We start from the raw sequence: 461373 nt of genomic DNA on the forward strand, positions 1-461373 counted from the left end.
GGTTGAGGCCGTCGACCTTGGCCTGGTCGATGTCGACGCAGACCACGTCGTGGCCGACGTCGGCCAGGCAGGTGCCGGTGACGAGGCCGACGTATCCGGTACCAAAAATCGTGACGCGCATGGTTACTCCAACGAGGAACGGGTCTGCAGGAGCGGGAAGCGATTGGCGCTGCGCGGTTCGCTTCCCGCGCCCGGGTGCTTACCCGTTACTCACTTCTTCGCATTGCCGCCCGGCTTGACGATGTCGAGCAGTTCGACTTCGAACACCAGCGTCTGGTTCGGGCCGATCGGGCCTGCGCCCTGCTCGCCGTAGGCCAGCTTGCTCGGGATCCAGAAGCGGTACTTGCTGCCGACCGGCATCAGCGCAATGCCTTCCTGCCAGCCCGGCACCAGCTGGCCGAGCACGAACGTCGCCGGCTCGCCGCGATCGTAGGAGCTGTCGAAGGTCTTGCCGTCGAGCAGAGCGCCCTTGTAGTGCGCGCTGACGGCATCGCTGATGCTCGGCTTGGCGCCCTTGCCTTCGGTCAGGACCTGGTACTGCAGGCCCGACGCGGTGGTGACGACGCCCGGCTTCTTGCCGTTCTCGGCGAGGAACTTCTCACCGTCGTCGAGGTTCTTCTTGGCCTCGGCCATCATCTTGGCGATGCGCTGCGCCTGCACCTTCTGCGCGAACGCCTCGCGGATCTCGGACGACTGCTTCTCGTCGAGCAGCAGCTTCTCGCCGGCGAGCGAGCTCTTCAGCGCCTTGTGCAGGGTGTCCAGGTCGATCTCGTCCTTGACCGGCTCCAGCGAACGCGCCATGTCCATGCCGATCATGTAGCTGACCTGTTCCTTCTCGGTCGCCAGGCCCGGGATCTTCTTGGCGCCGTCCTTGCCGGCTTCGGCAGCGGCGGTGTCCGTTTTGCCGGCGTCGGCGGCCTTGTCTGCCGGCTTGTTGCAGGCGGTGGTCACCACCGCGAGCGATGCGACGGCCAGGGCGAGTGCGGTATGGCGCGGGGAAAACTTCATCGGGTGGAGGCTCCAGGAAAATGTGGTCCGCGAGAGATGTGGTTCGCGAGAACGGGGCGGCATCGGGTGCGGCAGCGCGGGATGAGCCTCACGCTGCCGCTTTGGCCTGACAAACTGCCAGCATCGAACTGAACGGTAGACGTACCGTCCGGCTTCAGAGGATGGCCATCAACTCAACGTCGAACACCAGCGTCGCGTTCGGGCCGATCGGGCCGCCCGGCGTGCCCTTCGGGCCGTAGGCCAGCTCGCCCGGGATCCAGAAGCGGAACTTGCTGCCGACCGGCATCATCGACACGCCTTCGGTCCAGCCTGCGATGACCTGGTTCAGGGCGAATTCGGCCGGCTGGCCGCGATCGTAGGAGCTGTCGAACACGGTGCCGTCGAGCAGCGTGCCGTGGTAGTTCACGCGCACCTGGTCGGTCGACTTCGGACGCGCGCCCGAGCCCTGGCGCAGGATCATGTACTGCAGGCCCGAGCCGGTGGTGAACACGCCCTTGACCGACTTGTTCTTGGCCAGGAACGCAGCGCCATCGGCCTTGTTCTTGTCGCCCAGCGCCGACGCCTGTGCCTGCATCTTGGCCTGCACCTTCTGCTGGAAGGCCTGGCGCACGGCGCCCTGCTCGGCCTCGCTCAACAGCGGCGTGCCCTTGGTGAAGCTGGTGCGGATCGCCTGCACGACGACCGGCAACTCGAGCTCATCCTTGATCGGCGCCAGCGAGCGGCCGACGTCGGCGCCAACCAGGTAGGCGACCTTGTCCTTCGCAACGTCCGGCACCTTGGCCCCGGCCGGCGCCTGGCCCTGGCGCGAGGCAATGCGCTGCATCAGCGCCGGCCCGACGACCTGCGCCTCGTCTTCGGTGATGAGCGGCTTGCCGCCGTCGAAGGCGTTCTTGATGGCGCGCTCGAAGGCGGCCAGGTCGATGTCCGGCGCCACCGGGGCGATGGACTGGGCGATATCGCTGCCAACCATGTAGCTGGCCTTGTCGCGGTCGGTGGTAAGCACGGTCTTTTCCTGGGCAATGGCTGCCGCGCCGAACAGCGTGGCCGCAGTGGTGATCAACACGGCGGCGCCGCGCACAAAAGCCTTCATCGGGTACCTGCTCCGTATGGGAAGAAAACATCGGCCGGTATGGCCGGGTTGCGCATCGACGACACCGGCTGCCGGTATCGCCACGCAAGCGATGCATTGTCGCGGCACAGCATCGCATGGGCAATGACCGTTCGCGCAGATCGTCGGACCGCCTTGCAGCGCGTTTGTTCCGGCAATTATTTCGCTGTGTGTCGCGACCTTGGTGCTTTTCGACGGGGGCGACTACCGCCGCCCTTTCCGCCGCGGCATTTGCCGCCCGCCCAAAGCCAGAACCGCCCCCCGGGCCAAGGGCCGAGCCCCCCGTTCATCGGCCTATGCCATCAGTTGGGTGAGCCGGGCTTGACCGGGAGTATTTAGGTGTTATAGTTGCCTACAACACCGGTTGACCAAAGAGCAGGACGCCCACCATGAACCGCAAGCTCCACAACTCCTTCCTCGCCCTGCTCGCCTCGGCTTCGACCCTGGCGCTGTGCCTGGCGATGGCGCTCCCGGCGCCGCAGCAACCGCAAGCCCGTCCGATCGCGCTGAATGTGGGCCCGGTCGAATTCACCTTCACGCCGTCCGACCCGACCGCCAGCCATGGCGAGCAGCTCGAGGCCCTCGCACGCAGCATCGAGCGTCGCGCCAACCAGGTCGACAGCCTGGCTGATGCCGCCGCCCTGACCGCTGAAATCGCAACCGCCGCGGCCCTGGCCGAAGCGGTGAAAAGTTCCAGGTCTTTCGAGAGCGCCACCATCGATACCGAAAAGAAGCAGGCAAGGACTGCCGCCCGGCACCGCCGGCAAACCCTAGTCATGCCTTATTTCTCATTCGCACCGCGGGGCTGAACCCATGACCGCAATTCAATGGAGCGACGGCGCTCCGATCTATCGCCAGCTGAAGGAGCGCGTCATTGCGATGATGCTCGACGGGGTGCTCAAGCCCGGGGACGCTCTTCCTTCCGTGCGCCAGGTCGCCGCCGAATATCAGCTCAATCCAATCACCGTCTCGCGCGCCTATCAGGAACTGGCGGACGAGGCTCTCGTCGAAAAACGCAGGGGTCTGGGCATGTACGTGACCGAAGAGGCCGCAAAGAAACTGCTGTTCAATGAACGCGAACGCTTCCTGCGCGAGGAATGGCCGCTGGTGCTGGAACGCATCATGCGCCTGGGCCTGACCGCACAGGAACTGCTGGCTACCGACGTCAAGGCAGGCACGCAATGAACGCCCCCGTCACCACTTCCGCATCCGTGGTCAGCGCCCACGGCCTGCGCAAGGCCTACAAGAACAAGCTGGCGCTGGACGAGACCGCGTTCGAGATCCCGGCCGGCCGCATCGTCGGTCTGATCGGACCCAACGGCGCCGGCAAGACCACCGCGCTCAAGGCCATCCTCGGCCTGATCCCGTTCGAAGGCACGCTGAAGGTGCTGGGCCGCGACCCGCGCACCGAGCGTGACGAGCTGATGCGCGACGTCTGCTTCATCGCCGACGTGGCGGTGCTGCCGCGCTGGATCCGGGTCAAGGAGGCGATCGAGTTCGTCGCCGGCGTGCACCCGCGCTTCGACCGCGCCAAGTGCGAGCGTTTCCTCGCCCACACCAAGCTCACGCCGAACATGCGGGTGCGCGAACTGTCCAAGGGCATGATCGTGCAGCTGCACCTGGCGCTGGTGATGGCGATCGACGCCAAGCTGCTGGTGCTCGACGAGCCGACCCTGGGACTGGACATCCTCTACCGCAAGCAGTTCTACCAGCGCCTGCTGGAGGACTACTTCGACGAGGAGAAGACCATCCTGGTCACGACCCACCAGGTCGAGGAGATCGAACACATCCTCACCGACGTGATGTTCATCCGCGACGGCAAGATCGTGCTCGACAACGACATGGAATCGCTCGGCGAGCGCTTCATCGAAGTGCTGGTCAACGGCGAGAAGACCGACCAGGCGCGTGCACTCAAGCCGATCGACGAACGCGCCCTGCCCTTCGGCAAGACCGTGATGCTGTTCGACTCCGTGCCGCACGAACAACTGGCCGGCCTGGGTGAAACCCGCACGCCGGGCCTGGCCGACCTGTTCGTCGCCACCATGAAGGGGACCTACGCATGAATGCGATCCAAAATGGATTCGGTCAAGAATCCCAGGGTGGAATGCGCGCCGCCGTCGTGGCTGCGCCGCACCCCACCCACACCTACAAGATGCTGCTCAAGCGCGAGTTCTGGGAGCACAAGGGCGGTTTCTTCTGGGCCCCGCTGGTGGCCGGCGGCATCCTGCTGCTGCTCACGCTGATGGGCGTCGGCGCCGGCGAAGTGCTGCTGCGCAAGGTTCCCGACCACGCCACGATCAACGTCGAAGGCGGCAGCTTCCAGGTCAACGGCCTCGACCTGGCGCGCCTGACCGAGAAGATCAGTCCGGACGAGCTGCGCGAGTTCGGTGGCGCGATCGACGCCAGCCTCTACATGGCAGCCACCTGGCCCTTCGTCGTCCTCGCCTTCGTCGTGTTCTTCTACTGCCTGGGCAGCCTGTACGACGATCGCAAGGACCGCAGCGTCCTGTTCTGGAAGTCGTTGCCGATCTCCGACCGCGACACCGTGCTGTCGAAGGTGCTCAGCGCCACGTTGATGGCGCCGGTGATCGCCGCGATCGCCGCCATCGCGACGGTGTTCGGCTCGATGCTGATCTACAGCCTGGTCGTGCTGCTGCACGGCGGCAACCCGTACACACTGCTGTGGGTGCCGGCCAGCCCGCTGAAGGTCTGCGCACACCTGCTCGCGTCGATCCCGGTGTATGCGCTGTGGGCACTGCCGACCGTCGGCTGGCTGATGCTGTGCTCGTCCTGGGCCAAGAGCAAGCCGTTCCTGTGGGCGCTCATCATCCCGATCTTCGCCGGCATCTTCGTCGGCTGGTTCGACCTGATGCACGCCTTCGACCTCGATACAGCGTGGTTCTGGAAGAACATCGTCGCCCGCAGCCTGACCAGTATCGTGCCGGGCGCCTGGTTCGACGTGGCCAACATCGGCGAGGTCAGTGTCGACGGCCCGCAGGCGATCCACTCGGTGATCAACCTGCGCACGATGTACTCGGTCCTGCTCACGCCGCAGCTGTGGATTGGCGCGGTGGCCGGTGCGGCGATGCTCTACGGCGCGATCCGCATGCGCCGCTGGCGGGACGACGGCTGACCCGCTCGTCGGGATCCCGGGACGGTGGCACGCAACCTTGGGCCACCGTCCCGCATCCCAGTCGCACTGACCACGGAGCCCGACCAACATGATCAACAAGTCCGCAGTTGCCCTCGCCCTTTCGCTCAGCGCCGCGCTGGTGCCTGCCGCCCACGCCGGCAGCCCCAATTGCCAGCACTCCGAAGCGCGCATCCTGCAGCTCGACCTGGCCGGCGTAAAGGCAGTGGTCTTTGATATCGGCCCGCACGACCTCGTCGTCACCGCCAGGCCCGGCGCCCGTTCGACCGTCGACGGCAAGGCCTGCGCCTCCGATGCTGGCCGCCTGCAGGACCTGCGGCTGACCCAGCAGCGCGTCGGCGACAAGCTGGTCGTGACCGCCGAGCGCAGCGACGGCATCTCGTTCAACTTCGGCGGCAGCCACTACGCCTACCTCGACATCAAGGCCTCGATCCCGGACAACGTGCCGGTGCAGCTCAAGGTCGGCTCCGGCGATGCCCGCGTCACCGGCGCCCAGTCGCTGAGCATCGACGTGGGATCGGGCGACGTCGAAGCGCGTGACATCCGCGGCCTCGTCACCGCCGACGTCAATTCGGGCGATATCGAGCTCGACACGGTTGGCTCCCTGCAGGTGCTGAGTGTCGGTTCCGGCGATTTCAGTGCCCGCCGCATCGGTCGCGGCGCCACGGTCGGCAGCATCGGCTCGGGAGACGTCGAACTGATCGGCGTGGGCGGCGACGTCAACGTCGACCGCATCGGCTCGGGTGACCTCGACGTGCGCGACGTGCGCGGCAACCTGGTCGTGCACCATGTCGGCAGCGGTTCGGTCGACCATAGCGGCGTGACCGGGCGTACCGACGTACCGCAAGACAACTGATTTTCACAGACGCGTGGGGCGTGTTCGCGCCCCCCAACCCGCCAGGAGCTCCACATGATTGCCGCAAGCCGCACCGTACTGTTCGCCGCCGTGCTCGGCGGCACCTCGCTCCTGGCTGCCTGTGGCGCCAACCCGGCGCCGGGCAACACCGCATCTGATGCCTCGTCGAGCAGCGCGCCGACGGCCAAGAAGCAGGACACCGGTTTCATTTCCTCCGCCATCCAGGACGCCATCGGCGACGCGCAGAAGGAAATCTCGGAAGGCAACATCACCGTTTCAAAGGACGAGCACAACGGTGGCAAGAAAGCCGAGATCACGCCCAAGGGCGACCTGCTGATCGATGGCCGCGCCGTGACGATCACGCCGGCGCAGCGCACGTTGCTTCTGGAATACCGCAGCCATGTCGTCGCCGTCGCCACTGCCGGCATGCACATCGGCATGGAGAGCGCGGACCTGGCCACCAAGGCCGTGGCCGAATCGCTCAAGGGCGTGTTCACCGGCAACACCGACGACGTCGAGAAGCGCGTCCAGGCCGAGGCCGACAAGGTCCGCACTGCGGCCAAGCAGCTGTGCACGCATCTGCCGGCCATGCTGGAGTCGCAGCAGAAGCTGGCCGCCGCGCTGCCGGAGTTCAAGCCGTACGCAACGATGGACGCGTCCGATGTCGATGACTGCTGGAAGGAAACCCGCGATCACGACACCGCCAGCACGGCCGCGGCGGAAGCCACGAAGCGCTGACCCTGCCGCAGGCGGGAGGGCCGCCTACCCGCCTCCGCCGGCGCCCTCATGGATCCCGCCGCGCGTCAGCGCCGCGGGATCCAGCAGTTTGCGCAGTTCCGCCTCCGGCAAGCCGCTGACCTCAACCGCGACTTCGAGCACCGGCCGGCCCTGCTTGTAGGCCTGCTTGGCGATCGCCGCGGCCTTTTCGTAACCGATGATCGGATTGAGCGCGGTCACCAGGATCGGGTTGCGGTCCAGCGCTTCGCGCACGCGCTCCGGGCGTGCCTTCAGGCCGGCAATTGCATCGTCGGCCAGCAGCTTCATCACGTTGCCCAGCAGCCGGATCGAGTCGAGCAGATCGTAGGCAATCAGCGGCAGCATCACGTTGAGCTGGAAATTGCCGCTCTGCCCGGCCACGGTGATCGCGGCGTGATGGCCGATCACCTGCGCGCAGACCATGCACGTCGCTTCCGGGATCACCGGATTGACCTTGCCCGGCATGATCGAGCTGCCCGGCTGCAGCGCCGGCAATTCGATTTCGCCCAGCCCCGCCAGTGGACCGGAGTTCATCCAGCGCAGGTCGTTGGCGATCTTCATCAGCGCCACGGCCAGCGTGCTCAACTGCCCCGACAACTCGACGGCGTCGTCCTGCGAGGCGATGCCCTCGAATTTGTCCTGCGCCGATTCGAAACGCGTGCCGGCCAGCGTCGACAACGCCTTGGCCATTCCCCGCCCGAAACGGGGATCGGCGTTGATGCCGGTGCCAATCGCTGTTCCGCCGATCGGCAGGCGTCGAAGCCGCTTGAGCGCGTCATCGACGCGCTCCTGCGCCGACGCAAGCTGCGACGCCCAGGCACCGAACTCCTGGGCAAACGTCAGCGGCATCGCGTCCATGAGGTGGGTGCGACCGGTCTTGGTGACCTTGCCCAGCGCCTTGCCACGCCGCTCGATGGTCCGGCGCAGGTGCTTGAGCGCCGGCAGCAGGTGTTCCACGGTAGCCAGCTGCGCCGACACGCGGATCGCCGTGGGAATCACGTCGTTGGAGCTCTGGCCCAGGTTGACGTGGTCATTGGGGTGGATCTTTTGCCGGCCGCCGGCCGTGGCCAGGGTGGCGATGACCTCGTTGGCGTTCATGTTGCTGGAGGTGCCCGAACCGGTCTGGTAGACGTCGATCGGGAACTGCGCGTCGTGTTCGCCCGCGGCGACTGCCATGGCGGCGGCCTGGATGGCCTGCGTCGCACCTTTGCCGAGCAGGCCGTAGCCGCCGTTGACCTGGGCCGCTGCGGCCTTGATCAGCCCCAGTGCGCGAATGAACTCGCGCGGCATCGGCTGGCCGGAAATGGGGAAGTTCTGCACCGCGCGCTGCGTCTGCGCGCCCCACAGCGCCGCTGCCGGGACCTGCAGCTCACCCATGCTGTCTCGTTCGGTGCGGAACTGCGCGCCACTGCCTTTCTGCCTGGCCATTGCCGACTCTCCGGGGGGATCGATGGCGTGAGCTTACGCCGGCTGCGGGCCTGGATCCCGGCGTGTGCCGGGATGACGTGGGGGAACCGTGAAGGCCGGGAGTAGTAGAATCGCGGTTTTCTCGCCCCCAGCCCGCCATGTCCGTCGAATCCCAGTTGCTCGCCCTGTCCCCGCTCGATGGCCGCTACGCCAGCAAGGTCGATGCGTTGCGCCCGATTTTCTCGGAGTACGGCCTGATCAAGGCGCGGGTCAAGGTCGAGGTGGAATGGCTGCTGGCGCTGGCCGACGAGCCGGGCATCGTCGAGCTGTCGCCGTTCTCCGACGCCGCCGCCGCGCGCCTGCGTGCGCTCGCCGACAACCTGTCGCCGGCCGATGCGGCCCGGGTCAAGGAGATCGAGCGCACCACCAACCACGACGTCAAGGCGGTCGAGTACTTCATCAAGGAGCGCCTGAAGGACGATGCCGAGCTGGGGCCTGCGCTGGAGTTCGTGCATTTCGCCTGCACCTCCGAGGACATCAACAACCTCAGTTACGCGCTGATGCTCAACCAGGCGCGCCAGTTCGTGCTGCTGCCCAAGCTGGACGAGCTGATCCAGACCCTGCGCACCATGGCGCACGAGCACGCCGCACTGCCGATGCTGTCGCGCACGCACGGCCAGACCGCCTCCCCGACCACGGTCGGCAAGGAACTGGCCAATGTGGTCGCGCGCCTGCAGCGCCAGGGCGAGACCCTGGCCGCCGCGCGCATGCCCGGCAAGATCAACGGCGCCGTCGGCAACTACAACGCCCACGTCGCCTCCTACCCGGACGTTGACTGGCCGAAGTTCTCCGAGCACTTCGTCCATTCGCTCGGCCTGAACTGGCAGCCCTACACCACCCAGATCGAACCGCACGACGGCATCGCCGAGATCTGCGATGCACAGCGCCGCATCGACACCATCGCCATTGACCTGTGCCGCGACGTGTGGGGCTACATCTCGCTGGGTTACTTCAAGCAGGCCGTGAAGGCCGGCGAAGTCGGCAGCTCGACCATGCCGCACAAGGTCAACCCGATCGACTTCGAGAACGCCGAAGGCAACTTCGGCATCGCCAACGCGCTGTTCGAGCATTTCGCCGCCAAGCTGCCGATCAGCCGCTGGCAGCGTGACCTGACCGACTCGACCGTGCTGCGCGCGCTGGGTACCGCGTTCGGCCATGCCCTGATCGGTTTCGACGCATTGCAGCGCGGCCTGGGCAAACTCAGCGTCAATCCCGAGCGCCTTGCCGCCGACCTCGATGCGTCGTGGGAAGTGCTGGCCGAGGCCGTGCAGACGGTAATGCGCCGCCACGGCCTGCCCAATCCGTACGAACAGCTCAAGGCGCTGACCCGCGGCCAGGGCATCAACGAATCCTCGATGCGCGAGTTCATCTCTTCGCTCGAACTGCCGGCGGCGGACAAGCAGCGCCTGCTCGATATGACGCCGGGCAGCTACACGGGCCTGGCCGAGAAGCTGGCGCGCGAGATCTGAGCCACCCGTCGTCCCGGCGACCGCCGGGACCCAATTTGCCGTTGCAGTTCACGGCCTCTGCTCGACGGCAAATGCAAGATGGATCCCGGCTTTCGCCGGGATGACGGTCTGACCATGGAACATCGCGATGAAGCTGCTGCTGAACATCGACGTCGATGACCTGCCCTCGGCCGAGGCGTTCTACATCGCCGCCTTCGGCCTGACGCCGGCGCGCCGCTTCGGTGACGCCGCGGTCGAGATGCTTGGTGCCGAAGTTCCCATCTATCTGTTGCGCAAGGCCGACGGCAGCACCGGTGCCGGCGGCCAACCACGCACTTACGACCGACACTGGACGCCGCTGCATGGCGACCTGGTGGTCGACGACCTGGATGCCGCGCTGGCCCAGGCCGTTGCCGCCGGGGCGCTGCAGGAAGGCGCCATCCGCGAGGCCGACTGGGGCCGGATCGTCACCATCGCCGACCCGTTCGGGCATGGCTGGTGCCTGCTGCAGTTCCGTGGCCGCGGCTACGACGAAATAACTACATGAGCAGCACGACATGAGCAAGAAACCTGCGGTGAAGGACGTTCCGATCGAGATCGATGCCAGCGCGCTGCCGCCGCTGGGCATGACGCCGGAGCGCTTCCTGCGCGACTACTGGCAGAAGAAGCCGCTGCTGATCCGAAATGCCTTCCCCGGCTTCGAATCGCCGCTGCAACCCGAAGACCTGGCCGGGCTGGCCTGCGAGGAAGCCGCGCTGTCGCGGATCGTGACGCACGACCGCGGCAACGACCGCTGGACGGTGCGCCACGGCCCGTTCGACGAAGCCGAGTTCCCCGGTATGCCGCACCAGGACTGGACCCTGCTGGTGCAGGACATGGACAAGTGGGACAGCGACGTCGCCGCACTGCTGCCCGCCTTCTCCTTCCTGCCGCGCTGGCGCATCGACGACATCATGGTGTCGTTCGCCGCGCCCGGTGGTTCGGTCGGCGCGCACGTCGACCAGTACGACGTGTTCCTGCTGCAGGCGCAGGGCCACCGTCGCTGGCAGATCGATGCGAACGACAACCCGCCGCTGGCCTTCCGCAACGACGTCGAGCTCAAGCTGCTGCGCGAGTTCAACGCGAGCCACGAATGGGTGCTGGGCCCGGGCGACATGCTGTACCTGCCGCCGGGCGTGCCGCACAACGGCGTCGCCGAAGATGCCTGCCTGACCTTCTCGGTCGGCATGCGCGCACCGTCGGCCGCGGAACTGCTGGGCGACTTCGTCGATACCCTCGCCGCGGACGCCGACGAATCGCTGCGCTACGCCGACCCTGACCTGGCGCCGGCGGCGGATCCTGCCGAGATCGACGTACTGGCAATGAATCGCGCCGTCGAGGCACTGAACCTGCTGCGCATGAACGACCCCGATCGCCTCGGCGACTGGTTTGGCCGCTTCATGACCGTCTACCGTGCCGCCGGTGAGGTCCAGCCCGGTGGCGATACCCGCTCGCGCATCGAGATCGAGTGGGACCTGCAGCACGAAGCTGGGCTGCACCGCCATCCGTGGTCGCGCATGGCCTGGCGCCGTGCACATGGTGAGGGTCAACCTTCGCGGCTGTTCGTCGCCGGCCAGGCCTACGAACTGCCGGCCGAGGATGCTTCGACGATTGCCAATGCCGGGGTGCTCGACGGCGCCAGCTACGCCAGCCTGTCCGAGGCCGGACGCGACTGCGTCTACAACCTGCTCCAGGCCGGTCATTACCAGCTGGTCCTGGCGGACGAAGAAGAATGAACGACATGAGCCAGGCGGGCCGCGGCTTCCGGGTCGATGCCATCGCCTTCCACGACGGCGCCGCCGAGCTGCGGGTCGTGCGTGACGCGGTGTTCGTGGTCGAGCAAGGCGTTCCGGTCGAGATTGAGCGCGACGCGCTGGACCCGCTGTGCGTCCACGTCATCGCCCGCGACGACCAGGGCCAGCCCATCGGCACCGGCCGCCTCACCCCCGACCACCGCATCGGCCGCATGGCCGTGCTGCCCGACTGGCGCGGCCAGGGGGTCGGCGAGGCGCTGCTCCAGGCCCTGCTCGCGCAGGCCCGGCAGCTGGGCTGGTCGCAGGTGAGCCTGCACGCGCAGGTTCCGGCCATCGTCTTCTATGCCCGCCAGGGCTTCCTGCCCTACGGCGAGCGCTTCGTCGAGGCCGGTCTCGACCACCAGTCAATGCGCCTGGCCCTGGGCACGGTCAATGCCGTGGAGCGCCGCGATGCCGCCATTGCCGCCGTGCTTGGCGTGATAGCCAATGCCCGCCGTCGCCTGCTGGCCTACAGCCGCGAACTCGACCCGGGCGTGTTCGACCAGCCTGAAGTGCTGGCGCAGTTGCGCCGGTTCGCCGTGTCCGGTGGCGAGGTCCGCGTGCTGCTGCACGACCCGGCTGCGCCGCAGCGCGCCATCGCCCCCCTGCTTGGGCTGGCGCAGCGATTGAGCAGCGCCTTCGCGATGCGCGCGATCGAGGAGCCAGTGGACCGCGATTACCCCAGTGCTTATGTGGTCAACGACGCGGGCGGCTGGTACTTCCGCCCGCTCGGCCACCGCTTCGACGGCGAGACCCGACTCGACGACCCGGCCCGCGGCCGCCAGCTGCACGCCCACTTCGACCCGGTCTGGGAACGAGCCCGGCCGTGCACCGAGTACCGCGCGCTGGGCCTTTGAGTGAAAGCTGGCGGGATGTTTTCGCCCTTGAAGCGGCGCCGGACGACCCAACGCTATCTGACCAGGGCTTGGCTGCAGCGGCTGATTCGACACAAGTGTTAGCCGTTTACCGCCAGCCAAGGGCTATAATTCCGAATCTTGGCGCCTGAATAGCCGCGCAAGCGTGCAATCCAGGCCTCCTCCGCCTTCTCCCACCGAGTTTCCCGATCACCATCGTGGACAGTCTCCTGAAGCAGTTCTCCCAGTCCTCCCAGCTCGGCGCCAATGCCGCTTTCGTCGAGGACCTGTACGAGCAGTACCTGGTTTCCCCCGACAGTGTCGACCCGAAATGGAAGGCGTACTTCGACGGCTTCAAGGGCCGCGAAGCCGGTGACGTGCCGCATTCGGCCGTCATCGACTCCATCGCCCAGGCCGGTCGCTTGGCCACCCGCGGCGTGGTTTCCGTGGCCGCCGGTGCGGGCGACGAGCGCGAGCGCGAGGTCGGCCGCCTGATCACGGCGTACCGGTCGCGTGGCCACCTCGGTGCCGACATCGATCCGCTTGGCCTGCTGCCCAAGCCGGAAGCGCCGGACCTGGAACTGGGTTTCCACCACCTGACCGCCAACGACCTCAAGTCCGAGTTCAGCACCGGCGGCGTCGGTGGCAACGAGCGCATGAAGCTGGGCGACCTGCTCGCGCTGCTCAAGGCCACCTACACCGGCCCGATCGGCGCCGAGTTCATGCACATCTCCGACTCCGAACAACGGCGTTGGTTGTATGAGCGCCTGGAAAAGGCCGGTGGCAAGTTCGGCCGCACCGTCGAAGACAAGAAGCGCATCCTCGAGCGGCTCACCGCCGCCGATGGCCTGGAGCGCTACCTGGGCACCAAGTACGTCGGCCAGAAGCGCTTCTCGCTGGAAGGCGGCGATGCGCTGATCCCGTTGATGGACTCCACCGTTCGCCGTGCCGGCGAACAGGGCGCCAAGGACGTGGTCATCGGCATGGCCCACCGCGGCCGCCTCAACGTGCTGATCAATACGCTGGGCAAGCCGCCGCGCCACCTGTTCGACGAGTTCGAAGGCAAGTTCGAGCACGTCCACAGCGACTTGGCCCACCAGGGCGACGTGAAGTACCACATGGGCTTCTCGGCCGACGTCGCCACCCCGGGCGGCCCGGTCCACCTGGCGCTGGCGTTCAATCCGTCGCACCTGGAAATCGTCGATCCGGTCGTGGTCGGCAGCGTGCGTTCGCGCCAGACCCGCCGCGGCGACAAGGGCCACCAGCAGGTCCTGCCGATCCTGATCCACGGCGACGCCGCGTTTGCCGGCCAGGGCGTGGTGATGGAGCTGTTCCAGATGTCGCAGGCACGCGGTTTCCGCGTCGGCGGCACGGTTCACATCGTCATCAACAACCAGGTCGGCTTCACCACCAGCGCCGTCCAGGACGCGCGCTCCACGCTGTACTGCACCGACGTCGCCAAGATGGTCGACGCGCCGGTGCTGCACGTGAACGGTGACGATCCGGAAGCGGTGGTGTTCTGCGCCGAGCTGGCGCTGGACTTCCGCAACCGCTTCGGCAAGGACGTGGTCATCGACCTCGTCTGCTACCGCCGCCACGGCCACAACGAGGCGGACGAGCCGGCAGCGACGCAGCCGGTGATGTACCAGGTCATCCGCAAGCACAAGACCCCGCGCGAGCTGTACGCCGCCAAGCTGGTCGCCGAAGGCACGCTCAGCGCCGACGAGGCGCAGGCGCTGGTCGACGGCTATCGCCAGAAGCTCGACGACGGCGCGGTCACCACCGAAGTGGTCGAGGTCAAGCCGGACGAGTTCACCATCGACTGGTCGAAGTACCTGTCGGGCAAGCTCACCGACAAGGTCGACACCACGTTCGATCGCAAGAAGCTCGACAAGCTGGCCGTCACCATCAACGACGTGCCGGCCGACCTCAAGCTGCACCCGCGCGTGGCCAAGATCTACGAAGACCGCCGCAAGATGTCCGCCGGCGAGCTTGGTGGCGACTGGGGCTTTGCCGAGAACCTGGCCTACGCCACCCTCGTCGACGAAGGCTACAAGCTTCGCCTGGTCGGCCAGGACTGCGGCCGCGGCACGTTCTTCCACCGCCACGCGATCCTGCACGAGCAGACCAACGACGAGTACGTCCTGCCGCTGCGCCGCCTGGTCAAGAACCCGTCGGACGTCACCATCATCGACTCGCTGCTCAGCGAGGAAGCGGTGATGGCGTTCGAGTACGGCTACGCCACCGCCGATCCCATGACGCTGGACATCTGGGAAGCGCAGTTCGGCGACTTCGCCAACGGCGCGCAGGTCGTGATCGACCAGTTCCTGTCCTCGGGCGAGGCCAAGTGGGGTCGCCTGTGCGGCCTGGCGCTGTTCCTGCCGCACGGTTACGAAGGCCAGGGCCCGGAGCACAGCTCCGCACGCCTGGAGCGCTTCCTGCAGCTGTGCGCGCTGGAGAACATGATCGTCTGCACGCCGACCACGCCGGCGCAGGCCTACCACATGATCCGCCGGCAGATGCGCATGACCACGCGCAAGCCGCTGGTGGTGATGACGCCCAAGTCGCTGCTGCGCCACAAGCTGGCGGTGTCGACGATGGACGAGCTGGCCAAGGGCGAGTTCCAGCACCTGATCCCGGATGCGGCCGCCGATGCCAAGAAGGTCAAGCGCGTCGTCGTCTGTGGTGGCAAGGTCTACTACGACCTGCTCGAGGAGCAGCAGAAGCAGGGCCTGACCGACGTCGCCATCGTCCGCATCGAACAGCTGTATCCGTTCCCGCGTCCGCAGCTGGCGGCAGAACTCAAGCGCATGACCAAGGCGACCGACGTCGTCTGGTGCCAGGAAGAGCCGCAGAACCAGGGCGCCTGGTACCAGATCCGTCACCACCTGGCGGCCTGCCTGCAGTCGGGCCAGACGCTGCACTACGCCGGTCGCGCACGTTCGCCGTCGCCGGCTGCCGGCCACCTCGCCGACCATGTCGCCGAGCAGGCCGCGCTGGTCGCCGACGCGCTGCGCAACCCGCTGCGCGGCGAGGTCACCGCCGAGTAACCACCGTGTCGCCCCGGGCTGCGGATGCGGCCCGGGAAACCAGATTCCCTTTACGTTCGGAATGACATTAGGACGCACCCCATGAGCACCGAGATCAAAGTTCCCGTTCTGCCCGAATCCGTCTCCGACGCCACCATCGCGACCTGGCACAAGAAGGTCGGTGACGCGGTCAAGCGCGACGAGAACCTGGTGGACCTGGAGACCGACAAGGTCGTCCTGGAAGTCCCCTCGCCCGTCGATGGCGTGCTCAAGGAAATCAAGTTCGCCGAAGGCACCACCGTCGTCAGCGAGCAGCTGATCGCGGTCGTCGAGGCCGGCGCTGTCGCCGCTGCCGCTCCGGCCGCGGCCAAGGCCGAATCGATCGACGCCAAGAACGTTGCCGCCACCACCGCCGAAGCGCAGCCGGTGCAGCCCAAGGCCGACGCCGCCAAGGCCGCCGCTCCTGCCGCCGCAGGCACCGACCAGCTGCCGCCGGGCGCGCGCTTCACCGCCGTCACCCAGGGCATCGATCCGGCCCAGGTCGAGGGCACCGGCCGTCGCGGCGCGGTGACCAAGGAAGACCTGGTCAACTACGCCTCGGGCAAGGGCGTCGGCGCTGCCGGCGGCGCGCGTCCGGAAGAGCGCGTGCCGATGACCCGCATCCGCGCCCGCATCGCCGAGCGCCTGATGCAGTCGAAGAACTCGATCGCCATGCTGACGTCGTTCAACGAGGTCAACCTGGGCAAGGTCATGACCATGCGCAAGGAGCTGGGCGAGCAGTTCGAGAAAGCCAACGGCATCAAGCTGGGCTTCATGAGCTTCTTCGCCAAGGCTGCCGCCAACGCGCTGCAGAAGTACCCGGTGGTCAACGCCTCGGTCGACGGCAACGACGTGATCTACCACGGCTACGCCGACATCTCGATCGCGGTGTCGACCGACAAGGGCCTGGTCACGCCGGTGCTGCGCAATGTCGAGCGCATGGGCTTCGCCGACATCGAGAAGGGCATCGCCGACTACGCCAAGAAGGCGCGCGACGGCAAGCTCGGCCTTGACGACCTGCAGGGCGGCACCTTCACCATCACCAACGGTGGCACCTTCGGTTCGCTGATGTCGACGCCGATCGTCAACCCGCCGCAGTCGGCGATCCTGGGCATGCACGCTATCAAGGAGCGCGCGATCGTCGAGAACGGCCAGGTCATCGCCGCGCCGATGATGTACATCGCGCTGTCGTACGACCACCGCATCATCGACGGCAAGGAAGCGGTGCTGTTCCTGGTCGACATCAAGAACCAGCTCGAGAATCCGCACCGGATGCTGCTGGGCATGTGATGTGCTCCTTCCCCTCCTGGAGGAAGGCCATGAAAAGCAAAGGATCAAAGACGTGAGCGAACAGCAGAACTTCGACGTTGTCGTCATCGGCGCCGGCCCGGCCGGCTACCACGCCGCCATCCGCGCCGCCCAGCTCGGCCTGAAGACCGCGTGCATCGACGCCGCGCTCGGCAAGGACGGCAAGCCTGCCCTCGGCGGCACCTGCCTGCGCGTGGGCTGCATTCCGTCCAAGGCGCTGCTCGACAGCTCGCGCCAGTTCCATAACCTGCAGCACCTGTTCGGCGAGCACGGCATCACCACCAAGGATGCCAAGATCGATGTCGGTACGATGATCGCCCGCAAGGACAAGATCGTTAAGCAGTTCACCGGCGGCATCGCGATGCTGTTCAAGGCCAACAAGGTCACGCCGTTCTACGGCTTCGGCCAGCTGCAGCCGGGCAACGTGGTGAAGGTGAAGCAGCACGACGGTTCCGAAGTCGAGCTCAAGGGCACCAACGTCATCCTGGCCGCCGGCTCGGATTCGATCGAGCTGCCGTTCGCCAAGTTCGACAACGACGCCATCGTCGACAACGTCGGCGCGCTCGACTTCACCGCCGTGCCCAAGCGCCTTGGCGTGATCGGCGCCGGCGTGATCGGCCTGGAGCTGGGCAGCGTGTGGAAGCGCCTGGGCGCCGAGGTGACCATCCTCGAAGCCCTGCCCGACTTCCTCGCCGCCGCCGATGCCGAAGTGGCCAAGACCGCTGCCCGCGAGTTCAAGAAGCAGGGCCTGGACATCAAGCTCGGCGCGAAGGTGAGCAAGGCCGAGGTCAAGACCAAGGGCAAGGCCAAGGAAGTCGAAGTCACCTACTCCGACGCCGAAGGCGAGAAGACGATCGTGGTCGACAAGCTGCTGGTCTCGGTCGGCCGTCGCGCCGCCAGCAAGGGCCTGCTGGCCGATGGCACCGGCGTCAAGCTCGATGCGCGCGGCATGATCGAAGTCGATGAGCATTGCCACACCGGCGTCAATGGCGTCTGGGCGGTCGGAGACTGCGTGCGCGGGCCGATGCTGGCGCACAAGGGCTTCGAGGAAGGCATCGCGGTTGCCGAGCTGATCGCCGGCCTGCCGGGCCACGTCAACCTCGACACGGTTCCGTGGGTGATCTACACCGAGCCGGAGATTGCCTGGGTCGGCAAGACCGAGCAGCAGCTCAAGGCCGAAGGCACGCCGTTCAAGACCGGCAGCTTCCCGTTCGCCGCCATCGGCCGTGCCGTGGCGATGGGCGAGCCGGCCGGCTTCGTCAAGGTCATCGCGCATGCCGAGACCGACCTGATCCTCGGCCTGCACCTGGTCGGCGTCGGCGTCTCCGAGCTGGTGCACGAAGGCGTGCTGGCGATGGAGTTCAAGGGTTCGGCCGACGACCTGGCGCGCATCTGCCACGCCCACCCGACCCTGTCGGAGGCGATCCACGACGCCGCCATGGCGGTCGACAAGCGCTCGATCCACAAGGCGAACTGATCGCCTCGTGCATCGTGCCGAGAGGCCGCCATCACGCAGGTGCTGGCGGCCTTTTGCTTTTCCGGACAGGAGATCGCCATGACCGACGCAAATCCGATCCGCAACGTCTCCGACACCGCCGCCTGGGTGGCGGTCTACCGGGCGATGGAGAGCGAGCGGCCGGATGCGATCTTCCACGACCCGTTTGCACGGCGCCTGGCCGGCGACCGCGGCCAGGCCATCGTCGACGCCATGCCGCAGGGCACGTCGATGAGCTGGCCGATGGTGGTGCGCACGGCGGTCATGGACGAGATCATCCTGCGCTGCGTGCAGCAGGGCGCAACCACCGTGCTCAACCTGGCTGCCGGCCTGGACGCGCGCGCGTATCGTCTTGCGCTGCCGCCGACATTGCGCTGGCTGCATGTCGACCTGCCAGACATGGTCGACTACTTCCGCAGGCACATGGCGAGCGAGACGCCGCGCTGCGACGTCGAGTTCATTGCCGCGGACCTGCGCGAACGCGCGGTGCGCCAGCAGGTGCTCGCGCATGCCGCAGGGCAAGGTCCGCTGCTGGTGATCACCGAAGGCCTGCTGGTCTACCTCGAGGCCGAGAACGTCGCCGAGCTCGCTGCCGACCTGCATGACATCGCGCAGGCCCGCTGGTGGCTGACCGACCTGGCCTCGCCGCGCCTGCTCAAATTCCTCGAGAAGCGCTGGTCACCGAAATTGCGCGAAGGCAACGCCCCGTTCCGTTTCGGTCCGGCCGAAGGCACGGCATTCTTCGCACCGTTCGGCTGGGAGGAAGCGGAGTTCCGCTCCAGCTGGACCGAATCGCTGCGCCTCAACCGCACCGCGCCGCACGCATGGCTGTGGAAACTGCTGCGCCTGCTGCAACCCAAGCGCTTGCGCGAAGAGATGGTGCGCATGTCCGGCATCGTCCTGCTGCGCGCGCGATGAGCGCCCTACGGCCAAACATCCACTGCAATCCGGATCCAACGAAATGAAGAACGTCTGCGTCTACTGCGGCTCCAACTCCGGGGCCAAGCCGATCTACACCGAGCGCGCGATCGCCCTGGGCACTGAACTGGCCAAGCGCGAGCTGGGGCTGGTCTACGGCGGCGGCAACGTCGGCCTGATGGGCGTGGTCGCCGACGCCGTGCTCGCCGCGGGCGGCGAAGTCATCGGCGTGATTCCCGAGCAGCTGGTCAACTGGGAAGTCGCGCACAAGGGCGTCACGAAGCTCGAAGTGGTCGGCTCGATGCACGAGCGCAAGGCGCGCATGTTCGACCTCTCCGATGGATTCATCGCCCTGCCCGGCGGCTTCGGCACGCTCGACGAGATGTTCGAGATGCTGACCTGGCGCCAGCTGGGCATTGGCGACAAACCCTGCGCCTTCCTCGACGTGGACGGCTTCTACGAGCCGCTGATCACGATGCTGGACCGCATGGTCAGCGAACGCTTCCTGCATCCGGACCAGCGCGAGGACCTGTGGCACGGCGACGACCTCGGCGCGATGCTGGCTTGGATGGAAGCGTACGAGCCTGCGGCAGCGTCGAAGTGGATGGATGAGAAGCGCCGCAAAGCGCTGCGGTAAACCCCGTCGTCCCGGCGAAAGCCGGGACCCATTTTGCTTTTGCGGAGGCCCGCAAGATCAAGATCAAAATGGGTCCCGGCTTTCGCCGGGATGACGGGATACTGGATTTGCCCCAAAGGAGATCGCAAGGATGCGAGTCCGCCTACCGTGCGTTTACATGCTCGCGAGTTCAATGCGCGGGACGCTTTATATTGGCGTGACGTCTGACCTGGTCCAGCGCATCTGGCAACACCAGAACGACCTGGCAGACGGCTTCACGCGCAAGCATCGGATCCATACGCTTGTCTGGTACGAGTGCCACGAGACCATGGAATCGGCCATCAAGCGTGAGAAGGCAATCAAGGAATGGAAGCGCCTGTGGAAGATCGAACTGATCGAAAGCCGCAATCCACACTGGCGCGATCTGTATCCGGATATCCTTTGACGCAAGATCAACTTGGGTCCCGGCTTTCGCCGGGATGACGGGAACTGGACATGTCGACCCCCAGCGCATTCAACGCCTTCCGCATCCACAACGACGACGCCGGTTATCGCAGCGGCATCGAGCAGGTGTCGATCGACGACTTGGCAGCGGGCGAAGTCGTCATCAGGACGGCCTATTCCTCGGTCAACTTCAAGGACGCCCTCGCCGGCACCGGACAGGGCAAGATCCTGCGTCGCTTCCCGCTGGTCGGCGGCATCGACGTCGCGGGTCATGTCGTGGCTTCGACCGATCCTGCGTTTGGCGAAGGCGATGAAGTCGTCGTCACCGGCTGCGGGCTCAGCGAGACCCGGGATGGCGGCTATTCCGAATACGCGCGCCTGGAATCGAAGTGGGTGATACCGCTGCCCAAGGGCCTGAGCCTGCGCGAGAGCATGATCCTGGGCACGGCCGGGTTCACTGCCGCGCTGGCACTGCTGCGCATGACCGAGAACCGGCAGACGCCCGAACTGGGCCCGCTCGCCGTCACCGGTGCCAGCGGCGGCGTCGGCTCGCTGGCGCTCGACATCTTCAGCCGTGCCGGTTTCGAAGTGCATGCGGTCAGCGGCAAGGCCGACCACGCCGATTACCTCAAAGCCATCGGCGCCAGCCAGGTGCTCGGGCGCGATGCGCTGGCGACCGCGCGGCCGATGGAAACCGCGCGCTTCGGCGGCGGCCTCGACAACGTCGGCGGCCCGATGCTGGCCAGCCTGCTCGCGCAGACGGCGCCGTACGGCAATGTCGCCAGTGCCGGACTCGCCGCCTCGGCCGATCTCGACGCAACCGTGATGCCGTTCATCATTCGCGGCGTTTCGCTGCTCGGCGTCGCGTCCGCGGGCACTGCCCGCGACATTCGCGAAGCGGTATGGCAGCACCTCGCCAGCGACTGGAAGCCACAGCACCTCGATCGCATATGCACGCGCGAAGTGCGTCTGGAACAGCTGCCGCAGGTGTTCGCCTCGATGCTGGCCGGCGGTTCGCTCGGCCGGACGCTGGTGGCCGTGGCCTGAGCGGGCGTGTCCGCGACCGGCACCGGGTTCCCGGTTCCGGATCGCTGGACCCGTTACCGCTTCACACCGCTATTGCGGCGCCACCGCCGACCGCTACAATCGCGTCAAGTTCAGGGGGAAACATATGGCGCGCATTCTGATCGTCGACGACTCGCCGTCGCAATTGATGGGCATCCGTCGCATCGTCGAGAAGCTTGGCCACGAAGCATTGACGGCCGAGGACGGCGCCGCAGGGGTGGAAGCGGCCAAGCGCGAGCTTCCGGACATGGTGTTGATGGACGTCGTGATGCCGAACCTCAACGGGTTCCAGGCAACGCGTTCGATCTGCCGTGACCCGAGCACGTCGCACATTCCGGTCGTGCTGGTCACCACCAAGGACCAGGACACCGATCGCGTCTGGGGCATGCGCCAAGGCGCCAAGGCCTACATCACCAAGCCCTTCAGCGAGAGCGACCTGGCCGACATCATCTCCCAGATGATCCCGGCCTGACGACTCCGGTCTGACTGGCGACCCCGCACGGCAGGGTCGCCAGCATGCTCAGGCGCGACGCCAGTCGTCGCCGAACGCCTCGCGCATCGTTTCGTACGCCTGCCGCTGCGCGTCGTCCTGCGCGCGCGGCGCGAGCACTTCCAGCTCGACCAGCTGGTCACCGGCCGGCGCCTTGCCCGACGCATCGCCAGGCAATCCGCGCCCGCGCAGCCGCAGCTTGCGGCCGGCTTCGGAGTTGGCGGGAATCTTCAACTCCACCGCCCCGCCCAAGGTCGGCACGCTGACCGACGCGCCGAGCGCGGCTTCCCACGGCGCCACCGGCAGCACGTAGATCACGTTGCGGCCGTCGACTTCGAACTGCGGATGAGCCGCGTATTCGATCTCCAGCAACAGGTCGCCTTGCGCGCCCTGCCCGCCCAGCCGGATCACCTGGCCCGGACGGATGCCCTTGGGAATGCGCACGTCGAGCGTGCGGTCGTTGACCGAGATGCGCACGCTGCCGCCGTCGTGCACGGTTTCCAGCGACACGGCGAGCTTGGCGCGCGTGTCGCCACGCGGCTGCGCACCGCGCTGGCCGAAACCGCCGGCGCGACCGCGTCCGAACATGCTCTCGAAGAAATCGCTGAAGCCGCCGCCTGCACCGCCGCCGGCGAAGATCTCGTCGAAGTCGACGCCACCGCCGTAGCCACCGCCACCGAACCCGCCAGGCGGCGGTTGCACTTCGTCACCGGGGCGATAGCCGCGCGCGCGCAGCTGGTCGTAGGCCGCGCGCTTCTGCGGATCGCGCAGCGCTTCATACGCTTCGTTGATCGCCTTGAATTTCTCCTCGGCGCCGGCTTCCTTGCTGACATCCGGGTGGTATTTGCGGGCGAGCCGGCGGTACGCCGTCTTGATCTCGGCTTCACCGGCGCTGGGCTCCACGCCCAGGGTCTCGTAATAATCCTTGAACTGCATGGTCTGGCTCCATCAATGCATTGGCCATGGCCTCGGGCCCGGCGCGGCGGGCGTCCGCTGACAATGGCAGCCGCGCAGTCGATTTCAAGTGACTTTGACGCGGCATTCCTGGCGCTGCCAGTATGGTGCCCATTCTCACCGGAGTCCCCCATGACCATCCAGATCGGCGATCACGTCCCCGAGGTTACCCTGCAGCGCATTCGCGAGGGCGTCGAGACCCTCGACACCAATGCCCTGTTCGACGGTCGCAACATCGTCCTGTTCGCGGTACCCGGTGCCTTCACGCCGACGTGCTCGGAGAAGCACCTGCCCGGCTTCGTGCAGCACTTCGAGGAGTTCCGCAGCCAGGGCGTCGAAGTGGCGTGCATGTCGGTCAACGACCCGTTCGTGATGCAGGCCTGGGGCCAGAGCCAGCACGTGCCGGAAGGCCTGATGATGCTCGCCGACGGCAATGGCGATTTCGCCCGCGCACTCGGCCTGGAACTGGACGCCAGCGCCTACGGCATGGGTCGCCGCGCCCGCCGCTTCTCGCTGTACGCCGAGGATGGCGTGGTGAAGCTGCTCAACGTCGAGGCACCGGGCGAGTTCCGGGTGTCGTCGGCCGAGCACATGCTGGCCCAGCTCAAGCAGGACGTCTGAGTCCGCTCGCTGCGCAACCCTAGCGCAGCACGCTGAACTGTATCCGCGACCACGCGCCGCTGTCGGCCAATGCCGTCAGCGTGTGCGCGCCGGGCTCGCCGAAGTCGTGCACGAACGAACCGGCGCCGCTTGATTCACCAATCAGGCGGCCGTCGAGCAACCAGCGCACGCGCACATCGCTGCCCAGTGCGCGCAGAGACAGTCGCACCGGGTGTTCGCTGCCGGGCGCGCGCGCCAGCGTCGCGCGGTCGGCCAGCCCGTCGATTCGCAATTCCTCCACGGCATCGCGGCCATCCGCCACGCAGTCGCCTGCCAACGGCGGCAGCCGCGCTGCCTGGCGGGTCTGTGCGGGCAGCCACGGCGAGGCCAGCACCGGCCAGCGCGCCAGCTGGCGTGGCACGCGCAGGTGCGGCGCGGCGCATTCGCCGGACAAGCGAAGGCCACTGCGCGCATCCACCTCGAAGCGCTCGACACCGGTGTTCCACAAGCGCGCATCGCGCTCGGCCATCGTCGGCGGCAATGAACCCTGCAACGCCCATGCCTGCAGGCGGCGCTGGCACAGCTGCGGCGCCTGCGGATCCGGCGGCAGTCCAAGGGGCCAGCACACCTCGACGTTCTCGACCGAGGACGGTGGCGTCCGTGGCGCGGCATCGCCGCGCTGGCGCGGCAGCGTGTCGATCACTTCGAACATCAGCGGCAGCGCGGTCACCGCGCCGTATTGCCCTGGCAAGGGCGTTCCGTCCGGTCGACCCACCCACACCCCGACCGTGAAGCGGCGCGTGCTGCCGAGCGCCCAGGCGTCGCGGAAGCCATAGCTGGTGCCGGTCTTCCAGGCGACCCGCGGTCGGCCGCTCGCGTCGAAGGTGTCGGCGGCACTTCCGGGGCGCGGGTTGGCCTGCAGAATCTCGCGCACGATCCACGCCGCACCCGGCGACATCAGGCGCCGATCCAGGTGCGGGGCATCCGTGGTGTAACGCACCTTGCCGGCAACGCCCTCCCGGTTGAGCGCAGCGTAGGCCCCGACCAGGTCCTCGAGTTTCGCCCCGGTGCCGCCGAGGATCATCGCCAGGTTGGGCGTGGCGCCACGCGGCCACTGCAAGCGGATCCCCGCATGCGCCAGGCGTGCGGAGAAACGCGCCGGTCCGATCCGGTCGAGCAGGTCCACGGCGGGCACGTTCAACGACAGGCGCAGCGCCTGCGCGGCGCTGACCGGACCATTGAACGCCGCATCGAAATTGCCGGGCCGGTAGCCGCCGAAGGACTGCGGTGCATCAACCAGCAGGCTCTCCGAATGGATCAGTCCGTCATCGAGCGCCAGTCCGTACAGGAACGGCTTGAGCGTCGAACCGGGCGAACGCCACGCCTTGACCATGTCGACGTGGCCCAGGCGCCTGGCATCGGCGAACTCGGCCGAGCCGACGTAGGCACGTGCTTCCAGCGTCGCGTTGTCGACCACCAGCAGGGCCGCGGAGGTGCGCGCGGGCAAGTCGGAGAAGTAACGGGTGACGCGCTCTTCGAGGGTGCGTTGCAGGTCCGGATCGAGGGTCGATACCAGCCGCGACGCCTGCGGGCGCTCGAAACGGAGCCGCTGGGCAAGCAAGGGCGCCAGTAACGGCGGTTGCAGCGATCGCGCCACCACCGGCTCGATGCGCGCGTCGGCCACCTGCTCGCGCGACCACACGCCCAGGGCCTGCATGCGTGCCAGGACCTTGTCGCGGGCGATGCGTGCGCGCTCGGGCTCGCGATCCGGCCGCAGCCGGCTGGGGGCTTGCGGCAGCACCGTCAGCAGCGCCGCCTCGGCGTGCGACAAGCGCGACGCCGGCTTGCCCAGGTACGCCCAGCTGGCTGCCTCGACGCCTTCGACCGTGCCGCCAAATGGTGCGCGCTGCAGGTACAGCGCGAGGATTTCCTGCTTGGACAGGTGCACTTCCAGCTGCAGCGCACGCAGCAGCTGCCGCAACTTCGCCCATGGCGTGCGCGTGCCGGTGCGGATCGCCGGATCGAGGATGCGCGCGACCTGCATGGTCAGCGTTGATCCGCCCGAAACCACCCGACCGCTCCGCAGCCACTGCACTCCCGCACGCAGCATCGCCACCGGGTTGATGCCCGGATGCTTCCAGAACCAGCGGTCCTCGTAGTTCAGCAATGCCTGCAGGTACAGCGGCGACACCTGTTCGGCGGCGATGGGATAGCGCCAGATTCCATGGCGATCGGCGAATGCGCGCAGCGGGGTGCCGTCGGCGGCGACCACGACCGCGCCGTCGTCGTTCTTGTCTGGCAAGGGCAACGGGAATGCGAGGTCGAGGAGCATGGCGACGACGAACGAAGACAGCGCCACCAGCAACGTCATCAGGACACGGCGATGCCTCGACCGTCGCGGCGACCGGTCGTCATCCCGGCGAACGCCGGGATCCATTCTGGTCCTGCTTTCAGTCTTCACTTGTCACTGCAGCAACAGCAAAAGCAAATGGATCCCGGCGTTCGCCGGGATGACGGGAGGCTTCTCATCCGCCTCCCGGCTGTGTCACCGTCACCGTTGCCGGCGCCGACTTGCCCACGCCCCGCAGCTGCGGTCGATACATGTCCTCCACCAGCGGCGGCGGCACGGTGTAGGTGCCCGGCGTCACCGCCCGCAACAGGTAGAACACACGCGCGGTATCACCGGTTTCGAGCTTGAGCGCGGCCACGTAGCGATCGTCGCGGAACTCTTCGTGGCGCACTTCGGCCGCTTCGTCGCGATCGGCGATCTCGATGCCGTCGATGACCACGCCGGCCCACTGCTTGCCATCACCCAGGTTGAAGTTCTCGATCTCCAGGCCAGCCGGCAGCAGGTCGGTCAGCAGCGCATCGGGCATGTCGCGGCTGGGCGTGATGGCGACCTGCACGATCAGCGCCTCGCCCTCCTCCAGCGTCCCACCCTTCCACTCCGCGCCATCGGTGGCGAAGTACTTGCGCGTCACCTTGATCAGCGACTCGTCCGGTTCCGGCGCACGGCGCGGGACGCCGGCCACTTCGAGGCTGGCAAACAGCGGCGCCTCGCCCTTGGCGATGAACGAAACGCCACGCAGCAGGGAGGCATGGTCGAAGGCGCGGCCGATGATGCGCGCCGACGGCGCATCGGCCGCGACCTCGCCCACCTTCCACTGTCCGGACACCTGCTTGCCCTTCTCGGCCATCAGCGCCTTGCCGAGCCGCGCCAGGGCAACCTGCTCCTGCGTGCTCAGCCACATCCAGCCGCTGTTGCGGCGTGCGTCGAGCTCGCGACCCAGGTCCACGGCACGCGCATCGAAGGCCGGCGTGGCCAGGTCGTGTTCGTGCACGAGCGCGATCATCAGCGCATCGTCACGCACGCGACTGCCGTAGTCGCCCAGGTAGTCAGGCCGGTCGAGCGGGTCACGCGCGAAGCCTTCCGCGATCGCCTTGCCACCGCGTGCCTTGTCGCCCTGCAGCGTCAGGGCCAGGCCCAGGTGCACCAACGGCAACCCGGTCAGGCTCTGCTTGCGATCGTTGTCGTAGAGCGCACGCAGCGTGCCCAGCGGTGCACGGTTCACCCGCGCCAGCACATAGCCGGCATGGGCCTGGTAGGCAAACTTCAGGTGCTCGCGCCGGTCATGGCCGAAGAACGCCTGGCCACCGGACAGCAGATCCTCGTTGAGGACCTTCAGCGCCTTCTGCAGCACGGTGTCGGGCACCGCGAATCCCGCCTCGCGCGCGTCGAGCAGGAACTCGACGACGTAAGGCGTGATCAGCGGATTGACGTAATCGCCACTGCCCCACATCGAGAAATGGCCGGAGCCGATCTGCATCGCCGCGAGCCGACCGAATGCGCCTTCCATCCGCGCACGGCGCAGCTTCGCATCCAGCCCGTTGACGCCGAGCATCCGCGCGGTCGCGTCGTCCAGTTCGAGTGCGGCAAAGCCCTTGCTGGTGGTCTGCTCGGCGCAGCCGTACGGGTATTCCAATGCGCCCTTCAACGCGCTCGCGAACGGGATCGGCGGCAACGCACTGACCGACAGTCGCGCGTTGACCGAATCGGGCATCAGGCCTTCGGCCAGGTCCACAGGCAGCGGCACCGCTCCCGGTGCATCGAGCACACGCGTCCGCGCGCGCAGCACCGACGGCCACGCCGGCCGCACCGGCACGTCGTAGCGGCGGTCGACCTTGTAGCCATTGCCCTGCACGCGCACGCGCACCTGCGCGGTGCTGTAACCCTCCCTGGCCTGCAGCGGGAAGGTGTAGGTGGTCTTGGCTTCCACGCCGAGGCTAGCGGTGCGTGCACCGTCTGCCAGCGACAGCGGACCTTCGCCGTTGACCTCGAGCTTGAAGTCGCCGGCGCGGCCGGTGAAGTTCTGCACGTCGAGGGTGACGTTGCTGCGGTCGCCGGGTGCGAGCACGCGCGGCAGGCTGGCTTCGGCCAGGATCGGCGCACGCACGATGGTCTCGCGATCGCGGCTGCCGTAGCGGTTGCCCGAGTACACCAGCGCCGATACGCGCAACGTGCCGTTGAAGTCGGGAACGGCGAGGCTGATGCGTGCATTGCCGCGCGCGTCCAACTTCACTGGCCCGGCGAACAGGTCGACGGTCTGCACGCGGGCGGTCGGACGCCGCGCCTGCGGCAACGCCGCCAACGCCATGTCGCCGCCGAAGCGCAGCTTGGCGATTCCGCCCTCGAAGCTTTCGATTACGCGGCCGTAGACGTCATACGCATCGACGCCGAGCCGGCGCTGGGCGAAGAAATGCGCGGCCGCATCCGGAACCGGGAAGCGGGTGATATTGAGGATGCCGACATCCACCGCCGACACCGTCACGAATGCGTCCTGGCCGGCCAGCTGCGGCACGCTCACCGTCACCGGCAGATCGCGCTCCGGCTGCATCAGCGCAGGCGCGGACAGGCCGACGGCAACCTTGCGATCGCGCCGGTCCATCGGCACGTGGGCGACGCCGACGGCGCGCGCGGGCGTGATCCTGCTCGGCGCACTGCCACCCCGGAACACCAGCGCAGTGACGTACACGTCATGGCGCTCCCAGTCCTTCGTCACCGGAATCTCGAAGGTGCTGCCGGCCTTCGCGTCGATGTCCTGCACGTAGAGCATGCGGTCGCTCTCGACCATCAGCAGGCCCTTGCCCTCGTGCGGTGGCGTCAAGGTGACCTTGAGCGTGTCGCCGGCACGGTAAGCGGTTTTGTCGAGGGCGAGCTTGACCTTGTCGGGGCGCGCATCGAGACCGCGGTTGTCGTCGTCCCAGCCCCAGCCGGCGGTGAACGGATAACGCGTCGTGAGCTTTGTCGCCGGATCGAACACGTCGACACGGTAGTCGCCCCATTCGACCGGGAAATCGATCCGCTGCGGTGCGTTGCCAAGGTCGAACGTGCGTGTCTGGATGTCCTCGTAGCGGCGGGTGAAGTCGTAGTCCCAGCCGCCGTCGTCCTGGTAGTTCCAGTGGTAGTCGCGATGCTCGCGCACCAGCGTCACGCGCAGGCCCTTGCCGGCGCGCGGCTTGCCGTCGCTGCCGACGCGGGCCAGTTCGAAACCGGCATTGGCGTTGGCGTCGCTGCCCTCCTTGTCGTCGAACAGCGGACGTACGCCGACGATCGCGTCGGCCGGCCACAGCACGCGCTTGACGCTGCGGTTGACGCTGCGCCCACCGCTCTCGAACACGCTGCCGGTCACGATCGCGGCGATCGTGCTGACCGGTTTGGCCTCGGCCGGCAGGGCGATGTCCTGCTGCAGCCGGCCGTTGGCGTCGAGCTTGGCGTCGACCACGTCCTTGGCCTCCTTCGGAAGCGTCAGGGTCGGGTCGCCGAAGAAGTACCCCGGCATCTGCTCCAGCGGGTGTTGTTCGACCGCGACCGCCAGCTTCGCGGTGAAGCGGTTGCCCGCGGCGGGCGCGCCATAGAGGTAGGCGCCTTCCACTGCCAGGTGCACTGGTTCGCCTGGCTTGAGCACGGGCTGCGCCTGCAGGTCGAGCTTGAGCCGTTCGGGCAGGAATTCCTCCACCCGCAGCGTCATGCCCTGCACCGCCTCCTTGCTGCCCGGATCGGTGCGGAATTCGATGCGCCAGCGACCGGTTGCGGCGTCGACCGGAATCACCTGCGCGTGCCGCACATAACCCTGCGGGTCCGGTTGCAGGCGGGTTTCCAGGAAGGTCTTGCCGTCGGGCTGCACGTAACGCAGGAACAGCGGCTGCAACGGCTTGCCCTTCGTCACGACCGGCTGCCCATCCTGGTCGCGCAGCAGCGCCGAAACCCGCACGGTTTCGCCAGGTCGGTAGAGGTCGCGTCCCGACCAGGCGAACACGTCGAACCAGGCCTGCTCGCGGCCGCTGACCGCGAACTCCGACAGGTCCAGCGCCGGCTGGTTGAACGGCAACATCGACACGTCCTTGCCGTGCGATGCCACCAGCACGTGCGCGGCATCGAGCGTGTAACCGAGCATCACGTTGCCGTTGCCGTCGGTCTCGCCCTTCATCACCGTCTCGCCCTTGTCGTCGAGCACCTTCAGCTCGACGGCGCCGACGGCCGATCCCGTGTGCAGCGAAGCGGCGTGGACGAACAGCTTGTCCTTGTACGCACGTGCGTGCAGGCCCAGGTCGCTGACGGTGAAGAACGCGGTCTCGTACTGGTCCTGGAACTGGCCCGCGCGCTTCATCACGGCGAAATACAGGCCGGGTTGCTGGAGTTCCTTGATGTCCTGCAACGGCAGGTAGGTGAGCACGCGCTCGTTGGTCTTTCCGCCGAGCACGAATCGATTCACGTAGACCGGTTCGGCAAGGCGTTCCAGCGGTGTCTTGTCGCTGTAATCGCTGCCCAGTTCCCAGCTGCCGCGACGGCCGCCGCGCTGGTACTGGGCGAAGAACCGCGGCAACTCCTTGTCGCGCACGCGCAGGAATTCGACATCGACCTCGGCGACATTCACCGACACCACCGGCAGGCCGCGGCTTTCGCGCGCCGGCAGGACACTGCCCTGCGAGGCGAACCCGACCACGGGGTCCAGCGGCCCGGTGTGCACCTGCCTGCGCAGCTGCTGGCCGAGGCGGTTGCCGGCGGCCGCGGTCAGCCCGCCCTTAATCGTGACCACGTAGTCGCGGCTGGCGTCGACATGGGGGAAACGCAGCACCTTGGCGTCGTCCGACAATACCCAGCTGCCCTTGACCACCGCACCCTTGGCATCGGTGACCGCAATCAGTTGATCGAAGTCCTGGCTGCCCACCAGCGGCCGGCTGAACTCCAGCGCGATCGCCATCTGCTCATCGGCTTTCTGGTCCGGGTAAGCCGCCACCAGCGCGAACCCCTGCACCGCTTCGCGCTTGCCCTGCACGGCCTCGCCGCTGACCGCGGGCAGCTGGCCGTCGGCATCGCGCTTGCAGCCGGCGAACAGCAATGTCGCCATAAGGGCCATCGCGGCCAGGCATCGAAGCGACCGGCTCGGCGCCGACGGCACGAAGCGTGGGGCCACGGTGGGAATTCCGACGGTTCCTTCCGACACGGATACGCGCTTCATGCGGCCTCCCCTGATTTTCGCGAAGTATAGGAGGATCGCGGTCGGCTACACGGATTTGCGATCGTCTGTGCCATCATCCGCGCATGGGGCCGATGGCCCGCCTGCCTTTCCCCGGATCTCGATGCTGCGCGAACACATGCCTTCCCTGGCCAGCATTCCAGGTGCCAGCATGCCCGCAACCGCTGCGGGGCGACGCCCTTCGATCCTGGTGATCCGCCAGGGCGCGTTCGGCGACCTGGTTCAGGCCGACGGAGTCCTACGCGACATCCGCGCGCACCACCCGGACGCACACATCACCCTGCTGGTCGCGCCGCAATACCAGCGGTTGATGGCGCGTTGCCCGCACGTGGACACGCTGATCGTCGACCCGCGCGCGCCGTGGCATCGCATCAACCACAACCTGGAACTGTTGCGGTTATTGCGCGAGCGCAGCTTCGACCGCGTCTACGACCTCCAGGACAGCCAGCGCACGCGCCTGTACCGGCGGCTGATGCGTCCGGACCTGCCGTGGCTCGGCAAGGACAACCCCGGCTCCAGCGCTGTGCCGGACCGGACCGCCTACGCGCGCCTGCTCGCGCGCGCCGGCGTGCCGGCGACGCAGACCGATGCACCGGACGTGCGCTGGATGGCCGACGATGTGTCCGCGCTGCTTTCTGCGTCTGGTGTCGAACCGGGCTACGTGGCCCTGGTCCCGGGAAGTTCGGCGCGCCACCCGCACAAGCGCTGGCCCCATTACGCCGAGCTCGCCCGGCGCCTGGCCGACGGCGGACGCCAGGTGGTGGTCGCCCCCGGCCCGGACGAGCTGGAACTAGCCCGCTCCCTGCCCTGTCAGGTGCTGCTGGGGCCGTCGGGCTTCCTCGACTGGTTCGCGCTCGCCGGCGTGCTGGCCAGCGCCGCCTTCGTGGTTGGCAACGACACCGGCCCGACCCATCTCGCCGCCTGCCTGGGCACGCCGGGCCTGGCGTTGTTCGGGCCCCACACCAGCGCCCAACGAACCGGCATCCGCCTGCGCGACTTCGACGCGATAGAGGCGCCAGACCTGCAGCGCCTGTCGCCCGACGAAGTAATCGCCCGCATCCCCTCCGCCCCGTAGCCCGGGGTAGCCCGGGGTAGCCCGGGTAAGCAACGCGCACCCGGGATCCACGCAAACCGCAAACAAAAACGCCGCCTTCCGGCGGCGTTCTCGCTACTGCATCCGATCAACCCGCAACCGGCGTCGTCTCCTCCGTGCCGTCACCGGCACCGGCTTCAATCACGCCGTCGCTGACGTCGTCTTCCTCGTCCAGCGACGCATCCACGCGCTCGATCGTCTGCAGGCTCTCGTCGGCAGCCAGGCGCATCAGGGTCACGCCCTGCGTGTTGCGACCGACCTGCGAGATCTCCGCCGCACGCGTACGCACCAGCGTGCCGCCATCGGAGATCAACAGCACGTCGTGGTGATCGGACAGCTGAACCGCACCGACCAGCATGCCGTTGCGCTCGGTGGTCTTGAGCGCGATCACGCCCTGCGTGCCGCGGCCCTTGCGCGGGTATTCCTCCAGCGAGGTGCGCTTGCCATAGCCGCGTTCGCTGGCGGTAAGGATGTCGCCGTCGCCTTCGACCACGATCAGGCTGACCACGTGCGCGCCGCTGGTGTCCTCGGCGCCGTCCTCGCCCTCCTCGCCTTCGGCCAGCCGGATGCCGCGCACGCCGGTGGCGGTACGGCCCATCGAGCGCACCGCGTCCTCGGCGAAGCGCACGGCCTTGCCGTTGCTCGCGAACAGCATGATGTCGCGCGTTCCGTCGGTCAGCGAGACGTCGACCAGGGCATCGCCGTCGTCGAGGTTGATCGCGATCTTGCCGCGCTGCAGGCGGAAGGCGAACTCGGTCAGCGGGGTCTTCTTGACCGTGCCGTTACGCGTGGCGAAGAAGACGAACTGGTCTTCGACGTACTCGCGCACCGGCAGCACGGCCTGCACCTGCTCGCCGGCTTCCAGCGGGATCCAGTTGATGATCGGGCGACCGCGTGCGTTCGGACCGGCATCGGGCAACTGGTGCACCGGCAGCCAGAACACGCGACCGGCGCTGGTGAAGGTCAGCAGCGTGTCGTGCGTGTTCACCAGCCACAGGTGGTCGATGAAATCCTCGTCCTTGGTCGCTGCCGCATTGCGGCCCTTGCCGCCGCGCTTCTGCGCACGGTAGGTGCTGACCGGCTGGCGCTTGGCGTAACCGGAATGCGACAGCGTGACCACGACGTCTTCCGGCGCGATCAGGTCGAGGATGTCGAGGTCTTCCTCGCTGGCACGGATCTCGCTGCGACGCGCATCGCCGAACTCTTCCTTGACGTTGCGCAGCTCGGTGCGGATCACGTCCAGCAGCACGTTCGGATCCTCGAGGATCTCGATCAGGCCGCGGATGGTTTCCAGCAGCAGCTTGTACTCTTCGGTCAGCTTGTCCTGCTCCAGCCCGGTCAGGCGGTGCAGGCGCATTTCGAGGATCTGCTGGGCCTGGGTCTCGGTGAGCTGGTAGAAGCCATCGACCAGGCCAACGCCGGCCGGCAGGTCTTCCGGACGCGATGCGTCGGAACCGGCCGCCGACAGCAGCGCGCCGACCAGGCCGGCTTCCCACTTGCGGGCGAGCATGCGGTCGCGCGCTTCATTGGGGTTGGCCGACGTCTTGATCAGCTCGATCATCTCGTCGATGTTGGCCAGCGCAACCGTCAGGCCTTCGAGGATGTGGGCGCGCTGGCGGGCCTTGCGCAGCTCGAAGATCGTGCGGCGGGTCACCACCTCGCGGCGGTGGCGCACAAACACTTCCAGCAGGTCCTTCAGGTTCAGCAGCTTCGGTCGGCCGTCGACAATCGCGACCATGTTGATGCCGAACACCGACTCCATCTGCGTCTGCTGATAGAGGTTGTTGAGCACCACTTCGGCCGACTCGCCGCGCTTGACCTCGATGAAGATGCGCATGCCGTCCTTGTCGGACTCGTCGCGGAGCTCGCTGATGCCTTCGAGCTTCTTTTCCTTGACCAGCTCGGCGATCTTCTCGATCAGCCTTGCCTTGTTGACCTGGTACGGGATCTCGGTGACGACGATCGCTTCGCGGCCGTTGTCGGCCACTTCGACCTCGGCGCGCGCGCGCATGCGCACGCGGCCACGGCCGGTGCGGTAGGCATTCACGATGCCGGCGGTGCCGTTGATGATGCCCGCGGTCGGGAAGTCCGGGCCCGGGATGTACTGGATCAGGCCGTCGACGTCGATGGTCGGGTCGTCGATCAGCGCGATCGTGGCGTCGATCACTTCCGACAGGTTGTGCGGAGGAATATTCGTGGCCATGCCGACGGCGATGCCGGCGGAACCATTGACCAGCAGGTTCGGCACACGGGTCGGCATGACCGTGGGCTCGAGTTCCTTCTCGTCGTAGTTGGGCTGGAAGTCGACGGTTTCCTTGTCGATGTCGGCCATCAGTTCGTGGGCGATACGCGACATGCGCGCTTCGGTGTATCGCATCGCCGCGGCGTTGTCGCCGTCGATCGAGCCGAAGTTACCCTGGCCGTCGACCAGCATGTAGCGCAGCGAGAACGGCTGGGCCATGCGCACCAGCGTGTCGTACACCGCGGTGTCGCCGTGCGGGTGGTACTTACCGATGACGTCACCGACGATACGCGCCGACTTGTAATACGGCTTGTTGCTGTGGGCACCGAGCTCGTTCATCGCGTAGAGCACGCGGCGGTGGACTGGCTTGAGTCCGTCGCGCGCGTCCGGGAGCGCGCGCCCGACGATGACGCTCATGGCGTAATCGAGGTAGCTGCGGCGCATCTCGTCTTCGAGATTGACCGGGATGATTTCCTTGGCGAGTTCGGCCATCAGGTTTCCGTTCGTTGGTTGTGAAAATCCGTCGCGGGGATTGCCCGCCGGGCCTGCGTCGCCGACCCCTTCAGGGGGCCTTTGACAGCCCGTTGTCGACGGCTTCAAAAGGACACGAAATCATAGCACGGAACGGGGTCCGGCTGGCCTCTGATTCCCACGCAGAAACAAGAGGTTGCGGGGGTTTTTAAAGAGGGTTTATCGGGAACCGTACCCGTCATCCCGGCGAACGCCGGGACCCATCTTGATTCTGGCTGCTCCTGCCCTCCGGCTCAGCCGAAGGCGACCTTCATGGCGGCAGCGTCCGGGCGCTCGATCACGCCGCGCTCGGTCACGATGGCGTCGATCAGTTCGTGCGGGGTGACATCGAACACCGGGTTCCAGGCGCCCACGTCCTCGGCCGCGGTACGCACGCCGCCGACGCCGAACAGTTCGCCCGGGTCGCGTTCCTCGATGTGGATGGCGTCGCCGGACGGGGTGTCCATGTCGACCGTCGAGGACGGCGCGACGACCATGAACTTCAGGCCGTGGTGGCGCGAGGCGATCGCCAGCTGGTAGGTACCGATCTTGTTGGCGGTGTCGCCGTTGGCGCAGATGCGGTCGGCGCCGACCACGACCCATTGCACGTCACCGGTCTTCATCAGGTGCGATGCGGCGGAGTCGGCGATCAGGGTCGGGTCGATGCCGTCCTGCTGCAGTTCCCACACGGTCAGGCGTGCGCCCTGCAACCAGGGACGGGTCTCGCCGGCGAAGACCTTGTCGATGCGGCCCTCGGCGACGCCGGCGCGGATCACGCCCAGCGCCGTGCCGAAGCCGGCGGTCGCGAGCGAGCCGGTGTTGCAGTGGGTGAGCACGCCGCTGCCCGGCTCGATCAGGGCGGCGCCGAGCGCACCCATGCGGCGGTTTGCGGCGAGGTCTTCGTCGGCGATCGCCTGCGCTTCGCGCTCGAGCACTTCGCGCCAGTCGGCGCCTGCGGCGGCAAGCGTGCGGCGCATGCGCGCCAGTGCCCAGGCCAGGTTCACCGCGGTCGGACGCGCTGCGTTGAGATGCTGCATGGCGGGTTCGAGCTTGCCTGCGGCTTCGGCGCCATTGCCGGCGTCGATGTCGCGCGCGGCCAGCACCACGCCCCAGGCCGCGGCGATGCCAATGGCAGGAGCGCCACGCACGGTGAGGGCGTGGATGGCTTCGGCCACGGCGGCACTGTCGCTGCAGGTCACGTACTCGACCACGAACGGCAGCTTGCGCTGGTCGAGCAGTTCCAGGGCCTGCCCGGTCCAGCGGATCGGGCGGATGCGGTCGTAGCGGTCGAAATCGATGGTGGTGTTCATGCCGTGCAGTTTAGCGAACTGCACGCTTGCCCTCCCTTTCACCGGCGGCGAAAGGGAGGGCGCACAGCGGATCTGCCTTACAGGACGGTGAAGTCGCCGCGGCAGCCGTTGCTCACCCAGACGCCATTGCGGTCCCAGCCCCAGCTCTGGCCTTCGATGCACGGCGCCTTGGACGCCTGCCGGACCAGGCGGGCGTCGCGGCGGATGGTCACGTTGCAACGGCGCTGGCGACGGTCGTCGGAGCCGCAGTAGAGGTTCTGCGCCTGGGCGCCGTTCCAGCCGCCACCGTTGCCGCCGCCATTCCATCCACCGCCATAACCGCCTCCGTGACCGCCGCCATACCCACTGGCGAACTCGGCGCGGCAGCCTTCGTCGACCCAGACGAAACCGCGGCCGGTGCCCCAGCTGCGGCCCTCGATGCACGGCGACTTCGAGTACTGGCGGACCAGGTAAGCGCTGCGACCATCGATCTGGCACTGCACGTAGCGGTTGTCGTTGGAATCACAGCGCACGCTGCGGCCGCCACCGTTGCCGCCATTGCCGCCATTGCCTCCGTTGCCGCCGCCCCAGCCACCACCCTGGCCGCCGCCCTGCCCCATGCGGGCCAGCGCAAACTCGGCACGGCAGCCGCCGTTGACCCAGACGCCGTTGCGGTCGTAGCCCCAGGTGCGGCCCTCGACACACGCGTTCTTGGAGTACTGACGAAGCAACAACACGCCGTTGCGGGTGTCGGCGGCGCACTGGCGGTATTTGTTGTCGTTGGAGTCGCAACGGACCGTTGGCGTGGTGCCGCCGTTGTATTGCGCCACGACCGGCGTGGCCACGGTTGAAGCCGCCAGCACAACCAGAATCCCGAAGCCCTTGACCAGAATGGGCGAGCGCAGGGTCATGAACAGCTCCTCGTCTGAGATGGTTCTCACTCTAACGAGGACAGCTTAACGAATGCTTCACCGATTGACCGCCGCTGACGGCCATTCAGCCGCCGCTGAGGTCTTCCTTGTGACGGACCTCGAATTCCGCACGGCAACCGTCTTCGACCCAGATCCCGTTCTTGTCGACGCCCCAGCTGCGCCCTTCGATGCAGGCGGCACGCGAGAGTTGCCGGAACAGGCGCACCGCCCCGCCCTCGGTCACTGCCGGGCAATGACGCGGCAGCTTGTCGGTGGAATCGCAGCGGACGATTTTCCCCTCGGACGGTTCAGCGGCAACGATGGCCATCATCCGGAACTCCGCGCGGCAGCCACCGGACACCCAGACGCCGCGATTGTCGGCGCCCCAGTTGTCACCCTTGATGCACGGGTTCTTCGACAGCTGGCGCACCAGCTCGACGCCTGCGCTGGTATCCGAATCGCAATGCTGCCAGCGGCTTCCGCGCGACTCGCAGCGCACGGTGCGTTCGCCGTAAGCACTACCGACCGAGCCGCCGTAGCCGAGGACGAATTCCGCGCGGCATCCATCCCTGACCCAGATGCCGGCGCCCAGGACGCCCCACGTGCGGTTTTCATCGCATTCGGACTTGGACAAGGTGCGCAGAATGCGCACGCCGCCACGGACGTCGACCGGGCACAGGTGTGCTTGCCCGCCCTTGGACTCGCAACGCACGACGCGGTCGCCGAGGAAACGGCCGCCCGTGTCCTGGGCCCTCGTGTCAGCCGCGGCCAGCAGTACCAATAGTGCGAAGAAGCAAGTCGAAAGCGACCAGCCGCGCATCGTGCACCCCTGAGTTCACGCGACCACTCTAAACCGTCCAGATGAAACAAACATCCCGGACTTCCTTAAATTTTCGTGTCGCCCGATCGAGTGCCGGTGGTGCTCAGGCACGACCAAAGTCGAAGGCCACCACGTCGGCGATCCGGGGGCTGCCGAGCATCGCCATCAGCAACCGGTCGATGCCCATGGCCACGCCCGCGCAGTGCGGGAAGCCTGCCTGCAGGGCCTCCAGCAGGCGCTCGTCACGCGGCGGCAACGTATCGCCGCGTTGTTGCCGCAGGGCCAGGTCCCGATCGAAGCGTTGCCCCTGCTCGGCCGCGTCGGCCAGTTCGTGGTAGCCGTTGGCCAGTTCCAGTGGCCCCAGGTACAGCTCGAAGCGTTCGGCCACCGGTACACCATCGCGTTCGCCCAGGCGGGCCAGCGCGCACTGCGATGCGGGATAGTCGTGCACGGCCAGCAACTGGTCAGATGCAAACGCCGGCTGCAGGCGGTGCGTCATCAGCAAGTCCAGCCAGTCGTCGCGCGTCAATCCGGAGGGATCGATCCGAACTTCGCCCATCGCATCGCGCAGTTCTTCGAGGTTCGCGGTGTGCGGGTCGATGCCCAGGTGCGCGCGATAGAGGTCGTGATAGCCGATCCGTTTCAACGTGGCCGCACGCCCGACCAGGGCCAGCGCCGCCTGCACCAGCTGCGCGGTCTCGTCGATCAGGCGCTGGTGGTCCCACCCCAGCCGATACCACTCGAGCATGGTGAACTCGGGGTTGTGGCGGCCGCCGGCCTCGCCGTCGCGGAACACGCGGCCGAGCTCGTAGCAGTCGCCCAAACCCGCGGCAAGCAACCGCTTGAGCGGGTACTCCGGCGAAGTGCGCAGCCAGCGCGTGCGGGGTGCGCCGTCGGTGCGGCCACTGAACTGCAGGTTGAACGAGGCGATGTTGGGATCGGTGTTGCCTGCCACCGACATCACCGGCGTTTCCACTTCGAGGACATCGCGCTCGGCGAAGAACGTGCGGATGCACGCGTTGAGCCGCGCCCGCAGGCGCAGGGTTTCGAAGCTGGCGCTGGGTTGCCAGTCCGTCACTGTCCGTGCGCTTCCAGGAATGCGAGCAGCTTTTCCTCGTCCCAGATCTCCACGCCCAGTTCCTGCGCCTTGTCGAGCTTGGAACCGGCCGCTTCACCTGCCACCACGAAACTGGTCTTCTTCGACACGCTGCCGGACACCTTGGCGCCGAGCGCCTCGAGCTTCGCCTTGGCCTCGTCGCGACTGAGTGCGCTGAGGGTCCCCGTGAGCACGGCCGTCTGGCCATCAAGCGGTCCCTGCGCAACCACGGCCGCGGCCGGCGTGATCGCCTCCAGTCGCGCCAATGCCTCGCCGCCGGCCATGAGCTGGGTCGCGTGTGTTTCGTCCTCGAGCCAGTCCGCCAGTGCCTGCGCGGTGTCCGCCGGCAAGCCGGCGCTGACGTAGTTGTGCTTCGGCGCATCGAGCAGCGCCTGCACGTTCGGGAACGCGCTGGCCAACTGCTCGGCGCGCACGCGGGTGACCTTTGGAATCTCCAGGTCCACCAGCAGCGTGGCGAGGTTGAGTCCGTCACGCAGTTTCGGCGTGGGCGGATGCGCATCGGTGATGGTGACGCCGCGTGCGAGCAGATCGTCGATGACCTGCTGGTTGCCGGCCTGGTCGAGGAAGTGCCCGATCGAACGGGCCACTTCGCCGCCGACATCAGGCACGCGCTTGAACAGCGGCCACGGCAGGTGGCGGATCAGTTCGAGGTCGCCGAACCAGGTCGCCAGCGCCTTGGCGGTGCTCTCGCCGACGTGCTGGATGCCGAGTGCGTAGAGGAATCGTTCCAGCGTGGTGCTGCGGCTGTGGTCGATGGCTTCGAGCAGGTTCTCCGCCCAGCGCGTGGCGACCTTGCCGGACTTCACCGTCTCCGGCGTGGTGTCGTCGCGCTCGTCCGCGCGGCGCTTCATTTCCAGCAGGTCGTCGAGGGTGAGCTTGTACAGGTCGGCGACCGACTGCACGTAGCCCAGGTCGGACAGGCTCTCGATGAAGCGTTCGCCGAGGCCTTCGATGTCCATCGCCCGGCGCGAGGCGAAGTGGCCGATGGCCTCCTTTCGCTGCGCCGCGCACGTCAGTTCGCCCGAGCAGCGCCAGACCGCCTCGCCTTCCTCGCGCACCAGCTCGGAGCCACACACCGGGCAATGGCTGGGCATGGCCCAGGGTTTCGTCCCTGCAGGGCGCTTCTCGACGACGACGCGCACCACTTCCGGAATGACGTCGCCGGCACGGCGGATGATCACCGTGTCGCCATTGCGCACGTCCAGTCGCGCCACCTGGTCGGCGTTGTGCAACGTTGCCCGGGTGACGGTGACGCCGCCGACCTGCACCGGCTGCATCAGCACCCATGGCGTGACCGCGCCGGTGCGCCCGACATTGACCTCGATCGACTCGACCACGGTCATCTGTTCCTGCGCCGGGAACTTGTGCGCGATCGCCCAGCGCGGCGCGCGCGAGACGAAACCCATCTCGGCCTGGCCTTCGTAGTCGTCGAGCTTGTAGACGACGCCGTCGATGTCGAACGGCAACCGGTCGCGCTTGTCGCCGATCGCGCGGTAGTAATCGAGCAGCCCCTGCAGCCCTTCGACCACGTTGCTTTCGCCGCTGACCGGGAAGCCCCAGTCGCGCAGGCGAGCCAGGGTCTGCGAGTGGGTGTCGGGCAGTTCGACGCCTTCGACCAGGCCTATGCCGTAGGCGTAGAACGCCAGCGGACGTTGCGCGGTCATGCGCGGATCGAGCTGGCGCAGCGATCCGGCCGCGCCGTTGCGCGGATTGGCCAGGACCTTGCCGCCTTCGGCAAGCGCGCGCTCGTTGTAGGCCTTGAAGGCGGCCAGCGGCATGTAGACCTCACCGCGCACTTCCAGCACGCGCGGCCAGTCGTTGCCGCGCAGCTGCAATGGAATCGCCTTGATCGTGCGCAGGTTGGCGGTGACGTCCTCGCCGGTGGCGCCATCGCCGCGCGTGGCGCCCTGGACGAAGCGGCCGTCCTCGTAGCGCAGGCTGATCGCCAGTCCGTCGAGCTTGGGTTCGACCGAGAACGCCAGCGCATCGCGGCCAAGGCGCTCCTCGATCTTGCGCACGAACACCGCCACCTCGTCGTCGCTGAAGGCGTTGCCCAGCGACAGCATCGGGATGGCATGTCGGACCTGCGCGAAACTGCCCGAGGGCACGGCGCCGACGCGCTGGGTCGGCGAGTCGGGCGTGATCAGTTCCGGGTGCGCGGCCTCGAGTTCGTCGAGCTCACGCAGCATGCGGTCGTAGTCGACGTCCGGGATCGCGGGGTCGTCGAGCACGTGGTAGCGGTAGTTGGCGTCTTCGAGCTGGGCGCGCAGCTCGGCGATGCGGGAGGACGGATTGCTGGAGGATTTGGCCACTGAATCGATCCCACCTTCTCGTCATCCCCGCGCAGGCGGGGATCCAGGGACGTTGCTTCTGTTGCGGCGACTGGAAAAAGCACTCGCGCTGCGCGCGTCCCTCTCCCGGCGCTTCGCGCCACCCTCTCCCATCGGGAGAGGGCTTCAAATCACCAGCGCGCCGGCTTGGTCAGCGGCGGCGCTTCGCGCTGGCGGTCGTAGGCACGCAGTTCGTCGCGGATATGGGCGATGCGCTGTCGGCCGAGCGCGTTGCGCTGCTCGTCCAGGACCACGCCGTCGAGCAGTTCGGCCATCCGCTGCGCGGTCGGCAGCATGGTTTCCCAGGCGTCGAGCGCGTTGACCGGTGCCGGCAACGTCAGGAAGAAGGCAATCGCCGGAGTCTCCAGCGCCTGGATCTGCGCCATGTCGAAACTGCCCGGCTTCATGATGTTGGCGACGCTGAACACCGGGCCGCGCTCGGGGTGGTTCTCGACCAGGCGATGGAACACGCCCATGTGGCCATAGACCAGGCCGGCCTTCTCGGCGGCAACGACGATGTCCGGACCGTGCAGCTTCTGGCCCGCGCGCGCGGCCAGGTAGAGCGTGACGATCTTGTCGAACTCTTCGGTGGCGCGACGGCCCAGTTCGCTGCTGGCCGCGCCCTCGAGGGTGCGGTCGAACAGTTCCAGTTCGGCCTGGGCGGTGGTTCCACCGGCGGCCGCGCCCTCGCCACCCAGCTCGCGTTCGAGTTGCTCGCCAAGCGTCGGTTCGCGACGGCTGCCGTCGGCTGCCGCCGACGCTTCGCGCGGCACGCGCTTGCCCTGGCCCGGCTTGCGCGGGCGACCAAAGAACACGATCGCGGCGATCAGGATCAAGCCGGCAATCAGGATGCCGATACGCAGCAGGGTCACGTCTGACATGGAGGGGCTTCCTTACGGCAGGCGGATGTACGAGGGAATGATGTTCGGGGGAATGTCGACGGGGGAAAGAGCGTCGTGGCCTCAGGCCACGCCAGCCAGGCGAGAAGCCTCCGCCAGATCGACCGAGACCAGTCGGCTGACGCCAGGTTCGCGCATGGTGACGCCGGAAAGCTGTTGCGCCGCTTCCATCGTCGCCTTGTTGTGGGTCACGAACAGGAACTGTACCTGTTCACTCATCTCGCTGACCATCGCTGCCAGTCGGCCGACGTTGGCCTCGTCGAGCGGAGCATCGACTTCGTCCAGCAGGCAGAACGGCGCCGGGTTGAGGCGGAAGATCGCGAACACCAGCGCCACCGCGGTCATCGCCTTTTCGCCACCGGACAGCAGCGAGATGTTCGACACGCGCTTGCCCGGCGGACGCGCCATGATCGACACGCCGGTGTCGAGCAGGTCTTCGCCGGTCAGTTCCAGGTAGGCATGGCCGCCGCCGAACAGGCGCGGATACAGCTCCTGCACGCCGCTGTTGACGCGGTCGAAGGTGTCCTTGAAGCGGCCGCGGGTCTCGCGGTCGATCTTCTTGATCGCATCCTCGAGCGTTTCCAGGGCGGTGGTGAGGTCGGCGTCCTGCGCGTCCAGGTATTCCTTGCGCTGCGCGGCCTCGGCGTGCTCGGCGATCGCGGCCAGGTTGACCGGTTCGAGCCGGCGCAGCTTGCCGTCGAGTTCGCTGACCGTGCGCTCCCACACCTGCGGCTGCATGTCGTCGGTGAGGGTGTTGACCACGTCCTCGAGCACGAAGCCGGCTTCGACAATCGCCGCCGACAGCTGCTCGGCCTTGAGCACCAGTGCCTGCTGCTCGAGGCGGCGCTGGCCGATGGCCTCGCGCTGCTGGATGGCCTGTTCGTCGCGCTGGTGGCGGACCTGCTCGAAGCGGCGCAGGTCGTGGTCGATGCCGTCGACGGTGGTGCGCGCGGCGGTCAGGGCCTGCTCGGTGATCACGCGCTGTTCGAGGGCGACCTGGCGCTGTTCTTCCAGCGTGTTGACCGGCTCGTCGCCGTCGGCCAGCTGCGCCGACAGTTCCCCCAGTCGCGAATCGAGCTGGCCACGCTGGCCGCCCATGCGGTCGAGCGCCTGCGCCAGCGCGGTGATCTGCGTGCGCTGGGATTCGAGCGTCAGTGCCAGCGCATGCGCGGTGTCGCGCGATTCGCGGGCGATGTTGCGGGCCTGGTCGCGGGCTTCGCCGAGGGCACGGCGCTCGGACTCCAGCGCCTGGCGCGTGTCCTCCAGCTCGCCCATGCGCATGACCGCTTCTTCCTGCAGCGTGCGCGAATCGCGCGACTGCTCGCGGGCGCTCTCAAGTGTTTCGGCCAGTTGCGCCAGTTCGGCATCGATCTTCTCGATGCGACCGCGCGCCGAATCCAGGCGACCCTGCTGGCTCTGGAGCTGGCCGGCCAGTTCGGAAACACTGCGGTGCGCCATGTACAACGTGCGCTGCGCATCCTCGCGCTGCTGTTCGGCGGCGAGCAGGCGGTCGCGCAACTGCACCAGCAATGACTCGAGCTCGCGCTCGCGCGCCTGCAGGGTGTCGATCTCCGTGCGCAGCGACTGGATCTCGCGCTCGCGCAGCAGCGCGCCCTGCTTGGCCGCGCCCGAGCGCAGGATCCGCACCCAGCCGGCGCCGAGGCGCTCGCCGTTGCGGGTGATGATGGATTCGCCCTCGCCCAGCATCGGCAGCATCGAGCGCGCCTGCGCGAGGTCTTCGGCGGCGTGCAGCTTGGCGAGGATGCGGCGGATCGCGATCGGTCCGCGCACCTTGGAGGCCAGCGAGGTCGGCGCGAATTCGACGGAGTCGTTCTGCGGGTCGACCAGGACCAGGCGGCCCTCGCCGAGTTCGCCCAGCGCATCGACCAGCGCTTCCGGCGATTCCACCAGCACGCCCTCAATCATCTGACCAAGCGCGCCTTCGACGGCATTCTCCCAACCGGCTTCAACCTGCAACGCTTCGCCCACGCGCGTGGCCGAGTCGAGACCACGGGCCTTGAGCCAACTCAGTGCGGCGCCCTGCTCCTGGCCCAGCGCGGCATGCTGCAGCGTTTCCAGCGACGACAGGCGGCCGCGTGCGGCCTGCACCTGCTTGCGCGCCTCGGCCAGTTCGGTCTGGGTGCCGCGCTGCTGGTCCTGCAGTTCGCCCAGCGCGCCCTTGCGGGTCTCCAGCTCCTCGCTGAGGCTGTCGATCGAGAACTTCTGGGTTTCGTGCTGCTCCTGCAAGGCAGCGAACGATTCCGACAGCGCGCCCAGGTCGAGACCGGCGCGTTCGTTGTTGAGTGCCTCGCGGCGGCGGTCGGCATCGAGCACCTGGCGATCGAGGTGCTCGATGCGCGTGCGCTCGACGTCGGCAGCGCGCGCGGCCTCGGACTGGGCGCGGCTGTGCTCGTCCCAGCGCTGCTGCCATTCGGTCAGGCGGGTTTCGGCATCGCGCAGGGCTTCCTGGCGCATGCCGTCTTCGTCGCGCAACTGCTCCAGGCGCGGCTCGGATTCGGCGACGGCGGCGCGTAGCACGTCGAGGCGGGCCTGGTCGCTGCCGATGTGCTGGCCCAGCTCGGCCAATGCCGACAGCGCCTCATCGCGCGCTTTCTGCAGGCGCGTGGACATCTCGCGCTGGTGCTGGATCTGCTGCTCGATGCGGGCCAGCGTGCCGCCGACCTCGTAGCTGGCGGCCTGGGCCTTGTTCAAGGCTTCGGCGGATTCCTCGCGACGCACGCGGCCCACTTCGAGCTCGCGCTCGGCTTCACGCTGCTCGGCGATCAGCTGCTGCAGGCGGGTTTCTTGCTGGCTCAGCTTCTCGCGCTGGCCCTGCAGCTTCTGGTCGAGGGCGCGGTGTTCGAGTGCCTTCCATTCGGCGTCCTTGACCCGGCGTTCGGCCTGGATCGCCTGGTACTGCTCGGCCTGGCGGGCCTGGCGCTTGAGGTGCTCGAGCTGCTTGCCGACTTCCTCGCGCAGATCGCTGAGGCGATCGAGGTTTTCGCGGGTGTGGCGGATGCGGGTTTCGGTTTCCTTGCGGCGCTCCTTGTACTTGGAGATGCCGGCGGCCTCTTCCAGGTAGACGCGCAACTCTTCGGGCTTGGCCTCGATGATGTTGCTGATCATGCCCTGCTCGATGATCGAGTAGCTGCGCGGGCCCAGGCCGGTGCCGAGGAAAAGATCGGTGATGTCGCGGCGGCGGCACTTGGCGCCGTTGAGGTAGTACTGGCTGCTGCCGTCGCGGTTGACGGTGCGCTTGACCGAAATCTCGTTGAACGCCGCGTACTCACCGGTGATGGTGTGGTCGGAGTTGTCGAAGATCAGCTCGACCATCGCCTGCGACACCGGCTTGCGCGCCGAGGAGCCGGCGAAGATCACGTCGGTCAGCGAATCGCCGCGCAGGCGGCTGGCGGAGCTTTCGCCCATCACCCAGCGCACGGCATCGATGATGTTGGACTTGCCGCAGCCGTTGGGACCGACGATGCCGGTCATGTTGTTCGGCAGGTGCAGCGTGGTCGGATCGACGAAGGATTTGAAACCGGACAGCTTGATCGTGGACAGACGCATGCGGCTGGGTTGCCTCTTGGCGGCGTGGCGGGACGCGGCCGTGATTACCGACTGGAATTAGGTTTGCCTCCCAACTGATTGATTCCTATAGGAGGCGCACGGCCCGTGAGCCGTGTCTTCACGGGGAGTATAGCGGGCCGGGGAGGCCGCAACTCAGGCCCGCAGGCTGGCGCCGTTCTCCGGGTCGAAGTAGTGCATCTGCTCCGCCAGGTAGCCCAGGTGCACCGAATCGCCGACCTTGGGCAGGTCGCGCGGCGGCACACGCAGGATCAGCTCGCAGCCGCCGCAACCCAGATCAATGAAAGCCTCGTTCCCGACCGGCTCGACCGCCTCGACCGTGGCCGCCAGGTGTCCGGGGCCCGGCTCGCCCAGGTACATGTCCTCCGGACGCAGGCCAACCGTCAGTTGCCGGCCCAGGTAGCCCCGCACGCGCTCGACGCTGTCTGCCTGTGGCCGCAGCGGCAGTTCCACGCCGTCGCCGATGCGCAGCTTCAGGCCGTCGTCCTCGACGACCTCGCCCCACAACAGGTTCATCTTCGGGCTGCCCAGGAACGTCGCCACGAACAGGTTCGCCGGCCGGCTGTACAGACCCATCGGCGTGTCGATCTGCTGGATGCGTCCCTTGTCGAGCACGACGATGCGCTGGCCCAGCGTCATCGCTTCGATCTGGTCGTGGGTGACGTAGACCATGGTGGTGCCCAGCTGCCGGTGCAGTCGCGAGATCTCCACACGGGTGGATGCACGCAGCTTGGCATCGAGGTTGGACAACGGTTCGTCGAGCAGGAACACCTGCGGTTGCCGAACCAGTGCGCGCCCCAACGCGACACGCTGGCGCTGGCCGCCCGACAATGCCGCCGGCTTGCGATCCAGCAACGACTCCAGTTCGAGCATGCCCGCGGCCTCGCGCACGCGACGTTCGATCTCGGCCTTGCCGGCACCGCGCAGCTTCAGGCCGAAACCGAGGTTCTCGGCCACGCTCATGTGCGGGTAAAGCGCGTAGCTCTGGAAGACCATCGCGATGTCGCGATCCTTCGGCGCCACGTCGTTGACCAGGCGCTCGCCGATGCGCAGCTCGCCGCTGCTGATCTGCTCGAGGCCGGCGATCATCCGCAACAGCGTCGACTTGCCGCAGCCGGAAGGACCCACCAGCACCAGCAGTTCGCCGTCGGCAATCTCGAAGCTGGCATCGTCGACGCCGACAAAGCCGTTGGGATAGACCTTGCGCAGACGATCCAGCGTGACCTTCGCCATGAATTCTCCAGAGCCGTCCCCGTGACACGAGGCTTGTTTCACTTTGATCGTTTCACTATCGGCGGTCGCTTGACCAGTCGATGCCGTCTCGACGGCAAAGTTGATTGAACGCGATCGATGGTTCCCAATGGGCACCGCCGTCGGCTATCCTGCCATGTAACCGTTTTCACGCCTATCCACAGTCCACGTCCTCCGAGACCGATCCGATGAGCCGAGCATCTGGCGCTGACCAGTTCGTATTCCCCGAGGGGTTCCTCTGGGGTGCCGCCACCGCCGCCCACCAGATCGAAGGCTCGCCGATGGCCGATGGCGCCGGTCCGAGCATCTGGACGCGCTTCGCCCATACCCCGGGGATGATGCTCAACGGCGACACCGGCGACGTGGCCTGCGACCACTACAACCGCTGGCGCGACGACGTGAAGCTGATGCGCAAGCTTGGCCTGCAGGCCTACCGCTTCAGTGTGTCGTGGTCGCGGATCCTGCCCGAGGGCACCGGGCGGGTGAACCAGAAGGGCCTGGATTTCTATTCGAACCTGGTCGACGAGTTGCTCGCCAACGACATCGAACCGCTGCTGACGCTGTTCCATTGGGACCTGCCGGCCGCGCTCGACGATCGGGGCGGCTGGCTCAACCGCGAGATCGCCGACTGGTTCGCCGAGTACGCATCGGTCATGTACCGCGCGCTCGACGGCCGGGTGAAGAAGTGGGTAACCCACAACGAGCCGTGGGTGGTGACCGACGGCGGCTACCTGCACGGCGCCCTGGCGCCGGGCCATCGCAGCAAGTTCGAAGCCCCGATCGCCTCGCACAACCTGATGCGCGCGCACGGCGCGGCGGTCAAGGAGTACCGCGAGATCGGCAAGCACGAGATCGGCCTGGTGGTGAACATCGAGCCCAAGTACGCCGCCAGCGATTCGGCGGAAGACCAGGCCGCGGTGCGCCGTGCCCACGCCTACATGAACGAGCAGTACCTGCACCCCGCCCTGCTCGGCCACTACCCGCCCGAACTCAAGGAGATCTTCGGCGAGGCGTGGCCGGACTGGCCGGCGGAGGATTTCGAGCTGATCAAGCAGCCGCTCGATTTCGTCGGCATCAACTACTACACGCGCAGCGTCACCAAGGACGCGACGAGTTACCCGCTCAACACCGGCGTGGTCAGGCAGCCGCTGGGCACCTACACCGAAACCGGCTGGGAAGTGTTCCCGCAGGGCCTGACCGACCTGCTGCTGTGGTTCAAGCAGACCTATGGCGACCTGCCGGTGTACATCACCGAGAACGGCGCGGCGTTCTTCGATCCGCCGACGGCCGACGTCGACCCGGTGTCGGGCGAGCGCCGCGTGCGCGACCCGCTGCGCATGGATTACCTGCGCAAGCACATCAGCGCGATCCATGACGCGATCCAGGCCGGCGTCGACATCCGCGGCTACATGCTGTGGTCGCTGATGGACAACCTGGAATGGTCGCTGGGGTACTCAAAGCGCTTCGGCATGATCCACGTCAACTACGGCACACAGGAACGCACGCCGAAGGACAGCGCGTTGTGGTACTCGAAGGTGATCGCCACGCACGGGCGCCAGCTGGCCGAGCCGCTGCCTTACTGAGTTCGTGTGCTCCGGGGCATGTGCTCTGAGGCACGTCTGATTCTGTTGGCTGGCCTGCGCACGTAGGGTGGGATGCGTTGTCCCCCACCCACTGCAGGTAACCACATGCGTCATCGCAAGACCTTCCTCAAGACCGCCTGTTTCAGCACCGTGCTGCTGGCCGCGACGTCGGCCGGCGCCGCCGAGTCAGACGCCCGCCGCTACCACGACGAGGCCTCGGCCGAGCAGATCGAGCAGGGCAATTTCGTCCTGGCGCGCAGGCCCGATGTCGCGTCGCCCGACTACTGCCTCGAACAGGAAGCGCTGTACGGCTACTGCGAAGTGGCCGAGGAAGACATCGAGTCGCTCTTCTACAAGCAGGTTCCGCCGGCTCGCCTGTGGGGCTGGTGATGCCAACGGACGGGCGCCGGAAGGCGTCCGCTCCGATCACGCATTGCCCTCAGTACGCATTCGCACTGTTGTCCGGGCGGGCGGTGCCCTGATTTCGTTTTCAGCTCCCACCGGCGGGTCGGGTCACGGTAACCGCAAGACATCGACGGTGGACTGATTTACCCTCTCGGGAGTCCGGACGCGCGATCGCGTCCGTCTGTCTACGATCGATCGTGCGGTGGTGATCCTTGAGTGTTCCCCTTACTGCGGCAGCGCCCCCGGCGGCCGACGCCCTGCTGGCCGACATCGGCGGCACCAATGCCCGTTTCGCGCTTGCCCGCCAGGACCCGACGACGCCGCTGCTGACGGAAAGCATCCGCGAATTCGTAGTCGCTGACTTCCCCTCGCTGGCCGACGCGGCCCGCCACTACCTCGACACCACCGGCGCCAGTCCACGCACCGGCGTGTTCGCCGTGGCCGGACGGGTCGACGGCGACGAAGCGCGCATCACCAACCACCCCTGGGTGATTTCGGCCGCGCGCACGCGTGATGCACTGGGACTGGAATCGGTCGAACTGGTCAACGATTTCGCCGCGCAGGCCATGGGTGCCTCCCTGCTCCAGGTGGATGACGTGGTCGCCCTCGGCGCCGCCGGCTGGGACGGCCATGACGATGCCGACCGCACCTTCGCCGTCATCGGCGCCGGCACCGGCCTGGGTGTCGGCGGCCTGCTCCGTCGCGACGGCCGCTATTACCCGCTGCAGACCGAAGGTGGCCATGTCAGCTTCGCACCGAACACGCCGGAAGAGATCGAGATCCTGCAGCACCTGTCGGGCGAGTTCGGCCGCGTTTCCAACGAGCGCCTGGTCAGCGGCATGGGCCTGGTCAACCTGCACCGGGCACTGAGCGCCATCGCCGGCGAAGACCCGGGCCCGCTCAAGCCCGCCGACATCACCGCGCGCGCCCGTGAAGGCGACCCGCGCAGCCTGCGCACCATCGACATCTTCTGCGCCGTGTTTGGTGCCGCCGCCGGCGACCTGGTGCTGACGCTGGGCGCCTGGGACGGCGTCTTCCTCACCGGCGGGCTGGTGCCCAAACTGTTGTCGTCGATCGCCCACTCGGGCTTCCGCCAGCGCTTCGAGCACAAGGGGCGGTTCTCCGCCGTCATGGCCCGCATCCCGACGCTGGCGGTGATCCACCCCCAGCCCGGCCTGCTCGGTGCCGCGGCGCTGGCACAGCACACGCGCCGTTGAAACACATGCCGTTGAGCCGGGCTGTGCCAGTATCGCGTGATGGCTGTTGAACGCTCGCACGAACCCGCCAAGGCAACCTGGCTGCAGCCGCCCCACGACCTGCACGTCCATGCCAACGGCGATGTCTGGACCTGGGCGGCGGCCGTGGCGATCGCTGCCGAGCTGCGCCGTGAGCTGATAGCGCATCCGCGCGCACGCCTGCTGCTGTCGGGCGGCACCACGCCCGCACCGGTCTACCGTGCCTTGTCGAAAGCGCCGCTGGACTGGGATCGCGTCAACGTCGGCCTGGTCGACGAGCGCTGGCTGCATCCGCAGGACCTCTACAGCAACGCCCATCTGGTACGCACTCACCTGCTGAAGGACCAGGCCGCAGCAGCGCACTTCGAGCCGATGACCCGTCCCGGCAGGACCATCGAGGAAGCCGTTGCCGGCGCCAACGCCTTTGCCCGGATCGAGGCTTGCGTGGCGGTATTGGGCATGGGCGATGACGGCCATGTCGCATCGCTGTTCCCGGGCATGACCGATCTGGAGCGGGCGTTTGCCAGCCGCCAGGACTACGTCGCCGTTGATGCCACAGGCTGCCCCGGCGCGCGGCAATGGACGCGACGGATCACCCTGACACCGCATGGCATGGCCAGGGTTCCCTCACGGCTGTTGCTGATGCGCGGTGCGCGCAAGCGCGACGTGTTCTCGCAGGCACTGGCGGACGGCAACCGCAACCGCTGGCCCGTGTTGGCCGCGCTGGACAGCGTCCATCGCACATCGCTGCAAGTGCACTGGTGCGCGTGAGCGCGCGCCGTCAGGGTTGGCGCGCGTAGCTGACGGTCAGCATTTCCCACTGGTGGCCGTCCGGCTCGTTCCAGTAGACGATGCGTCCGCCATGCGCGGTATCGCTACATCACGTGCTGTCGCGGCGATGTCGTTTCCGGTGCGCGCGCGGCTACTCGATAAGCGCGAGAGGAATCGCCTGGGCCTGCATCTCGCGGTAAGCCGCGCGTTCGGAACGGCAATAGGCACTGCCCATGGCGAACTTGCGACACACACCCGGACGCTGGTCATAGATGCTGCAGCACATGCGGCTGTGGTCGACCGCGACACACCAGCCTTCCTCGTCGCGCGCCATCACCTCCGGGCCGCCATCGCGGCGCTCGACCATATGCCTGGGCACGTCGTCCTCGGGCATCAGGACCACGGTCAGGCGACAGCACACCGCGTCGCAGTGGCTGCACGAAACGTCCGAGCGCTTCTCGCCCATCAGATTCGTCCCGTCGCGGCGGACGATGGCTGCGGACTGGAGGGCGTCGCACGCAGGCGGCAATGATGCCGGCCCACGTCGGCCGTGAGTGTGCGGTCGCTGGGGAACAAGGGAACTCTCAGGAGGGCGCCGGCCATTACAGGGCGGCGATGTCGCATGGCGGGAGCGCAACGGGGCGACTGGAGAGCGGTCGAGCGGGACGCGTGCGGTGAACTTCAGGGTGAACTTATGGGGCGACATGGTACGCCCCTGCGCCATCTCGCGCTTGAACGGCCCTGAAGTGGTTCACGCGGGCGTGCATGACGACAAATCGGCGAAGTTCACGCCCATGCCTGGCCATACGGCGCATACTCGGGCAATACCTATCGAGGCGGACTCCATGAAGCATCAGGTCGCGATCTTCCGCTTCACCCTCGGCAACGGGCAGAGCATCAGCCCCACGGCCCTGCAATCACTCTGGGTCAGGGCGTGCCAGTCTCCGGACGTAAGCGTTGGTCGCAAGAACGGCGGTTATCCGGACACCAACCGGCCGATCTATTCCCTGTACGCGCAACCCGGCCTCGAGGACCTTTCACAGGTCGAGCGGCGCCTGCGCCGACTGTTCGACGAATCCGGCCTGCGCGCATCGCTCGTGTCGATGCACGTCTGAGCCCCCCGCAGCGGATCAGACCTGCGGTACTGCCCGCGCACGCCCGGCCTCGGAGCGAGGCGGCGCGCCAAACAGGCGCTTGTATTCACGACTGAACTGCGACGGGCTTTCGTAGCCCACGTGCCGGGCCGCGCTCATCGCCTCCATGCCACCGGCCATCATCAGGCGGCGGGCTTCGTGCAGGCGAAGGTGCTTCTGGAACTGCAACGGCGACATCGTCGTCACCGCCTTGAACTGGTGGTGGAACGACGACGTGCTCATGTGCACGCTGCTGGCCAGTTCGTCGATGCTCAACGGCTGCAGGTAACATTGCCGAAGCGTCGACACGGCACGGGCGATGCGGCTCGAGCGACCGTCGGTGGCGGCGATCGCGCGCAGGCGATGGCCGAGATCGCCGGTCAACACGCGATACAGGATCTCCCGCTGCGCCATCGGCGCCAGCACGGGCAGGTCCTTTGGCGTGTCCAGCAGGTTCATCAGTCGCAGCACTGCGTCCATCAGCGGCGTGTTGACTCGCGCTGCGTACAGGCCCGGGTCGACGCCTGCCTGCGTCGACTCATGGTCGGCGGTGTCGGCGATCAGCGCGGCGACTTCGTCCGGATCGATGTCCAGCCGCAGGCACAGGTACGGATGCTCGGGCGTGGCCTCCACCACTTGCCCGAATACCGGCAACGTCACCGACACCACCAGGTAGTTGAGCGGGTCGTAGCGGTAGGTCTGGCCGTCGAGCGTGGCGATCTTGCTGCCCTGGGCAACGATGCACAGGCGCGGTTCGTAGACCACCGGCGTGCAGGCCGTCGGCGTGCTGATCCGGACCAGGCTCAGGGCATCGATGGCGGTGGCATGGATGCCATCGTCCGGTGTCAATCGGGCAATCCGGTCCGCCAGCTCGGCCAGCTTGGGACAGCCGGCCCGGGTCGTGACTTTTGACATGGAAGCAATGAGATTCATGGTTTTGCCACCTTCCAGCCTGACCGGGGAATTATCGACGCAATCAGGGCGCGGAATGTGCCGATCTGGTCGATTTGCAGGATCAGGCAATTTTCAGGCAGCAATGTACTACCGCTGGGACGCCATGACGCCCTAACTTAAGCGCACGGCCGCCCCCACTCCCACCGGACGCTCGCGATGTGGATTGTCCAATACGCCCTGAGCCGCCGGTACACCATCGGCGTGCTCGCGATCCTGATCCTGCTGTTCGGCACGCTGGCGACGCGGCGCATGCCGACCGACATCCTGCCCGAGGTCGGCATTCCCTCCGTCAACCTGGTCTGGACCTATAACGGCCTGCCGGCGGCGGACATGGCGGCCAAGCTGACCTCGTTCTCGGAGGCGGCGATCATGAACACCGTCGACGACCTCAAGGAGGTCCGCTCGGAGTCGCTGACCGGCGCCAGCATCGTGCGCATCGACTTCCAGCCGACGGTAAGCCTGGATCGTGCGCTCGGGCAGATCACCGCGGTCTCGCAGACCATCCTGCGGCGCATGCCGCCGGGCACCTCGCCGCCGCTGGTGATCCGCAACAACGTGTCCAGCACGCCGGTGCTGATGCTGGTGCTGTCGTCGGACTCGCTGACCGAGGCCCAGCTCTACGATTACGCGCGCCTGCAACTGCGCTCGCAGATCCAGACCATCCCCGGCATCCGCATGACGCTGCCCTACGGCGGCGCCGCACGGCAGATCATGGTGGACCTCAATCCGGCGGCGCTGCAGACCTACGGCCTGACACCGGCGGATGTGACCACCGCGCTCGAGCGCGGCAGCCCCACCCTGCCCTCCGGCTCGATCCGTGAGAACGCGCGCGAGATGCAGATCTCGCTCGACACCAGCCCGGCCAGCGCCGCCGAGTTCCTGGAAATCCCGGTGGCTGCGCGCAACGGCACGGTCATCTATATCCGCGACATCGCCTCCGTCCGCGATGGTGGCGCGTTGCAGACCAACGTCGCGCGCATGGACGGTTCCAGCGCGGTTGCGGTGGCGCTGATCAAGCTCGGTGGCGCGTCGGCGGTGGAGATCGTGCGCGCGGTGCGCGAGCGCCTTCCGGAGATCGAAGCGTCGGCGCCCCCTGGCACGCGCATCCAGCCGATCTTCGACCAGTCGGTGTTCGTCGACCACGCCATCGACTCGATTCGCCATGAGGTCCTGCTGGTCGGCCTGCTGGTGGCGCTGGTGGTGCTGGTGTTCATCGGTTCGTGGCGCTCGAGCCTGATCGTGCTGTCGGCGATTCCGCTGGCCCTGCTGGCGTCGGTGACGATGCTCAGCCTGCTCGGCTACACCTTCAACGTGATGACGCTGGGCGGCCTGGCACTGGCAATCGGCATCCTGGTCGACAATGCGGTGGTCGACGTCGAGAACACCAACCGCAACATCGCGATGGGCAAGAACGTGCGCACGGCGATCCTCGACAGCGCCCGCGAAGTCGTGTTCCCGGAGATGGTCTCGACCATCTCGATCTGCATCGTGCTCACGCCCATCCTGCTGATGACGGGTCTGTCGGCCTGGGTATTCACGCCGCTGGCGCTGGCGGTGATCTTCGCCATGCTGGCCTCCTTCCTGTTGTCGCGCACGCTGATCCCGGTGCTGTGCTACCTGCTGCTGCCGGCGGACATCCGCAGCCGCGAGAACCCGCGCTGGCAGGCCGAGCGTGCGCTGCTCAAGGTCAACCACAAGGTCGAGCACACGCTCGATTCGCTGCGCGACCGCCACCACGCCCTGCTGGTGCGGCTGGGCCACCACGGCGGCGTGCTCGCGCTGACGGCGCTGGCGGTGATTGCGATCGGCGCGGTATCGGCAGTTTCGCTCGGTCGCGAATACTTCCCGCAGGTCGATGCCGGCCAGCTGCGCCTGCAGGTGCGGCTGCCCAGCGGCACGCGCCTGGAGGAGACCGCCGCGCGCCTGACCGAGATCCAGCGCGAAATCCGCAAGATCATCCCAGCCTCGGAGCTGCAGACGGTCTACGAACAGATCGGCATGCCCGACGCAGTCAACCTGTCGCTGGTCGACAGCGCGGTGGTCGGCTCGTTCGAGGCCGAAGTGATGCTGCAGCTGCGCACGCCGCATCACTCCAGCCATGACTACCTGGTGCAGATCCGTCGCCGAATCGCCGAGCGCTTCCCCGACGCAAAGGTGTTCGAGCGACCGCCCGACGCCACCAGCCGCACACTTGCCGGTTCTGCGGCTGCTGCATTTGAGGTTCGCGTGATCGGTCGTGACGCGAGCGGCAACCTCGCCCTCGCCCGCGAGATCGAGCAGCGCCTCAAGCAGGTGCCCGGCGCGGTCGACGTCGCCCTGCGCCAGGTGCTCGACCTGCCCGAATACCAGGTACGCATCGATCGCACCCGCGCCGCCCAGCTCGGCCTGGACGCGCAACAGGCCAGCCGCGCGGTGCTGGCGGTGCTCGGTTCGTCCGGCACGGTGACTCCGGTCTACTGGACCGACACGGTCAACGCGATCGCCTACACCGTGCAGGTGCAGGCGCCGCCGGTGAACATGACCAGCATCGACACGCTGCTCAACGCGCCATTGCGCATCGGCAACGACGGCCAGGCCGTCCTGCTGCGCAACATTGCCACGGTCACGCCACGCAGCGTGCCCGCGAGCCTGGCGCGCACGACGCTGGCGCCGACGATCAGCGTGCTGGCCAACGTCGAAGGCACCGACCTGGGCTCGGTGCAGGACCGCCTGACTGCCATCACCACCGAACTGCAGGGCAAGCTCAAGCCCGGCAACCGCATCGAGGTCGCCGGCCAGGCCGGCGAGATGAGCAGCGCCTACAGCGAACTCGCGGCCGGACTGCTGATGTCGGCGGCCCTGGTATTCCTGGTACTAGTGGTCAACTTCCAATCGTGGATCCAGCCGCTGGTGGCGATGTCGGGCCTGCCGCTGGCCATCGCCGGCGCCGCGTTCGGACTGTTCGCCACCGGTACGCCGCTGAGCGTGCCGGCTCTGATGGGCGTGATGATGGTCATCGGCGTCTCCACCGCCAACAGCGTGCTCGTCACCAGCTTCGCCCGCGGACTCGTCGCGGCCGGCCACGATCCGGAACTGGCCGCCTACGAATCGGCGGCGGTGCGACTGCGACCGGTGCTGATGACCGCCAGCGCGATGATCCTGGGCATCATCCCGATGGCCATCGGCCTGGGCGAAGGCGGCGAGCAGAACGCGCCGCTGGGACGCGCGGTCATCGGCGGCCTGCTGTTCGGCACGCCGGCGACGCTGATCCTCGTGCCTTCCATTCTCGCGGTACTGGGACGGCGCATCCCGGCGGCGGCGCGATACGCCGCAATGCCGGACATGGACGTTTCCCCCAGCACTGCCAACCCTGACGGCGCCGAAGCAGGAGCCACTCCATGATCCAATCCCATCGCAACGCACGTGGGGCCATCGCCTCGGCCATGCTCACCGTGCTGGCCGCCTGCAGCAACGGCTCGGCAGAACCCACGCCGGCCACCGTGGTGCCGGAGGTGTTGACCGTCCGCGCCAAGGCCGCCGACAGCACCTACGACCTGAGCCTGCCCGCACGCGCAGTGGCCGGCGAGTCGGCGCAGATCTACGCGCGCGCCACCGGCTTCATCAGCGAGCGCCGCGCCGACCTCGGCGACAAGGTCGTGGCCGGCCAGATGCTGGCGGTGATTGCAGCGCCCGAGGCAGACCAGGCCGTGCGCGAGGCACAGGCGGAACTGGCACGCGCACGCGCCGACGAGACCCTGGCCAAGGTCAACTTCGACCGCGCCAACGTGCTGGTCGGTTCCGGCGCGATCTCGAAGGAGCTGTATAGCGATCGCAAGGCCAACCATGACGTCGCCGTCGCCGCCGAAGCCGCAGCCGAGGCACGCCTCACCTCGGCGCGCGAGCGCCAGGGATTCCAGACCGTGCGCGCGCCCTTCTCCGGCGTGGTCGTCGCCCGCAACATCGAACGCGGCGACCGCGTCGTCGGCGATTCAACCACCGCCACACCGCTGTTCGAAGTCAGCTCGCTCGATCCGCTGCGCGTGGTGATCGACGTGCCTCAGAACGTGGCGCTGCAGATCCAGCCCGGCGTTGAAGCCGACGTCGGTTTCCCGGAACTGCCGGGGCAGACGTTCAAGGCCCAGGTCGTGCGCAGCGCGCAGTCGCTTTCGCGCGATTCTGGCGTGATGCGCACCGAGCTGCGACTGCCCAACCCCGACAGCCGCATTCCCGCCGGCATGGTCGGCAGCGTGCGGCTGCACCTGTCCCGTCCTGCGCCCGCCACGATCCTGCCGCTGTCGGCGGTGATCCAGCGCGGCAGCGGCGCCCAGGTCGCCACGCTGCGCGACTCGGCACTGGATTACCGCGACGTCACGCTTGGTCGCAATCTCGGCAACGAGATCGAGGTGCTGTCGGGCGTCGCCGCCGACGATGTCGTGGTGGTGGCGCCGAATGCACTGCTGACGCCCGGCACCCGCGTCAAGGCGCGCGCGATGGCGGCGGCGGAAAAGAAGTAAGCCGGTCACGCCCGCCGCCTCGGCGGCGGGCGTCAATGGTTCAGAACGTCACCTTGACCGACGGGGCGCTGCGCTTGGCTTCGCCGTGGTAGACCGCCTCGATGTTGTTGCCATCCGGATCCAGTACGAAAGCACCGTAATAACCCGGATGGTAGAAGCGTTCGCCGGGAGCGCCGTTGTCCTTGCCACCGCTTGCAATGGCCGCCTTGTGGAAGGCATCGACCATCGCCTTGTCCTGGGCCTGGAACGCGAGATGATGGCGTCCGGTCAGCTCGCCTTGCGCCGCCTCGCTGTCGCGGGTGGAGACGAAGAGCTCGTCGGCCCAGAAATAGTCTTCACCTGATCCCGCCATAGGGATATTGAGGACATCGAACACGGCCGTGTAGAACTTCCGGCTGGCGTCGAGGTTGCGCACGACCAGCTGGATATGGTCGATAAGTCGACCGCGATGGAGCTCCGTCGTTTCCATGTGCTCTCCTTGGATGTAGTTGCACCGCGCCTGGATTCCGCACGACGTCATACCGCACCACGTCGCGTCGCGCCGTCACGTGGCGTTGATGCCGGGGTCAGCGTTCGTCGCGGGCGATCTGGATCTCGACCGTCGCTCCGGCGCGGTCTATCCGCAGCTCTCCGTCTCGCCAGCTCGCGGCCCGGCCATCGATGCGCGTGCGCCCGGGCGGCTGCCGGTACGGCCAGGTCAGGATCACCCCACCGGGCGGCGGCGCGAATCCCGGCGCGAGCCTGAACACGACGCGATCACCGCTGCGCTTCAGCGAATACCCCAGCGCCCCCTGTGGCGTACGCAGGTTCGCCACGCTGACGCCCTCGCCCGCCAGCCAGTCGGCCGGAATGCCCGCGGCAACCACCAGTGCATCGTCGTCGCGGCTGTAGGCGAACATGTCGAGCGCCGAGCGCACGTAGTCCGAAGCCACCCACGCGTGCGGCAGGTCGCCGAGGAAGAACGGCTTGCGCGGCGTCCGCGAAACCACCTCGGCCCATTGGTTCCATGCACGGGGCTGCTGGTCGGCGAAAAAGAATGCCAATGCCTCGTGCGCGCGGTCGCGCCAGCCGAGGCGGACGAAACTGCCGATCGTGCGCAGCTCGTACGGCGTGTAGTCCTTCCATTCGCGGCTTCCGTCGCGGCGTGCGGCGAACTCGCGCCAGTAGCGCTCGAAGGTGTTGTGCAGCTGGTCCTGCGGCAGGTTGGCCTGCTCGCCGCCTGGCGCCAGCGCGATGGTGGTCGAGGTCGCATCGAAATCGCCCAGCTCGGCGGCGCCGGGCAGGAAGTCGATGCCGTGCTGCGCGGTGGCCGCACGCAGCGATGCGTACAGATCATCGCGGAACTGGTCGCGCGAGGCAGCGAAGCGCGCGGCCTCCTCGTCATGGCCGAGCCACTGCGCGATCTCGACCGCGTCCTTGTAGCCGCGCAGCGTCCAGAAGTTGTCCCAGTACGAGTGCATGGGCTTGGCCGAGTAACCCTCGTGGCTGATCGAGGCCGGCATCATCCCGTAGAACGCCGCATTGCGACTGCGATTGGCCTCGGTGCGTTCGCTCAGGCGCAGCTGGTCCATGTAGCGCACCGCCCCCTGCACGTGCGGCCACATCGACGCCAGCAGCTCGCGGTCGCGGGTGTAACGGAAGACCTCGGCCACGGTGAAGACCAGTTCGCCATGACTGTCGTTCTCCGGTACCGGATCGCTGCCGCGGTCATCGACGCAGCACGGCACCTTGCCGTTGTCGAACTGGTACGGCGCGTACCAGCGCAGGAACTGCTCGGCGACATCCTCCCGGCCCATCCGCAGCAGGCCTTCGCCGATCATGGCGCCGTCGCGGATCCACGCCCGCGAGTACGAACGCGTGCCGGGCTGCAGACGCGGCCCGATGCGGCTGATCAGCATGTGCGCCAGGCCGGTGCGCAGTGTGTCGACGACATGCTGGCCCTGCGCCGGCACGTGAAGCTGCACCCGATCGAGCTTGTCGCGCCATTGCGCCGCGGCGGCCTGTTGCATGGCCTCGGCGTCCTTGCGGTCAAGCGATGCAGGCAACTCGCCGGTCAGCGGGGCGATCCAGTCCACTTCGAAGGACTCGCCCGCGGCAAGGTGCACGGCATGATTGAACACGCCGCTGGCCAATCCAGTGGCGTCGTCGACGCTGGCCTTGGACGCCGGAGTTGCAGGCGCGTCCTGGGCGTCGAATGTCGAGGCGGCAACGCTCGTCGCCGGTTGTGACAGCCTGAGTCGCGGCCGGCTGTCCACGGTCACGACGTCGCTGTCGAGCGCCAGCGCGTGGATCTCGCTGACACCACCGACCGTGTTGAGGAACTGCGTCGGCGGATTGACCTGCAACGGCCGAACCCGCAAACCCAGCACGTAGTCCTGCGCCACCTTCGTTGTGTTGGTCAGGCGATAGCGGCCGACCAGTTGTGACTGCGGCTGCGTGCCCTGCGCGAAGGAAGTCACTTCGAGGCGAAAGTCGGCATGCTTCCACTGCACGGTCGGGATGGGCAGGTAGCCGTCCTGAAGCGACTGCGTGATCTCCACGCCGGCCCAGTCGATGGCGCCTCGCGCGGTAGTGACCTGCGGCTCGATGCTGAAGCCGCCCTTGCCGATCTCGATCGCACCGTCCTCGCCGATCAACCCCTGCTCGAGGCCGCCGTCGATGCCCAGGATCGTCCAGTACGCCTGCTCGCCGCTGAAACCGCGCGGCCATGTACCCCGAGGCGCCTGTGCGGCGACCGATCTCACGAAGTCGTTGGGCGTGGCGGCGAATGCCAGCGGCTGCACGTTGAGCTCCGCCAGCGCGACCTCCGCTGTCGGCGCCTTCAGCGGAGTCAGGCGCAGGTAGCGTGCTTCGGATTCGGGCAACGCCAGGTAATCGCTGCCGCCGTCCGCACCCTTGACCTCACGCACAAGGCGCCAATGGTGGTCGTCGTCGGAGAGCTCGACGCGGTAATCCGACGCCTGCTTCCCCGGCAGCCAGCGCAGGACCAGGCCACCGAACTCGCGCCTGCGCTGCAGGTCGAGACGGAACCGCGGCGGCCGCGCCGGGTCGATCGCCGCCCGCCACGCGGTGTCGGGCTTGCCGTCTACTGCATCAACGGCTTGACCAACGCCCGTACTGGCACGGCCGAGCAACGGCGATTCGTCCTGCGGCGGCAGTGTCCGCATGGCCAGGTCATCGAAGCAGACCGAGCCCTTGCCGCCGACGCTGTTGTAAACGGTGAATTCGATCCTGCGGCTGTGCCGCAGGGTCGGATCAGGCGCAGGTCCCCAGGCCCGGCTGATGTGCCGGCGCTTGTACTGCACCTGCGTCCACTGCGCGGGAAACGCGTAACGCGGGCGGTTCACCCACCAGACGTTGTCGCCGCTGTCGTCGACCAGCTTGAACTGCAGGTCGTTGGCGGGCGAGTCGCCGCGCAACTGGAAGGAGAACGCGTAGTTGTCCGGATAGTCCAGCGGTAACTCGCGGGTGATGCCGGCGTAGCCGGAGACGCCGTTGAAGTCGTAGTCCAGGCACAGCGCCTTGCCGTGCGGGCCGGCCACGCTGCGCAGCGTGCCGCTGACCTGGTCGGAGGTGACCACCGTCCACGATTTCGCCGATTCGAAGCCATCGAGCTCAGCGCCCTTCGCGCTGGCGACGACCATCAACCACACCGTCATCCCGGCGAAAGCCGGGATCCATCTTGATCTGGCCTTTGCGACGGTCAGAGCAAGGTCAAAGTGGGTCCCGGCTTTCGCCGGGATGACGGGCTGAAGGTGGGTCCCGGCTTTCGCCGGGATGACGGGATCGGATTGCCTCACCCCTTCACGCTCCCTACCAGCAGCCCCTGCAGGTAATAACGCTGCAATGCCAGGAACAGCAGCAGCACCGGCAGCACGGTGACCACCGAGCCGGCCATCATCATCTCGTTGTCCTGCACGTGCTCGCGCGACAGCGTTGCCAGCGCGACCGGCAAGGTCTGCAGGCTCTTGTCGCTGAGCACTATCAGGGGCCACATGAAGTCGTTCCACGACGCCAGGAACACGAAGATCGCCAGCGTCACCAGGATCGGCTTGAGCACCGGCAGCACGATCTGGAAGAAGATCCGCACCTCCCCTGCCCCATCGATGCGCGCGGCCTCTAGCAGCTCGTCGGGAATCGAACGCGCGTACTGGCGCACCAGGAAGATGCCGAACACGGTGGCCATCGACGGCACGATCGCGCCGGCATAGCTGTTGACCAGCCCCAGCTGCTTGAGCATCAGGAACAACGGCATCATCGTCACCTGCGCCGGGATCACCAGCGCCGCCAGCAGCACCTGGAAGATCCGCTCGCGTCCGGCGAAGCGCAGCTTGGCGAAGGCATAGCCGGCCATGGTGTTGAGCAGCACACCTATCAACGTCGCCAGGATCGCGATGAGGAAACTGTTGAGCAGGTAGCGGCCCATGCCGGCGCGCGCGAACAGCTCGTGATAGTTGTGAAGCGTGGCGCTGGCCGGCACCAGCGGCGGCGGGAACTGGCTGGCCTCGCCGGGTTGCATGAACGACACCGAGAGCATCCACAGCAGCGGCGCCACGGCGATAACGCCCAGCGCGATCAGCAGGCCATTGATGATCGCCTTGGCCAGTCGCGGGGTCATCACTCCGCCCCCTTGCGCCGCGCGAACCAGAACAAACCACTGGTCACCGCCGTCATCAGCGCGAACAGCATGAAGGCCACCGCCGACGCATTACCCAGGTTCCACCACTTGAAGCCTTCGTCATACATCAGGTACAGCACGCTGACGGTGCTCTGCAGCGGTCCGCCCTGGGTCATCACGTAGGGCTCGGCGAACAGCTGGAAATAGCCCGACAGGGTCAGGATCGACACCAGCAGCAGCACCGGACCGAGCAACGGCAGGGTGACATGGCGGAACTGGCGCAGCGGCGATGCGCCGTCGATGCGCGCCGCCTCGTACAGGTCTTCGGGAATCGACTGCAGCCCGGCCAGGAAGATGATCATGTTGTAGCCGAAGTTCTTCCACACCGCGAACAGGATGATCGTCGGCATTGCCCACTTCGGGTCGCCGAGCCAGTCGACCGCATCGATGCCGACCCACGACAGCGCCCAGTTCACCAGGCCATACCCGGTGTGGAACAGATAGCGCCAGATCACCGCCATCGCCACCACGGTGGTCACCACCGGGGCGAAGTAGGCCGTGCGGAACAGTGGCTTGAAGCGAGCGAGCTTCGAATGCAGCAGCAGCGCCGCAGCCAGCGACACCGCGATCGACAGCGGCACGCCCACCACGACGAAATACAGGGTATTGCCCAGCGCCTTCCAGAACAGCGGGTTCTGCAGCAGGCCCAGGTAGTTGCCCAGGCCGACGAAGCGCAGGTTGGCGATGTCCGACAGCGAGTAGATGTCGAAGTCGGTCAGGCTCAGCGCGAATGCGGCCAGCACCGGCAAGCCGAAGAACAGGCCGATCACCGCCAGCGCCGGCCCGGCGAAGATCCAGCCGGCGGTAGTCGCGCGCATCATGGCGCCGCTCCTATCGTGCGATGGTCGAGCATCCAGCGTCGCTTCTCGAGGATGTTGTCGGCACGGCGGTCGAGTTCGGCCGCGGCCTCGTCGACACTGAGGCGGCCGTTGGCCAGTTGCTCGCCGACCAGCTTGATCTCGTTGGCGATGCGCTCCCACTCCGGCACCTTCGGTGTCGGCCGCGCGCGCTCGAGCTGGTCGCGGAAGGCCCGCGCGTAGACATCGTCCCTAAGCGACGGCGCATCCCAGGCGCTGCGCCGCGGCGGCAGGTTGCCGGTCAGCGCGTGGAAGCGCACCTGCACGTCGGCCTGCGACAAATAGCTGACCAGCTTCCAGGCGGCATCCTGGTGCGTGGACTTGCGGAACACGACAAAGCTGGCGCCGCCGGCGACCGAGGCGCCGGGACCGTTCTCGCCGGGCAACGGCATCGTCATCCAGGTCGACTGCAACTGCGGCGGCAACCGGTTGCGGAATTCGGCGATGTTCCAGGGGCCGTTGACGTAGAAACTGAAATAGCCGCGACCGAACTCGTTCCAGACATTGGCGATCTGGGTGTTGCTGGCCACCGGCGCCCACCGGTTGACGAAGACGTCGCGATAGAAGCCCAGCGCCCGCTTGAAGCCGGGACTGCGGAAATTGCCGTAGCGGCCGTCGTCGCGCAGCAGCGGTTCCGGCGACTGGATGCCGAGGTTCAACAGCGGCTCGGCTTCATTGAGCGGAAACAGCGCGGCGTAGCGGTTCGGCCCCACCTCGCGCTTGATCGCGGCCATCGCCACCTTCCATTCCGCCCACGTGCGCGGCGGCTCGGCGATTCCGGCCTTGGCAAGCAGGTCGCGCCGGTAGAACGGCAGGCGGGTCTCCACGTACCACGGCACCGCGTACACGGTCGTTCCAATGACGCCGGTGTCCCAGGCACCCTGGAAGTAGTCCTGGGTCTGCAGTGCCGGCGTGCTGGCCAGGCGCGCATCGAGGGGCGCCAGCGCATTGAGCAGTGAGAACTCCGACACCCAGGTGTTGCCGATCGCACCGACGTCGGGCAAGGCATCGCCCGCGAACGCGGTCAGCAGCTTCTCGTGCGCGGAGATGATCGGCAACTGCTGCAGCTCGACGCGGATGCCGGGATTGCGTCGCTCGAACTCCGGGATGAGCTGGGCGACGACCTCGCCTTCGTAGCCCATCGCCCAGAAGCGGACGACTTCGCGCCGGTCGCCATCGCCCGAGCACGCCGACACCAGCGCGGCGCTGGCCAGCACGGCGGCCACAAAGCCCCCTCGCAGGCGGCTCCACACTTGCTGGCGCAGGCGGGCGATCACGTCGCGCTCATTGCTGCGGCTGCTTGGTTGGCTGGGCCGGCTTGGACGGCTTCGGCGCCTCGGCAGCGGCCTTCGGCGCCGGCTGCGCATCGTTGGCCTGGGCTGCGCGCGATTCGGCCTCGCCCAGCGCCCGCGCGTTCGCGGCGTCCTTCTCGCTCTTCGTCTGCGGCAACGGCTGGGTGCTGACGGTGTCGCCCTGCGGCTGCAGCCAGCCGCCCTTGAAGCCGGCCTTCTCCAGCCCTGCGCGAATGTAGGCGTTGCGCTTCATCACGTTCCAGACGAACTCGTTGCGGTAGTTGGCGATCATCGCAAGGATCGGCCCCTGGTCGATGCCGATGTAGTCGCTGGCCACCCAGCCCTTGTCCGGCACCAGCCGCCCGGTCTTGAGCGGGATGTCGAAGTCGAAGCTGGGGTTGAACGAATCGAGGAAACCATAGCTGGAGTACAGGTAATCGCCGTAGCGCTCGTGCAGCGCCACGGTGGTCGGGATGACGATCTCCGGCGCGAACGGCAGCGAGCCGATCACCGCCGTCGGCGCCAGCGTGCCGTCGTCGAAGGTATCGCGCAGGCCGGCACCGCGGGCGGAATAGTGGCGGAACTGGCGCTGCTCGCCACGGTACTCCTGCAGGGTCTGCTGCGGTCCGTCGCTGGCGGTCAGGCCCCAGGTCTCGTGGCCGTAGTCCTCCCACTTCATCGGGTTGGCGATGGCGTAGGCGCGCTGGGCATAGGCGGCGCGGCGGCTGTTCTCGAAGTAATCGATGCCGCGTTCGCGCATGTAGTCGTCCTGGATGCCGCGGAAATCGATCCAGACATGGCTGTACTGATGGCCGAACATCGGCCCGAAGGCAAGGAACTCCTCGCCCTGGTAAACGCCCCAGACATCGTTGTAGGTGCGCGTCCAAACCGTCCAGGCGTCGGCATCGACCGGGTGCGTCGGCGAGGCCATCGCCAGCACGTACAGCATCATCGCTTCGTTGTAGCCGGTCCAGTCGTGCTTGATGAAGCCGCTTTCCGGGAACCAGCCCATCGAGATCAGCGGCTTGTTCTGCTGCAGCCAGGTCCAGTCGACCTTGCGGTACAGCTGGTCGGCGATCTCGCGGATCTGCTTCTCGCGCTCATCGTCGCGGTCGTAGTAGCTCTGCGCGAACAGCACGCCCATCATCAGCAACGCCGTGTCGACGCTGGAGAGCTCGACCCAGCTCTGGTAGCGATGGCCGGTGTCCATGTCGAGGAAGTGGTAGTAGAAGCCCTGGTACGCACCCTTGCCCGTGTCCTGCGGACCGGACTGCATGTCGCGGAAGAACTTCAGCGTCACCAGCGTGCGGTCGACCGCCTGGTTGCGGTTGATCCAGCCGTTCTCGACACCGATCGGGTACGCGGTCAGGGCGAAGCCCACCGAGGCGATGCTGGCGAACGGGCGCGAGGGGTAGCGATCCGGCGTAAGGCCGTTCTTTTCGTTGGTGGTGTCCCAGAAGAACTGGAACGTACGCTTCTCGATGTCGGCGAACAGCGGCGGCAGTTCGAGCTTGGCCGCCTTCAGCGGCTCCACTTCCACCGGCGGCGCCGAGGCGACCGGATACGTCTGGGATGTCGGCGTCTCCTTTCCGCACCCTGAGACAAAAGCCAGCAGGGCCAGCGTCAATACCAGCTTCCAGTTTTGCTGCATCACATTGCCACTTGTCGAGAGATGAACGTGCTAAGTGAATCCAATCCCGCGGTGCCGGCCACACCCTGCGGCCGGCACCCGGGGATTACCAGGAAATCCCGAAGGACAGCTTGAACGAGCGCGTCGGCAACGTGATCTCGTCGGTGTGGTCGCCGTAGACCGGGTTGATGGTGCCGTCGACGCCCTTGAAGTTCTGGAACGCCGACCAGTTCCTCGCGTTGGTGATGTTGAAGATGTCGCCGCGGATCATGTACTTCAAGCCCACCCCCGTGTCGAACTCCTTCTGCACCGCGAGATCCCACTGGAAGAAGTTGGCATCGGAGAAGTACACCGAATCGACGCGGCCGAAGGCGCAATTGTCCAGGCCATCCGGCGTCGGCGTGGTGCAGTCCAGCGTGTCCTTGGCGATCGCGCTGCTCCAGGTCAGCTTGGTCGAGAACGTGAATCCATGGGTCTGGTAGATGCCGGTACCGACGAAGCGATGCTCCGGCACGCCGACCGAAGCCACCCACGGATGGTCATGCAGGTTTTCGTAGTCGAAGACGTAATGCTCATCGCTGTTGGCGGCGTTGGCGCGATTCTCCTCGCCCTTGGAATAGGTGTAGGCGAGCGTCATGCCCCAGGGCGATTCAGCGGTCAGCGGCTTCTCGGCCCACAGCAGCAACTGGTTGAGCTTGGTCTCGACGCCGTTGTCGGCCTTGATCAGCGTGCCGAAGCCCGGGATCGGTTCGCCGAACGGCGCACCACCGAAGGTCCGGCCCGGCCCGTAGAACGTGCCGTCGTCGTAGCGGTTGCCCAGGGTGAAGATGATGCCGTCATGGCTCTCGATGTGGACGAGGGTCGCCGATGTATTCCAGTCGACGCCGACGAAGTTCAGGGTATTGCGCATGCCGAGGCTGAACTGGTCGGAATACGGGACCTTCAGGTCGTTGTTCATCAGGTTCACTTCCGCACCCCGGTCGGGGTCGGCAGCGACCAGCGCGTACAGCTCCTGCTGGTTGAGGAAGCGCGGATCCCACTCGAAGCAGTTGACGTTGTCGACCGTGCAGGGATTCCCGGGCGTGTTGAACAGCAGCGTGTACGACGGGAACGTGCTCTTGGACTGCTCCAGCGCCAGGTAGTCGAACAGGTTGCGGTCGTAGGCCCGGCCGGCGCCGCCGAAGATGACGTGGCGCTGGTCGGCGAACAGGTCATAGGAGAAGCCGACGCGCGGCTGCCACGCGTCCTTGAAGGCATCGCGGTTGTTGCCGGTGCTGATGTAGTCCTCGATATCGTAGCCGGCGCCGGGCTGGTGGATGTTGCTCCAGCCGCGCAGTGCGGTGACCAGTTCCGGCGGGGTCACGTAGTCCTCGTAGCTCGGCGTCTTCTCGTAGTCGTAGCGCAGGCCGAGGTTGATGATCAGCTTGTCGTTGATCTCCCAGTCGTCCTGGAAGTAGATGCCGTACTGCTTGTTGCTGGAGGTGATGTTGCGATCGCCGACGCCCGGCAGCGGCGCGCCAAAGCGCACCTGGTACGGCTGGAATGTCGCCAGCGAGGAGTTGCCCAGGAAGAAGACGTTGGCGGGATAGTTGATCGAGTACTGCGCGTTGATCGGCTGTTGTTCGAATGCATTGATGTCGACCGACTTGTACTTGAAGCCGGCCTTGAACGTATGCCCTTCCAGGCCGGTGTATGTCAGGTCGTCCTGGAAGCCCCAGCCGTCCTGGCCCTTGTCCTGGAAGTCCTGGCCGCCACCGACGTTGAGCACGGTGCCGCGCTGCGAGTTCTGGATGATGTAGCCCGGGGCCAGCACGATCGCGCGCGGATTGAACTCCTCGTCCTCGTGCGTGAAGTGCATGTCGTTGAGCCAGTCGGTGTTGCTCCACTGGTAACGCAGGTCGATGCGGGTGCTGTCGTTGTTGTTGGACTTGCCGTAGGTGTCGGTGTTGAGGCCACCCAGGTCGGTGATCTCGGTTTCGTTGCGGACCTTGCCGCTGAGCTCGACCAGGTTGTTGTCGTTGACCTGCCAGGTCAGCTTTCCGAACCAGAGGTCCTCGTCGAACGGTTCCGAGGTCGGCCCGGTCAGTGCCTGCAGTTCCGGGGTCAACGTGAAGCCCGGATCGAGCGAGCCGGCGGCGATCGTGTCGGGCGTCTCGAATTCCTTCGCCTCGTAGGTGACGAAGAAGAACAGGCGGTCGCGGATGATCGGCCCGCCGAAGGCCGCACCGTACTGGGTTTCACCCGATGGGCTCTTGCCGTTGCCTGCGCGCTCTTCGGCTGGCGTCTGCTCGCGCCATTCGGGGATGTTGGCCTTGTCCCAGAAGAAATTGCCGTGGAAGTCATTCGTGCCCGACTTGGTCACCGCGGTGACCGCGGCGCTGCTGATCTGGTCGTACTCGGCCTTGTAGTTGGAGGTGATGACCTTGTACTCGCCGATTGCCAGCTGCGGGAACGGATTGCCCTTGCTCTGGTCCTGGCCACCGATGCCGCCCTTGAGCACGTAGTTCTTCTGGCCGACGCCGTCGATGAACACATTGATGCCGTTGGAACTCTGCGCACCGCTGCGCAGCTGCGTCGTGCCGTTGCCACGGCGGTCGAAGATCATGCCCGGCACGATGTCGGCAAAGGCCAGGAAGTTGCGCGAGGCCTGCGGCAGCGTCTCGATCTGCAGCTGCGAGACGTAGGTGGCGACTTCCGGCGTCTTGGTTTCGACCATCGTCGCGGCGGTGACGGTGACCGTGTCGACCGTGGTCGCCGGGCCGCCCGGTGCCGTCTCGGCGACGCCGCCGGCGGCGAGGTTGAGCGTGGCGACCTGTCCGACCTGGACCACGATCGTGCGCGTCGTCGTCTGCCCGTCGGCGACCGCGTCGATGCGGTAGGTGCCCGGTGGCAGGCCGCCGATGCTGTAGCTGCCATTGCTGGCCTGGACCTTGCGGGTCAGGCCGGTGGCGGTGTTGGTGGCGGTCACCTCGGCCTGGCCGGCAGGTGCCGCGTCGACGGTGATCTGGCCGCGAACGGTCGCAGCGGTGCTCTGCGCCAATACCGCCGGCGACGACATTGCCAGGCAACTGGCCAGGGCGCATGCAAGCAGCCGCGGCATGGGCGTGCGACGCTGGTTGTCATTGAGCTTCATATGCTTTCCCTCGTCCAAAAAGCATTGCTGTGGGGGTAGCGCCGCGCGACGGCGCTCAGGCACTGACTCGGCTGGACTCGCGCACGATCAACTCGGTCGGCAGCACGACGGCGTTCGAATCCGGAATGGTTTCTCCGGCGATACGTGCCAGCAGCTGGCGCGCGGCGCGCGCGCCGAGCTCGGCGATGTTGACCCGGATGGTCGTCAGGCTCGGGTGAACGAAACGCGCCAGTGGAATGTCGTCGAACCCGGACAGGGCGATGTCCTGCGGAACGCGCGCGCCGGACTGGGCGAACGCGAACAGGCAGCCCAGCGCCATCATGTCATTGGCGGCAAAGACGGCATCGGGCCGCGGTGATGCGGCCAGCAGTTCGCGACCGGCGCGATGGCCGGACGCTTCGTCGAAGCCACCCTGCACCACCCAGGGACTGGCACCGGGCACCAGTTCCGCCAGCGCATCGCGGTAACCACGCAGGCGCTCGTGCGCATCGAAGTTGTCTTCCGGCCCGGCGATGAAGGCGATGCGGCGATGGCCGCCCTCGACCAGGTGCCGGACCATCGCGACCGCGCCGCCGTGGTTGTCCACGCCGATCACCGCCGCACCATCGAGGCCGGCCTGGCTGTTGATCAGCACCGCTGGCAGCGACGGTTCCAGGTGTTCGCTGAGGATCGTCGGCGCTGCCGCATAAGGCGACATCACCAGCAGGCCATCGACCCGGCCGCGCATCGCGCGCAACGCCGCGCCCTGCTCTTCCGGATTGCCGTGGTAGCTCGACACCAGCAGGTGCAGGCGCGACGCCCTCGCCACCTGGTCGATGCCGCGCATGAGCTCGGAGAAAAACTCGCCGTGCAGGTCCGGCAGGACCACGCCCAGGGTCTGGGTGCGGCGGCTGCTAAGGCTGCGGGCGGCGGCGTGCGGGGTGTAGCGCAGCTCGTTGGCTGCCGCCAGCACCCGGTTGCGGACCTCTTCGGCAACGTTGCCGTGGCCGTTGAGCGCCCGGGAGACGGTGGCCACCGACACCTGGGCCACTCGCGCGACATCTTTGATGGTTACGCTGGCCAAGGCAGGTCGGCTCCGCGGCTTGATGCGGGCCGACTGTAATCGTTTACAAGCGCAAGTGTAAAGCGATTGTTACGCGACTTGAGACAAGCTCTCAGAACACCGCGCCACAAGCCTCTCAGGGCTGATGAATATGCTGCGGCGCGGCATGCGCAGGCACGGGCGCCAGCCCCTCAGTCCGCCTCGCCGGGCGTCCTGGCGCGGATCGCCAGGGCATGGATGTCGGTGTCCATCAGGGAACCGACTGCCGCATACACCGCACGGTGCCGGGCGATAGGACTGAGCCCCGCAAAGGCCTCGCTGACGATATCCACGCTGAAGTGACCGCGGCCGTCGGCAGCGCCGGCGTGGCCGGCATGGCGGTGGCTGTCGTCCTGGACCTCCAGCGACTGCGGCAACAAGGCCGCCTCGAGGGCGGCCCGGATCGCCCCCACCCGTTGCTCGCGGGGCAGCGGCCCAACGGTCACGGCAAGACCTTGCGGAAGGGCCGGACGTCGACGCGCTGGTAGACCCCGGCCGCCACATAGGGGTCGGCATCGGCCCAGGCGCGTGCGGCGACCAGCGATTCGAACTCGGCGATGACGACGCTGCCACTGAAGCCGGCCGGGCCCGGGTCCTCGGCGTCGATGGCCGGGCACGGCCCCGCCAGCAGCAGGCGGCCCTGGTCGCGCAGCGCGGTCAGGCGGGCCAGGTGCTCGGGCCGGGCCTGCAGGCGCTGGGCCAGTACTTCGTTGCCGTCATATCCTTCGATCACGTACCACATGCGTTCTGTGCATCCTGTCGGGTCTGGATGAATTGTAGCCATTGCCCGCGCAAGCGCCGCTGGACAGGGCCAGAACGAGGCCGTAACCTAGCTTCCACAGCCCAAGGCCGGATGCAGCGGCCGTCGCGACTGGCTCCCCACACCGTCGCCATGCACGCACCCAGGTGGTGCGCCGCTGCCCCCCACGGCCTGCGCCCGTAACCCGGATCGACTTTCGCCGCCACGCCCCCGCTTGGTGTACAGGTCGTAGCCGTTCGGGCTCAGCACCGACTTAAGCAGTCCGTTGCACCCATATGGTGGCCTCATCAGGCCTCCAGCACCGAAGCTATAGCAGTGCCCACGGCCCGGAGGGGCCGGTTCCGAATGACCGAAGAACGCGCAGCCGACGCGAGCGACCCGCAGATCGTGGTCGCCCAGTCCCAGGCTCCCACGCACCCGCAGCAGCAGGAAATGCCGCTGGCGGTGGTGCATGGCCAGCCGGTGCTGCAGATACCGCAGGACCTGTACATCCCGCCGGACGCCCTGGAAATCATCCTGGACGCGTTCGAAGGGCCGCTCGACCTGCTGCTCTACCTGATCCGCCGGCAGAACCTGGACATCCTCGACATACCCGTGGCGGACATCACCCGCCAGTACGTCGCCTACATCCAGGCCATGCACGAGATGCGCTTCGAGCTGGCCGCCGACTACCTGGTCATGGCCGCGATGCTGGCCGAGATCAAGTCGCGCATGCTGCTGCCGCGCTCGGCCACCGAGGAAGGCGAGGAAGACGACCCGCGCGCCGAGCTGGTGCGCAGGCTGCAGGAATACGAACGCTTCAAGAAGGCCGCCGAAGACATCGACACCCTGCCCCGGCAGGACCGCGACACGGCACCGGTACAGGCCTTCGTGCCCGACCGCGCCTCGATCCGCCTGCCGCCACCGGTCGACCTGAAGGAAATGCTGCTGGCGCTGCACGATGTGTTCAAGCGCGCCGAGCTGTTCACCCAGCACGCGATCAAGCGCGATGCACTGAGCGTCCGCCAGCGCATGGGCGAACTGCTGGAACGACTCAAGGACGGCAGCTTCTACCGCTTCGAGTCGCTGTTCACCGCCGAGGAAGGAAAGCTCGGCGTGGTGGTGACCTTCCTGGGCCTGCTGACGCTGGCCAAGGAGCAACTGGTCGAGATCGTGCAGGACGCGCCGTTCGCACCGATCTACGTCAAGTCGCTGGCGCTGCTGAAGGAAGGGGAAGAGATCGAGCTGAGCAGCGAGTTCGACGAACCGGCTGCGAATGACGACTGAGTCTCGTGACATCACGTCGTTACCGCGTCATCCCGGCGAAATCCGGGACCCATTTTGATATTCGCTGCAGTTCAGGGTGGATCCCGGCTTTCGCCGGGATGACGAACACACAACACTGCCAGGCACAACGAACCCATCCATGGATCAACAGCTAGTCATCCGCATTGTCGAAGCCGCCCTGCTGGCCTCCAACCAGCCGTTGACGCTGGCCCAGCTGCAGGCGCTGTTTCCCGACGACCAGCCGGCGCCGGCCGACAGCATCGAGCAGGCGATCGAAGCGCTGCGCGCGGGCGACGACAACCGCGGCGTGGAACTGGTCGAGGTCGCCTCCGGCTTCCGCTTCCAGGTCAAGGCCGACGTCCACCCCTGGGTGGCGCGGCTGTGGACCGAGCGCCAGACCCGCTACACCCGCGCCACGCTCGAGACCCTGGCGCTGATCGCCTACCGCCAGCCGATCACGCGCGGCGAGATCGAGCAGGTCCGCGGCGTCGCGGTCAACAGCAACATCATCAAGGCGCTGGAAGAGCGCGAGTGGATCCGCGTGGTCGGCCACCGCGACGTGCCCGGCAAGCCGGCACTGTTCGGCACCACCCGCGGCTTCCTCGACTACTTCGGCCTCAAGCGCCTGGACGAGCTGCCGCCGCTGTCGGAACTCAAGGACATCGGCGAGCTGGAGCCGCAGCTGCAGTTCGACAGCGCCCCGCCGATCGCCGCCGGCGGCATCGCCGAAGGCGTTGACGCCGACAACGCGCCTGATGCCGAGCTCGATGCCGACAACGATGCCGGTGTCGAAACCGTCGAGGTCAGCACCGAAGTCGTGGATGACGACGCGCTGCCCGAGACCGGCCACGGCGAAGACATGGAGGCCGGCGACGAGCACATCGACGCCGACTTCGACGATTCAGACGAACACGCCCCACAGGGCACACCCGATGCCGCGCCGGGAATGCGCGCGGCGGACGTGAACGATCCCGAGCAAGACATACACGCCGTCGAGACGACGACCGTTCCGGAAGACACAGACGAGGCCGAACTGGCCGAGTCGGAGCAATACAAACATGACTGAAGAAAAGAGCCGCAAGCTCACCCTCAAGCGCATCACCGACACCACGGGCGAAGCGCCGCGGCTGGAAGAGCGCCTGCACAAGGTCCTGGCCCAGGCCGGCCTTGGCTCGCGCCGGGCGCTGGAACAGCGCATCGCCGACGGCCTGGTCAAGGTGAACGGTGAAGTCGCGCAGGTCGGCATGAGCGTCAAGAGTGGCGACAAGGTCGAGCTCGACGGACGCCAGTTCGTCGCCAGCGCGCTGACCGACCCCTCGCGCGTGCTGATGTACAACAAGCCCGAAGGCGAAGTGACCACGCGCGAAGACCCCGAAGGTCGCCCGACCGTGTTCGAGTCCCTGCCCGCCCTCAAGGGTGCGCGCTGGATCGCGATCGGCCGCCTCGACATCAACACCACCGGCCTGCTGCTGCTGAGCACCGACGGTGAACTGGCCAACGCGCTGATGCACCCGTCGTTCGAAGTCGAACGCGAGTACGTCTGCCGCGTGCGCGCGCCGGAAGGCCAGGACGTGGTCCCCGAGAACATCGTCGACCGCCTCGCCCGTGGCGTCGCGCTCGAAGACGGCCCGGCCAAGTTCGACGAGATCGAACGCATCGGCGGCACCGATTCGCACGACTGGTTCCGCGTCGTGGTCAAGGAAGGCCGCAACCGCGAAGTGCGCCGCCTGTGGGAATCGCAGGGTTGCCAGGTCAGCCGCCTCAAGCGCGTGCGCTACGGCGACGTCGCGCTGCCGCGCGAGCTGCTGCGTGGCCAGTCGCGCGAGCTGCAGTCGGATGCGGTCGAAGCCCTGCGCAACAAGCTGGGCCTCGAGGACGGTGCACCGTCGTCGCTGACCCTGCAGCCGGTGATCGGCCAGCGCAAGGCGACCAAGGCCACCATCGACCTCACCGGTCGCGCCCGTTCCAACGGTTACGTCGGTGGCCACAACACCGCCGACGAAGGCCGTGAGCTGCGTCGCTTCGACCACGTGCGCGAAGACCGTGGCGGCCGTGGCCGTGGCGGCCCGCGCAAGCACGGTGGCCTGACGGTCAGCGGCGAAGCCGCCGCCAACCAGTCGCAGAAGCCGTTCAAGCAGCGCAAGGAAAAGGGTCCCAAGCCGTTGCCGGATGGCAATCCGGCGGCGTTCCGCACCTGGTACGTGCCGGACGGTGTCAGCACCGGCCCGAGCGGCCACCGCAATCCGGATGGTCGCGGCAAGGGTCCGGGCCAGGGTCGTCCGCAGGGCGGCAAGGGTCCGCGCCCGGGTGGCGGCGGCGGTCGTCCCGGTGGCGGCGGCTACGGCGGCGAGCGTTCCGGTGGCTTCGGCGGCGAAGGCCGCGGCGGCTTCGGCGAGCGCGGTCCGCGTCGTGAAGGCGGCGGTGGCGGCGGTCAGGGTCAGGGACAGCGCAGCTCGCGTCCTTACGGGCATCCGGGCAACGCGCCGAGCTTCCCGTCCGATCACGCCAATCCGGGCGCCTTCAATCCGTACGGCGACAAGCCGCGCGCCCCGCGTCCGGCAGGTGGTCGCCCGGGTGGCGGCGGTCGTCCGGGTGGCGGCGGTCCTGGCGGTCACGGCGGCCCGGGTGGTCGTCCCGGCGGCGGTGCACGTCCGGGCGGTCCTGGTCGTCCGGCCGGTGGCCCGCGTCCGGGCGGTCCGCGCGGTGGCGGTCGCCCCGGTGGCGGTCGCGGTCCGCGCGGCGGCGCCTGATCGCCGACTGAAATGACGGAATGACAAAGGGCGCTTCGGCGCCCTTTGTTTTTATGCCGTCATTCCCGCGAAGGCGGGAACCCAGAGTCGTTGCTCCTGCCCCTGTCCACCCACAGCTGTATCAGTTCCATTGGCAACGGGAACACGATCGTCGAGCTCTTCTCGCCGGCGATCTCGGTCAGCGTCTGCAGGTAGCGCAGCTGGATCGCGCGCGGATCGCCGCCCAGCAAACGGCCCGCCTCGACCAGCATTGCCGCCGCCTGGCGCTCGCCTTCGGCGTGGATCACCTTGGCGCGGCGCACGCGTTCGGCCTCGGCCTGGCGTGCGATCGCGCGGACCATCGTCTCGTTGAGGTCGACCCGCTTGATCTCGACGTTGGCGACCTTGATACCCCAGGCATCGGTCTGGCTGTCGAGGATGTTGCGGATGTCGTCGTTGAGCTTCTCGCGCTCGGCCAGCATCTCGTCGAGTTCGTGCTGCCCCAGCACCGAACGCAGCGTGGTCTGCGCCAGCTGGCTGGTGGCTTCGTAGAAATGCTCGACGTTGATGATCGCCTTCTGCGGATCGACCACGCGGAAATAGACCACGGCGTTGACCTGCACCGAAACGTTGTCGCGCGAGATCACGTCCTGCGGTGGAACGTCCATCACCACCGTGCGCAGGTCGACGCGCACCATCTGCTGCACGATCGGTATCAGCAGGATCAGGCCCGGCCCCTTGACCTTCCAGAAGCGGCCAAGCTGGAACACGACACCGCGTTCGTACTCGCGCAGCACCTTGATCGCGCTGATCAGGATCACTGCCAGCAGCACGATCAGCGGGAAGTACATCGCCAGGTACATGGAAGCTCTCCTTCGGTTGTTACGTGTTCAATGGGCGCGCGCGCTGTCGTCGTCGGGCGCCACGCGCAGCACCAGGCCGTCCAGGGCGAGCACGCGCACCGCCTGGCCGCGTCGCACCGGCACCATCGAACTGGCCTGCCAGTGCTCGCCGCGGACGTGCACCTGGCCGCGCCCTTCGAAATCGCGCGTGGCCACGGCCAACTGGCCGATCAGTTCTTCCTGGCCCGTGACCACCGGTTGCCGTCGCGCACGCGAAGCCAGCCAGACCATGCCCATGAACAGCAGCGCGGTCGCCACGCCAATCCCCGCGATCAGTCCACCGGGCACGCCGAAGCCGGGCACCTGCGTGTCGAACAGGATCAGCGACCCGGCCACCAGCGCGACCACGCCGCCGACGCCGGCCGCGCCCACGCTTGGCACCGCGAACTCGATCGCGATCAGCGCCACGCCCACCACGATCAAAGCAACCCCGGCGTAGTTCACCGGCAGCACCTGCAGGCCGTACGCGGCCAGCAGCAGGCAGATCGCGCCGACCACGCCGGGCAGGATCGCGCCGGGGCTGTAGCCCTCGAACACCAGCCCGTACAGACCGATCAGCAGCAACAGGTAGGCCACGGTCGGCTCGGTCAGCACCGCCAGCAGGCGTGCACGCCAGTCCGGCGTCACCACCGTCAGGTTCCGACCGACGAGATCGAGCGTCACTTCGTGCTGCGCGAGCCGGACCTTGCGACCGTGCGCCTGGCGCAGCAGTTGCTCGCTGTTGCCGGCGATGATCTCGATCACCCCCTGCGACAGCGCCTGGCTTGCGGTAAGCGTGGCGGCATCGCGCACGGCGGCCTCGGCGAACTCGCCGTTGCGTCCGCGCAGTTCGGCCAGGCTGCGCAGGTAACCGACGGCATCGTTGACCGCCTTGCGCGACATCGCGTCCTGCGGTTCGCGGCGCGGTGACGGTGCCGTGGCGGGCGCATTCCCTGCCGGCGGTTCGCGCTGCGCGCCAGGCTCGTCTGGCTGCGGCGACTGCTGCGGTCCCGCACCGGGCCCGCCCATCGATACAGGCGTGGCGGCGCCAAGCGATGTCGCCGGCGCCATTGCAGCGAGGTGGCAGGCATACAGGATGTAGGTTCCGGCGCTTGCCGCGCGCGCGCCTTCCGGCGCCACCCAGGCAATCACCGGCACCGGCGATGCGAGGATCGCCTGGTTGATGTCGCGCGTTGCCGCGTCGAGACCGCCCGGCGTGTCGATCCGCAGCACTACGGCCCGGGCACCCTCGTCGCTTGCCCGCTTGAGGCCGCCGCGCAGGTAATCGCGTGTCGCCGGACCGATCCCGCCCTTGATGTCGAGCAGCAATATTTCGCCCGATGACGACGAGGGCGCTGGCGCCTGCGCGATGGCCTGCCACGCCACCAACAGCAGCGCGAAGGCAAGCATCCAGGATCGCAGTGGAATGCGCATTGGGCCGGCGGCAAGCGCGCAATGCGCCTGCCTCCAGCAGAGTTAACACCACGTGCCGTTAAGGAAACGGAAGCGAATCGGTTACCGCATCCGGCATCAGGGCCTCAGCGCAGCAGGTTGGGCTGCGATTCGTACCATTGCCTGGCCTTGATCATGTGGAAATCGCGCTGACCGTTGTTGACCGCCACCGCACAACTGAGCACGCCCCAGTTCGCATACAGGCTGCCGACGCGACTCTTGCCCTTCAGCCGCAACCGCGCCTTGACCTCGTAACGCTGGTTGTTCGCCTCGACCCGGTCCAGCACCAGCACGTCGTCGCGCCATTGCACGTTGGCGCTGACCTGGGCCTGGCCGGAATCGATCATCTTGTACACCCACTTGGGGTAGTCGCGCTTGCGCGAGAACAGCGCCAGCAGGAAGCCGACGTCCTTCATCGCGATATTGGCCCGGCCGTTGACCGTGGCCGGCTTGTCCCAGTCCATGCGCGCGCGTTGCAGGTCGATCCGTGCCCACCAGCCGCTGCGCGACTCACCTCCGGGCTCGGTGAAACTCATGTTGTTCAGCGCGACCCGGGTGCCATCGATGTTGAAGTTGTGGCCGGTCAGGTCCGCCCGCCGCAGCTGCGTGTTGACATCGACATTGCCGCGCAGCGAGATGCCGGCGAAATGAAGCTGGGTGCCACTGCCCTTGACCCGCACCACGCCGGTGCCGACGGTGCCGGCGCCATCGAGGGTCAAGTCGCCGCTGACCGTTCCGGCGCCACCTTCGAAGCGCATCTGCTGCACCGGCAGGTAGCGGTTGTAGGCGCGCAGGTCGGGCACGCGCGCGTCGGCGAACACCAGGTGCGCCCGCAACGCATCGCGGACTTCCTTGACCGCGCCAGGCTGCCTGAGCTTCGCGCGCTCCAGTCCGGAGACCGTCTGCAGGTCCAGGCGCAGGTTCTGACCTTCCACGTACGGCCGATCGGGCGCGTCCTCCGCGGCCATGTTGAAGCGGTCCATCACCAGCTCGAGATACGGCAGCAGTTCGTCATCGGGACCTGCATCCAGTCGGCCCTGCGCCCGGGCGCGGCCCTGGATTCGGCTGCCCATCACGTGCGCCACGGCATCCACCTCGGGTATGCCGAAGCGGCTGCCGGCAGCGATCTTGCCGTTGACGACCTGCACGTCGGCATCGACCGCGCCGGACCCGTCCAGCGCCAGCCAGGGTGCATTGAACATAGTGCCCAGCCAGCGCAGCGACGAGAATTCCCAGCGCCCGACCACGTGACCGGATGTGCGCGGAATCGCCGCCTTGAAATCCTGCAGCGGGATGTCGGTGCCGCGAAGACGCAGGTCGGCATCGAGGAACAGCGGCTTGCCTTCCTGTGCCGGTGCCTTGGCCTTGAACACGATGTCGCGATCGACATCCAGCAGGAAGTCCAATGCGCCCTCACGCGGCTTTCCGGCGATGTCGGTGCCGGTCACCGGCATGTGCCAGCGCAACTCGCTGCCCGGCTTCAGTGATCCGCGCGCGAAGGCCAGCTTGGCGTGCGCCTTCCCCTGCCCCGGCACGGTCGAGATCGTGACCTTGCCCTGCTTGTCGGTGACGGTCTTCACCGCGGCCGACAGGCCATCGAGGCTGAGCTCGGCATCGGTCATCAGCAGCTTGCGGATGCCGGGGGCCTGCGCGCGGGTATGCCGCGCAATCGCGAAGCGCGCGTCGATGCGGGCGTCGTGCAGCATCGTGTCGCCCTTGTAGGAAAGCCGCGCCTTGTCGAAGTGCGCGGTCGACGGCATCAACTCGAGCGGCCCGCCGCGAAGCTGCTTGTAGAAGCCGACCTCGGCGCTGCCCGGCCCCTGCAGTTCCAGACCGGCGAAGTGGCCCGCCTTGATGGAACCGGTATGGATGCGATCGAAGCGCAACACCCATCCACCGGGGCGCGGTTGCGGCGGCGGCCGGCGAACCTTGAGCAGCTCGGCACCGCCGGACACATCGAACGCTTCCACCTCCGGCACGCGGACTTCCTTGTGCAGCAGCGGCAGGATGGCCACGCGCCCCTTCGCCTTGCCGGCCTGGACCGACCAGCCGGTGCGTCCGACCTGGCCCTTCATGTCCACGTCCCACACGGTCACGCGGCCCGGCCACAGGGTGATGCCCGGCCCCCACTGGATCTGGAATTTCTCGGGCTTGCGGTTGGCGACCCACGGTCCCAGCGGCGTGTTGAGGAACACGTTGCCGAGCACGAAGTAGGTTGCATAGAGGATCAGCAACCCCAGCACGATGCGCCTGAGCCATGGACGCGCGTTCGGCGGAACGCGATTCCAGTACGACCGTAGCCGGTCCTTCAAGGGTGCGCTGCTCAAGGGGGCGCTGTTCATGCGCCGGAGCTTATCCGAGCGATTGTGAGAACCGGCGTCACGCGCAGCCGGGCGGGAACGGCCTCGGCCGCCCCCGCATCCGCCGGACTATTTCAGGACGATTGCCGCGCTAATGACGGGTGAGGTGGACCACCCGCGGATGCACCAGTCGTTCGAAATCTTCCCAGCCCATCCGCATCAGTTCGCGGTGGTTGCCGGCGTTGAAGGCAATGCGCGCGTCTTCGCCCAGGCTGTCGGCGGCATACACCTCCATGCCGTAGAGGTTGCCGAACGGCGGCATGGCACCCACTTCGCACTCGGGGAAGCGATCCTTGAAATCGGACTCGCTGGCCAGCGCCACCTCGCGCGCGCCGCTGACCTGGCGCAGGCTGGCGAGGTCGAGCCATTCGCTCGAGGGGATCACCGCCATCGCAAGCTTCCCGTCGAGCCGGACCATGACCGTCTTGGCCATCTCCTGCTCGCCGATGTGGGCGCTGGCCGCGGTGGCCTGGGCGGTGAACGCGTGCGGATGCGTCATCGTGTCGTAAGCGACGCGATTGGAATGAAGGAATTCTTCTAGGCGTGGTGATGACATGGCCTGGGCTCCCTGATGGCGGAGCCGGCACGGCAGGTCCGGTGGCAGCGGGCGCGTCGCGCCGGCGTCCTTGTCGCAAGATCGCCGCGATTGCGCGGCCAGGCCAGTGTAATACCTTGATTCGCCGGCGCGCGTGACTGCGCGCCGGTGCCGATTCATTTCAGCTCGAAGGCATCGCCGTCGAGCATGGCCGGGAAGCGTTCCCGATGTGCCGCCAGCTCAGCGGCGAGCAGGGTCGTGGTGACCACCACTTCCTCGTCCGCGCATTCGCTGGCCGGATGGCCGACGAAATCGATCACGGCGCTGTCGCCGGCGTAGTGCAGGCCGTTGCCGTCGGTACCGACGCGATTGACCGCGGCGACGTAGCACAGGTTCTCGATCGCCCGCGCACGCAGCAGCGTCTTCCAGGGATAGCTGCGCGCCGACGGCCAATTGGCGACATAGATCAGCAGGTCGTAGTCGAGCTGGGCGGCGCGCTCGACATCGAAGCGGTTGCGCGAGAACACCGGGAAGCGCAGGTCGTAGCAGACCAGCGGACAGATCCGCCAGCCGCGCCAATCCAGCACGAGGCGGTCGCGGCCGGCGGCGTAGCGCTCGTGTTCGCGCGCGTAGCGGAACAGGTGGCGCTTGTCGTATGTGTGCAATGCGCCGTCGGGCGTGGCGAACAGCAGGCGGTTGAACACGCCTTCGTCGGTGCGCAACTGCACGCTGCCCATCACCGCCGCGTCGAGCTTGCGCGCCTGTTCGCCGATCCATGCCACGGTCGGCCCGTCCATGCCTTCGGCATTGCCGATCGCATCGTTGGAGAAGCCGCTGGTGAACGTCTCCGGCAGGATCACCAGGTCGGTGGTGCCGTGCAGCGGCGCGATCAGGCGCCCGTAATACTCGCGGTTTCCGGCCGGATCGTGCCAGCGGGTTTCGCCCTGTACCAGGGATACGCGCAGGTCGTTGCCCGGCGCCGACGGCGTGGCAGCTTTCGTCATAGTTTCTGCAGCCTCTCGATGGCAGCGTCCAGGGTCGCCTCGTTCTTGGCGAAGCAAAGCCGCGCCAGGCGCTGGCCCTGCGGCGGGGTTTCGTAGAACGGCGACAACGGAATCGCGGCGACGCCCTTCTCGATCGTCAGCCAGCGGCAGAACGCGGCATCGTCGAGGTCGCTGACCGCCGAGTAGTCGACCAGTTGGAAGTAGCCGCCCGGCACCGGCAATGGCTTGAGGCGCGTGGTCAGCAACTGCTCGCGGAAGCGATCGCGCTTGGCCTGGTAGAACGCGCCCAGTTGCTCGTAGTGCTCCGGTTCGGCCTCGATCATTTCGGCGAATGCCCACTGCGCCGGGGCGAACGTGCAGAAGGTGTTGTACTGGTGCACCTTGCGCAGCTCGGCCGACAACGCCGGCGGCGCGATGCAGTAGCCGACCTTCCAGCCGGTGCAGTGGTAGGTCTTGCCGAAACTGGAAATGACGAAGGCGCGTTCGCGCAGTTCCGGATGACGCAGCACCGATTCGTGGATGCGGCCGTCGAAGACGATGTGCTCGTAGACCTCGTCCGACAGCAGCAGGATGCCGGTGCCGCGCAACAGCGCGGTCAGCTGCTCGATATCGTCACTGTCGAACATCGCGCCGGACGGGTTGTGCGGCGAGTTGATCATCAGCAGCCGCGTCTTGTCGGTGATCGCGGCGCGCACCAGGCCCCAGTCCGGGGCGAACGTTGCCGGGTCGAGCGGCACGTGCACCGCGCGGCCACCGGCCAGGTCGATCGCCGGCTCGTAGCAGTCGTAGCAGGGATCGAGCACGATCACTTCATCGCCAGGCCGGACCACGGCCGCGATCGCATCGAAAATCGCCTCGCTGGCGCCGGAGGCAACCGTCACCTCGGTGTCGGCATCCGGGCGATGGCCATAGCAACGCTCGGTCTTGGTCGCGATCGCCTGGCGCAGCGCCGGGATGCCCGTCATCGGCGCGTACTGGTTGTGGCCATCGCGCATGGCGCGGTCCAGTGCCTCGATCAGGCGATTGGGCACGGCAAAATCCGGGAAGCCCTGGCCGAGGTTCACGGCCTTGTGCTCGACTGCGAGCTGGGACATCACGGTGAAGATGGTGGTGCCGACCTTCGGCAGCTTGGTTTGCAGGGTCATCTCAAGGGGTCTTGGAGGCTGGGGCCGTCGAGGCGGACAAGTGTAAGGATGCGCGCACCGCGGTGTCATGACGAGTGGTCATCACCCTATCGTGCCGCCCCACTTGAAAGGCACGATTGCACAGTCGCACGACGGCATTCACACTCCGCGCCATGCGCGAGCTGCAGATCGTCAATGCCGTCGAACTGGCCTCCGCTTACGTGGCCGCGGAGTACGTCGTCGTGCTCGACGGCGACGCCCTGCCGCTTCGCGTCGGCCAGCCTGCCAGCGACCTGGAAGCCTATTGGCCGGCCTCGCGCTACGCCTTCATCACCGCGTGGAACCCGGCTTCGCAGCCGCGCTCGGATGCGGCCAACCAGGCCGCCGATGCCTTGCTGGTGGCCGAGCTCGACGCCGTCGGGGCGGTCCGCCACCCGGCCTGGGCCCAGGACCCGACCGGCCACTGGCGCGAGCCGGGCTGGCTGCTGGCCGGTATCGAAGAGACCGACCTGCTGCGCCTGGCGACCGAATTCGGCCAGGCCGCGGTCCTGGCCTGGCAGCCGGGCGAGGCCGTCCGGCTGCGGATGCTGATGCCGCGTCCGCCGGTCGTCGCGGCAGTGGAGCACACCGATTGGGTAGCCGGCTGACCGGACCCGGCGTCTCGGGCCTCCCCGGGCGAGGCCGGCCACCGCCGCCCGACACCGACAAGCCCCTTTTCCGGCGACTCGCATAAACTGGCGCCTTCGCGGCCACCTGGCCGCAGCCATCCAGCCGATGACGCCAAACGACCGACCTGCTCCGCCGCTGCTCGCAGCCCGCGGCTTACGCTTTGCGCGCAACGACGAGCCCGTGTTCGGCCCGCTCGACTTCAGTGTCGATGCCGGCGAGGCACTGCTGGTCCAGGGCGACAATGGCGCCGGCAAGACCACCCTGCTGCGGGTGCTGGCCGGGCTGCTGCGGGCCGACGAGGGCGAAATCGACCTCGATGGCCAGCCGGCCGGCACGTCCCGGCGCGCGCGCGCGATCGCCTACCTCAGCCACCTGCCCGGCTTAAAGGCGGACCTGACCGCGATCGAGAACCTCAACTTCCTGTGCGGCCTGCATGGCCGCCGGCGCGCCCAGCTGCCGGAGAACGCACTGGCCATCGTCGGCCTCGCCGGCTACGAGGACGCCCTCGCCCGCCAGCTTTCCGCCGGCCAGAAGAAGCGCCTCACGCTGGCGCGCCTGTGGATGTCGCCAGCGCCGCTGTGGCTGCTCGACGAGCCCTACGCCAACCTCGATCTCGAAGGCATCGAGCTGGTCAATCGCATGGTCCAGGCGCACCTGCGCGAAGGCGGCGCCGCCCTCGTCACCACCCACGGCGCCTATGCCGCACCGCCGGTGCGGACGCGGATGCTGGTGATGTCGAAGGGGGGCATGCAATGAGCACCCAGACCGCCACCCTTTCCGGCGCTGCCCGCGCCCTGCTGGCGCGCGACCTGCGCCTGCTCTGGCGCCGCCGCGGCGATGCGCTGCAGCCGGCGCTGTTCGCGCTGCTGGTCGTGGTCTTGTTCGCCCTTGCCCTGGGCGGCGAGAAGCAGGCGCTGTCCAAGGTCGCCGGGGCCGTCCTGTGGCTGGCGGTGCTGCTGGCCGGGCTGCTGTCGCTCGACACCCTGTTCCGTGGCGACGCCGAGGACGGTTCGCTGGAGCAGTGGATGCTCGCCCCGGTCCCGCTGGCGTGGCTGGTGGCGGTGCGCACGTTCATGCACTGGGCGACCAGCGCGCTGCCGCTGCTGATCGCCACGCCCTTCCTGGCCGAGCTGCTGTACCTGCCGCGCGACCAGCTGCCGGTGCTGCTGGCATCGCTGGCGCTGGGCACGCCGCTGCTGAGCCTGCTGGGCGCGGTGGTGGCTGCGCTGACGGTCGGAATGCGGCGCTCCGGTATACTTGTAGCGCTGCTGGCGCTGCCGCTTTACGTGCCCGTGCTGGTGTTCGGTGCAGGCAGCGTGGCCGCCGCGGCGCAAGGGCTGGATCCCGTTGGCGCGCTGCTGTTGCTGGGCGCCGGCCTGGCCGTCGCACTGGTGCTGGCGCCCCTGGCCGCCGCCGCCGCGATCCGGATTGCGCTCAGCTAGTCAACGGACTGTTGAGCCAGATCAAGTGCCGCGCCCCGGCCCCGTCCTTTAATGTCCGCCGCACGCCCCACAGGGCCGAGATCCCGTAACGAGATCCCGTAACCGAGACAACGATGAATCCGATCATCCGCTGGTTCCACAAACTCGGTTCACCGCCCTACTTCGACCGTTTTGCCGCGCGCTGGGCGCCGTGGGGTTACGGCCTGGGCCTGCTGGTCATGGCCTGGGGCCTGTACGGCGCGCTGTTCCAGGTGCCGGCCGACTACCAGCAGGGCGACAGCTTCCGCATCCTCTACATCCACGTGCCCAGCGCCTGGATGAGCATGGCCGTGTTCGCGCTGATGGCGATCTACGCGGCGATCGCGCTGGTCTGGCGCATCAAGTTGTGCGAGATCCTGGCGATGGCCTGCGCGCCTATCGGCGCCGCCTTCACCCTGATCACGCTGCTGACCGGTTCGATCTGGGGCAAGCCGATGTGGGGCACCTGGTGGGACTGGGACCCGCGCCTGACCACCGAGCTGATCCTGCTGTTCCTCTACCTGGGCGTGATCGGCCTGTACAACGCGATCGACGACCGTCGCGCCGCCGCGCGCGCCGCGGGCCTGCTGGCGATCGTCGGCGTGGTGCTGCTGCCGGTGATCCGCTATTCGGTGGTGTGGTGGAACTCGCTGCACCAGGGCCAGACGATCCGCCTGCTCGGTGAGTCGAGCATGGATTCGAGCATGATCCCGCCGCTGGTCTGGATGATCGTCGGCACCAAGCTGTGGTTCATCGGCGCACTGCTGACGCGCGCCCGCGCCGACAACCTGCGTCGCGAAAGCGGCAAGGGCTGGGTGGCGGAGCTGGCGCGGGGGAAGGCGTGATGAGCTACCTGAACTACGTGATTGCCGCCTACGCGGTGTTCGTGATCGTGCTGGGCTGGGACTTCGTCGCCACCCGGTTGCAGATCCGCCGCGAACTGCGTGGCGCGCGCCTGCGCGCCGAACGCGAAGCTGCTCGCCCGCGCAAGGGCGCGGCGGCAAGCGAACTGTCCCGATAAGAATTGATCAGACAAGCATTGATGAGAGCGTGCCAATGAATCCTGTACGTCGCCGCCGCCTGCTGTGGGTGATCGCCCTGGTGGTGGCCGCCGGCATCGCCATGGCCCTCGTGGCCATGGCCCTGCAACGCAATATCGCCTACCTGTACACGCCCAGCGAAGTCCTGCGCGGCGAAGCCGGCGACCATGCGCGGTTCCGCCTTGGCGGCATGGTCGCGGCCAACTCGTTCACCCGTGCACCCGGTTCGCTGGAAGCCCACTTCAAGGTCAGCGACGGCGATGCGCTGATGCCGGTGGTGTACACCGGCATCCTGCCGGACCTGTTCCGCGAGAAGCAGGCCGTCGTCGCCACGGGCCGCATGCAGGGCGACACCTTCGTCGCCGAGGAAATCCTCGCCAAGCACGACGAGAGCTACATGCCCAAGGAAGTCGCCGACAAGATGGGCATGGCGCACAAGAAACACGACGTGCCGGCAGCGGCCGCGGGCGCGGCGCAATGAATACGACATATCGATCCTGCTCCCTCTCCCGTGTGCGGGAGAGGGTTGGGGTGAGGGCATGCCATGCTTGCTGAGATCGGCCAGGTCACCCTGATCCTCGCCCTGCTGGTGTCGCTGCTGCAGGCGGCACTGCCACTAGCCGGTGCGCAACGCGGCGTCGGCAGCTGGATGGCGATCGCGCGCCCAGCCGCGTACGCGCAACTGGTGCTGGTCGGCTTCGCCTTCATCGTCCTGACCCACGGCTTCGTCACCCAGGACTTCTCGCTGCGCTACGTTGCCGAGAACAGCAACTCGCTGTTGCCGTTGATGTACCGATACACCGCGGTGTGGGGCGCGCACGAAGGTTCGCTGCTGCTGTGGGCGCTGATCCTGGCGCTGTGGACCGGTGCGGTCGCGCGCTTCTCGCAGCGCCTTCCGGCCGAGGTCATCGCACGCGTGCTCGGCGTGATGGGTCTGGTCAGCACCGGTTTCCTCGCCTTCCTGATCTTCACCAGCAATCCGTTCCTGCGCCTGTTGCCGGCCGCAGCCGAAGGCCGCGACCTCAATCCGCTGCTGCAGGACCCGGGCATGATCATCCACCCGCCGATGCTGTACGTCGGCTACGTGGGTTTCGCAGTGCCCTTCGCGTTCGCGATCGCGGCCCTGCTCGACGGCCGCATCGATGCACGCTGGCTCCGCTGGACCCGGCCGTGGACCAACGTCGCCTGGGCCTTCCTCACCTTCGGCATCGCGCTGGGTTCCTGGTGGGCGTACTACGAGCTCGGCTGGGGCGGCTGGTGGTTCTGGGATCCGGTCGAGAACGCGAGCTTCATGCCATGGCTCGCCGGCGCCGCGCTGCTGCATTCGCAGGCCGTCACCGAGAAGCGCGGAAGTTTCCGCGGCTGGACGTTGCTGCTGGCGATCGCGACATTCTCGCTGTCGCTGCTGGGCACGTTCCTGGTGCGGTCGGGCGTGCTGACCAGCGTGCATGCCTTCGCCGCAGACCCGGCGCGCGGACTGTTCATCCTGATCTTCCTCGGCATCGTCATCGGCGGTTCGCTGCTGCTGTACGCGTTGCGCGCGCCGTCGTCTGAAGACGGTGGCAAGCCGTTCGAGATCAGCTCGCGCGAAACCCTTTTGCTGGCCAACAACCTGCTGCTGTCCACCGCCTGCGCGATGGTCCTGCTCGGAACCCTCTACCCGCTGCTGGCCGACGCGCTGGAGCTGGGCAAGATCTCGGTCGGCCCGCCCTACTTCGCACTGATGTTCGTGCTGCTGATGTCGCCGCTGGTGGCCTTGCTGCCGTTCGGCCCGATCACGCGCTGGCAGCGCGAGCAGGTTTCAAAGCCGCTGGCGATGCTGCTGCCGTGGGCCGTGCTTGCACTGGGCCTTGCGGTACTCGCGTACTTCTTCGCGCCCCAAGGGCCGTGGAAGGTCGCTGCCGGCGTGCTCGGCGCGGCTTGGGTGCTGTTCGGCACGATCCGCTTCGTGGTCACGCGCCTGCGCAGCCAGAGCAGCGGCCAGCGCTTCACGGCCGAGATGCTCGGCATGACGCTGGCCCACCTCGGCGTCGCCGTGTTCCTGATCGGCGCCCTGCTGGTCGAAGGCCTTAGCCAGCAGCGCGAACTGGCCGTCGCGCCGGGCCAGACCGTCGAGCTGGGGCGCTATGCCTTCCGCTTCGACGGCGTGGCCCATTCGCAGGGCCCGAACTACGAGGCCGACCGCGGCACCGTCACGGTGTTCGAGAACGAGCGACCGCTGACCGTGATGCATCCGGAGAAGCGCACCTACGCCAGCGGCGGCCAGGTCATGACCGAAGCGGCGATTGAGAACGGCGTTACCCGCGACCTCTACGTCGCCCTGGGCGAACCGCTTGGCGGTGGCTCGTGGGCGCTGCGCGTGCACGTCAAACCGTTCATCCGCTGGATCTGGGGCGGTGCGCTGCTGATGATGTTCGGCGGTCTGGTCACGGCAACGGACCGGCGTTTCCGCCGCACCGCCACCGTCGCGAACGCGACGTCGGCTGACGCAGCCACTGCAACCGTCGCCAATCCTCTCGCCACCAATCCGAGCGCGGAGCCCGCACGATGAGCGAACCGTCGCCGCAACCGCGCAATTCCGCGATGCGCTGGATGCCCCTGCTGATCGTCGCTGCGCTGGGCGTGCTGTTGTTCGCCGGCGTGATGCTCAGCCGCAATCCCAACCGCGAAGCCTTGCCCTCGCCGCTGATCGGCAAGCCGGCACCCGCGTTCCGCCTGCCGGTACTGCACGAACCCGGTCGCATGGTGACGTCGGATGACCTGCGCGGTGCGCCGTACCTGCTCAACGTCTGGGGCAGCTGGTGCCCGGCATGCCGCGACGAGCACCCGGTGCTGACGCGCTTCGCCGAGAGCAAGCGCCTGCGCGTGATCGGCTTCAACTGGAAGGACGAACATGCCGATGCCATGCGCTGGCTCGAGCAGTTCGGCAACCCGTACTTCATGGTCGTGGCCGACTACGAGGGCAAGGCGGCGATCGACTGGGGCATCTATGGCGCACCGGAAACCTTCCTCGTCGACGGCAAGGGCATCATCCGCTGGAAGTACGTCGGGCCGCTGACCGATGAAGTGATCCGCGACGACCTGCTGCCGAAGCTGGACGAGATCGGCGGAGGCGCCCGATGACCCGTTCGTTGGTGCTGGCGTTCGCGCTGCTGGCGGCCTCGTTCAGTGCGATCGGCCAACCCGCGACCGATCCGACCCCGCTGCAGTTCCAGTCCCCTGTCGAAGAGCAGCGTTTCCACGATCTGGTCGCCGAACTGCGCTGCGTGATGTGCCAGAACCAGTCGCTGGCCGAGTCGAACGCGCAGATCGCGGTCGACCTGCGCCGCGAAGTGCTGGAACTGATGCGCCAGGGCAAGGACAACCGCGAGATCAAGCAGTTCCTGGTCGAACGCTACGGCGAGTTCGTGCTGTACCGGCCCCAGGTTGAATCCAAGACATGGTTGTTGTGGTTCGGCCCGGCGCTGGTGCTGCTGGCCGGCGGCCTGGTCGTGGTCGGCGCGGTGCGCAAGCGCCGCCAGCCCACCGCATCGACAGCGCGTAGCGACAGCAACGAAGAACAGGAGTGGTAATGGTCGGTTTCGTGATTGCCGGCCTCGTGCTGGCCGTGCTGGTGCTGGCCTACGTTCTTCATCCGCTGTGGCGGTCGCGCCCGGTTGCAGGCTTCAGCGTGATCGCCGGCCTGACCCTGGCCACTGGCCTGGTCTATTTCGCCATCGGCACCCCGGCCGCGCTGGATTCGGCGCAGCGACGCGCGCCTGAAACACTGGGCGATGCCATCACCCAGCTCGAAGCCGAACTCAAGCGCGACCCCAACCAGGTCGAAGGCTGGCGCCTGCTTGCACGTGCCCATGTCGCCGAAGGCGATCCGGTCAAGGCGCGCGATGCCTTGATGCGCGCACTCAAGCTGATGCCCGACGACCCGGACCTGCTGGCCGAAGCAGCGGAAATGCGCGCCATCGCGGCGCCCGGCCGCGCGTTCGACGCCGAAGGTGTTGCCATGCTGCGCCACGCGCTGGAGCTGCAGCCCATGCACCAGCGTGCCCGTTGGTTCCTCGGTATCGCACAGCGCCAGGCCAAGCAGCCGGCCGAAGCCGCGCGCACCTGGGAGCCGTTGCTCGCGGTGGTCAGCGGCAACACCGGCGAAAGCCTGCGCGAACAGATCAATGCCGCCCGCGGCGAGGCGGGTTTGCCGCCGTTGCCGGCATCCGCGGCGCCGGCGCAAACCGGCGGCGTCAAGGTCAAGGTTGCCCTGTCGCCGGCGCTGGCGGCGAAGCTGCCGGCCAACGCCAGCCTGTTCGTGATCGCGCGCCAGCCGGGCGGACCGCCGATGCCCGTCGCCGTCGAGAAACTCGCAGCCGCGAACTTCCCGGTCGAAGTCACGCTGGACGATGGCGACAGCCCGATGCCGACGATGAAGCTTTCGCAGTTGGACCAGGTGGAAGTGCTTGCACGCGTGTCGGCCAGTGGCAATGCGATTCCGCAGCCGGGCGATTTCGAGGCCGTGGCGAAACCCGCGGGCAAGGACGCAGGCCCGATCGAACTTCTTATCGATCAGGTTCGGCCGTAGCGCGGTCAATCAAGAAGATCCCGGCGTTCGCCGGGATGACGGCTTGGGATGTCGCGATTGAACCGCGCCCGTTAAGCTTCCCCCATGACCGAATTCATCCCCCCCGGTACCCGCTGGCTCGACCTGCCCTCGCCTTTCCCGATGAAGCGCGGCGGTGCGCTCAACCACGCCCGCGTTGCATATGAGACCTGGGGCACGCTCAACGCCACCCGCGACAATGCCGTGCTGATCGTCACCGGCCTGTCGCCCGATGCGCACGCGGCCAGCAACGAGGGCAATCCGGAGCCGGGCTGGTGGGAACAGATGCTCGGTCCCGGCAAGCCGATCGACAGCGATCGCTGGTTCGTCATCTGCGTCAATTCGCTTGGCAGCTGCAAGGGCTCGACCGGCCCGGCTTCGATCAATCCCGACACAGGCGAGCCCTACCGGCTGAGCTTCCCCGACTTGTCGGTGGAAGACGGCGCACAGGCGGCCGCGCATGTCGTGCGCGAGCTCGGCATCGAGCAACTCGCCTGCATCATCGGCAACTCGATGGGCGGCATGACCGCGCTGGCCTTCCTGCAACTGCATCCGGGCCTGGCGCGCAGCCACATCAATATTTCCGGCGCGGCCAAGGCATTGCCGTTCTCGATCGCGATCCGTTCGCTCCAGCGCGAGGCGATCCGCCTGGACCCGAACTGGAACCACGGCCAGTACGACGATGCGCGCTACCCCGAGGCCGGCATGCGCATGGCGCGCAAGCTGGGCGTGATCACCTACCGCTCGGCGCTGGAATGGGATGGCCGCTTCGGCCGCGTGCGGCTGGACTCGGACCGCACCGACGACGAGCCGTTCGGCCTGGAGTTCGAGGTCGAAAGCTACCTGGAAGGCCACGCCCGCCGCTTTGTGCGCCGCTTCGACCCCAATTGCTATCTGTACCTGAGCCGCTCGATGGACTGGTTCGACCTGGGCGAGTACTGCAATGACCGCCGCGGCAACGGCGAAGCCGACACCCGCGCAGGCCTGGCTGGCCTGCGCGTGGAGAAGGCGCTGGCGATCGGGGTGCACACCGACATCCTGTTCCCGCTGCAGCAGCAGGAAGAGATCGCCGAGGGCCTGCGCGCGGGCGGTGCCGACTCGCGGTTCCTGCCGCTGCCGTCGCCGCAGGGGCATGACGCGTTCCTGGTCGACATCGCGCGTTTTGGACCGGCTGTCGGCGACTTCCTGAACGGCCTTCGCTGAACGGAACAGCGAGGGTCCGTACCGCCGTAGATTGATGCGGCGCAAGATTCGCCATGGCGTGCGCACGATAGAATTGCCGCCATGACGATCAACGACGCACTGCCCGACCTCGATTTCCCCGGCCACGACAAGCTGGTCGCCGCCATCGACGCCGCGGTGGCGAGCGGCGACGAGCATGCCGTGACCGCGGCCCTGCGCACGACCCTGTGCGGCATGATCCGCGACCGCGATGTGCAGCTGCCGTCGTGCGTGCACGACCCCATCGACGACCACTACGCCCGCCGCGAGATCTACCGCAGCCCGGAGCTGGGCTACAGCGTCGTCGCCATGACCTGGGGCCCCGGCCAGGGCACGCCCGTCCATGACCATTGCGGCCTGTGGTGCGTCGAAGGGGTCTGGGACGGCGAACTGGAGATCACCCAGTACGAACTGCTCGAACGCGACGGCGAGCGTTTCCGCTTCCGCGCCGCCGGCGGCATGCACGCCGGCCCCGGCAGTGCCGGCAGCCTGATCCCGCCGCACGAGTACCACACCATCCGCAACGCCAGCCGCGAGTCTGTCGCCGTATCGCTGCACATCTACAAGGCGCCGATGGAATCGTGCTCGATGTTCGTCCCCAACGAAGGCGAATGGTTCGCGCGCGTCGCCAAGACGCTGCAGACCGACGAGGCGGCCTGAGTTTTCGCCGGGTCGGCCGATCACTGACCTCTGGCACTGCATCCAACGTCGAAATCCCCTAGGGTGAGCGCTTTCCGCCGGAGCCTTCCCCGATGCTGATTGACTTCGCCCTCGCCGCCCTGCACCACCTGCTGGTCTACGCCCTCGTCGCAATGCTGGTCGCGCAATCCGTGCTGCTGCGCGGTGCCGTCGACCGCACGACCATGCAGCGCCTGGGCGGCATCGACCGCGGCTACGGCATCTGCGCGATGCTGCTGATCGTGGTCGGCATCTCGCGGATCATCTACGGCGTGAAGGGCCACGACTTCTACCTGCACAACCCGTGGTTCCACGCCAAGATGGGCGCGTTCGTGCTGGTCGGCCTGCTGTCGATCCTGCCGACGGTGCGCTTCCTGCGCTGGCGCAAGGCGCTGGCCGCCAACCCGTCCTACCTGCCGGACGGTGCCGAGGTCGCCAGGCTGCGCGGCATCGTCCGCTTCGAGCTGATCCTGGTCGCGGCGATCTTCGTCTTCGCCGCGGCGATGGCCCGCTACGGCGGCCTGTAGGCCCAACCCCCTGCTGCCCGCCCGCGCGGTCGGCTATACTGCGCGACCGCGCCGGAATGGCGGAATCGGTAGACGCAGCGGACTCAAAATCCGCCGCCCTTAAAAGCGTGTGGGTTCGAGTCCCACTTCCGGCACCAGCACCAAGGATCAGGGGGCATCACCAAGCCCCAGATCGACCCAGAAACCCCGCTATGGCGGGGTTTCGCGCATCTGTGCGAGTCCCTGACGTTTCTTGAATCGGCCGCCCGCGGGGGGCAACATCGGGGGCACATGGGGCATGCGGCCCCGGCTGGGGGCACGAGTCAAAATGAAATTGAAAGTCCGCGCGCTGGCGAGTTTGCCGGCTGGAAAGCATTTTGACGGGCACGGCCTATACCTCGAAGTGATGGCTTCGGGCTCCCGTTTCTGGCGCTGGAAGTACCGTGTCGGCGGAAAGGAAAGTCGGCTTAGCTTCGGCCCCTTTCCCGAAGTAGGCCTAGCTGAGGCCCGCGACCACCTCGCTGCTGCGCGTGCCCGTCTCCGGGCCGGCAACGACCCGGCGGCCGAACGGAAGGCCGAGCGCCGGCAGCAGCAGGCCGAAGCCATGACCTTCGCCGTGTTGCGGGATGAATGGCTGGCGTTGCAGGCATCGGTGTTAAGCCTCACGACCATGGCGAAGGCCCGCTGGCTGTTCTCGCTGGCTTCCGACCTCGACACCGCGCCCGTTTCCAGCGTGACCGCGCCCAAAGTGCTGGCGGTGCTGCGAAAGATCGAAGCCCAAGGCCACCACGAAACCACGCACAGGGTGAAGCAACGGATATCGCAAGTCTTCCGTTTCGGCGTCGCCACGGGCCGCGCCGAACACGACCCGACCAGCGCCCTGCGCGGCGCCCTCGCCCCGGTCAAGGTGACGAACCGCGCCGCCATCATTGACCCCAAGGGCGTAGCCGACCTATTGCGGACGCTGGAAACCTACGGCGGCGCGCCCACGACAGTCGCCGCCTTGAAGCTGGCGCCGCTGGTGTTCGCCCGCCCTGGCAATTTGCGCGCAATGGAATGGGCGGAAATCGACCTTAATGCAGCGGAATGGCGCATTCCGGCCGGCAAGATGAAGATGCGGGATGCACATGTGGTGCCGCTAAGCGCGCAGGCGCTGGTGATCCTGCGCGGCCTTAAGCCGATCACCGGACACGGGCGCTATTGCTTCCCTTCCCTGCTTACGGGCGACCGCCCGATGTCGGATAACACAATCAACACCGCGCTGCGCAGGCTGGGTTTCGACAAAGACACAATGACCGGCCACGGGTTCCGTGCCCTGGCGTCGTCATTGCTTCATGAGATGGGATGGGCGCCGGACGTCATAGAACGTCAACTTGCGCACGCCGAACGCAACAAGGTCCGCGCGGCGTATCACCGTGCGCAGTACATGGCGGAACGCAAAAAGATGATGCAAGCGTGGGCCGACTACCTGGACCAGTTGCGCGCGGGGGAAAGCGTCGCGGCGTCGAAGCGAAAGACAAGCAAACCGAAGGCGTAGCGTCTTCGGAGCCACTCAGAACGCCGACCATCTGGTCGGCGTTCTGCTATCAGCCCGTCAACTCAAAAAGTGCGCAAGCCTTACTGCACAAGGGTTTCAAGCCGAACTTCGACGTCTGCACGGAACTGCAGAGCATGCAGGAGATACCGGATGACGACGATATGTCCGTAAGCTTTGAAGCGCCTTCCGTAGACGCGTAGATTCCAGCAATGTTCATCGATTCCGTGCGAGGTGGATCATGTCCAGTGCCGTTCGAATCCTGCGCCGTGGCGAAGTCTGCCAGCGCGTCAACTGCTCGCCGTCGACCATCGACCGGCTGGAGGCAGCGAAGCAGTTCCCGCAACGCGTGCAACTTTCCCCTTATACGGTGGGCTGGGTTGAAGCAGAAGTCACGGAATGGGTCGAGGAGCGTGTACGCGCCCGGTCAACCGACCGTCGCATCGGTAACGGTCGCCTGTCGAAGCGTCATCAGTCCGCGTCGCACCCGACGGCGTAGTGGAGCCGGGTCGTGTCGGAGAAACAAGCTCGCGATGCGCGTAGCATTGCAGGAATCGAATATTGCGTTGATAGCGCGCGCCTGGCCGACGCGGTCCACGCTTTTCTAGGGAAGTTCATTGCGTATCCCTCGCGACATGCGCACGTTGCTCACACGATCTGGATCGTACACGCGCACGCGATGGATGCGTGGACATCAACTCCCAGACTCGCGTTCCTCAGTCCTGAACCAGAAAGCGGAAAGAGTCGCGCGCTCGAAGTTACTGAACCGTTGGTGCCCCGGCCGCTGAATTCGTTCTCGGTGACTGCTGCATATCTGTTCCGCAGTATCGCAAATGAAGACGGCCCCCCGACGCTGCTGTACGACGAAGTCGATGCGGTGTTCGGTCCAAAGGCTGGCGAGCATGAAGATCTGCGCGCGCTGCTGAATTCCGGCCATCGACGCTACGCGAAGGTCGGCCGTTGCGAGGTGCGCGGCAGTACCATCGTGCAGAAAGAGTGGCCGGTATACGCGGCCGTCGCACTGGCCGGTCTTGGTGCGATTCCCGATACGCTGCTGAGCCGAAGCATCGTCATTCCGATGCGCAGGCGCGCACCTGGTGAGCACGTGATGCCTTTCCGGGCGCGTGACTACCAGGCGGAGGCAGACGGGCTGCGGAGGCAGTTGGAGGAATGGGCAGACGGCGCCCGAGACGAACTGGAATGCGCCCGGCCCGCGCTACCGCCGGGCGTGGAAGACCGCGCCGCCGACTGCTGGGAACCGCTGCTCGCTGTGGCCGATGCCATCGGCGGTGACTGGCCAGTACTGGCGCGCGACGCAGCCTCGGCGATGGTGGCAGATGCACGGCAGCACCCGCCGAGCCTCGGCGTGCAGCTTCTGGCCGATGCCCGCCTGGTGTTCGAGAAAGCTGGCATCGGCGCCAAGCTTTCTACTGCGAGCCTGATCGACGGGCTGTGCGGGCTCGACGAATCTCGATGGGCTGATCTGCGGGGCAAGGCTATTACGCCAACATCCCTGGCGAGGCTACTGAAGCCGTACTCGATCGCCCCGAAGGTCCTGCGCTTCGGAGCCTCGGAGGCCCGCGGCTACGAGCGCGCGGCATTCCTGGACGCGTGGCAGCGCTACCTCCCTCCGTTATCGGGAGAGGGAGTAACACCCGTAACAGCCGAAATGTTCCCGGATCATCCCATCACTTCCGCTGGTCAGCAGGCCAGACCCGTTACGGACGTGACGGCTCTGGAAGCAGACGGTGTGACCTTAGACCCCTGCGCCAGCAGCGCTGTTACGCCTGTTACGACCGTTACGCCCTACCACCGGAACGGTGGAGACGGCGCTGCCAACAGGATCGCCGCACTAATTGCCGAGTACACCACCGGCGACGAGGTGGATGCGCTTGACCTGGTCGACGCCGCCGAACGCGACGGCCTGCCTGTCGAGGCCATCTGGATGGAGCTTGAGCACCAAGGCTGGCGGGTGGTCGGCGGTGGTGTCTATCGCCAAGCCTTACCCCGTAGTTCAGAAGCCCCATGACCCGCCTTACCCGCATGCATGGCGCCACCGAGTCGGCGACAACACACCTTAACTGACCGAGGTCCACCGAAATGACCAAGCCCAAGGCCCCGTCGACGAACGATGAACTGCGAGTTCGCCTCACCAAGGTGAATGCTGTCAATGGCGAACTTCTCGACATCAACGATGAGCTGCTGGATGCCACGGCGCAGTATCGCGATCTCATCGAAACGCTGTTGACGGCCTTCGCCGCCGAAGGCAGCAAGTCGGCCGTCAAAGTGTTGCTGAGCCTGCGCATGGCGCGCAACAGGACTGAAAACCGGGGCAGCGCATGAGCACGATCTTTACCAATCCGGAAGTTCTGCATTCTGCTATGCCTGACCTGATCGGCGGCATTCCCCGCGACCTATGGAATGGCAGCGACCCGTCAACCCGGCAGCGCCTACTCGTGGAGTATCAGCGCCAACGTGCGCAGCGCCATGGCGAGGACGAAGCTGGTCGAGCCAATGCGATCGCGCACATCCTCGCGCGCACGAAAAAGAAGCGCGAAGACAGCACGCACGGCGGACTCGTTCGCCTGCAATCACTGCTGATGGAAGCGGCTGCCGTAGCAGGCGCCATGGCGAAGACGCTTCCGACGGCGAAACACCCCATCGGCGAAGTCATGCCGCAGACGCAGGAGATGCAATCGTGAATGCAGCGCTGGATACACTTTCATACGCCCCTCCCCGAAAGCGTCGAGCAAAGGCGCAACTGCTGTTCCGTTCCTGCGCGGCGCATTGCGCCGCCTTTACACAGGAGACGACACCCCAGGTGGCCGCCGCGCGCCTGTTCGGCAACGACGCTGGACTGAAGTCGTACCTCTCGATACAGCGTGCGGCCGTCGACCCGGCCGTCACCTCGATGCCCGACTGGGCTGGCAACATGGCCGTTGAAACGTGGGCAGAGTTTCTGGAACTGCTTGCGCCGGCTTCGGTGTATGCACAGCTTGCCGCCGTTGGCGCTCGCTTCGACTTTGACAGCTCCGGCAAGGTGAGCTTTCCGGGGCGCGATTCAAGCCCCGCCCTCGCAGGGGACTTCGTAGGCGAGAACGCGCCGATTCCGGTGAAGAAGGCCGGACTGCAGGCGGTATCGCTTACGCCGAAAAAGATGGCTGTGCTGTCGGCGATGTCCTCGGAGATGAGTCGGTCGACTGGCAGCCACCTGGAAAAGTACATTCGGGACTTCATGGTCGAGGACACCGCGAAGGTCCTCGATACCCGCCTTCTCGATGCCGCGGCCGCCAACGCCATTCGTCCCGCCGGCCTGCTCAACGGCATTACCTTGACGCCTTCCACTGGCGTCCTTCCGGGTAACGTGATCGAAGACCTGAAGGCCGCGCTGGCGCCGATACTGGCCTCGGGCGGTGGTCGCCGCCTGGTCTGGATCATGAACCCGATTCAGGCCATGTCGCTGGCGTTGCAAACCGACGCGAGCGGCGGCTTCATCTGGCCGAACATCGAGAACGGCTTCATGCTCGGCGCGGTGATCATCTCGCCGAACGTCACTGACGGCACGTTGATTCTGGTCGATGCCGCTGAGTTTGCGACCGTAGCCGACATCGTGCCGCAGTTCGACGTGTCCGATGCCGGCACGCTGCACATGGAAGACACGTCGCCCGAGTCGATCAATGACGGGACATTCGCCACGCCTGTTATTTCGCTGTACCAGCAGGACGCGCTGGCGGTGCGGATGATTCAACAGATCAACTGGTCAATGCGCAGGCCCGGCATGGTCGCTGCCGTCACGGGCATCGCCTGGTGAACGGATGGCGGCCAGCGAATGTCCGCTTTCGGCCATCAGCGGTCGTTCTTCGACCGCCTGGAATCAAGCCAGACTGCCAGGTTGCGAGGCTTGGGCGAACTGCCGGAGCTCCCCGAGGAGTGTCATCGCTTCTGATAAGGATGGAATATGTAGTTCTTGTCCGCCACTTTCACGTGGCAGGCATGTCCGCAATCCGAGACGCCCGTGGGATCGACCGTCATGGTGTCATTGGCAGCGCTGTAGTTGAACAGTGCATACCCCCAGCCGCCGCTCTTCGGAAACCGCTTGCTGTCCTTCTCCATCAGGAAGGCCTGCGTGAAGACATCCGGCACGTCGACATCGAACGGCGCGTCCGTGCTCTTCTTCGGCTTCCACTGGAGCTTTGCGATCTTGGCGCCGTCTGGGAACGGCTGGCCGTTGCCGGGAATACCCGACTTGTACGCCTTGATCATGATCGGATTGGCAACGATGACTTTCAGTACATCGGTCTTGGCGGAAGAGACCACCGCCCAGTCCTCGTAGCCCTTGAAGTCGGCGAATGCGACTCCGCTGGGCGACACGAGTGCGTACTTGTCCTGCGCGCCAATTGCAGCGCCCGCCATGACGGCAAGCGCAGCCGCTGCCGAGGCGATCCAGATTTTGGTCTTGCGATTCATGGTGGTTCCTTTGCGGTCAGCGTCCGGCCGGCTTGCCCGGCGAATTGAACTTCACGGTCTCCGAGGTCAGCAATCCGCCCTCAGGGTCGACCGCCTCGATCAGGACTTTGTGTTCGCCACGAGGCAGGTTGACCAGGATGATGGTGTCGCTGCGGCCATAGTCCGCCCACGCCCATGGCAGGTCGTCGACGGTGATGTGCAGGTGCCCTATCCGAGGCGAGACGTTCTTTGAATGGGGTCCGCCGATCGGCAGGATGCGCAGGTTCTCCACCCGGTACGGGATGTAGGCGACGCCGGTCGCGAGTGGTCCCGGCAGTGGTTGCCCCACGATCAACCTGGGGGCGGGCTCATTCTCGACGGGCACCACCAGTGACGTCGGGCCCTGTGCGAAGCAGTTCGCCGCGATTAGCAACCCGCCCGCAGTCGCTGCGAGCGCCTTGTTGAATGCGTTCATTCCCTTCTCCGTGTTCTAGGCGCTTTCGAGGACGATGGATTTCACGTCCATCGTGATGGGCGCGAAGCTCTTGTCCGCGACGCCATTGGCGTCATGCAGGTAGACGCGTCGATGCGTCGGAAAGACGAAGCCGTCGAAGGTCCTGTGATCGTCGCTGTAGTGCGCTACCGGCGGGCTGCCGGTGACGTCTGGCGAGTAATCCATGCGCCGCTGCATGAAGGCATCGTCGAAGTAGAAGACCTGTTCGGCATTGTGGTTTGCATTGGATTTCGGGAATGTCACGGCCAATCTCCGCCAGGTCTCGTTGCCCTCGGTCCACGGCTCGATCTCCCTTGTTTCAACACCGGCACGCGCGAACACGAACGGGGCAGTCAGGTAGTTCCAGACTGCTGCGCTGGTGAAGTAAGCCACCTGGATTGCGTCCCATGGAGTCGTCATCGGATCGAATGGCAGCGGGAACGAGCCACGCGGATGCAGGCGCTCTTCGACGACCTCGCCGTCGTTGGAAGTCAGCGCGACACGCTCGGGATCAACGTCCAGTACGGACGTGCGACCGGCGCCGGTGAACGGCGAAAACCGGATGTGCTGATTGTGCGGGTCGAGGGTGACGGTTTGGCCGGCGTAGACATCGGGCCATCCCCTGGCAGCCCAGAACGGGCCTCCCAGGGACATGTCAGCCGTGATCCGTTTGAGAGCGGCCCATTTTCCGAGGTCGCCGTGTGCGTCGAGAACTGCCCTTAGCAAGGTGTCCATCTTCGAATCCATGGGGAATGATCTGGTGAGAGAGCGTTCGAGCGGGCGCAGCCACGCCTAGCCATGTGGCGGTGCCACATGGGGGTCGGTGGAATGGGTCACTGCATGGTGAAGAGCGAGCGCGAACGTCGATCGACTGCGGCGGATGCCCGCAGCAAACGGTTGGGGGGTTCGTCGAAGGACGCCTACTCCGTAAGCGCCACGGCGTGGATAGACCGGGAGAACCGCGGGCTACGCCTTTGTTGTACCGGCTCTAGCCGGCCGCGGAGGAACATCTACCGTCTCCGCTCCCCATCTTCTACGCCCCTGAGTCGGAGCGCGCAAGGCCCTTGTTTCCTAGCCGCGCCGATGCGTGCCCGGCTCACATGTGGCTAGGTCGCGATGTCCGCTTTGGGTCGAAAGCGGACATTGGCCGCCCGGACCCGCCCGAGTCAAGGCGCCCCCCGGGGGGGCGATGTCTGGACGTTCCACGGGGCACCACTACCGGCCGCCCCCTTACGGTCGAGTAAAAGTGGAGAAAACCCGGCAAGGGCCGCCGGCCGGCCGGGAGAGTGCTAGCGGGAACGCCTCATCGGTGTGCCTCGCTGCGATGCCGCTGCGCGACGCACAGCATCGTCGGCATCTGCGAGTACTGCGGCACGGATTTCCCCAATGGTTCGAAGCGTCGCGAGTTGTGGGGCATCAGTCACGATCTCATTCTCGATCTGCTCCAACGCGTTCAGGAAAAGTTCGATCCGCTCACGCCTCTTCTTCATGCGTCTCAGGGCGTCCTTCTCGACCAGGATCGACGCAGTCAAGTCCCTTATGGCCCCCCACGCTTCCGGTGCGTCGATCGCCGTGTCGTACATGCATTCCTCAACGTACACGAACTTACGGGACAGGATTCTGGTGTAGTAGCCGCCCGATCGCGTGACGACGATAGTTGAAGCTGCTGAGATCCCTTCGGCGGTGGTTGATCTAACAAGGCGTTGCTTGCTGAGGTCAGTCAGACAGTCGATAACGTGCTGAGCGCTCGCTCCAAAATCAGCCATGGCAGTACAGCAGTCTGCAACTGATACCTCGATCGAGGCATCAGACTTTGCCCGGCTAATCAAGAACTGAAGCAAGAACGCTCGCAGAAGCCTCAGCCTTCGCGAGCCAAGTCGAGAGTCAAATACATTGATTCCCTCGGCGCGATCTTCGCTGAAATGCATCCATTGACCAAGCATCGTCCCCTTGAAAATTTCATGGAACGGGAAGAAGTACTTTGTGTCTCCGATTAGATACTGGCGAAGTGCGCGATCCGCCTCGATATGTCCGGACGTGAGGAAATTCCTAACCAGACTCAAGCCCTTTCGAATGTCGAGGTCGGCAATCGCCTCGACGTAGTCGCCGGCTTGGCCTCGAAGGATGCTCTGCTGGACAATATCGAAGAACACGCTCAGGTCAGGGACATTCAAGTGCATCGAGTTCGGCAGATTGATCGTAGCCGACTTCTTTTCAAGAATTTTCTTCGAGTATGTAAGGCGGGCGGAAATTACTGCTTTGAGAGGGGGAGGATCGAGCCAGAGCTTACGCAGTTCGTACGCATTGAAGGCGGAGTCGTTCTTGTGTCGAACGAACGTCGTATCGCGGACGCTCACGATGACGTGGCAGTGAACTCGTTTTGATAGGGCCAGACCTTCCGCGAAAACTGCAGTCTCTAGTGCGTCGTCCTCGTACAGGTCTATGTTGTCGAGAACGATCACCGCAAGGTTCTTCTTCGCAAGGTGAGTTACCACCTTGTCGACGTAAGGTTCGACGCGCGAGTAATCGTCAAAAATATGCTTGGAGGCCAGCTTGTTAAACTCACCTTCGTCCTTGGCAATGAGTGCCAAAGGGCCAGCCTTCAGTGCTCGTAGTTCCGCTTCATATGCGGGTCCGATCACCTTGTCGTAACTCGCCGGTCCGCCGGGCATGCCGTGGTCAAGATATGTCTTCAGCTTGTCGTAGATGAAAGCCCTGGGGTCGCCGCCCTTTCCGAGGGCTTCCATGTCGATGTAGATCCAGTTTGCGGCCTTCTTGACGAGCAGCTCACTGCCCGCGATCAGCTCGAAGTGCTTGAGATACGTCGACTTTCCCGCACCCACTGGACCAATGATCAGCGTCACCGGCGGCGCAAAGCTCGGTTCAGACTGCGCGATGATTGATTCGAGGTGGTCGTTCTTCTTCTCACGATTGATGCGCTTCGCCGGGGCAACGCCGTGAGGCTTTGGGTCTGCAAGGTGCATACCCAGCATGCTGTCGAACTTCGTCCTCGCTTCAGTGGTTATGAAGCAGCGTCGCAGCGCATCCGTGTCGCTGATGATCGCTTCAGAATAAAGCGCGCGGTCCAGCGCCGGAGAAATCTGGTCCGCGATGTTATTCCGGTCCACCCGGTCGTCGCTGACCCTGAACTCAGCGAGCAGTCTTTCTTCGGCGGGCGGCAGGTCATTCGTGAGACGCGTGCAGCTCCCCTCATCGACGGCTCTTGAGGACAGAATGTCGAACAGCTTTTCGGCGTGGCCATCCTTGTCGAAAGGGAACAGAAGGTGCGCGAATGAGTCGCTCGTCACTCCGGTCAAACTGAAGAGACACCAGCACGAACCATTCGTAACGACGACTATCTGCGCCTTCTTAGTGGCTGCGTATTCCTTTGCTTGCGCGATGGCGGCTGCGATCTCCCCCGCACCGAGGACTGCCCCGCCAAGCTTAAGCCGGGTTTTGACTGTGGGAGTCGGGAAAGTCGCTCCAAACTTCTTCGCCTCCACCACGATGCAGGTGTCACCCGACCGGAGGATGTAGTCGACATAGCCCGTTCGCGTGCCCTGGTTGTGCTCCTCAACGGCGATGCTCCCGTGCCGCCATTGGAGGACGTCTCGCAAAAGACGGTCGATAACGTCGTATCGCGTCTGAGCCTCATTCGCGGAGGCCAGGTCGCGACCCTTGACGAAGGTGTTTAGGTCATCGAAGGAGTCAGACGCGGCACCCCAGTCCTCTGCGTTCGGCTGGCTCATCTGATGACCTGTTCAGTTGGATGGGACAATTTGTACCTTAATCCCTGCCGACTGGCACCCATGCTTAGGTTCGCGACGCTCAAGCGGCCGCCTCCAGGGCGACGGGGGAGGCGTTTTGGCGGAGGCTGCGTAATAGGGGCGGCCAGGATTGCCCACCCGACCGGCACGTCGGCGACAGGTTCCCGCACGGGCGACAATCCGCGCAAATCACCCCCCATGGCGCATTGCTGCAGGCGTTGGCAGCGTATTTTTTCGAGCCCGATATCGACGTCAGCCAGGGGAATCAGGAACCGACTACCGAATCAGTTGCGAGTGGGGGCACGCACGGGGCATTCCAGGCCACATCCTCAGCGTTAACGGCCAAATTCTAGGCTTTTACTGCCTATTTCGAGTCCCACTTCCGGCACCAGTTTCAGAACAAGGGCCTGCGATCACTCGCAGGCCCTTTGTTTTTGCTGATTGGCCGTCCACCGAACTTGGGTCCGTTGGCCATAGGGAGATGGCCGGAACCCACTACGCGTGAACGCACCCATCACGGACCGGAACCGTCGAACGACGCGTCGCCGGATGACCAGGGCGATGGCGACAGTCGTTGTCGCCGCGATCCTGATACTGACCGGCTATTCGCACATGTGGGCCCTGAGCCGGGGCATGCCCGACGTGGCCTCCATCGCAACCGCCATCGGTTGCATCGCCCTGACCGGCCTGGCGTTGCTGGCGGCATCGCTCCGGCTTTGGGCCTGGACGTTCGCCCTTGCGTCGCTGTGCATTTCGCTCCTGCTGCTGTTCTCGTTCACGGCGCTGCTCTATTGAGGCGCCCCCCCTGAGGTGTTGAGTTGGCGGCCACACGGCTGGGCGTATAGTCCGGCCACGGTCACAGCGACAGGGGACCCGTGCCATGTGCTATTCCGCCCAGATCTGGGCCGACTACCGGAAATTCGCCAAGGTCTTCGGCGCCACCATCAGCATCCAGGACTTCGTGCGCCTGTACTGGGAGCGCGGCAAGGGTGGCAAGGCGAAGATCCCCAAGGCGATGGACGCGGCCTTCGCTGAACCGCTCACCGACCTGCAGCACGAGATCAAGGCGCTGATCGTCGAGTTCGACCGGGCCCAGACCGGCCGCTACGAGCAGGAGCTGTTCAAACAGCGCAAGCGCCTGTTCGATGCCGAGCGGATCCTGCTCGAGAAAACCACGAAGAAGGCGCTCGAGGAAAAGCGCATCGCCACCGACAAGATCGAGTGGGCGCGCGGCAAGCTTGCCGACCTGCATCGCAGCGCGCTGGTCGCCGACGATTCGCGGATCTTTCCCGGCCACTATGCGCCGGTGATGGTCTGGGAAAACGGCGCGCGCGTGATCAAGCCGATGCGCTACCAGTGCCGGCCTGAAGGCAAGCCGGCGAACTTCGACCAGCGCTTCCCCGGCACCTACAACGCACGTCGCGACAACCTCGAAGGGTTCTGGAAGGAGCAGTTCGGCCATTCGCATGGGATCGTCGTGGTCAACGCGTTCTACGAGAACGTCAGCCGCCACGCCGTGGAGCATCGCGAGCTGCAGCCGGACGAAAAGGAAGAGAACGTCGTGCTTGAGTTCCGCCCGGAGCCGGAGCAGGACATGCTGGTCGCCTGCCTGTGGTCACGGTGGAAAGGCTCGCACGGCGCCGAGCTGTTGTCCTTCGCCGCCATCACCGACGATCCGCCGGCCGAGATCGCCGCTGTCGGCCACGACCGCTGCATCATTCCGATCAAACGCCACAACATCGACGCATGGCTCAATCCCGACCCCGACCACCTGTCGGCGATGTACGCCATCCTCGATGACCGGGAGCGTCCGTACTACGAACACAGGCTGGCCGCCTGACGCGCCGCCCGCGCACTTTTGCCCAAGGGCGCCGCGAGGGCCTGCGTACGAACCGGTTGAGCCGCGAGACCCACGCACGGCCTAACGCCGCGTTAACAACTACGTTGGCATCGTGGCGCGAATGGGCGCCCGCCCCGTCACCAACCGACCACTAACGGGGAAATCGATGACGACCGCGGACTCTTTGATGCCGCAACAGGCCGAGGCACCCACGAACAAGCAGCGGCTGTTCGTTCTCTACTACAGCGCAGTGCTCATCGACCTGGTGGTGCTGAACCTTTTCAACGAATTCTCCGAGAAGGTCCACATCGAGTCGTTCACCGTTTCGCTGATGTGCGCGCTGTTGCTGCAGATCCTGCTGAAACTGACGATTGCCCTGGAACATTACGTCGCTGCGTACTTCAAGGCGCGCCCCGGCGGCTTCATGACCTTCATGCGCTGGTTCTCGGCGTGGCTGATCCTGTTCGGTTCCAAGTTCGTGATCCTCGAAGCGATCTCGTTCGCGTTCGGGACCGACGTCCGCTTCGACGGGCGCTGGCACGGCCTGCTGGTGCTGATCACCGTGATCGTGGTGATGCTGGTCGCCGAAGAAGTGGTCGTCAGGATCTACCGGCGCCTGGGCTGAGACGGCGCACGATCAACCGGGGACGGATGGAGCCGGCCCCCACGCAACCACAGGCGTCCGACCCGTGCCCGGGTCGGTCGACGTCAAGGAGGATTTCCACGTGAACGTAGATCAAGAAACGCTGCGCAAGCTCGTCACCGCAGACCTGGCCGAAACGCTGATCAAGGTCGGCCTGATCGCGTTCCTGGCGATCGTCTGCGTGCGCATATTCGCGCCGTTCGCGAACCTGGTGATCCTGGGCGTGATCCTGGCCATCGCCATCTACCCGCTTTACCAGGGCCTGACGCGGCGCATGGGCGGCCGCCGCGGCCTCTCGGCCACGGTACTGGTGCTGGCGCTGCTGCTTCTGCTGGGCGTGCCGATGGTGATGCTGGGCAGCTCGTTCGCCAGCCAGATCAGCGAAGTCCACCAGTCGTTCGAAAAAGGCACCTTCGCCGTACCTGCCCCGAATCCCAAAGTGGCCGAATGGCCCCTGGTCGGCGAGCGCGTGCACGCAGCATGGAGCGAAGCGGCCGACAACCTTCCGGCCTACCTGCAGAAGAACTCAGAGATCATCCGCGGTTGGCTGCGCAAAGCGCTGCTGATGGCGGCCAATGCCGCCGGCGCGATCCTGATGTTCCTCGCCGCGATAGTGGTCGCCGGCGTGCTGATGGTCTACGCCGAGGGCGGAAAACGCGCCACCGAACGCATCCTGGTGCGGCTGACCAATCCGGCCGAGGGCGCGAGCCTGCTGAAGCTGGCGATCGCCACGGTCCGCTCGGTGGCCGCCGGCGTGGTCGGCGTCGCCTTCATCCAGGCGCTGCTGCTGGGCATGGGCTTCCTGTTTGCGGGTATTCCGGCGGCCGGCGTGTGGGCGGCCATCACGATGCTGCTGGGCATCCTGCAGCTGCCGGCGCTGATCGTCTCGTTGCCGGCAATCGGTTACCTGTGGTGGGCCGAGGACGGATCGTCGACCGGCATGAAGATCGTCTTCACCATCTACTTCCTGATCGCCGGCATGGCCGACAACGTGCTCAAGCCGCTGCTGCTCGGACGCGGCGTGGACGCGCCGATGCTGGTCATCCTGATCGGCGCCATCGGCGGCATGGTCACGGGCGGCATCCTCGGCCTGTTCGTTGGCGCGGTGCTCCTGGCCGTGGCGTACAAACTGTTCATGGAATGGGTCGATTCGCGCTCGCCGGACATCGTGCCGACGGCGCACGTCGATTCCATCGACACGGACACTGCTCATTAGTCGCCGGAGCGCACGGCCAATCATGCAGGGGACCATGCGGGGGACCATGCGGATCATCATGCGGGCCACCTGCGGCAAGCGCGCGGCACGGTGCCTGGGGGGCGCGGCGATCCTCGCCTCGGGCCTGCTGCTCGGCGCCTGTACCACGCTGGGGCCCGACTACGAAGAGCCGGACATCGCCTGGCTCGACGAATGGCAGACCGACCTGTACGGACAGGTGGCCAGCCCCGCACAGCAGCGCGACGTCGACCTGCAGTTCTGGTGGCATGCGTTCAACGATCCGGTCCTCAACTCGCTCATCGACACCGCGCGCAAGGAGAATCCCTCGCTGCGGATTGCCGGTCTGCGGATCATGGAAAGCCGGGCGGTGCTCGGCATTGCCAGCGCCAACCTCTACCCGCAGCTACAGCAGCTCAAGGGCTCGGCGACCTACATCGACAGCCGCAGCAGCGGCGGATCGGGCCCCGACGTCCACGACAGCTACGGCGCCTTCAGTGCCGGCTTCGACCTGGCCTGGGAACTGGATTTCTGGGGACGGTTCCGTCGCGGCATCGAATCGGCGGAAGCGGGATTCTTCGCCTCCGTCACCAACCAGCAGGACGTGCAGGTGCTGCTGGCCGCGCAGGTGGCCGATCTCTATTACGCCTACCGCACTACCGTGCTGAGGATCGACATCGCGCGCAAGAACACCGCGATCCAGAAGCGCAGCCTCGAGATCACCGAACAGTTGTTCAGCAGCGGACAGGAGTCGGAACTGGACCTGCAACAAGCCAAGGCCCAGTACCTGGGCACGCTGGCGACGATCCCGGACCTGGAAGGCCAGCTGGTGCGGGTTCGCAACGCCATTGCCGCCGTGCTCGGCCGCAAGCCCGGCGACGTGCCGGAACTGGATACGGCGGTGCGCCCGTTGCCCATCGTCGACGGCGCGGTGCTGCGCGAGCTGCCGGCGAACCTGTTGCTGCGCCGTCGCGACCTGCGCACTGCGGCGTGGCAGGTGGCGGCGCAATCGGCGCAGATCGGCATCGCCAAGGCCGACTACTTCCCGGCCATCACCCTGCTCGGCAGCGTTGGCTGGTCGACCACGTCGCTGGGCGGCAGCCCGCAGGTGCGAAGCATCGCAGCAGGGCCGGCCATCAGCTGGAACATCCTCGACTACGGCCGCATCGCCAGCAACGTGCGCCTGCAGGACGCGCGCCTGCAGCAGACGATCGAACTGTTCCAGAGCACCGCACTGCTGGCGGCGCGCGAGCTCGACGACGCTGCCATCACCGTGGTCAAGACCGCCGAGCAGAAGGCCCCGCTGGGCGGCGCCGCACGCGCCGCCGAACGCTCGCTGGAACTGGCCAACAGCCAGTACCAGGAGGGCTATGCCGATTTCGAACGCGTGCTCGATGCACAGCGCGTGATGTTCACCCAGACCGAGCGCGAACTGCTCAACAACGCCGCGCACATCAGCGCGGTGATCACCCTGTACAAGGCTGCAGGCGGTGGCTGGACCGAAATGACGCCGCAGGAACTGCTGCCCGAAAACACGCGCGAGACCATGAAGACCAGGACCAACTGGGACGGCCTGCTCGAGGCGCCCCTCCCTGCCCGCCCCGAGGGGCAGCCCAGCGATAGCGGGAATCCGAAATGAGTGCAGTCAACGACGACAAGAAGGCATCGGCTGGCGCCGGTGCAGCGCCGGACGCACAGGACCAGGCCGGCAAGACCGTGCGCAAGGGCGGACGCTGGGTAGCCGCAGCCATCGTGCTGACGCTGCTGCTGTACCTGTTCGGCGACCGCTATACGCCCTACACGTCGCAGGCCCGCATCGAGGGTTACATCGTCGGCGTCGCGCCGAAGGTGGCCGGTGAAGTGACCAAGGTCGCCGTCGCCAACAACCAGACGGTGAAATACGGCCAGACCCTGTTCGAGATCGACCAGTCGCAGTACCGCATCGCCCTGGCCAAGGCGCGCTCGGACCTTGAGAACGTGCGCAAGCAGGTTGGCGCCGGAGACGCCACGGTCGACGCGGCACGCGCCAACCTGGCCGCCGCGCGCGCCAACGAAGTGAAGGCAAGACAGGACGCATCACGCCTGCGTCGCCTGCGCGAAACCGACCCCGGCACGATTTCCGTACGCCGCCAGGAGATTGCCGACGCGAGCCTGGAACAGGCCAAGGCGATGGTCGTGGCCGCACAGGCCGACATCCGCCGCGCCATCGAATCGATGGGCGGTGCCGATGCCGAGAAGAACACCCTGCTGGCGACGGCCCTGACCGCGGTCGACAAGGCCGAGCTGGACATGACCAATACCGTGGTCCAGGCCTCGACCGATGGTGTCATCACCGACCTGCGCGCGGAGGTCGGCCAGTTCGCCGGCACCGGCAGTCCGGTGCTGACGCTGATCGGTGTGCGTGACATCTGGATCAGTGCCGAGTACACCGAGAACAACCTCGGCCACATGAAGGTCGGCACGCCGGTCGACATTGTCTTCGACGTACTCCCCGGTCGCGTGTTCAAGGGCAAGGTGCGCAGCATCGGCCTTGGCGTGAGCGCGGGTCGTACGCCAAACCCCGGCAACCTGCCCTCGGTCGACAACGACCGCGACTGGCTGCGGCAATCGCAGCGCTTCCCGGTGATCATCGGCATCGACCCGGGGCAGGATCCGGAGGACCGCGCCAAGCTGCGTATCGGCGGGCAGGCTTCGGTCATCGCCTACGGCGAAGGCGCCGGCATCCTGAAGCTGCTCGGCAAGATCTACATCCGCGTTGCCAGCTGGCTCACGTATGCGTACTGACCGGGACTGACGAAGTGAGTGCAAGCATGTGATCGCGCCCGCCGCCAGGCGTACCTTCCGGCTCGCCTCCGTGGTGGCGTTGTCGGTCGCGCTCGCCTACGGGCTGGCGATGCCGTTGCCGTTCATGGCGCCGCTGTTCGCCGTACTGCTCACCGCGACGCCTGCGCCGCCGCCGGGGCCGAAGGGCCTGCTCACGCTGCTGGTGCTGGTCGCCGTCACCCTCGGCATAGGCCTGCTGCTCAACCCGTTGCTGCTCAACTACCCGATCACGGCCGTGCTGATCATCGCCGCCGGTCTCTACCTGAGCACCTACCTCGCCGTCGGCAAAGGCAAGGGCCTGGTCGGCACGCTGCTCTCGGTCGGCCTGACGATGATTCCGGCGGCGGGCCTCATGGGGTATGCGCTGGCGAGCCAAGTGGTCAACTCGCTGCTGATCGGAATCGCCGTGGCCGTTGCCTGCCAGTGGCTGGTGCAGCCGCTGTTTCCCGAACCGCCGCCCGCCGGACCCAAACCGCAACCTCCCGTGGTCGACCACGAGCGCGCAGCCTGGCTGGCACTGCGCACGGTGCTGATCGTGCTGCCGTCGGTGATGCTGGCCTTCACCAATCCCGGGATGTACATGCCGACCATCATGAAGTCGGTGATGCTCGCGCAACAGGGCTCGACGATGAGTGCGCGCGCGGCGGGACGCGAACTGATCGGCTCGACGTTCCTGGCCGGCGTGTATGCCGTCGCGTTCTGGTTCGCGCTGAAGTTGTTGCCTAACCTGTGGATGTTCACCTTGTGGATGCTGCTGTTCGGCATCCACATCGCCAGCCGGCTCTATCGCGTGGTGCCCAACCGCCATCCGCCGTCGTACTGGGTGAACGTGTTCGTGACCATGCTGATCCTGGTCGGCCCGGCCGTGCAGGACAGCACCGGCGACGATGTGCAGGGCGAGTTCGTCGTTCGCTTCTCGCTGTTCGTGCTGGTCACGCTGTACGCCTGGGGTGCGATCGTCGCGCTGGAGTGGTTGCGCGGGCGCCGGTCAGGGCGTGGCGCCACTGCGCTGGCTGTCAGCCCGTGATGAACCCCGTGCGCCGCGCCACCGCCGCGGCCTCGCTGCGCGACCGCACGTCGAGTTTGCGCAGGATCGCCGAGATGTGGTGGTCGACGGTCTTTTCCGACCTCACCAGCCGTCGCGCGATGTCGGCATTGCTCAAGCCATCGGCGAGCAGCTCGAGGATCTGCATCTCGCGCGGGGTCAGTCCTGCCGGGTTGGCGCTGGTGGCCGCGCGCGGCCCGCGAGCGAGCCCGCGCACGCCCGCTTCGCGCAGGTGGTCGCGACAGCGTTTGACGACTGCGTTCGCGCCCAACCCATCGAGCAGCGACAACGCCTCGCGCTTCGCGCTCTCGTCGCCTTCGAGCAGCGCCAGCGCCTGTTCGTAGCCGCAACCCAGGCGTGCCCATTCCGCGGCGGCGTCCCGCCAATGGCCGCCGATCTGCAGCGCGTAGGGCGGCTCCGTGCCTTCGGGCCCGCCTTCACCGACGCCCAGGCGCAGGCACCAGTAGCGCAACTCGCCCAGCGAGCGCGTGTCCTTGCGTTGCTCGGCCATGGCATGGGCCTGCGCCACCAGCGGATCGACGCCGGCGCTGCCATTGCGCAGCCAGGCCTCTTCGGCGTGCGCGGCGGCGACCGGCGCCAGCCGCTGCAATTCGGCGGACTGCCGCGACAGCACGGTCGCCTCGTCCAGCAGTTCGCGCGCACCGGGATCGCCCCGACGCTGGCGCAACCGGGCCAGCACCACCAGCGCGCAGATGCGCGTGACCGGTGCCACGCCCTGCGCCGTGACCAGGCGCAGTGCTTCGTTCGCCGCCGCGTCCCAGTTGCCCGTCTCGAAATCGAGCCGCGCCTGCCAGGCGCGAATGTAGTTGGTCCACGAGTCCAGGTCGCGCGCGGCGAAGTAGCCGGCGGAGGCCTCGATGTGGCGCACCGCCTGTGCGTAATCGCGCAGCTTGACCGCAGTGCTGACCAGGTTCACGTAGCCACGCGCGACGTGCTCTTCATAGTCATTGGCAAGGGATATCCGCAGGCTCTCCTCGATCATCGCCTTGCCTTCATCGTCGCCTTCGGCATAGCGCGCGGTGCCGACGTTGTTGAGGGCATGCGCCAGCACCTCGTTGCTGCCGATCCGCGTCGCCAGCTCGATGGCACGCGTGCCCCACTCCACCGACTCGTCGGTGTGCCCGGACAGCATGTACAGCTGAGAACGATTGCTCAGGGCCCAGGCGTAGGCCTCGTCGTCGGGGAAATCGCGAAGCAGCTGCACGGCCTGGTCCGCATATTCCTCGGCCTGCAGCCGGCGGCCGCCAAACCAGTTCAGGCGCGACAACCAGCGCAGTGCCCGTCCCTCGCGGCGCAGGTCGCCGAGCTGTCGCCAGATCGCCAGTGCTTCCAGCCGCCTGGCAATGGCATCGTCGTTCTGCTCGACCAGGTAGCACTGGAACGACAGGTCCTCCAGCAGCTCGGCGCGTGCGGCCGGCGCCAGCGCGTCGGCATGGGCCAGCGCGGCGCCGTACAGCGTGGCGGCCTCGCAATGGGCGCCGTGGTTGGCCGCCTCATTGCCGGCCTGCAGCGCGTACTTCAGCACGGCCTCCGTGTCTCCGGCGCCGGAGGCATGGTGGACCAGGCGTGACATCGCCACGGCGCGACCGCGTTGTTCGAGGAATGCCAGCACCCTGGCGTGGAGGGCCGCGGCCAACGGCGCCGACAGGGCCTGCTCCACCGCGATCCGCGCCAGTTCGTGGCGGAATGCATACGCATTGCCTTCCGCGACCAACAAACCCGATGCCAGCGCTGCCGCCACGTCTGCAGGTGCGGGCGACAGCACCGCATCGACGATATCGACCTCGATGCGCGCGGGCACGATCGCCACCAGGTCGAGCAGCGCGCGCACTTCCGGCGTTTGTCGTGCCGCCCGCGCAAGCACGGCATCACGCACGGACACTGGCAGGCCCTCGGCACGAAGCGCCTCGGTGACGAAGAACGGGTTGCCACCGGTCGTCGCGTAGATGCCCTCGGCGGAATGACTCGACTGGCGCGCCAGCTCCGCCACACCGGCCTCCGACAGCGGCATCAGCGGCACGCGCACCACCGCGTCGGCAGGCAGGTCGCCGAGCACCAGTTGCAACGGATGGCGGTCGCCGAGTTCGTCGTCGCGGTAGGTCAGCACCAGCAGCGCGCGCACGCGCTGGATGCGACGGGCCAGGAACTTGACCAGGTCCAATGTCGCCGCATCCGCCCAGTGCAGATCCTCGAGGACGACGATGGTGGGATCACTGGCTTGCTGCAGTTCCGACAGGAAGCAGCTGAACAACTCGGTGCGATGACCTTCCAGGCCCAGCAGCGCCTGCAGTTTCGCACCCATCGCGCTGGCCATGTCGTACAGCGGCCCCAGCGGTCGCGGCGAGAACAACGCCTCGCAACCGCCCCACAACACGCGGCCTGCGCCGTGCCCGGCGACCAGCTTCGTCAGCAGCGAAGTCTTTCCGATGCCGGCTTCGCCGCACACCAGGGCCGTGCGTCCGGCACCCTGCCCTGCGACATCCAGTGCGCCCTGCAACAGGCTCAGGGCATTGCCTCGTTCAATCAGCTCCACCTTGCCGCTCCGGGGGGAATCGCAGGGGAAATCTCCAGGGAGATCTCGTTCGGATTATCCCCCGATGAAACGCGCTCGGGCAGCGCTGCAGGTCGACGTCACGCGCTTTTGCGGCGCATTCAGAAGTAGAAGAACGGCGACAGGTCGGAAATCTCGATGATGCTGGCGACCGGCAGTCCATTGCGGCGCGCCGCCTGCCGTATCGCTTCCGGCGACGGCGCGTCGTAGATGCAGAAGGTCCGGCGCCGGTCGGCGCTCACATAGGAATGCAACCAGTTGACGCCGCTGTCGCCATTGATGCTGGCTATCCGCGCGCAGTCCCTGGCGCCGTCCCCGCCGGGGGCGATGGCGAGATCGCCTGCGAAGGCGCGTTCGATCAGGTAACGGGGCATGACCGGTTCCTCGAAGTGGCGCAGCGGGCTCAGACGAAGCCGAAGCGGTTGGGCATCCAGTTGCTGGTGTAGTGGCGGTCGCTGGCGTAGCCGGAGCTGTTGCCGTAGCCCACGCCGAAATCGCGTTCGCGATGGACGTGGTGCACGGGCGCGGCACCCGCCGCGTATTCGGTGTCCTGCCAGTCGTCCATGCTGAACACGATGGAGGATGCGCTCGCGGGGGCGTTCAGTGGTGCAAACAGGCCAGTGGCGGTGACGAGATCCATCAGGGAAGTAGACATTGCGGTTTCCTCGGCGATTCACTCAGCCCGCGCTCCGGACTGCGACGCCAGAGTAGGAAATGTGCGCTTTGGCAACATCGGGAACGCTCCCCAGATTGCGCGCAGGCCCTCCCTATTTTCGACACTCACGCGGCGACGACGGCTCCCATGGCATGGATATTGCCGCCGCCGACGTCGCAGCCTGCGAGACCGCTGCACGCCAACCTTCCGGCCGGCCAAAGGGGAGCATTGCCATGACGATCGATACGTTCCACGCCTATGACGATGCAGGAAACCGATACGCCATCCATGTGCGGCGTACTTACATCGACACCCGCGGCGCCGATGGGCTCGCCCGCCGTGTCGAAAGCCTGCGCAGTTACCACCTCAGCGATGGCGGCCCTGTCGAACGGCTCGACGACGACACGTTCGCCATCGTCGATACCGGCATCGGCCTGCGGCTTACGCGTAGCGCTGCCTAGCCGTTTGTCGCCCGGACGCAGCGAAGGGATTGCCGCTTCGCTGCGCCCGGGAAGCCAGGAGTTATGAAGCCAGGAATCATTTCGTCGCTGACGACTTCGCCCCGGCCTTGCCGGGAGCGGCAAGGATCTTTCCGTGACCGTACGGCGCGTCGTGGAACGTGCCGGTGCCTATCCAGTCGTTGACCACGCGGAAGTAGCCATCGGCGTATCGGGTCGACGTGCGTTCGCCATCGGCCGCGGTTTCGAACTCGAGGATGCCGTGATCGGTGTCGGGGAACTCGATCACGCTCACGGCGCGACCGTCACGGGCCAGTTGCAGCAGGCGTTCGCGTGTTTCCTTCGGCGGCGCTTCGCGGTCCTCGCCGGCCAAGACCCAAAGCAACGGCACGCGCAGGTTCCGAAGGGTCGGCATGGGATCGAACTCCCAGCTGGTTTCCTGCTCCAGCACCGGCGCCAGCTCGCCTGAGCGTTCGCGGGACAGCGTGACCACCAGCCCGGTGAACTCACCCTTCATTGCAGGCCACCACGGTTGCGTGGCGTACTTCGCCCGAATGGCATCCAATCGCTCCCAGCCACTTGCGCCGCGCGCGGCGACAATCGCACCGGTGACGTCGGTCACTTCGCGCGCTTTCGCCATCACGTCGTCGCCATAACCGGCATTGCGCAGGTCCAACATGACCTGGTCACGGTCTTCCGCAAGCGGACTGTCGGCCAGGCCAAAACGCACGACGACGAAATCCGGATTGCTCCTGCTCGCCGCCAGCGGCGCCACCCAGCCGCCCTGGCTGCCGCCGTCGTAGCCAATGCGCTTGACGCGGTCACCGGCGAGGCGCCGCGCTTCCGCCAGCGCGGCGCGCGCGTCGTCGGCCAGCAAATGGAAGTTCTGGGTGTAATGGCCCGTCGATTCGCCGGTGCCGCGCTTGTCGTAGACGAACACGCCGATGCCGGACGCCGGATACAGGTACTGCGTGTAGAGGCCCTGCACCGCCGAATTGTTTTCAGAGCCGTGCACTTCGATCGCGATCGGAACGGGCTTGGAACCGCGGGGCAGCACCAACCTGCCGCGCAACTTCACGCCGTTGCCGTCGAATGTGGTCTCGGTGATGTCGAACTGCTGGCGCTGGCCGGCATGGCCGTCGAAGGTGATCTTTCCCTGGTTGCAATCGCCGAAGCGCACCTTCACCCCATCGGCGCGGCCGGTCCAGCCCAGGCTGCTGTTCCATTGACCGCCATCGCCCTGCTTGAGCAGGCCGCTGCGGCCATCCAGCGCGCGCCAGCGCAGGTCCGAAGGGTCGCTGGTGGGGGCGATCGCGACGATGCGCCCATCGTCGAGGGTATAGGCGCCGGCATGGCAGCCCACGGCCTCGGGGGCGGCCACTGCGACACCTGTGAATCCAAACGAGATCAACAACAACGAGGCGGCTGCCTTCATATTTGGTCCGGTCGTGGGGCACATGCCTTCTTGGATGCGCGGACGCGTCGCCGGGTTGGTATGGCCTTCGCTGATGTTCTGCATGAACCCGACAGGAGGCTGCCGAGGCAAGGCCGGGCTGATGCTCAGAGCAGCAGCGTGCCGAAGACCACGCGGGCACGCTCGTCGTAGATGCGCAGCCACAGGGCCTGGCTCATCGTCTCGGCGCAGCGCTTGGCCTGGGGCAGCACAGCCGCCAGCGCGGCCTCGGCACTGGAATAGTCGACCGCGGCTTCGGCAATCTGCTGGGCCAGGATGCTGCCATCCTGTCTCGATAGTTCGACTCGGTACATGGGTCACCTCCCGACGTTGGGAGCGCGTGGGTCTGGGCATCAATCGCCGAAGCGCGCGCTTGGGAGTGGGTGGCCGTCCTGCGAACAGGCGGTTCCTGTGTCATGGTCATAGCCTCCACAAACAGTGGTGCTTCCGCAGTCGGTGGGCATCGCTCTGAGCTGTAGGACTTTCCCTACAAACGCTGTCACCGCAGGCTACTCATCCTGATGAATCCGCTTCCCCTGCCCTTCACCATCGCAAGCGAGCCCCTTGCATGTGCCTGATCGCCATCGCCTGGCAGGCCCACCCCCGTTACCGCCTGGCGCTCATCGCCAACCGCGATGAGGCGCACGACCGCCCGGCGTCTCCAGCCGGTTTCGATCCCGCCGACGCGACGATCTACGGCGGCCGCGATCTTCGCGCAGGCGGCAGCTGGCTTATGGCCTCCACGCGGGGGCGGCTGGCGGCGGTGACCAACGTCCGCGCGGGGCTTGTCGAGGGCGCCATGCCGCGCTCGCGTGGCGCGCTGGTCCACGGCTTCGTGTCGGGCGAGGACGCCAGTCCGGCATTTCTCGCGGGACTCGCGCCCGACGCGCCTGAATACGGCCGGTTCAACCTTCTGGTCTGGGACGGGGAGGAGCTGGGCTTCGCCAGCAATTACCCCGCTTTCGAACGGCGTGCAGTGGCGCCGGGCCTGCACGCCATGTCCAACGGCGCCTTCGATGCCCGCTGGCCCAAGAGCGGCCATGCCGTGGCGGCGCTCGAGGCCTGGCTGCAGTCGTCGCACTCTCAGTCCGTCGACGACGCCGCGCTGGCCCCGCTGTTCGATGCGCTGGCCGATACCAGCCCGGCACCGGACGCCGACCTGCCCGACACCGGCGTTGGCCTGGAGCTGGAGCGGCGCCTGTCCCCCCCGTTCGTGCGTGGCCCCACCTACGGCACCCGCTGCAGCAGCGTCGTCCTGGTGGACGCCAACCGCATCACCTTCGTCGAGCAGAGCTATGGCCCGGACGGGGTGACCCGGGGCCGGACCCGGGCGACCTTCGCGGTCGGTTGACCCGCCCCCGCCAGTGGTGCGGTGGCGGCAACGCTGCGGTGCAGCGGACGTGCTATCGCCATCGCGGCAGCACGCCTAACATAACGGCACTGCCTCCCGGCCATCCCCCATGGAAACGCTGCTGCACCTGATTGCCGTCTACGGCCTGCTGGTCGTATTCGTCAGCGTGTTCCTGGACCAGGGTGGCATCCCCGTTCCGGCGTATCCGCCGATCATCCTCACCGCGGCGCTGGCGGTGGACCGCGGCGACAGTGTGTGGCCGATCCTCATCGTGGCGACGCTTGCCGCCGTGGCGGCCGACTGGTTGTGGTTCATCGGCGGACGCAGGCTTGGCGCGAAACTGCTGCGCCTGATGTGCCGGCTGTCGTTGTCGCCCGATTCGTGCGTGCTGATGACGCGCGGCGTGTACGCACGCTGGGGCGCGCCGTCGTTGATCGTGGCCAAGTTCGTTCCCGGGTTTGCCGCGGTGGCGACCACGCTGGCCGGCGAAACCGGCACGCGCACCGGGCGCTTCCTGCTCTACGACGGGATCGGCGCCCTGCTCTGGTCCGGCCTGGCGGTCGCGCTGGGCGCGATCTTCCACGAAGCGGTCAACAGCGTCCTCGAGCAACTGGAAGACCTGGGCCGGTTCGCGCTGCCGGCCATTGCCATCCTCATCCTCGGCTTCGTCCTGTGGAAGCTGTGGCGCCGGCAGATGTTCCTGCGCCAGTTGCGCATGGCGCGGATCACGCCGATGGAACTGCGCCAGCTGATCGACCAGGGCACTTCGCCGCTGATCCTGGACGTTCGCCCGGAGACGCTGCGCAATGCCTCCGGCTGGATCCCGGGCGCGGTGTTCGTGCGCACGCTCGGCGAGGCGGCTTTGCTGCCGCGCGATGAAGTCGTGGTGTATTGCGACTGCCCCAACGAAGCCTCCGCGGCGGTGTTGGCGCGCGAACTCAACAAGCATGGATTCAAGCGCGTGCGCCCGCTCGCCGGCGGTTTCGAAGGCTGGCGCAACGAAGGCAACCAGGTCGCGTTCGAGTAGACAGGCTCAGCGCGACCAGGGCCACCAGCCACGACCGGTGCGCGCATAGCGGTCGGCCGCGCGTTCGAAGCGGTTGCGCACGCTGATGCCGCCGAAGACCAGGTACAGCGGCAGGAACAGCGGCCCCAGCGCGAGGTACTGATAGACGTGGGCGCGCTCATGGTCGGCGAGCACGATCGCCGGCTCGTCGCCGTGGCCGGCGCGGTGCGCGTAAGTCACGCAAGGCGAATCGAGGCTGTCGCCGGTGTGCAGGATCACGTTGCCGAACGTGATCGCCCCGCCCGGCCCCCAGGGCCAGCGATGGAACACCAGCGCCAGTTCGCGCCGACGCCAGTGCATATGCGCACCAAAGGCGAGCCCGGCCAGGCCGAGGAAGAGTCCAACCAGCGTATTGGGCAGCGTCCACACGGCGCCAAGGGCCACCAGTGCGCGGGTCAGGAGCGCCGGCAAGGGTCAGTCGCCCTCGGGAACCAGCAGCCACAGGATCAGGTAGACCAGGATGCCCGGGAACGCCGCCGAGGCGATCGAGATGAGCACATAGGCAACGCGCAGCAGCGTCGAATTCCAGCCGAACCTGCGTGCTATGCCGCCTATGACCCCGGCGATCATCCGGTCGTGGCGGGAGCGGGAAAGCTTGCGGGTGGTGTTCATGGGCGACGCGATCCTTGGCGGCGGCGAGACGAGTCTAGCGCCGCGGCTCAGGGCGGAGCGTGACGAATGGCCGCCAAACGCCTGGTCAGCCAGGTCGACGAAGGCACGGCCGGCTGCCCGGGGCAGCGCACCTGGTAGGCCTTGCCGCTCATGCTGCTCTGGCTGCCGGCACGCTCGATGAACTGTTCGGCCGTGGCGACCATGTCGCGCTTGCGCAGATAGTCGTACTTGCGGCGCAAGTGCGACTGCGCTTCGCTGGCGGGGTACCAGCTGCCATTGCGCTGGAACTGGCAGCCTGAACTACCCATCGCGGTGATCAGCTGCTCGATTTCCTGCTGCGCCTTCGCCGGCGACGGCGCCTGCGCCTGCGCGACAGTCGCGAATGCGGCAATCAGGACACACAGCGACGCGCGAAGGGCCAAGCTCATGGCGCCATTACAGCCTGTCCAGCCACTTCCCGACCACATCGGTCCAGATCGCGTAGCCGCTGGCGTTCATGTGCAGGCGATCGTCGAGGAAGAGCTCCCCACGCGGCTGCCCGTCCGGGCCCAGCATCGGCGTGACGACGTCGAGATAGTCGACGCCCTGCTGTCCGCGCGCGTAGGTCCGAACCAGATCGTTGGCCTCGCGCATGCTGCCCAACAGGGCTGCACGCGCCGGGCTGGGCTTGATCGAGATGAAGGCGATGCGGGCCTGTGGCAACTGCGCGCGCACCCGGGTGACCAGCGCTGCGAAATCGTCCCGCACCTGCTGCGGCGTGCGGCCTTCGGCCAGGTCGTTGTCACCGGCGTACACGACCACGGCGCGCGGCTGGTACGGCACGACGATGCGCTGCGCATAGAAGGTGGTATCGCGCAGGCGCGAACCGCCGAAGCCGCGGTTGATCGGCGCCGCGCCGGGGAGGTCATCGCCCAGGCTGCTCCACAGTCGGATCGAGGAACTGCCGACGAACACCACGCCCCCGGGCCGGCGACGGACGACACTGTCGGCCTGTTCGAAGGCGGCGATGTCGGGCTCGAACTGCGTCGAGTCCTGCGACTGTGCGGCGGGAGTGGTGGCGGGCGGTGCCGGATTCGATGCGCAGGCGGTCAGCAGCGCGAGGCACAGGAGCAGTACGAACTTGGGCATTGATGCAGTGTCAGGTGGGGTACCTGACTGTGCCATGAGGCCACTGCGGCGATCTGTCGATTGCGCCGCTTTTATACAAACAGGCCGCTCAGCGCGAGCGCGGGGCGAGCCAGTCGTGGATCGCCGTCGGCACTTCGCGCTGCGCGCGGCTGGAGACGTAGATGCCGATGTGGCCGCCCTTGAACGACACCTCGCTGTAGTCTTCGCTGCCGACCAGGTCGGCCAGCGCCTTCGACGACGACGGCGGCACCAGGTGGTCCTGCTCGGCATAGATGTTGAGGACAGGCATGGCGACGTTGCGCAGGTCGACCGGGCGCCCACCGATGTCGATGCCGCCCTTGACGAAGCCATTGCCCTGGTAGAACTGCTTGCAGAACTGGCGGAAGGCCTCGCCGGCCTGGTCCGGTGAATCGAAGATCCACTTCTCCATGCGCAGGAAATCCTCCAGCGCCTTGCGATCGTCGAGCACGTCGACCAGCCCGACATACTTCTGCACGAACAGGCGCCAGGGCTTCAACGTCAGGTAGCACCAGTTCATGACGTCGGCCGGGACGTTGCCGAGCGTGTCGATGAAGAGGTCGATGTCGAGGCCGCGCGTCCAGTTGCCCAGCATGTTGTCGCTGGTGTGGAAATCGACCGGCGTGACCATCGTGATCAGGTTGCGCACCTTGTGCGGGTTGAGCGCGGCATGGCACAGCGAGAACGCCCCGCCCTGGCAGATGCCGAGCAGGTTGATCGCATCGAGGCGATACTCGCGACGCAGATGGTCGATGGCGCCGCCGATGTAGCGCTGGATGTAATCCTCCAGCTCGAGGTAGCGATCGGAGCGGTCCGGGTAACCCCAGTCGATGACGTAGACGTCCTCGCCGCGTTCGAGCAGGCCGCGCACAAGCGATTTGTCCTCCTGCAGGTCGACCATGTAGGGCCGGTTGACCAGCGCGTAGACGATCAGCAGCGGGACCTTTGACATCGGTGCCCGGTCACCGCGGAAGCGGTACAGCGCGACTTTTCCGTCACGCCAGACTTCCTCGCGCGCGGTCGCGCCGTAATCGACATCCTCGACCTGGTGCAGGGTCTCCAGGCCGGCGCGGAGCTTGGCCTGGAAACGCAGCGATTCTTCCGCCAGCGACTGCGGCGTGAACCCGAGCGGGCCTTGACCGAATCCGTCCATGTCAGCGCTTCCCCTTCGGCTTCGCCGCCGCCGTCGCAGGCTTGGCCGCGGGCTTGGCCGGCGCGGCCTTGCGCACCCTGGCCTCCGGTTCCGGTGCGGGTTTCGGCGCTGGCTTCGGCGCAGGCTTTGCAGTCCCTTCGACGGCATCGCGCAGGCGCCGCAGCTCGCGCTCGAGCTGCACGATCTTGCGGTGCGCGGAGTCCAGTTCGGTTCGCGTCGGCATGCCCATCTGCGCGCTGGCCTGCTCGACGATCGCCTGCTGGCGACCGCGCAAGGTCATCTGTGCATTGACCAGCGCGGCATAGGCATCGCGGAAACGCGGCGACAGCGCGATGTCGGCGTACGCCTCTTCCGCGGCATCGATCCACAGGTCGAACAGCGCCCGCACCGACTCGAGCTGGCGGCCCGGTGCGCTGCGTTCGCCCAGCTTGCGCTCGAAGCGCACGAAGGCATCCTGTCCGGCCTCGCCGAGCAGGGTCTGGTAGGCCTGGCTCTGCTGCTGCAGGTCGAGCTGCGCCTGCATCAGGTGCTGCCAGCGCTCCTGGTGTTCGCGGGCGAAACCGAACGCGGGCAGGCCCAGCCACGAGCGGCCATCGCGCTGCAGCTTCTGCAGCCACGGTGCCGCCTGCTCGAACCATTGCGATGGGTCGCTGATGTAAGGATCGGTGCTGTCACTGCCCGGCATCGTGCCGAACATCTGCGCGAACGGATTGGCGCCATCGCCGCCGAGCGCCTTCTTCCAGGCGGCGGTGATGTCGGCCGGGTTCGCGCTGCGACCGGCGAACTGCGCGGCCAGCTGCTGCATCTGCCCGAACCAGCCCTGGGCCTGCGAATTGAAGCGCGACACGGCCTCGTCGCCCTGCGGCATGCCGCCCTTGGCAAGTTGCGACCACCAGTTCATGGCGTCGTTCCAGCCCGGCAGGCCCGGTGTCGGGCCCGACGTCTCCGGCGTCGCCGAACGCAGGGTGTCGCCCCACGCGTTCCAGTACTGCCGCGTCCACGCCTCGAAATCGTCCTGCTTCATCGCAGCCTCCGCATCATCCCCGCCATGTTAGCAAGGGTCATGTTGCATGGCCGCGACGGAGGGCCAGGCAGCCACGGCCGCATGGTCAGGGCTTTGGAATCCGCAGCGTCTTGCTGATCATCAGCGAACCCGACAGGGCGAACAGCAGCACCAGCGGATGGAACTGCCATGGGCCAAGCTTCACCATGCCCAACCACAGATTCGGCCCGATCGCGCCCTGCCAGGCGGCTACGGCCAGCACCACCACCAGCGCCAGGCTGGTCGGGATCGGCGTGCCTTCGAAGAACTTGACCTTGTCGCCACCACCGGACAGCTGCTCGGCCGTGACGTTGTAGCGCGCCAGTCGGCTCACGCCGCACCCGACGAAGTAGCTCAGCACCACCCAGTCCCAACCTCCCTGCAATCCGCAGGCGTAGGCCAGCGCCGCCGGGGCGACGCCGAAGGAGATCACGTCGGCGAGGGAATCGAGTTCGCGGCCCAGGGTAGACGCGGAATTGCGCCAGCGCGCCACGCGGCCGTCGAGCGCGTCGAAGATGAAAGCCAGCGGGATCAGCGCCATGCCGATCAGCAGGTCGCGCACGCCGCCTTCCTGCAGGAAGCGCATCGCGGCGAAGATCGCGCCGGTGCCGCAGAAGGCATTGGCGAGCGTGAACCAGTCGGCGAGGTGGAACTCGCGCAACATCGAAAAGTGGCGCGACATGCGGTGCTCCCGGTCCATCGAATCCATCAAGGCCTGCCAGCGTGCCAAATCGGACGTTAAGGCGGCAAGAGCCTTGTTGGATTCCGTGCTGCCCGGTCGCTGCCGCGAGGCCGCCTCAGCGCGGCATGGCCAGGTTCGAGGCCTCCAGCGGCTTGCCGGCGCGTGGCGTGGTGGCGATCACTACGTCGGCCGGCAGCGCGCCGTGGCCGTCCAGCTGCGCGCTGACCCGGTCCAGCGCCGCGTACACGTACGGCAACAGCGGCACGTAGCGCGCACCGTAGTCGGGTAGTCCAAGGAACGCATCGAAGTGCTGGGCGTTGCGCACCTGCCAGTAGCGCACGTCGCGGCCTGCGGCCTGCGCCTGTTTCACGTATGGCGCGCTGGTGAATGCCGGCGGCACCAGGCCGTCGTCGCTGCCGTGGATGACCACCACCGGCAGTCCCTTGCGCGGCAGGCCGGCGCGCGTTTCGGCGATGCCCTTGCGCACGCGTTGTGCATCGGCGGAGTCGCCCGTCCACAACGTCCTCAGGCATTGCAGCGTCGTCAGCGGCGAGGTCGGATTGGCTTCGATCAGATTGACGCCCGCACCCGGCGGGATGCCGCTGGCGTCGGACCACCACGCGGCGCGCTCGGCAGCGGTCGCGGCGCGCGGGCTGAAATCCGCGTTGAGTGCGCTGTAGAGATTGCCGCAGGGCATCTCACCCACGGCATATCGGCCGTAGGCCGATGCGTAGGTCACCGCGACCGCGCGCCACAGGTCGAAGCCCACGGACAGCGCACCTGCGCGCAGCGCCTCGTCGCTCCAGCCATGTGATCTGAGGGTGTCATACGCGGATTTCGCCTGCGTCGCGCTGTCGGCACCATCGATCAGCCCGCTCGACTTGAGCGCGGCGCAGCGCTGCGTCCACAGCGGCGCAACCTGGGCCGTCAGCGGTGGCTGCGGCAGGTTCTGCATGTGCAAAAGCGCGCATGGCATCAGCAGCGCGGCCTCGGTCGTGAAGTCGTACAGCGGGCGGCTGCCCTCGCCTCCGGACTCGATGTTGGGTTCGCCGGCGACGACCGCATCGAGCCAGTCGCCATCCAGCTCTGCCGCACGCAACACCGCGCCACCGCCGTTGGAGATTCCGACGGCGATCACGCGGGTGTTGCCGAAGGTGAAGGGCGCGGACTGCGGGAAGGCGCTGTCGAGCGATTGCAGCGCGAACTGCGCGGCCTGCTTCACGTGCCGGCCCCAGTCGGCCTCGGGGTTGTCGCGCGAGTGCGCGTGCTTGAATGCCACGCCGGTCGATGCCGAGGTCACCGGCTCGAAGGCGAGGCCGTCGCCGCGCGTGCCGGCGGTGCCGTCGGCGCGGGCCCCCTGCCCTGCGTCGAGGTCGAAATAGTCGGTGCCGGCGCCTTTGTCGGTGTACGCCACGGCGCAGCCCTTGGGCAGGCCCCAGGCGCCGGCGACGGCGATCGCACCGTAGATGCCGCGCGACCCGGAGGACGCCGTCACCACCACGCAGCGCTTGCCGGTGTCGAAGCTGTCGGGCACCTGCACCAGCACGCGGTGCGGCTGGCTCGCGCCGGCGACCGTGGCAAACGCGCTGTATTCGCGGCCGGGGACGCTGGCGGTGCTGCCGTAGAGATCGCCATAGCCGCCACCCGGTGCGAGGTCGGCGATGCCGCGCCAGTTGCTCCATAGCGCGCGGCGGCGAAGCTCGGGAGCCGTGGGATGCTCGACATCGGCGAACGCCGGCGGCGCCATCGCGCGCAGCCCGGCCAGGCCGAGGCCGGCGCTGAGCAGATCGTCGCTGCCGCGGTGCTCGGTCATGCGCAATGCGGAGAACATCGGCGCGGCCTCCGTCTTGCTGCGCGGGGTGGACGTGGAACAGGCAGCGGCCAGGGTGAGAATGGCGCCGGCGAGGACGAGTCGAGCGGGTCGCGTGGTCATCGTCGCAGACTAGCAAGGCCAGTCGCGGCGCCCATCGTACTTTCGTACCACGCCGGGCCCGACACGCAGGTGCGCGCACTTGCTAGGCTAGCGGCGATGCCCACCCTGCTGATCGCCGACGACCATCCGTTGTTCCGGGCTGCCCTGCGGCAGGCGGCCATGGAGGCTGTCGCTGGCGCCGAGATCCTCGAAGCCGGCCATCTCGATGGCGTGCTGGCTGCGCTCGATGCCGATTCCGGTGTCGACCTGGTCCTGCTCGACCTGCACATGCCCGGCAACCACGGCCTGGCCGGACTGGCCGCGATCCGCGCCCAGCATCCGGGTGTGGCGGTGGTGGTGGTATCTGCCAACGACGACCCGCGCGTGGTGCGGCGCGCCCTGGATCATGGCGCCGCGGGGTACCTGCCCAAGAGCGCCGGACTGGACGAACTGCGCGATGCCATCCGTGCCGTCCTCGCCTGCGAGCAGTGGCTGCCGGCGACGCTGCGCGCAGCGGTGGCGCGCACGCAGAGCGACAGCGGTGATGCCGACCTGGCGGCACGCCTGGCGAGCTTGTCGCCGCAGCAGTTCCGGGTGTTGACGCTGGTTGCGCAGGGCTTGCTCAACAAGCAGATCGCCGACCGGCTGGTCGTGCAGGAGCGGACGGTGAAGGCGCATTTGTCGGCGATATTTGAACGACTGGGGGTGCGTAATCGCACGCAGGCCAGCGTGGTGCTGCGGGAACTGGAGCTGTCGGATCCGGCTCGGCAGATGGCTTGAGGCGAGCGTGTTTCCCCGGGTGCGCTGCGCTTACCCGGGCTACGAGGCCGTGTAGCCCGGGTAAGCGCAGCACACCCGGGAAGGCCAGGAGTCGTCGTAGCCCGGGTAAGCGCAGCGCACCCGGGACGACCTACGACAACGCCACTTCGCGAGCAGCAAGGGCGCGATCGAGCACCGACTTCAACGCCAACGGCTTCACCGGCTTGGCGAGCAGCGACAGCCCCGCTTCTTCCACCGCGCGACGCACGACGTCTCCGCGATCGGCGCTGAGGATCAACGTCGGTCGCGCACCGAACTGCAATTCCAGCCGCTCCGCCAGCGCCACGCCGGTGTCGCCATCATCGAGGTGATAGTCGAACAACCACAGCGAGGCCGGCCCGCGCTGCAGCGCCGCTTCGGCCTCGACGCCATTGCGCGCGGTGACGACGTCGAAGCCCCAGCCTTGCAGCACGGCGGCCAGGGCGGACATCGCCTGGGGATCGTTGTCCACCACCAGCACCCGCAACGCCGCATCCGCGTTGGGCGCGGTCGACGCCAGTACCGGCCGCGGAGCGCTGCGCACGCGTACCGTGAACACCGTGCCGCGGCCAAGCTGGCTGCGGAGGCCCAGTGGCGCATCAAGCAATTGCGCGATGCGTTCGGCGATCGACAAGCCCAGACCGAGCCCCTGCCCCGGCGCATCCTCGCCACGACGGAATTCCTCGAAGATCGCCGTCTGCTGGCTTGCAGCGATGCCCGGGCCGCTGTCGTGCACTTCGATGCGCCATCCGTCGCCGTCGCGGCGCACGCCCAGCACCACGCCACCGCGCTCGGTATATCTCACCGCGTTGGCAAGGAAGTTCTGCAACACGCGGCGCAATAGCTGCGGGTCGGTGTGCGCCCAGGCGCGGCTGGCGACGAAGCCGAACTCGAGGCCACGCGCGGCCGAGATCGCGCGGAATTCCGAAGCCAGCGGTTCAAGCACCTCGGCCAGCGGGAACGGACGCGGCTGCGGCACCAGGCCGCCCGCCTCCAGCCGCGACATGTCGAGCAGGCCGGTGAGCAGGTCGCTGGTCGAATCCAGCGCGCCGCCGATCTGCACCACGGTTTCGCGCTGGCGCGGCTCGTGCAACTGCTGCGACAGCGCATCGGTGAACAGTTGCGCCGCATGCAGCGGCTGCATCAGGTCGTGGCCGATCGCGGCCAGGAAGCGGCTCTTGGCTTCGTTGGCACGCTCGGCGTCGCGCTTGGCCACTTCCAGGTCGGTGGTGCGCTCGACGACGCGTTGCTCCAGCGTTTCGTTGGCCATGATCAACCCGGCCTCGGCACGACGGAACGCGGTGACATCGGTGAAGGTCGCAACGAAGCCGCCGCCGGGCATCGGGTTGCCGCGGATTTCGATGATGCTGCCGTCGTGCAGCACGCGCTCGGACAGGTGCGCGGTACCGGCGCGCATGAAGCCCAGGCGCCGCTCGAGGGCACGTTCGAGGTCGCCCTGCGGCGGCATCCGCTGCAAGGCCCAGCGCGACAGCTCGGCAATCGGCCGGCCAACCTGAAGCAGTTCCGGCGGGAAGCCGAACAACTCGACATAGCGACGGTTCCACGCCACCAGCCGCAACTGCGCGTCGACCACGCTGATGCCCTGGCTCATGTTCTGCAGCGCCGCTTCCAGCACGCGCTGGTTGAAGCGCAGGTCGGCCGAGGCCTCGCCGACGATCGCCGCGACGGTGTCGAGCTCGTGCCCGCTCGCCCTTCGCGCCGCATCCAGCAGCACACGCGCCGACGCTGAACCCAGCACCGCGGCCAGTTCGCGTTCGATCCGTTCTTCGATCAGCGCGGCCACCGGCTCGCCGGCGGGTACGCCCTGCAGCAACTGCATCACGCGTTCGCGCGGCAGGAATCGCAGGCCGGCGTTGCGCAGTGTCCTCACGTCGAGGCCGCGATGGGCACGGTCCGGGGTCTCGCGGCGCCACAGTGCGGCCAGCACCGTGGCCAGCGTGCCGACGAACAGGCTGGCGCCGACGGCCCGGCCGAGGCGGCTCCAGCCGGTCAGGCCGAACAGCGCATCCGGGGCCAGCCAGTGCAGCCCGAGCGGGCCGCTGTCGAGCCACGGCGCGGTGATGCCGCGCAGCTGCATCGTCATCGGCAGCAGCAACACCCAGGCCCATGCAGCGAAACCGGCGGCTATTCCCATGACCGCGGCGCGTGCCGGCGTCTGTGGTCGCCACACCGCGAAGCACAGCGCCGGCGCCAGCGTCGCCAGCGCCGAGAACGACACCGCGCCGACGTCGGCCAGCGCATCGTTGCCGGCGATCAGGCGGCTGTAGGCCCAGGCCAGCAACATGATCACCACGATGCCGGCGCGACGCAGCGCCAGCACGCTGCCGCGCAGGTCGCTGCCGTCGTTGCGCGACCACGAACCGCGCAACAGCCCGGGCGCGAACCAGTGGTTGCCGATCATCAGGCTGAGCGTGAGCGTGCTGACCACGACCATGCCGGTCGCCGCACTCAGGCCGCCGAGGAAGGCGAACAGCGCCAGGCCTTCGTGTTCCTGCGCCAGCGGCAGCGCCAGCACGTAGAGGTCCGACGGCACGCCGCTGCCAGCGAGCAGTGACTGGCCGGCCTTCGCCAGCGGCAGCACCGGCAGCGCGATCAGCACCAGGTACAGCGGAAACTGCCAGCGCGCGGTGCGCACGTCGCGCTCGTCGCGGCACTCGACCACGCCGACATGGAACTGGTGCGGCAGGATGAACATCGCCAGCGCGCCGAGCAGCACCAGCGGCGCGAAGCCATCGGCCGAGCGCGGCGGCGGCGCCATCGCCGGGGCTGCAGGCAAATCGCCCAGCCCCCACCAGACGAACAGTCCCAGCGCCAGCATGGCCGCCAGCTTGAACACCGACTCGAACGCCATCGCCAGCACCAGGCCGCGATTGTGCTCGGCCGCACTGGCGCGGCGGGTGCCGAACAGCATCGCGAACAGGGCCATCGCCAGCGCCACGTACAGCGCGCTGTCCTGCCACGCCGGCGTGGGCGCGACCTCGCCGCTGTGCGTGGTGAGCATGGCGAAACTCATCGCCACGGCCTTGAGCTGCAAGGCGATGTACGGGATCAGTCCAAGAGCGGCCACCAGGGTGACGGTGGCGGCGAGCCACGCGTCCTTGCCCAGGCGCGTGGCGATCAGGTCGGCCAGCGAGGTCGCGTTGGTTTCCCGCGCCAGCTGCACCAGCCGGATCATGAAGGCGATGGCGACGGCATACAGCACGATCGCGCCCAGGAACGTCGGCGGCAGCGGCCAACCGTAGCGCGCGGCCTGGGTGACCGTGCCGTAGAAGGTCCACGAGGTGCAGTGCACCGCCAACGACAGTGCGTAGACATGGCCCCAGTGCCGCGCCAACACCGTCGGCCGGCGCTCGGCGTAGAGCGCCGTGCCGAACATCAGCGCCAGCCAGGCCAGGCTGGCCAGGGCGACCGCGGCGAAGCTCAGCATGGGGTGGTGGCGGGGTGCATCACTGGAGGATAGCCGAGGGCCCTGAGGTCAGGGCACCTCGGAGGCTGACGCTTCGACACTGGATCCCGGCTTTCGCCGGGATGACGGTGAAAGCGGCGTCAGAAGTCGTACCGCGCCGACAGCGTGTACTGGCGCGGCGGACCGTAGAAGCCGGTCAGCACACCCAGTGCAGCGTTGAGGTTGTAGCCGGTGGTGCGGTACTCCTTGTCGGCCAGGTTGGTGCCCTGCAGCGACAGCGACCAGGCATCGTCGATGCGCCAGATCACGCCGGCATTGACCAGCCCGTAACCGTCCTGCGTGATCGGCAGCGCGCCGGTGCGGACGATCTCGGTCGTGGCGACCACGTCGCTCTGGTAGCTGTAACCCACGCGCGCCGACAGATTGCCGCCGTTGGACAGATCGGTGCGGTACTCGACGTTGATCGCGCCGGAGAAGTCCGGAGCATTGGTGAACTCCTGCTCGTCGGCGATGTTGACACCGGCGTAGATGAACTCGTCGTACTTCGCATCGAGCCAGGCCAGGTTGCCGCTGATCAGCCAGTTCTGCGTCGGCAGCCACTGGTACTCGACTTCCACGCCCTCCACCGTGCCCTGGCCGGCGTTGGTGAAGTCGCCGAAGAAGGCATCGTTGGTGCCGTCGCCGTTGCTGTCGTAGGAGGTGAACACCGACAGCTGGATGTCCTCGTACTTGTTGTGGAACGCCGCCAGGTTCAGGAACAGCGTCTGGTTGAGGAACGCCATCTTGCTGCCGATCTCGTAGCTGTCGACCGACTCGTCGTCGAACGGTTCCGCCGACCGCGGCACCGCCGTGGCCTGCGCGCGGATGTTGAAGCCACCCGACTTGAAGCCACGCGACGCCAGGCCGTAGACCATGATGTCGGGCGTGACCTGGTAATCCAGCGAGATCTTCGGCGAGGTGTTCTCGAAGCCGATGCGCTTGTCGAAGTTGGCCGCGATCGGGGTCGGGTTGTTGGCGGCGCAGCGCACCGCCAGGGTATCGAAGTTCGCGTTGGTGTAGCAGCGGTTGAGCACCACCGCGTGCTTCTTCTCGTCGGTGTAGCGCGCGCCCAGGTCGAGCTTGAGCTTGTCGGTCAGGTCGAACGTCCAGTCCGCATACAGCGCCACTGCATCGGTATAGACCGTGCCCTGGGTGTCGCCGAACGACAGGTTGAAGAAGTTGTTGAGGACCTGGCCGCCGGCCTCGCCATCGAACGAGTACAGGCCGATCACGCCGCGGGAACGGCCGCCGGCATCGTAGTTGACCTGCAGTTCATTGGTGATCTGCTCGTCGGCGTAGAACGCCTTCACGTCGGCCACCTTGTTGGGCAAGGTGTCGAAGTCGATGTTGGTCTCGGTGTCGGACTCGCGCTTGGCCAGGATGTACTTGAAGCCCCAGTCCTCGTTGATGCGCCAGTTGACCGTTGCCGAGGCGCCCTTCATCGAGGTGTCGTTGATGTTGGGCATGCCACTGCGGATGTCGTAGCGGCTGTCCAGCGGCAGGAAGCCCGGCGCGAACCGGTTCGGCGCCAGCATCTTGGCGCCGCGCACACCGGACTGGTCGTCCATCCAGTCATAGGCGAACTGCACGTTGAGGTCGTCGCTGATGTAGGCGCCGAGCTGGCCGCGCAGCGCGAGGATTTCCTTGTCGCTGACTTCCTGGCCACTGAACAGGTTGTCGCCGTAGCCATCACGGTTGAAGCTGCCTACCGCGATGCGACCACGCAGCGCACCGTCGCCCACCGAAGCGCCGAGCGAGGCCTTCACGTCGAGCTGGTTGTAGTTGCCGACGGTGACCGAGACCTGGCCTTCCGGCGCGACCGGCAGGCCGCGCGAAATGTACTTGATCGCACCACCAATCGTGTTTTTGCCGTACAGCGTGCCCTGCGGGCCGCGCAGCACTTCGATGCGCTCGACGTCGAACACGTCCAGCAGCGCGCCCTGCGGGCGGGCGATGTAGACGTCGTCCATGTACATGCCCACACCCGGATCGACTCCCCACAGCGGATCGGACTGGCCGACGCCGCGGATGTAGGCGGTGATCGTGCTGCTGGAGCCGCGCGCGGCGTAGATGGTCAGGTTGGGCACCTGGCCGTCGAGGTCGCTGAGGTCCTCGATGTTGAGCTTGTCGAGGGCGTCGGCGGTGAATGCGGTGACGGCGACCGGCACTTCCTGCAGCGTCTCCTCGCGCTTTCGCGCGGTGACGGTGACGCCGCCGAGCGTGGTGGCCTGCGCTTCGCCGGCCGGGGCCGGGGCCGTGGTTTCCTGGGCGAAGGCGGCCGGCGCCAGCAAGGCGAAGGCAATGGCGATGCTCAGGCTGCTTCTGTTGCTGCGATTCATGGTGACGCTCTCTCCCCAGTCCCAAATCGTTGGCCGCGGCCCGGCGGGTGCCGGAAGCGAAATGACCGACGGGCCCTCCCCCGTCATGCTGGCAAGCCTAGGTCCGGGCGCCTGCCGGCGCTGCTGTACCTTCGGACAATGCCGGCCCGGGCCGCACGGGCCGAGACTCTGTCGTCATCCGCACTTGTTCGTCATTCCCGCGAAGGCGGGAATCCAGGGGTGGTCGGTGCTCAGCGCCGGCACTCAACGTCCATGGATACCCGCCTGCGCGGGGATGACGAATCCAAAAATCCGTACCGGGGACGTACATGGCATTTCTGATCGTGCTGGCCGCACTGTGCTTTCTGATGTTCGTGGCCTACCGCGGCTACAGCGTGATCCTGTTTGCGCCGGTCGCCGCGCTCGGCGCGGTGCTGTTGACCGATCCTTCGCTGGTTGCGCCGATGTTCACCGGCTTGTTCATGGACAAGATGGTCGGCTTCCTGAAGCTGTACTTCCCGGTGTTCCTGCTCGGTGCGGTGTTCGGCAAGCTGATCGAGCTGTCGGGGTTCTCCAAGGCGATTGTCGCCGCGACCATCCGCCTGTTCGGCGCCGGCCGGGCGATGCTGTCGATCGTGGTGGTGTGCGCGCTGCTGACCTACGGCGGCGTGTCGCTGTTCGTGGTGGTGTTCGCGGTGTACCCGTTTGCCGCCGAACTGTTCCGTCAGAGCGACATCCCCAAGCGGCTGATCCCCGGCACGATCGCGCTGGGTGCCTTCACTTTCACCATGGATGCGCTGCCGGGCACACCGCAGATCCAGAACATCATCCCGACCACGTTCTTCGGTACCAACACCTGGGCGGCGCCATGGCTGGGCACGATAGGCGCAGTGTTCATCGTTGCCGTCGGCCTGCTCTACCTCGACTGGCGGCGCCGTGCCGCGCTGGCGGCCGGCGAAGGCTACGGCGACCAGCTGCTCAACGAACCTGCACCGTTCGCCGGCGGCACCCTCGCGCACCCGGCGATCGCGATCCTGCCGCTGGTCCTGGTCGGCGTGGTCAACAAACTGCTGACCGTGGCCATCCCGCGCTTCTATGGCGAAGCGCACAGCTTCGATCCCGCGGTGATCGGCAGTGCCACGCCGGTGGTGCAAGAGGTGTCCAAGGTCGCGGCGATCTGGGCCGTGCAGGGAGCGCTGCTGGTCGGCATCGTCACCGTGCTCGCGTTCGCCTGGAAGCCGGTGGTGGCGAGCTTCGCCGAAAGCAGCAAGTCGGCCATCGGTGGTGCATTGCTGGCGGCGATGAACACCGCATCGGAGTATGGCTTTGGCGCGGTGATCGCCGCCCTGCCCGGTTTCCTGGTCGTGGCCAATGCTCTGGCCGCCATCCCCAATCCGCTGGTCAACGAAGCGGTGACCGTCACCGCGCTGGCCGGCATCACCGGCTCGGCGTCGGGCGGCATGAGCATCGCCCTGGCGGCCATGGCCGACACCTTCATCGCCAATGCCAATGCGGCCGGCATACCCATGGAAGTGCTGCATCGCGTCGCCGCGATGGCGTCGGGCGGCATGGACACGCTGCCGCACAACGGCGCGGTGATCACCCTGCTGGCGGTGACGGGCCTGTCGCATCGCCAGGCCTACAAGGACATCTTCGCCATCACGCTGATCAAGACCGCCGCGGTTTTCGTGGTGATCGGGACGTTCTACGCGACCGGACTGGTCTGATCGGGCTGTTCGATCGGCAGTGACACCGTCACCACCGTCGTATCGTCCGGATTGGTGGTCGTGGTGAAGCCCAGTCGCCGGCACATGTCGAGCATGGTGCGGTTCTCCTGCAGCACCTCGCCCTCGATCGAGCGCAGGCCCAGCCAGCGCGCGTATTCGATGATCGTCTGCATCAGGCGCCAGCCCAGGCCCTGCCCCTTGAGGTCCGAGCGCACCAGGATGCCGTACTCGCCGTGGTCGTAGTTGGCGTCGGCATGCAGGCGCACCGCACCGAGCATCTCGCCGTCGTCCGGGTCGATGGCCACCAGTGCAATCGAGCGGGCGTAGTCGAGCTGGGTCAGCTGGGCGATGAACTCGTGGCTGAAATGGCGGATGGTCTGGAAGAATCGCAGGCGCAGGTCTTCGTCCGTCACCTTGGTGAAGAAACGTCGGAACAACTCGTCATCCTCCGGCCGCACCGGTCGCAGGAACGCTGCACTGCCGTCGGACAGTTCGAGCGTGCGCTCCCATTCCTTCGGATAGGGCCGGATCGCGAACCGCGGGTGGCCGGGGCCTTTGTGCAGCGTGCGCGAAGGTGACAGGCCGATGCGGGCGTCGACGGCGATGACGCCGTCGCGGTCGGCCAGCAGCGGGTTGATGTCGACCGCGAGGATCTGCGGAATATCGGCCACCAGCTGCGCCAGCTTCACCAGCGTCATGGCCACCGCGCGCTCGTCGGCGGCGGGCACATCGCGGTACGCCTTGAGGATGCGCGACACGCGGGTGCGGCCGATCATCTCGTGTGCCAGGCGAAGGTCCAGCGGCGGCAACGCCAGCGCCTTGTCGTCTATCACCTCGACCGCGGTACCGCCGCGACCGAACACGATCACCGGTCCGAACGTGTCGTCGTCGACCATGCCGATGATCAGTTCGCGCGCACGCGGCCGTGTCACCATCGGCTGGACCGTCACACCTTCGATGCGCGCATCGGGACGGGCGTCGCGTGCGCGTTGCAGGATTTCCCGGGCCGCATCGTGCACCGCCTGCGCGGTGAACAGGTTCAGGCGCACGCCGTCCACATCCGACTTGTGGCTGATGTGGGGCGACAGGATCTTGACCGCGACAGGCGTGCCTTCGGCCAGCAGCGGCGCGGACACGCGCACGGCGTCATCCGCATCCGCTGCCGGCAAGGTCGGCGTGATGGCGATCCCGTAGGCGCCCAGCACCCGCGCTACTTCCATCGGGTCGAGCCAGGACCTCCCCGCGCCCAGTGCGGCTTCGATCACCGTGCGCGCGGTGTCGGTGTCGACCACCAGGTCGTCGGGCATGCTGGGGGGCGTCTCCATCAGCGCCTGTTGCGCCTCGCGATGGCGCACGAGGTACATGAAACCGCGCACGGCGTCGGCTTCGGTCGCATAGGTCGGGATCCGCGCGGCATTCAGCCGCGCGGTGGCGTTCTCGTCCTTGCCCAGCCACACCGCGAACACCGGCTTGCGGCCACCGGACTTCATCGCCAATGCCTTCGCCTCGGCCAGCGCCTGCGCACGGCTGTCGGCGCCAATCAGCGCCGTCGGGACATTCAGGGCCAGCACGGCATCGTTGCCGGGATCGGCCAGCAGCGCGCCGATGGCTTCGCTGTAGGCGGCATTGTCGGCATCGCCATTGATGTCGACCGGGTTGCTGCGCGGCCACACCGACGAGGCCAGCGGTTCGAGACGCTGCACGGTCTGTTCGGACAACGCGGCGAGCGTGCCGCCCATGTCGACCAGGCGATCGGCGGCGAGCATGCCGGTGCCGCGGCCGTTGGCGAAGATCGCCAGGCGGCGGCCCGGGAAGGTGTGGGTCCGCCCCAGCGTTTCGGCCGCGGCGAACAGCTCATCCAGGGCGCTCACGCGCAGCATGCCGGCGCGATGGAACGCTGCCGCATAGACCGCATCGGGCGTCGCCAGCGCCGCCGAATGCGTGCGCACATCGGTCGCACGTTGCGAATGCCGGTCTGACTTGACCACCACGACCGGCTTCAATCGTGCCGCCGCGCGCGCCGCGGAAAGGAACTTGCGCGCGTCCCGGATGGACTCGACGTAAAGCAGGATCGCCCGCGTATAACGATCGCGCGCGAAGAAATCGAGCAGATCGGCGAAGTCGACATCGAGCGCATCGCCGAGCGAGGCAACCGCCGAGAATCCCACCGATCGGCGCGCTCCCCACTCCACCAAGGCCGCGGCGATCGCGGCCGATTGCGAGATCACGGCGAGGTCGCCCGGCAACGCTGCGTGCCCGGCGAAGCTGGCATTCAGGCGTGCATGTGGCGCGAGGATGCCCAGCGAATTGGGCCCGACGATGCGAAGGCCGTGCGCCCGCGCGACGCTGGCCAGTTCCGCCGCCGGCGACTGCGCACCCTGCCCCATGCCGGTGTTGAGCACGACGGCCGCCGACGCGCCTTTTTCCGCGGCGGCGATGGCGAACCTGGGCACGAGAGAATGCGGGGCTGCGATCACCACCAGTTCCGGCGTCCACGCGAGGTCCCTGATTCGCGACACCGAGGCAACGCCTTCGATCTCGGCGAAGTTCGGGTTGACCAGTCCGATCTGGCCAGCGAACCCGCCCTCGACCAGGTTGCGCAGCACCGCCCTGCCCGCCGACTGCTCGCGCGTGCTGCCGCCGACGACGGCGACCGAGGCCGGGCTGAAGACCGATTGGAGTCGATAGGTGCTCATTGCGCCTTACGATAGCCGGCCGACTGGTCAATGGCTTCGCACGGCGTTAGTATTTTAACTAACAGGCCGTCCCACAGCGGCCACGCGCCCGCCGCTGTGTCCGCCCCAACCCGCAAGATCCTCCACGTCGACATGGACGCCTTCTACGCGTCGGTCGAGCAGCGCGACGACCCCTCCCTGCGCGGACGGCCGGTGGTCGTGGCCTGGCGCGGAGCACGCTCGGTGGTCTGTGCCGCCAGCTACGAGGCGCGCAAGTTCGGGGTGCGTTCGGCCATGCCGGCGGTCCGCGCCGAGCGCCTGTGCCCGCAGGCGGTGTTCGTGCCGCCGGACTTCGTGCGTTACAAGGCCGTGTCGCGACAGGTCCGGGAGATCTTCGCCCGCCATACCGACCTGATCGAGCCGTTGTCGCTGGACGAGGCCTACCTCGACGTCACCAGCACCCGCAGCGGCATGGCCACGGCGACCGAAACGGCGGAAGCGATCCGCACGGCCATTCGCGAGGAAACCCACCTGACCGCTTCGGCCGGGGTCGCGCCCAACAAGTTCGTGGCCAAGATCGCCTCCGACTGGCGCAAGCCCGATGGCTTGTTCGTGGTTCGCCCGCACCAGGTCGAGAGCTTCCTGGCGCCATTGCCGGTCGGGCGACTGCCGGGCGTGGGCAAGGTCAGCGAGCAGCGCCTGGCCGAGCTCGGCATCGCCACCGTTGCCGACCTGCGCACGCTCGGCCTTGCCGTGCTGGAGCAGCACTTCGGTCGATGGGGACGACGCCTGCATGAACTGTCTTTCGGCATCGACGACAACCCGGTACAGCCCGAGCGGCCAACGCTGCAGATCTCGTCCGAGGACACGTTCGAGCGCGACCTGCCGATCGAGGAACTGGCACCGCACATCGAGCGGCTGGCGACGAAGACCTGGGAGGGCTACCAGCGCGAAATCGCCCGCGACGATTCGCGCATCGCGCGCACGGTGGTGCTCAAGCTCAAGACCTCGGACTTCCGCATCCTCACGCGCAGCCTGACGCCAGCGGAGCCGCCGTCTTCAGTGCAGGAGCTGACGCAGATCGCCTGCGACCTTCGCGCGCGCGTGGCGCTGCCGGCGCGCACCAAGTACCGGCTCGTCGGCGTCGGTCTTTCCGGCTTCGCCGATCGCGACGAAGCCGATGCGCAGAGTGACCTGTTCGCGGAGCATCAGGCCTAGCTGCCAGATCGCGGATTCTGGATTCTGGATGCTGGATTCTGGATGCGGTCGTAAAAGCCGGAGAGTCCCCGGCAACGTCAGCCGTGGGCGCTGCAGCCCCGGAAAAGGTCGAGGCTGGGGTCGTACTCCGGAGTGCTCACCTGCATCAGCCCGAGCACCGAGTGGAACAGGTTGTCCTGGCTCGCCGGTGCGGCGCTCTCGCGCCTCATGCAGCCCTGGTCGATCCCACGCGACGCGGCCATGCCGGGCGACAGCCACATCACCATCGGCACGCGGGTCTGCGTGTCCGGTGCGATCGCGTACGGAACGCCATGCAGGTACAGGCCGTTCTCGCCCAGCGACTCGCCGTGGTCGGACAGGTAGATCATGGCCGTGTCACGCCCGGTCTGCTCGGCCAGCACGCGGATCGTCCGCGCCAGGAAGTCGTCGGTGTGGAGCACGGCGTTGTCGTACGCGTTGACGATCTCGTCGCGACTGCACTTGCCCAGCTCGGGGGTTTCGCAGGTCGGCGTGAACCGGCGCATCGACGCGGGGTAGCGCTTGTAGTAGCTTGGACCGTGGTTGCCCAGCTGGTGCAGCACCACGACCATGTCGCCCTGCTTGCGGGCCACGGCCTCGCTCAGGCCCTTGAGCATCACCTCGTCCATGCAGCCTTCTGCCGTGCAGGCCTGCGGATCGCTGGCGTGCTCGAACGATTCGAATGCCAGGCCCTCGCAGACGCCCTTGCACCCGGTCTGGTTGTCGCGCCACAACGTGCCGATGCCGGCGTGCTCGAGCACGTGCAGCAAGGACTCGGAGTGATTGATCTTGTCCTTGTCGTAGTGCGCCCGCCCGTACGGCGAGAACATGCACGGCACCGAGACTTCGGTGGCCGAACCGCAGGACCTCATGTTGCTGAAGTTGATCGGAGCGATGTGGCTCAGCTGCGGCGTGGTGTCGCGGGCATAGCCGTTGAGGCCCCAGTTCTGCGCGCGCACGGTCTCGCCCACCACCAGTACCAGCAGGCGCGGCCTGGCACCCTCCGGACGGCCGATCACCTTGGCACTCGTGCCAATCGGCGTGCGTGGGCGGTTGTGTCCCGCCTGGTCGTCGCGCATCACCCTCGCCAGGGAGACGATGTAGTTGCCGGGCGTGATGAGATGGCGCACCTCGCGATGGTTGCGCATCAGCGCCGAGAGGTCCTGGAACGATGCCAGCGCCGCACCGGACGCAACCACCAGGGTCAGGACAATGCAGCCCACGCGCACCGCGATCGCGCGTCCCAACGGACGGCGACGCAGGCGCACGCGCCACAGCAGCAGCGACGGCAGGAGACCCAGCACCACCAGGCTCGGCACCATGCCCAGCGTGATCAGCTCGCCCGACTCCTTGCCATCGGTGTGCAGGATGTTGCGCAGCATGTCGGCATCGAGATAGACCGTGTACTGGCTCATGAAGTGCGATGCCGCGGCCGTGACCAGCAGCAGCACGGTGAGCACCGGCTTGGCACTCCATCGGTTGAGCAGCAGGCACAGCAACAGCATGTTCAGCGCGCCGATCATCACCACCAGGCTGGCGCCCGTGCCGACTCCACGCAGGCCGTGCAACGCGCCAAGCGCGATCACTTCGCGGAAGAACGCCGTGTTGCAGAACAGCGTGAAGAAAGCCGCCGCCACGAGCGCGAGCATCTCCACCGAGAGCTCTGGACCCACGGCGAAGAACTGGCGGAACTGCTGCGCGAGGGCTCCGAGGAGCTGCGGGCGACCGCGGACAACCGAATTCATCGCGCCGCCTCCGCCGATGTGGCGACAGGCATCGTCGCCGCGTCGGCCACGGCCGGACGCCTGCGGAACCACAGAAACACCGCCAGGGCGCTGCCCCAGCAGATCGCCAGGGTCCACAGGTCATGCGACAGGAAGTGGGCGCCGCGCAGCTGCTGCGACAACCCGAACGTCAGGCCGGCCACCATGCCAACGGCCAACCCCAGCCAGCGCCAGCGAGGGCGCACCGACCACAGGAAGAAGTAGAGCGACAACCAGGCGTAGCCACCGCTGGCATGCCCGGCCGGGAAGCAGGCACCGCGCGACATGCCCAGCGGTCGCATCGCGAACAGGCCGACGTATTCGCGCGCGCCGCCATAACGCACCAGGTCCCACGGGCAATCCATGTTGGACCAGGACTTCAACCATGCGACGAGCGCAGTCGAGACAGCAACGGACACCAGCAGGCAGGCCAGCGGCCGCCGCAGCATTCCCCAACCCGGGCGTGTGCGCGCCACGATCCAGGCTGCCAGAACCGTCAACCAGGCCATGCTGCTGACATCGCGGCCAATGCGGTGGATGACCTGCTCGGTGATGAAGTCGTGTCGCAGCTGCCACTGCCCGCCCTGCCAGGCGTACATGCGGTCGGCCAGCCACTGGTCGCCGCCAAGCACCATCGACCACAGCACCAGCGCCGCAAAGACGATCAGCGGAATCCAGGCATGGAGGACGTAGAAGCGCGAGCCGGGTCCGCCGCTCCCCGGCAGAGGCCAGCGCTGCGGCGCCAGCCAGGAAGCGGAGCCGCTGGCGACGCGGGATTTCATGGAAGGAGAGTTGTTCATGCTGCCTGGAGCGATCTTCGGGACGCATTCCGGAGTCGGAATGGCGGCGATGATCCGCAGCGGGTTGTCGGAAAGCGGTGGGAGTGCTCGCCAGACGCCGCAAGTTCGTATGCATTCGTTCAGCGTCGGCTCGGTCGGTTGGCGTCCTGCGCCTTTGCAGGATTCCCCTTCCGCACAGTCACGGAGTATCGTCGGCCCGTTCCGACAGGTTTCCGACGAACGACAGCGCAAGCTGTCCGGCTCGGTGCAACTCGCGTCCGTGCCTGCTGCAACAAAGGAAAGGGCGACTGCCTATGCGCGTGCTGGTGGTGGAGGACAATCGCAATCTGGTCGCCAACCTCTTCGACTATTTCGAAGCGCGCGGCTACACCCTGGATGCGGCGCCGGACGGCCCCACCGGGCTGCACCTTGCGATCACCCAGGACTTCGATGCGATCGTGCTTGACTGGATGCTGCCGCGCATGGACGGCCGCGAAGTGCTGAGCCGGTTGCGCGATGCTGGCCGCAACATGCCGGTGCTGATGCTGACCGCGCGCGACGAGCTTCCCGACAAGATCGCCGGCTTCCGCGCCGGCGCCGACGACTACCTGACCAAGCCCTTCGACCTGCCCGAACTCGAAGTGCGGCTTGAGGCACTGGTCGCGCGCGCAAGCGGACGAGGCCGCAGCCGCGTGCTGCAGGTGGCCGACCTGCGGCTTGACCTCACCACGCTCGACGTGACCCGCAATGGGCAGGCGCTGCACTTGTATCCGGCCTGCCGGAAACTGCTGGAAGTGCTGATGCAGGCCAGTCCAGCCGCGGTTACGCGGGATCGGCTCGAGCATGCGCTTTGGGGTGACGACCCGCCCGACGGCGACATGCTGCGCTCTCACATCTACGAACTGCGCCGCAGCGTCGACGGGCCGTTCGACACCAAACTCATCCAGACCCTGCCGCGCGTGGGCTATCGCATCGCCCCCGCTGGCGCGCCCCCGGTTGCCGCGGACGCCGCCGCGGAGACCAGGCCGTGAGCGCTCCCCGTTCCGGCCTGCGCCGCCGCATCCTGCTGGGGTTGCTCGGCTACGTGGTGGTGCTGACCGTCGCGGTGATCCTGCACGGTTTTCTCGTCAACGAGCACGCCGAGCAACTGGTTTGGCAAGGCCTGCTCGACGCCGAGCTCGACCACATCCGCGAGCTGAGCAGCAAGGATCCTGATTACCGCTGGGTCGACACATCCAACATCGCCCTCTACGACGGCCGTAATCCCGCAGACATACCGCCCGCATTGCGCTCGCTCGAACCGGGCGTGCATGACGAAGTGGTGGTCGACGGTGTCGAGCGCGTCGTACTGGTGCGCGAAGTGGAGGGCCGGCCGATCATGCTGGCGCTGGACATCACCGCCCTGGAACAGCGCGAATTCGACATGGGTCTGACCGTGGTCGGCTCGGCCGTCACCATGATCGTGCTGCTCGGAATCGCGATCGCCTGGAGCGTCAACCGACTGGTGCGTCCGCTCAGCGAGGTCGCCAAGGACATTGCCCATCTGCAACCGGACCATTCCGGGCAGCGCATCGAAGTGCCGGAGTCGGCCACCAGCGAACTGGTGGTGATCGCCGACGCCCTCAACGATTACCTGCAGCGCAACGACCGCTTCGTTGAACGCGAGCGCACCTTCATCGACAGCGCCAGCCACGAACTGCGCACGCCGATCGCCGTCATCGCCGGTGCCAGCGAGATTGCGCTGCAGCAGCCCGACGTGCCTGCAGGCACGCGCGGCCAGCTCAACCGCATCCAGCGCACCGCCCGCGATGTCGAACAGCTGATCTCGCTGCTGCTGGTGCTGGCCAAGGACCCGGCGCGCCTGGCCGGCGTCAGCGACCGCGTCGCCCTGGACCAGTTGCTGCCGGAAATCGTCGACGACCACCGCCACTTGACCCGGGACAAGGACCTGGTGCTGTCGGTGTCCTCGCTGTTGCCGTGCGAGATCCTGGCACCCCTTCCAATCGTCCAGGCCGCCATCGGCAACCTGCTGCGCAACGCCATCGAGCACAGCGACCGCGGCGAAATCACGATCCGCCTGGAGGCACCTGCAACCGTCGTTATCGACGACCCGGGCCACGGCATGACGCCGGAAGAGATCAGCGCGATCTACGCCAAGGTCGCCCGCGGCGGCGGCGAGCGTCACGGCGGCGGCATCGGCCTGGACCTCATCTCGCGCCTGTGCGAGCACCTGGGGTGGAAGCTGGATATCGCCTCTGATGCCGGGCATGGCACGACGACGACATTGCGGTTCGTGGCCTGACGCAGAGCAACGTCGCTGGGTTCCCGCCTTCGCGGGGATGACGGGCTGAAGCAACGTCCATGGGTTCCCGCCTTCGCGGGAATGACGGGCAAAGAAAAAGCGGGCCGAAGCCCGCTTTTCCAGATTCCAGCGATTACGGCAGCGGCTTACTCAGCCGGCACGCCCTCGCCTTCCTCGACGGCCTTGATCGACAGGCGGATACGGCCCTGCTTGTCGACTTCCAGCACCTTGACCTTGACCACATCGCCTTCCTTGAGCTTGTCGGAGACCTTCTCGACGCGCTCGCTGGAGATCTGCGACACGTGGACCAGACCGTCCTTGCCCGGCAGGATCGTGACGAATGCACCGAAGTCCATGATCTTGGCGACCTTGCCCTCGTAGATGCGGCCCGGCTCGACGTCCGACGTGATCTGCTCGATGCGTGCCTTCGCAGCCTGGGCGGCGGCGGCATTGACCGAAGCGATGACGATGGTGCCGTCGTCCTGGATGTCGATCTGCGTGCCGGTCTCCTTGGTGATGGCCTGGATGGTCGAACCACCCTTGCCGATCACTTCGCGGATCTTGTCCGGGTGGATCTTCATCGTCAGCAGGCGCGGCGCGAACTCGCTCAGCTCACCGCGCGGCGTGGTGATGGCGTTGGCCATCTCGCCGAGGATGTGCAGGCGGCCGGCCTTGGCCTGGGCCAGGGCGGCCTTCATGATCTCTTCGGTGATGCCCTGGATCTTGATGTCCATCTGCAGCGCCGAGATACCTTCCGAGGTACCGGCCACCTTGAAGTCCATGTCACCCAGGTGATCTTCGTCGCCCAGGATGTCGCTCAGGACGACGAAGTTGTCGCCTTCCTTCACCAGGCCCATCGCGATGCCGGCGACCGGTGCCTTGATCGGCACGCCCGCGTCCATCAGCGCCAGCGACGAACCGCAGACCGATGCCATCGACGAGGAACCGTTCGACTCGGTGATCTCCGAAACGACGCGGATCGTGTACGGGAACTCTTCCATCGTCGGCATGACAGCGAGCACGCCGCGCTTGGCGAGGCGGCCGTGGCCGATTTCGCGACGCTTCGGGCCCATCATGCGGCCGGCTTCACCCACCGAGAACGGGGGGAAGTTGTAATGGAACAGGAAGTGTTCCTTGTACTCGCCCGAGACGGCGTCGATGATCTGGCCATCGCGCGCAGTGCCCAGGGTGGCAACCACTATTGCCTGCGTCTCACCGCGGGTGAACAGCGAGGAGCCGTGGGTACGCGGCAGCACGCTCACCTTCGAGGCGATCGGGCGGACAGTGTCGAGGGCGCGACCGTCGATGCGGACCTTGGTGCTGAGCACCGAGTTGCGCATGGTCTGGTACTCGAGCTCGCCGAATTCCTTCGACAGCTCACCGGTGCTCCAGCCATCGGCTTCGGCGCGGCCGGCCAGCGACTGCAGCACGTCCTTCTTGATCGCGCTGATGGCGTCGCGGCGCTGCAGCTTGTCGCGGACCTGGAAGGCCTGCTCGAGCTGGCTGCCAACGGCTTCCTTGAGCGCGCCGATCAGGGCGTCGTTCTTGGCCGGAGCCTTCCAGTCCCACGACTTGGTGCCGGCTTCGACGACCAGTTCGTTGATGATGTTGATGACCTTCTGCATCTCGCGATGACCGAACATCACCGCGCCCAGCATCACGTCTTCCGACAGCACCTTGGCCTCGGACTCGACCATCAGCACCGCGTTCGAGGTACCGGCGACGACGAGCTCCAGCTCGGAGTCGGCCAGCTCGGACACGGTCGGGTTCAGCAGGTACTGGCCGTTCTTGTAGCCGACCTTGGCAGCGCCGATCGGGCCGTCGAACGGCGCACCGGTCAGGGCCATGGCAGCCGAAGCGCCGATCAGCGCCGGGATGTCACCGTCGATTTCCGGGTTCATCGACATCACGGTGGCGATGATCTGGACTTCGTTGCGGAAGTCCTCCGGGAACAGCGGACGGATCGGGCGGTCGATGAGGCGGGAGATCAGCGTCTCCTTCTCGGTCGCACGGCCCTCACGCTTGAAGAAGCCACCCGGGATGCGGCCACCAGCGTAGAACTTCTCCTGGTAGTCCACGGTCAGCGGGAAGAAGTCCTGGCCTTCGCGCGCGCTCTTGGCAGCCACGGCGGTGACCAGCAGTACGGTGTCGTCCATCTTGACGAGGACGGCGCCGCCGGCCTGGCGGGCGATCTCGCCGGTTTCCAGCGTTACCTGATGGTTGCCGTACTGAAAGGTCTTGGTGATTTTTGCCACGTTGGGTTCCTATCGTTTCGATGCGGTCCGGTCGGGGCCCCTGCCCCGCTCCGGTCGGCCGACATTTGCGGCCTCTAAAAACAAACCGCGGCGCATCGCTGCGCCGCGGTGGGTAATGCGTTTAGCGACGCAGGCCGAGTTTCTCGATCAGTGCCTTGTAGCGCTCGTTGTCCTTGCGCTTGAGGTAGTCGAGCAGGCTGCGGCGGCGGTTGACCATCTGGAGCAGACCGCGGCGGCTGTGGTGGTCCTGCTTGTGGACCTTGAAGTGGCCGGTGAGCTGCTCGATGCGTGCGGTCAGCAGGGCGACCTGGACTTCCGGCGAACCGGTGTCGTTGGCGCCGCGCTTGTTGTCTTCAATAACTTTGCTGGTGTCGATGGACATCTTTGAATTGCCTCGTAGATGCGTGGCCTGCAGAAGCGAATCGGTCGCGGGGAATCCGCGCCAAAGCACCGCTTGGCCCGCCGTTTTCTGGAATGGTGCTGAAGGGAATGCTGAAGTGCTTGAAAAGCGGCGAAATTGTATCAGCCCGCCCCGGCGATTGCGACCTGAATTGTGACAACCGACAAGCGTTTGGCCGTTCAGGCCGACGGCGCCACCGGCTGTTCAGGCTCGCGGGTCGCGGCCGCCGCCCAGCGGAACAGGCGCTGCGGTGAAAGCTTGCCGCCTTCGCGCTGGGCCAGGCCCAGGCAGCGCCCGGTGAGCGAATGGACCGCGACCAGCCCGTCTTCCCCCGCCTCGCAGTCGATGGTCTGGCCGTGGCCGAAACGAAGCGCCGCCTCGGCGTCGATCGCGGCGCGCGGGAAGGCGCTCAGGCCGGCCTCGATCGGCAGCAGGCAGCCGTCGAGCACCGCTTCGCCCTGGGCGGCGACCTCGCGCAAGGCGTCCAGCGTGAACATGCGCGGCTGGCTGAACGGATCGACCCAGAGCCGGCGCAGGCTGGCGACATGGGCGCCGCAGCCCAGCGCCTCGCCGAGGTCGCGGACCAGGCTGCGGACATACGTGCCAGAACCGCATTCGACATGCAGGCGCAGGCGCACCCCATCGGGCCCCTGCTCGCGCTCCAGGAGGTTGAAGCGGTGCACGACGACATCGCGCTCGGGCGCCTCGATGGCTTCGCCGCGGCGTGCCTTGGCGTACAGCGGTTCGCCGCCCTGCTTGAGCGCGGAATAGATCGGTGCGCGCTGGCGGATGGCGCCGCGCAGCGGTGCAAGCGCCGCTTCGATGGTGGCGTCGTCGAGTTCGGGGACGGGGCGCTGCAGCAGTGGCGCGCCGTCGGCGTCGTCACTGTCGGTGGTCAGGCCCATCACCGCGGTGGTTTCGTAGGCCTTGCTGGAGCCCAATAGCAGGCCAGCGATCTTGGTCGCCTCGCCGAAGCAGATCGGCAGCAGGCCGGTGGCCAGCGGATCGAGGCTGCCGGTGTGGCCGCCTTTCTCGGCGCGGAACAGGTGTCGCACCTGTTGCAGGGCCTGGTTCGAGCTGAGACCCTGCGGCTTGTCCAGCAGGACGATGCCGTCGAGTGCACGAAACACGGTACGGGGCTTCTTTCTCATCAGGTCCGGGAATCGTGCGGGCTGTGCCGCTGGGATGCGCATACGTTCCCGCGGATGCGGGACGGCTGCAACTGGGGGGCCGGTGGCCCCCTCAACCCTTTCAGCTTTCGCTGTCGTCGTCAGCCGGCATTGGGCCGGCCTCGTCGCGCAGCAGGTTGTCGATGCGCTCACCACGATCGACCGAGTCGTCGTAGTGGAAATGCAGCTCGGGCACGTGCCGCATCTTCACCGCGCGGCCCAGCTGGAATCGCAACTGCGGGGCGAGTTCCTTGAGCGCCTTGACGGCCTCGCGCGAACGCTCCTGCTGCAACGCGGTGACGAAGACCTTGGCATGGGCCAGGTCACGGGTGATTTCGACATCGGACACGCTGACCGACGGCAGGCCGTGCTCGCGCACGGCCTGGTGCACGATCGTACCCAGCTCCCTGCGGAGCTGGGCGGAAACGCGATCGGTGCGGTGGAACGACTTGGTCGGCATGGTCTTCTACTTCCGGATCAGAGCGTGCGCTGGACTTCGATGCGCTCGAAGCACTCGATCTGGTCGCCCGGCTTGACGTCGTTGTACGCCTTCACGCCGATGCCGCACTCGGTGCCGTTGCGCACCTCGTCGACGTTCTCCTTGAAGCGGCGCAGCGATTCCAGCTCGCCTTCGAAGACCACGGCGTTGTCGCGCAGCACGCGGATCGGCTTGTGGCGCTTGACCACGCCCTCCACCACCATGCAGCCGGCAACCGCGCCGAACTTCGAGCTGCGGAACACGTCGCGGACTTCGGCGGTGCCGATGATCTCTTCGCGGATCTCGACGCCGAGGATGCCCGAGGCCACCTGCTTCACCTGGTCGATCACGTCATAGATGATCGAGAAGTAACGCAGGTCGACGCCGTAGGAATCGATCACCTTGCGGGCCGATGCATCGGCGCGCACGTTGAAGCCGATCACGGTGGCCTTGGCGGTGGCCGCGGCATTGGCGTCGGACTCGGTGATGCCGCCCACGCCGGAGCTGATCACGTTGATGCGGATCTGGTCGTTGGACAGCGCCGTCAGCGACTGGCGCAGTGCCTCGACCGAACCCTGCACGTCGGCCTTGATGACCAGGTTGAGGCTCAGCTGGCCCTCGCCCTTGCCCATCTGCGCCATGATGTCTTCCATGCGGTTGCCCGCGGCGGCGACCAGGCGCGACTCGCGACGCTTGGCGTCACGCTGCTGGGCGACATCCTTGGCCAGGCGCTCGTCCTCGACCACGACGAAATCGTCGCCGGCATCGGGCACGCCCGACAGACCGAGCACCTGCACCGGGATCGACGGACCGGCCGACGGAACCTGCGAACCGGTTTCGTCGAACAGCGCACGCACGCGGCCGTACTGCACGCCGCAGACGAGGTAGTCGCCCTTCTTCAGCTCGCCCTGCTGGACCAGCACGGTCGCAACCGGGCCGCGGCCCTTGTCGAGCGACGACTCGATCACCACGCCGGTCGCGCGACCGGTGGCGACCGCACGCAGTTCGAGCACTTCGGCCTGGATCGAAATCGCATCGAGCAGGTTGTCGACGCCCAGGCCGGTCTTTGCGGACAGCTCGACCATCTGGGTCTCGCCACCGAAGTCTTCGGCGACGACGTCTTCGCTGAGCAGCTCGTTCTTGACGCGCAGCGGATCGGCGTCGGACTTGTCGATCTTGTTGATCGCCACGATCAGCGGCACGCCGGCCGCCTTGGCGTGCTGCACGGCTTCCTTGGTCTGCGGCATGACGCCGTCGTCGGCGGCAACCACCAGCACGACGATGTCGGTCAGCTTGGCGCCGCGCGCGCGCATCGAGGTGAACGCCGCGTGGCCCGGGGTGTCGAGGAAGCTGATGACGCCCTTGTCGGTTTCGACGTGGTAGGCACCGATGTGCTGGGTGATGCCACCGGCTTCGCCGGAGGCGACCTTGGTGCGGCGGATGTAATCCAGCAGCGAGGTCTTGCCGTGGTCGACGTGGCCCATGATGGTGACCACCGGCGGACGCGCGATCTTGTCGCCCTGCGCCTCTTCGACGTGGGCCAGCAGTGCGTCCTCGGCGGAACCGGCATCGGCCTTGACCACGTTGTGGCCGAGTTCCTCGGTCACCAGCGCGGCGGTGTCATGGTCGATCGACATGTTGATCGTCGCCATCACGCCCATCTTGAACAGCGCCTTGACCACGTCGCCGCCCTTGAGCGCCATCTTCTGCGCGAGGTCGGCAACCGTGATCGTCTCGCCGATGGCGACGTCACGCACGATCGGGGCCGTCGGGCGGGTGAAACCGCTACCGGACCGGCTCTGCTCGTTCTGGCGACGCTGCGGCTTGGACTTGCCACGCACGTTGGTGGTGCGGCGCGCGCGGTCGGAGGCACTCAGGTGCATCTGGCCTGCGAAGCGGTTGGTGCGGTCGTCATCCTCGACGCCTGCGACCATCGCGTGCGAGCCGCGGGTCTTGTGCGCCGGAGCGCCACGGGCCGGTTCGGCGGCGCGCGGTGCGGCCGGCTTGGCCGGCGGATGGCCGTGACCGTGCGTGCTCGGCGGCTTGCGCACGGCAGCCGGCGAATCCTCGTCGGCGACGAGGACGCTGGCGTCGGCGAGCTTCGCCTTTTCCTCTTCCTCGGCCTTCAGGCGCGCGGCTTCCTCCGCCTCGCGGCGGGTAGCCGCGATGGCGTCGGCACGACGCTTGTCGTCGGCAGCCAGCTTTTCCTGTTCGGCAAGGTTGCGCTGCTTGGATTCCTCCAGCTTGCGCAGGATCTCGGCGCGCTCGTCACCTGGCGACTGGCCTTCGCTGGGCTTGACCAGCGTGACCTTCTTTCGCACGACGACGTCGACCGTGGTCTTGTTCTTGCCGCCGCCGACAGTGATTTCCTGCTTGCGGCTGCGATTGAGGGTGATCTTCTTCGCAGCGTCGTCGCTGGCTTCGACCTTTTCGGTCTTGCCATGGGCGCGCTTGAGGAAGCCGAGCAGCTTGACTTTCTCGATACTGGTCACGACCTGATCGGGGCCGCTGAAAGTCATGCCGGCCTCGGCCAGCTGCTCCAGCAACTTCTCGACCGGCGTGTTCACCAGTTCGGCCAGCTTGCGGATGGTGGTTTGCTGCGACATTCGGATTCCGTGTCCTCGTTGCGCGGGACGAGTCCCGCGCGTGTGGGCGTCATTCTAGACCTGCGGCCATTGGCCGGTCAGAACTCGGCGGTATTCATTCAAACCAGTGCTTGCGCGCTTCCATGATCAGGGCGGCAGCACGGGCTTCGTCGATACCTTCGATATCGGTCAGCTCGTCCGTCGCCATATCGGCCAGATCGTCACGGGTCACCACGCCACGCGCGGCAAGCGCGTAGGCGGTGGCTTCGTCCATGCCTTCCAGCTCGAGCAGGTCGGCCGCCGGCTGGTGCTCGTCGAGCTCCTCTTCCGCGGCCAGGGCCTCGTTGAGCAGCGCGTCGCGGGCACGCGAACGCAGCTCCTCGACGATGTCCTCGTCGAAGCCCTCGACGGCGAGCAACTCGCCGACCGGGACGTAAGCAATTTCCTCGACCGTGCTGAAGCCTTCCGAGACCAGGATGCCGGCGATTTCCTCGTCGACCTCAAGCTTTTCCTGGAACAGCGACTTGGCGGCGGTCTGCTCGGCCTCGGACTTGGCGGTGACCTGGTCCTGGGTCATCACGTTGAGCTGCCAGCCCGACAGGCGGCTGGCCAGGCGCACGTTCTGGCCGCCCTTGCCGATCGCCTGTGCCAGACGGTCCTCGGCCACGGCCAGGTCCATCGAATGCTTTTCTTCATCGACGATGATCGACTGCACTTCGGCCGGCGCCATCGCGTTGATGACGAACTGGGCCGGGTTGTCGGACCACAGCACGATGTCGACGCGCTCGCCGTTGAGCTCGTTGCTCACGGCCTGCACGCGCGAACCGCGCATGCCGATGCAGGCGCCGATCGGATCGGTGCGGTTGTCGTGGGCGAGCACGGCGATCTTGGCGCGGTCGCCCGGGTCGCGTGCACAGGCCTTGATCGAGACCAGGCCCTGGCCGACTTCCGGCACTTCGAGCTTGAACAGTTCGATCATGAACTCCGGGGCGGCGCGGCTGATGAACAGCTGCGGGCCGCGCGGCTCGCTGCGCACGTCGAACAGGTAACCGCGGACGCGGTCGCCGGTACGCAGGACGTCGCGCGGGATGCCCTTGTCCTTGGGGATGATCGCTTCGGCGTTGCCGCCGAGGTCGACGTAGATGTTGCCGCGCTCGACGCGCTTGACCACGCCGGTGACCAGCTCGCCAACGCGATCCTTCCAGCCGTCGACGACCTGCTGGCGCTCGGCCTCGCGCACGCGCTGGACGATGACCTGCTTGGCGGCCTGGGCGGCGATGCGGCCGAACTCCGGGTTCTCGATCTGCTCTTCGATGTAGTCGCCGACTTCGACGCCTTCGACCTCGTCGATCGCGTCCATCATGCGGATCTGGCGGTCCGGCGACTCCATGACGACGTCGTCGGCGACGACTTCCATGCGGCGGAAGGTTTCGTAGCTGCCGTCCTTCTGGTCGATCGCGACGCGCACGAGCACGTCTTCGTCGTGATAGCGCTTCTTCGCGGCCGAAGCCAACGCGGCCTCGATGGCCTCGAAGATGACTTCACGCGGTACGCCCTTCTCGTTGGCGACTGCATCCACGACCAGCAACAGTTCCTTGCTCATCTCGTTACTCCGCACGTTGGCGCTGGTGCGCCGCCGGCAATTGGGTGGTTACCAAGGTTGTTTTTACTTCTTGCCCTTCGCAGGACGGCGCTTTTTTTCAGGCGCGCCCTGTGCAGGCTTGTCTTTTCCGGGCTTGACCGGAGCGAATCCCAGCGCGGCCCAATCCGGGACCAGGCGCGCCTTGTCGATGTTGCCGACGGCGACGGCGAACTCGTTCGCCTCGACGCCATCAATGTGGAACACGATCGTGTCGCCATCGACGCGGGCGATCTTCCCGGTCAGGCGACGACGACCGTCCTGCGGCAACTTCAGGCCGACCTTCGCGGTCTCGCCGAGGAAGCGCTGGTAATGCGCGAGCGTGAACAGTGGTCGATCGATACCCGGCGACGACACTTCCAGCGTGTACATACCGCTGATCGGATCCTCGACGTCGAGCTGCGCGGACACCTCGCGGCTGACTGCCTCGCAATCCTCGATCGTCACCGAGCGCGGCTGCCCGTCCGCGTCCGTCTCCTGACCCGCGGGCACGTCGATGTACAGACGCAGCACCGCGCTGCCGGGAGCCGGCAGGTATTCGGCGCCCAGCAGCTCGACCCCCAGCGACTGGACGGTCGGGGTGAGCAGCCTGGCAATTTCGACAGCTTTATCAGACACGCGTACGACTCCCGCGATAAATGCTCCAGGGACCGGCCAAAACGACTGCCAGCCGATCCAGGGACTGAATTACATGCAACCTTTGACTCGGTCTTGCGACAAGCACGTGCGACCACGAACCAAGCCACGAACAACGAAAAAGGGCCCTTGCGGGCCCCTTGTCCGTACAGCTGGATGTCGGCGTGGTCACGCTGGGCGTGCCCACAAAGCCCGGCCTTTGGCCTTGGGACCGCCCGGATTCCGGGTGGTCCGAGGGCACGGGGCCCTGGCCGAAGCTGGTAGCGGGGGTTGGGCCAGCGTCCCGAAGGACCGGTCACCAAACCGCTAGGCCGCACATGATACCGGGTTGCCCCGGGATGGTGCAAACCCTTTCAGGCCGCCTGACCGGGCACCTCATACAGCGCAGGTACCTGCCCGGGGATGGCCGCCCTGCCCTGGCCGTGAACCTGAGATAGCTGCCGGGGCCAAGGATTTCAAGGCCGCTCGCGGCTCCGGATGCCGACCCGTCACCGCGGAAGAGAACTTCCGCTACCAGAGATGGATACGCGGGAAGCGACTCGGTTCGACTCACCGGCAGCATCGTTCGAGTCGACGTGGCAACTGGATCGATCGTCACGACTCGCATGCGAAAGCTGGACATGCGAAGCCGGAACGCAAAAACAAAAAAGCCGATGGCTCATCGCTGAGGCATCGGCTTGATCGTTGTTCCCGGGATTGCTCGTCAATCTTCCCGGAAGAATGTGGTAGCGGGGGCAGGATTTGAACCTGCGACCTTCGGGTTATGAGCCCGACGAGCTGCCAGACTGCTCCACCCCGCACCAGAACGACAATGTTAACGTGTGACGCGAATCTTCGCAAGCCCGATTCAGAGTTTTCTGTTCAGGGGCTGCGAAATGACGTTCCGATCAGCCCGCAAATGCGCGCTGGCACCACGCCATGATCGGGCTCCACGCCAAGCCCAGCGCGAGCAGCGCCAGTGCATTCACGCCGAACACGATGCGCAGCGGACGATCGCTGCTCGCTTCCATCGGCGGGCCTTCTGGCTCGTCGAAGTACATCACCTTGATCACGCGCAGGTAGTAGAACGCGCCGATCACGGCGAACACCACACCGACCAGGGTCAGCCACAGCATGTCGCCCTGCAGCGCTGCACGCAGCACCGCCAGCTTCGACCAGAAGCCGAGGAACGGCGGCACGCCGGCCAGCGAGGCCATCACGCACAGCACCAGGCCGGCCATCCACGGGCTGCGGGCGTTGAGGCCCTTGTAGTCGTCAATGCGGTCGGCTTCGAAGCCGCGACGCGACAGCACCACGATCGCACCGAAGGCCGCGGCCGACATGATCGCGTAGCTGATCGCATAGAACAGCGCCGCAGCGAATCCTTCGCGACCGCCACCGGCCAGGCCGACGAACAGGAAGCCGACGTGCGACACGGTCGAATACGCCAGCAGTCGCTTGAGGTTGCTCTGCACCATCGCGCTGAGGTTGCCGATCGCCAGCGACAGCACCGCGATACCGGCCAGCAGCAGGCGCCACTGGTCCTCGAACGGGGCCGCGCCGACTTCAAGCAGGCGGTAGGTCATGCCGAACGCGGCCAGCTTGGGCGCCGAACCGATGAACAGCGTGATCGGCGTCGGCGCACCGTGGTAGACGTCCGGCAGCCACATGTGGAACGGCGCCGCGCCGAACTTGAAGGCGATGCCGGCGACGACGAAGACGACGCCGGTGATCAGCATCAGCGACGAGCCGTCGGCGATCTTCGCCTGCGCCGCGATGGCGATCTGGTCGAGCTGCAGCGAACCGGTGGCGCCGTAGATCAGCGACAGGCCGTACAGCAGCAGGCCCGAGGCGAGCGCGCCGAGGACGAAGTACTTGATCGCCGCTTCAGACGCCAGCGGGCTGTCGCGGTCGATCGCGACCAGTGCGTAGGAGCACAGCGCCAGCATTTCCAGGCCGAGGTAGACCATCACCAGGCTGCCCGACGACACCAGGAACATCATGCCGGCGGTGGCGAACAGCATCAGCACCGAGACCTCGCCCTTGTACAGCTCGCGGGCGCGCAGGTACGGCCAGGTGTAAACCATCGCCAGGATCGAGACGATCCCGATCGTGATCTTCATGACGTCGGCGGCCGTGTCGCGCACGAACATGCCGCCCAGGACGGTGCCGTGCTCGCCGACACCGAAGGCGATCAGCGCCGTCGCGACCGCCAGCACGGCGATGGCGAAGACGTGGCTGATGACGCGGCGGCGCTCGTCGATGAACAGGTCGAGCATCAGCAGCGCGAACGCGCCGAGGATCACCACCAGCTCCGGGAGCAGCGGCATCAGGTCGGCGGCGGTGCGTACAGGCATGATCATGCGCTACAACCTCAAAGCTTCGACGAGGCGATCTGCGTCGCCAGATTCGCAATCGCGGGTTCCATCAGGTCCGTCAGCGGCTTCGGCCACAGGCCGAGCACCAGCACGCCGGCAGCGAACACGCCCAGCACGAAGGCTTCGCGTGCATTGATGTCCTCGAGTTCTGCGACGTGGGCATTGCCGACCTCGCCCCAGATGGTGCGCTTGACCAGCCACAGCGTGTAGGCCGCACCAATGATGAGCGTGGTGGCCGCGACGAAACCGATCAGCGGATGCTGCTGGAACGACGCCAGGATCACCATGAACTCACCGACGAAACCCGACGTGCCCGGCAGGCCCGAGTTGGCCATGGCGAACAGCACGATGAAGGCGGCGAACCACGGCATCACGTTTGCGACGCCGCCGTAGTCCTTGATCATTCGGGTGTGCATGCGGTCGTAAAGCACGCCGACGCAGCTGAACATCGCGCCCGAGACGAAGCCGTGGCTGATCATCTGCACCATGGCGCCCTGCAGGCCCAGGCGTGCGCCTTCGGTGTTGCCCGCTTCGCGGACCAGGGCGAAGGCAATGAAGATGCCGAGGGTGACGAAGCCCATGTGCGAGACCGACGAATAGGCGATCAGCTTCTTCATGTCGTCCTGCGCCAGCGCGACCAGGCCGACGTAGACCACCGCGATCAGGCTCAGCGCGATCACCAGCCAGGCCCATTCGGCGCCGGCGTCGGGAACGATCGGCAGGACGAAACGGACGAAACCGTAGCCGCCGATCTTCAGCATGATCGCCGCCAGGATCACCGAACCGGCGGTCGGCGCCTCGACGTGCGCATCCGGCAACCAGGTGTGGACCGGGAACATCGGCACCTTCACCGCGAAGGCGATCAGGAAGCCGAAGAACAGCCACATCTGCTCGGTTGCAGTAAGGGACAGCGCGTACATGTCCGCCAGCTGCCAGCTACCGCCCTTGAGGTACAGGTAGATCAGGCCCAGCAGCATGAACAGCGAGCCGAGGAACGTGTACAGGAAGAACTTGATCGAGGCGTAGACGCGACGCGGGCCGCCCCAGACACCGATGATGATGAACATCGGGATCAGCATGCCTTCGAAGAAGACATAGAACAGCATCGAGTCCAGCGCCGAGAACACGCCGATCATCAGGCCTTCCAGGATCAGGAAGGCGGCGTAGTACTGGCTGACGCGCTTGTCGATCGAAGTCCAGGCGCCGACCATCGCCAGCAGCGTGGTCAGCGTGGTCAAGCCGATCAGCGCGGCCGAGATGCCGTCCACGCCGAGGTGGTAGCGGATGTCGTAGGCCGGGATCCAGGCCTTGTTCTCGACGAACTGCATGGCCGGCGTGGTCATGTCGAACGCGGTGAACATGGGGATGTTCACGGCCATCGTGAACAACGCCACGGCGGTGGCGAACCAGCGTGCGGCACTGGCGCGCTCGTTGCCGAACGCGAGGGTGGCGAAGCCGCCAAGGATCGGCAGCCAGATCAGCAGGCTGAGCAGGAAAGAGGTGCTCTGCAAGGGCTCGGAGCTCACGTCGGGTCCTTGTCGGGTTAGCGCCAGTAACGGATGAGCAGGGCCAGGAGTGCAATCAGGCCGATGATCATCGCGAAGGCGTAGTGGTAGAGGTAACCGGACTGCATCCGGCGGGTCAGGCGTGCAACCAGGTCGACGACGCGGGCGCTGCCGTTCACGGCGGCACCGTCAATGACGTAGGTGTCGACCGCGCGCGATGCCTTGCCCAGGCCGAGGCCGCCACCGGCGAAGCCGTCGATCCACAGGTTGTCCATGCCGTACTTGTTCTCGAGCACGCGCACCGGCCATGCAAACAGCTTGCGCGCCTTGGCCGGCAGTTCCGGCTTCCACCAGTACATCACCGTGGCCAGGGCGAAGCCTGCGAAAGCAAGCCAGAACGCCGGCGCCATGAAGCCGTGCAGCGCGAACTTGACCGGACCGTGGAACTCTTCGGCCAGCTTGCCGATGACGTCGTGCGCTTCGGGCACGTCGATCGCGCCGAGGAAGAACGGCAGCTGCTTGGCGTGGCCCATCACGTCGGTGCCGAACAGCATTGGGCCGACGCTGAAGAAGCCGATCAGGATCGACGGGATCGCCAGCAGGATCAGCGGCACCGTCACCACCCACGGCGACTCGTGCGGGGTGTGGGCGTGGTCGTCGTGACCGTGGCCGTGGTCATCGTGCGCGTGGGCGCCGTGGCCATGCTCTTCCGTCAGCGCGGCCTCGTGCTCGGACGAATCCGCTTCCGGCGCGACGTAATGGTCGGGCACCGGATCGTGGAAGCGTTCCTTGCCGTGGAAGGTGAGGTACAGCAGGCGGAAGCTGTAGAACGCGGTCACGAACGCACCCAGCAACACCGCCCAGTAGGCGTAGGTGGCGATCCAGTTGTGCGCTTCGTGGGCGTTGTGCGCGGCGGCCTCGATGATGGTGTCCTTCGAGTAGAAGCCGCTGAAGAACGGCGTGCCGACCAGGGCCAGCGTGCCGATCAGCATCGTCCAGTAGGTGATCGGCATGTACTTCTTCAGGCCACCCATGCGACGCATGTCCTGCTCATGGTGCATGCCGATGATCACCGAGCCGGCACCGAGGAACAGCAGCGCCTTGAAGAAGGCGTGGGTCATCAGGTGGTAGACACCGGCGCTGTACGCCGACACGCCCAGGGCGACGGTCATGTAGCCGAGCTGCGACAAGGTCGAGTACGCGACCACGCGCTTGATGTCGTTCTGGACGATGCCGATCAGGCCGGTCCAGAAGGCGGTGGTGGCGCCGATGAACAGCACGAAGTTCAGCGCCGTCTGCGAATGCTCGAACAGCGGCGACATGCGCGCGACCATGAAGATGCCGGCGGTGACCATCGTCGCGGCATGGATCAGCGCGGAGATCGGGGTCGGGCCTTCCATCGAGTCCGGAAGCCACACGTGCAGCGGCACCTGCGCCGACTTGCCCATGGCACCGATGAACAGGCACACGCAGATCAGCGTGAACATCGACCAGCCGGCCATGCCGGCGGTCCAGCCGCTCTCGGTGAGGGCGGGCCAAAAGTGCTGCATCTGCGCGCCGACGAAGCGCGGCGCATTGGCGAACACTTCCGAATAGTCGAGCGTGCCGAACATCACCAGCACACCGGCGATGCCGAGCAGGAAGCCGAAGTCGCCGACGCGGTTGACCAGGAACGCCTTGAGGTTGGCGAACACCGCGGTCGGGCGCTTGAACCAGAAGCCGATCAGCAGGTACGAGACCAGGCCCACCGCTTCCCAGCCGAAGAACAGCTGCAGGAAGTTGTTGCTCATCACGAGCATCAACATCGAGAAGGTGAACAGCGAGATGTAGCTGAAGAAGCGCTGGTAGCCGTCGTCCTCGGCCATGTAGCCGATGGTGTAGATGTGCACCAGCAGCGAGACGAAGGTGACCACCACCATCATCATCGCGGTCAGCTTGTCGACCATGAAGCCGACATGCGCCTCGAAGCCGCCGACCTGGAACCAGGTGTAGACGTTCTCGTTGAACGGTGCGGCGCCCTGCCCGGCCAGCTGCCACAGCACCTGCATGGACAGCAGGCAGCTGACGGCCACGCCGATGATCGTCACCCAGTGGGCGCCGGCACGACCGACCTGGCGACGGAACAGGCCGGCGATGATCGCGCCCAGCAACGGCGCGAGGACGATCGCCAGCAGGACCGTCTTGGAGAGTGTCTGAGCCACGATTGCGTGCTCCACGATAACGTTGCTCACCGCGTCAGCCCTTCATCGAATCGATTTCGGCGACGTTGATCGTGCGCCGGTTGCGGAACAGCGTGACCAGGATGGCCAGGCCGATGGCGGCCTCGGCCGCGGCCACGGTCAGGATGAAGAACACGAACACCTGGCCGGCCGGATCGGAAAGCTCGCGCGAGAAGGCGACGAAGTTGATGTTCACCGCCAGCAGCAGCAGCTCCAGCGACATCAGCAACATGATCACGTTCTTGCGGTTGAGGAAGATGCCGGCAACGCTGATGCAGAACAGCACCGCGCCCAGGGCGAGATAATGGCCGAGCGCGAGGCCGGCGCCGAAGAATTCGCTCACGGCTTGCTCTCCTCTGCGGATGCTTCGATCGAGGCAGGCGCCGGTCGCGTGGCATCCATCTTGACCATGCGCAGGCGGTCGCCGGCACGGACGCGGGCCTGGGCCGACGGGCTCTGGTGCTTGGCACCCGGGCGGCGGCGCAGGGTCAGCGTGACTGCCGCGATCACCGCCACGGTCAGGATCACCGCGGCCAGTTCGAACGGCAGCAGGAACTGCGTGAACAAGGCGCGCGCCAGCCAGGCGGTGTTGCCGCCGGTCGTGGCGTCGGCGGTGAACGCCGTGGCGACCTTGGCCTTGACCCCGATCAGGGTCAGCATCTCGACCAGCATCACCACCGCGACCACCAGGCCGACCGGCAGGTAGCGCACGTAGCCCTCGCGCAGCGGGGCGACGTCGATGTCGAGCATCATCACCACGAACAGCAGCAGCACCATCACCGCGCCGACGTAGACCAGGATCAGGGCCACGCCGAGGAACTCGGCGCCGGCGATGATCCAGGTGCAGGCGACCGAGAAGAAGGTCAGCACCAGCAGCAGTACCGCATGCACAGGGTTGCGCACGCTGATGACGCCGACCGCCGCAGCGGTGGCCACGGCGGCGAATACGAAGAAGGAGAACTGGGCGAGATCCATGCTTCAGGCCTCAGCGGAAAGGAGCGTCGGCAGCGCGGCGCTCGGCGATCTCGGCTTCGAGACGGTCGCCGATGGCCAACAACTGCGGCTTGGTGACGATGTTCTGTCCGCGCTTGTCGAAGTGGTATTCGTGGATGTGCGTCTCCACGATCGAGTCGACCGGGCAGGACTCCTCGCAGAACCCGCAGAAGATGCACTTGAACAGGTCGATGTCGTAACGCGTGGTGCGGCGGGTGCCGTCCTCGCGCTTCTCCGAGTCGATGGTGATCGCCAGCGCCGGGCACACCGCCTCGCACAGCTTGCAGGCAATGCAGCGCTCTTCGCCGTTGGGGTAACGGCGCAGCGCGTGCACGCCACGGAAGCGCGGCGACTGCGGCGTCTTCTCCATCGGGTACATCAGCGTGTACTTCGGCTTGAACAGGTACTTGCCGGTGAGGGCAAGTCCCTGCGCAAGCTCGATCAGCAGCAGGCTCTTGAAATAGGAAACGATGCGATTCATGCCTGTCCCTTACACGCCCGGCTCGAAGATTTTGAAGTACGCCATCAACGCGACCACGCAGATCCAGGCGATGGTGAGCGGGATGAAGACCTTCCAGCCCAGGCGCATGATCTGGTCGTAGCGGTAGCGCGGGAACGACGCACGGAACCAGATGAAGCAGCTGGCGAAGAAGAACACCTTGGCCAGCAGCCACCACCAGCCGTTTACCGACAGGAACGGAATGCCCAGGCCCTGCAGCGGGCTCAGCCAGCCGCCGACGAAGAAGATCGAGACCAGGAAGCTGATCAGGATCATGTTCGCGTACTCGGCCAGGAAGAACAGCGCGAACGCCGAGCCCGAGTATTCGACCATGTGGCCAGCCACGATCTCCGACTCACCTTCCACCACGTCGAACGGCGCGCGGTTGGTTTCAGCCACGCCCGAGATGAAGTAGATGACGAACAGCGGCAGCATCGGCAGCCAGAACCATTCCAGCGCGCCGGCGTTGCCGGACTGCGCCATCACGATGTCGGTGAGGTTGAGGCTGCCGGCGCCGACCATCACGCCGACCATCGCAAAGCCCATGGCGATTTCGTACGAGACCACCTGCGCCGCGGCGCGCATGGCACCGAGGAAGGCGTACTTCGAGTTCGACGCCCAGCCGGCGAGGATGATGCCGTACACGCCCAGCGAGGTCATCGCCAGCAGGTACAGCAGGCCGGCGTTGGCGTTCGACAGCACCACCTGGTAGTCGAACGGCACCACCGCCCACGCCGCGAAGGCCGGGGCCAGCGCGATCAGCGGCGCGAACTTGAACAGGAACGGCTCGGCCTTGGTCGGCTGGATCACTTCCTTGAACAGCAACTTGAAGACGTCGGCGAAGGCCTGGAGGATGCCGCGGCCGACGTACATGGGCCCGTGGCGGACGTGCATCCAGCCGATGAGCTTGCGCTCCCAGACCACGTAGAACGCGACCGTGATGATCACCGGCATGGCGATCAGCAGGATCTTCAGCACGATCCACAGCAGCGCGCCGATGTTGCCGAACGACAGCATCCAGTCGCGGAACGGATCGATCACATGTGTCGAAAGCATGCTTATGCCCTCCCCGCCTGCACGCGACCGGACATCGGCGCGGTCGCGCCGTGGCCGCTCTCGACCCACACCGTGCCGCGCGCGACCTTGTCGCTGACGGCGACCGGCAGCGTGGCCGTACCTGCGGCGGTGTTGAACTTCGCGACCACGCCGTCGGCCAGGCCGAGGGCGGACGCGTCATGCGGATTGAGCACGGCCTTGGGCTCGACGTTGAGCGGATGCGACTGCAGCGCCGGGGCGCGACGCACCACCGCATCGCTGCGGTAGATGCCGATGCTGGCGGCGACTTCGAGGCCTTCGCCGGCGGTCGACGGCGCCTTGCCGGCAACGACCTGGGTGTCGCGCATCTTCATGCCCGCACGCAGGCCGACCAGGTCGGTGAAGCCGAAGCCCTTGGCCTCGAGCTCGCCGCCGAGGGCGCGCAGCACGCGCCAGCCCGGACGGGCCTGGCCGGGCAGCTTGCCACCGGCAACGGCCACCTGCTGGCGACCGTCGAGGTTGGTCAGGGTGGCGTCGATTTCCGGCAACAGACCAATCGGCAGGATCACGTCGGCGACGGCGCGGGTCGAACGGCACGCGAAGGTGCTGAACGCCACGACCTGGGCCGGATTGAGTGCCTTCAGCGCGGTCGCGGTGTCGGCGAAATCCAGGCCCGGCTCGATGCCGTACAGGATGTAGGCGGTGCGCGGGTCGGCCAGCATTGCCTGCGCATCGCGGGCGATCGGCAGCACGCCGTAGTCGGACAGGCCGACGGCGTTGGCGCCCTGCGGAATGCGGTTGAGCGCGGCGCCGGTGCTGGCGGCGAAGGCGACGGCGGCCTTGCGGATCGCGGCAGCGTGGGCACCGTTCTCGGCCAGTGCGCCGACGATCACCACGGCGCGCGTGGCGCTCTTGGCAACGTCGTTGAGCGCGGTGTCGGACAGTGCCGCGGCGATCTGCGACGGCGCCACGATGTGCTTGCCGGCGATGTCGAAGGTGAAGTCGAAATCGACCGGGTTGACCACGTGCACCTTGGCGCCGCGGTTCCAGGCCTTGCGCACGCGCTGGTGCACCAGCGGCAACTCGTGGCGCAGGTTGGAACCGACGATGACGATCAGGTCGGCATGGTCGATGTCATTGACCGGCGTGGCGAACGGCGTGGCGATGGCGGCATCGCTCAGGTCGTGCTGGCCGATGCGGTGGTCGATGTTGCCGGTGCCCAGCGCTTCGGCCAGGCGGGCCAGCAACACGCCCTCTTCGTTCGAGGTCGACGGATGGGCGAGGATGCCGAGGCTGTCGGCACCGTTGTCACGCAGGATCTTCGCGGCCTTGGCCAGCGCTTCTTCCCACGAGGCTTCGCGCCAGCTTTCATCAGGAGTGCCGCCGTTGTCCTTGACCATCGGCGAGGTCGCACGGTCCTGCGCGTACAGGCCCTGGTGCGAATAGCGGTCGCGGTCCGACAGCCAGCACTCGTTCACCGCTTCGTTGTCGCGCGGCACGGTGCGCAGCACTTCGCCGCGACGCACGTGCAGGAACAGGTTGCTGCCCAGCGCGTCGTGGTAGCCGAGCGATTCACGCGCGGTCAGTTCCCACGGACGCGCCTTGAACTGGAACACCTTGTTGGTCAGCGCGCCGACCGGGCAGACGTCGATCACGTTGCCCGACAGTTCGGTGGTCAGCGGCTTGCCGTCGTAGGTGCCGATCTGCAGGTTCTCGCCGCGGTACATGCCGCCCAGCTCGTAGGTGCCGGCGATTTCCGCGGTGAAGCGCACGCAGCGCGTGCACTGGATGCAGCGGGTCATCTCGGTGGCGACCAGCGGACCGATGTCCTCGTCGGGCACCACGCGCTTGCGCTCGGAGAAGCGGCTGACCGAACGGCCGTAGCCCAGTGACAGGTCCTGCAACTCGCACTCGCCGCCCTGATCGCAGATCGGGCAATCAAGCGGATGGTTGATCAGCAGGAACTCCATCACGTTGCGCTGCGACTTGAGTGCCTTCTCGCTGCGCGTGACGACCTTCATGCCTTCCATCACCGGCGTGGCGCAGGCCGGCGCAGGCTTGGGCATCTTCTCCACTTCGACCAGGCACATGCGGCAGTTCGCCGCGACGGCCAGCTTGTCGTGGTAGCAGAAGCGCGGGATCGGGATGCCGGCCTTGTCGGCGGCGTGGATGATCATCGAGCCCTTGGGCGCGACCATCGCGACGCCATCGATCTCGATGGAGACGTGGTCCGGCGGTACGTTCGGGTTCACGGGCTGCGCGCTCATGCGGCCACCTTCTCGACCACGGTGCCTGCGAGCTGGTCATCGACCAGGAAACGCTTGTTCACGATCGCGTACTCGAACTCGTTCCAGTAGTGGCGCAGGAAGCCCTGCACCGGCCACGCCGCGGCTTCGCCGAAGGCGCAGATGGTGTGGCCTTCGATCTGGCCGGCAGCGGCGCGCAGCATCTGCAGGTCGTCCAGCGTGGCCTGCTTCTCGACGATGCGGGTCAGCATGCGGTACATCCAGCCGGTGCCTTCGCGGCACGGCGTGCACTGGCCGCAGCTTTCCTTGAAGTAGAAACGGGCGATGCGCTGGCAGGCGCGGACCATGCAGGTGGTCTCGTCCATCACGATCACCGCGCCCGAACCCAGGCCGGAACCGGCCTTCTGGATCGAGTCGTAATCCATCGTCAGGCCCATCATGGTCTCGCCCGGCAGCACCGGCATCGAGGAACCACCCGGGATCACCGCCTTGAGCTGGCGGCCGGCACGCATGCCGCCGGCCATCTGCAGCAGGTCGGCGAACGACGTGCCCAGGCGGATTTCGTAATTGCCCGGGCGGGCGACGTGGCCCGACACCGAGAACACCTTCGGCCCGCCGTTGTTCGGCTTGCCCAGGTTGAGGAACCACTCCGCGCCGTTGCGGATGATCGCCGGCACCGAGGCGTAGGTCTCGGTGTTGTTGATCGTCGTCGGCTTGCCGAACAGGCCGAAGTTGGCCGGGAACGGCGGCTTGTAGCGCGGCTGGCCCTTCTTGCCTTCCAGCGATTCCATCAGCGCGGTTTCTTCGCCGCAGATGTACGCACCTGCGCCGAGGGCGCCGTAGATGTCGATGTCGACGCCGCTGCCGAGCACGTTCTTGCCCAGCCAGCCGTTCTCGTAGGCTTCCTTCAGTGCCTGCTCGAAATGCTCGAACGGCTCGTGATGGAACTCGCCACGCAGGTAGTTGTAGGCCACCGTCGAGCCGGTCGCGTAGCAGGCGATCGCCATGCCCTCGACCACCGAATGCGGGTTGTAGCGCAGGATGTCGCGATCCTTCGCCGTGCCCGGCTCGGACTCGTCCGAGTTGCACAGGATGTACTTCTGGGTGCCGCTGCCCTTGGGCATGAAGCTCCACTTCAGGCCGGTCGGGAAGCCGGCGCCGCCACGGCCGCGCAGGCCGGAGGCCTTGACCATGTCGATCACCGCGGCCGGATCCATCTTCTCGGTCAGGATCTTGCGCAACGCGGCGTAGCCACCGGTCTTGAGGTAGTTCTCATACGACCACGGGGTGTCGTAGTGCAGCGTCGTGTAGACGACGTTGTGCTCCTGCGGAACCGGGCCGACCGGACCGTAGCCCTGCGAGTAATCGTGGTGCGAGTGCGCCATGGGTCGTCCTAAGCCTCACTTCAGACCGTCGAGCAGCTCGTCCACCTGAGCGGTGTCCAGCTTCTCGTGGTAATGCCCGTTGATGACCACCACCGGCGCGCCGCAGCACGCGGCCAGGCACTCTTCCTCGCGCTTGAGGAAGATGCGGCCGTCGGCGGTCGACTCGCCCAGCTTGCAGCCCAGCTTCTTCTCGGCGTGGCGGACGAGGTCCTCGGCGCCGTTGAGCCAGCAGCTGATGTTGGTGCAGAAGGCGACGTTGTTGTGGCCGACCTTCTCGGTCTCGAACATCGAATAGAAGCTGGCGACCTCGTAGGCCCACACCGGCGGCAGGTCGAGGTACTTGGCCACGGCGGCGATCAGCTCGTCGCTGAGCCAGCCGTTGTTCTGTTCCTGCGCCGCATGCAGGCCCTGCAGCACGGCCGAACGCTTGCGGTCCGGCGGGAACTTGGCCAGCCAGTGGTCGATATGGGCACGGGTCTTGTCCGACAACGCGACCATCGGGTCGACGTGCTGGGTGGCCTCGAAGTTTCCGGTTGCCTTCATCTGTTCAGATCCTCAACGGCCGCCGCGATCAGCGGTCGACCTCGCCGAACACGAGATCGTAGGTACCGATCATCGCCACGACGTCGGCCAGCATGTGGCCCTTCACGATTTCGTCCATCGAAGACAGGTGCGCGAAACCCGGCGCACGCAGCTTCACGCGGAACGGCTTGTTGGCGCCGTCCGACACCAGGTAGCAGCCGAACTCGCCCTTGGGCGCTTCGACCGCGCAGTAGGTCTCGCCGGCCGGCACGCAGTAGCCTTCGGAGAACAGCTTGAAGTGGTGGATCAGCGCTTCCATGTCGTCCTTCATCTCCTCGCGGGAGGGAGGCGCGACCTTGAAGTTGTCGACGATCACCGGGCCGGGGTTGGCCTTCAGCCACTTCACGCACTGCTGGATGATGCGGTTGGACTGGCGCATCTCGGCCACGCGCACCAGGTAACGGTCGTAGCAGTCGCCGTTGGTGCCGACGGGGATGTCGAAATCCACCGCGTCGTACTTCGCGTACGGCTGCTTCTTGCGCAGGTCCCAGGCGACGCCCGAGCCGCGGATCATCGCGCCGGTCATGCCCCAGGCCAGGGCCTGCTCGGGCGAGACCACGCCGATGCCGACGGTGCGCTGCTTCCAGATGCGGTTGTCGGTGAGCAGCGTCTCGTACTCGTCGACGCGCGCCGGGAAATCCTTGGTGAACGCTTCCAGGTAATCCAGCAGCGAACCTTCACGCCATTCGTTGAAGCGCTTGAGCTTGCCGCCCTTGCGCCACGGCGATTCCTTGTACTTGGGCATGCGGTCCGGCAGGTCGCGGTAGACGCCGCCCGGACGGTAGTAGGTCGCATGCATGCGCGCGCCGGAGACTGCCTCGTAGCAGTCCATCAGCTCTTCGCGCTCGCGGAACGCGTACAGGAACACCGCCATCGCGCCCAGGTCGAGCGCGTTGGATCCGATCCACATCAGGTGGTTCAGGATGCGGGTGATCTCGTCGAACATCGTGCGGATGTACTGGGCACGCTCGGGCGCCTCGATTCCCATCAGGGTCTCGATCGCGCGCACGTAGGCGTGCTCGTTGCACATCATCGACACGTAGTCGAGGCGGTCCATGTAGCCGATCGACTGGTTGAACGGCTTGGACTCGGCCAGCTTCTCGGTGCCGCGATGCAGCAGGCCGACGTGCGGGTCGGCGCGCTGGATCACTTCGCCGTCCATTTCCAGGATCAGGCGAAGCACGCCGTGCGCGGCCGGATGCTGCGGGCCGAAGTTCAGCGTGTAGTTGCGGATCTCGGCGTTGTTGAGACCGGAGGTATTCGTGCTGGACACAATGGCGCTCACTTCTTCACCTCCGCGCCCTGCGCGGCTTCGCCGGCAGCGGTCTGGTAGCGCGCGTCATCGCGGATCACGCGCGGCACGCCCACTCGCGGCTCGATCGAAACGGGCTCGTAGACCACGCGCTTCTTGTCGGCGTCGTAGCGGACTTCGACGTTGCCGATCAGCGGGAAGTCCTTGCGGAACGGATGGCCGACGAAACCGTAGTCGGTGAGGATGCGGCGCAGGTCCGGATGGCCTTCGAAGATGATGCCGAACAGGTCGAACGCCTCGCGCTCGAACCAGTTGCTGCCCGGCCACACCGAGGTCAGCGAGTCAACGACCGGCAGGTCGTCGTTCTCGGCGAAGGTGCGCAGGCGCACGCGACGGTTGTGCTGGTACGACAGCAGGTGCGCGACCGCGGCGAAGCGGCGCTCCGGCGAAGCGGCGGCACCGTTGACCTGCTCGCCCCAGGCGAAGCGGCCGGCGCTCTTGCCTTCCACGCCACGCGAGAAACCCTCGGAGGACACGTCGGTGTCCCACTCGTCGCTGCCGTAGCTGAGGTAATCGACGCCACTGACGTCGACGAGCTGTTCGAAGCCGAACTCGTCGCGCAGCGCGAGCGCGGTGGAGAGCCATTGCGCGGCGGCGACGTCGATGGTGACTTCGCCACGCGGTTCCGCAACAACCACCAGCGCACCGTCAAAACGGGCAGCCAGGCGATCTACAAACGCTTGCACGGTCTCGACCATCTCAGCGCACGCCCTGGATGTTTTCGCCGAAGTTGGTGCCACGGCGGATCTTCTTCTGCAGCTGCAGGATGCCGTAGACCAGCGCTTCGGCGGTCGGCGGGCAGCCCGGCACGTAGACGTCGACCGGCACGATGCGATCGCAGCCGCGCACGACCGAGTACGAGTAGTGGTAGTAGCCGCCGCCGTTGGCGCAGCTGCCCATCGAGATCACCCACTTCGGGCCGGGCATCTGGTCGTAGACCTTGCGCAGCGCGGGAGCCATCTTGTTGACCAGGGTGCCGGCCACGATCATCACGTCGGACTGGCGCGGCGACGGGCGGAACACCACGCCGTAGCGGTCCAGGTCCAGGCGCGCGGCGCCGGCGTGCATCATCTCGACCGCGCAGCAGGCCAGGCCGAAGGTCATCGGCCACATCGAGCCGGTGCGCGCCCAGTTCCACAGCGCATCGAACGAGGTGGTGACGAAGCCGTTCTGCAGCAGCGGGTTGTCACCTTCCGGGCGCAGGATGTCGTCCAGCCGCCCTTCGGGCAGCGGGTTGTGCATCAGCTCGGAAACATTCTGGATCACTCCCATTCGAGTGCTCCCTTCTTCCAGACGTAGACGAAGCCGAGCAAGAGCATGCCGGCGAAGATGCCCATCTCGACCAGCCCGATCACACCGAGTTCGCGGAACACGGTGGCCCAGGGCACGATGAAGATGATTTCCAGGTCAAAGATGATGAACTGGATCGCGATCAGGTAGTAGCGCACGTCGAACTGCATGCGCGCACTTTCGAACGCCTCGAATCCGCACTCGTACGGCGAGAGTTTTTCGAGGGTCGGGCGCTGGGGGCCGAGCAGTTGGCCCACCACCAGCAGGGCGACGCCGATACCTCCGGCGACGATCAGGAACAGCAGGGTCGGCAGGTATTCGGCCAGCACTAGTTGTTCTCTCGCTTCGTTTAGCTCGGCCGCCTATGCGACCTTGGCTCGGCGTGTTGCCGCCTGGTCATCCCCGCGCGGGATTCCGGCACGCCGTGCGCGCCGCACCCGCGTCGGTGGTGCTGTTTGCTGCAGTACGTTCTTGCGTGTTTGTTATTAGGTGTGGTGCCCAAGGGGGGACTCGAACCCCCACGACTTACGTCGCTACCACCTCAAGGTAGTGCGTCTACCAATTCCGCCACCTGGGCAATCAAACCTTGTGTCGTCCTGACGCGACCGGACCGATGCAGGCCTGGTCGTTGCCGGTCATCGCTGACCGTACCCGGCAATCCGTGCCGGGCCGATGAAAACCAATGGTACCCCTTCGCTCAGCCGCCAGCCGGGGGCTGCGGCTTTGCCGGCTCGGGCGACTGGGTCGCGGCCGGGGCCTGCGTTGCCGGGGCCTGCGTTGCAGGAACCGGGACAGCGTCGGTCGCGGCCGGAGCCTGCGGAACGCTGCTGGCGGGCGCCGGCTGGGCCACGGGGGCTGCCGGCACTGCCGAATTGTTGCCGGCCGGTGCAGTCGGAGCCGCCGGAACCTGCTGCGCCATCACGCCGGCGGCCGGAGCCGCGGCGGAGTCGCCGGTTGCGCGGTGCATCGCCTGCCAGGCCATGAACAGGCTGATCGCGAAGAACGAGATCGCCAGCCACTTGGTGGCCTTGGTGAGGAAGTTGGCCGAGCCACGCGCGCCGAACACGGTCGCCGAGGCGCCGCCACCGAAACCGGAGCCGGCCTGCGCACCCGCGCCGCGCTGCATGAGGATCAGCGCAACCATCGCGATCGCGATCAGCACGTAGATGACGTTGAGTAACAACAGCATCGTTGGATTCTGCTAGTTCACTGAAGCTCGTGGAACGAACCGGGACTGGCCCAAGGGACCGGGTCCGCGACTCGTCAGGGTGCCGCCGCTACCGCGATGGCGTGGAAATCGGCTGCGACCAGGGAGGCCCCGCCGACCAGGCCGCCATCGACGTCGGGCTGCGAAAACAGCGCGGCGGCATTGTCGGCCTTAACGCTACCGCCGTACAGGATCGGTAGCGAGCCAGCGATTCTAGCATCGTGTGCGGAGATTTCGCTACGGATGAATGCGTGGACGGCCTGTGCCTGTTCGGGCGTCGCGGTCTTGCCCGTACCGATCGCCCACACCGGTTCATAGGCGAGGATCGCGCCGTCCAGCGCCTGCGCGCCTGCGAGCTTGAAAACCGGCTCGAGCTGCTCCTGGATCCGCCACTCGGTCTGGCCGTCCTCGCGCTCGCGCAGGCTCTCGCCCACGCACAGGATCGGGGTCAGGCCGGCGGCCTTGCAGGCCAGGAACTTGCGCGCGACCAGCTCGCTGCTTTCGCCGTGGTACTGGCGACGCTCGGAGTGGCCGACCAGGCCGTAGCCGGCGCCGACATCCTTGAGCATCGCGGCCGAGACTTCGCCGGTGTAGGCGCCCTTCTGGTTGACGCTGACGTCCTGCGCGCCGAAGGTCAGGCCCTTCTCGCCGTAGCGGGCGATCAGGCCCGCCAGGTACGGCAGCGGCGGCAGGATCAGCTGCTCGACCCCGGCCGGGGCCGGCATCGCGACGAGCGCGTCGAGCAGCTCCAGCGCGAAATGGCGATCGCCATGCAGCTTCCAGTTTCCGGCGACGATTCTGCGGCGCATGGCCACTCCTTGATTCCTGGCTGGGTCCAGCTGCCAACGGCACGCTGAACGAAGGGCGCAAAGTTTACCTCACGTCGGCGAGAATCGATCCATGGCTTCTACCGCTTCCGACTCTTCGCGACTGTTGAAAGGCTTTCCGCCGGTCAGCGCAAAGGATGCGCGCGTGCTGATCCTCGGCAGCATGCCCGGGGCTGCTTCATTGCAGGCCCACCAGTACTACGCGCATCCGCACAACCGCTTCTGGCCGATCATGGGCGAGCTGGTCGGCGCCATGCCTGCCCTGCCCTACGAGGAGCGACTGTTGCGTCTACGGCAATCCGGCATTGCCCTGTGGGACGTGTTCGATCGCTGCGAGCGCGATGGCAGCCTGGATTCGGCGATCCGCGACGATACGGCGCAGGCCAACGATTTCGTCGCCTTCTTCGGGGCGCACCGCGGAATCAGGACGGTGCTGTTCAACGGAGCGAAGGCCGAGAGCGGGTTTCGCCGGCTGGCCGGGGTGCAGCCGGACGTGTTGGGCTTGCAGTGCGTGCGATTGCCTTCCACGAGTCCGGCGAATGCGTCGATTGCGCCGGGGGTGAAGCTGGCGGCGTGGCGGGAGGCACTGGAGGCGGCGGGCATTCTGGAGTGATCGCCACACCATCACCGTCATCCCGGCGAACGCCGGGATCCATTTTGACGTTGCTGTTGCGGGTGGAGCGCGCGGAGCAGGATCAAGATGGGTCCCGGCTTTCGCCGGGATGACGAGATGTGGCTGATGCTGTGCGGGCCTGGATCCCGGCTTTCGCCGGGATGACGTTCTGGCAACGCCGCGCGCGAACGCGCGGGCCAGAACGTCATTTCAGCTTGATTTCGCGCAGGCGTTCTTCGAGGTAGCCGTGGGCGGTGATCGCTTCCGGGTAGCGGCTCGGGTTGTCCACGCTTACGCACGACGGCAGCACGTCGATCAGGAAATCGGGATTGGGGTGCAGGAAGAACGGCGTCGAGTAGCGCGGCTGGCGTGCCTTCTCGCCCGGCGGGTTGACCACGCGGTGCGTGGTCGACGGGTACACGTGGTTGGTCAGGCGCTGCAGCATGTCGCCGATGTTCACGACAATCGTGTCGGCGTCGGCGGTGAATGGCACCCACTCGCCCTTGCGTGAACGCACTTCCAGGCCCTCGGCGCTGGCACCGACCAGCAGCGTGATCAGGTTGATGTCCTCGTGCGCGCCGGCGCGCTCGTTGGGGATGTCGTCGGACGTGATCGGCGGGTAATGGATCGGACGCAGGATCGAGTTGCCGGAATTGGTCTTGTCGGCGAAGTACGTCTCCGGCAGGCCGATGTGCAGCGCCAGCGCGCTGAGCACGCGCGAACCGAGCTGGTCGAGCGATTCGTACAGGCCATAGGCCTGCTCGCGGAATTCGGGGATCTCCGTCGGCCATAGGTTCGGCGGCATCACGTCGGCGTACTTCGAGTCTCGCGGGATCTCGCGGCCGACGTGCCAGAACTCCTTCAGGTCGAAGTGCTTGGAGTCCTTCGCCGTCTCCACGCCAAACGGCGTGTAGCCGCGGGCGCCGCCGCTGCCGGCAACGTGGTACTGCATCTTCACCGCCTCGGACAGGTCGAAGAAACGCTTGAACACGTCGTAGGAGGCGTCGATCTGGCTGGCCGGGATGCCGTGACCGCGGATTCCGGCGAAGCCCCACTCGCGGTAGGCAGCGCCCAGTTCGGCCACGAAGGCGTCACGGTCGCCGGCACTGGCGGGCTGGCTGAAACGGCGGATGTCGAGGGTCGGAATGCGGTTCACGGGGCGTCCCTGTGGATCAGTGTGAGTGTTTGCGCAGTGGCAGATGATACGTCTGCCAGGCACTGCAGGAGCCGGATTGCCAGCTCCTGCAGGTGGCGTCGCGGGCGTCGTTCAGGCCGCGGCGCGCACGGCCTCGGCGAGGCGGTCGAGGGTGTCCTGCATCAGCGTCGCGTCGTCGGCTTCGACGGTCACGCGCACCACCGGCTCGGTGCCGGACGGACGCAGGAACGCGCGGCCACGACCGGCCACCGCGGCCTGCGCCTGCGCCAGCGCCGCCTGCACCGACGGTGCTTCGGCCGGCTTGGAGTCGCCCTGGAAGCGCACGTTCACCGTCTTCTGCGGCAGCTTGTTGAAGCCTTCCAGCGCCTGGGCCAGGCTCATGCCGCGGCGCTTGAGCACTTCGAGCACCTGCAGCGCGCTGACGATGCCGTCACCGGTGCTGGCACGATCCAGGCACAGCAGGTGGCCCGACGCTTCGCCACCGAGCACGGCGCTGTTGGCGTGCAGTTGCTGGTGGACGTAGCGGTCGCCGACCTTGGCGCGGACGAAGCCGATGCCGCGCTCGGCCAGCGCGCGCTCGAGCGCGTAGTTGGTCATCAGCGTGCCGACCACGGGCCCCTGCAGGCGACCGCTCTGCTGCCAGTCGCAGGCCAGCACGTAGATCAGGTCGTCGCCGTCGCGGACCACGCCGTCGCCGTCGACGAACAGCACGCGGTCACCGTCGCCGTCGAAGGCGATGCCGAGGTCGGCATCGGTGGCCTTGACGTGCGCGGCCAGCGTTTCCGGATGGGTCGAGCCGACGCCGTCGTTGATGTTGATGCCGTTGGGGTCGATGCCGATCGGATCGACGCGTGCGCCGAGTTCGCGCAGCACCAGCGGTCCGAGCTGGTAGGTGGCACCGTTGGCGCAGTCCATGGCAATGCGCATGCCGCCCAGGTCGAAGCCCTTGGGCACCGAGCCCTTGCACGCTTCGATGTAGCGGCCCAGCGCGTCGCGGGTGCGCACGGCCTTGCCCAGCTGCTCGGACGGCACGGTGCGGAACGGCTGTTCCAGCGCGGCCTCGATCGCCAGCTCGGTGGCGTCGTCGAGCTTCTCGCCTTCGGCGGAGAAGAACTTGATGCCATTGTCGTGGTGCGGGTTGTGCGAGGCCGAGATCACGATGCCGCCATCGGCGCGCATCGAGTGGGTCAGGTGGGCCACGGCCGGGGTCGGCATCGGGCCCATCAGCTGCACGTCGACGCCGGCGGCAACCAGGCCGGCTTCGAGCGCGGCCTCGAACATGTAGTTCGAGATGCGCGTGTCCTTGCCGATGATGACCACCGGGTTGCGCCAGTCGCGGCGCGGCAGCGCATGGCCGTAGGCGTTGCCCAGGCGCATCACGAAGTCGGCCGAGATCGGACCCTCACCGACGCGTCCGCGGATGCCGTCGGTGCCGAAGTACTTGCGGCTCAAACTCCCACCTCTTCGTCCACCGGTTGCGGTTGCTTCATCATCAACGCAAACAGCGTGGCGAGGCGGTCGCGCATCTCGCGGCGATCGCAGATCTGGTCGATGGCGCCGTGCTCGAGCAGGAACTCCGAGCGCTGGAAGCCTTCCGGCAGCGTTTCGCGCACGGTCTGCTCGATCACGCGCGGGCCGGCGAAGCCGATCAGGGCCTCGGGCTCGGCGAGGTTGAGGTCGCCCAGCATCGCGAACGAGGCCGACACGCCGCCGGTGGTCGGGTGGGTCATCACCGAGATGAAGGGCAGGCCCTTGGCGCGCATGCGGCCGAGCGCAGCCGAGGTCTTGGCCATCTGCATCAGCGAGAACAGGCTTTCCTGCATGCGCGCGCCGCCGGTGGCGGTGAAGCAGACCATCGGGCAGCCCAGCTCGACCGCGGTTTCCGCGGCGCGGGCAAAGCGCTCGCCGACCACCGAACCCATCGAGCCGCCCATGAAGGCGAAGTCGAAGGCACAGGCGACCAGCGGCCGCTGCTTGAGGGTGCCGCTCATGGCGACCAGGGCGTCGCGCTCGCCGGTGGACTTCTGCGCGGCCTTGATGCGGTCGGCGTACTTCTTCTGGTCCTTGAACTTGAGCACGTCGACCGGGCCCAGTTCGGCGGCGATCTCGGTGGTGCTGCCGGCATCCAGCAATGCGGTCAGGCGCACCCGCGCCCGGATCGCCATGTGGAAGCCGCACTTCGGGCAGACCTCGAGGTTTTCCTCGAGTTCGGGGCGATAAAGCACGGCGCCGCAGCGGTCGCACTTTTCCCACAGACCTTCCGGCACGCTGCGGCGCTTGGAAGCGCCCGTCTCGGTGCGGATGCCCGAAGGCATGAGTTTCTTGAGCCAGGACATGCGTTGGGTGTTCCCCGTTCAGGCTTGGTGAGTGCCGGAGTGGGGTCCGGCCGAGCGGGCCAGTTTAGCGCAGTGGCGTGCTCAGGCCGGCAGGGCGTCGAGGGCAGCCCGTAGCGGGGTGAGAAAGTCCTTGGCCTGGCCGGCAGGATCGACTGCCTCGGCCAAGACCGACACCAGGGCGCTGCCGACGACGACCCCTTCGGCCTCGGCGGCCATGGCCGCGGCGCTGGCGGCGTCCTTGATGCCGAACCCCGCCACGACCGGGACCCGGCCGCGGCTGCGGATCTCGTGCAGGCGGGCGTTGGCGGCGCCGGTGTCGAGCCGGTCGGCGCCGGTGACGCCGGCAAAGCTGACGTAGTAGAGATAGCCCTGTGCCTGCTCGCACAGCACCTGCATGCGGGCGTCGGTGGTGGTTGGCGAAGCCAGCAGGATGAGTGACAGGCCGTGCGCAGAAAAGGCCACGCGGAACTCGGCGGACTCCTCCGGTGGCAGGTCGACCAGCAGCACGCCGTCGACGCCGGCCGCGACCGCCTCGGCGGCGAAGCGCTCGGCGCCGGGAATCTCGACCGGATTGAGGTAACCCATCAACACCACCGGCGTGTCGGCGTCGCGCTCGCGGAAGCGGCGCACGCAGTCGAACACGAACGACCGCCCTGCCCCGCGCGCCAGTGCGCGCTCGGAGCTGCGCTGGATGGTCGGGCCGTCGGCCATCGGGTCGGAGAACGGAACGCCGAGTTCGATCACGTCGGCGCCGGCTTCGACCAGCGCATGCATCACCGGCACGGTGGCGTCGAGCGACGGATCACCGGCCGTGACGAAAGGAATCAGCGCCTTGCGGCCCTGCACCTTGAGATCGGCGAAGCGGGTGTCGATGCGGTTCATGGACTTATCCAATCGAGATGCCTTCGCGCGCGGCAATCGTGTGCACGTCCTTGTCGCCGCGACCGGACAGGTTGCACAGCACGATCGCGTCCCTGGGCAGTTCCCGCGCCAGCTTCGTTGCCTGCGCGATCGCATGGCTGGACTCCAGCGCCGGCAGGATGCCCTCGCAGCGCGCGAGCTGGTGAAATGCGGTCAACGCTTCGTCGTCGCTCACGCCCACGTACTGCGCGCGGCCGGCGTCCTTGAGGAAGGCGTGTTCGGGGCCGACGCCGGGATAGTCCAGGCCGGCCGACACCGAGTGCGTCTCGATGATCTGGCCGTCGTCGTCGCACAGCACGTAGGTGCGGTTTCCGTGCAGCACGCCGGGACGGCCGGCGGCCAGCGATGCGGCGTGATGGCCGGTGGCGATGCCCTCGCCCGCCGCCTCGGCGCCGACCAGTCGCACGTCGCGGTCGTTGAGGAATGCGTGGAAGATGCCGATCGCATTGCTGCCGCCGCCGACGCATGCGGTGACGGCATCGGGCAGGCGGCCGTATTCGGCCAGCATCTGCGCGCGCGCCTCGCGGCCGACGATGGCGTTGAAGTCGCGGACCATGCGCGGATACGGGTCTGGACCGGCGACGGTGCCGATGATGTAGAACGTGTCGCGCACGTTGGTGACCCAGTCGCGCATGGCTTCGTTGAGCGCGTCCTTGAGCGTGGCCGAACCGCTGGTCACCGGCACCACCGTCGCGCCGAGCAGGCGCATGCGGTAGACGTTGATCTTTTGCCGCTCGATGTCGGTGGCGCCCATGTAGACCACGCATTCCAGGCCCAGGCGCGCGGCAACCGTGGCACTGGCGACGCCGTGCTGGCCGGCGCCGGTCTCGGCGATGATCCGGGTCTTGCCCATGCGGCTGGCGAGCAAGGCCTGGCCGATGGTGTTGTTGATCTTGTGCGCGCCGGTGTGGTTGAGGTCCTCGCGCTTGAGCAGGATGCGCGCACCGCCGACTTCCTCGCTCAGGCGCTGGGCGTGGTAGATCGGGCTGGGGCGGCCGACGTAATGGGCCAAGTCGCGGTCGAACTCGGCGACGAAGGCCGGATCGACGCGCGCAGCGTCGTAGGCGGCAGCCAGTTCCTCGAGCGGGCCGATCAGGGTCTCGGCGACGAAGCGGCCGCCGTAGCGGCCGAAGTGACCGGAGGCGTCCGGGTAAGCGTGGAAGTCGACTGGGGTGACGTCCGCGGCGCTCATGTCATGTCCTTCTGGGGATGGCAGGCAGGAGTCCAGCTTGCTGGCGACTGGGGAGGGGGCGCCACCAGCAAGCTGGGCCTGCAACAACGGTTCTCACCTTATCGCACGGCAACGGCCACAGAAACCTATAAAATCGGCGCGACCTGTCAGGAAAACTCACACCTAATGAGCCGTGACCTGCCCCCGCTCAATGCCCTGCGCGCGTTCGAGGCGGTCGCCCGGCTCGACAGCGTCAACCGGGCCGCGGACGAACTCCACGTCACCCACGGCGCGGTCAGCCGGCACCTGAGGGCGCTGGAGGAGACCCTCGGAACGGCGCTGTTCGTGCGCCAGGGCCGCGGCTTGGCCCTGACCCCGGCCGGCCGGCGCCTCCACGAAGCCGCCGACGCGGCGTTCGAACCGCTGCGTGGCGCCTGGGCCGAACTGCGCCGCCGGCCGCAGCAGGCACCACTGGTGCTTGGCTGCCCCGGAAGCGTGCTGGCGCGCTGGATGATTCCGCGATTGGAACGGCTCGCGCGCGAGTTGCCGGATCTGAAGCTGCACCTGTCGGCGAGCGAGACGGCTCCCGATGCGCAACTCGGTGGGCTCGATGCGGCATTGCTCATCTCGCAGGCGCCGTGGCCGGTGGACTGGCAAGTGCACGAGCTCGCCGCCGAACGCATCGGGCCGGTACTGAGTCCGCGGCTGGAAGGGCACGAACGCCTGCTGTCGTCACCCGCATCTGCCCTCCTCGGCGAGCCGTTGCTGCACACGACCTCGCGGCCGCAGGCGTGGCAGGACTGGGGCGCTCGCACGGGACTGGAGCCGGCGGCGCTCCGCATGGGCACCGGCTTCGAGCACCTGTACTACCTGCTCGAAGCTGCGCAGGCAGGGCTGGGCGTGGCGATCAGCCCCGAGCCGCTGGTGGCCGAAGACATCGCCGCAGGTCGCCTGCTTGCGCCATGGGGCTTCGTGGCAACGGAGGGTTGCTGGGCGCTGTGTGCGCCGAAAAGAAGCAGCGACCCGCGGGTGCCGAGGCTGGCCAGGTGGCTGCGCGCCGAACTGGCGGACAACCTGCCTGGGTAGCTACGACAGGGCGTCGGCGCGGCGCACTTCTTCGACGAAGCGACGCATGCGTGCCGCATCCTTGAGGCCGGGCGCGCTTTCGATGCCGCTCGATACATCCACGCCCCACGGCTGCACGGCACGCACGGCTTCGAACACGTTTTCGGGAACGATGCCGCCGGCGAGCAGGAAGGGTTTGCCCAACTGCGCCGGGATGCGCGACCAGTCGAAGGTGCGGCCGCTGCCGCCGGCACCGCCGACGGCATGGCTGTCGAGCAGCAGCGCCACCGCGTCGGGATAGCGCGCGGACCAGTCGATGCCCTGCCCGCCTTCCCCGCCCATGGCGATGGCCTTCATGTACGGCAGGCCGAAGCTGCGGCAGAACGCCTCGTCCTCGACACCATGGAACTGCAGCAACGTCGGGCGCACCTGTGCAATGACGTCGGCCACTTCATCGGCGTCGTTGTCCATGAACAAGGCGACGGCTTCGATGCCGGCAGCGACTTCCGTCCTGAGCGACGCGGCCTGCGCGGCTTCAAGACGACGCGGGCTGCGCTGCGCGAACACCATGCCGATTGCGTCCACGCCCAGATGGCAGGCCAGGCGGACGTCGTCGGCGCGGGTCATGCCGCAGAACTTGATGCGGGTGTGGCTCACAGAGTGACCTCTGTGGGCAGGCTCCACTGCGCCGGATAGCGCGGGCCCAGGAACACCAGCCCCGCCGATGGCGCGGTAGGACCCGCCACCGTGCGATCACGACCGGCCAGAAGCTGCGCGATCCACGCTTCGGGCTGCTCGCCGCTGCCGACCATCAGCAGGCTGCCGACGATGTTGCGGACCATGTGGTGCAGGAACGCATTGGCCTGCACCTCGACCTCGACGATCTCGCCATCGCGGCGGACCCGGATCGACTGCATCTCGCGCATCGCGTGCGGCGCCTGGCAGTGCACGGTGCGGAATGCGGAAAAGTCGTTCTCGCCAAGCAGTGCCTGCGCGGCGCGATCCATCGCGTCGGCATCCAGGGGACGCCGCTCCCAGCTCAGGTACTGGCGGCCCAGCGCCGGACGCACCGGGCGATTGAGGATGCGGTAGCGGTACCGGCGTGCGCGTGCCGAGAAGCGGGCATGGAAGTCGTCCGGCACCGGCTGGCACCAGCGCACGCACAGCTGCGGCGGCAGGCGACTGGTGACGCCGAGCATCCAGCCGCGCGGATCACGCACGGCGGTGCTGTCGAAGTGGACGACCTGGCAAGCGGCGTGCACGCCGGCGTCGGTGCGACCGGCGCAGACCACCTCGACCGGATGCCCGGCGACGAAGGTCAGCGCCTGCTCGAGCGCGGCCTGCAGGGTCTGTTCGCCCTCCCGCTCCGGTTCGCCATGCTTGCTCAGCCGTTGCCAGCCAGAGAACCCGCTGCCGTCGTATTCGACGCCAAGGGCATGGCGCCGGGACATCAATCCAGTTCCTGCAGCATCCGCGAGGCGCGCTGGCGTGCGGACAGGTCGCCATTGATCACGACCTCGGCAAGCAGCTGGCGCGCGCTTTCGCGGTCGCCGAGATCGAGATAGGCGCGGGCGAGCTCGAGACGCTCCTGCCCCGGCTGCGTCGCCATCGACGGCTCGACGCGGCCCTTGGTGTCGGCAGACGCGACGTGCCATGCCGGTGCCGTCGCGCTGGGCGCCGGCGCGGCGGCACGTGCCGGAGCCGATGCCTGCAGTTCAAATGCCGGCGCGGCGGGCGCTTCCTCGGCGCGCAGCTCCGCCTCGGCCTGGGCCGGGGCGCGTTGGGCGGGTGCGCGTTGTTCAGGGAAGGAGGATTCGGCAAACGAGTCAGCGATCGAAGGCGTGGCAGCCCCTTCGCCCAGCGGCGCGCGGAATACCGGCTTGACCGGACGGCGACGCATGAACCAGCCACCGACCACGGCCAGCAGCAGCACGCCGCCGCCAATGAGCCAGGGCATCGCCGAAGCGGCCTGCATCGCCTGGTCCTTCTGGTTGCTCTGCGCCAGGCGCTGTTGCGCGGCGGCCAGCTCGCTGTCCTTCATGGCGATCAGCTGCTGCTGCTTGTTCTGCAACTGCTCGAGTTCGGCGACGCGGCTCTTGAGCTCCTGCAGCTCGGCCTCGCGTGCGGCAAGGGTTTCGGTGTTCTGTTGCAGTTCCTGACGCAGCATGTCGCCCTCACCACCGGCGTTGATGCCGGATTTTGTATCTCCAGCCCGGGTAGCGCTGCTGGCGCCGGGCGGAACGATTTCCAGACGCGCATCGGCGCTGCGCGGATTGGCCGCGGCTGCCGTTGCACCCGCGCCCACCGGCGCTGTTGCCGCGGCGGCGGCGATGCCGGCTTCAAGCGCCGGCTGCGGCACCGCGCGACGCGCATCGCGCCACTGCCGCACCTGGCTGCTGACCAGCTGACGCGCCTGCGCCGCATCGACGCTGGCCAGCTGTTCGCTGGGCGGCACGGCCAGCACCGCGCCGGCCTTGAGCCGGTTGACGTTGCCGCCGATGAAGGCGTCCGGATTGGCGCGCAGCAGCGCGATCATCGCCTGGTCGAGGGTGAAGCCCTCGCCCTGCACGCGACCGGCGATCTGCGAAAGGGTGTCGCCACGACGCACCGAGTACTCGCCGGCGAGGTCGCCGACCGGCGCCGCTGCAGGCGCGGCACTGGCCACCTGCACCGGTGCGGCCGCCGGTTCCGGCGTCGGCGTCGGCGTCGGCGCTATGGCGTTGGCATCGTTGTTGTTGTCGTTGTCAGGGCCGGCAGCGACGGTTTCTTCGGCCGGAGCGGCTTCGGCAGGCGCGTCCGCAGGAGCGGAAGCCACTTCCGGTTCAAGCGGACGCTCGACGATGTTGGGTGCGGAGACCACGGTCTCCTCGATCTGCGGCTGCAACGGCGCCGAGACCGTGCGCGGGGTGTCCAGCAGCGCCGAGTACTCGCGCACCAGCCGGCCCTGGCCCCAGTCGACCGAGACCAGGAAGGTCAGCAGCGAGTCGTTCACCGGCTGGTCGCTGGTGACGCGGATCACCGGCCGGCCGGCCGAATCCAGCGCGGACGAGAAGCGCAGCTCGGCGACAACGCCGGTGGGCGGCTGCAGGCCTATGCGGGCGAAGACCAGCGGCGAGGCGAGCTCGGCCTGCAGGTTCTCCAGCTCCGACGGATCGTTGGACACGATCGGGATCTCAGCCAGGAATGGCTGCCCGATCCGCGACTTGACCTCGATCTGGCCCAGGCCCAACGCCGATGCGGCGCCGCTGGCAAGGGCCAGCGCCAATGCCAGCACCGTGCGCGAGCCGCGCCTGGCCGGCTGTTTCACTTGACGTTGTTTCACTTCGGATCCCGATGCCGTCCCCCGGCGGCGACTCTAGCCTTCGCCGAGGCAAGGGGCAATTGAAACCGTCGCCAATTGCCATCGCGGCGACGGATTGAGGGCCGCGGCCAGGCCGGGAGCGGCATTGCCGCCCCCTGCCCCGCTCAGTCGCGCATGCTCAGCCGCGCTCGGCCCAGACCAGCTCGGCCAGTTGGACGGCGTTCAGCGCCGCACCCTTGCGGATGTTGTCCGAGACGATCCAGAGGTTGACCGCGCGCGGGTGCGAGAAATCGTCGCGGATGCGGCCGACGTACACCGGGTCGTTGCCCGAGGCATGGGTCACCGGGGTCGGGTAGCCGCCGGCTTTGGGCTCGTCGACCACTTCCACGCCCGGCGCGGTCAGCAGCATTTCGCGCACCTGCGCGGCGGTGATCTTCTCGCGGGTCTCGACGTTGACCGCCTCGGAGTGGCCGTAAAACACGGGCACGCGCACCGCGGTCGGGTTCACCTGGATCGAGTCGTCGCCGAGGATCTTGCGCGTCTCCCAGACCAGCTTCATCTCTTCCTTGGTGTAGCCATTGCCCTGGAAGTCGTCGATGTGCGGGATCAGGTTGAAGGCAATCTGCACCGGGAAGCGTTCGGGCTGCGGATCCTGGAAGTTCAGCAGCGCGCCGGTCTGGCGGCCGAGCTCTTCCAGCGCCGAGCGGCCACCGCCGGACACCGACTGGTAGGTCGCCACGTTGATCCGTTCGATGCCGACCTTGCGGTGGATCGGCGCCAGCGCGACCAGCATCTGCATGGTCGAGCAGTTCGGATTGGCGATGATGCCGCGCGGGCGGTTGGCCACCTGCTCGGGATTGACCTCCGACACCACCAGCGGCACGTCGTCGTCGTAACGGAACGCCGAGGAGTTGTCGATCACCACCGCACCGGCGGCGGCGAACTTCGGCGCGTACTCCTTGGAGATGCTGCCGCCGGCCGAGAACAGCGCGATGTCGACGCCGCTCGGATCGAACTTGGCCAGGTCTTCCACCACCAGTTTCTTCGCGCCGAACTCGATTTTCTCGCCGGCCGAGCGTTCGCTGGCGAGTACGTGCAATTTGCCGATGGGGAACTGGCGCTCGGCGAGGATCTTGAGCATGGTCTCGCCGACCGCGCCGGTGGCACCGACGATGGCAACGTTGCAGGAGTTCTTGGCGTTCATTGGTTCCTTGTGGTCCTGGTTGGTGGGAGCAGCCGGGATGGTTCCGGCGGGTGGGGTGACTGCATTATCCGCTAACAACGGCATATCTCCCGCTGACGGGAGCGGGACTCAGCGTTTGAGCTGGTCGGCGTTGACGGGAGTCGGCGGGCGGCCGGGGTCGGGGCCGAAGCCCAGCGCGGCAATCAGGTTGTCGACCGCCAGGCTCACCATCGCCCGGCGCGTGGCCAGGCTGGCGCTGGCGATATGCGGGGTCAGCACGACATTGCGCAGCACCAGCAGGCGCGGATTCACCGCCGGCTCGCCTTCGAACACGTCCAGGCCTGCGGCGGCCAGGCGCCCGGCGGACAGTGCGTCGACCAGCGCATCCTCGTCGACCAGGCCGCCACGGGCGACGTTGGTCAGCGTCGCGGTCGGCTTCATCTTGGCCAGCGCCGCGGCATCGATCAGATGATGCACCTGCGGCGAGTAAGGCAGCACCAGCACCAGGTGGTCGGCTTGCGCCAGCAGCGTGTCGAAATCCACGTACTGCGCGCGGCAATCGCGTTCGATCTCTGCCGGCAGGCGGCTGCGATTGTGGTACAGCACGCGCATGTCGAAGCCGGCGGCACGGCGGGCGATGCCCTGCCCGATCCGGCCCATGCCGAGGATGGCCAGGGTCGAGCCGTGCAGGTCTACGCCCAGCAGGCTCTCGAAACTCCACTGCCGCCACTGGCCTTCGCGCAGCCAGCGCTCGCCTTCGGTGATCCGGCGCGCGGTGGCCATCATCAGGGCGAAGCCGAAGTCGGCGGTGGTTTCGGTCAGCACATCGGGCGTGTTGGTGATGACGATGCCGGCACGACTCAGCGCCGGCACATCGAGGTTGTTGTAGCCGACGCCGACATTGGCAATCGCGCGCAGGTTTGCGGCGGCCGCGACTTCCGCCGCGCCGATCGGATCGTTGAGGGTGACCAGCGCGCCATCGCTTGCAGCCAGCGCGGCCGCGATTGCCGCCGGTCCGTGCTGGGTGACCTGCGCGGTCTCGACGACTTCGAAATGCTCACGCAGGCGTCCGACGATGTCGGCGAACAGGGGTTGCGACAACCACACCCGCGGCCGCGCTTCAGCCATCGATCGAACCTGCGATGCGCGGCGTCGGCAGTTCGACGTCGCCGCACTGGGCGCGGTGGCGCAGCGCCTGGTCCATCAGCACCAGTGCCACCATCGCTTCGCAGATCGGCGTGGCACGGATGCCGACGCAGGGGTCGTGGCGGCCGGTGGTGACCACCTCTACGACATTGCCGTGGACATCGAGGCTGTCGACCGGCAAGCGCAGGCTCGAGGTCGGCTTGAAGGCGACCGAGCAACGCAGCGGCTGGCCGCTGCTGATGCCGCCGAGGATCCCGCCGGCGTGGTTGGACGCGAAGCCATCGGGCGTCATGTGGTCGCGGTGCTGACTGCCCTTCTGCGCGACCACGCCGAAGCCGTCGCCGATCTCCACGCCCTTGACCGCGTTGATGCTCATCAGCGCGCTGGCCAGTTCGCCGTCGAGCTTGCCGTAGATCGGCTCGCCCCAGCCCGGCGGCACGCCCGTGGCGATGACATTGACGCGCGCGCCGACCGAATCGCCGGACTTGCGCAACGCGTCCATGTACAGCTCCAGCTCGGTGACCTGGCGCGTGTCGGGCCAGAAGAACGGGTTGTCTTCCACCGCGGCCAGGTCGAAACCGTCGGGCACGATCTCGCCGATCTGCGACAGGTAGCCCTGCACCTTCACGCCATGGCGGTCGGCCAGCCACTTCTTGGCGATGACCGCGGCAGCGACGCGCATCGTGGTCTCGCGTGCAGACGAACGACCGCCGCCGCGCGGATCGCGGATGCCGTACTTCTGCCAGTAGGTGTAATCGGCGTGGCCCGGGCGGAACTGCTCGGAAATCTTCGCGTAGTCCTTGCTGCGCTGATCGGTGTTGCGGATCAGCAGCGCGATGGGCGTGCCGGTGGTGACGCCTTCGTAGACGCCGCTGAGGATCTCGACCTCGTCGGCCTCGTGGCGCTGCGAGGTGTGGCGGGTGCGGCCGGTGGCGCGACGTTCGAGGTCGTGGCGGAAGTCCTCCGGCGCGATCGCGATGCCGGGAGGACAGCCGTCGACGACGCAGCCGATCGCCGGGCCGTGGCTTTCACCGAAGGTGGTTACCGAGAGCAGCTTGCCGAAGGTGTTGCTGGACACGGGGGATCCTGTTGTCTGGACCGGTGCACTCTAGCAATCGGAAATGGTTGCTGCCGGAACGAGCTCGCTTCAAGCGCGGAGCAACGTCCCTGGATTCCCGCCTTCGCGGGAATGAGGGGACAGGTCAGCCGCGCGCGTCCGCCAGTTCCTTGATCCGGGCGTGGTGCTCGACCATGTCGCTGCGCTCGACCACGAAGATGCCCATCTGGCCGACCTTGAACTCCACCCACGCCATCGGCAGTTCCGGCAGCAGGGCCACCAGCGCCTGCTCGGCTTCGCCGACTTCGCAGATCAGCAGGCCGTTCTCGCTGAGGTGGTCGGGGGCGTCGCGCAGGATCTTCAGGGCCAGGTCGAGGCCGTCGTCGCCCGCGCGCAGGCCCAGGTCGGGCTCGTACGAGTATTCCTTCGGCAGCGCATCGGTCTCGTCGTTGGTGACGTACGGCGGGTTGGTCACGATCAGGTCGTAGACCTCGCCCTGCAGGCCCTTGAACAGGTCCGACTTGCGCAACGTGACGTTGTCGGCATGCAGGCGCGCCTTGTTCTCGTGCGCCAGCGACAGCGCGTCGTCGTTGATGTCGGCGCCGTCGACCTGCCAGTACGGGTGGTAGTGGCCGGTGGCAATGGCGATACAGCCCGAGCCGGTGCACAGGTCGAGCACGCGCTCGACTTCGCGACCGCCCAGCCACGGCTCGAAGCCGGAGGTGATCAGTTCGGCGATCGGCGAACGCGGCACCAGAGCGCGGCGGTCGCTCTTGAAGCTCAGCCCGGCGAACCAGGCCTCGCCGGTCAGGTAGGCGGCCGGGACGCGCTCGCCGATGCGGCGCTCGAACAGCGCCAGCACCCTGGCCTTCTCTTCCGCGGTCACGCGCGAAGTGCCGTAGACCGGGCTCAGGTCGTGCGGCAGGTGCAGCGCATGCAGCACCAACTGGGTGGCTTCGTCCAGGGCGTTGTCGTAGCTGTGGCCGAAGGTCAGGCCGGACTCGTTGAAACGGCTGCCGCCGTAGCGGATCAGGTCGATGATCGAGACCTGTTCGAACTGAACGGCCGTGAGGTTGGCGGAGCCGGACATGGCGAGGCCTTGCATTGGGGGGTCGGCGATTATACCGGGCGACCGGTATCATGCCCGCGCGCCCAGCCGGGGCGGGCCGTTCCAGAGGCGTCATGTTCAACCGCACCACCGTGCTCATCCTGATCGCCGCCCTCGCCGCCGCCCTGGGGCTGTGGGCCGCGCAACGCCATTTCGGCCCGGTCACCTCCTCCCGGTGGCCGCAGACCCAGGCCGTGCGCCTGTTCGAGCCGGCCCGCGAACTGCCCTCCTTCTCGCTGCGCCAGTCCGACGGCACGGCACTGGTGCCGGGTGAACTCAAGGGTCACTGGACGCTGGTGTTCCTCGGCTTCACCCATTGCCCGGACGTGTGCCCGACCACCCTGGCCGAGATGGCCCGCGCCCAGAAGCAGTGGGCCGCCCTGCCGGAAGCCACGCGCCCGCGCGTGCTGTTCGTCTCGGTCGACCCCGAGCGCGACACGCCCGACCGCATCGGCGAGTACGCCCACGCCTTCCACCGCGACACGTTGGCCGCCACCGCCGACATCCCGGCACTGGAGGGCTTCGCCAAGTCGCTGAGCATGGTCTTCGCGAAGGTGCCGGCACCCGATGGCGCGCCGGCCGACCAGTACAGCGTCGACCACAGCGCCTCGATGGCGGTCCTCGACCCGCAAGGACGCATGGCCGGCATCATCCAGCCGCCGCTGGACCCCAAGGCGATCGCCGCCGACATGACCGCGCTGACCCAGGCGGCTGCTGGAGCACGCACCGAATGAGCCTGGTCACTGCTCTCACCTATGTGCTGCCGCACCGCCTGCTGTCGTCGATGGCGCGCTCGCTGGCGTACTCGGACTGGCCGTGGCTGAAGCAATGGCTGATCGACACAGTCACGCGCAAGTTCGGCGTCAACCTCGCCGAAGCGGCCGAGCCCGATCCGACGGCGTACCCGACGTTCAACGCCTTCTTCACCCGTGCGCTCAAGCCCGGCGCGCGCGTGGCCGATGCCGATCCCCGCTCGCTGCTGATGCCCGCCGACGGCCGCATCAGCCAGTGCGGCCCGATCGAGGACGGCCGCATTTTCCAGGCCAAGGGCCAGTCGTTCACCGCCGCCGAGCTGCTCGGTGACGACGAGGCCGCCGAGCCGTTCAACAACGGCCTGTTCGCCACGGTCTACCTGTCGCCCAAGGATTACCACCGCGTGCACATGCCGTGGGGCGGCAAGCTGCGCGAAACCGTGCACGTGCCCGGTCGCCTCTTCAGCGTCGGCCCGGCCGCGGTGCAGAACGTGCCGCGCCTGTTCGCCCGCAACGAGCGCCTGGTCTGCCATTTCGACACCGATTTCGGGCCGATGGCGATGGTGATGGTCGGCGCGCTGCTGGTGTCGGGCGTGGAAACGGTGTGGAGCGGCGTGGAGATTCCGCGCTATGGCGACACCGTGACCGTCAAGGACTACCGCGGCGCCGACATCACCCTGGAGCGCTTCGCCGAGATGGCGCGCTTCAACTACGGCTCCACCGTGATCGTGCTGCTGCCGCCGGGCGTGGCGGCGCTGGACCCTTCGTTGAAGGGTGAATCACCGGTGCGGCTGGGCGAAGTGCTGGCGCGTCGCGTCTAGTCACTTCTGGGGCGCTGTCCCGGGTGCGCTGCGCTTACCCGGGCTACGGCGTCCGGAAGACTAGTCACGTAGCCCGGGTAAGCGCAGCGCACCCGGGAGGCCATCACACCACCAGGCGCTGCTAGCCCTCGCAGCCGTCCAGCTTGATCTTCTGTCCGGGCTTGATCGCGTAGCGCGGTGCCTTGAGCTTGTTGGCCTTGGCCAGGTCGCCGGTATCGCACTGGAACTTCTGCGCGATCGCGGTCAGCGTTTCGCCGCGCTTGACCGTGTAGGACGAGGGCTTGGACGCCTTCTTCGGCGTCGACTTCGTCACCGCCACCGCGCCGGCCGAACCGGTGCCCGCGCTCTCGGCCTCGTACACCACGTCGCTCGTGTCCACCGGCGTGACCGGACCGGTCCGCACGATCGCCGAACTGGCATCGCTCATCACCAGCGTGTGCGCCAGGTCGGCGCGCTGGCCCTGCACGCACCAGCGGTTGTACAGGCCGACGATCTTGGTGGTGGCATTGAGCATGGTGCCGGTCGGCAGGTAGCGGTCGGCTTCGTAACGCGGGTTGAGGTTGCGCAGCGCGCGCATGTAGCCGTCACGCGAGCCACTGCTGCCCAGGCAGATGGTCAGCTCGTAGATCGAGCTGGGCTTGCCCAGGCGCAGCGCGGCGGGCCGCGAGTCGACCTTGGGGAAACTCAGGCCGTATTCCTTGGGATGCAGGAACAGCCAGGCCGCGGCGATCACCATCGGCACGTAGTCGCGGGTTTCGGCCGGGAACTGGTTGTAGACCGACTCGTCCCAGAAGTTGCGACCGCCCGAACTGTTGTAGACGCGCAGGGCGCGACCCTCGCCGCCGTTGTAGGCGGCCAGCGACAACTCGATGCTGCGGTTGAGCTCGCCCAGGCGCTCATTGAAATACGAAGCGGCCGCCTGCGCCGATGCGCGGGCGTCGTAGCGGGTATCGAAGCCGGTGCCGTCCTCGCCCAGGCCGAAGCGGCGGCCAGTGCCGTACATGAACTGCATCGGCCCGGCAGCGCCGGCGCGCGAGGTCGAATGGACGCGCCCGTTGGATTCCTTGGCCATCACGCCGAACAGCAGCGCCTCCGGCAGGCCGGCGCGCTCGAACTGCGGCCACATCGACTGGCGCAGGTACTGGTAGTTCTCGAAGGTGTCGATCAGCGCCGGGCGCATGTCGGTCAGCCAGCGGCGGATGCCTGCCTGCACGGCCGGGTTGTACTGCACCATCTTGACGAAGCGCTCGCCGTCGGCGCTGAGCAGCGCGGCGGCGCGGGCGGCCTCGGGCACGTCGGCGGTGATGCTGCCGACGCCATCGTCCTCGTTGTCTTCGGGCAGGTCGTCGCCCGAGGCCAGGTCGGCGTTCTGCTTCAGCAGGCGCTTGTAGGCGGTGAGCATGGTCGTGGGCGAGCAGCCCTTCTGCTTCACGCAGGCGGCCATCACGTCTTCCATGTCCTCCAGCGCGGCATCGACCTCGGTGCGGCCGGACGGATCGGCATTGCCGACCTTGACGATGCCTTGGCGATAGCGGGTCTCGGCCGCCTGCATGCGCTGGTCGAGTGCCTCCACGGCTGCCTGGTCGCGTTTGGAGAGGGCATGCGCGCTGGGCGCGAGAGTGGCGAAACCGAGAGCGAGCAACGCGACGGAAGGACGAACCAGTGCGGGCATGGACGACAACTGCAAGCGGGGGACTGGGAGGGTAGCGTTGCCTTGCGAATGCCGGCAAGCGCTGTTGCAGGCGGAGTGCGTGAATGGGGATATGCGTGGCAAATGCCGGCCGCACCGCCCCTCGCAACGCCGCTCCGGGAAACTTTCCCGGCGCCCGTGCGCGCCGCGAGCAGCCTCTGGCGACGCCGCATAGAATCGTCCGCACTTCCCCCACTGACCCGAGCACGGACCCGGACATGGACCCAAGCACCGGCACGACAGGCACCATTCTCATCGGCAAGGCCGTCACCACGCCGACTTCCCTGCCCGACAGCCACGGCCAGGTCTACCTCCTGCCGAAGTTTGGCAACCGCCATGGACTGGTCGCCGGCGCCACCGGCACCGGCAAGACCGTGACCCTGATGACCCTGGCCGAAGGCTTCTCGCGCCTGGGTGTGCCGGTGTTCCTGGCCGATGTGAAGGGCGACGTCGCCGGCCTGGCGATGGCCGGCACCAGCAACGACAAGCTGCAGGCCCGCGTCGCCGAGATCGGCATCGGCGACTACGCCAGCCAGGCCAGCCCGGTCGTGTTCTGGGACCTGTTCGGCAAGCTCGGCCATCCCGTGCGCACCACCGTCAGCGAGATGGGCCCGACCCTGTTGTCGCGCGTGCTCGAACTCAACGACACCCAGTCGGGCGTGCTCGACATCGTCTTCAAGCTCGCCGACGACCGCGGCCTGCTGCTGCTCGACCTGGAGGACCTGCGTGCCCTGCTCGGCCTGGTCGCGGCCGAACGCAAGGACATCTCCACCAGCTACGGCCTGGTCAGCGCGCAGTCGATCGGCGCGATCCAGCGCTCGCTGCTTCGCCTGGAGCAGGAAGGCGGCGAAATGTTCTTCGGCGAGCCGGCGCTGGAACTGGCCGACCTGATGCGCACCCACACCGACGGCCGCGGCGTCATCAACATCCTCGCCTCCGACCAGCTGGTGCTGAAGCCGCGGCTGTACTCGAGCTTCCTGCTGTGGCTGCTGTCGGAGCTGTTCGAGAACCTGCCCGAGGTCGGCGACCTCGACAAGCCGAAGCTGGTGTTCGTATTCGACGAGGCCCACCTGCTGTTCGACGACGCGCCGCCGGCGCTGCAGCAGCGCGTCGAGCAGGTGGTGCGCCTGATCCGTTCCAAGGGCGTGGGCGTGTACTTCTGTTCGCAGTTCCCGGATGACGTGCCGGACAACATCCTCGGCCAGCTCGGCAATCGCGTGCAGCATGCGTTGCGGGCGTTCACGCCGCGCGACCAGAAGGCGGTGAAGACGGCGGCGCAGACGTTCGTCGCCAATCCGGCGCTGGACGTGGCCGAGACTATCTCCCAGCTCGGCACCGGCGAAGCGCTGGTTTCCACGTTGCAGGAGAAAGGCGTGCCGATGCCCGTCGAAAAGACCCTGGTGGCGCCGCCGCGTTGCCGCATGGGCGCGATCACCGAAGCCGAGCGCGCGCAGGTTCGCGCCGGCAGCCCGGTCGGCGGCAAGTACGACACCCGCATCGATCGCGACTCCGCCGCCGAGGTGCTGGCGCAGAAGGCGACCGCTGCCGCCGAACAGGCCAAGGCACCGCCGGCACGCACGCGCGAGCAGGACGATGCCGACGAAGGCGGCTTCAGCCAGTCGGTGAAGGATGCGGTGTTCGGCACCAAGCGCCGCCAGGGCATGGTCGAGACCATGGCCAAGCAGACCGCGCGAACGGTCGGCAACCAGATCGGCCAGCAGATCCTGCGCGGCCTGCTGGGCGGGATCTTCGGCGGCAAGAGCCGGCGCTGATGTCGCGCTGGCGTCCTCCTGCCGAGAAGAGCACCGCCCTGATCACCCGCGGCGGGCATGACCGCCTGAAGTCCGAGCTCGACGAGCTGTGGCGCATCAAGCGCCCGGAAGTGGTCAAGGCGCTGGCCGCGGCTGCCGCAGAGGGCGACCGTTCGGAGAACGCCGAGTACACGTATCGCAAGAAGCAGCTCGGCGAGATCGACCGGCGCGTGCGTTACCTCAGCAAGCGCCTGCCGTCGCTGCGCATCGTCGAAACCGTGCCGACCGATCCGGAGTCGGTGTTCTTCGGCGCGCGCGTGGAGGTTGAGAACGTCGCCAGCGGCGAAAGCCAGCGTTACCGGATCGTCGGCCCCGATGAGACCGACGCGCGCGCCGGCTGGATCAGCATCGATTCGCCGCTGGCGCGGGCGATGCTGAAGAAGCGGCTCGACGACGAGTTCGAGGCGATGCTGCCCAGCGGCGCCGCCCGGTTCGTGATCGTCGACGTCAGTTATGAAGATGCCGGTGCCTGAGCCTGGCGTACGTCCCGTCGTGCTGCGCGAGGCCACCCCCGCCGACGCCGCGGCGATCAGCGCGCTTGTGTGCGAACTCACCAGGTGCTGGATCGCACCGGATTGCACGCCTGAAGGCGCGGCTCGACTGCTGCAGATGCTCGCGCCCGAGCCTACGGCTACGCGGATGGCAGACGGCTTCCGCTACCTCGTGGCGCAGCGCGGCGACGAGCTGGTCGGCGTCACGGCTTTGCGCCCGCCTGCGCACCTGTTCCACTTGTTCGTCTCCGAATCGGCGCAGCGGCAAGGACTGGCGCGGCGGCTGTGGCAGACCGTGCAGGGATGGGTGGCCGAAGCCAATCCAACCCTGCCGATCACCGTCAACGCGTCAAGGCATGCGCTGGCGGTCTATCGGAATTTCGGGTTCGAGGCGACTGCTCCGGAAGTCAGCGAGCACGGCATCGTCTCCACGCCAATGCTGTGGCGCCCCAAAGCGTGATGCCGATCACCGCCAAGTCACACGAGACTATTTCGCGTTGACGCCGTTTTAACATTTTCCCTACCGTCCCCTCGCCTCGCGGCACTGGTCTGCCGCCGGGTCATCTCTCAAGGGGAGTTTCACAACATGGGGAAGTTCAACATCCTGGTCCTGGCGCTTGCCATGGCCGGTGCAAGCACCGTCGCGTCGGCTGCCGAGGGGTCGGGGGTCTATCTGCGTGGTGAGGTCGGCAATTCCACGCTGCATGTCGATGGCGACTCTGCCGTCGACACGGCGATGAACGGCTGGCTGGGTTACAGCTTCAACTCGCTGATCGGTGTCGAGGCCCATTACGGCTCGCTCGGCAAGGACAGCGACCAGGGCTCGACGATCGAAATGAACGCAACCGGCATCGGCCTGCGCCTGAAGCACGAGTTCGCGGGCGGCATGTACTACGTCGCCGGGCGCGCCGGCATGGAGCGCATCGAAAGCGAGTTCACCGATGGCGATTTCGGCATCCAGTTGACCGAAGAGGAAGACAACCCGTACGCCGGCCTGGGCATGGGTTACAACGTCAACAAGAACTTCGCCGTAACCGGCTACTGGGACACGCGCACGGTGCCGTTCTTCTTCGGTGACGAGCGTGTCGACACGCTGACGATCGGCGGCGAATACCGCTTCTGATCGGCAACGCCTGTTGAACCCGGCAATGGCCACCTTCGGGTGGCCATTGTCGTTTGAGGATCAGTCGTCGAACGCGACCTCGCCGAACAGGTCGTGCTCGTCGCTGCCCATGATCTCGACATCGACGAACTCGCCCGGCTTGAGGCCCGCCATGAAGCCGTTCTGGATCTGCACCAGGCCGTCGATCTCCGGCGCATCGGCCATGGAACGCGCAATCGCCAGTTCGCCGTCGAGCGCGTCGACCAGGCAGCGCTGGGTGCTGCCGACCTTGGCTTCGAGCTTGGCCGCGGAAATCTCCGCCTGCCGCTCCATGAAGCGCGCCAGGCGCTCGGCCTTGACCTCTTCCGGCACCGGATCGGGCAGTGCATTGGCGCTGGCGCCTTCGACCGGCGAATAGGCGAACGCGCCGACGCGGTCGAGCTGGGCTTCATCGAGGAAGTCGAGCAGTTCTTCGAACTCGGCCTCGGTCTCGCCCGGGAAACCGACGATGAAGGTCGAGCGGATGGTGATGTCCGGCGTGATCGAGCGCCAGCGCTGGATGCGCTCCAGCGTCTTGTCGACCGCGCCCGGGCGCTTCATCAGCTTGAGCACGCGCGGGCTGGCGTGCTGGAACGGGATGTCCAGGTACGGCAGCAGCTTGCGCATGCCGTTGGCGCCGGTCTCGGCCATCAGCGGGATGATGTCGTCGACGTGCGGATACGGATACACGTAGTGCAGGCGGGTCCAGATGCCCAGCTCGCTCAAGCCTTCGCACAGCGCCTTCATGCGGGTCTGGTAGGCCTTGCCGCGCCACTCGTGCTGCGCGTACTTGACGTCGACGCCGTAGGCCGAGGTGTCCTGCGAGATCACCAGCAGTTCCTTGACGCCGCCCATGGCCAGCTTCTCGGCCTCGCGCAGCACCTGGTCGACCGGACGGCTGACGAGGTCGCCGCGCATCGACGGGATGATGCAGAAGCTGCAGCGGTGATTGCAGCCTTCGGAAATCTTCAGGTAGGCGTAGTGCTTGGGCGTGAGCTTGATGCCGGTATCGGGCACCAGGTCCAGGAACGGATCGTGCTTGGGCGGCAGCGCCGCATGCACCGCGCTCATCACGCTGCCGTAGTCCTGCGGACCGCTGATCGACAGCACGCCCGGGTGCGCCTCGCGGATCTGCTCGGGCTTCTTGCCCAGGCAACCGGTGACGATGACCTTGCCGTTCTCGGCGATGGCTTCGCCGATCGCGTCCAGCGATTCGGTCACGGCCGAGTCGATGAAGCCGCAGGTGTTGACCACGACCACGTCGGCATCGTCGTAGGTCTGGACGATGTCGTAGCCCTCCACGCGCAACTGGGTGAGGATGCGTTCGGAGTCGACCAGCGCCTTGGGGCATCCGAGGCTGACGAAACCGACTTTGGGATTGGCTAGGGACATGGATTGAACCGGGCTTGGAGCGCGTTTTGCAGGCGGAGTTGCAGTCGCGCCAAGCGCAGCGAGCGACCTGCTGGCCACGCGCTCGGCGGCTGCGGCAGGTCCCTCGCTGCGCTCGAAACGACAGGATGGCCGCGGATTATAGCCCCGGCGCTAGAATCAACCGGGCCGGAGCCGCCGCGAAGCTGAACGCTTCCGGCCGCGAGCTTCCGGACGTAGCGCCCGCCGATAACTGAATGGACCTCTCCCCCATGGCCCACTGGATCGATCTGGACACCCCGCATGGCCCGGTCCGGGCCTGGCGCGCCGAACCGACCGGCCCCTCGAAGGGCGCCGTGATCGTGCTGCAGGAGATATTCGGCGCCAACGCCCACATCCGCACCGTCGCCGATCGCTTCGCCGCGGCCGGATTCGTCGCCCTGGCGCCGGCGCTGTACGACCCGCTGGCGCCCGGCACCGAGCTTGGCTACGACGAGGCCGGCATGCAGCGCGGCGCGGCCCTGCGCAACGAACTGGGGTTCGACCGCGCGGTCGACATCATCAGCGAGGCGGCCGACGAGTTGCACCGCGAGGGGCTGCGCGTGGGCGTGGTCGGATTCTGCTGGGGCGGAAGCCTGGCGTTCCTGGCCAACACGCGCCTGGGACTGCCGGCCGTGTCGTATTACGGCGCGCGTACCGTGCCCTTCCTCGACGAACCCTTGCGTGCGCGGATGATGTTCCACTTCGGCCAAAACGACACCAGCATCCCGCCGGAAGCGATCGACCAGCATCGCAGCAAGCAACCGGCCGCGGCGGTATACGTTTACGCCGGCGCTGGCCATGCCTTCAATCGCGACGTAGACAACCATGCCTACCATCCGGCCAGCGCCGAACTGGCCTGGCACCGCACCCTCGATTTCCTGGCGGAGAACCTGCGATGAATCGCTCCGGCAACCCCGGCGCCTGGCAACTGCACGCGCAGCTCGCCGAGGACACGCATCCGGTCGCCCATCTCGCCCTGAGCGAGCTGCGGCTCATGGACGACGCCAACCACCCCTGGCTGATCCTGATCCCGCGCGTGACCGATGCCGTCGAGCTGGTCGATCTCGACGAGGCGCAGCAGGCCACGCTGATGCGCGAGATCAGCGCTGCCAGTCGCGCACTCCAGGTCGAGTTCAAGCCGCAGAAGATCAACGTGGCCGCGCTGGGCAACGTCGTGCCGCAGCTGCACATCCATGTCATCGCGCGCTTCCACGACGACATTGCCTGGCCACGTCCGGTCTGGGGCACCGCCAGCGCCCAGGCCTACACGCCCGAAGCGCTGGTGACACGTATCCAGCAACTGCAGGGCGCCCTGCCGAAGTGAACCGACCGTTCGTCTGCGACATCGAAGCGCTCGCAGACGATGCCTGGCTGCTCCGTTTCGGAGACCAGCTCGACCCGCAGCTCAACGACCGCGTGCATGCCGTTGCGCGCCGGCTGGACCAACTCAAGCCGGATTGGCTGCGCGGACTGGTGCCCGCGTTCGCCAGCCTGGGAGTCTTCTTCGACCCGGTTGCAGATCCGGCGCGCATCCACGAGGAGCTGCTGGCACTGCTGGCGATGGACGAGACGCCGGCGATTGGCGCAAGTGCGCCGGCACCGCGAACCATCGAGATTCCCGTCGTATACGGCGGCGAGTTCGGTCCGGACTTGGTGGCCGCGGCGGCGGAGCTGCAGATGTCGCCGCAGCAACTGATCTCGCGCCATGCCAGCGGCATGTACACCGTGGCGATGATCGGTTTCGCACCGGGCTTCCCGTACCTGGCCGGACTGGACCCGGCGCTGGCGCTGCCGCGCCTGGCGACGCCGCGTGCACGCGTGGCCGCCGGCAGCGTCGCCATCGGCGGTGCCCAGACCGGCATCTACCCGCGCGAAAGTCCCGGTGGCTGGCGTCTGCTCGGGCGCACGCCGAAGGTGCTGTTCGATCCGACGCGGGCGACGCCGTCGCTGCTGTTGCCGGGCGATCGCGTGCGCTTTGTTGCTATCGAGGCGGACCAGTTTGCGGACGCCGGCCCATGAGCGATCACGTACTGCGCGTGTTGCGCCCGGGCCTGCTCACGACCGTGCAGGACCTCGGCCGCGCCGGATGGCGGCACCTCGGCGTCGCCCATGCCGGCGCACTCGATCGCGATGCCGCGCAACTGGGCAATCGCCTGGTTGGCAACCGCGCCGATGCCGCCGTGCTGGAGCTGACCTTGCACGGCCCGACGCTGCAGCTGGAAGTGCCGACGCGCATTGCACTCACCGGCGCCACGGTATCGGCTCGGTTCAAAGGCGAACCGGTTCCGTGCGGCCGCCCGGTGCTGCTGCCGGCCGGCACGCTCGAACTGGGCGCGGTGCGCGCAGGCGCCCGCGCCTGGCTGGCGATCGCCGGTGGCATCGACGTGCCCGAAGTGCTCGGCAGTCGAAGCACCGACCTGCGTGGCGGCTTCGGCGGGCTGGACGGACGCGCGCTGCGCAATGACGACCGCGTGGTGCTCGGTGACACGGCGCCCTTCGACTGCACGCGGCTGCAAAGCACGCCCTGGTGGATCGACCCCGGACACGACGACGACCCGCGCGCGCCGATCCGCTACCTGCCTTCTACACACCCGTGGTCGGCGCCGCTGGCGCGACGCGCCTGGAACGTCAGCGCCAGCAGCAATCGCCAGGGTCTGCGGCTGCAGGGCGATGCGTTGCCAACCACTTCGGCGGACGGACTCTCCGAACCGGTCGCGCCGGGCACGATCCAGCTGCCGCCCGACGGCCAGCCGATCATCCTGCTGGCCGACGCCCAGACCGTCGGTGGCTACCCGCGCCTGGGCCATGTCATCGCCGCCGACCTGCCGCGCCTGGCGCAGTGCATTCCGGGACAGACCCTGCATTTCGCCGCCGTCGATGCCACCACCGCCCACCGGCTGGCTTGCGCGGCGCGGGCACGGGTCGCCAGAATCGGCGTGATGATCGACGCGCGCGTGCCGGCGATCTGACCCGTCCAATCCATTACTTCCTGGAATCCCATGAAATCCAATGTCATCGGCGCGCTGGTGCTGGTCGTGATCGGTACCCTTTTCCTGCTCAACAATCTTGGCTACACCGACATGAGCCTGGGTCGGATGCTGATGACCTGGTGGCCCGCGATCCTGATCGTGGTCGGCCTGGGAATGCTCTTCAAGCGCGGCTGAGGCCGCATCCGGCCAACGACGTGACCAAGCCAGACGAAAGCCGGCGCATCGATTTCAACTGCGATCTCGGCGAAGGTTGCGGCGACGACGCGGCGATACTGCCGCTGGTCACCTCGGCCAACATCGCCTGCGGCGGCCATGCCGGCGACGAGGCGACGATGCGCGCGACGCTGCGCCTGTGTCGCGCACACGGCGTGGCGGCAGGTGCGCATCCCTCGTTCGACGATCGCGAGCATTTCGGCCGGCGCGCCCTCACCTTGCCGCCAGCCGACATCGCGCAGGCAGTACGGGCACAGATCGAACGACTGGCGGCAATTGCCGCCGAAGAAGGCGTGCGCCTGACCCACGTCAAGCCGCACGGCGCGCTCTACAACGTCGCCGCCGACGACCGCGCCGTTGCCGACGCAATCGCCGCAACCATCAAGGCGTTCGACCCGTCACTGGTGCTGTTCGGTCTGTCCGGCTCGGCACTGACCGATGCCGGCAGCGCGCACGGGCTGCGCGTCGCCCACGAAGTGTTCGCCGAACGCGGCTACGACCGCCGCGGCCGCCTGCTGCCGCGCGGCAGCGAGGGCGCGGTGATCGAGTCGCTCGACGCCGCCATCGCGCAGGTACGGCGACTGGCTACGCGCGGCGAAGTAGTCGCCAATGACGGCAACATCGTTGCGCTGCGCGCCGATACGCTTTGCCTGCACGGTGATCGCAGCGATGCCGCGTTATTCGCCAAGGCAGTGCGCGATGCACTCGAGACGGATGGCATAGTCGTCGCCTCCATGCCGGTCAAAGGCCTTCCATGAATTACTGGCCCCTCCTCGGCGTCGCCTGGGTCGTCGTCGGCTTCGTCCTGCGTGCCAACCCGGTGATCGTGGTGGTCAGTGCCGGGCTGGTCAGCGGCCTGGCCGCGGGCAAGTCGATGCCGGAGTTGCTGGCCGTGATCGGCGACAGTTTCATATCCAATCGCGCCCTGCTGATGTTCGCGATGACGCTGCCGACCATCGGCCTGCTCGAACGCGCCGGGCTGCGCGAGCATGCCCTGCAATGGATCGCGCGATGGCGCGGACTGACCCTGGCGCGGCTGCTGGTCGTCTATCTCGCCGCGCGCCAGGGCTTGAGCACGCTCGGCCTGATCGACATCGCCGGCCATGCCCAGACCGTGCGCCCGTTGCTGGCGCCGATGTCGGAATCGGCGGCCAACCGCACGCCCGGCCTGCAGGAGCACGGCCCGCTGCCGCGCGAGGAAATCCAGCGCGTGCATGCACTGGCTGCGGCAACCGACAACGTCGGCCGCTTCTTCGGCGAAGACGTGTTCCTCGCGTTCGGCGCGGTGCTGCTGATCCAGGGCTTCTACGCCGAGCACGGCATCCAGCTGGAACCGCTGCAGATCGCGCTGTGGGCGATCCCGACCGCGATCGCCGCGTTCGTGATCCACGCCGTGCGCATCGTCGTCTTCCAGCGCGGCCTCGCCCGCCGGATGGGCAGCCGCAAGAGCAGCCGGATGGCCAGCCATGCTGTCGATTGAACATTTCTACATCGTGCTGGCGCTGTTCCTGTTCTTCGCAGGCGGCAGCAACCTGCGCGAGCGCCGCTACGCACATGCTGCGTTCTGGTCATTGCTGGGCGTGCTGTTTGCCACGGGCAAGCTGGTGCTGGCGGCCAGCAAGGCCGGCAATCCCCTGCCCTCTCAGCTGGCCGGTGCGGCCGTCATCGTGCTGGCGCTGCTGGCCACGCGCATGCGCCGGGAACATATTGCCGAAGCGCCCGAAGCGCAGCGGCAGGCCTCGGCGTCGCGCCTGGGCCATCGCCTGTTCGTGCCGGCGCTGCTGATCCCGGCCATCACCGTGCTGATCGTGCTGTTCGGCAAGCACATCGTGATCTTCGGCACGCCGTTGTTCGGCGAGGGCAGCATCACCCTGATCGGACTGGCGCTGGCCTGCGTGCTGGCGGCCCTGGCCGCAGTCGTGGTGACCGGCGAGCGGCCGATCCGCGCCGCCAGCGAAGGCCGGCGCCTGCTCGACACGATGGGCTGGGCGGCGCTGCTGCCGCTGGTGCTGGCCACGCTTGGCGGCGTGTTTGCCGCCAGTGGCGTCGGCGATGCCGTGGCGTCGATGGTCTCTGCGGTGATTCCGGCCGACAGCCGCGTGGCCTGCGTGCTGGCCTACGGGCTGGGCATGGTGGTGTTCACGATGATCATGGGCAATGCCTTTGCCGCGTTCCCGGTGATGACCGCCGGCATCGGCCTGCCGTTGCTGATCCAGCAGCATGGCGCCGCGCCGGCGATCCTCGGTTCGCTGGGCATGCTCACCGGCTACTGCGGAACGCTGATGACGCCGATGGCGGCCAACTTCAACCTGGTGCCGGCGGCGCTGCTGGAGCTCGATGATCCCAACGCGGTGATCCGGGTGCAGATTGCCACCGCATTGCCGCTGCTGGCGGTGAACCTGCTGCTGATGTACTGGCTGGCGTTCAAGTGAGAGCCTTGCTGCCGTGACCGCGCCCATCCCCACCGTCCTGCTCACCGGCTTCGCCCCGTTCGGCGGGGAGGACAGCAACCCCAGCTGGGAGGCCGTGTCCCCGCTCGATGGCGAACAGATCCTCGGCCACCGCATCGCGACGCGCTGCCTGCCGGTGGAGTTCGGTACCTCGCTGCAGGCCCTGCGGCGCGCGCTCGACGAGACCGCGCCGGTGATGGTCATCTGCGTCGGACAGGCCGGCGGCCGCGCACAGATCGCGCTGGAGCGCGTCGCCATCAATGTCGACGATGCCCGCATTGCCGACAATGCCGGCGCCCAGCCCATCGACGAGGCGGTGATCGCCGGCGGCCCGGCCGCGTACTTCAGCGACCTGCCGATCAAGGCGATGCTGGCGGCGCTGCGCGATGCCGGCATTCCTGCCGAGGTCTCGCAGACCGCCGGCACCTACGTCTGCAACCACGTCTTCTACGGGCTGATGCACGCGTTGCGAACTGTGCGCGGCGTCCGTGGCGGCTTCATCCACATTCCGTATGCTCCCGCGCAGGCCGCGCGACACCCGGGCGCGCCGAGTCTGCCGCCGTCGGTGGTGAGCCAGGCCCTGCGCCTGGCGGTCGCCACCGCGTTGACTGTCGAACACGATGTCCGCCTGGCCGCGGGCACTACCCACTGAAGGACACCCCGATGCGCAAGACCGTTGTCGCCGCCCTGCTGGCCGCGTGCCTGATCACTCCTGCCCTGGCCCTGGCCGCCACGCAGACCCAATACGACAAGAAGGCGGCCGAATTCGCCCAGACCGGCACGCAGACCGTGAGCCTGTACGTCGATGTCGACCTGGGCGGGCGCAAGAACGGCTCGGCCACCGAGCTCAACCAGGCCCATCGCGCGTTCAACAACAACGGGTACCAGGTGCAGAGCGTGGTGGGATACACCGAGAACGGCGACCTGCAGGGGTTCTTCGTCACCTACGTGCGCCGCTGAGGGCAAGCCTCAGGTGCGCGGCAGCGTCACGCCGACCTGGCCCTGGTACTTGCCGCCGCGATCCTTGTACGAGGTCTCGCAGACTTCGTCGGACTGGAAGAACAGCATCTGCGCCACGCCTTCGTTGGCGTAGATGCGCGCCGGCAGCGGCGTGGTGTTGCTGAACTCCAGGGTCACGTGGCCTTCCCATTCCGGCTCCAGCGGCGTGACGTTGACGATGATGCCGCAGCGCGCGTACGTGCTCTTGCCCAGGCACACCACCAGGGTGTCGCGCGGGATGCGGAAGTACTCGACCGTGCGCGCCAGCGCGAACGAGTTCGGCGGGATGATGCACACGTCGCTTTCGATGTCGACGAAGCTGCCGCTGTCGAAATGCTTCGGGTCGACAATCGTCGAGTTGATGTTGGTGAAGACCTTGAACTCGCGCGAGCAGCGCACGTCGTAGCCGTAGCTGGACGTGCCATAGCTGACGATGCGGTGGCCGTCGGCGGCGGTCTTGACCTGGCCCGGCTCGAACGGCTCGATCATGCCGTGCTGCTCGGCCATGCGACGGATCCAACGGTCGGACTTGATGCTCATGCTTGTGCGGGGACCTTCGGCAACGGAAAGGGGATTGTGTCAGCCGGAGCGGCCACGGGGAACAGGCCCGCAGGCCTCAGAGCAGCGACACCGACAGAGGCGTGGCCACCTGCGGCCGCTTGGCCAGCTCGACCGCGATGCGGCGGGCGGTAATGCGGTAGGCGCGGGCCGCTGCACTGTCCGGGGCGGCCACGACCACCGGCACGCCGGCATCGCCCTGCTCGCGGATTGCGATTTCCAGCGGCAGGCTGCCCAGCAGCGGCACGCCGTACTGCGCCGCCATGCGCTGGCCGCCGCCTTCGCCGAACACATGCTCGGCGTGGCCGCAGTTCGAGCACACATGCACCGCCATGTTCTCGACCAGGCCCAGCACCGGCACCTGCACCTTCTCGAACATCTTCAGCGCCTTGCGCGCGTCCAGCGTCGCCACGTCCTGCGGCGTGGTGACGATGACCGCGCCGGCCACCGGAATCTTCTGCGCCAGGGTCAGCTGGATGTCGCCGGTGCCCGGCGGCAGGTCGACGATCAGGTAATCGAGCTCGCCCCAACGGGTTTCGTTGAGCAGTTGCGTCAGCGCGGAGGTCGCCATCGGACCGCGCCAGATCATCGGCGTGTCCTGCTCGACCAGCAGGCCGATCGACATCGCTTCCACGCCGTGCGCGCGCATCGGCTCGATCGATTTGCCATCGGGGCTGTCCGGGCGCCCGGACAGGCCGAGCATGGTCGGGATGCTGGGGCCGTAGATATCGGCATCGAGCACGCCCACGCGGGCGCCCTCCGCGGCCAGCGCCAGCGCCAGGTTGACGGCGGTGGTCGACTTGCCCACGCCGCCCTTGCCCGACCCGATCGCGATCAGGTTGCGGACGCTGGGCATCGGCGTGACGTTGGGCTGCACGGCGTGCGAGACGATGCGCGAGTGCAGCTCCAGGCGGGCCAGCTGGAAGCCGGCGGCGGCCAGGGCCGCAGTGACCTCGCCTTCCAGCCACGGCCGCAGCGCGAGGCAGGGGAACCCGGCGACGATCTCGACCACCGCCCGGCCTTCGGCCTCCACGACACGGATGCGGGCGCCGGTTTCACCCAGGGTGACCCCGGTCTCGGGCAACGGGAGGGCGGCGAGAACGGGAACAACGGCTTGCAGGGACTCAATCACGACAGCGACCTTGATCTTTCTTCGATACGGCATTGCCCGGGGCCGCCATGTTACGTGCTCTTGCGCGCCCGGTCCGTACGCCTGCGGATGCGGTATAAAGGTCCGCAACCGCATCCCGGTGCGGGCCATGCCGAATACATCCCTGGGAGGGGACCCATGCGTACGAAGTTGCTTGCCCTGCTGTTCCTGACTGCACTGCCGCTGAGCCTGCTGTCGACTGCCGCATTCGCGCAGACGCCGGCACCGGTCGGTCAATGGACCACCATCGACGACAAGACCCAGAAGCCCAAGTCGATCGTCGAGATCTACCAGGCCAAGGACGGCAGCCTCGCCGGCCGCGTCACCGAGATCCTGCAGTCCGACCGCGGCCCGAACCCGCTGTGCGACAAGTGCTCGGGCGAGCGCAAGGGCAAGCCGGTCAAGGGCATGGTGATCCTGTGGGGCATCAAGCAGGACGGCGAGACCTGGGAAGGCGGCCAGATCCTCGACCCGGCCAGCGGCAAGATCTACTCGGTGAAGGTCACGCCGATCGACGGCGGCAAGAAGCTGGAAGTCCGCGGCTTCATGGGCTTCTCGCTGCTGGGCCGCACGCAGACCTGGGTGCGCAAGTAAGAGCACCCCTCTTCCGCCCTTCGGGCACCTTCTCCCACAAGGGGAGAAGGAAGAGCATCCAATAACCCTCTCCCCTTGTGGGAGAGGGACAGGTCGCGAAGCGACCAGGGAGAGGGGGATGGGTCGCCATGCGATAATCCCCCGCTCTTTACGCGTCCCGGCCCCCCATGTCCCGCGAGTTCGTCGTTTCCTGCGCCCTGCCCTACGCCAACGGGCACCTGCACCTGGGCCATCTGGTCGGCTACACACAGGCTGACATCTGGTGCCGCGCGCAGCGCCTGGCCGGCCACAAGGCCTGGTACGTCTGCGCCGACGACACCCACGGCACCCCGATCATGCTCGCCGCCGAAAAGGCCGGGCAATCGCCGGAAGCGTTCATCGCCGGCATGCAGGCCAGCCACGAGCGCGACTTCGCCGACTTCGGCGTCGCCTTCGACCATTACGACTCGACCAACTCGCCGCGCAACCGCGCGTTGACCGAGGCGATCTACGCCAAGCTCGACAACAACGGCCACATCAGCCGGCGCTCGGTCGAGCAGCTGTACGACCCGGTCAAGGGCATGTTCCTGCCCGACCGCTACGTCAAGGGCATCTGCCCTAACTGCGGCACGCCGGACCAGTACGGCGACAACTGCGAGAACTGCGGTGCGACGTACTCTCCGAGCGAGCTGAAAGAGCCGCGTTCGGTGGTCAGCGGCGCGACGCCGGAGCTGCGCGAGTCCGAGCACTTCTTCTTCGAGGTCGGCCAGTTCGATGCCTTCCTGCGCGAGTGGCTGTCGGGCGATGTCGCCATGCCCGGCGTCAAGGCCAAGCTGCAGGAGTGGCTGGACGCCGAGGGCGGCCTGCGCGCCTGGGACATCTCCCGCGACGCGCCCTACTTCGGCTTCCAGATTCCCGGCCACCCGGGCAAGTTCCTGTACGTCTGGCTCGATGCGCCGATCGGTTACCTGTCGAGCTTCCAGGCGCTGTGCGAGCGCGAGGGCCTGGATTTCTGGTCGTACCTCACCCGCGACAGCAAGGCCGAGCTGCACCATTTCATCGGCAAGGACATCGTCAACTTCCACGGCCTGTTCTGGCCGGCGGTGCTGCACGGCGCCGGTTTCCGCGCGCCGACGCGCCTGCACGTCAACGGTTACCTGATGGTCGATGGCGCCAAGATGTCGAAGTCGCGCGGCACGTTCGTCATGGCGCGCACCTACCTCGATGCCGGCCTGGACCCGGAGGCGCTGCGCTACTACTACGCGACCAAGACCAGCGGCGGCGTCGACGACCTCGACCTCAACCTGGCCGACTTCACCGCGCGCGTGAATGCCGATGTCGTCGGCAAGTTCGTCAACCTCGCCAGCCGTTGCGCCGGCTTCATCGAGAAGCGGTTCGAAGGCCGCCTTGCAGATGCCCTGCCCGATCGGGCGATGTACACGCACTTCGTCGCGCAGCTGGCGCCGATCGCCGAGGCCTACGCGCGCAACGAGGCCGCGACCGCCGTGCGCCTGACCATGGCGCTGGCCGATGAAGCCAACAAGTACATCGACGAGCACAAGCCGTGGGTGCTGGCCAAGCAGGAAGGCGCCGACGCGCAGTTGCAGTCCGTGTGCACGCAGGGCCTGAACCTGTTCCGCGTCCTCAACGCCGCGCTCAAGCCGGTGCTGCCGCGCGTGACCGCGCAGGCCGAGACGTTCCTCGCAGCGCCCGTCGCGCAGTGGAACGATCTCGAATCGCCGCTGCTCGCGCACCGCATCGGCAACTACACGCCGCTGTTCACCCGAATCGACCCCAAGCACATCGACCACATGATCGACGCCTCGAAAGAATCGCTGAACCCCGACAACGCCAGCGCTGCTGCGGCCGCTACTGCGAAGACGGCCGCTGCCCCGGCGAAGGCCGACAAGGCCGCGGCACCGGCACCGGCCGCTGCCACGGCAGCGGGCGCGACCATCGGCATCGACGACTTCGCCAGGCTCGACCTGCGCGTCGGCAAGGTGCTGGCCTGCGAGTTCGTCGAGGGCTCCGACAAGCTGCTGCGCTTCGAACTCGATGCCGGCGAACTGGGCAAGCGACAGATCTTCTCCGGCATCCGCGGCTCCTACGGCGAGCCGGAAAAGCTCGTTGGCCGCAGCGTGGTGTTCATCGCCAACCTGGCGCCGCGCAAGATGCGCTTCGGCGTCAGCGAGGGCATGGTGCTGTCGGCAGGTTTCGACGGCGGGTCGCTGTTCCTGCTGGATGCCGACGGTGGCGCCGAACCGGGCATGCCGGTCCGCTGATCCGCACACGCGGAGCGGGCATGCCCGCTCCCGCCCACATCATGAATGTCGCCGACCTGACCGAGCGCCTCGACCGCATCCTGCCGCAGACCCAATGCGGCCAGTGCGGGTTCGCCGGTTGCCGGCCCTATGCCGAAGCGATGGCCGCGGGCGAGGCCGATGTCGATCGCTGCCCACCGGGTGGTGACGCCGGTGCGCGCGCACTGGCGCGGCTGCTCGGCGTCGAAGCGCGACCCTATGACCGCACGCGCGGCGAACACAAACCGGCGCAGGTCGCGGTGATCGTGGAAGCGGACTGCATCGGCTGCACCAAGTGCATCCAGGCCTGCCCGGTGGACGCGATCATCGGCGCGTCCAAGCACATGCACACCGTCATCGCGCCGCTGTGCACCGGCTGCGAACTGTGCGTGCCGGCATGCCCGGTCGATTGCATCGTGCTGGCGCCACCCTAACGCCAGGCGGCCCCTCACAACGCCGACAGCTGCTGCTCGCTGCATGCCGAGCACACGCGCTCGACCTTGTAACCCTTCTCGCGCAGCTTGCCGACGATGCCGTCGTCTCCGAGCAGGTGCAGCGCGCCGACCACGACCAGGGTGCTGCCCTGCTTCGAGCCGTCGAGCATGACCTGGATCTGCGGCAGCCAGGCCTGGTTGCGGTCGACGTTGATCATCCGGTAGGTCTGCGGAGTCTTGTCGCGCATCTCTTCGCGGGTGAGCTTGTCGAGGCGGGCGACGTCGCCGTCGCGCCAGGCCGAGTGCAGGTCGCCGAGCATCTGCGGCATTTCCAGCGGCTTGTCGAGGAACTCCTTCAGCGAAACGATCTGCTCGTCCATCGGCGAGGCGTCGAGCACCTGCAGCTGCGTGTCGATCGATTCCAGGCCGGCAGTCGGCTTGTTGCCCGTCGCCGCGCGCTGCATCAGGTACTGGTCCATGCCCCTTTCCGGCTTGAAGCCCATCTGGTCGGCCATGCCCAGCATCAGCGACAGGTTGATGAACCAGGGCTCGTAGCCGTCGAACTGGGCGACCGAGAATCCACGCTGGGCAACGATCCGGGCGAACTTCTCGCGCAGCGCCGCCGGCAGCACCTGGGTGAGGGTGCGGCCGTCGCCATAGCCGGCAGCGGCCAGGAACTTCTGTGCCGTCGCCGGATCGGTCATCTGCTCCGGCGGCACTTCGAACACCACCTTGTCCGACGCGGCGAAGGCGCTGTCGATGTCGGCCGAAAGCGGATAGTCGTCGCCCTTGAGCAGGTGGAACGAACCAAGCAGGTACACCGCGTTGTCGGCGTCGGAGACTTTCCACAGCAGCGGCAGCGGCGGCGCCTTGGCCGTCGCGACCGGCGGATTCTGCGTCGGCTGCGGCGTGGCCACCTTTTCGACGGCAAGGGCCACCGACGCCAGCGCGGCGACAGCCAGCATGGTCAGGCAGAACATCTTCAGGCGACGCATCGGAACAGTGTCCTTCGGCTTTCAGGCGCGAGGTTGAGGGGCAAGTGGGGGTGTCAGATCAGGGCGCGGCGTGCGCGTAGGTCTTTTCGCCGGCATCGACCAGCAGGTCGAGTCGATTCTCCGGCGGCGGCAGCGGACAGGTCGCGAACGCGGTGAACGCGCACGGCGGGTTGTACGCCTGGTTGAAATCGAGCGTGACGTTGGCGTCGGCGCCGGGCTTGGGCGCATCGAGGAAGCGGCCGGCCGGATAGCTGCCATGGCCGCTGGTGCGATCGGCGAACACCAGGAACAGCGTGTCCTCGCCTTCATCCAGTGCTTCGATGCGGTACTGCTTGCCGCCACGCTCGAACTCGAGCGCGCCGGGGTTGGGCACTTCGTCCGTGATGCCGATGATGTTTGCGATCGGCAGGGTCTTGCCCGGCGGATGCGGCACGTAGTGGGCCTGGACTTTCCAGTCCGTGCTCGCCGGCCAGTACTCGATGCCGCGGAAGCCGGTGCGGCTGGGCGCATCGGCGTGCTTCACCCGCAGGGCGTAGCGATCACCGCGCTTGATCACGGTCACCAGGCCCTTGCCTTCGTCGAACGCCAGCACGCTCGGTCCGGTCGGAGAATCGTCCGCGCGCAGTTCGGCGGCGCCCTTCAGCGGCTCACCGTCGAGGGTGACGGCCAGGCCTTTTTCCGGGACGAAACGCAGCCGGCCGTTGTTGAGGTCGATCATGCCGAAATGGTCCGGCCCGACCGCGAGCTGGATGCCATTGCCGGCGGACGCACCGAAGTAATGCGGGCCCGGGTCGATCCAGTGCAGGCCGACGACGCTGGTCCAGCCGTCGGGCTTGGTCAGGTTGGCCACGCGCTGGCTGCGCCACAGTTCCAGGTCGCGCGCGAACGAGATCTGCGCGGCCTGGTCCTGCGCGGCCTTGCCGGCGCCTTCATCAGCGGGCTTGCTGCAGGCGCCGGCCAGCGCGACCACGGCCACGAGCCATGCACTCTTTGCGAACTGCCATTTTGCGGTTGCCGACATTCAGCGTCCTCGCAGGAACCAGCGGTCGATTTCGGGAAGGGTGAAGCGCGCCCAGGTCGGGCGGCCATGGTTGCATTGCCCCGAGCGCTCGGTGGCTTCCATCTCGCGCAACAGGGCATTCATTTCGGGCAGCGTCAGGCGACGGTTGGCGCGCACGGCGCCGTGGCAGGCCATCGTCGCCAGCAACTCGTCGCGCGCCGCGGCCACGCGCCGGGATTCGCCGTGCTCACGCAGGTCGGCCAGGACGTCGCGCAGCAGCGCTTCGACATCGCCGTGTGCGAGCAGTGCCGGCACGCTGCGCAGCGTCAGCGACTGCGGTCCGCTGCGGGTCACTTCGAAGCCGAGCGCGGCCAGGGTCTCGCCGTCGCGTTCGGCCACCTCGGCCTCGCGCTCGGACACCGCCAGCGTCGCCGGCACCAGCAGCGGCTGCGTGCGCAGGCCTTCGCCGTCGTGCGCGCTCTTGAGCTTCTCGTAGCCGATGCGCTCATGCGCGGCATGCATGTCGACGACGATCAGGCCTTCGGCGGTTTCGGCCAGCACGTAGATGCCGTGCAACTGCGCAATCGCGTAGCCCAGCGGTGGCAGCGTGGCTTCAGCGCTGTGCGGCATCGCAATCGGCGCGGACGATGTCATGACCGGCTGCGCCGCGCCATAGAGCGCGGCATACCCCGAGCGCGCCTCGGCGACCTGCATCGGCAACGGCGACTGTTCCTGGCGCCAGAAGGCGGGCGAAGCGCCGTTGGAAAACCCCTGGGCCCCGACAGGCATTGCGGCCCAGTTCGCAGCGGGAACGCCTTCCATCGGTGCCCCCATTGCATTCGGCGTGGTCCCCGCACGCGTCTCCGCCAGCGCGCTTTGCAGCGTGCGGTAGACGAAATCGTGGATCAGGCGTGCATCGCGGAAACGGACCTCGTGCTTGGCCGGGTGCACGTTGACGTCGACGCGACGCGGATCGAGCTCGAGGAACAGCACGTACGCCGGTTGGCGGCCATGGAACAACACGTCGGCATACGCCTGCTTGATCGCATGGGCGATGCTGCGGTCGCGCACGGCGCGGCCGTTGACGTAGAGGTACTGCTGGTCGGCGCTGGCGCGGTTGTACGCCGGCTGCGCGATCCAGCCGTGCAGGCGCAGGCCCTGGCCCGAACCTTCGGTATGCGCACCGCCGGCGTGGTCGACGCGCAGTGCATGGCGCGCGAACTCCTCGCCCAGCGCTTCGTGCAGGCGCACTTCGGAGAGCAGATCGCCTTCGCCCTTCCAGCGCCGCGACGGCTTGCCGTTGTGCGAGACGCGCAGTTCGACATCCGGGCGCGCCAGTGCCAGCTGCCGCAACCATTCCTCGATGTGGCCCAGCTCGGTGCGCTCGGCCTTCAGGAACTTGCGGCGCGCCGGCACGTTGAAAAACAGGTCGCGCACCTCGACGGTGGTGCCCTGCGGGTGCGGCTTGGGGACGACCGCGCCAATGCGCCCGCCTTCGACATCGAGCGTTGCCGCATGGTCGTTGCCGACGCGGCGCGAGGTCAGTGCGAAGCGGCTGACCGACGCAATGGACGGCAAGGCCTCGCCTCGGAAACCGAGCGTGGCCACGCCTTCGAGGTCGTCGAGCGAAGCGATCTTGCTGGTGGCGTGGCGCTGGATGGCCAGCGGCAGCTCGTCGGCAGCGATGCCGCCGCCATCGTCGCGGATGCGGATCAGGCGTACGCCGCCCTCTTCCAGGTCGATGTCGATGCGCCGCGCGCCGGCGTCGAGCGCGTTCTCCACCAGTTCCTTGACCACGGATGCCGGGCGCTCGATGACCTCGCCGGCCGCGATCTGGTTGATGAGGGTGTCAGGGAGTTGGCGGATCGTCACGGCCTGGGCGACGCAGTCCTGCGCCGTCGGAATAGTCGGGTGTGATGATAGCCGACGCAGCGACGTTTCCGGGGGTGCAATGCTGGCTTACGGGCTGCCGCCACCGGCTCCCGCGTCGGCAGTCACGTACGTGGCATCGGCGCGCGCGGCGTACAGCGTGCCCGGCGGCGGTTGACGGGTGAAGTAGGTGTTGACGCCATCGAGCACCGCGCGGGCGAGGTTGCGCTGGTGGGCCGGGTCGGTCAGGCGACGCTCTTCGTCCGGGTTGGAGATGAAGGCGGTCTCGACCAGCATCGCCGGCATGTCCGAAGTGCGCAGCACGGCGAAGTTGGCACGCTCGATATGCGGCTTGTGGTTGCTGCCCACGCGCTTGAGGCCGTCCAGCACGTGCTCGGCGGCGTCTTCAGAGGCCTTCATGTGGCCGCTCTGGGTGAGGTCGAGCAGCACCGAGGCCAGGGTGTTGCTGGTCTGTTCCAGGCGCACGCCGCCGATCAGGTCGGAGGAGTTTTCCTTGTCGGCCAGCCAGCGCGCACGCTGCGAGGACGCGCCCTTGAGCGACAGCACGTACACCGATGAACCCTTGGCCGAGCGGTTTTCAGCCGCGTCGGCATGGATCGAGATGAACATGTCGGCCTTGGCCTGGCGCGCCAGCTGCGCGCGGCGCGGCAGCGGGATGAACACGTCGGTGTCGCGCACCAGGTGCGCCTTCAGGCCGGGCGTGGCGTCGATCTGGCGCGCTAGTTCGCGGGCGATGGCCAGCGTGACGTCCTTCTCGCGCTTGCCCGACGGGCCGAGCGCACCGGGGTCCTGTCCGCCGTGGCCGGCGTCGATGGCGATGACCAGCGGCCGCATGCCGCGGCCGCGCATCACATCCTTCATGGTCTTGACCGGCGCCTGGCCGGGTGCGGGCGCTGGCGTCGACGCCAGGGGCGCGGAAGTCGTGGTCGTTGCCGTGCTGGCAGCGCTGGCACCGGTCGGTGTCGGCTGGCCGGTGGCGATGCGCGTCGGCACGCCGGTGGCGACCGTGGTGGGCACGTTCGACGCAGCGGCAGCAACCGCGGCAGGTGCCGCAGCAACGCTGCCCGGCGTCGAGGAAATGGTGTTAGCCGGTGCGGGAACCGTGGTCGCCGCCGCCTGACCGTTGCGACCGGCCACGATCGCGGAGATCAGGCGGGTCGTGGCCTCGGAAGAAGCAGCGCTGACTTCGCCCACCGACGGCGCCTGCGCGGTCGGCGATGCAGCCTGGCCCGTCGGCAGGTAGGCCGAAGCATTCGAAGCGGGCGGCGTGACGGTTTCAGGGCGCGAAGTCGGCACCGCCGTGGTGGACGCTGGCGCCACGGTCGGTTCGGCAACCGTCGCGATCACTCCGACCGGTTCGGCGCCGTCGCCCGGCCACTCCAGAACCAGGCGCGGACCGCTCGCGCCCTGCTCGATGCGCGGCTTGAGCACCGTCACCTGCTGGGAGAGGTCGAAAACAATGCGCGAGGTGCCCGGGGCCGGCTCACCCGTGCGCACGGACTTGACGACGCCGGTGCCGGCCGGGAGACGGAAATTGCGGGCCAGGTTCGATGCGGGCAGGTCCACGACCAGGCGGTCGGGTCCTTTCAGGCTGATCACCTTGAATTCGCCGGCGCCGTCGAGCGCGATCTCGGCGCGGGTGCCGGTTGCGCCGGCACTCAACTCCAAGCCCTTGATTTCACTGGCATGCGCCAGGTTCCAGGCGAGCGCGGCGAGCAGCGCGAGGCCGAGCAGAAACTTCTGGACGGTGGCGACATTGACGCGCATGGCCGGTAGTCAACCACCGGGTCAAGGAATTTGCAAGCACTTTTCCCTTACGAATCCGCGACCTGCCGGACTTTCCTGCGGAACCGTTCAGGAGTCGGACGCAACCTCATGCCCTGCGGCCAGCGGCGCCAGCCGGGCCAGCCAGGCCTCCCCGACCGCCGTTCCCGGCCGCAACCGGGCCCGCCGCCCTGCCCCGTCCATCGCCAGGTCCACCGTCAGGTCCGCCATGGGCAATGCACCGGCGCCGCGTTCTGGCCACTCGACCAGCCAGAGGCGAACTTCGGCGCCATCGAGACCGAGGAATTCCAGTTCCCCGGCATCCGAAATCCGGTACAGATCCAGATGCCACGCTTCGCCACCATCGGCCAACGGATAGCGTTCGACGAGCGTGTAGGTCGGACTGCGAATTGCACCTTGCACACCGAGCGCGCGCAGCAATGCGCGCGCAAGGGTCGACTTGCCCGCACCGAGATCGCCGTGCAGATGCACGACGGCATCCACCGGCCGCGTACGCGCAAGCTGCGCACCCAGTGCATCGGTTGCATCGGCGTCGGCCAACCAGAATTCATTCACCTGCACAGTCTCTTTCAACACGCATCAACGCTCCGGATTGACAAAGTGGCGAAGCCAGGGCATCACGTCGCTCGGCAACAGTCCGCGCTCGCCGCCTTCATGCGCGGCCGCGTCGCCCGCAGCGGCATGCAGCAACGCACCCGCGCTGGCCGCGTCGAATGCGGAAAGGCCTTGCGCACGCAATGCAGCAATGACGCCACTGAGCACATCGCCCATGCCACCGACGGCCATGCCTGGATTGCCGGCGGCAATGATGCGGGGCGTTTCGTGTGCCGCCGCAACAATGCTGCCCGCACCCTTGAGCACCACCACGCAGGCATAACGTTCGCTCAACGAACGCGCGGCTGCGAAACGATCGCGCTGCACCTGCGCAGTACTGATGCCAAGCAGGCGCGCGGCCTCGCCCGGGTGCGGCGTCAGCACGGCATCACCAGGCAGGGCGAACGGATGCATCGCCAACAGGTTGAGGGCATCGGCATCGAGCAGCAGCGGCCTCGCGCTGGCCACCGCGCGCTCATAGAGATCGCGGCCCCATGTGCCCAGGCCCAGACCGGGTCCCAATGCAATCGAGCTGGCACGATCCAGCGCCGGCTGCAGCGACTCAGCATCGTCGACGACGTGCACCATCGCTTCGGGGAGCCGCGCCAGCAGTGGCGCGACATGTTCGGCACGCGTGGCCACCTCAACCAGCCCGGCGCCGCTGCGCAATGCCGCCTGCGCGCACAGCATGATCGCGCCACCGCTCCCGGATTCGCCGCCGACGCACAGCACACGACCGCTAGTACCCTTGTGACTGTCGCGCCGACGCGGCGCGAGCCAGCGCGAGAGCGCGACGGGTGTAAGGCGATGCGCACGTGCGGCAGTGCCGTCGAACCATTGCGCCGGAATCTCCAGCGCCGCCAATGACAGCACGCCGACGTGATCGAGTGCCGCTCCGGTGCGCAGCCCGATCTTTCCTGCCATGAACTCGACGGTGCGCGTGGCGACCACGGCGGTGCCCGCGACGCAACCGCGATCGGCATCGATGCCGCTGGGCACATCGAGTGCCAGCACGGGCGCGTCCTGCGCATTGATCGCGGCGATCAGCGCCTGCGTTGCTTCGTCCGGTTCGCGCGACAGGCCGATGCCGAACAGCGCGTCGACGACGACGTCCGCCGCCGGCAACGCACCTTCGAACAATTCGACGGCACCACCCACGGCGAAGTAGTCCTGCGCCGCGCGTCGCGCCAGCTCGCCGCGCGGGACCTGCCCCGGCAGATGCACGACCGTGACGTGGCGGCCGGACTGGCGCGCATGCCGGGCCAGCACGTAACCGTCGCCACCGTTGTTGCCCGGACCGCAGGCGACGACGATCCGCTGCGCCTGCGGCCAGTGCGTCAACACCTCGCGCCAGGCGGCCCGGCCGGCCCGGCTCATCAGCTCGAAGGCATCGCCCAGCGCCTGCGCCGCGCGCGCTTCCACCTCGCGCAGCGCAGCGGCGTCGTAAAGCGCATCGGCGAAGGCGTCATCGCGTGGCATCACGGGATTCTATACTTGTGCCTCGTGAACACTCCCGCCGCCCCGATCCCTGCCCTGCCCGCCGCGGCACCCGACTACGCCGTCCTGGCGCAGCGCGTGCGCCTGCTGGCGCGCGAGTTCGGCTTCCAGCGTTGCGGGATCACCGACATCGACCTGGGCCAGGACGAGGCGCACCTGCGCGACTGGCTGGCGCAGGGGCTGTACGGCTCGATGGACTGGATGGCGCGCCACGGCGACCTGCGCTCGCGCCCGGGCGACCTGCACCCCGGCACGATCCGGGTGATATCGGTCGGTCTCGACTACGGCCGCGATGGCGACGAAGCGTGGGCGACGCTGGACGACAGCGAGCGCGCCTATGTTGCCCGCTACGCGCTCGGCCGCGACTACCACAAGCTCATGCGCCAGCGGCTGCAACGCCTGGCCGACCGCATCGCCGAAGAAGTCGGCCCGTTCGGCCACCGCGTCTTCGTCGACTCGGCGCCGGTGCTCGAACGCGCGCTCGCACGCAACGCAGGGCTTGGCTGGATCGGCAAGCACACTTGCCTGATCGACAAGGAAGGTGGCTCGTTCTTCTTCCTCGGCGAGATCTACGTGGATCTACCGCTGCCGATCGACACACCTGCCAGCGCGCACTGCGGCACCTGCCGCAAGTGCATCGACATCTGCCCGACCCAGGCGATCGTCGCGCCCTACCGGCTCGACGCGCGCCGCTGTATCGCCTACCTCACCATCGAGCACGAAGGTTCGATACCGGAGGAGCTGCGCCCACCGATCGGCAACCGCATCTTCGGTTGCGACGACTGCCAGCTGATCTGCCCCTGGAACAAGTTCGCCCAGCGCACCGACGAAGCCGACTTCCGCGCCCGCAACGATCTCGACAAGGCGACGCTGGTGCAGCTGTTCGCGTGGGACGAAGCCGAGTTCCTGCAGCGCACCGAAGGCACCGCGATCCGCCGCAGCGGCCATGAGCGCTGGTTGCGCAACATCGCGGTCGCGCTGGGCAATGCGCGCACCAGTCCGGAAGTGATTGCCGCATTGAAGGCGCGGCGGGAATCCGCAAGCGCGATGGTGCGCGAACACATCGAGTGGGCGCTTCGGCGGCATCACGCCGCCTAGGCAGTCAGCGCAACTGCGCCAGCAGTTCCCGCGTCACCGGATCGTCCGCCTGCGCCTCGCCGGCCAATGCAGGCAGCAGCCGGCTCGCCACCTGCTTGCCCAACTCCACGCCGAACTGATCGAAGGCATTGATGCCCCAGATCACCGACTGCAGGTAAACGCTGTGCTCGTACAGAGCCAGCAACGCGCCGAACGCCTGCGGCGTCAGTGCGTCGAGCAGGATCATCGTGCTTGGACGGCCACCGGCATAGGCACGTGCAGGATCGTAGCTGGCCTGGCCATTGGCGAAGGCCTCGGTCTGCGCCAGCAGGTTGGCCTGCAGCGCGCGGTGGTTGTCCGGGTACGGCGCGTCGGAACGGATCACCCCGATGAAATCCGAAGGCACGATCGACGTGCCCTGGTGCAAGGCCTGGAAGAAGCTGTGCTGGGTGTCGGTGCCGGCACCGCCCCACCACACCGGCACGGTGTCGACCGTGACCGCGGAGCCGTCGGTGCGCACCGACTTGCCCAAGCTCTCCATCACCAGCTGCTGCAGGTAGTTGGACAGCAGCTTCAGGCGCTCGTCGTAGGCGAGCACGGCCTGCGTGGCATAACCAAGGCCGTTGCGATTCCAGATCGACGTCAGCGCGTGCCACGCGGCGAGGTTCTGCGGCAGCGGCGTTTCGAGGACGTGCACGTCCATCTGCGAGGCGCCGTCGAGCATCGCTTCGAACGCATCCATGCCGATCGCCAGCGCGATCGGGAAGCCTACTGCCGACCACAGCGAATAACGACCACCCACCCAGTCCCACATCGGCAGGATGCGCTCGGGCGGAATGGCGAAGGATTCAGCGGCGCGTTCGACATTCGCCGACACGGCGTACAGACGTTCGGTTCCGCCCAGCCAGTCGCGCAGGATCGCGCCGTTGAGCAGCGTCTCCTGCGTGCCGAAGGTCTTGGAGATCAGCACCGCGGCGGTGCGGCGCGGGTCGAGCCCTGCCAGCACGCGCTGCGCGGCATGGCCGTCGACGTTGGACAGGAAATGGACGCGGAAGCGTCCCGGCGCGGCGCCCGTGAGCGCATCCACCGCCAGGCGCGGACCGAGGTCTGAACCGCCGATGCCGACGCTGACGATGTCGGTGACATCGCTGGCTGCCAGCGCATCGACCAGCGCACGCATGCGCGCACGTGCTTCCAGCGCCTGGGCGTGCGCGGCGCGCGCCACCGGCGCGGTCGAGACGTCGCCGCGCAGCGCGGTGTGCAGCACGCTGCGGCCTTCGGTGACGTTGATCTTCTCGCCGTCGAACTGCGCCTGCAGCTTCTGCCGCACGCCGGCCTGCTCGGCAAGCTCGAACAGCGACGCCAGGGCGTCACAGTCGTAGTGCTGGCGGGCGAAGTTGGCGTAGACCGGACCGACGCGCACGGCGAACCGCTGCGCGCGCGCCGGGTCGGCGGCGACCAGGTCCTTCAGCGGGGTTTGGATGACGCGCCCTGCCTGGGCGCGAAGACGGCTCAGACGGGCATCGGCATCCATGGGCAGGTCAGGCTGCCTGTGCCGGCATCGAACGGTTGGTGTGCGTCAGCGCGTTGTGGCGGTCGACGTAGACCAGGGTCGGCTTGTACTTGGCCGCCTCGGCTTCATCGCACACGCCGTAGGCGCAGATGATGACCAGGTCGCCGGGCTGCGCGCAGTGGGCGGCGGCACCGTTGACCGAGATCACGCCGCTGCCCTCTTCGCCACGGATGGCGTAGGTGACGAAGCGCTGGCCGTTGTTGACGTTGTAGATGTGGATCTGCTCGTACTCGCGGATTCCCGAGATGTCGAGCAGGCGCCCGTCGATCGCGCACGAGCCTTCGTAATGCAGCTCGGCATGGGTCACGGTGGCGCGGTGGATCTTGGCCTTGAGTACGTTCAGTTGCATGTGTGTGGCTCCGGCCGCGGGCATGCGGACGCGTCAGACCGCAAGTCTAGCAGCGCATGGCGCAGTGCAACATCTCCCCGCCTACCGGATTGGCACCGCCGGTGGAACGGTTCAGATCGCCGCGGGAGACGTTTCGAGCAGCCGGTTCAGGCGCCGGCTCAGGCCCCGAATTCGAGGTTGTCGATCAGCCGTGTCCGCCCCAGCCGGGCCGCGATCAGGGCCACCCGGGCGCCGCCCTCGCCGTCCGCCGGCTCGGTCAGGTCCGGGCGCCGCACCACGGCGTAGTCAGGAACGAAGCCGTCCGCTTCCAGACGCTTGACCGCCTCGGCCTCGACCGCCGCGCGCGGCGTGCCGGCTTCGATCGCGTCGCGCATGGCCAGCAGGCAGCGGTGGATCGCCGCCGCGGTGCCGCGCTCGTCCGCCGACAGGTACTGGTTGCGCGAACTCATCGCCAGGCCGTTGTCCTCGCGGACGATGTCGGCGCCGATCAGTTCGATGGCGAAAGCCAGGTCGCGGACCATGTAGCGGATGACCGCAAGCTGCTGGTAGTCCTTGCGCCCGAACACGGCCACGTCCGGCTGCACCTGGTTGAACAGGCGCGACACAACGGTCGCGACGCCGTCGAAATGCCCCGGTCGATGCGCACCCTCGAGCGTCGTGCTGACGCCCGGTACCTGCACGCGGACCGTCGCCTCGGCGCCGTAGGGGTACATGGTCTCGACAGTGGGCAACCACATCACGTCGCAGCCAGCCGCTTCCAGTCCGATCGCGTCGGCTTCAGGCGTGCGCGGGTAGCGGGAGAAGTCTTCGTTGGGGCCGAACTGGGTCGGGTTGACGAACACGCTGGTGACGACGCGATCGGCGTGCTGGCGCGCCAGTTGCACCAGCGAGTAGTGGCCTGCATGCAGGTTGCCCATGGTCGGCACCAGGGCGACGCGCAGCCCTTCGCGTCGCCACTGCGCCACTCGCGCGCGCAGCGCGGCAAGGTCGGTGATGGTTTCGATCATGGCGTCTTTGCGGGCATTGCTGGAGCTTGCGTTGCGATGGTTTGCGACGTGCGCGCCGGAAACAACGGGAGTGCGGCGGTCAGGCATAGGAGTGTTCGGCGTCCGGGAAGCTGCCGTCGCGAACGGCCTGGGCAAATGATTGGACAGCGCCCGCTACCGAGCCGCCCTCGGCGAGGAAATCCTTGACGAAGCGCGGCCGGCGATGGCCGGAGTTGACGCCCAGCAGGTCGTGCAGCACCAGCACCTGGCCGTCGCAGTGCGGGCCGGCGCCAATGCCAATCGTGGGAATGGCCAGGTCGGCGGTGATCGCCGCGGCCACCGGGGTCGGCACGCACTCGAGCACGAGCAGGCTGGCGCCGGCCTCGGCGACGGCGCGCGCATCGGCGCGCAGCCGTGCAGCCGCCGCCTCGTCACGACCCTGGACCTTGTAGCCACCCAGGCGCAGCACCGACTGCGGCGTCAGCCCCAGGTGCGCGCAGACCGGGATCTCGCGCTCGACCAGGAAGCGGATGACGTCGAGCTTGTGCCCTGCCCCTTCGAGTTTGACCATCGCCGCGCCGGCCTGCAGCAGCTGCACCGAAGCATCGAGCGCGCGCTCGGGCGTGGCGTCGGCCTGGAACGGCAGGTCGGAAACCAGCAGGGCCTTGGCCAGCCCACGGGCGACGCAGGCCGTGTGGTAGGTGACGTCGGCCGTGGTCACCGGCAGCGTGCTGTCGTGGCCCTGCACGACCATGCCGAGCGAATCGCCGACCAGCACCAGGTCGACGCCCGCGGCGTCCATGGTGCGGGCGAACCCGGCGTCGTAGCAGGTCAGCATCACCAGCCGGCGGCCGTCGCGCTTGGCGTCGGCCAGGGCCGGCACGGTCCAGGGCTTGTCGTTCGGGGTTCCGCTGTACATGGCGTGGGGTACCGGTTGTCGGCGCGGGTCAGGCAGAGCCGGAGCCGGCCAAGGGGCGGCTACGGGCGATCGTCCGGAGAATCCGCATACGTTACCGCCTCGACCTCCCCCGGTTCCATCTTCGCCAGCGCCTGACGCGCCGGACCGATCCCGGGGATGAGCGCGTCGGGGGCGATTTCCAGCAGCGGCACGAGCGCGAAGGCGCGCTCGTGCAGGTGCGGGTGCGGGACCTGCAGGCCAGGTTCGCTGATCACGGCGTCGCCATACAGCAGCAGGTCGAGATCCAGCGTGCGCGGGCCCCAGCGGTCGCTGCCGTCGGCCTGGCGGTCGCGACCGGCGACGCGCTCGATGGCGAGCAGGTCGGCCAGCAGCTGCTGCGGCGTGTGCTGCGTTTCCAGCATCGCCACGGCGTTGACGAAATCGGGCTGCTCGGTCACGCCCCACGCCGGCGTGCGGTATAGGCGCGAGGCCTGCAGCAGGCGCGTGCCCTCGATCGCCGCCAGGGCGGCGAAGGCCGCGCGCAGGGCGACGATGCTGTCACCCAGGTTGCTGCCCAGGCCGACGAACGCGGTGGCTGTCATAGCGTGATCGTCATGGCCGGTACGTCCGCCCTGCCCGCCTCATTCCTGGCTGGTGGCGGGCTTGCGGCGACGGCGGCGACGCTTGCGCGGCTCTTCGTCGTCGGCCTGCGCGGCGCGCTCGGTCTCGAGTTCTGCGATGGCAACGGCATCGCCGGGATTGGCCTGCGCCTCGCGCCAGAACGCGACGTCTTCGGCGTGCTCGTCCGACGCGGTCAGGCGCAGGCCGAGAAAATCGAACGCGGCGCGGAAGCGCGGATGCGCGAGCGTGCGGAACACGCGCTTTCGCTGGCGCAGCGAGAACCGCGACTGCAGCAACCAGATTTCCTGCATCGGCAGCGAGAAACGGCGCGGCAGCGCGATCGTCTCGAGCTGATGCACGGTGACGCGGTCGGCGGCGCGACGCTGCGCCTCGGCCGTGTGCATGCCCTGCGCCTGCAACGCCATCAGCGCCCGGCAATACGCCGGCCACAGCAGCAGCGCGAACAGGAACGCGGGCGATACCGGCTCGTCGTTGGCGACGCGCGCGTCGGTATTCTTCAGGCCTTCCAGCACCATCTTGCGCAGCGCGCCGCTGCGATTGGACTTCAGCGCGGCGGCGGTTTCCGGCAGCAGCGCCGGCAGCAGGCCGTGGCGCTCAAGGCCGAGGAAACTCTTGACCGCGTTGCCCGACAGGAACAGCTTGAGGCATTCCTCGAACAGGCGCGCCGGCGCGGATTCGCGCAGCAGCGGCGCCAGCACCGGGATAGGTGCAGCAGTCGCCGGTTCGATCTCGAAATCGAGCTTGGCCGCCAGGCGCACGGCGCGCAGCATCCGCACGGGATCCTCGCGGTAACGCGTCTCCGGGTCGCCAATCAAACGCATGAGGCGGTTGCGCACGTCCTCGAAGCCACCGACGTAGTCGCGCACCGAGAAGTCCTCGATCGCGTAGTACAGCGCGTTGGCGGTGAAGTCGCGGCGGACCGCGTCGTCCTCGATGGTGCCGTAGACGTTGTCGCGCAGCAGGCGACCGCCCTCGTGCAGCTCGCGGTCGCCGCTGCCGTCGTCGGTGTTGGCGCGGAACGTCGCCACCTCGATGATCTCGCGACCGTAGACGACATGGGCAAGCCGGAAGCGACGGCCGATCAGGCGGCAGTTGCGGAACAGGCCCTTGACCTCTTCCGGCGTGGCGTTGGTGGCAACGTCGAAATCCTTGGGGTGGCCGCCGATCAGCAGGTCGCGGACGGCGCCGCCGACCAGGAAGGCGTCGAAGCCGCCCTCGCGCAGGCGATACAGCACACGCAGGGCATTGGGGCTGATATCCCGGCGCGACACGTTGTGCTGGTCGCGCGGAATGGTTTGCAGCCTGAGTTGGATTTGGTTGTCGGATTCCATCGAGCGGGCGTTGCCGCAGTCCATTTTAGGTGTGGGAGGCCATTGCCCGGGGCAGCGGCGCCGCATATACTAGCAAGCCGCGCTGGGTTGAGAGCCTTGCGCCGGGGGTCTTCTCGCTACACAGCCCGCTCCATGCTCCATCTGCACCCTTCGTCTAGAGGCCTAGGACGGTGCCCTCTCAAGGCATCAACACGGGTTCGAATCCCGTAGGGTGTACCAATTCCGAAGCCCGCGCAGCGATGCGCGGGCTTTTTCTTTGTAGCGCCCGCCATCCCGGCGTAGCGCCCGTCATCCCGGCGAACGCCGGGATCCAGGCTGTCACGCCCCGAGCGCCGGCATACAATACGCAATGCCCGCCAGGGCCCTTCATCTCACGGAACCATCGCCATGCCCTTCGTCGTCACCGAGAACTGCATCAAGTGCAAGTACACCGACTGCGTCGAGGTGTGCCCGGTCGACTGCTTCCATGAGGGCCCGAACTTCCTGGTGATCGATCCGGACGAGTGCATCGACTGCACCCTGTGCGAGCCGGAATGCCCGATCAACGCGATCTACCCGGAGGACGACGTGCCGGCCGGGCAGGAAGCGTTCGTCGCACTCAATGCCGAGCTGGCCAAGGCCTGGCCGGTCATCACCACGCGCAAGGACGGCCTGGCCGACGCCAAGGAATGGGAAGGCAAGCCGGGCAAGCTCGATCTGCTGGAGCGCTGAGCGCGACCTGCAGAAACAAAAACGGGCGCCGATGGCGCCCGTTTTGATTCGAGGCAATGCTCGATCAGCGGCCGACCAGTGCCATGCGCAGCGTTTCGATCAGCTTCTTCGGGGCATCGCCGCTCGCCGGCACGCCACGCGGATCGACCGCGGCGACGTAGGCGCCGACATCGGCACCGGCCACGCGCACGAGGAAGTTGCTGCCCTCGTAGTTGACGTCGTACACGCCCATCGCCTGGGCGCTGCTGGTGACCTTCACGCCTTCGACTGCCGCCAGCGCGGTACCGACCTTGGCGAACACTTCGTCACGCGTGCCGGTGACGGTGAAGCCGGTGCCGGCCAGGGCCGGATTGCCCAGCGCGGTCGCCGGGGTCGGCAGGTTGACGGCGGTGTCGGTGCGCGGCGCGTCCAGGTCCGGCGGAACTTCCAGCGGGCGCATTTCCGGGGCCTGTGCGTACAGGTCATTGCCCTTGCGGAACCAGCTGCAGCCGGAACCGGCGGCGACACCGGCCAGCACCAGGGCGGCGACGGCGACGCGGGACATCGAAACGTTGGAACTCATGTAGCTCTCCTGCAGGGTCAGGCCGCGAGGGAATCGCGGCAGGCGTTTTCAAGTTCGCGGACGAGCATGTCGACCGTCGCGGCGGAAGCAGTATGGACCGGCGACAGCGGCAGCAGCGGCAGGCGCAGGCCGTGGCCGATGCCCTGGCGCTGCAGCAGCGCCTTCACGGGAATGGGATTGGGCTCCACGCCGAGGAAGTCGTAGGCGGCGAGCATGCGCGCATCCAGCGCCAGCGCTTCGTCGCGGCGGCCGCCACGGGCCAGGTCGGCCAGGCGCCGGAACGCATGCGGGAGCACGTTCGATGCCACCGAGATCACGCCGTCGGCGCCGGCCAGCATCGCGCGGCACGCGGTCGGGTCGTCGCCGCTGAGCACGGCGAAGCCTTCGCCCTTGAATGCCAGCAGCGCGGTCATGCGCTCGGGTTCGCTGCGCGCTTCCTTGATGCCGACGATGTTCGCCAGCGGCGCCAGTTCGGCGACGGTTTCCGGCAGCAGGTCGCCGCCGGTGCGGCCCGGCACGTTGTAGAGCACGATCGGCAGCGCGCCGTCGTCGGCTATGGCGCGGTAATGCGCGACCAGGCCCGCCTGGGTCGGGCGCACGTACGGCGGCGTCACGACCAGCGCGGCATCGGCGCCAAGGGCCGCCACGCGTCGCGTCAGTTCGATCGTCTTTGCCGTGTTCGACAGGCCGGTGCCGGCCAGGACCGGGATCGCGCCGGCGACACGCTCGACGGCGGTGCGCAGCAGCGCGTCGTACTCGGCGTCGAACAGCGCGGCGGCCTCGCCGGTGGAACCGGCGACGACGATGGCCTGGGTGCCGGCCGCCAACTGCTGATCGAGCAGTCGCTGCCAGGCGTCGAAATCGATTTCGCCGGACGCGGTGAAAGGCGTCGCCAGCGCGGTGATGCTGCCGGAAAGTCGCAAGTTGGGGGTACTCGGTGCACGTGTTGCATTGAACCCCGCACGTCACGTGCGGGCCCTGGAACCCAGGCCTGGCTGCCGGCCAGACGGGCCAATCGGCAGTCCGATCAATGGGTCGATCAGTTGATCTGTGGCCGGGATGATCGCACGGGATGTTACTTGCGGGCTGAAAGCGCGGGCAAGTATGCTGCCCGGCAACCACAGCCCGCTCACGGGCCGCCATTCAGTATCTGAGCACGTTGCTCCCCAAGCAGGCGCCGCCTTGACCGATTCCGCTGCCCGGCCGTCGCCGAACGAAAACCACCTCCTGATCAACGCCTACACGACGCATCCGGAGACGCCGCTATTGTCGGTGACTCGCCGGATCGCCGATTCCGGCTGCAACCTCGTCGACGCACGCCTGGCCACGGTCGGCCGCGACGTGTCGGTGACCGTGCTCGCCGTGGGCTCCTGGGATGCGGTGGCCAAGCTGGAGGCCATGCTGACCCGGCTGGAGCGCGAGGAAGGCCTGAAACTGGTGTGGTACCGGACCGGCGCCAAGCAGGTGCAGTCCAACCTGCTCCCGTACGTGGTCGAGGTGGTGGCCGCCGACAAGGCCGGGATCCTGTTCCAGCTGGCCGACTTCTTCGATCGCCAGGGCATCACCATCGAAAGCCTGCACAGCTCGCGCTACCGCGCCATGCAGACGGGGGCTGAGATGTTCTCGGCGCAGATCACGATAGGGGTACCCTCGAGCATGCACATCGCCGCCCTGCGCGACGACTTCCTCGAGTTCTGCGACCACCTCAATCTCGACGCGATCATGGACCCGATGAAATTCTAGGGACCCGATGAAGTTCCAGTAATTCCGTGGTAGCGTCACGACAAAGCAGCATGGAACGAAAAGGCGAAATGCCCGATACCGGCGACAGGATTGCGAAAGACGTCTCCGAACTGCCCCTGGCGCTGTCCAGCGGCCAGACCGCGCAGCTCAAGGACTTCGCCGGCCAATGGCTGGTGCTGTACTTCTATCCCAAGGACAGCACGCCCGGTTGCACCACCGAGGGCATCGACTTCAATGCCCTGCTGCCGAAGTTCAGGAAGTTCGGCGCCACCGTGCTGGGCGTTTCGCGCGATTCGATCCGCTCGCACCAGAACTTCTGCAGCAAGCAGGGCTTCAAGTTCGACCTGGTCAGCGATCCCGACGAAACCCTGTGCAACGCCTTCGGCGTGATCCGGGAAAAGAACATGTACGGGCGCAAGGTGCTGGGCATCGTGCGCAGCACGTTCCTCATTGATCCCAAGGGCGTCATCGCCCAGTCATGGAGTCCGGTGAAAGTCCCCGGCCATGCCCAGGCCGTCCTCGACGCACTCAAGGCTGCCGCAACGCAGTGACCCCCGCCGCCCACCACCCACGCTGCCGTCCCGCCCCGCGGGCCACGGCAGCGTCGCCGTGTCTGCAGTCCATCCAGACGCTCCACCGTTCCACGCTTAATCAGTTCACCCGGCCGATCACCATGTTCAACCCGCATCGGAGCATTCGATGACCAGAAGCAAGCGGATCTACGTGCTCGACACCAATGTGCTCATGCACGACCCGACCGCGCTGTTCAAGTTCGAGGAACACGATGTCTTCCTGCCGATGCAGGTCATCGAAGAGCTCGACAACGCCAAAAAAGGCACCTCCGAAGCCAGCCGCAACGCGCGCCAGGTCAGCCGCTTCCTCAATGAGCTGATCCAGGCCGAAGGCACCGACAAGATCTCGTCCGGCATCACCCTCAGCCGCCCGCAGGGTTTGCAGCTGCGCGGCGAGCAGAGCATCGGCAAGCTGCGTTTCCAGACCCGCGACTTCGACTCGGGCAAGCGCTTCGGCGCGGTGATCCCCGACAACCACATCCTCGGCTCGATCCTGTCGCTGAAGGAAAGCGACCCGGGCGTGCCGGTGGTGTTCGTCTCCAAGGACATCAACCTGCGCATCAAGGCGTCCATCGCCGGGATCGTGTCGGAGGATTACGAGAACGACCGCGCGCTCGACGACTTCAGCCTGCTCTACACCGGCGCCACCGCGCTGCCGGAGGACTTCTGGCAGCGTTTCGGCAAGGACCTGCGCTCGTGGACCGAGAAGGGCCGCACCTTCTACGAGATCTCGCGCAACCGCGACAGCGCCGAGGACGACAACTGGCATCCGAACCAGTTCCTGTACCTGCCCGGCGACGACGAGTCGCAGATGAAAGTCGCGCGCCTGACCGACACCAAGGTCGTGCTGCAGATCGTCGACGACTTCCGCCACAGCCAGCACGCCGTGTGGGGCATCACCGCGCGCAACCGCGAACAGAACTTCGCGTTGAACGCACTGATGGACCCGGAGATCGACTTCGTCACCCTGCTCGGCACCGCCGGCACCGGCAAGACCCTGCTCGCCCTGGCGGCCGGCCTGGCGCAGACGATGGACCAGCAGCGTTACCGCGAGATCATCATGACCCGCGCCACGGTCAGCGTCGGCGAGGACATCGGCTTCCTGCCCGGCACCGAAGAGGAAAAGATGACGCCGTGGATGGGCGCGCTGACCGACAACCTGGAAGTGCTCACCCACAACCAGGACGGCGGCAGCTGGGGCCGCGCGGCCACCAATGATCTGCTCGCCAGCCGCATCAAGATCCGCTCGCTGAACTTCATGCGCGGCCGCACCTTCCTCAACCGCTGGCTGATCCTCGACGAGGCGCAGAACCTCACGCCCAAGCAGATGAAGACGCTGATCACGCGTGCCGGCCCCGGCACCAAGATCGTCTGCCTGGGCAACGTCGAACAGATCGACACGCCCTACCTCACCGAGACCACCTCGGGCCTGACCTACGCAGTGGACCGCTTCAAGAACTGGGACCACAGCGCGCACATCACGCTGCGTCGCGGCGAGCGTTCGCGCCTGGCCGACTACGCGTCCGAAGTGCTGTAACGCAGGCATCCGGCGCGCGCAGGTTCGCCCCTGCGCGCGCTCGTGCACTCAGGCGATTCTCACGCCGATGCAAATGGTTTGAATCACAATCTCCTCGCCCACACGCGCGGTTCACCGTCGCGCTGCTAGCTTCCCGCCCTCGACAGTGGCATGGCGCGGATGCACCGCACCGTCGCAATGACGCTGCCAATGGAGCAACACGAGCAAGGAGCACTGGATGATTTCACGACTGCCCACGTGGGGCTGGTTGTGCGCGGCCGGCCTGTCGCTGGTGGCGGGCATGGTCAATGCGGTGGGATACCTGGGTTTCGAACAGCAGGCGATGGCGCACCTCACCGGCACCACCAGCCAGCTGGGCGTCGCCGTGGCGCAAGGCCAGGCCGGCGTGGCCCGGGAGTTGCTGCTGCCGATCGTTTCCTTCGTCGGTGGAGCGATGCTGAGCGGCCTGATCGTGCAGGACCGGACACTGCGGCTCGGACGCTGTTACGGCGTGGCCCTGGCCATCGAGGCCGCGTTGCTCGTCGCCGCCGTGCCGCTGTTCGAAAGCCGGCAAACGGCCGGTGCCGCGCTGGCGACGATGGCCTGCGGCCTGCAGAACGCGGTGACGGCGACCTTCAGCGGTGCGCTGGTGCGCACCTCGCACCTGACCGGGATGTTCACCGACCTGGGCGTGTTCCTCGGCCACCGCCTGCGCGGCATCGACGTCGACCGGCGACGGCTGTGGCTTTGCCTGCTGGTCATCGGCGGATTCGCGCTGGGCGGCGTGGCGGGGTCGGCGCTGTTTCCTCATTGGGGCTATCGCGCCTTGTACTTGCCGGCGGCACTGACCGGCACGACCGCGGCGGCCTATCTCGGCTGGAGCTTCTGGCGCGGTCCGGCGCGCAACACGGAAGCCGCCTGAGGCCCTATCGCTTCCGACACGCGGGCACAGGCAAACTGTGGCGATGAACTCCGCCCCCCGCCCTGCCTGTGCCCTGACCATCGCCGGTTCCGATTCCGGCGGTGGTGCCGGCATCCAGGCCGACCTGAAGACATTCGCCGCCCATCGCGTGCACGGCCTCAGCGCGATCGCCGCGTTGACCGCGCAGCACACGCGCGGCGTCACCGCGGTGAACGTGCCCGACACCGGCTTCCTGCGCGCGCAGATCGATGCCTGCTTCGACGATTTCGCGATCACCGCGGTCAAGCTCGGCATGCTCGCCAATGCCGGCGTGATCGAAACCGTCGCCGCTGCGCTGGAGCACTACCGGCCCGCGCACGTCGTGCTCGATCCGGTAATGGTTTCGACGTCCGGTGCGCGCCTGCTCGAAGCCAGCGCACTCGATGCGCTGCGCACGCGCCTGATCCCGCTGGCAACGCTGGTCACGCCCAACCTGCCCGAGGCCGAACTGCTACTCGATGCCTCCATCGCCGATGTCGACGCGATGCATGCCGCGATCGCGCGACTGCACGCCCTCGGCGCCCGCGCGGTGCTGCTCAAGGGTGGCCACCTGACCGGAAGCGGCGACGTGGTCGACCTGTTCGCCGAAGCCGATGGCGCCGTGCGCGCAATCACCCATCCACGCCTGCAACTGGAAGCGCACGGCACCGGCTGCACGCTGGCCTCCGCGGTGGCGGCCAACCTCTGCCTCGGCCGCGACCTCGCCGACAGCTGCACTGCCGCCGCCGACTACGTCCATGCCGCGCTGGTGCGTGGTTACCGGCCCGGCAACAGCGACATCCTCGTCCTCGACCATTTCGGCGCCGCGCCCCATGAATGAGACCGCCGCGATGCAACCCATCGAACTCGATGCACAGGCCATCGACGGCCATCGCTGGACCGTGCTGGCGCGCATCCCGGCACAGCCGCAGGCGAGCCTGTTGTGGCTGCCGGCGCTGGGCGTGGCCGCCAAACACTACCTGCCCTTCGCCGATGCGCTGGCGGCACGCGGGGTCGCCGTGTTCCTGCACGAATGGCGCGGCGGTGGCTCGAGCAGCCAGCGCGCCGGCCGTGACAGCGACTGGGGCTATCGCGAACTGCTGTGCAACGACATCCCGGCGAGCGAGGCACTGGTGACCGAGCACGCGCCGGCAGTGCCGCGGATCATCGGCGGCCACAGCCTCGGCGGGCAGCTGGCCTGCTGCCGGCTAGGCCTGTCGCCGGCGACCGCGCAACGCCTGTGGCTGGTGGCCAGCGGCGCGCCTTACTGGCGCGCGTTCCCGCTGCGGACCAAATGGTTCCTGCCCTTCGTCTACCGCTTCCTCGCGTGGCTGGCCGACCATAACGGCGCCCTGCCCGGCCGCCGGATCGGATTCGGCGGCCAGGAAGCACGTGGACTGATCCGCGACTGGAGCCGCAGCGGCTTGAGCGGGCGTTATGCCGCCGGCGGACTCGACATCGACCTGGACGCGGCGATGGCCGCGGTGGAAGTGGAAGCACATGCGGTGGCATTCGATCGCGATTGGCTGGGGCCTGAATCGTCTGCCCGGTTCCTGCTGTCGAAACTGCGCCATTCGCCGAATCGGATTGATGTGCTCGACGCTGCCACGCTCGGTGCACGCGCCGATCACTATGCGTGGATGAAGCAGCCGCAGGCGGTGGTGGAGAAGCTGCTGGGCTGAGCGGCGTGCGAGGAGCAGGAGCCAATGGATCCCGGCGTTCGCCGGGATGACGTGACGGGGACGGAATTGTTTACGCCGAATTTACGCCCCGGGCGCAACGGCGGAATAGAGGCTTTACGGGTGCGATACCAACAATGACGGCGTGGCCAATCGGGCCTCGAATGTCATTCCTGGATATCGGCAATGTCCCTTCATTACTTCCGCGCGCGCGAAGCCTCCGTGCCGTTGCTGTTCGCCGCCTGCGCGGGTATCGGCCTGCTTGCCCTGGGCACCCAGGCAAACGCCACGACGCTTTCCGGCAACGCCGCACTGACCAGCGATTACGTCTGGCGCGGCACCACCCAGACCCAGGGCGATGCCGCCGTGCAGGCCGGCTTCAAGCTGGCCGGCGACTCCGGCTTCTACGGTTCGGCCTGGGGCTCCAACGTCGAGTTCGCCCCCGACACCCACGCCAGCAGCGAGCTCGACTTCACCGTCGGCTGGGCAGGAGCCTTGTCCGACAAATGGGCGATGGACGTCAACCTGCTGCGTTACCAGTATCCGTCCACCGCCGTCGACCTCAACTGGACCGAGCTCAACGCCACGCTGGCGTACGACAGCAACTACTGGCTGTCGATGGGCTATTCGACTGAAGCCCTTGGTGGCGAGGAAGACGGCCTGTACACGCAGGTGGGTGCCCGGTTCCCGATCAACGACGTGTTCCGGCTTGAAGGTGCAGTCGGCTATTACCTTCTGGATGGCTACAGCGCCGCGGCCGACAACTACCTGCACGGACAGCTCAATGCCGTGTGGGCGGTGAAGGCCCCGCTCGAGCTGCGCGTGACCGCGCACGCTACCGATACCAACGCCGAAGAGATCTTCGGCAAAGACCTCGCAGGGAGCCGCATCGAAGCGGCCCTGCAGGCGACCTTCTGAAGGAGAGACGACATGCCTGGCTGGCTTGCCCTTGTTTGCGGTGTCGCGGTGATCGTTGCCTCGGCCTACCTGCTGTACGTGGTTCTTCGACCCGAAGATTTCTAAGGCAACACGACAATGACCGAGACACTGCTTGTACTGGTGCTTGCGATCGGCCTCGCCTGGCCGCTCGGGCACTACCTCGCTCGCGTCATGCGCGGCGACCGCTCCTGGGTGGACCGCATCGCCGGACCGGCAGAGCGCCTGATCTACCGGGCCCTGGGCACCGACCCGCAACGCGGCATGAGCTGGCGCGGCTACGCCAGGGCGTTCGCAATCAGCAACGTGGTCGTCGGCCTGGTGGTCTGGGTCCAGTTCATGACCCAGGCCTGGCTGCCGCTCAACCCCGACGACATCCCCAACATGCGCTGGGACACCGCCCTGCACACGATGGTGTCGTTCCTCACCAACACCAACCAGCAGCATTACTCGGGCCAATCACAGCTGAGCTACCTGTCGCAGATGGTCGGCATCGTCGGCCTGCAGGTCGCCACGCCGGTCATGGGCCTGGCGATGGTCGTGGCCACGCTGCGCGGCCTGTTCGGCGGTCGCACGGAGATGGCGCAGACGGTCGGCTCGGCGGTGGTCGATGGCCGTGTCGCACCGGAAGGCGTCGAGCGCGACGTGGGCAACTACTGGGCCGACGTCACCCGCGCGACGCTGCGCTTCATGCTGCCGCTGTGCCTGGTGTGGTCGGTCCTGCTGACCTGGCAGGGCGTGCCGTCGACGCTGCAGTCCGGCCCGAGCATCACGCCGGTCGACACCAGCGTCGAAATGAAGGAACAGAAGATCCCGCTGGGCCCGGTGTCGCCGATGGTCGCTATCAAGCAACTGGGCTCCAACGGTGGCGGCTGGTATGGACCCAACAGCACGGTGGCCCTGGAAAATCCCACGCCGCTGTCGAACCTGATCGAAGTGCTGGGAATCCTGCTGATCCCGATGGCGATCACCTTCATGGTCGGTCCGTTCACGCGCTGCAAGCGCCTGACCGCCATGGTGTTCGGCACGATGCTGCTGATGTCGCTGGCCTCCACCGGCCTGTCGATGTGGTCGGAGGCGTACTCGTCCACCGCCACCGATCCGGCGTTGATGGAAGGCAAGGAAGTGCGACTGGGCGTGGCGTCGTCGACGTTGTGGTCGGCCATGACCACGCAGGTCAACAACGGCTCGGTCAATGCGATGCATGACTCCCTCGCGCCGCTCAGCGGTGGCATGGCGATGGTCAACATGCTGATCAACGCCATCTGGGGCGGCGTTGGCTGCGGCCTGCAGCAGTTCCTGGTCTACCTGATGCTCGCCGTGTTCCTCGCAGGGTTGATGACGGGGCGTACCCCGGAGCTGTTCGGTCGCAAGATCGAAGCCCCCGAAGTGAAGCTGCTGGCGCTGCTGGTCCTGCTGCAACCGCTGGTGGTGCTTGGCTTCTCCGCCATCACGCTGGTATTCCCGTCGATCACCGGCAACTCGAATCCGGGCTTCCACGGCATCAGCCAGGTCTTCTACGAATACACGTCGGCATTCGCCAACAACGGCTCCGGCTTCGAGGGCCTGGGTGATGCGACCTGGTGGTGGAACCTGAGCTGCTCGGTCGTGCTCGCGCTGGGCCGCTACCCCGCGCTGATCATCCCGCTCGCCGTCGCCGGCCTGATGGCGCGCAAGCGCGTGGCGCCGGAAGGCAGCGGCACGCTGCACGTGGAGACGCCGACCTTCGCGCTGACGCTGATCGCGGTGATCGTGATCCTGACCGTCCTGCAATTCATGCCCGCCCTGGTGATGGGTCCCATCGCCGAGCACCTGACGCTGTACGGCGCCGCTGCGGCGGCCCCGTGAGGTAATGAACGTGACTGACACTACTCATCTCGGTACTGCCCGCCGCCAGACGGTGGCGGGCCTCGACGGCGCAGCCCTGCGCACGTCGCTGGTGGATTCCTTTCGCAAGCTGTCGCCGCGCCAGGCAGTGAAGAGCCCGGTCATGGCCATCGTGCTGCTCGGCACGATCCTGTCGGCGCTGATCACACTGGCGGTGCCTGGCAATACCGCCTTCGGCATCGCCGTGACGCTGATCCTGTTCGTGACGGTGCTGTTCGCCAACTTCGCCGAGGCCGTGGCCGAAGCGCGCGGCCGTGGCCAGGCGGCCTCGCTGCGTGCGGCACGTCGCGACCTGGTCGCGCGGCGCCTCAACGGCAAGACCCGCGTCGGCGGCGAAAGCCGCGTCGCCGCAGCAACGCTTCGTCCGGGCGACCGCGTCATCGTCTCGGCCGGCGAACTGGTGCCGGCCGACGGCGAGATCGTCGAAGGCGTGGCCACCATCAACGAGGCCGCCGTCACCGGCGAGTCCGCACCGGTGTTGCGCGAGGCCGGCACCGACCGCTCCGGCGTGATTGGCGGCACCAAGGTGCTGTCGGACGAAATTGTGGTCGAGGTCAGTGCCGAGCCGGGCCACAGCTTCCTCGACCGCATGATCGCGCTGGTCGAGGGCGCCAACCGCCAGAAGACGCCGAACGAGATCGCGCTGACCATGCTGCTGGCGGCGATGACGCTGACCTTCCTGATCGTCGTCGCCACCCTGCCTGCACTGGCCGGTTTCGTCGGCGCCAGGCTCGATCCGCTGCTGCTGATCGCGCTGCTGGTGTGCCTGATCCCGACCACCATCGGCGGCCTGTTGCCGGCGATCGGCATTGCCGGCATGAACCGTGCACTGCAGGCCAACGTGCTGGCGAAGTCGGGCAAGGCGGTGGAAGTGGCCGGCGACGTCGACGTGTTGCTGCTCGACAAGACCGGCACGATCACGCATGGCGATCGCCAGGCCACGGTGTTCCATCCGCTGGCCGGTGTCGACCTCAGCCAGCTGCGCGACGCGGCACTGCTGTCGTCGCTGGCCGACCCGACGCCGGAAGGCAAATCGATCGTGCGCCTGGCGCGCGAACTGAAGAGCACCGTGCCGGAGCCGGAGAAGGCGCATTACGTGCAGTTCACCGCGCAGACACGCATGTCGGGCGTCGACCTTGATGGCAGGGTCATCCGCAAGGGCGCCGGCGATTCCATCGCCCGGCATGTGCAGTCACTGGGTGGCCAGGTCGTGCCGGAACTGTCCGCGCGCATCGAGCAGGTCGCACGCGGTGGCGCCACGCCGCTGGTGGTCGCCGAGGGCCGCCACATCCTCGGCGTCATCGAGCTGTCGGACGTGGTCAAGCACGGCGTCAAGGAGCGATTCGCGCGGTTGCGTGCGATGGGCGTGCGCACGGTGATGATCACCGGCGACAACCCGCTCACCGCCGCCGCGATTGCCGCCGAGGCCGGCGTCGACGACTACATCGCCGAAGCCCGTCCGGAAGACAAGCTCGCCCGCATCCGCGCCGAGCAGGCCGGTGGCCGCATGGTGGCGATGGTCGGCGATGGCACCAACGACGCGCCGGCGCTGGCCCAGGCCGACGTCGGCCTGGCGATGAACTCGGGCACGCAGGCGGCCAAGGAGGCCGGCAACATGGTCGACCTCGACTCCGACCCGGCCAAGCTGCTGGCGGTGGTCGAAGTCGGCAAGCAGCAGCTGATCACACGCGGCGCGCTGACCACGTTCTCGCTGGCCAATGACGTCTCGAAGTATTTCGCGATCCTGCCGGCATTGTTTGCAGCGGCCATTCCGCAGATGGCCGCACTCAACGTCATGCACCTGTCGAGCCCGACCAACGCGGTGCTGGCAGCGCTGGTCTTCAACGCGATCATCATCCCGGCGCTGATTCCGCTGGCCCTGGCCGGCGTGCGCTTCAAGCCCGCCAGCGCGGTCTCGCTGCTGCGCCGGAACATGCTGGTGTACGGCGTCGGCGGTGTGCTGCTGCCGTTCGCCGCCATCAAGCTCATCGATCTTGCCCTCGTGGCAGTGGGGTTCTGACATGACCACCGTGACTTCCGTTCCGTACGTTCCGGCGACCACGCATGCGACCGTGCTGGACGACCGCACTTCGCTGCGTGCACCGCTGGTATTCACCGTGGTGATCCTCGTCGGCTTCGGCCTGCTGTACTCGCTCGCCGGCGCCGCACTGGGCCGCGTGCTGTTCCCGCATCAGGCCACCGGCAGCATCGTGATGGTCGACGGCAAGGCGCGCGGCTCGGCGCTGGTCGCCCAGCCGTTCGCCGACGCGCGCTACTTCCAGCCGCGTCCGTCCGCCGCCAACTACGACCCGATGGCCGCCGCCGGCAGCAACCTGGCGCGCAGCAACCCGGACCTGCGCAAGCGCATCGCGGATCTGACGCTGGAAGTCGCCAGGCGCGAGGGCATCAACCCGGCGCAGGTGCCGGGCGACCTGGTTACCCAGTCGGGTAGCGGGCTCGATCCGCACCTGTCGCCGCTCGGCGCGCAGGTGCAGATCGCGCGGGTTGCGAAGGCAAGGGGCCTGAGCAATGAGGAGGTTGCGGCCGTGGTCGCCGCTCACACCGAGGCGAAGCAGTTCGGCGTGCTGGGCGAGCCGCGAGTCAACGTGCTGGAACTCAACCTCGCGCTGGATGCACTCAAGCGGTAGCAGCAACGGCCAGGGCGCCCCTCTCCCTGGCCGCCTTCGCGGTCTGTCCCTCTCCCGCAAGGGGAGAGGGGTTTGATGTGCATAGACGAAGACCGGGCAACGAAACGTTGGAGCGTTGGCCGCAGGGTCGGGGATTGCGGAGCAGCGGGACATGGATGTCCCGCGTCCCGCGTAAAGACAGGATGTCGTCCGCGGGACGTAGCAATCCCCGGCCCTGCGGCCGACGCCGCCCCGAAGCCAGCAATGCCGCGACACCCCAGACACAACCGCCACAAGCGACACAGGCACAATGCAACCATGACCGACACCCGGAGCGCCCAGGCAGACGCACTCATCGGCGAACTGCAACGCCAGGGCGCCGGTCGCCTGACAATCTTCCTCGGCGCCGCCCCCGGCGTCGGCAAGACCTACACCATGCTCAGCCGCGGTCGCGAACTGCAGCGCCGCGGCCTCGACGTCGTCGTCGGCCTGGTCGAGACCCACGGCCGCGCCGAAACCGCCGCCCTCATCGAAGGCCTCGAAGTCCTGCCGCGCAAGCGCATGAAATACCAGGCCAAGGCCCTGCAGGAACTTGACCTCGACGCCCTCCTCGCCCGCAAACCCAGACTCGCACTGGTCGACGAACTCGCCCACCGAAACGTCCCCGGCAGCCGCCACGAACGACGCTGGCAGGACGTCATCGAACTGCTCGACGCCGGCATCGACGTCTTCACCACCATCAACATCCAGCACCTGGAAAGCCTCAACGACGTCGTCCACCGCATCACCGGCGTGCGCGTCAGCGAAACCGTGCCCGATGCCGTGTTCGACCGCCTGCGCGACATCGTCCTGGTCGACTTGCCACCGCGCGAACTGATCGAGCGCCTGCAACAAGGCAAAGTCTACGTACCCGACCAGGCCGCGCACGCCCTGCAGGCCTTCTTCTCGCCGAGCAACCTCACCGCCCTGCGCGAACTGGCCATGCAGACTGCCGCCGACCGCGTCGACAGCGACCTGCGCGAAGCACAGACCGCGCGCGGCCTGCCTGGCGTGCCGTTGCGGCGCGGCGTGATGGTGGCGATCGACGGCCGCGGCCAGTCCGAATACCTGGTGCGCGTCGCCCGCCGCATCGCGGAACGCCGCGACTCGCCGTGGACCGTGGTAACCGTGCAGGGCGCACAAGCCGCCGCCGAAGCACAACAGCTCGAGCTCGATCGCGCCTTCGCCCTCGCCCGGCGACTCGGCGGCGATGCACTGGTACTGCACGGCAACAGCATCGTCGACGCCCTGCTCGACCAGGCAGCGCGCTCCGGTGCCAGCACGATTGTCCTCGGCCGCACCCGCGAGCGTCCTGTCGCGCGCATGTTCAACCGCGCGTTGACGCAACAGCTGATCCAGCGCGGCGCCCACTACGAACTGACCATCGTCAGCACCCCGGAAGCACGCGCGCGGGCGCGCCGCTCCTGGCGCCAGCCCGGCGGTTACCTCAGCCGCAGCGATACCGCCCTGGCGGTGACCTCGGCCGCACTGGCCACCGCGCTGGCCTGGATCGCCGAACGCTGGATCGCACTGGACGACCTGTCGCTGATCTTCATCGTCGCGGTGGTGCTGGTGGCCGCGCGCACGCGCATGACCGCGGCCGTGATCTCGGCGGTGCTGTGCTTCCTGGCCTACAACTTCTTCTTCATCGAACCGCGCTACACGTTGATGATCGGCGCGCGCCAGGGCGTGACCACCGTGGTGCTGTTCCTGATCGCGGCGCTGGTGGCCGGTCGCCTGGCATCAAAGCTGCGCATGCAGGTGGTTGCGTTGCGTGCCGCCAACGCGCAGGCCACCGCGTTGCAGACCCTCGGCCGGCAACTGGCCAGCGCCGCCGACCTCGGCCAGGTGCTGCAGGCCGGGCGCGATGCGCTGCGGCGCGCACTCGATGCCGAGGTGGTGCTGCAGGTCGGCGAGCATCAGGTCCACGCCGAACTGCTGAACGAGAAAGACCGCGCTGCCGCCGACTGGGCCGTGCGCCACCGGCACGCTTCAGGGCGCTACACCGACACACTGGCTGGTTCGGAATGGTGGTTCCAGCCGCTGCCACTGGGCGAGCGCGAGACCGGCCTGCTCGGCCTGCGCTTCCCACCGCAGTTGCACCGGCTGGGCATCGAACAGCGTCGCCTTGCCGAAGCCATGGCTGAAGACATCGCCCAGGCCGTGGTGCGCACGCGCCTGGTCGCTGACCTGGAGAACGCGCGCGTCAGCAACGAGACCGAGCGCCTGCGCTCGGCATTGCTGTCCTCGGTCTCGCACGACCTGCGCTCGCCGCTGGCTTCGATCATCGGATCGGCCAGCAGCCTGGACCACTACGCCGACGCCATGGACGCGCAGGACCGGCACAGCCTGCTCGAGACCATCCGCATCGAAGGCGAGCGCCTGGACCGCTACATCCAGAACCTGCTCGACATGACCCGGCTCGGGCACGGTGGCCTCACCCTCAACCGCGACTGGATCGGCGTCGACGAGCTCATCGGCTCGGCGGTGACGCGATTGCAGCGCTACGAACCCGGGGCCCGTTTCGACGTGTCGGTCGAACCCGGCCTGCGTCCGGTCTGGGTGCACCCGGCGCTGGTCGAGCAGGCGCTGTTCAACGTGCTCGAGAACGCCGCGAAGTTCTCGCCGCCGGGCGCGGCGATCACCGTGCGCGCACAGGACACCAGCGACGACCAGTTGCGCATCGACGTCGGCGACCGCGGCCCCGGCATCCCCGAAGACGAACGCAAGCGCATCTTCGACATGTTCTACAGCGTCGAGCGCGGTGACCGCGGCCGCCAGGGCACGGGCCTGGGCCTGGCGATCTGCCAGGGCATGATCGGCGCGCACGGCGGCAGCGTGGCCGCGCTGCCGGGTCCGGACGGGCGCGGCACCACGATCCGCATTACGCTGCCGCGGATCGAGCCCTGACACTGTCCCGATGAGTGACCCCGCACACACCGATAGCGCCACGCCGCCCGCGCGCATCCTCGTCATCGATGACGAGCCGCAGATCCTCAAGTTCCTCGACATCAGCCTGCGTGCGCAGGGCTATGCGGTCGAAGGCGCGGAGACCGGCCAGGGCGGGCTGGAGGCGCTGGCCACGCACGGTGCCGACCTGGTCATCCTCGACCTGGGCCTGCCCGACCGCGACGGCCATGACGTGCTGCGGGAGCTGCGGCAATGGTCGACCGTGCCGGTGATCCTGCTGACCGTGCGCGCCGGCGAAGCCGAAAAGGTCGCCGCGCTCGACGCCGGTGCCAACGACTACGTGACCAAGCCCTTCGGCGTGCAGGAACTGATGGCGCGCGTGCGTGCCTTGTTGCGGTCGCATGCCGCACCCGCCGGCGCGCAACCGCTGTACGACGACGGCCGCCTGCACATCGACCTGTCGCGACGCGAAGTTCGCCTGCAGGGCGAATCCGTGGCGCTCACGCGCAAGGAATACGCGCTGCTCGCCCTGCTGGTGCAGCATGCCGGTCGCGTCGTCACGCAGCCGCAGTTGCTGCGCGAACTGTGGGGCCCCAGCCACCAGCACGACACCCACTACCTGCGCATCCTGGTCGGCAAACTGCGCCACAAGCTCGGCGACGATGCTGCAGCGCCGCAATGGATCGCGACCGAACCTGGCGTCGGACTGCGTTTCATCAGCAGGGACCCGACACACTCCGGTCATTGACCCGTGCTAGGGCCGGACCCGGTCGACTGCCATGCAGTGACCGGGTGGGCGGGCCGAGCGAGGGCGGTGCATGTCCAGGCAAGTGCATTCGAAGGCGGCAACCATCGCGCTGGTCGCCCTCAAGCTGGCGCTGATCGGGGCCTATCTGGTTGGCACCAACCGCCTGCTGGTCGAGCGCGTCGCGCACATCGGCCTGAAACCCGGGCTGGTCGTGTTTGCCGCGGTCTGGCTGGTGTGCCTGGTGTCGATGCTGGCCCTGGCCTTCCACGCCCGCACCGCGACCCGGATTGGCTGGAGCATCGCCTTCTTCCTTGCCAGCACGATGACCCTGAGCCATGCCCTGATCGCCTCGAGCCACCTGGGCCTGTCCGAGTTCGAGCAGCTGCTGGGCCTGATCGGATTCGCCGGCAACCTGGTCGGCTTCCACGATGCCGAACTGCTGCAGGCGGCGTTGTGGTCGCTGCTGGGCGTGGTCGCCCTCAACCTGCCCCCGTTCTTCGCCTCGCCGTCGTGGTTGCCCGCCCCGCTGGCATGGCCACTGCGCAACCCGGGCCTGATGCAGCTGCTGCCGGTCCTCGCCATCGCCGCGATCCTCTACCTGCGCGGCGGCGAAGGCTCGAATGGCTTCCCCGGCCAGTACAACACCGCCGCGTTCGCATTCGTGCTGGGCGCCGAGAAGCTGCTCGAACCAGCCACGCCGCCGCGCCAGGACGTCGCGCTGCGGCACCCGGGCGGGCAGCCGTTCCGCCACGTCGTGCTGGTCATGGACGAAAGCGTGCGTGGCGACTATGTCGACATCAACGTCGATGACGGCGTCGAGACCGGGCTGCGTCCGCTTGGAGCGGCCCTGCACAACTTCGGCATCGCCGCCTCGGCCGCGAACTGCTCCTCCACGTCCAATGCCAGCGTGCGTTACGGCGTCACCCGCGACAGCTACCTGCGCGACCTCGACGTCAATCCGTCGTTCTGGCGTTACGCGAGCAAAGCCGGCTATCGCACGGTCTACATCGACGCCCAGCGCCATGGCGGCAAGCTGCACAACTTCATGGACGAGCGCGAGCGTGGCGAGATCGACGAGTTCGTGCAGATCGACGCCGCGGTGCCGCTGGAGCGCAAGGACGTCGAGGCCGGGCGGATGGTCGGCCAGATGCTGAAGCGACCGCAGCCCAGCTTCATCTACGTCAACAAGGTCGGCTGCCATTTCCCGTACGAGGGCAAGTACCCGGCCGACGGCAAGCTGTACTCGCCCACCATGGAGCGCACCAGCTTCAGCAACGAGGTCGACCCCGATGTCGGCAGCCAGGCCGGTGGCGGCGGCATCGATGGCCCGGAGGCGCGCTGGCGCCAGGTCAACAGCTATCGCAATTGCGTGGCATGGAACACGCGCGAGTTCTTCCGCGAACTGCTGGCCGACGCCCCGCTCGACGACACGCTGATCCTCTACACCGCCGACCACGGCCAGAACTTCCACGAAGACGGTGACGACGGCGCCCAGACCCACTGCACGATCGGCCCGGCCGTCGCAGGCGAAGGTCGCGTTCCGCTGGTCGCCATCACCCGCCACCCGACCATGGCGCCGCAACTGCGCGATGCCGCCAGCGGCAACCGCGACAAGGCCAGCCACTTCAACCTCTACCCGACGGTGCTGCGGGCGATGGGCTATGGCATGCCGGCCACGGTGGACGGCTTCGAGCCGGACCTGTTCGCAAGGTTGCCGGGCGGCAAACAGCACTTCCTGTCGACGTACTTCGTGCGCTTCGGCCGCGCGCCGGTGTGGAATCCCATCGGCAAGCCTGAACAGCTTCGCGACGGGCTGCAGCGTGCGCTGGCCGGTGGCACCGAGGTCAATGAAGGTACGGCCAGCGGCTCACGCTGAAGTGCAATCCTGCAGGTGCGCGGGGCTTCAGGCGCCGGCAAGTCGCGCGACGGCCCGGCGCGGACGCTCCACGCGCGGCGCGGCGGCACGGCGCAGCGGCGAGCGATAGCCCTGCGGGTTCATCGCCTGCCAATGCCAGGCATCGCGGCACATCGCATCGACGTCATACTGGGCGCGCCAGCCCAGCAGTTGCTGGGCAAGCGCGGGGTCGGCGAACACTTCGGCCGAATCGCCCGGCCGGCGTTCGACGATCTCGTAGGGAATCCGCTGGCCGCTGGCGCGTTCGAAGGCATGCACCAGTTCCAGCACGCTGATCCCGCGGCCGGTGCCGAGGTTGACGGTGAACCCGCGGTCGGCCGAAACCATGTATTCGAGCGCGTCGGCATGCGCCTGCGCCAGGTCGACCACATGGATGTAGTCGCGCACGCCGGTGCCGTCGACTGTCGGGTAATCGCCGCCGAACACGCGCAGGTGGTCGCGCTGGCCGACCGCGACCTGGCAGATGTAGGGCATGAGGTTGTTGGGCTCGCCGCAGGGGTCCTCGCCGATCAGGCCCGAGGGATGCGCGCCCACCGGATTGAAATAGCGCAGGTTGGCCGCGCGGAAGCGGTCGTCGGCGCGGCACAGGTCCTCGATCAGCTGCTCGGCAACCAGCTTGGTGCGACCGTAGGGATTGAGCGCCTGCAGGCCGGCATCCTCACGCACCGGTACCTGGCTGGGGTCTCCGTAGACCGTGGCCGAAGAGCTGAACACCAGCCGGCGCACGCCGGCCTCCTGCATGCTCTGCAGCAGGGCAATGGTCCCGCCGATGTTGTTGTCGAAGTAGTCCAGCGGCTTGCGGCACGACTCACCGACCGCCTTGAGGGCGGCGAAGTGCAGCACGGCGTCGAAGTGGTACGTCGCGAACAGTGCCGCCATCGCCCGCCGGTCTCGGATGTCGACCCGATGCAGCGACACCGGCGCGCCGACCAGCCGCTGCAACCGTTGCAGCACGCGCGGCGAACTGTTCACGCCGCTGTCGGCGATCACGACGTGGTGGCCGCGGCTGCACAAGGTCACGCAGGCGTGGCTGCCGATGTAGCCCGCGCCGCCGCAAACAAGAATTCGCATTGGATGTCCTGGCCGGATTCCGACGGTGAAGGCCCCCGGACCCCGGGCTGTTCCGCGGTCCTGCTCTTGTGAACGCAGAACAGCGGCATTTCCGGCACCGGTCGCGATGGCCGGATTGGGCACTTCCCGCCGTTGGAATGACACGAATGCAAGGGGGGCTTACAGCCATGCGCTTGATCCAGATCTCCATCCAGGTCGTCCTGGCCTTCGGCCTGATGCTGTTCCTTTCGGCGTGCTCCTCCTCCGGCGGCATCGCCGACACGCCGCCTGCGAGCAGCGAACATTCGGTCGACTCCTACCAGATCGGCATCGACGACATCGTCCAGGTATCGGTCTGGCGCAACCCGGAACTGGGCATCACCGTCCCGGTGCGCCCGGACGGCAAGATCTCGGTGCCGCTGATCGGCGATGTCGCGGCCGGTGGCCGCACGCCCGACGAAGTCGCCAAGGACATCCAGTCCCGCCTGGCCGTGTTCGTGCGCGACCCCCAGGTCGCGGTGATCCTCACCGACCTGCGCAGCCACGAGTACCTGTCCCGCGTGCGCGTGACCGGCGCGGTGCGCCAGCCGATCTCCATCCCCTACCGCCAGGGCATGACCGTGCTCGATGCCGTGCTGGCCGCCGGCGGCGTCACCGAGTTCGCCGCGCCGGCCAAGTCGGACCTGTACCGCAAGACCGGTGACAGCACGCGCAGCTATGCCGTACGCCTCGACCACATCCTCGAGGACGGCGATCTGTCCACCAACTTCAAGGTCGCCCCCGGCGACGTCATCACAGTTCCGGAACGCACGCTATGAACGGATCGATGGAACTTTCGGTGGCGGAATCGCGTCCGTCGATGGTGGCCACGCTGGGACCGGTCGCGATCGAGGAATGCAAGCGCCATCCGGTGCTGCTGGCCAGCATCTTCACCTTCATCGCGCTGGCGGCGCTGGCCTTCGGCCTGCTGCTGCCGAAGAAGTACAACTCGAGCACGACGATCCTGGTGGAAGAGAGCAACATCATCAAGCCACTGATGGAAGGCCGCGCCGTGCCGACCGGTGTGTCCAGCCGCGCCGGCATCACCCGCGAGGTCGCGTTCAGCCGCAAGGTGATGGACGAGATCCTCGAGACCGGTGGCTGGCTCACGTCCAATCCGTCGCCGCTGGTTCGCGAACAGCTGATCGAACAGATCACCAATCGCACGATCATCTCCAACCCGCGCGAGAACCTGATCCGCATTTCGTACACCGACACCGACGCCGGGCGCGCCCACGACGTCACCAAGCGCTTCGCCGAGCTGATCATCAAGGAGAGCCTGGCGACCAAGGAGCGCGAAAGCCGCGAGGCCTACGAGTTCATCGACTCCCAGGTTCAGCAGTACCACAAGAAGCTCACCGACGCCGAGTCCAAGCTCGAGGAGTACCGCAAGTCCAACCCCGACGCGCGCCAGGGCATCGAAGGCGATGTCAACTCGCGCATCGGCGAACTGCGGCGCATGGTCGACAGCTCGCGCATGGAGCTGATGGACCTCAATTCGCAGGGTGACGCGCTTGTCGCACAGCTCAACGGCGAGAACGAGATCAGCGTCGTCCAGACCCGCTCCGGCCAGCTGCTGGCGCGCATGGCTGAACTGCAGAACGAGAAGGACCGGCTGCTCATGAGCTACACCGAGCAGCATCCGGACGTGATCCGCGTAGAGCACCAGTTGCGCGACCTCGAGGACGAAGTCCGCCGCGAGGATGCGCACCAGCTGGCACAGAAGGAAGGCGCGGCAAAGACACTGGACGGCCCTGCCTCGTTCAATCCGCTCTATGGCGAACTCAAGAGCAAGTCCGCCGAGAACCGCCGTCGCAGCGCCGCGATCAGCTCGCGCATTGCCACCAGCCAGGCGCTGCTGGACCAGGAGCTGGCACGCAGCCGCCACATCGCCGCCTCGGAAAGCACGCTGGCAGAACTCTCACGTGACTACGAAGTCAACCGCGACCTCTACCAGGACCTGCTCAAGCGCCGCGAGAACGCCCGCGTCTCGATGGGCCTGGATGCCGAACAGCGCGGCCTGAGCTTCCGCATCCAGGAGCCGGCCACCTACCCGCTGCGCGGCGTCGGCCTGCGCCTGCAGCACGTCGCCAGTGCCGGCCTCGGCGCCGCCACGCTGGCGCCGCTGATCCTGCTGCTGGGCTTCGTCCGACTCGACCCGCGCGTGCGCTCGCCGCACCAGATCGAAAGCCTGGCGGCACTGCCGGTGCTCGGCGCGGTGCCGCGCTACCAGACCGCCCCGGCGCGTCGCCACGGCAACCGCCGTTTCATCTTCGCCGCGATGATCTTCATGCTCGTGCCGATCCTCTACGGACTGACCCTGATTGCCAAGATGGTGCAAATTCCATGAATGCAGCGCCGCAGCCCATCATCGAACTCGACGACGTCCAGCTCGAGCGCGAACGCTCGATCTCGCCGGTGGCAGGTGTCACCGCGCTCTCACCGATGCAGCTGGAAGAGCGCGCCATCATCCACCGCGGCGCGATAGCTCGCCCGGAGGTCGATGCATTCCGCGAACTGCGCACGCGCCTGCTGGCCGCGGTCGACGGCAGCTTCGTCGCCCTGGTCGCGCCGGTCAGTGCCGGCAGCGGCGGCAGTTTCGTCGCCCGCAACCTGGCCACGGCGATGGCCTTCGACGAAACCAAGAGCGCCCTGCTGATCGACTGCGACCTGCGCCACCCCTCGCAGCACAGCACGATGAAGATCGACGCCCCGTACGGCGGCCTGGTCGACTACCTGGAGAATCCGGACGCCGAGTTTGGCGACGTCGTCTACGACACCGGCGTCACCGGCCTGCGCCTGATCCCGGCCGGCACCACCCGCGAAGTGGGTGCCGAACATTTCTCCTCGTCGCGCATGCGCCTGCTGCTGGATTCGATCCGCAGCCGCAATCCCAATTGCTACGTGTTCCTGGACGGACCGCCGGTGCGCGGCACGCCCGACGCCCGGATCCTGGCGGACATCGCCGACGTCGTCATCCTGGTCGCGGGCTACGGTCGCGACACACCCGCGGCGATCTCGCTGGCGGCCGGCAACTTCGACCCGAACAAGTTCGCAGGTGTCGTCTTCAATGAAGGCGTATGAAGGAGCGCGAATGGCCATCGAAGGACACCCTGCGACCGCACGCCGGCTGCGCCCGTCTGCGCTGTGCACCGCGCTGTCGGTCGCGCTGCTCGCCGCCGTGCCTGGTGCGCAGGCGGCGACGATCAACTACAGCCTTGGCGGGTACGCCGAATACAGCGACAACATCGCGCTGACCGAAAGCGATCCCAACGAAGAGACCACGCTCGGCGGCACCCTCGATTTCGACGTAAACCAGGTCGGCAGGAACACCACCCTGACCGCGCGCGGCGGCATCGAGTACCTGTACTACACCGGCGATCTCTACGACGACGACGTGCGCACCGGCCTTGCCGGCCAGTTCGCCTGGACCACGTGGCAGGACCGGCTGAAGCTGATCGTCGAGGACTATGCCAGCTATGAGCCGATCGACGTGCTCCAGTCGAACGCGCCCGACAACCAGCAGCAGGTCAACGTCTTCGTCACCGGCGCCGACCTGAACATCCGGCCAGGTTCGGTCACCGGCGGCGAGGTGAAGGTCCGCTACAACAACTACTACGCCGAGAAGACCGACGATTTCGACGGCGACCGTTACAGCGCCTCGGCCAGCCTGGTGCAACGCCCGGGTCCGACCACGCGCCTGCGGCTGACGGTGGAAGGGAGCCAGGTCGACTACGACGACCAGGAGCTCAACGCCAACTACCGGCGCAAGGACATCTACGGCAGTTACAACCGCACGCTGGCCAATATCGATGTCGAGCTGATCGTCGGCTACTCGTGGGTGGAACTGACCAGCTTCGACGGTGCCGAGGACAGCTCGCCGCTGTTCCGCCTGGTCGGCAACTGGCGCCCCACCGCGCGCAGCACGCTCAATGCCGGGCTCTACTACCAGTTCTCCGACGCCGCGCTGGACCTGGTCTCGCGCGCCGACACCATTGGCGGGCCGCCGATCGGCGACCAGGCCGACGACCTGACGGTGACGCCGGACGTCTACCAGCAACGCCGGCTGCAACTGGGCTACCACTTCACCGGCGAGCGCTTCGACTTCGACGTGCTGCCCTACTACGAGAACAACGACTACGTCGACCCGACCGTGGAGAGCGAAGGCAGCTACGGCATCGGGCTTGGCATGACCTACCGCTTCCAGCCGACCCTGTACACCACGCTGCAGCTGTCGCGCAGCTACCGGAGCTTCGACGCGTTCGAACGCGACGACGACGACTTCGCGATGTACCTGGCCGTGACCAAGCTGCTGACCGGCAACTGGAGCATCTCCTTCGATCTGCGCCACCAGGAACGCGACAGTAACCTTGCAGAAGCCAGCTATGACGAGAATGCCGCCATCTTCAGCGTTCGCTATACCCGCTGAAGCAGCGGCCGTCGGGCGCCAGGATCGGCGCATCCGCCTGCTGCTGCTGACCGACACTCCGGTGTTGGCGCCTGGCGGCAGCGAGCGCTTCCTGCAGAACCTGGCGACGCGGCTGCCGCGCGAGCACTACCGCGTGAGCGTGGTCCAGCTGCACGCCGGTCACATGCCGCTGGTGGGCCAGGTGTCCTCGCGCCTGCCCGGCGTGCAGCTGCAGTCGCAACCGGTGCATGCCGTGTACGACCGCAGCGGCCTGCGCGCCTGGCGGGCGCTGCGCGCAATGCTCCAGGCCGAGCACTTCGACATCGTCCAGTCGCAGCACGAGAAGGCGGACCTGCTCAACGCGCTGCTGCCCCGCCGCAACGGCACCGTCCACGTCTCCAACCGTCGCGACATGGGGTTCAAGAAGAGTGCGCGCCTGCAGCAGTTGTTCCGGTACCTCAATCCGCGCTTCGACACGGTGGTGGCGCCGGCACGGCAGATCCTGTCGGGCCTGGCCCGGTTCGAGCAGCTCGATGCGCTGCACATGACCTGGATCCCCAACGGCGTCGACACGCGCCGCTTCGCACCCGCCACCCACCAGACGCGGCAGGATGCGCGCCGTGCACTCGGCCTGGAACAGCAGGCGGTCGTGTTCGGATGCGTGGCCCGCCTGACCGAGGTCAAGCGCCACATCGACCTGATCGACGCCTTCGCGCAGGTGCACCGCGCGTCGCCGCAGGCGCGCCTGCTGCTGATCGGCGATGGCCCGATGCTGGCGCCGGTGCAGGACCGGATGTCGGCGCTCGGCGTTGCCGACGCCGTGGTGCTGCTGAGCTTCCGTGACGACGTCGAGGCGATCCTTCCTGCCCTGGACGCGCTCGTGCTGGCCTCGTCCAGCGAAGGCATGTCCAACGCGATCCTCGAGGGGATGGCCTGCGGGCTGCCGGTGATCGCCACCGCCGTCGGCGGCAACCTGCACCTGGTCCAGCACGAGAGCACCGGCCTGCTGGTGCCCGCGCGCGATCCGATCTCCCTGGCCGCGGCAATGCAGACCCTGGTGCGCTCGCCGCAACTGGCCCAGCACATGGGCGCCACGGCTCGCAGCCGCACCGAACGCGAATTCTCGCTCGATGCGATGGTCCAGGCCTTCGACCAGATGTACCGCCACCTGCTCGACCAGCGCGCACCGAGGCGGGCATGAACGACGCCGCGCTGTCGACGCTGCTGTTGCGGTCCAGTGCCGGACTCTACGGCGCCGACCGCATGGTGCTGGCGTTGAACAACGGCCTGGCCGGCCATGGCGTGCGCAGCCGCCTGCTCAACATCAACAACTACCGCATGCGCGAGCAGTCCCTGCACGAACTGGCGCGCGCGCGCGGACAGGACTCGGTGCTGCTGCCCTGCCGTGGCCGCATCGACACCGGCACCGTCAATGCCCTGGCTGCGCAGATCGCCAGCACCGGCGCGCCCGTGCTCCACAGCCATGACTACAAGAGCGCTTTCTATGCCTGGCTGGCCACGCGCCGGCAACCGGCACGCCTGGTGGCCACTCTGCACGGCTGGGTCGAAGGTTCGTCGACGCTGCGCCTGTACACGCGACTGGAACTGGCGCTGCTGCGCCGTTTCGATGCGCTTGTGGTGGTCGCCGCCGGGCAGGTCGAACGTCTGCTGCAGGCGGGCATCCCGCACTCGCGCATCCACCAGATCGACAACGGCATTGAGGCCACGCATGCCGACGGCGCCGGCGCGGCGGTACTGCGCGATCGCCTCGGCATAGCCACCAGTGCGCAGGTCTTCACCGCCGTGGCCAGGCTGTCGAGCGAGAAGAACCTCTCGATGCTGCTGCAGGCCTTCGCGCCCGTTGCGGCGCACTCACCCGAGGCAACGCTGGTGCTTGTCGGCGACGGCCCGGAGCGCGAGGCACTGCAGGCGCAGGCCGGCGAGCTTGGCCTGCTTGGCGGGCGGCAGCTGCATTTCCTCGGCACGCGCGATGACATGGCGGTGATCTACGCCATGACCGACTGCCTGGTGCTGCCATCGCTCAGCGAGGGCATGCCGCTGGTGGTGCTGGAGGCCATGGCCTGCGAAGTGCCGGTGCTGGCCAGCGCGGTCGGCGACATCCCGCGGCTGCTGGCCGGCTCGGAGCATGGCCGGCTGGTGCCCGCCGGCGACGCCGTGGCCCTGCAGGCCGCGCTCGAAGAAGCCCTGATGCTGCGTGGGCGCCGTGATGTCGCGGCGCGCGCCTACGTGGACGAACACCACTCGGCACAGGCCATGGCCGGCCGTTACCTCGACCTCTACCAACGGCTTCTGGAGACCACGCATGACCGCCGTGCGTCCTGACGCCATCAATCGCCGCGCTGGCCTGGGCGGCAGTGCCAGCGATGGAGATTCCGCTGCCGGCCCGGCGCAGCCGCGGTTCCCGCTGGCGGCGCGCGCGCTCAATCGTGGCGCGGCGGCCGCGGGCGTTGCCGCGCCCGGTGTTGTCTCGCCCGGTGTTGCCGCGCGCGGGCGCAACGTGCCCGGAGCCGCCCGCCCCGCCTCGGCGGCCGCGCGCGTGGCGGAGATCGCAAGGGCACCTCGCAACTACCCGCTGTACCTGTTCCTGATGCTGCTGCCGCTGCAGAACATCACCACCGGGTACCTGCCCAACATCGGCGGCGGCGTCAATTTCCTCAACATCATGTTCCTGCTGTCGCTGGCGACCGCCTTCGCGATCCGCGGGAAGCTGGTCCCCGGCGAGCCGGTCAACGTCTGGGTGATGTTCTATGCGATGTACGCGGTGGTTTCGCTGTCGATCGGCTACCAGTACGTCAGCGATACCGAGACCCACTTCAACCAGCTGAAGGATCACCTGATCGCGGTGTTCATGCTGTACCTGGTGCAGATGAGCGTGCGCGACTGGCAGGGCCTGCGCATGATCGTGCTGATGACGCTGGTGCCGTTGCCCTACATCGCCAAGGTGGTGTGGGTGCAGCACACCAACGTCGGTCGTGACCACTACACCGACGACCTGCGCATCAGCGGCACGTTCTCGCTGTTGGGCGCCAACGAGTTCGCCGCCTTCTGCGTGACCATGGCGGTGGTGCTGTTCGCGATCCTGCTGGCCTGCCGGCTGCCCCGCCGGTGGCGCCTGATCCTGGCCGGTGGCGTCGCCTGCATGGTGCTGGGCGTGCTGTACGCCTACTCGCGCACCGCCTACATCAGCCTGATCGTCGGCCTGGTCGCGGTGATCCTGGTCTGGCGCGGCCGCTGGAAGCTGATCCTGCCGCTGGTGCTGGCCGCCGCGCTGCTGCCGAGCGTGCTGCCACCGTCGGTGGTGGAGCGCTTCGACAGCACCACGGTCGAGGAAGGCCAGCGCGACGAGAGCACCGAACTGCGCATCGAGTACTGGAAGATCGCCTGGGCGAACTTCCTGCGCCATCCGGTGATGGGCACGGGCTTCCACACCTTCCACCATCGCGAGATCAACCCCTACGGCAAGGACACGCACAACCTCTACATCCGCACGCTCAGCGAAGGGGGCGTAATCGGCGCGGTGATGCTGCTTGGCCTGCTGTTGTCATTGCTCTACACGGCCTGGAGGGGCCTGACGCGTTCGCGCTCGGGCACCTGGCAATACGCGCTGGCGCTGGGCCTGCTCGGGGCATGGATCTCGATGATCATCAGCAACCTGTTCGGTGACCGCTTCACCTATTACCCGGTGGTCGCCTACTTCTGGACTTACGTGGCGCTGGTGGTCAAGGCCCGCCAGCTGCCCTCCGAGGAGCCCGGCCGATGACCGCCCCGCTGCGCACCTGGCTTCGTTACCTGTTGGCGCTGTGCAGCCATTACAGCGGGATGGACTGGCTGTATCGCCACGTCAGCGGCGCCGGCCTGGTCATCCTGATGCTGCACCGGCTGCGCGACGATGCCGATCCGTATCCGCTCAGCATGTCGCGCGCCAACCTTCGGCAGATCATCCGCTGGCTGCGCGGCCAGCAGGCACTGGTCGGCCTGGGCGAAGGCCTGCGCGACCTGTCGCCTGCGGCGCCGCAGCGCGTGCGCTATGCCCTCACCTTCGACGACGGCTACCACGACAACCTCGGACTGATCGATGCCAGCCTCGGCCGCGTGCCGGCCGTGGTGTACGTCGCCACCGGGCACATCGGTGGCGAACCGATCTGGGCTTACCGGCTGGCGCACGCCATCGAGTCGCGAAGCCGCGACCAGGTCGATCTCGGCGGGCTCGGCATGGGCCACTTCGACCTCGCCGAATCCGACGATCGCTATCGTCTCTACACGCTGCTGCCTCCGCGCCTGAAGGAACTGGAGCCGGCCGAACTGGAAGCCTGGGTCGACCACCTGTGCGAACAGACCCGGCCGCGCCCGATCCCGCACGAAAACCGCGAGATGCTCGACTGGGACGACGTCCGCAAGCTCTACGTCAACGGCGTCGAGATCGGCGGGCATACCTGCAGCCACGCCATCCTCAGCCGGCTGGACGAAACCGCCGCGCGCGAGGAAATCGGCCTGGCGCACGCCAGCATCACCTCCGAGCTGGGCATGCCGCCGCGGCACTTCGCCTACCCCAACGGTGGCAGCCAGGACTTCGGCGAGCGCGACGCACGGCTGGTGCGCGAAGCCGGCTTCGAAACGGCGACCACTTCCATCGAAGGCATCAACCGCCCCGGTGCGGACCCTTACCGGCTGATGCGCTTCAACGTGCACGAGCAGCGTTTCCTCGCACCGTCCGGACGCCTGTCGCGCGCACTGTTCTTCAGCGAGACCAGTGGCCTGCTGGGCTGGCTGCGCGGCTGTCGCGGTGCCGTCGAACCGCTCCCCGACCACAGCGTGCAACCGGGTTGAGGCGATGAGCGAAGAAGCCGCCAAAGGCCCGGCCCGGCTGCCGATCCTGATGTACCACGGCCTCCACGCCGATGCCGATTCGCGCGGGCGCTTCGATCCGGTGTACAGCCTGGCGCCGGACCGGTTCGCCCGCCAGCTCGACTGGATCCAGGCGCAGGGCTATCGCTGCATGCTGCTCGACGAGGCAATGCAGCAGCGCGGCGATCGCGCACTGGTGATCAGTTTCGACGACGGCGACCTGTCCAATATCGAAGTCGCACTGCCACTGTTGCTCGAGCGCGGGATGAAGGCCGAGTTCTACATCACCACCGCTTTTATTGGCGCCACCGGCATGGTCTCGGCCGACGACGTGCGGCAACTGGCCGCGGCCGGCATGGGCATCGGCTCGCACGGCTGCAGCCACGCCTTCCTCGAAGACCTCGACACGACCGCGCTGATGTCCGAACTGGACGACAGCCGCTGCCGCCTGCAGGCGCTGAGCCGGCGCCCGGTGGACGCCATTGCCCTGCCCGGCGGCCGTGGTGGCGAGCGCGAACTGATCGCTGCGCAGTCCCTGGGCTACCGCCATGTGCTCGGTTCGGTGCCCGGCTGCAACCTGCGCACGCGCGGCGACCGTTGCCTGCAGCGCCTGGCCATCACCCGCAACCTGGACATGGACGACTTCGCCGCGCTGGTGCGCTGGCAGGGGCTGGCGCCACGGTGGCTGCAGGCCCGCCACGCGGCACTGTCGCTACCCAAGCGCGTGCTCGGCAACCACGGCTACCAGCGCCTGCGCGAGCGACTGCTATGACGACACTGGCCACCAGCGCCGAAACCGTCTTCTGGCTATGCACGGCGCTGGTCGCCTATGCCTATGCCGGCTATCCGCTGTTCGTCGCGTTGCTGTCGCAGCGCTATGGCCAGGTGCCGTTCGAATCGCGCCTGTGCCCGGCACTGACCGTAGTGGTTGCCGCCTACGACGAAGAACTGCGCATCGCCGCGCGCATCGACGACATCCTCGCCCAGGACTACCCGGCGCAACGGCTGCAGGTGCTGGTGGTCAGTGACGGCAGTCGCGACGGTACCGCCGACGCAGCCGCGATCGGCGACCCGCGGGTTCGCGTGCTGGCGTTGCCGCGCAACGTCGGCAAGGCGGCGGCGATCAACGCTGCGCTGCGCCACGTCGAGACCGAACTGGTCGCGTTCACCGACGTGCGCCAGCGCTTCGCCCCGCGTGCGCTGCGGGCGCTGGTCGCTCCGTTCGCCGATCCTGCGGTCGGCGCGGTCACCGGCGAGCTGGTCATCGCCACCGGCCATGACCGCGGGGCCACCGAGGGCGTCGGGCTGTACTGGCGCATGGAGAAGCGCCTGCGTGCCGACGAGGCACGACTGGGCTGGCTGCACGGCGTCACCGGCGCGATCCACGCCATGCGCCGGCACCTGTTCCGGCCGATTCCGGCCGGCACCGTGCTCGACGACATGTGGATGCCGCTGCAGGTGCTGTGGTCGGGTCACCAGGTGTGGATGTCGCGCCACGCGATCGCCCATGACCACGCCAGCGCAAGCGCCGATGAGGAGTTCCACCGCAAGCTGCGCACGCTCGCCGGCAACTGGCAACTGCTCGCGCGCATGCCGGCCCTGATGAACCCGTTCGCCAATCGGGTGTTCTTCGCCTGGTTCTCGCACAAGTTCCTGCGCCTGCTGGTGCCGTGGGCCCTGCTGCTGGCGCTGGCAGCGTCGGCGCTGGCGAGCGGCCCGTTCTACCGGTGGGCGTTCTACGCGCAACTGCTTGGCTATGCCGGCGCCATGATCGGGCTGGGGCTGCCGAAACTGGCTTCGCGCCTGCCGCTGCTGCCGGCGGCCAGCGGCTTCGTGATGCTCAACCTGGCCGCGCTGCTGTCGCTGCCGGCATCGCTGGCCGGACCTTCGCGACTCTGGCGGAAGCACTGATGGCGCGCATCCTCGCCCTCACCAGTCGCCTGCCCTACCCGCCTCGCGAGGGGCATCAGCTGCGCGCCTGGCACGTGCTCAAGGCGCTGGCCTCGCGGCACGAGGTCACGCTGCTGAGCTTCCTGCGCAACGACGACGCGCTGGACGAGGCGGGGCCGCTGCGGAAGATCCTCGCGCGCCTGGAGACATTCCCGATTGCCAGCGAACAGTCGCGCGTGGCGCTGGCGAAAGCGCTGCTGCGCGGCACGCTGACGCGATCGCCGTTCCTGGTGGCCAAGTACGACTCGGCCGCGCTGCGCCAGCGTCTTGCGCAACTGGCGCGCGACGCCGATCTGGTCCATTTCGACATGCTGCCGTTGATGGCGCATGCCGACTGCGTCCCGGCCGGCGTGCCGGTCACGTTCAATGCGCACAACGTCGAACACCACCTGCTCGCCAAGCGTGCGCACATCGAACCGCGCCTGGCCGCGCGCGTGTTCCTGTCCACCCAGGTGTCGCGCCTGCAGGCCTTCGAACGCCATGCCTGCCAGCGCGCCGACGCGATCCTGGCCTGCTCCGAACCGGATGCTCGCGCCGTTCGCGAACTGGCGGCCGGTTGCGACGTCGAGGTCATCGCCAATGGTGTCGACCTCGATGACAACCGCCCGGCCCCCGCGGTGCCGGACCCGGACCGGCTGGTCTTTGTCGGCCAGATGGGCTGGTTTCCCAACCGAGACGGCGTCGACTGGTTCCTGCAATCGGTGTTCCCGCGCATCGTCGCCGCCCGGCCGCAGGCGCGGTTCGTGCTGGTCGGCAAGGCCGATGGCTTCGAAGTCCCGGCAGCGGTGGCCGGCAACGTCCGCCTGGCCGGCTTCGTCAACGACCTGCGTCCCGACGTGCACGCTGCGGCGGTGTACGTGGTGCCGTTGCGCGCAGGCAGCGGCACGCGTCTGAAGGTGCTGGAGGCGATGGCGCTCGGCAAGGCGATCGTCACCACCACCATCGGCAGCGAGGGCATCGAGCTGGTGCACGGCGAGAGTGCACTGTTCGCCGATGACGCCGAAGGCTTTGCCCGCGCCACGCTGGCCCTCATGGACTCGCCGGAACAAGTGGCGCGGATGGGCGCGGCAGCACGCCGTCTCGCGGAAGCGCGCTATGGCTGGGATGCGATCGGCGCGCAGCTGCTCGATCGCTACGGCCGCTTGCTGGACCGCACGATCAGGGTCGACCACGCACCTGCCATCGACTCGCCAGTGGCGTCGTCGATGTCGCCAAGCCGGACTTCCTGACGCCAGACCTTCGTTGCCTTGTCGCCTTGCGGCGCTCGCGCATGCATCGGCAATAGCCCGGGCGTTGAGCCGTTCAGCGGGCTGCTGACAATCAGACAACTCTCATGTGACGGCCAGCACCCGGGTGCTTGAATCCATCGCCCCCATCCCCCCGTGGGTGCCCCGGATCCATGCGGATCCGTGTGATTCGTTCCCAACTGGATGCCTCAACTGATGAAGAAGACCTTGCTGTTCCTTGCACTTTCTTGCGTTTCCGTTGCCGCCAGCGCTACCGAAGCCAATGGCATCAGCTATTCCTACGCCGACCTGGACTACATCTACGGTGATGCTTCCGATGCCAGCTACCAGGGCCTGGGCCTGAAAGGCTCCTTCGAAATCGGGGCCGGATTCTTCATCACCGGCAGCTACCGCGAGCAGAAGATCGACAACTTCGGGGGCTCCAACGACGTCAGCGAGTGGACGCTGGGCGGCGGCTTCGCCAAGTCGTTGAGCGACAACCTCGACTGGGTCACGCAGGCGGCGTACGTCGAAAAGGATGCCGAACTGAGCCTGGGCCAGTTTCCCGCCAGCAATGGCCAGTCCCGCTTGCGTGATGACGTTGCCGGCTTCCGCGTCAGCAGCGGCGTGCGCGGGCGGATCTCTCCGAAACTGATCGGGCACGCCTACCTGGGTTACGAGGACCTGGGCGATGTCCGCGATTCGCTCGGTTCGCTCGACTTCGACGGCGACGTCTACGGTGATCTCGGCCTGGAGTACCAGTTCACCAAGCGCTGGTCCGCGACCACGTCGGTGATGCTGTCCAAGGGCGTCACCGAATACACCGGCGGCCTGCGCCTGTCGTTCTGATCGACAGCCTCGCCACCCTGGCAACGAGCCCGGCTTTTGCCGGGCTTTCTGCTTCGCCCTAGCGTGTTGCCGTCGACGGCACGGCCTCGCCTGCACGCATGCGGTACTGGACCATGCCGGCCAGTTCGTACAGGGCGATCTGCGTCTTCGCCACCGCCGAAACCTGCGGCACGAAGTAACCGACTCCGCCCATCGCCACATACTCCGAATCACTGGCGTGCACGCACGGGTCGAAGCCGGCGCTGCGGAACGACAGCAACGCACGCGGCAGGTGCGACGCCGAACTGACCAGGCGGATGCGCGCGGGCAGCGTACCGCGCAGGGCGAACGCGCTTTCCCAGGTGGTGGTCGATGCGGCCTCGGTGCGCAGGGCCGGCTGCGGCACGCCCCAGTCGCGTGCCAGCCGCGCCATCACCGACGCTTCCTTGATCGTGTACGGCCCACCGCCGGCGATCACCAGCGGCGAGCCGGGGTCGGTTCGCCACAGGTCGACCGCGCCGCGCAGCCGGCGCCAGCTGGCCTGGGTCAGCGCGGCGTAGTCGTCGTCGGCGCGGGGCTCCTCGTCCAGGCCACCGGCCAGCACCACGATGGGCGTCCCCGGCGCGACGCAGTGCGCACTGGCCGGGATCCGCGACTCCACGTCGCCAATCAGCAGGTTCGCGGCCAGCGGCGTGCACAGCACCAGCACCGCGAACATCAGCAGCAGACCGAGCGCGCGCAGCGGCACCCACAGCCGTGACCAGGTCAGCCACAGCAAGGCCCCCAGCAACAGGCCCCAGGTCATCGGCGAGAGCAGGTGGATGTACATCGCGCCGAAGTCTTGCATGAACGCGACCGTGCCGCGAGGTGGTCGCCAGGGCCATGAGGCCGAATCGCGACGGACAGCGCGTTCTATCGGTTGTACCGGGCGAATGACCGCGGGTACGCCCTGTCTCCTCTTCGGGATCTCCCATGCGCGCCCTCCCCCGTCGCCGCCGGCTCCGACTCCAGATGTTGATGGCCCAGTTGCTGGTGCTTGCCTTGCTGGTGCTGGCCGCATGGCGCGACGCGGCGGCCGCCGAGACGTACTACGTCCGCACCGACGGCGGCGACGAAAAGCAGTGCAACGGCCGCGCCGATGCGCCCTACCCCGGCAGCGGCAGCAAGCTCGACTGCGCATGGAAGAGCCCGCTGTACGCGCTGCCGACCGATGACAATCCGCGCATCGATCGCGGCGACACGCTGATCATCGGCCCGGGCGACTACATGATCGGCTGGGGCGCACCCGGCGCCGGTGACGACAGCTCCCGTTGCTACGAGGAAGCACCGTACGACTGTTACCCGGCCGCACCACCCAGCGGACGCAGCCCCGAACAGAAGACGCGCATCCTGGGCCAGGGTTTCGACACTGGCTGCAAGGCGCCGCCGAAGCTGTGGGGCACCCAGCGCGTGGACATGGTGCTGAACCTGCAGCGCACCGACAACGTCGAAGTGGGCTGCCTGGAGATCACCGACCGCAGCGACTGCGTGGAATTCCACACCGACGACAACGTCCGCTGCGAGCGCGACAAGTCGCCCTATGGCGACTGGGCCTCCGTCGGGCTGTACGCAAAAACCTCGCGCAACGTCTGGCTGCACGATCTCAACATCCATGGCCTCGCCGGCCGAGGCATCATGGCCGGCCACCTCACCGACTGGACCGTGGAGCGCGTGCGCATCAACGCCAACGGCTGGGCCGGCTGGGACGGCGACGTCGGCGAGGACGAGAGCTCCAACTCGGGCGACATCATCCTGCGCAACGTCGAGATCGCCTGGAACGGCTGTGCCGAGCACTGGCAGAGCGGCGAGCCGTTCGCCTGCTGGGCGCAGGAAAACGGCGGTTACGGCGACGGCCTGGGCACGGCCCGCACCGACGGCCACTGGCTGGTCGAGGATTCGCGCATCCACCACAACACGTCCGACGGCCTGGACCTGCTCTACACCGACCAGTCGAAGACGGCGACCGTGGTCGTGCGGCGCACCTACGCCGCCGCCAACGCCGGCAACCAGATCAAGACCGCCGGCAACGCCCTGATCGAGAACTCGGTGATCATCGGCCAGTGCGGTTACTTTCACAAAAAATTCGACATGACCTGGAGCGACATGTGCCGGGCCATGGGCAACGCCCTGTCGATCGGCGTTGGTCGCGGCCAGAAGACCATCGTCCGCCACAACACCATCACCGGCGAAGGCGACTGCCTGATCCTGACAGAAGGCGGCGACAAGAGCTCGACTGTCGAGATCCTCAACAACGCGCTGATCGGCCAACCCGACTTCCTGGCCAACGGTGACGACAACAACGGCGAGCTCACGTGTGGCCACTACGCCAACGAGAGCGACGCCGTCGTCAACTTCTCCGGAAATGCCTTCTGGAACGTGAAGGACGACCAGTGCTTCAAGGGCAACCTGTGCGGTCGCAACCCGCGCCTGACCGGCATGGAGATGAACGATTTCGACGCGGTCCCGCTGGCGGGAAGCCCGCTGATCGACGGCGCGACACAGTCCGCCGACGCCGGCGTCGATTACCTGCAGCACACGCGCCCCTCCGGCGCGGCGCCGGACATCGGCGCGATTGAAGTCCAGGGCGGCAAGGCCGCGGCGCCGGCTGCCGGTGGCGGGGATCCGGCGACCACGCCGGAGCGCTCAGGCGCCGACGCTTCCGCCCCGACACCGCTCGATCCGAGCACACCGATCCAGGCCACGCCAAAGGCGATCGGCTCGATCGTCATCGCATCCCTGCTGACGGCAGGCATCGTTGTAGGCCTGCGCAAGCAACGCGCGCGGTATCAGTAGCTCCTGAGGCATTCAACCTCGGGGCTTCCTGCTCCGGCGCGGCGTCGTCCGCCGAGACGGGGATTGCTCCGCCCCTTAGTTCGAACATCCTGTCCGAATGCGGGGCGTGGGCCATCCATGGCCCACTGCGGATCAATCCCCGTCTCGGCGGACAACGCCCTGCCACGTCATTTCCCGGTCTTCGATGACGTCCAAAAACCGCAGGGCGGAATCAAAGACCAGAACGAAGACCGCGCAATGAAACGCCGAAGCGGCGTTCGACGGGCTGGGGATTGATCCGCAGCGGGACATGGATGTCCCGCGCCCCGCATCGGACAGGATGTCCGACTAAGGGGCGGAGCAATCCCCAGCCCGGCGGACGACGCCGCTCCGCAGACGCACGCACCCTCGCACGCCGCATGCACGCAACCCAACACAAACTCACCCCACCAACGACTCACCGCTGACAGCAGCAACCTTCCGTCGCAACGGAATCATCGCGCGCAGGCGCGGGTCGAGCAGCAGCAGCGTCGCCAGATACGGCCCGCCGATCATCGCGCCGCCCAGGATCAAACGCGACCATCCAGGCTTCAAGCCAATCCCGAGCACACCCCACGCACAACCCACGGCAACCACGCCCGCGATACCCGCGAGCGCCAACGTCCGCCGGTCCGGGAACTGCCGCAGCGCAGGCGACACCAGCATGCAATGACCGACAGCGGCGGCGACCGAACTGCCGACCGTCGCCCACGCAGCGCCCATCACCCCATACCGCGGAATCAGCACCAGGTTGAGCAACGTATTGAGCACCACCGAAGTGCAGCCCAGCGCCAGCACCGTGCGCGTACGCTTCTCCAGCATCAGCCCATAGCCACACACCAGCATCACCGGGAACAGCGCATTGGTGGCCCCCATCACCGCGAACACCGGGCCGGACGCCGCCTTGCCATTGCCACTCAGCGCAATGATCACATCGGTGCCCAGGCACACCAGCAGGATCGACACCCCCACCGCCGCATACGTCATCGGCAACAGCACCTTGCGCTTGAGCGCACGCACCGCCTCCGCCGTCTCGGTCACGTACAGCCGGTTGGCCATCGGCGTGAACGACTCGAACACCGTGAGGTTCATGAACATGTGGACCTGCATCGCCAGGCCCGCACCGATGCTGTAGATACCGACCACCGCGAAGTCGCCCGACAGCCCCTTCAACATCAGCCGGTCGATCGAGACCAACGCGACCGCCAGCATCTCCGTGGCCACCAGCGGCATGCCGAACGCCATCGACTGCTTCAACGACCCCGGATCGAGCGTCTGCCGGGAGAACACCAGGTTGCGCCGCGTCCAGGTGAAGTAGAACGCGATGCCGATCAGCGCCGCCGCCAGCTTGCCGGCATAGGCTGCCAGCGCCGTGTACTGGATCGCCGCCACCGCACCCACCATCAACGCCAGCTGCAGATAGCGCCAAGCCACCCGCGTGATCATCACCATCCGCGAACGCTCGGTGGCGCGCAGAACAGTCTCCACCAGGCTGCTGTACACCATCAGCGGCGTCATCAGCATCGCCATCCAGAACACCGGCGACTGCGTGGCGCCGACGAACCAGTCGGTGATGACGATGCCGGCGCCGGTGATTGTCCACAGCGCCAGCGACACCAGCAACGGCAGGTAGAACAGGTTGGTCGAGAACGTGCGCAGCGCCGCCTCGTCGCCGCCGTGCGGATAGAACCGCAGGATCGAATGCTGCGCGCCCAGCTTGGCCACCGCGACCGCCAGCAGCACCCACGTGTCGTAGTAACCCAGGATGCCGTACTGGGTGTTGTCCAGCAGGCGGGTCATGATCGGGAACGACACCAGCCCGGCCAGCAGCACCAGGATGTTCGCCGAGGAGTAGCGCAGGTAGTGCCTGCCGATGCCGGGGGATTCGCTGGCCATCGCCATTACTGCCCCGCCTGCGCGAACTGCGACCGCATCCAGCCGTCGATGCGGTCGAACAGCACGCGCCGGTGCTTGCGCAGGTAGAAGGTGTGGTCGTACTCGCGCCAGAACTCCAGGCTCACCTGCGGTGCCCTGGCGGCAGCGCCAAGGCAGGCGCCCAGCTGCGCGCGGTGGTTGAAATAGGGATACGCGCCGCCGGTGAAGACGAACAGCAGGCGCGTGTCGCGCGCGACCATCGCCGACATCATCCGCACCGCATCCGGGCGCGACGGGAAGTCACGGAAGTCGGCCAGCGACGGACCGCCACTACCGCGTGAACGCAGGTAGCGCCACAGCTTGGCCGGTTGCAGCACGCGCGGCAGCGCATGGCGCAACCAGAAGCCCACGGTCGGATAGGCCAGGCCGTCGATCAGGATCGCGCCGGCCACGCGCGGATCCGCGGCGGCCACGTGGAAGGCATCGTCGGCACCGGAGCACAGGCCGCACAGGACGAACCGGTAAACGCCGGTCTGTTCGGCGAGCAGTCGCATCGCCGCATCGATCTCGCGCTTGCGCCGGTCGTTCGTTGCCTGCCCCGGCAAGGCACTGTCACCGAGACCCGACTGGTCGAAGCGCAGCACCGGGAAGCCCTGCGCCGCCAGCTTTCGGGCCAGGTCCACATGGGCGCGGAACGGGCCGACATGGCGCGTGATGCCGGCATTGAGCAGCAGCATGCCCACGCGCGGCTTGATGCCTTTGCGCACCGGCGTGACCACGCCGACCAGGCCATTGCCGAACTGCACGACCCGTTCGCCGACGTCCAGCGGCTCGACCGCGGGCTCGAATGAGGATCCCGGGAGCTGTACCTGCAGGTTCATCGCGCCTCCGTCGTGGCCAGCCGTTGGCCCAGCTGGACCACGCTGCGACGCGGATAGGCCTGGGCGCCGAACTGCTTCGGGTCTTCCCATCCGGGCCGGTCGGAGGCATCGAGTTCGAACACGTCCACTTCCACGCCTTGCCCGTGCTGGGTGCGGATGAAGCGCTCGATGTCTTCGTCGCGCTGCCACAGCATCAGGCGGACGCGACTGCCGCGCGGTAGTGCGATGGCCGCTGCATCCAGCGATGCCAGCGCCGTCAGCAGGGCCGGATCGACACGGAAGCCGAGCAGGTCGTTGTCATCGGGGTCGTGCCGCGCATGCGGGTAGCGACCACTCTCGTACAGCTGCGCGTGGTGCTGGCGTCGCCAGGATTCGATCACGCCAGCGCCGACCAGTTGCGGGTCCCACAGCACCACGTCGACCGGCTGCGCCTGTTGCGACAGGTACGCCAGCACCGGCAGCGCCGCGCTGCGCAGGGCCAGCCAGCCAAGGCGATCGCGGCCATGCCGCGCGGACATCACGGCCTGCGCGGCATCGAGGTCGGCGAGCATGCCCGGCAGGCTCAGACCGTCGTCCTCGCCACTCGAATCGCCGGTGCCGTACCAGTCGAAGCACAGGCCGGCACCCCCGCCTGCGGCCATGGACTCGGCCACCGCCCACAGTGCGCGGTGCGCGCGGATGCCTTCCTGCAGCAGCGGCGCGCACAGCACCATCGCCTTGCGCCGCGCGTCGTGGCCGGCGTGGACGTGCATCAGGCCGAACAACCTGCGTTCGGCCGTACCGAACAGGAACGGGCCACTCGACACCGGCACACCCGTCATCACTTCACCCTCTGTCGTTCCTGCCACTGCGCTCATTCGACAATGCTCATTCGACAATCCCGGTACGCAGCAGCCGCTTGACCTGGCGCGCCATTCGTGCACCAACGCCGCCGTGCTCCAGTGCGCCTGCCGACACCGGCAGTTCGGACGCGATCTGCGCCAGGCTCAGCGTGGCCAGTCGCATCAACTGGATGCGCACGCCGGTGTCCTTGCCGACGCGGCTGGACATCTGCACCGCCAGCATCGAGTTGCCGCCCACGTCGAAGAAGTTGTCGCTTGGCGAGACCTCGGTGCCGAGCAACTCCTTCCAGATGGCACACAGGTAATCGCAACGCGGATCGTCGCTGGCGACCGCAACCGCGGCCGCTTCGTCGCCGGCGCCATCGTCCCGGGCCGCATCGGCCGCGACGGCGAGGTCCTCGTTGGCACCGGTCTGCGCACGGACGATGGTTGCGCCCAGTGCACTGGCCAGCGCCGGCGCCTCGACCAGGCCACGGTGCGAACCGGGGATGGCGATGATCCGGATCGAATCCACCAGCGATTCCCAGCCCAGTGCCGGCTTTCCGCGCAGATCGTCCGGCTGCTCGCTGGCGCGGAACAGCACCACGGCCGCCGGATACGGCCTGACCACGTAGTCGATGTAGGCGCGCGTGTGCACCGCCTGCAGTTCGGCGTAACGGATGTCGTGCGGAAGTGCAGCCCCGGTAGCACGCGCCTGCTCGGCCTGCGCCCGTTGCTGGCGCGCCTGGATGCGGCGGTTCACCGCTTCGCTGATCGTGGCCAGGCGCTCGCCGAGTGACTGGCCCTGCATGCGCCGGCGCAGGCGACCCACGCGCGCACTCAATCCGTTGCGCGCCTGCTCGCGATAGCGGGTACCGAACTCGGCGGAGGTGTCGATCAGGCCCAGCAACCCGACCCGCTCGCCGGCGGCGACCAGTTGTTGCGCCATCTCGTAGGCGATCATCCCGCCCATCGATCCGCCCGCCAGGTGGTAAGGGCCATGCGGCTGCAGCTGGCGGATCTCGTGCACATAGCGTTCGGCCATGGCTTCGATCTTCTCCAGCGGAGCCGTCCGCCCATCCAGTCCCAGCGCCTGCAGGCCGTAGATCGGGAATCCCTCCGGCAACGCTTCGGCCAGCGCACGGTAATTGAGCACGTTGCCACCGACCGCATGCACCAGGAAGAACGGCAGGCCTTCGCCATGCGTGCGGATCGGCACCAGCGGCGCCCACGGATCCACACGTGCCGGTGCATCGGTCTCGCCTTCGGCATGCGCCCCTGCGTGCCGATACGCCAGTGCAAGTGCCCGCACCGTGCGCGCACTCAGCAATGTTGCCAGCGGCAGGTTGACGCCGGTTTCGTGGTTGAAGCGGTGGAACATCTGCACCGCCTGCAGCGAGTGGCCGCCGAGGGTGAAGAAGTCGTCGTCGGCGACGATGCGCGGATTGCGCAGCAGGTCGCGCCAGATCTCGAGCAGGCGCGCAGCCAGCGGATCCAGGTCCTCGTCGACAGCGGCCGGGATCGCAGCGGCGTCGTCCGAGACCTGCAGCGAAAGCGGCTCAGCAACGGCTTCGGCGGCAGGACGCCCGAACAACAGCGGCTGGCCATCGTCGAAGCTGGTCAGCGCCTCGAGCGTCATCGCCGGATCGCGGCTGATCCGCTCCAGCAGCAGCATGTAGCGATCGTGCAGCAGGTTCGCGGTTTCGGCATTGAAGATGTCGGCGTTGTGGGTGAAGCCACCGGACAGGCCTTCGTCTTCCTCGACCAGCCACATGCCCAGGTCCTGCGTCGCCTCCGGCTGGAACACCGGGAAGCGCACGTGCCGCAGCGGACCCCAGTCGCAGACGCGCTTGCGGATGTCCTGGAACGAGAACAGGGCGTGGTACAGCACCGCCCCGCCCTCGCGGCTGCGCATGCTCAACTCGCGCACCAGGTCTTCCAGGCGGATGTCCGGATGACCGAAGCTGTCGAGCATCATGTCCTTCACGCGGGCCAGCGCCTGGGCGAAGGTCATGCCCGCGTCGAGTTCGACGCGCAGCGGCAGCAGGCTGGTGAAGTATCCCATCAAGGGTTCGACTTCGGCGGTGTTGCGGCCGCGCACCGGCGTACCGACGGTCAGCTCGCGCAGCCCCGAGGTCCGGCTGATCAGGGTGAAGTACGCAGCCAGCAGGACCATGAAGAGCGTTGCGTCCAGCTTCAGCGCAGCGGCGTGCAAGGCCGCGGTGGTCCCGTGCGGGATGCGCATGCGCCGGGTGACGCCGCGGCCGGACATGCCGGGCCGGCGCGGCATGTCGGTCGGCAGGGCTTCCACCTGCCCCGCGCCGCCCAGGCGCTCGCGCCAGAACGCCAGTTGCTTGGCGTACTCGGGCCCCTGCAGCCACTGCCGGTGCCAGACCGAGTAGTCGAGGTACGAGACGGTGAGCTCGGGCAGCACGGGCGCGCGGTTCTCGATCTGCGCGCGGTACAGCTCGGCGATGTCCTGGTACATCAGGTCGAACGACCAGCCGTCCCAGATCAGGTGATGCGGCATGAAGAACCAGACATGCTCCTCTGGTCCCATCCTGAACATGCGCGACGTGATCAGCGGCGCCTGGTCGAGGCGGAAGGGCCGGGTGATCATCACGTTCATGCGTTTGGTGAGCTCGGCGGCACGCTCCTCGTCACCGAACTGGCTCAGGTCCTCGATGTCGCGGATGTCCAGTTCCACCTGGTCGTGGACGACCTGCATCGGCTCGCCATCGACCAGCTCGATCGAGGTGCGCAACGCCGACTGCCGTTGCAGCATGGCCTGCAGCGCACGCTGGAAGGCTTCGACATCGAGCGGTCCGACCAGGCGATGCGCCGACGGCGTGTTGTAGGTGAGCTGGCCGGGGTTGAACTGTTCCAGCAGGTACAGGCGCTCCTGCATCACCGACATCGGCCCGTGCGACTGGTCGGCGAGGTGCACGATGGGCTCGCGCACGATCGCGCCTTCGCCGCCATGCTCGCGCTGGAAGGCATCTACCAGGCGCGCCAGCTTGGCCACGGTCGGGCCGTCGAACAGCGCACGCAGCGACAGTGCGATGCCCAGTTCCTTGTTGAGGCGCGAGGTCAGCTGCGCCGCCAGCAGCGAGTGGCCGCCCAGCGAGAAGAAGTCGTCGTCCACGCCCAGTTCCGGCACGCCCAGCACCTTGGCCATGGCCTCGGCAATCGTGCGCTCGAGCGGGTTGCGCGGGGCGATGCGTTCGCCCGCACTGCGCGCGCTCATGTCGGGCACCGGCAGCGACTTGCGGTCGATCTTGCCGTTGGGCAGCAACGGGATGGCATCGAGCACCATCAGGTGTTGCGGGATCATGTAGTCCGGCAGCGATCCGCGCAGGTGCGACAACAGTTGCGCTTCGTCCGCCGTCTGGCCATCGGCGGCCACGACATAGGCCACCAGGCGCACGTCGCCGGGGCGGTCCTCGCGTGCGGCGACCACGACGCGGGCAACTGCCGGATGCGTCGCCAGCAGCGCTTCGATCTCGCCAAGCTCGATGCGATAGCCGCGCACCTTGACCTGGAAATCGAGACGACCCATGTGCTCGAGCACCCCATCCTGGCGCCAGCGTCCGCGGTCGCCGGTGCGATAGAGCTTTGCCGCCGGTGCCTTGGAGAACGGATCGTCGATGAAGCGTTCCGAGGTCAGCTCCGCGCGATTGAGGTAGCCCAGCGTGACGCCGTCGCCACCGATCCAGATTTCGCCCGGCACGCCGAGCGGGCACAGCCCGCCCTGCGGGTCGAGGATCCAGACCTGGGTATTGGCGATCGGTCGGCCGATATGGATGTCGGCAGCCTTGCCCTGCGGCCCGGCAACAACACGAGCACAGGTCGACCACACCGTCGTTTCGGTCGGGCCGTAGACATTCCACAACGACCCGCAGCGCTGCAGCAGCTGCGCGGCCAGGTCGGCCGGCAATGCCTCGCCACCGCAGAGGATCTTGAACGTCGCGTCACCCTTCCAGTCCGCGTCGAGCAGCAGCCGCCACGATGCCGGGGTGGCCTGCATGATCGTCGCACCGCTGCTGCGCACCAGCTCGGCCAGTGCGACGCCGTCGGTCGCGGTGTCGCGGTCGGCCAGCACTACCTGCGCACCCACGCTCAGCGGCAGCAGCAGTTCCAGCACGGCGATGTCGAACGACAACGTCGTCACCGCCACCAGGCGATCGCTTTCGCCGATGCCCGGCTCATGCTGCATGCTGGCCAGGAAATTGCTGACGGCGCGATGCGGCACCTGCACGCCCTTGGGGCGTCCGGTCGAACCGGAGGTGTAGATCACGTAGGCGATCGATTCCGGCTCCGCCGCCATTGCGTCGCGCCCGGGTCGTTCGCCGGAGAATGCCGCCAGCTCGTCCTCGAGCGTGTCCAGGGCAAGCACCGGTCGACCGCGCAGGTCGAAGTTGCCGGCGTGCGCCTGCTGCGTCAGCAATGCCGCCAGGCCGGCATCGCCGGCCATGTAGGTCAGGCGCTCGGCGGGGAAATGCGGGTCGAGCGGCACGTATCCGGCGCCGGCCTTGAGGGTACCGAGCAGGCCGGCCAGCATGTCGATGCCACGGTCCAGCACCAGGCCCACCAGCGATCCGCGGCGCACGCCGCGGCTGCGCAGCAGCTGGGCGATGCGGTTGGAGCGGTCCTCCAGCTCGGCATAGCAGACCGCGCGGCCCTTGAAGACCAGCGCGGTGCGTCCCGGCGTGAGGTCGCATTGCCGCTCGAAGTACTCGTGCATGCGGCACTCGCGGTCGAACGCGCTCGGCTCCGGTTGCAGCGCATTGAGTTCGGCGTAGGCCGCGGCATTGACCAGCGACAGCGCGCTGGCATTGGCGTCCGGCCGCGCGACCGCATCGCGCAACAGCGACTCGTAGGCCGCCAGCCAGCGGCGGATCGTGTCGGCGTCGAACAGGTCGGTGTTGTACTGGGTCTCCAGCCGCATGCCACCCTGGGTCTGCACGGCGTTGATGAAGATCTCGAAGTTCTCGAAGCTGCGCGCGTTGTTGCTGAACTCCAGCGTCAGCCCGGGGAAGCCGGCCGTCTCGCGCTCCAGCGCCTGGTCGATGTTGAACATCACGCTGCACAACGGCAGCCGTCCCGGATCGCGCTCGACACGCAGCTTCTGCAGCAGCGTGCCGAAGGTGTAACGCTGGTGGTCGATGGCGTCGAGCAGGGTCGACTGGGCATCGTCGAGCACCTTGCCGAAGGCATCCTTGGCCTCGATGCCGAAGCGCAGCGGCAGCAGGTTCACGCAATGGCCGACCAGCTGGTCGTTGCCGTCGACCGATTGCCCGGCCGCCGGGATACCGATCACGACCTCGTCCTGCCCCGCAAGGCGCGACATCACGCAGCCAAAGCCGGCCAGCAGGGTCGCGAACAGGCTGACGCCCCGGCGCGTGCCCATGCGGCGCACCGCGGCGACCAGTTCCGGATCGAGCAGATGGTCCTCGCGCAGCGAGGCGAAGCTGCGACGCACCGGCCGCGGCCGGTCCGTGGGCAGGTCCAGCACCGGCGCGCCGCTGGCAAAGCGACCCAGCCAGTACGCTTCGTCCTCGGCGTAGGTGGCGCCGTCGGGATGGGTCGCCTGCGCCAGCGCGTAGTCGGAGAACGCGACCGCCGGCGCGATCGGCGCGATCGGCGCGCCGCATCGGCTGCCGTACAGCAGTCCCAGGTCCTGCACGATCAACCACCACGACCAGCCGTCGCAGGCGATGTGGTGCGCGGTGAGCAGCAGGACGTGATCGTCCTCGCCAAGGCGCAGCAGCTCTGCGCGGAACAGCTCGCCATGGGTCAGGTCGAACGCGGTTTCCACCGCCACCTGTTGCCGCTCCTGCCTCGCCTGCGCGCGGGCCTGCGGCTCGAGCGCGGACAGGTCGATGAGGGGCAAGGCCAGCTCGCTGACCTCGCGCACGCACAACGTCTCGCCGTCGGGGCCGAAGTTCGAGCGCAGCGCGTCATGGCGCTGCAGCAGGTCGCCAAGCGCGGCGTGGAGCGCGGCCCGGTCGAGGCGGCCGCGCAGGTGCAGCGAGACCGATTCGTTGAACGCGAGCGTGGCATCGGCGCCGAGCTGCGCCGCGAGCCAGACTTCGCGTTGCGGCTCGGTGGTGGGTACGACGCGATCGAGCACCCCATCGGCAAACGGGTCGTATTCGACCGCGTCGCTGAGGGGAGTCTGCACCATGGCCGCCATGCTCATGCTCCTACTTTGCGGTACTTGCCAGGTTCGCTTTCATTCGGAACGAACCAGGCTGGGCGTCCATCGGGCTCGCGTCCGAGGCGCGCGCCGGGCACCGGCGGCCGGCTGGGATCCATCACCACCGGCGGCGGTCCGAGGCGACCCGGCAGCAGCTGCGCTTCCACCAGTTCCAGGATCGATTCCTTGTACGCCTTGAGCATCGCCTGGACGTCGGCCTCGCTGTGCGCCGTGGTCAGGAAGCAAGGGAAGTTGTCGACGATGTGGACGCCACGGCTGCGCAGCATCGCGAACAGCAGCTCCTGCATCGGATGGTCTTCGAGGAACTGCGTGCGCCACAGCGAGGCGAACTGCTTGATGCTGATCGGCGCGCCGACCTCCTCGAGGAACGCGTTGAGCTCGTTGACGTAGGCGGTGGTGCGCGCGGTCAGCTGCTCCTGCAGCTGCGGGCCTACTTCCTTCATGTGCTCCAGCACCGCCTTCGCCGCCGCCAGCGCCAGCGGATGGCGCACGAAGGTGCCGGCGAAGTACGTCACGCCCACCGTCGGCACCGAGTCGTCACCGTACTGCCAGTGACCACCGTCGAGCGCATCCATGAACTCGCGCTTGCCCGCGACCACGCCAAGCGGATACCCGCCACCGATGACCTTGCCATAGGTGGCCAGGTCAGCCTTGATCCCGAACAGCGCCTGCGCGCCGGCCGGATGGCTGCGGAAGCCGGTGATGACCTCGTCGAAGATCAGCGCGGCGCCGGCCTCCTCGGTGATCTTGCGGACCTCGCGCAGGAACTCGACCGGCTGGAAGTCCGGACGCCGGCTCTGCACCGGTTCCACCAGCACCGCCGCCAGCTCATGGGCGCGGCTGCGGATGATCTCCAGCGATTCCGGCGTGCCGTAGTCGAGCACGAGGATGTTTTCGGCGGTGTTGGCCAGGATGCCCGGTGCGGCCGGAACCGCGCGCAGCTTCTTGGTGCCGCGCACGATCACTTCGTCGTTGATGCCATGGTAGGAACCGTTGAACGACACGATGGTGCTGCGGCCAGTGATCGTGCGGGCGATGCGGATGGCACCGAGCACCGCCTCGGAGCCGGTGTTGCACAGCGCCGCACGGTCGTGGCCGGTGAAATCGCAGATCAGCTTGGCCACTTCGCCCGACAGCGGGTGCTGCGGGCCGATCTCGTAACCCAGGTCGAGCTGCTCGCGGATCGCGTCGAGCACGAAGTCCGGCTGCCAGCCGAACATGCTCATGCCGAAGCCGTTGGTGGCATCGATGTACTCGTTGCCGTCGATGTCGAACAGGTGCGAGCCCTTGGAGCGCCCGATCACGATCTGGTAGATGATTTCCTTCAGCGCCGGACGGAAGCCGTTGACCACGCGCGGGTCGGCCATGTGTGACCGGTGCTCCTGCGTGTAGGCCTTGGACTTCGGGCTGCGTGCGAGGTAGCGCTGGGTGAACTCGGCCAGGCGCTTGCGCTGGTGGTCGTTGAAGTCCTGGCGGGCGTTGTGGATCCGCGCGATCGCGCCGAAGGCCTTCTGCACGTCGTACTTGGTGTGCGCGAGGGCTGCAGCCTCCGGGTCTGCGGCCGCATCGGCAGGCGCGGCTGGCGCGGCAGGCACCGTCGGTGCTACTGCGGCGGCGACAGCTGCAGGCGCTGCGGCCACAGGCGGTGCCACAGGTGCCGCCACCACGGCGGCGGGCGCCACGGCCGCAACCGGCGCACCGGCAAGCAGCGCCAGTTGCTGCTGCATCAACTGCATCTGCTGGGCGATGAGCGCGCGGGCGAAGTCGCCCTGTGCGGCGCCGACCAGCGACGCAGCCGGCATCGCCATCGCCGCGACCGGAGCGGCCACGGTGGCAACCGGGGCGACGGCAAGCTGCGCCACAGCAGCCTGCGCAACAGGCGCAGGTGCAGCCGCGGGCGCCGGCGGCGCCTCCGCAGGCAGTTTCTCGTCGAGCATCTTCGCCAGGCGATCCAGGCTCGAGAACTCGCCCATCAGCTGGCGGAAGGTGACGCTCACGGCAAAGGTCTTCTGCAGCTGCGTGGCCACCTGCGTCAGCATCAGGCTGTCCAGGCCCAGCTCCATGAAGTTGGCTTCGCTGTCGGCGTCGGACAGGTCGAAACCGACCACGTCCTCGAAGACGTCGCGCAACCGGCCGATCAGCACGGGCCGGCGGTCAGCGACGGCGACCTGCGCGGGCGATCCGGCGTCCGCGGAAGTGGGGGACGCGACGAGGTGCGGCATGGGAATCTCCAGATCCATTGGGACGTTGATGTTCAGTGCGGGGTGCGGAACGACATTGGCGAGCGCCGATGGCGCATCCACCCAGAAGCGTTGACGTTCGAAGGGATAGGTCGGCAGCAGGACGCGGCGACGGCGCTGGCGACGGTCGAACGTGGCCGGATCGATGGCGACGCCACGGCACCACAGCTGGCCGGCGGCGTTGCGCAGGCAAGCGTCCTCGGCCTCGGGCGAATCCGCCAGCGACGACACTGCGACCGCCGGCTGGCGCTGCACACCGGGGTGCTGGCGGGCCAGCGTGGCCAGCGTGGTACGCGGGCCCACCTCGAGCAGCACGCGCGGACGTTCGTCGACCATACGCTCGAGCGCGGCGGCGAAGCGGACCGGCTCGCGCAGGTGGCTTGCCCAGTAGTCGGCCGACATCGCGGTTTCGGCGTCGAGCCACTGCGCGGTCGCCGTCGACATCAGCGGCACGGCCGGCGCGTTGCGCGTGACGGCTGCCGCTTCGGCATGGAACGGTGCAACCACCGGATCCATCATGGCCGAGTGGAACGCGTGCGAGGTGTGCAGGACGCGGCAGGCGACGCCGTCGCCTTCCAGTGCGGCCTGGAAGCGTGCGATCGCCTCGTCCGGACCGGACACGACGCAAGCGCCGGGCGAGTTCTCGGCAGCCAGCGAAAGGTCCGCCGGCAGCCTCGCCAACAGTGCATCCAGGGCCATGCGCACCGACATCATCGTGCCGGTGGGCTGCGCCTGCATCAGTGCGCCACGGCGGGCGACCAGGCGCAACGCATCGGCGAGCGTGAAGACGCCGGCCAGCGTCGCGGCGACGAATTCGCCGACACTATGGCCGATCATCGCCGCCGGCATCACGCCATGGCTCATCCAGGTCCGCGCCAGCGAGTACTCGATGGCGAACGTCGCAGGCTGCATCACCGCGGTCGGCTGCAGGTCCTGGGCGTCGCCGTGGAAAACGCGCTCGCGCAGGTCAAAGCCGAGTTCGCCGCGCAGCAGCTCCGCGCATTCGTCGAATGCGGCGCGGAACGCGGCCTCGCTCTCGTACAGGCCGCGGCCCATCCCGGCGTATTGCGATCCCTGCCCCGGGAACATGAAGACGACTTCGCTCGAGCGCGCCGGGCGGCTGCGCATCGCCGCCGCATTGAGTTCGGTGGTGCGCAGCGATTCCGCGGCGGCGGCGGCGTCAGTCGCGACCACGCAGACGCGATGGGCGAAGGCCTTGCGGCCGACGGCCAGGGTCCAGGCGACGTCGGCGAGGTTGGCCTGCGGTGCCGCCCCGAGCTGTTCGGCCAGACGCTCCGCCGAGCGCGCCAGCGCAGCCGGCGTGCGTGCCGACAGCACCAGCAGCTGCGGCCCCTGGGCCAAGTCCGACTCATCGCGTGCCGGCGCTTCTTCCATCACCACGTGGGCGTTGGTGCCACCCACGCCGAACGAACTCACGCCGGCGCGGCGCGGGACGTCGCCCGCGGGCCAGTCGCTGAGGCGATCGTTGACGATGAAGGGTGTGGCGGCGAAGTCGATTGACGCATTGGCCTGCTGGAAATGCAGCGAGGCCGGGATGCGCTGCTCCCACAGCGACAGCGCGGTCTTGATCACGCCTGCACCGCCCGCCGCGATGACCAGATGGCCGACGTTGCTCTTGACCGAACCGATCCGGCAGAACCCGGTGTCCTGCGTGCTTCGGCGAAACGCGCGCGTCAGCCCTTCCACTTCGATCGGATCGCCGAGCGGTGTGGCCGTCCCGTGCGCTTCCACATAACTGATGCTGCGCGGATCGACGCCGGCATCGGCCTGCGCCATCGCGATCACCGCCGCCTGGCCTTCGCTGCTGGGCGCGGTGAAGCTGGCCTTGTGGCCGCCGTCGTTGTTGATGGCGGCGCCGCGGATCACCGCGTACACCGGGTCGCCATCGGCCAGCGCATCGGACAGCCGCTTCAGCAGCACCACGGTCGCGCCATCGCTGAACACCGTGCCGGTGGCATCGCGATCGAACGTGCGGGTATGGCCGTCGCGCGACAGCATCGCGCCTTCGATGTGGCGGTAGCCACTGCGCGGCGGACAGGTCGCCGATGCCGCGCCGGCCAGTGCCATGTCGCACTGCCCTGCACGCAGGCTGTCCACCGCCTGGCAAATCGCGACCAGCGAGGTCGAGCATGCCGTGTGCGTGCTCACCGCCGGCCCGGTCAGGTTGAGCTTGTGGGCGACGTGGGTGGCGATGTAGTCCTTCTCGTTGTTCACCATCACCTGGAAGTCGCCGAGTTTGGCGATCAGGTCCGGGCGATGGGCGAGATGGCGCTGGAAGTAGGTACCGTTGTTCATGCCGGCGAACACGCCGACCGGGCCCGGCGTCGAATCGGGCGCATAACCGGCACGCTCCAGGCATTCCCAGCTCAGCTCGAGGAAGATCCGCTGCTGCGGATCCATCAGCTCTGCTTCGCGCGGGCTGATGCCGAAGAACGCGGCATCGAAGTTTTCCAGCCCTTCAATAATCCCGCGCGCGGCGACATACCCCGGATCGTTGCGCTCGGCCGCGGTCACCGCCGGGTCGAGTTCGTCGGGCTTGAAGTAGGTGATGGTGTCGCGGCCTTCGCACAGGTTGCGCCAGAAGGCTTCGACGTCGTCAGCGCCGGGGAAGCGCCCGGCCATCGCGACGATGGCGACAGCCTCGTTGCGCGCGGCACCGTCGCGCGGCCCGCGGCCGAAGCGCGATTCCGGGATTGCCGACTGCGCGCCGCCCTGCAACAACGCGGCCAGGCCGGCCGGGGTCGGATGACGGAAGAAATCCAATGCCGACAGCGTGGCACCCTCGCCCGCCGCAGCGTCGCGCTCGCGCCGGACGCGCTCGAGCAACCGCATCGCCAGCAGCGAGTTGCCGCCCAGGTCGAAGAAGTTGTCATGCCGCCCGATCTGCTCGATGCCGAGCACCGCCGCGTAGGCCGCGCAGATCATCTGTTCCACCGCACCCTGCGCCGGCTCGAAGGCCACCGCCAGCTCCGGACGCTCGCTGCCCGGCTCTGGCAGCGCGCGGCGGTCGAGCTTGCCGTTTGGCGTGACCGGCAGTGCCGGCAGATGGATGAAGTGCGCCGGGATCATGTGGTCCGGCAACTGCTGGCCCAGGTGCGCGCGCAGCGCTTCGACGCCGAGCGCCGCATCGACGGGCTGGGTGACGTAATAGGCGACCAGGCGCAGGTCGCCGTCGCCGTCCGGTCGCGCCAGCACGACGCCGGCGGTGACCAGCGGATGCTCCGTCAGTCGCGCCTCGATCTCGCCCAGTTCGATGCGGAACCCGCGGATCTTCACCTGGAAGTCGTTGCGTCCCTGGTACTCGATGTTGCCGTCGGGCAGCCAGCGACCGAGGTCGCCGGTGCGGTACATGCGCGCCTGCGGATCATTGGCGGCAAATGGATCAGGCAGGAAGCGCTCGGCGGTGAGCTCGTCGCGGTTGAGATAGCCGCGCCCGACCTGCACGCCGGCGATGTAGAGCTCGCCCGTCACGCCCTGCGGCACCGGCTCGAGGTGCGGATCGAGCACGTACATGCGCGTGTTGGCGATGGGCCTGCCAATCGGAATGCTCAGCGCGGCCTTGCCCGGCGCGCTGGTCCATGCGGTCACGTCGACCGCCGCTTCCGTCGGTCCGTAGAGATTGTGCAGTTCCACGCCTGGCAGGCGCTGGTGGAAACGTTCGGCAAGTGCGACCGGCAATGCCTCGCCGCTGCACATCACGCGCTTGAGCACGCCGGCACAGCCCGGTGAAGCGTCGTCCTCGAGGAACGCGTGCAGCATCGACGGCACGAAGTGCATGGTGGTGACGCCGTGTTCGCGGATCACCGATGCGAGGTACGCGGGGTCCTTGTGTCCATCCGGGCGCGCCATCACCAGGCGCGCGCCGGTCAGCAGCGGCCAGAAGAACTCCCACACCGACACATCGAAACTGAAAGGCGTCTTCTGCAGGACGGTGTCGTTCGCATCCAGCCCGTACTCATCCTGCATCCACAGCAGGCGGTTGACGATGCCGCGATGCTCGTTCATCGCGCCCTTGGGCAGGCCGGTCGAACCGGAGGTGTAGATCATGTAGGCCAGATGGCGCGCATCGAGGCCGAGCGCCTCGGCTCCCACATCGGTGTCGGCTTCGCCGGCCCACGCCGGTTGCGACACCGACAGGTCCAGCACCGGGCAACGGACCTCCAGCGACTGCAGCAGCGGCAGCAGCTTGGCCTGGGTCAGCAGCACCTTCGGCGCGCTGTCGCCGAGCATGTGCACCAGGCGATCCTGCGGATAGGACGGATCCAGCGGCACGTAGGCCCCGCCGGACTTGAGGATGGCGAGCAGCCCCACCACCATCGCCCAGCCGCGCTCGATGCAGATGCCGACGCGGTCATCGGGACGCACGCCCTGCGCGCGCAGATGATGGGCAAGGCGATTGGCCTCACGGTTGAGTTGCACGTAGCTGAGCGTGCGATCTTCGGCCACCACCGCCGGTGCATCGGGCGTGCGCTGCACCTGCGCCTCGATCAGCGAATGCAGGCTGCAGTCCTGCGGATAGGCGACATGGGTGTCGTTCCAGCCATCGAGCAGGTGGGCACGCTCGACGGCGTCGATCATCGCCAGGCGGCCGATGGCCTGCTCGGGCGCGGCCGTCGCGGCGACAAGCAGGTTGCGTCCGTAGCGGAGGTAGCGCTGAAGCGTTGCTGCCTCGTAAAGCGCTGCATCGCCTTCCAGTTCGAGGGTCAGCACACCGCCGCTGTCGCGCATACGCAGCGACAGTTCCGTCACGACGGCGGTACCGTCGCCGACAGCGAAACCGATCTGCCAGCCATCTGTCGATACGCCTTCGGTCGCCGCAGTGGTCGCCAGCGCCAGCTGTTCGCCGGCCTTGGCGATCAGCGCCGGGAAAATGATGGTGGCATCCAGGTCGAGCCGGACCGGCAGCACCGTCGCACCGGACCTGCCTTCGACCGCGATCGCCAGTTGGGCCTGGTTCGACAGCCGGTGCAGGAGGGTGGCCCAGCCCGCCAGCACGGCGGTCGCCAGCGACTGTCCCTGGTCGTCGGCCGCGACCTGCAGCGCAGTGCGCAGCGAGTCCGGCACCAGCAGTTGCGCCATGGCGCGCTCGGCGGAGGCCTCGCGTCCGCGCGGGCGATCGGCGGGCACCTCCACCAGTGCGGGCAATTCGTTGCCCGTCAGTTCGCCATGCGCAGTGGGCCGACACATATTCCGCGCGACGTCCAGCGTGCCAGCACCCGTGTTACCCATGTTCTATCCCCCGGTGTCCACTGAGGGATAACGTGATCGCGCCGCGATGGCGGTCAGAAAGTCGGTCGGAAGCTGGTGTTTGTCGCGAGTCGGCGCAACGCATTGTTTGCCGTCAACGTCGCCGCGAACTTGGCACGAAGGCGGCATGCAGATTGCCGCTAGTCAGTTCAAACGCATTGGACGCGGCAAACCGGCCTTGCCGCGGGCCACTGGACCGGAAAGTTCGTGTCTTCGTCGGCAACTATTGCGCACCCGGCCGCGGTACGCGCTAGGATGCCCCGACAAGGGGGGGGCATGGACTTCTCGCTTCTGTACTTCCAGCTCGGCCTGGAACCTGGCTGCAGCCTTGAAGAGCTCAAGCGTGCCTACAGGGTGCGTGTGGCCGAACTGCACCCCGATCGCCATGGCACAGGCGCTGTCGCCAACGAGGGCCTGGAGCAGCTCACCGAACTGACCGCGCTGTATTCCAAGGCCATTCGATTCCATCGCATCCACGGCCGCCTGCCGGGCGCGGCACCGAAAGCCGGCGGCGACCACGCCTCGCATTCCGTGCATCCCTTGCATTCCGCCAGCGCCCACCAGGCCGGACGCGGCAGCCACGACGCCACGCCCGCCTCGCCACGCGTGACGGCAAGCCGTCCGGTCGCACGCAGCGAACCTGCTCCCAACCGCACCACGCCGACGCTGGCCATCGTCACCATCCTGGTGCTGGTGATCGTCATGCTGGCGCTGCACTGGTCCGAGTCCGGCGTCGAGCAGAAGATGGAGAACAGCCTGCACGCGCAGGAAGCGGAACACGCCTACGACTCGCAGGAACCGCGGCTTGAACTGGGCATGGAGGAAGGCGCGGTGTTCGCCATCCAGGGGGCGCCGGTGGTGGTCCAGGACGGCGTCTGGAACTACGGCTCGTCGTGGGTCCGCTTCGAAGACGGCCACCTCGTCGACTGGAGCAGCGTTCCGCCGAACCGGCTCAGGACGGCGACGCCGCGACCGGTCAGCGAAGAAGCGACGGAAGAAGAATCGCAGTAGCGGTCGGCCCCAGGTGGCGGCGCAAGCGCCGCCCCAGCCGCGCCATGGCCGGACCCTGCATCGCAAGGTCCGGCCCCGCCCTGCCCTCAGCGCGCCCCGCGCTGGAACAACACCACTTCGACCGTCTGCAGCAGGATGATCAGGTCGAAGGCCAGCCCATGGTTCTTGACGTAGAACAGGTCGAACTTGAGCTTCTCCTCGGCGTCGCGCACCGAGGCCCCGTAGGGATAGCGCAACTGCGCCCAGCCGGTCAGCCCGGGCTTCACGCAGTGGCGCACGGCGTAGTAGCGGATCTCGCGGCTGAGCATGTCGACGAACTGCGGGCGCTCGGGCCGAGGGCCGACGATGCTCATCTCGCCGCGCAGGATGTTGAACAGCTGCGGCAGTTCGTCGAGGCGGACCATACGGATGAAGCGTCCGACACGCGTGGTGCGGTCATCGCCGGTCTGCGCCCAACGCGCGACGCCGTCGGTCTCGGCATCCACGCGCATGCTGCGGAACTTGATCAGCTCGAACGGCCGGCCACCCTCGCCGATCCGCGTCTGCTGGTACAGGATCGGCCCGCTCGACTCCAGGCGGATGCACAGCGCCACCAGTGCCATCAGCGGCCAGGTGACCATCAGCAACGCACCGGCCGCGAGCACGTCGAAGAAGCGCTTGTTCATGCAGCGCGAAGTCGAATGATCGAATCCACCGGAAAACACCAGCCATGACGGATCGACCAGGTTGGTGGTGACGATGCCGGCCTCGCGTTCGAAGAACGTCGACAGGTCGGTCATGCTCACGCCGCGCTGCACGCAGGCCAGCATGTCGTCCATCGGCAGGCCGCCACGACGCTCATCCGGGGCGACCACGACTTCACTGATCTGCAAGCGATGGGTGAGCTCGGCAAGTCCGCCGGGCGCGGCCACGTGCAGGTTGGCGGGCACTGCGGTTTCCTGGCCGGGAATCGGCACGAAACCGACCAGCGTGAACGCGCGGCGGTCGCTGTTGCGACGCAGGCGGCTGTTGATCAGGTCGGCATTGTGGCCGGCACCGAGCACCAGGATGCGCCGCCGGAACAGCTCTCCGGCGAACACCTGCAGGATGCCAAGGCGCAGCAACCCCAGCCCCACCAGCGACAGGATCAGCGCGATCACGATCACACCGCGGCCGATGTAGGCCGCAGGCACCAGGTAATACAGCACCATCAGCCCGACGCCGCCGATCGCGAACGACACCAGCATGCGCAGCGCGAACTCGAAGCGGTTCAGGCGACCGTGCACTTCGTACAGGCCCAGCGCCGCCATGGCGGTGGTGACGAACAGCGCCACCATGAACGCCCTCACCGCGAGGTTCTCGGAGAAGATCTGGTGACCTTCCGGATCGTTCACGAAACGCAGCCACGCTGCGCCGGCAACCGCCGCCATCACCAGCAACAGTTCCAGCACCCAGATGAGCGCGAGCGCCCGGTTCTTGAGACTTGCCTTTGCGAAGACCATGAAACCGCACTCCCGCGGGGGGCATGCAGCCGTTCGTTGTGGGCTGCATGCGGTTGACGCACACGCTGCGTGGGGGTTCCCTGGCACGGAGTGCCGGAGGAACCGTGCATTGCGTCGAGGGGGTGGCGGATCCTGGTGCAGGTGCCTTTTCGAAATGGCACATGCCGTCAACCCGGCCGTCGTTGCCTATCCCCCCAACGACGAACTCACGACACGTACAACGCCGGCTCGGCGACCACCCGGCCACCGACCGGTCGCAACCAGGCGCCTTCGATCACCGCATCCACCGGCGCCGCCACGGCCGCGGTCCATCGCGCACCGATCTCGAGCATCGACAGGCGCACCGGCCCGGCGTTGTCGGCCGTCGACGCGGTCAACGGAATCACCGCGCCATCGGCGGCGACAAACGCCGTCATTTCGCGTTCCAGGCCGATCCCTTCGGCCTTGAGCAACGCTTCCTTGCGCACCCATAGCCCCAGCAACTCGCGGCTGTAGAACGGCTCGCGCATGCCGGCGAGCTGGCTCGCCTCGACCGCATGGCAGACGCTGGTGGACACCTGTGGCAGTTCGATCGCGCGCAGCGAGGGTTCGATGTCGATGCCTACCGGCCCCATCGCGCAGACGGCGAATGCAGCCACGCCCTCGGCATGGCTCAGGCTGGTGTGCCATGCCATTCCGGGCAGGCAGGGGCATCCGCGCTCGTCGCGCGACAGCGGCACCTCCGCCGCGGCCATGCCGAGCACGCCGGCCAGCACCATGCGATGCACGGCGTAGGCGATCGTCAGTGCTTCGCGGTCGGCGGGCACGCGCCGATGCAACACGCGCGAGCGCTCGGACGGATCGAGCAGGTACCAGGCTTCGTCCAGCCACGACTGCCAGGCTTCGAGTTCGGCGAACGCGACCACGCATGAGCGCGCCCGCGAGGGTCGCAGGTCAGGCGCACCGGGCATGGCGCCGGGAACGCCGAGCGGGCGTACGGGCAGGATCAGTGTCATACGGCACACCGTGCCCGTTGAATGGCCCCAGTCATCGCTTCCCCCTGCCCGGCCTTGCGCCAGCTGCGTGTCGGTTACGACTACCCCCAACGCGGGAGCGCGCACGGTCAGGCCAAATCGGCCGCGATGGCGGTGCGGGACGCAGGCGCGACCTGCACTCGTCCTGTTTGGCCCCCGCTGCGCGTTATCTGCTGCGAGGCCGGAGATCACCACCGTGATGTCGCCTCTTCCAGGGGCCACCATGCGCGAACGCCAGCACTGCCATCCGTCCACGCCCTCGCGCGGCGCGTGCCGCGCCAACGCCTGAGCGCGCGGGACGCCAACGATATGGACACCACCGATTTCGAGGGCGCACCGGTTGTCGGCGTGGCCCGTGAAGGACGCGGCGCCGATGGCCGCGCGGCCGTGCACGCCGCAAGCGCGGCACCCGCGCCTGCGACGGCGGCGCCCACCTCGTTGCAGACCGTCAAGGTCGGCGTCGTCGGCCTGGGCTACGTCGGACTGCCCCTGGCGGTCGCGTTCGCGAAGTATTTCGATACGGTCGGCTTCGACATCAACGCCGCCCGTGTCGAAGAGCTTCGCGAAGGCAGGGACAGCACGCTGGAAGTCGATCCGGCCGAACTGGCCGCCGCGCCGCGCCTGCGCTGCAGCTGCGACCTGTCGGAGCTGCGCGGGTGCAATGTCTACATTGTCACCGTACCCACGCCCATCGACGCCGCCAAGCGCCCGAACCTCGGCCCGCTCGCGCGCGCCAGCGAAACCCTGGGCAAGGTGCTCAAGCACGGCGACGTGGTCGTGTACGAATCCACTGTCTATCCCGGCTGCACCGAAGAAGTGTGCGTGCCGATTCTTGAACGCTCGTCCGGGCTGGTGTTCAACCGCGATTTCTTCGTCGGCTACAGCCCGGAGCGGATCAACCCCGGCGACAAGGACCATCGCCTCACCTCGATCCTCAAGATCACTTCGGGATCGACGCCGGAGGTCGCCGACTTCGTCGACCAGCTCTACGGATCGATCATCGAGGCCGGCACCCACAAGGCCAGTTCGCTGAAGGTCGCCGAGGCGGCCAAGGTCATCGAGAACACCCAGCGCGATCTCAACATCGCGCTGATCAACGACCTCGCCATCCTGTTCAACAAGCTCGGCATCGACACGCTGGAAGTGCTGCAGGCGGCCGGCACCAAGTGGAACTTCCTGCCATTCCGCCCGGGCCTGGTCGGTGGCCACTGCATCGGCGTGGATCCCTACTACCTCACCCACAAGGCGCAGGAGATCGGCCACCACCCGGACGTCATCCTCGCCGGCCGTCGCACCAACGACGGCATGGGCGCCTACATCGCCAGCGAAGTCGTGCGGCTGATGGTGCGCAAGGGCATCAACCCGGTGCAGGCGCGGATCCTGATCCTGGGCCTGGCGTTCAAGGAGAACTGCCCGGACCTGCGCAACACCCGCGTGGTCGACATCGTCCACGCGCTGCGTGGCTACAACGCCAACGTCGACGTGCACGACCCCTGGGTCGAAGCCGACGAGGCCGCTGCCGAGTACGGCATCACTCCGATCGACGTTCCGGCACCGGGTGAGTACGACGCGGTGATCGTGGCCGTCGCCCATCGCCAGTTCGCCGAGCTAGGCGCGCAGGGCGTGAGAGCGCTCGGCAAGCCGGTGTCGGTGCTCTACGACGTCAAGTACGTGCTGCCGCGCGACGCGGTCGATGGCCGGCTGTGATTTCGCTTTCCACCTTTGATCATTCCCCTTTCGGAGATCCACCGCGATGAAGGTCCTCGTTACCGGCACGGCTGGATTCATCGGCTCGCATGTCGCATTGGAGCTGCTGCGACGCGGTGACGAAGTGGTGGGGTTCGACAACCTCAACAACTACTACGACGTCGGCCTGAAGAAGGCGCGGCTGGCGCGCTTCCTCAGCCATCCCCGCTACACGCACCTGCACGCCGACCTGGCCGACCGCGATGCGGTCGAGGCCGCGTTCCAGCGCCACCGTCCGCAACGGGTGGTGCACCTGGCTGCGCAGGCGGGCGTGCGCTATGCAGCGGAAAACCCGCACGTCTACGTCAGCAGCAACGTCACCGGCTTCCTGCACGTGCTGGAAGGTTGCCGTCGCCACGGCAGCGAACACCTGGTGTTTGCCTCGACCAGTTCGGTCTACGGCGCCAACACGTCGATGCCCTTCTCCGAGCACCAGCCGACCGAGCATCCGCTCACGCTGTACGCGGCAACCAAGAAGGCGAACGAGCAGATGGCGCACAGCTACGCGCATCTGTACGGCATCCCGAGCACGGGCCTGCGCTTTTTCACCGTCTACGGCCCGTGGGGTCGTCCCGACATGGCGCTGTTCCTGTTCACCAAGGCGATCCTCGCCGGCGAACCGGTGCCGGTGTTCAACCATGGCCGGCACAAGCGCAGCTTCACCTACATCGACGACATCGTCACCGGCGTGGTGCGCGCTTTGGACCGCATTCCCTCGAAGGACGACGCCTGGGACGGAGAAACGCCGGATCCCGCCAGCAGCGGCGTCGCGCCGTACCGGCTTTACAACATCGGCAGCCGCGAAAGCGTGGAACTGCTGCGCTACATCGAGGTGCTGGAGCAATGCCTGGGTCGCAAGGCGACCTTGCAGCTGCTTCCACTGCAGGCGGGCGACGTGCCGTCGACCGAGGCCGACTGCAGCGACCTCGCGCACGACATGGGCTACAGCCCGCAGTTCACGGTCGAGCAAGGCGTGGAGAATTTCGTGCGCTGGTACCGCGACTACTACCACCTGGGCGCGGCAGTGCCGGCAAGGCAGTACGCGTAACCGCGCACCTCACCGTCATCCCGGCGAAAGCCGGGATCCAGGCCCGTAGTCCATTCGCTTCGTCACCGTCATCCCGGCGAAAGCCGGGATCCATTTGCCGTTGCTCGAAAGCGGCACAAAGCAAAAGGGCCGATGGTTTCCCATCGGCCGCATCTGATCCAAAGCAAAAGGGCCGATGGTTTCCCATCGGCCCTTCGCTTTCTTGTGTGGCGCGCCCGGAGAGATTCGAACTCCCGACCACCAAGTTCGTAGCCTGGTGCTCTATCCAGCTGAGCTACGGGCGCTGAGTTGAAAAATTATGACGGGTCGATTTCGATTCGTCAAACATTTTTCGAACATTTTCCTGTCGATTCACTCAGCCGTTACGGCGAGGATCTTCAGGTCCCGCAAAACCCCCGAAGGTGCTTCACGGTTGGCGAAATCCGCGGTTCCGCGCATCGCATGGAAGGCCTCCATGTCGACGCGTTCTCAGGGGTGCATTGCACTTCCTGCGGAACCCGGGCCTCGCCGGTGGAACTGGCGGAGACTGAGGGATTCGAACCCTCGATGGAGCTTTTGACCCCATACTCCCTTAGCAGGGGAGCCCCTTCGGCCTCTCGGGCAAGTCTCCGAGAAAACTCGGATTGCTCCGAACCATTACAGCTCGGTTCGGCGCGGGCGCAAAGCATAACGGCTCGCCCCGCGCACGGCAAACAATTTGTGTCAGCCGTCGGTATTCTTGCCCGCATCGTCAGCGGGTTCTTCGCCGCGCTGGATTCGCTGGTAGATCTCTTCGCGGTGCACAGCGACATCTTTCGGTGCAGTAATTCCGATACGCACCTGGTTGCCCTTGACGCCGAGCACGGTGACAGTCACCGAGTCGCCGATCATCAGGGTCTCACCGACGCGACGCGTCAGGATCAGCATCTAACATCTCCTATAGCCGGCAGGTCCGCCGCCGGCAAATGGACGCTCCCGGGAGCGCCTCCAGTTCTGTACACAAACGTGAACCATATTAGCGGCCGGTCAAACGTGACCGCAACCGCAGAAGGTCATGTTTCTCGTTCAGCTAAGCTTGCCTTCGACCCAGCCCGCGACGCCTGCCAGCGCCTCGACCAGCGCCGGGCCATCATCGCCGCCGCCCTGGGCCATGTCGGCACGACCACCGCCCTTGCCGTTGATCTGACTGGCCACGTGGGCCAGTAGTTCCCCGGCCTTGACCTTGCCCGCCGCGGCACCGTTGACGCCGGCGACCAGGGCCGCCTTGCCGTCGTTGGTGCCGGCCAGCACGATCACGCTGTCGCCGAGCTGCTGCTTGAGGCGATCGACCGCATCGCGCAGCGCCTTGGCGTCGAAGCCCTCCAGGCGCGTGGCGACGACCTTGATCGCCCCGACCTGCGCCGCCGAAGCGCCCAGGTCGGACGTCGCGCCGGACGCGGCCTTGGCCTTGATCGACTCGAGCTCGCGCTCGAGCTTCTTCTGCCGGTCGAGCAGGCTGCGCAGCTTGTCGGCGACGTCGGCGGCGTTGCCACCCAGGAGGCTGGCGGCTTCGTCGAGACGACGCTCTTCCTCGGCGACGAAGTCCAGCGCGCCCTGCCCGGTCAATGCCTCGATGCGACGCACGCCAGCGGAGACACCGCCTTCGGAAACGATCTTGAACAGACCGATGTCACCGGTGCGCGACACATGCGTGCCGCCGCACAGTTCGGTCGAGGTATCGCCCATGCGCAGCACGCGCACTTCATCGCCGTACTTCTCGCCGAACAGCGCCATCGCGCCGAAATCCAGCGCTTCCTGCATGCCCATGTGGTGCACTTCGGCGGCATGGTTTCGACGCACTTCGGCATTCACGCGACGCTCGATCTCGGCCAGGTCGCTGGCACTGACCGGGGCGAAGTGGGCGAAGTCGAAACGCAGGCGGTCGGGTGCGACCAGCGAGCCCTTCTGGGTGACATGGTCGCCGAGCACGCTGCGCAGTGCCGAATGCAGCAGGTGCGTGGCGGAATGGTTGAGCACCGTTGCGGCACGACGCACTGCGTCGACGCTGGCACGGACGCGATCGCCGCGCTTGAGCGAGCCACTGGCGAGGTTGCCGACGTGGCCATGGAACTGGCCGGCGAACTTCTGCGTATCGCGCACGGCAAAACGCGCCGCGCCGGCTTCCAGGTCGCCGGTGTCGCCAACCTGGCCGCCGCTTTCGGCGTAGAACGGCGTGCGATCGAGGATCACCACCGCGTCGTCGCCGGCTTCGATCTGGTCGACCGGGCGACCGTCCTTGAGCAGGGCCAACACGTGCAGGTCGTCGGCGCCGAGTTCGTCGTAGCCCAGGAAGCGGGTCGGCGACAGCTGCGCGGCCAGCTCGGCCGGCATCGTGGTGGCGTTGCCGAACTTGCCGGCCTCGCGCGCCTTGCGGCGCTGCTCTTCCATCGACTGGTCGAAGCCGGCCATGTCGACCGACAGGCCGCGCTCGCGCGCGATGTCGGCGGTCAGGTCGACCGGGAACCCGTAGGTGTCGTAGAGGCGGAACGCATCGGCACCCGGGATCACCCCGGTGGAACGCGAAGCCACTTCGTCGAAGATGCGCATGCCCGAATCGAGCGTTTCGGCGAAGCGCTCCTCTTCAGCCAGCAACGCGCGCTCGACGAACTCGCGCTTGGCGGTCAGTTCCGGATAGGCATCGCCCATCACTTCGACCAGCGGCGCGACCATGCGGCTGAAGAACGGACCCTTCTGGCCCAGCATCCAGCCGTGGCGCAGGGCCCGACGGATGATCCGGCGCAGGACGTAGCCGCGGCCTTCGTTGCTCGGCAGCACGCCGTCGACGATCAGGAACGAACAGGCGCGGATGTGATCGGCGATCACGCGCAGCGACTTGTTGCCCAGGTCGGCGGTCGAGGTGAACTCGGCGGCCTTGGCGATCAGGTGGCGGAACAGGTCGATCTCGTAGTTGCCATGCACGCCCTGCAGCACGGCGGCCAGGCGCTCCAGGCCCATGCCGGTGTCGACGCACGGTGCCGGCAACGGCACCAGGGTGCCGTCGGGCTGGCGGTCGAACTGCATGAAGACCAGGTTCCAGATCTCGATGAAACGGTCACCGTCCTCGTCCGGCGAACCCGGCGGGCCACCGGCGATGTGGTCGCCGTGGTCAAAGAAGATCTCGGTGCACGGACCGCAGGGACCGGTGTCGGCCATCTGCCAGAAATTGTCCGACGCGAACGGCGCACCCTTGTTGTCGCCGATGCGGATGATGCGCTCGGCCGGGATGCCCATCTTCTGGTTCCAGATGGCATAGGCCTCGTCATCGGTGTGGTAGACCGTGACCAGCAGGCGTTCGGCCGGCAGCTTCCAGACCTTGGTCAGCAGCTCCCAGGCCCACGCGATCGCGTCTTCCTTGAAGTAGTCGCCGAAGGACCAGTTGCCCAGCATCTCGAAGAAGGTGTGGTGGCGCGCGGTGTAGCCGACCTGGTCGAGGTCGTTGTGCTTGCCGCCGGCACGCAGGCAGCGCTGCACGTCGGCCGCGCGCACGTAGCCGGGCTTTTCACTGCCGAGGAAGACGTTCTTGAACTGGACCATGCCCGAGTTCGTGAACAGCAACGTCGGATCGTTGGCGGGCACCAGCGGCGCCGACGGCACGATCGTGTGGCCCTTGCCACGGAAGAATTCGAGGAAATCGCTGCGGATTTCGCTGGTGCTGATGTGATGCGGGTTCTTCATGCCTGGGCGCGGAGTCTGTGACGGGACCGGACTGGGCGGACCGGCCCATGCCCTCACGATGGGGGCGTCGACAGGAGCAGGCAACCCAGGACCCGAAAGCCGGTTAGGTTAACAGGACCGCGCAAGCTCTGCGCGAAGGCCAGACGGCCCCCGGACCAGGGTCAATCGTCCGGATCGAACCGGGTGGCGGCGCGCACGCTGGCACCGTCGAAACCCCGCCGCATCAGGAAATCCGCGGCCTTGCGCCGCAGGTTCAGTTCTTCGGTGACCCCGGGCCCGAACCGGCGCTGGACCAGCTCGCGGGCGTTCTCGGCCCAGTCGCCTTCATAGGTCTCCATCGCCCGGGCGATGGCCTCGCGGTCGAGCCCATGGGTGGCCAACTCGGCCCGGATCCGGACCGGCCCATAGCCGCTGCCGGCACGGCCGCGGACCAGGCTTTCGGCGAAGCGCTTGTCGTCCTGCCAGCCCTCGCCCGCCAGGCGGCCCACGGCGGCTTCGACGTCGCCGGCATCCAGGCCGCGCGAGGTCAGCTTGCGGCTGAGCTCCTTGCGCGAATGCTCGCGCCGGGCCAGCAGGCCCAGCGCTCGCTGCAACGGCGTCTGCTCCGGCCGGCCGCGGCGCCGGGCGGGCACGGAGCCCGAACCCGTGCCGTCACGGTCGACGTCGTTTCCGGAACCGTTGCCCGGCAGGTCATCCTCTGGCACGCCCTCATCGGGCATGCCTTCGTCCAGCAAGTCGCCGTGCATCGACACCTACCCGTTCCTTGCAACCCGCTCAGTCGTCGGCGACCGCATCGTCGCCGTCTTCGTCACGCTTGGCATCGGTGGCCACGAACTTCTCGCGCAGCGCCGCTTCCAGTCGCTTGGCGACCTCGGGGTTGTCCTTGAGGTACTGGCGGGCATTTTCCTTGCCCTGGCCGATGCGCTCGTCGTACGCGCTGTACCAGGCGCCGGACTTCTCGACCAGCTTGGCGTCCACGCCCATGTCGATCAGCTCGCCTTCGCGCGAGATGCCCTCGCCGTACAGGATCTCGGTGACGACCTGCTTGAACGGCGGCGCCAGCTTGTTCTTGACCACCTTGATGCGGGTCTGGTTGCCGATGATCTCGTCGCCCTTCTTGATCGCGCCGATGCGGCGGATGTCCAGGCGCACCGAGGCGTAGAACTTCAGCGCATTGCCGCCGGTGGTGGTTTCCGGGCTCTGGCCCGGCATCATCACGCCGATCTTCATGCGCAGCTGGTTGATGAAGATGACCATGCAGTTGGAGCGCTTGATGTTGCCGGTCAGCTTGCGCAGCGCCTGGCTCATCAGGCGGGCCTGCAGGCCCGGCAGCTGATCACCCATCTCGCCTTCGATTTCGGCGCGCGGGGTCAGCGCGGCGACCGAGTCGACCACGACCATGTCGACCGCGCCCGAACGCACCAGCATGTCGGCGATTTCCAGTGCCTGCTCGCCGGTGTCGGGCTGGCTGACCAGCAGGTCGTCGACGTTGACGCCGAGCTTGGAGGCGTAGGTCGGGTCGAGCGCATGCTCGGCGTCAACGAAGGCCGCGGTGCCGCCCAGCTTCTGGCATTCGGCAATCGTCTGCAGGGTCAGCGTGGTCTTGCCCGAGGACTCCGGACCGTAGATCTCGACGACGCGACCCTTGGGCAGGCCGCCGATGCCGAGGGCGATGTCGAGCATCAGCGAACCGGTGCCGATGACTTCGGCCGGCTCCGCCACGCGGTCACCCATGCGCATCACCGAGCCCTTGCCGAACTGCTTCTCGATCTGGCCCAGGGCGGCCGAAAGGGCGCGCTTCTTGTTCTCGTCCATCGTGGAGTCCTTGAGGTCGTGTTGGTCGTATTGCCGTGAAGACGGCATTCGTGTCGGAGGCAACTTAGGCTTGGCAGGTCGCACGGACTGAGACTCCCGTGCGTGCAGCGCAAATTTGTTTGATCAGGGAAACGGCGGCCATTGGCGCACTCCGAGGGGGAAGGTGGGAAAAGGCCGTGGAGGCGCTCATCGATTCGGCCTCACCAGGCCGCAGTAAAGCCCTTCGATGGCGAAATCCTGGTCGGGCTCGACCTCGATCGGCGCGTAGTCGGGATTGCGCGGCAGCAGGCGGATGCGGTCCTTGCCGATCTTGAGCAGCTTGACGGTGATCTCGTCGTCGATGCGCGCGACCACGATCTGGCCCGAGCGGGCGTCACGCGTGCGGTGCACGCCGATCAGGTCGCCGTTGAAGATGCCCTCGTCGCGCATCGAGTCGCCCTTGACCTTGAGCAGGTAGTCCGGCGTCGGCGAGAAGAACACGCGGTCGAGCAGGACGAAGTCGTCCGAGCCGATGTCGGCACCGATCGGCCGGCCGGCAGCAACCTGCCCCAGCACCGGCAGGCGCAGGGCGTCATCGGAGATGGCATCGGCGGTGGCATCGGCGGCCTGGACAGCCACCGTGTCGGCCACCTCGCCCACCGGCGCCACCAGGCGGATGCCGCGCGCCCGTCCCGGCACCCGCTGGATCGCGCCCGCCAGCTCGAGCGCCTCGAGGTGGTACTGGGCCGCCCGTACGCTGCTGAAGCCCATGGCCCGGGCGATCTCGGTCTGCGAAGGCGGCACGCCCTCGGCTTCGATCCGCTCGGCGATCAGGGTGAGGATGGCGCGCTGGGTGTCGGTGATGTCCATTAGTAGCAATACTACTAACGGACTTTTCCCGCCGTCAAGCCCCGCCGCCTTCCGACGTCAGGCCATCAGCTCGACCAGCCCGTGCAGGGCCGCGGCCACGGTCTGCCGGCGCACGTCGTCGCGGTCGCCGTCGAAATGGAAGGTCACCGCCGTGGGGTATCCGCCGCGTCGTTTCCAGGCGATCCAGACGGTGCCGACCGGCTTGTCCTCGGTGCCGCCACCGGGTCCGGCGATGCCGGTCACGGCGACGGCCAGCGTTGCGCCGGAATGCACCAGCGCACCGGAGACCATCTCGATCACGGTGTCGCGACTGACGGCACCGTGCTGCTCGAGTGTCTGCGGACGCACGCCCAGCAGCGCCTGCTTGGCCTCGTAGCTGTACGCCGCCATGCCCGCTTCGAACCAGTTCGAGGAACCGGGAATGTCGGTGAGCATCTTGGCGATCCAGCCACCGGTGCAGCTCTCGGCCGTGACCAGGGTCTGGCGGTGGTTGCGGGCCGCTTCGCCTACCTGCTCGGCGAGGCGATGCAGGGCGGCATCGGAGACGTCGTTCTTCATGGCGGCATGATAGCCGCAAGCGCAGCGGCCCTCACCCCAACCCCTCTCCCGCGCGCGGGAGAGGGGCATTTCGAGCGCCGTGTATCAGTACAGGATCCGCAACGTCATGCCATACGTGCGCGGCGCACCGAGGAATCCGTTGAACGAGTTGAACGGATTGTTCGGCGCAGGCGAGACGTTCTGCAGCGGCGCGTCGAAGCCGACCTGGACGTAATCCTCGTCGGTGAGGTTCAGCGCCCACAGCTCGACCATCCAGTTGCGGTTCTGCTTGCCGATGCCGATGCGTGCATTGACCACGGTGAATCCTTCCTGGACCTTCTCCACGTCCAGGTCCGAGCCGGTGTTGTACTCGGACATGTACTTGGCGCCGAGGTTGAAGCGCGCCAGCAGGTCACCCGCGAACGGATAGTCGTAAGTCACCGAGGCCGAGGTCGACCAGTACGGCGCGAAGCTGACCCGGCTGCCCGGCAGCTTGTACAGCGCGCCGGTGGGTGCGACGAAATCGCCGCCGGGAATGCTGTCGCCGTAACGGGTATCGGCGTAGGTCACACCGCCCTGCACCATCAGCCCGCGCGTGGCCTGCCACAGCACCTCGGTGTCGATGCCCTTGGACACGACTTCCGGGATCGAGCGCACCACGAAGCTGGTGCCGAGGAAGCTGTTGAGCTGGAAATCCTCGTAGGTCTGGTGGAACAGCGTGGCGTTGAGCAGCAGGTTGCCATCGTTCCAGGTGGTCTTGGCGCCGAGCTCGTAGCTGTCGACGAACTCACCCGGGAACGAGGTGTCGTTGACCGGCAGGATGCCCGAGCCACCGCTGGACAGGCCGGTGTTGGACTGCACGCGGTCGAGGTTGAAGCCGCCGGCCTTGTAGCCGCGCGCGGCCGAGGCGTAGCCCATCCAGTGCTCGTTCCAGCGGTATGCGGCCTTGAGCGTACCGGACCATTCCTTCTCGTCGCGCTCCTGGTGCGTCACGCGGCCGTTGTGCAGCGGGTTGGCCCACGGCAGGCAGGAGAAGCCGATCACCTGCGGGATCACCGTCGGCAACGCCGCCTGCGGCACGCCGCGCGCGAGCAGCGCCGCTGCCACGCGTTGCTGTCCGCCGGGCCCGAGCATCGCCGAGCAGCCCGGGCTGCCGTTGGGATTGCTGTAGGCCGAATCGAGCTCCTTCTCTTCGCGGGTGTAGCGCAGGCCCAGGGTCAGGTCGAGCGCGTCGGTCGCGTGCCAGGTGTTGTTGGTGAAGAAGGCCGCGCTCTTTGCGTTCTGCTTGTAGACGTCATCGGCACCGAAACCGGCGAACACCGTGCCGAACGGCCGGCCCGAGGCCTGCGACAGGAACAGTGGCGCGGTAGGGCTGCGGCCCAGCGCCGGGTTGATCATCGACAGCAGCGCCACCGACAGGTACGGCTCGTAAGCATTGCCGATGCGGTAGGTCTCGTTGCGGTCGAGGTCTTCGTCCGAATAGAACAGGCCGACCATCCAGTCGATGCTGTCGCTGGAGCCGGTCAGGCGGAACTCCTGGGTGAAGGTCTCGAAGCCGGTCAGCGATTCGTCCTCTTCGCCGTTGCGGTAGAGGATGTCGGCGCTGCTGAAGTCGAAGTCCAGGCCGTTGATCGAATCCCACTCGCGCCACGCGGTGATCGAGGTCAGTGTCGCGCCGCTGAACCACGGCGTGATCCAGTTGACCTCGGCGGCAACGCCCTTGTCCTTGATGTCCTGCTTGGTGCTGCGGTTGCTCCAGGCCACGCGCGCGAACGGATCGGCCGCCGGCGCCACGCCTTCGTCCGGCGACAGTGCATTGACGATGTCGCCGGTGGCGCCGCGTACCGTGGTCACGCCGACGCAGCAGTTCTCCTCGCGACTGGTGAAGTCGGCGATGAAATTGATGTCGAGGTTGTCGGTCGGCTCCAGCAGCAGCTGGCCGCGCAGGGTGTGGAAGTTCTGGTCGCCGTCTTCGGTCTCCACGCGCGGGCCGCCGCCGGTATGCACGTCGGTGAAACCGTCGCGCTTGCGCTTGGCGGCGTAGACGCGGAATGCCGAAATGTCGCTGATCGGCACGTTGAGCGAGCCGGCGACGCCGACCGCGTTGTAGTTGCCGACGGTCAGCTCGCCTTCGACCTGGGTGATGTAATGCGGGCGCTTGGTGATCACGTTGATCACGCCGGCGGAGGTGTTCTTGCCGAACACGGTGCCCTGCGGCCCCTTCAGCACTTCGATGCGCTCGACCTCGCCGAGGTCGCCGAAGCCGACGCCGTTGCGCGGCCGGTAGACGCCGTCGATGACCACGCCGACCGACGATTCCAGGCCGGCGTTGTCGCCGACGGTGCCGATGCCGCGGATGCGCGCGGTGGTCTGTGCCTCGCTCTGGGTACTGGTAACCGTCAGGCCAGGCACCAGCACCTGCACGTCCTTGACGTCACGCACGCCGGTGTCCTGCAGCAACTGCTCGGGCAACGCCGTGATCGAAATCGGCACGTCCTGCAGCGCTTCCTCGCGCTTCTGCGCGGTGACCGTCATGGCGGCCAACGTGGTCGGCTCGTCGTCCTTCTTCTTCGACTCGTCCTTCCTGAGCTGGCCACCCTGCAGTACCGGGGCCGCTGCGCCCTCCTGGGCCTGGACCGACCAGACCGGCGTCGCGAGTGTCGTCGCGATTGCGAGCGCCAGCAGTTTCCTGGTGACGACCCTGGTGGTGCCCACTGAAACAACTGGCTTGCACGAAACCATCGCGTCCCCTCCCCTCGAGTTATTGGATGTACGGTGCCTACCCACAGCCAATGCACACGCCCCCTTTTGGCGCGACCGGCGACACCTCCCATCCAAACGCAACACGGTCCCGATGGGCGTACGGCAGCGAACGGCAACGGAAACGTAACATGTCCGCCGGACAGACCATGTGGCAGTGCAGCAGGCGCCAGCCCGTCGTCCCGGCGAACGCCGGGACCCACCTTGACCTGGTCGCCCGCCGAGCACGAATCCGCCCCGCCGGCAACGGGGTCCCGAACCCGCCCCCGGCTGATAGCCTAGCGACCTTCCCAGCCGGCCCCCACGCCGGCCCTCCCGCACGCATACGAAGATCCACGATCCATGAGTTCAGCCGAACGGCCGCCCGAGCACACGCCCCTGATGAAGCAGTTTTTCGCCGCCAAGGCGGAGCATCCGGACGTGCTGCTGTTCTTCCGCATGGGCGACTTCTACGAGCTGTTCTTCGATGACGCGCGCAAGGCCGCGCGCCTGCTCGACATCACCCTGACCCAGCGTGGCCAGTCCGGCGGCCAGCCGATCCCGATGGCCGGCGTGCCGCACCACTCCGCCGAAGGTTACCTGGCGCGCCTGGTGGCGCTGGGCGAATCGGTGGCGATCTGCGAGCAGATCGGCGACCCGGCCCTGGCCAAGGGCATCGTCGAGCGCAAGGTGGTGCGGATCGTCACCCCCGGCACCGTTACCGACGAAGCGCTGCTCAACGAGCGCCGCGATACGTTGCTGCTGACCATTGCGCGGGGCAAGTCCGGCTACGGCCTGGCCTGGGCCGACCTTGCCGGCGGCCGCTTCCTGGTCAACGAAGTGGCCAACGAGGACGCCCTTGAGGCCGAACTGGCGCGACTGGAGCCGGCCGAGACCCTGATCGCCGACGAAGATGGCTGGGCGCCGTTCTTGGCCGAACGCACCGGCCTGCGCCGTCGCGCGCCGTGGCTGTTCGACGCCGACAGCGGCCGCCGCCAGCTGCTGCGTTTCTTCAACCTGCACGACCTGTCCGGCTTCGGCCTGGAAGACAAACCGCTGTCCATCGCCGCCGCCGCGGCCCTGCTCGGCTACGTCGAAGAGACCCAGAAGCAGCGCTTGCCGCACCTGACCTCGATCGCGGTCGAGTCCGGCGACGGCGCGATCGCGATGAATGCCGCGACCCGCCGCCACCTGGAAATCGACAGCCGCCTCGATGGCGACCATCGCCACACCCTGCTCGGCGTGCTCGATTCGACCATCACCCCGATGGGCGGCCGCCTGCTGCGGCGCTGGCTGCACCGCCCGCTGCGCGAGCGCACGCCGCTGCGCCTGCGCCAGCACGCCGTGGCGACGCTGCTCGATTCACGCGCCGGCGATGCGCTGCGCGAGCGCTTCCGCGCACTGGGCGATCTCGAACGCATCCTCTCGCGCATCGCCCTGCGCAGTGCCCGCCCGCGCGACCTGTCGACGCTGCGCGACGGCCTGGGCATGCTGCCCGACGTCCGCGCCGGGCTGGCGCCGCTGGACTCACCGCACCTGGCAGCACTGGCGGCGGAACTGGGCGAGCACGACGAGCACGCGCACCTGTTGCAGTCGGCGATCGTCACGCAACCGCCGGTGCTCGCCCGCGACGGCGGCGTGTTCGCCGAAGGCTACGACGCCGAACTCGACGAACTGCGCACGCTGTCGACGCACGCCGACCAGTTCCTGATCGACCTCGAGGCACGCGAGCGCGCCAGCAGCGGCATCGCCACCCTCAAGGTCGGCTACAACCGCGTCCACGGTTACTACATCGAGATCAGCAAGGGCCAGTCCGACAAGGCGCCGACGCACTACACCCGCCGCCAGACCCTGACCGGCGCCGAGCGCTACATCACCGAGGAGCTCAAGCAGTTCGAGGACAAGGTGCTGTCGGCCCGCGAGCGTTCGCTCAGTCGCGAGCGGCTGCTCTACGAACAGCTGCTCGACGTGCTCAACGAGCGTCTTGAACCGCTCAAGCGCTGCGCCGGAGCGCTCGCCGAGCTCGACGTGCTGTGCTGCTTCGCCGAACGCGCCCAGGCGCTGGACTGGGTCGCACCGACCCTGGGCGACGAACCCGGCCTGCACATCGAGCGCGGCCGCCACCCGGTGGTCGAAGCCGTGCGCAGCGATCCATTCGAACCCAACGACCTGGTCCTGCGCGAAGACCGCCGCATGCTGGTGATCACCGGCCCGAACATGGGCGGTAAATCCACCTACATGCGGCAGAACGCGCTGATCGTGCTGCTCGCGCACACCGGCAGCTTCGTGCCGGCTTCGCGCGCGACCATCGGCCCGATCGACCGCATCCTCACCCGCATCGGCGCTGGCGACGACCTGGCACGCGGGCAATCGACCTTCATGGTCGAGATGAGCGAGACCAGTTACATCCTCCACCACGCCACCGCGCAGTCGCTGGTGCTGATGGACGAGATCGGCCGCGGTACTTCGACCTACGACGGCCTTGCGCTGGCGGAGGCCTGTGCGCGGCACCTGGCCCACCACAATCGTGCCTACACGCTGTTCGCCACGCACTACTTCGAACTGACCACGCTGGCCGAACCCGGCAGCGGCATCGCCAACGTCCATCTCGACGCCGTCGAGCATGGCGACCAGCTGGTGTTCATGCATGCGGTCAAGGACGGCCCGGCTGATCGCAGTTTCGGACTGCAGGTTGCCGCCCTCGCCGGCCTGCCGAAAGCGGTCGTGCAACAGGCGCGCGGACGCCTTGCCGAACTGGAACAGCAAAGCCGCGATGCGCCGATGCCGTCACTGGCGCCAGTGGCGCTGGATGCACCACAGCAGTTCGGCCTGTTCGCACCTTCGTCTGCCGCGCTCGATGCCCTGGCCTCGCTGGAACCCGACGAACTCACGCCGAAGCAGGCCCTGGAAGCGCTTTATCGACTGAAGTCGCTGAGCTGAGCCCGCACAACCAGGCCCCCGTCACCTCGCTACACTAGATCGAGGGAAAGGGAACAGGGGTGGTCATGGATCTGTGGTGGTTCGCTGCCGGCACGTGTGTCGGCGTGGCGCTGCGCTTTGCTTATGTTGCCTGGCGCGGGTCGCCGCCTGCGGTCGCTGCCGCGACCACCGCAGATGCGATGCCCGACATCGCGCCAGAAGCGACCACCGATGCACCCGAGTCCGCAAGCGAGACGCCGGCCGATCGCCTGCATCGGCTGAAGCTGGAACTGGAAGCGCAGGACGATCGCATCCAGCGTCCGGCCGACCTGGCCGCGCTTCCGGCCTTCAAGGAAGGCGTGCAACTGCTGGCCGGTGGCGCCTTCAGTATCGAGGACCTCAGCAATGCCCTGACCAGTCCCGGCTACGTGCTGCCTTCCATGGCCGCCACGGCACTGCGGTCGCGGCCTGACGTCAGCGTCGAAACCGCCGTCTCCGCAGCCCCCGGCCTGGGCGGTTTCGCCCTGCAGTTCCTGCTCGAGTACCTGCAGGCCCAGCCCGATGCAGCTGCCCTGCCGCAGCTGATGCGGCACGCTCGCGACTGGTGGTGGGACTTCCAGCCCTGTCGCCTGCGCCTGCGCGAGTACCTGCGCTGGGCCGACGCGCATCCCGCCACCCAGGAGGCCGCTGTTGCGCCTCTGGACGACCTCGACGAAGACGCACTGGGAACCCTTCGCCAGGTACTGGAGAAATTCCAGGAGCCATCCTTGCGGGCGATCCTGGCCCGGGTTGACGCGGACCTGGCGCTGCGCCGCGAACGACGCGTGCTCAGCGGTTTCGGCCGGGTGATGTCACGCCCGGGCGAGCGGCGCCGGATCGATCACAGCGAGCTGGAGAACAACTGGCAGCGCCTGCACGAGCTGTGCACCGGCCGCGAACCGGCTTCGGCGCTGGTGGTGGGCGAGTCCGGCGTCGGCAAGAGCACCCTGATCGACCGCCTCGTCGATGGCCTGCTCGGCGAGGGCTGGCTGGTGTTCGAGGCCTCCGCCGCGGAGATCCTGGCGGGACAGAAGTACATCGGCGAGCTCGAGCAGCGCGTGCGCGAAATGCTCGGTGTGCTGCACCGCAGGCGCGCACTGTGGCGCGTGCCGGATTTCTTCGACCTGCTGCACAAGGGCAGCCACAGTCGTGACCCGCGCGGCATCCTCGACCTGTTGTTGCCGGCGGTGGAACGCGGCGAGTTGCTGCTGGTGGGTGAACTCACGCCGCGCCAGATGGCGCAGTTGCAGCTTGCACGCCCGGCAATCAAGCACCACTTCGAGATCGTGCAGCTGCAACCCGTCACCAGCTCGGTGCTGGGCGACATCGCCCGTGGCTGGGCCGCGATGCAGTCACCACGGGACGGCGCCATCGTGGCCGACGCGGCCAGCCTCGACGAGGCCGCACGCATGGCCGCCCAGTACTTCCCGGAACAGCACGAGCCCGGGCGGACACTGCGCCTGCTCGAGGATGCCCTGTCGATCGCGACCGCGGCCGAGCCGCAGCGCCTGCCCCTGGACGGTGAGGTGCTGCTGGCGGCGATCGCCAATCGCAGCGGCCTGCCGCTGGAGGTACTCGACGACCGCCAGGTGCTCGACCTGGACACCCTGCGCGCATTCTTCGGCCAGCGCGTGATCGGCCAGCACGAAGCGGTTGAATGCCTGATCGGTCGCATCGCGATGCTGAAGTCCGGCCTGGTGGACAGCTCCCGGCCGGTTGGTGTGTTCCTGTTCGCCGGCCCCACCGGCACCGGCAAGACAGAACTGGCCAAGGCCCTCGGCGAACTCCTGTTCGGCAGCAGCGAACGGCTGCTGCGGCTGGACATGAGCGAATTCCAGTCGGAAGACTCGGCCTGGCGCCTGACTGCCGACGACACCCAAGGCGGCGTGCGCTCGCTGACCTCGATGATCCGCGAGCAACCGTTCTCGGTCGTGCTGCTGGACGAGTTTGAAAAGGCGCACCCGAAGGTCTGGGACCTGTTCCTGCAGGTATTCGACGATGCCCGCCTCAGCGATCGAAGCGGCAACACCGCCGATTTCCGCCACAGCATCATCATCCTCACCAGCAACGCCGGCTCGACCATTTCGCGCAGCGCCGGCCCCGGCTTCACTGCCTCCACGGCAGGCGGCTATTCGCGCAGCCATGTCGAGAAGGTTCTGTTCGAGACGTTCCGCCGCGAGTTCCTCAATCGCCTCGACCGCATCGTCCTGTTCAATCCGCTCGACCGTTCGTTGATGCGCGAGATCCTGCACAAGGAGCTGAACCGCACGCTGACCCGTCGTGGCCTGCGCAATCGCGACTGGGCGGTGGAATGGGAACCGTCGGCGATCGAGTTCCTGCTCGACCGCGGCTTCACCCCGGACCTGGGCGCACGCCCGCTGCGACGGGCGATCGAGCACCACCTGCTGGCGCCGCTGGCACGCAGCATCGTCGAGCACCGCGCGCCGCAGGGAGGACAGTTCCTGTTCGTGCGCAGCGCCGGCGACCACCTCGATGTCCAGTTCATCGACCCGGACGGCGAAGGGGTCGCCGACGGCACCGCGCCGCCTGCGGTCGGCCACGTGCACGATGCCGACCTGCGCGACCTGGTGTACCAGCCATCGGCAGAGCCCGCGGCAAGGGCGCGCCTGCTCGAACGGCTCCGGCAACTGCAGGACACCGTCGCCACCCGGGCGTGGATCGATGCACGCGATGATGACTTCTCGCGCATGGCACGGACCGATTTCTGGTCCGAACCTGCGCGCTTCGAAGTGCTCGACCGCATCGAGCGTCGCGACCGCATCGAAAGTGCGCTCGAGAGCGCGCAACGCCTCGGCACCCGCCTGGCCGGCGACGGCGGCAACGGCGAGTTCGTTGCGCGCCTGACGCAACTGCTGTTCCTGCTCGGGCTGGCAATCGACGGCGTGCTCGAAGGACGCGCCCAGGATGCAATGATCGACATCGGCGCCAACGAATCGGACCTGCGCCGCGACGGCGCGCAGACGCGCATCTGGTGGCAGCAGGCACTGGGCATGTACCTGGAATGGGCGCAACGGCGCAACATGCGCGTGGAAGTGCTTGCCCAGGACGCGCAGCGGTGCAGCGCTTGGCTGGCCATCAGCGGATTCGGCGCGCTGGACCTGCTCCAGGGTGAGGCCGGCCTGCACGTGATGGAACTGGAGAGCGACAGCCAGGGAGCGCGTCGCATCGCGCTGCACGTCCAGGTGGCGGCCGACCTGCCCGGGCAGGCGCGCCGGCCACTGCTCCGCGATACGGAAGACCGCCGCATCAGCCGGCGCTATCGCCTGTTGCCGTCGCCGCTGGTTCGCGACACGACGCGCGGCTGGCGCAGCGGTCGCCTCGACCGCGTCCTGGCAGGCGAATTCGACGTCATCAGCGACAACGGCGGCTGAGCCGCACGGCGGGCCGCAAAGGATGCGGCCCGCCCATCCGGGCCACTATCCGGGCCCGCCCGTCGCGCCCCGACGCCGCGCCATGTAGACGCCGCGTGAACACCTGAACGATTACAAATCGACAGCGACCGCTGTGCGGCTGGCCGTGCGCGTCAATAGCTCCGCCCTATCAAGTCATTCGCCAGAAACGATTTTCCTCGATCGTTATTCCTCCTTAGCCTCGTAGCCACATCGCCAACGAAGGAACGCGCCATGAGCAACCCCACCGACAAGCCCGAGAAGACCCCGCTGACCACCGCCTTTGGCGCACCGGTAGTCGACAACCAGAACAGCATGACCGCCGGCCCGCGCGGCCCGGTGCTGATGCAGGACGTATGGCTGATCGAGAAGCTCGCCAACCTCAACCGCGAGATCATTCCCGAGCGCCGCATGCACGCCAAGGGCTCCGGCGCCTTCGGCACCTTCACCGTCACCCATGACATCAGCAGGTACACGCGCGCGAAGATCTTCAGCGCCGTGGGCAAGAAGACCGAGATGTTCGCCCGCTTCACCACCGTCGCCGGCGAACGTGGCGCCGCCGATGCCGAGCGCGACATCCGCGGTTTCGCCCTGAAGTTCTACACCGAGGAAGGCAACTGGGACCTGGTCGGGAACAACACGCCGGTGTTCTTCCTGCGCGACCCGCGCAAGTTCCCCGACCTCAACAAGGCGGTCAAGCGCGACCCGAAGACCAACCTGCGCAGTGCGCGTAACAACTGGGACTTCTGGACCAGCCTGCCCGAAGCGCTGCACCAGGTCACCATCGTCATGAGCGATCGCGGCATTCCCGCCAGCTACCGCCACATGCACGGCTTCGGCTCGCATACCTACAGCTTCATCAATGCCGCCAATGAGCGCTTCTGGGTCAAGTTCCACATCAAGACCCAGCAGGGCATCAAGAACCTGACCGACGCCGAAGCCGCGCAACTCGTGGGCAGCGACCGCGAGAGCCACCAGCGCGACCTGTTCGATGCGATCGAACGCGGCGAGTTCCCGAAGTGGACGATGTACATCCAGGTCATGCCCGAAGCGGATGCCGAGAAAGTCCCCTACCACCCCTTCGACCTGACCAAGGTATGGCCGAAGAAGGATTACCCGCTGATCGAAGTGGGCGTGATGGAACTCAACCGCAATCCGGAGAACTTCTTCGCCGACGTCGAGCAAAGCGCTTTCGCCCCGAACAACCTGGTGCCCGGCATCAGCGTCTCGCCGGACAAGATGCTGCAGGCGCGCCTGTTCGCGTACTCCGATGCGCAGCGCTACCGGCTCGGCGTCAACCACCACCAGATCCCGGTCAATTCCGCACGCTGCCCGGTGCACAGCAACCACCGCGACGGCGCGATGCGCGTGGACGGCAACTACGGCGGCACGCTGCACTACGAGCCCAACAGCTACCAGCAGTGGCAGGAGCAGCCCGAATATCGCGAACCGCCGCTGAAGATCAACGGCAACGCCGACTTCTGGAATTTCCGCGAAGACGATGCCGACTACTACAAGCAGCCGGGTGACCTGTTCCGCCTGATGTCGCCGGAACAGCAGCAGGTGCTGTTCGACAACACCGCCCGCGCGATGGGCGACGCACCGGAGTTCATCAAGCTGCGCCACATCGGCAACTGCAGCAAGGCCGACCCGGCGTACGGCGCGGGCGTCGCGAAAGCACTGGGCCTGGAGGCGGCTGCCGCACCGCGTAGCAACGAGCCGGTCGAAGCAGGCTGATACTTCCTGCGATGCGTCATCCCCGCGAACGCGGGGATGACGCATCCACCGTCACGGGCGCTGAACGGCGCAGCGCTAGGATCGTTAGTCCCCACCCAACGGACTGACTGCAATGACCACTTCGTTGACCGATGATCTCCTCAACCAGCTGCAGGGACAGCCGCTGGCCCAGATCGGACAACAACTCGGACTCTCGCCCTCGCAAGCAAACGGAGCCGTATCCGCGGCGCTGCCGCTGCTGCTGGGCGCACTTGGCCGAAATGCCGGACAACCGCAGGGCGCGCAGGCGCTGTACGGCGCGCTGGAGCGCGATCACTCGAGTCTCGACATCGGCAGCGTGCTTGGCTCGGTACTGGGCGGCGGCGGTGCCGGCCAGGGCGGTCAGATCCTCGGCCACATCTTCGGTGCCCGCCAACAGGGTGCTGCGCAGGGACTCGGCGCGGCAACGGGACTGGGCAGCAACCAGGCCGGCACGCTGTTGCAGGTGCTCGCCCCGATCGTGATGGCCTACCTCGCCAAGCAGGTGTTCTCCAGCGGTGGCAACACGCTGGCCAGCCAGTTGCCGGCCTCACCGCAGTCGCTCGAACAGGCGCTGGGGCAGGAACAGCAGACGATCACCCAGCAGGGCGGGATCGGTGGCGGTTTGCTCGGCGCCGTGCTTGATCGCGATGGCGATGGCGATACCGACTTCTCCGATCTGATCGGGCTGGCCGGCTCGATGATGGGCGGCGGCCAACCGCGCCGCTGATCACCGCAAAAGTCTGGCCGCACGAATGCGGCCAGACACCCCTGCGCCCGCGATGCTAGCCGGCCGCTGTCGCCGACGTCGGCGCTTCTTCCGCCTTCGGCTTTGCCGGAGGGTAATCGGCCATCGCCGGGATCGTGTCCAAGCCGACATGGATCGAGTCGTGCACACCCTCGATGTGTTCGGCATGGCGGTACTGGCCGAAGTTCAGCCAGGCAGGACCGCGCTGGAACAGCTTCCAGTTCCACACCAGCGCACACAGCACCAGGTTGATGGCGAAGCTCGCGCTGGCAACGACCAGGGCGGAGGTTTCGTTGATCGGAATCGGCACGAAACCCTTCTCCATCACGAACACGCTGAAGGTGAACAGGTACAGGTAGAAGAATCCGAGCGTCGTACCGCGGGCCGCCACCCAGACGCCCGGGATCCACAACGCGATCAGCGTCGGCACCAGGTTCAGCGCCATGCTGTTGGACGTGTACTCGTTGAAGTTCAGGTACGAGAACGTCACGTTCCAGATGTCGTAGGCAATGATCCACAGCACTGCCTGGCCGGGCCATACCAGGTCACGCACGCCGGTGCGGTTGGGTCCGATGCCGTTCCAGCGGGTGATCGCCAGGATGTTGAGGATGCCGGCGGCACCGTTGAGCAGGTTGGGCAGGTAACCGGAGGTGAAATCCACCTCGACCGCCTCCAGGATGTTCACCGCAAGGATCGCGGCCACCAGGAACCGCATCCACTTGTACTTGTGCAGCGGCGTATAGCGTACGAACCAGAAGAACCAGATCGACACCACCAGGGTGTAGAGCTTGACCCAGCGGAACACGGAGGTCACGCCGGATTCGTTGATCCAGTAGAAGCTCATCACCACGATGCCGAGGCCGCAGACGATCGGCGTGAACCACTTCCACTGTCGCCACATCAGGAAGGCCGCGGCCAGGCCGGCGAAGATCAGCAGCCAGTGCACGTAAGGCCAGCCAATGCTGCGGTGGGTGAACGACAGGTTCTCGCCGCCCCCGATGCCGGGAATGCTGGCCAGCATGGTTTCGCCACTGCCGAGCCGGAACGGCACGCCATTGACCTGCGGGGCCTCCACCGCTCCCTGCAACGTCACCACGCCCCCTTCCTGGGTGTAGCTCACCCGCTCGCGGGCGTAATGCCCGGGCGTGACCCACAGCAACTTCGCCGTACTGTCTTCGCGGAACCGCAGCAGGTACCACGAGCTGGCGACCTTGTCGCCCTTCTTGCCGGTTCCGGTGGTGATCACCACCCACTCCCCGCCCATCTGCGAGATGTCCGGGGGCGGCGCTGAAGTCCGGGGGCTTTGCTCGCGCGGCTGCCCGACGTCAACGCTGCGGAAATCGCAGCCGGCCAGCAGGAGGGTGCCGAGCAGGGCGAGCATCAAACCCGCCAGCCCGATTCTTCTTGTTGATTGCATGAGGACCTCTGATCGCGGAGCGCTGCTCCAAAAAAGGTCCAGCTCCGATGGTCGAGCGCGCTGCTGGAGGGCGAGGATGCCTTGGCGTGCCCGGGCCAGGGAGGCCCCGCCTGCGGCCTTGCTACGGGATTGCTGCGGCGGCGACCCACCGGACATCTGGAGCGGCCAGTGGACCAGCGCGGGAAACGCAGCTCCATCAGAAACGTCTCAAATGTGACTGGAACGGCAGGCCAGATGTCACAGGCCAGGGTCAGGCGGGGCCTGGCACCCCTGGCGTCGCCCATCCCCTTTCCCGACGCTCCGGCCCATTGCCGAAACACGGCTTTGCCGCCGGTTTCGCTACACTTTCGCCATGAGCACCCCACTGCCTTACGACCCCCAGCGCCTGGCGCATTGCGCCGGGGAGATCATCGTCAACGTGCGCGAGCTGTCGGAGCTGGGCTGGACCCCGGCGACCAGCAGCAATTTCTCGCGCCGCATGGACGACCAGCACATCGCCATCACCGTCTCCGGGCGCGACAAGGGCCGCCTGACCGAGGCCGACATCATGGTCGTCGACCTCGACGGCAACCCGGTCGCGACCAGCAACAAGTCCTCTGCCGAGACGCTGCTGCATACCCAGCTTTACAAGCGCTTCGCCGAGATCGGCTGCGTCCTGCACACGCATTCCAAGGTGCAGACCGTGGCCTCGCGCCTGTACTCCGGCCAGGGCCACGTGCACCTGGAAGGCTATGAGCTCTTGAAAGCCTTCAGCGGCAACACCACCCACGAGATGAGCGTCGAGCTGCCGGTGCTGCCCAACAGCCAGGACATGCACACGCTGGCCGCGCAGGTCGACTGCCTGCTCGACCGCAAGGAAATGTGGGGCTACCTCATCGACGGCCATGGGCTGTATGCCTGGGGCAAGGACATGATGGAAGCCCGACGCCACCTGGAAGCATTCGAATTCCTGCTCGGCTGCGAGCTTGAAATCAGGAGACTGCAGCGATGAGCCGCCTGCGCATTTTCAGTGAGACCGACACCACCACGCCGAGCCTCGCCACCAGCGACCAGGCCGAAATTGCGCGCGAACTGCAGCGCATTGGCGTTGCCTTCGAGCAGTGGCAGGCCAGCGCGCCGGTCGCCCCGGGCGACGGGCCGGAAAAGATCATGGAGGCCTATCGCGCCGACATCGATCGACTGGTCAGCGAGCGCGGCTTCAAGACCGTCGACGTGGTCAGCATTGCCCCGGACAACCCGCAGCGCGACACCATGCGCGCGAAGTTCCTCGACGAGCACTTCCACAAGGAAGACGAGGTGCGTTTCTTCGTTGCCGGTTCCGGGCTGTTCACCCTGCATGTCGGCGAGCTGGTGTACGAGATCAAGTGCGAACAGGGCGACCTGATCGCCGTGCCCGACAGCACGCGCCACTGGTTCGACATGGGACCGGAACCGAGCTTCATCGCGATCCGCTTCTTCACCGAGCCCGATGGCTGGGTGGGCCACTTCACCGGCACCGACATCGCCCAGCGCTTCCCGCGCTACGAGAAGGGGCAGGCCGGATGACCACCCGCGCCATCCTGACCGACATCGAGGGCACCACCAGCAGCATTTCCTTCGTCAAGGACGTGCTGTTCCCGTATGCCCGCCGCGCCCTGCCCCGCTTCGTCGCCGCGCGCGGCAAGGAGCCGGCGGTGCGCAAATGGCTCGATGCCGTCGCCACCGAGAACGGCGGCATGTGCGACGACGCGATGATCGTCGAAGTGCTGCAGGGCTGGATCGACGAAGACCGCAAGCACACCGCGCTCAAGGCCCTGCAGGGCATGATCTGGGCCGACGGCTACAAGAGCGCCGACTTCACCGCGCACATCTATCCGGACGCCGCGCCGGCGCTGCGCGGCTGGCACGCCGCGGGCTTGCCGTTGTACGTGTACTCCTCGGGCAGCGTGCCGGCGCAACGGCTGTTCTTCGGCCACAGCGACGCCGGCGACCTGACCGCGCTGTTCTCGGGCTGGTTCGACACCGAGATGGGCGGCAAGCGCGACGCGCAGAGCTACCGCAACATCGTCGAGGCGATGGCGATTCCTGCTGGGGAGATCGTGTTCCTGTCCGACGTGGTCGAGGAGCTCGACGCTGCGCGCGAGGCTGGGCTGCAGACGGTGCTGATCGATCGCCGCGAGGACTATCCGCGACCGCGCGAGGGTGACGCCACGCACGGGCATGCGCGCGTGGAGCGCTTTGATCAGATCGAACTGGGCTGAACAGTCAACGTCATCCCGGCGAACGCCGGGATCCATGTTGACCCTGGGGCGACCCGAGAGGCTTGGAGAAAAATGGGTCCCGGCTTTCGCCGGGACGACGCGTCAGGCGTGGATCTTCTCGCCCCTGGCAAGCATCTCGACGAACTTCGCCGCGCGCGCGATCCGTGTTTCCGGTTTCTTCGCGGTGTGCACGCGCCAGCAGAAGGCGTAGCGGTTGGTGCCGTCAAGCTGTTCGAAGAAGCGCCGCGCCTTGGCATTCTTCGCCAGCGCCGCGGCAAGCTCCGGCGGAACCTCCATGCCACTGGCGGCATGATAGGCCGCATCCCAGCGGCCATCGGCACGGGCAGCTTCGACCTCGCGCAAACCGCCTGCCTGCATTCGGCCCTCCGCGATCAACCGCTCGACCTTGCCGACGTTGATCTTCGACCACAGGCTTTTCGCCCGTCGCGGCGTGAAGCGCTGCAGGAAATACTGCTCGTCGCAGGCGCGCTTGAGGCCGTCGATCCAGCCGTGGCACAGGGCCACGTCCAACGCCTCGGCGTAGGTCACCGAGACCACGCCCTGGTCCTTCTTGGCGATCTTCAGCCACAGCCCCGGCGCGCTGCCGTGGTCGCGCAGCCACTGCTCGAAGGCCGCGGCATCACGGAACAACTGGATCGGCAGGTCGGCCGGCAGCGGCGAAGCCACGGGCCTATTCCTTCGCCTGGTCGAGGCGGTAGCGGGTTTCCGACGTCAGCTCACCGCGCCAGCGATCGAACACGCGCACCTGGACGCGATGTTCGCCCAGGCCGACGTCGGTCGGCAGCACGCCACGCCACAGGTGGGTCGACGGCACGGCTTCGGGCGAACGGTCGTAGCCACGCAGCTGCTCGGCCTTGTCGTCGGCGAGGTTCTCGGCGACCAGGGTCGGGTCCGGCTGCGACACGCGCCGCATCGGCTTCCACGCGCCCTCGTCGATGCGGTACTCGACGCGACTGTCGGCGTCGCCCATGAACACGTTGGCGTAGATGCCGTTGGCCGCCCACGCGCCGAGTCGCAGTACCTTGGGCGCGTACAGCAGCATGGCCTGGTCGGACGGCGCACGCGCGACCTGGTAACGCAGCGAATACTCGCCATCGGGTTTGAAGGTCAGCCAGGCGTAGCCGTTGGGCGTGCCGTCGCTCATGGTGGTGTCGGGGATGCCCTGCGCATCCTTGACGCCCGACCAGAACGCGCCGCAGGCCGCACCGACGTTGTACTCGTGCAGCGGCTGCGCGCCGTGCCAGCCGGTGCCGGCGTCGTGGCGATAGTGGCGCTGGTTGTGGGTGTGCGCGCTCAGCAGCAACACCTGGCTGTGGTCCTTGAGCATCGCGAACAGGCGATCGCGATCGACGCGGCGGAAACTCTCCACGCCCGGGTACGGCTCGAAGAACGGGATGTGCACCGAGATCACCACGCGCCGGTCCTTCGGCAGCGTCGCCAGGTAGGCCTGCAGGAAGGCGAACTGGTCCTCGCGCAAGCCGCCGATGTAGGCGGGATTCTGCCCCGGCAGGTAGACCACGTCGTCGAGCACGATGAAACTCGCCTGCGGCTCTTCCCAAGCATAGCTGTCGGGGCCGAAGACATTGCGGAACGACAGCAGCGCGTCTTCGTCGCGCTTGGCATCGAAGTCGAGGTCGTGGTTGCCGGGCACGTGCATCCACGGCACGCCGAGCTGCGAAGTGACGCGGTTCATCGCCGGGTACAGGCTCAGGTCGTCATTGACGATGTCGCCCATGCTCACGCCCAGCCGCACGTCATGCTTGCCCACCAGCGGCTGCACGATGTCGCGCTCGTAGTAGCCGACGTCGACCAGGCTCTTGGGCTGCGGATCGCCGAACACCAGCATCTTCAGGTCGCCGCCGACCTTGGCCTGCTTGCGCAACGGGAAATCCAGCTCACCGCCGGTCGTGGCCGCGATACCGCCGTAACGCAGGCTCGGCGAGCCCGCCGGAAAGACGTGATGCCAGAACAGGGGCAGCCCGTTGCTGCCGGTGGCGGTGGCATAACCGGGCGGCTTGATCACGAACACGGTGCTGCCATCGCGCGCCGGCAATGTGTAGCGGCCTTGCGCATCGCTGGTCGCGAGGTCGCGGCCATTGGAGACCTTGATGCCGGCGATGCCGCGTTCGGATGCGTCTCGGCGCTGGTTGCCATTACTGTCGCTGTAGACGACCCCGGTCAGATGCGCGTTCTGCGCCTGCACGTGGCTGGTGGCCAGCAGGCCAAGGACGACGGCACAAAGGGACGATCGCAGCATGTGGCGTTCCAGGGGGCTTGGGCGAGGGATTCGCGGTGGCCGGGCGATTATCGGCCCGGCCTGCGTCAACCGGAAGCGTCAGCCACCGACCCGCCACACTCAGCCACGATGGCGTTGCCGCAGCAGGGCTTCGACCTCGGCCAGTCCCAGGCCGCGCGCGCGCAGCAGCACCATCAGGTGATAGACGAGGTCGGCGGCCTCGCCAAGCAGTTCCTCACCCGGCTGCGCCACCGCCGCCAGGGCGGTTTCCACGCCCTCCTCGCCCACCTTCTGGGCAATGCGGCGCATGCCGCCCTCGAACAGCGAGGTGGTGTAACTGCCGACCGGGCGCTCGCGGTCGCGCGCGACGATCAATGCGTCGAGTTCGCCCAGGAACGACGGACGTGCCGGCGCCTGCGGGAAGCAACTGGCGCGGCCGAGGTGGCAGGTGGGTCCGAGCGGACGCGCAAGCACCAGCAACGTGTCGGCGTCGCAGTCCGGCTCGACCGACACCAGCTCGAGGAAATGGCCGGAACTTTCGCCCTTGGTCCATTGGCGCTGGCGGCTGCGGCTGAAGAACGTCACATGGCCACTGGAGAGGGTCGCCTGCAGCGCGTCGCGATCCATGTAGCCCAGCATCAGCACCGCGAGCGTGTCGGCGTCCTGGACGACGGCCGGCAGCAGGCCGCCCTGCTTGTCCCAGGCGAGCTCGTCGAAGGGCAGCTGCAGCGAGGCCGCTTCCGTGGTCATGCGCGCACCTCGATGCCCTGCCCGCGCAGGTGCCGTTTGAGTTCGGGAATGGGCACGGCGCCGGAGTGGAACACGCTCGCGGCCAGCGCGGCATCCACGTCGGCCTGGCGGAACACCTCGGTGAAATGGTCGATGCTGCCCGCGCCGCCCGAGGCCACCAGCGGCACCTGGCAGCGCTCGCGCACGGCGCGCAGCTGCTCGATGTCATAACCCTCGCGGACGCCATCGCTGCCCATGCAGTTGAGGACGATTTCGCCGGCGCCACGCTGCTGCACTTCATCGACCCAGTCGAGCGTGCGTTGCGACAGTGCCTTGGTCCGCGACGGATCGCCGCTGTACTGCCGCACCCGCCATTGGCCGTCGTCATCGCGCAGGCTGTCGATGCCGACCACGACGCATTGCTGCCCGAATGCCTCGGCGATCTCACCGATCAGCGCCGGGCGCTCCAGCGCCGGGGTATTGATCGAGACCTTGTCGGCACCGGCATGCAGCGCCGCGCGTGCGTCCTCCACCGAGCGGATGCCACCGGCGACGCAGAACGGGATGTCGATTTCGCGCGCGACGCGCTCGACCCAGGCGCGGTCCACGCTGCGGCCTTCGGGACTGGCGGTGATGTCGTAGAACACCAGCTCGTCGGCGCCCTCGTCACGGTAGCGCAGCGCCAGCGCGACGATGTCGCCCATGTCGACGTGGTCGCGGAAGCGCACGCCCTTGACCACGCGGCCGTCGCGCACGTCCAGGCACGGCACGATGCGCCGGCTCAGCATCGCCCCACCCGCTCGATTGCATCGTCGAGGGCGAAGCGTTGCTCGATCAGTGCCTTGCCCAGGACCGCGCCGCTGCATCCGGCCGCGCGCGCGGCGAGGATGTCAGCGACGTCGCGGATACCGCCGGAAGCCTGCACATGCAGCTCCGGCGCCAGCCCGACGATCAGCCGGTAGAGATCCAGGTTGGGTCCGCCGAGCGTGCCGTCGCGGGAAATGTCGGTGCAGAGCAGGTGACGCACGCCGCCATCGGCGAAACGCCGTACCAGCGTCTCGAGCCGTGCAGCACTGCGTTCGGTCCAGCCCGACACCGGCAGCTGCCAGTCGCCGTTGTCGTCCTGGCGCGCGTCCAGGGCTATGGTGATTCGCTCCGGGCCGAAGCGCGCGACCCAGCCGAGCACGCGCTCGGGATCGCGCACGGCCAGCGAGCCGATCACGACGCGGTCGGCACCGGCCTGCAGGATCTCGTCGACGTCTTCTTCGCTGCGCACGCCACCACCGGTCTGCACGCGCAACCAGGTCGTCCTCGCCAACACCCGCAGCAGCGGCTGCAGGGTGTAGCCGCCGTGGCGTGCGGCATCGAGATCGACCAGGTGCAGCCAGCGCGCGCCCAGGCGCGCATGGCGCATCGCCATCTGCAGAGGTGGTTCCTCGTAGCGGGTCTCGCGGCCGTAGTCGCCCTGGTGCAGGCGCACCATGTGGCCTTCGCGCACGTCGATGGCCGGGTACAGCTCGAACTCCATGCCGGTTACCCGTGACTGCAATGGGTTGGCGCTCATGCCGCCTCCATTGCCAGGAAATTCGCCAGCAGGCGTTGCCCCACGGCCGACGAGCGTTCCGGGTGGAACTGCGCGCCGTAGCAGTTGCCACGCCCGGCGACCGCGGTGAAGCCGCCACCATGATCGCTGCTGGCCAGCGTGGCCGCGCCCAGCGGTGCGGCGTAACTGTGCACGAAGTAGGCGTGCGCGCCGGCATCGATGCCGTCGAGCAGACCCGTCGGTTGCGACGGTTGCAGCTGGTTCCAACCCATGTGCGGCACTCTTACCCCCGGTCCAGATGGCATGCGGACGATGCGGCCGGGCAGCAGCCCCAGGCACTCGACGTCGCCCTCTTCGGAGGACTCGTACAGCAGCTGCATGCCCAGGCAGATCCCGAGCAGCGGCTGCCGCAGCCGACGGATCGGCTCGACCAGCCCGAGCTCGCGCAACCGTGCCATCGCCGGCGGTGCAGCACCGACCCCTGGCAGGATCACGCGCGGCGCAGCGGAGATGGTGTCGGCATCGGCACTGAGCACCGCGCGCGCACCCAACCTCTCAAGCGCGTAACGCACCGAGCCGATGTTCCCCCCACCCCAGTCGATGAGCACGACCTCGGTCGGTGGCACACCTTTGGTCGATGGCATGCCGTCGGCCAGTTGTGATGTTGCTTGTGTCACATTGATCACGTTCATTGCGCGCTACAGGCTGCCCTTGGTGCTGGGCAGTTCGTTTCCTTCGCGGCGTATCGCCTGGCGCAATGCGCGCGCGACTGCCTTGAAGCAGGCCTCGACTTTGTGGTGGTCGTTCTCGCCCTGCACGCGCAGGTTGAGGTTGAGGCCGGCGCCCTCGCACAGCGAGCGGAAGAAATGCGGCACCAGCTCGGTCGGCAGGCCGCCCACGCGCTCGCGGTTGAAGGTGCCGTCGAAGACGAAGTACGGACGACCGGAGAAATCCAGCGCGGCACTGGCCAGGCTTTCGTCCATCGGCAACGTGAATCCGTAACGGCCGATGCCACGCTTGTCGCCCAGCGCCTCGCGCAGGGCCTGGCCCAATGCGATGGCACTGTCTTCGACGGTGTGGTGCTCGTCGATGTGGAGGTCGCCTTCGCAGCGCAGCTCCAGCGCGAATCCGCCGTGCTTGCCGATCTGCTCGAGCATGTGGTCGAAGAAGCCCAGTCCGGTCGTCACGGCCGGGTCGGCGCTGCGGTCCAGGTCGAGGCCAACTTCGATCCGTGTCTCGCGGGTGGTGCGCGTGACGCGTGCGGTCCGTGGCACGTCGGCCAGGGCATGGGCGATTCCGCTCCAGTCCCACTCACCGCCGAACTGCGCCGTGCGCAACTGGAAGGCGCGGATGCCGAGGTTGCGCGCAAACGCGTTGTCGGTTTCGCGATCGCCGACCATGGCCGATCGCGACCAGTCAATGCCGCGGTCCTGCAGGTACGGCAAGGCCAGGCCGATGCCGGGCTTGCGCGTGGGCGCGTTGTCCGCCGGCAGGCTGGTGTCGATCAGCACGTCGCGGAAGGTGATCCCCTGGCTTTCGAATACCTGCAGCATCAATCCGTGCGGGCCATCGAAGTCCGCGCGCGGGAACTGCTCGCTGCCCAGCCCGTCCTGGTTGGTGACCATCACGAACTGGTAGCCGGCGTCGCGCAGGCGCAGCATGGCCGGGATCACGCCGGCGACGAAGCGGAGCTTGTCGAAACGGTCGATCTGGAAGTCGGACGGTTCCTCGATGAGGGTGCCGTCGCGGTCGACGAACAGGATGGGGGTTGCGCTCATGACACGCTCCCCGCAAGCGCCGACAGCACCTGCCGGTTCTGCTCCGGCGTGCCGAGGCTGATGCGCAACGCATCGCCAAGACCGGGGGCGGCGCGCATGTCGCGGACCACCACGCCGGTCGCGAGAAGACTGTCGAACGCGGCCTGGGCATCGTCGAAGCGCGCGAGCACGAAGTTGGCGCGCGAGTCGTAGGCCCGACGCACGCCGGTCAGTGCGGACAGGGCCGATTGCAATGCGTCGCGCTCGCTGCGGATGGCGGCGACACGTGCCGCTGTGAGTTCGCGTGCCGTCGGCGCCAGCGCCTGCAGTGCCTGCGCGGTGCAGGCCGCAGGCAGCGGGTATGGCGCCTGGCAGCGCCGCAGCAAGTCGATGAGGTCGGCATCGGCAATCACGCTGCCGATCCGCGCCGCCGCCAGCGCATGCGCCTTCGACAACGTGCGCAGGACGACCACATTGCGTTGTCCCGGCAACAGCCCAATGGCAGACGGCGCGTCGGCGTACTCCAGGTAGGCTTCGTCGACCACGACCAGTGCCTGGCCGCCGACTTCGCGCGCCAGGGACGCGATGTCTTCCAGCGGCAGCAGTGTGCCGGTCGGGTTGCCGGGCGAACAGAGGAACACCAGCTTCACGCCCTCGCGGCGCACCGCTGCGGCGATCGCAGCGAAGTCGCACGTCCAGCCCTGCGGGGATTCGACCAACGGCACGTCGACCACGCGAGTGCCATGCAGGCGCGCACTGACGGCATACATGCCGAAGGTCGGCGTGGTGACCAGTACGGCATCGCCGCCGGGGCGGCACACCGCGCGCACCAGCAGATCGATGCCTTCATCGCTGCCCCGCCCTGCCAGCAGTTGCCCGGGTGCGCAGCCATACAGTTCCGACAGTGCGTTGCGCAGGGCCTGCGGTTGCGGATCGGGGTAACGGCGCAGCGCTCCCTCGTGATCGGCATCGTTGTTCCACGGCGATTCGTTGGCGTTGAGCCACACCGTGCCCTGCAGCCGCTGGCTGCGCGCGGACTGGTAGCCGGCGAAGTCGCGCAGGTCTTCGCGCACCAGCAGCAACGGGTTGCTGGCAGGCCTCAATGTGTCGGCGGCCGCACTCATGCCGCCACCGCCTGCAGGCGCAGCGCCACCGCCTGGAGGTGCGCATCCAGCCCTTCGGCGCGCGCCAGCTCCACCGCGCACGGGCCGATCGCCTCGATGCCCTGCGGCTGCACTTCCTGCACCGTGATCGCGATCTGGAAGCTGGCGACATTGAGGCCGCCGCTGAACCGCGCCGCGCCGCTGGTGGGCAGCACGTGGTTGGTGCCGCTGCAGTAATCGCCCAATGCTTCCGGTGCCCAGTCGCCGAGGAACACCGAGCCGGCCGCCTGCACTTGCGGCAGCCACTGTCGCGCATCGCGCAAGGCGAGTATCAGGTGCTCGGGCGCGTATTCGTTGCTGACCTGGAGCGCCTGGTCGATGGAATCGACACGGATCGCGCAGGAAGACTCGAGCGCCTCACGCGCAATCGCGGCCCGCGGCAGGGTTTCGACTTGCCGCGACAGTTCGATGGCGACCGCATCGAGCAGTGCATCGTCGTCGCTGAGCAATACCACCTGCGAGTCCGGGCCGTGCTCGGCCTGCGACAGCAGGTCGGCGGCGACAAAGGCCGCGTTGGCGCCGCCGTCGGCGATCACCAGCACTTCCGAGGGACCGGCCGGCATGTCGATGGCCGGGCCGTCCTGACCCAGCGCGACCTGGCGCTTGGCTTCGGTGACGTAGGCATTGCCGGGGCCAAACAACTTGTCGCAGCGCGAGACACTGTCGGTGCCGAAGGCCATCGCGGCGATCGCCTGCGCGCCGCCGATCTTGAAGATGCGGTCGATGCCGCAACGCTGCGCCGCGTACAGCACGGCCGGATCTGCACTGCCGTCCGGGCGCGGTGGCGTGCACAACACCACTTCGGGGCAACCGGCCAGGTGCGCCGGCACGCCCAGCATCAGCGCGGTCGACGGCAGTGGCGCGGATCCCGCCGGCACATACAGGCCGACGCGACGGATCGGCCGCAGCACCCGCTCGCAACGCACGCCGGGGGCTGTGTCGACCGCGTAGGCAGCGCTCATGCCGGCCTCGTGGAACAGGGCGATGCGTGCGGCAGCTTCGTCGATGGCCTGGCGCAATGCCGGCGTCAGCTTCGCCGCCGCGGCACCCAGTTCGTCTGCGCCAACGCGCAGGTCGTCCAGCGCGACGCCGTCGAAGCGCAATGCGAAGGCGCGCAGCGCGGCATCGCCGTTTTCGCGCACCTCGTCGATGATCGCGGCGACGGCGGTCGTGGTCACCGCGGAGGTGCGCTGGGCGGGGCGTCGCAGCAACAGCGCACGCTCGCTCGCATCGAGCCGGTTCCAGTCGGCGCGGCGCATCGGTGGAGCAATGGTGGTCGCGCTCATGCCAGCATGCCCTCCACCGGCAACACCATCAGCCCGCGCGCGCCGGCGCGCTTGAGTTCCTCCAGGCGCTGCCAGGTGACGGCACCGTGGCACAGGGCCTGCAGGGCAAGATCGTCGCCATCGTCCAGGCGCATCACCGTCGGTGCTTCTGCATCGGGCAGCAGCGGCAGCAGGCTCGGCAGGAGGTTGCGCGGGGCCTGGAACATCAGCAGCTTGCTGTGGCGGATGCGCAGCGCGCCATCGAGGCGGCGCAGCAGGAGATCGGCCAGTTCACCGCGGACCGGATCGAACTCCGCGGACGGGCCGGCCAGCACGGCTTCGCTTTCCAGCAAGGTCATCACCGGCTTGAGCTGGTTCGCCGACAGCGTTGCGCCGCTGGAGACGAGGTCGCAGATCGCCTCGGCCTGCCCCAGTCGCGGCGCGATTTCCACCGAGCCCGACAGCAGCACGACGTCGGCGGCGATGCCCTGGCCTTCGAGCCAGCGCGACAGCAGCGCCGGGTAGCTGGTGGCGATGCGCTTGCCGGTCAATTGCTCCGGACCTTGCCAATCCCACGCATCGGGCACGGCCAGCGCCAGCCGGCAGCCGCCGAAACCCAGTGCCCGCCATTCGCGGAACACCGATGGCTGGCCGTTGCCGGAGCGGCCGCCTTCCTGCTCGAGCAGGACATTGCGGCCGACGATGCCGAGGTCGCAGACCCCGTCGGCGATCAGCCCCGGGATGTCGTCATCGCGCACCAGCAGCAGGTCGATCGGCAGGCTTTCGCCGTAACAGAACAGGCGATCGCGGCTTTCGCGCCAGCTCAGGCCGCAGGACGCCAGCAACGCACGCGCCGGCTCGGCCAGTCGGCCGGATTTCTGGATGGCGATGCGCAGTCGATCGCGCACCGGGGTGTTGGCTGGGGGACTCATCGACGGACTCGGCTAATCGCTGTTGCTGGGGGATGCCGATCCGGTCTTGCCGGCCTCGGAAGTGTTCTTGTCGCCCTCGTCGACCTGACGCTGGTACGCGATGGCATAACCGCCCGCGCCGCGTTCGAGGGTGCGGGCGACGCGCCCGATGGTGGTGACGCTGACCTGGGTGCGGTCGTGGATCTCCCGGTACGGGACGTTGCCGTACAGCAGCGGCACCACGCGCCAGCGGTCGGTCATCGCCTCCAGCTCGGCCGGCGTGCACAGGTCCTCGAGGAAGGCCCGCACCTCGTCCGGGCTGCGCAGCCCAAGCAGGGCCGAGGCGAGGCCGGCGAGGTCGTCTTCGCCACGGTCCGTTTCCTGCGGGCGTCGCTTCATGGTCATGTATTAATGTATTAACGTGCTAATACATTAATCCGAGGTTGCCGCCCCCGTCAACCGTGCGGCCACCCCGCCCCCGGCCGCCGGAGGCCTGTTCGGGGCGTTCACGCCGTTTGCCGTGGGATACGGATATAGGTGTCAGCCGAGCCTGTCGGGGACGGATGGCGTAACTGAACCGAGCGCGCATAAGCTGCGCACGTCGACGCCGTCCGCTCGCGACGGCAACGGCGACAGGGCAAGGGGAAGACATGGGACGTGGTTCATCGCGTTGGTCTTGGCGTTGTTCTTGGCTTTGGCTGGCAGGCCTGTGCCTGCTCCTGGCCGTGCCTGTCCAGGCCAGCACCGCGGAGGCAACGACGACGCTGACGCTGGGCAAGGACGTCGCCCACGTCGCGCTCTCGCCCTACCTCGGTTATTTCCACGACACCACGGCCGAAGACGATGTCGACGCGGCTGCACGTCGGCTGGCGCAGGGCCAGTTCGCGCCCTTGCCGGGCGGGCGCAGCGCCTTCGGTTTCCGCACCGGTGCCTTCTGGTTCCACACACGCGTGGTCAACAACGGCAATCCCGAGCAGCGCTGGCTGCTGGTGCAGAGCTATGCGCTCAGCGACAACGTCGACGTCTATGCGCGTTACCCGGACGGACACACCACCTTCCAGGCCGGTGGCGACCACCTGCCCTTCAGCGCCCGCAGCGTGCGTTACCGGCATCCGAACTTCTGGCTGACCTTGCCGCAGGGCCAGCCGGTCGATGTGTTCGTGCGCGTGCGCAGCGAAAGTTCGATGCAGGTACCGCTCGACCTTTACACGACGGTTGCCTTCGCCGAACTCTCGCGCGATTCACAGCTGGTGATCGGTCTGTACTACGGCATCCTGCTGGCGCTGTTCTTCTACAACCTGGCGCTGTGGCTGAGCCTGCGCGATGCCAGCTACTTCTGGTACCTGTTCCACCTGTCGGCGTTCGGGCTGGTGCTGTTCACGCTGAACGGCTTCGGCTTCGAGTACCTGTGGCCGCAGTCTTCGTGGCTCAGCGACCGCATGGTGCCGCTGTCGATCTGCCTGGCGCAGATCGGCATGCAGCAGTTCGCGCGCATCTTCCTCGGCCTGCGCGAGCGCTGGCGCACCGGGGACCGGATAGGCCTGGGGCTGATCTCGTTCTTCGCCCTGCTGGGCATCGCGTCGACGTGGTTGCCGTACCACGTCTCGACGCCGATCGCGTCGGCGGCGGTGCTGGTCAGCATCGCCTGGATCGCGGTGGTCTCGGTCTCGGTCGTGCGCCGCGGCTACCAGCCGGCGCAGCTGTTCCTGCTGGCGTGGGGAATGTTCCTGCTGGGCACGGGGCTGTTCGTCGCCATTGCGTTCGGGCTGATGCCCAAGACGTTCATCACCGAGTACGGGGTGCAGATTGGCTCGGCGCTGGAGATGCTGTTGCTGTCGATCGCGCTGGGCCATCGTTACGCGGCACTGCGCAACGAGAACGAGCGCATCGTCCGCGAGGCGAAGGACCAGCTGGAGCACAAGGTCCAGCAGCGCACGGTCGAATTGCGCAGTGCGCTGGGGCAGCTGGAAGATGCGCACGCGCGGTTGCGCGAGAGCAGCCAGCGCGATGCATTGACGGGGCTGCACAACCGCAGCCATTTCCGCGACCGTTTCGAGTCGTTGCTGCGGCAGTCACGCGAGCATCGGCGTCCGTTGTCGTTGCTGATGATCGATCTGGACAACTTCAAGCTGATCAATGACCAGCACGGTCATTTGATTGGCGACGATTGCCTGCGCTGGGCGGCGCGGACGCTGGGCCATGGCTTGCGGCCGCATCACGATGCGTTGCTGGCGCGATTCGGTGGCGAGGAGTTCGTGATCGTGCTGCCGGGCCTGAACCTGTCGGCGGCGACGCAGGTCGCGGAGGATCTGCGCCAGCATCTGCGCGATCAGCCGTTCCGCAGCGAGGACAGCCAGATCACCGTCACGGCCAGCATCGGCGTGCATGCGATCGAGACGGTGTCGTTCGGCGGCATCGATCCGTTGCTGCAGCTGGCCGACCAGGCGCTGTACCGGGCCAAGGCGGACGGGCGCGATTGTGTGCGGACGTCGCAGGTGGAGACGGTCTAGGGCTGCTCGTCGTTCCCGCGAAGGCGGGAACCCATGGACGTCGCTTTTGGCAGCGCCTATGCGCGCGCGGCTGCCAGGATCGTGCCTTCCTTCACCAGCCGCACGGCGGTGGCGACTTCGCCATCCATCGCGCGGTCGCGGTCAAGGAACGGGATGGCTGCGCGGATGGCCGCGTGTGCGGCGGCAACTGCGCGTCCGGGGTGGAACTCTTCGGCGTCGGCAAGCTCGACACGCAGCCCTTCGACTTCGGCCAGGAAGGCTTCGTATTCGTCGCCGTCCACCGGCGGAGCGCCCTGCACTTTCGCCGCCAGTGCACGCGCATCGGCACGGTCGGCCAGGTCGCGTGCGGCGTTGATCATGTCGCGGCGCAGGTCCAGTGCCTGCGCGGCGGTGTAGAGCTCAAGCGCGAGCACCTTGCCCAGGTCGTCGGCCATCGCCAGCACGTGGCGGGCTTCGTTGGCGCCCATCGAGACGTGGTCTTCGGCGTTGGCGCTGGTCGGGATCGAGTAGACCGAGGCCGGGTGTGCGCGGCTGGCCAGGTCGTTGACGATGGCTGCGGCGGTGTACTGCACGATCATGTGGCCGGACTCGGTGGAGTCTTCGTTGCCGATGAGGAAGCCCGGCAGGCCGTCGTTGGTGGCCGGGTCGACCAGCTTGTTGAGGCGACGTTCGGAAATGCTCGCCAGCACCGGGATGGCGGCCTTGACGTAGCTCATCGCCAGCGCCAGCGGCATGCCGTGGAAATGGCCGGCGGAAATCACCTGCTGCTCGACGAACTCGGCCTTGGCATCGGGGAACACGATCGGGTTGTCGGTCAGCGCATTGAGCTCGACCTCGAGCACGCGCGCGGCCTGGGCGACGGCATCGCGCACGGCGCCGTGCACCTGCGGGATGCAGCGCAGCGAATAGCTGTCCTGCGGCTGGTGCTTCTTGCCGCCGCGGAACGGACGGAAGCGCAGGTAGAACTTCTCGCGACCGTGGCGCTGGCTGAAAGGCACCCAGTCCCAGCCGATGTCGAAATGCAGCGCCTGCGATTCCGGCGTGTCCCAGCTGCGCGGCTGCCAGGCGCGGAACTTCGGCACCAGGTGGTACGGGATGTCGGCCAGCGTCGAGCCGCCGAGCAGGTCGCGCAGGTGCGCGGCGCTGTGGACCTGGCCCGGGTGCGGACGCAGCGCGTGCACTTCTTCGGCGAACGCGCCCAGGCGGCCGGCGAAGGCATCGATGGTCATCGCCGCGGCAAGGTCGGCGGTGTCGAGCAGGTCTTCCAGCTGCGCCAGCGCGAGCACGCCGCAGGCAAGCATCTGCGCGGTGCCATTGTTCAGCGCCAGGCCTTCCTTGTACGACAGCGTCACTGGCGCCAGGCCGGCACGCTTGAGCGCTTCGCCACCCGGGATGCGCTCGCCTTCGAAGAAGGCCTCGCCACCGCCGAGCAGCACGATCGCCAGGTGCGACAGCGGTGCGAGGTCGCCGCTGGCGCCGACCGAGCCCAGCTGCGGTACCACCGGCACGATGCCGGCGTTTAGCATCGCGGTGAGTGCCTGCAGGGTCTCGACGCGGATACCGGAGTGTCCGCGCATCAGCGTGTTGATGCGGATGCACAGCATCGCGCGGACGATTTCCGGCGCGAATGCCTCGCCGACGCAGACGGCGTGGGTGACGATGAGGTTGCGCTGCAGTTCTTCGTGCAGGGTGATGCCCGAGCGCGCGGCGCCCGGCAATTCGTCGCGCAGGTGGTGGTTGCCCAGCAGGCGGTCGGCATTGCTGCCGAAACCGGTCGACACGCCGTAGATGGGTTCCTCGCGGCGGACCTGTTCGGCCAGGAACTCGGCCGCGCGCGCCACCGCCGGCAGTTGCTCCGGCGCCAGCTGCACATGCGCGCCGTAGGCCACGTCCACCAGCTGCGCGCGGGTCAGCGAGCGGCCATCGAGTCGGATCGGTTTCATCAAGTCACCTTGCTGCTGAACTGCCATTTGCGCCGGCGCGCGCAATTGCGCGCGCCGGCGACCCCTGTCCTGAACGCTGGCGCTAGCGGCCGGCGAGCGCGCGGTACTGTTCCAGCTCCACGCGCAGCGTGCTCGCCAGTTCTTCCAGCGGCACTTCGAACTGCTCCTCGCGCAGCAGGTCCTTGACCGCGACCACGCCGCGCGCCTTCTCGTCGTCACCGGCGAGGGCAACGAAGCGGATGCCGGCGCGCGAGGCGTACTGGAACTGCTTGCCGATCTTGCGCGCTTCCATCTGCACTTCGGTGTTGATGCCGGCCGCGCGCAGGCGACGGGCGATCTCCAGCGCATCGGTCAGCGACTGGCCGTCCATCAGCGCGACCATCGCCTGCACGGTGCTTCCGGAAGCATTGCCGAGCAGACCGGCTTCGCGCAGCTGCCAGAACAGGCGTGTCAGGCCGATCGATATGCCCACGCCGGGCAGCTTCGATTTCGTGTAGTGGCTGGCGAGGTTCTCGTAGCGGCCGCCCGAGCAGATCGAGCCGATCTGCGGGTAGTCGTTGAGCGTGGTCTCGTAGACCGTGCCGGTGTAGTAGTCGAGGCCGCGCGCGATCGAGAAGTTCAGCGCGTAGGCGCCTTCCGGCACGCCCAGGGCGCGCACGAGCTCGAGCACCTCGCGCAGTTCGGCGACGCCTTCGCGCAGCGCGTCGTTGCCTTCGCCCAGTGCGTCGAGCTTGGCCAGCGCGTCGGCGTGCGAAGTCGAGCGCACCTTGACGAACTCGAGGATGTGCGCGACCGCATCGGCGGACAGGCCGAAGCCTTCGCCGGCCAGGGTCTCGCGGACGTGGTCCTCGCCGCGCTTGTCGAGCTTGTCGACCTCGCGCAGCACCAGGGCCTGCAGTTCGCCGTCGGCGATGCCCTGGGCCTCGAAGAAGCCGCGCATCAGCTTGCGGTTGTTGAGCTGGATGGTGAAGGCGCCGATGTCGAGCTCGGAGAACACGGCGTGGATCACCGCCGGCAACTCGGCATCGAAACGCACGCTGAGCGCGTCCTTGCCGATCACGTCGATGTCGCACTGGTAGAACTCGCGGAAGCGACCGCGCTGGGCACGCTCGCCGCGATAGACGCGCTGCATCTGGTAGCGGCGGAACGGGAACGCCAGCTCGTGTTCGTGCTCGGCGACGTAGCGCGCCAGCGGCACGGTCAGGTCGAAGCGCAGCGCCAGCTCGGGCATGCCCTCGCCGGTCGCACCCTCGGACGCCTTGCCGAGCGCGCCGGTGGACTGGACGAAGTACACCTGCCGTTCGGTTTCGCCGCCGGACTTGGTCAGCAGCACTTCCGACAGTTCCATGACCGGCGTTTCCACCGGCAGGAAGCCGAAGCGTTCGAAATTGCGGCGGATCGTGTCCAGCATGCGCTGGAAGGCGATCTGGTCAGGGGGCAGCAGCTCCATGACCCCGGGCGGGGTGCGCGGCTTGATCAAGCAAGGCTCCAGTGACGACAGGCCGCGAACGCGGCCCGATACCGTACAGGCTTGGCGGGCACGCGGTGGATTCGCGGTAGAGAGGGGGAAATCGGGTGACAGTTTAGCGGTTGCGGCCGCCCTTCCCCCAACGGCCGCCCCCGGATTGCCATCGAATTGAAGGAATTTGCATCCAACCCCTTGCCTCGACCCCGCCCGACTGACTAGAATTTGCGGCTCAGCAGTCGGGGTGTAGCTCAGCCTGGTAGAGCGCTACGTTCGGGACGTAGAAGTCGCAGGTTCAAATCCTGTCTCCCCGACCAACTCCGCATGATCATGTGTGCATCATGATGTGGAGCCACGCTGAAAGACTAACGCCGGCCCTGCCGGCGTTTTTCGTTTGCGGCGCCGATGGCAGGCGAATCAGACGTATTGCGGCCGTCGACGCTGCGCCGCGATGATGTCGGGTCGCTGTTTACGCTCATGGCCCGATGGATCTCACCTGCACACCTTTCCAGCGCGATGGCAGCGCCTGCCTGCGCCTGAACGCTGCTGACGGCGCGATCGCCGAGATCAGCCTGCATGGCGCCCATGTGCTGTCCTGGCAGTCTTCGCCAGGCCGCGAGCGCCTGTACATGAGCCCGCGCGCCAGTTATGCCGCCGGAGCGGCCATCCGCGGCGGAATTCCGGTGATCTTTCCGCAGTTCGGCGGTCGCGGCACGATGCTCAAGCATGGCTTCGCGCGATTGCTCGAATGGCGCTACGTCGGAATCGAGCCCGACGCTGGATCGCCGGCAGCCGTGCTGAAGCTCGTCGACGATGCGCACACCCGCCAACTATGGCCAGCGCGGTTCCGCGCGCGCCTGCACGTGTCGCTGGCGCACGCCGCGCTGACGGTGCGGCTCTCGGTCCGCAACCAGGACGATGCGCCCTTCAGCTTCACCGCGGCGCTGCACACCTACCTGCGCGTGGACGACCTGGACGCAACGGCGCTGCGGGGCCTGGAAGCGGCCGGCTTCGAAGATTCGCGCGATGGCAGCGCCAGCCCGGCCGAAGGCGAACCCGTGCGCTTCCGCGCCGAGGTCGACCGGCTCTATCCCGATTGCGCGCACGACCTGCTGCTGGCCGGAGGCGGTGAAGCGGTGCGCATCGGCGCCGAAGGCTTCCGCGACACGGTGGTGTGGAATCCCGGCGAGGCGCTGGCCGCATCGATGGCCGATCTGGGCCCCGGTGAGCACCGGCACTTCGTCTGCGTCGAGTCAGGCACGATCGCCGTGCCGGTGACGCTGGCGCCGGGTGAGGAATGGAGCGGGGCGCAGCGCCTTCGGGTCTAGCGTCAGCGTTGCCGCGACGCCTCGTGTCGCACCTGCCCTTCCCCGCGCACGACGAAGCGCTCGATGGTCAGCGATTCCGCGCCCATCGGCCCATAAGCGTGCAGGCGCGTAGTCGAGATGCCGATCTCGGCACCCAGCCCGAGCTGGCCGCCGTCGTTGAAGCGCGATGAGGCGTTGACCATCACCGCCGAACTGCGCGTGCCACGCACGAATGCCTCGGCCGCCACGGCATCCTCGGTGGCGATGACTTCGGTGTGGTCCGAGCCGTAACGGACGATGTGCGCCAGCGCGTCCTCGATGCCCTCGACCACTCGCACCGCCAGGATCAGGTCCAGGTACTCGGCGGCGTAGTCCGCTTCCTCAGCCTGCCCCACCTGGTCGGAGAATGCGCGCGTGCGTTCGCAGCCGCGCACTTCGACCTGGCGCGCCGCCAGCCGCTCCAGCGCCGCGGGCAGGAACGCGTCGGCGATGTCGCGATGGACCAGCAGCGTCTCCAGCGCATTGCACACGCCGGGACGCGAGGCCTTGCCGTCGACCAGCAGGTCGAGTGCCTTGCCGACATCGGCAGCGCGATCTACGTAGAGATGGCACACGCCCTTGTAGTGCTTGATGACCGGCACGCGCGCGTGCTCGGCGACGAAACGGATCAGGCTCTCGCCGCCGCGCGGGATCGCAAGGTCGATCAGGTCCGACAGCTGCAGCAGTTCCATCACATGCTCGCGCGCGGGATCGGCGACCAGCGACACGGCCGCTTCCGGCAGGCCTTCCTCGCGCAATGCCTGGTGCAGGCAGGCGGCGATGGCGGCGTTGCTGGCGCGTGCCTCCGAACCACCGCGCAGCAGCACCGCGTTGCCGGCCTTCAGGCACAGCGCAGCGGCATCGGCGGTCACGTTGGGGCGGGCTTCGTAGATCATCGCGATCAGCCCCAGCGGCACGCGCTGGCGCTCTATCACTATCCCGTTGGGACGCACCTCGCGGCGCGTCACCTGCCCCAGCGGATCGGCTTGCGCGGCCACTTCGCGCACGCCGGCGGCCATGGCCGCGATGCGCGCCTCGTCCAGCTTCAACCTGTCGAGCAGCGCTTCGCCGAGACCGGCAGCGCGGCCGCGCTCCATGTCTTCGGCGTTGGCTGCCAAAACGTCCGCGGCGTGATGTTCCAGGAGTCGCGCCATGCGTTCGATCAGACGTTGGCGTCTGTCGCCATCCAACGTGGCCAGCACCAGCGAGGCTTCGCGCGCACGCTCGGCGAGGTTGCGTACGTAACCGCTCATGCCTTGACTCCTGGACACTCGTCGTCGTGGGCGTTGACCAGCAGCACCAGATCGTCGCGATGGATCACCGACTCGCCATAGCGGAAACCGAGCACCGACTCGATGTCGTTGCTGTGCCGGCGCGCGATACGACCGATCTCCATCGCGCTGTACTGCGCCAGGCCTCGTGCGAAGGGCTCGGCGCCCGGCGTGGTCGACGCCACTTCGATCACGTCGCCGCGGCGGAAGTCGCCCTCGACAGCGGCCACGCCACCGGGCAGCAGCGAGGCGCCCTGGCGGTGCAGCGCCGCGACCGCGCCGTCGTCGACCAGCAGTCGGCCTGAGGAAGGCGCATGCCGCAGCCATTGCTTGCGGGCGCGCAGGCGATCGCCCTGTGCGAGCACCAGCGTGCCGTGCAGCTGTCCCTCGCCCAGCGCCTGCACGACCGCATCGTCGCGACCGCAGAACAGCGCCGTCGGGATACCTGCCGCAGTGGCCTTCGCCGCTGCCTCCAGCTTGGTGCGCATACCACCGGTACCAAGCTTGCCGGCGCCCCCGCTGGCAGCCAGCAGCAGTTCGGGCGTGATCCGTTCGACGCGGGTGATTGCCTGCGCCGTCGGGTCGCGCTGCGGGTGCGCGCTGTAGAGCCCGCCGATGTCGGTGGCAATCAGCAGCAGATCGGCATCGACCAGTGAGGCCACGGCGGCGGCAAGGTTGTCGTTGTCGCCGAGCTTGAGTTCGTCGACGGCGACGGCATCGTTCTCGTTGATGATCGGCAGCGCGCCAAGCTTCAGCAGCTCGCGCAGCGTGGCGCGGGCATTGAGGTAACGACGACGGTTGCGCAGGTCGTCGTGGGTCAGCAGGACCTGGGCGACGGGACGGTCCGACAACTGCTGCCAGAAGCCCATCAGCGAGGCCTGGCCGAGCGAGGCCAGGGCCTGCCGCAACACCAGGCTGTCACCGCCGGTATCGATGCGCCCACGACCGGCGGCCACGGCACCGGAGGACACCAGCACCACCTCGCGCTGCTGCGCGCGGGCCTGCGCGATGAATCGCGCCAGGCCTGCCGCGTGGCGCGAATCCAGCCCGTCAGGCTGATCGGCAAAGCCTGCCAGCAGGCTGCTGCCGACCTTGAGTACGGCACGCTGCCAGCGTGGCAGCGGTTGTGCCTGGAAGTCCCGGACTGCGGTGTCGGCGGTACTTCCAGGCGCGCTCATCGCAGTGCGTCCAGTCGGCTTCGCAGCTCGCCCAGGCGCAGCTGCGCGCCAGCGCCGGGTGACACCCGCGCCGCCAGGCTTGCCTCGGGATCGCCCTGCTCCCAGCGTGCGGGATCGGCGGCCTGCTTGTAGGCCTCGCGGAACGGCAGGCCCTGTCGCGCCAGATCGACCGCCAGGTCCGTGGCGTACATCGAAGGATCGAGCGCCTCGCGCATGCGCTCGGTCTTCCACTCGAGATTGCGCAGCAGGTCCGGCAGCAGTTCCAGTGCGCCCAGGCCGCGGCCAAAGGCGTGGAAGATCGCACCCTTGGAGAACTGCAGGTCGCGGTGATAGCCAGACGGCAGCGACAACAGTTGTTCGATCTCGGTACGCGCGGCGGCAGCGGCCGAATAGCTCGCGCGCATCAGCTCGATGACGTCTGGATTGCGCTTGTTCGGCATGATCGAACTGCCTGTGGTGTACTGCGACGGCAGCGCGACGAAACCGAACTCGGCGCTGGTGAACAGGCTGAGGTCCCAGGCCAGGCGGCGCAGGTCGAGCAGCGCCGAGGACAGCGCTTCGATCGCGGCCATCTCGAACTTGCCGCGCGAGATCTGCGCGTAGGTCGCCGCCACCTGCATGCGGCCGAAGCCGAGCGCGGTGGTGGTGTGGTCGCGCGCCAGCGGCAGGTTGACGCCGTAGCCGGCGGCGCTGCCGAGCGGATTGGCATCCACCCACTGCAAGGTCTGCACGGCGCGCTGCGCGTTGTCGATGAAGCCTTCCGCCCAGGCCGCCCACCACATGCCCAGCGACGACACCATGGCGCGTTGCAGGTGGGTATAGCCGGGCAGCGGCACGCCCTGTTCCGCCTCGGCACGCGCCAGCGCGACTTCGGCGCTTTCGCGACAGGTGGCTGCGACGCGCGCCAGGCGGTCCTTCAACCACAGGCGCGTGGCGACCAGGATCTGGTCGTTGCGGCTGCGGCCGGTGTGAATCTTCTTGCCGGCATCGCCCAGGCGTTCGACCAGGCGTGATTCGATTGCCGAATGGCAGTCCTCGAAGCGCTCGTCGAGGATGAAGTGGCCGGCACGGAAATCCTCGGCCAGTGCTTCCAGCTCGCGCTTGAGGCCGGCCAGTTCGTCCGCATCGAGGATGCCGATCTGCTGCAGGCCTTCGGCGTGCGCGCGACTGGCTTCAATGTCGAACAGGAAGAACTCGCGGTCCAGGATCACGTCCTCGCCGGCGAGGAACTGCTGGATGCGCGCGTCGACCTTGACGCCGGGTTTTTGCCACAACAGATCGGACATCGTCTGGATCCTTGATACGTGAAGTCAGCGCGGGATGCCGGTCATCTCGTCCAGGCCAAAGGCCAGGTTGAGATTCTGCAATGCCTGCGTCGCTGCGCCCTTGAGCAGGTTGTCCTCGGTGGCGACCACCACCAGGCGCTTGCCATCGGGGGTCAGTGTGAAGCCACCCAGATCGACATGATGGCGACCGGCGATCGCACTGACCCACGGGGCTTCGTCACCGACCTCGACCAGCGGCTCGCCGGCATAGCGGTCAACATACCGCGACACGACTTCATCGCGCGCGAAGGCCCTGGACAGCGGCAGGTTGGCGGTAATGGTCAAGCCGCGGAAATGCGGCGCCACGTGCGGCAGGAACTGCACCTCGTGGCCGAGCTGGCGGGTGACTTCGCGCTCGTGCACGTGGTTGGTCAGTGCATACGGCATCAGGTTGTCGCGCAGTTTGTCGGGGTCGTTCTTGTCCGAAGGCGAGGTACCAGCGCCGGAATAGCCGGAGACGCCGAAGCACTGCACCGGACCCGCCAGCGCGTCGAGCATCGGTGCAACCGCAAGCTGCATCGCCGTCGCATAGCAACCGGGATTGCTGATGCGACGCTGGCCGTTGTACTGCGCGCGGGTCAGCTCCGGCAGGCCGTAGTACCAGTTGTCGTCGAAGCGGTAGTCGGCCGACAGGTCGACGATGACGGGGTCGGCGCCCTCTGCATCGAAGGCGGCGACGCAGGCGGCGGCCTTGCCGTTCGGCAGCGCCAGCACGACGGCATCGGCGCCAAGCGCCGGCAGTTCCTCGTGCGAAGGCGAGTTGTAGCGAAGCTCGCCCTGGTACTCGGCAATGTGGTCGGCGACGCGCTGCCCGACCAGCTCGCGCGAAGACACGAACGCGAGCTCGAACTCCGGATGCGCGGCGATCAGGCGGATGAGTTCGGCGCCGACGTAACCGCGCGCGCCGACGATGCCAACGGACTTAGTCACGTCCGGATGCTCCATGGTTCTGCAACTTGTGAAGAAGGTTGCGCTTCACCGCCGGCCACTCCGATTCGATGATCGAGAAGGCCACGGTGTCGCGCACGCTGCCGTCGGCATGGCGCCGGTGGCTGCGCAGGATGCCGTCCTGCTTGGCGCCGAGGCGGGCGATGGCGTTGCGCGAGGCGAGGTTGAACCAGCTGGTCTCGAAGCCGACGCAGATGCTGCCCATGGCCTCGAAGGCGTGGCCCAGCAAGAGCAGCTTGGCCTCGGTGTTGAGGCCGGTGCGCTGCACCTTCGGGGCGTACCAGGTGTAGCCGATCTGCACGCGCGGCACGGATGCGTCGAGGTCGTAATAGCGGGTGCTGCCGACGATATCGCCGGCGGCATCACGCACCGCGAACGGCATCACCTTGCCCTGCTCCTGCAGGTCCAGCGCGGCCGACACATAGCTCTCGACCTGATCCGGCGCCGGCACGTTGGTGTACCACAGGCGTGACAGCTCACCACCGCCAAGCGCCGCGCGCAGGTCGTCGCAGTGCGCCCTCTGCAGCGGCTCCAGCGTGACGTGCTGGCCGCGCAGGGTCGGCGTCACGTTCCAATGGTCTTCAGACGCTGTCATGTCAGTCCTTCAGCGTCGCCGTCCGCCCCGAGCAGTGCTCGACGCAGCGTTCGATTTCGTCGAACCCGTCCATGCCGTACCAGAACACCTTCCACTTCTCCTGCTTGATGCAGCCGTCGGACTCGGCGTAGTAGAACGGGTTGACCGGATTGCCGTGGCGCGACCGCCAGAACAGGCGCGGATTCTGCTCGCGCATGACGTGCCACACCGCGCGGCCGAGGCCTTCGCCCTGCGCCTCATCGAGCACGGCGAACTTGTCGAGGTAGATGCCGGCATCTTCCTGGGTGAGGATCACCGCCGCGCGATAGTTCTCGCTGACGTAGGCGCGATGCAGCGTGGTGCGCTCGAAGTAGTCCGGCATCAGGCGGCGGCCGAATGCGGACTCGATCAGCCCGCGCAGGCGTTCCAGGTCGAGCTCGTCCCAACGGTTGACCTGCAGCACGCGCTCGCCGCGGCGCACCAGCGTGCCCGAACCCTTGTGGGTGAACAGTTCCTTGGCCAGCTCGGCCGGCTTGGTGATCGAGACCGACGAGGTCAGCGGCAGCTTGTCGAGCAGGTCCTTGATCTGTTCGATCTTCACGCGCATGCCACCGTTGATCCACGGCTGCGACATCAAGTGCTCGTACTCGGTCGACAGGTTGATCGAGTCGATGACCTTGCCGCCGTCATCGAGCAGGCCGCCGGTGCCGGTCAGGAACACGATCTTGTACGGCTGCAGCTTCTGCACCAGCTCGTTGGCGGCAAAGTCGGCGTTGACGTTGAGGATCTGGCCACCGGCGGTCTCGCCGAGGCTGGCGATCACCGGGATTGAACCGGCACGCAGGCTGGCCTCGATCGGCGCCAGGTTGACGCGCTTGACCTCGCCGACCAGGCCGTAGGTGTCGCGGTCCAGGTACTCGGACTCGAACACGCCCGACACAATCGAGGTCGCCCGCGCGTCGAACGCCTGCAGCGCCTCGACCAGCTTGAGGTTCTGCGACTGGAACACGCGGCGCACGATCGCCAGTGCTTCCGGCGAGGTCACGCGCAGGCCGTTGACGGTCTGCTTGGTGATGCCGGCCGCGGCCATCTCGTCATCGAGCTGCGGGCCGGCGCCGTGGATCACGATCGGCGTCAGGCCGACGTCCTGCAGGAAGGCGAGCGAGGACGTCAGCGCCTCCAGGTCGTCGCGCAGCACGGCGCCGCCGACCTTGACCACGGCGAAGCGCTTGGCATCGAGCTGGGAGAAACGCTTGAGGTACTGCGAGATCTCCTTCGCGCTGGCCATGCTCGAAAGCAGGCGCACGATGGTCTGGCGCGTCTGGATGTCGCGGGTGTCGTTCATTGCGATGACGTTCAATTCAGTATCCGGATGATCGAATCGGTGTAGCGCTGCAGTTGCTCCAGCGCCACCCATTCGTCGGCGGTGTGGGCCTGGGCGATGTCGCCCGGGCCATAGACAATCGCGGTCATGCCCGCGGCGGAGAACAGCGAGGCCTCGGTCCAGAAGTCGACCGCGTTGCCGATCGGCAGCTGCAGTGCGTCGGCGAGGTCTCGTGCTTCCAGGCGGCGCTGCTCGGCATCGGCGACGTCTCCCGAAGGCAACGACGGACCGCGGAAGGTCTCCTCATAGCGTTCGATCGCACCAGGTTCGACCAGCGTGCCGAAACGCTCGTGCAGCCCGTCGATCGACATCGACGGCAGCGGACGGAAGCCGAATCGCAGCTCCGCGCTCGGCGCGATCATGTTGGCCTTGATCCCGCCTTCGACGCGGCCGATGTTGAAGCGCAGGCCGGTGAGGCCGCCGAAGCGCTGGTGCGCCTCACTCTCCACGTAATCGAGTGCGTGCCCGCCCCAGCGGATGGCCTGGTGCAGCGCGCTGGCCTGCAGCGCATTGGCACCGGAGGCATGCCCGGCAACGCCGCGGAAGCGCAACAGCACCGAGCTGATGCCGCGATGCGCCAGCACGGCCTCGCACTGCGTCGGCTCGGCCACGACCACCTCGTTGAAGCCGTGCATGCCGCCCAGGAAGGCGGCAATGCAGCGCGCGTCGTTGGCCTCTTCGTCGGTCGAGAACAGGAATGCGGCATCGCCCTGCGTCACCGACGCAGCGGTGACGAGCCCGGCTGCCGCACCCTTGATGTCGCAGGCGCCCAGTCCGATCGCACGGTCGGCGGTGACGCGCAGCTTGTGCGGGTCGGCGCTCCACGCTTCCGACGACGGCACCGTGTCCAGGTGCACGTTGAACAGGCGCGTGGGGTTGCCGCGCACGGCCAGCATCGACACCGCGCCGTCGCCGTGGTCGGTGACTTCGATGCGGAAGCCGGTCAGCTGCGAACGGAGGTAATCGAAGATGCCGCCGGTGCCGATGTCCCGCGGTGGATTGCGGGTGTCGTACGACACCAGGGCTTCGAGGTGCTTGAGGGTTTTAGCGAGCATGGCCTGTTCTTGGTGCAATTACTTGCGGTTGATCTCGGCCCACAGCGTGCTGCTCATGCCGAACAGCTTGATGAAGCCTTCGGCCTCGGCCACGCCCCAGTCCGCCGCCTGCGCATAGGTCGCTCCCTTGGCATTGAGGATGTGCTTGGACTCGATGGCCACCGCGCTGACCAGGCCGCCCTGCGTCTCGATCACCACGTCGCCGTTGACGGTCGACTGGCTCGACTGCAGGAATGCCTCCAGGTCGGTCTTGAGCGGATCGTGGAAGAAGCCTTCGTACACCAGCTCCACCCACTTGCGCGCCACGTCCGGCTTGAAGCGGTTCTGCTGCTTGCTCAGCACGGCTTCTTCCAGCGCACGGTGCGCGGTCAGCAGCGCGGTCAGGCCCGGTGCCTCGAAAATGATGCGGCCCTTCAGGCCGATCGTGGTGTCGCCGGTGTACAGGCCACGGCCGACGCCGTACTGCGCGAACAGGCCATTGAGCTTGGCCAGCATCTTGTGGCCGTCCATCTTCTCGCCATCGAGGGCAACCGCTTCACCGTTGACGAAGCTCACCTTCACCCGCAGCGGCTGCGTCGGCCACTCGCTGCGCGGCTTGCACCAGCCCACGGCGCCTTCACCCGGCGCCTGCCAGCGATCGATCTCGCCGCCGGACATGGTCAGGCCGAGCAGGTTCTCGTTGATCGTGTAGGCCTTCTGCTTGGCGCGCACGCCGAAGCCGCGCTCCTCCAGGTACTTCTGCTCGTAGGCGCGGACTTCGGTGTGCTCCTTCTGGATCTCGCGGATCGGCGCCACGATCTCGTAGTCGCCCAGCGCCTTCACCGCCAGGTCGAAACGCACCTGGTCGTTGCCCATGCCGGTGCAGCCGTGGGCGATCGCCTTGGTGCCCAGCTCTTCGCAGCGCTTGAGCGCGGCTTCGACGATGAGGTAACGGTCGGACACCAGCAGCGGGTACTGGCCCTGGTAGCCCTCGCCGGCCCAGACGAACGGCTTGACGAAGCCTTCCCAGATCGCCGGGCCGCCATCGACGGTGACGTGCGAGGCGACGCCCAGTTCGGCCGCGCGCTCTTCGATGAAGGCGCGCTCCTCGGCATCGACGCCGCCGGTGTCGGCGAACACGGTGTGCACGTTCCAGCCGCGCTCCTTCAGGTAAGGCACGCAGAAGCTGGTGTCGAGGCCGCCGGAGAAGGCGAGGACGATGTCTTTGCTCATTTCAGTCTCTCTTTCAATTTTGCCCCCTCTCCCGCTTGCGGGAGAGGGATGGGGTGAGGGCAATAGGTTTTCTTAGCGGCCGATCAGCGCGGCCATGATGGCCTTCTGCACGTGCAGGCGGTTCTCGGCTTCGTCGATGGCGATGCACTGCGGCGAATCCATCACTGCATCGGTGGCCTTCACGTTCCGGCGCAGCGGCAGGCAGTGGCTGAAGACGCCGTTGTTGGTCAGCGCCATCTTCGCCTCGTCGACGATGAAGTGCTTGTACTGGTCGCGGATGGGTTTTTCCGGGCCCCAGTTGCCGAAGAACGGCAGCGCGCCCCAACTTTTCGCATAGACCACGTCGGCGCCGGTGTAGGCGCTTTCGATGTCATGGCTGACGGCCAGCGAACCGCCGCTCTCGGCGACGTTCTGCGCGGCCCAGTCCATGTAGCGCTGGTCGAGGATGTAGTCCGGCGTCGGGCACAGCAGGGTGACGTCCATGCCCATGCGCGTGGCGATCGTCAGCGCGGAATTGGCCACCGCCGTGTTGAGCGGCTTGGGGTGGTAGGTCCAGGTCAGCACGTACTTCTTGCCGCGCAGGTCGGTGGTGCCGAAGTGTTCCTGCAGCGCGAGGATGTGCGCCAGCTCCTGGCACGGATGGGTGATCGTCTCCATGTTGATCACCGGCACCGGCGAGTACTTTGCGAAGCTCTTGAGGACGATGTCCTCTCGGTCGTACTGCCAGTCGACGAACTTCGGGAACGCGCGCACGCCGATCAGGTCGACGTAGCGGCCCAGCACCCTGGCCACTTCGGCGATGTGCTCCTCGGTGTCGCCGTCCATGACCGTGCCGAGGTTGAACTCGATCGGCCACGCGTCCTTGCCCGGCTGCAGCACCACGGCATGGCCGCCCAACTGGAACGCGCCCAGCTCGAAGCTGGTGCGGGTGCGCATCGACGGATTGAAGAACACCAGGGCGATCGACTTGCCCTTGAGCTGCTCGCCGGCCTTGCTGCGCTTGAACGCGGCGGCCTGCGCCAGCAGCGCGTCGAGGTCGGCGCGCGGCCAGTCCTGGGTGTTGAGGAAGTGCCTGTTGCCAAGAGCGGTCATCGCGTGCGGTTCCGGTGATCGAATGGGGAGGAAGGTGGGGTGCGGTGCGGGCCCTGGAGCAAACCCTGAAAGCAAAAAAGCCCAGCGCGTAGGCTGGGCTTTTCGTGTGTCACTTCGTCTGTTTCAAGACGCGCTAGTGACCGTTACCCAGCTGGATGGCAGGTATGCGGTCGGCGAGCACGCGAGGTCATCCCCGCCGCCATGTAGGCGGAGGTCAGGACGTCGGCGTCGGCGTAGTGGGCGTTCATTGAGGCGCGCATGCTCGCATGCACCCGCTGCGGGTGCAAGCTTTGGGGCCGCAGCGTGACCGGATCGGCGCTCAGCGGTCGCCCGCGGGCGCCACGACCGGCGTCACCGACACCCGGATGCGCAGGCGGTTGCCCGGATCCTCGGCCAGGCGCGAGCGGAACTTGGCGCCCTTGTAGGTGTAGTCGACGTCGTAGGCGATCGGGCGGCGGTACTCGCGCTCCACCGTCACCGGCTTGCACTTGCTTTCCTGCTGCTCTTTTTCTTCGCGGGTCAGCGCTTCCTTGACCGCGCCCACCACCCGCGACAGGCGCGAGTCGCCTTCGCACTTCTGCTCGATCGTGTTGGCCTTGAGCGTCTGGTAGACCGGTGTCACCCGCAGTACCTGGGCGTAGTCGAAGCGGACGTTCTCAGCCTGGATGACCGTGTTCTGCGCCCTCGCCTCCACGCCGGGCCAGGCAGCCAGCACCAGTCCGAGCAGGACAGTCCAGGTCACGGCAGCAGGAAGCGGAACTGGACGGTCCATCACACTCGCGGAGTCATAATTGTTTAGAAATTGTAAGCGCAGACCGGGGGCGAGGTCTGAACCCCGCCTTTAGACTACCGGCCGGAATGGCAAGGTGGACCGGTCCTCCGCCCGAGGCCGGGCCATCGGTAAGCGCAGGCATCCTCGATCAGCCGCTAGAATGGCCGTAACTCCGGCGGTACCCCCCATGAGCCTGCACCTTTTCAACAGCCTGACGCGACGGGTCGAGCCGTTCGTGCCCCTCGACCCCGCCCGCCCGACCATGTACGTGTGCGGGCCCACGGTCTACAACTTCGTCCATATCGGCAATGCCCGCGGCCCGGTCGTTTTCGGGGTGCTGGCCGAGCTGCTGCGCCGCCGCTTTGGCGCGCTGGCCTACGCCCGCAACATCACCGACGTCGACGACAAGATCAACAATGCCGCCCGCGAACAGGGCGTGCCGATCTCGGCGATCACCAGCCGCTTCGCCGCCGCCTACCGTGAGGACATGGCGGCGCTGGGCGTGAAGGCCCCGGACCTGGAGCCGGAAGCCACCGCCCACATCGGCCAGATCATCGCCATGATCGAGCGCCTGATGGAGGCCGGCCATGCCTACGCCGCCGAAGGCCACGCGCTGTTCTCGGTCGCCAGCTACCCCGACTACGGCAAGCTTTCGCGCCGCGATCCCGAGGAAATGCTCGCCGGCGCCCGCGTCGACGTGGCCCCCTACAAGCGCGACCCTGGCGACTTCGTGTTGTGGAAGCCGTCCACCGACGACCTCCCCGGCTGGGATTCGCCCTGGGGCCGCGGCCGCCCGGGCTGGCACATCGAGTGCTCGGCGATGGCCGCCGCCCACCTGGGCGAGACCATCGACATCCACGCCGGTGGCGTCGACCTGCAGTTCCCGCACCACGAGAACGAGATCGCCCAGAGCGAATGCGCGCACGGCGGCCGGATCTTCGCCCGCCACTGGCTGCACAACGGCATGCTCAACTTCGGCGGCGCCAAGATGGCCAAGTCGGTGGGCAACATCCAGCGCGTGCACGACCTGGTCCGCGAATACCCGCCCGAGGCGCTGCGCCTGGCGTTGCTTTCGGCCCACTACCGGCAGCCGCTGGAATGGTCGGACGCGCTGATCGAGCAGAGCGTGCGCACGCTCGACCGCCTCTACGGGACTTTGCGTGATCTGGCCGATTGCACGGTGGCCACGCCGCTGACGATTCCGGCCGGCATCGAATCCGCGCTCGACGACGACCTCAACACGCCGCAGGTGCTGGCAGAGATCGCCCGCATCGCCGGCGATGCACGCAAGGCCGAATCGGCCGACGAGCGCGCGCGCCTGAAGGGCGAGCTGCTCGGCGCCGGTCTCGCCCTGGGCCTGCTGCAGCAGGATCCGGCGCAGTGGTTCTCGCGCGGCGCCAGCAACGACGACGACGGCCGCATCCAGGCATTGATCGACGAGCGCATCGCGGCCAAGAAGGCGCGCGACTTCGCCCGCGCCGACGCCATCCGCGACCAGCTCGCCAGCGAAGGCATCCTGCTCGAGGACACGGCGCAGGGCGTGCGCTGGAAGCGGGCCTGAGGCGTAAAATTGCCCGTAATGAACGCCATCGCCGCCCCCGCCAGCCCCTTCCCGATCGAAGCAACGCCGAGTGAGGCGCAGGATGCGATCCGCGACGAGTTCGCCTTCTTCGGCGACTGGTCGGAGCGCTACCAGTATCTGATCGACTTGGGTCGCAAGCTGCCCGACCTGCCGGACGAGTGGAAGACCGAAGCCAACCGGCTGCACGGTTGCCAGTCGATGGTGTGGATAGTGGTCGAGGGCGACGCCGATCGCCTCGACTTCCACGCCATCAGCGATTCGGCCATCGTCTCGGGCCTGATCTACCTGGCCCTGCGCGTGTACTCGGGCCGCAGCGCGGCGCAGATCGCCGCCACCGATGCCAACTACATCGCCGACATCGGCCTGGCCAAGCACCTCTCGCCCACCCGCAGCAACGGCCTTGCCGCCCTGCTCGGCTTCATCCGCGAACAGGCCCGGCAGCGGCTGTGACCGCCGACGCTGACGCCCTGCCCGTCCCGGGCGTCTCCGAGCTGCTGCGCAACCGCGGTTTCACCGGCCTGCTGACCTATCGCCTGCTGGCGATGCTGTCCTACCAGATCGTCGCGGTGACGGTCGGCTGGCACGTCTACGAACTCACCCGCGATCCGTTCGCGCTGGGCCTGATCGGCCTGGCCGAAGTGATTCCGTATTTCTGTTTCGCCCTGTTCGCCGGCTACGCCGTCGACCACCTGCCACGGCGCAAGCTCGGCATGGCGGCGTGCCTGGGCCTGCTGGTGACGACGCTGACGCTGGCGGGGGTCGCGGCGGAAGTACTGCCGGCCGGGATCGCCGGCTTCGGCACGCTCACCATCTACGCGGCCATCGCCGTCAACGGCGTGGTCCGCGCGTTCCTGGCGCCGGTGTACATGTCGCTGTTCGCGCGCGTGCTCAAGCGCGAGCAGTTCGCGCGCGGCGCCGGCGTCAGCAGCGTGGTGATGCAGACCGGCCTGGTGATGGGCCCGGCGATGGGCGGCCTGCTGGTCGCCTGGGGCGGCAAGACGGCGGCGTACCTGGTGGCCGCCGGATTCGCCCTCGCCGCAGCGATCGCCGTGATCGCCGTGCGCGTGACCGAACCGCCGAGGCCGGCGGAACGCGCACCGGTGTTCAAGAGCATCGGCGAAGGCCTACGCTTCGTCTTCAACACCCAGGTCGTGCTGGGCGCACAGGCGCTGGACATGTTCTCGGTGCTGTTCGGCGGCGCAGTGGCGCTGCTGCCGGCGTTCATCAACGAGATCCTGCACTACGGTCCGGAAGCGCTGGGCCTGCTGCGCGCAGCGCCCGCAGCCGGCGCCGTGCTGGTCGGCATCTACCTGGCCCGACGGCCGCTGCAACGCCATGCCGGCCGCGTGCTGCTGGTGGCGGTGGCCGGTTTCGGCCTGTGCATCATCGGTTTCGCGCTGTCGCGCCACCTGTGGCTGTCGGCGCTGATGCTGATGCTGTCGGGCATGTGCGACGGCGTCTCGGTGGTACTGCGCTCGACCATCCTCCAGCTGGCCACGCCTGATCACATGCGCGGGCGCGTGTCCTCGATCAACGGCATCTTCATAGGTTCGTCGAACGAGCTGGGCGCGTTTGAATCCGGCGTGGCGGCGCGCCTGCTCGGGCTGGTGCCGTCGGTGATCTTCGGTGGCTGCATGACGCTGGCCGTGGTCGGCGCGACGGCCAAGCTGGCACCGAAGCTGCGACGGCTGGATCTGCGCGATCTGCAGTAAGCCAAAGCAACGTCCATGGGTTCCCGCCTTCGCGGGAATGACGAGCCCAGGAAATAAAAAAGCCCGGCCAAGGCCGGGCTTTTTCGTCTGCTTGAAGCGCCAGGCTCAGTCGCCCATCTGCTTCTGCAAGTGCTCCCAACGTTCCTGCGCATCGATCGTGCGCTCGGCGGTGAGGCGCGCCTCGAGACGCTCCAGGCCGATTTCCTCGCCGGTGTCGACGCAGTAACCGTAATCGCCCGAATCAACACGCTTGAGCGTGCTGTCGATCTTGCTGATCAGCTTTCGGTAACGATCGCGGGTACGCAGCTCCAGCGAGTTCTCGGTCTCGCGGGTGGCGCGTTCTGCTTCGTCACCGACATCGCGGACTTCGTCCTTGAGGTTCTCGATCGTCTGCTTGGACTCCTCGACCAGATCCGTGCGCCAACGCAGCAGGCGCTGACGGAAATACTCGAGCTGGAGCGGATTCATGTACTCCTCGTCGGTCGCCGGGCGATAGCCCGTCGGGACGATGGGGCGTCCGCTGGATTCATCGGTGGTGTACGGCACGACCTTGACCTTGCCTTTCGGCGCAGGGGCCTGCGGCTTGGCGACGACGGCGACGGCAACCTTGCCCGTCGGACGTGGAGCGGTTTTGGTCGCTGGGATACTGGCGGCCGCCGCTTTCGCAGGCGCCTTGTTGGATGCGGATTGCGTCACTGGATTCTTGGCAACTTGAGGCTTGCTTACGACCGGTTCCACCGATGCAGACTTGGTGGCCGGACGCGGTGCGGGTTTCTTGACGACGACGGGCTTGCTCTCCGGCTTGGCGGCGGGCTTGCCCTCGTTACGGGGGAGGGCCTTGCTCGGCGCGGGCTTGGCCTGGGCGGCCTGCTTCGCGGGAGCTTGCTTTGCTACTGCCGTCTTGACGGCTGCCGGCTTGGCGACCGGCTTCACGGGCGCCGCCTTTTTGGCGACCGGCTTCTTGGCCGGTACCGCCTTCCTGGCGACGGGTTTCTTGGCGACGGCCGCCTTCTTGACCGGCGCCTTCTTGGCGACCGCGGCCTTCTTGGCAGCCGGCTTCTTCGCTGGAGCCTTGGCCGGAGCCGCCTTCTTGGCGACCGGCTTCTTGCTGGCGACCTTCTTGGCGGCCGGCTTCTTGGCGACCGCCTTTTTCGCTGCGGGTTTGCTGGACACAGCCTTCTTTGCGGCCGGCTTGACGGTCTTCTTGACGGCCTTGGCGGCCTTCTTCGCGGTTTTTTTCACTGCCACGAGCGACTTGTCCTTCTGTTCCCCTGAGGACCTCCGAACCTGGGTTCGAAGGCTGAATTAAGGCCAGCGTGCTAAGGCCACAGCATGCCCCACTTTGCATCGCGGCGTACAACTGCCGGAATGCCGGTACGGAGCCATACATCGTGCCGGTTCCGCACGGTTCAAGCGAGCCACGACGGGCCGTTCGAACCTGAAGCCTTGTGACGGGAAAGCGCGCTGTTATACCCTGCCCCGGCACCTGCGGCAACCGCATATTCAAGTGCTTGACCGCATTAAGGAATCGTGATCGACCGCCTCCTCATTGCCATGCTCCGCGGCTACAAGCGCTGGATCAGTCCACTGCTGGGGCCGCGTTGTCGCTTCCATCCCACCTGCTCGGAATACGCCATGCAGGCGGTCGCCCGCTTCGGCGCCCTCAAGGGCAGCTGGCTGGCCGTCCGGCGGATCCTGCGCTGCCATCCCCTGCATCCCGGCGGGCACGATCCGGTGCCTGAGCCCCTCCACGGAAAACACTCATGTCGACACTGATCGTCAACGCCCGCCTGGTCAACGAAGGTCGCGAGTTCGATGGCGACCTGCGCATTGAAGCCGGCCGCATCGCCCAGATCGGCAGCGGACTGTCCGCCCGCGATGGCGAAACCGTGGTCGACGCCGGCGGTCGCCGACTGCTGCCTGGCATGATCGATGACCAGGTGCATTTCCGCGAACCGGGCATGGAGTACAAGGCCGACATCGCGACCGAGTCGGCCGCGGCCGTGGCCGGTGGCCTGACCACCTTCATGGACATGCCCAACACCAACCCGCCCACGCTCGATGCGGCGGCATTGGAGAACAAGTACCAGCGCGCCACCGGCCGCGCCTGGGGCAACTTCGGCTTCTACATGGGCGCGAGCAACGACAACCTCGCCGCAATCCAGTCGCTCGACCCGCGCACGGCGCCGGGCATCAAGGTGTTCATGGGTGCGTCCACCGGCAACATGCTGGTCGACAACCCGGACATCCTCGACGGCATCTTCCGCGACGCGCCGACGCCGATCATCACGCACTGCGAAGACACGCCGATGATCGATGCCGAAATGGCCCGCTACAAGGCCAAGTACGGCGACGACATCCCGCCTGCATGCCACCCCGACATCCGCTCGCGCGAAGCGTGCATCAAGTCGACCCGGCTGGCGCTGTCGCTGGCGAAGAAGCACAACTCGCGCCTGCACGTGCTGCACATCAGCACCGCCGACGAGCTGGCGCTGTTCGAGCGCGGCCCGCTGCTGCGCGGCGACGGCACCCGCAAGCGCATCACCGCCGAGACCTGCATCCATTTCACCCGCTTCGACCGCGCCGACTACGAGCGCCTTGGCAACCTGATCAAGTGCAACCCGGCGATCAAGGATGCCAGCGACCGCGAGGCGATCATCCAGGCGCTGGCCGATGACGTGATCGACGTGCTTGCCACCGACCACGCACCGCACACGCTGGAAGAAAAGGCACGTCCCTACCCGTCCGCGCCGAGCGGCCTGCCGCTGGTGCAGTACGCCCTCAATGCCGCGCTGGAGCTGGTCCACGAAGGCCGCCTGAGCACCGCCCAGGTCGTGCAGAAGTTCGCCCATGCGCCGGCGCAGCTGTTCGATGTCCAGGACCGCGGCTTCCTGCGCGAGGGCTACGCCGCCGACCTGGTGCTGATCGACGACACGCCGTTCACCGTGCAGCGCGAGGACGTGCTGTCGAAGTGCGGCTGGTCGCCATTCGAGGGCACCACGTTCCGTTCCCGCATCGCCTCGACCTGGGTCAATGGCGAGCTGGTCTGGGATGGCCGGCGCCTGGTCGGCACACCGCAGGGCCAGCGCCTGGCCTTCGATCGATGAGATTGCGCGTCGCGGCGGTACTCGCGGTGCTGGCGTTGTCCGGCGCCGCCATGGCGCAGCAGTCGCAGAAGTTCCACGCCGCGTTCCTGCCCACCAGCGTGCCGCAAGGCTCGCTGGTGATCGGTCTTGCCGCGCCCGATGCCATCGTCGAATACGACGGTCGTCGATTGCGCGTTTCGCCGGATGGAACCTTTGCGTTCGGCGTCGGCCGTGATGCCACCGGCCCGCTCTCGGTGAAGATCACCGACGGCAACGGCGACGCGGTGGTCAACACCATCGCCGTTTCCGCGCGCGACTGGCCGGTGGAGAACATCAACGGCGTGCCGCCCAAGACCGTCGACCCGCCGCCGGAAGTCGCCGCGCGCATCGAGCGCGAGCAGGCGCAGGTCACCGCCGCGCGCGTGCGCGACGACGACCGCGACGACTACGCACAGACATTCATCTGGCCGGTGCAGGGCCGCATCAGCGGGCGCTTCGGCAACCAGCGCGTCTACAACGGCACGCCCAAGTCACCGCACTCGGGCATGGACATCGCCGCGCCGACCGGCACGCCGATCAAGGCACCTGCGGCGGGCGTGGTGACATTTGCCGCACCGGACCTCTACCTCACGGGCGGCACGCTGCTGATCGACCACGGCCATGGCGTCAGTTCGAATTTCCTGCACCTGTCGCGTATCGACGTGAAGGTCGGCGACCGCGTCGAGCAGGGCCAGGTGATCGGCAAGGTCGGCGCCACCGGCCGCGCCACCGGGCCGCACCTGCACTGGGGCATGAACTGGTTCGACGTGCGGATGGATCCGTTGCTGGTGCTCGAGCACGACAGCGGCTCGTCTTCCGCGGCGAAGTGACAAACCGCCGCCGCGGCGTCAGACCGTCGCGGCAGTCGCGCGCAACCGCGAGGCGGTGTAGCCGGTGACGCGATCGCGCCCCGTCTCCTTGCTCGCGTAAAGCGCCGCATCGGCGCGCTCGAGCAGCTTCTCGACGCTCTCGCCGTGATGCAGCTCGGCGACACCCAGGCTGAGCGTGGCCGGGAACAGGCGGCCGTCGATCGACAGCGGCCGGCAATTGACCGACACGCGAAGGTTCTCGGCGACGCCAAGCGCTTCGCGCAGTTGCGTATCGGGCAGCACCACCAGGATTTCGTCGCCGCCGAAGCGGCCGACCATGTCGTAGGTGCGCAGGCGGTTGCGCGTGCGCAACGAGATGATGCGCAGGGTCTGGTCGCCGATGCGGTGGCCGTGCTCGTCGTTGATCTTCTTGAAATGGTCGACGTCGAAGAACACCACCGACAACGGTCGACGGCCGCGCTGCGCCGACTCGACCAGCGCCTCGAGCCGCTCTTCGATCGCCGATCGCGTCAGCGCGCCGGTGAGCACGTCGTACGTCGCCAGGCGGCTGGCATGGTCGCGGTCGCGACGCAGCTGGTGCATGTGGTCGGTCAGGCCAATCGTCAGCACCAGTCCGCCCAGGGCAAAGCCTATCGGCAGTGCGTATTCCAGCCATTCCGGGTTGCGCCAGCCGCCTAGCAGTTCGCCCATGCGCAGGATCACCAGCACCACCATCGGCGACCACGACAGCAGCATGAAATAGGCTTCGCGCTGGCGCTGGAAGCTGCCGACGACGCTGGCCACGAACATGATCGCCGCCGACGCCAGCAGCACCAGGTTGGCGGTGAGTGCAATCGCGCTGGCGGCGCTGGCAACCGTCGCCAGCATCAGGACCAGCAGCACGCCGTTGCAGCAATGCAGCGCGCGCATCAGGCGCGGTTGCCGATCCGGCAGGCTCAGGTAGAAGGCCAGGAAGCTGTTGCTCGCCAGCACCGTCAGCATGCCGAACATGCGGCCCACGCGCGGGTCGTAGCCGATCAGGTCGGCCAGCCAGGGCAGGATCCGCAGTTCGCCGCCAATGCAGGCCTGGTACAGCGCCTGGGCGAGCATGGCCATGCACAGATAGGCGTAGCTGCGTTCGCCGATGCCGATCCAGAAACCGAAGGCGAGCATGGCCAGCACCAGCAGCGTGCCCAGCACCAGCGTGCGCAGGGCGACGTGGCGCAGGTCGTGGCGATGGACGTCTGCCAGCGATTCGACGTCCACCGGCATCGGCGTCGGGCTCAGCATGTGCACCCGAAGGTAGATCTGCTCGCCCGTCGCCAGGCCCTGCGGCAGCGGAACCACCAGCGCCCGCGTCGAGACGGTGCGATCGGCGACATCACCGATCAGGCCACGGCGCACCGGCATGGCTTCGCCGGGTCGCCAGACTTCGACCTGGTTGAGGTGAGGGAAGCGCAGCACGAGGTTGGGCGCGTCGGCCGGTGCCACTGCTTCGCGCGCGGTCAGTCGCCACCAGCGCGGTTGCGACGAGGTCTCGTATACGGACTGGCCTTCGACCTGGGCGAACTCGCCGTCAAGTTCGCCTGCCAGCACCTGCACCGGGAGCGGATCGCCTTCCATGCGCGCCACGTCGAAAGGCTGCGCCGACACTGAGGTCGCCACCAGCATTCCCAACACGGCAACTGCGGCTTGCCACCACCGACGCGCGGGTTTCCCCATGATCCGGACCGGCCCCTGGTTTCGCAGTCAGCATAGCCCAACTGAGACGACCGTCGCGAAACCGCCCGGCGGAGCGGGCGTGCCTATCGTCGAATAAGGGCCGCTCTGCGGCCCGTCACAAGGGGGGGCTGGCGTTACGCCTGCGCGCCCTGGCCGCTGACCCGCGCCACTGCGTCGTGCGCGTGCAGGCTTTCGAAATGGGCCACTTCGGCGTCGAAACGCTCGATCCGCGGATCGGCCGACAGGGCGGCGGCGACGCGGCGGGCGGCGTCCTCGCAGAACATCAGGTTTTCGGCATTGAGGCGGGCAAAGGCCTGCTCGTCCTCGCGCTTGACCGCAGTCTGCACGGGGGTTCCGAGCGCCTGCTCGAGGGCGTCGATCAGCGCCGCCAGCGGCAGTTCGTCGAACGCCGGGCGCAGCTCGACGCGCACGTCGGCGCGGCTGCGCTGCGCGTGCGGGGTTGCGGCCAGGCCACGCTCGGATGCCAGCCACTCGCCGACGACAGCGTTCGACAGCGGCCGGGCGCCGGCGAAATCCTCGGCGAAGCGGTCGGCATTGAGCTGGCGCGACAGCGCCGCCGAAGCCGGGCACGTGCTGGAGTATTCGACCGCGAAGCGCAGTGCCAGGTGCAGATGGCCTTCGCGCAGGCTGGCGTCGATCTCGACCGGATAGCGCTTCCAGCCGGCGTTGTCGCTGGCCAGGGCCTGGCGCAACAGCAGCTGCTCGTAGCGGACCACCAGCCGTGCGGCACTGGAAATGCCGCCCTGGTTGTCGATCAGCGTCTGCAGCACGCGGCGCAGGCCGGCCGGCGTGACCGTCTCGCTGGCGAAGGCGTTCTGCAGCTGCAGGTACATCCGCGACATATGGATGCCGCGGGCGTTGGCGTCCTTGAGGTCGACCGAGACGTCGACCGAGGCGGCGACGGTCATGGTCTCGCCATTGGCCGAGGCCACGCGCAGCGGCAGGGCGATGTTGGACATGCCGACCCAGTCGAGCGGTCGCGCCGCGGCGGCGGCGTCGAAGGCGACATCGGGCAGACGGCGCGGGGTTTGCGGGATCGTGGTCACGGCAAGGGATATGGGGTTGGCGCGGGGGAGCGCAAGCCGGGCCATTGTAGCGGCCAGCCGTGACCGCCTCGCCGCGGTGCCCTGCAACAGTCCGTTGCGGGGCCGCCGCTGGGATGGGCCGCTGCCGGCCTCAGCTGCGGGCCACGTTCTTCAGCCTCGGGCGCCACGCCAGGCGCCAAGGACCGCGCTCCAGGGCGGCAGCGGCAGCGCCGCATCACCCCGGCGCAGGCGCTGGCGGGCAAGCGCCGACCACACCCGGCGCGGCAGGGTGGCAGCCCGCGCGGCGGGCCAGCCCTGCAGCAGCTCGGCCGCCCAGGCACTGGCCACCGGCTGGCTGCCGGCACGGGCCAGCGTCGCCAGCGGCGCGGCGGCCTCGCCGACGTGCGCCAGTCGCGAATACAACAGGCCGGCGGCGACGGTCACTTCGGCCTGTTCCACACGGTCCGACGACTCGGCCACGCCGGCGAACAGCGACGACTCGATGACCGCGACGGCATGCGCGAACGGTCGCAGCGAAGCAAAAGCGTCATCGCGATCGCGCGGGCGCTCACGACTTTCGCGCAGATACGGCAGCGCGGTGGCCAGCGTCAGCCAGGGTGCCGGCAGCTTCTGCAGGGCGATGCCGAGCGGATGACGTCGTGCGCCCAGTGTCCAGCCGCGCAGTTCTTCGGCCCACCACGCCAGCTTGGCCTCGCCCGGGCGCGCATCGCTGCCGCCCCACGCCGCGTCGGTCAGCTCCTGCAACAGCGTCGCCCAGGCCAGGGCGACCTCGCGTTGCGCCTGCGGCACGAACACCTGTACCACCGCCCACTCGGGCCAGCGCGCGCGGAACTTGTCGAGGAAGCTGTCGAGCGCGTCGAGGCTTGCACCGTCGCCCGCCGCGGGCATCGGCTCGCTCATCGCGGCACCGGCCAGGTGGCGGCGTCGACCAGCTCGCCCGCGGTTTCGATCATGACGTCGCCCTGCCATGCCACCGGATCGTCGCCGTCGAGGCGATAGCCCCACAGCGCGACCACCGACGGCATGCCGGCGGCGCGAGCCGCCTGGATGTCGCGTTCGTCGTCGCCGACATAGATGCACTGCGACGGCTCGATGCCGATGCGCTCGGCAGCAACGGTCAGCGGCAACGGGTCAGGCTTGCGCCTTGCCAGGGTGTCGCCACCGATGAGCACCGCGCAGCGCTGCTCCCAGCCCAGCACCGGCATGAGCTGGCGGGCCAGGTATTCGGGCTTGTTGGTGACGATGCCCCAGGTGCTGCCGGCCGCTTCGAGCGCAGAAAGCATCGCATCGACACCGTCGAAGAGTCGGCCATGGCGCCCGAGCTCGCGCTCGTAATGCCCCAGGAATTCCGGGATCCAGCTTTCGCGCTGCGCGTCATCCACGTGCGGGAATGCCGCCGCGACCATCGCCCGTGCGCCTTTCGAGACATGCGGGCGCAGTTGGTCGAGCGGCATCGGCGGCTGGCCGCGCGCGGCGCGCATGGCATCGATGGCGGCGACCATGTCCGGCGCGCTGTCGAGCAGCGTGCCGTCGAGATCGAACAGGACGGCGCGAGGAAAAGCGTGTGCCGGCATGGTTCAGGCGTCCGGCTTGCGCGCGCACGCCAGGTAATTGACGTCGGTGCGGCCGATCACGCGGGCGCTGTTGCGCCACGGCTCGTACATCAGGCCGCTGACGTCTTCCAGTTGCATGCCGGCGGCGCGCAGCCACGCGCCAAGTTCGGAAGGCTTGATGAAATCGCGGTACTGATGGGTGCCGCGCGGCAGCACGCGGGCCACGTACTCGGCACCGACAATGGCCAGGGCGAACGCCGCCGGCGTGCGGTTGAGCGTGGACAGGAACAGGCGTCCGCCCGGACGCAGCAACGTCGAGCAGGCGCGGATGATCGACCCCGGATCGGGCACGTGCTCGAGCATCTCCATGCAGGTGATGGCATCGAACTGGCCCGGCATCTCCTCGGCCAGCGACTCCACCGACTGCAGCCGGTAGTCGACCTTCACGCCGGTCTCAAGCCCATGCAGGCGCGCGACCTTGACCAGCTCGGGGGCCAGGTCGAGCGCCGTGACCTGCGCGCCCTCGCCCGCCATCGCCTCGCTGAGCAGGCCGGCGCCGCAGCCGACGTCGAGCACGCGTGCGCCGCGCAGCGACGTGCGCTGGGCGACGTAGCCCAGTCGCGCCGGATTGAGCGCATGCAGCGCCTTCTGCGGCCCCTGCGGGTCCCACCAGCGCTGCGCGAGCGCACCGAACTTGTCGAGCTCGGCCTGGTTGAAGTTGCTGTCGCTGGATTGGGATGAAGCGCTCATGCCTTCGAACCTCGGGAAAAATTCTGCCGCGTCACGACAGTCTGATCGCCGCGATCCGCGTGCGCCACTGCTTGGCATTGGCGACCAGCGCCTGCTCGTCCATGTCGACCAGCATGCGCCCACGCAGCTTGGCCTGTCCGGCAATCCAGACATCGCTCACCTGCTGGCGCCCGGTCGCGTAGATCAGCTGCGAGATCACATGGTGCAGCGGCTGGGTCTCGATCTGGTCCAGGTCGATGCAGACCAGGTCGGCCTGCTTGCCGACCTCAATCGAGCCGACTCTGGTTTCATAGCCCAGCGCGCGTGCGCTGCCGAGCGTGGCCGCATGCAGCGCGCTGGCCGCATCGAGCGCCGACGCGTCCGATGCGACCGCCTTGGCCAGCAGCGCGGCCGTGCGGGTCTCGCCGAACATGTCCAGGTCGTTGTTGCTGGCGCAGCCGTCGGTGCCGATGGCGATGTTGACGCCGGCCTTCTGCAGCTTGCCGACCGGGCAGAACCCGGACGCCAGCTTGAGGTTGGATTCCGGGCAATGGGCGACGCTGACGCCGCGCTGCGCGCACAGCTCGATCTCGGCGTCGTTCAGCTGCGTCATGTGCACGGCGATCAGGCGGTCGTTGACCAGGCCCAGCCGATCGAGGCGCGCCAGCGGGCGCTGGCCGTGCTTCTCGTGCGACTCGGCCACTTCGTGCGCGGTCTCGTGCGTGTGCAGGTGCACCGGCACGTCGAGCTGGTCGGACAGCATGCGGATGCGTTCGAAGTTCGCATCCGACACCGTGTACGGCGCGTGCGGCGCGAACGTGGTGCTGACGAGGGCGTCGTCGCGCCACTGGTCGTGCACTTCGCCGGCACGGTCGAAATACTCGTCGGAGGACTTCGCCCACGCGGTCGGGAAATCGATCACCGGCAAGCCGACGCGCGCACGGAACCCGTGGCGCTTGTAGACCGCGGCCTGCACGTCGGGGAAGAAGTAGTTTTCGTTGGCGCAGGTGGTGCCGCCGCGGAGCATCTCGGCGATCGCCAGGGCGATGCCGTCGGCGACGAACTCCGGCCCGATCACCGCGCCTTCCACCGGCCAGATGTGGCCCTGCAGCCACTCCATCAGCGGCAGGTCGTCGGCTATGCCGCGCAGCAGCGTCATCGGGTTGTGGGTGTGGGCGTTGATCAGGCCCGGGATCAAGGCCGCTTCCGGCCGCGAGACGGTCTCGGTGGCGATGAACCGCGTGCGCGCTTCGCGGGTCGGCAGCAACGCGACGATGGCGCCATCGCGGACGGCCACTGCATGGTCCTCCAGGACCACCCCGTGCGGCTCGACCGGCACCACCCATCCGGCTTCGATCAACAGGTCGCAGGCTTCGGGGCGGGTGTCGGGATGCATGGGGGTCCTTGTTCCGTCATTCCCGGCTTGCGCCGGGATGCCGTTCAACTGCACGCCCGCTGCGCGGACGCCTGGATCCCGGCTTTCGCCGGGATGACGATTGGGCGAAGCCGTGGCCGCGAAGCGGCCACGGGCCAAATCGTCACTTCACCCGGCTGACGTACTCGCCCGAGCGGGTGTCGACCTTGATGATTTCGTCCTGGCCGACGAACAGCGGCACGCGGACCACGGCGCCGGTTTCCAGCGTCGCCGGCTTGCCGCCGCCGCCAGAGGTGTCGCCACGCACGCCCGGATCGGTCTCGACGATCTTCAGCTCGACGAAGTTCGGCGGCTGCACTGCGATCGGGGTGCCGTTCCACAGCGTCACCACGCAGTCTTCCTCGCCCTTGAGGTACTTCTCGGCGCCGCCCATGCCGGCCTTGTCGGCCTGGACCTGCTCGAACGACTCCTGGTTCATGAAGTGCCAGTACTCGCCGTCGGAGTACAGGTACTGCATGTCGGTGTCGACGACGTCGGCCTGCTCGACGCTGTCGGTCGCCTTCATGGTCATTTCGACCACGCGGCCCGACTTGATGCTGCGGTACTTCACGCGGGTGAAGGCCTGGCCCTTGCCCGGCTTGACGTATTCAGTGTCGGTGATGATGCACGGGTCGTTGTTGACCAGGATCTTCTGGCCGTTCTTGACGTCGTTCATGCCCAGGGTGGCCATGGGTGCAACTCCTGCTACTAGATGAAAAGGTGTCTTGGCGCCGGCGGCCGGGATCATCGGGACCCCTGCAGCGGCTAGAATGGCGGGTTGTTGTGCCGGGCCCGAGGCCGCGGCGCAAGGAAAACCGGTCCGACATGATACCCGCAGCCCCCATCGCAGTGCAGCCCGCCGCCCTTCCCCACACGCCCGTCGCACAACGCTGGCAACAGCTGTGGCGCGAGGCCGTGCGTGATTCACGCGAGTTGCTCGCCCTGCTGGGGCTGGAAGACGCTGGCCTGGCCATCTCCGACGAGGCCGCGGCCCAGTTCCCGCTGCGGGTTCCGCGCGGCTTCGTTGCCCGCATGCGCCACGGCGACCCGAACGATCCGCTGCTCCGGCAGGTCCTGCCGCTGGATGCGGAAATGCAGCCGATGCCGGGATTCAGCCTCGACGCGGTCGGTGACGGCGCGGCCAAGGCCGGCAATGGCGTGATCCGCAAGTACCGCGGCCGCGCCCTGCTGGTCACCACCGGCAGCTGTGCGATCCATTGCCGCTACTGCTTCCGCCGCCACTTTCCCTACGCCGAGGAAACCGCCGCTGCCGGCGGCTGGCGCGAGGCGGTGGCGCTGATCGCGCAGGACCACGACATCGACGAGGTCATTCTGTCCGGCGGCGACCCCTGGTCGCTGGCCACGCCGAAGCTGGCGGAGCTGACCGACGCCCTGGCCGGCATCGCGCACCTCAAGCGCCTGCGCGTGCACACGCGCCTGCCCGTGGTGCTGCCCGAGCGGGTCGACGACGCCCTGCTGGGCTGGCTGCGGTCGCTGCCCTGGCCGGTCACCGTGGTGCTGCACGCCAACCACGCCAACGAGTTCGATGCCGACGTCGATGCGGCGCTGGCACGGCTGCGCAGCACCGGAGCCACCCTGTTGAACCAGGCGGTCCTGCTGCGCGGCGTCAACGACTCCGTCGATGCCCTGGCCGAACTGAGCGAACGCGGCCTCGCCGCCGGCGTCCTGCCCTACTACCTGCACCAGCTCGACCGCGTCCAGGGCTCGGCCCATTTCGAGATCAGCGACGAGGCCGCCCTGCGCCTGCACCGCGAACTGGCGGCGCGCCTGTCGGGTTATCTCGTGCCACGGCTGGTGCGCGAAGTGGCCGGCGATCCCGGCAAGCGTCCGCTGCAACCATGACCGCCCCATGAAACCCCGCCCCCTAAACCGGCACCCGTCCCGTTTCCGCCCCTGCCGCGTGGACTCGTCCCGCGGTTCGTGTCATAAAACCGGCTTGGGGAGGTGACGCAATGCAATTCGGCAAAGATACGGCGCTGCGCCTGCTGATCGTCGACGATAGCGTCGAAGCAGCCGAGGCCATCGTCAGCGGGCTGCGCAACAGCGGTATCGCGGTGCGCCCGTCGCGACCAGAAAACGAGGCCGAACTGGCCAGCATGATCGGGCAGCACCCGCCGGACATCGTGCTGGCGGCGCGCGAGGCGCGCGTCGTGCCGATCACCAAGGTCATGCAGGCGGTCGACGCCAGCGCCAAGGACCTTCCGGTGTTGATGCTGATCGACAGCATCGACGACACGCGCCTGCTCGAGATGTTCACCCTCGGCGCCCGCGGCGTGATCCTGCGCGGCCACGCCGACCACATCCAGAGCCGGGTCCGTCGCGAATGGGCCGACCTCGAGGCGCGCCGCTCGCTGCGCCGCCTGGAAGCGCAGGTCCGCGAAACCGAGCGCCGCTGCGATTCGCTCATCGACTCCTCGCGCGAGCCGATCGCCTACATCCACGAAGGCATGCACATCCGCGCCAACCCGGCGTACCTGGAAATCTTCGGCTTCGAGACCTTCGAAGACATCGAAGGCATGTCCCTGCTCGACCTGATCGCGCCGCAGAAGGTCGACGGCTTCAAACAACTGCTCAAGCAGATCGGCAAGGGCGAGGCCCCGCCGCGCCACGAGACCGAGGCCCGCACCCTGGACGGCAGCCATTTCCCGGCCTCGATGGAGTTCACCCAGGCCAGCTACGAAGGCGAGTCCTGCCTGCAGGTGATCCTGCGTCGGCAGGAAATCGACCCCGAGCTCGCCCGCGAGGTCGAGGAGCTGCGCCAGCGCGACCAGGTCACCGGCCTGCTCAACCGCGCCACGTTCCTGCGCGCGCTCGAGGATGCCGTTGCCGATGCCGCGCAGAACGCCACCCACCATGGCCTGCTGCTGATCGAGCCCGACCACTTCAACCGCCTGCTCCAGGACATCGGCCTGGACGCCGCCGACTCCCTGATCGCGGCGATGGCGCAGCGCCTGCGCGCCGCACTGGGCCCGAACGACGTGGCGGCGCGCTTCGGCGAGCACCAGTTCGCCGTGCTCACCAGCAACAGCAACCACAAGAACAGCATGGGCCTGGCCGAAAGCCTGCGGGCGGCATTCGCCGACCACGTGCTGGAAACGGCCGACCGCTCGCTCAGCACCACCGTCAGCATCGGCGGCGTTCTGATTGGCGAAAAAATCGCCAGCGTGACCGCCGTGCTCGGCAAGGCCAGCCAGTGCGTGCAGTCGGCCAGCGGCGTCGGCGGCAACCGCACCGACCTGTTCGACCCGGGCGCAGCCGACCGCGCCGAGGAAGAGCGCGTCGAAGCCTGGGTCACGCGCATCCGCGATGCGCTCGACGCTGATCGCTTCGTGATGGATTACCAGCCGCTGATCGGCCTGCATGGCGAGCCGATCGAGATGTACGAGGCCTACCTGCGCCTGCGCGGCGAGCACGGCGAGCTGGTCCCGCCGCTCACCTTCCTGCAGATCGCCGAGGAGCACGGGCTGCTGTGGGAAATCGACCGCTGGGTCGTGGGCAAGGCGATCGCGGTGATCGGCGAGCGCATCCGCGCCGGCAAGCAGACCACGATGCTGGTCAAGATCACCCAGGCGTCGTTGCAGGACAACACCCTGCAGCAGTTCATCCAGGAGCAGCTGGCGCGGCACGGCGCCGACGGTCGCCAGCTGGTGCTGCAGCTGCCCGAGTCGAAGGTGTTCACGCACCTGCGCGCGGCGCAGGAGTTCCAGGCCAAGGTCGCCCAGTACGGGGTGCGCGTGGGGCTGGAGCAGTTCGGCGTCGGCCTCAACTCGTTCCAGCTGCTGAGCCACTTCGACGCAGCGCTGCTGAAGATCGACCGCAGCTACATGGAAGACCTGACCGCCAATCCGGACCACCAGCAGCGCGTGCGCGAGATTGCCGAGAAGGCACGCGAGCTGGGCAAGATCACCATCGCCGAGTTCGTCCAGGATGCGGGCAGCATGAGCATCCTCTTCGGCGCGGGCATCGACTATGCGCAGGGCAACTTCCTGGCACCGCCGGGGCCGGTGATGGACTACGAGTTCTGAACCCGCAGATGGGTCCCGGCGTTCGCCGGGATGACGGCAAAAAAAAGCCCGCCAATCGGCGGGCTTTTTCGTTGGCCCGGTAAGCCGCGATCAGCTCACCACGGTGCCGCGCACCTGCTCGAGCGGCGCGTTGCGCAGCGTCTGGATGCGCTCTTCCAGCGGCGGGTGGCTCATCAGCAGACGGCGCAGGCCGTGGCCGACGCCACCGCTGATGCCGAAGGCCTGGACGGTCTTGGGCAGCGTGCTTTCACCGTAGGTCTGCGACAGGCGCTGCAGCGCGGCGATCATCTTGTCGCGGCCCGCCAGGCGGGCACCGCCGGCGTCGGCGCGGAACTCGCGGTGACGCGAGAACCACATCGCGATCATGCTGGCGAACAGGCCGAAGATCATGTCGAGCACGAATACGATCACGTAGTAACCAATGCCCGGGCCGCCCTCGCGGTTGCCGCTGAGGTAGCTGTCGATGACGCGGCCGACGACACGCGCCAGCACGATCACGAACGTGTTGAGCACGCCCTGGATCAGCGCCATCGTCACCATGTCGCCATTGGCGACGTGGCTGACTTCGTGGCCGAGGACGGCTTCGGCCTCGTCACGGTTCATCGCGCGCAACAGGCCGGTCGATACCGCGACCAGGGAGTTGTTGCGGCTGGGGCCGGTGGCGAACGCATTGATTTCCGGACCGTCGTAGATGGCCACTTCCGGCATCTTGATGCCGGCGGCCTCGGCCTGGCGGCGGACGGTGTTGACCAGCCACTGCTCGGACTCGTTGCGCGGCTGCTCGATGACGTGGGCGCCGGTGCTGCGCTTGGCGATCCACTTGGAGGTCATGAGCGAGATGAGCGAACCACCGAAGCCGAACACGGCGGCGAACACCAACAGGCCACCCTGGCCCGACAGGTTGTAGCCCATGCGTCCGAGCACGGCCATCACGACGCTGAGCAGGGCCAGGACCGCCAGGTTGGTGGCGAGGAACAGGGCGATGCGTTTGAACATGACAGGAACCTTTCGCGCACCATGCGCGTTACCAAGGGAAAATGTGGCACGCTGGCGTTGAATTCAAGTGAAACCCCACGCGCGCGCTTTGCCAGACGAGTCCGCAGTGACCCTTACGCCCGCCACCTACCGCGGCCGCTTCGCGCCCTCGCCTACCGGCGACCTGCATTTTGGCTCACTGCTGGCCGCTTTCGGCAGCTGGTTGCTGGCCCGTCAGGCGGGTGGACGCTGGCTGGTACGGGTCGAAGACCTTGACCCACCACGGGAAGTGCCCGGTGCCGCCCGTCGCCAGCTCGATGCGCTTGAGGCCTTCGGCCTCCATGCCGACGAGGACGTTGTCTGGCAGAGCCGGCGCAGCGACCTCTACCAGGCCGCACTCGACCGCCTGCTCGAGCAAGGCAGCGCCTTTTACTGCCATTGCAGCCGCACCGACCTGATCGTCGCCGCCGGTGTCCACCGCGCCTGCGTGGCACGGCCGGAACGGCCCGACCCGGCGGTGCGCCTGCGCGTCGCCGATGGCAGCGTCGTCGCGTTCGACGACCTCGTCGTCGGCAGCTACCGCCAGGATGTCGCGCGCAGCGTGGGCGACTTTGTATTGCGTCGCGCCGACGGTTACTGGGCCTACCAGCTGGCGGTGGTCGTCGACGATGCCGAGCAGGGCATCACCGACGTAGTGCGTGGCGCCGACCTGCTCGACTCGACGCCGCGCCAGATCCTGTTGCAGCGCGCGCTCGGCCTGCCGACGCCGCGCTATGCGCACCTGCCGCTGGTGCTCGGGCCGGACGGGCGCAAGTTGTCCAAGTCCGATGCGGCGCAGCCGGTCGACCGCGACAACCCGCTGCCCACCCTGCGCGCGGCGTGGCAGCGCCTCGGTCAGGACCCGTCGGTGCTCGCCGATGCCGGCACCCTGCCCGACCTGCTCGACCGTGCGGTGGCCGCGTTCGTGCCCGCTTCCATCCCGGCGCAGGCGCCGCCCGCGCGCGAGTTGTCATTTGCGCCGGTCACCATGGACGCTGCGGGCACATCACCATTCCCCTAGGCACCACCCCCTAGAATCGCATTCACCGGCCGCGACCGAGCGGTCGGCACACAAGGAGACGACCTCATGCAGTCACGCGTAGCCCTGGTCACCGGCGGTACCGGCGGCATCGGCAGTTCGATCGTCCAGCGCCTGGCGCAGGCGGGTCATCGGGTCGCCACCAACTACCGTGACGAAGGCCGGGCACGGGCCTGGCAGGCGCAGATGCGCGAACGCGGCGTCGAGGTGGCGCTCGCCCAAGGCGACGTTTCGTCGCCCGAACAGGCGCAGGCGCTGATCGAACAGATCGAGCGCGACCTCGGCCCGATCGAAGTGCTGGTCAACAACGCCGGCATCACCCGCGACTCGACCTTCCATCGCATGACGCCGATGCAGTGGAACGAGGTGATCGGCACCAACCTCAACTCCTGCTTCAACGTCACCCGCCCGGTGATCGAAGGCATGCGCGAGCGCAAATGGGGCCGCATCGTGCAGATCAGCTCGATCAACGGACTCAAGGGCCAGTACGGCCAGGCCAACTACGCCGCGGCCAAGGCCGGCATGCACGGCTTCACGATTTCGCTGGCGCGCGAGAACGCCCGCTTCGGCATCACCGTCAACACGGTTTCGCCTGGTTACGTCGCGACCGACATGGTGATGTCGGTGCCGGAGGAAGTGCGCGCCAAGATCGTCGCCGAGATCCCGACCGGACGCCTGGGCACGCCGAACGAGATCGCCTACGCGGTGTCGTTCCTGGTTGCCGAAGAGGCGGCCTGGATCACCGGTTCCAACCTCGACATCAACGGCGGCCACCACATGGGCTGGTGAGTCGTCGCGCGTTGGCGGCGACCGACCTGACCGGTCGCTGATCGGCCGGTCGCTGCCGACCTGCCCTGCACGCCACCGCCGGGCCGCGCCCCCCATTCACCCCACGGGAGTGCCTTGCGCCAGTTGCAAGCCCTGCCGGCCTGCGCCATGCTGCGAAGCACCACGATTTAGAGCCAATGCTCCATGGCATCGATGCGCGTCATCAAGAAGTATCCGAACCGCCGGCTCTACGACACCGAGATTTCCAGTTACATCACCATTGAGGACGTGCGCCAGCTCATCGTCGACGGCGAGGAGTTCGAGGTGCGCGATGCGCGCAGCGGCGACGACCTCACCCGGCAGGTGCTGTTGCAGATCATTGCCGAACACGAACAGGACGGGGAGCCGGTCCTGTCGACGCAGTTGCTGAGCCAGATCATCCGCTTCTACGGCGACTCGCTGCAGGGTTTCATGGGCAGCTACCTGGAGCGCTCGATGCAGGTCTTCCTCGACCAGCAGCAGCAGTTCCGCAACCAGATGGGCGGCATCCTCGGCCAGACTCCGTGGGCGCTGATGAACCAGCTCACCGAGCGCAACCTGGCGATGTGGAACGAGTTCCAGCGCAACCTGTCGAGCACGGTCGGCCAGAGCCCGAACCCGCCGGCCGCGAACAGCAGCAAGCCGAAAGCCGACACCAAGCGCTAAGCCCAAAAACCCTCTCCCCTTGTGGGAGAGGGACAGGCCGCAATGCGGCCAGGGAGAGGGTTAGCGCTGCGCGCCTCCCCTCATCCGCCCCTTCGGGGCACCTTCTCCCACAAGGGGAGAAGGGGATCACATCACTACTTGCAGTACTGCGCGCGGAACTGCTCCGCCTGCGGCATCAGCGACTGCAGCACCTGGATGCGATTGGCCGGGTCCGGGTGCGTCGAGGCAAACTCCGGCGGACGCCCGCCGCCCTCCAGCTGCGACATGCGCTCCCACAGCGGGATCGCTTCCTGCGGGTTGTAGCAGGCCGCCGCCGCCAGCATCAGCCCGACCTTGTCGGCCTGCGTCTCGTGATTGCGCCCGTACGGCAGGATCAGCCCGTACTGCGCGCCCGCGCCCAGCGCGGCCATGATCGCCTGTTGCTGGCCCGGGTCCATGCCGCCCATGGCCATGCCGGCCGCCATCTGCCCCATCTGCACCAGCTTCTGCTGCGCCATGCGCTGCGAGCCGTGGCGCAGCAGCGCGTGGGCAATCTCGTGGCCCATCACCACCGCCATGGCGTCGGCGTTCTTCGCCACCGGCAGCAAGCCGGTGTAGACCGCCATCTTTCCGCCGGGCAGGCAGAACGCATTGGCCTGGTCGGACTGGATCACCGCGACGTCCCACTGGAACGACTGGAAGTCGACCGGCACTTCCTGTTTGTTCTGCGCCGCCAGGGCCGAGGTCACCTGCGGCACGCGCGCGATCAGGCGCTGCGCGATCTCGCGTATCTGCTGGCTGACCTGGGCATTGGCGGGCAACAGCGCGCCCTGCGCATTGGCATCACCCAGTACCTGCTGGAACGCCTGCGCGCCGAGCTGCACTTCTTCTTCGGCGGTGGTGCCGTAGTGCGCGGTCTCGCCGGTGTAGGGGTCGACCTTGGCGCTGCCGAACCACTGCCAGGCGGCGTAGCCGGCAAACAGGATCAGGATCCACCAGCGCATGCCACCGAAACCGCGCCGCGGCCGGCCCTGCTGACGCACACCACCCAAGGGGTCTGTCCTCATCTCCGCCCTCCTCGTCCATCCTGGATCCGTGCACTTTAAGCCGAGGGGCGTGAGGATTGCATTCCCCTGTTCAGATTTCGCGCACGACCCGGAATCCGATGCGCGCGCTCGTCACGTTGGCGTCGCTTTCCTGCCGCCATGCCGAGCGCGTCTGCGCCGGCGAACTCGCCCATGAACCGCCGCGCACCACTCTCGAACGGCATCCGGGGTTGAGCCAGGCCGCGCCGTCGCGCGGGGCCCGGCGGTAGGTGTCGTGCCAGCAGTCGACCACCCACTCGCTGACGTTGCCCGACAGGTCATGCACGCCAAAGGCATTGGCACGGTAGCTGCCGACGGGGGCCGGGCCCCAGGCGCCGTCGCCATAGCCGGCAAACGCGTTGTTCCAGCGGCGGCCGCTCGGCGACGCGTCGCGGGCACCGGTGAAGTTGCCCGAGCGCACCGGCGGCGTGCCATCGCCCCACGGGTATCGCCTGGCGTTGCCGGCACGCAGCGCGTACTCGAACTCGGCTTCGCTGGGCAGCCGGTAGCGCTGTCCGGTCTGCGCCGACAGCCACTCGGTGTAGGCGATCGCATCCTTGGCACTGATATGGACCACCGGCATGTTGTCGGCGGCCGGATTGCCGGCGTAGTCGGACTGCCAGTCGACGTTGCCACGGCGGACGAAGTTGCCGCTGCGCTCGTCGTAGGCGTTGGAATAGCCACGCCGCGTGGCCCGCGCGCGGTGCTTGCTCGCGGTCATGAAGCGACGGAACTCGCCCACGGTTATTTCCGTGCGCGACATCGCCAGGCCACGCTCGAAGCGGATGTTGCGCAGCGGCCGCTCGGCGTCGCTGGAGTCGATCTCGCCCTCGGGCGCGCCCATGCGGAAGGCACCGTGCGGGATCACCACCAGTTGCGGCCCGCGGCCACCGCCCTGCATCGCGTCGGTGAACGCCTGGCCGGGGCGGAACAGGCCGTAATGCGTGGCCAGGTCGATGCGTTCGCGCAGTTCGCGCGCGGCCGGATCGCCGGCCGGGGCGATGCGCAGCATCACGGCCAGCAGTCGTCGTGCTTCATCGACACTGGCATTGCGGGTGAGCACGGTGATGCCGGCATCGCGCAATGCATTTACCCGCGCGATGCGCTGCATCGCGACACGGGCGCGGGCGTCATCGACGCTGGCAAACCCCGGGCGCACTTTCGCCGCGATGTCGAGTTCGCGCTGGGCAGCTTCGTAATCATCGTGGTCGGCGGCGACTTCAGCGCGCCGGATCAACGCGCTCTCCACCGCCGCGATGCCCTGGCTGGCGCGCTGGTCGCCCGGGCGCAGTTCTAGCGCCTGGTGGAAATAGGCCAGCGCCGTGCCGTCGCCACCCTCCACGCCGAGGCGACCGGCGTTGAGTGCCTCCTCGCCCAGGCGATTGGCTTCCTGCGCCTGGTCGGACTTGTCGAGGCGTGCAAGGTAGGCCATCACCTTGGCATCGTCCGGGGCGACCGCACGCGCGACCGCGGCGATCTCGTGCGCACGGCGCAACGACAGCGGATCGCGATCGATGGCCCCGAGGGCTTCGTTGCCCTTGCCGAGCAGGCTGGCCGTGGCGCGGCGCAGGCCCGCCTCGACGGCGGCGTCGTCTGGCGCAAACCGGCGCAGGGCCAGGTACAACGGGATCGCATGGTCGTCGCTGCCGAACAGATGCCCGGCCTTGAGGGCCGCGGCGGCATCGGCTTTCAGCTGCTTGAAGTTGCCATCGTTGACCTCGACTGCCGGCGCCCGCCACGGCGGCACCGGCGACACCGCCTGGTCGGCACTGATGGTCACGATCGGCGCGCGGGCGCCGGCGGCCTCGCGGGACGAGCCGGACGGCTCGCGCGAACAGCCCGACATCACAGCCAGCATGGCGGCGAAAGCCAACAACGGTGCGCGCAATCGTCCTCCTCGCCTCATGCCGGGACACTTGGGTGCGTCGAAAGTAGGCTATTGTCGCCCGCCCCGGCAACCTCGCCACCCCCTTCCCCGCTTACCATCCCCACATGCCTGTCGCCTGGATCACCGACCCCGCCGCCCTCCGCGCCCACTTCGACAGCGCGCCGCCGGCGCGGATCGGACTGGACACCGAGTTCATCCGCGAGCGCACTTTCTGGCCGCAACTGGCACTGGTGCAGATCGCGATCGAGCGCGGCGAAGACGAGCCGCAGATACTCCTGATCGATCCGCTCGCGCCCGGCATCCTCGCCGCGCTGACGCCGATCCTCGCCGACGAATCCATCGTCAAGGTGATGCACAGCCCCAGCGAAGACCTGGTGGCTTTCCGCCATTCCTGCGGCGTGGTGCCCAAGCCCTTGTTCGACACCCAGCTCGCCGCCGCACTGGCCGGCATCGGCGCCGGCCTGGGCTACCAGAAGCTGGTGGAGCAACTGACCGGCATCACTCTGGCCAAGGGTGAAACGCGTTCGGACTGGCTGCGTCGCCCGCTGTCGCCGGCCCAGCTCGAGTACGCCGCCGACGACGTGCGCCATCTGTTCGAGATGCACGACCAGCTGCAGTACCGGCTGCAGGAACTCGGCCGCAGCGCGTGGCTGGTCGAAGACGCCGCACGCACCGTGATCAACGCCGAGAACGAAGGTCCGGAACGCTGGCCGCACGCGACCATGCGCAGCGCCCAGTTCCTCGAACGCGACGCACAGCTGCGCCTGTTGCGCCTGCTGCGCTGGCGCGACACCTACGCGCGCGACAACGACCGCCCGCGCAACTGGATCCTCGACAACGAATTGGCCGTCAACCTCGCCCGCAACCCACCGATGGACCGCGCCGGGCTGCAGCGTGATCTCGATGCGCACCCGAAGGCGCCGCGCAAGCTCGGCGATGCAGTGTGGGCTGCCTTGAACACCCCGCTGCCGGATGAAGCCGACGCACCCGACGCCAACCAGGGCGACAACCGCGACAAGCAGCGGCTGCGGAAGCTGCAGGACGCGGTAGCGGCGCGCAGTGCCGAGCTGGGATTGCCCGATGGCGTGCTCGCCTCGCGGCGGTGGCTGGAGGCGTTGCTGGATCGCGGTGAGTGGCCGGATGCGCTGTCGGGCTGGCGGCGTGAGGCGCTGGAGGCGGGGATCGGGCCGTTGCTGGCCGGGCAGGACTGAAGTCAGGGTGCCCTCTGGCCAGATGCGGCCACTGTCACTGGCGGTTACATTCAATCCAGAGCCCTGACCAGCCAACAGCGTGCGCACATGCGTAAGAAGGTATGGTGTTTCATCCTGCTGCAGCTGTTCGTTGCTGCCGCGGTCGCGGCCCCTCCGTTGGCGACGAAGGAGGCCGTGCTCGACGCAATGCGCCGGGGTGAAGCGGGGGTGACCTTCCAGGAGTGCGCGCAATGCCCGGTGATGGTCATCGTGCCGCGCGGACGCTTCCAGATGGGGTCGCCAGATTCCGAACCCGGGCGTGGAAAAGACGAATCACCGCTCCACCAGGTGTCCATCGACTACACACTTGCGGTCAGCGTTTACGAAGTGACCCTGGCGCAGTATCGCGACTTCACCGCCGCGTCCAAGCGGACGGTCGGTGGCGACTGCATAACCGACCGGGTGAAGACTGGCGACTGGCAACCAAACGCCGCCACGACCTATCTGGATCCGGGATTCCCGCAGGAACCGAACCATCCGGTGGTGTGCGTGAGCTGGGAGGACGCTCAAGCCTACGTTGACTGGATCAATGTGCAGACAGGTGGCGGCTATCGTTTGCCCACCGAAGCGGAATGGGAGTACGTGGCGCGAACCGGCAGCCAGCGCGCATATCCATGGGGCGACAGCGCGGACGACGGCTGCAAGGACGCCAACAATGCCGACGCGAACTTCGCGAAGAAGTATCCGGACGCGACGGTGGCTCGCTGCGACGACGGATCACGGAACACGGCGCCTGTCGGTCGCTATCGGCCCAATGCGTTCGGGCTGCATGACGTGATGGGAAACGTCAACGAGTGGACACTCGATTGCGGCGCGCCCGATTACCTGCACGCACCCACCGATGGCAGTGCGCAACTCGCGAGGGGATGCGACAGGCGCGTGACCCGCGGAGGGTCCTGGGGCACGACGGCGAAGGACACCCGGTCCGCAAACCGGATGCGGTATTCGGCCGGCGCCAGGGACGACTCGATCGGTTTCCGCCTGGTACGGGTCAAAGAATGATCGAGCGGGGCTCGCCAGGCCCCGCATTCCGCCATTTCCGCCCCGGCCGCCGGCCGCCTTGGCAGCCGCGCTTTCCTGACGCTAGAATCGGCCCCATGGGGCGGTAGCTCAGCTGGGAGAGCGTCGCGTTCGCAATGCGAAGGTCGGGAGTTCGATCCTCCTCCGCTCCACCATTTCATCCAGCCAATTCAGCGCGTTACGCCCACGGCGTCACGCGCTGTTTTGTTTGTGCGCCCTGCAGCCCTCGTTGCGCGCAATTACGGCGCAGGCGCCTTCGCGATCTGCATCGCCACTTCACCGATCAACGCCCGCAACCACTGATGCGCCGGGTCATGTCGATAGCGCACATGCCAGGCCATCTCGGTCGGGAACGTGCCCAGGTCGACTGGTGCCGGTAGCACCTTCAGCCGTGCGTCGCCAGCGAGGTGCCGGCAGATCTGCATCGGCAGCGTGGTGCAGTAGTCGGTCACCGCGAGCATCTCCGGGATCGCCAGGAAGTGCGTCACCGAGACGGCTACGTCGCGTCGCAATCCCTGCCGCTCAAGCGCCTGGAACAAACCGGCACGGAGTCGGCCGGCCGGCAGCACGTTGACGTGCTTGAGCTGTTCGTACTGTTTCCTCGACAGGCGCTTGTTGACCTGTGGGTGGTCGGCGCGCACGACGCAGGCCAGGCCGTCGTCCATCAGGTGTTGCACGACCAGGTTGTCCGGCGGGTCGACGATGCGGCCCAGGACCATGGCCGTTTCGCCTGAGATTGCGCCGGTTTCGGCGAGGTCGGTGCCGTACGGCGTGAGGCGCAGGCGGATGCCCGGTGCGCGCTCGCGCAGTCGCGCCACGATCGCCGGCACCAGCACGAACTCGACGTAGCTGTTCGGCGCGATGGTGAACAGTCGCTCGGCCTTCGCCGGGTCGAACCCCTGCTGGCCCAGGATCAGTTCGTCGAGCCTGGCCACCGCCGCGGCGATGCCCGGCGCCAGTGACTCGGCCTTCTGCGTCGGCTGCATGCCGTAGCGCTCGCGGATGAAGAGCGGGTCCTGGAGCATGTCGCGCAGCCGGACCAGCGCGTTGGAGAGCGCCGGCTGGGTGATGCCCAGCCGCGCGGCGGCGCGCGTGACGTTGCGCTCCTCCATCAGGGCCAGGAAGACCGGCAGCAGGTTCAGGTCGTATCGCATCCAGACATGATGCTCCTGAATATCTGAAATTCAACAAATAAATTGGATGAATTAGTCGGCAGGTCGCATTGTTCTTTCCAACGCACCACGGTGCATCCACTGGAAAAACGCCATGTCCACCGACCTCCTCTTCTCCCCCACCCGCATTGGAGCCATCGACGTCGCCAACCGGATCGCCATGGCGCCGCTCACCCGTTCGCGTGCCGACATGGACGGCGTGCAGACGCCGCTCGCGGTCGAGTACTACCGCCAGCGTGCGTCGGCAGGCCTGATCATCACCGAGGCCACCAACATTTCGCGCCAGGGTCGCGGCTACGCCTACACGCCGGGCATCTACACCGATGCGCACGTCGCTGCCTGGGCGCCCGTAACCAAGGCGGTCCACGATGCGGGCGGCAAGATCGTCGTGCAGTTGTGGCACGTCGGCCGCATGTCGCACGTCAGCATGCAGGCTGACGGCGCTGCGCCGGTGGCACCTTCGGCGCTCCAGGCCGGCGGCAACGTGTTCACGGAAGCCGGCTTCGAATCGCCCTCCATGCCGCGCGCACTGGAAACCGACGAGATCGCCGGCATCATCGAGGACTACCGCAATGCCGCGCGCAAGGCCAAGGAAGCAGGCTTCGATGGCGTCGAGGTCCACGCGGCCAACGGTTACCTGCTGGAGCAGTTCCTGCGCGACAGCACCAACCAGCGCCAGGACCGCTACGGCGGCTCCATCGAGAACCGCGCAAGGCTGACGCTCGAAGTCGTCGAGGCCGTCGCCGAAATCTGGGGCGCCGATCGCGTCGGTCTGCGACTGTCACCGCTGTCCACGGCGATTGGCGATACGGCGCTCGACAGTACGCCGATGGAAACCCACGAGTACCTGATCCGACGCCTCGGTGAAATGGGCCTGGCCTATCTGCACGTGGTCGAGGGGCAGTTGCACGGCGACAACGGCGCCGTCGACATCAAGGCGTTGCGCGCGGCCTTCAACGGCAAGTACATCGCCAACAATGGCTATGACAGGCAGCGCGCCATCGAGGCGACGGCATCGGGTCACGCCGACATGGTCGCGTTCGGCAAGCCGTTCATCGGCAATCCGGACCTGGTGGAACGCCTGCGCGGGAATGCGCCTTTGCTCGAGGCGCCAGCCACTTCGTACTTCGGCGGTGGAGCTGCCGGTTATACCGAGCTCGCTGCCGCGTGAAGCATGATGCCCCGGGACCGCGAGATTCCGGGGCCTTGCCTCGCTATCGCCCACTCAACAGCAACGCCGCCTCCAGCAGGGGCTTCGCCCATTCCGGCGTGCGCTCCAGCGAGGCCAGGTCATCCGGCCAGACCAGCTTTCCGGCCACCATCTCGGCGACCAGCACCGGATCCGGAATCGCCTTGGCGCGCGCAACCTCCACGCTGTTGTCGTACACCTGCAGGTGCGCCAGGTCCGGCATGAGCGCGATCAGGTTTTCCAGCGCGGCAGGGTAACGCTCGCGGATCTTCGCTTCGGGAATGTCATGGCCGCCCACGGCGACGCGTGCTTTGACGCGGGCAATGTGCTGCTCGGGTGACGAGAGGCCGCAGAACCACATCAGCACGTCATGCGTGCGCGCTGCCGCCTTGATCCTCGCCGGCACGGTGCGTCCACCGAGCGTTGTTTCGAATGCGTAATTGCGGCCGCGTTCAAGCGCCTCGTCCAGGCGTCGCATGCCTTCCTGCCATGCAACGGCATTGGCCTGGCCCTGCTCGTACCCGCCTTGCGCGATCAGTTCGCGCGCGAAGGTGTCGGGGTTGAACCAGCCCAGTCCCGCGCGTTCGAGCAGGTGACCGCCGACCGAGCTCTTGCCTGCGCCGTTGACCCCGGCGAGGACATAGAGCACGGGACGACGCTTCAATGGCTCGCCCTCAATGGCTCGCCCCGGCCTTGACCTTGCCGCGCAGCCTGGCCGGTCCGTGCATCAGTGCGCGCAGGCGGTCACCGGCGTCGGCTTCCTGCAGCGAGGCGAGGCGCTCATCGAAGCGGTGGCGCAGCTCGTCGAGGGCGGAGTCGCTCTTCGCTTCGGCCTCGTGCAGGGCACGGATCATCGCGTCGTACTCCTCGGCGGGGATGATCACCGCCTCGGGTTCGTTGTGGTTGGTGACCACCACCTTGCCCATGCGGCCGACCGCCTTCATCACGCCGCGCCAGCCGAGCTTCTTGACGTCCGAGGCGGGCGTCCGGGGCAGGTCTTCGATTGCGTCGAGCTTGAGGGTCTGGGCCATGGCGCCGCTCCACGAGGGGGACTTGGGTGAAATATACCCTTTTTACCCATTTTGGCCAGTGCCCTGCCCCACGACGCTCCGGCTGCCCCCACAGACGAAAGCGCCACGGCATGCCGCAGCGCTTTCAGGTTTCATGCCTCATCACGCATCGTCCGGCGATGCAGCCGGCTTACTTGCGCTTTGCGATCTCGTTGCGATCGATCGAGCCGTCGGAGTTGGCATCCATCACCCCGAAATCGTTGTCGGTGAAGACGTCGATCTCTTCGATGGTCAGGAAGCCGTCCTTGTTGCTGTCGATCTTGTCGAACTTGCTCGGGTCCGGTGCGGACGCCAGTTCGGCGCGCGACAGTTTGCCGTCGCCATCGCCGTTGCCGTCGTAGAGCAGCACCAGCTCCTGGACGAAGCCGCCGTACTCGTTGCGATCAACCTTGCCGTCGTGGTTGGCGTCGGCAGCATCGAAGCGCGCGGGCGCGGCATCGGCCTTGACCTGCGCGAACGCCGGCGTGGCCGCGGCCACGAGAAGGAGGAGGATTAGCCTGGTCATCATGATGGTGACGCCTCTGTGGTTGCCTGCGTGGACTCAGCCCACATCCCATTGTCCGTTGGATTTCTTGCAGGCAGTGCCGGTCGTCTCGTCGACCGATTCGCCACCCACGCTCAGGCCACGACGGAAGTCGCGGCAGACGCGCCCATCTGACATCCGCTTGGTGTTGAGGGCGACGAAGTAGCCGGCCTCGTTGGTGCGCGGGTCGGCCCAGGTGATCTTCTGGCCGGAGGCACCCTGGTTGAGTGCACGCTGCGCGGCGTCCTTCTCGTACTCGGACTTGGCGTGCTTCTTGTAGAGATGGTCGCCGATGAAGCCGCCGGCCACGGCACCGGCCGCGGTCATCAGTGCCCTGCCCGTGCCGCCGCCAAACATGTTGCCGACCAGGCCGCCCACCACTGCGCCTGCGACCACCGAGCCGGACTGCTTCTGGGTTTCGCGCGTACCCGGGTCGGTCGCGCAGGCCGCAAGCGTGAGCGTGAGTGCCAATACGAAGACATGTTTCATCGCCGTCCCTCTCCCTTTGCCACGCGGCCACCACGGCGCTGTGTCGGGGGCAATCATCCTCGGTGCCCGTGAACTGGTTGTGATAACCGTCACGTGGCTGAGTGGGCCGCAGGCGCTGCCCAGCGGCCCCGGTTCGTCACAAGACTATTGCATGGACTCTGCTGGTATCGCCGAAGGCGCGAGGGTGAATCACTGGGGCCCGGTTTCGCCACGTCGACTTCAGGGTGGAAATCATGACCATCGCCGTTGCGGACGTAACCCTGCACGTATCCGCCGCTGGCAGGTCCACGCGGCCGCACGGTGTCACGCTTGCGCTCGCAGTTGCAGGCCTGGTCGCCCTGGCAGGTTGCGGCAAGAAGGAGCCACCGTCGCCGCCGGCGGTACCGGTCAAGGTCATGACCGTGCTGCAGCAGGACACGCCGCTCTTCGAGGAATTCGTCGGCGAGGTCAGCGGTTCGCGCCAAGTGTCGCTGCGCGCGCAGATCACCGGCGTGCTGATGGGCAAGCACTTCGACGATGGCGCGCTGGTCACCGAGGGACAGAAGCTCTTCACCATCGATCCGCGCTCACCGTTGGCCGAGCAGGCCAATGCGCGCGCAGGCCTGGCCGCCGCCCGCGCCGACCTCGCCCGCGCCCGCCAGGACGTCGCCCGCTACGGGCCCCTGGTCAAGGAAAACGCGATCTCCAAGCAGATCTACGACAACGCCGTCGCCGCGATGCAGGCCGCCCAGGCGCAGGTCGCGGCCAACCAGGCGGCCGTCGACCAGGCCTCGCTGGGTGTCGAGTACGCCACCGTCACCGCGCCACTTACGGGTCGCATCGGCGCCGCGCAGGTGTTTCCCGGCGACCTGATCACCGCCGGCACCACCGTCCTGGCCGAACTGTCCGAAGACGATCCGGTGTGGGTGTACTTCAGCATCAGCGAAGCCAAGCTGCTCGACTACGAACGTCGCTACCGAGGCGGCACGCCGCACGCCGACGATCCGATCCGGCAGGTCAGGATGACGCTCAGCGACGGCACCGAGTACAAGCTGCCCGGCATGATCATCTTCGCCGACCGCGCACTGGATACGCGCACCGGCACGTACCGGCTGCGCGCCGAGTTCCCCAATCCACAGCACATGCTGTACCCGGGTCTGTTCGCACGCATCCAGGTGCGCGCCGACCAGCGCAAGGGCGCGCTGCTGGTGCCCGATCGTGCGGTGGTGCAGACGCTGGGCAAGTATTTCGTCACTACGGTGGGCGCCGACGGCAAGGCGCTGCAGGTACCGGTGACACCCGGCCCGCGCTATGGCGGACTGTGGGTCATGGACAAAGGTTTGAAGCCCGGCGACACGGTGGTGGTCGAGGGCGTGCAGAAGGCACGACCGGGCGTGCCGCTGAAGGTGACGAAGGTGACGTACGAGCAACTCCAGGCGCCGCCGGCCGAAGCGCCGCCGCCCGGTGGCCCGGCGAAAGGCTGAGGGGCGCACGCCATGGCGCGCTTTTTCATCGATCGCCCGGTATTCGCCATCGTCATCTCGCTGTTCCTGGTGCTGGCCGGAACGCTGGTGATGATCGGCCTGCCGATCTCGCAGTTCCCCGACATCGCCCTGCCCAACGTCAAGGTCACCACGCTCTATCCGGGCGCCAGCGCGGACGTGGTCGAAGACGCGGTCACCGCGCCGCTCGATACCCAGATCAACGGCGTCACCGACATGAAGTACATCAAGTCGGTGTCCGGCGACGACGGCTCCACGTCCATCTCGGTCACCTTCGACCTGGAACGCGACGTCGACATCGCCTCGGTCGAAACGCAGAACCGCGTCGCCCAGATCCAGCCGCGCCTGCCCAGCGAGGTCAACGACATCGGCGTGACGGTGGCCAAGAGCTCGCCCGACACGCTGATGTTCATTTCGTTCTATTCGCCCAAGGGCAGCTACGACCAGCTGTTCCTCAACAACTACCTCTACAACTACATCCTCGACACGCTCAAGCGCGTCCGCGGCGTGGGCGAGGCCAAGGTCTACGGATCCGAGTTCGGCATGCGCCTGTGGCTGCGTCCGGACAAGATGGCCACCCTCGGCCTGACCACTACCGACGTGGTCAACGCGATCCAGGAACAGAACAAGCAGGCCGCGGCCGGCCAGGTCGGCCAGCCGCCGGCCGATTCCCCCAGCGGCTTCCAGTACTCACTGCGACTGCAGGGCCGCTTGGTCGAGCAGTCCGAGTTCGAGGACATCATCCTGCGCTCGCTGCCCGATGGCTCGTATATCCGCGTGCGGGACATCGCCCGGGTGGAGCTGGGCGCGAAGGACTACAGCACCGTGGCCAAGTTCAACGGCCAGCCGGCGGCGGCGATGAGCATCGCCCTGGCGCCAGGCGCGAACGCGCTGGAGACGGCCGAACTGATCAATGCCGAAGTGAAGCGGCTGGCGGAGAGCTTCCCGCAGGACCTGGCCTACGACGTCACCTATGACACCTCGCTGTTCGTGGTGGCGTCCATCGAGGAGGTCGTGCACACCTTCGTCGAGGCATTGATCCTGGTGCTGATCGTGGTGTTCCTGTTCCTGCAGAGCTGGCGCGCCACGCTCATCCCGATGCTGGCGGTGCCGGTGTCGCTGATTGCCACGTTCATCGCGTACCAGTTCCTCGGCTTCTCGATCAACACGCTGTCGTTGTTCGGCATGGTGCTGGCCATTGGCATCGTCGTCGACGACGCGATCGTGGTGGTCGAAGCGGTCGAGCACATCATGGAGCACGACAAGCTCCCGCCGAAGGAAGCCACGCGCAAGGCCATGGACGAAGTGTCGGGGCCGGTGGTGGCGATCGCCCTGGTGCTGTCGGCGGTGTTCATCCCGATGGCCTTCGTGCCCGGCGTGACAGGCCAGCTTTACAAGCAGTTCGCGTTGACCGTGGCGGTGTCCACGCTGTTCTCGGCGCTGGTTGCGCTGACCCTGACGCCGGCGCTGTGCACGCTGCTGCTCAAGCCCAAGCAGCCCGGTCCGCCAAAGGGGCTGATGGGCCGGTTCTTCGCCCGCTTCAACCACTACTTCGAACGGCTCACGTTCCACTACAGCGGCGTGGCCAAGCGCGGCACCGGGGCGCTCAAGCACATCGTGGTGATGATGCTTGTGCTGCTGGTCGCCCTGTTCCTGCTGTTCCGCATCACCCCCACCGGCTTCGTCCCGGACGAGGACGTCGGTGCGTTCTTCATGCAGGCGATCCTGCCCGACGCGTCCTCGACCAAGCGCACCGACAACGTGGTCAACGAGGTCAGCGCAAAGCTGCGCAAGCTCGATGGCGTCGATGCGGTGCTCGGCATCACCGGCTACGACATCATCTCCGGCACCGCCGCGCCCAACGCGGCGATGATGGTGGTCAAGCTCAAGCCCTGGGAGGACCGCCAGGAAAAAGAACAGCAGGTCAACGCGCTGATCCAGAAGGCGATGGGCATCGGCATGCAGACGCCGGAGTCGATGGCGATCGCGTTCAACCCGCCTGCCCTGCCCGGCTTCGGCTCGGTGTCGGGCTTCTCGATGATGCTGCAGGCGCGCGATGGCCAGACCGCGGAGGAGCTGGCGGAGACGGCGGCACAGTTCGTCCAGGCCGCGCAGAAGCGGCCAGAGATCGGCCGCATCACGACGACCTACTCGGCATCGACGCCCAACTACCGCATCACCGTCGACCGCGAGAAGGTGAAGAAGCTCGGCATTCCCATCTCCGACGTGTTCGGCACGCTGCAAGTGTTCCTGGGCAGCCTGCAGGTGAACGACTTCACCCGCTTCGGCAAGAACTACCGCGTCTCGGTCCAGGCCGATGCGGAGTTCCGCCGCGACATCTCCACGCTGTCCAAGCTGTTCGTCCGAAATGGCAACGGCGAGATGGTGCCGCTGGACACCGTGGTGACGGCCACGCCCGGCATCGGCCCGCGCTTCACCATGCGCTACAACCTGTATCGAAGTGCCGAGATGACCGGCTCGCAGGCGCCGGGCTACAGCTCCGGCGATGCGCTGCAGGCCTTGCGCGAAGTGGCGGCCGAATCGCTGCCGGCCGGGTACGGCTACGAGTGGTCGGGGCAGACCGCCGAAGAGGTCGAGGCCGGCAATGCGGCCGCGATGGTGATGGCGCTGTCGGTGGTGGTGGTGTTCCTGTTCCTGGCGGCGCTGTATGAAAGCTGGGCGGTGCCGTTTGCGGTGCTGCTGGCCACTCCTTTTGGCGTGCTGGGCGCATTGATCGCGATCCTGCTGGCCCACCTCGACTTCAACGTCTACGGACAGATCGGCCTGGTGACGCTGATCGGCCTGGCGGCGAAGAACGCGATCCTGATCGTGGAGTTCGCCAAGCTCTACCGCGAGGGCGGCATGTCGATCCACGACGCCGCGATGGAGGCCGCCAAGCTGCGCCTGCGGCCGATCCTGATGACCTCGTTCGCCTTCATCCTCGGCGTGGTGCCGCTGGTGCTCGCCTCCGGCGCCGGCGCTGCGTCGAAGTTCTCGGTCGGCACGGTGGTGTTCGGCGGCATGCTCACCGCCACCTTGCTGGCGGTGCTGGTGGTGCCCGCGCTGTACGTGCTGATCCAGAGCCTGGCCGAGCGCTTCGGCGGGCCGCCGAAGTTCAAGGAGGGCGCAGCGCCATCGGCGCCGCATGCGCCGTCGGAGGGAGGAGCGCACTGATGCGTGCTGCCGCCCTGCTCATCGGCGTGTCGATCGCCCTCACCGGCTGCATGCTCGGCCCGAACTACTCGCGGCCGGACCTGGAATTGCCGGTGCAGTACCGCGCGCCGTTGACCCAGGCCGAGGCGCGATCGATTGCCGACGTCGCCTGGTTCGACCTGTTCCGCGATCCGCAATTGTCGGCGCTGATCCGCGAGGCGATCGACAACAACCTCGACCTGCGCCAGGCGCTGTCACGCGTCGAGCAGGCGCGCGCCAACGCCAAGTTCGCGCGCGGATCGCTCGGCCCCGATATCCGCGGCACGCTGAGCTCCAGCCCTTCGGCCGGCAGTGGTGACGACGACACGGTCTATTCGGCCGGGCTGTCGCTGGTCTGGGAGATCGACCTGTTCGGCAAGCTGCGCCGCGGCAGCGAGGCCTCGCGTGCCAACCTGCTCGCGACCGAAGACGCGGCGCGCGGCGTCATGGCGACGCTGGTGACGCAGGTCGCGTCGACCTGGCTGTCGTTGCGCGAGCTGGACGAGGAGCGCGCGATCATCGAGCGCACCATCACCAGCCAGGAAGAATCGCTGCGCCTGATCCGTGCGCAGCTGCGCAGTGGCGTGGCCTCGGGCGCCGAGGAGCAGCAGGCAATCGCGCAGCTGGCCACGACGCGCGCGCAGTTGCCCTTCACCGAACAGCAGATCCTCGCCACCGAGAACCAGTTGGCGCAGCTGCTCGGCCGCTTTCCGCAACCGATCGACCGCGGCAGCCCGATGGCCAATGGCGGCATGCCCGATTCGCCTGACATTCCCACCGGCCTGCCGACCGAGCTGCTCGATCGCCGTCCCGACGTGCGACTTGCCGACAACCAGTTGCATGCGGCGACTGCCCGCGTCGGCGTTGCCGTCGCCAACCGCTTCCCCTTCCCCACCATCGGCCTGAGCGCGCTGTTCGGTCGCACTGCCGTCGACCTCAGCGACCTGGGCTCGAGCAGTCGTTCGCTCGGCATCAATTCCTGGGGTCCGTACGTCGACCTGCCGATCATCGACTTCGGTCGCGCCGGCGCCAATGTCGACCTCGCCCGCGCGCAGACCGACGAGGCGACGCACGTCTATCGCCAGACCGTGCTGCAGGCGCTGGTCGAGGTTTCCAGCAACGTCAGCGCGTACGAGAAGTCGGCGAGCATCATCAGCGCCAACGAAGAGAGCACGGCCGCCAACCGCGAGAACCTGCGCCTGCAGCGCCTGCGCTACAAGGCCGGCGTCAGCAGCTACCTGGAAGTGCTCGACGCCGAGCGGCAACTGCTCAGCTCCGAGCTCAACCTCGCCCGCGCGCGGCTGTCGCGCCTGACGTCCTACATCGACGTTTACCGGGCCCTGGGCGGTGGCTGGTCCGACGAGGAACTGCAGCGCATCTCGCAATGATCCGGACCTGACGTACCGGCCACCCGCCCATGGCTCACGGTCGCATCACGTCCCCCCTGCGTCGCCGCTGCCTGGACTTGGACACCTCGGCCAGATAGCGATTGTGCCGCTCGAGCAGCAGCCGTCCGGGCCCGGTGCTGTCGCCCATCGCCGCCGCCACGCGCGGCCAGATGCCGGCGCTGGACCAGCGGATGAAGCGCACGTAGACGCTTCGCCAGGAGCCACGCTCGCGCGGCAGGTCGCACCACACGCAGTCGGCGCACACCACCCACAGCACCGATTCGATGAACGGCCGGATGCCCTGCGGTCGCGACAGGCGTCGCCCGCCCTGCATCGGAAACACGACCTGCAGTACGTTGGCCCACTGCGCTTCGGTCAGGAAGGACTGTTCGGCGAACCGCTCGGGATGGTCGGCATCTCCCCATGCCGACTCCGAGCGCACCACGATGCGTGTTGCGCCGCGTCCGATCTGCGCATGCACGTGCTCGGCGGATGCATCGACGCGCGCCGCCGCCTGCATCAGCAATGCGCGCACGTCCGCTGCGACGTTCAAGTCGCCCGGTGCGGTGTCGGGTGCTATGTCGATGGCCACTTCGACCCTGCCGGGCCCGGCGATGCGGTCGTCGCGATTGATGCGCAGCACTATTTCCTGCAGCGCCGGACCGCCCCCTGCGTCAACGGGCGCCTGCTCGCTCGCCTGCTCATCGATTGCCCCGATTTCGTCCAGATCCGTTCCGCTTGACCCGCGTCCCGGCCGCCCCGGATATCCGGTCGCGCCCGGTGTGCACTGCACTGCTGATGCCATGGCCGCCTCATCTATGCCGGTCCGCCTTCGCGACCGCGTGCGCCGTGATTGGCGCACTCACCATCAATCGCGGAACGGCCGGCAAACGCGACACGACGTCGCGAAGCGGTCAGCCCTCGTCAGTCGGCAACGCGCGACGCCTTGCGCGCGTACTCGCTGGCCAACAGGACGTTGCCTGCCCGCTCTTCGACCTCGGCCAGCGCGAGGTAGGCGTCCGACAAGCTCTTTCGGCGGGCGTGGGACGAAGCCGAGCGCAGTTGCCTGGCGACGGCCAGCAGGGTCGTCCGTGCCGGGCCGATGCGCCCCTGCGCGAGGATGGCGCGACCAAGATGCACGCCCGTGGCCAACGTCATCGCATGCAACGCACCGCGCGAGCGGGTCAGCTCGTCGCGGGCAGTGCGCAGGGCCGCGACGCCTTCGTCGACCTTGCCGGATCGATACAGGGCGATGCCAAGCGTCTGCCGCGGATAGCCCGCGGGCAGGTGCACGCTGGTGAGCACCGCAATGGCCCGGCGTGCGAACTCCGCTGCCTCGAAATGGCGGCCGAGGCCTTCGGCGGCTTCGGCGATCAGCGCGTCCATCGCTGGCACGGCGTAGCCCCGCTCGCCCATGATCGCCACCACGGCCAGGCGCGCGCGGATGGCTCCGTCCAGGCACTGCTGATAGCGCCCGTAGGCGCACTGCGACCGCGTCAGCCCGACCTGCGCGGCCACGGCAAGGTTGCTGCTGGACTGGTCGAACGCCGCCGCTATCCGCAACGCCTCGAAGAAATCACGCTCGGCAGCGCCGTGCTGGCCCAGTTCCAGCTTCAGCAGCCCGCGGTGGATCAATGGCTGCACCACGCCCATGCTGTGCTCGCCATAGACCTCGCTGCGGAATGCGAGCGCACCGTCGATGAGATGGCCAGCCAGCTCCAGTTCGCCGGTCTCGATCAGGAACTCGATGCGGAAGCGGCGGCGCAGGTCGGCCTCGCGCGGGTCGACCCGGGCGGCAACGGCTTCGCTGCGCTGGAATATTTCCTCCGCCCTGTCCGGAAGGTTGAGGACCTTCCACTGCACGAAAGCCTGGCGTACCAGCACGTCCAGCAGCGGCAGCGGGTCGCTGGCAGCGACGCGTTCGGCAAGCGCCCTGGCGTCTTCGTGGCTGCGCATGCCCTGGTGGTAGTGGGCGGTGACGATCTGGATGTCGCCGCGCAACCGCAACAGGTTCGATCGCAATGCCTGGGCCCGCGGCGTGCGGTCATGGCCGATCCATTCCAGCGCCTGGGCGATCAGCGCCTCATCGAAGCGGCCCAGCAGGAAAGACGACGTCGCCAGCTGGTAGGCAGACGTGCCGCGCGCCACCGGGCCGATCTCCGTCGACTCGACCGACAGCGCTTCGCGGAACAGCTCGACCGCGGTGCCGTCCTCGCCCATCGTGGCGTAGTTCTGGCCAATGGTGGTCAGCAACCGGAAGCGCAGCTCCGGGTCGTTGCGGAAGACGATGCGGGCGCGCTGCGCTCCGCGTTCCAGCAGTTCCCTCGCCGTCGTGCCACTGTCATTGCCGCCCAGCGGCATCGCCGAGGTGAACAGGCGTTCGAGGAATACCGTTGCCGCCTCCGCGGTGATGGCCTCGCGATGGGCACGCCTGGCCTCGATTGCCGCCTGTCGCGCCTGCCAGAGTGTCGATGCCGTGCCCACCAGCATCGCCACGGCGAGTGCGAACAGCATGGCCACGCCGACCCGGTTGCGCGAGACGAACTTGCCGGCGCGGTACCACGGCGTATCCCGTCGCACGCTGACCACGCCACCGGACAACCAGTTGCGCAGGTCGTCGGCAAGCGCCGCAGCCGATCCGTAGCGCCGCTCGGGCTGGTAGACCAGGCACGAAGCGACGATGGCGTCGAGGTCGCCGGACAGCGCCTCGCCCAGCGACTGCGGGTCGTGGCCACGCTGGCTGGCCGACTCGAGCGAGGCCGTGGCGCCTGCCTGCGCGAGCGAAACCATGTTGTCCAATCGCTCGCGCATCGATGCGCCCGGCACATCCGCTGCCATCAACCGGTACGGCAGTGCGCCGCTCAGCAGCTGGTAAAGCAGCAAGCCGAGCTGGTAGATGTCGGATGCGGTCGTGACTTCGTTGCGTTCGATCTGCTCGGGGGCGGCGAACTGGGGCGTCATCACCTCCGACTGCGGCGACTGCGCGTGGACGCTGGCACCGTCGAGCCATTCGGCGATACCGAAGTCGAGCAGCTTGACCCGGCCCTCGTCGGTCACCATCAGGTTCGATGGCTTGAGATCGCGGTGCACCACGCGCTGCCCGTGCGCATGGCTGATGGCATCGACCGCCTGGCAGAACAGCTCCACGCGCCGGCGCAGGCCCAGCCGGCGCGCGTCGCACCAGGCGGTCATCGGCTGGCCGTTGACCAGCTCCATCACGTAATAAGGTGCGCCACATGCACTCATGCCGCCATCGAGGACCACCGCGATGCCGGAGTGACGCAGTTGCGCGAGGATCTGCCGTTCGCGAAGGAAGCGCTCGCGCGCGGTGGGCGTGTCGAGGCCGAAACGGATCAGTTTCAGCGCGGCGTCCTGCTCGAACGCGCCATCGGCGCGGGTCGCGTGGTACACCACGCCCATGCCGCCGCGGCCGATGACCGAACGGATCCGCCAGGCGCCGATGCGCTTGTCGATCAGCTCCGGAGTGACATCCTCCAGGCCTTCGGACCGCAGCAGCGCACGTAGCAGCGCGCCGGCGTCGCGATCGAGGATGGCGCAGCCGCCGGCGGGTTCGTGGTCGTTGTCGAGCAGGCTCTCTACCCGTTCGCGCAGGCGCCCGTCACCTGCGCACGCCCTGTCGAGGTACGCCGCACGCGCGGTCGGCGGCAGGTCCATGGCCGCATCCAGGATGGTGAGCGCACGCCGCTGTCGTTCCAGTTCGGATGCGCGGTCCATGCCGGTGCTTCGTCAGCGTCCGTCACCGGACGACAGCGCTGCGCCGAGGAACGCCCGCGCCTTGCGCCAGTCGCGCTGCACGGTGCGCACGGTGACGCCCAGGCTTTCGGCGATCTGCGCTTCGCTGTAGCCGCCGAAGTAGCGCCACTCGACCACCTGCGCCAGGCGCGGGTCGACGTCCCCCAGCATCCGCAGCGCCGCGTCGAGGGCGAGCACGCCGGCCGCTTCCTGGTTCGGATCGACGAGGTTCTCGGTCAGGGTGACCTGCGCCATCTGCGCGCCGCGCTTGTCGGTGCCGGCCCGGCGGGCGTGGTCGATGATGATCTGGCGCATCGCCCGTGCCGACAGCGCGAACAGATGGTTGCGGTCGCGCGGGTCGATGTCGGCGTTGCTGAGCTTGAGGTAGACCTCGTTGACGAGGACCGTCGGCGTCAGCGTGTTGTTGCGGCTGCCAAGGTGCCGCCGTGCGTGCCGTCGCAGCTCTTCGTAGATCGCCGCATAGGCGCGGCCCAGGGCGCCGGCTTCGCCGCTGCGCGCGGCACGCAACAGGGTTTCCAGCGCATCGCCGGGCGGCGGTCGCGCGGGTTGGTCCACGGTTCCATCGTGTGTGTCATCCATGCGCTCATCCATGAGCATCGCCTCGAACTCAGACGGAGGGGATTGTGGTGGCAGCGCCACCGCGCTGCAAGTTCGACCCGGCACCGCGATCGCGGCAGGAACGACGACCGTTCATTTTTTCCTGCCGTGCCGCTACGATCAGCCGATGCGCATACTGGCTTGGCTGTCTGGAACTTTCCTCCTGCTCGCCGGCTGTGCGATCACTGGCTGTGCGTCCTGGGAGCACACGATGAAGCCGCACGCGACCCTGCAGGAAGGCGTCGACGCCCTGATGCGCGACTACGACGGGCAGGTGCCCGGCGCCTCGGTGCTGGTCCTGCGTGACGGCAAACCGGTGGTGCGCCGCAGCTACGGCCTGGCCGACCTCGCGTCCGCCACCGCGGCGAGCCCGGTGACCAACTACCGCCTGGCCTCGGTGAGCAAGCAGTTCACCGCCGCGTCGATCCTCCTGCTCGCGCAGGACGGCCGCCTGCGACTGGACGATCCGGTGCGGCGCTGGCTCCCGACCCTGCCCGACGCTGCCGCTGCGGTGACCATCCGCCACCTGCTCACGCACACCTCCGGTCTGGTCGACTACGAAGACGTGATGGACCCGGCCAGCCAGGTACAGGTGCACGACGCGGACGTGCTGCACCTGCTGGAAACGCAGGACCGCACCTACTTCACCCCCGGCAGCGATTACCGTTACAGCAACAGCGGCTACGCGCTGCTGTCGCTGATCGTGGAGCGTGCATCGGGCCAGCGCTACGCCCGGTTCCTGCACGACCGCATCTTCCAGCCGCTGGGCATGGACGGCACGGTCGCCTACGAAGCCGGCGTATCGGAAGTCGCCCATCGCGCCTACGGCTACAGTTTCGAACAGGGCCGCTGGCAGCGCACCGACCAGAGCACCACCAGCGCGGTGCTCGGCGACGGCGGCATCTACTCTTCCATCGACGACCTCGCCCGCTGGGATGCGGCGCTCTACGACGAGCGCCTGCTGCGCAATGAGTCCTTGCAGGCCGCCTTCACCCCGGCCACGAAGACCGACGATCCCGATGTGCAGTACGGCTACGGCTGGCGCATCACCGGCGAGACGCTGTGGCATTCCGGCGAGACGATCGGCTTCCGCAACGTGATCGTGCGCTATCCAAAGCAGCACGTGACGGTGATCGTGCTGACCAACCGCGACGATCCGGAGCCCTATGCGCTGGCCAAGCAGATCGCCGGGCTTGCGCTGAAAGACTAGCGGATCGGCACGTCGAAGAAGACCGTCGGCGCCGGCTCGGGGTTCAAGGTGAAGTGCCACCACTCCATCGGGTAGTTGCGAAAGCCCGCGCGTTCCATCGCTGATCGCAGGCGCTGCCGGTTCTCGCGCTGGCGGGCATCGACCAGCGCCGAGTCAGTGTTGGCGCGGGTGTCGAAGAAATCGAATGGCGTGCCCATGTCCAACGGTACGCAGCCGTTACCGTCGGCCGCACACTGCAGTACGGTCAGGTCCACGGTCGCACCGCGGCTGTGGCCGGAGGTCGGCGAGATGTAGTCGCCCAGCAGCTGCCGCTTGTCGAGCCGCGGGTAGTACTCCGCCTTCGTGCGCTGGTCGTCCAGGTCGCCAGCCCAGGCGACGAAGTGACGCACCGCGCGTGCCGGTCGATAGCAATCGAACAGGCGCAGGCGCATGCCCTGCTGGCGCAGCGCCAGTTCGGCCTGCTGCAGCGCCTTGGCCGCATCGGTCAGCAGGTAGCAGCGCGCCGCTTCGTAACCGTCGACCTTGGCGCCGACGAAGTTGTTGCTGCCGGCGTAACGCAGGTCCAGGTCGATGTCGGGCACCAGCGTGCGGACGTCTACCATTCCTGCCTCTTCCGGTGTACTGGCGGCGGATATCCGCATCGTCGCGGACGGCGCGCAGGCGCTGACCGCCAGCGCGGCCACGAGCATCCCTGCCTTGCCCACGACGGACGGCCTCAATCGCACCCGCGAACCCGCTCGAAGGCCAGGTCCTCGAAGTCGTAGCTGAAGTCAGCGTCGGGATCGACCTTGGACATACGCATCTGCGTGCCTTGCGGGAAATCCAGCCATGCCTCCGCATCGACGCTGTCGTCGTCCCAGTTCACCAGCATCCGCTTGCCCACGCGCTGGACGATGCCGGTCAGCATGGGCGACTTGCTCGCACGCAGGCGTGCGGCGTCGCCGTCGCGGCACAGCGACACTTCGCCAAACCACGGGTCGCGGTAGACGCCCAGGCGCGATTCCAGCTCGCCTGGCTTGACCGCCTTGCGCTTCGAAGTGTCCGGTGCCTTTTCCGTGGCCGGGCGCTTGGCGTCCTCCTGCGCGAGCAGATCGGCGTAATGCGCCACGGTCAGGGATGGATCAGGGCGTGTGTAGCGCTTGACCAGCACCTGGCCCAGTACGGTGCGCGCCTGCTCGCCCTCGCCGTTGATGAGGATGACGAAGCCGGTGCGCTTGTCGGGCAGCAGCGTCACCATCGAGTACATGCCCATCAGCGTGCCGGTGTGCGAGACCTTGAAGGTGCCGTCGACGTCGGCCAGGCGCCAGCCGTAGCCGTAGGCGGAGAAATGGCTGTTGTCCCACTCGCGCATGCGGCGCGAAAGCGGCATCGGCATCTGCGGCGCCCACAGCGCTTCGCGCTGCTCGCGCGACAGCCAGGGCTTCTCGCCTTTGCCCTCGCCCACCGGCTTCAGCCAGTTGCCCACCCAGGCCAGCATGTCGTCGAGGCTGCAGCGGATGCCGCCGGCCGGGTCCATGGTCGTGGCGGCGATCACGTCGCCGTCGCTGCGCACCGGGATGTTGCGATCGCCCTGGCGCATGTGCGGCTGGGCGACGTTGCCGATCTCGTCGCGACGCCACTGGCCGACCTGGCAACGGCGCATGCCCAGCGGTTCGAACACCTCGCGGCGCACGAGTTGCTCGTACGGTGCGCCACCGGCCGCTGCGGCGACTTCGCCGGCGACGATGTAGAGGAGATTGTCGTAGTCGTAGCCGGCGCGGAAGCTGCGCTGCGGCTTCAGATAGCCAAGGCCGTGGATGATGTCGGCGCGGGTGAAGGTGTTGGGTTCCGGCCACAGCATCAGGTCGCCGGCACCCGCGCGCAGGCCGCTGTTGTGGATCAGCAGGTCGCGCACCTGCATCTCGCGGCCGACCCAGGGGTCGTACATGCGGAAGTCCGGCAGCCAGCGCACCACCGGGTCGTCCCAGTGCAGCTTGCCGGCATCGACCAGGCGCGCCAGCGTCGCGGTGGTCATCGACTTGGTGTTGGAGGCGATCTTGAACAGCGTGGCCGAGTCGATCCTGCGGCCTTCGCCTTCGACCAGTTCGCCGGCCGTGCGTGCATAGACGACCTTGCCGTCTTCGACGATGCCCAACGCCAGGCCAGGCAGCCGGTAACGGGCGACGACCTGGTCGAACACGGCATCAACCTCGGCCCTGGTGGCGCGGCCCTCGTCGGCACGTACGGTAGGCACCACCGCAAGCAGCAGCGCGAGCAGGCCGCACCGCATCACCATCACGTCAGGCTTCATTCCACACCTGTGGCAGTTGTTCGCCGGCCATCATCTCGGCCATGGTCTGGCGGCGGCGGATCACGGCATGGCGGCCGTCGTCGAGCAGTACTTCGGCGATCAGCGGGCGCGAGTTGTAGGTCGACGCCATCGACATACCGTACGCGCCCGCGCCGCCGATCGACAACAGATCACCCGCCTGACAGCGTGCCATGGCGCGGCCGCGGGCGAAGGTGTCGCCGGTCTCGCAGACCGGGCCGACGACGTCGTAGCTCGCGGCCTCGCGTTCGTCCAGGTGCAGCGGCACGATGTCGTGCCAGGCCTCGTAGAGCGAGGGACGCAACAGGTCGTTCATCGCCGCATCGACTACCAGGAAGCTGCGGTCGCTGCCCGGCTTGACCCGGATCACCCGCGTCAGCAGCACGCCGGCCTCGGCGACCAGGTAGCGGCCGGGCTCCAGCACCAGCGTGCCCTGGAACTCGGCGAACACCTCCCGCACCAGCGCCGCGTACTCGGTGGCCGGAATCGGATGGTCGACGCCCTTGCGGTAGCACACGCCCAGGCCGCCGCCGATGTCGACGCTGGACACCGGATGTCCCGCATCGACCAGCTCGCGGCGGAAGGCTTCCACACGGGTCAGCGCTTCGCGGAACGGCTCGAGGTCTAGGATCTGCGAACCGATGTGGGCATGCAGGCCGTCGAGCAGCACGTTGCTCATCGAGCCGGCGTTGGCGAACCAGCGACGGGCTTCGTCGATGGAGACACCGAACTTGTTCTCGGACTTGCCGGTGGAGATCTTTGCGTGGGTACGCGCGTCCACGTCGGGATTGATGCGCGCTGCAGCGCGTGCGCAGACGCCATGGCGCTGCGCCACTTCCTGCAACAGCTGCAGCTCGTCCAGCGACTCGACGTTGAATCGCCACACGCCCACGGCCAGTGCCGAGGCGATCTCCTCGGTGGTCTTGCCGACGCCGGAGAAAACGATGTGCTCGGCCGGAATGCCCGCCAGCAGCGCGCGATTGAGCTCGCCGAGCGAAACGATGTCGGCACCCACACCGTGGTGCGCCATCAGTTGCAGGATGGCGACGTTGGAATTGGCCTTCACGGCATAACAGATGCGGTGATCCAGGCCCTGGAACGCCGACTGCAGGCCGGCAATGCGTTGCCGGATCGCGGTCGCGGAGTAGGCATAGAAAGGAGTAGGCAGCCGCGCTGCCAGGGCGTGCAGGTCCACGCCGTCGAAAATGTGCATCGTATGGGTCATTGCCCGGTCAACTGGCGGCGTCATCGACCGCGCGCCGTTCGGTACGCGGTCAGGCCGGAAAACGGGCGGCCCTGGAGCGGGCCGCCCGTGCATTGCTCAGAACTCGTACGACAGGATGAACTGCGCGTAGCGCGGAGACTGGTACTGGGTGCCGTTCAACCAGGTCTCGCCGACGCTGCCGATGCCGTTCTCTTCCTCGCGGGTTTCATCACGCTCAAGCACGCGCTGCTGGTTCGTGAGGTTGTACAGGGCAAGCTTGGCGTTGAGCTTGTGCTCGCCGAAGGACTTGCTGTAGGCGATGCTCGCGCCCAGCGAGTACACCCACGGCAGGCGGTCGTAGGCACCGCGCCTGGACAGGCGGAACACGCGATCGGCCGGATCGTCCGCGTCGCAGTTGGCTTCGCAGATGTAGTGGCTCAGGAACTCCGTGGTGTCGTATGGATTGCCTGCGCCGAACTCGCTGATCGGGCGTCCGGACTGGACATCGAGCGTCGCGCCCACCGACCAGTTGTCCGTGAAGGCATATGCACCGCGGAACTTGAACTGATGGCGATGGTCGTTGGGCAGGTAGCCGTAGCCGCCCTGGGCCACGAACGGGTTGTCGAACGCTTCGGTGCGGCCGCTGTCGGCGAAGTCCGTGTCGGAGTTGACCGGGCCTTCGGCGTTGCCCTTGCTGTAGGACAGCGTGTACGACGCGTTGAACGCCCACTTGTCATCCCACGCGCGATCGAGCACGAATTCCAGGGCACGGTAGGTGCGCTTGGCCTTGTCCCAGCCGATCGTGATCGGGTTGCCGTTCTCGTCTTCGCCCAGCAGCCAGCCGGTGCGGGAGGTGTCGATCGTCGTGAACGCGTCGGCCTCGTCGTCGCAGTCGGTATCGGCCCAGATGGTCACGTCCTTGCCGGGATTGGCCATGACGAAGCTGTCCATCTCGCAGAAGCCGTTCCAGGTGATCTCCATGTCGTCGATGGCGTCATGCAGCTTGCGGTAGATGCCGCGCACGCCCCAGGACCAGGTCTCGTTCAGCATCGACTGGTAGCCCAGGATGTACTCGTCCTGGTAGACCGGATCCATGTCGGCATCGACCTCGCCACGGAAATCGCCAACCTGGCCATTGCCCTGCGAGTCGTCCACCGTGCCGATCTCGGCACCGAGGATCGGCTGCGGAACCTGTTCGCCCGTGGTCGGGTTGGTGAGCGTGGTGAAGCCGTTGAACAGATAGAAGCGGCGTGCATCCAGGAACGGACCGGCCTGCTTGATGTTGATGACGTTGGCCACCGGCAGGAAGTAACGACCGGCGTTGCCGAACAGCTTGGAGCGACCGTCGCCGACGAAGTCCCACGCAAAGCCGAAGCGCGGCGCGATCATGTCGTCCATCTTGATGTAGCTCTGGCCCTGCGCGTCCTTGTTGTCGAACTTCTCCCAGCGCACGCCGAGGTTCAACATCAGGTTGTCGGTGATCTGCCAGTTGTCTTCCAGGTAGTAGGCTTCGTTCTCGGTCTCGAACGTGCCCTGGTTGGCAACCTGGCGGGTGCGGACGTACGCGGTCGGGCCCGGCGGGATCAGCACGCCGTTGACGCGGCGGCCACCGGGGATGTTGCTGATCTCGTAGCGCAGGCCGTCACCCGGGTAGACGCTGCTGTACTCGGAGGTGTTGTTCTCGTGGTCGGCGCCGAAACGCACGTTGTGGTCGCCCAGGTTCCACTCGAAGTCGATGCGGGCCGCTTCGCGGTCGTCGGAGCGGTCCACCACCGAGGTGTTGGCCGTGCAACCGATGAAGTCGGCGTTGACGCGGCGGTCCTGGACCAGGTTGCAGCTGCTGTCATTGAGGCTGTTGACCGAGGCGGTGCGCTCGTTCTCGCCGTAGAGCACCTTCATCGACAGGTTGTTGGTCAGGTAGCCGGTGTAGGTCAGCGCCCAGTTGTCGCCGCCGCTCTTGTTGAACGTGCGGTTCTGCTGCGCCTCGCGCTGTCCGGTCACGTGGTCGAACGGATAGCTGTCTTCGGTGGTGTCGTTCTTGTCCGAGAACGCAAGCAGCTCCAGCTGGTGGTTGTCGCTGATCTGCCAGTCGAACTTGGTGCCCCAGAAGTCGTTGTTGCCCTGGTCGATGAACAGCGTCGAGCCACCGTCGTTGGTGTTCTGCGAATCGAGGTCGCGCTTCTCGTAGATGCCGAAGAAGAACAGCTTGTCCTTGATGATCGGACCGGACGCCCAGACCGCATACGTGTTCTGGTCGGAGTCGTCGTACTTGCGGATGAGGTCCGGATGGTCCTCACCGTCGGACTGGCCGATGCCGTCGATGACGATGTCGGCGCCGGCGTGGAACTCGTTGGTGCCCGAACGGGTCACGGCGTTGATGACGCCACCGGTGGTGCGGCCAAACTCGACCGAGTAACCGCCGGTCTTGATCTGGAATTCCTGCAGGAACGAGAACGGCAGCGACGAGAAGCCGACACGGTTGTAGAAGTCGGTGACGTTCAGGCCGTTGATGTAGACCGAGTTCTCGGCCACCGACGAGCCGCCGAACGAAATGCCGCCGAATTCACCACGATTCACGCCCGGGGCCAGGGTGGCCACGTCGGTGATGTCACGCGGCACCGGCAGGCGCGCCACTTCCTGGCGGGTGATGTTGGTGGCCGATTCGGTCGAGGTCACGTCGACCGGCGAGATCACGCGCGAGCCAACGACCTGGACCGTCGCCAGGTTGGTGGCGCCGGCTCCCAGGTTGTAGTTGGTGGCATTGCCCAGGCTGATGTCGACCTCGGCCGCCTGCCCTGCGGGCTCACCGGCGACGCTGGATTCCAGCGTGTAGTGGCCGACCGGCAGGAACGGGAAACGGTAATTGCCCTGCTCGTCCGCGCGCACGGTGCGGGTGAAGCCGGTGGCCGGATTGCGCACCGTGACTTCGGCATTCGGCGTGGTGCGACCCACGAGCGAGCCGTCCGTGTTGGCCGCATGCGCACTTTGCAGCGACAGCGCCGATGACAGGCACATGCCCATGGCTATACACAACGCGGTCCTACGCAACCCTTTACTGTTCATGTCCCCTCCAGCGATGAAAAGTGATGCCTCGCGTGCGCTCAACCGCCCGCAGTGGCGCTCGGCAGTACGTGTGCCTCAAAGGTGTAGTCCCACTGGTCGAAGTAGAGGTTTCCCCCTTGCCACTCCACTTCGCCGCGTTGTGAGTCCACGGTTTCCGATCGGAAATGCTGCTTGCGCGGCACCAGGTCGGTGCCGTAGTCGTCGTTGAATGCGATGCGGTAGGCATCCAGCCCGCCGAGGTAGAACCACTCGACGCCCGGATCGCTGGCGCCCTTGAACTGGCCGGTGGTGACGTCCATCGGCACCCAGCCATACGGCGCCAGGTACATGAAACCCCAGTCATGCAGGTTGTCGTACTTGCCGTCCGAATAGACCATGCCCGACTGCCAGCGCGCCGGGATGCCGTTGAGGCGCAGCAGCGTCATCAGCAGCAGCGTCTGCTGGCCGCAGTCGGCGTGGTCGGAATGCAGCGCGTAGTGGCTGATGTTGGTGATCGTGGAGTACTCGCGGGCGCCGCCCCACGGAATGCCGTCGACCGCCGAATAGAGCTTCTGCGCGATCCGGTACGGGTTCTTTTCGTCGCCGACCACCTTCTTCGAGAACGCGCGGATGTCGTCGCTGAAGACGATGTGCGGCGGGCGCTCGGCCAGGTACGGCGCCAGTTCGGCGCTGTTGCCGGTGGCGACGACCTTGGCCGGATCGATCTGGTGGACCTGGCCGAAGATGGTCAGTTCATAGGTCACCGAGAACTTCGTCGGCGTCGCCTTGACCGCCGGCTGCTGCATGTAGACGGTGCGCTGCAGTGTCGATTCCGGCGCGGTGACGTGCTTGGCCGGTGCGCTGGAGACCAGCTGGATGTTCTCCTGCTGCCCGGCGATCGCGCGCGGGTACGGAATCCACGCACGAACGACTTGGCCGGCCGGAACCGCGTCGGCATTGACGATGATCGACTGGGTGACGCGGACACGGCGCGGGGCAACGCTGCTCTTGCCGGTCGACCGGGCCTGCGCCAGCGCTTCGTCGTGGTAGGGGTTGGCCGATTCCATCGGCCCGTCGTTGCGGGTCGCTGGCGTCGCGCGCCTGGCCGTCGCCTCCGGACTGACCCGGAACAGGTTGGAGACCGAGCGGCTGAAGTAATAAGGAACGCCGTCGATGACCATGTGCTCAAGCTGGTTCGAGGCCTTCCAGCCTGCGAACTCCGCGTCGGTCATGTCCGGGATCAGCTCGCGCAGCTTGGCCTTCGCCTCAGGCTCGGTGATCGGAAAGTCCAGGCGGATGCGCCGCATGCGCTCGCGCTGGAATTCCAGGGCCTGGCGCGCTTCCGCGCTCATGTCGGGCTGGGCCAGCGCGCTGTCGATCGCGGCGTTGGCCTCCTTGAAGTGGCCGGCATCGATGCTCGCCGTCACCTCTTCGACGGTGTCGCCGGCCCGTCCAGCCAGGGCTGCGGAAGTCATCAGCGAAACCCACAGGACTGACACAGCCAGCGCGCGCAGCTTGCGCTTCCGAGGGGTCTTGCGTTCGAGCGAAGGCGAAAGACTGTCCACGTGCAGTCGACCCAAGGGGTGCCGTTTCACGACTGTGTAACATGACTGGAGTACCCGGTCAATAATTTATTCTTGACTAAAGCCAGAAATGAAGTATGTATTCTGACCCAGTCGGCTGCCGCCTTCCGCCCGGTGGCCCAGAGGGGACAAATCAAGATGATTGAAACGGTCTGGCCTTACGCCGCGGTGTTGCTGGTATCGGCGGGCCTGTTTCCGTCCCTTGAGAAGCGCTATGGCTGGCGGCTGTTCTCGGTGCTGCCGCCGATTGTCCTTACTTATCTGTTCGTCACCGCCCTTGCGGTGGCCGGGCTGTGGCAGGCGACACCGGAAATCTCTACGGCGCAGCGGTCGCTCACCGGCCAGTTGCTGCCCGCCCTGCTGTTCCTGCTGATGGTGGGCTGCGACCTCCGCGCGATCGTCAAACTCGGGCCGCGCATGCTGGCAGTGTTCGCCTGCGCGATGCTCAGCATCCTGACGGCGATAGTCATTGCCTACCTGATCTTCCGCAACGCCCTGCCCGCCGACGGCTGGAAGATGCTGGCGGCGCTGAGCGCGACCTGGACCGGCGGCTCGGCCAACCTGGTCGCGGTGAAACAGTCGATCGGACTCCCCGACAACCTGTTGCCGTCGGTGCTGCTGGCCGATGCGGTCTGTTATTCGGTGTGGGTGATCGTGCTGTTCTCGATCAACCGCTTCGCACCCGCGTTCAACCACTGGACCGGCGCCGACGCGCGTGCGCCGCTGCCGCAGCTGGAGCCGCGCACCACCGGCGAGGCCGGCCCCGGCAGCGTGCTGCTGTGGCTGGGCCTGGCGCTGCTGGTGGGCAACGTCTCGGCGTGGGGGGCAGCATTGCTGCCGGTCGGCGGCTTCCTCACCACGACGGCATGGACGGTGTTGATTGCCACCGTCGTCGGCCTGGTGCTGGCACGCACGAGCCTCGCCCATTCACCCGTGCCGGCGCCGCTGGCCAGTGCCATGCTGGCCTGCCTGGTGGCGGTGCTGGCATCGCAGAGCAACTTCCAGGGCCTCGATACCGCGCCGTTGTTCGTCGTCGTCGGCTTCACGGTGCTGATCGTGCACGTTGCGCTGTTGCTGATGGCCGCGAAGCTGTTCCGCTTCGACCTGCACCTGTGCGGCATCTCCTCGCTTGCCCAGATTGGCGGCATGGCGACCGCGCCGGTACTGGCCGCCACCTATGCCCGCGCGCTCGTGCCGGTGGCGGTGCTGCTGGCGATGCTCGGCCTGGTGCTGGGCACCGGCATTGGATTGGCGATGGCCGGGCTGCTGTCCGGCCTCGCCCCAGTTGCAAACATCGCGAGCTGATCGCTGATGAAACCTTCGGAATCCGAACCATGCGCCTGCCACTGACCCCTGCCCTCGTCCTCTGCCTTGCCATGTGCCTCGCCGGCACGGCATCGCAACCGCTGGCGGCACGCGAAAACGCCTGGACCATCCCCGCCAGCACGGGCGTGATCGGCATCGACGATGCCCAGCTCGATCCGGCGTTCTGGGTCAGGCAGCTGGCCGACCCGGACCGCGTCATCCTCGACAGCGATGCGATCGCCGCGCAGAACGCGCGCCTGCACCAGCTCGACAAGAGCATCCATGACCTGGCGGCGCTGCAGTGCACGCTCGACCGCGCGCAGGTCAGCGGCTGGATCGAAGCGCTGTCGCGGCGGCCGTCGAAGCCGCTGTTCGACGAACACGGCAAGCCGGTGGCGACGGCAACGCTTGACGGCGTGGTCGACGCGATCAACCTCGGCGCGATCCCCGAACGCCAGGACACGCGTTATGGCCTGGTCGTGCATCGCGCCGCCCTGCGCACCTTCCCGACCTCGCTGCGCGTGTTCTCGTCGGACGACGACCACGACATCGACCGCTTCCAGGAAAGCGCACTGTTCCCGGGCGACCCGGTGGTGGTCGCGCACGAAAGCCGCGACGGCAAATGGTTATTCGTGGTGAGCCCGCGCTACGCCGCCTGGATCGAGAAGCAATTCGTTGCCCTCGGCAGCCAGGAGCAGGTGCTCGGTTACGGCCGCAAGACGCCCTATCGCGTGGTCACCGGCGCCCGCGCCACTACCGTCTACACCCAGGAAGAACCCGGCGTGTCCGAGCTGCAGCTCGACATGGGCGTGCGCGTGCCGGTGCTGTCGGACTGGCCAGTCGGCAAGCCGGTCAACGGCCAGGACGGCTACACCTCGCACGTGGTCGAACTGCCGGTGCGCAACGACGACGGCAGCCTGCGTTTCTCGCCGGCACTGCTGCCGCGCCGCGAACCCAGCCAGGACCGTTACCTGCCACTGAGCGGGCGCAACATCATCCAACAAGGCTTCAAGTTCCTCGGCGAACGCTATGGCTGGGGCCACAGCTACAACGGCCGCGACTGCAGCGGCTTCGTGTCCGAGGTCTATCGCAGCATGGGCGTGGAACTGCCGCGCAACACCAGCGACCAGGCCGTCAGCCCGGCACTCAACCGCATCGCCCTGAGCGACAAGGACACCCGCGAGAAGCGGCTGCAGATCGCCCGCGAGCTGCAGGTCGGCGACCTGGTCTACATCCCCGGCCACGTGATGATGGTGATCGGCCAGCTCAACGGCGAGCCCTACGTCATCCACGACACCACCGGCCTGAGTTTCGCCGGCGCCGACGGCAAGACCGTGCGCGCCCGGACCAACGGCGTGACGGTGTCGCCGCTGACGCCGCTGCTGTTCAACGGCCAGCAGACCTATGTCGACCGCATGACCAACATCCAGCGCATCCGTCCCTGACGAATGCAGTGCAGAGGCAGTGCAAGCGCGCTGCTTCCCCTCCCAATCCAGCATCCGTGAACCAATGAAAATCACCGACATCCGCTTCGGCATGCTCCGCGTCCCGCTGAAAACGCCCTTCAAGACCGCTCTGCGCACGGTCGAGGCGGTGGAGGACATCGTCGTCTCGGTGCACACCGACACCGGCCACGTCGGCTACGGCGAGGCACCGGCGACCGCGGTCATCACAGGCGACACGCACGGCTCGATCATCGAGGCCATCCGCAAGTTCATCGCCCCGCGCGTGATCGGCCAGGAAGTGGCCAACCTCAACCACATCACGGCCCTCATCCAGTCGGCGCTGGAGAAGAACACCAGCGCCAAGGCGGCGGTCGAGATCGCGGTCTACGACCTGTTCGGCCAGCTCTACGGCGTGCCGCTGTACAAGATGCTCGGCGGCGGCGACCCGGTGATCACCACCGACATCACCATCAGCGTCGACTACATCGACAAGATGGTGGCCGACTCGATCAGCGCGGTCGATCGCGGCTTCGAGTCGCTGAAGATCAAGGTCGGCAAGGACATCGGCGTCGACATCGAGCGGGTCAAGGCGATCTATGCCGCGGTCGAGGGCCGTGCCCTGCTGCGCCTGGACGCCAACCAAGGCTGGAGCGCCAAGCAGGCGGTGTACGCGATCAGCATGCTCGAGGATGCAGGCGTGCGCCTGGAGCTGGTCGAGCAGCCGGTCAAGGCCAAGGACCTGGATGGCATGAAGTACGTCACCGAACGCGTGCACACGCCGATCATGGCTGATGAGAGCGTGTTCGGTCCGACCGAGGTCGTCGACCTGATCCGCATGCGCGCGGCCGACATCATCAACATCAAGCTGATGAAGACCGGCGGTCTGTCCAACGCCATCCGCATCGCCGACATCGCCGAGCTCTACGGCGTGGAATGCATGATCGGCTGCATGCTCGAGAGCAGCATCAGCGTCGCCGCCGCGGTGCACCTGGCGGTGGCCAAGTCCAGCGCGATCACCAAGGTCGACCTCGACGGCCCGTCGCTGTGCGCGTTCAACCCGGTCGACGGCGGCGTCAACTTCAACGAGTCCGAGATCTCGGTGACCGATGCGCCGGGCCTGGGCATCCGCGAGATCCGCGGGCTGGTGCCCATCGAGGCCTGAAAGGCAAAGGCATGATCCAATGACCACCGTTCGTCCTGAGCGTAGCGCAGCGAAGTCGAAGGACCGCCAGACGCGTCACCGCACCGGCCCCTTCGACTTCGGGCCTGCGGCCATACGCTCAGGGCGAACGGGTATCTCATTCCGGACGAGTCCTTGACCATGTCGCCCTTGCTGAAGATCCGATCCGAACGCGACCAGATGTCCGCCATCGAACGCCGCATCGCCGACTTCCTGCTCGACAATGCCCACCTGCTACGCGACTACTCGTCGCAGCAGCTGGCCAACGCGCTCGGCATCAGCCAGTCGAGCGTGGTCAAGTTCAGCCAGAAGCTGGGTTACAAGGGCTATCCGGACCTCAAGTACTCGATCGGCCAGGCGGTGGCGCGCGGCGACGGCGGCGACGACAACGTCACCAGCGAAGTGCGTCGCGACGACCCGCACGCCGCGCTGGCCGAAGACCTGTGGTACCTGAAGGCACAGGCAGAAGCCGAGACGCGGCTGATCAACCCGCCCGAGCGCATCGACGCAATCGCGGCGGCGATCCAGCAGGCCGGCAAGGTCTTCATCATCGGCCTGGGCGAAGACGGCATCCCGGCGCGCGCGTTTGCCACGCGCCTGTCGATGCTGGGCATCCTCACCGTGCACTATGTCGACGCGATCCTGATGCAGGCGGGCGTCTCCAGTGCTGCACCGGGAGATGTGCTGCTGGTGTTCTCCGAACACGGCAGGCAGCCGGCGCTGTGCCAGATCAGCCGCCTGTTCCGCGAGCGCTTCGGCAAGGTGATCTCGGTCAGCCGGCACACGCCCAACCCGCTGCGCGCGCATGCCGATGCGGCGCTGCTGGTATCCGCCCACGACGAGCGCCGGCATATCGAGCCGCTGCTGTACCAGTGCGCGCTGCAGCACCTGCTCGACCTGATCTTCATCCTGCTGTGCGACGGCAGCGAAGACCGCCGCAGCCAGCTCGATTTCAATTTCGAACGCATGCAGGACCTGCTGGACAGCTGAGATGACCCATCCGATGCGCCAACGTGCCGCACGTGCCCTGCTCTGCCTCGCCACCGTGGTGCTTGCCGGCTGCGCTGGCCTGAAGGGCACCCAGTCGACCCGGCCCTGGGACGACGCCCAGCAGATGGTCGTGGTGACGACCGCTGGCTGGGATGCCAACACCGGCACGCTGCAGCGTTACGAACGCGCCGGCGCAGGCTGGCGTGCGCTCGGAGAGGCCGCACCCATCACGGTCGGCCGCAGCGGTTCGGGTTGGGGCGTCGGCCTGCACGCTCCCCAGTCGGGCGAGCCGCAGAAGGTCGAAGGCGACGGCCGCGCACCGGCAGGCGTGTTCCGCATCGGCACCGCATTCGGCTACGCCGACAGCTGGGCCACCGCCTGGCCCTACCAGGCGATGACGGCCTCCGATTACTGCATCGACGTCAACGCGTCGCCGCTCTACAACCGAATCGTCGACGCGCGCCAGGTCGGCGCGGATGCCGTCGCCGGCTCGACCGAGCCGATGCGTCGCGACCTGCATGCCAACGGCGACCAGCGCTACAAGCTGGGCTTCGTGATCGAGCACAACCCCGACAACCGCAGCGGCACCGGCAGCTGCATCTTCGCCCACCTGTGGAAAGCGCCGGGCGAGACCACCGCCGGCTGCACGGCGATGGCCGAGCCGGTGATGCAACAGCTGCTGGCGTGGCTGGACCCGAAGCGCAAGCCGGTGTTCGTGCTGCTGCCGGCCGACGAGTACAGGCGCCTTCAAAAGGACTGGCATCTGCCTTGACGGCGCAACCCTCCAGCCCCCGCCCCGTTCGTCCTGAGCGTAGCGCAGCGAAGTCGAAGGAAGCGTAGCGCAGCGAAGTCGAAGGAAGCGTAGCGCAGCGAAGTCGAAGGAAGCGCAGCGAAGTCGAAGGACAGCTGGGCATACCCGTATCACCATCGGCCCGTACACCCTTCGACTTCGCTGCGCTACGCTCAGAGCCTGCCCCGTACTTGATACGGGGGCGAACCGGGGAGAGGTGTCGGGCTGCCCGAAATAGAATCTCCTAGCGCAATTCCCAATCAGGACCTTCCGTGTCGACCACTGCCCGCGTACTGCTCGGACTCTTTCTTGGCGCCCTCATCGGCCTGCTGCTGGCCTGGTGGGACGTCACCGCCGCGACCCGCGTCGCCGACTTCGTCCAGCCCGTCGGCCGGCTCTGGCTCAATGCGCTGCAGATGACCGTGGTGCCGCTGGTGGCCGCGCTGGTGGTGATCGGCGTCAACACCGCCACCGACGCCGCCGCGTCCGGGCGCACCGCGCGCAAGGCAATCATCACCTTCGTGATCATCCTCAGCGTCTGCGCCGCGTTCGCCGCGATCGTGGCGCCGCTGCTATTCTCGCTGGTGCCGCGCCAGGAAGGCCTGGCCGAATCGCTGCGCTCGGCCACCGCCGGCACCGCCCAGCTGAGCCTGCCCAATTCGCTGGCCGACTGGTTCGCCGGCGTCATCCCCAGCAACGCGATCGCGGCTGCCGCGCAGAGCGCGATGATGCCGCTGGTGGTGTTCTCCCTTTTCTTCGGCTTCGCCCTGACCCGGATCGAGGCCGGCCGTCGTGCGCGCCTGCTCGAACTGGTCCAATCCATCGCCGACGTGATGGTGGTGATCGTGCGCTGGGTGCTGTGGGCGGCGCCGGTGGGCGTGTTCGCGCTGGTGCTGGCGGTGTGCGCGCGCGTGGGCCACGGCATGATCGGCGCGTTCGGCTGGTACATCGCGATCCTCTCGGCGATGTACCTGTGCGCGACGGCCCTGATGTACCCGATCGCAGTGATTGCCGGCGGCGAACGCGTTCGCCGCTTCGCCGCCGCTATCGTGCCGGCGCAGGCAGTGGCCGCCAGCACGCAGTCGTCGCTGGCCTCGCTGCCGGCGATGATCGAAAGCTCGCGCGTGCGCCTGGGCCACCCGCTCAGCGTGACCTCGCTGGTGCTGCCGATGGCGGTGTCGCTGTTCCGCATCACCAGCCCGATGCAGTACATCGGCGTGGCGTCCTTCGTCGCCTGGGCCTACGGCATCGACCTGAGCGCGGCGCAGATGGCGGCCGGCGCGGCCCTGGCCGTGGTGATCAGCATGGGATCGGTCGGCCTGCCCGGCCAGGTCAGCTTCATGGCGACCAACATGCCGGTGACCCAGGCCATGGGCCTGCCGATCGAACCGCTGGGCCTGCTGCTGGCCCTGGACACCATCCCGGACGTGTTCGCCACGCTGGGCAACGTCACCGGCGACCTGACCGCCACGGCCGTGGTGGCCAAGGGCCAGACCGAGTCCGAGGCCGAGGCCGAACACTCGGTGCTGTAAACCCGACCAACCCGCATTTGGCGCAATCATGCGAAAATGCCGCGCTCGCGTTTCCCAACCCCTTGAATCCCAAAGCTTGGCCCCGTAGCTCAGTTGGATAGAGCGGTCCCCTCCTAAGGGACAGGTCGCACGTTCGAATCGTGTCGGGGCCGCCATTGCGGCGAGGCAGCGCAGCCTCGCCTTCAGTCCCCCAGGAGCACGTCCGATGACCCACCCCGTCCTCACCGCCCTCGGCCTGACCGATACCGAATCCGGCACCTACCTCGGCAGCGGCGAATGGTCGCCGACCCGTGACGCCGGCGTTCTGGAGTCGATCAACCCGACCAACGGCGAGGTTCTGGCCAGGGTCCAGGCTTCCTCGCAGGCCGACTACGACGCCATCGTCGAACGCGCCCAGGCGGCCTTCAAGGTGTGGCGCACCACCCCGGCCCCGCGCCGCGGCGAAGCCGTGCGCCTGTGCGCCGATGCGCTGCGCAAGCACAAGGACGCGCTGGGTTCGCTGGTCGCGCTGGAGATGGGCAAGTCCAAGCCCGAGGGCGACGGCGAAGTGCAGGAGATGATCGACATCGGCGACTTCGCCGTCGGTCTGTCGCGCCAGCTCTACGGCCTGACCATGCACTCCGAGCGCCCGGGCCACCGCATGTACGAGCAGTGGCACCCGATCGGCATCGTCGGCGTGATCTCGGCGTTCAACTTCCCGGTCGCGGTGTGGGCCTGGAACAGTTTCATTGCGGCCATCTGCGGCAACATCACGCTGTGGAAACCGTCGCCGAAGACGCCGCTGTCGGCGATCGCCTCGATGAAGATCTGCAACGCCGCGCTCAAGGCCGGCGGTTTCCCGGACATCTTCTTCCTGTTCAACGATGCCGGCACCGAGCTGGCTTCGAGCTTCGTCGACGACAAGCGCATCGGCCTGATCAGCTTCACCGGCTCGACCAAGGTCGGCCGCATCGTCGGTGAGCGCGTCGCCCGCCGCATGGGCCGCTCGCTGCTCGAGCTGGGCGGCAACAACGCGATCATCGTCGACCCCAGCGCCGACCTGAAGCTGGCCATTCCGGCCATCGCCTTCGGCGCCGTCGGCACCGCCGGCCAGCGCTGCACCACCACGCGCCGCCTGTTCGTGCAGGAGTCGATCTACGACGACGTGCTGGCCAAGCTGATCACCGCCTACAAGCAGGTCGAGAAGAAGATCGGCGACCCGACCGACCCGAACAACCTGATGGGCCCGCTCAACAGCCGTGACGCGGTGCAGGCCTACCTGGATGCCGTCGACAAGGCCAAGGCCAGCGGCGGCAAGGTCGAGACCGGCGGTGCCGCCATCGACGGCCCGGGCAACTTCGTCCTGCCGACGATCGTCACCGGCCTGACCAACGACGCCGACGTCGTGCAGACCGAGACCTTCGCGCCGATCCTGTACGTGATGAAGTACGGCCAGCTCGACGAAGCCATCGAGCTGCAGAACGACGTGCCGCAGGGCCTGTCGTCGTCGATCTTCACCCAGAACCTGAAGGCGGCTGAGGCATTCCTGTCGGCAGCCGGTTCGGATTGCGGCATCGCCAACGTCAACATCGGCACCAGCGGCGCCGAGATCGGCGGCGCGTTTGGTGGCGAGAAGGAAACCGGCGGCGGTCGCGAGTCGGGTTCCGATGCCTGGCGCGCCTACATGCGCCGGCAGACGAATACCATCAACTACTCCGACGCGCTGCCGCTGGCCCAGGGCATCAAGTTCGACCTCTGACCGCCACGCCACCGGACCCATACATGTATTCCATCGTCCGCCCCTTCCTGTTCGGACTGGACGCAGAGACTGCGCACGGTGCCACGCTGGCGGCGATGGAAGCGGCGTATCGCAGCGGGCTCAGCCCGCTGCTGGGCCGGCGTCCGGCGCCGCTGCCGACGCGCGCGTTCGGCCTGACCTTCCCCAATCCGGTCGGCCTGGCCGCCGGCCTGGACAAGAACGGCGCGCACATCGATGCGCTGCTGGCGCTGGGCTTCGGCTTCGTCGAAGTCGGCACGGTCACGCCGCGTGCGCAGGAAGGCAATCCGAAGCCGCGCATGTTCCGCCTGCCGGACCAGCAGGCGGTGATCAATCGCCTCGGCTTCAACAACGGCGGCGTCGACGAACTGGTGCGCAATGTCGGCAAGGCCCGCCGTCGCGGTGGCCTGCTCGGCATCAACATCGGCAAGAACAAGGACACGCCGAACGAATCGGCGGAGATCGACTACCTGCATTGCCTCGAGCGCGTCTACCCGCTCGCCGACTACGTCACCGTCAACATCTCCTCGCCCAACACCGCCGGCCTGCGTGAGCTGCAGGAAGAGCAGTCGTTGCGTCGCCTGGTGTCGATCCTGCGCGAAGCGCAGGAGCGGCTGGGCGCCTTGCACGGCAAGCGCGTGCCGATGCTGGTCAAGATTGCCCCGGACCTCAGCGACGACGATGTCCAGGCGGCCGCGCGCGTGCTCGGCGACCTCAATGTCGACGGCGTCATCGCCACCAACACCACCGTCTCGCGCATCGGCATCGACGGTGCCCCGCACGCCTCCGAAACCGGCGGTCTGTCGGGCCGGCCGCTCATGGGGCAGTCCACCGCAGTGCTGCGGATGATGCGCACGCGCCTGCCCGAATCGATCCCGATGATCGGTGTCGGCGGCATCCTTTCCGGTGCCGACGCCGCGACCAAGATGGCCGCCGGCGCGACCCTGGTGCAGTGCTACACCGGCCTGGTGTACCGCGGCCCGGCGCTGGTGCACGAATGCGTCGAAGCCATGCGCCGGCGCAAGGAAGCCCCGAGCCGGGGCAACATGCCGCCAATCGTATGAGCGAGGCCGTCCGCATCCTGCGCGATGCCCCGCTTGATCATCGCAACACCTTCGGCGTCGCGGCGCGCGCGCCGTGGCTGGCCGAAGTAGGCGACCCTGCCGATCTGCCTGGGCTGCTGTCGCGACCGGAATTCCGCGAACGCGCACCGCTCGTGCTGGGCGGCGGCAGCAACCTGCTGTTTGCCGGCAACCCCGACGCGCCGATGCTGGCCCTCACCGGCCAGGACGTGCGCGTGCTGCACGACGACAGCGTCGCCATCGTCCGCGCCGATGCCGGCGTGCAATGGCATGGTTTTGTCATGCACACACTGGGCCTTGGCCTGGCGGGCCTGGAGAACCTGGCGTTGATCCCCGGCACGGTCGGTGCCGCACCGATCCAGAACATCGGCGCGTATGGCGTCGAAGTTCGCGAGTTCATCCATGCCGTCGAGGCCTATGAACCGGCCAGCGGCCAGCTCCATCGCCTCGACGCCGACGCCTGTGCGTTTGCCTATCGCGACAGCGTCTTCAAGCACGAACCCGATCGCTACATCGTCACCGCGGTGGAGTTCGCGCTGCCGCGCACGCCGTCGCTGAAGCTCGACTACGCCGGCATCGGCGACGAAATCGCCGCGATGGGCATCACCGCTCCGACCGCACGCGACGTTGCCGATGCAGTGATCGCAATCCGTCGCCGCAAGCTGCCGGATCCCGCGGTGCTCGGCAACGCCGGCAGCTTCTTCAAGAATCCGATCGTGGCGCAGGCCCAGGCTGAAGCGCTGCAGGCGCAGTACCCGGCGATGCCTGTGTTCCGTGGCAACGATGCGACCACGCGCAAGCTGTCGGCCGCGTGGTTCATCGACGCCTGCGGCTGGAAGGGCCACCGCGACGGCGATGCCGGCGTGGCCGCGACGCATGCGCTGGTGCTGGTCAACCACGGCCATGCCAGCGGCCAGCAGCTGCTCGACCTGGCCCGGCGCATCGCCGACTCGGTGCACACGCGCTTCGACGTGGCGATCGAGCCCGAACCGCGGGTCATCGGCGCCACCTGGTGAACGCAACGGCAACCTCGACACCGATGCGCGCCGCGGGCTTCATGCTCGCCAGCACGCTGTGCTTCGGCGCGATGGCCATCACCATCCGGCTGGCATCGGCGACGCTGCACACGTTCGAGATCGCGTTCTTCCGCAACTTTTTCGGCCTGATGGCGGTGCTGCCGCTGGTCGCCGGCGTCGACAGGGCCTCATTGCGAACCAAGCAGCTGCCGCGCTACTTCGTCCGCTGCGCGATCGGCATCGGTTCGATGCTGGCCGGCTTCTGGGCGATCGGCCACCTGCCCTTGGCGCAGGCGATCTCGCTGTCCTACTCCACGCCGGTGTTCGTGACGATCGCAGCCGCGATCTTCCTCGGCGAGCACGTCCGCGCCCGGCGCTGGGCGGCGGTCGCGATCGGATTCATCGGCGTGCTGGTGATCGTGCGGCCGGGCTCGGCGCAGTTCAGCACCGGCACGCTGATCGCACTGCTGGCCGCGGTGCTCAGCGGTGTCGTCGCGATCCAGATCAAGCAGCTCTCGCGCATCGATGCCGCCAACACCATCGTCCTCTACACCTATCTGTTCTGGGTGCCGATGTCGCTGCTGCCGGCGCTGTGGGTGTGGGAGTGGCCGCAGGGCATCGCCTGGCTATGGGTGGTCGGCGCGGGCATCTTCGGCACCGGCGGACAGGTGCTGTGGACGCATGCGCTGAAGCTCGGCGAGGTGTCGGCGCTGACGCCGATCAGCTTCATGCAGTTGCCGCTGGTCGCCACCGCCGGCTGGCTGTGGTTCGGCGAAAGCGTGGACGGTTGGACCTGGGCCGGCGCGGCGATCATCCTGTCGGCCAACGCCTACATCGCCCACCGCGAGGCGGTGCTGACGCGGCGCGCGGCGACGGCCGCGCCGACGTCGGCGGCAGTGCCGGGCGAGTAAATCCCCCACAACCGTTCGTCCTGAGCGTAGGCCGCAGGCCGAAGTCGAAGGAAGCGCAATGCAGTGGGCGGTCCTTCGACTTCGGCGCGACGCGCCTACGCTTCCTTCGACTTCGGCGCGACGCGCCTACGCTTCCTTCGACTTCGGCGCGACGCGCCTACGCTCAGGACGAACGGTCATGGGTGTGTCGAAGGAACATGCCAGGGGCGCAAGCTGCCCCAATACACCGCCAGATAGGCCGCCACCACCCACACGCTCGCCGCCGCCCAGCCGGCGAGGATGTCCGACGGGTAATGCACCCCCAGGTACACCCGCGACAATCCCACCAGCACCACGAACGGCAGCATCAGCGCCACCAGCGGCCAACGCCAGCGTGTGCGCCACGCCAGCAGCACCAGCACCCACGCCAGCGTCATCGAGCCCATCGCATGCCCGCTGGGAAAACTGAAGTTGTGCTCCGGCGCTATCGATTCCCACAGCGACGGCCGCTCGCGCGCGAACGCCGCCTTGGCCGCGATGTTGAGCAGCGCCGAACCTGCCAGCGCGATCGCGGCGAAGGTGGCCTCGCGGTAGCGGCGCATCAGCGTCAGGGCCAGCACCAGCGCGATGTCGAGCGGCACCACGCCCCACAGATAGCCGATCCGCGAAATCAGCACGAAGAAACGGTCGAAGCCCTCACGGGCCAGGTCATGCGCGAAGTGCAGGACCGGTTCGTCGAACGGGATGGCTTCCTGCTCGTGGATTTCGTCCGCCAGTTCGGCGAAGCCCCACAACGGCAACAACAGGCCGATGAACACCAGCAGGAGCCGACCGCCGTAGTGGCGCAGCACGCCTGCGCCGTAGCGCAGTTCCTGGCTTAGTGCGTCGCCGCCCTCAGCCGGCACGTGCTGCGTCGTCTGCCACGCCGTACTTGCGTTCGACGTAACGGTCGATCAGCTCGACGAACTCGTGGGCGATGTTCTCGCCACGCAACGTCACGGTCTTCTCGCCGTCCTCGAACACCGGCGCCGACGGCGCTTCGCCCGTGCCCGGCAGCGAAATGCCGATGTTGGCGTGGCGCGATTCGCCCGGGCCGTTGACCACGCAGCCCATCACGGCAAGCGTCAGGTTTTCCGCGCCGGGGTGGCTGATCTTCCACACCGGCATCTTCGCGCGCACGTGTTCCTGCACCTTCTGCGCCAGTTCCTGGAAGAAGGTGCTGGTGGTGCGGCCGCAGCCCGGGCAGGCGGTGACCATCGGCGTGAACGCGCGCAGGCCCATGGTCTGCAGCAGTTCCTGGGCGACGATGACTTCGTTGGTGCGCGACTGACCCGGCTCGGGCGTCAGCGAGATGCGGATGGTGTCGCCGATGCCTTCCTGCATCAGCACGGCCAGTGCGGCGCTGGAGGCGACTATGCCCTTGCTGCCGATGCCGGCCTCGGTCAGGCCCAGGTGCAGGGCGAAATCGCTGCGGCGGGCCATTTCGCGGTATACGGCGATCAGTTCCTGCACGCCGCTGACCTTGGCGCTGAGGAGGATCTTGTCGGCCGACAGGCCCAGCTCGACGGCGCGCGCGGCCGAGTCCAGCGCCGAGCGGATCAGCGCTTCGCGCAGCACTTCGGCGGCTTCGCGCGGCTCGGCAAGCTTGTGGTTCTCGTCCATCAGCTGCGCGGCCAGCGCCTGGTCGAGCGAGCCCCAATTGGCGCCGATGCGGACCGGCTTGTCGTGTTTGATCGCCAGCTCGATGAGCGTGGCGAACTGGCTGTCCTTCTTCTTGCCGAAGCCGACGTTGCCCGGATTGATCCGGTACTTGGCCAGCACCTCGGCGCAGGCCGGTTCGGCGGTCAGCAGTTGGTGGCCGTTGTAGTGGAAGTCGCCGATGATCGGCACTTCCACGCCCATCATCGCCAGCTTGTCGACGATGCGCGGCACGGCGGCAGCGGCTTCGACGGTGTTGACCGTGACCCGCACCATTTCCGAGCCGGCACGCCACAGCTCGGCGACCTGCTTGGTGGTCGAGGCCACGTCAGCGGTGTCGGTGTTGGTCATCGACTGCACGACCACCGGCAAGCCGCCGCCGACCTCGACGCCGCCGATGCGCACGGTGCGCGTCAGGCGTCGCGGGAGCGGGCCGAAGCCGGGGTGTGCACAGGGTGCGGGAGCATGTGAATTCATGGCCGCCATTGTAGGCCAGGCCCGCCGCCAGCCCTACCCGCGGACTGAGCCGCAGCTGTCCTGGACGTGACCCGCGGCAGCCGCTGCGCTACCTTGACCGGCCGTGACATCCAGCCGTCCATGAACGACTTCCCCACCGAACCGGGCCCGGGCGGCCACGCCGACCAGGTCCTGACGCCCAGCCAGCTGAACACGCTGGCGCGCGATCTGCTGGAGGGCGCGTTCCCGCAGGTGTGGATCGAGGGTGAGCTGGGCAACGTCTCGCGGCCCTCGTCGGGGCACCTGTACTTCACCTTGAAGGACGCGCGTGCGCAGGTCCGCTGCGCGATGTTCCGGCCCAAGAGCAGCTGGCTGAAGTTCGTCCCGCGCGAAGGCCTGCGCGTGCTCGGCCGCGGCCGCCTCACGCTGTACGAGGCCCGTGGCGAGTACCAGCTGGTGTTCGACCATATGGAAGAAGCCGGCGAAGGCGCGCTGCGGCGCGCGTTCGAGGAACTGCGCGCACGCCTGGCCGCCGAAGGCCTGTTCGATGTCGAGCGCAAACGGCCGTTGCCGCGCTTCGCCCGCCGCATTGGCGTGATCACCTCGCCCAGCGGCGCCGCCGTGCGCGACGTGCTGAGCGTGCTGGCGCGGCGCTTCCCGCTGGTCGAGGCCGACGTGCTGCCGGTCCAGGTCCAGGGCGAAGGCGCCGCGGCACAGATTGTCGCCATGCTGCAGCGGGCCATCGCCTCGGCGCGCTATGACGTGCTGGTGCTGGCGCGCGGCGGCGGGTCGCTCGAGGACCTGTGGGCCTTCAACGACGAGCGCCTGGCGCGTGCGATCGCCGCTTCGCCGGTGCCGATCGTGTCGGCCGTCGGCCACGAGACCGACTTCAGCCTCAGTGACTTCGCTGCCGACGTGCGCGCACCGACGCCATCGGTCGCGGCCGAGCTGCTCGCGCCCAACCGCGAGGACCTGCTGCATCGCCTGCGCATCCTGGAATCGCGCCTGCGCAACCTGCACACGCAACGCCTGCGCCAGGCCATGCAGCGCGCCGACCGCGCCGCGCTGCGCCTCAATGCCATGCGCCCGCAGGCACGCCTGGAAGCGCTCGGCCGCCGCCAGCGCGAAGCCCTGCGCCGCCTCAACGCCGCCTGGCGCCAGCAGCTCGAACGCGAGCGTGCGCGCCTGCGCCACGCCGACGCCGTGCTGCGCGCGTCCCATCCGCAACGCCGCATTGCCCGCCTGCGCGAACGCCTGGCGGCATTGCGGCCGCGACCGCAGGCCGCCATCGTCCGCCGCCTGGCCAAGGACGCGATGCACCTGCGCGGACTGGCACGCTCGCTCGAAGCGGTGAGCCCGCTGGCGACCGTCGCGCGTGGCTATTCGATCCTGCAGCATCCCGATGGCCGGGTCGTGCGCAGCGTGCTCGATGCGGCACCGGGTGACCGGCTGGCCGCGCGCCTGGGCGACGGACAGCTGCAGGTGCGGGTCGAGCCCAAGGACGACTGACGCGCGACCATCACGCATCGCACCACACGGCCCCCGCTACGATGCGGGACCGTGCCCGAGCAAGCGTGGAAGCGTGATGACCAAAGCCTCCGATCTGTTCGTCGCCGCGCTCGAAGCCGAGGGCGTGGAGTACGTCTTCGGCATTCCCGGCGAAGAGAACCTCGACCTGCTCGAATCGCTGCGCAGTTCGCGCATCCGCCTGGTGCTGACCCGCCACGAACAAGGCGCCGGTTTCATGGCCGCCACCTACGGCCGCCTCACCGGAAAGGCCGGCGTGTGCCTGTCGACGCTCGGTCCCGGCGCGACCAACCTGGTCACGCCGGCGGCCTATGCCCAGCTCGGCGCGATGCCGATGCTGATGATCACCGGCCAGAAACCGATCAAGACCAGCCGCCAAGGCCACTTCCAGATCGTCGATGTCGTCGACACGATGCGTCCGCTGACCAAGTACACGCGCCAGATCGTGTCCGCCGACGCCATTCCTGCGCGCGTGCGCGAATCCTTCCGTCGCGCCGAGGAGGAACGCCCCGGCGCCACCCACCTGGAACTGCCACAGGACATCGCCGGCGATGAAACCAGTGCGCGCCTGATCCCCGCCTCCTTCTCGCGCCGACCCATCGCCGACGACAAGGCCATCGCCCACGCCGCCGCCGCGATCGGACACGCGCGCCATCCGCTGCTGATGATCGGCGCCGGCGCCAACCGCAAGACCACCGCGCGCCAACTGAAATCCTTCATCGACAAGCTCGGCATCCCGTTCTTCACCACGCAGATGGGCAAGGGCGTGATCGACGAGCTGCACCCGCTGTGGCTGGGCAATGCCGCGCTGTCGGACCATGACTTCGTCCATCGCGCCATCGATGCCGCCGACTGCATCGTCAACATCGGCCACGACGTGATCGAGAAGCCGCCGTTCTTCATGCGCGAAGGGCGCCGCACCGTCATCCACGTCAATTACGAGTCCGCCGAGGTCGATGCGGTCTACTTCCCGCAGATCGAGGTCGTCGGCGACATCGCCAACACGGTCTGGCAACTGGGCGAAGTACTGGCCCCGCAGGCGCACTGGGACTTCGCCTTCTTCGACCGCGTGCGCACCGCGCTTCTGGCCAACCTCGTCGACCGCAGCGACGCCGACCGCTTCCCGATGGCGCCGCAGCGCGTCGTTGCCGAGGTGCGCAAGGTGATGGGCCCGCGCGACGTGGTCTGCCTCGACAACGGCCTCTACAAACTCTGGTTCGCCCGCTGCTACCGTTGCCGCGAGCCCAACACGCTGCTGCTCGACAACGCCCTGGCGACGATGGGTGCCGGCCTGCCCTCGGCGATCGCCGCGCGCATTGTCTGTCCGGACCGGCGCGTGCTGGCGGTCTGCGGCGACGGTGGCTTCATGATGAATTCGCAGGAACTCGAGACCGCCATGCGCCTGGGCATCGACATCACCGTGCTGGTGCTGCGCGACGACGCCTACGGCATGATCAAGTGGAAACAGGCGCACGAGCGCTATCCGAGTTTCGGCATGGACCTTGGCAATCCGGATTTCGTCCGCTATGCGGAGAGTTACGGCGCGCGCGGGCATCGACCGGCCTCCGCCGACGAGTTCGCGCCGATGTTGCAGCGCGCCCTCGACACCCCGGGGATCGACCTGATCGAAGTGCCCATCGACTACAGCGATGACGACCGCCTGCTCAACGACGAGATCCCGAAGTTGAGCGCCGCCCTGCAGTAGTCATCCGCCCCTTTTCTTTCATCGGAGAACGACATGGCCAAGACCAAGCGCGCCGCCTCCGGCCTGATGGCCAGCTATCCCTACTACCTCGCCAATCGCCCGGTCGCCGCCAACACCGACCTCGACGTCCTCGACAAGTACAGCGGCAAACGCGCGACCCGCGTAGCCCTGGCCGATGCGACAGCGGTACGCAAGGCGATAGTGGCGGCGCACCAGGCACGCGAGGCGGTGGCCGCGTTCCCGCCGGATGCGCGCCGCGACGTGCTCGAACACTGCGTGATGCGTTTCCAGGAGCGCTTCGACGAGCTTGCCCTTGCCCTGTGCATCGAAGCCGGCAAGCCCATCGCCGACGCGCGTGGCGAAGTCACCCGCCTGATCGACACCTTCCGTATCGCCGCCGGCGAAGCGACCCGTATCGATGGCGAAGTGATCGAACTGCAGATCTCAAAGCGCACGCGCGGCTACCGCGGCATGGTCAAGCGCGTCCCGATCGGCGTGTGCAGCTTCATCACGCCCTTCAACTTCCCGTTGAACCTGGTCGCGCACAAGGTCGCGCCGGCGCTCGCCGCCGGCTGCCCGTTCGTGCTCAAGCCGTCGGAGAAGACGCCGATCGGCGCACTGATCATCGCCGAGATCCTGGCCGAGACCGACCTGCCGCGCGGCGCGTTCTCGGTGCTGGCCTGTTCCACCCAGGATGCTTCCCAGCTGGTCGAGGACGAGCGGATCGCACTGCTGAGTTTCACCGGCGGCCTGATCGGCTGGGACCTCAAGGCCCGCGCCGGGCGCAAGAAGGTCACCCTCGAACTGGGCGGCAACGCCGCCTGCATCATCGACGACGACCCCGGCATGCCGCTCGACCGCGTGGTCGAGCGCCTCGTCTTCGGCGCCTATTACCAGAGCGGCCAGAGTTGCATCAGCGTGCAGCGCATCTACGCGCATGCGGCCATCTACGACAAGCTGCGCAAGAAGCTCAAGGCCGCGGTGGCGAAGCTGCCGATGGGCGACCCGCGCGACGAGAAGACCTTCATCGGCCCGATGATCGACGAGGCCGCGGCCAAGCGCGTGGACAGCTGGATCGAGGCCGCGCGCAAGGGCGGCGCAAAGCGCCTGGCCGGCGGAAACCGCAACGGCAACATGGTGCCGGCGACGCTGCTGGAAGGCGTGCCGCACGACAGCGACCTGTACCGCAAGGAAGCCTTTGCACCGGTCGCGTTGATGCAGCCATTCGACAATTTCGACCAGGCCATTGACCAGGTCAACGACAGTGACTTCGGCCTGCAGGCGGGCGTGTTCACCGCGCGCCTGGACCATGCCATGCGCGCCTGGGATCGCCTCGACGTAGGCGGCGTCATCGTTGGCGACGTGCCGAGCTTCCGCGTCGACAACATGCCCTACGGTGGCGTGAAGCACTCTGGCCTCGGTCGCGAAGGCGTGCGCTATGCCATCGAGGACATGACCGAGCAGCGCCTGCTGGTGATCCGGGACGCTGCGGGCTGAACCAGCCAGGCGTTTTCGACACGCCTTCTCCCGACTGCGGGAGAAGGCATGTCGATGGCCTGCCAGGCCAGAACGCCGTGACTACTTGCGCGGCGAGGGCGCCGGCTCGTCGATCCTGCCGATGCTGGTTTCGCCGATGCTGACTTCACCGCCCGTGGCCCACTCGGACACCGGCTGCAGCCATTCCTTCCTGGGCTCGTGGAACAGCGCCGAACCATGGCCGCTGTTGAGCACCAGCTCCTGGCGCTCGCTGACCTTGGGTGAGTCGCCCCACAGCGAGCGGCACGACAGCGACGTGCTGTCATTGGCGTCGTGGATGCCGAGCACGCGGCCGCTCATGCGGAAGTTGTAGTTGGCCTTCATCGCCGGATCGCATTCGCCGAGCAGCGCGTAATTGACGTGCCGGTTGCCGACCAGCGCCGAGGTCAGCGTGGCGATCTTGGAGCCGGTTCCTGCGCCGACGACGTTGATTTCCTCCGGCGCGACGCCCTTGTCCATCATCGCCCGTACTTCGTCGGCGATGCGGTGCGCGTAGGCCAGGCGGGATTCACCGGCGTAGGCGAACGTGCTGACTTCGAATCCCTGGTCCTCGAACGCCTGCACGATCGCGGCATGGTCGACGCCCGCTTCGGTGGAAGGCAGATAGATAAGGTGTGGCGAGCCGGCCATCGCAGTCGATGACGCAGCGAGGAACACGGCCGCTGCGAGTACGCGACGGGCAGCGACATGTGTCACGGGGGAAGGAATGAAACGGGTCATGGCAGGCACCTCCAGCAAAGGCGTCGGGGGACGCGGGGGAAGCTGATGAGACGTAACCGGCGGGTCCAATCGTGCGCGCCGTCTGTTGCATCGACCAGTTCGAAAGGTCATACCAACTTCTGGGATACGCGACATGGGATGCGGGAACCGCGCCGTGCGTTTACACACAACGCGGGTTAAACCGTTTTCTGCATGAAGTACATGCAGTCGGCGAGCGGCTGCCATTCGTCATGGTCACTTCCGGCCCATCGGGGAGAGGGACCGGGTTGGAATGGAAACGTGAAACCCTTAACCCCACTTGCCGTTTCCGTGCGTTGGCCATTGCGACCCAACCGGAGACAGCAACATGAAGCGCGCCCACGCCGTCCGCCCCACCCTGTTCATCGCGGTCACGCTCGCGTTGTCCGCCTGCCACACAACGCGCGATTCGGCACAGGCCGAGCGCGACCATTCGTCCGATCAAGCGGCTGCGGCCGGAATCGTCGCCGCGGAAGTCGCCGCTTCAACGGCTGTCGCGAAGGAAGCTGGCACGGCTGATGCCAGGAGCAGGCGTCGCGAAGCTGCCATGAAGGCAGCGATGGCCCCGCCGCCGCCACCGTCCCCACCCGCACCGGCGGCGACGCTGGATGCCGTTGAAGTCACCGGGTCGAGAGTGGCCTATTCGCAGCCAGCGCCGATGCAAGCGCCGCAATCAGGCGCATGGCAACAACCGGCCAACACGGAGCGCTATGCCACCATCACCGACAATCCGGTTCATCGCGCCTCTGAGGAACCGGTGTCGACCTTCTCGGTCGACGTCGACACGGGCAGCTACGCCAACGTGCGGCGCATGCTCAACGAGGGCGTGCGACCGCCGGCCGACGCCGTGCGTGCCGAAGAGTTCATCAACTACTTCGATTACGGCCATCCCGCGCCGGCGACACGCGAGGTCCCGTTCCGGGTGACCACGGAGCTGGCGGTGGCGCCGTGGAATTCGCAACGCCAGCTGCTGATGATCGGCATCAAGGGATACGACGTTTCCAAGGCAACGCTGGCCCCGGCCAACCTGGTGTTCCTGATCGACACGTCCGGTTCGATGGATTCGCCCGACAAGCTGCCGCTGGTCAAGAGTGCGCTGCGGCAGCTGGTGCCGCAGCTGCGCAGCCAGGACCGCGTGTCCATGGTCGTCTACGCCGGTAGCGCCGGGCTGGTGCTGCCGCCGACGCCCGGCGATCGACACGGCGAGATACTGGCGGCACTCGATCGCCTCGAAGCCGGCGGCAGCACCAACGGCGGCGACGGCATCCGCCTCGCCTACGCCATGGCCAGACAGGCGTACATCGCCAATGGCGTGAACCGGGTGATCCTGGCCACCGATGGCGACTTCAACGTCGGCACGGTCGACCAGGGCGCGCTGGAAACGCTGGTCGGCGACCAGCGCAAGCACGGCATCGCACTGAGCACGCTCGGCTTCGGCAGCGGCAACTACAACGACGCGATGGCCGAGCAGCTGGCTGATGTCGGCGACGGCAACCATGCCTACATCGACAGCCTGCGCGAAGCGCGCAAGGTGCTGGTCGAACAGATGAGTTCGACGCTGATGACCATCGCCCGCGACGTCAAGATCCAGATCGAGTTCAATCCGGCCCAGGTCGCGGAGTATCGGCTGATCGGCTACGAGAACCGCGTGCTGCAGCGCGAGGACTTCAACAACGACAAGGTCGATGCCGGCGATATCGGCGCAGGCCACCAGGTGACCGCGCTGTACGAGATCACGCCTGCATCGTCACCCGCGCAACGGGTCGGATCGCTGCGTTATGGCGGCAAGCCAGCGCCAGCGGGCAGCGAGCGGAGCGGCGAGATCGCGCACTTGCGGCTGCGCTACAAGTTGCCCGGCCAGAACTCGCCAGATCAGGGCCGCAGCCGCTTGATCGAGACGCCGGTGCTGGCCTCGCAGCTGGTGCGCACGCCCAGCGAGCCGATGCGCTTCGCCAGCGCGGTCGCAGGATTCGCCGATGCCCTGCGCGGTGGCAGCTGGATGGACGGCTGGAGCCTCGACGCGATGATCCGGACGGCGAACGCCGCCAAGGGTCGTGATCCGAACGGCGAACGCGCCGAGCTGCTGCAACTGATGGAGCTGGCACGGGAACAGATCGGCGGTGACGATGCCCGCATCGGCCTGGGGCAGTAGCGCGACACCTTGCAGGGGCCAGGATGCTGGCCCCTGCATCGCGGTCAGGCGTTCAGTCGCTCGATCATCGGCGCCAGCCATTGCTCGTACGGCGCCCACTTCGGCCGCTCCCGCACCTGGATGCTGTCGCGCACCTGCACCGCACTCGCCGTGACTACCGCGCGCTTGCGCGCACCGATGTCGAGCATCGCCGGCTCGAACGCCAGGCCGCAGAAATCGGCGACACGGCGCAGCTCGCCCTCGGGATCGGCCACCAGCCTGGCGTACTCCACATCGAGGATCCGCCCCGGGAACCGTGCATGCCACTGCGACATCAACCGCTTGTAGAGCCGGTGATAGTCGGCCAGCTCGATCGGATCGTAGCTGTAGGCGTTGGCTTCCGAGAACAGCTCGCGCAGGTTCGAGAAACAGGTCTCGACCGGGTCGCGCACCATGTGCAGGATCTTCGCCTGCGGCAGTGCGTGGGCAATGAAACCGATGTTGAGGAAGTTCGACGGCAGCTTGTCGGTGAAGCAGCGGCGTCCTTCGGCCCGCCACTTCACGCTGCCCAGGTAGCGCTCACCCGCGGCCGCCAGGTCGGCGTCGGCGGCACGCTCGACCAGCGTGCGGTCGACCACGCCACGGCAGTGATGGTCCGTCGCATGGCGCATCGCGCTGGTGAAGTCGTAGAGCTCGCCCAGGCCGCCTACGTCCGGATGGCCGTCGAGCAGTTGTTCCAACAGCGTGGTGCCGGAACGGTGCATGCCGACGATGAAGATCGGCAGCGTGCCGTCGCCCTGCCCCGCACCTACGACCGGCGTGGCTGGCTCGAACTTCGACAGCGCGTCGAACAGGTCGGCCGTGGCAGCGGTGTCGTAGTTCAGTCGCGAGCGCTTGGCGCGGCACCCGAGCATCAATGCATTCCATGCCGCCTCGTGCTGGCCGAGGTCGTCATGCTCCTTGTGCAATGCGAAGGCCAGCAGCGCGACGTCTTCGGCCGCGCGTCCCGGGCGTTTCAGCTCGCGCTCGATCGCGGCGATGTGGTTGGCGTCGGCCGTCTGCTTGCGCACCCACGCCGACAGCCAGTAGCCCTGCGCGATCTCCGGCGCGCGTCGCTGCGCGCGCTCGAGATCCTGTGCGGCCTCACCGAAGCGGCCCAGGTAGGTCAGCACCTGCGCCCGCGCCAGCAGCGTCGGCGGGTAATCCGGGTCGGCGCGCCTGGCTTCGTCGAGGAAGGCGATCGCGCGGCCGGGAAGATTGACGTAGCTCAGCTGCGCGGCCGCGGCGATCAGCAGCGGGATCGGCATGCGCGACATCGGCTTGGCGCGGTCGATCGCGGCCTGCAGCGCCGGCACCTGGTTGAACGTGCGCAGTCGTGGCAGCAGTTCTGCGAGCAACCGGGGATCGGTGGTGCCGGTCGCCGCTGCGGCCATCGCATGGGCCTCGGCACGCCGGTACTGGCCGCGAAGCGAGTTCAGGTAGGACAGCTGTATGAGCGAGTACGGCTCATTGGGACGCAACGCCTGCACCTGTTCGAAGGCGGCGATGGCGCCGTCGAGGTCCTCGTTCTCGGCGAGCGACTCGGCCTTCGAAATCAGCGCCTGCAGCGCGGAAGGAGCAACGTTCGACACGTCAGGCCCCCAACCGATCGCGCAGCGGTTGCAGCTGCCGCTCATAACGCTTCCACGCGCCTACCGAGCGACCGTGGATGCCTTCACGCACCTGGCTGCTGCTTGCAGTCGCCACCGGGGCCTCGTTGCGCGTGATGTCGGACAGGCCGGCCTGCGCCGGCAAACCGATGAACTCGATCAGCTGCGCCGCGACCGTCTCCGGTTCGGCCACCAGTGCCTCGTAGTCGACCACCCGCACGGCGTGAGGCGCCGCATCCTGCCAATGCTGCATCCACTGTTGCGCGTGCAGGCTATGGGCAGCCAGATCGTCCAGGCTGTAGCTGTACGCATAGGCATCGCCCTGGAACAACTCCTTGATGTTGGAGAAGCAGGCGTCCATCGGGTCGCGGCGCAGGCAAAGGATGCGAGCGTGCGGCAGCGCCCGCAGGATCAGCGGGATGTTGAACAGGTTCTGCGGATTCTTGTCGATCACGCACGGCCGGCCCGGGGCGAGCAATCGCATCCGCTGCTGGAACAAGTGGCCGGCAGCGCGTGCATCCACCTGTGCCATGCGTTCCAGGCTGGCCGGCGTGCGATGGAAGAAGTGGTCCGCAGCCTGGCTCATCGCCATCTGGAAATCGTTGCGCTCGCCGAGCGAATCGATCCAACCGTGGTTGCCGAGGATGCGATCGAGCAGCGTCGTCCCGCTGCGCGGCATGCCGACGATGAAAACCGGCATCGGCCGATCGTTCGAAGCCAGCGCCTGCGCGGCCACGGTTTCGGAGGCCGTCGGTACCGGCAGGCGCATCAGCGCCTGCAGGTAGGCCGCTTCGGCGGAGGCGTCATAGGCCAGTCGCTTGCGCATGATCGCCGCGCCCTGCTCCAGCGCCTGCCAGGCCTGGTCGGTCTCGCCTGCCGCGTCCAGCTCGTGGAACAGCGCGTAGAGCAGATGCGCCTGCTCGACGCTGCCAGCAGCGCAACGTGCCAGCGCCTGGCGAATGCGTGGCACGCGCTGCAACGGCGCGCGCGCGCGGGAGTGCGTGGCAAGCGCCCAGTGCGCATCGGCGAGATCGGGAGCCAGCGCAAGCGCCGCTTCGTATGCCTGCTCGGCCCCGGCCATGTCGCCCAGGAAGCGGAGCACGTTTCCGCGGGTGAACGACAGCAGCGGGTGGGCCGGAACGTGGCGCGCGACCGCATCGAGGAACCGCAGCGCGTCCTCATACCGTCCCGCCAGCCACAGGTGCTGGGCCAGCACCGCCGACTGCTGGAGGATGTGCGGATCGGACCAGTCGGCCGACAGGATCACCGAGGCCACTTCCGCCTCCTCGGCGAACTCCAGCAGGCGACCGGTGACATAGCCGGCATTGCGCGTGCTGGCCTTCAGGCGCACCGCGTCGGCGGCGCGCAGGGCATGCTCCCGCGCCGCGCAGTAGCGGTCGCCGAACTGCGCCAGCCGCGACATGCGCAACTGCGCCGGCACGTGGTGCGGTTCCCTGGCCAGCATCTCCTCGTACACGCGTCCTGCGCGATCCCACGCGCCCTCGGCTTCCAGCCGCTGCGCCTGGCCCCACATTTCAGAAAGAACAGCCTGCATAAATCCGCCATCGGAAGAACGCTTCAAGCATAGCCGCAACCGTTGCGCGCACAACGCTCCGGGGCCCGGGGAACACCCTCTTTCCGCAAAAAAAACGGCCGCCTTGCGGCGGCCGTGAGAGAGAAATAGTGGAACTTGAATCTTAGAAGTCGTACTGGACCATGAAGCGGAACTGGCGCGGCGCCTGGAAGGTGCGCGGCAGCAGGAAGGTGTTCAGCGGCGCGCCGGTGGTTGCGTCCTCTGCCACTTCCGTCACCGAGGTGACCTTCTGGTTGTTGAACAGGTTGAAGATGTCCATCTTGAACTGCAGACCCTTCGACCAGCTCGGGAAGTACGCAACGTTCACGTCGAGCGAGTTGGTCCACGGCAGGCGACCGTACGTACCGCGCGGCATGGCTTCGGCCGGACCGGTGACGCCACCGGCTTCCGTGGTACCGCAACGGAAGAACGAGGAGCCGTACGGATGGATGCCGCCGTGGTACGGGTACAGCACGCCGAGGCAGTTGATCGGACGACCGGACTGCACCAGCACGTTGGCACCGACCGACCACTCATCGTTGAACTGATAGTTGCCGAACACCTTCAGGCTGTGGCGACGATCGTTCGGCAGGTAGCCGTAGGAATCAACCGCCAGCTCCTTGTAGTCGAAGTCCTGCGTCACGCTGGTATCGGCCTGGCCGATGTCCGACTTGACGCCACCCTCGGTGTTGCCCTTGTTCCACGACGCCGTGTACGACGCCTGGAAGAAGAACTTGTCCCAGCTGCCGTCCCAGAACAGCTCCAGCGCCTTGTAGCTGCGCTTGGCTTCCGGCGACAGCAGGTCGCCCTGGACCGTGTACTCGGTGAGCGTGCCGTTGTCTTCCAGGTCGGTCAGGAACACCGAATCAGCACCCGGGTTGAACATGCGGCAGTACGGGAAGCCGCTGCTCGGCAGGACCGGATCGAAGCCGTCGGCCAGGGCCTGCTCCATGATCGGGTTGTAATCGCAGTTGTCGTCGATCGCCGCCTTCAGCTTGCGGTAGATACCGCGCGCACCGACGCTCTGGTGCTCGGTGATCTGCTTCTGGAAGCCAAGGATGAACTCGTCCTGGTACATCGGGTCGAGGTTGGTGGCGGCAATCGTCGCCGGGTTCTTCGGCTCGCCGAATTCACCGTTGACGTACGCCACTGCACCGCGCGGCGTCAGGCCGATCGGGGCGCCGGTGGCCGGATCGACGCCGGTGTAGTTGAAGTTCTGGCGGGTGAACAGCGAGGCACTGGCGCCACGCACGGCCACGCTCGGGGTCAGCGGCAACGCGTAGCGGCCGGCGTTACCGTACAGCTTCAGCGTCGAGTCGCCGTTGACGTCCCACGAGAAGCCCAGGCGCGGACCGAACTGGTCCTTGATCTTGACGTAGGTCTGACCAAAGCCGTTGAGGTTCTCGAACGTATCCCAGCGCGCACCGAGGTAGGCGAGGAAGTTGTCGGTGACGTTCCAGTTGTCCTCGACGTACAGCGCGTGCTGCTTGACCTTGACCGTCGAACCCTGGGTCACGATCTGCTCGCGGACGATGTCGAACTCGTCACCGGTGTTGGCGCGACCGTCCGGACCGTTGTTGGTCGAGTAGCGCCAGATGCGGCCGCCTTCGATCGACTGGCCAGCGATGGACTCGTAGTCGTCCGCGTCGTAGCCGAAACCGATCTGGTGGTCGCCGATCTGCCAGTCGCCGTCGATACGCCACGCGTCACGCGTGTCGCCCGAGTCGATGCGGTCGATCGAGGTGCCGGTGATGTTGCACGAGCTGGCGTACACGCCGGTGATGGCGGTGCGGTAGCCCGGACGCGCGTCGGTGATGACCGGGCAGCCGGTTGCCGGCACGTGCAGGTCGCCGCCGTATTCCACGCGCGTGCCATTGGCCGTGATCAGGTGGCGCGAACGCGAGAACTCGCTGTGGCCGTACAGCGCCGACAGCGTGAAGGAGTCGGTCAGGTAGCCGGTGTAGCGGGCGATGTAGTTGTCGCCGCCGGTTTCCAGGTACGACGTACCGATCAGCGCGCCACGCTCAAGCGAACCCAGCGGGTTCAGGTAGTTGGCGCTGGTGGTTTCCTGCTCGTCCGAGAACGCGGTGAACTCGATCTTGTTGGCGTCGTTGATGTTCCAGTCCATCTTCAACAACCAGGTCGGACCGGAGATCTCGTCGGTCGAGTTCTGGCGCGACACGACGCTGTTGTAGATGTCCTGTTCCTGGTTGCTGTACGACACCATGCCCCAGGCGAACAGCTTGTCGGGGATCAGCGCGCCGCCAGCCCAGATGCTGGTGTTGTACGAGCCATCGCTGTCCTTGGAGTTGTCCTGGCGCAGCTTGCCCAGGTCACCCGGGACCAGCGGGTTGGAGTAGTAGGTGTTCTCGACGTCTTCGCGCAGCGCTTCCGGCAGCCAGAACACGTTGGCACCGGCTTCGAACTCGTTGGTACCGCGCTTGGTGACCTGGTTGATCACGCCGCCCAGCGAACGACCGAACTCGGCGCCGTAGCCACCGGTCTTGATCTGCTGCTCTGCCACCGCCTCGAAGGGAATCTTCGAGAAGTTCAGGCCGCGGAACGAGTTGGTGACGTTGAAGCCGTTGACGTAGTACTGGTTCTCGGCGACCGAGGAACCACCGAACGACGCCAGGTTGCCGAACGCGCCGTCGCCGCGGACGGTGCCCGGGGCCAGCAGTGCGACCGAGGTGGCGTCACGCAGCACCGGGATCTTGGCGATCTGGGCGGCGGTCAGGATGGTGGTGGACTCGACCGACGAGACGTCGATCGGGTTCACCGCCTGGGCACCGACGACCACGACGCTGTCGAGGGTGGTGGCCGAGCCACCGCCGGCCGCTGCGAAGTTGACCGGGGTACCGGTACCGACGCTGACGGCGACGCCTTCACGGACGGCGGTCGTGCCGTCGGCACGCTGCAAGGTGATGCGGTACTGGCCGGGCGACAGAGCCGGCACGCGATAGGTGCCATCGCCAGTCACGGTGATTTCGCGGCGGAAGCCCGTTGCCGGGTTCTCGACGACGACGGTCTCCCCAGCCGTCGCCTGACCGAATACGGCACCAGCGGTGGACTGGGCGTGGACGCCAGAAGAGGCGAAGCACACGCCGAGCGCCACGGTAAGCGCGCTGCGCCGCAGATTGCGGTTCATGGATGAACGTTTAGACACATTTCCCCCAAATTCAGCAAATGGAATTGCCCTGTAAGGCCTAGCGACCATGACTTCAGGCATACGGCCCGGTCAACGGTTAACGCATCGTTCACCTTTGTAATTTTTTCATTTTGTGACGTTCGTCACACTTTTAATGCAACCTTCACGCTGGTTTGACAATCCAGCAACTTTTGGTGTGCGGAATCGGCTGAAAGGCCTTGCCGGTGGCCAATTCATGGAACTTTTCATTTGTCTTTGCCGACTTTGGCGGCAACAACCATGCCAAAGCGCCTTCCCTGGCATCGGCCACGGCAAGCGCCGCCCCGGGGCGGGAGCGGTTCAGGTCAGAAAAGAAGGAGCGGCGATCAGCCGCTGACGGCGCGCAGCAGGGTCTGCGTGTGGGCGCGCTCGGCCGGATAGCCGAACAGGTAGCCCTGGCCGTAGGTACAACCCAGTTCGCGCAGGGCGGCGCGCTGGGCCTCGGTCTCGACGCCTTCGCCGATGGTGTGGATGCCCAGGGTGCCGGCCAGGGCCTGGATCGCACGGACCACCGCCACGCTCTCCGGCTGGGCGTCGCCGATCAGCCCGGAGACGAAGCTCTGGTCGATCTTCAGGCACTCGATCGGGAAGCGGTGCAGGTACGACAGCGCCGAGAACCCGGTGCCGAAGTCGTCGAGCTGGGCGAGCACGCCATGGCTGCGCAGGTTGCGCAGCATGCGCAGCGCGCGCGGGACGTCGTCGAGCAGGGCCACCTCGGTGATCTCGATGCGCAGGCGGTGCGGGTCGGCGCCGGCCTGGTCGATCATCCGCAGCAGGCGGTCGGCGAAATCGCCCGAACGGAAATGCCGCGGCGACACATTGACCGAGATGTAGCCCTCGCCGCCCCGGGCCAGCTCTTCCATCACCTGGCCGTAAAGGATCCAGTCGACTTCCTCGATCAGGCCGCTGTCTTCGCCCACGCCGATGAACTCGCTCGGCGTCAGCAGGCCGCGGCGCTCATGGCGCCAGCGCAGCAACGCCTCGTGGCCGATCACGCGGTGGTCGTCCAGGCGCACGATCGGCTGGTAGAACGCGACGAAACCATCGCCGTTGATGGCACGGCGCAGGTCGGCCTCGAGGTCGAGGATGCGGACCGCCTCCTCGCGCATGGCCTCGTCGAACACCGCGCAGCGGTCGCGTCCGGCGGCCTTGGCCCGGTACATGGCGGCGTCGGCGTCGCGCAGCAGCTCGGCGCCGGTGCGGTAGCGCGGATGCCACAGGGCGATACCAAGGCTGGCCGACGGGAACACTTCGCGCCCGGCAATCCAGCACGGTTCGCCGAGTGCGCGCAGCACGCGCTGGGCCAGTTCCTCGGCGACCTCGGGGCCGTCGATGTCCTCGATCAGGATGGCGTACTCGTCGCCGCCCAGTCGCGCGACGGTGTCGTCCTCGCGGACGGCTTCCACGATCCGGCGCCCGGCCTCGACCAGCAGTTCGTCGCCGGCGGAATGGCCGACGCTGTCGTTGACCAGCTTGAACCGGTCCAGGTCCAGGAACAGCACCGCGAACGTGGTCTGCTGCTCGCCGCGCGCCCGCGCGATGGCCTGGGCCAGGCGGTCGAGCAGCTGGCTGCGGTTGGGCAGTCCGGTCAGCGCGTCGTGCATCGCCTGGTGGGTCAGCTGCTGCTCCACGCGCAGGCGCTCGCCGATCTGCGACAGCAGCTCGGTGTTGGCCTGGGCCAGTTCGCGCGTGCGCGAATCGACTCGCTGCTCCAGCTCGGCGTGCGCCGAGACCAGGCGATCCTGCGCCTGCTTGCGTGCCAGGCCGATGCTGATGTGGTGGGCGACGAAGGTCAGCAGTTCCTGGTCGCGGACGCTGAAGTTGATCGCCGGCGAATAGCTCTGCACGGTGATCACGCCGACCACCGTCTCGTTGTGGAACAGCGGCACGCCGAGCCAGCAATGCGCGAGCGAGCCGCGGCTGCGCACCAGTCCCTGCGATTCCAGCGCGGCGATGCGCTTGCGGTCGGCCAGCAACGCGCGCCCTCGGGCGATCACGTATTCGGTCAGGCCGGAGGCGAGCTTGCGGGCGACGCGATTGGCGTCGCGTTCGTCGATCGAGTACGGGAACTCCAGGCCTTCGCCGTCGTCGGAAACGAGCGCGATGTAGAAGTTGCGCGCGTACAGCAGGTCGCTGACGACGTCGTGGACCTGGGTGTAGAAGCGCTCCAGCGTCTCCGAGGTGATCGACAGTTCGGCGATGCGGAACAACGCCCGCTGCAATCGCTCAGCGCGCTGCCGCTCGATGATTTCGGCCTGCAGGTCACGGTTGCTCAGCTGCAGTGCCTGGGTGCGTTCCTCGACGCGGCGTTCAAGCTCTTCGCGGGCGTGGAAGCGGTCGAGCGCGGTGAGGATGTGCTGGGCGACGAACGACAGCAGTGCCCGCTCCTCTTCGCCGTAGACGTCCGGACGGTCGTAGCTCTGCACCACGATCGCGCCGCAGATGCGGTCTTCGCGGCGCATCGGCACGCCCAGCCAGTCCTCGCTGTCGGGGCCATGGCGGGCATCGCGGGCGACGCCGAGGCGGTCGCGGATCAGCTCCGACGGACCCTGCAGCGGCTCGCCATGGCGCAGCAGCGCCACGGTCACGCTGTTGGGCATGTCGTCGATGGCGATGTCGCGCTCGGGTTCGGCGACGTAGGTGTCGACCTGGTCGGCGAAGTACAGGAAGCGCAGGCTGTCGCGGACATCGTCGTACAGCACGATGTAGAGGTTGGCCGCGTACATCAGCCCGGCGACGACGGTGTGGATCCGCCGCAGCATGTCGGCCAGCTCGAGGTCGGAACCGGCGAGGTCGGCGATCTCGAACAGCGCCTGCTGCAGGCGTTCGGACTTCTCCAGCGATTCGGCGCGGGCCAGCGTGCGCAGCGCGACCAGGTGCGAGACGACCACGCGCTGGGCCATGGTCAGCCACATCTGCCGCACTTCGCCGGAGATCGGCGCGGGCAGTTGCACGGCGATGGCCACGCGAACGCCCTCGGCGGTGGTCCAGGCAATCTCGATGCGGTGCGAATGGTGGCCGATCGGGCTGCGCTGCAGCAGCACCTCGGCGCGGCTGGCCAGCGCGCTGGTGGCGCCCGGCGAGGCCGAACCGGCGGCGACCCCGGTGTTGGGGTCGCGCCAGAGCACGGCGACCTCGGAACCCGCCGGCAGCGCCTGCTGCAGGGTGTCGGCCAGCGAATCGCGACCGTAGCCGGCATCGACGATTCGGACGGCCTTTGGCCTGCTGCGGTTGGACACTGCGGATGGGGCCCCTGGTCGGACGCCGAAGGATAGCGCGCCTCCGGCCAACCGTGGATCAACCCCGTCGCGAACTGCGATCCGTTCATCCGATATGGACCTGGCCCTGCAACTCATGCCGGCGACGCCTCGTGGCTTCCCGTCGGCGCCTCCAGCCCGTACCCTGCCGCGGATGAACGCGGCCGAGGATCCGAGCGACGACCTGTTGATGCTGGCCTGGACCGGCGGGGACACGGCTGCGTTCGAAACCCTCTACGCCCGCCACCGCGGCCCGCTGTACCGCTTCCTGCTGCGCCAGCTGCGCGACAGCGCCCTCGCCGACGAGTTCTTCCAGGACGTCTGGCAGCGGGTCATCGCCGCACGCCAGGGCTGGAAGCCGGACGCCGCGTTCAGGACCTGGCTGTTCCGCATCGCCCACAATCGGCTCAATGACCACTGGCGCGGCCTCAAGCACCGCCCGGCGGCTCCGGAGGACGGCGACGAGCGCGCCGCACGCGTGCCCGACCCGAGCACGCCCGAGCGGGAACTGTCCGAATTCGAACAGCGCCGGCGCCTGCAACTGGCGATCGCGGCGCTGCCCGAGGAGCAGCGCGAAGTGGTGCTGTTGCGCCTGGAGCAGGAACTGAGCCTGGAGGACATCGGCGAAATCACCGGCGTCGGCCGGGAAACCGTCAAATCGCGGCTGCGCTACGCGATGGACAAGCTGCGCGCCGGACTGAGCGATGCGCCCGGCGAGCTGAGCGACTGACCCATGAGCCATCCTTTCGACGAACCGTTGACCCCGCAGGAACGTGCCATGGCCGACCGGCTGGCGCGACTGGGGCCGCACGACGGTCCTTCGCCGGCGCTGGACGCGAAGATCCTCGCCGCCGCGCACGCCGCCGTCGCGCCGCGACGCAACCGGCGCTGGCTGGCGCTCAGCGGCATCCCGGCGACGCTGGTCACCGGCGCCGGCATGGCGGCGGTACTCGCGTTGGCCGTGGGCGTGGTCTGGCAGCTGCGCCCGTCTGCCCCCGCCCCGCGCGCGCCGCGCGGCGAAGGCGATGACTTTGGCTATGTCACCGCCGAGGTGATCAAGCGCGCCGAGCCGACTGCCGCGGTAGCGCCCCCGCCGCCCCCGGCCGAGGCGGCCGCGACCGCGCGCGCCGTGCCGGCGCCGTCCGCCAGGCGCGACGTCGCGCCGTCGCGCGCGGAGGCCATGACGGCAAAGCAGCCGGCAGCGCCAGCGCAGGACCACTACCTTGACGAGGCGGTCGATCCCGCGCACGCCCACCCTGCTCAGACTGCTGCCGCGCCGGCCGGGCGAAGCGATGCCGAGCCCCGCGCCTTCTCTTATTCCGAGCCGGCGGCGCCCGCCCCCGCTGCCGCCATGCCCGCTCCTGCCGCCGCACCGGCCGTCGCCGCCGAAGGCGAGCAACGTCAGCGAGCAGCTGCGGAGGCAGATGCAGCGGCCAGGAGCAAGGCGGTGGCCAATGACGCGGCGAAGCAGGCCAGGGCGAGCGAACTGCGTTCGCAAGCCGCAGCGGTTACAGCCGCAGAAGCAGGCGGCGTCGCCACCGACGCGGCAGCCTCCGACAGCACCCTCGACCGCGTTGAAGTCACCGGCAGCAGGGTCCGCATGACCGAACAGCCGGTGCGCAACGATCGCGAGCTCACTCCGGACCAGTGGCTGCAGCGCATCCGCGAGCGTCGCGACGGCGGCGACCTCGATGGCGCCCGCCAGAGCCTGGCGCTGTTCCGCAAGGCCAATCCGCGCCTGCGCCTGCCCGACGACCTGCGCGCCCTCGCCGACTCGGCGCGATGACCCTGGCCACGCTGGCGGAACCGGCTTCGTTCGAACTCGAGGTCAAGCACAGCCGCTTCATCGTCCATGCCGCGCCGGTGACGGCGCCGCAGGCTGCGCTCGACTTCATCGCGCAGGTGGGGGATCCGGATGCCACGCACAACTGCTGGGCCTACCGGATCGGCAGCGAGTACCGCTTCAACGACGACGGCGAACCGGTGGGCACCGCCGGACGCCCGATCCTCGCCGCCATCGACGGCCAGGGCCTGGACCAGGTCGTGGCGGTGGTGACGCGCTGGTACGGCGGCATCAAGCTCGGCGCCGGCGGCCTGGTCCGCGCCTACGGCGGCAGCGCGGCCGAATGCCTGCGCGTGGCGCCAAGGCGCGTGCTGGTGGTCCATGTCCGCATCGAGCTCGACCATGCCTTCGAAGACACCGGCGCGGTCCACGCCGCCATCGCAGCCCACGGCGCGGAGAAACTCGAGGAACACTTCGACGCGCAGGGCGCACGCCTGCTGTTGCGCCTACCCTCTGCCGAGCTGCCACCCTTGAAAGTGCGGCTTCGCGACGCCACACGTGACCGGGTGCGCCTCGGCGACGAACTCCCTGACATGTGAGTGACCTGATCGCCTTGAACGCCATCGATGCCACCCAGACCAAAGCGCCCGTCGGCAACCTGCGTACGCTGTGGCCGTTCGTGCGCCAGCACCGGATCCTGTTCGTGGCCTGGCTGGTCGCATTGGCGGCATCGAGCACCGCGACGCTGATCTTCCCCAAGGCCTTCGGCACGATGATCGACCAGGCCTTCACCCAGGGCGGCGGCGCGATCGACCGCGCTTTCACGCTGCTGTTCGCCGTCGCGGTCGCCCTGGCGCTGGCCACCGCCGCGCGCTTCTACTTCGTGTCCCTGCTGGGCGAACGCGTCGTCGCCGACCTGCGCCAGCGCCTGTATGCCCACCTGATCGGCCTGGATGCCGGCTTCCACGACCGCAACCGCAGCGGCGAGCTGGTGTCGCGCCTGACCGCTGACGCCGAGCTGCTGCGCAGCGTGGTCGGCTCGAGCATGTCGGTGGCACTGCGCAGTTCGGTGACGGTACTGGGCAGCATCGCGATGCTGTTCGTCACCAGCCCGCGCCTGGCCGCCTTCGCCCTGGTCGGCATCCCGCTCGCGGTGCTGCCGATCGTGGTCGGCGGGCGGCGCCTGAAGAAGATCTCGCGGACGAGCCAGGACCGCATTGCCGACGCCAATGCGTTGGCCAACGAAACCCTCGGCGCGGTGCGCACGGTGCAGGCGCATGCGCGCGAGCCCTATGAGCAGGGCCGCTTCGGCAGTGCGGTGAAGACCGCGGTCGATACCGCGCGCCGGCGCATCCAGGCGCAGGCCTGGGTCACCGCGATCGCGATCATGCTGGTGTTCGGCGCGATCACGCTGGTGCTGTGGTCGGGTGCCCACGATGTGCTGGCTGGCCGCATGAGCGCCGGCACGCTCGGACAGTTCGTGCTGTACGCGCTGTTGTGCGGCGGCTCGGTCGGCGCGCTGGCCGAGGTCTGGAACGAACTGCAACGCGCCGCCGGTGGCATGGGCCGGATCAGCGAACTGCTGGTCGAGGAAACCGCGGTCGCCTCGCCGCCGCAGCCGACCGCACTGCCGGTTCCGCTGCAGGGTGCGATCCACTTCGACGACGTCACCTTCCACTACCCGCAGCGTCCCGATGCTGCCGCACTCGAAGGCTTCAGCCTGAGCGTGCGCCCGGGCGAGACCGTGGCACTGGTCGGGCCTTCGGGCGCCGGCAAGAGCACGGTGTTCTCGATGCTGCTGCGTTTCCATGATCCGCAGTCCGGGCAGGTCCGCATCGATGGCATCGACATCCGCCAGCTCGCATTGCCCGACCTGCGCGAAGCGATCGCGCTGGTGCCGCAACAGCCGACCATCTTCGCCAGCAGCGCGCGCGAGAACATCCGTTACGGCCGCCTCGACGCCGACGATGCCCAGGTAGAGCGCGCCGTGGCCGCGGCACATGCATCCGACTTCGTCGCCGCCATGCCCAGCGGCCTGGACACCGAGCTGGGAGAGCGTGGCGCGCGCCTGTCCGGTGGTCAGCAGCAGCGCATCGCCATCGCCCGCGCCCTGCTCAAGGACGCACCAATCCTGCTGCTGGACGAGGCCACCAGCGCCCTCGACGCACAGAGCGAACGCGCGGTGCAGAAGGCGCTGGAAACATTGATGGAAGGACGCACGACGCTGGTCATCGCCCATCGCCTGGCGACGGTGCTCAAGGCCGATCGCATCGTGGTCATGGACCACGGCCGCATCGTCGCCGAAGGGACGCACGCCCAGTTGCTGGCCCAGGACGGCCTGTACGCGGAACTGGCGCGGCTGCAATTCCTGGATTGAGCCGCGCGTGATGTTGGCGACGCTCCGGCGTCACCACCTTTGAGACGATTCTCATTGGCTTCGCGCTCCCGTGCACGCACCCTCCCATGGGTGTCGAATCACGCAAGGAGCCCCGATGACCAGATCACACGCGGCCGTACACGCGGCCGGACACGCCGCCGAACACGCTGCTGTTTTGGCGATGGGCATCGCAGAGCCGCCACCGGATGCAGCGAAAGCGCCGGCGGACTATTCGCATATCGCGTCGCGCGACATCGCGCTGCAGCTGGTCGAACAAGGCATGCTGTTCGAGATCACGCTGTTTCCCGAAGAACTGGGGGGCAACCGCGAACCGCATAACCTCATCTACGTGCCCCCGGGCATCCCGGAGATCATGGACCTGGTGACGGAAACGCTGCTGTCGCTGCGCAACGAAGGGCTGATCGACCGGCTCAGCTTCGACGTCGATTACAAGGGCAACAGCTTCGTACCCAGCAGCATCAACGTCCGCGCCACGCACAGCATCAAGAGCCGCAGCTTCGAACCGCGCATCGGGGTCTGGTAACCGGACGCCACGACTTCGTAGCCCGGGCAGGTTCCAGGGGCCGATCCTCGCTCGGCCTCCGTGTATGCCCCGCCTGCCCGGGCTACGCTCCGTCCGCCGGCCAGGCGCGTGCGATCAGCGCCCCGAAATCGAAATCGCGCGACAGCGTGCCCAGCGCATTGCCGTGGTCGCCGCCGATCCGGCTGCAACAAAAAGGTTCCGCCATCGGACTGCCGTTGCGCAGCAGCAGGCTGGCCTGCAGCGCCAGCGCCAGTGCCTCCACCCAACGCCGGGCCTCCACCTGGGGCACCTCGGCCTCGCCAACGAGCACCGGCCGCAGCTCTTTCAGCTCCGCATCGAAGTCCGGGTCCAGGTGCCGGGCCGCCTCGAGCTCGGCCAGCAGGGCCTGCCCGGTCTGCGGCTCGCGCTGCAGCGCGCGCAGCACATCGAGGCACTGGATGTTGCCGCTGCCTTCCCAGATCGAATTGAGCGGCGCCTGCCGGTACAGGCGCGGCAGTATCGACTCCTCGACGTAACCTGCACCGCCCAGGCACTCCTGGGCTTCGTTGACGAAGGCCGGCGCGCGCTTGCAGATCCAGTACTTGCCGATCGCGGTGGCGATTCGCGCGAACGCTGCCTCACCCGGATCATGCGCGGAGCGGTCGACCGCACGGGCGACGCGCATCGACAGCGTGACGGCTGCTTCCGCCTCGATGGCCAGGTCGGCCAGGACATTGCGCATCAGCGCGTGCTCGGCCAGGCGCACGCCGAAGGTCCGGCGGTGGTGCGTGTGGTGCATCGCCTGCGCCAGCGCCATGCGCATTTCCGCGGCGGCACCGAGCATGCAGTCCAGTCGCGTCAGCATCACCATCTCGATGATGGTCGCCACGCCCCGACCCTCGTCACCGATCCGCCAGGCCCAGGCATCGGCGAACTCCACTTCCGACGACGCATTGGACCAGTCGCCGAGCTTGTCCTTGAGTCGCATCAGTCGAAACGCATTCTTGCCACCGTCCGGCCGCCAGCGCGGCAACAGGAAGCAGCTCAACCCGGCCGGCGCCTGTGCCAGCACCAGGAAACCATCGGACATCGGTGCCGAGAAGAACCACTTGTGGCCGACCAGCGAGTACTCGCCCTCCGCGGCCAGCGGCGTGGCGCGCGTGGTATTGGCGCGCACATCGCTGCCACCCTGCTTCTCGGTCATGCCCATTCCCAGCGTCACCCCGAGCTTGTGCCCGATGCCGACGTCGCGCGGGTCGTAGTACGGCGAGATCGCCTTGCCGGCCCATTCGTGGAGGGCCGGCGCATGCCGCAGCACCGGGATGGCGGCGTGGGTCATGGTCAGCGGGCAACTGCTGCCCGGCTCGACCTGATGGTGCAGGTAGCTCAGTGCCGCACGGGCGACATGCGCGCCAGGGCGCGGCTGCGACCACGACAACCCGGCAACCCCGTGCTCGATGCCCGCCTGCATGATGCGGTGGTAATTGGGATGGAACTCGACCAGGTCGATGCGCTGGCCGAATCGGTCGTGCGTGCGCAGGCGCGGACGGTCGCGGTGGGCATCGAAACTGAGCCGGTACAGCTCGTCACCGGCCAGCGCGCCATACGTCGCAAGCGCATCGGTGAAATCCCCACCGCCCTCGCGCACGACCGCCTCGCAAAGCGCGCTGTCATCGCGCCACAGGTCACGCGGCCCGAACTCCGGCGGCTGGTTCTCGACCAGGTGCGTGGCAAACGGCGGCAGCGGTGGCATCTGCGACTCCGGCACGGGCATGGGGTGATTCTAGGCCGGTGGCCATGAAGCAACGTCCATGGATCCCCGCCTTCGCGGGGATGACGGGCTGAAGCCAAAAAAAAGGCCCCGCAATGCGGGGCCTCCCAAGCCGATATTGCCGGGCTTGCGTCAGATCACGCCACAGGCGTGATGTTCGACGCTTGCGCGCCCTTCGGACCCTGCGTCAGCTCGTAGCTGACGCGCTGGCCTTCCTGCAGGCTGCGGAAGCCCTTGGCGTTGATCGCAGAGAAATGCGCGAACACATCTGCGCTGCCGTCCTCGGGCGAAATGAACCCGAAGCCCTTGGCGTCGTTGAACCATTTCACGGTGCCGTACTGCATGTCCTTATCAACCTCATGCTGGATGCGTTGTCGCGCAGGGTCCGACAGCCGGGCCCACGCGCCGGTCGAGTATGCAAACTGAACGCCGGCTTGACAATCACCCCCGCCCAGAACGATCGAGCAGGGCCGCCAGCAACGCCGGCAAACCGGCCGACGCGACCGCCACATTGTCGAGCACATCCTGCAGGGTGATGACCTCGTCCGGGTCCGGCCCCGCCCCCGCCGCCCAGTTGGCGACGATGGCCAAACAGGCGTAATCCAGGCCCAATTCGCGCGCCAGGCCGGCCTCGGGCATGCCCGTCATGCCGACCAGGTCGCAGCCGTCCCGGCGCATCCGCGCGATCTCGGCACGGGTTTCCAGGCGCGGACCCTGGGTCGCCCCGTAGCAACCTTCGGCGACCAGATCGACACCCGCCCGCGCCGCCGCCGCGATCACGTCCTGCCTCAACGCGCGCGTGTACGGCTCGCCGAAGTCGACATGCAGGACCTCGGACCCCTCTTCTTCACAAATCGTTGACACCCGCCCCCAGGTGTAATCGATCAGCTGGTCGGGGCATGCCAGCACGCACGGCCCGAAACGATCGCCGATGCCACCGACGGTATTGAGCGCCAGCACCCGCTGCGCGCCGAGCGACTGCAGCGCGGCCAGGTTGGCGCGGTAATTGATCTTGTGCGGCGGCAGCGAATGGCCTTCGCCGTGCCGGGCGAGGAAGGCCACGCGATGACCGTCGAGCGTGCCGAGCCGGATCGGCCCGGACGGATCGCCGAAGCGCGTCGACGGCTGCAGCGTTTCCACGTCCTTCAGCGCGGCCAGCTTGTACAGGCCGGTGCCGCCGATGACGGCCAGGGCAATGCCACTCATCAGCTCAGTCCTTCAGTGCGTAGATCGCCGGCAGGTTGCGGCCCTGCTCGTGGTAGTCCATGCCATAGCCGAACACGTAACGGTCCGGCACTTCGACACCGACGTAGTCGGCATGAAGCCCCGGCACGCAGCGGTCGTGCACCTTCACCGCCAGCGCGGCGATGCGCACGTCCTTGGCGCCCTGCTCCAGGCACCAGGCGCGGATCGCGGCCAAGGTGTGTCCCTCGTCGAGAATGTCGTCGGCCAGCAGCACGCGGCGACCCTGCAGCGGCGTCGCCGGGCGATGCTTCCAGGTCAGCTCGCCACCGGAGGTCGCACCGCGATAGCGGGTGGCATGCAGGTAGTCGAATTCCAGGTCGAGCCCGAGTGCGCCGACTTCCATCGCCAGTTGCGCGGCGAACGGCAGGCCGCCGTGCATGATCGTCAGGTACACCGGCACGTCGTCGTCGCCGTAATCGGCGCGGATCGGCGCGGCCATGCGCTTGATGGCCTGTTCGAGCGTGGCCCGGTCGATCAGCAGGTCGGAATTGGCCAGTGCGGCGGCCAGGTCGTTGTTCTTGGTTGCGGTCGTGCTCATCAGGCCAGGCCCTCCAGGCGGCTGCGCGCCGACCCATGACGGCTGTCGGCCAGCAAGCCATCCCAGCCCATCGCGCCGCGGCCGATCAGGCCGGTCAGCGCCATCGTGTTGAGCGCGCGTCCCTTCACCGCTTCCAGCGATTCCTCGACCAGCTGCGGGTGGCACACCAGCACCACGTCGCAACCGGCGTCGTAGTGGGCATCGATGCGCGCCTTGACGCCGCCCACCGAGAACGCCGCCTTCATGCCGATGTCGTCGCTGAAGACGACGCCGCGAAAGCCCATCTCGCTGCGCAACACGTCGTTGATCCAGAACTTCGAATAGCCCGCCGGCTCCGGCGCCACGGCCGGGTACTTCACGTGCGCCATCATCACCGCGTCGGCCTTGGCCTCGATGCCGGCGACGAAGGGAATCAGATCGGTGGCGCGCAATTCGTCGAGCGGACGCGGATCGACCGCATCGTCGAAATGGGTATCGGCCTGCACCGAGCCGTGGCCCGGGAAATGCTTGAGCGTGGCGGCCATGCCGGCAGCGTGCATGCCGCGCACGTAGGCGCGGGTGAATTCGGCGACCACGGCCGGATCCTCGGAGAACGCGCGATTGCCGATCGCCAGGTTGCCGCGGCCGAGGTCGACCACCGGCGCGAAACTCAGGTCGACACCACTGGCCTGCACTTCGGTCGCCATCAACCAGGCGTGTTCTTCGGCCAGTTTCAATGCGGCCTCGCGGTCTTCGGCATACAGCTTGCCGAAGCCCTGCAACGGCGGCAGGGCGCTGTAGCCTTCGCGGAAGCGCTGCACGCGTCCGCCTTCCTGGTCGACGCAGATCAACTGCGGACGCGTGGCCGCGGCGCGGATTGCCGCCGACAGCTCGGCGACCTGGTCACGCGAAGCGAAGTTGCGGGTAAACAGGATCACGCCGGCGCAAGCGTCGTGCTGCAGCCAGTCGCGCTCCTGCGCGGTAAGTTCGGTGCCGGCGACGCCGATCACGAGCATGCGGAAAACTCCAGGAACATTGGGGGCGATGCCAGGGGGCCACGCCAAGGGCGCGGCCCCGCATTGTCGCGCAGATGGCCGGCCGCGGCAGCCCCGCGGACTGGCGGGCCGGGCCTGTTTTGGCTGGCTGGTTCAGCCGATCAGGCCGCCGGCGCGATGCCGATGCGGGCGAAGGCATCGCGGAAGACTTCCGGCGTCTGTGCGCCCTGCACCGCCAGGCGACCATCGAGGACGAACGTCGGCACGGCCTGGATGCCGAGCGCGCGCGCCTGGCCCAACTGGGCGCGTACTTCGGCCAGTCCTTCATCGGAATCGAGCATCGCGCGCACTCGCTGTTCCGGCAGGCCGCCCGCGGCGCCGGCATCGACCAGCGTCTGCGTGTCGGCCAGGTTGCGGCCTTCGGCGAAATGGGCGCGGAACAGCGCCTCGCCAACCTTGTCGGCATCGCCTTCCTGCCCGGCCAGCCAGACCAGCCGATGCGCCTTGAGCGTGTTGACCCGCACCTGGCCGCGATCGAAGTCGAACGGCAGGCCCTCGGCGCGGCCAGCCGCCTGGGTCTGCCCGAGGATCTGCTCCGTGCGCTCGGCGCCGCCGAACTTGCGTTCGTACGCCTCGCGCAGCGGGACCGGCGTCTCATCGGACTCGGGGTCGAGCTGGAACGCGTGCCAGTGGATGTCGGCGTTCTGCCCGGCCTCGCCCAACTGTGCCAGCGCCGTGCGCAGGCGGTGCTTGCCGATCCAGCACCAGGGGCAGACCACGTCGGACCAGATATCGATGCGCAGGGGTTTGCTGTTCATCGTGCGTAGATGGGGGCCTCAGTGCGTCGATGCAACCGCGCCGGAGCGCTCGCCCTCGCTCCACTGCGAGTAAGGACGCGTGGCGAGCGCAAGGTTGTAGTAGCGCAGCGCGTCGGTCACTTCTGCGCCGATCCATTCGGGCTTGACGAACGCTTCGTCCGCCGACGACAGCTCGATCTCGGCCACCACCAGCCCGGCGTTGTCACCGAGGAACTCGTCGACTTCCCACAGGTGGCCTTCGTGCTCGACGTAATGGCGACGCTTGTCGACCAGGCCACCGACGCACAGCGCCAGCAGGCCGCGCGCGTCGTCGACCGGGATCGCGTAGTCGAACTCCTGGCGGGTGTGGCCCAGCTCGCGCGACTTGAGGTTGAGGAAGGCCTCGTCGCCGGCGATGCGCACGCGCACCGACGCCTTCATCGCGCCGCTGTCCATTGCGGCCTGGTCGTTGATGTACCCCTGCGCCATCGGCACGACTTCGCGCGCCGCGGCGCGCCAGCCATCACCGGTGACCAGGAACTTGCGTTCGATTTCGATACCCATGGAAAACTCCTTCGCTCAGCCCGGCTCGAACATCGCGATCGATTCCACGTGCGCGGTGTGCGGGAACATGTCCATCACGCCCGCGGCGCGCAGTTTCCAGCCGCGTTCGTTGACCAGGTAGCCGGCGTCGCGCGCCAGCGAGGCCGGGTGGCAGCTGACATAGACGATGCGCCCGAACTGTTTCAGCGGAAGCTGCGCCAGCACCGCATCCGCGCCAGAGCGCGGCGGGTCGAGCAGCAGCTTGTCGAAGCCCTGCTTCATCCACGACTCGCCGCTGAGGTCCTTGGCCAGGTCGGCGGCATGGAAGTCCGCGTTGGCGATGCCGTTGTGGGCGGCGTTCTCGCGCGCGCGGCGGACCAGCCCGGCCTCGCCTTCCACGCCGACCACCTCGCGCACCTGGCGCGCCAGCGGCAGGGTGAAGTTGCCCAGGCCGGCGAACAGGTCGAGCACGCGGTCGCCCGGCTGCGGCTGCAGCAGGTCGATCGCGTGCTGGATCATCTTGCCGTTGAGCCCGGCATTGACCTGGATGAAGTCGAGCGGGCGGAACAGGAACTCCAGGTTCCACTGCTCCAGGCTGAAGGCAAGCCTGGGTTCGGCCGGCCACAACGGGTGCACGCTGTCGACGCCGGCCGGTTGCAGGAAGATCGCGAAGCCGTGCGCCTTGCCGAAGGCGACGAGGGCGTCCTTGTCGGCATCAGTCAGCGGCACCAGGTGGCGGATCGTCAACGCGATGCCGCTGAAGTCCGGCGCCGGATCGCCGGCGATGAACTCGATCTGCGGAATCTCGCGCCGTGCCTGCAGGCCGTCGACCAGTGCGGCGAGCGCGCCGATGCTTTCGCCGATCTGCGGGATCACCGTATGGCATTCGCGCAGGTCGGCGACGAAACGCGGATCGGTTTCGCGGAAGCCGACCAGGGTCTTGTCCTTCTTCTCGACGCGGCGCACCGAGAACCGGCCCTTGCGGCGGTAGCCCCAGGACGCGTCGGTCAATGGGCTGAGCATGCGCTCGGGCGTGACGTGGCCGATGCGCTCGAAGTTCTCCATCAGCACGTTCTGCTTGGCGAGGATCTGCTTGTCCTCGGCATAGTGCTGCAGGGCGCAGCCGCTGCAGGTGCCGAAATGCGGGCAGCGCGGTTCGACGCGCTCGGGCGCGGACTCGAGCACGTCGACCGTGCGGGCTTCATCGAAACTGCGGTGGCGACCGGTCTGCGCGGCCATGACGCGCTCGCCCGGCAAGGCACCGGCGACGAACACGGCCTTGCCATCGGGCCGACGGGCTACGCCGCGGCCGTCGTGGGTGAGTCCGGTGATGTGTACTTCGAAGGGGGTCTGATCTATGCGGGCCACAGCGGCTGGCGTGAACGCGAAGCTAGGGGGCCGGCTATTGTCGCAGATAGCGCGGCCCTGCCCCTTCGCCCCTTACTTCTGCTTCCAGCCGCCGCCGGCGTCCTGCACCCACCAGCCCGGGCGGGCGCTGTCCATCCACTGGCGCGCGAACACCGCGCGGATCTGCTGCTCCCACTCGGGATGGTTGTTGGCCACCGCGATCTCGCGGTAGACGGCCTTGGCGTCGCGGCCCTGCTCGGCGACGGCCTGGTTCACGGCGACGCGATCGGGCAGCGCGATCTTGGACGCATCACGGACGCTGATCGTGCCGTCGTTGGCGAAGCCGAGCGCGCCGGATTCGAAATGCGCGCGCAGCTGGCTGTCGAAGCGCGAGGCCATGCGCGACTGGATCGCCTGGATCGCCGGTGTCTTGATGTTGATGTCCGGCTGGTCCTGCGCCTGGGCCGTGCCGATGCCGACCACCGACAGCCAGTCGATGCGCAGTGCCAGCGCATCGGACCGGTGCGAAGGCAGCGATGCACTCTGCCCACCGGGCTTGTCCTGCGGCTTGGGCTGCGGCTGCTGCGCCTCGTCGCCGATGACCTTCTCGACGAACTCCTTCGCCGCTTCCTTGGCTTCGGCAGCCGGGAAGTAGACGTTGATCGTGACGCAGGCCGTCAACATCACGGCGGCGACCGGTACCCCCATCCAACGGCGCATGTCTGTTCTCCTTTTGAGCGTGGGCTAACCTTACTCGAAGACCGGTTTGACGTCGCCGCTGCTGGCCGCAACCAGGCGCTCGAGCAACGTCGGCCAATCGACGCGACGGTTGAAACCGACCACGCTCAAGCGCGGCAGGCCGGAACCTTCGACGATAATAAATCCCGGGCCGGCTGAACCCAGCCCCTCCATTTCGCAGACCTCGTCGACCAGCCGACAGGCGATGCCGATCTGGCGATAGCCGAAGTCGTCGAAAAAGCCGATCAGCTGCGCCTGCAGGCCACTGACGAACGAGGCATCACTGACGCTCGACAGGTCCTGCACCGCGCGCTGGCTGACGCGCTGGCGCACGCCGGCGGCCTTGGCGGCCGCGGCGTCGGTCTGCAGGTAGGAGGTGAATGCCACCGGCTGCCAGTCGACCAGTCGCAGGTCGGCGATGCGGCCGTCGAGCTTGCCGGTGATCGCGCCGAAGCCAAGCACGCCGGTCAGCGATTCCAGGTCGATGTCGTCGAAGGCGATGTCGGACGACAGGGTCGGCGCGACACCGAACGGGCGCTCCATCGCCAGCGACGACACCTGCACCGTGCCGCCGAACAGCTGCATCGCCAGGCCGCCTTCGAAGTCGAGGCGGTCGTCGGCATAGCGCGCTTCCGGAATATGGCCGGTCAACTGGCCGGTGAACGCTGGCCAGCCCAGCGCCGTCGAGAGCTGGGCGACATCGAGTTGCTCCAGCTCGAGGCCGAAACGGATTTCCAGCCCGGTGCCTGCCGAGGGCGGCTTGATCTGCAGGTGGTCGAAGCCGGCGCGTCCGCCCAGCAGCGGCATCGACACCGGCTGGCGCAGCTGCAGCACGCCGTCGGCGCTGCGCAGCGGCAAGGTTGCGGCACCGAAGGCGAGACCGTGCAGCGCGCCGCCGCTCCAGCGCAACTCGCTCTCCAGCGTTCGGGTGGATGAAAAACGCACGTCGCCTTCCAGGCCATCGAAGCGGAACCGCCCGCGCGGATCGTCGATCGTGGCCGACGCAACAGTGAAGTCGGCTTCGCGCAGCTCGCCACGATCGATCCGCAGGCGGGCATCGGCCGCGCCGCCGAGCTGCAGTTCGCCCAGCCCGGCCATGCCGAGGAAACCGGTGAGGTAGCCGTCGCGCAGCGGCGCCAGGTTGCCGCTGTGCGCGCGCAGGTCCAGCGTGCGCAGGTTCAATTGCGGATCAAGTGCGGCACTGGCATCGACGCGCAGGATGCCGGGATCGTTCCAGGCCAGTCGCGGCAGTTGCCAGCCCTCGCCTGCGTTTTGCACTGCCTGCACCGACAGATCGACGTGGCGCTTTTGCAGTGACAGGTAAGCATTGCCGAACAGCATCTCGCCGCCATGCAGCTGGCCCTCGATGCCGACCCGCGTGGTCGCGGCGATGTCGGCATCGATGTCGACCTGCGCGCCGATGTTCTCGCCGGCGATGGTGCCGTCGGCGGTGTCGAAGGCCATCGACTGCAACTGCAACGGGCCGCTGACGTGCAGCGGCGCCTTCGCCGGCGCGATGACATCGAGTCGCCCCGTGGCGGTTCCGGCATTGAGTCGCCCCTGTGACCAAGCCTGTGCCAGCAGTGCCTGGGCCCAGGCCACGGGCACGCGGGTGAGGTCGATGCGGGTCAGGTCCGGCGTGGCGCTGAGGCGCTGCAGTGCGAGCGTTCCACCGCCCTGACCGAGCCGGGCATCGATACGGTCGGAGTCGAGGTCCAATGCCAGCCGCAGCGGCCGGCCGTTGCCGCTTCTCACGTCGCCTTCGCAGCGCCAGCGGTCACGGTCGCGCGACAACGGGCAGCGCCAGGTGAGGTTGCGGTAGCGATAGCCCAGGTCCGGTGCTTCGACCCGACCCGCGCGCAACTCCAGCAAGCCCTGCGGCGACCCGGCCGGCCACTCCAGCCGGACCTGCACGTCGCTCATCGTCGCGACCGCCATCGCCACCCGGGCGATGCGTGCCTGTGCCGTGCGCGCGTGCGCGATGCCCGTGGCCAGCAACGGCACGGTCAACAGGCAGCCCAGCAGCAGGCGTAAGATCGCTCGCGACATCCGCGCAGCATACCCACAGGACGCGAAACGGCGATGACGCCGCACCCACAGCCGCTCCCACCGCGCGTGCTTCTGGTCGAGGACGACCCGATCAGCCGCAGCTTCCTCGGTTCCGCCCTGGCCGCCGTTCCGGCCGAGGTCGATGCGGCCGACAGCGTCGCCGCGGCCATCGCCCTGGCCTCCTCGCAGGACTACGCGTTGTGGATGATCGACGCGCGCCTGCCCGACGGCAGCGGCAGCCAGTTGCTGGCGCGGCTGCGCGAGAAACATCCAGGCACTCCCGCGCTCGCGCATACCGCCGCGCACGAGTCGACCATCCTCGATGCCCTGCTGGCGGCCGGCTTCGGCGAAGTGCTGGTCAAGCCGATGCCGGCTGCGACGGTCCAGGCCGCGGTGCGACGCATGCTGGGATTGTCCGGCGCAGCATCGACCACGCTGGCGGTGGCCGAAGACGGCCCGTTGCCGCTGTGGGATTACGACGCGGCGGCGCGCGCGCTCAACGGCAATCGCGCGCACGTCGACACGCTGCGCGGCCTGTTCGCACTGGAGCTTCCGAAGTCACTGCAGGCGATCACCGATGCCGCTGCGCGCGGCGATGCCGATGCCATGCGCGCCGACCTGCACCGGTTGCGCGCCAGCTGCGGTTTCGTCGGCGCGCTCAGGCTGGGGGCGGCAGTGGAAGCGCTGCATCGCGAACCGGCGTCGGCGACGTTGCGGCAGGCATTCGAACAGGCTGCGCGGGAAACTCACGATTCGCTGTAGCGGCGTGGCTGCCCGGGCTGATGACCTCAGGACGGCGACTCCACCGGGTCCGGCGGATCACGCCTGGCGGTAACGCGCCCCAGCTCGGCCAGCATCTCCCACGACTTCAGTCCGCGCGACCCCAGGTGATGGGCGAGCACGCCGCGCATCGCCCGTCGTAGGCCTTGCAGGTCATCGGCGTCCGGTTGCTGGTCATCGGCCAGCGACAGCAGCGCGCGGCCGGTCGCGGCACTGCTTCTGTCGCCGTGGCCGCGATCGCTGAGCAGCCGCCGTGCGCCGTGCTCCGGATCGAGGCGATAGCGCGCAGCCGGGTCGATCGGCGCGCCGTCGCCATCGTGGTGCCAGTCGAAGCCGAAGCCGAGCGCATCGAGCAGGTCGCGCTCGTAGCGGCGCAGCGTCCAGCCCAGCGGCTCGCCGGCGCCAATGCGCGCGCGGGCAAGCGCATAGGCGTCGTAGAGGTCCGGCGCGGGATCGTGGCGTGGCGCCAGGCGCAACGTCAGCTCGTTGAGGTAGAAGCCGGCCAGCATCGCTTCGCCGCCCAGTCGCGGCGCGACGTCGATGGCCTCGGCCGTGTTCAACCGCGCCAGTTCGCCCACCTGCACCGCATCGAAGCGAATGGACTGGAGCGGTTGCAATGCCGCGCGCAGCACCTGGCGCTTGGGCCCCTGCACGCCGCGTGCGACCAGTCCGATGCGGCCGTGGTTGGCGCTGAGCACTTCGACCAGCAAGCTGGTCTCCCGCCAGGGCCGCGCGTGCAGGACGAATGCGGGCTCGTTGCTCAGGCGCACGGGCCGGATCGGTCAGTCGTGATAGCCAAACGCCCGCAGCGCAGCTTCATCGTCGGACCAGCCCTCGCGCACGCGCACCCAGGTTTCCAGGAACACCTTGCTGCCGAACAGGCGCTCCATCTGCAGGCGCGCGCGCGAACCGATCTCGCGCAGGCGCTCGCCGCCCTTGCCGATCACGATCGCCTTCTGGCCATCGCGCTCGACCCAGACCACCGCGCCGATGCGCAGCAGGTTGCCGTCGACCTCGAACTTCTCGATCTCGACGGTGGTGGCATACGGGAGTTCTTCGCCGAGCTGGCGCATGAGCTGCTCGCGCACCATCTCGCCGGCAAGGAAACGCTGGCTCTTGTCGGTGATTTCGTCTTCGCCGTACGGCGCGTCCTGCTCGGGCAGTTGCGCCAGCACCGTTTTCACCAGTGCTTCCAGACCGCTGCGCTTGAGCGCGGAGATCGGATGCACGCCGGCGAAATCACGACCGTCGCTGACCTTGGCCAGGTACGGCAGCAGCGCGGCCTTGTCCTTGAGCCGATCGACCTGGTTGACGACCAGCACCACCGGCACGCCGGCATTCTTCAGGGCGTCGTACGCCAGGGCGTCGTCGTCCTCCCACTGTCCGGCGCGAACCACCAGCAGTGCGGTGTCGACGCCTTCCAGCGCACCGCGCGCGGCGCGGTTCATCCAGCGGTTCATCGCACGCTTCTGTTCGCGGTGGATGCCGGGGGTGTCGACCAGCAGCAGCTGGCCTTCCGGAAAGGTGGCGATGCCCAGCAGCTGGTGGCGCGTGGTCTGTGGGCGATTGGAGGTGATGCTGACCTTGGCGCCGACCAGCGCGTTGACCAGGGTGGACTTGCCGACGTTGGGACGGCCGATGACGGCGACGTGGCCGGCGCGATGCGTGGGGGTGTTCATTGGTGAGATTGTCGGCCTGCGGAAGGCCAAGGGCAAACATATCGAGTAGCCCGGGTAAGCGCAGCGCACCCGGGGACCACCAGGCGCCAGCCCCCACCCTCAATCGTCGATCTTCAACCGCTCCAGCGCCACTTCCGCCGCGATCTGCTCCGCGGCACGGCGCGAGCCGGCCTCGCCCTGGGTGGTCAGCGGCGGCTGCACCAGGGTGCAGGTAACCACGAACGACTTGGCATGGTCCTCGCCGCTCTCGCTCAGCAGGGCGTAGACGGGCAACGGCTTCTGCCGTCCCTGCAACCATTCCTGCAGGCGGGTCTTGGCGTCCTTGCCCACCTTGTGCGGCGGTGGCAGGGCGGCGATCGCGCCCTCGAACCACGGCAGCACGGCAGACCGGCAGGCCTGGAAGTCCGAGTCGAGGTAAATCGCGCCGATCACCGCTTCCAGGGCATCGGCCAGGATCGAGTCGCGACGGTGGCCGCCGGACTTCATTTCGCCGGGGCCCAGGGTCAGGCGTGCGCCGAGTTCGAGTTCGCGGGCAATCGGCGCCAGGGCCGATTCGCGAACAAGTTCAGCCCGGGCGCGGGTCAGTGCGCCTTCGTCGGCGCGCGGCCAGCGGGTGTACAGCGCTTCGGCGACGATCAGGTTGACCAGGGCGTCGCCGAGGAACTCCAGACGCTCGTTGTGCGGTGCACCCGCACTTCGATGGGTCAGGGCCTGGTCGAGCAGGCCCTGGTCCGTGAAGCGATGGCCAATCCGGTCACTCATCCAGCGCGGAGCGACTGAGCAGCTGTTCGGCCGTGAAATGGCCGACGACGTCGATGTTGGCGATCAGCGGGCGACGCACTTCGTAATCCACCGACATGGTGTAACCGGCGTCCTTGCGGGCGATCTTGACGTTTTCCGGCTTCACGTTCTCAGCGTAGCTGATGTAGAGGCGACGGAAGAACAGGTCCTTGATCGAAGACGGATCCTTCTGGGAGATGCCAGCTTCCTTCGACAGCTCCTTGAGTGCCTCCTTCACCGCGAAGTACTCCGAGTACATCGGAATCACCTTCATGCCCATGTAGATGAACACGCCGGCCACTGCCAGCACGATGACGAACCCGATCAGGGTCATGCCGCTCTGCGTACGCTTCATTTGAACGATCCCCAGGTTTTTTGGTGTTGTCACCCCGGGTCGTCGCAGTCCCCTTCGACGACCCGGGCGGTGGTGCTTGGCCAGTACTGCGCGGGCAGTATTACTTGATCCTGCTGCCGATGCGTGAACGGTCGACGCCGCCGTCGAAGTTCATCCAGATCAGGAACGCCTTGCCGCGCAGGTTCTCCTCCGGCAGGAAGCCCCAGTATCGGCTGTCCTCGCTGTTGTCGCGGTTGTCGCCCATCACGAAATAGTGACCCGGCGGCACGGTCCAGTCGCCCTCGCCCTGGTCGAGGAACGGCAGGTTGGTCCGTTCCAGGACGTTGTGCTCGCGACCGAGCAGGTTCTCGCGCAGCTCTTCGGCCCCGGTCATCTCGGTGCCGTTGCCGACGCCCTGGTAGACGCCCACGGGGGCATAGCTCAGCACCTGCCCGTTCACGGTCACCTGGTTGTCGTGGTAGCCAACGCGGTCGCCGGGCAGGCCGACGACGCGCTTGATCCAGTCCTGGTCGGGGTGGTGCGGCGGGCGGAACACCACCACGTCGCCGCGCGCCGGTTCGCCCAGCGCAACGAACTTGTGGTTGTTGATCGGCAGGCGCAGGCCGTAGGTGAACTTGTTGACGAGGATGAAATCGCCCGTCAGCAGCGTCGGCATCATCGAGTTGGACGGGATGCGGAAAGGTTCGGCGACAAAGCTGCGCAGGATCAGCACCACCGCCAGCACCGGGAAGAACGCCTTGGAGTAGTCGACGACCACCGGCTCCTTGTCGTCATCCAGCAGGCCCTGGCGCGCGGCACGGCGCTTGGCCAGCCACAGCTTGTCGAGCAGCCAGACCAGGCCGGAGAACAGGGTCAGGACGACGAGGATGATTTCAAACCAACGCATGCGTGCTCCTCGGGAGAGCCGGGAATGGAGTATCGGGATTGGAGGAACGGAAAAGCGTGGGTTGGCGAGGGGTTACCCCCCGGCAACCTCTCATCCCGAGCATAGCGAGGGATCTGCTGTTCGTCATGGGCGGCATGAGGCTGGTCGATTGCCCGATTGCGTGCAGCCGCCCGGCGGCCGCGACGCCCTGCCTGGATGAGGACAGCGCCGGCATTACTTGTTGTCGACCTGCAGCACGGCGAGGAAGGCTTCCTGCGGGATCTCCACGCGGCCGACCTGCTTCATCCGCTTCTTGCCCTCTTTCTGCTTCTCGAGGAGCTTCTTCTTGCGGCTGATGTCGCCGCCGTAGCACTTGGCCAGCACGTTCTTGCGCATGGCCTTGACCGTCGAGCGGGCGATGATCTGCGAGCCGACGGCGGCCTGGATGGCAACGTCGAACATCTGCCGCGGAATCAGCTCCTTCATCCGCTCGCACAGGTCGCGACCGCGACGGTCGGCGTGGCTGCGGTGGGTGATGATCGACAGCGCGTCGACCTTGTCACCGTTGATCAGCGTGTCCACGCGCACGAACGGACCGGCCTGGAAACGCAGGAAGTGGTAGTCCAGAGAGGCGTAGCCGCGGCTGACCGACTTGAGCCGGTCGAAGAAGTCGAGCACGACTTCGGCCATCGGCAGCTCGTAGCTGATCTGCACCTGGCCACCCATGTACTGGATGCCGATCTGCACGCCGCGCTTCTCTTCGCACAGCGTGATCACGTTGCCGACGTAGTCCGGCGGCGTGAGGATGTTGGCGCGGATGATCGGCTCGCGGACCTCTTCGATCATGTTCACCGGCGGCAGCTTGGCCGGGTTGTCCATCGACACGATCGAGCCGTCGGTCTTGAGCACCTCGTAGACCACCGTCGGCGCGGTGCTGATGAGGTTGAGGTTGTACTCGCGCTCCAGGCGCTCCTGCACGATTTCCATGTGCAGCATGCCGAGGAAGCCGCAGCGGAAACCGAAGCCCATCGCCTCGGAGCTTTCCGGCTCGAAGCGCAGCGCGGCGTCGTTGAGGCGCAGCTTGTCGAGCGCTTCGCGCAGGTCCGGATAGTCCTCGGCATCAACCGGGAACAGGCCGGCGAACACGCGCGGCTGCATTTCCTGGAAGCCCGGCAGCGGCTTGGACGCCGGGTCGGCCGCCGAGGTCAGCGTGTCGCCGACCGGCGCGCCGTGCACGTCCTTGATCGCGGCATGGATCCAGCCCACTTCGCCGGCGCCCAGCTTGGGCAGGTCCTTGCGCTTGGGGGTGAACACGCCGACCTTGTCGACCTGGTGGGTGCGGCCGGTCGACATGACCAGCAGCTTGTCGCCGGGCTTGATCTCGCCCTGCATCACGCGCACCAGCGAGACCACGCCCAGGTAGTTGTCGAACCACGAGTCGATGATCAGCGCCTGCAGCTTGTCGGTGTCGCGCGGCTTCGGCGGCGGGATGCGGTGGACGATCGCCTCGAGCACGTCGACGACGTTCAGGCCGGTCTTGGCGCTGATCGCGACGGCGTCCTCGGCGTCGATGCCGATCACCGCCTCGATCTCGGCCTTCGCGCGCTCGATGTCGGCCGTGGGCAGGTCGATCTTGTTGAGCACCGGCACCACTTCCAGGCCCTGCTCCACCGCGGTGTAGCAGTTGGCGACCGACTGCGCTTCCACGCCCTGGGCGGCATCGACCACCAGCAGCGCGCCTTCGCAGGCGGCCAGCGAGCGGCTGACTTCGTAGCTGAAGTCGACGTGGCCGGGGGTGTCGATGAAGTTCAGGAAATAGGTCAGCCCGTCCTTGGCCTTGTACGGCAGGGACACGGACTGCGCCTTGATGGTGATGCCGCGCTCGCGCTCGATCGGATTGGAGTCCAGGACCTGCGCTTCCATCTCGCGGGCCTCGAGGCCGCCACAGAGCTGGATGATGCGGTCGGCCAGGGTCGATTTGCCGTGGTCGACGTGGGCAATGATGGAAAAGTTTCTGATCTGCTGCATGCGGGGCCGCGCGAGGCTAGCCGGTTCCTGGAAAATCAACGCGCGATTATCGCATACGCCCCGCTCGCACCGGCCCCACCCCCAGAAGCGCCCCGCGCGCCAGCCGGACGGGCAGGCACGCTGGGCCGCATCGGGCGGGCACCGGGCGACCGGGCTCAGCCCGCCTTGGCGGTGTCGTCAGCGGTGACCGCGATGAACTGGGTGCCGCCCTGGCGGCGCACCAGCAGCATCACCGTCTGGCCAGGCTTGACCGAAGCCAGCTCGCGGTCCAGCGCCGAGGCACTGGCGACCGAATTGCGCCCCACCGACAGCACCACGTCACCCGGGCGCAGGCCGGCCTCGGCCGCGGCATCGCCGGGGTTGCGCACCAGCACGCCCTCGTTGCCGCGCAGTCCCAGGCGCTGGCGATCGCCGTTGCTCAGGTCCTGGCCCACCAGCCCCAGTGCGTTGCCAGCGGACGGACGCGACTCGCTGCCACCGGCGGACGGTCGCGGCGCAGCGGAGTCGCCGGCCACCGTGGCGTCGAGTTCGTTGACCACGACCGACAGGTCGACGTTGCGACCGTTGCGGAACACGCTGACCTTGGCCTTGGTGCCGGGCGCCATCGAACCGATGATCGGCGGCAGGTCGCTGGATTCGTTGATCTCGCGGCCATCGACGGCGCGGATCACATCGCCGCGCTGGATGCCGGCCTTCTCGGCGGGGCTGCCGGGCAGCACGTCGGCGATGAGGGCGCCGCGGCTGTCGGGCAGGCCCAGGCCCTTGGCCGACTCGCTGGTGATCTGCTGCACCTGCACGCCGAGCTGGCCACGGCTGACCTTGCCGGTCGCGCGCAACTGCTCGGCCGCGCCCATCGCGACATCGATCGGGATGGCGAAGCTCACGCCCATGTAGCCGCCGGAGTTGCTGAAGATCTGCGAATTGATGCCGACCACTTCACCGCTGGTATTGAGCAGCGGGCCACCGGAGTTGCCCTGGTTGATCGCCACGTCGGTCTGGATGAAGGGCACGTAGCGCTGGTTGGCGTACGGATTGCTGCGCCCGACCGCGCTGACGATGCCGGCGGTGACCGAATGATCCAGGCCGAACGGCGAACCGATCGCGATCACCCACTGCCCGGCCCTGGTCGAGTTGGCATTGGCCATGCGCAGGAACGGCAGGTCCTTGGCGGCGATCTTGAGCAGCGCGACGTCGGACTGCTCGTCGCTGCCGATCACCTTGGCGGTGAACTCGCGGCGATCCGACAACTTGACCGTGACCGTGTCGGCGCCTTCGACGACATGGTGGTTGGTCATCACGTAGCCGTCGGCCGAAATCAGGAAGCCGCTGCCCATCGAGGTGCCGCCGCCGCGGGGGCCGCGCGGGCCGCCGGGACCACCCGGACCACCGGGGAATGGCATGTCGTCGCCGAAGAAGCGGCGGAAGATCTCGGGGATCTGCTCGTCGTCCGGCGCGCCGCGCACATTGCGCTGCGGCGCGGCTTCCGCCTGGATGTTGACCACGGCCGGCCCGACCCGCTGGACCAGGTTGGTGAAGTCCGGCAGTCCGCTCACCAGCGGCGCGGCCGGCGTCGCGGCCGGGGGCGGCGCGATCGGCGTGGCCGGCGGCTGCGCGGTGCAGGCGACCGGCAGCGAAGCGGCGATGGCGGTGACAAGGACCAGGGAACGAAGCGGACGGTTCATCGAATTCGGCCTCGGGAGAGATCGGATTGCACGGGGGTTGCGGGTGGGGGCGCCGTCAGCGACGGCGCCGGAGAAACCTGGCCGGCGTCAGTTGCGCGGGCCGGCCGAGTCGTTGTCGGTCACGCCTGACTGGTCGGCCGCCGGCGCCATGCTCGGCTCGAACGGATAGAACGAAGGCGAGGACGTGCCGGTGCCATAACTGGCCGTGATTCCGGAATTGCCGGAGTACTGCGGAAGCACCGCGCGCGGCCACGGCCTGGCGGTGGCTTCTGGGTGCTGCGGCTGGAACGGTTTGGGCGCGACGGACTCGGTGCCGGTGGAGGCAATCGCCGCTGTCGACGCAATGGCGGATACCGATGCCGGCGCGGCGGTCGCCACCGCCGTGGCGGGAGTCGACTGGCGGCTGGCACGCAATGCGGCGCGCTGGCTCTGGCTGCGCGTGGAGCGGCGCTCGGCCGCGCGGCGCGGCACTTCCACCGCTGCCACCGCGGCGGCGCCCAGGCCGGCCTGGTGGTCGGGTGCCTCAGGCGCGGCGGGAATGACGGGCGAAGGCACGGCCGGTGAAGGCGCGTCCGGCACGGTTGCGGCAGCCACCTGCGTGGTAGCGCCATCTGTTGCAGCCGGTGCCGTTTCGCTGGAGAACGGCCGGGTCACGAACAGGGCGGCAACGGCCACCGAGGCCGCAAGTGCACCGCCAATCCAGCCGCGCCGGCTGGCAGCCGCGCTGCGCCCGGAACGGCGTGAACTGACCGCAGTTGCGGCCGGGGCGACCGGCGCCAGTGCAGGCTCCTGCGCAATCGCCTGCGCGACACGGTCTGCGAAGCTGCTGCTCGCGATGGCAGTGGCCTGGCCACGCATCACGTCGCCATACAGTTGCCAGCGGCCGCAGGCCTGGCGCCATTGCGCGTCGTGTCCGAGCCGCTTCAGCGCGAAGCGGGCAGCGTCGCCCTGCAGTTCGCCGTCGAACAGCGCGCAGAGATTTTCACGTTCGTCAGTGGCTGGAGTGGCTGGCGTATTCATCGCTTCGAAGCTTCCGCAGAGTCGTTGTCGAGCAGGGGTCGAAGTTCGGCATCGATCGCTTCGCGCGCACGGAAGATGCGCGAACGGACGGTGCCGATGGGACAACCCATCTTCTGCGCGATTTCGTCATAGCTCAGACCGTCCACCTCGCGCATGGTGATGGCAGTCCGCAATTCTTCCGGCAGGGTTTCGACCACGCGCATGAGCGTGCGTTCAATTTCCTGCCGCAGCAGTTCATGTTCCGGCGTGTCGGTGTCGCGCAGGCGCGTGCCCGTGTCGAACTGTTCGGCATCGCCGGCGTCGATGTCGTCGGTCGGAGGCCTGCGGTTCTGTGCAACCAGGTAATTCTTTGCAGTGTTCACGGCGATCCGGTGCAACCACGTATAGAACTGGGCATCGCCCCGGAAGTTCGGCAGCGCCCGGTAGGCGCGTATGAAAGTTTCCTGGGCCACGTCCTGGCATTCGCTCCAGTCGGGGATGTAGCGCCCGATCAGTGCGGTGATCCGATGCTGGTACTTGCGCACCAGCGCATCGAAGGCCGCACTGTCGCCGCGCTGGACACGCTCGACCAGCTCCTGGTCCAACTCCACATCTTTGGGCAACGCTAATTCGGCCATACCGCGCCGGCACTCCTGTGGGCTCGGCCATGGCCGAACAATGGGACAACCCTGTCGGGGGAAAGTTCAATCACGATCATTAATGGGGTCGGGCCCTCCGGGCCGCAAGCGCCAAGGGTCAGGGGCGACCTGCAACCTGCGGCGGCCACCGGCAACGATCACCTCACGCCGAATCAGCGAGGCAACCGGGACACTCCGATTTGACGCCGGGGAAACATCCTCGGGATGATAGCGGTCTATCCATACCTGAACGAATGGTGCCGAATGATTGCTGGCCTTGACGGTCTTCGCTTCCAGCACTGGCAGACCGAGCTGCGTGCCGATGGCGTGCTGGTGCTGTCGTTCGACCGCGCCGGCGCGCCGGTCAATACCTTTGCCCAGGACGTCCTGATCGAACTGGACACGCTGATCGAGCGCCTGGCAATGGATCCGCCCAAGGGCCTGGTGCTGCGCTCGGCCAAGGCTTCGGGCTTCATCGCCGGCGCCGACATCAAGGAATTCCAGACCTTCGACGCCAAGGGCACGGTTGGCGATGCGATCCGTCGCGGCCAGCAGACCTTCCAGCGCCTGGCCGAACTGCCCTGCCCGACCGTCGCGGCGATCCACGGCTTCTGCATGGGCGGCGGCACCGAGATCGCGCTGGCCTGCCGCTACCGCGTCGCCAGCAACGATCCGTCGACCCGCATCGGCCTGCCGGAAGTGAAGCTCGGCATCTACCCGGGCTGGGGTGGCAGCGTGCGCCTGCCGCGCCTGATCGGTGCGCCCGCCGCGTTCGACATGATGCTGACCGGACGCACGCTGTCGGCGTCGGCCGCGCGCGCCAACGGCCTGGTCGACAAGGTCACCGATGCGTCCAGCCTGATCGACGTTGCCGCAGCGTATGCATTGCGCGGCAGCCAGCGTCCGTTCAAGCAAAGGGCACTGGCATGGGCGACCAACACCCTGCCCGCGCGCAAGCTGCTCGCACCGATGCTGACCAAGCAGGTCGCACGCAAGGCGCGCAAGGAGCACTACCCGGCGCCGTACGCGCTGATCAACACCTGGGCCAACAGCGGAGGCGGCATCCAGAACCTGCTGTCGGCCGAACGCAAGTCGGTGGTGAAGCTGGCTTCGACGCCGACCGCGCGCAACCTGATCCGCGTGTTCTTCCTGCAGGAGCGGCTCAAGGGCCAGGGCGGCAAGGAGCACGGCATCAGCAATGTCCATGTCGTCGGCGCCGGCGTGATGGGTGGCGACATCGCCGCATGGTCCGCCTACAAGGGTTTCAACGTCACCCTGCAGGACCGCGAGCAGCGCTTCATCGATGGCGCGCTGACGCGTGCGCAGGCGCTGTTCGAGAAGAAGGTGAAGGACGAAGCCAAGCGCATGGACGTGGCCGCGCGCCTGAAGGGCGACCTGGCCGGCGAAGGCGTCGGCAATGCCGACCTGGTGATCGAGGCGATCATCGAGAAGGCCGAAGCCAAGCGTGACCTCTACGCCGAACTCGAGCCGCGCATGAAGTTCGACGCGCTGCTGACCACCAACACCTCGTCGATTCCGCTGACCGAACTGCGCGAGCACATCGGTCGCCCCGCCCACTTCGCCGGCCTGCACTACTTCAACCCGGTGGCGTTGATGCCGCTGGTGGAAATCATCCACCACGACCGCGTCGCACCGCAGACGCAGCAGCGCCTGGCGGCATTCTGCAAGGCGATCGACAAGCTGCCGGTGCCGGTGGCGGGAACGCCGGGCTTCCTGGTCAACCGCGTGCTGTTCCCGTACATGCTCGAAGCGGCGACGGCCTACTCCGAGGGCATCCCGGGTGCGGCAATCGACAAGGCCGCGGTGAAGTTCGGCATGCCGATGGGTCCGATCGAATTGATCGACACCGTCGGCCTCGACGTCGCGTCCGGCGTGGGTGGCGAGCTGGCACCGTTCCTGGGCTTGCCGATTCCGGCAGCCCTGGCGACGCCGCCGCAGCAGGGAAAGCGCGGCAAGAAGGATGGCCAGGGCCTGTACAAGTGGGAGAACGGCAAGGCGATCAAGCCGGCCCTGCCCAAGGACTACCAGATGCCTTCGGACCTGGAAGACCGGCTGATCCTGCCGCTGCTCAACGAAGCGGTCGCCTGCCTGCACGACGGCGTGGTCAGCGATGCCGACCTGCTCGATGCCGGCGTGATCTTCGGTACCGGTTTTGCACCGTTCCGTGGCGGCCCGATCCAGTACATCCGCGAAACCGGCGCAGACGCGCTGCTGACGCGACTGCAGCAGTTGCATGCGCGTTACGGCGATCGGTTTGCGCCGCGCCCGGGTTGGGACAGTGGTGCGCTGCGCGGTTGATTGACGCGCAGGGCGACGTCCATGCATCCCCGCCTGCGCGGGGATGACGGAATAGCGGCAAGGTCAAGATGGGTCCCGGCGTTCGCCGGGACGACGGTTACATCGTGTGGGTTGCGCGCTCGGCGTTGAGCGAACCGGCCAGCAGGGCTTCGATCTTGCCGCGCACCGCTTCGCCTTCGGCGCTGTCGGCGAACTGCACGCCGATGCCCGCCGGGCGATTGCCCTGCGCACCCACCGGCGTCACCCAGACCACCTTGCCGGCGACCGGCAGGCGCTCGTTCGACTCCGGCAGCGTCAGCAGCAGGAACACCTCGTCGCCGAGGAAGTAACGCTTGGGCGTGGCCACGAAGACACCGCCGCCCTTCAGGAACGGCATGTACGCGCTGTACAACTGCGCCTTGTCCTTGATCGCGCAGGACAGGATGCCCTGGCGCGCGCCGCCTGCAGTATTCATGCCGCTCATTACCTGCTCCCCCCTTCCGCCCGCCGCCCATGGAGGGCGCGCCAGGCCAACAACAATTCGGTGACTGCCAGGTCCGCCCGCACCGTGGTGCGCAGCAGATCGCGGGTCCGGTTCGCCTGATCGAACCACGCGGCCAGACTGCGCGTTCGCTCCGGGCCGGTCAAGCCGGCGGCATCGGAAAGTGCCAGGTCGGCGGCGTGGCGCAGGCGCAGCCCGGCGTTCTCGTCGCCGACCCATCGCTGCGCGGTCTCGACCGCGCCGACGTCGCCGCGCGCGAGCTTGGCCATGTCGCTGGCAACCTCCCGGCGCAACGCCAGGCCGTCGTTGCCCAACCATTCGTGGGCCAGTCCGGGATGGCCGCGGGCCGCTTCGAGCCCCTCGCGCGCGGCCGCTTCGGAATGCCCCTGCTGCTTCAGCCAGGTCAGCGATTCGGCGGCCTGCGGCAGGCGGAACTCGTAGCGCTGGCAGCGGCTGCGGATGGTCGCCGGCAAGCGTGCCGGGTGCGCGCTGAGCAACCACAGGTAACGGCCCGGCACCGGCTCTTCCAGCGTCTTGAGCAGGGCATTGCAGGCGGCGTGGTTCACCGCCTCGGCCGGATCGATGATGACCACCTGCGCACCGCCGTACTGCGGCGTCAACGACAGCTTTTCCGATATCTGGCGGATCTGCTCGATGACGATCTCGGTGCGCAGCCGCGTGCCTTCCTTGTTCGGAATGAACGACACGAACTGGTAGTCGGGGTGCGTGCCTGCCGCGAGCAGGTGGCAGCTGCGGCAGCTGCCGCACGGTTCGCCGTCGGTCCCTGGCTGCTGGCACAGCAGTCGCTGCGCGAGGCGCTCGGCCACGGCGCGCTTGCCCAGTTGTGCTGGCCCACAGAACAGCAGGCCGTGCGCCAGCCGTCCGCTGGCCTGCGCCGCCACGGCCTGGTCGTACACGCGTTGCTGCCAGGGTGCGAAGGCGCTCATGGCGATGCCTCGATGAAGGCGCGAAGGTGCGCGACCGCCTGCGCGGCGACCACGTCCGCAGGCAGCGTGGCGTCGATCACGCGAAAACGCTCCGGCTGCGCCGACGCGCGGGCCAGGTAACCACTGCGCACACGCTCGAAGAAATCCTCGCGCTCGCCTTCGATGCGATCGCTGGCGCCGCGCCCGCGCGCACGCTGCAGGCCGATCGCCACCGGCACGTCCAGCAGCAGCGTCAGGGCCGGCGCGATGCCGACGACGCGCCGCTCCAGTTCGGCGATGAACTGCACGTCGCCGCCGCGCGCCGAACCCTGGTAGGCATAGCTGGCATCGGTGAAGCGGTCGCTGATGACCCAGGCGCCGCGCGCGAGCGCCGGCGCGATGGTCTCGCGCACGTGCTGGGCACGCGCGGCGAACACCAGCAACAGTTCGGTATCGGTGGTGGGTGCTTCGTGGTGGGTGTCCAGCAGGAGGCCACGGATCTGCTCGGCCAGCGGCGTGCCACCGGGTTCGCGCGTGCTCACCACCTCGTCGCCGGTGGCCTGCAGCACTTCGCGCAGCGCCGCCAGCACCGTCGACTTGCCGGCACCTTCGCCGCCTTCGAGGGTGATGAAGCGGGGCTGGCGCTGCAGGGGCGTGCCGTGGTTCGTCATTGCGCTTTCCCGGATTGCGCCGCGCGGTAATTCTTCAAGTAGGCACGGACGTTGGCCTGGTGCTCGGCATAGGTGCGCGCGAACAGGTGACGACCGCTGCCGTCGCCGACGGCCACGAAGAACAGCGCATCGCCGTCGGCGGGTTTGGCGACCGCCTCCAGCGCGCCGATGCCCGGCATCGCGATAGGTGTAGGTGGCAGTCCGGCGATCAGGTAGGTGTTGTACGGATTGTCCGCACGCAGGTCGCTCTTGCGGATGTTGCCGTCGTAAGTGCTGCCGATGCCGTAGATCACCGTCGGGTCGGTTTCCAGGCGCATGCCGAGCTTGAGCCGGCGCGAGAACAGCCCGGCGATCTGCGGCCGCTCGGATGCAATGCCGGTTTCCTTCTCGACGATCGATGCCAGCACCAGCATCTCGTCGGGCGTCTTCAGCACGTTATCGGCACTGCGCTGCTGCCAGGCGGCATCAAGCGCCTTGTCCATCGCCGCATGCGCGCGCTTGAGCACGTCCAGGTCGCTGTCGCCGCGCGTGTACAGGTAGGTCTCGGGCAGGAAGCGGCCCTCCGGGTGCTGGCCCGGCGCGCCCACCGCCTTCATCAATGCGGCGTTGTCGAGCTTGCCGGTTTCCAGGGTGAGCGGCTTGGCCTTGGCCAGTGCTGCACGCAGCTCGCGGATGTTCCAGCCTTCGACGATGGTGAAACGGTGGCGGATCACCCGGCCCTCGCGCATCGCCACCAGCAACTCACGCGGAGACGTGCCGGGCTCGATTGCATACTCGCCCACCTGCAGCTTGCCGGCGGCGCCGAGTTGCTTGGCCAGCGCGCGCCATTCCAGCAGGTCGCCTTCGCGCACGCCGGCATCGCGCAGCTTGCGCACCACGATGGGCAGCGAATCGCCACGCTCGACCATCACCGTCTCGCCTGGCGCCAGGCCCGACATCGGCGCATCGGCGAAACCGGTATAGCGCTGCCACAGCCAGAATCCGGCGCCGGCGGCGATCAGCAGCAGCAACAGCAGGAAGCCGGCGGAAATACGCCCAGACGATCTACGACTCACGAAACCTCCGTGGCGAAAGCGGGATGCTCGGCGGCCAGGCGGTGCTGCAGCGCGACCACCTGCGGATGCGGTTGCCAAGTGCGGGCGCCGAGCCGCGCCACCGGCAGGATACCGCGCACGCCATTGCACAGGAAAACCGCGTCGGCGGCTTCGACATCGGTCACAGCCAGGCGCGCCTCGCGGGCCGGCAGCGCCTGCAAGGCCCACGCCCGGCATACCCCGGCGACGCCGCAGCGATCCACCCGTGGCGTCAGCCAGGCGCCGTCGCGAAGGACGAAGACATTGGCAGCGGTGGCGCAAACCACGTCCCCCTCGCTGCTGCACAGCAGACCGTCGTGGATCGCCGGATCGTTCCACTCGCCGCGCGCGAGCACCTGCTCGAGGCGGTTGCAATGCTTGATTCCCGCCAGTGCCGGCTGCAACGCCAGGCGCGTGTCGCACCAGCGCAGGTGGAGGCCGCCAGCGGGCGAAGACGGCAACGCATGCGACGAAAGCGTCCAGTCGGGAACGCTGGCATCGGCCGGCGAATAGCCGCGTCCGCCACTGCCCCGGGTCACGATCAGCTTCAGCACGGCATCGCGGCCATCGAGCAATTGCGTTGCCTCGGCCAACACCCTGTCCTCGTCGGGGAGGGCCATGCGCAGCATCGCCGCGCCACGCTGCAGGCGCTGCCAGTGGCCAGGCCACCAGTGCATGCGCCCGCGGTGCGCGCGCACCGTCTCGAACAGGCCATCGCCATAGGCCAGGCCACGGTCGAGATCCGGCAGCGCCGGCGCCGGCCGGTCGCCGACGAAGTAGCGCACCACCGTCTCACTCATCCCGCCACTCCCAGGGCACGCAGCATGCCGCGCGCCTTGGCCCGGGTTTCGTCGAGTTCGCGCTGCGGATCGGAGTCGGCAACGATGCCGGCGCCAGTGCGGAAGCGCAGCGTCGAACCGCCGGCCGCGGCGGGCTCCAGCTCGGCGCTGCGGATCAGGATGTTGAGGTCGAGGTCGCCGTCGCGGTTGAGCCAGCCCATCGCGCCGGTGTACGCGCCGCGGCCGACGCCTTCGAGCTCGGCGATGACCTGCATGCAGCGGACCTTCGGGCAGCCCGTGATCGTGCCGCCTGGAAACACCGCGCGGATCACCTGCCCCGGCGTTGCCTCCTGGCGCAGGCGACCGCGCACATTGCTGACGATGTGGTGGACATGGGCATAGCTCTCCACCGTCATCAGTTCGTCGACCTCGACGCTGCCCGGCGTGCAGACGCGCCCGAGGTCGTTGCGCTCGAGGTCGATCAGCATCACGTGCTCGGCGCGCTCCTTGGGATGGCCGACCAGTTCCTGGATGCGCGCGGCGTCGTCATCGCCGGCGAAGCGCGGACGCGTGCCGGCGATCGGCCGCGTTTCGACCAGGTCGCCGCGCACCGACACCAGCCGCTCCGGCGAAGCACTGACCACGGCCCAGTCCGCACCGGCGAAAACACCCGCGAAGGGCGCCGGGTTGTTCTGCCGCAGCCGTTCGAACAGCGCCGCAGGTAGTAGTGGTTGATCGAAACGCGCCACCCAGCCGCGCGAGAGATTGGCCTGGAACACGTCGCCTGCGGCGAGGTAGTCGAGCACGCGACGCACGCCATCGGTGAAGCGCTCCGGCGCGTCTTCCTCCAGCGCGGACGGTGGCTGCCACGACACGACGGACGGAAGTCGGGCGAGCGCCTCGATGTCAGCCAGCACGGCGTTGACCAGCGCGTCGTGGCCCACTTCAGTGACCAGCACGCATTCGCCGCTGGTGTGATCGCGCAGGACCGCCGCCGGGCAACGCAGTGCCAGCGCCACCGGTAACTGGCCCTCGGCGCGCGGCAGCTTCAGCACCGGCTCGACCTGGGCCGCAGCCTCGTAACCGAAGTACAGGGCCCAGCCGCCGCGGAACGGCCATCGCGGCTCGTCGCGGGCCACTCGCAGCGACTGCCATTGCGTGTCGAGCGCGGCGAAGAAATCGCCTTCGAGCACGGCACCGCCGGAATCCCGCGTGCTGCCGTCGGCATGCAGGCGCAACGAGTCACCGCTGGCCACCAGCAGCAGGTCCCAGCGGCCCTGGGCGGTGCCGTGGGCGCTGGATTCCAGCAGAAGGGGGTAGCGGTCGGGTGCCAGACGCTGCAGCGAAAGCAGGTCGAAGGAGGCAGGCAGGGAGCGGGTCAGCAGCATCCGCGTATTAGACCGCGTTTCGGGGCGACCGCGCCTTGTTCTCCGCGCTGGCGCCGGAAACAACGATCCCCGCCAGAGCGGGGATCGTCGGGCAACCGGTTGTCGAGGACGCTCAGATCCGCTTGAACACCAGCGTGCCGTTGGTGCCGCCGAAACCGAAGCCATTGGAGACCGCGACGTCGATCTGCGCCTGGCGGGCCACGTTGGGCACGTAGTCCAGGTCGCAGCCCTCGCCCGCTACGTCCAGGTTGATGGTCGGCGGGATGATGCCGTGGTGCAGTGCCAGCACCGAGAAGATCGCCTCGACGCCACCGGCGGCACCGAGCAGGTGGCCGGTCATCGACTTGGTCGAGCTGACCATCGTCTTGTAGGCGTGCTCGCCCAGCGCGCGCTTGATCGCCAGCGTTTCGGCCAGGTCACCCAGCGGCGTCGACGTGCCGTGCGCGTTGAGGTAACCGACTTCGTCCGCGTTGACGCCAGCGTCCTTCAGTGCGGCGACCATGCAGCGGGCCGGGCCTTCACCGTTCTCGCTCGGGGCGGTCATGTGGAAGGCGTCGGAGCTGGCACCGAAGCCGGACAGCTCGCAGTAGATGCGCGCGCCGCGTGCCTTGGCGCGCTCGTACTCTTCCAGGATCAGGATGCCGGCGCCGTCGCCGAGGACGAAGCCGTCGCGGTCCTTGTCCCACGGACGCGACGCACGGGTCGGGTCGTCATTGCGCGTGGACATCGCCTTCATCGAGCAGAAGCCGGCGACCGACGTCGGCGAGGAACCGCGCTCGGCGCCACCGGCGACCATCACGTCGGCGTCGCCGTACTGGATCATGCGCATCGCCATGCCGATCGAATGGTTGGCGGTGGCGCAGGCCGAAACGGCCGAGAAATTGGGGCCCTTGATGCCGGTCAGCAGCGAGACCTGGCCAGGCAGCATGTTGATGATCGTGCTGGGCACGTAGAACGGCGAGACCTTGCGCGGGCCGCCTTCGTGGTACTTGATCGTCTGCTCTTCGATGCCGAGCAGGCCGCCGATGCCCGAGCCGATCAGCGCGCCGATGCGCTCGGCGTTGGACTCGTCGACGGTGATGCCGGCGTCCTGGATCGCCATCATCGAGGCGGCGACACCGTAGTGGATGAACTCCTCCATCTTCTTCGCATCCTTCGGGCTCACCCACTGGGTGACGTCGAAGTTGCGTACTTCACCGGCAATGCGCGTGGTGAAGGCAGACGCGTCGAAATGGGTGATCGGGCCGATGCCGGAGCGGCCGTTGACGATGCCGTCCCAGCTGCTGGCGAGGTCGTTGCCAAGCGGCGAAACGATGCCGAGGCCGGTGACCACGACGCGACGATTGAAGCCCGGGCGATTGGACATGAAACACTCCGTCTACGAACACTACGCCAGCGCATGGGCCGGCTCATAAGACACGGGGCCGCAATGCGGCCCCGGTCTGGTTTTGCGGGAAGCGGTCGGCCGAGGCCCCGCATCCATCGGGCTGCGCTTACGACTTGACGTGAGCCTTCACGTAGTCGATGGCCTGCTGCACCGAGGTGATCTTCTCGGCTTCTTCGTCCGGAATCTCGCACTCGAACTCTTCTTCGAGCGCCATCACCAGCTCGACGGTGTCGAGCGAGTCCGCGCCGAGGTCGTCGACGAACGAAGCGTTGTTGGTGACTTCTTCTTCCTTGACGCCCAGCTGTTCGACCACGATTTTCTTGACGCGCTCTTCGATGCTGCTCATGGGTACTCACTCCTCCCGGACGGGATATTCGACGGAATAGTCTAATGGAACATTGGTGGAATCGCAGGCGCCCGCGAGGATACGCGAAAGCCCTTTTGCTTCAAATGGTTACAAACGCAAGCATTGCCTTGGCGGCAAGGCTTCACGGCATGTACATGCCACCGTTGACGTGCAGGGTCTCGCCGGTGATGTAGGCCGCCGACGGGCCGGCCAGGAACGCCACCGCGCGGGCGATGTCGGCCGGCTCGCCGAAGCGCCCGAGGGCGATCTGCCCCAGCATCGCGCTCTTGGCGTCTTCGGGCAATGCCTTGGTCATGTCGGTGTCGATGAACCCGGGGGCCACGACATTGACGGTGATGCCACGGCTGCCGATTTCCCGGGCCATCGACTTGCTGAAGGCGATGATGCCGGCCTTGGCCGCGGCGTAGTTGGCCTGGCCGGCATTGCCGGTCACGCCGATCACCGAGGCGATGTTGATGATGCGGCCCTTGCGCGCCTTCATCATCGCGCGCATCACCGCCTTGCTGGTGCGGAAGACGCTGGTGAGGTTGGTGTCGAGGATGGCTTGCCAGTCCTCGTCCTTCATCCGCATCAGCAGGTTGTCGCGGGTGATGCCGGCGTTGTTGACCAGGATCGAGATCGCGCCGAACTCCTTGGCGATGCCGTCGATCAGCGTGTCGATCGAGGCGGCGTCACTGACGTCGAGCACGCGGCCGTGGCCGCCGTGCGCGGCCAGGCGCTCGCCGATCGCCTTGGCGCCGGCCTCGGAGGTGGCGGTGCCGATGACGGTCGCGCCCTGCGCGGCCAGTTCGTCGGCGATGGCGGCACCGATGCCACGGCTGGCGCCGGTTACCAGTGCGACCTCACCGGTCAGCAGTTTCTCGCTCATGCCTTTTTCCATTCTTCGATTGCGGTTTCAAACTCGCCGGGCGTGCCGATGGCGCGTCCGTCGAGCGATTTGTCGATGCGCTTGACCAGGCCCGCAAGGACCTTGCCCGGACCGCATTCGGCGACACGGGTGACGCCCTTCGCAGCCAGCGCCTGCACGCAGCCGGTCCACTGTACCGGCAGATAAAGCTGGCGGACGAGCGCTTCGCGGACGGCATCCACACTTTCGTGGATCCCTGCGTCGACGTTCTGCACCACCGGCAACTTCGGCACGTGCCATGCCATGCCGGCCATGGCTTCGGCCAGGCGGTTGGCGGCTTCGCGCATCAGCGGCGTGTGCGAAGGAACGCTGACGGCGAGCTTGACCATCTTGCGCACGCCGCGCTCGCCGAGCACGGCCATCGCCTTGTCGACGGCGTCGGCGTGGCCGCCGATGACGATCTGGCCAGGCGAGTTGTAATTGGCCGGAACCACCACGCTCGTGCCCGAGACGCTCTCGCAGACTTCCTGCACGAGCGCATCCTCGGCACCGAGCACGGCGGCCATCGCACCGGTGCCCGCCGGCGCGGCTTCCTGCATGAGCTGGCCACGCAACCGCACCAGGTGCGCGGCGTCCTTGAGCGAGAGCGCACCGGCGGCGACCAGGGCGGTGTACTCACCCAGGCTATGGCCGGAAAGCAGCGCCGGCACGGCGCCGCCACGCTGCTGCCACAAGCGCCACACCGCCGCGCCAGCGGCCAGAAGCGCCGGCTGCGTGTACTCGGTGCGGTTGAGCATCTCTTCCGGGCCACCCTGGCTGAGCGCCCAGAGGTCGACACCGGCGCCGTCGCTGGCTTCAGCGAACGTCTCGCGGATGATCGGATGCAGTTCGCCCAGTTCGGCCAGCATGCCGAGCGACTGCGAGCCCTGGCCCGGGAACACGAACGCCAGGGTCGAATCGGTATGGGGGGATACGGTCACGCGTGAAGGCCTTGCGAAATTGAGTGCGCATGATACGAGTGTTTGCTCTAGTACGTCTGTACGGGCCTGTACTGAAGCCCTTGCCGGCAGGCGCCCACCGAAGTCCGCGCAAACGAAAACGCCCCCGCTGTTGCCAGCGGAGGCGTCGATCGTGAAGCGCGAGGGCGCCTCAGTAGCGCAGCAGCGCCGAGCCCCAGGTGAAGCCGCCACCGAAGGCCTCCAGCAGCACCAGCTGGCCGCGCTGGACGCGACCGGAGCGCACCGCCTCGTCCAGCGCCAGCGGCACCGAACCCGACGAGGTGTTGCCGTGCTTGTCGACGGTGACGATGACGCGGTCCATCGGCATGTCCAGGCGCTTGGCCGTGGCTTCGATGATGCGCAGGTTGGCCTGGTGCGGAATCAGCCAGTCGATGTCGTGGCGATCCAGGCCATTGGCCTCGAGCGTTTCCTCGACCACCGAGTCCAGCGCCTTGACCGCGTGCTTGAAGACTTCGTTGCCGGTCATCAGCACCTTGACGCCGGCGTTGGGCTCGTCCGGCTTGAAGCCGACCGAAACGCCCACCGGGTTCCACAACAGCTCCTTCTTGCCGCCATCGGCGTGCATGTGGGTGCTGAGGATGCCCGTTTCGGTATCGGCCTTGAGCACGACCGCGCCGGCGCCGTCACCGAACAGCACGCAGGTGGAGCGATCGCTCCAGTCGAGCATGCGGGTCAGGGTTTCGGCACCGACGACGAGGACGTTCTTCGCCGCGCCGGAGCGGATGAACTTGTCGGCCACCGTCAGCGCGTAGATGAAGCCCGAGCAGGCGGCGTTGACGTCGAACGCCGCGCAGCCGCCGGCACCGATGCGGTGCTGGAGCAGGCAGGCGGTCGAGGGGAAAATCAGGTCCGGCGTGGTCGTACCGACCACGATCAGGTCGAGATCCTTGGCATCGACACCGGCCGCTTCCAGCGCGCGAACGGACGCGTGGTAGGCCAGGTCGCTGGTGAATTCGCCTTCGGCGGCGACATGACGCTCACGGATGCCCGTGCGCGCGGCAATCCATTCATCGCTCGTGTCGATGAACTTGGCCAGGTCGTCGTTGGTCAGCACCTTCTCGGGAAGGTAGCTGCCGGTTCCCGCGATGCGGGAATAAATCTGTTGCGTCATCGCCACTCCGCTGCACAGCCGTTGTCGGGACTCCGCCAGCCAAGCCGACGGAAATACACCGCCGCGATGGCCGCTGAGCGCGCTGAACCTTTACGGTTCCGACAGTCCAGGCTGTGCGGCGGCCGCGCGAGTCCGGTCAGGGCTGCGCGCGGCGCGACGGTGAGCGAAGAGCTTACTCTTCGTCGGCAACCTTGGACTTGGTGTCGATCACCTTCTTGCCGCGGTAGTAGCCGTCAGCGGTGACGTGGTGACGCAGGTGGGTCTCGCCCGTGGTCGGGTCGGTCGCCAGCTGCTTTGCGGACAGCGCATCGTGCGAACGGCGCATGCCACGCTTGGACGGGGAAACGCGGGACTTCTGGACAGCCATGGTCTTGCTCCAAAAAAACTCAGTTCGATTGTTTCTTCAATGCCGACAGCGCCGCGAACGGATTCACGCGCTCCGGCTCTTCGGCCTGCTCGGTCGCCGGCCAGTCGCGCTCCACCGCCTCCGTGCCGGGCATTATCGGCACGACAGGAACGGCGAGGATCAACTCGTCCTCGACCAGCTCGACGGTCCGCAGCTGGCCATCTTCCGGCACCAGCAACGGCTCGTATCCTTCCGGCAACGCCGCCTCGTCCGCTTCATCACGGATCAGGCCCAGGCGCTGCACGATGTTCACCGGGTACAGGAACCGCTGCAGGCTGCGCTGACAGGTCAGCGGCAGCTCGGCATCGATTCGCAGTTCGACATAGGGCACCCGCAGCGCGTCGGTATCGAACTCGAGCGCAAAGCGAACCTCACCCTCGGTGTCGACCAGACTGTTCCGCAGCCGCGTCAGCGATGACAACGGCACACGGCCTTCCAGGCCGCGCCGTGTCGCCACCATGCGCCATGCATCAAGAATCCCGGGCAGGTCGGCTGACATAAGCTGCGGAATGTTAGAGATCGCGACTTCCCCTGTCAAACCTGAACCGGCGCGCCGGCAAGCACTGACCTGCCCCGCTCGTCGGCGGCGATTGCGGGAGGCGCCGCCCCGGCCTCAAACTGGATCCATTCCGTCCCAGTCGACCGCGCCCGTGACCATCGTCCTGCTCCTGCTCCTGTCCACCCTGGCGATCGCGGCACTGTCGTTTGCCTGGTACCGACCCGGGCGCCGCGATCGCGCCGTACGCGAGGTCCTGGACGCCGCCGATGCCCTCGAGGAGCGCCTGCGGCTGGCCCGCGCCGAGATCGAGGCGGTCGCCGGCAACGGCGGCAACGACCCGGTCGGCGACGCCATGCGCGAGATGCTGCGCCAGCGCCTGTGGCTGCGTGACCACGGCCGCGACGCCAGCCTCAGCCAGCTGGCCGAGGTTCGCAGCTCCATCGATGCCGCCCGCGACCGGATCGACCAGCAATTATCCCTGATTGCCCGCGCCCGCGCGCCGATTGCCTGAACCTGCGCATCACGTGGCCGCGGCGCCCCCCATTCCCGCGCTGATCCTCGCCTCGACCTCCGTCTACCGGCGCGAGCTGCTGTCGCGCCTGCGCCTGCCGTTCGAGACCGCACGACCGGACAGCGACGAGACGCCGCTGCCGGGGGAAGTGCCGGCCGCCCTCGCCCGCCGCCTGGCCCAGGCCAAGGCCGCCGCCGTGGCCGCGCTGCACCCGGGCGCCTGGGTCATCGGCTCCGACCAGGTCGCCGAGTTCGATGGCCGCCCCCTGGGCAAGCCCGGCGGGCGCCAGGCTGCGATCGCACAGCTCGCCGGCATGTCCGGACAGCGCGTCCAGTTCCACACCGGCGTGTGCCTCATTCAGGCCGGCCAGGCGCCGCTGCAGGCCCTCGACCTGACCGTCGTGGAATTCCGCGCCCTGGAGCTCGCCCAGATCGAACGTTATGTCGATGCCGAGCAGCCCTTCGACTGCGCCGGCAGCTTCAAGTCGGAGGGCCTGGGCATCAGCCTGTTCGAGGCCATAGACAGCCGCGACCCGACCGCACTGGTCGGCCTGCCGCTGATCGCGACGGCGCGGCTGCTGCGCCAGGCCGGCTTCGAACTGCCCTGAGTCAGTGCGCCGGGCGCTCGACCGGGCACCACTGGTACGGCACCGCCTCCGCACCGATCGATGCGGCGTGGACACGGCAACGGCCCGGTTCCATCAGCAAGCCGTAGCGCGCAAGCGTCTGCACCGCAGTCTCGGCCAGCGCGCGATTTGCCATCGCGACGTTGCTCCCTGATTCGTCCGCGCGCGTCGTCATGCGACAACGCCCATCGCCGAGCTGTACGTCGGCCCGGCGGTTTCGCGCGACCTTGCGCAGCAGCCCGCAGTCGCCGCGATCGAGCCCCAGCCTTGCGGCCCAGGCATTGATCTGCGCCAATCGCGCCCGGCGCTTTTCCATGCGGTTGTCGACGTCTGCCGGCACCATCGCGTAGACCGGACCCGGGCGTGCAGCGATGCGCGCACGGATGACGTCTGCGTAGTGAGCAGATTCGGGCAGGTTCGAGCCCACCGACGCGTACGCCGCGGCCGCGGGCAGGAATGCAATGCGCCACGCCTGCGGCTCGGTCCCCACCAGCAGCACCGTCGACTGCGCGGGCTGGTCCATCTTGGGCACTTCGACCTGGAACGCCGTGTCTGTCCAGCCGGCGTGGCCCCAGTTCCCCCACCCGGCCAGCCAACTGCCGACCAGCGTCACCGCGATGGTCGCGGCGATCGCGCACTTCGCCACGCGCGCGGCCAGCGCCGGCGCAAACACCCGCTCGGCCAGCAGCCACAGCACCAGCGGCGCGAGCAGTTCGAGCACCGCCAGGTAGCGGTGGATGCTGAAGACCGCCACCCAGGCGACGAAGGCCACCGCAAAGAACACCAGCAGCAATCGCGCCGGTGCATTGACTGCCATGTCCTGCCGGTTGCCGCCGGCACGGCGGCGCAGGAACCACGCCACCATGGCGGCGATGGCCAGGAGGTAAAGCACCGCCCAGATGATCTGCAGCAGGGGAACTTCGCTGACCAGAAACGGATTGATCGTGAACTTGATCGGGCGCAATGCGGCCTCGATCACGCCCGATGGCAACCAGCGCTGGTCCGCCACCGACACCGGGATCGCCAGCGGGGCCTGGAACCAGCCATTGAACTGCGGGAACAGCGGATTGCCGAATTGGCGCCACATCCGCCACAACCACGGCCCGGCCACCAGGGCAATGGTTGCAGTGGTCGTTGCCGTGAGCGCGGCGGCGCGCTGGATCCGCAGCGTCCACGACCACGGGCCGGAGAGAACCGCCACGCCCAGCGCCAGCGCATAGACCGCGTTTGTAAGCTTGAGCGACACCCCGAGGCCGAGCACGACGCCCGCGAGCCACCAGTGCCATGACAGGCGCTCGACACGCGTCGCCTGCAACACCATCAGCACGGCCGCGAGCACGAACACCGCCGTGGTGTTGTCGCCCATCGTGGTGCCCAGTTCGGACAGGAATACCGCACTCAGGCACCCCGCCAGCGCCAGCAGCGGAGCCAGGCGTGCACGGTCCGACCGTCCGGCCAGTGCCAGCCAACCGATGCCGGCGACGAGCGCAAACGCAAGGCCGTGCCACATGCCCAGGATCATTGCCGTCAACTTCGGCCAGTGCTGCGCGGCGAGGAAGTACGGCACATCGAGCCAGGGTACGAAGTAGCTCTGCAGCTGCGCCGGCGCCAGGTCCGTGGCGAGGCGGTCCGTCAGCCACGCATGGGCGTTGTAGAGGTGGTAGTTGCGCAGGTCCCAGTTGCTGTCCTGGCCTCGCCATACCGATGCCAGGCCGCAAAGCAGCGCGACCGACACGGCCGCCCACACCGCATTGGCAACGCGATGGAATCCGAATCGCCGGTCCAGAAATGCCGAGGCCGACTGCCAACGCCGACGCAGTGCGCTCAAGGCACCCTCGCAGCCCGCGCCCGCTTGGCGGCGGATACCGACAGGTACATCAGGTGCTTGAACTCGATGCGCCCGCGCGTGACCGTGTCCAGGATCAGGCCGCAGGCAAACAGGATCGCGCCGAGCAACACCAGCGCCACGCACAGGATCGCGGTGGGAAACCGCGGTACCAGTCCGGTCTGCAGGTACGTCAGCAGCAGCGGCCAGGCCAGCACCAGTGAAACCAGGACGCACAGCGCCGTCAGGATGGAAAAGAACGCCAGCGGGCGCTCGTTCTTGAAGAGCCGGGCGATCATGAAGAGGATCCGCGTGCCATCGCGGTAAGTACGCAGCTTGCTGGCCGAACCTTCCGGCCTGACGCCGTAGGCCGTGGCGACCTCGGCCACCGGCATGCGCTGTTGCAGCGCATGCACGGCCAGTTCGGTCTCGATCTCGAATCCGCTGGAATGGGCGGGGAACGACTTCACGTAGCGCCGCGAGAACACCCGGTAGCCGGACAGCATGTCGTCGAAACTGCGACCGAACAGCAACCCCACGCAACGCGTCAGCAGCACGTTGCCGGTGCGGTGGCCGGAGCGGTACGCAGCGGCGTCCTGGTGGGCGCGCGAACCGACGATCATGTCCAGGTCGTCACTGCGCAGGCGCTCGACCAGCATCGGCGCGGCTGCGGCGTCGTAGGTGTCGTCGCCGTCGACCAGCACGTAGATGTCGGCATCGACCTCGGCGAACATCCGCCGCACGACATTGCCTTTGCCCTGCAACTGGACGTGCCGCACGCTGGCCCCTGCGGCGCGCGCGACCTGCGCGGTGCCGTCAGTGGAATTGTTGTCGAACACGTGGATGTCGGCCGCCGGCAGGCTGGCCCGGAAATCCGCGATCACCTTGGCGATCGCCGCCGCTTCGTTGTGGCATGGCACCAGCACGGCAATCCGTGGCGCCTGTTCGGCTGCTTCCATTACGTCGTCCCCGATTCAGGCGCACAGTCTACCGGCGCGGCGCGGCGCGGGCGTGACTCAGTCGACCAGGATGGGACGCTCCGCCCAGGTTTCCTCGCTGCCGTCGCGGCCGCGCAGGCGCAGGCCCAGCCAGTGGCGCCCTGGCTTGAACGACTCCGGCGGCAGGGAAACGTCCGCGTCGAAGCCCACGTTCGGATGCTGCGGATCGCTCGATTGCGGCCATACGTCCGTGAGGCCCTCGAAGACGCGTCCGTAGGCCGCGTGGGCAACGACCTGGCCATCGAGCAGGACGTCGATGCCGGCCAGGCCGACGCCGTCCTTGAAGGCCCAGCCCTTGACGTTGAAGCGCCTGCCAACACGCGCATCGGCCACCGGCGCATCGACCCAGGCCATCGCCGGTGTCGTGCAGCCACCTTGCACCGGCTTCCCATCCATGGCGAACAGCATGAAGCGCTGGCGGCCATGGTCGATGTTCAGCACCTGCGGTGGCGGCAACGGTCCGACCATCGCGCACAGATCGTGGTAACGGGCCAGCAGGTCGCGGTACTTGATCTCGGTGGTGCCGACCACGACCAGCACCGGCTTGTCGCCCCACTCGGCACGCCCGGCGCTCTGCAGGCCCCACAGGCGCAACTGCGGCGCGCGGCCATGCTTGTGATTGATCGGGTGGTCGAGCACGGCGATGCGAGGGTCGCCCAGGGCGAACCCCAGTTCGGCGCCGATCTTGAAGTTGTCCGCCACCACGCGCGTCCCGGCCGGCATCGTTGCCAGCCGCGCACGCACCGCGCGGGCCAGCGGTTCCCAGCCGGAGAAGTTGCTCGGATACCACTTCTCGGCCGCATTGCGTTCGCGCACGCCGGGCTGCGCGACGGCCAGGTAATAGCCCAGGTTGGCCACCAGCCCGACCCCGGCCAGCCCGACCGTGGCCAGCCGCCATCCGCGCGGCCAGCGCCACAACACCGCCGGCAACAGCGGCAGCAGTGCCAGGTAGCCCGGCAACGGCCAGTGAAAGCTGACCCGCTCGGTATCGGCAAAAAAACCGAGCGCGAAGAATCCCGTGACGACGCCGGCACCGAGCAGCGCGAAGTAGCGCTGCGGGGCGTCGGTGCTGGTCAGTCCGCGGCGCGCGGCGACGGCCAGCGCGGCGAACAGCAACGGCGTCACCAGCAACGCCTGGATGACGATGAACCAGACCGCATCGGCATGGAATGCCCATGGGTGGCGGTCGACCAGCTGGAAGCGCAGCCCGGCGTCGGCGTTGTCGAGGTTCCAGGCCACCAGTGGCGCCCAGGCCGATGCCCCGAACGCGATCGCCACCAGCACGCGAACGTCACGCAGCGCCCGCCGACCTTCGGCCAGCATCGCCAGGGCGATGAAGCCGACGGCGATCACGGCGATGAAGCGGTAATGGCACAGCGCACCCAGCGCCAGGCCGATGGCCAGTTCGAGCGCGGTCTCGGGCGTCACCTGTCGCAGCAGGCGTGCACCCGCGTCGACGCACAGCAAGGTTGCCAACGCCATCGCCGCATCCGGCAAGGCCATCACGCCCAGGCTGCCGGCCAGCGGCAGCAGCAGCGTGAAGCAACCGGCCAGCCAGCCGGCGCGCGCACCGAACTCGCGCGCGGCGATATGCACCATCAGGCACGGCACCAGGGAGGCGATCAGCAGGAACGGCAGGCGCACGGCAAACGCATGGTCGCCGCCGACGTGGGTTCCCAGGCGGGTCAGCCATGCCGTCAGGCCGGGCAGGTCCGAATAGGCCGCGGCCAGGTGTTGCCCCTCCTGCCAGTAGAACGCCTCGTCGACGAACAATGGCAGGCGGGCGGCCACGACCAGCTTGATCGCCAGCACTGCGACCCACAGCTCCCAGAACATGCGACGTTCCTGCACCGCATCCCGCATCCGTTCGTGACCTCGCTACACTCTGAGGGAATTCGTCACGGGCGAAGCGCCGGCGTACGCCGCCAGCGGCAACATCCAACAGGAGCACACGCGCGATGGCGGTATCCCTTTCGACGGCGACCATGCTAACCGATGGCCTGCGAGGCGCCCTTGAACGCGCCCAGGCGCAAGTCAATTCGCTGGTATTGGGCAAACCGCACGAGGTGCGCCTGGCATTCGTCGCGCTCCTTGCAGGCGGCCATCTGCTGATCGAGGACCTGCCTGGCCTGGGCAAGACCACGCTCGCCCACGCCCTGGCGGCGACCCTCGGGCTGGATTTCCAGCGCGTGCAGTTCACTTCCGACCTGTTGCCGGCCGATGTCGTGGGCGTGTCGGTGTTCGACCCGCAAGCACGCCAATTCCAGTTCCATCCCGGCCCGGTGTTCGCCCAGGTGCTGCTGGCGGATGAAATCAACCGCGCGCCGCCGCGCACCCAGAGCGCGCTGCTGGAAGCGATGGCCGAATACCAGGTCACGGTCGATGGCACGACGCATGCGCTGCCGGAACCGTTCTTCGTCATCGCCACGCAGAACCCGGTCGACCTGTCCGGCACGTATCCGTTGCCGGATTCCCAGCTGGACCGGTTCCTGCTGCGCCTGAGCCTGGGCTATCCGGACGCTGACGCCGAACGCCACCTGCTGGCCGGCGACGACCGTCGCGACCTGATCGCGCGCGTGCTGCCCCTGCTCGGCAGCGAGGATGTGCTCGCCGCCCGCCGCTCGGTGCAGCAGGTGCATGCCAGCGAGGCGCTGGTCGCCTACGTGCAGGCGCTGATGGCACGCAGCCGCCGCCACCCGGGCGTACGCGTCGGCCTGTCGCCGCGCGCCGGCCTGGCGTTGCTGCGCGCAGCACGCGCTTACGCACTGTTGCTTGGACGCGCGCACGTGCTGCCCGAGGACGTGCAGGCACTGTTCCCCGCCGTGGCTGCGCATCGCCTCGTCGGAGAGGTCGATGCCGGCAAGGATGCAGCATTGGCGAAGGCCATCCTGCATGCGGTGCCGGTGGACTGAGCGATGTCGCGGCCGGACCGCCAGACGCCGGTGCGCCTGCGCTCGCGATTGCACGCCTGGGCCATGGTCTGGACGCGTCCGCGCGATCCGGAGACCTTGCCGTGCGTACTGCACCGTCGTCGCATCTACGTGCTGCCGACGCGGTTCGGGCTGTTCTATGCGCTGCTGCTCTTGACGATGCTGCTGGGCGCGCTGAACTACAACAACAATCCCGCGCTGCTGCTCGGCCTGATGCTGGCCGGTGCCGGCCTCGCCAGTCTCGTCGCGGCGCAGATGCAATTGTCGGGACTGGAGCTGGTCACGGCCGACGCCGAACCGGTCGCTGCGGGCGCCGCGCTGTGCGTTCGCCTGTACGCGCGCGCCGCGCCCGGTCGCGTGCGTCGCGGACTGCGCCTGGACGATGACGGTACGTTCGACGCCGCGCCTGGCATCCTCAATCTCGATAGAGGCAGCGGTGAGTCGCAATTGCTGCTGCCGACGCAGCAGCGCGGCTGGTTCGACCTGCCCAAGCTGCGACTGTCGACCACGCGTCCGCTGGGATTGGCACGGGCATGGGCCTATGTCTGGCCGGAGTCGCCGTTGCTGGTCTACCCGGCGCCCGAGGCCAGCGGTCCGCCGCTGCCGGCAGGCCACGGTGATCGTGTCCAGTCGCGGGTGCACCCGAGCGGCGACGATGTCCATCACCTGCGCGGCTATCGCAGCGGTGATGCACGCCGGGCCATCGCCTGGAAGCCTTCGGCACGGCGTGACACGCTGCTGGTGCGCGAGTTCGAGCAACCCCTTGGCGCCGAAGTCGTGCTCGACTGGCGCGAAATCGCCGGCATCGGCTACGAAGCGCGGATTGCCCGCCTGGCGCGATGGATCGACGACGCCGAACGCGAAGGACGGCGCTACCAGCTGCGCCTTCCCGGCCATGCCGCGTTGGGGCCCGACCGCGGACCGCAACACCGGCACGCCTGCCTGCGCGCACTGGCGTTGATGCCCCATGGCTGATCCGGCCGCGCCAGCGCTCGATCCTCGCAGCCGTCGCTGGGCATTGCTCAGCGCCGCTGTCTGCCTGTTGCCGTTGCTGTTGCAGTTGCCGCTGGCAATCGCGGTGACCATCGCTCTCAGCGCCGTGGCGGTGGTTGCCATGTCCTGGCGCCAGCCGCTGCATGGCCTCATCCGACTGTTGCTGTCGGTGGTGCTGATCGCGACGGTGCTGGCGATGAGCGATTTCTCGATCGGCCGGGACACCGGTTGCGCGTTGCTGGCGGCGATGCTGGCGATCAAACCGTCGGAGACCTTCAGCCTGCGCGACGCGCGCAGCCTGCTCGGCTTCGCATTGTTCGCACCGTTTGCCACCTTCCTGCTCGACCAGGGCCCCCTGTCGCTGGCACTGGGCCTGACTGCGACCCTGCTGGCGCTGGCTGCGTTGCAACTGCTGGCGGATGTCGAATCCGGCGACGTTCGTCGCGATGTTTCACCTGCCCGGCGCATGGCCGGCACCGCCCGCCTGCTTGCGCTCGGGCTGCCGCTGGCGCTGGCCGCATTCTGGCTGTTCCCACGGTTGGGCTCGCCGCTGTGGGGCATCCCCGAACGTGCCATGGGCAGCACCGGCCTTTCGGACCGCATGAGTCCGGGCGACTGGAATGACCTCATGGTCGATGACCGCCCCGCCCTGCGCGCACGCTTCTTCGGAAAGGTGCCGTCGCCTTCGCAGATGTACTGGCGCGGGCCGGTGATGTGGGATTTCGACGGCCGCACCTGGAGGCAGCCGCGATGGATGGCCGGCTGGAGCGAAACCGACGTCGAGCCGGGCCCGCAGCGCTGGGATTACGAGATCGAGATGGAGCCCACCGAACGCCGCCAGCTCGTTGCCCTCGACTTGCTGCTCTCCGCGCCGAGCGGCAGCGAACTGGACCCGGACCACAACCTGCAGTCGCTGACCCAGCTGACCGGCGTCAGCCGCTGGCGCATGCAGTCGGCGCCGCCTCTGCGCTACGAAGCGAGGCTGTCGCCACAGACGCGCAAGTACGCGCTGCAGCTGCCGGCGGGCTTCAACCCGCGCACGCTCGCGCTGGCCAGGCAATGGCGCGTCGAGGCCGGTCGTTCGTTCGGCAGCGCGTCCGCGGACAGCGCGATCGTGAAGCGCGCCCTCGACTGGATCCGCCGCGACTTCGCCTACACCCTGGAAGTGCCGCTGCCGGGGCGCAACAGCATCGACGAATTCCTGTTCGACCAGCGCGCCGGTTTCTGCCAGCACTTCAGCTCGTCGTTCGTCGTGCTGATGCGCGGCGCCGGCATCCCCGCGCGCGTGGTCACCGGCTACGCCGGCGGCTACCGCAATTCGGTCGGCGGCTATTGGCTGGTACGTCGCTCCGATGCCCACGCCTGGGCCGAGGTCTGGCTGCGCGGGCGCGGCTGGGTGCGCGTGGACCCGACCGCCGCCGTCGCACCCGAGCGCATCTACGACACGATCGACGATCGCCGCTCCATCGCCGGCGGCCTGCTCGGCGGCCTGACCGGCGGGCACTCGCTCATCGACGTCGGCGACTGGCTGCGACGTGGCTGGAACGACTTCGTCCTCGGCTTCGACGCCAATCGCCAGCAACGCCTGCTGCGGCCGCTCGGTATCGAGCGCATCGACGACCGCACCCTGGTGCTGCTGCTGATGCTGGCCGTGGCGATGGGACTGCTGTGGATGGTGTGGTTCAGCCGCCGCAACGAGCGCGAGCCCGACCCGGTGCTTCGCGCCTGGCACGCGATGGCCCGCCGCTATCGCCCGTTCGGCCTGGAGCGCCTTCCCGACGAACCGGCCGGTCGCTGGGTCGAGCGGGTCGCAGCGGCCCGGCCCGAGCTGGCCACCGGGTTGCGGGTGATCAGCGACCGTTTCAGCGATTGGCGGTACGCTGACGGCGAACCGGGGGGACGTTCGGCCCGCGCCTTGACCCAGGCGTTGCGTGCGCATCGCCCGTCGCCCCGCAATGACGGCAATGGCAATAATGGCTAATGCGAAGGACTCCAGGAGCTCGCCGATGAAGGTTCGCCTCGCCCTACTCTCCCTCGGCACGTTGATGCTGGCCGCCTGCGTCACGGCACCGCAACCGCTGCAGGGCGAGTTCAACCAGATCACGCCGCGCGACGCGTCGGCCAGCGACATCACCGGTGCCACCGTGCGCTGGGGCGGCCGCGTGGTCGCTGTCGAGCCGCAGCCCAACCGCACCTGCTTCGAGATGATCTCGACGTACTTGGGCGACAACGCCCGACCGTACTGGGGCAGCGACGACACCGGCGGACGTTTCATTGCCTGCCGTACCGGCTTCTACGACCCGGCGGTATTCGAGAAGAATCGCGAAGTCACCTTCGTCGGTCGCGTCAGCGGCTACCAGAACCGCCGCATCGGCGAGTACGACTACCGTTTCCCGCAGGTCGAGGCCGACGTGGTCTACCTGTGGCCGGTGCGCGAGACGGTCGACGTCGTCGGCTATCCGGCGGCGCCGTGGCCGTGGTGGGGTTGGTGGTAAGGCCCAGGCTCAGCGCGAGGTTCCGAACCGCCCCAGCGGCGCTCCCGCGAGCAGGTGCAGGTGGATCTGGAACACCGTCTGCCCGCCGTGGCCATTGCAGTTCATGACGATCCGGTAGCCATCTTCGGCAAAGCCTTCACGCTTGGCGTAGTCCGCCGCCGCCACTGCGAGGCGGCCGACGATCGCAGCCTGGTCCGGCTGCAGGTCGTTGAGCGTGGCGACATCGGTCTTGGGCACGAACAGCACGTGCACCGGCGCCTGCGGGGCGATGTCGCGGAACGCGATCAGGTGCTCGTCCTCGAAGACGATGTCGGCCGGGATCTCGCGCTTGATGATCTTGTGGAAGATAGTCTCGGACATGGCGCTCGGCTGCTGTTGGTGTCGGGTCAAACGCGACTTTACGCCCGCGCGGAGCCGGCCCGCATCAATCGCGGTCGGTCATCTCGCTGCGGCTGCCGAACGCGTGCGACAACGTGCCGCGGTCGACGTACTCCAGTTCACCACCCAGCGGCACGCCATGGGCGAGGCGGCTCGGACGCACCTTGTGCTGGCGGGCTAGCTGCGCGAGGTAATGCGCGGTGGCCTCGCCTTCGACGGTCGGATTGGTGGCGATGATCATTTCCTGAACCTCGCCTTCGGCCAGGCGCGCGGCCAGCGAGTCCAGTCCGAGCTCGCGCGGGCCGATGCCGTCCAATGGCGACAGCCGACCCTGCAACACGAAATACAGGCCGCGATAACCGGTGGCCTGTTCGATCGCGAGGCGATCGGCCGGCGATTCGACCACGCACAACTGATGCGCGTCACGCGAGGCGCTGGCGCAGGTCGCGCAGACCTCACCTTCGGTGAAGTCGCGACAGCGCGCGCAATGGCCGATGTTCTCGACCGCGGCCGACAGCGCATCGGCCAGGCGCTGGCCACCGGCGCGCTCGCGCTCCAGCACGTGGTAGGCCATGCGCTGCGCCGACTTCTGGCCGACGCCGGGCAGCACGCGGAACGCCTCGATGAGTTGTTCGAGAAGCGAGCTCAAGTCAGAACGGCATCTTCATGCCGGGCGGAATCGGCATGCCGGCGGTGGCGGCCGACATCTTCGACTGCGATTCGGCGTTGACCTTGTTGACCGCGTCGTTGAATGCCGCGGCGATCAGGTCTTCGACCATTTCCTGGTCGCTGAGCACGCTCGGGTCGATGCGGACCTTGCGGCACTCCATGCGGCCGGTGATGGTGACACTGACCATGCCGCCGCCGGCATTGCCGGTGACCTCGAGCTTGGCCAGTTCTTCCTGCGCGCGCTGCACGTTTTCCTGCATCTTCTGCGCTTGCTGCATCAATTGGGCAATGTTTCCACGCATGTCTTTCACTCGTCTTCTGGCAATGGAGCCCCTGCGTCAGGGGCGACGGCCATGCGCACTGCGCGCTGGCGGGGGATTATTTCTCGTCGTAGGGCCGGATCGAATCCGGCACGACCTTGGCGCCGTGCTGGGAGATCAGCCGCTGCACGTCGGGATCGCTCATGAAAGTCGCCTCGGCCGCGGCCTGGCGCTCGTCGCGGCTGCGCTCGTTGCGCTGGTGCAGCGATTCCGCCGAGCGGGCCTCGACGAAACGCACCTGCGGCGTGGCGCCCAACGTCGGCGCCAGCGCCTCGGCCATCAGCTCGACCAGCGCAGGGCTGCGCAGGTGGTCGTCGACCGGCGCCAGCGACAGGCTCAGCACACCTTCGGAGTACGAAACGAAACCCGCGTGCTCGGCAAGCATCCGCGCCGGACCGCGCAGGCTGGTGGCAGCGACCATCGCGTGCCAGGCATCGGCGTCGGCAATGCCGGCACCGTGAACGAAAGTGGCGTCGGCCGGCATCGGCGCGGGCGGCGTCGCGGGTGCCCTGGCCACGACAGGCTCTGCCACGACAGGCTCCGCGGCGACAGGCTCCGCGACCGGTGCAGGCGTCGGACGTGCCGGCGGCGCGACTGGCGGCTGCGGTCGCGGCGCTTCAGCGGCGAACGGGCTCGGCGGTGGCGTGCGCTCGCGCGGCGCCGGATCAGCAGGCGCAGCAGTTGCGGCGCTGCGCGGTGCGGGGTTGCGTGCTGACTGTGTCGGCTCGCCCGGCGCGCGGGCGCCATCGCCATCACCCGGACGGAACGCCAGCATGCGCAGCACGCTCATCTCGAAACCGGCACGCGGGCTCGGTGCAAGCGCCAGGTCGCGACGACCGTTGAGCGCCATCTGGTACCACAGCTGCACCACTTCCGGCCGCAACTGCCCGGCCAGCGCATCGATGTCGACGCCATCGGCCTCGACCTGCGCCTCGGGCACCAGCTGGCGCACCTGGATCCGGTGCAGGGCGTCGCTGAAAGCCTCCAGCACGCTGCCCCAGTCCGGCGAGAACTCGGCCAGCACGGCCACCTCGGCCAGCAATCGCTCGCCATCGCCTTCGGCCAGGGCCGAGAGCAGCGCACCGACGCGGGTACGGTCGACCGTGCCCAGCATGGTCGCCACGCCGGCGTCGCCCAGCGTGCCGCCACCGGCGCTGGCGCCGGTGTAGGCGATGGCCTGGTCGAGCAACGACAGACCGTCGCGCAGGCTGCCGTCGGCGGCCTTGGCGAGCTGGCGGATGGCGCCGGCCTCCGCAGCAATGCCCTCGGCTTCCAGGATCCGGGTCATCTGCCCGTTGATCTGCTGCTCGTCCAGGCGCTTGAGGTTGAACTGCAGGCAGCGCGACAGCACCGTCACCGGCAGCTTCTGCGGATCGGTCGTGGCGAGCAGGAACTTCACGTGCCCCGGCGGCTCCTCCAGCGTCTTCAGCAGCGCGTTGAAGGCCGACTTGGACAGCATGTGCACTTCGTCGATCAGGTAGACCTTCACCCGACCGCGGCTGGGCATGTACTGGGCGTTGTCGATGACCTCGCGGACGTCATCGACACCGGTATTGCTGGCGGCGTCGATCTCCAGCAGGTCGATGAAGCGCCCGGAATCGATGTCCCGGCAGGCGCCGCACTCGCCACAGGGCTCGGCCGACGTGCCGCGCTCGCAGTTCAGCGACTTGGCGAAGATTCGCGCGATGGTCGTCTTGCCGACACCGCGGGTGCCGGTGAACAGGAAGGCGTGGTGGACGCGGCCGGAATCGAGCGCATTGGTCAGCGCACGGACCACGTGCTCCTGTCCGACCAGTTCGGCGAAGCGCTTCGGACGCCACTTGCGGGCGAGGACGAGGTAGGACATGGCCACATTCTGCCATGCCCAGTCGCGCGCACCGCGACTGGCGCCGCGGCCGACGATCGCGCTTGTCCCGGGGACCGGCGGCGGCTAGAATCTGCGACCCCTGCAAAACGGCTGGATGCCGCGTTCAGGGGTTGGGAAGCCAAGGTGCGGAGAGGTGTCCGAGTGGTTGAAGGAGCACGCCTGGAAAGTGTGTAAGCGTCTAAACCGCGCTTCGGGGGTTCGAATCCCCCTCTCTCCGCCAGCTTCAACAGTGTGGGAAAAGCCCCGCCGCCAACGCGGGGCTTTTGATGAAAGTCTCTATGGTGGCCCCGTCGGCCCCTCGCGACGCTAGGTCGAAAACTCCGCCAGGGCCGGAAGGCAGCAACGGTATTGACTGATGCGGGTGCCGAGGTCAGCCGGCGGGGCCATCGCCTTTTGCGTCCCCGGGCGATTCGTGGCGATCAGGTCTGCTGCGGGTGCAGCCAGCCGGCATCGCCGTCGGCGTAGCGCTCATGCTTCCAGATCGGCACGCGAGCCTTGACCTCGTCGATGACGAATCGGCAGGCGGCAAACGCGGCGTCGCGATGCGCGGCGCTCACCCCCACCCACACCGCCATTTCACCGATCGCCAGGTCGCCGACGCGGTGCACGCAGCGCGCATCGAGGATGTCGAACTTCGCCAGCGCCTCGGCCAGCACGCGCTCGCCTTCGGCTTCCGCCAGCGCGGCGTAGGCCTCGTAGCGCAGGCCGTGCACGGCACGGCCGTCGTTGTGGTCGCGGACCCAGCCCTCGAAGCTGGCATAGCCGCCGACGC

391 protein-coding genes, 10 tRNA genes, 1 other RNA gene and 1 pseudogene (1 of these 403 only partly in view) are annotated in these 461373 nt (G+C 67.5%); 178 read left to right on the forward strand and 225 right to left on the reverse strand.

All coding sequences use genetic code 11. From position 1 onward, the window contains the following. The 3 genes from ACFOPO_RS11215 to ACFOPO_RS11225 all read right to left on the reverse strand — a co-directional run. The coding region (locus ACFOPO_RS11215) for a hypothetical protein (RefSeq protein ID WP_386703856.1) at positions 1-121 on the reverse strand (121 nt) is incomplete at its 3' end. Between the two features lie 89 nt (positions 122-210). Then, positions 211-1008, reverse strand: coding sequence for an FKBP-type peptidyl-prolyl cis-trans isomerase (locus ACFOPO_RS11220; RefSeq protein ID WP_386703319.1), 798 nt, complete (start codon positions 1006-1008; stop codon positions 211-213). 154 nt (positions 1009-1162) lie between these two features. Continuing rightward, the gene (locus tag ACFOPO_RS11225; RefSeq protein ID WP_386703320.1) at positions 1163-2098 is read right to left on the reverse strand and encodes an FKBP-type peptidyl-prolyl cis-trans isomerase N-terminal domain-containing protein; all 936 of its coding nucleotides are present in this window, start codon (positions 2096-2098) and stop codon (positions 1163-1165) included. A gap of 407 nt (positions 2099-2505) precedes the next feature. On the opposite strand from ACFOPO_RS11225, the gene ACFOPO_RS11230 reads away from it, so the two are divergent. The 6 genes from ACFOPO_RS11230 (at position 2506) to ACFOPO_RS11255 (ending at position 6861) form a co-directional block, all read left to right on the forward strand. Then, complete coding sequence (locus ACFOPO_RS11230) at positions 2506-2925, forward strand: hypothetical protein (protein ID WP_386703321.1); 420 nt, start codon at positions 2506-2508, stop codon at positions 2923-2925. A gap of 4 nt (positions 2926-2929) precedes the next feature. Further along, positions 2930-3301, forward strand: a complete 372-nt coding sequence (locus ACFOPO_RS11235; RefSeq protein WP_200605034.1) for a GntR family transcriptional regulator — start codon at positions 2930-2932, stop codon at positions 3299-3301. After that, complete coding sequence (locus tag ACFOPO_RS11240; protein WP_386703322.1) at positions 3298-4179, forward strand: ABC transporter ATP-binding protein; 882 nt, start codon at positions 3298-3300, stop codon at positions 4177-4179. The genes ACFOPO_RS11235 and ACFOPO_RS11240 overlap by 4 nt, the downstream gene beginning before the upstream one ends. A gap of 41 nt (positions 4180-4220) precedes the next feature. Continuing rightward, positions 4221-5249, forward strand: a complete 1029-nt coding sequence (locus tag ACFOPO_RS11245; protein ID WP_386703323.1) for a hypothetical protein — start codon at positions 4221-4223, stop codon at positions 5247-5249. 88 nt (positions 5250-5337) lie between these two features. Then, positions 5338-6123, forward strand: coding sequence for a hypothetical protein (locus tag ACFOPO_RS11250; protein WP_386703324.1), 786 nt, complete (start codon positions 5338-5340; stop codon positions 6121-6123). A gap of 54 nt (positions 6124-6177) precedes the next feature. Continuing rightward, the gene (locus ACFOPO_RS11255; protein ID WP_386703325.1) at positions 6178-6861 is read left to right on the forward strand and encodes a hypothetical protein; all 684 of its coding nucleotides are present in this window, start codon (positions 6178-6180) and stop codon (positions 6859-6861) included. Between the two features lie 24 nt (positions 6862-6885). On the opposite strand, the gene ACFOPO_RS11260 is transcribed toward ACFOPO_RS11255, so the two are convergent. Further along, positions 6886-8307 carry a class II fumarate hydratase gene (locus ACFOPO_RS11260; RefSeq protein WP_386703326.1) on the reverse strand — a complete coding sequence of 474 codons (1422 nt, stop codon included), beginning with the start codon at positions 8305-8307 and terminating at the stop codon, positions 6886-6888. A gap of 137 nt (positions 8308-8444) precedes the next feature. On the opposite strand from ACFOPO_RS11260, the gene purB reads away from it, so the two are divergent. From purB to pilH, 12 genes are all read left to right on the forward strand, one after another. Then, positions 8445-9815 carry an adenylosuccinate lyase gene (gene purB, locus ACFOPO_RS11265; protein WP_386703327.1) on the forward strand — a complete coding sequence of 457 codons (1371 nt, stop codon included), beginning with the start codon at positions 8445-8447 and terminating at the stop codon, positions 9813-9815. 127 nt (positions 9816-9942) lie between these two features. After that, positions 9943-10341: a VOC family protein gene (locus ACFOPO_RS11270; RefSeq protein ID WP_386703328.1), complete on the forward strand. Its 399-nt coding sequence runs from the start codon at positions 9943-9945 to the stop codon at positions 10339-10341. Between the two features lie 10 nt (positions 10342-10351). Beyond that, positions 10352-11569 (forward strand): JmjC domain-containing protein, encoded by a 1218-nt coding sequence (locus ACFOPO_RS11275; protein ID WP_386703329.1) that lies wholly within the window; start codon positions 10352-10354, stop codon positions 11567-11569. Between the two features lie 5 nt (positions 11570-11574). Beyond that, entirely contained in the window at positions 11575-12483 is a 909-nt protein-coding gene (locus ACFOPO_RS11280) for a GNAT family N-acetyltransferase (protein ID WP_386703330.1), read from the forward strand. A gap of 215 nt (positions 12484-12698) precedes the next feature. Further along, positions 12699-15530 carry a 2-oxoglutarate dehydrogenase E1 component gene (locus ACFOPO_RS11285; protein ID WP_386703331.1) on the forward strand — a complete coding sequence of 944 codons (2832 nt, stop codon included), beginning with the start codon at positions 12699-12701 and terminating at the stop codon, positions 15528-15530. An 81-nt stretch (positions 15531-15611) separates the two neighbouring features. Beyond that, a complete protein-coding gene (sucB, locus tag ACFOPO_RS11290; protein WP_386703332.1) occupies positions 15612-16838 on the forward strand; it encodes a dihydrolipoyllysine-residue succinyltransferase in 1227 nt (408 codons plus the stop codon). A 52-nt stretch (positions 16839-16890) separates the two neighbouring features. Then, positions 16891-18333, forward strand: coding sequence for a dihydrolipoyl dehydrogenase (gene lpdA, locus ACFOPO_RS11295; RefSeq protein ID WP_386703333.1), 1443 nt, complete (start codon positions 16891-16893; stop codon positions 18331-18333). A 78-nt stretch (positions 18334-18411) separates the two neighbouring features. Further along, positions 18412-19269 (forward strand): class I SAM-dependent methyltransferase, encoded by an 858-nt coding sequence (locus ACFOPO_RS11300; protein WP_386703334.1) that lies wholly within the window; start codon positions 18412-18414, stop codon positions 19267-19269. Positions 19270-19312: 43 nt separating this feature from the next. Continuing rightward, positions 19313-19906 (forward strand): TIGR00730 family Rossman fold protein, encoded by a 594-nt coding sequence (locus tag ACFOPO_RS11305; protein ID WP_386703335.1) that lies wholly within the window; start codon positions 19313-19315, stop codon positions 19904-19906. A 130-nt stretch (positions 19907-20036) separates the two neighbouring features. Beyond that, complete coding sequence (locus tag ACFOPO_RS11310) at positions 20037-20330, forward strand: GIY-YIG nuclease family protein (RefSeq protein ID WP_386703336.1); 294 nt, start codon at positions 20037-20039, stop codon at positions 20328-20330. Between the two features lie 50 nt (positions 20331-20380). Next, a complete protein-coding gene (locus tag ACFOPO_RS11315) occupies positions 20381-21376 on the forward strand; it encodes a YhdH/YhfP family quinone oxidoreductase (protein ID WP_386703337.1) in 996 nt (331 codons plus the stop codon). Positions 21377-21500: 124 nt separating this feature from the next. Then, positions 21501-21866 carry a twitching motility response regulator PilH gene (gene pilH, locus ACFOPO_RS11320; RefSeq protein ID WP_386703338.1) on the forward strand — a complete coding sequence of 122 codons (366 nt, stop codon included), beginning with the start codon at positions 21501-21503 and terminating at the stop codon, positions 21864-21866. A 48-nt stretch (positions 21867-21914) separates the two neighbouring features. Here pilH and ACFOPO_RS11325 read toward each other — a convergent pair whose 3' ends face one another. Then, positions 21915-22820: a DnaJ C-terminal domain-containing protein gene (locus tag ACFOPO_RS11325; protein ID WP_386703339.1), complete on the reverse strand. Its 906-nt coding sequence runs from the start codon at positions 22818-22820 to the stop codon at positions 21915-21917. A 150-nt stretch (positions 22821-22970) separates the two neighbouring features. Here ACFOPO_RS11325 and ACFOPO_RS11330 point away from each other — a divergent pair, with 150 nt between their 5' ends. Beyond that, a complete protein-coding gene (locus ACFOPO_RS11330) occupies positions 22971-23459 on the forward strand; it encodes a peroxiredoxin (protein WP_386703340.1) in 489 nt (162 codons plus the stop codon). Positions 23460-23478: 19 nt separating this feature from the next. On the opposite strand, the gene pbpC is transcribed toward ACFOPO_RS11330, so the two are convergent. Further along, positions 23479-25809: a penicillin-binding protein 1C gene (pbpC, locus tag ACFOPO_RS11335; protein ID WP_386703341.1), complete on the reverse strand. Its 2331-nt coding sequence runs from the start codon at positions 25807-25809 to the stop codon at positions 23479-23481. Positions 25810-25963: 154 nt separating this feature from the next. Continuing rightward, positions 25964-30856 carry an alpha-2-macroglobulin gene (locus tag ACFOPO_RS11340; protein ID WP_386703857.1) on the reverse strand — a complete coding sequence of 1631 codons (4893 nt, stop codon included), beginning with the start codon at positions 30854-30856 and terminating at the stop codon, positions 25964-25966. Between the two features lie 271 nt (positions 30857-31127). Between ACFOPO_RS11340 and ACFOPO_RS11345 the strand changes: the two genes are divergently transcribed. Further along, positions 31128-32051: a glycosyltransferase family 9 protein gene (locus tag ACFOPO_RS11345; protein WP_386703342.1), complete on the forward strand. Its 924-nt coding sequence runs from the start codon at positions 31128-31130 to the stop codon at positions 32049-32051. A gap of 106 nt (positions 32052-32157) precedes the next feature. On the opposite strand, the gene gyrA is transcribed toward ACFOPO_RS11345, so the two are convergent. The 9 genes from gyrA to ACFOPO_RS11390 all read right to left on the reverse strand — a co-directional run bounded on the left by gyrA (position 32158) and on the right by ACFOPO_RS11390 (position 47005). Next, on the reverse strand, positions 32158-34803 hold the full coding sequence (gene gyrA / locus ACFOPO_RS11350; protein ID WP_386703343.1) for a DNA gyrase subunit A: 2646 nt from the start codon (positions 34801-34803) through the stop codon (positions 32158-32160). Positions 34804-35075: 272 nt separating this feature from the next. Further along, positions 35076-36131 carry an S-methyl-5-thioribose-1-phosphate isomerase gene (gene mtnA / locus ACFOPO_RS11355; RefSeq protein WP_386703859.1) on the reverse strand — a complete coding sequence of 352 codons (1056 nt, stop codon included), beginning with the start codon at positions 36129-36131 and terminating at the stop codon, positions 35076-35078. 77 nt (positions 36132-36208) lie between these two features. After that, positions 36209-37021 carry a DUF3011 domain-containing protein gene (locus ACFOPO_RS11360; RefSeq protein ID WP_386703344.1) on the reverse strand — a complete coding sequence of 271 codons (813 nt, stop codon included), beginning with the start codon at positions 37019-37021 and terminating at the stop codon, positions 36209-36211. 85 nt (positions 37022-37106) lie between these two features. Next, complete coding sequence (locus ACFOPO_RS11365) at positions 37107-37841, reverse strand: DUF3011 domain-containing protein (protein ID WP_386703345.1); 735 nt, start codon at positions 37839-37841, stop codon at positions 37107-37109. Positions 37842-37944: 103 nt separating this feature from the next. After that, on the reverse strand, positions 37945-38919 hold the full coding sequence (epmA, locus tag ACFOPO_RS11370; protein WP_386703346.1) for an EF-P lysine aminoacylase EpmA: 975 nt from the start codon (positions 38917-38919) through the stop codon (positions 37945-37947). Then, a complete protein-coding gene (gene ligA, locus ACFOPO_RS11375; RefSeq protein ID WP_386703347.1) occupies positions 38916-41270 on the reverse strand; it encodes an NAD-dependent DNA ligase LigA in 2355 nt (784 codons plus the stop codon). Before ligA ends, epmA begins: the two co-directional genes overlap by 4 nt. A 149-nt stretch (positions 41271-41419) precedes the next feature. Further along, entirely contained in the window at positions 41420-42169 is a 750-nt protein-coding gene (zipA, locus tag ACFOPO_RS11380; RefSeq protein ID WP_386703348.1) for a cell division protein ZipA, read from the reverse strand. Between the two features lie 81 nt (positions 42170-42250). Continuing rightward, complete coding sequence (gene smc, locus ACFOPO_RS11385; protein ID WP_386703349.1) at positions 42251-45754, reverse strand: chromosome segregation protein SMC; 3504 nt, start codon at positions 45752-45754, stop codon at positions 42251-42253. Between the two features lie 153 nt (positions 45755-45907). Next, positions 45908-47005: an ABC transporter ATP-binding protein gene (locus tag ACFOPO_RS11390; RefSeq protein WP_386703350.1), complete on the reverse strand. Its 1098-nt coding sequence runs from the start codon at positions 47003-47005 to the stop codon at positions 45908-45910. Positions 47006-47211: 206 nt separating this feature from the next. On the opposite strand from ACFOPO_RS11390, the gene ACFOPO_RS11395 reads away from it, so the two are divergent. The 4 genes from ACFOPO_RS11395 to pgl all read left to right on the forward strand — a co-directional run bounded on the left by ACFOPO_RS11395 (position 47212) and on the right by pgl (position 51017). Further along, a complete protein-coding gene (locus ACFOPO_RS11395) occupies positions 47212-48606 on the forward strand; it encodes a GH1 family beta-glucosidase (protein ID WP_386703351.1) in 1395 nt (464 codons plus the stop codon). A gap of 105 nt (positions 48607-48711) precedes the next feature. Further along, the gene (locus tag ACFOPO_RS11400) at positions 48712-48996 is read left to right on the forward strand and encodes a hypothetical protein (RefSeq protein ID WP_386703352.1); all 285 of its coding nucleotides are present in this window, start codon (positions 48712-48714) and stop codon (positions 48994-48996) included. 227 nt (positions 48997-49223) lie between these two features. Further along, positions 49224-50228 carry a glucokinase gene (gene glk / locus ACFOPO_RS11405; protein ID WP_386703353.1) on the forward strand — a complete coding sequence of 335 codons (1005 nt, stop codon included), beginning with the start codon at positions 49224-49226 and terminating at the stop codon, positions 50226-50228. Between the two features lie 39 nt (positions 50229-50267). After that, complete coding sequence (gene pgl, locus ACFOPO_RS11410) at positions 50268-51017, forward strand: 6-phosphogluconolactonase (protein WP_386703354.1); 750 nt, start codon at positions 50268-50270, stop codon at positions 51015-51017. Between the two features lie 151 nt (positions 51018-51168). Here pgl and ACFOPO_RS11415 read toward each other — a convergent pair whose 3' ends face one another. Further along, positions 51169-51483 carry a YkgJ family cysteine cluster protein gene (locus tag ACFOPO_RS11415; RefSeq protein ID WP_386703355.1) on the reverse strand — a complete coding sequence of 105 codons (315 nt, stop codon included), beginning with the start codon at positions 51481-51483 and terminating at the stop codon, positions 51169-51171. Positions 51484-51862: 379 nt separating this feature from the next. Here ACFOPO_RS11415 and ACFOPO_RS11420 point away from each other — a divergent pair, with 379 nt between their 5' ends. Next, entirely contained in the window at positions 51863-52132 is a 270-nt protein-coding gene (locus tag ACFOPO_RS11420) for a hypothetical protein (protein ID WP_241919582.1), read from the forward strand. A 15-nt stretch (positions 52133-52147) separates the two neighbouring features. Here the strand turns inward: ACFOPO_RS11420 and ACFOPO_RS11425 are convergent, their stop codons facing one another. Beyond that, a complete protein-coding gene (locus tag ACFOPO_RS11425; RefSeq protein ID WP_386703356.1) occupies positions 52148-53065 on the reverse strand; it encodes an AraC family transcriptional regulator N-terminal domain-containing protein in 918 nt (305 codons plus the stop codon). A gap of 195 nt (positions 53066-53260) precedes the next feature. On the opposite strand from ACFOPO_RS11425, the gene ACFOPO_RS11430 reads away from it, so the two are divergent. Both ACFOPO_RS11430 and ACFOPO_RS11435 read left to right on the forward strand, forming a co-directional pair. Continuing rightward, positions 53261-56485, forward strand: a complete 3225-nt coding sequence (locus ACFOPO_RS11430) for an efflux RND transporter permease subunit (protein ID WP_386703357.1) — start codon at positions 53261-53263, stop codon at positions 56483-56485. Continuing rightward, complete coding sequence (locus ACFOPO_RS11435) at positions 56482-57597, forward strand: efflux RND transporter periplasmic adaptor subunit (protein WP_386703358.1); 1116 nt, start codon at positions 56482-56484, stop codon at positions 57595-57597. Before ACFOPO_RS11430 ends, ACFOPO_RS11435 begins: the two co-directional genes overlap by 4 nt. A gap of 40 nt (positions 57598-57637) precedes the next feature. On the opposite strand, the gene ACFOPO_RS11440 is transcribed toward ACFOPO_RS11435, so the two are convergent. The 10 genes from ACFOPO_RS11440 to ACFOPO_RS11485 form a co-directional block, all read right to left on the reverse strand. Further along, positions 57638-58066 carry a VOC family protein gene (locus tag ACFOPO_RS11440; RefSeq protein WP_386703359.1) on the reverse strand — a complete coding sequence of 143 codons (429 nt, stop codon included), beginning with the start codon at positions 58064-58066 and terminating at the stop codon, positions 57638-57640. A gap of 97 nt (positions 58067-58163) precedes the next feature. Further along, positions 58164-61256 carry a discoidin domain-containing protein gene (locus ACFOPO_RS11445; protein WP_386703360.1) on the reverse strand — a complete coding sequence of 1031 codons (3093 nt, stop codon included), beginning with the start codon at positions 61254-61256 and terminating at the stop codon, positions 58164-58166. A 137-nt stretch (positions 61257-61393) separates the two neighbouring features. Beyond that, entirely contained in the window at positions 61394-62215 is an 822-nt protein-coding gene (locus tag ACFOPO_RS11450) for a carbohydrate ABC transporter permease (RefSeq protein WP_386703361.1), read from the reverse strand. Next, complete coding sequence (locus ACFOPO_RS11455) at positions 62215-63096, reverse strand: carbohydrate ABC transporter permease (RefSeq protein ID WP_386703362.1); 882 nt, start codon at positions 63094-63096, stop codon at positions 62215-62217. Before ACFOPO_RS11455 ends, ACFOPO_RS11450 begins: the two co-directional genes overlap by 1 nt. After that, on the reverse strand, positions 63093-64409 hold the full coding sequence (locus tag ACFOPO_RS11460) for a sugar ABC transporter substrate-binding protein (protein ID WP_386703363.1): 1317 nt from the start codon (positions 64407-64409) through the stop codon (positions 63093-63095). Before ACFOPO_RS11460 ends, ACFOPO_RS11455 begins: the two co-directional genes overlap by 4 nt. Positions 64410-64416: 7 nt before the next feature. Next, the gene (locus tag ACFOPO_RS11465; protein ID WP_386703364.1) at positions 64417-66075 is read right to left on the reverse strand and encodes a glucoamylase family protein; all 1659 of its coding nucleotides are present in this window, start codon (positions 66073-66075) and stop codon (positions 64417-64419) included. Between the two features lie 85 nt (positions 66076-66160). Then, the gene (locus ACFOPO_RS11470; RefSeq protein ID WP_386703365.1) at positions 66161-69187 is read right to left on the reverse strand and encodes a TonB-dependent receptor domain-containing protein; all 3027 of its coding nucleotides are present in this window, start codon (positions 69185-69187) and stop codon (positions 66161-66163) included. 55 nt (positions 69188-69242) lie between these two features. After that, positions 69243-70250 carry a LacI family DNA-binding transcriptional regulator gene (locus ACFOPO_RS11475; protein WP_386703366.1) on the reverse strand — a complete coding sequence of 336 codons (1008 nt, stop codon included), beginning with the start codon at positions 70248-70250 and terminating at the stop codon, positions 69243-69245. A 170-nt stretch (positions 70251-70420) separates the two neighbouring features. Beyond that, complete coding sequence (locus tag ACFOPO_RS11480) at positions 70421-70714, reverse strand: BolA family protein (protein WP_386703367.1); 294 nt, start codon at positions 70712-70714, stop codon at positions 70421-70423. Further along, complete coding sequence (locus ACFOPO_RS11485) at positions 70711-71010, reverse strand: YciI family protein (protein WP_386703368.1); 300 nt, start codon at positions 71008-71010, stop codon at positions 70711-70713. The genes ACFOPO_RS11480 and ACFOPO_RS11485 overlap by 4 nt, the downstream gene beginning before the upstream one ends. Positions 71011-71373: 363 nt before the next feature. Here ACFOPO_RS11485 and ACFOPO_RS11490 point away from each other — a divergent pair, with 363 nt between their 5' ends. The 3 genes from ACFOPO_RS11490 to ACFOPO_RS11500 all read left to right on the forward strand — a co-directional run bounded on the left by ACFOPO_RS11490 (position 71374) and on the right by ACFOPO_RS11500 (position 75044). Then, positions 71374-72294 (forward strand): segregation and condensation protein A, encoded by a 921-nt coding sequence (locus ACFOPO_RS11490; RefSeq protein ID WP_386703369.1) that lies wholly within the window; start codon positions 71374-71376, stop codon positions 72292-72294. 139 nt (positions 72295-72433) lie between these two features. Beyond that, entirely contained in the window at positions 72434-73360 is a 927-nt protein-coding gene (gene scpB, locus ACFOPO_RS11495; RefSeq protein WP_386703370.1) for an SMC-Scp complex subunit ScpB, read from the forward strand. Beyond that, on the forward strand, positions 73353-75044 hold the full coding sequence (locus tag ACFOPO_RS11500) for a pseudouridine synthase (RefSeq protein ID WP_386703371.1): 1692 nt from the start codon (positions 73353-73355) through the stop codon (positions 75042-75044). The genes scpB and ACFOPO_RS11500 overlap by 8 nt, the downstream gene beginning before the upstream one ends. 59 nt (positions 75045-75103) lie before the next feature. On the opposite strand, the gene ACFOPO_RS11505 is transcribed toward ACFOPO_RS11500, so the two are convergent. The 6 genes from ACFOPO_RS11505 to ACFOPO_RS11530 all read right to left on the reverse strand — a co-directional run bounded on the left by ACFOPO_RS11505 (position 75104) and on the right by ACFOPO_RS11530 (position 82400). Then, the gene (locus ACFOPO_RS11505; RefSeq protein ID WP_386703372.1) at positions 75104-75886 is read right to left on the reverse strand and encodes a slipin family protein; all 783 of its coding nucleotides are present in this window, start codon (positions 75884-75886) and stop codon (positions 75104-75106) included. Between the two features lie 27 nt (positions 75887-75913). Continuing rightward, positions 75914-77314: a nodulation protein NfeD gene (locus tag ACFOPO_RS11510; RefSeq protein WP_386703373.1), complete on the reverse strand. Its 1401-nt coding sequence runs from the start codon at positions 77312-77314 to the stop codon at positions 75914-75916. Between the two features lie 128 nt (positions 77315-77442). Further along, on the reverse strand, positions 77443-79698 hold the full coding sequence (locus ACFOPO_RS11515; RefSeq protein ID WP_386703374.1) for a hypothetical protein: 2256 nt from the start codon (positions 79696-79698) through the stop codon (positions 77443-77445). A 109-nt stretch (positions 79699-79807) separates the two neighbouring features. After that, a complete protein-coding gene (locus ACFOPO_RS11520) occupies positions 79808-80272 on the reverse strand; it encodes an aminoacyl-tRNA deacylase (RefSeq protein WP_386703375.1) in 465 nt (154 codons plus the stop codon). 155 nt (positions 80273-80427) lie between these two features. Next, complete coding sequence (locus ACFOPO_RS11525; RefSeq protein ID WP_386703376.1) at positions 80428-81255, reverse strand: amidohydrolase; 828 nt, start codon at positions 81253-81255, stop codon at positions 80428-80430. Next, on the reverse strand, positions 81252-82400 hold the full coding sequence (locus ACFOPO_RS11530; protein WP_386703377.1) for a pyridoxal phosphate-dependent aminotransferase: 1149 nt from the start codon (positions 82398-82400) through the stop codon (positions 81252-81254). Before ACFOPO_RS11530 ends, ACFOPO_RS11525 begins: the two co-directional genes overlap by 4 nt. Before the next feature lie 152 nt (positions 82401-82552). Here ACFOPO_RS11530 and ACFOPO_RS11535 point away from each other — a divergent pair, with 152 nt between their 5' ends. From ACFOPO_RS11535 to ACFOPO_RS11630, 20 genes are all read left to right on the forward strand, one after another. Then, complete coding sequence (locus ACFOPO_RS11535; RefSeq protein WP_386703378.1) at positions 82553-83026, forward strand: DUF3293 domain-containing protein; 474 nt, start codon at positions 82553-82555, stop codon at positions 83024-83026. A 127-nt stretch (positions 83027-83153) separates the two neighbouring features. Next, the gene (gene ccmA, locus ACFOPO_RS11540) at positions 83154-83804 is read left to right on the forward strand and encodes a heme ABC exporter ATP-binding protein CcmA (RefSeq protein WP_386703379.1); all 651 of its coding nucleotides are present in this window, start codon (positions 83154-83156) and stop codon (positions 83802-83804) included. Further along, entirely contained in the window at positions 83801-84490 is a 690-nt protein-coding gene (gene ccmB, locus ACFOPO_RS11545) for a heme exporter protein CcmB (RefSeq protein ID WP_386703380.1), read from the forward strand. The genes ccmA and ccmB overlap by 4 nt, the downstream gene beginning before the upstream one ends. A gap of 113 nt (positions 84491-84603) precedes the next feature. Then, complete coding sequence (gene ccmC, locus ACFOPO_RS11550) at positions 84604-85353, forward strand: heme ABC transporter permease CcmC (RefSeq protein ID WP_386703381.1); 750 nt, start codon at positions 84604-84606, stop codon at positions 85351-85353. After that, on the forward strand, positions 85353-85529 hold the full coding sequence (locus tag ACFOPO_RS11555; protein ID WP_386703382.1) for a heme exporter protein CcmD: 177 nt from the start codon (positions 85353-85355) through the stop codon (positions 85527-85529). The genes ccmC and ACFOPO_RS11555 overlap by 1 nt, the downstream gene beginning before the upstream one ends. A 35-nt stretch (positions 85530-85564) precedes the next feature. Then, positions 85565-86029, forward strand: a complete 465-nt coding sequence (gene ccmE, locus ACFOPO_RS11560) for a cytochrome c maturation protein CcmE (protein WP_386703383.1) — start codon at positions 85565-85567, stop codon at positions 86027-86029. Between the two features lie 63 nt (positions 86030-86092). Further along, positions 86093-88099, forward strand: coding sequence for a heme lyase CcmF/NrfE family subunit (locus ACFOPO_RS11565; RefSeq protein ID WP_386703384.1), 2007 nt, complete (start codon positions 86093-86095; stop codon positions 88097-88099). Further along, a complete protein-coding gene (locus tag ACFOPO_RS11570; protein WP_386703385.1) occupies positions 88096-88671 on the forward strand; it encodes a DsbE family thiol:disulfide interchange protein in 576 nt (191 codons plus the stop codon). Before ACFOPO_RS11565 ends, ACFOPO_RS11570 begins: the two co-directional genes overlap by 4 nt. Then, the gene (locus ACFOPO_RS11575; protein ID WP_386703386.1) at positions 88668-89120 is read left to right on the forward strand and encodes a cytochrome c-type biogenesis protein; all 453 of its coding nucleotides are present in this window, start codon (positions 88668-88670) and stop codon (positions 89118-89120) included. Before ACFOPO_RS11570 ends, ACFOPO_RS11575 begins: the two co-directional genes overlap by 4 nt. Further along, positions 89120-90118, forward strand: a complete 999-nt coding sequence (locus ACFOPO_RS11580; RefSeq protein ID WP_386703387.1) for a tetratricopeptide repeat protein — start codon at positions 89120-89122, stop codon at positions 90116-90118. Before ACFOPO_RS11575 ends, ACFOPO_RS11580 begins: the two co-directional genes overlap by 1 nt. Before the next feature lie 84 nt (positions 90119-90202). Beyond that, positions 90203-91339, forward strand: a complete 1137-nt coding sequence (locus ACFOPO_RS11585) for a homoserine O-acetyltransferase (RefSeq protein WP_386703388.1) — start codon at positions 90203-90205, stop codon at positions 91337-91339. 81 nt (positions 91340-91420) lie between these two features. Further along, a complete protein-coding gene (locus ACFOPO_RS11590; RefSeq protein ID WP_386703389.1) occupies positions 91421-92017 on the forward strand; it encodes a cysteine dioxygenase in 597 nt (198 codons plus the stop codon). Between the two features lie 92 nt (positions 92018-92109). Next, positions 92110-92562 carry a DUF2214 family protein gene (locus ACFOPO_RS11595; protein WP_386703390.1) on the forward strand — a complete coding sequence of 151 codons (453 nt, stop codon included), beginning with the start codon at positions 92110-92112 and terminating at the stop codon, positions 92560-92562. A 50-nt stretch (positions 92563-92612) separates the two neighbouring features. Next, positions 92613-92699: transfer RNA gene (locus tag ACFOPO_RS11600), tRNA-Leu, on the forward strand. Positions 92700-92869: 170 nt separating this feature from the next. After that, positions 92870-94078: a tyrosine-type recombinase/integrase gene (locus ACFOPO_RS11605; protein ID WP_386703391.1), complete on the forward strand. Its 1209-nt coding sequence runs from the start codon at positions 92870-92872 to the stop codon at positions 94076-94078. A gap of 238 nt (positions 94079-94316) precedes the next feature. Then, complete coding sequence (locus ACFOPO_RS11610; protein WP_386703392.1) at positions 94317-94574, forward strand: helix-turn-helix transcriptional regulator; 258 nt, start codon at positions 94317-94319, stop codon at positions 94572-94574. Between the two features lie 12 nt (positions 94575-94586). Next, on the forward strand, positions 94587-96104 hold the full coding sequence (locus ACFOPO_RS11615; protein WP_386703393.1) for a DUF3631 domain-containing protein: 1518 nt from the start codon (positions 94587-94589) through the stop codon (positions 96102-96104). A 71-nt stretch (positions 96105-96175) separates the two neighbouring features. Continuing rightward, a complete protein-coding gene (locus tag ACFOPO_RS11620) occupies positions 96176-96418 on the forward strand; it encodes a hypothetical protein (RefSeq protein WP_386703394.1) in 243 nt (80 codons plus the stop codon). Continuing rightward, positions 96415-96777 carry a hypothetical protein gene (locus ACFOPO_RS11625; RefSeq protein WP_386703395.1) on the forward strand — a complete coding sequence of 121 codons (363 nt, stop codon included), beginning with the start codon at positions 96415-96417 and terminating at the stop codon, positions 96775-96777. The genes ACFOPO_RS11620 and ACFOPO_RS11625 overlap by 4 nt, the downstream gene beginning before the upstream one ends. After that, positions 96774-97886: a phage major capsid protein gene (locus ACFOPO_RS11630; RefSeq protein WP_386703396.1), complete on the forward strand. Its 1113-nt coding sequence runs from the start codon at positions 96774-96776 to the stop codon at positions 97884-97886. Before ACFOPO_RS11625 ends, ACFOPO_RS11630 begins: the two co-directional genes overlap by 4 nt. Positions 97887-98008: 122 nt before the next feature. On the opposite strand, the gene ACFOPO_RS11635 is transcribed toward ACFOPO_RS11630, so the two are convergent. The 4 genes from ACFOPO_RS11635 to ACFOPO_RS11650 all read right to left on the reverse strand — a co-directional run bounded on the left by ACFOPO_RS11635 (position 98009) and on the right by ACFOPO_RS11650 (position 102763). Further along, positions 98009-98542 carry a cytochrome P460 family protein gene (locus ACFOPO_RS11635; RefSeq protein WP_386703397.1) on the reverse strand — a complete coding sequence of 178 codons (534 nt, stop codon included), beginning with the start codon at positions 98540-98542 and terminating at the stop codon, positions 98009-98011. 16 nt (positions 98543-98558) lie between these two features. Next, positions 98559-98996: a DUF6130 family protein gene (locus ACFOPO_RS11640; protein WP_386703398.1), complete on the reverse strand. Its 438-nt coding sequence runs from the start codon at positions 98994-98996 to the stop codon at positions 98559-98561. Between the two features lie 15 nt (positions 98997-99011). Continuing rightward, on the reverse strand, positions 99012-99749 hold the full coding sequence (locus ACFOPO_RS11645; protein ID WP_386703399.1) for a hypothetical protein: 738 nt from the start codon (positions 99747-99749) through the stop codon (positions 99012-99014). Between the two features lie 554 nt (positions 99750-100303). Then, positions 100304-102763, reverse strand: coding sequence for a hypothetical protein (locus ACFOPO_RS11650; RefSeq protein ID WP_386703400.1), 2460 nt, complete (start codon positions 102761-102763; stop codon positions 100304-100306). 519 nt (positions 102764-103282) lie between these two features. On the opposite strand from ACFOPO_RS11650, the gene ACFOPO_RS11655 reads away from it, so the two are divergent. The 7 genes from ACFOPO_RS11655 (at position 103283) to ACFOPO_RS11685 (ending at position 110327) form a co-directional block, all read left to right on the forward strand. After that, positions 103283-103576 (forward strand): hypothetical protein, encoded by a 294-nt coding sequence (locus tag ACFOPO_RS11655; RefSeq protein WP_386703401.1) that lies wholly within the window; start codon positions 103283-103285, stop codon positions 103574-103576. 85 nt (positions 103577-103661) lie between these two features. Next, the gene (locus tag ACFOPO_RS11660) at positions 103662-104621 is read left to right on the forward strand and encodes an SOS response-associated peptidase family protein (protein WP_386703402.1); all 960 of its coding nucleotides are present in this window, start codon (positions 103662-103664) and stop codon (positions 104619-104621) included. A 166-nt stretch (positions 104622-104787) separates the two neighbouring features. Continuing rightward, entirely contained in the window at positions 104788-105246 is a 459-nt protein-coding gene (locus ACFOPO_RS11665) for a hypothetical protein (protein ID WP_386703403.1), read from the forward strand. A gap of 100 nt (positions 105247-105346) precedes the next feature. Next, positions 105347-106480, forward strand: coding sequence for an AI-2E family transporter (locus ACFOPO_RS11670; RefSeq protein ID WP_386703404.1), 1134 nt, complete (start codon positions 105347-105349; stop codon positions 106478-106480). A gap of 46 nt (positions 106481-106526) precedes the next feature. Beyond that, complete coding sequence (locus ACFOPO_RS11675; RefSeq protein ID WP_386703405.1) at positions 106527-108116, forward strand: efflux transporter outer membrane subunit; 1590 nt, start codon at positions 106527-106529, stop codon at positions 108114-108116. Then, the gene (locus ACFOPO_RS11680; RefSeq protein WP_386703406.1) at positions 108113-109261 is read left to right on the forward strand and encodes an HlyD family secretion protein; all 1149 of its coding nucleotides are present in this window, start codon (positions 108113-108115) and stop codon (positions 109259-109261) included. The genes ACFOPO_RS11675 and ACFOPO_RS11680 overlap by 4 nt, the downstream gene beginning before the upstream one ends. Positions 109262-109289: 28 nt before the next feature. Next, positions 109290-110327: a DUF2955 domain-containing protein gene (locus ACFOPO_RS11685; RefSeq protein ID WP_386703407.1), complete on the forward strand. Its 1038-nt coding sequence runs from the start codon at positions 109290-109292 to the stop codon at positions 110325-110327. Here ACFOPO_RS11685 and ACFOPO_RS11690 read toward each other — a convergent pair. The 3 genes from ACFOPO_RS11690 to ACFOPO_RS11700 form a co-directional block, all read right to left on the reverse strand. Beyond that, entirely contained in the window at positions 110317-112899 is a 2583-nt protein-coding gene (locus ACFOPO_RS11690; RefSeq protein ID WP_386703408.1) for an ATP-binding protein, read from the reverse strand. The two genes, ACFOPO_RS11685 and ACFOPO_RS11690, sit on opposite strands and share 11 nt — an antisense overlap. 119 nt (positions 112900-113018) lie before the next feature. Next, positions 113019-113291 (reverse strand): DUF4242 domain-containing protein, encoded by a 273-nt coding sequence (locus ACFOPO_RS11695; protein WP_386703409.1) that lies wholly within the window; start codon positions 113289-113291, stop codon positions 113019-113021. Positions 113292-113320: 29 nt separating this feature from the next. Further along, a complete protein-coding gene (locus ACFOPO_RS11700; RefSeq protein WP_386703410.1) occupies positions 113321-113572 on the reverse strand; it encodes a hypothetical protein in 252 nt (83 codons plus the stop codon). Between the two features lie 152 nt (positions 113573-113724). On the opposite strand from ACFOPO_RS11700, the gene ACFOPO_RS11705 reads away from it, so the two are divergent. Further along, the gene (locus ACFOPO_RS11705; protein WP_386703411.1) at positions 113725-114033 is read left to right on the forward strand and encodes a hypothetical protein; all 309 of its coding nucleotides are present in this window, start codon (positions 113725-113727) and stop codon (positions 114031-114033) included. 76 nt (positions 114034-114109) lie between these two features. Here the strand turns inward: ACFOPO_RS11705 and ACFOPO_RS11710 are convergent, their stop codons facing one another. Together ACFOPO_RS11710 and ACFOPO_RS11715 are read right to left on the reverse strand one after the other, a co-directional pair. Continuing rightward, on the reverse strand, positions 114110-115465 hold the full coding sequence (locus ACFOPO_RS11710) for an alpha/beta hydrolase family protein (RefSeq protein ID WP_386703412.1): 1356 nt from the start codon (positions 115463-115465) through the stop codon (positions 114110-114112). A gap of 125 nt (positions 115466-115590) precedes the next feature. Continuing rightward, entirely contained in the window at positions 115591-115797 is a 207-nt protein-coding gene (locus ACFOPO_RS11715; RefSeq protein WP_386703413.1) for a hypothetical protein, read from the reverse strand. 254 nt (positions 115798-116051) lie between these two features. Here ACFOPO_RS11715 and ACFOPO_RS11720 point away from each other — a divergent pair, with 254 nt between their 5' ends. Both ACFOPO_RS11720 and ACFOPO_RS11725 read left to right on the forward strand, forming a co-directional pair. Next, a complete protein-coding gene (locus ACFOPO_RS11720) occupies positions 116052-116834 on the forward strand; it encodes an NRDE family protein (protein WP_386703414.1) in 783 nt (260 codons plus the stop codon). A gap of 109 nt (positions 116835-116943) precedes the next feature. Next, on the forward strand, positions 116944-117861 hold the full coding sequence (locus ACFOPO_RS11725; protein WP_386703415.1) for a DedA family protein/thiosulfate sulfurtransferase GlpE: 918 nt from the start codon (positions 116944-116946) through the stop codon (positions 117859-117861). A gap of 6 nt (positions 117862-117867) precedes the next feature. On the opposite strand, the gene ACFOPO_RS11730 is transcribed toward ACFOPO_RS11725, so the two are convergent. From ACFOPO_RS11730 to ACFOPO_RS11765, 8 genes are all read right to left on the reverse strand, one after another. Then, positions 117868-118311: a hypothetical protein gene (locus ACFOPO_RS11730; RefSeq protein ID WP_386703416.1), complete on the reverse strand. Its 444-nt coding sequence runs from the start codon at positions 118309-118311 to the stop codon at positions 117868-117870. Between the two features lie 3 nt (positions 118312-118314). Beyond that, positions 118315-118512 carry a PspC domain-containing protein gene (locus tag ACFOPO_RS11735; protein ID WP_386703417.1) on the reverse strand — a complete coding sequence of 66 codons (198 nt, stop codon included), beginning with the start codon at positions 118510-118512 and terminating at the stop codon, positions 118315-118317. Positions 118513-118559: 47 nt separating this feature from the next. After that, positions 118560-118940, reverse strand: coding sequence for a DUF5329 domain-containing protein (locus ACFOPO_RS11740; RefSeq protein WP_386703418.1), 381 nt, complete (start codon positions 118938-118940; stop codon positions 118560-118562). Between the two features lie 7 nt (positions 118941-118947). After that, complete coding sequence (locus ACFOPO_RS11745) at positions 118948-119640, reverse strand: SGNH/GDSL hydrolase family protein (protein ID WP_386703419.1); 693 nt, start codon at positions 119638-119640, stop codon at positions 118948-118950. An 88-nt stretch (positions 119641-119728) separates the two neighbouring features. Further along, entirely contained in the window at positions 119729-120811 is a 1083-nt protein-coding gene (locus ACFOPO_RS11750) for a class III poly(R)-hydroxyalkanoic acid synthase subunit PhaC (protein ID WP_386703420.1), read from the reverse strand. 1 nt (position 120812) lies between these two features. Continuing rightward, the gene (gene phaE / locus ACFOPO_RS11755; RefSeq protein ID WP_386703421.1) at positions 120813-121835 is read right to left on the reverse strand and encodes a class III poly(R)-hydroxyalkanoic acid synthase subunit PhaE; all 1023 of its coding nucleotides are present in this window, start codon (positions 121833-121835) and stop codon (positions 120813-120815) included. Between the two features lie 85 nt (positions 121836-121920). After that, positions 121921-122535 (reverse strand): CDP-alcohol phosphatidyltransferase family protein, encoded by a 615-nt coding sequence (locus ACFOPO_RS11760; RefSeq protein WP_386703422.1) that lies wholly within the window; start codon positions 122533-122535, stop codon positions 121921-121923. 115 nt (positions 122536-122650) lie between these two features. Further along, complete coding sequence (locus ACFOPO_RS11765; protein ID WP_386703423.1) at positions 122651-124468, reverse strand: 3-hydroxybutyrate oligomer hydrolase family protein; 1818 nt, start codon at positions 124466-124468, stop codon at positions 122651-122653. Between the two features lie 96 nt (positions 124469-124564). Here ACFOPO_RS11765 and ACFOPO_RS11770 point away from each other — a divergent pair, with 96 nt between their 5' ends. Continuing rightward, positions 124565-125227, forward strand: coding sequence for a response regulator (locus ACFOPO_RS11770; protein WP_386703424.1), 663 nt, complete (start codon positions 124565-124567; stop codon positions 125225-125227). A gap of 130 nt (positions 125228-125357) precedes the next feature. On the opposite strand, the gene ACFOPO_RS11775 is transcribed toward ACFOPO_RS11770, so the two are convergent. Continuing rightward, entirely contained in the window at positions 125358-128693 is a 3336-nt protein-coding gene (locus ACFOPO_RS11775; protein ID WP_386703425.1) for a PAS-domain containing protein, read from the reverse strand. A gap of 119 nt (positions 128694-128812) precedes the next feature. After that, positions 128813-131050 carry a TonB-dependent receptor gene (locus ACFOPO_RS11780; RefSeq protein WP_386703426.1) on the reverse strand — a complete coding sequence of 746 codons (2238 nt, stop codon included), beginning with the start codon at positions 131048-131050 and terminating at the stop codon, positions 128813-128815. Between the two features lie 308 nt (positions 131051-131358). On the opposite strand from ACFOPO_RS11780, the gene ACFOPO_RS11785 reads away from it, so the two are divergent. Continuing rightward, positions 131359-132756 (forward strand): GntP family permease, encoded by a 1398-nt coding sequence (locus tag ACFOPO_RS11785; protein ID WP_386703427.1) that lies wholly within the window; start codon positions 131359-131361, stop codon positions 132754-132756. Here the strand turns inward: ACFOPO_RS11785 and ACFOPO_RS11790 are convergent. Further along, the gene (locus ACFOPO_RS11790) at positions 132735-135452 is read right to left on the reverse strand and encodes a bifunctional acetate--CoA ligase family protein/GNAT family N-acetyltransferase (RefSeq protein WP_386703428.1); all 2718 of its coding nucleotides are present in this window, start codon (positions 135450-135452) and stop codon (positions 132735-132737) included. The two genes, ACFOPO_RS11785 and ACFOPO_RS11790, sit on opposite strands and share 22 nt — an antisense overlap. A gap of 96 nt (positions 135453-135548) precedes the next feature. Here ACFOPO_RS11790 and dinB point away from each other — a divergent pair, with 96 nt between their 5' ends. Continuing rightward, the gene (gene dinB / locus ACFOPO_RS11795; RefSeq protein ID WP_386703429.1) at positions 135549-136649 is read left to right on the forward strand and encodes a DNA polymerase IV; all 1101 of its coding nucleotides are present in this window, start codon (positions 135549-135551) and stop codon (positions 136647-136649) included. Between the two features lie 77 nt (positions 136650-136726). Here the strand turns inward: dinB and ACFOPO_RS11800 are convergent, their stop codons facing one another. After that, positions 136727-138412 (reverse strand): phosphoethanolamine transferase, encoded by a 1686-nt coding sequence (locus tag ACFOPO_RS11800; RefSeq protein WP_386703430.1) that lies wholly within the window; start codon positions 138410-138412, stop codon positions 136727-136729. Next, complete coding sequence (locus ACFOPO_RS11805; protein WP_386703431.1) at positions 138409-139212, reverse strand: phosphatase PAP2 family protein; 804 nt, start codon at positions 139210-139212, stop codon at positions 138409-138411. Before ACFOPO_RS11805 ends, ACFOPO_RS11800 begins: the two co-directional genes overlap by 4 nt. Positions 139213-139523: 311 nt before the next feature. Here ACFOPO_RS11805 and ACFOPO_RS11810 point away from each other — a divergent pair, with 311 nt between their 5' ends. Further along, positions 139524-140240 carry a response regulator transcription factor gene (locus tag ACFOPO_RS11810; protein WP_386703432.1) on the forward strand — a complete coding sequence of 239 codons (717 nt, stop codon included), beginning with the start codon at positions 139524-139526 and terminating at the stop codon, positions 140238-140240. Next, positions 140237-141511 carry a sensor histidine kinase gene (locus tag ACFOPO_RS11815; RefSeq protein ID WP_386703433.1) on the forward strand — a complete coding sequence of 425 codons (1275 nt, stop codon included), beginning with the start codon at positions 140237-140239 and terminating at the stop codon, positions 141509-141511. The genes ACFOPO_RS11810 and ACFOPO_RS11815 overlap by 4 nt, the downstream gene beginning before the upstream one ends. Positions 141512-141657: 146 nt before the next feature. On the opposite strand, the gene pnp is transcribed toward ACFOPO_RS11815, so the two are convergent. The 25 genes from pnp to tpiA form a co-directional block, all read right to left on the reverse strand. Beyond that, on the reverse strand, positions 141658-143766 hold the full coding sequence (gene pnp / locus ACFOPO_RS11820) for a polyribonucleotide nucleotidyltransferase (RefSeq protein WP_200604922.1): 2109 nt from the start codon (positions 143764-143766) through the stop codon (positions 141658-141660). Positions 143767-143887: 121 nt separating this feature from the next. Next, on the reverse strand, positions 143888-144148 hold the full coding sequence (rpsO, locus tag ACFOPO_RS11825) for a 30S ribosomal protein S15 (RefSeq protein ID WP_115858221.1): 261 nt from the start codon (positions 144146-144148) through the stop codon (positions 143888-143890). 197 nt (positions 144149-144345) lie between these two features. Then, on the reverse strand, positions 144346-145317 hold the full coding sequence (gene truB / locus ACFOPO_RS11830; protein ID WP_386703434.1) for a tRNA pseudouridine(55) synthase TruB: 972 nt from the start codon (positions 145315-145317) through the stop codon (positions 144346-144348). Positions 145318-145417: 100 nt separating this feature from the next. After that, positions 145418-145795, reverse strand: a complete 378-nt coding sequence (rbfA, locus tag ACFOPO_RS11835) for a 30S ribosome-binding factor RbfA (protein ID WP_386703435.1) — start codon at positions 145793-145795, stop codon at positions 145418-145420. 17 nt (positions 145796-145812) lie between these two features. After that, positions 145813-148419: a translation initiation factor IF-2 gene (infB, locus tag ACFOPO_RS11840; protein ID WP_386703436.1), complete on the reverse strand. Its 2607-nt coding sequence runs from the start codon at positions 148417-148419 to the stop codon at positions 145813-145815. Positions 148420-148513: 94 nt separating this feature from the next. Next, positions 148514-150001, reverse strand: coding sequence for a transcription termination factor NusA (gene nusA, locus ACFOPO_RS11845; protein ID WP_200604918.1), 1488 nt, complete (start codon positions 149999-150001; stop codon positions 148514-148516). A 63-nt stretch (positions 150002-150064) separates the two neighbouring features. After that, positions 150065-150655, reverse strand: coding sequence for a ribosome maturation factor RimP (gene rimP, locus ACFOPO_RS11850; protein ID WP_386703437.1), 591 nt, complete (start codon positions 150653-150655; stop codon positions 150065-150067). Between the two features lie 741 nt (positions 150656-151396). After that, a tRNA-Met gene (locus ACFOPO_RS11855) sits at positions 151397-151473 on the reverse strand. An 87-nt stretch (positions 151474-151560) separates the two neighbouring features. Further along, positions 151561-153015, reverse strand: coding sequence for an NADH-quinone oxidoreductase subunit NuoN (gene nuoN, locus ACFOPO_RS11860; RefSeq protein ID WP_386703438.1), 1455 nt, complete (start codon positions 153013-153015; stop codon positions 151561-151563). 11 nt (positions 153016-153026) lie between these two features. Next, positions 153027-154523, reverse strand: coding sequence for an NADH-quinone oxidoreductase subunit M (locus ACFOPO_RS11865; RefSeq protein WP_386703861.1), 1497 nt, complete (start codon positions 154521-154523; stop codon positions 153027-153029). A 50-nt stretch (positions 154524-154573) separates the two neighbouring features. After that, positions 154574-156736 (reverse strand): NADH-quinone oxidoreductase subunit L, encoded by a 2163-nt coding sequence (nuoL, locus tag ACFOPO_RS11870; RefSeq protein WP_386703439.1) that lies wholly within the window; start codon positions 156734-156736, stop codon positions 154574-154576. 34 nt (positions 156737-156770) lie between these two features. After that, positions 156771-157097, reverse strand: a complete 327-nt coding sequence (gene nuoK, locus ACFOPO_RS11875) for an NADH-quinone oxidoreductase subunit NuoK (protein ID WP_200604915.1) — start codon at positions 157095-157097, stop codon at positions 156771-156773. After that, on the reverse strand, positions 157094-157729 hold the full coding sequence (locus tag ACFOPO_RS11880) for an NADH-quinone oxidoreductase subunit J (protein ID WP_386703440.1): 636 nt from the start codon (positions 157727-157729) through the stop codon (positions 157094-157096). The genes nuoK and ACFOPO_RS11880 overlap by 4 nt, the downstream gene beginning before the upstream one ends. Positions 157730-157739: 10 nt before the next feature. Continuing rightward, positions 157740-158228, reverse strand: coding sequence for an NADH-quinone oxidoreductase subunit NuoI (nuoI, locus tag ACFOPO_RS11885; RefSeq protein WP_200604913.1), 489 nt, complete (start codon positions 158226-158228; stop codon positions 157740-157742). Positions 158229-158237: 9 nt separating this feature from the next. After that, positions 158238-159308, reverse strand: coding sequence for an NADH-quinone oxidoreductase subunit NuoH (gene nuoH, locus ACFOPO_RS11890; RefSeq protein ID WP_386703862.1), 1071 nt, complete (start codon positions 159306-159308; stop codon positions 158238-158240). Continuing rightward, entirely contained in the window at positions 159305-161548 is a 2244-nt protein-coding gene (nuoG, locus tag ACFOPO_RS11895; RefSeq protein ID WP_386703441.1) for an NADH-quinone oxidoreductase subunit NuoG, read from the reverse strand. The genes nuoH and nuoG overlap by 4 nt, the downstream gene beginning before the upstream one ends. Continuing rightward, positions 161545-162912: an NADH-quinone oxidoreductase subunit NuoF gene (gene nuoF / locus ACFOPO_RS11900; RefSeq protein WP_386703442.1), complete on the reverse strand. Its 1368-nt coding sequence runs from the start codon at positions 162910-162912 to the stop codon at positions 161545-161547. The genes nuoG and nuoF overlap by 4 nt, the downstream gene beginning before the upstream one ends. Before the next feature lie 15 nt (positions 162913-162927). After that, positions 162928-163455, reverse strand: coding sequence for an NADH-quinone oxidoreductase subunit NuoE (nuoE, locus tag ACFOPO_RS11905; RefSeq protein ID WP_386703443.1), 528 nt, complete (start codon positions 163453-163455; stop codon positions 162928-162930). A 28-nt stretch (positions 163456-163483) separates the two neighbouring features. Then, on the reverse strand, positions 163484-164779 hold the full coding sequence (locus ACFOPO_RS11910) for an NADH-quinone oxidoreductase subunit D (RefSeq protein ID WP_386703444.1): 1296 nt from the start codon (positions 164777-164779) through the stop codon (positions 163484-163486). Then, the gene (locus ACFOPO_RS11915) at positions 164776-165504 is read right to left on the reverse strand and encodes an NADH-quinone oxidoreductase subunit C (protein WP_386703445.1); all 729 of its coding nucleotides are present in this window, start codon (positions 165502-165504) and stop codon (positions 164776-164778) included. The genes ACFOPO_RS11910 and ACFOPO_RS11915 overlap by 4 nt, the downstream gene beginning before the upstream one ends. Before the next feature lies 1 nt (position 165505). Beyond that, positions 165506-166078: a NuoB/complex I 20 kDa subunit family protein gene (locus tag ACFOPO_RS11920; RefSeq protein WP_386703446.1), complete on the reverse strand. Its 573-nt coding sequence runs from the start codon at positions 166076-166078 to the stop codon at positions 165506-165508. After that, on the reverse strand, positions 166069-166425 hold the full coding sequence (locus ACFOPO_RS11925; RefSeq protein WP_386703447.1) for an NADH-quinone oxidoreductase subunit A: 357 nt from the start codon (positions 166423-166425) through the stop codon (positions 166069-166071). The genes ACFOPO_RS11920 and ACFOPO_RS11925 overlap by 10 nt, the downstream gene beginning before the upstream one ends. A 163-nt stretch (positions 166426-166588) precedes the next feature. Beyond that, positions 166589-166673: transfer RNA gene (locus tag ACFOPO_RS11930), tRNA-Leu, on the reverse strand. 120 nt (positions 166674-166793) lie between these two features. Further along, a complete protein-coding gene (gene secG, locus ACFOPO_RS11935; protein WP_386703448.1) occupies positions 166794-167285 on the reverse strand; it encodes a preprotein translocase subunit SecG in 492 nt (163 codons plus the stop codon). A 74-nt stretch (positions 167286-167359) separates the two neighbouring features. Continuing rightward, entirely contained in the window at positions 167360-168112 is a 753-nt protein-coding gene (gene tpiA, locus ACFOPO_RS11940; protein ID WP_386703449.1) for a triose-phosphate isomerase, read from the reverse strand. A gap of 91 nt (positions 168113-168203) precedes the next feature. Between tpiA and ACFOPO_RS11945 the strand changes: the two genes are divergently transcribed. Continuing rightward, complete coding sequence (locus ACFOPO_RS11945) at positions 168204-168743, forward strand: DNA-deoxyinosine glycosylase (RefSeq protein ID WP_386703450.1); 540 nt, start codon at positions 168204-168206, stop codon at positions 168741-168743. A gap of 205 nt (positions 168744-168948) precedes the next feature. Here ACFOPO_RS11945 and ACFOPO_RS11950 read toward each other — a convergent pair whose 3' ends face one another. From ACFOPO_RS11950 to trpB, 5 genes are all read right to left on the reverse strand, one after another. Continuing rightward, complete coding sequence (locus ACFOPO_RS11950) at positions 168949-169899, reverse strand: isopenicillin N synthase family dioxygenase (protein ID WP_386703451.1); 951 nt, start codon at positions 169897-169899, stop codon at positions 168949-168951. Between the two features lie 111 nt (positions 169900-170010). Beyond that, the gene (glmM, locus tag ACFOPO_RS11955; protein WP_386703452.1) at positions 170011-171351 is read right to left on the reverse strand and encodes a phosphoglucosamine mutase; all 1341 of its coding nucleotides are present in this window, start codon (positions 171349-171351) and stop codon (positions 170011-170013) included. Further along, positions 171348-172235, reverse strand: coding sequence for an acetyl-CoA carboxylase, carboxyltransferase subunit beta (gene accD, locus ACFOPO_RS11960; protein ID WP_386703453.1), 888 nt, complete (start codon positions 172233-172235; stop codon positions 171348-171350). Before accD ends, glmM begins: the two co-directional genes overlap by 4 nt. A gap of 81 nt (positions 172236-172316) precedes the next feature. Further along, complete coding sequence (gene trpA / locus ACFOPO_RS11965) at positions 172317-173117, reverse strand: tryptophan synthase subunit alpha (protein WP_386703454.1); 801 nt, start codon at positions 173115-173117, stop codon at positions 172317-172319. Positions 173118-173121: 4 nt separating this feature from the next. Continuing rightward, a complete protein-coding gene (gene trpB / locus ACFOPO_RS11970) occupies positions 173122-174348 on the reverse strand; it encodes a tryptophan synthase subunit beta (protein WP_386703455.1) in 1227 nt (408 codons plus the stop codon). 165 nt (positions 174349-174513) lie between these two features. Here trpB and ACFOPO_RS11975 point away from each other — a divergent pair, with 165 nt between their 5' ends. Beyond that, positions 174514-175413, forward strand: a complete 900-nt coding sequence (locus ACFOPO_RS11975) for a LysR family transcriptional regulator (protein WP_386703456.1) — start codon at positions 174514-174516, stop codon at positions 175411-175413. Here the strand turns inward: ACFOPO_RS11975 and ACFOPO_RS11980 are convergent, their stop codons facing one another. The 7 genes from ACFOPO_RS11980 to prmB form a co-directional block, all read right to left on the reverse strand. Beyond that, complete coding sequence (locus ACFOPO_RS11980) at positions 175414-176076, reverse strand: phosphoribosylanthranilate isomerase (RefSeq protein WP_386703457.1); 663 nt, start codon at positions 176074-176076, stop codon at positions 175414-175416. Next, positions 176046-176843, reverse strand: a complete 798-nt coding sequence (gene truA / locus ACFOPO_RS11985; protein WP_386703458.1) for a tRNA pseudouridine(38-40) synthase TruA — start codon at positions 176841-176843, stop codon at positions 176046-176048. Before truA ends, ACFOPO_RS11980 begins: the two co-directional genes overlap by 31 nt. Continuing rightward, positions 176843-178714, reverse strand: a complete 1872-nt coding sequence (locus ACFOPO_RS11990; RefSeq protein WP_386703459.1) for a FimV/HubP family polar landmark protein — start codon at positions 178712-178714, stop codon at positions 176843-176845. Before ACFOPO_RS11990 ends, truA begins: the two co-directional genes overlap by 1 nt. A gap of 157 nt (positions 178715-178871) precedes the next feature. Continuing rightward, positions 178872-179897 (reverse strand): aspartate-semialdehyde dehydrogenase, encoded by a 1026-nt coding sequence (locus tag ACFOPO_RS11995; RefSeq protein WP_386703460.1) that lies wholly within the window; start codon positions 179895-179897, stop codon positions 178872-178874. 108 nt (positions 179898-180005) lie between these two features. After that, complete coding sequence (locus tag ACFOPO_RS12000) at positions 180006-181004, reverse strand: 2-hydroxyacid dehydrogenase (RefSeq protein WP_386703461.1); 999 nt, start codon at positions 181002-181004, stop codon at positions 180006-180008. After that, the gene (aroC, locus tag ACFOPO_RS12005) at positions 180997-182100 is read right to left on the reverse strand and encodes a chorismate synthase (protein ID WP_386703462.1); all 1104 of its coding nucleotides are present in this window, start codon (positions 182098-182100) and stop codon (positions 180997-180999) included. Before aroC ends, ACFOPO_RS12000 begins: the two co-directional genes overlap by 8 nt. A 124-nt stretch (positions 182101-182224) precedes the next feature. Next, complete coding sequence (gene prmB, locus ACFOPO_RS12010; protein WP_386703463.1) at positions 182225-183169, reverse strand: 50S ribosomal protein L3 N(5)-glutamine methyltransferase; 945 nt, start codon at positions 183167-183169, stop codon at positions 182225-182227. Between the two features lie 92 nt (positions 183170-183261). On the opposite strand from prmB, the gene ACFOPO_RS12015 reads away from it, so the two are divergent. Both ACFOPO_RS12015 and asd read left to right on the forward strand, forming a co-directional pair. After that, positions 183262-183921: an SCO family protein gene (locus tag ACFOPO_RS12015; protein WP_386703464.1), complete on the forward strand. Its 660-nt coding sequence runs from the start codon at positions 183262-183264 to the stop codon at positions 183919-183921. After that, positions 183918-184760, forward strand: a complete 843-nt coding sequence (asd, locus tag ACFOPO_RS12020; RefSeq protein WP_386703465.1) for an archaetidylserine decarboxylase — start codon at positions 183918-183920, stop codon at positions 184758-184760. The genes ACFOPO_RS12015 and asd overlap by 4 nt, the downstream gene beginning before the upstream one ends. A gap of 121 nt (positions 184761-184881) precedes the next feature. Here asd and ACFOPO_RS12025 read toward each other — a convergent pair whose 3' ends face one another. Further along, a complete protein-coding gene (locus ACFOPO_RS12025) occupies positions 184882-186432 on the reverse strand; it encodes a transglycosylase SLT domain-containing protein (RefSeq protein ID WP_386703466.1) in 1551 nt (516 codons plus the stop codon). 236 nt (positions 186433-186668) lie between these two features. Between ACFOPO_RS12025 and ACFOPO_RS12030 the strand changes: the two genes are divergently transcribed. The 4 genes from ACFOPO_RS12030 to ACFOPO_RS12045 all read left to right on the forward strand — a co-directional run bounded on the left by ACFOPO_RS12030 (position 186669) and on the right by ACFOPO_RS12045 (position 189875). Beyond that, the gene (locus ACFOPO_RS12030; RefSeq protein ID WP_386703467.1) at positions 186669-188222 is read left to right on the forward strand and encodes a helicase HerA-like domain-containing protein; all 1554 of its coding nucleotides are present in this window, start codon (positions 186669-186671) and stop codon (positions 188220-188222) included. Continuing rightward, positions 188222-188734, forward strand: coding sequence for a transcription elongation factor GreB (greB, locus tag ACFOPO_RS12035; protein ID WP_386703468.1), 513 nt, complete (start codon positions 188222-188224; stop codon positions 188732-188734). Before ACFOPO_RS12030 ends, greB begins: the two co-directional genes overlap by 1 nt. Then, positions 188715-189212, forward strand: coding sequence for a GNAT family N-acetyltransferase (locus ACFOPO_RS12040; RefSeq protein ID WP_386703469.1), 498 nt, complete (start codon positions 188715-188717; stop codon positions 189210-189212). Before greB ends, ACFOPO_RS12040 begins: the two co-directional genes overlap by 20 nt. A 126-nt stretch (positions 189213-189338) precedes the next feature. Then, positions 189339-189875, forward strand: coding sequence for a porin family protein (locus tag ACFOPO_RS12045; protein WP_386703470.1), 537 nt, complete (start codon positions 189339-189341; stop codon positions 189873-189875). 60 nt (positions 189876-189935) lie between these two features. Here ACFOPO_RS12045 and rimO read toward each other — a convergent pair whose 3' ends face one another. Further along, entirely contained in the window at positions 189936-191285 is a 1350-nt protein-coding gene (gene rimO / locus ACFOPO_RS12050; RefSeq protein ID WP_386703471.1) for a 30S ribosomal protein S12 methylthiotransferase RimO, read from the reverse strand. A gap of 248 nt (positions 191286-191533) precedes the next feature. On the opposite strand from rimO, the gene ACFOPO_RS12055 reads away from it, so the two are divergent. Genes ACFOPO_RS12055 through ACFOPO_RS12100 form a run of 10 tightly spaced genes read left to right on the forward strand, consistent with a single transcriptional unit; the run spans position 191534 to position 197916 of the window. Continuing rightward, entirely contained in the window at positions 191534-192202 is a 669-nt protein-coding gene (locus tag ACFOPO_RS12055; protein WP_386703863.1) for a dienelactone hydrolase family protein, read from the forward strand. Then, positions 192199-192627, forward strand: coding sequence for an HIT domain-containing protein (locus ACFOPO_RS12060; RefSeq protein WP_386703472.1), 429 nt, complete (start codon positions 192199-192201; stop codon positions 192625-192627). Before ACFOPO_RS12055 ends, ACFOPO_RS12060 begins: the two co-directional genes overlap by 4 nt. After that, positions 192624-193322, forward strand: coding sequence for a 5-oxoprolinase subunit PxpB (pxpB, locus tag ACFOPO_RS12065; RefSeq protein ID WP_386703473.1), 699 nt, complete (start codon positions 192624-192626; stop codon positions 193320-193322). Before ACFOPO_RS12060 ends, pxpB begins: the two co-directional genes overlap by 4 nt. Beyond that, on the forward strand, positions 193319-194272 hold the full coding sequence (locus tag ACFOPO_RS12070; RefSeq protein ID WP_386703474.1) for a biotin-dependent carboxyltransferase family protein: 954 nt from the start codon (positions 193319-193321) through the stop codon (positions 194270-194272). Before pxpB ends, ACFOPO_RS12070 begins: the two co-directional genes overlap by 4 nt. 30 nt (positions 194273-194302) lie before the next feature. Beyond that, on the forward strand, positions 194303-194467 hold the full coding sequence (locus ACFOPO_RS12075; RefSeq protein ID WP_200604882.1) for a LiaI-LiaF-like domain-containing protein: 165 nt from the start codon (positions 194303-194305) through the stop codon (positions 194465-194467). A 20-nt stretch (positions 194468-194487) separates the two neighbouring features. Then, a complete protein-coding gene (locus ACFOPO_RS12080; protein ID WP_386703475.1) occupies positions 194488-195264 on the forward strand; it encodes a 5-oxoprolinase subunit PxpA in 777 nt (258 codons plus the stop codon). Beyond that, positions 195261-195986 carry a DUF969 domain-containing protein gene (locus ACFOPO_RS12085; RefSeq protein WP_386703476.1) on the forward strand — a complete coding sequence of 242 codons (726 nt, stop codon included), beginning with the start codon at positions 195261-195263 and terminating at the stop codon, positions 195984-195986. The genes ACFOPO_RS12080 and ACFOPO_RS12085 overlap by 4 nt, the downstream gene beginning before the upstream one ends. Next, positions 195973-196938: a DUF979 domain-containing protein gene (locus ACFOPO_RS12090; RefSeq protein WP_386703477.1), complete on the forward strand. Its 966-nt coding sequence runs from the start codon at positions 195973-195975 to the stop codon at positions 196936-196938. The genes ACFOPO_RS12085 and ACFOPO_RS12090 overlap by 14 nt, the downstream gene beginning before the upstream one ends. A gap of 13 nt (positions 196939-196951) precedes the next feature. After that, on the forward strand, positions 196952-197608 hold the full coding sequence (pcp, locus tag ACFOPO_RS12095) for a pyroglutamyl-peptidase I (protein WP_386703478.1): 657 nt from the start codon (positions 196952-196954) through the stop codon (positions 197606-197608). An 11-nt stretch (positions 197609-197619) separates the two neighbouring features. Then, the gene (locus tag ACFOPO_RS12100; RefSeq protein ID WP_386703479.1) at positions 197620-197916 is read left to right on the forward strand and encodes a hypothetical protein; all 297 of its coding nucleotides are present in this window, start codon (positions 197620-197622) and stop codon (positions 197914-197916) included. A gap of 9 nt (positions 197917-197925) precedes the next feature. On the opposite strand, the gene dcd is transcribed toward ACFOPO_RS12100, so the two are convergent. Together dcd and apbC are read right to left on the reverse strand one after the other, a co-directional pair. Further along, entirely contained in the window at positions 197926-198495 is a 570-nt protein-coding gene (gene dcd / locus ACFOPO_RS12105; RefSeq protein ID WP_158730638.1) for a dCTP deaminase, read from the reverse strand. Positions 198496-198571: 76 nt separating this feature from the next. After that, positions 198572-199645, reverse strand: coding sequence for an iron-sulfur cluster carrier protein ApbC (apbC, locus tag ACFOPO_RS12110; RefSeq protein WP_386703480.1), 1074 nt, complete (start codon positions 199643-199645; stop codon positions 198572-198574). Between the two features lie 156 nt (positions 199646-199801). On the opposite strand from apbC, the gene ACFOPO_RS12115 reads away from it, so the two are divergent. From ACFOPO_RS12115 to rnfB, 3 genes are all read left to right on the forward strand, one after another. Then, positions 199802-200257, forward strand: a complete 456-nt coding sequence (locus ACFOPO_RS12115) for a DUF2147 domain-containing protein (protein WP_386703481.1) — start codon at positions 199802-199804, stop codon at positions 200255-200257. 167 nt (positions 200258-200424) lie between these two features. Beyond that, a complete protein-coding gene (metG, locus tag ACFOPO_RS12120; RefSeq protein ID WP_386703482.1) occupies positions 200425-202518 on the forward strand; it encodes a methionine--tRNA ligase in 2094 nt (697 codons plus the stop codon). A 20-nt stretch (positions 202519-202538) separates the two neighbouring features. Beyond that, on the forward strand, positions 202539-202970 hold the full coding sequence (gene rnfB, locus ACFOPO_RS12125; RefSeq protein WP_386703483.1) for an Rnf electron transport complex subunit RnfB: 432 nt from the start codon (positions 202539-202541) through the stop codon (positions 202968-202970). 14 nt (positions 202971-202984) lie between these two features. Here rnfB and ACFOPO_RS12130 read toward each other — a convergent pair whose 3' ends face one another. The 6 genes from ACFOPO_RS12130 to ACFOPO_RS12155 form a co-directional block, all read right to left on the reverse strand. Continuing rightward, positions 202985-203965, reverse strand: a complete 981-nt coding sequence (locus ACFOPO_RS12130) for a TraB/GumN family protein (protein ID WP_386703484.1) — start codon at positions 203963-203965, stop codon at positions 202985-202987. 58 nt (positions 203966-204023) lie between these two features. Next, on the reverse strand, positions 204024-204986 hold the full coding sequence (locus ACFOPO_RS12135; protein WP_386703485.1) for a DUF1684 domain-containing protein: 963 nt from the start codon (positions 204984-204986) through the stop codon (positions 204024-204026). Further along, on the reverse strand, positions 204987-206837 hold the full coding sequence (mutL, locus tag ACFOPO_RS12140) for a DNA mismatch repair endonuclease MutL (protein WP_386703486.1): 1851 nt from the start codon (positions 206835-206837) through the stop codon (positions 204987-204989). 87 nt (positions 206838-206924) lie between these two features. Further along, positions 206925-208622 (reverse strand): N-acetylmuramoyl-L-alanine amidase, encoded by a 1698-nt coding sequence (locus ACFOPO_RS12145; protein WP_386703487.1) that lies wholly within the window; start codon positions 208620-208622, stop codon positions 206925-206927. Between the two features lie 87 nt (positions 208623-208709). Beyond that, positions 208710-209195 carry a tRNA (adenosine(37)-N6)-threonylcarbamoyltransferase complex ATPase subunit type 1 TsaE gene (tsaE, locus tag ACFOPO_RS12150; protein WP_386703864.1) on the reverse strand — a complete coding sequence of 162 codons (486 nt, stop codon included), beginning with the start codon at positions 209193-209195 and terminating at the stop codon, positions 208710-208712. Positions 209196-209219: 24 nt separating this feature from the next. After that, a complete protein-coding gene (locus ACFOPO_RS12155) occupies positions 209220-210713 on the reverse strand; it encodes an NAD(P)H-hydrate dehydratase (RefSeq protein WP_386703488.1) in 1494 nt (497 codons plus the stop codon). A gap of 54 nt (positions 210714-210767) precedes the next feature. Here ACFOPO_RS12155 and queG point away from each other — a divergent pair, with 54 nt between their 5' ends. After that, positions 210768-211829 carry a tRNA epoxyqueuosine(34) reductase QueG gene (gene queG / locus ACFOPO_RS12160; RefSeq protein ID WP_386703865.1) on the forward strand — a complete coding sequence of 354 codons (1062 nt, stop codon included), beginning with the start codon at positions 210768-210770 and terminating at the stop codon, positions 211827-211829. A 4-nt stretch (positions 211830-211833) separates the two neighbouring features. On the opposite strand, the gene pgi is transcribed toward queG, so the two are convergent. From pgi to pcnB, 6 genes are all read right to left on the reverse strand, one after another. Then, positions 211834-213342 carry a glucose-6-phosphate isomerase gene (pgi, locus tag ACFOPO_RS12165; protein ID WP_386703489.1) on the reverse strand — a complete coding sequence of 503 codons (1509 nt, stop codon included), beginning with the start codon at positions 213340-213342 and terminating at the stop codon, positions 211834-211836. Positions 213343-213349: 7 nt separating this feature from the next. Then, positions 213350-213730, reverse strand: a complete 381-nt coding sequence (panD, locus tag ACFOPO_RS12170; RefSeq protein ID WP_158730628.1) for an aspartate 1-decarboxylase — start codon at positions 213728-213730, stop codon at positions 213350-213352. Positions 213731-213888: 158 nt separating this feature from the next. Continuing rightward, complete coding sequence (panC, locus tag ACFOPO_RS12175; protein WP_386703490.1) at positions 213889-214737, reverse strand: pantoate--beta-alanine ligase; 849 nt, start codon at positions 214735-214737, stop codon at positions 213889-213891. Positions 214738-214816: 79 nt separating this feature from the next. Beyond that, on the reverse strand, positions 214817-215635 hold the full coding sequence (panB, locus tag ACFOPO_RS12180; protein WP_386703491.1) for a 3-methyl-2-oxobutanoate hydroxymethyltransferase: 819 nt from the start codon (positions 215633-215635) through the stop codon (positions 214817-214819). Between the two features lie 59 nt (positions 215636-215694). Next, entirely contained in the window at positions 215695-216216 is a 522-nt protein-coding gene (gene folK, locus ACFOPO_RS12185; protein WP_386703492.1) for a 2-amino-4-hydroxy-6-hydroxymethyldihydropteridine diphosphokinase, read from the reverse strand. 39 nt (positions 216217-216255) lie between these two features. Next, on the reverse strand, positions 216256-217611 hold the full coding sequence (gene pcnB, locus ACFOPO_RS12190) for a polynucleotide adenylyltransferase PcnB (RefSeq protein WP_386703493.1): 1356 nt from the start codon (positions 217609-217611) through the stop codon (positions 216256-216258). Positions 217612-217730: 119 nt separating this feature from the next. Here pcnB and ACFOPO_RS12195 point away from each other — a divergent pair. Next, positions 217731-217806: transfer RNA gene (locus ACFOPO_RS12195), tRNA-Glu, on the forward strand. A 168-nt stretch (positions 217807-217974) separates the two neighbouring features. Beyond that, positions 217975-218298 carry a ferredoxin FdxA gene (gene fdxA / locus ACFOPO_RS12200; RefSeq protein ID WP_200604864.1) on the forward strand — a complete coding sequence of 108 codons (324 nt, stop codon included), beginning with the start codon at positions 217975-217977 and terminating at the stop codon, positions 218296-218298. A 64-nt stretch (positions 218299-218362) separates the two neighbouring features. Here the strand turns inward: fdxA and ACFOPO_RS12205 are convergent, their stop codons facing one another. Beyond that, positions 218363-218860 carry a hypothetical protein gene (locus tag ACFOPO_RS12205; RefSeq protein ID WP_386703494.1) on the reverse strand — a complete coding sequence of 166 codons (498 nt, stop codon included), beginning with the start codon at positions 218858-218860 and terminating at the stop codon, positions 218363-218365. 17 nt (positions 218861-218877) lie between these two features. Then, positions 218878-219783, reverse strand: coding sequence for a 4-hydroxy-tetrahydrodipicolinate synthase (dapA, locus tag ACFOPO_RS12210; protein WP_386703495.1), 906 nt, complete (start codon positions 219781-219783; stop codon positions 218878-218880). 259 nt (positions 219784-220042) lie between these two features. Between dapA and ACFOPO_RS12215 the strand changes: the two genes are divergently transcribed. The 14 genes from ACFOPO_RS12215 (at position 220043) to ACFOPO_RS12280 (ending at position 236333) form a co-directional block, all read left to right on the forward strand. Next, the gene (locus ACFOPO_RS12215; protein ID WP_158730621.1) at positions 220043-220603 is read left to right on the forward strand and encodes a glycine cleavage system protein R; all 561 of its coding nucleotides are present in this window, start codon (positions 220043-220045) and stop codon (positions 220601-220603) included. Between the two features lie 68 nt (positions 220604-220671). After that, positions 220672-221154, forward strand: coding sequence for a peroxiredoxin (locus ACFOPO_RS12220; RefSeq protein ID WP_386703866.1), 483 nt, complete (start codon positions 220672-220674; stop codon positions 221152-221154). 148 nt (positions 221155-221302) lie between these two features. After that, complete coding sequence (locus ACFOPO_RS12225) at positions 221303-222712, forward strand: PhoH family protein (protein WP_386703496.1); 1410 nt, start codon at positions 221303-221305, stop codon at positions 222710-222712. 217 nt (positions 222713-222929) lie between these two features. After that, a complete protein-coding gene (locus ACFOPO_RS12230) occupies positions 222930-223613 on the forward strand; it encodes a YoaK family protein (protein ID WP_386703497.1) in 684 nt (227 codons plus the stop codon). A 43-nt stretch (positions 223614-223656) separates the two neighbouring features. After that, positions 223657-224472 (forward strand): bifunctional hydroxymethylpyrimidine kinase/phosphomethylpyrimidine kinase, encoded by an 816-nt coding sequence (gene thiD, locus ACFOPO_RS12235; RefSeq protein ID WP_386703498.1) that lies wholly within the window; start codon positions 223657-223659, stop codon positions 224470-224472. Further along, positions 224465-225313 (forward strand): serine aminopeptidase domain-containing protein, encoded by an 849-nt coding sequence (locus ACFOPO_RS12240; protein WP_386703499.1) that lies wholly within the window; start codon positions 224465-224467, stop codon positions 225311-225313. The genes thiD and ACFOPO_RS12240 overlap by 8 nt, the downstream gene beginning before the upstream one ends. A gap of 183 nt (positions 225314-225496) precedes the next feature. Continuing rightward, positions 225497-226228 (forward strand): TorF family putative porin, encoded by a 732-nt coding sequence (locus tag ACFOPO_RS12245; protein WP_386703500.1) that lies wholly within the window; start codon positions 225497-225499, stop codon positions 226226-226228. Positions 226229-226240: 12 nt separating this feature from the next. Then, positions 226241-226333 carry a potassium-transporting ATPase subunit F gene (locus tag ACFOPO_RS12250; RefSeq protein ID WP_158732366.1) on the forward strand — a complete coding sequence of 31 codons (93 nt, stop codon included), beginning with the start codon at positions 226241-226243 and terminating at the stop codon, positions 226331-226333. 12 nt (positions 226334-226345) lie between these two features. Continuing rightward, a complete protein-coding gene (kdpA, locus tag ACFOPO_RS12255) occupies positions 226346-228094 on the forward strand; it encodes a potassium-transporting ATPase subunit KdpA (protein WP_386703501.1) in 1749 nt (582 codons plus the stop codon). A 52-nt stretch (positions 228095-228146) separates the two neighbouring features. Then, positions 228147-230153, forward strand: a complete 2007-nt coding sequence (kdpB, locus tag ACFOPO_RS12260; protein WP_386703867.1) for a potassium-transporting ATPase subunit KdpB — start codon at positions 228147-228149, stop codon at positions 230151-230153. A gap of 1 nt (position 230154) precedes the next feature. Then, complete coding sequence (gene kdpC, locus ACFOPO_RS12265) at positions 230155-230781, forward strand: potassium-transporting ATPase subunit KdpC (RefSeq protein ID WP_386703502.1); 627 nt, start codon at positions 230155-230157, stop codon at positions 230779-230781. Between the two features lie 297 nt (positions 230782-231078). Continuing rightward, positions 231079-233709 (forward strand): ATP-binding protein, encoded by a 2631-nt coding sequence (locus tag ACFOPO_RS12270; protein WP_386703503.1) that lies wholly within the window; start codon positions 231079-231081, stop codon positions 233707-233709. Between the two features lie 10 nt (positions 233710-233719). Further along, complete coding sequence (locus ACFOPO_RS12275) at positions 233720-234457, forward strand: response regulator (protein WP_386703504.1); 738 nt, start codon at positions 233720-233722, stop codon at positions 234455-234457. Positions 234458-234527: 70 nt separating this feature from the next. Beyond that, positions 234528-236333, forward strand: coding sequence for a sulfatase-like hydrolase/transferase (locus ACFOPO_RS12280; protein WP_386703505.1), 1806 nt, complete (start codon positions 234528-234530; stop codon positions 236331-236333). A gap of 27 nt (positions 236334-236360) precedes the next feature. Here ACFOPO_RS12280 and galE read toward each other — a convergent pair whose 3' ends face one another. After that, positions 236361-237443, reverse strand: a complete 1083-nt coding sequence (galE, locus tag ACFOPO_RS12285; RefSeq protein ID WP_386703506.1) for a UDP-glucose 4-epimerase GalE — start codon at positions 237441-237443, stop codon at positions 236361-236363. Positions 237444-237610: 167 nt separating this feature from the next. Here galE and ACFOPO_RS12290 point away from each other — a divergent pair, with 167 nt between their 5' ends. From ACFOPO_RS12290 to ACFOPO_RS12345, 12 genes are all read left to right on the forward strand, one after another. Next, positions 237611-238240: an XrtA/PEP-CTERM system exopolysaccharide export protein gene (locus tag ACFOPO_RS12290; protein ID WP_386703507.1), complete on the forward strand. Its 630-nt coding sequence runs from the start codon at positions 237611-237613 to the stop codon at positions 238238-238240. Continuing rightward, a complete protein-coding gene (locus tag ACFOPO_RS12295) occupies positions 238237-239811 on the forward strand; it encodes an XrtA system polysaccharide chain length determinant (protein ID WP_386703508.1) in 1575 nt (524 codons plus the stop codon). The genes ACFOPO_RS12290 and ACFOPO_RS12295 overlap by 4 nt, the downstream gene beginning before the upstream one ends. Further along, complete coding sequence (locus ACFOPO_RS12300) at positions 239808-240545, forward strand: polysaccharide biosynthesis protein (protein WP_386703509.1); 738 nt, start codon at positions 239808-239810, stop codon at positions 240543-240545. Before ACFOPO_RS12295 ends, ACFOPO_RS12300 begins: the two co-directional genes overlap by 4 nt. Positions 240546-240555: 10 nt before the next feature. Then, positions 240556-241890, forward strand: coding sequence for an outer membrane beta-barrel protein (locus ACFOPO_RS12305; protein ID WP_386703510.1), 1335 nt, complete (start codon positions 240556-240558; stop codon positions 241888-241890). Continuing rightward, on the forward strand, positions 241856-243070 hold the full coding sequence (locus tag ACFOPO_RS12310) for a glycosyltransferase family 4 protein (protein ID WP_386703511.1): 1215 nt from the start codon (positions 241856-241858) through the stop codon (positions 243068-243070). Before ACFOPO_RS12305 ends, ACFOPO_RS12310 begins: the two co-directional genes overlap by 35 nt. Next, a complete protein-coding gene (locus ACFOPO_RS12315; RefSeq protein ID WP_386703512.1) occupies positions 243067-244212 on the forward strand; it encodes a glycosyltransferase in 1146 nt (381 codons plus the stop codon). Before ACFOPO_RS12310 ends, ACFOPO_RS12315 begins: the two co-directional genes overlap by 4 nt. Beyond that, the gene (locus tag ACFOPO_RS12320; RefSeq protein ID WP_386703513.1) at positions 244193-245650 is read left to right on the forward strand and encodes an O-antigen ligase family protein; all 1458 of its coding nucleotides are present in this window, start codon (positions 244193-244195) and stop codon (positions 245648-245650) included. The genes ACFOPO_RS12315 and ACFOPO_RS12320 overlap by 20 nt, the downstream gene beginning before the upstream one ends. Next, positions 245647-246717, forward strand: a complete 1071-nt coding sequence (locus ACFOPO_RS12325; protein ID WP_386703514.1) for a polysaccharide deacetylase family protein — start codon at positions 245647-245649, stop codon at positions 246715-246717. Before ACFOPO_RS12320 ends, ACFOPO_RS12325 begins: the two co-directional genes overlap by 4 nt. Before the next feature lie 4 nt (positions 246718-246721). Then, positions 246722-247507 (forward strand): polysaccharide deacetylase family protein, encoded by a 786-nt coding sequence (locus tag ACFOPO_RS12330; RefSeq protein ID WP_386703515.1) that lies wholly within the window; start codon positions 246722-246724, stop codon positions 247505-247507. After that, positions 247504-248646, forward strand: coding sequence for a glycosyltransferase family 2 protein (locus tag ACFOPO_RS12335; protein ID WP_386703516.1), 1143 nt, complete (start codon positions 247504-247506; stop codon positions 248644-248646). The genes ACFOPO_RS12330 and ACFOPO_RS12335 overlap by 4 nt, the downstream gene beginning before the upstream one ends. After that, positions 248646-249914, forward strand: a complete 1269-nt coding sequence (locus ACFOPO_RS12340; protein WP_386703517.1) for a glycosyltransferase family 4 protein — start codon at positions 248646-248648, stop codon at positions 249912-249914. The genes ACFOPO_RS12335 and ACFOPO_RS12340 overlap by 1 nt, the downstream gene beginning before the upstream one ends. 213 nt (positions 249915-250127) lie before the next feature. Continuing rightward, positions 250128-250760, forward strand: a complete 633-nt coding sequence (locus ACFOPO_RS12345; RefSeq protein ID WP_386703518.1) for a hypothetical protein — start codon at positions 250128-250130, stop codon at positions 250758-250760. A gap of 58 nt (positions 250761-250818) precedes the next feature. On the opposite strand, the gene ACFOPO_RS12350 is transcribed toward ACFOPO_RS12345, so the two are convergent. Next, complete coding sequence (locus tag ACFOPO_RS12350) at positions 250819-251586, reverse strand: YdcF family protein (protein WP_386703519.1); 768 nt, start codon at positions 251584-251586, stop codon at positions 250819-250821. Positions 251587-251756: 170 nt separating this feature from the next. On the opposite strand from ACFOPO_RS12350, the gene ACFOPO_RS12355 reads away from it, so the two are divergent. Further along, a complete protein-coding gene (locus tag ACFOPO_RS12355; RefSeq protein WP_386703520.1) occupies positions 251757-253571 on the forward strand; it encodes a choice-of-anchor Q domain-containing protein in 1815 nt (604 codons plus the stop codon). Positions 253572-253991: 420 nt separating this feature from the next. Here ACFOPO_RS12355 and ACFOPO_RS12360 read toward each other — a convergent pair whose 3' ends face one another. The 5 genes from ACFOPO_RS12360 to ACFOPO_RS12380 are packed head-to-tail and all read right to left on the reverse strand — an operon-like array spanning position 253992 to position 270834. Continuing rightward, positions 253992-255485, reverse strand: a complete 1494-nt coding sequence (locus ACFOPO_RS12360) for an oligosaccharide flippase family protein (protein ID WP_386703521.1) — start codon at positions 255483-255485, stop codon at positions 253992-253994. 5 nt (positions 255486-255490) lie between these two features. After that, on the reverse strand, positions 255491-256345 hold the full coding sequence (locus ACFOPO_RS12365; protein WP_386703522.1) for a serine aminopeptidase domain-containing protein: 855 nt from the start codon (positions 256343-256345) through the stop codon (positions 255491-255493). Then, complete coding sequence (locus ACFOPO_RS12370) at positions 256342-257202, reverse strand: hypothetical protein (protein WP_386703523.1); 861 nt, start codon at positions 257200-257202, stop codon at positions 256342-256344. The genes ACFOPO_RS12365 and ACFOPO_RS12370 overlap by 4 nt, the downstream gene beginning before the upstream one ends. 10 nt (positions 257203-257212) lie before the next feature. Further along, on the reverse strand, positions 257213-263353 hold the full coding sequence (locus ACFOPO_RS12375; RefSeq protein WP_386703524.1) for an amino acid adenylation domain-containing protein: 6141 nt from the start codon (positions 263351-263353) through the stop codon (positions 257213-257215). Between the two features lie 11 nt (positions 263354-263364). After that, positions 263365-270834, reverse strand: a complete 7470-nt coding sequence (locus tag ACFOPO_RS12380) for an amino acid adenylation domain-containing protein (RefSeq protein WP_386703525.1) — start codon at positions 270832-270834, stop codon at positions 263365-263367. A 336-nt stretch (positions 270835-271170) separates the two neighbouring features. Here ACFOPO_RS12380 and ACFOPO_RS12385 point away from each other — a divergent pair, with 336 nt between their 5' ends. Beyond that, positions 271171-271905, forward strand: coding sequence for a J domain-containing protein (locus ACFOPO_RS12385; RefSeq protein ID WP_386703526.1), 735 nt, complete (start codon positions 271171-271173; stop codon positions 271903-271905). An 86-nt stretch (positions 271906-271991) separates the two neighbouring features. On the opposite strand, the gene ACFOPO_RS12390 is transcribed toward ACFOPO_RS12385, so the two are convergent. After that, positions 271992-273386, reverse strand: coding sequence for a TIGR03013 family XrtA/PEP-CTERM system glycosyltransferase (locus tag ACFOPO_RS12390; RefSeq protein ID WP_386703527.1), 1395 nt, complete (start codon positions 273384-273386; stop codon positions 271992-271994). 206 nt (positions 273387-273592) lie between these two features. Beyond that, positions 273593-274381 carry a 4'-phosphopantetheinyl transferase family protein gene (locus ACFOPO_RS12395; RefSeq protein ID WP_386703528.1) on the reverse strand — a complete coding sequence of 263 codons (789 nt, stop codon included), beginning with the start codon at positions 274379-274381 and terminating at the stop codon, positions 273593-273595. Between the two features lie 456 nt (positions 274382-274837). On the opposite strand from ACFOPO_RS12395, the gene tviB reads away from it, so the two are divergent. Both tviB and ACFOPO_RS12405 read left to right on the forward strand, forming a co-directional pair. Then, a complete protein-coding gene (gene tviB / locus ACFOPO_RS12400; RefSeq protein WP_386703868.1) occupies positions 274838-276106 on the forward strand; it encodes a Vi polysaccharide biosynthesis UDP-N-acetylglucosamine C-6 dehydrogenase TviB in 1269 nt (422 codons plus the stop codon). Between the two features lie 46 nt (positions 276107-276152). After that, positions 276153-277193, forward strand: coding sequence for an NAD-dependent epimerase (locus ACFOPO_RS12405; RefSeq protein ID WP_386703529.1), 1041 nt, complete (start codon positions 276153-276155; stop codon positions 277191-277193). A 207-nt stretch (positions 277194-277400) separates the two neighbouring features. On the opposite strand, the gene ACFOPO_RS12410 is transcribed toward ACFOPO_RS12405, so the two are convergent. The 9 genes from ACFOPO_RS12410 to ACFOPO_RS12450 form a co-directional block, all read right to left on the reverse strand. Beyond that, a tRNA-Arg gene (locus tag ACFOPO_RS12410) sits at positions 277401-277477 on the reverse strand. 233 nt (positions 277478-277710) lie between these two features. Continuing rightward, positions 277711-277803, reverse strand: a tRNA-Ser gene (locus ACFOPO_RS12415). 92 nt (positions 277804-277895) lie between these two features. Further along, positions 277896-278099: a carbon storage regulator CsrA gene (gene csrA / locus ACFOPO_RS12420; RefSeq protein WP_200604816.1), complete on the reverse strand. Its 204-nt coding sequence runs from the start codon at positions 278097-278099 to the stop codon at positions 277896-277898. 138 nt (positions 278100-278237) lie between these two features. Further along, positions 278238-280886: an alanine--tRNA ligase gene (gene alaS, locus ACFOPO_RS12425; protein ID WP_386703530.1), complete on the reverse strand. Its 2649-nt coding sequence runs from the start codon at positions 280884-280886 to the stop codon at positions 278238-278240. 161 nt (positions 280887-281047) lie between these two features. Beyond that, positions 281048-281632: a recombination regulator RecX gene (gene recX, locus ACFOPO_RS12430; RefSeq protein ID WP_386703870.1), complete on the reverse strand. Its 585-nt coding sequence runs from the start codon at positions 281630-281632 to the stop codon at positions 281048-281050. 28 nt (positions 281633-281660) lie between these two features. After that, the gene (gene recA / locus ACFOPO_RS12435; protein WP_200604811.1) at positions 281661-282701 is read right to left on the reverse strand and encodes a recombinase RecA; all 1041 of its coding nucleotides are present in this window, start codon (positions 282699-282701) and stop codon (positions 281661-281663) included. Positions 282702-282887: 186 nt separating this feature from the next. Then, a complete protein-coding gene (lexA, locus tag ACFOPO_RS12440) occupies positions 282888-283550 on the reverse strand; it encodes a transcriptional repressor LexA (protein WP_386703531.1) in 663 nt (220 codons plus the stop codon). 57 nt (positions 283551-283607) lie between these two features. Further along, a complete protein-coding gene (locus ACFOPO_RS12445; protein ID WP_241919760.1) occupies positions 283608-284108 on the reverse strand; it encodes a CinA family protein in 501 nt (166 codons plus the stop codon). 84 nt (positions 284109-284192) lie between these two features. Then, entirely contained in the window at positions 284193-286802 is a 2610-nt protein-coding gene (locus ACFOPO_RS12450) for a TonB-dependent receptor (protein ID WP_386703532.1), read from the reverse strand. 387 nt (positions 286803-287189) lie between these two features. Between ACFOPO_RS12450 and mutS the strand changes: the two genes are divergently transcribed. From mutS to ACFOPO_RS12470, 4 genes are all read left to right on the forward strand, one after another. Further along, positions 287190-289766, forward strand: a complete 2577-nt coding sequence (mutS, locus tag ACFOPO_RS12455; RefSeq protein ID WP_386703533.1) for a DNA mismatch repair protein MutS — start codon at positions 287190-287192, stop codon at positions 289764-289766. A gap of 65 nt (positions 289767-289831) precedes the next feature. Continuing rightward, positions 289832-293176 (forward strand): AAA family ATPase, encoded by a 3345-nt coding sequence (locus tag ACFOPO_RS12460; RefSeq protein WP_386703534.1) that lies wholly within the window; start codon positions 289832-289834, stop codon positions 293174-293176. Between the two features lie 252 nt (positions 293177-293428). After that, complete coding sequence (locus ACFOPO_RS12465; RefSeq protein WP_386703535.1) at positions 293429-294931, forward strand: catalase; 1503 nt, start codon at positions 293429-293431, stop codon at positions 294929-294931. Positions 294932-295043: 112 nt separating this feature from the next. After that, a complete protein-coding gene (locus ACFOPO_RS12470; RefSeq protein WP_386703536.1) occupies positions 295044-295679 on the forward strand; it encodes a DUF937 domain-containing protein in 636 nt (211 codons plus the stop codon). Positions 295680-295734: 55 nt separating this feature from the next. On the opposite strand, the gene ACFOPO_RS12475 is transcribed toward ACFOPO_RS12470, so the two are convergent. Beyond that, on the reverse strand, positions 295735-297078 hold the full coding sequence (locus ACFOPO_RS12475) for a DUF5692 family protein (protein WP_386703537.1): 1344 nt from the start codon (positions 297076-297078) through the stop codon (positions 295735-295737). Positions 297079-297466: 388 nt separating this feature from the next. On the opposite strand from ACFOPO_RS12475, the gene ACFOPO_RS12480 reads away from it, so the two are divergent. From ACFOPO_RS12480 to mtnC, 3 genes are read left to right on the forward strand one after another with little or no spacing between them, the layout of a single operon-like run. Next, positions 297467-298105, forward strand: coding sequence for a methylthioribulose 1-phosphate dehydratase (locus ACFOPO_RS12480; protein WP_386703538.1), 639 nt, complete (start codon positions 297467-297469; stop codon positions 298103-298105). Further along, positions 298102-298659, forward strand: a complete 558-nt coding sequence (locus ACFOPO_RS12485; protein ID WP_386703539.1) for an acireductone dioxygenase — start codon at positions 298102-298104, stop codon at positions 298657-298659. The genes ACFOPO_RS12480 and ACFOPO_RS12485 overlap by 4 nt, the downstream gene beginning before the upstream one ends. After that, positions 298656-299354 carry an acireductone synthase gene (gene mtnC, locus ACFOPO_RS12490; RefSeq protein WP_386703540.1) on the forward strand — a complete coding sequence of 233 codons (699 nt, stop codon included), beginning with the start codon at positions 298656-298658 and terminating at the stop codon, positions 299352-299354. Before ACFOPO_RS12485 ends, mtnC begins: the two co-directional genes overlap by 4 nt. Positions 299355-299456: 102 nt before the next feature. Here mtnC and ACFOPO_RS12495 read toward each other — a convergent pair whose 3' ends face one another. From ACFOPO_RS12495 to ACFOPO_RS12545, 11 genes are all read right to left on the reverse strand, one after another. Further along, positions 299457-300041, reverse strand: coding sequence for a YdeI family protein (locus tag ACFOPO_RS12495; RefSeq protein ID WP_386703541.1), 585 nt, complete (start codon positions 300039-300041; stop codon positions 299457-299459). Between the two features lie 4 nt (positions 300042-300045). Beyond that, positions 300046-301632, reverse strand: coding sequence for a calcineurin-like phosphoesterase C-terminal domain-containing protein (locus ACFOPO_RS12500; RefSeq protein ID WP_386703542.1), 1587 nt, complete (start codon positions 301630-301632; stop codon positions 300046-300048). A gap of 99 nt (positions 301633-301731) precedes the next feature. Then, the gene (gene hisIE / locus ACFOPO_RS12505) at positions 301732-302361 is read right to left on the reverse strand and encodes a bifunctional phosphoribosyl-AMP cyclohydrolase/phosphoribosyl-ATP diphosphatase HisIE (RefSeq protein ID WP_386703543.1); all 630 of its coding nucleotides are present in this window, start codon (positions 302359-302361) and stop codon (positions 301732-301734) included. Beyond that, a complete protein-coding gene (gene hisF / locus ACFOPO_RS12510) occupies positions 302358-303128 on the reverse strand; it encodes an imidazole glycerol phosphate synthase subunit HisF (RefSeq protein WP_386703544.1) in 771 nt (256 codons plus the stop codon). The genes hisIE and hisF overlap by 4 nt, the downstream gene beginning before the upstream one ends. Further along, a complete protein-coding gene (gene hisA, locus ACFOPO_RS12515) occupies positions 303122-303868 on the reverse strand; it encodes a 1-(5-phosphoribosyl)-5-[(5-phosphoribosylamino)methylideneamino]imidazole-4-carboxamide isomerase (RefSeq protein ID WP_386703871.1) in 747 nt (248 codons plus the stop codon). The genes hisF and hisA overlap by 7 nt, the downstream gene beginning before the upstream one ends. A gap of 32 nt (positions 303869-303900) precedes the next feature. Further along, positions 303901-304527, reverse strand: a complete 627-nt coding sequence (gene hisH, locus ACFOPO_RS12520) for an imidazole glycerol phosphate synthase subunit HisH (RefSeq protein ID WP_386703545.1) — start codon at positions 304525-304527, stop codon at positions 303901-303903. 54 nt (positions 304528-304581) lie between these two features. Further along, positions 304582-305661, reverse strand: coding sequence for a bifunctional histidinol-phosphatase/imidazoleglycerol-phosphate dehydratase HisB (gene hisB / locus ACFOPO_RS12525; protein ID WP_386703546.1), 1080 nt, complete (start codon positions 305659-305661; stop codon positions 304582-304584). Next, positions 305658-306764: a histidinol-phosphate transaminase gene (gene hisC, locus ACFOPO_RS12530; protein WP_386703547.1), complete on the reverse strand. Its 1107-nt coding sequence runs from the start codon at positions 306762-306764 to the stop codon at positions 305658-305660. Before hisC ends, hisB begins: the two co-directional genes overlap by 4 nt. Then, a complete protein-coding gene (gene hisD / locus ACFOPO_RS12535; protein ID WP_386703872.1) occupies positions 306761-308062 on the reverse strand; it encodes a histidinol dehydrogenase in 1302 nt (433 codons plus the stop codon). Before hisD ends, hisC begins: the two co-directional genes overlap by 4 nt. A gap of 23 nt (positions 308063-308085) precedes the next feature. Beyond that, positions 308086-309000, reverse strand: a complete 915-nt coding sequence (hisG, locus tag ACFOPO_RS12540; protein WP_386703548.1) for an ATP phosphoribosyltransferase — start codon at positions 308998-309000, stop codon at positions 308086-308088. Positions 309001-309012: 12 nt separating this feature from the next. Beyond that, positions 309013-309378, reverse strand: a complete 366-nt coding sequence (locus tag ACFOPO_RS12545) for a YerC/YecD family TrpR-related protein (protein ID WP_386703549.1) — start codon at positions 309376-309378, stop codon at positions 309013-309015. Positions 309379-309704: 326 nt separating this feature from the next. Here ACFOPO_RS12545 and ACFOPO_RS12550 point away from each other — a divergent pair, with 326 nt between their 5' ends. Beyond that, complete coding sequence (locus tag ACFOPO_RS12550; protein ID WP_386703550.1) at positions 309705-311489, forward strand: 7TM diverse intracellular signaling domain-containing protein; 1785 nt, start codon at positions 309705-309707, stop codon at positions 311487-311489. A gap of 56 nt (positions 311490-311545) precedes the next feature. Here the strand turns inward: ACFOPO_RS12550 and hutH are convergent, their stop codons facing one another. Next, positions 311546-313432 (reverse strand): histidine ammonia-lyase, encoded by a 1887-nt coding sequence (gene hutH / locus ACFOPO_RS12555; protein WP_386703551.1) that lies wholly within the window; start codon positions 313430-313432, stop codon positions 311546-311548. Between the two features lie 82 nt (positions 313433-313514). Then, complete coding sequence (gene hisS, locus ACFOPO_RS12560; RefSeq protein WP_386703552.1) at positions 313515-314912, reverse strand: histidine--tRNA ligase; 1398 nt, start codon at positions 314910-314912, stop codon at positions 313515-313517. 225 nt (positions 314913-315137) lie between these two features. Between hisS and ACFOPO_RS12565 the strand changes: the two genes are divergently transcribed. Both ACFOPO_RS12565 and ACFOPO_RS12570 read left to right on the forward strand, forming a co-directional pair. Beyond that, positions 315138-315214 (forward strand) — tRNA-Pro (locus ACFOPO_RS12565). A 168-nt stretch (positions 315215-315382) separates the two neighbouring features. Then, a complete protein-coding gene (locus ACFOPO_RS12570) occupies positions 315383-316225 on the forward strand; it encodes a D-hexose-6-phosphate mutarotase (RefSeq protein WP_386703553.1) in 843 nt (280 codons plus the stop codon). A gap of 2 nt (positions 316226-316227) precedes the next feature. On the opposite strand, the gene ACFOPO_RS12575 is transcribed toward ACFOPO_RS12570, so the two are convergent. The 10 genes from ACFOPO_RS12575 to ACFOPO_RS12620 form a co-directional block, all read right to left on the reverse strand. Continuing rightward, positions 316228-317496, reverse strand: coding sequence for a glutamate-5-semialdehyde dehydrogenase (locus ACFOPO_RS12575; RefSeq protein WP_386703554.1), 1269 nt, complete (start codon positions 317494-317496; stop codon positions 316228-316230). Beyond that, on the reverse strand, positions 317493-318692 hold the full coding sequence (gene proB / locus ACFOPO_RS12580; protein ID WP_386703555.1) for a glutamate 5-kinase: 1200 nt from the start codon (positions 318690-318692) through the stop codon (positions 317493-317495). The genes ACFOPO_RS12575 and proB overlap by 4 nt, the downstream gene beginning before the upstream one ends. Next, complete coding sequence (gene argH, locus ACFOPO_RS12585; protein WP_386703556.1) at positions 318689-319978, reverse strand: argininosuccinate lyase; 1290 nt, start codon at positions 319976-319978, stop codon at positions 318689-318691. The genes proB and argH overlap by 4 nt, the downstream gene beginning before the upstream one ends. A gap of 24 nt (positions 319979-320002) precedes the next feature. Beyond that, positions 320003-320962: an N-acetyl-gamma-glutamyl-phosphate reductase gene (argC, locus tag ACFOPO_RS12590; RefSeq protein WP_386703557.1), complete on the reverse strand. Its 960-nt coding sequence runs from the start codon at positions 320960-320962 to the stop codon at positions 320003-320005. Next, a complete protein-coding gene (locus tag ACFOPO_RS12595) occupies positions 320940-321560 on the reverse strand; it encodes a GNAT family N-acetyltransferase (protein WP_386703558.1) in 621 nt (206 codons plus the stop codon). The genes argC and ACFOPO_RS12595 overlap by 23 nt, the downstream gene beginning before the upstream one ends. 1 nt (position 321561) lies before the next feature. Next, positions 321562-322884, reverse strand: coding sequence for an acetylglutamate kinase (locus ACFOPO_RS12600; RefSeq protein ID WP_386703873.1), 1323 nt, complete (start codon positions 322882-322884; stop codon positions 321562-321564). Between the two features lie 11 nt (positions 322885-322895). Beyond that, positions 322896-323978 (reverse strand): acetylornithine deacetylase, encoded by a 1083-nt coding sequence (locus ACFOPO_RS12605; RefSeq protein ID WP_386703559.1) that lies wholly within the window; start codon positions 323976-323978, stop codon positions 322896-322898. An 18-nt stretch (positions 323979-323996) separates the two neighbouring features. Then, entirely contained in the window at positions 323997-325190 is a 1194-nt protein-coding gene (locus tag ACFOPO_RS12610; RefSeq protein ID WP_386703560.1) for an argininosuccinate synthase, read from the reverse strand. A gap of 72 nt (positions 325191-325262) precedes the next feature. After that, the gene (locus ACFOPO_RS12615; protein ID WP_386703561.1) at positions 325263-326282 is read right to left on the reverse strand and encodes an N-acetylornithine carbamoyltransferase; all 1020 of its coding nucleotides are present in this window, start codon (positions 326280-326282) and stop codon (positions 325263-325265) included. Between the two features lie 319 nt (positions 326283-326601). Further along, a complete protein-coding gene (locus ACFOPO_RS12620; protein WP_386703562.1) occupies positions 326602-327054 on the reverse strand; it encodes a hypothetical protein in 453 nt (150 codons plus the stop codon). 187 nt (positions 327055-327241) lie between these two features. Between ACFOPO_RS12620 and cysS the strand changes: the two genes are divergently transcribed. Genes cysS through ACFOPO_RS12635 form a run of 3 tightly spaced genes read left to right on the forward strand, consistent with a single transcriptional unit; the run spans position 327242 to position 330348 of the window. Continuing rightward, entirely contained in the window at positions 327242-328615 is a 1374-nt protein-coding gene (gene cysS, locus ACFOPO_RS12625) for a cysteine--tRNA ligase (protein WP_386703563.1), read from the forward strand. An 18-nt stretch (positions 328616-328633) separates the two neighbouring features. After that, the gene (locus ACFOPO_RS12630; protein WP_386703564.1) at positions 328634-329086 is read left to right on the forward strand and encodes a SufE family protein; all 453 of its coding nucleotides are present in this window, start codon (positions 328634-328636) and stop codon (positions 329084-329086) included. Beyond that, positions 329083-330348, forward strand: a complete 1266-nt coding sequence (locus tag ACFOPO_RS12635) for an MFS transporter (protein WP_386703565.1) — start codon at positions 329083-329085, stop codon at positions 330346-330348. The genes ACFOPO_RS12630 and ACFOPO_RS12635 overlap by 4 nt, the downstream gene beginning before the upstream one ends. 105 nt (positions 330349-330453) lie before the next feature. On the opposite strand, the gene dksA is transcribed toward ACFOPO_RS12635, so the two are convergent. Beyond that, a complete protein-coding gene (gene dksA / locus ACFOPO_RS12640) occupies positions 330454-331596 on the reverse strand; it encodes an RNA polymerase-binding protein DksA (RefSeq protein ID WP_386703566.1) in 1143 nt (380 codons plus the stop codon). A 306-nt stretch (positions 331597-331902) separates the two neighbouring features. On the opposite strand from dksA, the gene yidD reads away from it, so the two are divergent. From yidD to ACFOPO_RS12655, 3 genes are read left to right on the forward strand one after another with little or no spacing between them, the layout of a single operon-like run. Beyond that, positions 331903-332124, forward strand: a complete 222-nt coding sequence (gene yidD, locus ACFOPO_RS12645; RefSeq protein WP_386703875.1) for a membrane protein insertion efficiency factor YidD — start codon at positions 331903-331905, stop codon at positions 332122-332124. Further along, positions 332112-333455 carry a dihydroorotase gene (locus tag ACFOPO_RS12650; protein ID WP_386703567.1) on the forward strand — a complete coding sequence of 448 codons (1344 nt, stop codon included), beginning with the start codon at positions 332112-332114 and terminating at the stop codon, positions 333453-333455. Before yidD ends, ACFOPO_RS12650 begins: the two co-directional genes overlap by 13 nt. After that, positions 333452-334303, forward strand: coding sequence for a M23 family metallopeptidase (locus tag ACFOPO_RS12655; RefSeq protein ID WP_386703568.1), 852 nt, complete (start codon positions 333452-333454; stop codon positions 334301-334303). Before ACFOPO_RS12650 ends, ACFOPO_RS12655 begins: the two co-directional genes overlap by 4 nt. An 18-nt stretch (positions 334304-334321) precedes the next feature. Here the strand turns inward: ACFOPO_RS12655 and ACFOPO_RS12660 are convergent, their stop codons facing one another. The 7 genes from ACFOPO_RS12660 to efp form a co-directional block, all read right to left on the reverse strand. Continuing rightward, positions 334322-335947 carry a diguanylate cyclase gene (locus ACFOPO_RS12660; RefSeq protein WP_386703569.1) on the reverse strand — a complete coding sequence of 542 codons (1626 nt, stop codon included), beginning with the start codon at positions 335945-335947 and terminating at the stop codon, positions 334322-334324. 191 nt (positions 335948-336138) lie between these two features. Beyond that, positions 336139-337071, reverse strand: coding sequence for a GTP cyclohydrolase FolE2 (folE2, locus tag ACFOPO_RS12665; protein WP_386703570.1), 933 nt, complete (start codon positions 337069-337071; stop codon positions 336139-336141). A gap of 150 nt (positions 337072-337221) precedes the next feature. Beyond that, positions 337222-337971, reverse strand: coding sequence for a phytoene/squalene synthase family protein (locus ACFOPO_RS12670; protein WP_386703571.1), 750 nt, complete (start codon positions 337969-337971; stop codon positions 337222-337224). Then, a complete protein-coding gene (locus ACFOPO_RS12675) occupies positions 337968-338645 on the reverse strand; it encodes a phosphoglycolate phosphatase (protein ID WP_386703572.1) in 678 nt (225 codons plus the stop codon). Before ACFOPO_RS12675 ends, ACFOPO_RS12670 begins: the two co-directional genes overlap by 4 nt. A gap of 3 nt (positions 338646-338648) precedes the next feature. Further along, a complete protein-coding gene (gene ubiG / locus ACFOPO_RS12680) occupies positions 338649-339374 on the reverse strand; it encodes a bifunctional 2-polyprenyl-6-hydroxyphenol methylase/3-demethylubiquinol 3-O-methyltransferase UbiG (protein WP_386703573.1) in 726 nt (241 codons plus the stop codon). Positions 339375-339405: 31 nt separating this feature from the next. Then, positions 339406-340749, reverse strand: a complete 1344-nt coding sequence (locus tag ACFOPO_RS12685) for a TRZ/ATZ family hydrolase (protein WP_386703574.1) — start codon at positions 340747-340749, stop codon at positions 339406-339408. Positions 340750-340891: 142 nt separating this feature from the next. Continuing rightward, entirely contained in the window at positions 340892-341458 is a 567-nt protein-coding gene (gene efp, locus ACFOPO_RS12690; RefSeq protein WP_386703575.1) for an elongation factor P, read from the reverse strand. Between the two features lie 134 nt (positions 341459-341592). Here efp and epmB point away from each other — a divergent pair, with 134 nt between their 5' ends. After that, the gene (gene epmB / locus ACFOPO_RS12695) at positions 341593-342630 is read left to right on the forward strand and encodes an EF-P beta-lysylation protein EpmB (RefSeq protein ID WP_386703576.1); all 1038 of its coding nucleotides are present in this window, start codon (positions 341593-341595) and stop codon (positions 342628-342630) included. A gap of 110 nt (positions 342631-342740) precedes the next feature. Continuing rightward, a complete protein-coding gene (locus tag ACFOPO_RS12700) occupies positions 342741-344813 on the forward strand; it encodes an EAL domain-containing protein (RefSeq protein WP_386703577.1) in 2073 nt (690 codons plus the stop codon). A 90-nt stretch (positions 344814-344903) separates the two neighbouring features. On the opposite strand, the gene htpX is transcribed toward ACFOPO_RS12700, so the two are convergent. Then, positions 344904-345809, reverse strand: coding sequence for a protease HtpX (gene htpX, locus ACFOPO_RS12705; protein WP_386703578.1), 906 nt, complete (start codon positions 345807-345809; stop codon positions 344904-344906). Between the two features lie 106 nt (positions 345810-345915). Here htpX and gluQRS point away from each other — a divergent pair, with 106 nt between their 5' ends. The 3 genes from gluQRS to phaR all read left to right on the forward strand — a co-directional run bounded on the left by gluQRS (position 345916) and on the right by phaR (position 348339). After that, positions 345916-346848 carry a tRNA glutamyl-Q(34) synthetase GluQRS gene (gluQRS, locus tag ACFOPO_RS12710; protein WP_386703579.1) on the forward strand — a complete coding sequence of 311 codons (933 nt, stop codon included), beginning with the start codon at positions 345916-345918 and terminating at the stop codon, positions 346846-346848. Between the two features lie 66 nt (positions 346849-346914). Further along, complete coding sequence (gene phbB, locus ACFOPO_RS12715) at positions 346915-347655, forward strand: acetoacetyl-CoA reductase (RefSeq protein WP_386703580.1); 741 nt, start codon at positions 346915-346917, stop codon at positions 347653-347655. Between the two features lie 183 nt (positions 347656-347838). Then, positions 347839-348339 (forward strand): polyhydroxyalkanoate synthesis repressor PhaR, encoded by a 501-nt coding sequence (gene phaR / locus ACFOPO_RS12720; RefSeq protein ID WP_386703581.1) that lies wholly within the window; start codon positions 347839-347841, stop codon positions 348337-348339. Between the two features lie 134 nt (positions 348340-348473). On the opposite strand, the gene ACFOPO_RS12725 is transcribed toward phaR, so the two are convergent. After that, positions 348474-349385: a M48 family metallopeptidase gene (locus tag ACFOPO_RS12725; RefSeq protein WP_386703582.1), complete on the reverse strand. Its 912-nt coding sequence runs from the start codon at positions 349383-349385 to the stop codon at positions 348474-348476. Between the two features lie 70 nt (positions 349386-349455). Further along, entirely contained in the window at positions 349456-351309 is a 1854-nt protein-coding gene (locus ACFOPO_RS12730) for an SUMF1/EgtB/PvdO family nonheme iron enzyme (protein WP_386703583.1), read from the reverse strand. Positions 351310-351395: 86 nt separating this feature from the next. Between ACFOPO_RS12730 and rnd the strand changes: the two genes are divergently transcribed. The 3 genes from rnd to ACFOPO_RS12745 all read left to right on the forward strand — a co-directional run bounded on the left by rnd (position 351396) and on the right by ACFOPO_RS12745 (position 353716). Continuing rightward, positions 351396-352502 (forward strand): ribonuclease D, encoded by a 1107-nt coding sequence (rnd, locus tag ACFOPO_RS12735; protein WP_386703584.1) that lies wholly within the window; start codon positions 351396-351398, stop codon positions 352500-352502. 87 nt (positions 352503-352589) lie between these two features. Further along, the gene (locus tag ACFOPO_RS12740) at positions 352590-353543 is read left to right on the forward strand and encodes a formylglycine-generating enzyme family protein (RefSeq protein ID WP_386703585.1); all 954 of its coding nucleotides are present in this window, start codon (positions 352590-352592) and stop codon (positions 353541-353543) included. Positions 353544-353640: 97 nt separating this feature from the next. Further along, positions 353641-353716 (forward strand) — tRNA-Ala (locus ACFOPO_RS12745). A gap of 84 nt (positions 353717-353800) precedes the next feature. Here ACFOPO_RS12745 and ACFOPO_RS12750 read toward each other — a convergent pair. Beyond that, positions 353801-354715: a LysR substrate-binding domain-containing protein gene (locus ACFOPO_RS12750; protein WP_386703586.1), complete on the reverse strand. Its 915-nt coding sequence runs from the start codon at positions 354713-354715 to the stop codon at positions 353801-353803. Between the two features lie 112 nt (positions 354716-354827). Between ACFOPO_RS12750 and ACFOPO_RS12755 the strand changes: the two genes are divergently transcribed. Beyond that, complete coding sequence (locus ACFOPO_RS12755) at positions 354828-355904, forward strand: alkene reductase (protein ID WP_386703587.1); 1077 nt, start codon at positions 354828-354830, stop codon at positions 355902-355904. 43 nt (positions 355905-355947) lie between these two features. On the opposite strand, the gene ACFOPO_RS12760 is transcribed toward ACFOPO_RS12755, so the two are convergent. The 5 genes and pseudogenes from ACFOPO_RS12760 to ACFOPO_RS12780 all read right to left on the reverse strand — a co-directional run. Next, positions 355948-356586 carry an AAA family ATPase gene (locus tag ACFOPO_RS12760; protein ID WP_386703588.1) on the reverse strand — a complete coding sequence of 213 codons (639 nt, stop codon included), beginning with the start codon at positions 356584-356586 and terminating at the stop codon, positions 355948-355950. Between the two features lie 10 nt (positions 356587-356596). Beyond that, positions 356597-356953 (reverse strand): type II toxin-antitoxin system prevent-host-death family antitoxin, encoded by a 357-nt coding sequence (locus ACFOPO_RS12765; RefSeq protein WP_386703589.1) that lies wholly within the window; start codon positions 356951-356953, stop codon positions 356597-356599. A gap of 169 nt (positions 356954-357122) precedes the next feature. Next, a complete protein-coding gene (locus ACFOPO_RS12770; RefSeq protein WP_386703590.1) occupies positions 357123-357500 on the reverse strand; it encodes a hypothetical protein in 378 nt (125 codons plus the stop codon). Positions 357501-357533: 33 nt separating this feature from the next. After that, positions 357534-357809 carry an RT0821/Lpp0805 family surface protein gene (locus tag ACFOPO_RS12775; RefSeq protein WP_386703876.1) on the reverse strand — a complete coding sequence of 92 codons (276 nt, stop codon included), beginning with the start codon at positions 357807-357809 and terminating at the stop codon, positions 357534-357536. Further along, positions 357783-357917: pseudogene (locus tag ACFOPO_RS12780) on the reverse strand (glycine zipper 2TM domain-containing protein); the annotation flags it as partial. The pseudogene ACFOPO_RS12780 and the gene ACFOPO_RS12775, both read right to left, overlap by 27 nt. 320 nt (positions 357918-358237) lie before the next feature. Here ACFOPO_RS12780 and ACFOPO_RS12785 point away from each other — a divergent pair. The 3 genes from ACFOPO_RS12785 to ACFOPO_RS12795 are packed head-to-tail and all read left to right on the forward strand — an operon-like array spanning position 358238 to position 364065. Further along, positions 358238-359467, forward strand: coding sequence for an efflux RND transporter periplasmic adaptor subunit (locus ACFOPO_RS12785; RefSeq protein ID WP_386703591.1), 1230 nt, complete (start codon positions 358238-358240; stop codon positions 359465-359467). 12 nt (positions 359468-359479) lie between these two features. Next, on the forward strand, positions 359480-362659 hold the full coding sequence (locus tag ACFOPO_RS12790) for an efflux RND transporter permease subunit (protein ID WP_386703592.1): 3180 nt from the start codon (positions 359480-359482) through the stop codon (positions 362657-362659). Next, positions 362659-364065 (forward strand): efflux transporter outer membrane subunit, encoded by a 1407-nt coding sequence (locus ACFOPO_RS12795; protein ID WP_386703593.1) that lies wholly within the window; start codon positions 362659-362661, stop codon positions 364063-364065. Before ACFOPO_RS12790 ends, ACFOPO_RS12795 begins: the two co-directional genes overlap by 1 nt. Before the next feature lie 34 nt (positions 364066-364099). Here ACFOPO_RS12795 and ACFOPO_RS12800 read toward each other — a convergent pair whose 3' ends face one another. The 3 genes from ACFOPO_RS12800 to ACFOPO_RS12810 all read right to left on the reverse strand — a co-directional run bounded on the left by ACFOPO_RS12800 (position 364100) and on the right by ACFOPO_RS12810 (position 368418). Beyond that, positions 364100-364708: a transposase gene (locus ACFOPO_RS12800; RefSeq protein ID WP_386703594.1), complete on the reverse strand. Its 609-nt coding sequence runs from the start codon at positions 364706-364708 to the stop codon at positions 364100-364102. A gap of 281 nt (positions 364709-364989) precedes the next feature. After that, complete coding sequence (locus ACFOPO_RS12805; RefSeq protein ID WP_386703595.1) at positions 364990-367800, reverse strand: protein kinase; 2811 nt, start codon at positions 367798-367800, stop codon at positions 364990-364992. Positions 367801-367812: 12 nt separating this feature from the next. Continuing rightward, entirely contained in the window at positions 367813-368418 is a 606-nt protein-coding gene (locus tag ACFOPO_RS12810; RefSeq protein WP_386703596.1) for an ECF-type sigma factor, read from the reverse strand. A 229-nt stretch (positions 368419-368647) separates the two neighbouring features. Between ACFOPO_RS12810 and ACFOPO_RS12815 the strand changes: the two genes are divergently transcribed. Next, a complete protein-coding gene (locus tag ACFOPO_RS12815; RefSeq protein ID WP_386703597.1) occupies positions 368648-369646 on the forward strand; it encodes a serine hydrolase domain-containing protein in 999 nt (332 codons plus the stop codon). Here the strand turns inward: ACFOPO_RS12815 and ACFOPO_RS12820 are convergent. From ACFOPO_RS12820 to ACFOPO_RS12840, 5 genes are all read right to left on the reverse strand, one after another. Then, a complete protein-coding gene (locus ACFOPO_RS12820; protein WP_386703877.1) occupies positions 369643-370335 on the reverse strand; it encodes a M15 family metallopeptidase in 693 nt (230 codons plus the stop codon). The genes ACFOPO_RS12815 and ACFOPO_RS12820 overlap by 4 nt on opposite strands. Positions 370336-370361: 26 nt before the next feature. Beyond that, positions 370362-371936 (reverse strand): serine hydrolase, encoded by a 1575-nt coding sequence (locus ACFOPO_RS12825; RefSeq protein ID WP_386703598.1) that lies wholly within the window; start codon positions 371934-371936, stop codon positions 370362-370364. Further along, positions 371926-373179 carry a diaminopimelate decarboxylase gene (gene lysA / locus ACFOPO_RS12830; RefSeq protein ID WP_386703599.1) on the reverse strand — a complete coding sequence of 418 codons (1254 nt, stop codon included), beginning with the start codon at positions 373177-373179 and terminating at the stop codon, positions 371926-371928. Before lysA ends, ACFOPO_RS12825 begins: the two co-directional genes overlap by 11 nt. 96 nt (positions 373180-373275) lie before the next feature. Then, positions 373276-376221, reverse strand: a complete 2946-nt coding sequence (locus tag ACFOPO_RS12835) for a TonB-dependent receptor domain-containing protein (protein WP_386703600.1) — start codon at positions 376219-376221, stop codon at positions 373276-373278. A 38-nt stretch (positions 376222-376259) separates the two neighbouring features. After that, complete coding sequence (locus ACFOPO_RS12840) at positions 376260-377675, reverse strand: transglutaminase-like domain-containing protein (protein ID WP_386703601.1); 1416 nt, start codon at positions 377673-377675, stop codon at positions 376260-376262. Between the two features lie 246 nt (positions 377676-377921). On the opposite strand from ACFOPO_RS12840, the gene ACFOPO_RS12845 reads away from it, so the two are divergent. From ACFOPO_RS12845 to ACFOPO_RS12895, 11 genes are all read left to right on the forward strand, one after another. Further along, positions 377922-379088 (forward strand): DUF819 domain-containing protein, encoded by a 1167-nt coding sequence (locus ACFOPO_RS12845; protein WP_386703602.1) that lies wholly within the window; start codon positions 377922-377924, stop codon positions 379086-379088. Between the two features lie 29 nt (positions 379089-379117). Then, positions 379118-380533 carry an SH3 domain-containing protein gene (locus ACFOPO_RS12850; RefSeq protein ID WP_386703603.1) on the forward strand — a complete coding sequence of 472 codons (1416 nt, stop codon included), beginning with the start codon at positions 379118-379120 and terminating at the stop codon, positions 380531-380533. A 64-nt stretch (positions 380534-380597) separates the two neighbouring features. After that, positions 380598-381695 (forward strand): dipeptide epimerase, encoded by a 1098-nt coding sequence (locus ACFOPO_RS12855; protein WP_386703604.1) that lies wholly within the window; start codon positions 380598-380600, stop codon positions 381693-381695. 159 nt (positions 381696-381854) lie between these two features. After that, the gene (locus tag ACFOPO_RS12860) at positions 381855-382703 is read left to right on the forward strand and encodes a MurR/RpiR family transcriptional regulator (RefSeq protein WP_386703605.1); all 849 of its coding nucleotides are present in this window, start codon (positions 381855-381857) and stop codon (positions 382701-382703) included. 1 nt (position 382704) lies between these two features. Further along, on the forward strand, positions 382705-383475 hold the full coding sequence (locus ACFOPO_RS12865; RefSeq protein WP_386703606.1) for a L,D-transpeptidase: 771 nt from the start codon (positions 382705-382707) through the stop codon (positions 383473-383475). Between the two features lie 290 nt (positions 383476-383765). Then, on the forward strand, positions 383766-385025 hold the full coding sequence (locus tag ACFOPO_RS12870) for a dicarboxylate/amino acid:cation symporter (protein WP_386703607.1): 1260 nt from the start codon (positions 383766-383768) through the stop codon (positions 385023-385025). A gap of 78 nt (positions 385026-385103) precedes the next feature. Then, a tRNA-Arg gene (locus ACFOPO_RS12875) sits at positions 385104-385180 on the forward strand. A 50-nt stretch (positions 385181-385230) separates the two neighbouring features. Further along, entirely contained in the window at positions 385231-386763 is a 1533-nt protein-coding gene (locus ACFOPO_RS12880) for an aldehyde dehydrogenase family protein (protein ID WP_386703608.1), read from the forward strand. A 23-nt stretch (positions 386764-386786) separates the two neighbouring features. Beyond that, positions 386787-387845: a quinone-dependent dihydroorotate dehydrogenase gene (locus ACFOPO_RS12885; RefSeq protein WP_386703609.1), complete on the forward strand. Its 1059-nt coding sequence runs from the start codon at positions 386787-386789 to the stop codon at positions 387843-387845. Beyond that, complete coding sequence (gene murB, locus ACFOPO_RS12890; RefSeq protein WP_386703610.1) at positions 387842-388879, forward strand: UDP-N-acetylmuramate dehydrogenase; 1038 nt, start codon at positions 387842-387844, stop codon at positions 388877-388879. The genes ACFOPO_RS12885 and murB overlap by 4 nt, the downstream gene beginning before the upstream one ends. A 23-nt stretch (positions 388880-388902) precedes the next feature. Then, a complete protein-coding gene (locus ACFOPO_RS12895) occupies positions 388903-389790 on the forward strand; it encodes a DMT family transporter (protein ID WP_386703879.1) in 888 nt (295 codons plus the stop codon). Positions 389791-389966: 176 nt separating this feature from the next. Here ACFOPO_RS12895 and ACFOPO_RS12900 read toward each other — a convergent pair whose 3' ends face one another. Beyond that, positions 389967-390674 (reverse strand): phosphatase PAP2 family protein, encoded by a 708-nt coding sequence (locus ACFOPO_RS12900; RefSeq protein ID WP_386703611.1) that lies wholly within the window; start codon positions 390672-390674, stop codon positions 389967-389969. Further along, positions 390664-391944, reverse strand: a complete 1281-nt coding sequence (gene ispG, locus ACFOPO_RS12905; RefSeq protein ID WP_386703612.1) for a flavodoxin-dependent (E)-4-hydroxy-3-methylbut-2-enyl-diphosphate synthase — start codon at positions 391942-391944, stop codon at positions 390664-390666. The genes ACFOPO_RS12900 and ispG overlap by 11 nt, the downstream gene beginning before the upstream one ends. 120 nt (positions 391945-392064) lie before the next feature. Here ispG and xseA point away from each other — a divergent pair, with 120 nt between their 5' ends. The 3 genes from xseA (at position 392065) to ACFOPO_RS12920 (ending at position 396652) form a co-directional block, all read left to right on the forward strand. Beyond that, positions 392065-393432, forward strand: coding sequence for an exodeoxyribonuclease VII large subunit (gene xseA, locus ACFOPO_RS12910; RefSeq protein ID WP_386703613.1), 1368 nt, complete (start codon positions 392065-392067; stop codon positions 393430-393432). A gap of 76 nt (positions 393433-393508) precedes the next feature. Next, positions 393509-395155, forward strand: a complete 1647-nt coding sequence (locus tag ACFOPO_RS12915) for an acetolactate synthase large subunit (protein WP_386703614.1) — start codon at positions 393509-393511, stop codon at positions 395153-395155. Positions 395156-395188: 33 nt separating this feature from the next. Continuing rightward, entirely contained in the window at positions 395189-396652 is a 1464-nt protein-coding gene (locus ACFOPO_RS12920; protein WP_386703615.1) for an aldehyde dehydrogenase family protein, read from the forward strand. 81 nt (positions 396653-396733) lie between these two features. On the opposite strand, the gene ACFOPO_RS12925 is transcribed toward ACFOPO_RS12920, so the two are convergent. Further along, positions 396734-397411 carry a hypothetical protein gene (locus ACFOPO_RS12925; protein ID WP_386703616.1) on the reverse strand — a complete coding sequence of 226 codons (678 nt, stop codon included), beginning with the start codon at positions 397409-397411 and terminating at the stop codon, positions 396734-396736. A gap of 346 nt (positions 397412-397757) precedes the next feature. Here ACFOPO_RS12925 and ACFOPO_RS12930 point away from each other — a divergent pair, with 346 nt between their 5' ends. Next, positions 397758-399581 carry a von Willebrand factor type A domain-containing protein gene (locus ACFOPO_RS12930; RefSeq protein WP_386703617.1) on the forward strand — a complete coding sequence of 608 codons (1824 nt, stop codon included), beginning with the start codon at positions 397758-397760 and terminating at the stop codon, positions 399579-399581. A 44-nt stretch (positions 399582-399625) separates the two neighbouring features. On the opposite strand, the gene ACFOPO_RS12935 is transcribed toward ACFOPO_RS12930, so the two are convergent. From ACFOPO_RS12935 to ACFOPO_RS12950, 4 genes are all read right to left on the reverse strand, one after another. Next, positions 399626-401191 carry a tetratricopeptide repeat-containing sulfotransferase family protein gene (locus tag ACFOPO_RS12935; RefSeq protein ID WP_386703618.1) on the reverse strand — a complete coding sequence of 522 codons (1566 nt, stop codon included), beginning with the start codon at positions 401189-401191 and terminating at the stop codon, positions 399626-399628. A gap of 1 nt (position 401192) precedes the next feature. After that, on the reverse strand, positions 401193-402764 hold the full coding sequence (locus tag ACFOPO_RS12940; RefSeq protein WP_386703619.1) for a sulfotransferase: 1572 nt from the start codon (positions 402762-402764) through the stop codon (positions 401193-401195). 142 nt (positions 402765-402906) lie between these two features. Beyond that, complete coding sequence (locus ACFOPO_RS12945) at positions 402907-405930, reverse strand: TonB-dependent receptor domain-containing protein (protein ID WP_386703620.1); 3024 nt, start codon at positions 405928-405930, stop codon at positions 402907-402909. A 365-nt stretch (positions 405931-406295) separates the two neighbouring features. Beyond that, positions 406296-409208, reverse strand: a complete 2913-nt coding sequence (locus tag ACFOPO_RS12950) for an EAL domain-containing protein (RefSeq protein ID WP_386703621.1) — start codon at positions 409206-409208, stop codon at positions 406296-406298. Between the two features lie 172 nt (positions 409209-409380). Here ACFOPO_RS12950 and ACFOPO_RS12955 point away from each other — a divergent pair, with 172 nt between their 5' ends. The 5 genes from ACFOPO_RS12955 (at position 409381) to ACFOPO_RS12975 (ending at position 413930) form a co-directional block, all read left to right on the forward strand. Further along, a complete protein-coding gene (locus tag ACFOPO_RS12955) occupies positions 409381-409956 on the forward strand; it encodes an RNA polymerase sigma factor (protein ID WP_386703622.1) in 576 nt (191 codons plus the stop codon). A gap of 3 nt (positions 409957-409959) precedes the next feature. Beyond that, positions 409960-411012, forward strand: a complete 1053-nt coding sequence (locus tag ACFOPO_RS12960) for a hypothetical protein (RefSeq protein ID WP_386703623.1) — start codon at positions 409960-409962, stop codon at positions 411010-411012. Then, positions 411009-411608: an IMPACT family protein gene (locus tag ACFOPO_RS12965; protein WP_386703624.1), complete on the forward strand. Its 600-nt coding sequence runs from the start codon at positions 411009-411011 to the stop codon at positions 411606-411608. The genes ACFOPO_RS12960 and ACFOPO_RS12965 overlap by 4 nt, the downstream gene beginning before the upstream one ends. A gap of 8 nt (positions 411609-411616) precedes the next feature. Further along, positions 411617-413386 carry an ABC transporter transmembrane domain-containing protein gene (locus tag ACFOPO_RS12970; RefSeq protein ID WP_386703881.1) on the forward strand — a complete coding sequence of 590 codons (1770 nt, stop codon included), beginning with the start codon at positions 411617-411619 and terminating at the stop codon, positions 413384-413386. Positions 413387-413501: 115 nt separating this feature from the next. Then, positions 413502-413930, forward strand: a complete 429-nt coding sequence (locus ACFOPO_RS12975; protein WP_386703625.1) for a hypothetical protein — start codon at positions 413502-413504, stop codon at positions 413928-413930. Positions 413931-414012: 82 nt separating this feature from the next. Here the strand turns inward: ACFOPO_RS12975 and ACFOPO_RS12980 are convergent, their stop codons facing one another. From ACFOPO_RS12980 to ACFOPO_RS13025, 10 genes are all read right to left on the reverse strand, one after another. Next, on the reverse strand, positions 414013-415683 hold the full coding sequence (locus ACFOPO_RS12980; RefSeq protein WP_386703626.1) for an acyl-CoA dehydrogenase family protein: 1671 nt from the start codon (positions 415681-415683) through the stop codon (positions 414013-414015). A 134-nt stretch (positions 415684-415817) separates the two neighbouring features. Continuing rightward, a complete protein-coding gene (locus tag ACFOPO_RS12985) occupies positions 415818-416024 on the reverse strand; it encodes a cold-shock protein (protein WP_158733706.1) in 207 nt (68 codons plus the stop codon). Between the two features lie 97 nt (positions 416025-416121). Continuing rightward, complete coding sequence (locus ACFOPO_RS12990) at positions 416122-416886, reverse strand: S-methyl-5'-thioinosine phosphorylase (RefSeq protein WP_386703627.1); 765 nt, start codon at positions 416884-416886, stop codon at positions 416122-416124. A gap of 4 nt (positions 416887-416890) precedes the next feature. After that, on the reverse strand, positions 416891-417463 hold the full coding sequence (locus ACFOPO_RS12995) for a hypoxanthine-guanine phosphoribosyltransferase (RefSeq protein ID WP_386703628.1): 573 nt from the start codon (positions 417461-417463) through the stop codon (positions 416891-416893). Next, positions 417463-418458 carry a beta-N-acetylhexosaminidase gene (gene nagZ / locus ACFOPO_RS13000; RefSeq protein WP_386703629.1) on the reverse strand — a complete coding sequence of 332 codons (996 nt, stop codon included), beginning with the start codon at positions 418456-418458 and terminating at the stop codon, positions 417463-417465. The genes ACFOPO_RS12995 and nagZ overlap by 1 nt, the downstream gene beginning before the upstream one ends. Positions 418459-418598: 140 nt before the next feature. Continuing rightward, complete coding sequence (locus ACFOPO_RS13005; RefSeq protein ID WP_386703882.1) at positions 418599-419240, reverse strand: DsbA family oxidoreductase; 642 nt, start codon at positions 419238-419240, stop codon at positions 418599-418601. Positions 419241-419273: 33 nt separating this feature from the next. Beyond that, complete coding sequence (locus tag ACFOPO_RS13010; protein ID WP_386703630.1) at positions 419274-419798, reverse strand: CYTH domain-containing protein; 525 nt, start codon at positions 419796-419798, stop codon at positions 419274-419276. A gap of 15 nt (positions 419799-419813) precedes the next feature. After that, positions 419814-421145: a 23S rRNA (uracil(1939)-C(5))-methyltransferase RlmD gene (rlmD, locus tag ACFOPO_RS13015; protein WP_386703631.1), complete on the reverse strand. Its 1332-nt coding sequence runs from the start codon at positions 421143-421145 to the stop codon at positions 419814-419816. A 72-nt stretch (positions 421146-421217) separates the two neighbouring features. After that, the gene (locus ACFOPO_RS13020; protein ID WP_386703632.1) at positions 421218-421844 is read right to left on the reverse strand and encodes a DUF1318 domain-containing protein; all 627 of its coding nucleotides are present in this window, start codon (positions 421842-421844) and stop codon (positions 421218-421220) included. Between the two features lie 30 nt (positions 421845-421874). Next, complete coding sequence (locus ACFOPO_RS13025; RefSeq protein WP_386703633.1) at positions 421875-423911, reverse strand: hypothetical protein; 2037 nt, start codon at positions 423909-423911, stop codon at positions 421875-421877. Positions 423912-423944: 33 nt separating this feature from the next. Here ACFOPO_RS13025 and ACFOPO_RS13030 point away from each other — a divergent pair, with 33 nt between their 5' ends. Further along, positions 423945-424673: a response regulator gene (locus ACFOPO_RS13030; RefSeq protein WP_386703634.1), complete on the forward strand. Its 729-nt coding sequence runs from the start codon at positions 423945-423947 to the stop codon at positions 424671-424673. A 26-nt stretch (positions 424674-424699) separates the two neighbouring features. Here ACFOPO_RS13030 and recO read toward each other — a convergent pair whose 3' ends face one another. The 9 genes from recO to rpoE all read right to left on the reverse strand — a co-directional run bounded on the left by recO (position 424700) and on the right by rpoE (position 433717). Continuing rightward, complete coding sequence (recO, locus tag ACFOPO_RS13035; RefSeq protein WP_386703635.1) at positions 424700-425461, reverse strand: DNA repair protein RecO; 762 nt, start codon at positions 425459-425461, stop codon at positions 424700-424702. Between the two features lie 12 nt (positions 425462-425473). Beyond that, positions 425474-426370: a GTPase Era gene (era, locus tag ACFOPO_RS13040; protein ID WP_386703636.1), complete on the reverse strand. Its 897-nt coding sequence runs from the start codon at positions 426368-426370 to the stop codon at positions 425474-425476. A gap of 99 nt (positions 426371-426469) precedes the next feature. Next, the gene (gene rnc / locus ACFOPO_RS13045) at positions 426470-427132 is read right to left on the reverse strand and encodes a ribonuclease III (protein WP_386703637.1); all 663 of its coding nucleotides are present in this window, start codon (positions 427130-427132) and stop codon (positions 426470-426472) included. Continuing rightward, positions 427125-427505, reverse strand: coding sequence for a DUF4845 domain-containing protein (locus ACFOPO_RS13050; RefSeq protein ID WP_386703638.1), 381 nt, complete (start codon positions 427503-427505; stop codon positions 427125-427127). The genes rnc and ACFOPO_RS13050 overlap by 8 nt, the downstream gene beginning before the upstream one ends. Positions 427506-427605: 100 nt before the next feature. After that, complete coding sequence (gene lepB / locus ACFOPO_RS13055) at positions 427606-428391, reverse strand: signal peptidase I (protein WP_386703639.1); 786 nt, start codon at positions 428389-428391, stop codon at positions 427606-427608. Positions 428392-428604: 213 nt separating this feature from the next. Then, complete coding sequence (gene lepA, locus ACFOPO_RS13060) at positions 428605-430398, reverse strand: translation elongation factor 4 (protein ID WP_386703640.1); 1794 nt, start codon at positions 430396-430398, stop codon at positions 428605-428607. 155 nt (positions 430399-430553) lie between these two features. Continuing rightward, on the reverse strand, positions 430554-432080 hold the full coding sequence (locus tag ACFOPO_RS13065; RefSeq protein ID WP_386703641.1) for a DegQ family serine endoprotease: 1527 nt from the start codon (positions 432078-432080) through the stop codon (positions 430554-430556). An 87-nt stretch (positions 432081-432167) separates the two neighbouring features. Beyond that, the gene (locus tag ACFOPO_RS13070; RefSeq protein ID WP_386703642.1) at positions 432168-433100 is read right to left on the reverse strand and encodes a sigma-E factor negative regulatory protein; all 933 of its coding nucleotides are present in this window, start codon (positions 433098-433100) and stop codon (positions 432168-432170) included. Continuing rightward, positions 433097-433717, reverse strand: a complete 621-nt coding sequence (gene rpoE / locus ACFOPO_RS13075) for an RNA polymerase sigma factor RpoE (protein WP_386703643.1) — start codon at positions 433715-433717, stop codon at positions 433097-433099. Before rpoE ends, ACFOPO_RS13070 begins: the two co-directional genes overlap by 4 nt. Before the next feature lie 264 nt (positions 433718-433981). On the opposite strand from rpoE, the gene ACFOPO_RS13080 reads away from it, so the two are divergent. Next, a complete protein-coding gene (locus tag ACFOPO_RS13080; protein WP_386703644.1) occupies positions 433982-436036 on the forward strand; it encodes a 3-hydroxyacyl-CoA dehydrogenase NAD-binding domain-containing protein in 2055 nt (684 codons plus the stop codon). Positions 436037-436133: 97 nt separating this feature from the next. On the opposite strand, the gene ACFOPO_RS13085 is transcribed toward ACFOPO_RS13080, so the two are convergent. The 13 genes from ACFOPO_RS13085 to ACFOPO_RS13145 form a co-directional block, all read right to left on the reverse strand. Next, positions 436134-436499, reverse strand: a complete 366-nt coding sequence (locus ACFOPO_RS13085) for a PilZ domain-containing protein (RefSeq protein ID WP_386703645.1) — start codon at positions 436497-436499, stop codon at positions 436134-436136. Beyond that, complete coding sequence (locus tag ACFOPO_RS13090; RefSeq protein WP_386703646.1) at positions 436499-437464, reverse strand: DNA polymerase III subunit delta'; 966 nt, start codon at positions 437462-437464, stop codon at positions 436499-436501. Before ACFOPO_RS13090 ends, ACFOPO_RS13085 begins: the two co-directional genes overlap by 1 nt. Continuing rightward, positions 437461-438114 (reverse strand): dTMP kinase, encoded by a 654-nt coding sequence (tmk, locus tag ACFOPO_RS13095; protein WP_386703647.1) that lies wholly within the window; start codon positions 438112-438114, stop codon positions 437461-437463. The genes ACFOPO_RS13090 and tmk overlap by 4 nt, the downstream gene beginning before the upstream one ends. Next, on the reverse strand, positions 438111-439169 hold the full coding sequence (gene mltG, locus ACFOPO_RS13100; protein ID WP_386703648.1) for an endolytic transglycosylase MltG: 1059 nt from the start codon (positions 439167-439169) through the stop codon (positions 438111-438113). The genes tmk and mltG overlap by 4 nt, the downstream gene beginning before the upstream one ends. Beyond that, on the reverse strand, positions 439166-439987 hold the full coding sequence (gene pabC / locus ACFOPO_RS13105; RefSeq protein WP_386703649.1) for an aminodeoxychorismate lyase: 822 nt from the start codon (positions 439985-439987) through the stop codon (positions 439166-439168). Before pabC ends, mltG begins: the two co-directional genes overlap by 4 nt. Then, positions 439984-441354, reverse strand: a complete 1371-nt coding sequence (locus ACFOPO_RS13110; protein WP_386703650.1) for an aminodeoxychorismate synthase component I — start codon at positions 441352-441354, stop codon at positions 439984-439986. Before ACFOPO_RS13110 ends, pabC begins: the two co-directional genes overlap by 4 nt. A 112-nt stretch (positions 441355-441466) precedes the next feature. After that, a complete protein-coding gene (gene fabF, locus ACFOPO_RS13115) occupies positions 441467-442720 on the reverse strand; it encodes a beta-ketoacyl-ACP synthase II (protein WP_386703651.1) in 1254 nt (417 codons plus the stop codon). A gap of 127 nt (positions 442721-442847) precedes the next feature. Further along, positions 442848-443087, reverse strand: coding sequence for an acyl carrier protein (acpP, locus tag ACFOPO_RS13120; protein WP_031373652.1), 240 nt, complete (start codon positions 443085-443087; stop codon positions 442848-442850). 142 nt (positions 443088-443229) lie between these two features. Next, complete coding sequence (gene fabG / locus ACFOPO_RS13125) at positions 443230-443976, reverse strand: 3-oxoacyl-ACP reductase FabG (protein WP_386703652.1); 747 nt, start codon at positions 443974-443976, stop codon at positions 443230-443232. Beyond that, positions 443973-444935, reverse strand: coding sequence for an ACP S-malonyltransferase (fabD, locus tag ACFOPO_RS13130; protein ID WP_386703653.1), 963 nt, complete (start codon positions 444933-444935; stop codon positions 443973-443975). The genes fabG and fabD overlap by 4 nt, the downstream gene beginning before the upstream one ends. A gap of 169 nt (positions 444936-445104) precedes the next feature. Beyond that, complete coding sequence (locus tag ACFOPO_RS13135) at positions 445105-446085, reverse strand: beta-ketoacyl-ACP synthase III (RefSeq protein ID WP_386703654.1); 981 nt, start codon at positions 446083-446085, stop codon at positions 445105-445107. Between the two features lie 172 nt (positions 446086-446257). Then, the gene (gene rpmF, locus ACFOPO_RS13140) at positions 446258-446452 is read right to left on the reverse strand and encodes a 50S ribosomal protein L32 (protein WP_115842959.1); all 195 of its coding nucleotides are present in this window, start codon (positions 446450-446452) and stop codon (positions 446258-446260) included. Between the two features lie 19 nt (positions 446453-446471). Further along, positions 446472-446990, reverse strand: coding sequence for a YceD family protein (locus ACFOPO_RS13145; RefSeq protein WP_386703883.1), 519 nt, complete (start codon positions 446988-446990; stop codon positions 446472-446474). Between the two features lie 151 nt (positions 446991-447141). On the opposite strand from ACFOPO_RS13145, the gene ACFOPO_RS13150 reads away from it, so the two are divergent. Continuing rightward, positions 447142-447501 (forward strand): hypothetical protein, encoded by a 360-nt coding sequence (locus tag ACFOPO_RS13150; RefSeq protein ID WP_386703655.1) that lies wholly within the window; start codon positions 447142-447144, stop codon positions 447499-447501. Between the two features lie 31 nt (positions 447502-447532). Then, on the forward strand, positions 447533-448108 hold the full coding sequence (locus tag ACFOPO_RS13155) for a Maf family protein (protein WP_386703885.1): 576 nt from the start codon (positions 447533-447535) through the stop codon (positions 448106-448108). A 1-nt stretch (position 448109) separates the two neighbouring features. Here ACFOPO_RS13155 and ACFOPO_RS13160 read toward each other — a convergent pair whose 3' ends face one another. Genes ACFOPO_RS13160 through ACFOPO_RS13170 form a run of 3 tightly spaced genes read right to left on the reverse strand, consistent with a single transcriptional unit; the run spans position 448110 to position 452812 of the window. Next, the gene (locus ACFOPO_RS13160) at positions 448110-449954 is read right to left on the reverse strand and encodes a hypothetical protein (RefSeq protein ID WP_386703656.1); all 1845 of its coding nucleotides are present in this window, start codon (positions 449952-449954) and stop codon (positions 448110-448112) included. Continuing rightward, complete coding sequence (locus ACFOPO_RS13165) at positions 449951-450910, reverse strand: glycosyltransferase family 2 protein (protein ID WP_386703657.1); 960 nt, start codon at positions 450908-450910, stop codon at positions 449951-449953. The genes ACFOPO_RS13160 and ACFOPO_RS13165 overlap by 4 nt, the downstream gene beginning before the upstream one ends. Before the next feature lie 57 nt (positions 450911-450967). Next, the gene (locus ACFOPO_RS13170; protein ID WP_386703658.1) at positions 450968-452812 is read right to left on the reverse strand and encodes an ArnT family glycosyltransferase; all 1845 of its coding nucleotides are present in this window, start codon (positions 452810-452812) and stop codon (positions 450968-450970) included. A gap of 95 nt (positions 452813-452907) precedes the next feature. On the opposite strand from ACFOPO_RS13170, the gene ACFOPO_RS13175 reads away from it, so the two are divergent. The 4 genes from ACFOPO_RS13175 (at position 452908) to ACFOPO_RS13190 (ending at position 457367) form a co-directional block, all read left to right on the forward strand. After that, on the forward strand, positions 452908-453861 hold the full coding sequence (locus ACFOPO_RS13175; protein ID WP_386703659.1) for an AAA family ATPase: 954 nt from the start codon (positions 452908-452910) through the stop codon (positions 453859-453861). A 63-nt stretch (positions 453862-453924) separates the two neighbouring features. Further along, the gene (locus tag ACFOPO_RS13180) at positions 453925-454854 is read left to right on the forward strand and encodes a DUF58 domain-containing protein (protein WP_386703886.1); all 930 of its coding nucleotides are present in this window, start codon (positions 453925-453927) and stop codon (positions 454852-454854) included. Beyond that, the gene (locus ACFOPO_RS13185) at positions 454847-456853 is read left to right on the forward strand and encodes a DUF3488 and DUF4129 domain-containing transglutaminase family protein (protein ID WP_386703660.1); all 2007 of its coding nucleotides are present in this window, start codon (positions 454847-454849) and stop codon (positions 456851-456853) included. Before ACFOPO_RS13180 ends, ACFOPO_RS13185 begins: the two co-directional genes overlap by 8 nt. A 25-nt stretch (positions 456854-456878) precedes the next feature. After that, complete coding sequence (locus ACFOPO_RS13190; protein ID WP_386703661.1) at positions 456879-457367, forward strand: Slp family lipoprotein; 489 nt, start codon at positions 456879-456881, stop codon at positions 457365-457367. Between the two features lie 9 nt (positions 457368-457376). On the opposite strand, the gene ACFOPO_RS13195 is transcribed toward ACFOPO_RS13190, so the two are convergent. From ACFOPO_RS13195 to dnaX, 4 genes are all read right to left on the reverse strand, one after another. Further along, positions 457377-457727, reverse strand: coding sequence for a histidine triad nucleotide-binding protein (locus ACFOPO_RS13195; protein WP_386703662.1), 351 nt, complete (start codon positions 457725-457727; stop codon positions 457377-457379). A 64-nt stretch (positions 457728-457791) separates the two neighbouring features. Next, complete coding sequence (gene recR / locus ACFOPO_RS13200; RefSeq protein WP_386703663.1) at positions 457792-458394, reverse strand: recombination mediator RecR; 603 nt, start codon at positions 458392-458394, stop codon at positions 457792-457794. A 1-nt stretch (position 458395) separates the two neighbouring features. Then, positions 458396-458716: a YbaB/EbfC family nucleoid-associated protein gene (locus ACFOPO_RS13205; protein ID WP_158733669.1), complete on the reverse strand. Its 321-nt coding sequence runs from the start codon at positions 458714-458716 to the stop codon at positions 458396-458398. Between the two features lie 76 nt (positions 458717-458792). Beyond that, entirely contained in the window at positions 458793-460580 is a 1788-nt protein-coding gene (gene dnaX, locus ACFOPO_RS13210; RefSeq protein WP_386703664.1) for a DNA polymerase III subunit gamma/tau, read from the reverse strand. Positions 460581-460728: 148 nt separating this feature from the next. Between dnaX and ACFOPO_RS13215 the strand changes: the two genes are divergently transcribed. Together ACFOPO_RS13215 and ffs are read left to right on the forward strand one after the other, a co-directional pair. Next, positions 460729-460821: transfer RNA gene (locus tag ACFOPO_RS13215), tRNA-Ser, on the forward strand. 67 nt (positions 460822-460888) lie between these two features. Beyond that, positions 460889-460985, forward strand: an RNA gene (ffs, locus tag ACFOPO_RS13220) — signal recognition particle sRNA small type. Positions 460986-461020: 35 nt separating this feature from the next. Here ffs and ACFOPO_RS13225 read toward each other — a convergent pair. Further along, a protein-coding gene (locus ACFOPO_RS13225) for a molybdenum cofactor biosynthesis protein MoaE (RefSeq protein ID WP_386703665.1) crosses the window boundary here: on the reverse strand, positions 461021-461373 show its 3' portion. The gene runs 73 nt beyond the window's last position; 353 of the gene's 426 nt are visible here — the last part of the coding sequence; its start codon lies beyond the right edge, outside the window; its stop codon occupies positions 461021-461023.

This window comes from Lysobacter sp. GCM10012299, assembly GCF_042649405.1.
GTDB lineage: Bacteria > Pseudomonadota > Gammaproteobacteria > Xanthomonadales > Xanthomonadaceae > Lysobacter_J.

Excerpts from the sequence above, each read along its gene's own strand:
- ACFOPO_RS11740 (WP_386703418.1), bottom strand. The coding sequence starts at position 118,940 with ATGAGCTTGGCCCTTCGCGCGTCGCTGTGTGTCCTGATTGCCGCATTC.
- ACFOPO_RS11735 (WP_386703417.1), bottom strand. The coding sequence starts at position 118,512 with ATGAACACCACCCGCAAGCTTTCCCGCTCCCGCCACGACCGGATGATC.
- scpB (WP_386703370.1), top strand. The coding sequence starts at position 72,434 with ATGGATCAACAGCTAGTCATCCGCATTGTCGAAGCCGCCCTGCTGGCC.
- phaR (WP_386703581.1), top strand. The coding sequence starts at position 347,839 with ATGGCATCGATGCGCGTCATCAAGAAGTATCCGAACCGCCGGCTCTAC.
- ACFOPO_RS11570 (WP_386703385.1), top strand. The coding sequence starts at position 88,096 with ATGAGCGAACCGTCGCCGCAACCGCGCAATTCCGCGATGCGCTGGATG.
- ACFOPO_RS12845 (WP_386703602.1), top strand. The coding sequence starts at position 377,922 with ATGATTGAAACGGTCTGGCCTTACGCCGCGGTGTTGCTGGTATCGGCG.
- ACFOPO_RS12840 (WP_386703601.1), bottom strand. The coding sequence starts at position 377,675 with ATGACTTCCGCAGCCCTGGCTGGACGGGCCGGCGACACCGTCGAAGAG.
- ACFOPO_RS11565 (WP_386703384.1), top strand. The coding sequence starts at position 86,093 with ATGCTTGCTGAGATCGGCCAGGTCACCCTGATCCTCGCCCTGCTGGTG.
- ACFOPO_RS11330 (WP_386703340.1), top strand. The coding sequence starts at position 22,971 with ATGACCATCCAGATCGGCGATCACGTCCCCGAGGTTACCCTGCAGCGC.
- ACFOPO_RS11995 (WP_386703460.1), bottom strand. The coding sequence starts at position 179,897 with ATGAACGCCAAGAACTCCTGCAACGTTGCCATCGTCGGTGCCACCGGC.
- ACFOPO_RS11635 (WP_386703397.1), bottom strand. The coding sequence starts at position 98,542 with ATGAATCGCAAGACCAAAATCTGGATCGCCTCGGCAGCGGCTGCGCTT.
- ACFOPO_RS11345 (WP_386703342.1), top strand. The coding sequence starts at position 31,128 with ATGCCCGCAACCGCTGCGGGGCGACGCCCTTCGATCCTGGTGATCCGC.
- ACFOPO_RS12230 (WP_386703497.1), top strand. The coding sequence starts at position 222,930 with ATGATTTCACGACTGCCCACGTGGGGCTGGTTGTGCGCGGCCGGCCTG.
- hisIE (WP_386703543.1), bottom strand. The coding sequence starts at position 302,361 with ATGACCACGGAAGCGGCCTCGCTGCAGCTGCCCTTCGACGAGCTCGCC.
- ACFOPO_RS12805 (WP_386703595.1), bottom strand. The coding sequence starts at position 367,800 with ATGGACCGCGCATCCGAACTGGAACGACAGCGGCGTGCGCTCACCATC.
- gyrA (WP_386703343.1), bottom strand. The coding sequence starts at position 34,803 with ATGGCCGAACTCGCCAAGGAAATCATCCCGGTCAATCTCGAAGACGAG.
- ACFOPO_RS11750 (WP_386703420.1), bottom strand. The coding sequence starts at position 120,811 with ATGGACGGATTCGGTCAAGGCCCGCTCGGGTTCACGCCGCAGTCGCTG.
- ACFOPO_RS11915 (WP_386703445.1), bottom strand. The coding sequence starts at position 165,504 with ATGGTCGAGACCGTGCAAGCGTTTGTAGATCGCCTGGCTGCCCGTTTT.
- truA (WP_386703458.1), bottom strand. The coding sequence starts at position 176,843 with ATGTCCCGGCGCCATGCCCTTGGCGTCGAATACGACGGCAGCGGGTTC.
- ACFOPO_RS12460 (WP_386703534.1), top strand. The coding sequence starts at position 289,832 with ATGGATCTGTGGTGGTTCGCTGCCGGCACGTGTGTCGGCGTGGCGCTG.
- ACFOPO_RS11395 (WP_386703351.1), top strand. The coding sequence starts at position 47,212 with ATGAGCCGAGCATCTGGCGCTGACCAGTTCGTATTCCCCGAGGGGTTC.
- ACFOPO_RS12350 (WP_386703519.1), bottom strand. The coding sequence starts at position 251,586 with ATGCAAGACTTCGGCGCGATGTACATCCACCTGCTCTCGCCGATGACC.
- nagZ (WP_386703629.1), bottom strand. The coding sequence starts at position 418,458 with ATGCTCGTGATCGGCGTCGCCGGCACCGAACTTACCGCGCAGGAGCGC.
- ACFOPO_RS12545 (WP_386703549.1), bottom strand. The coding sequence starts at position 309,378 with ATGAAGCGACGCCCGCAGGAAACGGACCGTGGCGAAGACGACCTCGCC.
- ACFOPO_RS12655 (WP_386703568.1), top strand. The coding sequence starts at position 333,452 with ATGAGATTGCGCGTCGCGGCGGTACTCGCGGTGCTGGCGTTGTCCGGC.
- ACFOPO_RS12965 (WP_386703624.1), top strand. The coding sequence starts at position 411,009 with ATGACCCTGGCCACGCTGGCGGAACCGGCTTCGTTCGAACTCGAGGTC.
- trpA (WP_386703454.1), bottom strand. The coding sequence starts at position 173,117 with ATGAACCGCATCGACACCCGCTTCGCCGATCTCAAGGTGCAGGGCCGC.
- ACFOPO_RS12445 (WP_241919760.1), bottom strand. The coding sequence starts at position 284,108 with ATGAAGAACGACGTCTCCGATGCCGCCCTGCATCGCCTCGCCGAGCAG.
- ACFOPO_RS12085 (WP_386703476.1), top strand. The coding sequence starts at position 195,261 with ATGAATTACTGGCCCCTCCTCGGCGTCGCCTGGGTCGTCGTCGGCTTC.
- ACFOPO_RS11725 (WP_386703415.1), top strand. The coding sequence starts at position 116,944 with ATGGAAACGCTGCTGCACCTGATTGCCGTCTACGGCCTGCTGGTCGTA.
- rimO (WP_386703471.1), bottom strand. The coding sequence starts at position 191,285 with ATGTCCCTAGCCAATCCCAAAGTCGGTTTCGTCAGCCTCGGATGCCCC.
- greB (WP_386703468.1), top strand. The coding sequence starts at position 188,222 with ATGTCGCGCTGGCGTCCTCCTGCCGAGAAGAGCACCGCCCTGATCACC.
- acpP (WP_031373652.1), bottom strand. The coding sequence starts at position 443,087 with ATGAGCAGCATCGAAGAGCGCGTCAAGAAAATCGTGGTCGAACAGCTG.
- pgi (WP_386703489.1), bottom strand. The coding sequence starts at position 213,342 with ATGGATGCCGATGCCCGTCTGAGCCGTCTTCGCGCCCAGGCAGGGCGC.
- dcd (WP_158730638.1), bottom strand. The coding sequence starts at position 198,495 with ATGAGCATCAAGTCCGACCGTTGGATCCGTCGCATGGCCGAGCAGCAC.
- ACFOPO_RS12360 (WP_386703521.1), bottom strand. The coding sequence starts at position 255,485 with ATGGCCAGCGAATCCCCCGGCATCGGCAGGCACTACCTGCGCTACTCC.
- murB (WP_386703610.1), top strand. The coding sequence starts at position 387,842 with ATGAGCGAGGCCGTCCGCATCCTGCGCGATGCCCCGCTTGATCATCGC.
- ACFOPO_RS13110 (WP_386703650.1), bottom strand. The coding sequence starts at position 441,354 with ATGCTGCTGACCCGCTCCCTGCCTGCCTCCTTCGACCTGCTTTCGCTG.
- ACFOPO_RS12575 (WP_386703554.1), bottom strand. The coding sequence starts at position 317,496 with ATGAGCGGTTACGTACGCAACCTCGCCGAGCGTGCGCGCGAAGCCTCG.
- lexA (WP_386703531.1), bottom strand. The coding sequence starts at position 283,550 with ATGGACATCACCGACACCCAGCGCGCCATCCTCACCCTGATCGCCGAG.
- ACFOPO_RS11465 (WP_386703364.1), bottom strand. The coding sequence starts at position 66,075 with ATGCAGCAAAACTGGAAGCTGGTATTGACGCTGGCCCTGCTGGCTTTT.
- ispG (WP_386703612.1), bottom strand. The coding sequence starts at position 391,944 with ATGAATTCACATGCTCCCGCACCCTGTGCACACCCCGGCTTCGGCCCG.
- panC (WP_386703490.1), bottom strand. The coding sequence starts at position 214,737 with ATGATCGAAACCATCACCGACCTTGCCGCGCTGCGCGCGCGAGTGGCG.
- ACFOPO_RS12945 (WP_386703620.1), bottom strand. The coding sequence starts at position 405,930 with ATGAACCGCAATCTGCGGCGCAGCGCGCTTACCGTGGCGCTCGGCGTG.
- ACFOPO_RS12920 (WP_386703615.1), top strand. The coding sequence starts at position 395,189 with ATGGCCAAGACCAAGCGCGCCGCCTCCGGCCTGATGGCCAGCTATCCC.
- ACFOPO_RS13205 (WP_158733669.1), bottom strand. The coding sequence starts at position 458,716 with ATGCGTGGAAACATTGCCCAATTGATGCAGCAAGCGCAGAAGATGCAG.
- accD (WP_386703453.1), bottom strand. The coding sequence starts at position 172,235 with ATGTCCTGGCTCAAGAAACTCATGCCTTCGGGCATCCGCACCGAGACG.
- ACFOPO_RS13185 (WP_386703660.1), top strand. The coding sequence starts at position 454,847 with ATGGCTGATCCGGCCGCGCCAGCGCTCGATCCTCGCAGCCGTCGCTGG.
- hisB (WP_386703546.1), bottom strand. The coding sequence starts at position 305,661 with ATGAGCGCAACCCCCATCCTGTTCGTCGACCGCGACGGCACCCTCATC.
- ACFOPO_RS11485 (WP_386703368.1), bottom strand. The coding sequence starts at position 71,010 with ATGTGGTACGTGATCGAAGGATATGACGGCAACGAAGTACTGGCCCAG.
- ACFOPO_RS11260 (WP_386703326.1), bottom strand. The coding sequence starts at position 8,307 with ATGGCCAGGCAGAAAGGCAGTGGCGCGCAGTTCCGCACCGAACGAGAC.
- ACFOPO_RS12015 (WP_386703464.1), top strand. The coding sequence starts at position 183,262 with ATGTTCAACCGCACCACCGTGCTCATCCTGATCGCCGCCCTCGCCGCC.
- ACFOPO_RS11800 (WP_386703430.1), bottom strand. The coding sequence starts at position 138,412 with ATGAATTCGGTTGTCCGCGGTCGCCCGCAGCTCCTCGGAGCCCTCGCG.
- ACFOPO_RS12205 (WP_386703494.1), bottom strand. The coding sequence starts at position 218,860 with ATGAGTTCCAACGTTTCGATGTCCCGCGTCGCCGTCGCCGCCCTGGTG.
- ACFOPO_RS13090 (WP_386703646.1), bottom strand. The coding sequence starts at position 437,464 with ATGAGCGCCTTCGCACCCTGGCAGCAACGCGTGTACGACCAGGCCGTG.
- lysA (WP_386703599.1), bottom strand. The coding sequence starts at position 373,179 with ATGACCCATACGATGCACATTTTCGACGGCGTGGACCTGCACGCCCTG.
- ACFOPO_RS11360 (WP_386703344.1), bottom strand. The coding sequence starts at position 37,021 with ATGACCCTGCGCTCGCCCATTCTGGTCAAGGGCTTCGGGATTCTGGTT.
- ACFOPO_RS12740 (WP_386703585.1), top strand. The coding sequence starts at position 352,590 with ATGCGTAAGAAGGTATGGTGTTTCATCCTGCTGCAGCTGTTCGTTGCT.
- ACFOPO_RS11700 (WP_386703410.1), bottom strand. The coding sequence starts at position 113,572 with ATGTCTACTTCCCTGATGGATCTCGTCACCGCCACTGGCCTGTTTGCA.
- pbpC (WP_386703341.1), bottom strand. The coding sequence starts at position 25,809 with ATGACGTTGCTGGTGGCGCTGTCTTCGTTCGTCGTCGCCATGCTCCTC.
- ACFOPO_RS13030 (WP_386703634.1), top strand. The coding sequence starts at position 423,945 with ATGACGCCGCACCCACAGCCGCTCCCACCGCGCGTGCTTCTGGTCGAG.
- ACFOPO_RS12225 (WP_386703496.1), top strand. The coding sequence starts at position 221,303 with ATGACCAGAAGCAAGCGGATCTACGTGCTCGACACCAATGTGCTCATG.
- ubiG (WP_386703573.1), bottom strand. The coding sequence starts at position 339,374 with ATGAGCGCTTCATCCCAATCCAGCGACAGCAACTTCAACCAGGCCGAG.
- ACFOPO_RS12370 (WP_386703523.1), bottom strand. The coding sequence starts at position 257,202 with ATGAGCGCAGTGGCAGGAACGACAGAGGGTGAAGTGATGACGGGTGTG.
- nuoN (WP_386703438.1), bottom strand. The coding sequence starts at position 153,015 with ATGATCATGCCTGTACGCACCGCCGCCGACCTGATGCCGCTGCTCCCG.
- ACFOPO_RS11920 (WP_386703446.1), bottom strand. The coding sequence starts at position 166,078 with ATGGGAGTGATCCAGAATGTTTCCGAGCTGATGCACAACCCGCTGCCC.
- ACFOPO_RS12685 (WP_386703574.1), bottom strand. The coding sequence starts at position 340,749 with ATGCATCCCGACACCCGCCCCGAAGCCTGCGACCTGTTGATCGAAGCC.
- fabF (WP_386703651.1), bottom strand. The coding sequence starts at position 442,720 with ATGTCCAATCGCCCGGGCTTCAATCGTCGCGTCGTGGTCACCGGCCTC.
- ACFOPO_RS12955 (WP_386703622.1), top strand. The coding sequence starts at position 409,381 with ATGAACGCGGCCGAGGATCCGAGCGACGACCTGTTGATGCTGGCCTGG.
- ACFOPO_RS12380 (WP_386703525.1), bottom strand. The coding sequence starts at position 270,834 with ATGTGTCGGCCCACTGCGCATGGCGAACTGACGGGCAACGAATTGCCC.
- ACFOPO_RS11880 (WP_386703440.1), bottom strand. The coding sequence starts at position 157,729 with ATGGATCTCGCCCAGTTCTCCTTCTTCGTATTCGCCGCCGTGGCCACC.
- ACFOPO_RS11715 (WP_386703413.1), bottom strand. The coding sequence starts at position 115,797 with ATGTACCGAGTCGAACTATCGAGACAGGATGGCAGCATCCTGGCCCAG.
- ACFOPO_RS12465 (WP_386703535.1), top strand. The coding sequence starts at position 293,429 with ATGAGCAACCCCACCGACAAGCCCGAGAAGACCCCGCTGACCACCGCC.
- ACFOPO_RS11640 (WP_386703398.1), bottom strand. The coding sequence starts at position 98,996 with ATGAACGCATTCAACAAGGCGCTCGCAGCGACTGCGGGCGGGTTGCTA.
- kdpC (WP_386703502.1), top strand. The coding sequence starts at position 230,155 with ATGACCACCGTGACTTCCGTTCCGTACGTTCCGGCGACCACGCATGCG.
- ACFOPO_RS11765 (WP_386703423.1), bottom strand. The coding sequence starts at position 124,468 with ATGACCACGCGACCCGCTCGACTCGTCCTCGCCGGCGCCATTCTCACC.
- ACFOPO_RS11305 (WP_386703335.1), top strand. The coding sequence starts at position 19,313 with ATGAAGAACGTCTGCGTCTACTGCGGCTCCAACTCCGGGGCCAAGCCG.
- ACFOPO_RS12770 (WP_386703590.1), bottom strand. The coding sequence starts at position 357,500 with ATGATGACCAGGCTAATCCTCCTCCTTCTCGTGGCCGCGGCCACGCCG.
- mutS (WP_386703533.1), top strand. The coding sequence starts at position 287,190 with ATGAGTTCAGCCGAACGGCCGCCCGAGCACACGCCCCTGATGAAGCAG.
- ACFOPO_RS12325 (WP_386703514.1), top strand. The coding sequence starts at position 245,647 with ATGACCGCCCCGCTGCGCACCTGGCTTCGTTACCTGTTGGCGCTGTGC.
- ACFOPO_RS12245 (WP_386703500.1), top strand. The coding sequence starts at position 225,497 with ATGTCCCTTCATTACTTCCGCGCGCGCGAAGCCTCCGTGCCGTTGCTG.
- ccmB (WP_386703380.1), top strand. The coding sequence starts at position 83,801 with ATGAGCACCCAGACCGCCACCCTTTCCGGCGCTGCCCGCGCCCTGCTG.
- ACFOPO_RS11745 (WP_386703419.1), bottom strand. The coding sequence starts at position 119,640 with ATGCCCAAGTTCGTACTGCTCCTGTGCCTCGCGCTGCTGACCGCCTGC.
- ACFOPO_RS12485 (WP_386703539.1), top strand. The coding sequence starts at position 298,102 with ATGAGCCGCCTGCGCATTTTCAGTGAGACCGACACCACCACGCCGAGC.
- ACFOPO_RS11525 (WP_386703376.1), bottom strand. The coding sequence starts at position 81,255 with ATGACGAAAGCTGCCACGCCGTCGGCGCCGGGCAACGACCTGCGCGTA.
- hisA (WP_386703871.1), bottom strand. The coding sequence starts at position 303,868 with ATGGAGTTCGAGCTGTACCCGGCCATCGACGTGCGCGAAGGCCACATG.
- ACFOPO_RS11515 (WP_386703374.1), bottom strand. The coding sequence starts at position 79,698 with ATGAACAGCGCCCCCTTGAGCAGCGCACCCTTGAAGGACCGGCTACGG.
- ACFOPO_RS12390 (WP_386703527.1), bottom strand. The coding sequence starts at position 273,386 with ATGGTCTTCGCAAAGGCAAGTCTCAAGAACCGGGCGCTCGCGCTCATC.
- folK (WP_386703492.1), bottom strand. The coding sequence starts at position 216,216 with ATGACAGCCACCGCGTTCGTCGGCCTGGGCAGCAACCTGGGTGACAGC.
- ACFOPO_RS11225 (WP_386703320.1), bottom strand. The coding sequence starts at position 2,098 with ATGAAGGCTTTTGTGCGCGGCGCCGCCGTGTTGATCACCACTGCGGCC.
- ACFOPO_RS12130 (WP_386703484.1), bottom strand. The coding sequence starts at position 203,965 with ATGCGTCGCCTGAAGATGTTCTGCCTGACCATGCTGGCTGTCGCCGCG.
- ACFOPO_RS11230 (WP_386703321.1), top strand. The coding sequence starts at position 2,506 with ATGAACCGCAAGCTCCACAACTCCTTCCTCGCCCTGCTCGCCTCGGCT.
- ACFOPO_RS12975 (WP_386703625.1), top strand. The coding sequence starts at position 413,502 with ATGACCAGATCACACGCGGCCGTACACGCGGCCGGACACGCCGCCGAA.
- ACFOPO_RS13025 (WP_386703633.1), bottom strand. The coding sequence starts at position 423,911 with ATGTCGCGAGCGATCTTACGCCTGCTGCTGGGCTGCCTGTTGACCGTG.
- yidD (WP_386703875.1), top strand. The coding sequence starts at position 331,903 with ATGCTCCGCGGCTACAAGCGCTGGATCAGTCCACTGCTGGGGCCGCGT.
- ACFOPO_RS12755 (WP_386703587.1), top strand. The coding sequence starts at position 354,828 with ATGTCCACCGACCTCCTCTTCTCCCCCACCCGCATTGGAGCCATCGAC.
- ACFOPO_RS11665 (WP_386703403.1), top strand. The coding sequence starts at position 104,788 with ATGACGACCGCGGACTCTTTGATGCCGCAACAGGCCGAGGCACCCACG.
- ACFOPO_RS12980 (WP_386703626.1), bottom strand. The coding sequence starts at position 415,683 with ATGCCCGTGCCGGAGTCGCAGATGCCACCGCTGCCGCCGTTTGCCACG.
- ACFOPO_RS11365 (WP_386703345.1), bottom strand. The coding sequence starts at position 37,841 with ATGCGCGGCTGGTCGCTTTCGACTTGCTTCTTCGCACTATTGGTACTG.
- ACFOPO_RS12925 (WP_386703616.1), bottom strand. The coding sequence starts at position 397,411 with ATGACCCGTTTCATTCCTTCCCCCGTGACACATGTCGCTGCCCGTCGC.
- smc (WP_386703349.1), bottom strand. The coding sequence starts at position 45,754 with ATGCGTCTGTCCACGATCAAGCTGTCCGGTTTCAAATCCTTCGTCGAT.
- ACFOPO_RS11315 (WP_386703337.1), top strand. The coding sequence starts at position 20,381 with ATGTCGACCCCCAGCGCATTCAACGCCTTCCGCATCCACAACGACGAC.
- ACFOPO_RS12815 (WP_386703597.1), top strand. The coding sequence starts at position 368,648 with ATGAAGCCGCACGCGACCCTGCAGGAAGGCGTCGACGCCCTGATGCGC.
- htpX (WP_386703578.1), bottom strand. The coding sequence starts at position 345,809 with ATGTTCAAACGCATCGCCCTGTTCCTCGCCACCAACCTGGCGGTCCTG.
- ACFOPO_RS12060 (WP_386703472.1), top strand. The coding sequence starts at position 192,199 with ATGAATCGCTCCGGCAACCCCGGCGCCTGGCAACTGCACGCGCAGCTC.
- ACFOPO_RS12275 (WP_386703504.1), top strand. The coding sequence starts at position 233,720 with ATGAGTGACCCCGCACACACCGATAGCGCCACGCCGCCCGCGCGCATC.
- ACFOPO_RS12795 (WP_386703593.1), top strand. The coding sequence starts at position 362,659 with ATGCGTGCTGCCGCCCTGCTCATCGGCGTGTCGATCGCCCTCACCGGC.
- ACFOPO_RS12855 (WP_386703604.1), top strand. The coding sequence starts at position 380,598 with ATGAAAATCACCGACATCCGCTTCGGCATGCTCCGCGTCCCGCTGAAA.
- ACFOPO_RS13010 (WP_386703630.1), bottom strand. The coding sequence starts at position 419,798 with ATGGGTATCGAAATCGAACGCAAGTTCCTGGTCACCGGTGATGGCTGG.
- mtnC (WP_386703540.1), top strand. The coding sequence starts at position 298,656 with ATGACCACCCGCGCCATCCTGACCGACATCGAGGGCACCACCAGCAGC.
- ACFOPO_RS12825 (WP_386703598.1), bottom strand. The coding sequence starts at position 371,936 with ATGAAGCCTGACGTGATGGTGATGCGGTGCGGCCTGCTCGCGCTGCTG.
- ACFOPO_RS12250 (WP_158732366.1), top strand. The coding sequence starts at position 226,241 with ATGCCTGGCTGGCTTGCCCTTGTTTGCGGTGTCGCGGTGATCGTTGCC.
- ACFOPO_RS12930 (WP_386703617.1), top strand. The coding sequence starts at position 397,758 with ATGAAGCGCGCCCACGCCGTCCGCCCCACCCTGTTCATCGCGGTCACG.
- ACFOPO_RS11415 (WP_386703355.1), bottom strand. The coding sequence starts at position 51,483 with ATGGGCGAGAAGCGCTCGGACGTTTCGTGCAGCCACTGCGACGCGGTG.
- ACFOPO_RS12960 (WP_386703623.1), top strand. The coding sequence starts at position 409,960 with ATGAGCCATCCTTTCGACGAACCGTTGACCCCGCAGGAACGTGCCATG.
- ccmA (WP_386703379.1), top strand. The coding sequence starts at position 83,154 with ATGACGCCAAACGACCGACCTGCTCCGCCGCTGCTCGCAGCCCGCGGC.
- ACFOPO_RS12240 (WP_386703499.1), top strand. The coding sequence starts at position 224,465 with ATGAATGAGACCGCCGCGATGCAACCCATCGAACTCGATGCACAGGCC.
- ccmC (WP_386703381.1), top strand. The coding sequence starts at position 84,604 with ATGAATCCGATCATCCGCTGGTTCCACAAACTCGGTTCACCGCCCTAC.
- ACFOPO_RS13175 (WP_386703659.1), top strand. The coding sequence starts at position 452,908 with ATGGCGGTATCCCTTTCGACGGCGACCATGCTAACCGATGGCCTGCGA.
- ACFOPO_RS11340 (WP_386703857.1), bottom strand. The coding sequence starts at position 30,856 with ATGGCCCTTATGGCGACATTGCTGTTCGCCGGCTGCAAGCGCGATGCC.
- ACFOPO_RS12470 (WP_386703536.1), top strand. The coding sequence starts at position 295,044 with ATGACCACTTCGTTGACCGATGATCTCCTCAACCAGCTGCAGGGACAG.
- ACFOPO_RS13050 (WP_386703638.1), bottom strand. The coding sequence starts at position 427,505 with ATGAAGCGTACGCAGAGCGGCATGACCCTGATCGGGTTCGTCATCGTG.
- ACFOPO_RS13165 (WP_386703657.1), bottom strand. The coding sequence starts at position 450,910 with ATGGAAGCAGCCGAACAGGCGCCACGGATTGCCGTGCTGGTGCCATGC.
- ACFOPO_RS12395 (WP_386703528.1), bottom strand. The coding sequence starts at position 274,381 with ATGACACTGATCCTGCCCGTACGCCCGCTCGGCGTTCCCGGCGCCATG.
- ACFOPO_RS12670 (WP_386703571.1), bottom strand. The coding sequence starts at position 337,971 with ATGAGCGAGCCGATGCCCGCGGCGGGCGACGGTGCAAGCCTCGACGCG.
- rpmF (WP_115842959.1), bottom strand. The coding sequence starts at position 446,452 with ATGGCTGTCCAGAAGTCCCGCGTTTCCCCGTCCAAGCGTGGCATGCGC.
- hisF (WP_386703544.1), bottom strand. The coding sequence starts at position 303,128 with ATGCTGAGCCGGCGCATCGTGCCGTGCCTGGACGTGCGCGACGGCCGC.
- ACFOPO_RS11220 (WP_386703319.1), bottom strand. The coding sequence starts at position 1,008 with ATGAAGTTTTCCCCGCGCCATACCGCACTCGCCCTGGCCGTCGCATCG.
- ACFOPO_RS11535 (WP_386703378.1), top strand. The coding sequence starts at position 82,553 with ATGCGCGAGCTGCAGATCGTCAATGCCGTCGAACTGGCCTCCGCTTAC.
- recA (WP_200604811.1), bottom strand. The coding sequence starts at position 282,701 with ATGGACGAGAACAAGAAGCGCGCCCTTTCGGCCGCCCTGGGCCAGATC.
- ACFOPO_RS12675 (WP_386703572.1), bottom strand. The coding sequence starts at position 338,645 with ATGCCGGCACACGCTTTTCCTCGCGCCGTCCTGTTCGATCTCGACGGC.
- hisH (WP_386703545.1), bottom strand. The coding sequence starts at position 304,527 with ATGCCATCGACCAAAGGTGTGCCACCGACCGAGGTCGTGCTCATCGAC.
- ACFOPO_RS12610 (WP_386703560.1), bottom strand. The coding sequence starts at position 325,190 with ATGAGCAAAGACATCGTCCTCGCCTTCTCCGGCGGCCTCGACACCAGC.
- ACFOPO_RS12365 (WP_386703522.1), bottom strand. The coding sequence starts at position 256,345 with ATGAACCTGCAGGTACAGCTCCCGGGATCCTCATTCGAGCCCGCGGTC.
- ACFOPO_RS11675 (WP_386703405.1), top strand. The coding sequence starts at position 106,527 with ATGCGGATCATCATGCGGGCCACCTGCGGCAAGCGCGCGGCACGGTGC.
- ACFOPO_RS12025 (WP_386703466.1), bottom strand. The coding sequence starts at position 186,432 with ATGCCCGCACTGGTTCGTCCTTCCGTCGCGTTGCTCGCTCTCGGTTTC.
- ACFOPO_RS12290 (WP_386703507.1), top strand. The coding sequence starts at position 237,611 with ATGCGCTTGATCCAGATCTCCATCCAGGTCGTCCTGGCCTTCGGCCTG.
- ACFOPO_RS12790 (WP_386703592.1), top strand. The coding sequence starts at position 359,480 with ATGGCGCGCTTTTTCATCGATCGCCCGGTATTCGCCATCGTCATCTCG.
- ACFOPO_RS12650 (WP_386703567.1), top strand. The coding sequence starts at position 332,112 with ATGTCGACACTGATCGTCAACGCCCGCCTGGTCAACGAAGGTCGCGAG.
- ACFOPO_RS12330 (WP_386703515.1), top strand. The coding sequence starts at position 246,722 with ATGAGCGAAGAAGCCGCCAAAGGCCCGGCCCGGCTGCCGATCCTGATG.
- ACFOPO_RS12475 (WP_386703537.1), bottom strand. The coding sequence starts at position 297,078 with ATGCTCGCCCTGCTCGGCACCCTCCTGCTGGCCGGCTGCGATTTCCGC.
- ACFOPO_RS12385 (WP_386703526.1), top strand. The coding sequence starts at position 271,171 with ATGGACTTCTCGCTTCTGTACTTCCAGCTCGGCCTGGAACCTGGCTGC.
- ACFOPO_RS12765 (WP_386703589.1), bottom strand. The coding sequence starts at position 356,953 with ATGGCCCAGACCCTCAAGCTCGACGCAATCGAAGACCTGCCCCGGACG.
- tpiA (WP_386703449.1), bottom strand. The coding sequence starts at position 168,112 with ATGCGCCGCAGAATCGTCGCCGGAAACTGGAAGCTGCATGGCGATCGC.
- rnfB (WP_386703483.1), top strand. The coding sequence starts at position 202,539 with ATGCCCGCTCCCGCCCACATCATGAATGTCGCCGACCTGACCGAGCGC.
- alaS (WP_386703530.1), bottom strand. The coding sequence starts at position 280,886 with ATGAAGAACCCGCATCACATCAGCACCAGCGAAATCCGCAGCGATTTC.
- asd (WP_386703465.1), top strand. The coding sequence starts at position 183,918 with ATGAGCCTGGTCACTGCTCTCACCTATGTGCTGCCGCACCGCCTGCTG.
- ACFOPO_RS12055 (WP_386703863.1), top strand. The coding sequence starts at position 191,534 with ATGGCCCACTGGATCGATCTGGACACCCCGCATGGCCCGGTCCGGGCC.
- ACFOPO_RS12340 (WP_386703517.1), top strand. The coding sequence starts at position 248,646 with ATGGCGCGCATCCTCGCCCTCACCAGTCGCCTGCCCTACCCGCCTCGC.
- ACFOPO_RS11695 (WP_386703409.1), bottom strand. The coding sequence starts at position 113,291 with ATGCCCCGTTACCTGATCGAACGCGCCTTCGCAGGCGATCTCGCCATC.
- ACFOPO_RS11490 (WP_386703369.1), top strand. The coding sequence starts at position 71,374 with ATGACCGAAGAACGCGCAGCCGACGCGAGCGACCCGCAGATCGTGGTC.
- ACFOPO_RS12090 (WP_386703477.1), top strand. The coding sequence starts at position 195,973 with ATGCTGTCGATTGAACATTTCTACATCGTGCTGGCGCTGTTCCTGTTC.
- ACFOPO_RS12615 (WP_386703561.1), bottom strand. The coding sequence starts at position 326,282 with ATGACCGCTCTTGGCAACAGGCACTTCCTCAACACCCAGGACTGGCCG.
- ACFOPO_RS12600 (WP_386703873.1), bottom strand. The coding sequence starts at position 322,884 with ATGAACGACACCCGCGACATCCAGACGCGCCAGACCATCGTGCGCCTG.
- ACFOPO_RS11810 (WP_386703432.1), top strand. The coding sequence starts at position 139,524 with ATGCGCGTGCTGGTGGTGGAGGACAATCGCAATCTGGTCGCCAACCTC.
- pabC (WP_386703649.1), bottom strand. The coding sequence starts at position 439,987 with ATGAGTGAGACGGTGGTGCGCTACTTCGTCGGCGACCGGCCGGCGCCG.
- ACFOPO_RS11520 (WP_386703375.1), bottom strand. The coding sequence starts at position 80,272 with ATGTCATCACCACGCCTAGAAGAATTCCTTCATTCCAATCGCGTCGCT.
- proB (WP_386703555.1), bottom strand. The coding sequence starts at position 318,692 with ATGAGCGCGCCTGGAAGTACCGCCGACACCGCAGTCCGGGACTTCCAG.
- ACFOPO_RS12355 (WP_386703520.1), top strand. The coding sequence starts at position 251,757 with ATGGCCCAGTTGCTGGTGCTTGCCTTGCTGGTGCTGGCCGCATGGCGC.
- ACFOPO_RS12335 (WP_386703516.1), top strand. The coding sequence starts at position 247,504 with ATGACGACACTGGCCACCAGCGCCGAAACCGTCTTCTGGCTATGCACG.
- ACFOPO_RS13190 (WP_386703661.1), top strand. The coding sequence starts at position 456,879 with ATGAAGGTTCGCCTCGCCCTACTCTCCCTCGGCACGTTGATGCTGGCC.
- ACFOPO_RS11620 (WP_386703394.1), top strand. The coding sequence starts at position 96,176 with ATGACCAAGCCCAAGGCCCCGTCGACGAACGATGAACTGCGAGTTCGC.
- ACFOPO_RS12630 (WP_386703564.1), top strand. The coding sequence starts at position 328,634 with ATGAACGCCATCGCCGCCCCCGCCAGCCCCTTCCCGATCGAAGCAACG.
- fabG (WP_386703652.1), bottom strand. The coding sequence starts at position 443,976 with ATGAGCGAGAAACTGCTGACCGGTGAGGTCGCACTGGTAACCGGCGCC.
- ACFOPO_RS12985 (WP_158733706.1), bottom strand. The coding sequence starts at position 416,024 with ATGCAGTACGGCACCGTGAAATGGTTCAACGACGCCAAGGGCTTCGGG.
- pgl (WP_386703354.1), top strand. The coding sequence starts at position 50,268 with ATGGCTGTTGAACGCTCGCACGAACCCGCCAAGGCAACCTGGCTGCAG.
- ACFOPO_RS12895 (WP_386703879.1), top strand. The coding sequence starts at position 388,903 with ATGCGCGCCGCGGGCTTCATGCTCGCCAGCACGCTGTGCTTCGGCGCG.
- tmk (WP_386703647.1), bottom strand. The coding sequence starts at position 438,114 with ATGACGAACCACGGCACGCCCCTGCAGCGCCAGCCCCGCTTCATCACC.
- ACFOPO_RS12315 (WP_386703512.1), top strand. The coding sequence starts at position 243,067 with ATGAACGACGCCGCGCTGTCGACGCTGCTGTTGCGGTCCAGTGCCGGA.
- efp (WP_386703575.1), bottom strand. The coding sequence starts at position 341,458 with ATGGCCACCCTGGGCATGAACGACGTCAAGAACGGCCAGAAGATCCTG.
- ACFOPO_RS11325 (WP_386703339.1), bottom strand. The coding sequence starts at position 22,820 with ATGCAGTTCAAGGATTATTACGAGACCCTGGGCGTGGAGCCCAGCGCC.
- ACFOPO_RS11435 (WP_386703358.1), top strand. The coding sequence starts at position 56,482 with ATGATCCAATCCCATCGCAACGCACGTGGGGCCATCGCCTCGGCCATG.
- ACFOPO_RS12620 (WP_386703562.1), bottom strand. The coding sequence starts at position 327,054 with ATGGACCGTCCAGTTCCGCTTCCTGCTGCCGTGACCTGGACTGTCCTG.
- ACFOPO_RS12000 (WP_386703461.1), bottom strand. The coding sequence starts at position 181,004 with ATGGCTGAAGCGCGGCCGCGGGTGTGGTTGTCGCAACCCCTGTTCGCC.
- argH (WP_386703556.1), bottom strand. The coding sequence starts at position 319,978 with ATGTCCGATCTGTTGTGGCAAAAACCCGGCGTCAAGGTCGACGCGCGC.
- nusA (WP_200604918.1), bottom strand. The coding sequence starts at position 150,001 with ATGAGCAAGGAACTGTTGCTGGTCGTGGATGCAGTCGCCAACGAGAAG.
- ACFOPO_RS11590 (WP_386703389.1), top strand. The coding sequence starts at position 91,421 with ATGACGATCAACGACGCACTGCCCGACCTCGATTTCCCCGGCCACGAC.
- ACFOPO_RS13135 (WP_386703654.1), bottom strand. The coding sequence starts at position 446,085 with ATGACGCAACAGATTTATTCCCGCATCGCGGGAACCGGCAGCTACCTT.
- xseA (WP_386703613.1), top strand. The coding sequence starts at position 392,065 with ATGAACGACTTCCCCACCGAACCGGGCCCGGGCGGCCACGCCGACCAG.
- ACFOPO_RS12040 (WP_386703469.1), top strand. The coding sequence starts at position 188,715 with ATGAAGATGCCGGTGCCTGAGCCTGGCGTACGTCCCGTCGTGCTGCGC.
- ACFOPO_RS11645 (WP_386703399.1), bottom strand. The coding sequence starts at position 99,749 with ATGGACACCTTGCTAAGGGCAGTTCTCGACGCACACGGCGACCTCGGA.
- ACFOPO_RS11420 (WP_241919582.1), top strand. The coding sequence starts at position 51,863 with ATGAAGCATCAGGTCGCGATCTTCCGCTTCACCCTCGGCAACGGGCAG.
- ACFOPO_RS11705 (WP_386703411.1), top strand. The coding sequence starts at position 113,725 with ATGGATATTGCCGCCGCCGACGTCGCAGCCTGCGAGACCGCTGCACGC.
- ACFOPO_RS12135 (WP_386703485.1), bottom strand. The coding sequence starts at position 204,986 with ATGTCGGCAACCGCAAAATGGCAGTTCGCAAAGAGTGCATGGCTCGTG.
- ACFOPO_RS11425 (WP_386703356.1), bottom strand. The coding sequence starts at position 53,065 with ATGTCAAAAGTCACGACCCGGGCCGGCTGTCCCAAGCTGGCCGAGCTG.
- ACFOPO_RS12915 (WP_386703614.1), top strand. The coding sequence starts at position 393,509 with ATGACCAAAGCCTCCGATCTGTTCGTCGCCGCGCTCGAAGCCGAGGGC.
- infB (WP_386703436.1), bottom strand. The coding sequence starts at position 148,419 with ATGTCGCAGCAAACCACCATCCGCAAGCTGGCCGAACTGGTGAACACG.
- ACFOPO_RS12820 (WP_386703877.1), bottom strand. The coding sequence starts at position 370,335 with ATGCTCGTGGCCGCGCTGGCGGTCAGCGCCTGCGCGCCGTCCGCGACG.
- ACFOPO_RS11770 (WP_386703424.1), top strand. The coding sequence starts at position 124,565 with ATGCCCACCCTGCTGATCGCCGACGACCATCCGTTGTTCCGGGCTGCC.
- metG (WP_386703482.1), top strand. The coding sequence starts at position 200,425 with ATGTCCCGCGAGTTCGTCGTTTCCTGCGCCCTGCCCTACGCCAACGGG.
- purB (WP_386703327.1), top strand. The coding sequence starts at position 8,445 with ATGTCCGTCGAATCCCAGTTGCTCGCCCTGTCCCCGCTCGATGGCCGC.
- rnd (WP_386703584.1), top strand. The coding sequence starts at position 351,396 with ATGCCTGTCGCCTGGATCACCGACCCCGCCGCCCTCCGCGCCCACTTC.
- ACFOPO_RS11505 (WP_386703372.1), bottom strand. The coding sequence starts at position 75,886 with ATGTACCTGGCGATGTACTTCCCGCTGATCGTGCTGCTGGCAGTGATC.
- ACFOPO_RS11255 (WP_386703325.1), top strand. The coding sequence starts at position 6,178 with ATGATTGCCGCAAGCCGCACCGTACTGTTCGCCGCCGTGCTCGGCGGC.
- hisG (WP_386703548.1), bottom strand. The coding sequence starts at position 309,000 with ATGAGTCCCCCAGCCAACACCCCGGTGCGCGATCGACTGCGCATCGCC.
- lepB (WP_386703639.1), bottom strand. The coding sequence starts at position 428,391 with ATGCGTTGGTTTGAAATCATCCTCGTCGTCCTGACCCTGTTCTCCGGC.
- ACFOPO_RS11440 (WP_386703359.1), bottom strand. The coding sequence starts at position 58,066 with ATGGAAACGACGGAGCTCCATCGCGGTCGACTTATCGACCATATCCAG.
- ACFOPO_RS12145 (WP_386703487.1), bottom strand. The coding sequence starts at position 208,622 with ATGCGCGTCAATGTCGCCACCGTCCAGAAGTTTCTGCTCGGCCTCGCG.
- ACFOPO_RS12570 (WP_386703553.1), top strand. The coding sequence starts at position 315,383 with ATGGATCTCACCTGCACACCTTTCCAGCGCGATGGCAGCGCCTGCCTG.
- ACFOPO_RS12990 (WP_386703627.1), bottom strand. The coding sequence starts at position 416,886 with ATGAGTGGCATTGCCCTGGCCGTCATCGGCGGCACCGGCCTGTACAAG.
- ACFOPO_RS12405 (WP_386703529.1), top strand. The coding sequence starts at position 276,153 with ATGAAGGTCCTCGTTACCGGCACGGCTGGATTCATCGGCTCGCATGTC.
- hisC (WP_386703547.1), bottom strand. The coding sequence starts at position 306,764 with ATGAGTGCGGCCGCCGACACATTGAGGCCTGCCAGCAACCCGTTGCTG.
- ACFOPO_RS12885 (WP_386703609.1), top strand. The coding sequence starts at position 386,787 with ATGTATTCCATCGTCCGCCCCTTCCTGTTCGGACTGGACGCAGAGACT.
- nuoF (WP_386703442.1), bottom strand. The coding sequence starts at position 162,912 with ATGGCGCACTCGCACCACGATTACTCGCAGGGCTACGGTCCGGTCGGC.
- ACFOPO_RS11430 (WP_386703357.1), top strand. The coding sequence starts at position 53,261 with ATGTGGATTGTCCAATACGCCCTGAGCCGCCGGTACACCATCGGCGTG.
- ACFOPO_RS12605 (WP_386703559.1), bottom strand. The coding sequence starts at position 323,978 with ATGCTCGCTAAAACCCTCAAGCACCTCGAAGCCCTGGTGTCGTACGAC.
- argC (WP_386703557.1), bottom strand. The coding sequence starts at position 320,962 with ATGGAGCATCCGGACGTGACTAAGTCCGTTGGCATCGTCGGCGCGCGC.
- ACFOPO_RS13065 (WP_386703641.1), bottom strand. The coding sequence starts at position 432,080 with ATGAACCGTCCGCTTCGTTCCCTGGTCCTTGTCACCGCCATCGCCGCT.
- ACFOPO_RS11270 (WP_386703328.1), top strand. The coding sequence starts at position 9,943 with ATGAAGCTGCTGCTGAACATCGACGTCGATGACCTGCCCTCGGCCGAG.
- ACFOPO_RS13195 (WP_386703662.1), bottom strand. The coding sequence starts at position 457,727 with ATGTCCGAGACTATCTTCCACAAGATCATCAAGCGCGAGATCCCGGCC.
- ACFOPO_RS11580 (WP_386703387.1), top strand. The coding sequence starts at position 89,120 with ATGGTCGGTTTCGTGATTGCCGGCCTCGTGCTGGCCGTGCTGGTGCTG.
- ACFOPO_RS12940 (WP_386703619.1), bottom strand. The coding sequence starts at position 402,764 with ATGCAGGCTGTTCTTTCTGAAATGTGGGGCCAGGCGCAGCGGCTGGAA.
- ACFOPO_RS12220 (WP_386703866.1), top strand. The coding sequence starts at position 220,672 with ATGCCCGATACCGGCGACAGGATTGCGAAAGACGTCTCCGAACTGCCC.
- trpB (WP_386703455.1), bottom strand. The coding sequence starts at position 174,348 with ATGAGCGCCGCGGACGTCACCCCAGTCGACTTCCACGCTTACCCGGAC.
- ACFOPO_RS11775 (WP_386703425.1), bottom strand. The coding sequence starts at position 128,693 with ATGCTGAGCTTCGCCGCGGTCGCCCTGGCCAGCCTGGCCTGGCTGGCG.
- hutH (WP_386703551.1), bottom strand. The coding sequence starts at position 313,432 with ATGAAACCGATCCGACTCGATGGCCGCTCGCTGACCCGCGCGCAGCTG.
- ACFOPO_RS12345 (WP_386703518.1), top strand. The coding sequence starts at position 250,128 with ATGAAGAAGACCTTGCTGTTCCTTGCACTTTCTTGCGTTTCCGTTGCC.
- recX (WP_386703870.1), bottom strand. The coding sequence starts at position 281,632 with ATGCACGGCGACTTGCTGGACGAAGGCATGCCCGATGAGGGCGTGCCA.
- pcnB (WP_386703493.1), bottom strand. The coding sequence starts at position 217,611 with ATGGACTGCGGCAACGCCCGCTCGATGGAATCCGACAACCAAATCCAA.
- lepA (WP_386703640.1), bottom strand. The coding sequence starts at position 430,398 with ATGCAGCAGATCAGAAACTTTTCCATCATTGCCCACGTCGACCACGGC.
- ACFOPO_RS12155 (WP_386703488.1), bottom strand. The coding sequence starts at position 210,713 with ATGCCACGCGATGACGCCTTCGCCGATGCGCTTTACGACGCCGCTGCG.
- ACFOPO_RS12280 (WP_386703505.1), top strand. The coding sequence starts at position 234,528 with ATGTCCAGGCAAGTGCATTCGAAGGCGGCAACCATCGCGCTGGTCGCC.
- ACFOPO_RS11455 (WP_386703362.1), bottom strand. The coding sequence starts at position 63,096 with ATGATGCGCGCGACTACCGCCGGCTGGATCTTCGCCGGGCCGGCGCTG.
- ACFOPO_RS11400 (WP_386703352.1), top strand. The coding sequence starts at position 48,712 with ATGCGTCATCGCAAGACCTTCCTCAAGACCGCCTGTTTCAGCACCGTG.
- epmB (WP_386703576.1), top strand. The coding sequence starts at position 341,593 with ATGATACCCGCAGCCCCCATCGCAGTGCAGCCCGCCGCCCTTCCCCAC.
- ACFOPO_RS12595 (WP_386703558.1), bottom strand. The coding sequence starts at position 321,560 with ATGACAGCGTCTGAAGACCATTGGAACGTGACGCCGACCCTGCGCGGC.
- ACFOPO_RS13170 (WP_386703658.1), bottom strand. The coding sequence starts at position 452,812 with ATGCGGGATGCGGTGCAGGAACGTCGCATGTTCTGGGAGCTGTGGGTC.
- ACFOPO_RS11575 (WP_386703386.1), top strand. The coding sequence starts at position 88,668 with ATGACCCGTTCGTTGGTGCTGGCGTTCGCGCTGCTGGCGGCCTCGTTC.
- ACFOPO_RS13145 (WP_386703883.1), bottom strand. The coding sequence starts at position 446,990 with ATGTCAGCCGACCTGCCCGGGATTCTTGATGCATGGCGCATGGTGGCG.
- ACFOPO_RS12480 (WP_386703538.1), top strand. The coding sequence starts at position 297,467 with ATGAGCACCCCACTGCCTTACGACCCCCAGCGCCTGGCGCATTGCGCC.
- ACFOPO_RS12850 (WP_386703603.1), top strand. The coding sequence starts at position 379,118 with ATGCGCCTGCCACTGACCCCTGCCCTCGTCCTCTGCCTTGCCATGTGC.
- ACFOPO_RS11240 (WP_386703322.1), top strand. The coding sequence starts at position 3,298 with ATGAACGCCCCCGTCACCACTTCCGCATCCGTGGTCAGCGCCCACGGC.
- panB (WP_386703491.1), bottom strand. The coding sequence starts at position 215,635 with ATGTACAGCGGAACCCCGAACGACAAGCCCTGGACCGTGCCGGCCCTG.
- ACFOPO_RS11720 (WP_386703414.1), top strand. The coding sequence starts at position 116,052 with ATGTGCCTGATCGCCATCGCCTGGCAGGCCCACCCCCGTTACCGCCTG.
- ACFOPO_RS11625 (WP_386703395.1), top strand. The coding sequence starts at position 96,415 with ATGAGCACGATCTTTACCAATCCGGAAGTTCTGCATTCTGCTATGCCT.
- rpsO (WP_115858221.1), bottom strand. The coding sequence starts at position 144,148 with ATGTCCATCGACACCAGCAAAGTTATTGAAGACAACAAGCGCGGCGCC.
- ACFOPO_RS12300 (WP_386703509.1), top strand. The coding sequence starts at position 239,808 with ATGAATGCAGCGCCGCAGCCCATCATCGAACTCGACGACGTCCAGCTC.
- ACFOPO_RS12785 (WP_386703591.1), top strand. The coding sequence starts at position 358,238 with ATGACCATCGCCGTTGCGGACGTAACCCTGCACGTATCCGCCGCTGGC.
- ACFOPO_RS12270 (WP_386703503.1), top strand. The coding sequence starts at position 231,079 with ATGACCGACACCCGGAGCGCCCAGGCAGACGCACTCATCGGCGAACTG.
- ACFOPO_RS11790 (WP_386703428.1), bottom strand. The coding sequence starts at position 135,452 with ATGAGCACCTATCGACTCCAATCGGTCTTCAGCCCGGCCTCGGTCGCC.
- kdpA (WP_386703501.1), top strand. The coding sequence starts at position 226,346 with ATGACCGAGACACTGCTTGTACTGGTGCTTGCGATCGGCCTCGCCTGG.
- ACFOPO_RS11275 (WP_386703329.1), top strand. The coding sequence starts at position 10,352 with ATGAGCAAGAAACCTGCGGTGAAGGACGTTCCGATCGAGATCGATGCC.
- ACFOPO_RS11585 (WP_386703388.1), top strand. The coding sequence starts at position 90,203 with ATGACCGAATTCATCCCCCCCGGTACCCGCTGGCTCGACCTGCCCTCG.
- ACFOPO_RS12075 (WP_200604882.1), top strand. The coding sequence starts at position 194,303 with ATGAAATCCAATGTCATCGGCGCGCTGGTGCTGGTCGTGATCGGTACC.
- pilH (WP_386703338.1), top strand. The coding sequence starts at position 21,501 with ATGGCGCGCATTCTGATCGTCGACGACTCGCCGTCGCAATTGATGGGC.
- hisD (WP_386703872.1), bottom strand. The coding sequence starts at position 308,062 with ATGCGCCGCGCCGACTGGAACCGGCTCGATGCGAGCGAGCGTGCGCTG.
- ACFOPO_RS12310 (WP_386703511.1), top strand. The coding sequence starts at position 241,856 with ATGCCGCCATCTTCAGCGTTCGCTATACCCGCTGAAGCAGCGGCCGTC.
- ACFOPO_RS11605 (WP_386703391.1), top strand. The coding sequence starts at position 92,870 with ATGAAATTGAAAGTCCGCGCGCTGGCGAGTTTGCCGGCTGGAAAGCAT.
- ACFOPO_RS12880 (WP_386703608.1), top strand. The coding sequence starts at position 385,231 with ATGACCCACCCCGTCCTCACCGCCCTCGGCCTGACCGATACCGAATCC.
- ACFOPO_RS13085 (WP_386703645.1), bottom strand. The coding sequence starts at position 436,499 with ATGAGCGGCATGAATACTGCAGGCGGCGCGCGCCAGGGCATCCTGTCC.
- ACFOPO_RS11280 (WP_386703330.1), top strand. The coding sequence starts at position 11,575 with ATGAGCCAGGCGGGCCGCGGCTTCCGGGTCGATGCCATCGCCTTCCAC.
- prmB (WP_386703463.1), bottom strand. The coding sequence starts at position 183,169 with ATGTCCGGCTCCGCCAACCTCACGGCCGTTCAGTTCGAACAGGTCTCG.
- panD (WP_158730628.1), bottom strand. The coding sequence starts at position 213,730 with ATGCAACTGAACGTACTCAAGGCCAAGATCCACCGCGCCACCGTGACC.
- ACFOPO_RS12030 (WP_386703467.1), top strand. The coding sequence starts at position 186,669 with ATGGACCCAAGCACCGGCACGACAGGCACCATTCTCATCGGCAAGGCC.
- ACFOPO_RS11530 (WP_386703377.1), bottom strand. The coding sequence starts at position 82,400 with ATGACCCTGCAAACCAAGCTGCCGAAGGTCGGCACCACCATCTTCACC.
- ACFOPO_RS12375 (WP_386703524.1), bottom strand. The coding sequence starts at position 263,353 with ATGGTGCAGACTCCCCTCAGCGACGCGGTCGAATACGACCCGTTTGCC.
- ACFOPO_RS12865 (WP_386703606.1), top strand. The coding sequence starts at position 382,705 with ATGACCCATCCGATGCGCCAACGTGCCGCACGTGCCCTGCTCTGCCTC.
- ACFOPO_RS11785 (WP_386703427.1), top strand. The coding sequence starts at position 131,359 with ATGGCATTTCTGATCGTGCTGGCCGCACTGTGCTTTCTGATGTTCGTG.
- thiD (WP_386703498.1), top strand. The coding sequence starts at position 223,657 with ATGAACTCCGCCCCCCGCCCTGCCTGTGCCCTGACCATCGCCGGTTCC.
- ACFOPO_RS11470 (WP_386703365.1), bottom strand. The coding sequence starts at position 69,187 with ATGAAGCTCAATGACAACCAGCGTCGCACGCCCATGCCGCGGCTGCTT.
- era (WP_386703636.1), bottom strand. The coding sequence starts at position 426,370 with ATGAACACCCCCACGCATCGCGCCGGCCACGTCGCCGTCATCGGCCGT.
- ACFOPO_RS13070 (WP_386703642.1), bottom strand. The coding sequence starts at position 433,100 with ATGAATACGCCAGCCACTCCAGCCACTGACGAACGTGAAAATCTCTGC.
- ACFOPO_RS11250 (WP_386703324.1), top strand. The coding sequence starts at position 5,338 with ATGATCAACAAGTCCGCAGTTGCCCTCGCCCTTTCGCTCAGCGCCGCG.
- ACFOPO_RS11805 (WP_386703431.1), bottom strand. The coding sequence starts at position 139,212 with ATGAAATCCCGCGTCGCCAGCGGCTCCGCTTCCTGGCTGGCGCCGCAG.
- ACFOPO_RS11235 (WP_200605034.1), top strand. The coding sequence starts at position 2,930 with ATGACCGCAATTCAATGGAGCGACGGCGCTCCGATCTATCGCCAGCTG.
- ACFOPO_RS11710 (WP_386703412.1), bottom strand. The coding sequence starts at position 115,465 with ATGAAGGCAGCCGCCTCGTTGTTGTTGATCTCGTTTGGATTCACAGGT.
- nuoG (WP_386703441.1), bottom strand. The coding sequence starts at position 161,548 with ATGAGCGCGCAGCCCGTGAACCCGAACGTACCGCCGGACCACGTCTCC.
- ACFOPO_RS11300 (WP_386703334.1), top strand. The coding sequence starts at position 18,412 with ATGACCGACGCAAATCCGATCCGCAACGTCTCCGACACCGCCGCCTGG.
- ACFOPO_RS12070 (WP_386703474.1), top strand. The coding sequence starts at position 193,319 with ATGAGCGATCACGTACTGCGCGTGTTGCGCCCGGGCCTGCTCACGACC.
- rpoE (WP_386703643.1), bottom strand. The coding sequence starts at position 433,717 with ATGGCCGAATTAGCGTTGCCCAAAGATGTGGAGTTGGACCAGGAGCTG.
- ACFOPO_RS11660 (WP_386703402.1), top strand. The coding sequence starts at position 103,662 with ATGTGCTATTCCGCCCAGATCTGGGCCGACTACCGGAAATTCGCCAAG.
- ACFOPO_RS11945 (WP_386703450.1), top strand. The coding sequence starts at position 168,204 with ATGGCTTCTACCGCTTCCGACTCTTCGCGACTGTTGAAAGGCTTTCCG.
- ACFOPO_RS12810 (WP_386703596.1), bottom strand. The coding sequence starts at position 368,418 with ATGGATGACACACACGATGGAACCGTGGACCAACCCGCGCGACCGCCG.
- ACFOPO_RS11390 (WP_386703350.1), bottom strand. The coding sequence starts at position 47,005 with ATGGCGAAGGTCACGCTGGATCGTCTGCGCAAGGTCTATCCCAACGGC.
- ACFOPO_RS12730 (WP_386703583.1), bottom strand. The coding sequence starts at position 351,309 with ATGAGGCGAGGAGGACGATTGCGCGCACCGTTGTTGGCTTTCGCCGCC.
- ACFOPO_RS12500 (WP_386703542.1), bottom strand. The coding sequence starts at position 301,632 with ATGCTGCGATCGTCCCTTTGTGCCGTCGTCCTTGGCCTGCTGGCCACC.
- ACFOPO_RS12860 (WP_386703605.1), top strand. The coding sequence starts at position 381,855 with ATGTCGCCCTTGCTGAAGATCCGATCCGAACGCGACCAGATGTCCGCC.
- cysS (WP_386703563.1), top strand. The coding sequence starts at position 327,242 with ATGAGCCTGCACCTTTTCAACAGCCTGACGCGACGGGTCGAGCCGTTC.
- ACFOPO_RS11245 (WP_386703323.1), top strand. The coding sequence starts at position 4,221 with ATGCGCGCCGCCGTCGTGGCTGCGCCGCACCCCACCCACACCTACAAG.
- ACFOPO_RS11680 (WP_386703406.1), top strand. The coding sequence starts at position 108,113 with ATGAGTGCAGTCAACGACGACAAGAAGGCATCGGCTGGCGCCGGTGCA.
- phaE (WP_386703421.1), bottom strand. The coding sequence starts at position 121,835 with ATGAAGCAGGACGATTTCGAGGCGTGGACGCGGCAGTACTGGAACGCG.
- ACFOPO_RS11610 (WP_386703392.1), top strand. The coding sequence starts at position 94,317 with ATGTCCAGTGCCGTTCGAATCCTGCGCCGTGGCGAAGTCTGCCAGCGC.
- ACFOPO_RS12750 (WP_386703586.1), bottom strand. The coding sequence starts at position 354,715 with ATGCGATACGACCTGAACCTGCTGCCGGTCTTCCTGGCCCTGATGGAG.
- ACFOPO_RS11445 (WP_386703360.1), bottom strand. The coding sequence starts at position 61,256 with ATGACGGTGTGGTTGATGGTCGTCGCCAGCGCGAAGGGCGCTGAGCTC.
- ACFOPO_RS12995 (WP_386703628.1), bottom strand. The coding sequence starts at position 417,463 with ATGAGCACGACCGCAACCAAGAACAACGACCTGGCCGCCGCACTGGCC.
- nuoI (WP_200604913.1), bottom strand. The coding sequence starts at position 158,228 with ATGAATCGCATCGTTTCCTATTTCAAGAGCCTGCTGCTGATCGAGCTT.
- rbfA (WP_386703435.1), bottom strand. The coding sequence starts at position 145,795 with ATGCCGACCAAGTCGTTCCACCGCACCGATCGCGTTTCCGCCCAGCTC.
- ACFOPO_RS13020 (WP_386703632.1), bottom strand. The coding sequence starts at position 421,844 with ATGCGCCGTTGGATGGGGGTACCGGTCGCCGCCGTGATGTTGACGGCC.
- ACFOPO_RS11510 (WP_386703373.1), bottom strand. The coding sequence starts at position 77,314 with ATGCTTGCCTTCGCGCTGCTGTTGGTGGCGTGGCAGGCCATCGCGCAG.
- ACFOPO_RS11780 (WP_386703426.1), bottom strand. The coding sequence starts at position 131,050 with ATGAATCGCAGCAACAGAAGCAGCCTGAGCATCGCCATTGCCTTCGCC.
- ACFOPO_RS12835 (WP_386703600.1), bottom strand. The coding sequence starts at position 376,221 with ATGAACAGTAAAGGGTTGCGTAGGACCGCGTTGTGTATAGCCATGGGC.
- ACFOPO_RS11310 (WP_386703336.1), top strand. The coding sequence starts at position 20,037 with ATGCGAGTCCGCCTACCGTGCGTTTACATGCTCGCGAGTTCAATGCGC.
- ACFOPO_RS12295 (WP_386703508.1), top strand. The coding sequence starts at position 238,237 with ATGAACGGATCGATGGAACTTTCGGTGGCGGAATCGCGTCCGTCGATG.
- ACFOPO_RS11650 (WP_386703400.1), bottom strand. The coding sequence starts at position 102,763 with ATGAGCCAGCCGAACGCAGAGGACTGGGGTGCCGCGTCTGACTCCTTC.
- ACFOPO_RS11760 (WP_386703422.1), bottom strand. The coding sequence starts at position 122,535 with ATGTCGCGCCACTTTTCGATGTTGCGCGAGTTCCACCTCGCCGACTGG.
- ACFOPO_RS12320 (WP_386703513.1), top strand. The coding sequence starts at position 244,193 with ATGACCGCCGTGCGTCCTGACGCCATCAATCGCCGCGCTGGCCTGGGC.
- ACFOPO_RS12725 (WP_386703582.1), bottom strand. The coding sequence starts at position 349,385 with ATGAGGACAGACCCCTTGGGTGGTGTGCGTCAGCAGGGCCGGCCGCGG.
- ACFOPO_RS13080 (WP_386703644.1), top strand. The coding sequence starts at position 433,982 with ATGATTGCTGGCCTTGACGGTCTTCGCTTCCAGCACTGGCAGACCGAG.
- dnaX (WP_386703664.1), bottom strand. The coding sequence starts at position 460,580 with ATGTCCTACCTCGTCCTCGCCCGCAAGTGGCGTCCGAAGCGCTTCGCC.
- ACFOPO_RS12700 (WP_386703577.1), top strand. The coding sequence starts at position 342,741 with ATGCAATTCGGCAAAGATACGGCGCTGCGCCTGCTGATCGTCGACGAT.
- ACFOPO_RS11500 (WP_386703371.1), top strand. The coding sequence starts at position 73,353 with ATGACTGAAGAAAAGAGCCGCAAGCTCACCCTCAAGCGCATCACCGAC.
- secG (WP_386703448.1), bottom strand. The coding sequence starts at position 167,285 with ATGCTGTTGTTACTCAACGTCATCTACGTGCTGATCGCGATCGCGATG.
- sucB (WP_386703332.1), top strand. The coding sequence starts at position 15,612 with ATGAGCACCGAGATCAAAGTTCCCGTTCTGCCCGAATCCGTCTCCGAC.
- ACFOPO_RS12305 (WP_386703510.1), top strand. The coding sequence starts at position 240,556 with ATGGCCATCGAAGGACACCCTGCGACCGCACGCCGGCTGCGCCCGTCT.
- ACFOPO_RS11595 (WP_386703390.1), top strand. The coding sequence starts at position 92,110 with ATGCTGATTGACTTCGCCCTCGCCGCCCTGCACCACCTGCTGGTCTAC.
- fdxA (WP_200604864.1), top strand. The coding sequence starts at position 217,975 with ATGCCCTTCGTCGTCACCGAGAACTGCATCAAGTGCAAGTACACCGAC.
- zipA (WP_386703348.1), bottom strand. The coding sequence starts at position 42,169 with ATGTCAGACGTGACCCTGCTGCGTATCGGCATCCTGATTGCCGGCTTG.
- ACFOPO_RS12115 (WP_386703481.1), top strand. The coding sequence starts at position 199,802 with ATGCGTACGAAGTTGCTTGCCCTGCTGTTCCTGACTGCACTGCCGCTG.
- galE (WP_386703506.1), bottom strand. The coding sequence starts at position 237,443 with ATGCGAATTCTTGTTTGCGGCGGCGCGGGCTACATCGGCAGCCACGCC.
- mtnA (WP_386703859.1), bottom strand. The coding sequence starts at position 36,131 with ATGAACACCACCATCGATTTCGACCGCTACGACCGCATCCGCCCGATC.
- nuoE (WP_386703443.1), bottom strand. The coding sequence starts at position 163,455 with ATGAAGGCAACCGGAAACTTCGAGGCCACCCAGCACGTCGACCCGATG.
- ACFOPO_RS11975 (WP_386703456.1), top strand. The coding sequence starts at position 174,514 with ATGAGCCGTGACCTGCCCCCGCTCAATGCCCTGCGCGCGTTCGAGGCG.
- ACFOPO_RS11450 (WP_386703361.1), bottom strand. The coding sequence starts at position 62,215 with ATGACCCCGCGACTGGCCAAGGCGATCATCAATGGCCTGCTGATCGCG.
- phbB (WP_386703580.1), top strand. The coding sequence starts at position 346,915 with ATGCAGTCACGCGTAGCCCTGGTCACCGGCGGTACCGGCGGCATCGGC.
- truB (WP_386703434.1), bottom strand. The coding sequence starts at position 145,317 with ATGAGAAAGAAGCCCCGTACCGTGTTTCGTGCACTCGACGGCATCGTC.
- ACFOPO_RS13180 (WP_386703886.1), top strand. The coding sequence starts at position 453,925 with ATGGTCTGGACGCGTCCGCGCGATCCGGAGACCTTGCCGTGCGTACTG.
- rnc (WP_386703637.1), bottom strand. The coding sequence starts at position 427,132 with ATGAGTGACCGGATTGGCCATCGCTTCACGGACCAGGGCCTGCTCGAC.
- ACFOPO_RS12100 (WP_386703479.1), top strand. The coding sequence starts at position 197,620 with ATGCGCAAGACCGTTGTCGCCGCCCTGCTGGCCGCGTGCCTGATCACT.
- csrA (WP_200604816.1), bottom strand. The coding sequence starts at position 278,099 with ATGCTGATCCTGACGCGTCGCGTCGGTGAGACCCTGATGATCGGCGAC.
- ACFOPO_RS12045 (WP_386703470.1), top strand. The coding sequence starts at position 189,339 with ATGGGGAAGTTCAACATCCTGGTCCTGGCGCTTGCCATGGCCGGTGCA.
- ACFOPO_RS11555 (WP_386703382.1), top strand. The coding sequence starts at position 85,353 with ATGAGCTACCTGAACTACGTGATTGCCGCCTACGCGGTGTTCGTGATC.
- ccmE (WP_386703383.1), top strand. The coding sequence starts at position 85,565 with ATGAATCCTGTACGTCGCCGCCGCCTGCTGTGGGTGATCGCCCTGGTG.